The sequence below is a fragment of the Nocardia sp. CDC519 genome (genome assembly GCF_059509835.1).
Genome location: NZ_CM183377.1, coordinates 2,456,825 through 2,918,197 on the forward strand (window position 1 = coordinate 2,456,825; position 461,373 = coordinate 2,918,197).

The following is a 461,373-nucleotide window of genomic DNA, read 5'->3' on the forward strand; positions in this document are numbered from 1 at the left end:
GTCGCACGTGTCGGGAAGTCCGTTCGTTGTGTTGCCTCTGCTTTTTTTGGAGGCGTCGCTAGGGAGCAGCGCGCACCCGTCCATCCCGAGCGGATGGACGGGTGCGCGCACAGCGGGCGCGGGCCGCGGTGCGGCGGTGCCCGGCAGCGACGGTGCACAAGGGATCTACCTGCGCGGATGCTCCCGCAACGCGCACATCCGCGGGGACCATGCCCGGCGGCGCTTTAGGCTGGGAATGTGAGCATCGAGCTGGACCCGGAACAGTCCACCAAGCCCGGCCCCTGGCGCGCCTTCCGGAATCGGGTGAGCGCTCGGCCTACCCTGAACCTCGCCTACCGGATCGGGGTAGCGCTGGTCGGGACCATTGTGCTCGTCATCGGCATCGTCGCGATTCCCTATCCCGGCCCCGGCTGGGCGATGGTTTTCGCCGGTCTCGGCATCCTGGCCACCGAATTCTCCTGGGCGCGGCGCGCCCTCGGCTGGCTGCGGGACCGATACCGGCAGGTCATGGCCTGGTACGGCGCCCGCGGACCGGTGTTCAAGACAGTGGCCGCGCTGGCCACCGCCGCGCTCGTCGTGGCGACCCTGTGGGTTCTCGGAACGTTCGGATTGATCGGCGGCTGGATCGGAGTCGAATGGCCATGGTTGCGCAGTCCCCTGATGTCGTGAACACCGTCCCGGGCCGGATGCTCACCGACCCGGACTGGTTGACCGCACGCATCGCGGAGATGGGGCGCTCCTGGGGGACGGGCGCGGCGCGCGTCGGCGGCACCCTGTGGTGGTGCATGGTGGCCTCGGCGCTGGTCGAGCCCATCGCACGGGCCTACGCCGCCGGTGAGCGCGCGCCACTGGCACGGCTGGACCGCATCGGATGCGAAGTACGGCCCGACGGCGGCGTCGACCGCATCGTCTTCGACGGATCGGCCCACGTCGTCGATGAGACTGCCGGCCCGGTGTCGGATTCGACCGCGGAGTGCACCGATGAACTCGCTCGGACCGGCGGCGCCTCGACCGCTGCCCACGCCGGCCGCGAGGAGGACCAGAGCCGGTGCGATGGCGCGGCGACCGGCGAGCGTGCCGGGTCGGTCGAGGGCGCCGTGCAGACCGTCGTCTCGAAACCAGGCGGAATCCACGACAGCGGGGCGGTGGTGGATCAGGATCTGTCCGGCCCGGCGCACTCAGCGGCGGGGACCGCGCTGCGGGATACGCTCGCGGCGGTGATCGCCCAGGTCGCGGCCGTTTCCGGGGCGAAGCCGCCGGCCCTGTGGGCGGTGGTCGCCGACGCGATCGGCAACCGCGCGATCGACGCGGGCGTTCCCGAAGCGGGCACCCGACTGGCGGGCGAGATCGGCGGCAAGCTGCCCGCGCCACGGTTCGTCGAGATCGGTGAGCGCACGTTCGTCCGCCGCATCTCCTGCTGCCTGGTCTACGAGGTACCCGGATGCGAGATGTGCACCTCCTGCCCGAAACGGCCCAGCGCCGAACGCGAGCGGTTGCTCGCCCAGACCGCCGCGCGCGGCTGATCGGCGCCCGGTCCGTCGTCACATGAGCGCGGACCTCCCGATAGCATGGTCGCGGCCGGGTTCCACCCGGCCTGCGATCGACGGACCAGCCGTCACACGCCGGATAGAACCGGAGTGAACGGCTGCCCGACACCGGAGCGAGCCGGACCGAGACCGGCCGCGGGAACCAAGGAGAGCACAGCCGTGACCACCACAGCCCCCCTCAGCCCAGCCGCCCTCGTCCGGGTGCCGGCCGGGACTACGGCGGGTGCCGCGGTGCGTGAGGCGGGCCTGCCGACCAAGGGACCGGAGACCATCGTCGTGGTGCGCGACGCCGCGGGCGATCTCAAGGACCTGTCCTGGACCCCGGATGTCGACGTCGAGGTGACCGCGGTCGCGGCCAATACCGAGGCCGGGCGCAGCGTCATCCGGCATTCGGCCGCGCATGTGCTGGCCCAGGCGGTGCAGCAGGAATTTCCCGAAGCCAAGCTCGGTATCGGCCCGCCGATCAAGGACGGCTTCTACTACGACTTCCGCGTCGACAAGCCGTTCACCCCGGAGGATCTGGCCAAGCTGGAATCCAGGATGAAGAAGATCATCAAAGGCGCGCAGCGGTTTTCGCGCCGGGTGGTCGAGGTCGAAGACGCCAGGGTGGAGCTGGCCGGCGAGCCGTTCAAGCTGGAGCTGATCAGCGACAAGTCCGGCATCGACGATCCCGAGGTGATGGAGGTCGGCGGTAAAGAGCTGACCATCTACGACAATCTCGACCCGCGCACCGGGGAACGGGTGTGGGGCGATCTGTGCCGCGGCCCGCACATCCCCACCACCAAGTTCATCCCCGCCTTCAAGCTCACCCGCAGCTCCGCCGCCTACTGGCGTGGCGATCAGAACCGCGAGGACCTGCAGCGCATCTACGGCACCGCATGGGAGTCGCCGGAGGCGCTCGACGAGTACATGCATCTGCTGGCCGAGGCCGAACGCCGCGATCACCGCAAGCTCGGCCTGGAGCTGGACCTGTTCAGCTTCCCGGACGAGCTCGGCTCGGGCCTGCCGGTGTTCCACCCCAAGGGCGGCATCATCCGTAAGGAACTCGAGGAGTACTCGCGGCGCAGGCATGTGGCGGCCGGCTATGAGTTCGTCAACACCCCGCACATCACCAAGGGTCATCTGTTCCAGGTGTCCGGTCACCTGGACTGGTACCGCGACGGCATGTTCCCGGCGATGCACCTGGACGCCGAGTACAACGAGGACGGCACCGTCCGCAAGCCCGGCCAGGACTACTACGTCAAGCCGATGAACTGCCCGATGCACAACCTGATCTTCCGCTCGCGCGGGCGGTCGTATCGGGAGTTGCCGCTGCGGCTGTTCGAATTCGGCTCGGTGTACCGGTACGAGAAGTCCGGTGTGGTGCACGGCCTGACCCGGGTGCGTGGCATGACCCAGGACGACGCGCACATCTACTGCACCAAGGAGCAGATGCACGCGGAGCTGACGAACACCCTGCACTTCGTGCTGGATCTGCTGAAGGACTACGGCCTCGACGACTTCTACCTGGAGCTGTCGACCAAGGATCCGGAGAAGTTCGTCGGCTCCGACGAGATCTGGGAGGAGGCCACCGAGACCCTGTCGAAGGTGGCCGCGGCCTCCGGCCTGGAGCTGGTGCCGGATCCGGGCGGCGCCGCGTTCTACGGGCCGAAGATCTCGGTGCAGGCCAAGGACGCGCTCGGGCGCACCTGGCAGATGTCGACCATCCAGCTCGACTTCAACCTGCCCGAACGGTTCAACCTCGAATACACCGCCTCGGACGGCACCAAGCAGCGTCCGGTGATGATCCACCGCGCCCTGTTCGGTTCGATCGAACGTTTCTTCGGTGTGCTCACCGAGCACTACGCGGGCGCGTTCCCGGCGTGGCTGTCGCCGGTGCAGGTGGTCGGCATCCCGGTCGCCGAGACCTTCGCGCCGCACCTGGACCGGGTGATCGAGCTGCTGCACGAGGCCGGAGTGCGCGCGCAGGTGGACCGCAGCGATGACCGGATGCAGAAGAAGATCTTCAACAACACCGCGCAGAAGGTGCCGTTCATGCTGCTGGCCGGCGAGCGTGACGTGAACGCCGACGCCGTCAGCTTCCGGTTCCGGGACGGGACCCAGGTCAACGGCGTGCCGGTGGCCGACGCGGTGGAGACCATCGTCGACTGGATCGCCCGGCGCGACAACAGCTCGCCGACCGCGGAAGGTTTCGAGATCCGGCCCGCGGGTGGCGGTGAGCGTCGATGAGCGACAGCGGCGCCGCCGCGCTGCGGGGCACCGACAACGGCGGCGACATCGTCGATCACGGTGCGGGCGAACCCGACCGGTTGCAGCGGCTGTGGACGCCCTACCGGATGTCCTATATCGCGGAGGCGGCCACCGCCACACCCAAGGACGCGACCGGGCACCCGTTCACCGACATCCCGAAGATGACCGACGAGGACGGCCTGGTCGTCGCCCGCGGTGAACTGGTGTACGCGGTGCTCAACCTGTACCCGTACAACCCCGGTCACCTGATGGTGGTGCCGTACCGCCGCGTCGCGAACCTGGAAGACCTCACCGAGGCCGAGAGCGCCGAACTGATGAAGTTCACCCAGCAGGCGATCCGGGTGATGAAGAAGGTCTCGCGGCCGCACGGGTTCAATGTCGGGCTCAATCTCGGCGGCGTGGCGGGTGGATCGCTGGCCGACCACCTGCACCAGCACATCGTGCCCCGCTGGGGCGGCGACGCGAACTTCATCACGGTGGTCGGCGGGGTGAAGGTGATGCCCCAGTTGCTCAGGGAGACCAGGGCGCTGCTCGCCGCGGCCTGGGACGAGGAGTAGATCGGTGCTCAGCATCTTCGGTCGCGCGACGTTCGCCAAAGCGACGGCGCCGCTCGGCAGGGCACTGGTGCGCACCGGCCTCACCCCCGACGCGATGACCCTGATCGGCACCGCCGCCTCGATCATCGCGGCGATGACGCTGTTCCCGACCGGTCACCTGTTCTGGGGCACCATGGTGATCTGGCTGTTCGTCATGTTCGACATGCTCGACGGCGCCATGGCCCGGGCCCGCGGCGGTGGCACCAAATATGGTGCGGTGCTCGACGCCACCTGCGACCGGGTCGCCGACGGTGCGATCTTCGGTGGTCTGGCCTGGTGGGCGGTCTATCACGAGCAGAGCAAGCCGTTGTTGTTCGCTACCCTGGTCGTGCTGGTGACCTCGCAGGTGATCTCCTACGCGAAGGCCAGGGCCGAAGCCAGCGGTCTGTCCGCCGACGGCGGGCTCATCGAACGCCCGGATCGGCTGGTCATCGTGCTGGTGGGCGCGGGATTCACCGGCATCGGCGGATATTGGGGGATCGAATGGCTGACCTGGGCGGTGCACGTCGCGATGTGGATCCTCGCGGTGCTCAGCATCGTGACGGTGCTGCAGCGCGTGCTGGCGGTGCGCAATTCGGCGGGAGCGCGCGACATCATCCCGATGACGCCGCCGCAGGCACAGACCGAGGGTTCCACGGACCCGGAGCGGCGGTCGTGACCGCGACCGAGGCCCGCCCTGCGCCCATGCAGTCCGAGGACGGCTTCGCCGGGCGGGTCAAGGGTGCATTCAGTGACCGCGCCTACGCAGCGGGCTGGCGCGTCGTGCGCGCGCTGCCGGAGCCGACGGCCCGCAGACTGTTCGACTGGGGCGCCGACCGCGCGGTGCGCGGCGGCGGCCCACACCAGCTGCGCCGCAACCTCGCCCGGGTGCTCGGCCTGGCCCCGGACGCCGTGCCGGACGAACTGATGCGCGCGAGTATGCGCTCCTACGCTCGGTATTGGCGCGAGGCGTTCCGGCTGCCCACCATGGACCACGCGGCGCTGGCGTCCTCCGGCCGGATGCCGGTGGAAGGCATTCCGTATCTGGATGCCGCGCTGGCGGATGGCCGCGGCGTGATCTTTGTGCTGCCGCATTCGGGCAACTGGGATATGGCCGGGATGTGGCTGGTGCAGAACTACGGCACCTTCACCACCGTCGCGGAAAGGCTGAAACCGGAATCGTTGTTCGAACGGTTCGTCGCCTACCGGGAGAGCCTCGGTTTCGAGGTGTTCCCGCTCACCGGCGGCGAGCAACCGCCGTTTCCGCAACTGGCGGCGCGGCTGCGGGAGAACAAGATCGTCTGCCTGATGGGTGAGCGGGACCTCACCGGCAAGGGTGTGCCGGTGAACTTCTTCGGCGAGCGCACCTGGATGCCCGCCGGCGCGGCGAAACTGGCCATCGAGACCGGCGCGGCGCTGATGCCGGTACATGCCTGGTTCACCGTCGACGACGCGGGCGTCGAAGGCTGGGGTCTGAAAACCGGCGCACCGCTGGACGTTTCAGGAGGCGTCGCCGCGGCCACACAAGCGCTCGCGGACCGGTTCGCGGCGAATATCGCCGCTCATCCGGCCGACTGGCACATGTTGCAGCCGCTGTGGGAAGACGATCTGTCCGAGCAGAGACGGTCCAGGATCGCGGCCGCGCAGGCCGGACTGGACGAGCCCGGCGCGCGTGGCGGGAACACCGGTGGGGGAGTTGCGCAGCGATGAAGATCGGCATGGTCTGCCCCTATTCGTTCGATGTCCCGGGTGGTGTGCAGGCGCATGTGGTCGAGCTGGCGCGGGTGATGATCGAACGCGGGCACAAGGTGAGTGTGCTTGCGCCCGCGTCCGATTCGACTCCGCTGCCGGATTTCGTGGTTTCCGCCGGTCGCGCGGTGGCCATCCCGTACAACGGGTCGGTCGCCCGGTTGTCGTTCGGTCCGACGGCCTACACCCGGATCCGCCGCTGGATCGACGGCAACGATTTCGACGTGCTGCACATCCACGAGCCGAACGCGCCGAGCCTGTCGATGCTCGCGCTCAAGATCGCCGAAGGCCCGATCGTGGCGACCTTCCACACCTCGACCACGAAATCGCTGGTGCTCAGCACTTTTCAGGGCGTGCTTCGGCCGTATCACGAGAAGATCAGCGGCCGGATCGCGGTCTCGGAGCTGGCGCGGCGCTGGCAGGTGGAGGCGCTCGGCTCGGATGCGGTGGAGATACCCAACGGTGTCGACGTCGCATCCTTCGCCCGCGCCCCGATGCTGCCCGGCTATCCGCGATCCGGTGGCACGGTGCTGTTCCTCGGGCGCTACGACGAACCGCGCAAGGGCATGGAGGTCCTGCTCGGGGCGCTGCCGGAACTGGTGCGCAGGCATCCGGAGATCGAGATCCTGATCGTCGGCCGCGGCGACGAGGAACGGCTGCGCAGAGAGGCAGGCCCACACGCCGGGCATCTGCGGTTCCTCGGGCAGGTCTCCGATGCGGAGAAGGCCTCGGCGATGCGCAGCGCCGACGTCTATGTGGCGCCGAATCTGGGCGGGGAGAGTTTCGGCATCATCCTGATCGAGGCCATGGCCGCCGGCACCGCGGTCGTCGCCAGCGAACTCGACGCTTTCCGGCGGGTGCTGCGCGACGGGACGGCGGGTCTGCTGGTGCCGGTCGGTGATTCGGTGGCACTGGCCGCCGCACTCGACACCGTGCTCACCGACGAGGCGCGGCGCAGCGAGCTCGTGCGGGCAGCCACCCAGGTGGTCGGCGAATACGACTGGCCGGTGGTGGCCGAACAGATCCTGCGGGTGTACGAGACGGTGACCGTCGGCGACATCCGGGTGAGGGCAGCCGGATGATCACCTTCTCCGCGACAACGGTTCTCGTCCTTGCTCTGATCGCCGCGGTGGTCGTGGCCATCGGCGTGTGGGCGTACTCCACGGCCAACCGGCTCGACCGGCTGCATGTGCGCTCGGACCAGTCCTGGCAGGCCCTCGACGGCGCGCTGGCCCGGCGGGCGGTGGTGGCGCGGGCGGTGGCGATGGCGATCGCGGGCCCGGTCTCGGATCCGGCGCTCGCCGAGCAGGCCAAACAGTTGTCCACGCTGGCCGACCGCGCCGAACGCGCCGGACGCGCCGATCGGGAAACAGTGGAGAATCGGCTTTCCGCCGCCCTGTCCGCGGTCGATATCGGGCAGCTGCGTCCGCAACTGGTGGCCGAACTCGCCGACGCCGAGGCCAGGGTGCTGATCGCGCGCCGATTCCACAACGACGCCGTCCGCGACACGCTCGCGCTGCGCACCCGGCGCCCGGTGCGGATTCTGCACCTGGGCGGTACCGCACCGCTGCCCACGTATTTCGAGATCACCGAGCGCGCCACCCCGGCGGCCGCGACCGGGCTCGAGGTCGACACCATCCGCACCTCGGCCCGCGCGGTGCTGGTCGACGAGCAGGACCGGGTGCTGCTCATGCGCGGCAACGACCCGAAGGTGCCCGAGGTCTCGTTCTGGTTCACCGTCGGCGGCGGCGTGGAGCCGGGGGAGAGCCTGCGCGCGGCGGCGGTCCGCGAAATCCACGAGGAAACCGGCTACACCGCGGATCCGGCGGCGCTGCGCGGCCCGATCTGGCGGCGGGTGGCGGTGTTCCCGTTCAACGGTGAACTCATCCGCTCCGAAGAGTTGTTCTTCGCCCTGCGCGTGCGGCAGTTCGATCCGCGCCCGGCCAACCTCACCTACGTCGAGCGTCGCTCGATCACCGGGCACCGCTGGTGCACCGCCGCCGACATCACCGCCTTCGACGCCGCGGGCGAGACCGTGTATCCGTACCACCTCGACGAACTCATCGCCGAAGCCGCGGCCGCCGCCGACGCCGACACCGACCCAGAGGTCCGTTCCATTCGCTGACCAGGGGATTTCGCATTCGGTGTGACCGGATTCACCACCGTGCTACCGTCGATGCGGTTTGACCGGCCGAGCGAGGGTCGACTCGGTGGGTGGAGGTGAATGAGTACGTGTCGTACATCCTGTTCGATTTCCTGATGCCGATCATCGGCGCCGCCGCCGCGGAGTACTGGGCGACGTTGCTGGTGATCAACCCGATCTGATCGAAACCGGCAGTTCGCCGGGCCCGTCGACGCCGGATCGGGCCCGGCGAATTCGTCCTCCCACGGCACCGCGAGCGGTCCAGTCCGGCCGTAACGCGACGAACGCCCTGGTCGTGGCAAGGCCAGTCGTGTTCAACTGGCTATCAAGGGCACTTCGGGGCACGCCTAGAATCGTGTCGTTCTACCGCTGACGACCCATAGGCGCACATGACACAGGAGTTTGCCGTGACCACGCCCGAGACCACCCAGACCACCGAGGCGACCCGTGAGGCGGGTACCGCCCGCGTGAAGCGCGGCATGGCCGAAATGCTCAAGGGCGGGGTGATCATGGACGTCGTCACCCCCGAGCAGGCCAAGATCGCCGAGGACGCCGGTGCGGTCGCCGTCATGGCGCTCGAGCGGGTGCCCGCCGATATCCGCGCCCAGGGCGGCGTGTCCCGGATGAGCGATCCGGACATGATCGACGGCATCATCTCCGCGGTGTCGATTCCGGTGATGGCCAAGGCACGCATCGGCCACTTCGTGGAGGCGCAGATCCTGCAGAGCCTCGGCGTCGACTACATCGACGAGTCCGAGGTGCTCACCCCCGCCGATTACACCAACCACATCGACAAGTGGAACTTCACCGTTCCCTTCGTCTGTGGCGCCACCAACCTCGGTGAGGCCCTACGCCGCATCACCGAAGGCGCGGCCATGATCCGCTCCAAGGGCGAGGCCGGCACCGGTGACGTCTCCAACGCCACCACCCACATGCGCCAGATCCGCCAGGAGATCCGCAAGCTGTCGTCGCTGCCCGCCGACGAGCTCTACGTCGCCGCCAAGGAGTTGCAGGCACCCTACGAGCTGGTCCGCGAGGTCGCCGAGACCGGCAAGCTGCCGGTGGTGCTGTTCACCGCCGGCGGTATCGCCACCCCGGCCGACGCCGCGATGATGATGCAGCTCGGCGCCGAGGGTGTGTTCGTAGGTTCGGGCATCTTCAAGTCCGGCAACCCGGCCCAGCGGGCCGCCGCCATCGTCAAGGCCACCACCTTCTACGACGACGCCGACGTGCTCGCCAAGGTGTCGCGTGGCCTGGGTGAGGCCATGGTCGGCATCAACGTCGACGATTTGCCCGTGAGCCACCGGCTGGCCGAACGCGGCTGGTAAACGCTGGTATATAAGGCGATTCGAGCCCGCGCTGCCGAGATTCGGCAGCGCGGGCTCGTTGCGTATACCGGACAATGAGGTGATGGAACGGCTGATCGACCTCGCCCGCCACCGCAACATACTGTGTGGTCACGGCCTTGTTGCTTCTGAGATAGGTTCCAGCTGCTGCGACCACGTGAAGGGGGACCTGTGAAGGCTGTCGACTCGCACCTGCTGACGCTGCTGAAGGCGAGCAGTCAATTCATCGTGCCGATCTACCAGCGGCTCTACTCGTGGCAGGAGGGGGAGTGCGCACAGCTGTGGGCCGATATCCTCCGAGCCGGCTCGACAGAGACTCTTGGCTCACATTTCACGGGGTCGATCGTCTATGTCGCCAAGGACAAGTCGACCAACACCTCGGCCGAGCCCGACTTGATCATCGACGGTCAGCAGCGCGTGACCACGGTGACATTGATCCTCGCAGCACTCGCATCCCGTTTGGACGCGCTGCCGGAAGGCGATCGAGAGCCCTCGGACGGCTTCTCACCCAAGAAGATTCGCAACCGGTTCCTGCTCAATGACGATGAAGACGGCGAGCGGCAGTTCAAGCTGATCCTGTCCCAGAACGACAAGCATGCGCTCATCGCGATTCTCCAGGGCGCTGAGCCGCCGAGCGACATGATCACCCGCGTCACCGCGAACTACCGGTACTTCCAGGAGAAGCTGGCCGATCCGGACCTCGACTTGGGCGTCGTGTGCCGCGGTCTCGACAAGCTCATGGTCGTCGACGTGAAACTCGAGCGAGGCGTCGACAACCCGCAGTTGGTGTTCGAGGCTATGAACTCGACCGGGAAGAAGCTGTCGCAGGCTGATCTGATCCGCAACTATGTCCTGATGGACCTGCCGCCCAAACAGCAGGAGAAGCTCTACTCGACCTACTGGCGCCCCATGGAACTGGAGTTCTCCGGCGCGGCGGAGAGCCAGTTCGATGAGTTCGTCCGGCACTACTTGACGATCAAGACGGGCGAGATCCCGCGGCTGGACGACATCTACGAAGCCTTCAAGGACCATGCGGCACGGTTCACGGCCGCCGAGGACACGATCGAGTCGCTGGTCGTCGAACTGCGCCAGTACGCCCGCCGGTACTGCGCGATGGCGTTGGGCAAGGAGGCGGATCCGCGGCTGCGGCAGGCGTTCACCGACCTGGACCAGGTCAAGGCAGACGTCGTCTACCCGTTCCTGCTCGAGGTCTACACCGACTACGAGCTCGGGATCTTGACCTCCGACGGTGTGCTCGAAATCGTCGACCTGGTGATCTCGTATATCTTCCGCCGTGCTGTCTGCCGTATCCCGACGAACTCGCTGAACAAGACCTTCGCCGGCTTCAGCGCCGCCGTGCGTAAGGACCGCTACCTCGACAGCGTCAAGGCCAACTTCCTCAGCTTCAGGAGCTACCGCCGATTCCCGAGCGACGCGGAGTTCATCGCCGACCTGACGGCCAACGACCTGTACAACTTCCGTCGCCGCTCCTACTTTTTGCGCAAGCTCGAGAACCACGGCCGCAAGGAGCTCGTGACGATCGAGGATTACTCGATCGAACATATCCTTCCGCAGAACGAGCACCTCTCCGCGGACTGGCAGGCGGCACTAGGTGAGGACTGGCAGAACGTGCAGGCCGAATACCTGCACACGCTGGGGAACCTGACCCTCACCGGTTACAACTCCGAGTACTCCGACCACTCCTTCGCCAAGAAGCGCGACATGGAAGGCGGGTTCAAGGACAGTCCGCTCCGGCTGAACCGCGGCCTCGGGCAACTGGAGACCTGGAACGCGGACGAGATCCAGAAGCGGGCCAGGCGACTCGCCGACGATGCGCTAGAGATCTGGTCTCGGCCCGAGCTGTCGGCTGACACGATCGCGGAGTTTCAGGGCAAGCGGGCGGAGTCGGACTTCACGATCGAGGACCACCCCCATCTCCTGCTGCCCGCGCGGCGCGCGCTGTTCGAGAAGTTCAGCGACGAGGTCCTCGCCCTGGACCCGGGCATCACGCGTCAGTTCCTGAAGCTCTACGTCGCGTTCAAGGCCGAGACCAATTTCGTCGACGTCGTGCCACAGAAGGCGAGGATGAGGCTCAGCCTGAACATCCCCATCGAAGCGCTGCACGATGAGCGCCGCCTGGCATGGGATGTCAGCAACAAGGGCCACTGGGGCAACGGCCCGACCGAGGTCGGCCTGGCCGAGGACTCCGACCTCGGCTACGTCCTCGGGCTGGTCCGCCAGGCGTTCGAGTTCCAGATGGGTGGAGACTGAGTGTGTGCGCTCGCCAGGCTGCCAATCTTGGACCACGGCATCAACGTCGAGGAGATCGCGCAGCCGCACCGGCTGGCCGAGCGCGGTTGGTGAGGCGGCGCCCGTGGTAGGGCGTCGAGGGCTTGTCGGAGCGGGTGTCACGTCAGTGCGCCCGCTTCGCCGCATTGCGGACTGTCGGCGCGCTCGTGGACCCCGCGCGCTCGAACCCACCACGATCCGCGTCGGCCGGACGCACTGCTGAATCCGTTGCTCTCGTGCTAGTTTCCGAGTCTCGGCCAACGGGTTGCGCCGATTTCATGACGCAGGAGGTACGCGCGAATGACGCTTCGCAGGGCAGGCCTTCTCGTCTTCGCAAGTCTGGCATTGACATTCGGACCGGGCGGCCCGGCCGGCGCCGACAGTGATCCGCCGCCGAGCGCCGAAGCACTCGACGACCAGCTGACCACCGGACTCGACCCGATGGCGCGGATGTGGGCGTGGACCCATCCGGTCCGCAACGAGCACAAGCTCGCGTTCGTCGAGGGCGCTCGAGCCGATCCCGAGCTGCCGTACCGGCTGGCGCGGACGGTGCACGAGACCGGGGCGAAGCTGCGCATCATCGGGGTGAATCCGAAGCGCTTCGGCGACGCCTTCTACGCGAACGCCAACATCACTCTCACCGGCCAGACCAGCCCCGTCGAGATACCGTTCGTGCTCGAGGACGGCGAGTGGAAGGTGCAGTTGATCTGGGCCTGCACGATGCTGTCGATGCTCGGCGAACAGTCACCCGCCTGCGTGTGAGGCGGGCGACGACGCCGAGCGGTGGTGTGTTGCGGGATCGTGGCCCGGTGTGACCGCCGTCATCCGGGTTGCCGCTCGCGCGGCCCCCTGCCGGTTCCCGGCCCGCCTGCGTGCGAACATAAGAGTCCCGTCGGGTCCCGGCCGGTCCGTAGTTGCCGTCCGATAACCCGCGCGGTTGTGCAGTACTCGGACGACCGGCCAGTGGCACGGAGAGGCGGAGAAGTTGGCGACCATCGAAGAAGCGCTGGAGATCGAGCGGCTCGAGCGGGACATCTTCCGTGGAGCCTCACCCAAGACCCAGTTGCAGCGGACCTTCGGCGGTCAGGTCGCCGGCCAGGCGCTGGTCTCGGCGGTGCGCACGGTGGATCCGCGGTTCCAGGTGCATTCGCTGCACGGCTATTTCCTGCGTCCGGGCAACCCCGACCAGCCCACGGTCTATCTGGTCGAGCGCATTCGTGACGGACGCTCCTTCTGCACCCGGCGGGTGACCGGCGTGCAGGACGGCGCCGCCATCTTCACCATGTCGGCCTCGTTCCACGTCGGCGACGACGGCCCGGCCCACCAGGACGAGATGCCGACGGTGCAGCCGCCAGAGGAACTGCCCGACGCCAAGACCACCATGAGCCCCGAACGGCTGTGGGCCATGCGGGAATGGGAGCACTGGGATATCCGCCCGGTGCCGCAGGAATCGGTCACCCAGCGGCCCGGTGTGGTGTCCCCGCAGCAGGTGTGGTTCCGCTACCGGCACCCGCTGCCCGACGACCCGCTGTTCCACGTGTGCACCCTCGCCTACATGAGCGATATGACCCTGCTGGGATCGTCGAAGGTCACCCACCCCGACGAGCCCACTCAGGACGCCTCGCTCGATCACGCCATGTGGTTCCTTCGCCCGTTCCGCGCCGACGACTGGCTGCTCTACGACCAGTCCTCCCCGTCGGCCGGCTTCGGCCGCGCGCTCACCAGCGGCAAGATCTTCAACCGCGCGGGCGAATTGGTCGCCTCGGTGGTTCAGGAAGGCCTGATCCGCACCCGGCGCGACAAGTAGCGACGACGCGCGGGCTGCCGGACCGGCTGGACGCGGAGGTGGCAGAGGAGGGCGTCGCTCATCCGCCGCAGCGTGCGTTCGAGTTCGTCGCTGCGATGGCTGGGTAGCACCCGACCCCAGCCGGTGGGTGGATCGACCTCGGCGACGACCACGATCTTGCGCCGATCCGGGAACTGTGCGCGCAGGTACCGTGCGACCGGACCGCCGACGGTGCCGTCGTCGCCGGGGAGCAGGACCAGCGGCACCTCCGGATGCCAGCTCTCCCACGCGGCGGTGAATTCCCCGGCCCGTTCGGCGTCCAGGCAGACGTGCACCGCCACGATGTCACTTCCCAGTGACAGCGCCGCCGACAGGGCCTCCCAGGTGAGGCTCGAAACATCGGCCACGGGTACGACGACTACGGCCTTGCGTGGCTGCGGGGGCGGGGGCACGAGGTCGGCGCTGCGATGGGTGCCGATGAGCCGGTACGCGCGCCGCACCCGCCGCATGCCGAACACCAGCGCGGCCAGCACGACGATGATCAGCCAGGCGCCCTCCCGGAATTTCATCGCCGTCGTCACCGCGGCCGCCGTCGCGGTGGTCGCGGCACCGAAGCCGTTGAGCGTCAACAGCAGTCGTCGCCGCCGTGCCTGCCGGTTGCTCCACCAGTGGCGCAGCAGCCCCGCCTGGGCGAGAGTGAAGCCGACGAACACCCCGATCGCGAACAGTGGCACCAGCGCATTCATGTTCCCACCCGAACCGATCAACAGCACCGCCGCGCAGAAGCCGAGGGTGAGCACACCGTAGCGGTACACCCGGCGCGGCGAACTGACCGCGAACCGGTGCGGCAGGCAGTTGTCGTCGGCGAGCAGCCGAGTCAATGTCGGCAGCCCGCCATAGGAGGTGTTCGCCGCCAGCGCCAGCAGCGCGACGGTGGCGAATTGCACGATGTAGTAGCCGATTCCGTGGCCCAGCGCCGCCTCGGTCAGCTGCGACAGCACGGTGGTGCCCGCGACGGGATGCACATGGAACTTCTCGATCAGCAGCGCGAGCCCGATCAGCATCGTGCCGAGCAGGGCACCCAAGGCGACCTCAGCGCGTTGAGCTCGCCGGACACCGGGCGCGCGGAAATCCGGCACCGCGTTCGCGATCGCCTCCACACCCGTCAACGCGGCGCATCCGCTGGAAAAGGCCTTGAGCAGCAACAGAACCCCGACCGCCTGCATATCCGTCACCGCGGCCGCGCCGGTGTTGAGGGCCGCCGGCTCCGAACGCAGCAGGCCCGCGACGATCACGGTGCCGATACCGGCCACGAACACGATCGTCGGGAGCATGAACGCTCGTGCGCTGTGCGTGATGCCCAGCAGATTCACCGCGGTGATGCCGATCAGGACGGCAAGACACAGCCACACCGTGTAGCCGTGCAGCGCCGGAAACGCCGACGTCAGCGCGGCCACCCCGGCCGCGATGGACACCGCGACATTCAGCACGTAGTCCACGATCAGCGAGGCCGCCGCCACCAGTGCCGCTCGGTCACCGAGCTGCGCCTTGGCCACCGCGTAGGCGCCGCCGCCATTCGGGAAGACCGCGATGACCTGCCGATAGGAGGCGATGAGGACCGCGAGCAGTGCCGTGATCGCCAAGGTGACCGGCAGCGTCATGCCGAGACCGGCCGCCCCCGCGGCGGCCAGCACCAGCACGATGGCCTCGGGGCCGTAGGAGACCGATGCCATGGCATCCAGCGAGAGGCCGGACACACCGGTCGAGACGGTGAGTCCGCGCGCCACGGGTGGGTCCGCACGCCGTACCGGCTCCGGCGACGGCAACACAGTTGTCATGTCAGTGAGTGTCGATCCGGACGTGAGGATCACCGGCACGGCTTGACGCAATGTTGACGGCGACCGTGAGCAGGCCCACACCCCGGTGCCTCGTAAGCTGTGCGGAGTGAACCTTTCAGCGGTCGCCGCACCCGCGGCGCAGACCTCCGCGAGCGAGAGCGCACAGCCGGCCATCGGTGTTCTCGCGTTGCAAGGCGATGTGCGCGAACACGTGACGGCGCTGCAGCGCTGCGGCGCGCGGCCGACGCTGGTGCGCCGGGTCGAGGAGCTGGCCGACGTGGACGGGCTGGTGCTGCCCGGCGGTGAATCCACCGCGATCAGCAAGTTGCTCCAGGTGTTCGACCTGCTGGAACCCCTGCGCGCCCGGCTGCGCGATGGCCTGCCCGCCTTCGGGTCGTGCGCGGGCATGATCCTGCTCGCCGATGAGGTGCTCGACACCAGGCCCGATGCCGAGCACCTGTCCGGCATCGATATGACGGTGCGGCGCAATGCCTTCGGACGCCAGGTCGATTCCTTCGAAACCGATCTGGAATTCGCCGGCCTCGACGACGGCCCGGTGCGCGCGGTGTTCATCCGGGCGCCGTGGGTCGAGCGGGTCGGTGCCGGCGTCGAGGTGCTGGCCCGGGTGCCGAGCGGGCCGGCCGCGGGCAAGATCGTCGCCGTGCGCCAGCGCAACGTGCTCGCGACCTCGTTCCACCCGGAGGTCACCGGGGATCTGCGGGTGCACCGCATGTTCGTCGACCTGGTCCGCAACGCCTGACCCGGTCGCCCCGCGGCCCCGCCGGTCGGGCGTATCGGCACTGCGTGATCAGGGGGCCGTCCCGTCCGGCCCTGCGGACCCGCCGAGTAGGCTGGGGAAGTTGTCCGACCGGCCGTGCCGGTACCGTAGACGACCACACGTGCCATCGACCTGAAGGAAGTAGGGGAATGAGCGGCCACTCCAAATGGGCCACCACCAAGCACAAGAAGGCGGCGATCGACGCGAAGCGCGGCAAGCTCTTCGCCAAGTTGATCAAGAACATCGAGGTGGCGGCCCGGACGGGTGGCGGTGACCCGGATGGCAACCCGACCCTGTACGACGCCATCCAGAAGGCGAAGAAGTCGTCGGTTCCCAACGACAACATCGAGCGCGCCCGCAAGCGCGGCGGCGGCGAGGAAGCCGGCGGCGCGGACTGGCAGACCATCATGTACGAGGGCTACGGCCCCAACGGCGTCGCGGTACTGATCGAATGCCTCACCGACAACCGCAACCGCGCCGCCGGTGAGGTGCGTGTCGCGATGACCCGCAACGGCGGCAACATGGCCGATCCGGGATCGGTGTCGTACCTGTTCCACCGCAAGGGCATCGTCACCCTGGAAAAGAACGGCCTCACCGAGGACGACGTGCTGATGGCGGTGCTGGATGCCGGCGCCGAAGAGGTCAACGACCTCGGTGAATCCTTCGAGATCATCAGCGAGCCCGGCGACCTGATCGCAGTGCGTTCGGCGCTACAGGCCGCGGGCATCGACTACGACTCCGCCGAGTCCGGCTTCCAGCCCTCGGTCAGTGTCGCGGTCGACGCCGACGGCGCCCGCAAGGTCTTCAAACTGGTCGACGCCCTCGAAGACAGCGACGACGTGCAGAACGTCTACACCAACGTCGACGTCTCCGACGAGGTGCTCGCCGAACTGGAGGACTAGCCCGGCAGCTCGCCGAACCGGCGACGAGAGTTTCCGAAGCCCCCGCAACGGTGTTGCGGGGGCTTTCGGTATCCATGGGTCCACCCGCGCGTTCTCACTCGGCCGTCGTCCGCCGATCGGTGGTCGCGGCCGGTGCGGTGACCTACTGTTCCTCCTGCGCCCATGCGGCCAATCCGGCCAGGAACGCCTGCCGATCGGTGGGCTCCAGTCGTGCGATGGCGCGCAACAGTGCCGCCGAGCGCACCGCGAGGAACTGCTCGAAGATCGGCCGGATCGCACCAGCGATCGATACCAGCGTGCGTCGCCGGTTGCGCGGATCCTCCTCGCGCAGTACCAGATCGGCCCGGGCGAGGTCGCCGACGAGCTGGCTGGCTGTCGATAGCGATACCCCGAGGCGCCGGGCCAGATCGGTGACGCTCGCCGGTTCGCCGGCCATCAGCTGCGTCAGGATCGCGCCGTGTCGCGGTCCCAGCCCGTGGGTCTGGAACGTGGCTCGAAGGGCCTCCGGCATATCGCTGTGCGCACGCCGAAAGGAGGCCGAGATCAGGGGAACGTGACTGAGTGCGTCGAGTTCCTGGGCCGAGAGTCGGCGGCCCGGCGCGGCCGGATCGTCGGCGAAGGGCGGGGCGTCGGGCATGGCACCACTCTAGCAATGTTTGGATATTCAAACTATTCTGAAATCAGAAGTTATTGGAGTATCGACCAGGCAGGAGACGCTCATGCGGATCACGGTTCTCGGCGCGACCGGCGGGGTGGGGCGCCACCTCGTGACGCAGGCGGTGGCGGACGGTCATGAGGTGACGGCGGTGGTGCGCAATCCCGACCGATTGCCGCACGAGCCCCACGATCGGCTGCGGGTCGTGCGGGGCAATGCGCTGGCGGCGGAATCGATCACCGACGCGGTGGCCGGCGCGGATGCGGTGCTGTCGGGAATCGGCGCGAACGGCCGCCGCGATCCGCTGCGCCCGGCCTCGACCTCGGCCGCCGCGGTGGTCGGCGCCATGCGCGAGGTGGGGGTGCGACGCCTGGTCGTGGTGTCCGCGGGCACGCTCAACCATTCCGGCACCGGTCAGCCACTGCGAGTGCGAATCGCCTCGGTGCCGCTGCGTGCGCTGTTGAAGGAGCTGTACGCCGATCTCGAGCGGATGGAGGCGATCCTGGCAGGCAGCGGTCTGGACTGGACCTCGGTGCGCCCGTCGGGGCTCACCAACGCCCCGGGCACCGGCCGCATCCGGCGGATCGTCGACGGCGGCCCGGCCGGGCTGAGCATCCCGCGCGCCGACGTCGCCCGCGCCATGCTCGACCTCGTCCCCGATGCCTCGACCGTGGGGCGTGTCGTTGGGGTGAGCAGCTGAATCGGCTCAGCCGATCTGCTGCTCGTAGTACGGCTTCATCGCCGGGTAGTAATCGTCGAAATCGGGGCGGTCGGTGTTCGCGCGGGCCGCCCCGAGCATGTCCAGGTAGAACTCCCAGCCGGGACCGACCTGCGGGGCCTGTGCGACCTCGTCATCGCTGCGCAGATGATGGGTGAACCGCAGTTCGGTGGTGCCGCCGGACTCGGTGAGCTCGATATCGAGGAACCAGGACCCGGCCTCGTCCTCGGCGGATACTCCCAGGTGGCGGGGCGGTTCGCAGGTATCGATGCGCATGTCCATCCAGGGCTGGTCGTCCTCGAACGCCATCTGCACCTTGATGGTCTTTCCGGTGCCGGCTTCGCCCTCCCAGGGGCCGAACCAGCGCGCGGTGCGATCGGATTCGGTGATGCTGGCCCACACGTCCTCGATCGGTGCGCGGTAGGTGCGGGTCAGCACCAGGTCGCGGCCGGTCTGCGCGGGAAAGAGCCGGCCGGTGGGGCTGGGGGTCATGCGGTGTTCTCCTTTGTCGTGGGGTGGTCGGTGGTGGTCGCGCGGTCCGCGGTCCGGCGTTCCCGCCTGGTCCGGTAGACCTCCGTATCGAGTGCGTCGAGGCGGCGTTCCCACGGGGCGGGTTCGGCGAACGCGGCCAGCCAGCGGGTGAGGGCTTCGAGCGGCGCGGTGTCGAGCCGGTAGTAGCGCTGCCTGCCGACGAGTTCGTCGTGGACCAGGCCACTGCCGCGCAAAACGCGCAGATGTCTGCTGATGGCCGGTCGGCTGATGGGGAAGTGCCCGGCGATCTCACCGGCGGTGAGCCGGGTCTCGCGCAACATCTCCAGGATTTCCCGGCGAACCGGATCGGCGATCGCGCTCGCCACGTCGTCCATTCGGGAAGTGTAACCAGTTGGTTACGTATTTGTCCATGGGCGGATCGCATGGCCCAGCGGGGTAGGGGGCGGTGACCCGGTCAGTGCCGCCGCCCGAACAGTTGCCGCAGGATCACTCCGCGATTTCGGTGCGATCGCTCCAGGCGTAGACCGGCAGTCGCCCCTCGGGCGTGTCCTGCTCGCGTCCGGTGGTTTTGAAGTGTTCGTAGCCGCCCTTGAACGGGATCTTCAGCTCGAATCCCGGCGGAGTGATCGGCACGATACGGTCGGGCAGGTCCTGTGGGCCGCCCTCGAGGACGGCCTTGGCGCCAATGCTCATCCTCGGATGGTAGAAGCGCCGAGGTCGTGTGTGCGCGACATTCGCCAGGGGTGCGGGCATCGGTTTGCCAACGATGTGCGTCGCGATGTCGGCGGTACCACCCGAACACGGTGGCGGGGCCACGGTCTGCCGGTGAGAATCGAGGCATGGTCGAGGTGCGGTTCGTGCGCGGTGACATCACCGAACAGGACGTCGACGCGGTGGTGAACGCCGCGAACTCGTCGCTGCTGGGTGGTGGGGGAGTCGATGGTGCCATCCATCGGCGCGGCGGCCCGGCCATCCTGGCCGAATGCCGGGAACTTCGCGCGTCGCGTTACGGCGAGGGGTTGCCGACCGGTCAGGCGGTGGCGACCACCGCCGGAAACCTCCCGGCCCGCTGGGTCATCCACACCGTCGGCCCGGTCTGGTCGGCCGGACAGGACCGTTCGGACCTGCTGGCCTCCTGTTACCGCGCATCGCTTCGGATCGCCGACGAACTCGGCGCTCGCACCGTCGCCTTTCCGGCGATCTCGACCGGCATCTACGGCTGGCCGATCGACGACGGCGCTCGCATCGCCGTCGCCACGGTCACCGCCGCCGACACCGCGGTGCGCGAGGCGCGGTTCGTGCTCTTCGACGAACACGCCTACGCCGCCTTCCTGGCCCACGCGCCGAGCTGACGCGACCTCGCCCGCGTTCACTGCCGCGGCGAACGCCCCAGGGCCACGATCAACAGCGCGCCCGCCGCCGTCGCGACCGCACCCCACAGCAGCGGCGGCAGGCCGGCGGCGTCGACGACGAGACCGCCTGCGAAGGCGCCGAGCGCGATGGAACCGGTGAATACCCCGACATACAGGCCGGTCACCTGCTCGCGGCGCTGCGGGACGGCCTGATTCATCCAGAGCTGACCGCAGACCGAGACGCCGCCGTACGCGAACCCCCACACCATCAGGGCCACCACGGCTCCCGCGCTGCCTTCGGCCAGCACGAGCACGACAAGAGCGATGCCGACACCGGCGACGAGGACGAGCAGAGTGGCCCGGACCCGGCGGGCGGCGGCCGCACCCGCGGCGAAATTCCCGATCAATCCGCACAGGCCGTAGAGCAACAGCAGCGTCGACACCGCCGAGGCGTCGAGCCCGGCGAGCTGCTCGAGCGCGGGGCGCACATAGGTGAAGGCGGTGAAATGGGCAGTGACGATGGAGACGATGGCGGCCAGCCCGGTGCGGACCGCGGGCACCCGCCACAACCGAGCCCGCTCACCCGCCGCTGCGCCGGCATCGGCCGGCCTCGGCAACGCCGGAAGGGCGACGACCAGCGCGATGCTCAACAGCAGAGCCACCGCCGCGAGAACCGCGAAAGCGCTACGCCACCCGGCCAGCTCGCCGACGAACGTACCCACCGGCACACCGAGCACCGACGCCGCCGCGACACCGCCGACGACCGTGGAGACCGCGGCCGCGGCGTGCCGCGGCCGCACCAGCCTGGGTGCCACCGCCGATGCCAGCGCCCACACCGCGCCCATCCCGATGCCGACGATCACGCGCCCGGCCGCCAGCACCGCGAAGCCATGGGCCAGCGCGGTCGTGAGGTTGCCCACCGCGAGAACCGCTGTCGCGGCCGCGAGTACGAGCCGCCGATCGGTCGCGGCGATGAACCGCACGACCAGCGGTGCGGTGATGGCGGTGACGATGCCGGTGATGGCGAGGCTGAAGCCGGTGCTGCCCGTCGAGATGCCGACGCCCTGCGACATCGGGGTCAGCACGCCGACCGGCAGCATCTCGGAGGTGACCACAACGAAGGTGGACAGCGCGAGGACGGCGACAGCGGGAAGACCGCCGGGGACTCGCGCGGAATCTCTTGGCGCGGCGGGGTTTCGGTGTGCGATGGACATGCGATCCAGTCAACGAGGCGCCGGCGGATGGAACAACGACGATCAGCTCATCGTTCGATGAGCTGAGTTCATCGCCGCGGGTTCGGCGGACGCCGGAAAGGAATGGTCATGCCGGAGCTGCCCCTTCGCGGGATCGAGACGCTGCTGGTGCTCGCGGAGGAACTGCATTTCGGTCGCACCGCCGACCGCATGCGGGTCTCGCAGGGCCGTGTCAGTCAGCTGGTGGCGGCACTCGAACGCAATATCGGGGCGCGGCTGGTCGAGCGGACCAGTCGCCGGGTGGTGCTGACCGAGGCCGGGCGCGAGTTCGTGGAGTCGGTGGGGTCGCGCTACCGCGCGCTGCACGACAGTGTCGAGCAGCAGCGGGCGCGTGCCAGTGCCGACGAAGACCGACGACTGCTGATCGGCTTCCAGGGCACCGCGTACGAGTCGGTGACCAGTGCGTTCGCTCGTTTCGCCGCAGAGTATCCGGACGTGCGGCCGACCGTGCGTGAACTGCCACTCGGTGACCCGTTCGGGGCCCTGCGGGCTCATGAGGTCGACGCCGCGGTGGTTCTCCTGCCGGTACGGGAACCCGATCTTGCTGTCGGTTACGCCTTCGCGCCGGAGCCCCGGGTGCTGGCCGTCGGCCTCGAGCATCCGCTGGCTCGACGAGAACGGCTCGACGCGGAAGATCTCGCGGACACCGATCTGGTCGCCATCGCGGGCGGCGCGCCCGACTACTGGCATCACGTGCACACACCGCGCTTCACTCCGCTGGGCCGGGCAGTGTCCTCCAGCGTCGAGGTCACCACGATTCAGGAGGGGCTCGCCGTCGCGGCGGGCGGGCGGCACGCGATGTTGGTCTGCGTGCCGACGGCGCAACGCAATCGGCGCACCGACTTGCGCTATCTGCCGGTCGACGGGCTCGACGAGAAATCGCGTCTGGCGCTGATCTGGCGCCGCGAGCGCCCCGGCGTTGCCCTGCGGCGGCTCGCGGCGCTGCTGGCGGAGGTGTTCGACGAGGCTACGGCGGGCCGCGTGGCCTGACTGCCCACGCTCGTTGGTGGCCGGTCGACGACGCCGGACCCGACTAGTAGCGTGCTGGAGGATCGGCTTTTTCGTTCGGGACCTCATCGCCGGCACCCGCCCCGGGCCCGGCGGATCCGTCAGGGAAAGGCAGGGCTATGACCGCGACCATCGGTAAGGTCACCGTGCTCGGCACGGGCGTGCTGGGTTCGCAGATCGCATTTCAGACCGCCTACAGCGGCTTCGACGTCATCGCCTACGACATCGACGACGCCGCACTGGAGAAGGCGGCCGCCCGGTTCGACGATTTGGTGCAGACCTACCGCGCCGAGGTTGCCGGCGCGGCCGACGGCAAGGCCGAGGCCGCGCGCTCACGGATCCGGCTCACCGCCGACCTCGCCGACGCCGCGCGGGAAGCCGATCTGATCATCGAGGCGATCCCCGAGGTGCTGAAGATCAAAACCGACACCTACACCGAGCTGGGCACGCTGGCCCCGCCCGAGACGATCTTCGCCACCAACTCCTCCACGCTGCTGCCCAGCGACATGAAGGACGCCACCGGCCGCCCGGACCGCTTCCTGGCCCTGCACTTCGCCAACCGGGTGTGGGCGTTCAACACCGCCGAGGTGATGGGCACCGCCGACACCGATCCCGAGGTGTTCCGCACGGTCGTGCAGTTCGCGAAGGACATCGGCATGGTGCCGATCGAGCTGCACAAGGAGAAGGCCGGCTATGTCCTGAACTCGCTGCTGGTGCCGTTCCTGAACGCGGCGGGCGAACTGGTCGCCGATGGGTACGCCGAGCCGGAGACGGTCGACAAGACGTGGAAGATCGCCACCGGCGCGCCGATGGGACCGTTCCAGATCTTCGACATCATCGGCCTCACCACCCCGTACAACATCTCGGTGCACGGCGACGAGGCCGCCCGGCGTTTCGCGGCGTTCCTGAAGGAGAACTACATCGACAAGGGCAAGCTCGGCGTGGCCACCGGGGAGGGCTTCTACAAATACCCGGGCAAATGAGCGCCGAACCGGCCGCAGGCCTCCGCATGAGCTGAGAAATGCCTGATGAAACCGGGTGAATGCGACGGGCGCCATACCTGATCGACGGCTCGGATGCCTACTCTGGCCGACGTGCCCGGTTGGTCGTTGCTGTCAGGGCCGCTGCCGATCGTGCTGTCGGTGGCGGCGCTGGCGGCGCTCGTCTGGCTACTGGCGGGCCGCCGGGCCCCGGCCCCGCGCACGGTGGCGTGGTTCGCGCTGGCCGCGGTGGCCATCACCGCGGCCGGGGCGTACCTGGTGCAAGCGGTATGGCAGTTGATTCCCGACTCGCTCGGGCCGACGGTGTATGCGAGCATCGGCCTCGCGATCTTCGCGCTGATGCTCGGTGCGGTACAGATCCTGCGGTGGCGTCGGGCCGGCCGAGCGGTGGCCATCGCGCTCACCTCGGCCGTGGTGCTCGCGGCGTGTGCGAACCAGATCAACCTGGTCTACGACGCCTACCCGACGGTCGGCGCGGCGCTCGGTATCCAGCGACTGAACGAGGTTCCGTTCGGTGAGCTCCCCGCGGCGAAGCGGCTGCGCCCCGACATCGACCCCGTGGACACCGGCTGGACCGCACCGGCCGACCTGCCCTCGGCGGGCCGCCTGACGCGCGCACCGATCCCGGGGACCGCCTCCGGATTCCACGCCCGCCCGGCCGAAATCTACCTGCCGCCCGCCTATTTCGCCGATCCGCGGCCGCAATTGCCGGTGCTGGTATTGCTCGCCGGGCAGCCGGGCAGCCCGCGCGACTGGGCCACCAGCGGCGAGCTTCCCGCCACCATGGACGCGTTCGCCCGCGCCCATCAGGGGCTGGCGCCGATCGTCGTCGTCGCCGACGGCACGGGCAGCACCTGGAACGATCCGCTGTGCGCCGACGGCCCGCACGCCCAGGTGGCCACCTACCTGGCCACCGACGTCCCGGACTGGATCCGCGCGCACCTGTCCGTCGATCCGGATCCGCAGGCCTGGGCGGTCGGCGGCCTGTCCTATGGCGGAACCTGCGCCCTCCAGCTGGCCGCGGGGTACCCGCAGGTCTACCCGACCTTCCTGGCCATGTCCGCGGAGGCCGAGCTGAACCTCACCGACCGCGCGCACACCCTCGCCGTCTTCGACGGCGACACCGCCGCCTACACCCGCGCCAACCCACAGGACCTGCTGGCCGGACGACGCTACCCCGGCAGTGCCGGGATCTTCGTGGTGGGCAGCGACGACAACTACACCCTGCGCGGATCGCGACAGGCGTATCAGGATGCCCGCGATGCCGGGATGGCCGTCGGCTACCTGGAGCTGCCCGGCGGCCACGATTGGCGAGTGTGGTCGACCGGGCTGGCCAGGGAGCTGCCGTGGCTGGCCCAGCGTGTCGGCCTCATCTCCGGATAGGGACGACACACTGGGCACCCCGGGCAGTGGCCGAATTACCGCGGTGCGGGACAAGGCCGCGCGGCACCTCGGCCTCGGGATCAGCGCGTTCCGCGACGCCGCAGCAGCACGATGAGCACGACCACGGCGGCGACGACACAGACACCCAGCGCCGCCGCGACCCACACCACCGCGGGCACGCCGTCATCGCCGGAATCGGCGCCCGCGCTCACCCGATCCTGATCGGTGGCCCGGGCCGACTTGCCTTCCTTCCCGAACGTCTCGCCGCTCCCGCTGCGATACTGCGGGCCGGGTTCGGGCTCGCCGGTGACGGTCAGCTCGAGCTCGACCGGCACCGCGGCGGCGCGCTTGTCGGGGTTCACCGTCTGCCCGGCCTTGACCGCGATGTAGTACCAGCCGGCCACCGATTGGGTGACGAGCTCGCCGCCCTCCTCGCGGTTCGCGTAGCGAATGGGCACGGTCGCCAACTGCTTACCGGAGGGCAACACCTGCTCCGACCCGGTGTAGGCGCCGGTGTCGGAATCGATTTCGGCGCGATACGGGGAATAGAGCGCGGTCTCGACGTTGGAGGTGTGCTCGCTGCCGCGTCCCGGGGTCTCACCGAAGCGCACCCGGTAGGCCAGCCCCTGGCCCCAGTCGAGTTTCACCCGGTAGAAGACGAACTCGCCGCGCTGCACCGTATCGGTGAATCGACCGGACGAAGGCAGCGTCGCCGCCACATTGAACGAGCCGCCACCGACGACCGGGACCACCGGCCCGGTCGGCGCGGTGAACTCGACCGGCTCCGACACCGCAGGCGCACCCGGGTCGGACACCGCCGATTCGACGCCGATCGAAATCTCCAGCGGCAGTTGGGCAGGGGATCCCTCGGAGACCGCACCCCACTCGAGGGTGAAGTAGTAGCGACCGCCGCCGCTGCACGCCGCATTACCCGAGCCGGTGTCGGCCGCACCTTCCCAGACCGTGCTGACGGTGAGCGCGACGCCATCGTCGGCGCTGCCGGTCAGCTCCTTTTCCGTGACGCCGCAATCGGATCCGTCGGCGCCGAAGACCTTCAGGTCGAGCCGGTTGACCGACGACCAGTCGCCGTCTCGGCGTGGGAACGAGACAGTCCCGGTGAAGTACGCGGTGGCGCCCTCCGGCACATCCACCGCGTAGTAGCGCGGCTGCCGGTGGCCGATCACATCGAGATACTGGCCCGGCCCGGCGATCGGCGCGCTCCGGTAGTCGGCGGTGCCCGTGATCGGTGTGCCGATCGCGGCGTAGTTGCGCAGCGCCGCCGCAGTCACGCGCGGCAGTGCCTGTTCGAGCGACTTGCCGTCGACGGCGTCGGTGTAGGTGCCGCCGGTGCGCTGCGCGATGCAGGTCAGCTGCGCGCGCGAGGGGTCGTCGACCCCGAAACCGATCGCGTGCACGACGAGATCGGTGCCCTTGGCCTCGAGTTCGCGCGCGACCTCGCACGGATCGGGCGGTGTGCACGTGTCCAGGCCGTCGGAGACCAGCACGATGGATTTCGGCCCGCTCGCGGGCAGCGCGTCGTTCGCGGTGCGCAGCGAGTGCCCGATCGGGGTGTAGCCGCGCGGAACGATCTGATCGACCGCGGACGTCAGCGCCGGCTTGTCGATGGTCTCGGCGGGTCGAAGGACCCGGACATCGCGGCAGCCCGCGGCCTTCTCCGCCTCGGAATTGCCGGTCTCGGTGCCGTACACGGTGAGCCCGACCTCGGACGCCTCGGGCGCGGTGGCGACGAAGGTCCGCACAGCGGTTTTCGCGGCGTCCATCTTGGTGCCGCCACCCGGGTCGGCCGCGAGCATCGATCCCGACGCGTCGAGCACGAGCATGGTCGGCGCGTATTGGGGTTGCCGAGGTTCGGGCGACTGCTGGGCGAGGGCGGGTGCGGCGGCCGGGACCAGGCCGATCACACCCGCCGCGATGATTCCGGCGATCTTCGCCAAGGGGGACACGCTCTTACTACTCCGTTCACTGTTGTCGCGTTCGCGATAACGCGGCGGCAGGGAACCATACGTGTCTCGGACGGTTGCGGTCAGACGTGGGAAGCGGGGCCCGCTTCGGCGATGCCGTGTCGCTGGAACCGCCCGCACCGCGCGTCCACTAGACTTCGAACAACTGTTCGCGTGTCCGAAGGGGTGTTCCGTGCGGGTGATGGGTGTCGACCCCGGGCTCACACGGTGCGGGCTCAGCATGGTCGAAGGCGGTGTGGGCCGGAAGGTCACCGCCCTCGACGTCGACGTCGTCCGCACCCCTGCCGACCTGGATCTGGCGTTGCGGTTGATGCGGGTCGCCGACGCGGCCGAGCACTGGATGGACACCCACCGCCCCAGCGCGGTCGCGATCGAGCGGGTGTTCGCCCAGCACAACGTGCGCACCGCCATGGGGACGGCGCAAGCGGGTGGAGTGATCGCGCTGGCGGCCGCCCGGCGCGGCATCCCGGTCGCTTTCCACACCCCCAGCGAGGTCAAGGCCGCCGTTACCGGCAACGGGGCCGCCGACAAGGCCCAGGTCACCGCCATGGTCACCCGGATCCTCGGTCTCCAGGTGGCGCCGAAACCGGCCGACGCCGCCGACGCGCTCGCGCTGGCCATCTGTCATTGTTGGCGTGCACCGCTGATGGAGCGGATGGCCCGCGCCGAAGCGCAGGCCGAGCAGGCCCGCAAGCGGTACGCCGAGAAGCTGGAGCGACAACGAAAGGCGGTGCGGCGGTGATCGCGTCGATACGCGGCGAGGTGGTCGAGATCGCGCTCGACCATGTGGTGGTCGAGGCCGCGGGCGTCGGCTACCGGCTCAACGCCACTCCGGCCACCCTGTCCGGACTCACCCGCGGCGAACAGACCCGGCTGTACACGGCGATGATCGTGCGCGAGGACTCGATGACGCTCTACGGCTTCGCCGACACCGAGGCCCGCGACCTGTTCGGCCTGCTGCAAACCGTCTCCGGCGTCGGCCCCCGCCTGGCCATGGCCGTGCTCGCCGTGCTCGAACCCGAAGCGCTGCGCAAGGCGCTGGCCGAAAGCAACGTCGCCGCGCTCACCCGGGTGCCCGGCATCGGCAAACGCGGCGCCGAGCGCATGGTCGTCGAACTGCGCGACAAGGTGAATCTGGTTCCCGTGCAGTCGGGTCCGCCCGGCAGCGCGCCCGCGGCCGTCGTCACGCCGGTGCGCGATCAGGTCGTCGAGGCACTGACCGGACTCGGCTTCCCGCTCAAACAGGCCGAATCCGCCGTCGACTCCGTGCTGGCCGACGATCCGGCCGCCACCACCTCCGCCGCCCTGCGGGCCGCGCTCGGCCTGCTGGGCAAGAATCGGTAGGCCTGTATGGATTACGACGACGAACGATCACCGGTCGACGCCCACTTCTCCAGCGGCGACGGCGATATCGAGACCAGCCTGCGCCCGAAATCGCTCGACGATTTCATCGGCCAGCCGCGGGTGCGCGAACAACTCGCCCTGGTGTTGCGCGGGGCGCGCGGGCGCGGCGGCACGCCCGATCACATCCTGCTGTCCGGCCCACCGGGCCTGGGCAAGACCAGCATGGCGATGATCATCGCCGCCGAACTCGGTACCGCCCTGCGCATCACCTCCGGCCCCGCCCTCGAACGCGCGGGCGATCTCGCGGCCATGCTGAGCAATCTGGTCGAGGGCGATGTGCTGTTCATCGACGAGATCCACCGCATGGCCCGCCCCGCCGAGGAAATGCTGTACCTGGCGATGGAGGACTTCCGGGTCGACGTCGTCGTCGGCAAAGGGCCGGGCGCCACCTCGATCCCGCTGGATATCGCCCCGTTCACGCTGGTCGGCGCCACCACCCGCTCCGGCGCGCTCACCGGCCCGCTGCGGGACCGCTTCGGTTTCACCGGGCATATGGACTTCTACGAACCGAGCGAACTGCTCGGCATCCTGCAACGCTCGGCCCGCATTCTCGGCGTGGAGATCGATCACGATGCCGCCGCCGAGATCGCCGGACGCTCGCGCGGCACCCCGCGCATCGCCAACCGGCTGCTGCGCCGGGTCCGCGATTACGCCGAGGTGCGCGCCGACGGCCGCATCACCCGCCCGATCGCCGCGGCCGCGCTCGAGGTCTACGACGTCGACGTGCTCGGACTCGACCGGCTCGACCGCGCGGTGCTGGGTGCGCTGGTGCGTGGCTTCGGCGGCGGTCCGGTCGGTGTGTCGACGCTCGCGGTCGCGGTGGGGGAGGAGGCCGCCACCGTGGAAGAGGTGTGCGAGCCGTTCCTGGTGCGCGCGGGCATGATCGCGCGGACCCCACGCGGGCGGGTCGCGACGGCGACGGCCTGGGAGCATCTCGGATTGGTTCCGCCGCCGGATCTGGTCTTCGGTTCGATCGAAGTCCGTGGGCGCGAACCACATCCGACGCTGGACTTGTTCGAGTAACGCGCGCCGACGGGTGCGGCCTGGTGTGGCAGACGATGAGCAGCGCAGACTCGGCCGCAGTGCGTCCGTCGGTGCGCCGGGAGCGCGGCGGGTATCGGCGCAGGCAGCCGAGCGGCGGTTGGAACGGTGGGCCGGGCCTCGCGTTCAGCGCAAGGCGGCCGGCTGCTGCAACGCCGTCACCACCAGATCCAGGAACGCGTCCACCTCATCGCGCTGATAGCCGCGCACCCCGAGGCGCGCCACCGTGAACCGCACCGCGCGCACATCCTCCACGGTCAGACTGCCCGGCCCGTCGTGGGCCAGCGTCGCCGCCACCAGATCGAGGAAGGCATCCACCTCCTCGACATGATATCCGCGCTGCTCCAACGGGGCAGGCGTGAATCGCATCCGGTGCACATCGGCCGGGGTCAGCAGTCGCGCCGGCGCCGGACCGGGCGGCGCCGCGGGCACCGGCCGCACGCCGCGCTGGCGGAACTCGAGTTCGGCATGGACCCGATCCAGGAATTCGTCGACCTGCTCGGCGCGATAGCCGCGCCGGCCGCCGCGTGGCGCACCGAAGCTCACGTGGCGCAGGTCGTCGGCGGTGAGCACGCCGCTGCCGCCGAGCGTGGCGGCGACGAGCTCGAGGAATGCGTCGACCTCGTCGGTGTGGTAGCCGCGAAGTCCGGGCGGGGTCAAGGCGAACGTCGTCCGTCCGACATCCTCGGGAGTCACGGCCGTCATTGTGACAGCACCGTGGCCGGATTACCGTGCTTCGGGCCGGTTTTCGGGCACCGGCCGGCGGATCAGGGTTTACGGACGCCCTCGATGAGCAAGCGGCGGATCGCCTCGTTCAAGGCGGCGATCCCCGCCTCGTCCATATCCCGCAGCCCGTGCACCACCCCGGCCATCAACATGCCGGTCACGGCTCGCGCGGTGTTCACGGTATCGAGGTCTTCGCGCAGGTAACCGAGCTCCACACCGTGCTCGAGGTAGCCGGCGGTGAGCATATCGGCGGTGTCGAGCAGCCCGTACAGGCGTTCGGTGAGCTCGTCGTCGATACCGGTGGCATGGAACAGCAGCAGTTGGGCCACCCGCCGGTCCTCGACCAGGATGCGGGTGAGCGCGGTACCGATGCGGTCGATCTGCTCGCGGTATTCATCGAGGCTGGTGGCCGCGTCGGGGGCGTTCTCGGTGCCGAGCGCCTCGATGATCCTTGCGGCCAGATCGTCGATGACGTGGTCGATGATGTCGCGCTTATTGCTGAAGTACCGGTAGAACGTGCCGTGCCCGATCCCCAGATGAGCGGCGATATCGGCGATGCCGGTCGCGTGGTAGCCCTTTTCGGCGAAACACACGAAAGCGGTGTCGATGATCTCTCGGCGCAGTTCGGCCTTACGTCGTTCGGCCCGCGTGGATGGCTTCGTCACACCTGCGATGATACTGTCGTCACAAACGGAATGATGTGTCATTCCCGGAGAGTCGGTTCAGAATGCAGGAGGTTCGACGTGGCGCCTCAGTTCGATGCGATCGTGGTCGGTGCGGGTTTCGGCGGAATGGGGGCGGGCATCGAGCTCGACCGGCTCGGCCTGAGCAATTTCGTCATCCTGGAACGTGAGGACGATCTCGGCGGCACCTGGCATGTGAATCGGTACCCGGGCCTGGCCGTCGATATCGCCTCGGTGACCTACTCGTATTCTTTCGAACCGAATCCGTACTGGTCGCGGCTGTTCGCGCCGGGCGCCGAGCTGAAGAAGTACGCCGAGCACGTCGCCGACAAGTACGGCCTGCGCCGCCGGATGCGCTTCGGCACTACCGTCGACGGCGCCCGCTGGGACGAGGAAGACCAGCAGTGGATCGTCTCCATCGCCGGCGGCCAGACCCTCACCGCGCGCTATCTGCTCGCCGCCACCGGTTTCCTGTCCCAGCCCTACACCCCGCCGTTCCCCGGCATCGATTCGTTCGAGGGCACGATCCTGCACACCACCGCCTGGGACGACGACATCGACCTCACCGACCGCAGGGCCGCCGTGATTGGCACCGGCGCCACCGGCGTGCAGCTGGTGCCCGAGGTGGCCAAGCAGGTGCGCGAGCTGACGGTGTTCCAGCGCACCCCGATCTGGGTGGTGCCCAAGGTGGATGCGCCCATTCCGGCGCCGGTGCAGAAGCTGTTCGCCGCCGCGCCGGTGACGCAGAAGGCCGCGCGGTTGGTCAATACCAGCATGCTCGAGGCGCTCATGGTCGTCGGTGTGCTGCACTTCCGGCAGGCCAAACTCATGAACAAGGGGGCGGCGCTGCTGGCCAAGGCCCACCTGCGGGCCCAGGTGCGCGATCCGCGGATCCGCGAGCAGCTCACCCCCGACTACGACTTCGGCTGCAAGCGTCCCACCTTCTCCAACCAGTACTTCAAGACGTTCAACCAACCGCACGTCCGGTTGGAGACGAACTCGATCGAGCGCATCGAGCCCGACGGCATCGTCACCGCCGACGGCCACAAGACCGAGATCGACACCCTCATCCTGGCCACCGGGTTCAACCTGTGGGATGTGAACTTCCCGGCCATCGAGATCATCGGCCGGGACGGGGTGAACCTCGGAAAGTTCTGGCGCGACAACAGGTTCCAGGCCTACGAGGGCATCACGGTGCCCAAGTTCCCCAACTTCCTCAGCCTCAACAGCCCCTACTCCTACAGCGGCCTGTCGTACTTCACCACCATCGAGGCGCAGATGAAGCACATGGGCAGGCTGTTCGGCGAGCTGTTCCGGCGCGGCGAAACCACCTTCGAGGTCACCGAGCGCGCCAACACCGCGTTCCTGGACCGGGTGACCAGCAAGCTCGACGATTCGGTGTTCTACGGCGGCAGCTGCTCGACCGCTCGCAGCTACTACTTCAACCAGCACGGCGAAGCGGCCCTGCTACGCCCGACCAGCACCATCAACGCGCACCGGGAAGCGGTGAGCTTCCCGCTCGACGATTACGTCTACGGCCGCAGCGCTTGAGGCCCGCGTGTGAGCGGGCCCCGCGGTTTCTGTCGCGGGGCCCGCTCGCGCGCGCTACGGTGGCCGATGGCCCGCACGTCCTCCGGGGTGTGCGGGTGCGGTGCCGGTGACCAGAGCTGGCAGACTGTGTGAGTACCTGTCCATTCCCACCCACAGACTAGGGACTGACTTCGACGATGGAACTGCTGTTTCCGCTGCTGCTGGTAGCCCTGCTCGTGCCGATGTTCCTCGGTGTCCGCCGCCAGAAGCGGGAGGCCGAGAAGGTCGCCGCCATGCAGGAAGGCCTGAAGGTCGGCGACCAGGTGATCACCACGTCGGGTCTGTACGGCACCGTGGTCGAGGCCGATGACACGACCGTCGATCTCGAGATCGCCGAGGAGGTCGTCACCACCTGGCTGCGTCAGGCGATCCGCGAGGTTCGCGTCGACGACGAGGCCGATGAGACGACCGGTGACACCGAAGCCGACGAGGCGCCCGGTACCACCACCGAGGAAACCGCCGAGCAGACCGAAACCCGGCTGACCAAGGACTGACCGTCCGCTCATGCGCCGGCTGCCCCGCTGCGGTGAACCGCACGGCATCCGGCGTCATCGGCGTGTGCCCGCCTGTTCCACCTCGACTTCCGCCTAGGAGATGACCAACTGTGCCACCTTCCCAGGGATCGGCGCATCCGTTCAGGTTGCTCGGTGTCTATGCCGCGCTACTGGCCGTGATCTACGCGCTGGTGTTCTTCACCGGTGACAAAGCCCCGACACCGAAGCTCGGCATCGACCTGCAGGGTGGCACCCGGGTCACGCTGACCGCCCGCACCCCCGATGGCAGCAAGCCGAGCCAGGACAGCTTGAAGCAGGCCCAGGGCATCATCGAGAACCGGGTCAACGGCCTCGGCGTCTCCGGTTCCGAGGTCGTCATCGACGGCGACAATCTGGTGATCACCGTGCCCGGCGACGACAGTCAGCAGGCCCGCTCGCTGGCCACCACCGCCAAGCTCTACATCCGCCCCGTGTTGCAGGCCGCGCCCGCGCCGGGCAGCGCGCCCGCGCCGCAGCCGGGCCAGGGCACCCAGCCGCCGGCGACCGGCACACCAGGACAGGCGCCCGCGCCGACCGGCACCGCTCCGGCGCCGACCGGGTCCGCGCCCGCAGGCGGTCAGGCTCCCGCAGCCCAGAACCGGGTCTTCCCGGCTCAGGCGCCGACCGAGCCCGCCCCTTCGCCCGCACCCACCCCCGCACCGGCGCCGCCCGCCGACGACGCCGACCTGACGCCGCAGGAACGCAGCCAACAGGAGATCGCGGCCGCGAAGGCGACCAGGCAGAGCGAGGATCCGGCGATCCAGCAGGCCGCGATGGCGGCGATGGATTGCAGCAAGCCCGACCCGCTGGCCGGCAACGACGATCCCACCAAGCCGCTGGTCACCTGCGCGACCGACGGCAGCGAGGTCTACCTGCTCGGCCCGAGCCGCATCGACGGCCAGGAGATCAAGGACGCGACCTCCGGCCTCAACCAGCAGCAGGCGCGCCACGAGGTCACCCTGGAATTCAAGTCCAGTGGTTCGGACGCATGGGCCGACCTCACCGGTGAGTACGTCTACAAGCGGGTGGCGTTCGTGCTCGACTCGCAGGTCGTCAGCGCGCCGGTGGTGCAGCAGGGCCCGCAGCAGGGTGGCAGCACCCAGATCTCGGGCAACTTCACCGCCTCCAGCGCCAAGGAACTGGCCAACACGCTGAAGTACGGTTCGCTGCCGCTGTCGTTCCAGACCTCCGAAGCCGAGACCGTTTCCGCCACGCTCGGTCTGTCCTCGCTGCGCGCGGGTCTGATCGCCGGCGCCATCGGCATGATCGTGGTGCTGCTGTACTGCCTGCTGTACTACCGGATGCTCGGCTTCCTCGCCGGTTTGTCGCTGGTCGCCGCCGGTGTGGCGGTGTACGGCCTGATCGTGCTGCTCGGGCGCTGGATCGGGTTCACCCTCGACCTGGCCGGTATCGCGGGTCTGATCATCGGTATCGGTATGACCGCCGACTCGTTCGTGGTGTTCTTCGAACGCATCAAGGACGAGATGCGGGAGGGCCGTAGCTTCCGGTCCGCGGTGCCACGCGGCTGGGCCCGCGCCCAGCGCACCAACCTCTCGGGTAAGACGGTCAGCCTCATCGCCGCCGTCGTGCTCTACATCCTGGCCGCCGGGCAGGTCAAGGGCTTCGCCTTCACCCTCGGCCTGACCACCGTGCTCGACGTCATCGTGCTCTATCTGGTCACCGCGCCGCTGATGATGCTGGCGTCGCGCTCGCCGTTCTGGGCCAAGCCGTCGGTGAACGGCCTCGGTGTGATCCAGCAGATTGCCAGGGAACGCGGCGCCGGCGGACCGGCGCTGGTGAAGGAGACCGCACGATGAGCACCTCGAGCCCGACCCTGGAGCCCGACGCCCCCAACCGGGCGCCCGCCCCGCGGCACAGTTTCTTCGAACGCCTCTACACCGGCACCGGTGGCTTCGAAATCGTCGGACGCAGGCGGCTGTTCTACACGCTGAGCGCGATCTTCCTGCTGCTGTCGATCCTGAGCATCGTCGTGCGCGGCTTCACCCTCGGCATCGACTTCGCCGGTGGTTCGCGCATCCAGCTGCCCGCCAGCGATACCGCGACCACCCAGCAGGTCGAGGACGTCTACACCGAGACCATCGGCCACGAGCCGGTGACGGTGCAGAAGGTCGGCTCCGGCGATTCGGCCACCATCCAGGTGCGCTCGGAGACCCTCGACCTCGAGCAGACCGCGGCCCTGCAGACCGCGCTGTTCGACGAATTCCAGCCCAAGAACGCCGACGGCGAGGTGACGCGCAACGCGATCAGCATCGCCGAGATCAGTGAGACCTGGGGCAGCCAGATCACTCGGCAGGCGGTGATCGCGCTGCTGGTGTTCGTCGTGCTGACGATGATCTATATCGCGATCCGCTTCGAACGTGATATGTCCATCGCCGCGATCGCGTCGCTGTTCTTCAACCTCATCGTCACCGCGGGCATCTATTCACTGGTCGGTTTCGAGGTGACCCCGGCCGCGGTGATCGGTCTGCTCACCATCCTCGGCTTCGTGCTCTACGACAACGTCGTGGTATTCGACAAGGTCGAGGAGAACACCCGCGGCGTGCTGCATCTGACCAGGCGCACCTATGCCGAGCAGGCGAATCTGGCCGCCAACCAGACCCTGATGCGATCGATCAACACCACCGTCATCGGCATCCTGCCGATCATCGGCATGCTGGTCATCGCGGTGTGGTTGCTCGGCGTCGGCACGCTGAAGGATCTGGCGCTGGTGCAGCTGGTCGGCATGATCGTCGGCGCGTACTCATCGATCTTCTTCGCCGTCCCGGTGCTGGTGTCGATCAAGGAACGCTTCGGTCCGGTCGCGGCACACACCAAGAAGGTGCTCGCCAAGCGCGCCGGCGCGAGCGGGGCGAAGGCGGGCGCCGGTCGTCGTGCGGGTGCGGTGCCCGCCCGCGAAACTCCTGAGACACCGCGGCGTACCCGCGATACCGGGCCGCGTCCCGGGGCCCGGCCGAGCGGAAAACGACACCGGAAGAACCACTGACGACAGGGGGTCGGGTCATGCGTCAGCCGCGAGGTTTCCTGCGCAGGCCGCATCGACTGCTCGCGGCCACGGCTGCCGCGGCGGTGGCGGCCGGACTGGCCGCCGGATGTTCGAGTGAAAGCCAGGTCCCGTCCATCGGATTCGCCGTCGACGCGGCTGTCGCCAGCTACAACGGCGGCAGCACGCTCGGCGCGAGCACCGGCGCCACCGCGGTGTTCGGCCGGGTGCTGACCGGCTTCTTCTACACCGGGCCGGACGGCCAGCAGGTCGCCGACACCGACGTCGGCACCGCCAAGGAGGTGCCGGGGGAGTCCCAGACCATCCAGTACCGGCTCAACCCCGACGGCGTGTACTCCGACGGCGTGCCCACCTCCTGCGATGATCTCGTGCTGGCCTGGGCGGCGCGCAGCGGGCGCTTCACCCGGCCCGGCGACGGCGGCCCGGTACCGCTCTTCGACGCCGCGAGCACCGCCGGATACGAGGACATCGAGCGGATCGAATGCCTGCCCGGATCCAAGGACGCGACGGTGGTGTTCCGGCCCGACCGCCGCTACCTGCCGTGGCGCAACCTGTTCACCGCCGGTGAGCTGATGCCCGCGCATATCGCCGCGCGGGCGGCGAATGTGCCGAATGTGGTGTCGGTGATGCAGTCCGGCGACCCCGGTGCCATCCAACGGCTGGCGGATTTCTGGAACAGCGGTTGGACGCTGGCCCCCGGTGAGCTGGACGTGAGCCGCTTCCCGTCGTCGGGGCCGTACCGGATCGAATCGTTCACCGAGGACGAGGGTCTGGTGCTGGTGGCCAACGAACGCTGGTGGGGCAACAAGCCCGAGACCGGTCGTGTGGTGGTGTGGCCGAAGTCCACCGATCTGGCGGCCAAGGTGGGCGAGGGCGCGGTGAGCGTGGTCGATATCGGGGCCGGGTCGGTGCCCGGGCTCGAGCTGGGCGGTTTCGAGGTGCAGCAGGTGCCGGGCCGTGGTGCCGAGCAGCTGGTGCTGTCCACCGGCGGTGTGCTCGGCTCGGTCGAGGCCCGGCGCGCCTTCGCCTCGTGTGTTCCGCGCCAGGCGCTGTTCGACGAGCTGGGCAAGGTGCCGGAGGCCCCGGAGTCGGGTCTCGGCTCCGGCCCGCTGAACTCCCGTATCCTGCAACAGGATTCGCTCTACTACCCGGCGATCATCGGCGGCGCAGAACCGTATCGCAGCGTCGATGTGGACGGGGCGAAGGCCGCACTGGCGGCAGCGGGCGCCCCGGCGCTGACCATCCGCGTCGGCTACCAGACTCCCGACGACCGCCGCGCCCGCACCGTGGCCAAGATCGCCGAATCCTGCAAACCCGCAGGTATCACCGTCGTGGACGCGGGCGCCCCCGATTTCCGCCCGGCCCAGCTGTCCGCCGGAGCGGTGGACGCCGTGCTCGGAAGTACCGCGAGCGTCCCCGGCCCGGCGGGCTCGCTGGACGGCGTGGCCGCGACCAGCGCGTTGCGGACCGGTAGCGGACTGAATTTCGGGCGATTCGGCAACGGCCGTTACGATGCGATCACCGATCAGCTTGCGGCCGACGACAACTCGACCACACGGCTGAATCTGCTCACCGAGGCCGAGGGCCTGCTGTGGGCGCAGCTGCCGAGCATTCCGTTGTTCGCCACGCCGCGCACCATCGCCTTCGGCAACGGTTTGCAGAACGGCATCGCGGCCCCCACCCAGGCGGGTACCGGTTGGAACATGGACCGGTGGGTACTGAAGCGGTGAGTTGTGGGTGATGTGACTATGGAGAGGTGTCGATGAGCAAGCACGCGGCGATCGAATCCGACGACGCAGTCGCCGAGCGGACAAGCAAGGCCGCGCAGATCGTCCAGCAGCTGACCCGCTGGCGTGACGACTTCCCCGAGCCCGGCGTCCGCTTCGCCGATCTCACCCCGGTCTTCGCCGACCCCGAAGGCTTCCGCACCGTCATCGACTGCCTGGCCGCCAACGCCCCCGACGCCGACCTCGTCGCCGCCGTCGACGCCCGCGGCTTCCTGCTCGGCGCAGGCGTCGCCGCCACCCTCGGCACCGGCGTCATCGCCGTCCGCAAGGCGGGCAAACTGCCGCCCCCGGTCGTCACCCGCGAATACGACCTCGAATACGGCAAGGCCGCCCTGGAAATCCCCGCCGACGGCGTCTCCCTCGTCGGCCGCCGCGTCCTGCTCCTCGACGACGTCCTCGCCACCGGCGGCACCCTCGCCGCCGCGGCCGACTTGTTCACCCAGGCCGGCGCCGAGATCGTGGCGGCCGCGGTGGTGCTGGAGCTGGAAGCTCTCGGCGGGCGCAAACGGCAGGGCGACTACCCGCTGTCGGCCATCGTCACGGTCTGATCGCGAGCGAGCGACCTCCGTCCCGTTCCCGGGACCGCCGGCGATCTTGTTGCCCGGTCCGCACCGCCTCGCCGCTGCTGGCCACCCCGGGTGCCGGCAGTCGCGGGCAGGGGAAGAGCGGGCTCCCGTTCGAGCGTTGTACTTCGGTACGGCAGTGCCAGTAAACGGGTTCGGCAACCTGTTGCCGAACGGCTGGCCGAGGCGAAGGCTAGAGTTGATGGTCTGGGAGGTTGCGGTGGTCGGATGAGGTTCCGGCCACGGCGTGGAGAGGTGGTGGCATGACTCAGCATCTGGGCGAGGCGAACGTCGAGCAATCGGCTGCCTCGCGGCCCGGCGGTGCGCCGGCCACCTCGTCCGATGGTGCAGCGGCCCAGCCCGCGCGACCCGCGACCCCAGGGCCCAATCCCGGTGTGGTGCGCCAGCCCGGCGCGGCCGCGGTGCCGACGTCGGCGTCGCGGCGGGTGCGGGCGCGGCTGGCTCGGCGAATGACCGGTCAGCGCGGCATCGCGGCGGTCAAACCGGTGCTCGAGCCGCTGGCCACGGTGCATCGCGAGCTCTACCCGAAGGCGAACCTCACGCTGTTGCAGCGGGCCTTCGACGTCGCCGACGAACGGCACGCCAAGCAGTTCCGCAAGTCCGGCGACCCCTACATCACCCATCCGCTGGCGGTGGCCAATATCCTCGCCGAGCTCGGCATGGACACCACCACGCTGGTCGCGGCACTTCTGCACGACACCGTGGAGGACACCGGGTACTCGCTCGAGCAGCTCACCGCTGATTTCGGTCCCGAGGTCGCGCACCTGGTCGACGGCGTCACCAAGCTGGACAAGGTCAATCTGGGGGCGGCGGCCGAGGCCGAGACCATCCGCAAGATGATCATCGCGATGGCGCGCGATCCGCGCGTGCTGGTGATCAAGGTGGCCGACCGGCTGCACAATATGCGCACCATGCGGTTCCTGCCGCCGGAGAAGCAGGCCAAGAAGGCAAAGGAGACCCTCGAGGTCATCGCGCCGCTGGCCCACCGGCTCGGCATGGCCACCGTGAAATGGGAACTCGAGGACCTCGCGTTCGCGATCCTGCACCCCAAGAAGTACGACGAGATCGTGCGCCTGGTCGCCGACCGCGCGCCCTCGCGCGACACCTACCTGGCCAAGGTGCGTGCCGAGATCGTCAACACCCTGGCGGCCAGCCGGATCAACGCCGTCGTCGAGGGCAGGCCCAAGCATTACTGGTCGATCTATCAGAAGATGATCGTCAAGGGTAAGGACTTCGACGACATCCACGACCTGGTCGGCATCCGCATCCTGTGCGACGAGGTGCGTGACTGCTACGCCGCCGTCGGCGTGGTGCACTCGCTGTGGCAGCCGATGGCCGGGCGGTTCAAGGATTACATCGCCCAGCCCCGCTACGGCGTCTACCAGTCGTTGCACACCACGGTCGTCGGCCCCGACGGCAAGCCGCTGGAAGTGCAGATCCGCACCCAGGACATGCACCGCACCGCCGAGTTCGGCATCGCCGCGCACTGGCGGTACAAGGAGACCCGCGGCAAGCACTCCAGCGATACCGCCGAAGTCGACGATATGGCGTGGATGCGCCAGCTGCTCGACTGGCAGCGTGAGGCCGCCGATCCGGCCGAGTTCCTGGAGTCGCTGCGGTTCGACCTCAAGGCCCCGGAAATCTTCGTGTTCACCCCCAAGGGTGATGTGATCACCCTGCCCCAGAAATCCACCCCGGTGGACTTCGCCTACGCGGTGCACACCGAGGTCGGGCACCGCTGCATCGGTGCCCGGGTCAACGGCAGGCTCGTCGCGCTGGAACGTCAGCTGGAGAACGGCGAGGTCGTCGAGGTGTTCACCTCGAAGGCGCAGAACGCAGGCCCCAGCCGCGACTGGCAGAGCTTCGTGGTCTCCCCGCGCGCCAAGGCCAAGATCCGGCAATGGTTCGCCAAGGAGCGCCGCGAAGAGGCGCTGGAAAGCGGCAAGGAGCAGATCAACAAGGAAGTCCGCCGGGTCGGGCTGCCGCTGCAGCGGCTGATGAACGTCGACGCGATGAACGCGGTCGCCAAGGAGCTGCACTACACCGACATCTCCGCGCTCTACACGGCCGTCGGTGAGCACCAGGTCTCCGCGCACCACGTCGTGCAGCGGCTGATGGCCCAGCTCGGCGGCATCGGCGATGTGGAGAACGAACTCGCCGAACGCTCCACGCCGTCGACCACCCCGGCCCGCCAGCGTGTCTCCGGTGACGCAGGCGTGCTCATTCCCGGCGCCGAGGGCACGGTGGCCAAGCTGGCCAAATGCTGTACACCGGTGCCCGGCGACGAGATCATGGGCTTCGTGACCCGCGGCGGCGCGGTGAGCGTGCACCGGGTCGACTGCACCAACGCCGGTTCGTTGCAGGCCCAGTCCGAACGCATCATCGACGTGGAGTGGGCGCCATCGCCGTCGTCGGTGTTCCTGGTGGCCATCCAGATCGAGGCGCTGGACCGCACGCGGTTGCTCTCCGATGTCACCAAGGTGCTCGCCGACGAGAAGGTGAACATCCTGTCCGCCTCCGTCGCCACCCACGGCGACCGGGTGGCGATCAGCAAGTTCACCTTCGAGATGGGCGATCCCAAGCACCTGGGCCACATTCTCAACGTCGTGCGCAATGTCGAGGGCGTCTACGACGTCTATCGGGTGACCTCAGCAGCCTGATCCAGCGGCCTTCGGCTGGGTCGTCGCCCAAGCTTCGCAGGGCTGCCGCAGGCCGTCCAGATGTCATGGGGGCTTGGCAAGCTCGTCGACGAGTTCGGAAACTTTGGCACGGTTTCGCATCGCCGCGCCGTGGCGTATCCGGGGTCGAGCGGTGCGCCGTGTAAACTTTCCTCCGCTTCAGCGGTGATAGCCGGAATCTGTTACGGTCTATTGCGTTTCACGGCGCTCAGGTAACTTCTGCAATACGGATTGCGGGTCGCTATGGCTGGATGCACGACACGATTTTCGGGGCTGCTGATCGCGCTCACCGTCGCTGTGTCGACCGCTACCGCGGGTACGGTCACGGGCGGTGTGGCGGCGGCGCAGGCTCCGAATGTCGCGGGCCCGTCGACGAATTTGCCGATTGATAGCTGTCCTGCGCTGTATGCCTTGGGGATTCAGGGCACCGGCCAGTCGTCCCCGGACGCCGCACCCACCACCGACACCGGAATGCTGTCCACGGTCTTCCTGCCGATGATGGCCGAAGCTCCAGATGACGGGCTCGTCGAGCGCGCTTACGTGCCTTATGAATCCGGCTTCGGCGGTGCCACCGGCGGTGGGGTGGTGCCGTATTCGGAATCGGTAGCCGGAGGGTTGTCGAGGCTGCGCAGCATGGCGTCGTCGGTGGCCGAACGCTGCCCGAACACCAGGTTCGGCATCGTCGGCTACTCCCAGGGCGCGCACGTGGCCTCGATCTTCGCCCAGGAAGTCGGGCAGGGTAGCGGCGTGCTGCCGCCCGAAAAGGTCGCCGCGGTAGCGCTGTTCGCCGACCCGACCCGCAATCCGGGCGCACCGCTGTTCCCCGGTGCGCCGGGCAAGGCCACGCCCGACGCCGCGCCCGGGACCGCCGGTGCGGAACTCGCGCGGATCGTGGCGCTGCCGCAGGCACCCGCCAGCGGTGGCGGCATCGGTCCCGAACGCGACAAGGCCGAGAACTTCGGCGCGCTCACCGGCCGGGTGGCCAGTTTCTGCGCGGCAGGCGATCTCGCCTGTGACGCCCCGGAGGGCGCGCCCATCCTGAAAGCGGTGGCCACGATCGCCGGTCAGGCCAAGCTCAGTGGTGGCGATCCGATCGCCTCGCTGGTCTCGGTCGCTCAGGCCCTGGCCTACACCTCGATCAAGACCGCGACGAAGGTGGTCAACGAGGATATCCAGGGCAATTCGCTGGCGAGTCTGTCGATCTCGCCGAAGAAGTCGATCTCCCAGCGTCTGGCCGATGCCGCCGACCCGCGCACCCCGCTCGACATCCCGGCCGCCCTGCGCGCCCTGCTCAAAGTGGGCATGATCGGACTGAACGCCGTGGTCACCGTGGTGCGCACGGTGCTGAACCCGGCCGCCATTGCCGACTTGGCCACGGCCGGGCTGAGCAATCCGCCCGCCGCGTTGCTCGCCCTCGGCACCAAACTGGTGGGCGCGATTCCGCAGCTCATCCCGCCCACCACCGGCGTGCGCCTGGTGAATCAGGCCTTCGACGCCGTGGTGCAGAACATCACCGACAACAAAGAACTGCTCAATACCACCACCTGGGTGCGGTATTGGGATACCGTCCAGCGGCACGGTGCCTACGGCACCGCCACCGTGTCGGCCGACGGCGACGCTCCGACGAAGTTCGTGGCCGACTGGTTCGCCGCCGTCGCCAGGGATCTGGCCGGCACCTTCGGTTCCGATACTGCGCCCCAGCCGGGCTCGGAGACCGCGCAGGACGCCCCGCGGGCGCCCGCGCCGGGATTCACCGAGCCCGGCCCCGGCGCGTCGACTTCACCTGACCAATCGGGTACGGGACAATTTCCCTTTGGGACAGGAGTCGACGGCGCCTCCTTTGGCGGCGCGACTGCGGACCGAACCATCGAACCGATCGCGACGACCGAACGACCCGACACACCCACCACCTACCCGTTCTCCACGAACTGATCGCCGAGAGGGTTCGACGATGCGACACCACGCGCCCCGATCTGCGGGAATGGGGGAATGTTGAAGTCGTACAAACATCTCGATCGTTGGTACGACGCCCTCGAGCCGGACGCCGGGTCGAGCGCCCCGGCACGCCCCGCCGAGGAGAGCGCGCCGGTCGCGGACGAGGACGACGGCCCCGCGAGGTACCCCGACTACATCCACGACGAGGAACCCGTCGCGCCTCCCGAGCCGCCCGTGCGGCGCAGCGAATTCACCGGCGGCTGGTCGGACTGGGTGGCCGACCGCGCGCCCGGCCCCGACGACGACTACACCCCGCGCAATGGTGACGTGGTCCGGTTCCCGTGGCCCGACGACGATCCGGAGGAGATCGCCGAACCGGTGCGCCTCGGCGCGGCGCGCGACCTGCGCACCGCGGTGAAGAGTTCCGGTGGCGGCCGGACGCGCGCGGTCCTGGTACTGCTCGCGACGGTGCTGCTGCTGGCCGCCGCCGCGGCCGGCGTGCTGTATCTGCTGGGTGGCTCCGGCGAGCGCCGTGCCGGCGAGGAGACCGCGGTCCAGTTCACCGCGGGCAGCTCCGATTCCGCCGCCGGGCCTGCGCAGCGGTGTCCGACCGAACGCACCGACGAGGTGGTGCGCAGCGCGGAGGCCGGCGGCACCGGCTCCGGCCCCGACGCGATCCTGCGCTTCCAGTACGCCTACTACGTCGACCGTTCCGCGGCGCTGGCCCGCGAAGTCGTCGCTCCCGACGCGCCGGTCTCGCCGGCCTCGGTGATCCAGCGCGGTATCGACAGCATCGCCGAGGGCACCACGCACTGTGTGCGCATCGTGACCCTCGAACAGGGCCGTTACTCGGTCGAAGTCACCGAATACCGGCCCGATGGCCAACCGGCCACCTACAGCAAGCAGATGGTCACCACCGCGGTGATCGGCGGCCGCACCCTCATCACGGGTATCACGGCCGGATAGAGGGAGAGCAGAGCGATGGGAGACGACTGGAGCCGTTGGCTCGACGATGCGCCGGATGCCGGCGCGCCGTCGGACCGCTCCGGGCGCAGCAAGGCTCCGGTGGTGCGGTTGCGCGGCGAGCGCGGGTCCACCCGTGGCGGACGCACCGGGTATCGGCCGGTCCTGGTGGTGGGCGGTTGCGGTGGTGCGGGGACCACCACGACGGCGTTGGGCCTTGCGGGTGAGCTCGCCCTGTCGGGGGCGCAGACCGTCGCGGTGGACGCGACCGCCGCGGGCAGTGATCTCGGGCTGCGCGGCGCCGACGAACACCTGCATCCGATCAGCCTGCAGTCGTGGTTGTACGGCCGCGGCGACGACGAACCGGCTCCGCTGAAGGAATGCCTGTCGCGCTCGACCTCCGGGTTCGGACTGCTGTGGCGCGATGCGGCACCACTGCGCAGGCGTGCGAGTTATCTCACGGTCGCCCGCGCCATCGACGACGCCGGCTACACCGCCGTCTACGACGGTGGCCATCCGATTGCCGGACGTCAGCTGCGGCCGCTGCTCGATGACGCGGATGTCGCTCTGGTGCTTGCCATTCCGGCGCGAACCGACGCCGCCAACCGGCTGCGCGTCACGCTGGAATGGCTCGACGACGAGTTCGGCGACGCCGTCGACGGGCCGGGCAGCGGCATCGTCGGCGACACCACCATCGTCATCTCGCATCAGCAGCCCGGCGTCGATTCCCGAGTTGCCGACCATTTGCGTGAACATCTGTCCGGCTGGGTTCGCGACATCGTGGAAATCCCCTACGACACGCATCTGGCGCGCGGTGAACTCGTGCGCCACATCTCGCTCGACGATCAGACGCGTCGAGCGTATGGGCGTCTTCTCGCCGGGGTGGCATCATGACCGCCGCCATGAATCTTCGCCGCCGCAAACCCGAATCCACACCGGCCGGGGTGATCGCCCCACCGGAGTCGCGGCGCGCGCCCATCTGGGACCGCCCGGTGCCCGGTGCCGGGCGTGCGCCGCTGGTCTGGTTGCTCGGTGTGCACGGCGGGGCCGGAGCCAGTAGCCTCGCGCACGTGCTCGCGCCCGCGGCGGATTCGGGCCGCCGCTGGCCCGGCGTCTTCGACCGCGAATCGCCGTTCGTCGTGCTGGTATGCCGCGAAACCATCGCCGGTCTGACCCGCGCCCATGACCTGCTGCGCCAGCACCATGCCGGTTTCGCCGGTCCGTCGGAGGTGCTCGGGCTGATCACCGTCGCGGCGCGCCCGGGCCGCATGCCCGCCGAGATCCGCCGCTACCGCGAGGTCGTCGGCTCGCTGGCCGGGCGGCTGTGGCAGGTGCCGTGGTATGAGGAATGGACCCTCGTCGAACCGGAGAAGCTGCCGGTGTGGGCGCCGGGGGTGGAACCGCCGCTGAAGAAACGCAGGATCGACCCGCTCGACGAAGTTCCGCTGGAAGTGCGTGATCTCGGTGCCGAGATCGTCGCGGCCGCCCGCGAGAGCATCGCCGACGAGGCGAACGAGGAGGGGATGCGATGAGTCCGGCCATGATGCTGCACGAGGGGGGCGCAGGCGGTGCTGGCGCAGGTGGGCAATCCGACGCCGGAGGCTCCGCCCGCAACGGACGCCGGATTGCAGGCGAGTCGCTGGGGAATCTGGGCGCTGCTGATCGGCCTTCCGCTGGTCGCCATCGGCGTGGTGATCTTCGTCCTGCTCCGGGTCGCGAGTTCCGATCGCCGGCGCGCACCCGCACCGCCCGCCCCGCACGGCTGGGCGGCACCGGGGCAGTCGCCCGGCTGGAATGCTCCCGGCCCGCAGCCGGTTCCACCGCACGGTCAGCACGCCGGACCGGGGTGGAACCCGCCGCCGGGCCCCGCCACCCCGAACCCGAACGGCGCGCCGCCCGCGCAGCCGGGATGGGACCGGCCACCCATGACCACCAACCCACCGGGGCACTGATGAGCGAATTGTGTGCGATGCCGTCGATATCCACCCCTCCACCCATCGAGAAAGGCACCCGATGAGCACGATCCTCCTCGCCGTGCAGGACACATACGGCACCGTTCTCGCCCAGGTGGGCAATCCGACACCCGAGGCGCCTCCCGGGTCGGAGAAGATCCTGCAGCTGGTGCGCTACCTGACCTGGTTCGTGCTGCTGTCGGGCATCTGCGGCATCACCTACGCCGGCGGTAAATTCGCCTGGGAGAAGTGGACCGGCGGCGGCCTGGAATCGCCGAAGATGGTGGCGGGCGCCATGATCGGCGGTGTCGTCGCCACCAGCGCGGGCACCATCATGAACGCCGTCATCGGGACGTGAGGTCGACGATGTCCAGTATGCGGGCCATGGAATTGCTGGCCTACAAACAGATGCCGGCCGAGGTCGTCGAGCCGATCATGCAGTTGCTGAACTGGCTGCTGTGGTTCGTGCTCATCGGTTGCCTGGCCTGGATGATCGTCTCGGCGGGCAAGCTGTGGATCGCGTTCCGCGGCGACCTGGCGATGAACGACTCCTCGCACGGCGTCCTCATGAGTCTGCTCGGCGCGGGGGTGGCCAGCACGGCCTCCGGAATCGCGCTGGCCTTCCTGCCTGCATGAGCCGACGGCATCGAACAGAGAACCACCAGCCGATGAACTCCACAGTGTGTGCGCCCGTCTGCCGCCATGCGAGGTGGCGTGGTGTGCGCGGACCGGCCGCGGGCGCGTTCGCGGCGACGATGCTGCTGGCCGCGGTCGGCTGCGCGAACGGCGACAACGCGGGCCCCGGTCTGTCCACCCCGCCGTCGAACGTACGCTGGGAGCCCTTCCAGGGAGTGGCCCTGCCACACACCGACCAGGGGCCCGCGCACGAATCCGACGGCGCGGCAACGGGCTTCGATCATTCGCCGCCCGGTGCCGCGGTCGCCGCCATCACCCACACGGTGCGATTGTCGGTGGCTACCGACAGCCAGTGGCCGAAGGTGGTCGCCGCGGAGGTGTTACCGGGCCCCGGTAAGGACGAGTGGGTGGTGAATCGGCTGCTGCTGTCCATCACCGGACCGGCGTCACCGGAGTACGCGCCGCGGTTACTCGGCTACAAGATCACCGGATACACCGATGAACGCTCCACCGTGGACGTCTATACCGAGTATTCGGACAGTTCGATGGCGGTGAACCACACCGTCGTCGAATGGTTCGGCGAAGACTGGAGGTTACGGCTGCCCGACCCGGACTCGACCGAACCCGCGGTCGACGACATCGACGAATTACCCAGCGACATCGTGATATTGGAGGCCCCGCAGTGAGCGAGAAGAAGGAGCCGTACGCGCGCGATCGCGTCTCCTTCGGCGTCGTCGCCTCCGCCGCGGTGCTGACGCTCATCGTGATCGTCGGGGTCTTCGTCTATGTCGGCGGCGATGACGAGCCGGCCGGCCAGGGCAGCGTCTCGGTGGTCGACGGGCCGGGGTCGGAGGGATTCGCCGAACCGGAGGTCGACATCTTCGGCCGCCGGGTCGACATCCCGAACAACCCCGCGGGACAGCCGCTTCCGCAGAATCCCGAATCGCAGGCCAAGCCCTCGGACCCGGATTGGCTGACCGCGGCGCCTGCCGGAACCACGCAACCGCGTGGCTGGCAGCGGGTGTACGGCGCTTCGGTGCCGTTCTCCACCTCCGACGGGCCGACGCGCATCGAAGACGGTCTCGCGGTGGGCTACGCGCACACCCCGCAGGGTGCGGCGCTGGCCGCGGCGCAGATCACCTACCGGCTCAATGCCCGACCGGCGCACCGGGATCTGTATGTGCGGCAGGTGCGGGTGTCGGCGCAGCAGATCGCGGCCTACGATCGCGCGCTGGAGGCCGATCGGCTGCCCGAACAGCAGCCGGAAAGCGTGACCAGGTATTTCGTCGCCTCCGATGCGTTCAAGGTCGACGATTACGCCGACGATATGGCCATCGTGCGGCTGGCCACCCGCGCGCAGGTGGTGGACGGCAAGCAGTTGTGGGTGGCGATGCGGATGATCATGGTGTGGGACGCCGGTGACTGGCGGCTGAAGCCGACCACCTCGGAGAACCCGCCGGCGGAGTACATCGAAACGCTCGAGGGGTGGACGGCATGGTGACGGCATCGCGCAGTACCGAGACGGCCACACGCACAGGGAAAGCGCACGAGGGTGACAGGCGAACAGCTCGACCGGACCGATTCCCCGCACGAGACCGAGGGGTTCCCATGGTGAGGCGGATTGTCACGATCTTCGCGGTCATCTTCACGGTGATGATCGCGACGCCGACGGTGGCCTACGGCCAGACCTACGGCTTCGACGAGGCATGCAACGAGATCCACGAAACCCTCGACAACGTCGGCATTCCCGGCGTCTCGCTCGGTGACGCGGCCTCGGCGGTGTGCAAGGCGGGCAATGCGGCCTCCCATCCCGGCCAGGCCGCGACCGCGGTGAAGGACAAGGCATGGGATTCGACCTTCGGCAAGGTCGTCGATTCGCTGATGAAGGGTCTCGGCGAGGCGATCATCCTGGCGCTGACCTTCTGGATGAAGGTGCCCAACGAAGCCGTCAGTGATTCCGGCGCGTTGTTCACCAAGATCAACGACTACACCTATCAGGTACAGATTCTGCTGCTCATCGCGTCGGTGATGATCTCGGGCCTGAGATTGGCCGAAGCCAGACGCGGGGCCGTGATGAACGAAGCGGCCGAATCGTTCCGGATGTTCGCGCGGGTGGTGTTCAGCTCCTGGATGCTCGGTGCGGTGATCGTCGCGGGCACGGTGGCCTCGGATCGGTTCGCCGAGTGGATCATCAATGATTCCACCAACGGCAATGCCAAGAACCTGGCCGAGCTGATGGTGAAAACCAGTAAGCTGCAAGCCTTCTCGCCAGGTTTGGTTTTGATCATCGCGATCGTCGGCCTGCTCGGCGCGTTGGCGCAGATCGTGCTCGCCATCGTCCGGCAGGGCCTGCTGGTGATCGCCGCCGGTGTGCTGCCCCTGGCGGCCGCGGCGTCGGGGATGAACACCGGTAAGCAGTCCTATCAGAAGCTGGTGGGCTGGATCATCGCGTTCATGCTGTGGAAACCGGTCGCCGCCATCGTCTACATGATCGCGTTCACCACCGCGGGCCACGTCGACGAGCTGACCTCCACCTCCGGGCTGCCGGATGCCGAACAGGCCCAGCGCATGCTGGTCTCGATCGTGCTGTTGTGCAGTGTGGCGTTCGTGCTGCCCGCGCTGATGCGCCTGGTCACCCCGGCCGTGGCGATCGTCGGCAGCGGCGGCTCCGGTCTGACCGCGACCGGCGGCACGCTGCTGGCCGCCGCGGGCATCGGTGCCCTCGCCGGCACCAAGGCCGTCGGGGTGAAGGGCGCCGCGGCGCCCGGGTCGGCCGGATACTTCGGCGGTGCGGGTAGCCCGCCGCCCGGTGGTAGCGGCGGGCGCGGGGGCGGCGCACCCCGACCTGCGCCGCCACCCCGAGGCGGCGGCGGAGGTGCGGCGGGCCAACCGCCACGGGCCTCCGGCGCACCCGCGGGGGCGGCCGGGGTACCGTCCGGTGCGGCGCGCGCGGCGGGCCGGATCGGCGCGGCCAGGGCCGCCACCTCCGGGATGAACCGGGCAGATCAAGTCATGGGTGATGTCGCGGGCGACCGCTGGGCCAACCGCTCACCCGACCTCGGGAGGAGCACCATTCCGCGATGACGAACCTCGACACCTACGAGCGCCGTTCCTACGGCCTGTGGCAGAAACCGCGCAGCGCCGGCCTTTTCGGCCTGCGCTGGGAAGAGACCGTGCTCGGTTTCGTCGTCGTGATCACCGCCCTGATCACCGCGATGGTCGGCGGTTTCCAATGGGGGCTGATCGTGGGTGGCGTCGGCGTCGCAATCATGGTTCCACTGGTGTGGCGGACGGGGGGCCGCTCCGGCTACGAGACGGGATTGATGATGTTCAACTGGATGCGTTCGCGCAGTCGCGGCGAGCACGTGTACCGCGGCGGCCGGTTCTCCCGGATCCCCGGCGGGGTCACCCGGCTGCCCGGGCTGCTGGCTCCGTCGAAGCTGTACGAGGGCATCGACGCGGGCGGCTACAGCTTCGGCATGATCCATCTGCCGCAGTTCGCCCAGTACACCGTGGTGCTGCGGGCCTGGCCCCAGGGCCATGAGGCGGTCGACCAGCCGGTGATCGACCGCTGGGTCTCGGCCTGGGGCACCTTCCTCGCCTCGGTGGGCCAGACCAGCGATATCGTCGCCGTCGTCCCGGTGATCGACACCGTGCCCGAAACCGGGAACCGGCTGCTCACCGAGGTATCCACGATCACCCGGCCGGAGGCGCCGGAGCTGGCCCAGCAGGTGATGTACGAGCTGGCCACCGAATTGCCGCAGGAGCGCGTGCAATTGCTGCCGCGGGTGGCCATCACGTTCAAGGCCACCACGGCCGAGCGCCGCAAGAACCCGGCCGAGGAAGCGGTGGAGATCGGGCGCAGGCTGCCCGGCATCTGCGCCGCCCTGGCCGAGGCGGGCGTGCGCGCGCAGCCGATGTCGGCCGATGAGGTGATCTCGTTCATCCGGCGCAGCTACGATCCCGCCTCGCAGGCCGATCTCGAGGTGGCCGCGGGTGAACCCGAAGGCCACGGCCTGGACTGGGCCGACGCGGGCCCGGTCTCGCACGACGAGAAGTGGGATCACTTCGTGCACGACGGTGGTCGTTCGGTCACCTGGGAGATGGACGCGGCCCCGGAAGGCGCCGTCGACGAACGGGTCCTGCAGCGGCTGCTCGCCCCGAATCCCGAAGTGCCGCGTAAGCGTATCGCGATCGTGTACCGTCCGCATTCAGCCGCCGACGCCGCCGAGATCGTCGATGACGACTTCAAGAACGCGCTGGTGGCGCAGCAGAGCGAACGCGGAGTCGTCTCCGCGTCGGCGACCCTGCGGGTCGGCGCCACCCAGCAGGCCCGCGAGGAGCAGGCGCGTGGACACGGCGTGACCCGCTTCGGGGCGCTGGTGACCATCACCGAGCCCCTGCGCGGTGATCTGCCGCGGATCGAGGCGATCACCCGTGACCTGTCCACCCAGGCGCGGTTGAAGATCCGGCGGTGCTACCGCTACCAGGCGGCGGCCTTCGCGGCCTCACTCGGCTGCGGAGTGATCCTGCCCGAACACGCGACGATTCCGAAAGCACTTGCGGGGTGAGCGATTGATGGCACGCGAGCACGAGCCACCCGTACGGGAGCGCGAGGACGTCCGCCGGCCCCGGCGGACCGAGGCCGATCACGACGAATGGGCACGCCCCGAGCGTCGGCGCGAGACCCCACGGGAGGAGCCCGCCCGGGAGCGGCGCGGCAGCGGCGGACGTCGTCCGCGCGCCGGTGCGCCACGACCCGACGGTGAACGTTCGCGTGCCGACGTACCGGGCACCGACAAGGCCGCCGGTGCACAGCCAGGTCGCGGTGGACGCGCCCGCCCCAACCGCACCGATGCCGCGCGGGCACGTCCGGTGAAGTTCGACAAGACCGCCGACCGCGCGATGCGCAATCCGAGGCAGGATCGGGCCACACAGCGCGCGAAAGCCAAGGCGGACAAGCGGCAACAGTCCGGGCCGCCGCTGCTCGACGACGACACCCGCGCGCGGCTGGAGATGATCAGCCGGGAGCAGTCCGGGCTGCGCGCGGCCTGGGCCACCTTCCGTATCCGCACCGACGATATCCGCCGCCGCAACTACGCCGCCCGCGCCGAGCAGACCTACGTCGACGGCTTCGACCGGCAGACCGCACAGCTCACCGACCGCGGCTATGCGGGCCCGGGCGGCGGCCGGATGAACGTGGTGGGCAGGCCCGTCGAGTATCGCGCCACCACCGCACAGGTCGCGGGCCTGTGGCCGTGGTCGGTCGGTGCCGGCGCGCCGCTGATCGGTACTCCGCTCGGTTCGCATCTGCACACCGGGGCGCCGGTCTGCTTCGACCCGATGAACTGGTTCATGCGCGGTAGCTTCATCACCGCGCCGAGCCTGTTCGTGCTCGGGCTCAACGGCTTCGGTAAATCGTCGCTGGTGCGTCGGATCGTGCTCGGCGGGATCGCCCAGGGCATCACGCCGTTGATCCTGGCCGACGTCAAGCCCGACTATCGCAAGATGGTGGAGATGGTCGGCGGCCAGGTGATCGATCTCGGTTACGGTCACGGCAAGCTCAACCCGCTGGCCGCGGGCGTGCTCGGCCAGGTGGTGCCGCAGCTCGATCACCTTCCCGCCCTGCAATTGCAGGTGTTGCAGGATCTGCGGGCCCGGCAGGTGACGCTGATCGCCGGTCTGGTCGAGTTGGTACGCGGTGCGCGGGTGCGCGATTTCGAGGAGACGCTCATCTCCACCGCCCTGCGCATCCTGTACCGGCCGGGCAGCGGGTTCACCCCGGACAAGCCGCCCATCATGGACAACCTGCTCGAGGTGATCGTCGCGGGCGGCGAGGAATTGATGCTCGACGCCGGCGCGGACAACGAGTCCGAATACCAGGTGGCGATCAAGAATCTGCGCCGGTCGCTGCGCGCGCTCACCCAGGGTCCGTTCGGCGCGGTGTTCAACGGCCAGACCTCGGTGCCCATCGACACCGATTCGGTCGCGGTGTGCATCGACGTCTCGCATATCCCGCAGGGCGACAAGAAGCTCAAGGCCGCGGTCATGCTGGCTTGCTGGGCCGACGGATTCGCCGCCGTGGAGGCCGCGCACACGCTCACCGATGCGGGGATGGCGCCACAACGCTATTTCCAGGTGGTGATGGACGAGCTGTGGCAGGTGCTCGGTCTCGGCGATTTCATGGTCGACCGGGTCGACGAACTGACTCGTCTGCAACGTGGCATCGCCACCGCGCTGATCATGATCAGCCACACCATCAAGGATTTGCAGTCGCTGGGTTCGGAAGCGGCCATCGCCAAGGCGCTCGGTTTCCTGGAACGGGCGCGCGCCAAGATTTTCGGTGCGCTGCCCGCCGAGGAGATCAAACGCCTCGACAGCACGATTCCGTTCACCGCTGCCGAAGAGGAGATGGTCACCGGATGGTCGGCGCCGCAGGCCCTGACCGGCGAGGCGCTCAAGCCCGGGCAGGTGCGGCCGTCTCCGCCGGGCACCGGCAAGTTCCTGCTGAAGATCGGCGAGGACCGCAGGCCGGGAATTCCGTTCCACATGGAGTTCACGTTGTCGGAGAAGGAAAGCGGAATCCACGACACCAACCAGCGTTTCGACGAGTTCACGCGGGTGCCGGGCCCTGCGGGCGGCCCGGAACCGGGTGGTTCGGATTCGGCGGGTGGGAGCGCAGCATGATGCCGCACCGGTCTTATCGCAAAGTGTCGCCCGAGGTGCGTGACGCCGCCGTCGAGCAGGTCATCGCGCTCACCGGGAAACTACGCAGCGAATCGGAGGCGTGCCGGGTGGTCGCCGAACAGATCGGCGTGCACACCAATTCGGTGCGCAACTGGGTGCGGGCCGCGGAAGGCCCGAGCCTGGAACGCATGGACGCCGTCGCCCTGCGCCGCAAGGTCGCACTGTTGCAGCAGCAGCTGGCGGCGGCGGCGGAGATGAACCGGGCGCTGGCCGACACGCTCAACGAAGCCCGGCGCCGCACGTGAACCCTGCGAGGGTGTCATGAACGTGCGCTCGGTGCTGGCGCTCGTCGTCGGAGCCGCGCTCGGCCTGATGACGCTGGTGGTGGTGATCGTGCTGCCCTCGGTGGACGACCCGTGCGAGGGCGGCGAGGTTCTCGGTCCCACCCAGACGATGCTGCCGCCGCTGGGTGGTTATGCGCCCGGCGATCCACGGGCCGCCGGTGCCTCGCCCACATCCGGCACGGGCACACCTGCGGCGCAGGCGAATCCGGCCGTCACCGCGACGCCGTCGCTGGCCGCCGGTGTCGGGTCTCTGCGGCGGACGTTGCCGTTGGCCACCGGCACCTACAGCATTTCCGACGTCTTCGGCTCGCGCGGTGGCGGGCACAAGGGTGTGGACATGGCGGCCGCCGACGGCACGCCGATCTTCTCGGTCGGCGACGGCCGGGTGGTCGCGGCCGGTCCGGCGTCCGGATTCGGTAACTGGATCGTTGTCGACTCGGTCGACACCAACGGCCGCGCGTATTCGGCGGTGTACGGCCATATGTGGGACAGCGGCGTCCTGGTGCGGGTGGGGGAGACCGTGCGCGCCGGACAGCATATCGGCTATGTCGGCTCGGCCGGCGAATCCAGCGGCCCGCACCTGCATTTCGAGGTGGTGCCGGGTGGGCGGTTCACCGGTGGCCGTCAGATCGATCCGATGCCGTGGCTGGAGGGCGCCCCGACTCCGGATGTCGGTGGTGCGCGCGCGTTCTCCGACGACCCACGCTGTGTGCGTGGCTTCGGCAGCGCGGGAGGAGCGCTCGCCGATGGCAAGGTTCCGCCCGAACTCGAGATCTGGTACCGGCGCGCCGGTTCGATCTGCCCGGAGATCACGCCGTCGCTGCTGGCCGCCCAGGGCAGGCAGGAGTCCGGCTTCCGCCGGGGCGCCACCTCGCCCGCGGGCGCGCAGGGATTGGCGCAGTTCCTCCCGGGAACGGCGGCGAGCATCAATCCCGATGACGGCCAACCGTATGTGATCGATGCCGACGGCAATGGTGTGGCCAGTGTGTGGGACGACGGTGACGCCATCGTCGGTCAGGGTCGCTATATGTGCGCCATCGCGCACAAGATCTCCGGCTGGCTGTCGCAGGGCCGGGTGCAGGGTGATCTGGTCTCCTTGACGCTGGCCGCCTACAACGCCGGTGAGGGCGCCGTACTCGCCTCCGGCGGCATGCCGAATCAGGTTGCCGCGCACTATTCCGAGACCCACCCGTACGTGGCGAACATCCTGGCGATGGAGCCGCAGTACCGTGCGCCGGGATCGCTCGGACGATTCGTGCCGGGGGAGGGGACCGAGGGCAGCCAGGTCGTGCAGGCCGCCCACGAGTGGCTCGGCACCCCGTACGTGTGGGGCGGCGGTGGCCCGCAGGGGCCCACCGGGGGCGGCCTGGACGGTCCGGGTCTGACCGCGGCGGCGGTCTTCGCGGCGTCCTCGGGCTCGATCACCCTGCCGCGCACCGCCGAACAGCAGTGGGAAGCCGGAGTGGAGGTGCCGTTGAGCGCGATCGAGCCGGGTGACCTGGTGTTCAGCGATTTCGGACCGCGTGGTCCCGCGCAGGTGGGTGTCTACGCCGGTGACGGGCAGATGATCCGCTCCGCGCCGGGCGCGACCGCGGGTTCCGCGGGTGGGGTGGCCGAGGCGCCGGTGCCCGGCGACGCACGAGCGAGGAGAGTGCTGTGAACACGCGTGCGGCAGCGCCGAACCGGCGGCGGGGACGGTTAGCCTGGAAGAGCAGGGTATCGGCGCGGGCGAAACTGGTGGTGGTGCTGGTGACGGGCATCGCGATGATGAGCGCGGCCTGCGGTCGCGAGGACGACGGGCAGGCAGGTCCGGGCAGCGGACCCGCTACTTCGACCACCCGTCAGCTCGAAGCTGTTCCGGCACCGGACCCGGTCACGCCCGAGGGCGTGGCGGTCGCGGCCCTGCGTGAGATCTACACCTGGAATCCGGTCGGCGAGGATCAGGGCGCGTCACTGGTGCGGGCACGGAAATGGCTCGGTCCCAGCCTGATTCGCGTCGCAGAAGGCGCCAGCACCGGCGGCGAGACTCCCAAACCGTCCCTGCGCTGGGCCGAATGGGCAGACGCGGGCGCCAGGATCGACGCCTTCACCTTCGCGTCCGGCGAGAAGGCGCCGGCCGGTGCGGATCCGAACGTGCAGCAATTCAAGATCGGCATCGAACAGACCGTCGTCTACCCCGACGGACGCGAGGAGCCGCTACCGCCCGCCACCGTCATCGCCACCGTGGTCCGCACCCCGGACGGCTGGCGGCTCGACGGCTATCGGTGACAACGCTTTCCACACGGATCAATCAGGAGGCAGGTATGGCGAAAAAGAAACCGGTGAAGGATCCGGCAGTTGTCGGACCCGACGGCACCCTCATCCTGATCTACGTGGTCGGCGCCGTCCTCGCCACCCTGTGGCTGGCCCTGCATCTGGGCAATCTGCTCGCGGTGACCCGCCAGGACATCCCGGTGAACCCGATCGAGATCGTGGCCGGTTTGATCCGCGGCAAACTGCACTGGCCGCGCGGGGCGACCGTCATCCTGCTGCTCGTCATCGCCACGGCCATCGCCGTGGTGGTCATTCGGCGGCGGCTGCAGGCCCGCCGCAACAAGGGCAGGCTCGGCGTCGACGACAAGGCCGACGTGATGGGCAACGGCAGCGCCATCGCCTCGCTCACCGAGGCCGGCGTGCGCGAGAAGGCCAAGCAACTCGGCGTGCGCCTCGGCTACGACGACGCTCCCGGTGTGCCCATCGGTATCGGCGTCGCCGACGGTGTGATGCTGTACGGCTCGTATGAGGATCTGCACCTCGATATCTGGGGGCCGCGTCAGGGCAAGTCGACCTCCCGCGTCATCCCGGCCATCCTCACCGCCATCGGTCCCGTGCTCGCCACCTCGAACAAGCGTGACGTGGTCGACGCGACCCGTGACGTCCGCGCGGCCAAGGGATCGCCCACCTTCGTCTTCGACCCGCAGGGCGTGGCGGGCGAGGAGGCCAGCTGGTATTGGGATCCGCTGGGCTGGGTGGATGCCCGCCACGAAGGCTGCGAAATGCGCGCCGCCCGGCTGGCCGGCCATTTCGCCGACGGCGACGACGGTTCCGACGCCAAGACCGACGCGTTCTTCGATCCGGAAGCCGAAGATCTGCTGGCCGGGCTGTTTCTCGCCGCGGCGGTCGGCGGCAAACCGATCACCCAGGTGTGGGAGTGGGTCACCAACCCGGGCAATATCGAGCCGATTCAGCTGCTGCGCGATACCGGGCACGATTTCACCGCCTCCGGCCTGGCCTCGCAATACAACACCGACGACCGCACGCGCAGCGGTATCTTCGGTACCGCCAAGAAGATGGTGCGCTGCCTCAAGCTCACCAATGTGCACCCGTGGGTCACCCCCGGCGGAAGTCGCCAGCAGTTCGACGAATTGGATTTCATCGAGCGCAACGGCACCCTTTACAGCCTCTCGCTCGAGGGCCGGGGGTCGGCCTCACCACTGGTCAGTGCGCTGACCGAGGCGGTGATCGATATCGCCATGCGCAAGGCCGCGCGGTCGGCGGGCGGACGCTTGCCGATACCGCTGCTCGCGGTGCTGGACGAGGCCGCCAACGTGGTTCGCTGGAAGGATCTGCCCAAGCAGTACAGCCATTTCGGCTCGCGCGGCATCGTGGTGATGACCGTGCTGCAATCGTGGGCCCAGGGCGTGCGTTGCTGGGGCGAAGCCGGCATGAACGCCCTGTGGTCGGCGGCCAATATCAAGGTGCTCGGCAGCGGCGTCGACGATACGAACTTCTTGCGTGAGCGTTCCGAGGCGATCGGCGAGCATTCGTCGATTTCGGCGTCGGTATCGGAATCCAAGGGCAGCAAGAGTTATTCGCGCTCGCTGGGTTCGTCGAAGACCTTCACGGTGCAGGCGCTGGCGACCCTGCCGCGCGGGCGGGTCATCGTCTTCCCCTCCGGTGCGCCGCCGGTGCTGGTGCGCACCGTCCCCTGGTGGGAAGGCGATTACGCGGCAGCGGTGCAGCAGTCGATCGAGCAGCACGATCCGCAGCGCAAGACCGTGATCACCGATCTGATCCCGGCGCCGTCGCTGAGCAAGGCAGTACCGTCAGCGGAACCGGGTGCCGGTTCCGGCCAGATCGAGGAGGTTCGTCCACTTGACCAGCAATGAGCAGCCGGAAACCGAATACCACGATGTCGGGGAGTTCGTGCACAACTACCTGACCGGGCTGTATCAGCGACAGGTCACCGACATCAACGACACCGTGTGGTGCCCGGAATGGTGGCGGCACAAGGAAGCGGTGGCCCGGCTGGAGGCGGTGTGGCGGGCCTTCGAATTCTTCCGGCAGGATCCGACCACGGGGATGAGCATCTGGTTGCTCAACCATGCCGATAAGCACATGGCGGTCCTGTTCGACCCGAAGGGCCCGTTCAAGTACTGCAGTGTGCGGCACGGGCACAAGGAGATGCTCACCAGGCTCCCGGTCGCCACCTATCCGGAGGGCTTGTTCAGCAACCCCGACGAATACAGCCGCACCACCTGAGCGGTCCGAATACGACGCGGCGCCCGCCGAATTCGACGGGCGCCGGACGAACGGTGTGATCAGCGGGTGCGTTCGAGTCCGCGGGTGCGCTCCTGGTCCCTGCCGGTGAGGATTTCCAGACCAGGTTCGGGGCGGGTGCGGATGGCCTCGATGGGCGGCTTGGCCTGGCCGATCTCCATGAACATGCGCACCGCGGCGATTTCCGGCGCGATACCGATCTTGGCCAGATGTGCGGCCAGCGCGGCGCGGCGTTCCGGGGAGTCGTAGCGGATGGCGGCCTTGGCCGTGGCGGCGGCGATGGACCCGCCGGTGGGGGCGGGGAGCGAGGGCCGGTCCTTGTGCAGCGAAACACCCCGGTAGGGCATGCTCTCGCGCTCGACCGTGGCGGTGGCCTGCTGCGCCAGCCCCATCACCTTCTCCTGGCCGAGCGTCTTCTCCGGCGCGGGCCGGGAAATCATCTGGGCCAGTTCGATATTGCGCGGATCCTTGGACTTGGATTCGCGGGCCTCACGGATCTGCGCCTCACGCGCTTCTTTGATCTTGGCCTCGGTGAGCTTGGCTCTGGCCTCGGCTTCCTTCTGACCACGCTCCCGGGTTTTCAGCGCGACCAGGGTCGCGATCTGCAACATGGTCTTCATCATGGCCGCGGTTTCCCGGCCGATATCGTCCAGTTCCTCGGACATGGCTGCTCCCGATGCTGCGGTGATCCCTATGGATGATTGTGGTGCTTCGTCATGAACGCCGCTTCATATGTCATCGACTTCTTACGTCATCGATACAACCGCCATGCGAAAGGTGGCCGCCCGGCGATCCCTGGCCCGCCTGTGCGAACACCGGGAGCTCGCGCCGCCGACTTCGCTACGCGCACTCCGTATTACGAGATTACCCGAGAACACCCGGCCCAGTCGTTCCTAGCGGACCGCTCATCAGCATATATCGCACATTTCCGGCACGGAACCGAACTCGCCGGATGATCTTCGGTTCGAGGTCGAAAAGGCCGAACGATGACGGCGCCGGAGCAGGTTCGCCACCGATAGATCGGGCCCGCGACCAGTGCGGTCGCGGGCCCGATCTCGAGGGACGGGAAATCAGTCGATGCGGACCGAATTCAGCGTCACCGGCTGGTTCGGCTTGCCGTCGCCGGGGCCGTTGGACTCGTCCTGCCCGGCCTGGGCGATCTTGTCCAGGGTGGCGAGCCCGGTCTCGTCGACGGTGCCGAAGATGGTGTAGTTCGGCGGCAGCTGGGAATCGCCGTAGACCAGGAAGAACTGGCTTCCGTTGGTGCCCGGCCCGGCATTGGCCATGGCGATGACTCCGCGCTTGTAGGCGATCGGTTCCTGCAGGGCCGGATCATCGGGGGCGAACTGATCGGTGGGGTACTCGTTGTCGAACTGGTAGCCCGGTCCGCCCATGCCGGTGCCGGTCGGATCGCCGCACTGCAGCACCTCCAGGCCGGGGCCCTGGGTGAGGCGGTGGCAGCTGGTGCCGTCGAAGAAGCCCTGACCGGCCAGGCTGGCGAAACTGTTCACCGTGCACGGCGATTCGGCGTTGTTGAGCGTCAGGCCGATCGGGCCCTGGCTGGTCTCCATGCTGATGCTCAGCGTCGCGTTGTCGCCGGTGGTCTGGATGCCCTCGGTGCGCGGCTTCTGCGCCGGCTTGTCGGCGGGCTTGGGGCTGTCGGGATAGGCGCAGCTGACGGTGGCGGGCTTGGCCTTGGCCGACGGCGGAGGCGCGGCGATGGGGGTGCTCGACAGCGAGGCGTCCGGCGTCTCGGCCGCGGTGTTGTCGTTGTCCTCACCGCGGGTCAGGAAGTACACGCCGGTCACCGCCGCGACCGCGACGACGACGCCGAGCGCCGACATGGCGATGGTGAGTTGCTTGCGCTTGCGCGCCCGCGCGGCCCGGTTGGCCAGCTGGCGCTCCAGCTTGCGTTTCGCTGCCGCTCGACGCTGTTCGTTGCTCGGCACTACCACGTTCCTCCCGTGCGGCGGCCTGGCCCGGAGACCGGCCGTGCGCTGTTCTCTCACTACGAAAGTGTCATGTTCGGCTAAGAGTGTGCCATCTCTACCTGAGACCGCCCGGCACCCGCCGCGACCCGCGCGGACAAACCGGTTGGACTCGAGGCACGGTAGTGAGGGAAACTGGACCATCGTGACCAAGACCAGCAGCTTCTCCGCCCCGAAGGGGGTACCGGACTACGTGCCCCCCGGCTCGGCCGAGTTCGTCGCGGTGCGCGACGGCCTGATCCGCGCCGCCCGACTCGCCGGGTACGGGCATATCGAGCTGCCGGTCTTCGAGGACACCGAGTTGTTCGCGCGTGGTGTCGGCGAGTCCACCGATGTGGTGAGCAAGGAGATGTTCACCTTCTCCGACCGCAGCGATCGCAGCGTCACGCTGCGGCCCGAGGGCACCGCCGGAGTGATGCGCGCGGTCATCGAGCACGGCCTGGATCGAGGGCAGCTGCCGGTCAAGCTGTGCTATTCCGGCCCGTTCTTCCGCTACGAGCGCCCGCAGGCCGGCCGTTACCGTCAGCTCCAGCAGGTGGGCATCGAGGCCATCGGCATCGACGATCCAGCGCTGGATGCCGAGGTCATCGCCGTGGCCGATGCCGGCTTCCGCGGTCTGGGGCTGGACGGCTTCCGGCTCGAGGTCACCTCGCTCGGCGATGAGACCTGCCGCCCGCAGTACCGCGAGCTGTTGCAGGAGTTCCTGCTGGCGCTGCCGCTGGACGAGGAGACCCGCCGCCGCGCCCAGATCAACCCGCTGCGCGTGCTCGACGACAAACGTCCGCAGGTGCGTGAGATGACGGCCAACGCGCCGCTGATGATCGATCACCTGTCGGAATCGGCGAAAACCCATTTCGAGCAGGTACTCGGCCACCTCGACGCGCTGGGCGTGCCGTATGTGGTGAACCCGCGGATGGTGCGCGGGCTGGACTACTACACCAAGACCACCTTCGAATTCGTGCACGACGGGCTCGGCGCCCAGTCCGGGATCGGCGGCGGCGGCCGCTACGACGGCCTGATGGCCGAGCTGGGTGGGCAGGCGCTGTCGGGAATCGGTTTCGGTCTCGGCGTCGACCGCACCGTGCTCGCGCTGGCCGCCGAGGGCAAAACGGCGGGTGATCCGGCGCGCTGCGAGGTCTTCGGCGTTCCGCTGGGCGAGGCCGCGACTCAGCGCATGGTGGTGCTGGCCGCACAGCTGCGCGCCGCCGGGGTGCGGGTCGACCTGGCCTACGGCGGGCGCGGGGTGAAGGGCGCGATGAAGGCGGCCGATCGCTCTGGGGCCAAGTTCACCCTGGTCCTCGGCGACCGCGATCTGGCCGAGCAGACCATCGGGCTCAAGAACATGGCCACCGGCGACCAGCGCCAGATCCCGCTCGGCGAGGTGGTGGGCGCCGTTACCGCCGCATTGCATCGCGCGGAGTAGTACGGTGCCCGGGACATATCCCGCCGTGAGGACGACAGCGCGACCGTGACCGAACCAACTCCCGCACCGGGCGAATCCGATCCGCCGATCGGGCTCGACCTGGTCGCTCCCGAGGTGTACGCGCCGATGCTGCGGCGCCTGTCCCTGGCCGCCATCGGCGTCGGCGTCGGTGCCGCGCTGCTGGCGGCGGTGTGGGTGAGCTGGCCGATCGCCGTCCTCATCGGTCTCGTCGTCGGCGCGCCAACCGTCGGCTACGCGCTGGCGCTGCGGCGTCGGCGGATGTGGTTGCGCGGCAATACGATTCACGCCCGCACGCTCTTCGGTGAGCGGCGGATCCCGCTCGCCGAGGCGACTGGCGTGGAGATCCTGGTGTATCCGGGCCGATTGAGCCGAATCGTGCTGCGCGTGACCGCCGGGCCGGATACCCAGATCATCCCGCTGGCGATGTATACCGACGCGGGCAGCGGTCGCGAACTGCATCTGCTCGGCCTGCGCAAACTGGCCGACGGGCTGGCCGCCAGCCAGCTGGCGACCGCGGTCGCGGTCTCGGACATGCTGGTGCATCAGCTGCGCGCCGAGGCGCGCGATGCCGGGCTGGGGGAGCGTCCGCTCTATCGGGCGGTCACCCTCGTCCGCGCCAAGGACTACGTCTCACCGGTGGTGCTGACCGATAGCGAAGTGGCCGAACTGAGCTGAGATGTCTGTTACCTCACGGTCGGCCGACTCCGGCCGTGCGGCTGGCTAGGGTGGAAATCGCCAGATCATCCGGCCGACCGCTGAGGAGTCGCTGTGAGTGCTGCCGCCCGACCCGCGCCCGTGACCGTCGCCGTGACCGGCGGGGCCGGCCAGATCGCCTACGGATTGCTCTTCCGGATCGCCTCCGGCGCCATGCTCGGCCCCGATACCCCGATCCGGCTGCGTCTGCTCGAGATTCCGGCCGCGGTCGCCTCGCTGGAAGGTGTCGCGATGGAACTCGAGGACGGTGCGTTCCCGCTGCTGGAATCGGTCGATATCAGCGACGATCCGTGGGAAGGATTCGACGGCGCGAATATCGCGCTGCTGGTCGGCGCGCGCCCGCGCACCGCGGGGATGGAGCGTTCGGATCTGCTGGCCGCCAACGGCCCGATCTTCACCGATCAGGGCGCGGCGATCAACGCCAGCGCCGCTGACGACGTCAAGGTGCTGGTAGTGGGCAACCCGGCCAATACCAATGCCTACATCGCCATGACCAATGCCCCCGACGTACCGGCCGAGCGGTTCACCGCGATGACCCGGCTCGACCACAACCGGGCCATCGCCCAGCTGGCCAAGAAGACCGGAGCCGCGGCCGCCGAGATCGAGCGGGTCGCGATCTGGGGCAACCACTCGGCGACCCAGTACCCCGACCTCACCCACGCCACCGTCGCCGGCCGTCCGGCGCTCGAGATGGTGGACTCCGGCTGGGTGCGCGAGGACTTCGTGCCCACCGTGCAGCAGCGCGGTACCGCGATCATCCAGGCCCGCGGCGCTTCCTCGGCCGCCAGTGCCGCCAGCGCCGCGATCGACCACATCCACGATTGGGTGCTGGGTAGCGCGGGCGACTGGGTGTCGATGGCGGTGCCCTCCGACGGCTCCTACGGCGTACCCGAGGGTCTGATCAGCTCGTTCCCGGTGACGTGCGCCCACGGCGGGTACACCATCGTGCCGGATCTGGAGATCGACGAGTTCTCCCGTGCGCGGATCGACGCCTCGGTCGCCGAGCTCGACGCCGAACGCGGTGCGGTGATCGATCTGGGGTTCGCGAAACCGGCCTGAGCCGCCGCTCAGCCGACCGTCCAGGTTTCGGTACCGGTCAGCAGTTCTTGCAGATCGGCGCGACGGCCCTGCTTCGCCGCCGCGGTCTGGGCGCGCACGGCGTCGTCGTAGGTGGGGCGGGTGACGTCACGGAAGACGCCGGTGACGACGTGCTCGAGCCCCTGATCCGACAGCCGTGACAAGGCATAGGCGTATTCGGGCGCGTCGGTGTGCGCGTCGTGCACGATGATCTCGCGCTCGCCGACATCGGCGGTGCGTGCCACCGCGAGCCCGAAACCATCGCGCACGACAGCGAATTCACCATCGGCGCCGAAGACGACGGGCTGCCCGTGACGCAGCGGGATCAGCCGGGACTCGCTGTCGCCGCGGCGCAGCACATCGAAGGATCCGTCGTTGAAGATCGGGCAATCCTGCAAGATCTCCACGAACGAGGCGCCCCGGTGTGCGGTGGCCGCGCGCAGCACCTCGGTGAGCCCGGCGCGATCGGAATCCAGTGCCCGCGCGGCGAAGGTGGCTTCGGCGCCGAGCGCCATCGACAGCGTGTTGAACGGGTGATCCACCGACCCCATCGGGGTCGATTTGGTCACCTTCCCCGGTTCCGAGGTGGGGGAGTATTGGCCCTTGGTCAGGCCGTAGATCCGGTTGTTGAACAGCAGGATCGTCAGGTTGACGTTGCGGCGCAGCGCGTGGATCAGGTGGTTGCCGCCGATCGAGAGCGCGTCTCCGTCACCGGTGACCACCCACACCGACAGATCCGGTCTCGTCACCGCCAGGCCGGTGGCGATGGCGGGTGCGCGGCCGTGAATGGAATGGATGCCGTAGGCGTCGAGGTAGTACGGGAAGCGGCTCGAACAGCCGATCCCGGAGACGAACATCAGGTTCTCCTTGCGCACCCCGAGTTCGGCGAGGAAACCACGCACGGTCGCCAGGATGACGTAGTCGCCGCATCCGGGGCACCAGCGCACTTCCTGGTCGGAGGCGAAATCCTTGGCGCGCTGCGGGCTGTCCGAGCGCGGCACCGCCGCGGTGCCCGACGCGTCGGGCATGCCGAGAAAGGCGCCGGTTGCGGTGAGGTCGATGATGGTCATGAGCGGCCCCCGGGGCTGCGATAGGTGGCCCGCGCCCTGGCGGCGAAGGCCTTGTCCTGTTCCATATCGTCGAGTGATCCGTCGAGTGCGGCGTCGATGACGCCGACGAGTTCCTGAGCGGAGAACGCGGTGCCAGCGACCTTGGTCCACGGCCGGACATCCACCAGGTAGCGGGACCGCAGCAGCATCGCGAGCTGCCCGCTGTTCATCTCCGGCGCGACCACGGTGCGGTAGCCGCGCAGCAGCTCACCCAGATTCGGCGGCAGCGGGTTGAGGTGGCGCAGATGCACATGTGCGACCGGGACGCCGCGTCGGCGCGCTCGCCGGCAGGCCTCGCCGATCGGGCCGAACGAGCTGCCCCACCCCACCAGCAGCAGTTCGGCGCGGCCGTCCGGGTCGTCGACCTCGACTGCCGGGACGGTGATCGCGTCGATCTTGGCCTGCCGCAACCGCACCATCAGTTCGTGGTTGGCCGGATCGTAGGAGATCTCGCCGCTGCCATCGGATTTCTCCAGACCGCCGATGCGATGGGCCAGTCCGGCCGTACCCGGCACCGCGAGCGGGCGGGCCAGTGTCTCCGGGTCGCGGGCGTAGGGCTGGAAGGGGCCCTCGGCGGGCGCTTCGGTTTCGAAGCCGGGATCGATGGGCGCGAGCTCCTCCACCCGCGGAATAGCCCACGGCTCCGAACCATTCGCGATCGCGCCATCCGATAACAGCAGCACCGGGGTGCGATAGGTCAGTGCGATACGGGCCGCCTCGACGGCGGCGTCGAAGCAGTCCGCGGGTGAGCGTGGCGCCAGCACCGCGACCGGTGATTCGCCGTTGCGCCCGTAGAGGGCCTGGAGCAGATCGGCCTGTTCGGTCTTGGTCGGCAGGCCGGTGGACGGGCCGCCGCGCTGGACATCGATGATCACCAGCGGCAGTTCGGTCATCACGGCCAGACCGATCGTCTCGCTCTTGAGCGACAGTCCCGGCCCGGAGGTACTGGTGACGCCGAGCGCTCCGCCGAGTGCGGCGCCGAGCGCTGCGCCGATGCCCGCGATCTCGTCCTCGGCCTGGAAGGTGGTGACGTCGAAGCTCTTGTGCCTGCTCAATTCGTGCAGGATGTCGGAGGCCGGGGTGATCGGATACGAGCCGAGGAAGACCGGCAGGCCCGCCAGCCGGCCCGCGGTGATCAACCCGTAGGCGAGCGCGGTATTGCCGGTGATCTGACGGTAGGTGCCGGGCGGCAGGGCCGCGCGGGCGACGGTGTAGGTGGTCGCGAAACTCTCGGTGGTCTCGCCGTAGTTCCAGCCGGCCTGAAAGGCCAGGATATTGGCCTCGGCGACGGCGGGGGAGTCGGCGAACTTCTCCCGCATGAAGCGTTCGGTGCCGCCGAGTTCGCGCCCGTACATCCACGACAGCAAGCCGAGCGCGAACATGTTCTTGGCGCGCTGGGCGGCCTTCTTGCCGACGTCGGCCGCTTCGGTGGCGGCCAGCGTCAGCGAACTCATCGGCACCGGATGCACCACCACATCGGCCAATGTTCCGTCGGTGCGCGGATCGCTGGTGTAGCCGACGCGGGCCAGGTTGCGTGCGGTGAATTCGTCGGTGTCGAGGATGACGATGCCACCGCGCGGCAGATCGCCGAGATTGGCCTTGAGCGCGGCCGGGTTCATGGCCACCAGCACGTCGGGCTGATCGCCCGCGGTGAGGATGTCGTGGTCGGCGATCTGGATCTGGAACGACGACACCCCGGGCAGTGTGCCCTGCGGTGCGCGGATCTCGGCCGGGAAGCTGGGCTGGGTGGCGAGGTCGTTGCCGAAGGCGGCCGCCTCATGGGTGAAACGATCGCCCGTCAGCTGCATGCCGTCGCCGGAATCGCCCGCGAAGCGGATCACCACCCGATCCACCGGGGTGGCGGCCCGCACTGTCGAGCCGGGAACTGCTGCCCGGCCCGCGATGTCGTGGTGGTCGACCATGTGCCTGCTTCACTTCCTGTCGAAGAGAGCTGCCCCTGGCCAACCTACTCCGCTCGGCGGGTGGGCTGCCGGGAAAGTGGGCGATCCTGGGCGCGTCGCAGCACGTCAGCGTGGCGGAGCGGCTGATCAGGCGAAAAGCGCCAGTTGCGGATCGACCGCGGCGGGCGCCCGCGGCACCGTCTCGGCGGGCTCGGGCGTCTCGCGGGTGAGCCGATGCCGTTCCAGCAGTGGGTCGATGCGGCCGCGCAACCACCGCGAATACTCGGGCGTGACGTAGGCACCGCGGCCGTAGAGCTGGCGGTACCGGCGCAGCAACGCCGGATGGGTCTCGGCCAGCCAGCCGAGGAACCAGCCCCGGGTGCTGCCACGTAGGTGCATGGGAAAGGCGACGACGCTGCGCGCGCCCGCATCGGCGATGGCGGCGAACAGCTCGTCCAGATGGCCACTGCTGTCGGTGAGGTAGGGGATCACCGGCGCGACCATGACATCGACCTCGAAACCCGCATCGGCGAGCGCGCGCACCAGCTCCAGCCGCGCCTTGGGCGACGGGGTGCCCGGCTCGACGCTGCGATGGAGTTCGGGATCGAGCATGGCCAGCGACACCCCGATGTGCACCGGTACCTGCCGCGCGGCGAGGGTGAGCAACGGCAGATCGCGGCGCAGCAGCGTGCCCTTGGTGAGGATGGAGAAGGGGGTACCGGAATCGGTGAGGGCCCGGATGATGCCAGGCATCAGCCGGTATCGGCCCTCGGCACGCTGATAGGGGTCGGTATTCGTACCCAGGGCGACGGTTTCGCGATGCCAGCTGCGGCGCGCCAGTTCGCGCCGCAGTACCGCGGCGATATTGGTCTTGACGACGATCTGATTGTCGAAATCGGATCCGGCGTCCAGATCGAGGTATTCGTGCGTGCCGCGGGCGAAGCAGTACCGGCAGGCGTGCGAACACCCGCGCATCGGGTTGATCGTCCACCGGAACGGCAGGCCCGACTCCTCGGGCATCTTGTTCAGCGCGCTCTTACAGAGCACTTCGTGGAAGGTGATGCCGTCGAATTCGGGGGTCTGTACAGTTCGGACGAAGCCTGCCCGGTCCAGGCCGGGCAGCGCGCCGTCGTCGGCGTCCAGGGTCTGGCTTTGCCACCGCACCCCGCTAGTCGAACATGCGTTCTAACCGCTGTCAAGCAATCTGGCGTGATTGCGGCGGTGTGGTGCCGGCCGGGTCGGCGAAGAACGCCACCAGGTCGCGCACCGTCTCCTGGAGCGGTCGCGGCTGGTAGCCCAGTTCGCGAGTTGCCTTGCCGTGGTCGACGATCGGCGCCGATACCAGCGCCCCGATGGCGGCCTTGGACACGATATCGGTGCCGAGGCGTTTGCCGATCGGCTCGAGCACCGGCATGAGCCCGGTGATCACCTTGGGTGAGATGACGAACCGCGGGCCCTTCTTGCCGTTGATCGTCGCCGCGGTGCGGCAGACGTCGAGCATCGAGGTCATTTCGCCGCCGAGCAGGTAATTCTCACCGGTGCGGCCCTTTTCGCCGGCCAGGATCAGGCCTTCGGCCACATCGCGGACGTCGACCAGGTCGAATCCGCCGCCGATCATCGCGGGCACCCGGCCGAGCGCGGCGTCGCGCAGGGTGCGGTTGATCCGCGACAGCGGAGTGCTCAGATCGCGCGGGCCGTACACGCCGGTCGGATTGCACAGCACCGCGTCGAGTCCCTGTTCGATGACCGCGCGCAGCTCGATCTCGCCCTGCCACTTGGAACGGTCGTAGACCGGCAGTGCCGGGTCGGTCGAGCGCGCCGAGGTCTCGTCGATGCTGCCGCCGCAGGTGTACTGGTCGAAGGCGTGGATGGAGCTGGCGTGCACCATCCGGCGTACCCCGGTGGCGAGGGCGGCCTCGGCCACCACGCGCACGCCTTCGGTGTTCACCCGCCAGGCCAGATCGTTCTTCTCGGCGAGGGTGATCACCGCGACGAGGTGGTAAACGATCTCCGCGCCCGCCAGGGCCGACCGCATGGATTCGGGGTCGAGGACGTCGGCGGAGACCCAGGTGACGCCCGCTGGGCCGGGTTGGTGCGGCACGACCCGGTCGATCGCCGTGATCTCGTGTCCGCGATCGGCGAGCAGGGGGAGCAAATTCGTGCCAAGGTACCCGGCTGCGCCGGTCACTGCGACCTTCATGGGACAGAGGATATAGAACTTGTTCTAATTTGCAACACGTTCCAGTTTTCTCGCGCGCCCGTATGAGGGGTCGAGCGATGTCGGCGTCGTCGGCTATATTGGGCCGCAACCGAAGCGGCCGTGCTGTCGGGAGAACTTGCGCTGTAGGGGCAGACGAGCGGACGTTCGAGCAACGCGATGTTGACGACACTGATGTTGATGAGGATTGGGGGGCAGCTCCATGAGTGATGTCTCGGTAGAAACCGAAGGGCTCCGCGCGTTCGGCGCCACGAATGCGGCGATCGCGGGCGATATCGCCGGGGCGGGGAATATGGATGTGGTCGCCAGCGTCTCGGCGATGACTCCGGTGTTCGGGCTGATCGGGGCCGATTACCTACTGTCGTTCGCGGCCGCGCAGGTGCTGCAGGCGCGCGATATCAACGACCTATCCGATAAGTACGCCAAGCTGTCGCAGGCCGCGTTCAGTTCCGCTACCAATTACGACGTCACCGATCTCGGTAACGCGGGCGATCTCGGCAAGGTCGCAGGCGAGATCGGCGGTGCCCTGTGAAACCACTGGACGCCTCCGGCGCGTCCGGCGTGATCGCGCCGGAGGCCGAACAGTCGCTGATGGAGCAGGCCCGCGATCAGGTCGCCGCGGCCGCCCAGCAGGCGTCGGCCGTGCCGCTCGAGCAGCAGGCGATCCTCGACCTGCCGATGCCGCAGCTGCCCGCCGACCTCCCGCCGATCGAGCCGCCGGAATTCGTACTGGCGCAAAAGATCACCGAGGAAGGTCCGGGTGTCGGCGCCGCACCGGTCGGCATGCCCGGGCTGTCCGGTCTCGGCGCGCCGGTCGCCACGCCCGAAGATGTCCTCAGCGGGCTGCCGCCCGAGGCGTCTGCCCTGATCGGTGATGCCGGAGCCGTGATCAACCACGCCGCGGCGCCTGTCCTCGACGCCGCCCAGGGCGTGCTCGGGCAGGCCGGCGGTGCGGTGAGCAGCGTGATGGGCGGATCCTCCGCCGCGAGTGCCGCCTCGGCGGCGGGTGCCGCCGCCACTCCGGCCGCTGCGGCGCTCCCGGCGCTGCCCGCCGATCCGGTCGGCGCCTTGATGAGCGGTATCGCGCTGCCCGCTCTGCCCGGGATCGACATGCTGTTCAAACCCATCCTGGATCTGCTCGGCAGCTTCGGCACCGGCGTCATGGGGGCCTTCGACCCCACCGCCATCCTCAGCCAATCCTCCAAGGTCATCGAGATGGCGATGCAGGTCGGCAAGGGCAGCCTCGGTGCGGTCGAACAGGTCTGGCAGAGCCAGGCCGCCACGGCCGCGCAAGACGCGGGTCAGAAGGCCAACAGCGAGGGCATGGAGACAAGTCAGCGCGGGATCGACATCTCCGAGCTCACCCAGCGCGCGGCCGCGGTGGTGCAGCAGGGCAATGCCCAGCTCACCACGATCGCCACCTCGTTCGCCAGCCAGGCCGTCGCCCTCGCGCCGGTGATCATGACCCCGCCCGCCCAGGCCACCCTGATGGCCACCGCCACCGAACATCTCGGCCAGGCGGTCAGCGTCGTCAACGCCACCCGCGGCGATCTGGCGGGTAAGACCGCCGAGCTCAACGGGCTGGTGAGCCAGCTGGTCGGGCAGAACGGCCCGGCGCCGGCGGAGATCGCCCAAGCGGTCATGCAGAACGTCGGCGAGCCGCTCATGTCGCAGGCCGAGGAGGTCGCCACCACCGCGGCCGGTTTCGATTCCGGCACCAGTGGCACCAACGGCCTATCCACCAGCGCCGCCAGCTACGGCAGCGGTGGTTCGGCCGGCAGCGGCGGCGGCGCCGGAGCGTTCGGCACCGGCGGGTTCGGTCGGGGCGGCAGCGGCGGTTCGGCGGGGCGCGCCGGTAGCGGCGGCGTCGCCGGAATCCCTTCTCTGCCGGGCACATCCGGTGCACCGGGCGGTGTCGCGCTGCCCGGCGGTATGCGCGCACCCGTCGCCGGTATGCCGATGGGCGCGGGCCTCGGCACCACGCCTGCCTCGAGCTCCGGCTTCATGGGCGGCCCCGGTGCCGCCGGTGCCGCGGGGCAGCGCAACAACAACGAGGACGAGCACTCGCGCAACGTCGACCCGTACCGCAGCCGCACCGGCAACGACGACCTCACCGGTCCGCTGGGCGAATCCACCCCCGAGGTCATCGGTGCCACCAACACCGACGAGGGCGACGGGTCCGATTACTACCAGGACCAGTTCTAGAAACGGTCCGCCATATCGGCACGACAACGGCCTCGCACCGAAACCGGTGCGAGGCCGTTGTTTTCGTCCGCCGCATCCGCGCCGTGGACGTGCGCGGTGGCGTCTCAGCGAGCGGCCGGGTTGTCCAGATCTCGGGCGGAGTAGGTGTCGCAAGCCTGCATGCGGCCGCTCTGATAGCCGGCCAGGAACCACTTCTGCCGCTGCTCCGACGATCCGTGCGTCCACGCCTCCGGGTTGACCCTTCCCTGCGCGGCCCGCTGGATCCGGTCGTCACCGACCGCCGACGCCGCCGACAACGCGTCCGCGATATCGGTATCGGAGAGCTTCTGCAGGAACGGCCGCCCGTCACCGCCGGGGGCCGGCATCTTGTCCGCGTAGTGCGCCCAGATCCCCGCATAGCAATCGGCCTGCAACTCGGTGCGCACCGCACCGGATTCCGGGCCGCGCGGATCGCGCTGCGCGCGGCCGATATCGCCGAGCAGGGTCTGGATGTGGTGGCCGAACTCGTGCGCGACCACATACTCCTGGGCCAGCGGACCGCCACTGGAACCGAACCGGTCGACGAGCTCCTGGAAGAAGCTGACATCGAAGTAGGCGGTCTGATCGGCCGGGCAGTAGAACGGCCCGACCGCGCTGGTGGCATTGCCGCAGCCGGTGGACACCGAGCCCGAGAACAACACCAGCTCCGGCTCCACATAGTCGACGCCTGCCTGTTTCGGCAGCTCGGCCGCCCACACCGCGTCCAGGCTCTGCGCGGTGAGCACCACCCGGCAGTCCACATACCGGTTGGCGTCCGCGGCCGTGCGGCAGTGCTCGGGCGTGCCAGCGGTCGGCTGGGACTGCACATCCTGGGCGCCGGTGAACTGGCCGAGCACCGATCCCGGGTCGCCGCCGAGCAGCAGCGTCAACACCAGCACGATCAGTCCGCCGGCGCCGCCACCGAGGGCCAACTTGCCGCCCATGCCCGGCCCGCCGCCGGATGAGGCTCGATTCGGGTCGATCTGCATACCCTCGTTGAAGGTCATGAGAATCCCTATCTGTGACGTGTCCGCTACAGCTTCGCACGGGTGGACCCGATATCGGTTTCCGCTCGGCGAATGTGTCTCACTACGATGGCTTGCACCGGGAGGGCGTTCCGGTGTCACATTCGTCGAAAGGAACATCGTGCTGCGCACCCACTTGGCTGGTTCGCTGCGAAGCGAGCACGCCGGTCAGACCGTCACCCTGAGCGGCTGGGTGGCCCGGCGGCGTGACCACGGTGGCGTGATCTTCATCGATCTGCGCGACGCCTCCGGAGTGGCGCAGGTGGTGTTCCGTGAGGGTGAGGCGGCCGAACAGGCGCACCGGCTGCGGGCGGAGTACTGCGTCAAGGTCGTCGGCGTGGTCGAACAGCGTCCCGAGGGCAACGAGAACCCCGACCTGCCCACCGGCGCGATCGAGGTCAACGTCAGCGAGCTCGAGGTGCTCAACGAGAGCGCGCCGCTGCCGTTCCAGCTCGACGAGCAGCCCGGTGAAGAGGCCAGGCTGACCCACCGGTACCTGGACCTGCGCCGAGAGGGCCCGGCCCACGCCATCCGGCTGCGGTCCAAGGTCAACGCCGCCGCCCGCCGGGTGCTGGCGCGCCACGAATTCGTCGAGGTGGAGACGCCGACGCTGACTCGCTCGACCCCCGAGGGCGCCCGCGACTTCCTGGTGCCCGCGCGCCTGCAGCCGGGCAACTTCTACGCCCTGCCGCAGAGCCCGCAGCTGTTCAAGCAGCTGCTGATGGTCGGCGGTATCGAGCGCTATTACCAGATCGCGCGCTGCTACCGCGACGAGGATTTCCGCGCCGACCGTCAGCCGGAGTTCACCCAGCTCGACATCGAGATGAGCTTCGTCCGCCAGGAGGACGTGATCCTGCTGGCCGAGGAGATCCTGGTGGCGCTGTGGGAACTCATCGGCTACGAGATCCCCACCCCGATTCCGCACATGACCTACCACGAGGCCATGCGTCGCTTCGGCACCGACAAGCCGGACCTGCGCTTCGGGGTGGAGATCACCGAATGCACGGAGTTCTTCAAGGACACCCCGTTCCGGGTGTTCCAGGCTCCGTACGTGGGCGCGGTGGTGATGCCGGGTGGAGCGAGCCAGCCGCGCCGTCAGCTCGATGCCTGGCAGGAATGGGCCAAGCAGCGCGGGGCCAAGGGCTTGGCCTACGTGCTGATCGACGAGGACGGCGTGCTGGGCGGCCCCGTCGCCAAGAATCTCAGCGAGACCGAACGCGCCACCCTCGCCGACCACGTCGGCGCCAAGCCGGGTGACTGTGTGTTCTTCGCCGCGGGCGCGCCCAAGGCACAGCGCGCGCTGCTCGGCGCCGCGCGCGGTGAGATCGCGCGCAAGGTCGGCCTGATCGACGAGGACGCGTGGGCGTTCGTGTGGATCGTGGACGCACCGCTGTTCGAGCCCGCCGCCGAGGCGACCGCGAGCGGCGATGTCGCGCTGGGCTATTCGGCCTGGACCGCGGTGCATCACGCGTTCACCTCGCCGAAGCCGGAGTCGATGGACACCTTCGACACCGATCCGGGCTCCGCGCTTGCCTACGCCTACGACATCGTCTGCAACGGCAACGAGATCGGCGGCGGCAGCATCCGTATCCATCGTCGCGATGTGCAGGAACGGGTGTTCGAGGTCATGGGCATCAGCCATGACGAGGCGCAGGAGAAGTTCGGATTCCTGTTGGACGCCTTCGCTTTCGGTGCGCCGCCGCACGGCGGCATCGCCTTCGGCTGGGACCGGATCACCGCGCTGCTTGCCGGCATGGACTCCATTCGTGAGGTCATCGCGTTCCCGAAGACCGGTGGCGGTGTCGACCCGCTGACCGATGCGCCCGCGCCCATCACCGCGCAGCAGCGTAAGGAAGCCGGCCTGGACGCCAAGCCGGAAATCAAGGGCGTGACCGAGGTTTCGGCCGACGGCGCCCCCACCGCGCCCGAAACCGTCGAGCAGTAGCGACTTACGTCCACGATGGCCGGCCCCACGGGGGGCCGGCCATCGTCGTCTCCAGGGCTGCTCAGATGGCCGAGACGAGCCCTCCGGTCATCGTGCGGTAGGCGTAGGTGACCGCGATGGTCGCCACCGGGCCTGCGACCAGCAGACCGAAACCGCAGGCCAGCAGGCCGAGCAACGCGACGACCAGCACCGTGAGCATTAGCAGGATCACCGGCCAGATATTGGTGATCACCAGCTTGACGCTCGAGGTGATGGCCTCGATCGGACCCTGATTCTGATCGATGACGAAATGCAGCGAGAACATGCATCCCATCCCGACAGCGATACCCGGCAGCAGGCACAACGCCGAGGCGAGCGTGGTGGCCAGGAAGGCCAGCCCCGCGGTGAGCAACACATTGCCCGCGGCGCCGAGGTGGAAGTAGGAGCCGAAAGTCGCTGGATAGCCGTTGGTTTCATAGAGCGCGCCGCGCACCATCGCCGCTTGCAGCAGCCACAGCCCCACCGAGACCGCGAGGAAGATGAACAGCACCGTCAGCGCCGAGCGCGGCGCGAGAACCTGCACGACCGCCACGAACAGCAGATAGATCACCAGGCCCAGCGCGCTCACTGCCAGCCAGGGGCCAGGATTTCGCCGGAATTTCTCCCAGCCGTAACTGAGTGCGTGGCCCACGTCGAGCGGGGCGGGCACGCCGGTGCCGGTCTGATTCAGATAGCCGTAGGTGGGCGCCTGTGGGTCGGGGCCGGTCCCCGGTGGGCCGTAGGTCGGCTGCGCCTGCGACTGATCCAGCGGCGGCGCAGGTTCGACCGGTTCGTTGCCGTAATTGGCCGCGCCCGGGCCCTGGAACTGCGGGTATCCTGCGGCGCCCGGCATTTCGTGACGGCCGTGGCCCGAGGGGGAGGACGCGGACGGGTCGCCGCCGGGGACCTGCCCGGTGCCGCCGCCCGGCGCGGGCTTGTCGCCGGACGGTTGCGGCGTGGCGGATGGTGTGTCGGTCACGGTGGTCGACCTTTCGGGTCAGCTGGTTTGCGGTGTGGCGCACGGTAGTTGACGACCAGGAAACAGCACGGCTGACATCGTCTCAAGTGATCGGCGCGCTCTACCAGAGCGGCGCGCGGACACGCCGAGCGACACGGAAAGGTTGCCCAACCGCTCGCTAGAAGTGACCCGATGCGAGTACTTTGATCTGTGATGACCGCACTATTGGCCGAACGCGCCACCGAAGTCGTGTCCGCAGCACAACAGTTGCTCACAAAGCGCATGGGTGCTCCGGTGAAGCTGAGCGATCCGATCGAACTCAGCGGTAGTGGTAGGACGACGGTCCTACGCGTGCGGGTTGCCGAGAACGCTTTCTCGCTACCGCGCACCCTGATCCTCAAGCAGGTGCGCGGCGCCGCGCCGATGCCGCGCAACGCGGGCATCACCCCCGGCGTCGCCAGCATCGACTCCGCGTTCCTGCGTGAGGCGGTGTCCTACCAGTTCACCACCGCGCTCAGCCGTGAACAGCGTCCCGGCGCCTACCTCATCGCGCACAGCCTGCCCGATCGGCTGCTCGTGCTCAGCGACCTGGGAGAGAACACCTCACTCACCACCGTGCTGCGCTCGGGCGCCGAACCGGCCACCCAGAACGCCATGATGGCCTTCGCGCAGGCGCTGGGCCGGATGCATGCGGCGACCGTCGGCCGCGAGGCCGATTTCGTGGCGCTGCTGCGCCGGGTTGATGTGGCCCACCGCATCGACGGCATCGCCCAGCAGGCCGAGGCCGCCGTCGCCGAGGTTCCCGCCCTGCTGCTGCGTGAACTCGGCATGGAGGTCCCCGACGAGCTGGCCACCAAGATCACGCACGGGGCCCGGCTGTTCTCCGGCGGCCGGTTCCGCGCCTTCAGCCCGTCGGATCTGTGCCCGGACAATGTCATCCTCAACGACGAGGGCGCCCGCATCCTCGACTACGAGTGGGGCGGTTTCCGCGATGCGACCCTCGACATCGCCTATGCGCTGGTCTCGTTCCCCGGCTGCCTGTGCGATGTGGAACTCTCGCGCGAGCGCGCCGCCCATATGGTCGAGGCCTGGCGCGCCGAGGTCGTCGGCGTCTGGCCCGCCCTCGCCGACGACGGCCTGCTCGCCGAGAAGATCCTGGAAGCGCGCCTGATCTGGGTGTGGCTGTCCACCTACTGGTTCCTGCCCGCCGATCACGGCCGGATCGCCGCTGCCCGCGAACACGGGCTGTCGGTGCCGCGTTCGGAGGCGCTGATCAACCGTTGGGCGGCCCTCGCCGAGGACGCTCGCGTCACCGGCGACGACGTCATCGGCGATTTCGCCGAGGCGATGACAGCGGTGCTCGTGGAGCGCTGGGCCGAATAACGGCCAAGGAAGATCGGGGCGCCCGGAATCGCGGGTGCTCACCGCCGTGCCCCGCGCCGGGCTCCGAGCCGCCGCGGAGTCGGGCCGGTCAGCCGGCATGCGCAACGGGCCCGCCGCCGCAACGCCGGGGCGGCCGACGACCGGGCCACGGCGACCCTGTCCACCCGAGCCACGGCTGCCGGTACCTACCTCACCGACCCCACCCTCAGGGAGTCGACGCGGTGCGCGCAGAGCAGACCGGTCAGCTCGCGGGAGTGGCCCTCGGCTCCACCCGGCCGCCCGCCGGTACGGCGAACGACGCGCCGTGGCGGACGCCCGACTGCGGGTCGGCGACATCGAGGACGTAGAACCAATCCATCTGGGTCTGCGCGGCCGTCACCTCCAGCACACCGAAGCCGTGCGAATCCAACTCGACGTAGCGCAGATGCCGGTTGACGCCCTTGACCGCCTCCTCCACCGGCACCGCGGCCGTCCGCGGCGGCGCCTGCAACACCTCACCCAGGCTGGACGAGGTCACCGACGGCACCACGAACTCCGCCCCGACGACGCGGCCGGCCGGGTCGGCGGCGTTCACCGGCAGATCCGCCGCCCATGAGGAGTGGATGTCGCCGGTCAGGAACACCACGTCCGACACCCCGTGCTCGGTGATCGCCCGGTACAGGCGGGCACGGTCGGCGGTGTAGCCGTCCCACTGGTCGGCATTGACGGGCAGGCCCGACTGCGGGACGCCCAACGCTTGGGTGAAGGCCGCGGTCGTCGCCGGATCCAGCGGCGGAAACACCAGCGGCGCGATCATCACCGAATTGCCCACCAGCTTCCACCGCGCCGTCGACGACGCCAGCCCGGCGGTGAGCCAGTCCATCTGCGCGCGCCCGGTGATGGTGCGCTGCGGATTGTCCACCTCGCGCCAGCCCGCGCCCGGCTTCACTTCCTGATCGCGGTAGCTGCGCAAATCCAGCATCGACAGCTCCGCCAGCGTGCCGAAACGCAACCGCCGATAGATCTGCACACCCGAACCCGAACGCGACGCCCGGACCGGCATCCACTCCAGATAGGCCCGCGCCGAAGCTGCCTTCCGGTCGGCCCAGGAACCCTGCGACACCGGATCGTGTTTGCCCGAACCGCCGGACCAGGAGTTGTCGGCGGATTCGTGGTCGTCCCAGGTGCAGATGAACGGCAGCAGCGCGTGCAGGCGTTGCAGATCGGGATCGGTTTTGTACTGGGCGTGGCGGATGCGGTAGTCGGCCAGGGAGACGATCTCGTGCACCGGATCGTGCGGGCGCACCGATCCGGTCCGGCCGCCGTACTCGCCGCGTCCGTATTCGTAGAGGTAGTCGCCCAGGTGCACGATGGCGTCGAGGTCGGTGCGGTCGGCCAGATGACGGTAGGCGGCGAAGAACCCGGCCTCCCAGTTCGCACACGACACCACCCCGAACCGCAGCCGGTCTGGGGTGGCGCCGAGTGCGGGCGCGGTCCGGGTGCGCCCCACGGGAGAGCGCTGGCCGAGGGCGGTGAAGCGGTAGAAATACACGCAGCCCGGCGCCAGCCCGGTGACATCGACCGTCACGGTGTGGTCGGTGTCGACGGTCGCGGTGACCGATCCGGAGGCGGTGATCGAGGCGAAGTTCTCGTCGGCGGCCACTTCCCAGCGCACGGCCGCGGCGGCGCCCGTACCCGAGCCGGGGGTGGCGTCCTCGGCGACGGTGACCCGGGTCCAGATGATCACCGCGTCGGGCAGTGGATCACCGGAGGCGACACCATGGCGGAAGACCGGCGCATTCGCCCGGGCAGGAGCGGCGAGCGCGAGACCTGCCCCGGCCGCGGCGACCGCGCCACCGGCCAAGACCGTGCGTCGCCGCACCACCGCAGTATCTGAAACGAGCACGTTTTCAGCCACGATCATTGATCACAACCCATCGGCGGGGGACTGGCAAATCGAACCGCGGCGCGGCGGTTCGATCCGCGCTCCCGGTGTGTCGGACCCGGCCGGTAGCGTCATCGACGATGAGCGAGCGAACTATGAACGCGGTCGCGCGGGCGTTCATGACGCGGCCGAGCACCGGCAGGCAAGTGTCATGAGCGACGGGCTGTTCGACGTGCCCGGCGCGGCGGCGCCCGGCACCTCCGACACCGATATCACCTTCCGCGGCCCCGGCGCGGCGGCGCCACTGGCCGTGCGGATGCGCCCGGCCACGCTGGAGGAGGTCCTCGGCCAGCAGCACCTGCTCGGCCCCGGGTCACCGCTGCGCAGGCTGATCGAGGGCTCCGGCGCGGCGTCGGTGCTGCTGTACGGCCCGCCCGGCACCGGCAAAACGACGTTGGCCTCGCTGATCTCCCGGGCCACCGGCCGGCGATTCGAGGCGCTGTCGGCGCTGTCGGCGGGCGTCAAAGAGGTACGCGCGGTCATCGACCTGGCCCGCAGGCGGCTGACGGCCGGCGAGCAGACGGTGCTGTTCATCGACGAGGTGCACCGCTTCTCCAAAACCCAGCAGGACGCGCTGCTGGCCGCGGTGGAGAACCGGATCGTGCTGCTGGTCGGCGCGACCACGGAGAACCCCTCGTTCTCGGTGGTCTCGCCACTGCTGTCGCGATCGCTGGTGCTGCAACTGCGCTCGCTCACCGACGACGACATCCGCGCGGTGCTGCGGCGCGCCATCGACGACGCGCGCGGCCTGGACGGGCAGTACACCGTCACCGAGGCCGCCCTCGACCACATCGTGCGCATCGCCGGTGGCGATGCCCGCCGGGCGCTCACCGCGCTGGAGGCGTCGGCAGAGTCCTCGCTCGACGGCACCGTCGACGTCGATCTGGTCGAGGCCAGCGTCGACAAGGCCGCGGTGCGCTACGACCGGGCAGGCGATCAGCACTACGACGTGATCAGTGCGTTCATCAAGTCCATCCGCGGATCCGATGTCGACGCCGCGTTGCACTACCTGGCCAGGATGCTGAGCGCGGGGGAGGACCCGCGGTTCATCGCGCGCAGGCTGATGATCCACGCCAGCGAGGACATCGGCATGGCCGATCCGACGGCGTTGCAGACCGCCACGGCGGCGGCGCAGGTCGTGCAGCTGGTGGGATTGCCCGAATGCCGGCTCGCCCTGGCCCAGGCCACCATCCATCTGGCGACCGCGCCCAAATCCGGCGCCGTGGTGGCGGCCATCGGGGCCGCGATGGCCGATGTCTCGGCCGGCAAGGCCGGTGCGGTCCCGCCGCATCTGCGGGACGGTCATTACGCGGGCGCGCAGCAGCTCGGCAACGCGCAGGGCTACCGCTACCCGCACGATGATCCCGGCGGGGTGCTGGCCCAGCAGTATCCGCCCGACCAACTCGTCGGCGTCGACTACTACCACCCGACCGACCATGGTCACGAGCGCGCGGTCGGACCCCGCGTGGAGAAGTTGCGCCGCATCGTTCGCGGCGAGTGAGCCGGCGGGCAGCGGGTGTGAGCTGCTCGGCCGACTCGATGAAAAACCGGGTGCGCCGCACCGGTAGGCTGGATATCTGTGCAGACCCACGAGATCCGACGGCGATTCCTGGACCATTTCGTGCGCGCCGGGCATACCGAGGTGCCCAGCGCCTCGTTGATCCTCGACGACCCGAACCTGCTGTTCGTCAACGCGGGCATGGTCCAGTTCAAGCCGTACTTCCTCGGCCAGGAAACCCCGCCCTTCCCGCGGGCGACGAGCGTGCAGAAATGCGTGCGGACCGGGGATATCGAAGAAGTGGGCATCACCACCCGGCACAACACCTTCTTCCAGATGGCGGGCAACTTCTCCTTCGGTGATTACTTCAAGGAGGGCGCGATCGCCTTCGCCTGGGAGCTGATCACCAAGTCGCAGGAGGACGGCGGCTACGGGTTCGACCCCGAGCGCATCTGGGTCACCGCCTACGAATCCGATCCGGAGGCCGCCGAGATCTGGCGCCGGGTCGCCGGAATCCCCGAAGAACGCATCCAGTTCCGCGACGGCAAGGACAACTACTGGGACATGGGCGTGCCCGGTCCGGGTGGCCCCTGCTCGGAGATCTACTACGACCGTGGCCCCGAGTACGGCAAGGACGGTGGCCCGGTCGCCGACGAGGACCGCTACCTCGAGATCTGGAACCTGGTGTTCATGCAGGACATCCGCGGTGATCTGAGCCCCAAGCTCGGTCATCCGCCGGTCGGGGTGCTGCCGAAGAAGAACATCGATACCGGCATGGGTATCGAGCGCATCGCGCTGCTGCTGCAGGGCGTCGACAACGTCTACGAGACCGATCTGCTGCGCCCGATCATCGACAAGGCCGAGGCGCTCACCGGCCGCTCCTACGGCGTCGAACACGCCGACGACGTCCGCTTCCGGGTGATCGCCGACCATGCCCGCACCGCGGCCATGCTGATCGCCGACGGCGTCAACCCGGGCAACGACGGCCGCGGCTATGTGCTGCGCCGCCTGCTGCGCCGCATCGTGCGTTCGGCGCGGCTGCTCGGCGCCGAGAAGCCGGTGATGGGTGAGTTCATGAAGGTCGTCAGCGAGCTGATGTCGCCGTCGTACCCGGAACTGGCCACCGATTACAGCCGCATCGAGACCGTCGCGGTGGGCGAGGAGACGGCGTTCCTCAAGACGCTCAACACCGGCTCCAAGCTGTTCGACGACACCGCCGAGCAGGTCAAGGCCGCCGGTGGTAAGACGATCGCGGGTTCGGACGCGTTCACCCTGCACGACACCTACGGCTTCCCCATCGACCTCACCTTGGAGATGGCCGCCGAGGCCGGGCTCTCGGTCGACGAGGAGGGCTTCCGGTCGCTGATGGCCGAGCAGCGCCGTCGCGCCAAGGAAGACGCTCAGGCCCGCAAACACGCGCACGCCGACCTCTCGGTGTACAAGGAGCTCGTCGACCGCGGTGCCACCGAATTCACCGGTTTCGACGAGCTGACCTCCGAGGCGCACGTCCTGGCGCTGATCGCCGACGGCGTCCGGGTGCCCACGGCCACCGCGGGCCACGACGTCGAGGTGATCCTGGACCGCAGCCCGCTCTACGCCGAGTCCGGCGGTCAGATCGCCGACCGCGGCACCATCACCGCCTCGGGGCTGAAGCTGCGGGTCAACGACGTGCAGAAGATCGCCAAGAAGGTGTGGGTGCACAAGTGCACCGTGGAGCAGGGCCAGATCACCGAGGGTGACGTGGTGCTCGCCCAGGCCGATCCGGCGTGGCGGCGCGGCGCGACCCAGGGCCATTCCGGCACGCATATGGTGCATGCCGCGCTGCGGCAGGTGCTCGGCCCCAACGCGGTGCAGGCCGGTTCGCTGAACAAGCCGGGCTACCTGCGCTTCGACTTCAACTGGCAGGGTCAGCTCTCCGAACAGCAGAAGGCCGATATCGAGGCCGTCTCCAACGACGGTGTCGGCGCCGACTACCCGGTCAACACCTTCATCACCGATCTGCCCAAGGCCAAGCAGATGGGCGCGCTCGCGCTCTTCGGCGAGAACTACGGCGACCAGGTGCGTGTGGTGGAGATCGGCGGCCCGTTCTCGATGGAGCTGTGCGGCGGCACGCATGTGCAGCATTCCTCGCAGATCGGCCCGATCACCCTGCTCGGTGAGTCCTCGGTCGGTTCCGGTGTGCGCCGCGTGGAGGCCTTCGTCGGCCTGGATTCCTACAAGTACCTGGCCAAGGAGCGCGCGCTGCTGGCCGGTGTCGCCTCCGCGCTCAAGGTGCCCTCCGACGAGGTCCCGGCCCGCGTCGAGCAGCTGGTGGAGCGGCTGAAGGTGGCCGAGAAGGAGCTCGAGCGCACCAAGATCGCCGCGGTGCTCGCGTCCGCGGGCACGCTGGCCGACGGCGCCGAACGTCTGGGTGATCTGCTGCTGGTCGCCGCCGCCGCGCCCGAGGGTGTCGCCGCGGGCGATCTGCGCACGCTGGCCACCGACGTTCGCGGACGGCTCGGCAGCAACCCGGCCATCGTGGTGCTGCTCGGCAACACCGACGGCAAGGTGCCGTTCGTCGTCGCGGTGAACAAGCCGGCGCAGGAACTCGGCGTCAAGGCCGGTGATCTGGTGGCAAGCTTCGGCCCGGCCATCTCCGGCCGGGGCGGCGGTAAGCCGGAAATGGCCCAGGGTGCGGGCTCGGATCCGTCGGGTATCGCGGCCGGACTGGCCGCGGTCCGTGCTCGGGTGGCCGAACTCGCCGGCTGATGGGTGAACCCGGACGCACCGAACACCGGGGCGATCGGCCGGATCCGGCCACCGACCCGGGACGGGGCAGGCGTATCGCCATCGACGTCGGCAGTGTGCGCATCGGGGTCGCCTCCAGCGACCCCGACGGCATCCTCGCCACCCCGGTGGAAACCGTGCCGCGCGCCAAACCGAACCCGCGTGCGGCGGGTCCCGGACCCGATATCGCCCGAATTGCCGATATTGTGCGGGAATACGAGGCCGTCGAAATTATCGTCGGCTTGCCGCGCACCTTACGCGGGGAAAAGGGCACTGCCGCTACGCTGGCAATCGCATTCGCCGATCGTTTGCGGTCGGTGGTCGCCCCGGTGCCGGTACGGCTTTCCGACGAACGTTTGACTACGGTGTCAGCTGCACGTGCATTGCGGGACAGCGGAGTTCGCGCACGCGGCCAGCGGCAGGTGATCGATCAAGCGGCTGCCGTGTCGATCCTGCAGGGATGGTTGGACGAACGGAGTTCGGTGTTGAAGTCGGTCGAAGAAGCGGTACGCCGCGCGTCGTCCGGAGACGATGCATGACGGATCGGTGGGCGCGGGCCGAAGAACGCTACCGTCAGCGGGAAGCCGACCGGCGCTACCGCCGTGACGACGAGGCGTGGGGGCGAGACAGTCGCGCGCGAGCGGACGTGGCCGGGGACGCCGAGGACGAGTGGAACTACCTCGACGACGACGACACCACCGTCATCCCCCGGTACACCGACGACGATGACCTGATCGAACCCGAGCCGGAGCCCGAACCGGAACCGGTGCGGCGCCCGGCCACCCGCACCAAGAGCGCGACGCGGTCGCGACCTCGGGCGGAAGCGGCCGAAGCGCGGCGCGGCACACGGCAGCGCCCGGGTTCGCGGGCCAAGAAGAAGTCGAGGGTGGCCTCCCGGAAGGCGGCCGAGCGCAAACGGCGCAGGCGCACGATGCTGGCCGTCGCGGCGGTCTTCGCCGTGCTGTTCGTGGGCGCCGCCGGTTTCGCGGGCATGAAGCTGATGGACGGGTACGCGCCCGCCGAGGATTTCGCCGGCCCGGCCGGACCGCCGGTGGTGGTGCGGGTGCATCCGGGCGAGACCGCGACCGAGATCGCCGACACGATGGCCGACAAGGGCGTCGTCGCCAGTAGCGCAGCCTTCTACGAAGCCGCCGTGCGCAATTCGAATATGAACTCGGTGCAGCCCGGGTACTACGCGATTCCGAGCCACAGTCCGGCCGCGGATGCGGTCGCCGCGCTGGTGAAACCGGAGTCGCGGGTGGGCAATCTGGTCATCTCCGAGGGCAGGCAGCTGCACGACCAGCACGATGTGAACACCGGCTCGCGCAAGGAAGGCATCTACACCAAGATCGCCGCGGCCAGCTGCATCGGCACCGGACCCGCCGCGGACTGCGTCACCTATCAGGAGCTGGAAGCCGCGGGCGCCGGCATGGATCTGGCCGCGCTGGGGGTGCCGGAATGGGCGATGGACTCGGTGCGTCAGGTGCCGGACCGGGCGCGTCAGCTGGAGGGGCTGATCGCCGCGGGCAGCTGGGATTTCGATCCGAGCGGTACACCGGAGCAGATCTTGAAGGAATTGGTCAGCGCCAGTGCCGCGCTCTACGAATCCACCGGCCTGCTGCAATCGGGCGGGGAGACCGGACTGACGCCCTACGAATCGTTGATCGCCGCCTCCCTGGTCGAACGTGAAGCGCTGCCGCAGGACATGGGCAAGGTCGCACGGGTGATCGTGAACCGGTTGAAGGTCGACCAGCCGCTGCAATTCGATTCGACGGTCAACTACGCCCTCGACACCACCGAGGTCGCCACCACCGACGCCGACCGGGCCCGGCGCACGCCATGGAACACCTACGCCATGGCCGGTCTGCCCGCCACGCCCATCGCGGCACCGTCGGCGGCGGCGCTGCGTGCGGTGGAGCAACCCGAACCGGGACCGTGGCTGTACTTCGTCACCATCGATAAGCAGGGCACGACGTTGTTCACCCAGAGCTACACCGAGCATCTGCGCAATATCGACCGCGCCATGGAAAGCGGGATCCTCGACAGTGGCCGCTGAGATCTCCGGCGCCGAGGTTCGCAAGGCGGCGGTGCTCGGCAGGCCCATCGCGCATTCGCGTTCGCCGCAACTGCATCTGGCGGCCTACCGCGCGCTCGGCCTGCCGTGGACCTATGAGCGCATCGAATGCACCGCCGAACAGTTGCCGGGGCTGGTGGACGGGCTCGGCCCCGAATGGGTCGGCCTGTCGGTGACGATGCCGGGCAAGGAAGCCGCGCTGGCCTACGCCACCGAACGCACCGAACGCGCGGAGCTGGTCGGCTCGGCCAATACCCTGCTGCGCATCCCCGGCGGCTGGCGTGCGGACTGCACCGACGTCGACGGTGTGCTCGGCGCGCTGCGCGGCGGCGGGGTCGACACCCTGGCGGAGGCCGTGGTGCTCGGCGCGGGCGGTACCGCCCGCCCGGCGCTGCTGGCGCTGGCCGAACTCGGTGCCACCGCGGTGACGATCGTGGCCCGCGATGCCGGACGGGCCGCGAGCGCCGTCGATCTCGCACACCGGCTCGGGCTCACCACCGCCGTGATCGGATTCGACCCGGCGGCGGTGGGCGCGGCCGCTGCCCGCTCCGGCGCGGCGGTGAGCACCGTCCCGCCCGCCGCCGCGGCTGTGGTGGCCGATGCGGTCGCCGCTGTGCCGGTGGTGCTCGACGCGATCTACAACCCGTGGCCGACCCCGCTGGCCGAGGCCGTCGTCCGTGCCGGGCGGACCGTGGTCAGCGGCCTCGACATGCTGATCAACCAGGCGTACGGGCAGGTCGAGCAGTTCACCGGACGCCCGGCGCCGCGCGCAGCGATGGCCGCGGCACTCGACACCGTGCGCTGACGCCACTCAGGAGCTCGGAGCGAGCCGTTCCGAGGCGATGGCGAGATCTTTGTCTCCGCTGCCGGACAGGCACAGCACCACCAGTGTGTTGCGTGCCAGCTCGCCGCCCTCCGCCCGCTCCATCAGATGCCCGACCGCATGCGCGGATTCGAGGCCCGCGAGCACACCCTCGGTGCGGCTGAGCGCTCGCAGGCCACGCAACGCGACGGCATCGGTGGCGGTCCGTGCGCTCATCCGGCCGCTGTCGCGCAGATAGCCGAGTTCCGGGCCGACGCCCGGGTAATCCAGACCGGCGGCGATGCTGTGGGTGGCGGCGATCTGGCCGTCGGCATCCTGCAGCAGGTAGCTGAACGTGCCATCCACCTCACCGGGACTTCCCGCCGTCAGGGTGGCGGCGTGGTCGCCGTCGGCCGCACCACGGCCCGCGGCCTCGACCGCGACCAACTCCACCTCGGGGTCGGCGGCGAACGGATGAAAGAGCCCGAGGGCGTTGCTACCGCCGCCGACGCAGGCCAGCACCAGATCGGGCAACCGGCCTTCGGCCCGAAGGATATCGGCGCGGGCCTCGCGGCCGATGACCGTCTGAAAATCCCGGACCATCTGCGGATATGGCGCGGGCCCCACCACCGTGCCGAGCAACAGGTGTGTATCGGCCAGGTTCGCGACCCAGTCGCGGACCGAGGCGCTGATCGCCTCCTTGACCCGCCGATTCCCGCTCTCGACCAGCCGCACTTCGGCACCGAGCATCCGCATCCGAGCCACTGTGGCCGGCTGGCGACGGACGTCCTCGCTGCCCATGTAGATCACGCATTCCAGGCCGAGCATCGCGCACACGGCGGCGACCGCGCCGCCGTGCTGGCCCGCACCCGTCTCCGCCACGATCCGCGTCTTGCCCAGGCGCTGCGCCAACAGTGCCTGCCCGAGCGCGTTGTTGATCTTGTGCGAGCCGGTGTGCGCCATATCCTCGCGTTTGAGGTAGACCTTCAGGCCGGGCACACCCAGCGACGCGGCGAAACGGGGTACCGCATGCAACCGGGTTGGCCGTCCCACGCGGTCGCGCAGGAGGGTGGCGAGTCGTTCGCCGAAGGCCGGATCGGCGCGGGCCAGCCGATAGGCCTGCTCGAGTTCGAGCAGCGCGGGCATGAGGCCCTCGGGAACGTAGCGCCCGCCGAACGCGCCGAATCTGCCGTTCTCGTCCGGGTAGACATCGTGCCGATATGCCGGCTGCAGTCCGAGATCGAGAACCATCCGCGCCTTCGCCTCCACAGTCGAGAACCGACCAGGAAGTCTCTACCAGTGCCGCGACCGCTTCACCATGGTTGGGAAACGCCGCAGTGAACTGGCGGTTATCGACTCCGGCGCCGACACGGCCAACTCTGTAACGGGTTCTAGTTTTGTGCGAAGGGGGCTGGGGTTATGGTGGTCGGCATGACAGCTTGGGTGTTGCGGGCCACAGTGCTCGGTGCGCTGGTCGTCGGCTTGCGGGTCCTGCTGGGGTTCGGCATGGTGAACTGGCCGACGCAGGGCGCGTGGATGCGGTTGCTGTGCCTGGTGGTGATCATCGCCGCGGGTGTCGGATGGGGCTTTATCGACGGCCGCCGCGACCGGGCCGCGCATCCGGATGCCGATCACGGCGCCGATCTGACCATCCCGTGGTTGAAGGCCGCGGTGGCCGGCGGCCTCGCCAGCGGTGCGGTGTCCTGGATTCTGGACCTGCTGCCTGGCTTCGCGCTCGGTGACAACGGCTTGCTGTTCGAAATGACCGCGGGCGCCTCGTTCATCGTGCTGCTGATCTTTATCCCGGCGCTGGCCGGCATCGCGCTCGGGCGCAGGCTCGGCGGCAAGGACGGTTCCGCCGCGGCCGGCACCCACCAGCCGGTAGCGGCCGCATCCTGATCCGATGATCCCCCGGTGGTGCCGGGGGATCGCGACGTCCTAGAGCAGGACCGCGCTACCGGCACCGGGTTCGGGATCGCGGGCGATCGCCGAATACGCGGCGGCCAGCAGCGTCGGATCCGGCCCTTCCAACCGGCCGGGCTTGGCCAGGCCGTCCAGCACCACGAAACGCAGGACACCCGAACGGGTCTTCTTGTCGGTCTGCATCGACTCCAGCAGCTGAGGCAGTGCATCGGCATCGTAGGTGGTGGGCAGGCCGACGCTCTCCAGCACGGTGCGGTGCCGGTCGGCGGTGGCGTCGTCGAGGCGCCCGGCCAGCCGGCCGAGCTCGGCGGCGAACACCAGGCCCACCGAGACCGCGGCGCCATGACGCCAGCGGTAGCGTTCCCGGCGCTCGATGGCGTGGCCGAGAGTATGGCCGTAGTTGAGGATCTCGCGCAGCGCGGCCTCCTTGAGATCGGCTGCAACCACCTCCGCCTTGACCGCGATGGCGCGGCGGATCAGTTCCGGCAGCACCTCGCCGGTGGGGTCGAGTGCGGCCTTCGGGTCGGCCTCGATCAGATCAAGGATCACCGGGTCGGCGATGAAACCGGCCTTGATGATCTCGGCCATGCCCGCGACGATCTCGTTGTGCGGCACCGTTTCCAGCGTCGCGAGATCGACCAGCACCGCGGCGGGTTCATGGAAGCAGCCCACCAGGTTCTTACCGGCCTCGGTGTTGATGCCGGTCTTACCGCCGACAGCCGCGTCCACCATGGCCAGCAGGGTGGTGGGCACGTGCACGATCTTCACCCCGCGCATCCAGGTGGCGGCGACGAATCCGGCGAGATCGGTGGCCGCGCCGCCGCCGAGGCTGACGATGACGTCGTTGCGGGTCAGCCCGATGCGGCCGAGCACCTCCCAGCAGAAACCGGCCACGGCCAGATCCTTACCGGCTTCGGCGTCCGGGATCTCGATGCGATGGGCGTCGATCCCGGTGTCGGCCAGCGCTTTACGCACCACTTCGGCCGTTTCGGCCAGCGGCGGCTGATGGAAGATCGCGACCGTACGCACGCCGGAACCGCTGCCGGTGACCGACTCGACGAGCTCGCCGAGCAAGCCACGACCGATGATCACCGGGTACGGGTCGGCGGTGCGGACCTCGAGACGACTCGGCTCTGTCACGTGCTCTGCTCCGATTCTGTGCGTTCTTGTTGGGTACGTGCGCGAGCGCGCGCCCGGCGGGCCCTGGCGCGGCGGGACCGTCCGTTGGTCGAGGTGCTCGCCGCCGGGGCGTTCGGGCCCGCGGCACCGGGCTGTCCGGTGGCGGTCTGGTCGGCGGTCTGGCTGTTCGCGGCGGCCTGCGCCGCCTTGCGGGCCGCTGCCCGTGCCCTCGACCTGCGGCGGGCCCTCGACCTACTGCTGCCCTGCGGGTTGGTGGCGCGTGGCGTGCGGTTCTGCTGTTCGGCGCCCTCGCCCGCGGCCGGTCGCACCGATTCCAGCGACAGCTTGCCGAGGATCATCTTCACCACCCGGCCCGGGCTGCGCCCGTCGGTGCGCACCCGCACCGTCGCGACCTCCCGGTACAGCGGTCGCCGACGCCGCATCAGCTCGCGATATTTGGCGCCGGGATCGGCGCCGTTGAGCAGCGGGCGGGCATTACTGGTGCCGGTGCGGCGAAGGCCTTCGGCCACACTGATTTCCAGGTACACCACGGTGTGTTCGCGCAGCAGCGCCCTGGTGTTCTCCGAGAGCACCGCACCGCCGCCGAGGGAGACCACGCCCGGCTCGTCGAGGATGGCGCGGCGCACCACCTGCTCTTCGATCTTGCGGAACTCCGCTTCGCCGTCGGTGGCGAAGATATCGGCGATGGTGCGCCCGGTTTCCTGTTCGATCCCGGCATCGGTGTCGTAGAGCTGCACGCCGAGTTCGCGGGCGAGCTTGCGGCCGATCGTCGATTTACCGGCCCCCGGCGGTCCGACCAGCACCACGCGCGGAGCGCGCGGGTCGGCCTGGGAAGTCATCGTGCCCGACTGTCCGCGTCGGTCGGCGCCACATGCGGACGGGTGCTGATGCGCTTGACGTAGCTGGTGATGTTGTCGGAGGTCTCGGCGAGCGAATCGCCGCCGAACTTCTCCAGTGCCGCCTGCGCGAGCACCAGCGCCACCATCGATTCGGCCACCACACCGGCCGCGGGCACCGCGCACACATCCGAGCGCTGGTGGATCGCGACGGCTTCCTCGCCGCTGCTCATATCGACCGTCGACAGCGCACGCGGCACCGTGGAGATCGGCTTCATCGCCGCACGCACCCGCAGGGCCTCGCCGTTGGTCATGCCGCCTTCCAGGCCACCGGCCCGGTTGGTCGAGCGCAGCACGCCGTCGGGGCCGGGCTTCATCTCGTCGTGGGCCTGGCTGCCGCGCCGGCGCGCAGTCTCGAAACCGTCGCCCACCTCGACACCCTTGATCGCCTGAATGCCCATGAGCGCGGCGGCCAGCCGCGCGTCGAGACGGTTCTCGCCGCTGGTGAACGAGCCGAGCCCGACCGGAAGTCCCTCCACCACGACCTCGACCACGCCGCCGAGGGTGTCGCCGTCCTTCTTGGCGGCCTCGATCTCGGCGATCATCGCCGCTTCGGCCTCGGCGTCGAAGGCGCGCACCGGGCTGGCGTCGATCGCCTCCAGGTCGGAGGCGGACGGGACATGGCCGGTGGTGTTGGCGGCGGTGCCGATCGAGATCACATGCGAGACGACCTCCACCCCGAAGGCCTGGCGCAGGAACGCGCGCGCCACCGTGCCCGCCGCGACGCGGGCCGCTGTCTCGCGGGCGCTGGCCCGTTCGAGCACCGGACGCGCATCGTCGAAGCCGTACTTGAGCATGCCCGAGTAGTCGGCGTGGCCGGGGCGGGGACGGGTGAGTGGGGCATTGCGTGCCAGGTCGGCCAGCTCGGCCGGATCCACCGGGTCGGCGGACATGACCGTGGTCCATTTCGGCCATTCGGAGTTGGCCACCTCGATGGCGACCGGGCCACCCATGGTGCGTCCATGCCGGACACCGCCGACGATGGTCACCTTGTCGGCTTCGAACTTCATCCGGGCGCCGCGCCCGTACCCGAGCCGACGGCGCGCCAACTGTGCGGAGATCTCGTCCGACGTCACCTCGACACCGGCCACCATCCCCTCGAGGATGGCGACGAGAGCGGGACCATGGGATTCTCCAGCAGTTATCCAGCGCAGCACGCCGTCCATCTTCCCATGTGGACGCTCTCGGCCGGGAAACCGGTCCACCGTGATCAGCGGCACCCTTCCCGCCTGCGCCGAATGGTTGCCGCGCGATCACCCGAAGCCCACCGCGAGCAGCGTCGCCACGCACATCGACGGGCCGTGCGGCAGGGTGACCGGACCTGTGGTCGACGGCGTCGCCGGCGCGCGGGGGCGGCGCATGGTTCGTGGGCGGTGCGGCGGCCGCGGGGCACCGACCGATCCGGCCGATGGGGCGATCGGATCGGTGGCCGCGCTGCACCGGCTACGTCCGCCTCGCGGCACTACGAGCACTGCGGCCCCCGCGACGGCGGTCAGCACCGGTGCGCCGACGGCGGCAGCCACCCATGCCTGGCCGCCGCACATCCCGGCGGCCGCCCCGAGCCCGACCGCGAGCTTGACATCGCCCGCCCCGAACGCCGCCGGTGTCACCAGATGCACCACGAGATACGGCACGGAGAGCAGCACTGCCCCGACGAGGGCCGCGGCGAGTCGGCCGGTGCCTGCCGCGTACCCGAGCACGACGGCAGCGCCGGGTCCGGTGAGCAGATCGGGCAGCCGCCGGTGCCGAATATCGCTGACACTCAACGCCATACACCAGGCGGCGAGCGCGATGAGCGCGAAGGTTCCCATCTGTCGACAGTGACAGGTGGGTCAGCGTCGCGGGAGCTGCCTGGCGCCGATTGGGGATAACCGCGACGGCTGTGAATACCGTCCGATTCGCAGGTGTCAGAAGGTGAGCCCGGTGGCGAGGCGGTCGAGCGCGTCGTCGAACACCGATACCACGTCGAGGTCGGGGTTATCGGCCCAGCGACGCATGAACCCGAGTGCGATTCCGATGACGGCGCCGGTGAACCAGGCGATCTCCGGATCGTCGCCGTCGCGTCCGGTGCGCTGGGCGACCAAGTCGGCGATCGCGCGTTCCATGGCGAGCAGATTGGTCAGGGTGGCTCCGCGCAGGCCCGGCTCGTGCAGCATCAGCCGGGTCCGGCGCCGGCCGAGCTCGATATCGGCCTCCGACATCTCCGCGGTGACCTCGTGAAAGGCGCCGCGCAACGATTCCACCACGCTCGCCTCGGCGGGCTGTTCGGCCAGCTTGGTGAACATGACGTTGTCGTATTCGTCGGAGATCACGAGATCTTCTTTGGTGGGGAAGTAGCGGTACACGGTGCTCGGGGCGACCTCGGCCGCCGCCGCGACCGCTTCCACCGGCGTGGCGTCATAACCATTGGCCTCGAACAGGGTCATGGCATGGCGCTGGATGGCAGCAGCGGTCCTGGCCTTCTTGAGCTCGCGCAGCCCCTTGGTGGGCTTCGCCGCGCCCGGAGACGCGGCCGACCGGTCGGCCGCCGGCCGCGAGGATGGCTTTCCGGCAGCTGCGGATTGCTGATCTCCGACCGACGACCTCACCGTGTACCCCACTCCTTGTGCTCAATCCCGCGACGGCGGCTGACTCGATTCTGCAACAGCGGCCGCGCCCACGGTTCGTGCGCCGCGCGCGGCCGGCGTCACGGCCCGGGGAGCGGCACCGTCGAGATCGTCGAGGTTGCGACCCTCGACGTCGATCTCGGGTAGCAGCCGATCCAGCCAGCGCGGCAGCCACCAGCCGTGCCGGCCGAGCAGCGACATCATGGCGGGCACCGCCGTCATCCGCACCAGGAAGGCATCGAAGAGCACCGCGGCCGCGAGGGCGAAACCGAACGACTGCACCATCGGGGTGGCCGAGAACAAGAATCCGGCGAACACGCTGATCATGATGATCGCCGCGGCCGTGACCACCCGCGCGCCCGCGGCGAAGCCGTCGACGATCGCGGCATCGGTGCTCTGCCCGCGCAGATGTTCCTCCCGCATACGCGTCACCAGGAACACCTGGTAATCCATCGCCAGCCCGAACACCATGCCCACCAGCATCACCGGCAACAGGTTGACGATGATGCCGGAGGACTGCACACCCAGCTGATCGTTGAACCAGCCCCACTGGAACACCGCGACCACCACGCCGAAGGTGGCCGCCACGCTGAGCAGGAAACCGGCGGCCGCGACCAGTGGCACCAGCACGGAACGGAAGACCAGGATCAACAGCACGAAGGCCAGGCCGCCGACCAGGGCGAGATAGGGCAGCAGCGCGGCCCGCAATTTCGCCGACGAGTCGATATCGAGAGCGGTCTGGCCGGTGACCATCACCCGCGCATCACCCGGCAGCGCGGCGCTGCCCGCCTCGTCACGGATGGCCTCGAGTGCCCGCGTGGTGGCGGGATCGGCCGGGCCGTGTCCGGGTACCACTGCCAGCAGCGCGGTGGCGCCGGTGGCGTCGAAGACCGGCGGCGCGACGGCTGCCACGCCGTCGATGCCACTGATGATCGTGCGCACCCTGGCGGCCGCGGCGGGAGCGGCAGCGTCGGCGCCCGCGTCCACCACCACGGTGAGCGGGCCGTTGGCGCCGGGACCGAACCCGTCCGCGATCAGGTCGTAGGCCTTGCGTTGGGTGGTGTCGGCCGGCGCGGTGCCGTCATCGGGGAAGCCGAGCCGCAGATCCAGCGCGGGCACCGCGGCGAGCAGCAGAATCGCTGTGGCACCGAGCAATACCGGCAGCCGGTGCGCGACCACGGTGGCGGCCCATCGCCTGCCCATCGTCATCCGGGCGGGCCCGGTGCCGCGGCGCGGGCCGCGCACCCGCACCAGCCGTTCACCGCCCCAGCCCAGCAGCGCGGGCAGCAGCGTCAGTGCCGCGATCACCGCCATGGCGACGGTGAACGCCGCCGCCAGACCCACCTGAGTGAGGGCGGGGATCCCCACCACGGTCAATCCGGCCAGAGCGATGACGACCGTGAGTCCGGCGAACAGCACCGCCGAACCGGCCCGTCCGACGGCTTGACCTGCCGCTTCGGGCAGGGCGTAGCCGGCCGCCGCGAGCTGGCGGTAGCGCAGGATGATGAACAGCGAGTAGTCGATGGCGACCGCGATGCCCAGCATCAGCGCCAGCGCCGAGGTATCGGTGTTCAGGTCGGCGAAGCCGCTGGCCGCGGTGATCGCGGCCAGCCCGACCGTGAGCCCGGCGGCCGCCACCAGCAGCGGCAACCCGGCCGCGAGCAGTGAGCCGAGGGTGATCAGCAGCACCACCGCCGCCACCAGCACGCCGATGGTTTCGCCCGCGCCCTCGTCGGGGGCGGCGGCAGCGTCGGCGCCGGCCTCGGCGGTCATACCGGCCTCGCGGGCGGTAGTGAGCGCCTCGGCGACGGCGTCGCGATCGGCCTCGGTCAGTTCCTCCCGGCTCACCCGATACGACACCTCGATCAGACCCGTTCGCCCATCAGCGGCGATGGCGTCGGGGCCGAGTTCGCCGACCCGCGCGACATTCGGCCCGACGGCCAGACGGTCCCGGACCTGGTCGATCGTCTGCCCGGCGTCCTCGAGGCGCGTGCCCTCAGGGGCCACCAGCACGACCCGCGCCGTCGCGCCGTTCGCGGCGGCGTCGGGGAAGCGCTGCGCCATCACATCGATGGCCCGCTGCGATTCGGTGCCGGGCACCGTGAACGTGTCCGAGGTCGGCCCGGACAACGTGGCCGCTGCCCCGATCGCCCCGGCGATCACCGCGAGCCACACCACCACGACCAGGCCGCGGCGCCGGAAACTTCCGATTCCCAGCCGATAGAGCAGCACTGACATAGGAGACACCACCTATTTGAGAGTGAACTAGTAAATCGGAGTGTACTCCCAAAACATGCTTGGGTGTCGGGCCCGCGGAAGACGGCGGTAGCTTTGATCCATGTCTGCTGATGCTGCGGGGCTGCGGCCCGACTACGCGGCGCGTCGAAGCGCGCTGCGCAGCCTGCTGGTGGAGAACGAGATCGACGGGCTCCTGGTCACCGACCTGGTCAACATCAGGTACCTGACCGGCTTCACCGGCTCGAACGCCGCGCTGCTGGTGTCCTCCTGGGACGCGCACGGGGCCGAAGATCGCACCGTCATCAGTACCGACGGCCGCTACCGCACCCAGGTCGCCGAGCAGGTGCCCGACCTGCACGCCGACATCGTGCGCGCGTGTGCCCGCCGCGTGGTGGAACTCGCGGGGGAGTGGCAACTCGGCCGGGTCGGCTACGAGAGTCACGTGGTCACCGTCGACGAGCACCGCGGCTTCGAGGAGCTCAGCACCGGTCTGGAACTGGTCGCCACGCCCGGGCTCGTCGAGCAGTTGCGCATGGTCAAGGACGCTTACGAGGTGGACCGGCTGCGCGCGGCGTGCGCGGTCGGCGATGCCGCGCTGGCCACCCTGCTCGAGCGCGGCGCGCTGCGACCCGGTCGCACCGAACGTCAGGTGGCCCGCGACCTGGAATGGGCGATGTTCGAACACGGCGGCGAAGCCGTCGCCTTCGAGACGATCGTCGCCGCGGGTGCGAATTCGGCTGTCCCGCACCATCGCCCGACCGATACGGTGCTGGCGACGGGCGATTTCGTGAAACTCGATTTCGGTGCGGTCGTCGGCGGCTACCACTCGGACATGACCCGGACCCTGGTGCTCGGCCCGCCGGCCGACTGGCAGCGCGAGGTCTACGAACTGGTGCGCGAGGCGCAGCGGGCAGGCCGCGAGGCCCTGCGACCTGGCGTGCCGGTCGCCGATGTGGACGGCGCCGCCCGCGCCGTCATCGACGCCGCGGGCCACGGTGCGTTGTTCGTGCACGGACTCGGACACGGGGTCGGACTGCGTATCCATGAAGCGCCCGGAATCGCGAAAGCGGGCACGGGTACACTGCTGTCTGGCGTGGCGGTGACCGTCGAACCAGGTGTGTACTTTCCCGGCCGCGGCGGGGTCCGGATCGAGGACACGCTCGTGGTGCGCGAAGGGGGCCCGGAACTGCTCACCCGCACCAGCAAAGACCTGACCGTCGTCGAGTGACGCCGGTCGCCGAGAACCGAGGAGATCCGAAGACAGTGGCGGACACCAGCGACTTCAAGAACGGCCTCGTGCTGAAGATCGACAATCAGCTCCAGCAGATCGTCGAGTTCCAGCACGTGAAGCCGGGCAAGGGCCCCGCCTTCGTGCGGACCAAGCTGAAGAACGTGGTCTCCGGCAAGGTCGTCGACAAGACGTTCAATGCTGGTGTGAAGGTCGAAACCGCGACCGTCGACCGTCGCGATATGACCTACCTGTACCACGACGGCTCCGACTACATCTTCATGGACGGCGAGACCTACGACCAGATCCACCTGGGCGAGAACATCGTCGGCAAGGCCGGTGGCTTCCTGCTGGAGAACATGGGCGTGCAGATCGCGATGCACGAGGGCGAGGCGCTGTTCATCGAGCTGCCGGTCTCCATCGAGGTCGAGGTCACCCACACCGAGCCGGGTCTGCAGGGCGACCGCTCCAGCGCGGGCACCAAGCCGGCCACCATCGAGACCGGCGCCGAGGTGCAGGTCCCGCTGTTCATCAATGTGGGCGACAAGCTCAAGATCGATACCCGCGACGGCAGCTACATCAGCCGCGTCAACTCCTGACGCCGCATGGCGGACCAGCCCGCGGAGAAGAAACCCGCATTCAAGAAACTCGGCGCACGCCACAAGGCCAGGCGCCGCGCGGTGGATCTGCTGTTCGAAGCCGAGGCCCGCGATATCGACCCCGCTGATCTGATCGACGAGCGGGTCGAGTTGTCGGTCACCGATCAGGCGGTCGCACCGGTGCACGCCTACACCCGCACGCTGGTCGAAGGCGTCGCCGATGATCTCGACCGGGTCGACGGCACCATCGAGTCCTATCTGCAGGACTGGACGCTGTCGCGGTTGCCCGCCGTGGACCGCGCCATCCTGCGGATCGCGGTGTGGGAGTTGTTCCACGCCAACGATGTGCCGCCGGTGGTGGCGGTCGACGAGGCGGTGGAACTGGCCAAGGAGCTGTCCACCGACGACTCGCCGTCGTTCGTCAACGGTGTGCTCGGTCAGGTGGTGCTGGTGGCGCCGCAGGTCCGCGCCGCCGCCGCGGCCACCCGCGCGCCGCGGCCCGAGCCGGAGCAGTGATGCACAAGTACCTGGTCATGGTCATGCGCACGCCCCGGTTCGATCCGGCGGTCGTGGAACCGCACAAGCAGTTCCTCGCCGAACTGCGGGCCAAGGGCATGCTGCAGGAAACCGGCCGATTCACCGACGGCACCGGTGGCGCCTATATCGTGCTGGCCGATTCGCTCGACCAGGCGCGCGAGATCGTCTTCACCGATCCGGTGCACACCACCGGAGCCTCGGAGGTCACGGTGTACGAGTGGGAGATCACCGGCTGACGTTGTGCGAAGCGCCGACGCGGTCCCGGTCGTGAACCCCGCCAGGTTCTGCCGGGACCGAGCCGTCTACCGGCCCGCCGTCGGTCGGCTCCGAGCTGTGGCCCGCACCGCGGTGATCGTTCCGGCGACGGTGATGGCCGCGATCCCGAAGGTCATCAGCCGTGCGGAATTCACGACCGAATCCCCGCCCAGGTTGACCAAAGTGCCGGCGATGGCGGAGGTCACGGTGTAGGCGATGAGCTGGGTGGTGCTCAACGCCGCCGCGGCCTTGGCGCCCTCGATCTCGTCGGTCGTACTGGCCATCGCGGCCACGCTCAGGTGCGGGAAGGCCAGGCCGATACCCGTACCGGCCACGAAAAGAGCTGCGGCCCACAGTAGTACGCCGATGATGGCGGCGTCGTCGGACTGAGCGAGCCCGTAGACGAGCAGTCCGCCGGTGAGGAGAACCGGCGCCGTCCGGATGGCCCGTCGCGCGGCGGCCGGGCCGAGGCCGACGCTGAACAGCTGCGATACCACCCACCCGACGGACAGAGCGGCGCCGAGCAGCCCGGCGGCGAAGGGCGCCAGACCGCCGAGTTCCTGACCGAACAGTGGAATGAAGTTCTCCGTCATCACGCCCGCGCACAGGGCGGCGACGGTGAGGTACACCCACTTGAGCGGATTGTCGCGCTGATAGGTCGAGCGCGGCAGCACCGAGGACCTGCCACGCTTTTCGGCGGCGAGGAACGCGCCGAGCAAGACGGCGCCCGCGATCATGCAGCCCGCGGTCGGCCATCCGGACGCCACCGTGGAACTGAGGCTGAACACCGCCGCCGCGGCCGTGAGCAACGTCAGCGACAGCAGCGGCACGTTGCTGCGCTCGGTGGCAACGGCGGTCCGGGGTGGCAGGGCGCGGACACCGAGCATCGCCAGCACCACCGCGGCGAGCAGGAGCAGGGCATAGGCCCAGCGCCAGGCGCCGACCTGGGCGAAGGCCCCGCCCAGGGTCGGGCCCGCCAGCGTGCCCACCCCCCACATCGCCGATACCAGACCGGCGGCCCTGGCCCACAGGTGGGCGGGCAGCGCCGCACGGATCACCGCGTAGCCGAGCCCGGCCAGCAACCCGCCGCCGAAACCCTGGACGACGCGCCCGACCAGGAGCAATTCCATAGTCGGGCTCAGCGCATTCAACGCCGCGCCCAGTCCGAAGGTGAGGAAGCCGACCAGGTACGCCCCCCGCACGCCTCGGCGTCCGAGGATTCGGCTGACCAGCATCGATGCGATCACCGCCGCCATCAGGAATCCGGTGGCGACCCACGCGTAATAGTCGGCGCCACCGATGTCATCGACGATCGATGGCATGAGGGCGGCGGTGAAATACAGATTCATCGCATAGAGCGCGACGCCACCGGCCAGGATCGCCACGCTCGCGAAGTGGCTGGGCGACAGCAACTCACGCCAGCCGCCAGTGGGTCGGTCCGTCGTCACCGCGTTGTCGTTGTCGGGCTTTTCGTGCTCATCGAGCGAGGTAGAGGTCACGAGCAGCTACGCTAGAACTTAAAGCTCACTTTAAGTCAAGGAGTTCGATGTCGAAACCGGCACCCACCGATCTGCTGACGGTCGGCGAGGTCGCTCAGCGCGCGGGGATCGCCACGTCCGCGGTCCGGTTCTACGAAGACCAAGGGTTGATCACCTCGATTCGTACCTCGGGCAACCAACGTCGGTTCCGCAGGCATGTGCTGCGTAGGCTGTCGCTGATCCTGGTCGCCAAGCGCCTCGGTATCCCGCTCACCGAGGTCGCCGAGGTCTTCGCGTCGCTGCCGGAGGATCGGATGCCGAGCAAACGTGACTGGCAACGGATCTCCCGGCGCTGGCAATCCCATCTGGCCGCCCGCAGGCGCGAACTCGAGGCCCTCGAACGCGAACTCACCGGCTGTATCGGTTGCGGTTGCCTGTCGTTGCAGACCTGCTGGGTACTCAACCCTGGCGATGCGCTCAGTGACGAGGGGCCCGGTCCGCGTCGGTTGCCGCACGAGGACGCGGCGAGCGCCGATATGCCGTGAACGTCACTGGCGTTACCGCGCACCCGGCGTGCTGGGCGGGCGGCGCAGCGGGGTCGTCGGGGAGTCCGATGCCGGGGGCCACGGCGGCATAGACGGCCGGGGTGTTCGCGGGACGGGCGCCGGTTGTGGTGGCCGAGCCCAGGGTGCGGGCGGCGGTGACGTGAAGGCCGGGCCGAACGGGGACTCGGCCGGGACCGGCTGTGGCGGAGCCGTTCGCGACTGCCGCGGCACCGGTTCCGGCCGTGGATGCCGGGGACGTCGATCAGCGGGATCGGCCGCGCTCGCCGCTCGTGTGGGAGGCCGGTACTCCTCGGGCCGGGAGGCGATCCAGCCGGCCACGATGGCCAGGCCGGTGGGTCGGTGGACGGCGAGGAAACCGAAGGGGCGGTCGAAGGTCGCGGTGCAGACGGTGACTCGGTGTTCGGTCGGCGGTGGTGGCCTGCTGCCGGCGCGGAGGGCGAACGCGGTGACCGCCGCGGCTTCGAATCCATCGCGGGTGAAGCGGGCCAGCACGTCCTGTGCGCCCTGGCTGATCGCCAACGGCCTCGGGGAGATCCCGGGGAAGTGATGCCCGGATGTCTGTGCGGCGGTGAGGCCGAATATCGGGCTCAGGTGGGTGGCGCAGAGGTCATGGTTGGAGCGGATGTCGAAGGGCGGGAGTTGTAGCCGGAGCTGAGGTCGATTCCGCAGTGAAGTCTCTTCGCGCACTGCGAGTCCGGGCCCGTCGGTGCCCACGGGGAGTTGCGTGCGCACTTCGATCACACCGGCGAGTGCGTCCAATCCGGTGGCGAGCACGTGGGCGGGAGTGGCAGGTCCTTGGAGCAGATGAATATCGACATCGGCCGTGCCCTGCACGACGATGCGGGTCACCGGTTGGGGTCCGTCCAGGATCGCCGTGTCCGTCAGACTGCTGGTGGTCCGTGACAATGCGGCCACCGCTGGGCCCTGCCATGGGCCGGTCCCCGGTGTCATGGCCGTCTCATGAAACGATTCGCGCCACGTGGTGCGGGCCACCAGGGCGGTTGCCAGGACCAGCAGGGTCGAGGGGTCGATTCGGAGTGGAAACTTCTTGATCAGGCCACCGGTGTGCTGGTCGGCCCAGGCATCGAGGGTGACCTGGTCGGTGAGGAGATCGACTGTGCCCACCGGCAAGCCGCTCAGCCACTCGTCGTTCAATGGCAGGTTGCGGTTGACCCAGACGCCGAGCGCTGCGGACAGATCGACCGCGTCATCCATCGTCTCCATGAGCCGCAGTGCGGCCGAATGGGCTGTGCTGCCGGGCATTCCGATTGCCGCTTCGAGTTCGGCGCGCGCCGGCCCGCCCGCGGCCGACGCCATCAGGCCGAGCAGCGGCCACAGCCCGGCGCCGGAGAGGACGAAATCTCCGTCCGCGCCCGCCTCGCACCAGCGGCGAGTGAGGTGGTTCGCGGCATCGACGTGGGGTTCGAGCACGGTCCGCATGGATTCACCCTATCGGCGGCGCGGCAGGAGGGCGACAGCGTATACCGCTGCGCGTCCGGGTCGCTGCCACCGGACCGAATCGCGTGACACAGTGCGGCGCAGCTGGTTTCGCCCAGGCGAGGCGAACCGGCAACCGTGTGTCGACGGGCGGGACTTCTGGACAGGGCCATTGTGTGTCACCAGTGGGGGTCGAATCACGCCCAGCGGAGTCGCGAGCCGCCGACCCATGCCCGCGCTCCCGCCGGGTGGGTGTACAGGACCCCGGCGGGAGCGCGAGCAGCAAGCCGTGACCGGCTCGGATCGAGAACGGAGGCCGGCCCCGACGCCGGGCCCCGCGCTCTCGCTGTCGATCTTGCTACCTCAACCGCGCTCGAGGTCAAACCGTCCGCCGGCAACCGGTCGAGGCGACCGGTTGAGAGACAGATAGACTTTTCCTCGCAACACTTCGATGGTGAGGAGATCGGGCGATGACCGAGAATCAGCGCACGATATTGCGCGGACGCTGTACGCCGGAGCAGGCGTGGGCGGTGTTCGATGATCTGCCCGCCGCCCGTGTCGGCGAGGTGACCACCGGCCGCTGGCGTGGCAGCGAAGTGAACACCGGACATCCGTGGGCCGGTGTGCTCGTGGAATCCGGTTGGTACGGCAAGCAATTCGACAGCCCCGACGCGGTGCATCCGCTGCTGTTCGCCGACCAGAACGGTTCGATCTTCGCCGTGGACCCGCGCCGTGCCCCGCTGGGGCTGGCCGGTCGATTCCCGGCCACCTGGCTGCGCCCGGTGCGCAACAATCTGCGCTTCCTCGCGCCGGCGCTGCGCACCAAGAAGCCGACGGCGCGGTTGCGCGACATCGAATACCGCGGTGTCGTCAGCGCGGCCATGGTTTACGACCATCTGCCGATCATCGACCATTTCCGGCGTCTCGACGACGATGCCCTGCTCGGCGTGATGGATATGCGTGGGCTGGCCGAGCCGTATTTCTTCATGCTCGAGCGCTGACCGGAAGGTCGCTGCCGCGACCGTCGGTTGCCGCCCGCGTCCACGGCCCATCGACTCGAATCGGCGACCCGAACTGCCGCGATCGTGTCCGCTGTGCCGCGCCGGGCAATCGTCCGCTACCGATCTGCGCCCGGCCGCAGAATGATCTTGCCGAGCGGGGCGCGTGATTCGACCAGCTCATGCGCCTGAGCCGCGGCGTCGAGCGGCAACGTCGTCTCGACGGCGGGTGCGAGTGTGTGGACTCGCTCGAGGATGTCGGCGCGGTGTGGCGCCAGCTCCGCGAGCCAGGCGGGCCCCGCGCACCCGATGAGGGTGAGCCCACGGGGGAGAAGATCGCCTGCCGTCACCTGTGCCGGCGCGCCGGACAGCCAGCCATAGCTGAGCATGCGTCCGCTGCCCGGGGTCATGACATCGAGCAGCTGCGCAGCGGACGAGCCGCCGATGGAATCGAAGACGACGTCGACGGTGGCGTCGGCGAGCCGGGCGCGCAGGGTATCGGCCCAGTTGTCGGCACGATGATCGAGCACGTCGGTGGCGCCCAGCTCGCGGGCCCGTTGCTGCTTGGCCGCATCGCCCGCGGTGGCGATCACCCGCGCCGCGCCGAACTGCTCGGCCAGCTGAACCAGGTAACTGCCGACGCCCGTCGCCCCTGCTTCCACGAGCACCGTCTCGGTGCCGGTGAGCCGGGCGGCCTTCAGCAGCGCGATCGCGACCGATCCGCTCATCGCCGCGGCTGCGGCATCCTCGGCCGAGACTCCTTCCGGGATAACGGTCGCGGCCTCGGCTGCGGCGCGAACGAACTCGGCGTAGGAACCCGCACCCGCCGTATCTGCCACCACTCGGCGCCCGAGAAGGCTCCGATCCACGCCGTCGCCGACCTCGACCACCTCACCCGCCGCCTGGAACCCGAAGACGGCCGGAAGGTCGACGGCCATCGGGAAAATGCCCGAGCGCATGAGGGTTTCGGGGTAGAGGACGGGGATCGCCTCCGCGCGGATCAGTACTTCGCCCGCCTCCGGTCGCGGCTCGGCGACCTCGCGCGCGACCAGGACCTCGGGCCCACCGATTCCCGTCATTACGATTGCTTGCATTGGAACTCCATAACTTGACCGACGGTCCACTTACTCGTGCAGACGATATGGACCGCCGGTCAACTTGTCAACCGAAAGTGGTGCGATGACCGACCGTCGTCCGGCCGAACGCGCGGATGCCGCGCGCAATCGGCGCGCGATCCTGGACGCGACCAGGGCCCTGCTCGCCGAGCACGGCGCGGAGGCGATCACGATGGATCGGGTCGCGGCAGCCGCGGGGGTCGGCAAGGGGACCATCTTCCATCGCTTCGGCAACCGGGCCGGGTTGCTACACGAAATGGTCGCCGAGAGCGCGTTGACGCTGATGAACGCGGTCAAGGACGGGCCGCCGCCGCTGGGGCCAGGCGCGCCCGCGGGGGAGCGGCTGATCGCCTTCTTCGAGGCGATGGCGTGGCTGGTGATCGACAATCTCGAGCTGATGGCCGCCTATCGCACCGAGGCGCCGCATCCGAGAACCGCGGAGTTCCATCGGTTCTGGTTCGACCACATCACCGCGCTGCTGCGTGAGGCGCGTCCCGATCTGGATGCCGAGGTCGTCGGGCGGCTGTTGCTGGACAGTTTGGCCGGGCCGACCGTGCCCGATCTGGTGCGCTCGGGCGAGACCGATCGAGTGCTGGCAGCGGTGCGCGCGATGATGGAGTCCGTCTTACGCGCACCCTGAGCCGGGAACGGGGTCGCTCGTGCTGCGGCGTGGAGTGCCGAGACGGATCACGGAACGGCGGCGGGCTGCCCACCGAGCGCCGGCACCAGGTGCGCGTTGTGCGCCCGGTCGGATCAGCGCGGCGCCAGGATGGCGTCGAAACGTTGATCGGCCAGGTCGAGTTGTTCGAGGATGTGCACCTTGACGTGCTCGGCGAGCGGGGTGTCCGCTCGCAGCACCAGATCTCGGTAGACGTCGGTGAGCGGCCGGTACTTGGTGGCGAGTTTGTGCAGGACGGGGCCGGTGGCGTACAGGATGCCGACGCCGTTGTCGGTGAAATCCGACAGCTTCACCACCCGTGCCCACGGCGCGCGCTCGAGTTCGGTGGTGACGTGTTCGCGATACTGTTCGTGCCGGTCGCGGCCCGGGTCGGGCGCCGGATTGGTCACCGACGCAACGATATCGGCGACCCGTGCGCCGAACCGGTCGGCGAGGGCGGCCAGCGCGGCGGATGTCGGCGAGCCCGATCTCGTCCCGGCCAGCTCGGTGGGGTGGTCTTCCACCGAATCGTGCAGCAGCCCGGCGATCACCACCTCGGTATCGCGCACCTCGTAATGGCTGGCGATCCGGATCGCCACGCGCAGTAGATGGTTGATGTACGGCTCGCGGCCGTATCGGTCCTCTCGGTGCAGATCGGTGGCCAGCTCGAGCGCGGCCGTGAGCTGCTCTGCGCCAGGTAATTCCGCCGTTTCCAGCTCGAATCTGCCGCGCAGCCCGTCTTCACCGTAGACATCGCTGATCGTGTGCAGCGGCATCACCGCCAGCACCCCCGCCCCAGGATCATTCATGCAGCAAATGTAGCGGCAGGGTACGACACCGTGCTGTGGCCGCCGCCACGTTTTCCGCACCCGGTGATCTCAGCGCACGTTGCGCGGACGGAACTGGATGCTGATGCGCGGGCCGACGGGCTTTCGGGTCTTCGGCACCGCGTGCTCCCAAGTGCGCTGGCAGGAACCGCCCATGACGAACAGATCGCCGTGGCCCGGGTGGAAGCGCAGACTCTCGCCACCGCCCTTGGGGCGCAACAGCAGCGGGCGGGGGGCGCCAAGCGACACGATGGCGACCATCGTGTCGTGGCGGGCGCCGCGTCCGATGGTGTCGCCGTGCCAGGCGACGCTATCGCGGCCGTCGCGGTAGAAGCACAGCCCGGCCGTGCGGAACGGCTCACCCAGCTCGGCCAGGTAATGCTCGGTGAGGGCTTCGCGGGCCTGATCCAGCAGCGGGTCGGGCAGCGGGTCGGTTTCGCCGTAGAAGCACAGCAGCCGCGGCACATCGACCACCCGGTCGTACATCGGCCGCCGTTCGGCGCGCCACGGTACCGACGAGGCGAGATGCTCGAACAGCTCATCGGCTCCGCTGAGCCAACCGGGTAGCTGGTCCACCCAGGCGCCCGCGGCGAGGCGGGTACGGCGCACCCCGGCCAGCGGCGCCAATCCGCTTTCGCCGAGCCCGTCGAGCAGCGATCCCTGCAGCGGCATGGTCATGGGAGAGAGCCTAACGCCATTCGAACATATGTGCTAGTGACTGCTGTGCATACCCTATCCGCCGGGCCCGCGTCCGTCGCCGGATGGTCGAATGGGGTCTTCGCGCTTGATTCGGAGGGAGTTCCATGGCCGTGCTGCAGAGCGACGGAGGTTCGGGGGACAAGGAGAATCCGGCGGGGGGACCCGAGGGGCCAGGGCATCTGAGCCGCCAGCTGGCCAACCGGCACATTCAGCTGATCGCGATCGGCGGCGCCATCGGCACCGGCCTGTTCATGGGTTCGGGCAAGACGATTTCGCTGGCCGGGCCGTCGGTGATCCTCGTCTACATGATCATCGGGTTCTTCCTGTTCTTCGTCATGCGGGCGATGGGCGAGCTGCTGCTGTCGAACTCCGAGTACAAATCGTTCAGCGATTTCGCCGGTGATCTGCTCGGCCCGTGGGCCGGGTTCTTCACCGGATGGACCTACTGGTTCTGCTGGGTCGTCACCGGTATCGCCGATGTGGTCGCGATCGCCGGCTATGTCGCCTACTGGTGGCCCGAGCTGCCACTGTGGATTCCCGCGCTGGTCTGTATCGCGGTGCTGCTGGTGCTGAACCTGCCCACCGTGCGCGCGTTCGGCGAGACCGAGTTCTGGTTCGCCCTGATCAAGGTGATCGCCATCGGCGCGCTGATCGTCACGGGTCTGGTGATGGTGCTGACCGGCTTCACCGGTGACAGCGGCAGCACCGCCTCGATCGCGAACCTGTGGAACGACGGCGGGTTCTTCCCGATGGGGCCGATGGGATTCGTGGCGGGCTTCCAGATCGCGGTCTTCGCCTTCGTCGGCATCGAACTGGTCGGCACCACCGCGGCCGAGGCCAAGGACCCGGAACGAACCCTGCCGCGCGCGGTGAACTCCATCCCGGTGCGCGTGCTGCTGTTCTACGTGGGCGCGCTCATCGTGATCTGCGCGGTGACGCCGTGGCGTGAGGTCTCGCCCGACGAGAGCCCCTTTGTGGCGATGTTCAGCCTGGCCGGTCTGGGGATCGCGGCGAGCGTGGTGAACTTCGTCGTGCTCACCAGCGCCACGTCGAGCGCGAATTCCGGCATCTACTCCACCTCGCGGATGGTCTACGGACTCGCCGGTGACGGCGACGCTCCCGCCATCTTCGGCAAGCTCTCGCCGCGCCGGGTGCCGGCCAACGCGCTGCGTTTCTCGTGTGCGTTCCTGATGATCGGCGTGGTGCTGCTCTACGCGGGCCAATCGATCGTGGAGGCGTTCACCGTGGTGACCACGATCTCGTCGCTGTGCTTCATGTTCGTGTGGACCATGATCCTGGCCAGCTACCTCGCCTTCCGGCGCCGTCGCCCGCACCTGCACACCGCGTCGAAGTTCAAGATGCCCGGCGGTATCCCGATGGTCTGGGCCGTGCTCGCCTTCTTCGCCTTCCTGATCTGGGCGCTCACCCAGGAGTCCGACACCCTGCAGGCCTTGCTGGTGACACCGATCTGGTTCGCGGTGCTCGGGCTCGCCTACCTGGTGGTCCGGCGCAGCCCGCACCACAAGGCGCTGCGCGACCAGCATCGTGACAAGGTCCTCGCCGAAACCTCGGCGCTGGGCTGACCGGCTGTCCGCCCCGATCGGGGCGGGCATCCCGCGAGGGCGGGGTCGGCGCACTGTCCCGGCCCCCGCCCGAGGTGACTTCGGGGCGGCCGGTGTCGTCGTGGTTCGGCTTCCGTTTTCGATCCCGTCCGCGGTGACGGCGCCTAGAGTCGTCGGCAGTGTTCGCGAGGTCGCGCGGCAGCCGTCGTGCGGTGCTGGAGGGGAGATGCCGATGGCAGAGGAAACGAGATCCGTACCCACCGCGGGTGTGGCGATGACCGCGATCGGTGTGGCGATGATCCGCATGCGCGAGAGCCTTCGCCCCGACCGGCTCTATGACGACCCCCTTGCCACAGTGTTCGTCGATGCCGCGCGGACCGGCTTCGACGACGAGCGCTGGGCCCGATTCGAGGCCTTGGCCGACCAGTTCTATGAGGCACGTTCGGTTGCGGTCAGACTCGTCGACGACGACATTCGTGACGGCATAGCGGCCGGCTGCGAGCAGATCGTGCTGCTGGGCGCCGGTCTCGACACCCGGGCGTTCCGGCTCGGGTTGGCGCCGGGCATCCACTTCTTCGAGCTGGACCTGCCCGAATTGTTCGCCTTCAAGGAACCGCTACTGGCCTCCCACGATGCCAGGCCCACGTGCGTGCGCCGGGTGGTTGCCGCGGATCTGCGCGAGGACTGGGCGAAGGCGCTGCGGGAGAGCGGGTTCCGCGTCGACCGGCCCACCCAGTGGATCGACGAGGGCGTGCTCGGCTACCTCTCGCGCGAGCAGGCCTACGCGGCCGCCGGCACCGTCACCGAACTGTCGTGCACGGGCAGCCGGTTCGGCGTCGGCCGATTCCAGACCGACGCCGCCGCCCCGTCGTACCGGGCGCTGCGCGACCTGGTGTCCGGCGCCGGCGATCGCCCGACCCCGATCAACGGCCTCGGCAACGACGCCGAAACCTGGTTCGGCACCCACGGCTGGCGCACGAGCTTCCGCGCCTGGGACGATCTCGCCGCACCGTACGGGCGGCCCGTGACGATGAACGACCCGCAGGCAGGCAACATCCTCGCCGTCCGGGAGTGACTTCGGCCTCGCCCGGATCGTGCCGCGGCGGATGCGGGCCTCGTGGCCAGGGTTCGCACCGAGCGTCCGCCGCGCCCGAGCACGACATCGCACGTCGCCATGCGTTATCGGGCTCACAACCGGCGCCGAGTCGATGATCGGTGTTCCCGCTCACAACCGCTGATCCAGCCCTCACCTGGTGAAAAGCGGCTACGGCGGGCTGATAGGCTGCTCGGCGTAAGACATCCTTTAACGGACCGTCCGGTGAGGCGGGGAAGGAGGTCGGCATGGCTGTGCCCGAAGAACGGGCAGCCGCGTCCGGCGCTGCCGAAGCGACGTCGGCGGGCAGCGGCGACGCCGCCGGGGCGACCGGCCCCTCGGAGCGTCACACTCCGGCATGGGTAGCGGCGGGACGGGAACTGTTGTCTCCCTCCGACGTCGGCCGCACCATCGCGCGTATCGCGCATCAGATCATCGAGAAGACCGCCCTGGATTCGGGCGATCCCGCCGCGCCCCGGGTGGTGCTGATCGGCATCCCGACCCGCGGCACCACGCTGGCGGCCCGGCTCGCGGACAAGATCGAAGAATTCTCCGGTGTCCGCCCGGCGCTCGGCTCGCTGGACATCACCCTCTACCGCGACGACCTGCGCAGCAGGCCGCATCGCCCGCTGGAGCGCACCTCAGTGCCCGAAGGCGGCATCGAGGACGCGCTCGTCGTGCTCGTCGACGATGTGCTGTTCTCCGGCCGCACCGTGCGCTCGGCCCTCGACGGCCTGCGCGACCTCGGCCGCCCCCGCGCCGTACAACTCGCGGTCCTGGTCGACCGCGGCCACCGCGAACTGCCGATCCGGGCCGACTTCGTCGGCAAGAACGTGCCGACCGCGCGCACCGAGGACATCTCGGTGCTGCTCACCGAACACGACGGCCGCGACGGTGTGTACCTGCACCAGGAGGAAGCGTGAGGCATCTACTGACGGTCGCCGATCTGCGCCGCGACGTCGCCACCGAACTGCTCGACGAAGCCGAACGTTTCGAACAGGCCCTGCTCGGCCGCGAGGTGCACAAGCTGCCGACGCTGCGCGGGCGCACCGTGATGACGGTGTTCTTCGAGAACTCCACCCGCACCCGCGTCTCGTTCGAGGTCGCGGGCAAATGGATGAGCGCCGACGTCATCAACGTCAGCGCGAGCAGTTCCTCGGTCGCCAAGGGCGAATCGCTGCGCGATACCGCGCTCACCCTGCACGCCGCGGGCGCCGACGCGCTGATCGTGCGGCACCCGGCCTCGGGCGCGGCGCATCAGATCGCGCGCTGGTTCGAGGAGTGGGCGCGGGCCTCCGGTGGATCGGTCCCCGCGGTCATCAACGCGGGCGACGGCACCCACCAGCATCCGACCCAGGCCCTGCTGGACGCGCTCACGCTGCGTCAGCGCCTCGGCACCATCGAGGGCAGGCGCGTGGTGATCGTCGGCGACATCCTGCACAGCCGGGTCGCCCGCTCCAACGCCTTCCTGCTGTCCACCCTCGGCGCGGAAGTGGTGCTCGTCGCGCCGCGCACGCTGCTGCCGACCGGGGTGGAGAGCTGGCCGGTGCGGGTCTCGCACAGCCTCGACGCCGAACTGCCCGGCGCCGACGCGGTGCTGATGCTGCGGGTGCAAGCCGAACGGATGAACGGCGGCTTCTTCCCGTCGGCCCGCGAATACGCGGTGAACTACGGACTGTCCGAACGCAGGCTGGCGCTGCTGGACGAGCATGCGGTGGTGCTGCATCCGGGCCCGATGCTGCGCGGTATGGAAATCGCGTCGTCGGTGGCGGATTCGCCCAAGGCCGCGGTGCTGCAACAGGTGACGAACGGAGTGCATATGCGGATGGCGGTGCTGTTCCGGCTGCTGGTGGGGACCCAGGAGGCCGCGGCATGAGCGGTCAGCGCCTGGAGGAGGCAGCGTGCGTAACCACGGAAGGCGCCCGATCATGCCAGGAGGTCACAGCATGAGCGAAAACAGTGTGAGCGCATCCGTTCTGCTGAAGGGTGTACTGGTCTACGGCGAGGGCGAGCCGGTCGACGTGCTCGTCGCCGACGGTGAGATCCGCGATATCGCCACCGATCTGGGCGCCATCGATGGCGCCGAGATCATCGACGGTAAGGGCCAGATCCTGCTGCCCGGCTTCGTCGACCTGCACACCCACCTGCGCGAACCCGGCCGCGAGGACACCGAGACCATCGAGTCCGGTTCCGCTGCCGCCGCGCTCGGCGGCTACACCGCGGTCTTCGCGATGGCCAACACCAACCCGGTGGCCGATTCGCACGTGGTGACCGACCATGTGTGGCGGCGCGGTCAGGAGGTCGGCCTGGTCGACGTCTACCCGGTCGGCGCCGTGACGGTGGGGCTGGAAGGCAAGCAGCTCGCGGAGATGGGCACCATGGCCGCCGGTATCGGCGCGGTGCGCATGTTCTCCGATGACGGCCACTGCGTCTACGACCCGCTGATCATGCGTCGCGCCCTGGAATACGCGAACTCGCTCGGGGTACTGATCGCCCAGCACGCCGAGGAGCCGCGGCTGACCGTCGGCGCCGTCGCGCACGAGGGCCCGACCGCCGCCCGCCTGGGCCTGGCCGGCTGGCCGCGCGCTGCCGAGGAGTCCATCGTCGCCCGCGACGCGCTGCTGGCCCGTGATGCCTGCGCCCGCGTCCACATCTGCCACGCCTCCACCGCCGGCACCGTGGAGCTGGTGAAATGGGCCAAGTCGCAGGGCATTTCGATCACCGCCGAAGTCACCCCGCATCATCTGCTGCTCGACGATTCGCGGCTGGAAACCTACGACGCGGTCAACAAGGTGAACCCACCGCTGCGTGAGGCCTCCGACGCCGTCGCGCTGCGGCAGGCACTCGCCGAGGGCATCGTCGACTGTGTCGCCACCGACCACGCCCCGCATGCCGAGCAGGACAAGTGCTGCGAGTTCGCCGCCGCCCGTCCCGGCATGCTCGGGCTGGAGACCGCGCTGTCGATCGTGGTGCAGACCATGGTCCGGCCGGGTCTGCTGGATTGGCGCGGGGTGGCGAAGGTGATGAGCGAGCGCCCGGCCGAGATCGTCGGACTGGACGAGCACGGCAGGCCGATCGCGGTCGGCGAACCGGCGAACCTGGTGCTCGTCGACCCGGACGCCAGTTGGACGGTGCGTGCGAACGAACTCGCCAGCATCTCCGACAACACGCCGTACCAGGACATGACGCTGCCGGCCCGGGTGACCGCCACCCTGCTGCGCGGCCGGATCACCGCCCGCGACGGCGTGGCGGCCTCGCCCGCGCGGACCGGAGGGCAGTCGTAATGGAACGCACGCTGTGGGTGGTCGGGCTGGCGCTGCTGTGGGCCGTACTGATCTACCTGATGTACCGGGGCTGGCAGAACCGGGCGGCCCGCCAGGCCGAGCGCATCGGCGACCTGCCTCCGGTGCCGCAGGAACTGGGCGCTCAGCTGCTCGAACCGACCACCGGCCTCTACCTCGGCAGCACCATGGCGCCGAGCTGGCAGGACCGGATCGCGGTCGGCGACCTCGGCTTTCGAGCCAACGCCGAACTCACCAGGTTCGAGCGAGGCATCCTGCTCGAGCGTGACGGCGCGTCGGTGATCTGGATTCCGCAGGAATCGATCACCGCGGTGCGCACCGAACGCGGCCACGCGGGCAAGGTGATGACAGAAGATGGTGTGCTGGTGATTCGCTGGAAACTGCCGACCGGGACCGAGATCGATACCGGATTCCGAGGAGACGACAAGACGGTGTATCCGGCGTGGGCACAGATGACGACGGGAGACGAGGGATGAGCGGAAATAACGAAGCGGCCTTGGTGCTGGAGGACGGCCGGGTTTTCCGTGGCACCGCCTACGGCGCCGTCGGCGAGACGTTGGGCGAGGCGGTGTTCTGCACCGCGATGACCGGCTACCAGGAAACCCTCACCGACCCCAGCTATCACCGCCAGATCGTGGTGGCCACGGCCCCGCAGATCGGCAATACCGGCTGGAACGACGAGGACGACGAGTCCGGCAAGATCTGGGTCGCCGGGTACGCCGTGCGCGATCCCGCGCGCCGCGCCTCCAACTGGCGTGCCACCCGCACGCTGCCCGAGGAGCTGGTGCGCCAGGACGTCGTCGGTATCGCGGGCATCGACACCCGTGCGGTGGTGCGGCATCTGCGCACCCGCGGTTCGATGAAGGCGGGCATCTTCAGCGGTGACGCCGTGGCCGCCTCGGTCGACGAACTGGTGGCCAGGGTCAACGGCCAGCCGTCCATGCTCGGCGCGGATCTGGCCGAAGAGGTCAGCACCGACGGGCTCTACACCATCGAGCCCACCGGCGAGCACCGCTTCACCGTGGTCGCCGTCGACCTCGGCATCAAGACCAACACCCCGCGGATGTTCGCCGAACGCGGCATCCGGGTGCACGTGGTGCCCTCGGGTACCTCGTTCGACCAGATCCAGGAGCTGAAGCCGAACGGTGTGTTCCTGTCCAACGGCCCGGGTGATCCGGCCACCCAGGACGGCGCGGTCGAACTCACCCGCCAGATCCTCGGTGCCGGCCTGCCGCTGTTCGGCATCTGCTTCGGCAACCAGATCCTCGGCCGGGCGCTGGGCCGCGGCACCTACAAGATGAAGTTCGGCCACCGCGGCATCAACATTCCGGTGGTCGAGCACGAGACCGGCCGCATCTCGATCACCGCGCAGAACCACGGCTTCGCCCTCGAAGGCGAGCAGGGTGAACAGTTCGACACCCCCTTCGGCAAGGCCGAGGTCAGCCACGTCTGCGCCAACGACGGCACCGTCGAGGGTGTGCGCCTGGTGGACGGGCGCGCCTTCTCGGTGCAGTACCACCCCGAAGCCGCCGCCGGCCCCCATGACGCCGCGTACTTGTTCGACCGTTTCGCCGGTCTGATGGAAGGAGCCTGATGCCTCGCCGCACCGATCTGAACCACATCCTGGTGATCGGCTCGGGCCCGATCGTCATCGGTCAGGCCTGCGAGTTCGATTACTCCGGCACCCAGGCGTGCCGGGTGCTGCGGTCGGAGGGCCTGCGGGTGTCGCTGGTCAACTCCAACCCGGCCACGATCATGACCGACCCGGAGTTCGCCGACTCCACCTACGTCGAGCCGATCACCCCCGAATTCGTCGAGAAGGTCATCGCCAAGGAGCGCCCCGACGCCATCCTGGCCACCCTCGGCGGGCAGACCGCGCTCAACACCGCCGTCGCGCTGCACGAGCGCGGCGTGCTGGAGAAGTACGGTGTCGAGCTGATCGGCGCCGACTTCGACGCCATCCAGCGCGGTGAGGACCGGCAGAAGTTCAAGGACATCGTCGCCAAGGTCGGCGGCGAGAGCGCCCGCTCGCGGGTCTGCTTCACCATGGACGAGGTGCGCGACACCGTCGCCGAGCTCGGCTTCCCGGTGGTCGTGCGGCCCTCGTTCACCATGGGTGGCCTCGGCTCCGGCATGGCCTACAACGACGAGGATCTCGACCGCATCGCCGGCGGTGGCCTGGCCGCCTCGCCGACCGCGAACGTCCTGATCGAGGAGTCCATCCTCGGCTGGAAGGAATACGAGCTCGAGCTCATGCGCGACGGGCGCGACAACGTCGTGATCGTCTGCTCCATCGAGAACGTCGACCCGATGGGCGTGCACACCGGCGACTCGATGACCGTCGCCCCGGCGATGACGCTGACCGACCGCGAATACCAGAAGATGCGCGATCTGGGCATCGCGATCCTGCGTGAGGTCGGCGTGGACACCGGCGGCTGCAACATCCAGTTCGCGGTGAACCCGGCCGACGGCCGCCTGATCGTCATCGAGATGAACCCGCGCGTGTCGCGGTCCTCGGCGCTGGCGTCCAAGGCCACCGGCTTCCCGATCGCCAAGATCGCCGCCAAGCTGGCCATCGGCTACACCCTCGACGAGATCGTCAACGACATCACCAAGGAAACCCCGGCCTGCTTCGAGCCGACCCTGGACTACGTCGTGGTGAAGGCGCCGCGGTTCGCGTTCGAGAAGTTCCCCGGTGCCGATGGCACGCTGACCACCACCATGAAGTCGGTGGGCGAGGCGATGTCGCTCGGCCGCAACTTCTCCGAGGCGCTGGGCAAGGTGCTGCGTTCGCTGGAGACCAAGTCCACCGGGTTCTGGACCACCGACGACGGACAGTGGGCGCCCGCCTCCGATTCCCCCGCCGATGTCCAGGCCGCGATCACCGCCGTGCTCGACGATCTGCGGGTACCCACCGAAGGCCGCATCTACCAGGTGGAGCGGGCCCTGCGCCTGGGCGCGAGCATCGACGACGTCGCCGCTGCCTCCGGTATCGACCCGTGGTTCGTCGCCGAGATCGCCGGCCTGGTCGAACTGCGCCAGGAACTGCTCGACGCGCCGGTGCTCGACGAACCGCTGCTGCGGCTGGCCAAGCACTACGGCCTGTCCGACCGCCAGATCGCCGCGCTGCGCCCGGAACTGGCCGGTGAGAGCGGTGTCCGCGCACTGCGGCATCGGCTGGGGGTGCGCCCGGTGTTCAAGACCGTTGACACCTGCGCGGCCGAGTTCGAGGCCAAGACCCCGTACCACTACTCCGCTTACGAGCTCGATCCCGCCGCCGAATCGGAGGTCGCGCCGCAGCACGAGCGCGAGAAGGTGATCATCCTCGGCTCGGGCCCGAACCGGATCGGCCAGGGCATCGAGTTCGACTACTCGTGCGTGCACGCGGCGCAGACGCTGTCGCAGGCCGGCTACGAGACGGTGATGGTCAACTGCAACCCGGAGACCGTCTCCACCGACTACGACACCGCAGATCGCCTCTACTTCGAGCCGCTGACCTTCGAAGATGTGCTCGAGGTTTACCACTCGGAGTGCGAATCCGGCACCGTCGCCGGTGTCATCGTGCAGCTGGGCGGCCAGACTCCGCTCGGCCTGGCGCAGCGGCTCACCGACGCCGGTGTGCCCGTGGTCGGCACCAGTGCCGCTGCCATCGACCTGGCCGAGGACCGTGGCGAGTTCGGTGACGTGCTGGTCGCGGCCGGGCTGCCCGCGCCGAAGTACGGCACCGCCACCACCGTCGAGCAGGCCAAGAAGATCGCGGCCGAGATCGGCTACCCGGTGCTGGTGCGCCCGTCCTACGTGCTGGGCGGTCGGGGTATGGAGATCGTCTACGACGAGACCTCGCTCGAGGGCTACATCTCCCGCGCCACCGAGCTCAACCCCGAGCACCCGGTGCTGGTCGACCGCTTCCTCGAAGACGCCATCGAGATCGACGTGGACGCGCTCTGCGACGGTGACGAGGTGTACCTCGGCGGCGTGATGGAACACATCGAGGAGGCCGGCATCCACTCCGGTGACTCGGCGTGCGCGCTCCCGCCGATCACCCTCGGCCGCAGCGATATCGAGGCCGTGCGCCGCTCCACCGTCGCGCTGGCCAAGGGCATCGGCGTCAAGGGCCTGCTCAACGTGCAGTACGCGCTCAAGGACGACGTGCTCTACGTGCTCGAGGCCAACCCGCGCGCCAGCCGCACGGTGCCGTTCGTCTCCAAGGCCACCGCGGTGCCGCTGGCCAAGGCGGCCGCACGGATCATGCTCGGCGCCACCATCGCCGACCTGCGCAAGGAAGGCATGCTCCCCGGCGAGGGCGACGGCGGGCATGTCCCGCTGGACGCACCGGTCGCGGTGAAGGAAGCCGTGCTGCCGTTCCATCGGTTCCGCAAGGCCGACGGCACCGGCGTCGACTCGCTGCTGTCGCCGGAGATGAAGTCGACCGGTGAGGTCATGGGCATCGACGCCGATTTCGGTACCGCCTTCGCCAAGAGCCAGGCCGCGGCCTACGGTTCGCTGCCGACCGAGGGCACGGTGTTCGTCTCCATCGCCAACCGCGACAAGCGCGCCATGGTGTTCCCGGTGAAGCGGCTCAACGATCTGGGCTTCCGCATCCTGGCCACCGAGGGCACCGCGGAGATGCTGCGCCGCAACGGCATCCCGTGCGAGCGGGTGCGCAAGCACTCCGAGGACGGCCCGGCCGACGAGCCGACCATCGTCGAGCAGATCCGCGACGGCGAGGTCGACATGGTGTTCAATACCCCGTACGGCAACTCCGGCCCCCGCGTGGACGGCTACGAGATCCGCAGTGCCGCAGTGGGCGTGAACATCCCGTGCATCACCACGGTGCAGGGTGCGGCCGCGGCCGTGCAGGGCATCGAGGCCAGCATCAACGGCGGCATCGGGGTGCGTTCGCTGCAGGAACTGCACGCGGTACTGCGCGGGTGAGCCACGATCAGGAGAGCGGAGCGGGATCGGTGCGGACCTTCGGCGACCGGTTACAGCACGCGATGCGGCATTTCGGCCCGCTGTGCGTCGGCATCGATCCGCATCCGGCCCTGCTCGCCCAATGGGGTCTGACCGACGACGTGGACGGCCTTGAAGCCTTCGCCGAGATCTGCGTCGAGGCCTTCGACGGCTGCGTGGCGCTGGTCAAACCGCAGGTCGCGTTCTTCGAGGTGTACGGCGCGGGCGGGATCGGGGTGCTCGAGCGCACCATCGAGGTGTTGCGTGATTCGGGCACGCTGGTGCTGGCCGACGCCAAACGCGGCGATATCGGGTCCACTATGGAGGCCTACGCCCGCGCCTGGCTCGGCGACGGCCCGCTGAGTTCGGACGCGGTGACGGTGTCGCCGTATCTCGGCTTCGGCTCCCTCGATCCGGCGCTCGAGCTCGCCGAGGCCGAGCACCGCGGGGTATTCGTGCTCGCCGCCACCTCCAATCCGGAAGGCGCGCAGCTGCAACGGATCACCGCCGGTGATGGGCGCACCATCGCCCAGACCGTCGTCGACGCCGCAGCGGCTCGCAACACCGGCGCGGGCTTCGGCTCCGTCGGCGTCGTGGTCGGCGCCACCCTCACCGAGGCGCCGGATCTGAGCAGGCTCAACGGCCCGATCCTCATGCCGGGGGTGGGCGCGCAGGGCGGGGGAGCGGACTCGATACGCGGCCTCGTCCCGCACCACCTGCTGCACGGCGTGGTGCCCAACGCCTCGCGTGAGGTGCTGCGCGAAGGTCCGTCGGTTCCGGCGCTGCGGGCGCGCGTCGCCGCGCTGCAGGAAGAGTTCGGCTTCCTCCAGGCCTAGTGCCCGGCCGCGTACACGATCACCCCGGACCCGGCGGCGGTTTCGGCACGGGTGTCTCATCCGCGACGCATCGGCCGTGGTGCTGGTATCGGCGTCGCGGCGGTGAGATGCTGTGAAGGTTGATCGGGGGATCTCCGGCGGGGCAATAGTCGGCGGTTTTCCATCACAGCACCTCGCACTTGCGGGGGACATCAGGTCCGGCCCGCCCACCCCTCGGGCCGGGCCTGATCCATGTCCGGCGCCGGGCTTCGGCGGCGGTGCCCGAGGTGCGTTTGCTGGTGCCCTGCCGCCTCGCTGAAATGCTGTGTGGTCAGTTGGCGGCCCGAGTACCCGGTACCGCGTCGTCTGGGCCCATAGACGCGCCTGCCTGCCGATACGGCCGTGCCAGGTACTCGCTGTCCCGCGTCCAACCGTCCTGCTTCGACGCCCAACGGCCGGCCGCCACGGCGCGCTGACCTGATCTGCGCACCGCCCTGACACGGTCGGAGGTTCGCGCGCGAGCTGCCCGGAACGCGACACGCGCCTGATTCCGGAACGACACGCAGAAATTTTCCAGAAAGTTCCTGGTCGGGGGGTTGTGGGTTTGCCGGCGGCGGTGACGACGCCGTGGCAACCGCCCCGCTAATTCGTTCCGTGTACGAAAACGCCCTGCTTGCAGGCTGTTTCGTGGATTCGAACCGGTGTTCGGGAGGGCGGGCGGGCCGGGGTTGGCATTGCGTCCGGCGTCCCCTACGGCATCGTCGAATCATGCGCTGACCTGGGGGGTGGGTTCGCAATCGGCAGGAGTCGTGGGTACGGTCGCTGTCACTGCCGGGTAATTGGGCAGTAGTTGATGCAATGAACGATGAGACGGAGGAACCGTGGCCCTTCCCCAGCTGACTGACGAGCAGCGCGCCGCTGCTTTGGAGAAGGCGGCGGCCGCTCGCCGCACTCGGGCGGAGCTCAAGGATCGCTTGAAGCGTGGCGGCACCGACCTGAAGAGCGTCCTCGACGATGCCGAGACCAATGAGATCATCGGCAAGATGAAGGTGTCGGCGTTGCTCGAGGCCCTGCCGAAGGTCGGCAAGGTCAAGGCGGCCGAGATCATGACCGAGCTGGAGATCGCTCCCACCCGCCGTCTGCGCGGCCTGGGCGATCGGCAGCGCAAGGCCCTGCTGGCCAAGTTCGACCTCGGCGCCTGACAACCGCCGGTGGTCGAACACATGACGAAGGGTCGGCTGGTCGTTCTGGTCGGCCCCTCGGCCGTGGGCAAGTCCACCGTGGTGCGCTGCGTTCGCGAACGCCTACCGCACCTGGTGTTCAGCGTGTCGGCCACAACCCGGGCCCCACGGCCCGGGGAGGTCGACGGCCGTGACTACCGGTTCGTCAGCCGCGCGGAGTTCGACGCGATGATCGAAGCCGGTGATCTGCTCGAATGGGCCGATATCCACGGCGGACTGCAACGCTCGGGCACCCCGGCCGCCCCGGTCCGCGCGGCGCTGGCCGAAGGCCTGCCCGTGCTGGTCGAGGTCGATCTGGAAGGTGCCCGCTCGGTCCGTAAGGCGATGCCGGAGGCGCTGCTGGTGTTCCTGGCCCCGCCGAGCTGGGACGAGCTGGTCTCGCGGCTGCGTTCGCGCGGCACCGAATCGCCGGAGGTCATCGAGCGCAGGCTGGAGACCGCGCGCACCGAACTGGCCGCCTGTGACGAGTTCGACATCGTGATCGTGAACGACGAGGTGACCAGCGCCTGCGAGCAGTTGGTATCGTTGTTCGTTAGCACAAATTCGAGTTCGTGACACCCGTCCGCGACAATATCGGTCAACAACCCGCAGGAGCCCCCCTAGTGAGCAGTACGGACACCATCTCCGCGCCCGCCTACGACACTCCGATCGGTCTCACCAACCCGCCGATCGACGAGCTGCTCGAGCGCACCTCGTCCAAGTACGCCCTGGTCATCTACGCCGCCAAGCGGGCACGTCAGATCAACGATTACTACAACCAGCTCGGCGACGGCATCCTCGAGTACGTCGGCCCGCTGGTCGAGCCCATCGCGCAGGAGAAGCCGCTGTCGGTGGCCATGCGTGAGATCCACGCCGACCTGCTCGAGCACACCGAAGGCGAGTGACCACGTCCCGGTGAGGCCGGTGCACGGCACCGTGGCTCGCCGGGCACATCGGGCGCTGGTGTCCCGCACAACACAGGAGGCGCAATGACCACACGGGTCGTTGTCGGGGTCGGCGGGGGCATCGCCGCCTACAAGGCGTGCGCGCTGGTGCGCCGCTTCACCGAAACCGGGCACGAGGTCCGGGTCATTCCCACCGAGTCGGCCTTGCAGTTCGTCGGCAAGGCCACTTTCGAGGCACTGACCGGCAACCCCGTCAACACCGGGGTGTTCTCCGACGTGCCCGAAGTGCCGCATGTGCGGCTCGGGCAGGAAGCCGATCTCGTCGTCATCGCGCCCGCGACCGCCGATCTGATGGCGCGCGCCGCCACCGGCCGCGCCGATGACCTGCTCACCGCCACCCTGCTCACCGCGCGATGTCCCATCCTGTTCGCGCCCGCGATGCACACCGAGATGTGGGAGCATCCCGCCACGGTCGCCAATGTCGCCACCCTGCGTGCCCACGGCGCCAATGTCATGGAACCGGCCTCGGGCCGGCTCACCGGCACCGACACCGGCCCGGGGCGCCTGCCCGAACCCGAGGAGATCTTCGGCCTGGCCTCGCTGCTGCTCGAGCGTGCCGACGCCATTCCGCGTGATCTCGAAGGCCGCCGGGTGGTGGTGACCGCAGGCGGCACCAGGGAACCGCTGGACCCGGTGCGTTTCCTCGGCAACCGCAGCTCCGGTAAGCAGGGCTACGCCCTGGCTCGGGTCGCGGCCCAGCGTGGCGCGCACGTGACGCTCATCGCGGGCAACACCATCGAGATGGCGGCCCCGGCGGCCGTGGAGCTGGTGCACATCACCACCGCCGAGCAGCTCAAGACCGCGGTCGACAAGCACGCGGCCGGTGCGGACGCGGTGATCATGGCGGCGGCGGTGGCCGATTTCCGGCCCACCAATGTGGCCGCGGCCAAGATCAAGAAGGGTGCCGGCGAACCCGACACCATCGCCTTGACCAAGAACGACGACATCCTCGCCGGACTGGTCCAGGCCCGCGCCGACGGCCAGCTGCCGGGCACCGCGATCGTCGGATTCGCCGCCGAAACCGGTGACGAGCACGGTGACGTGCTCACCCATGCGCGCGCCAAACTGGCCCGCAAGGGGTGCGATCTGCTGGTCGTGAACGCGGTCGGTGAGGGCAAGGCGTTCGAGGTCGACACCAACGACGGTTGGCTGCTCGGTGCCGACGGCACCGAACAGGCACTCGACCACGGGTCCAAGGCGCTGCTGGCCAGCCGGGTGCTCGATGCGCTCGGGCCGCTGCTGAGCTGAGCGACCATGCCGGGCCGTCGACCATGCGTTGCTGCGAGATGCCTTGCGGGAGCGAGGTAATCGTGCCAACTGTATGCGCGGGAGCCGGGCGGCAGCGTCTAATGGGAACGGGAAATCGAACGGTGCCATCGCGAGCCGGGACCGCGGTCCGGGACGGCGGGCCGGCGCGTCGGTGGTTTGGAATAGTCTGGGATCAGGGTTCGCGCCCGGCGTGACACCGTTGCCGCCGCGAGCGATGTCGCCGACCGTAGGCATCGCACCAGCGGCAACGCGGCGCTAGGGTCGCAAACCGAGAAGAGCAACCCGTTGAGGGAGAGGGAACAACTGTGCGCACGACCGGCAGTCGGCTATTCACCAGTGAGTCCGTGACGGAGGGTCATCCGGACAAGATCTGTGATGCCATCAGCGATTCCATCCTCGACGCGTTGCTCGCGGAGGATCCGCGCAGCCGAGTAGCGGTGGAAACCCTGGTCACCACCGGCCAGGTGCATGTGGCCGGTGAGGTCACCACCGAGGCGTACGCGGATATCCCGCGCATCGTCCGGGAGAAGGTGCTCGAGATCGGATACGACTCCTCGGCAAAGGGTTTCGACGGCAACTCCTGCGGTGTGAACATCGCGATCGGCGCGCAGTCGCCGGATATCGCGCAGGGCGTCGACACCTCGCACGAGGCGCGCGTCGGCGGCTCCGACGACGAGATCGAGCAGCAGGGCGCGGGCGATCAGGGCCTGATGTTCGGCTACGCCACCACCGACACCCCCGAGCTGATGCCGCTGCCGATCGCGCTGGCGCACCGGCTCTCGCGCAAGCTCACCGAGGTCCGCAAGTCCGGCGTGCTGCCCTACCTGCGGCCCGACGGCAAGACACAGGTCACCATCGAATACGACGGTGATCGTCCGGTCCGGCTGGACACCGTCGTCATCTCGACCCAGCACGCCGCCGATATCGACCTGGACAACCTGCTCGCCCCCGATATCCGCGAGAAAGTCGTGGACGCGGTGCTGGCCGATCTGTCGCTGCCCAGCCTGGATGTCGCCGATGTGCGGCTGCTGGTGAACCCCACCGGCAAGTTCGTGCTCGGCGGCCCGATGGGCGATGCCGGTCTGACCGGCCGCAAGATCATTGTCGACACCTACGGCGGCATGGCCCGCCACGGTGGTGGCGCGTTCTCCGGTAAGGATCCGTCGAAGGTCGACCGGTCGGCTGCCTACGCGATGCGCTGGGTCGCCAAGAACGTCGTCGCCGCCGGCCTGTCGGACCGGGTGGAGGTGCAGGTCGCCTACGCCATCGGCAAGGCCGCCCCGGTCGGGTTGTTCGTGGAGACCTTCGGCACCGAGAAGGTCGATCCCGCGCGTATCGCCGGCGCCATCACCGAGGTGTTCGACCTGCGTCCGGGCGCCATCATCCGCGATCTGGACCTGCTGCGCCCGATCTACGCGCCGACCGCCGCCTACGGTCACTTCGGCCGCACCGACGTCGACCTGCCCTGGGAGCACACCGACCGCGCCGACAAGCTGCGCGCCGCCGCCGGCCTGTAGTTTCCGCGCCCGGGTGGACGAACTCGCGGCCGACCACACCCCCGGCGACGAACCGTCGCCGGGGGTGTCGGCTGTGTCGGGGGCGTCCGCACGGCAGGCTCCGGCCCTCGCGCTGCCGATCGCGCGGGTGCTCCCGCTGCTCACTCCGGCGCATTTGGATCGCGATTTCGACTATCTCGTCCCGCCCGAATTCGACGAGATCGCGCAGCCGGGCGTTCGGGTGCGGATCCGGTTCGCCGGGCGCCTGGTCGACGGCTATCTGCTCGACCGGCTCGCCAGCACCGACCATACGGGCAAGCTGGTGCCGCTGGATCGCGTGGTTTCCGCCGAACGCGTCCTCACTCCTGAGATTCTGCGCCTGGTCAACTCGGTGGCCGCCCGGTACGCCGGCAGCCGCGCCGACGTGCTGCGCCTGGCGATTCCGCCTCGGCACGCCCGCACCGAGAACGGCGGACCCGCGAAGCCCAAGACCGCCAAGGCAACCACGAAAAGCGCTGCGGAAGAAGTCGATGCGCCGGCCGGGGCGCCACACGACACTATGGCCGCACGGGCGGATGAGGATATCCGGTCGGCGACAACAGCAACCGAGGGCACCGCTGCGCAACGAACACAGGACAACCCCGAATCCGCGAAGCCCGGGGGCATCCCGAATAGCGTTGTGAGCACGGGCGATTCATCCTCGTCGGCCGCGCCGAAACCCACGGGGGGCCCAGTCGGTGCAGCCAGCGGCGAGGAAGATGGCGACGGCGGCCGTGCAGGGACTGATCGCGCGGGTGCAGGGCAGCACTCGAGCCCTAGTGCAGCCCGTAGCCCGAAAAGCCCGGAGAACGAGGCGATTCCGACGACAGCCGCGCCGAGTCCGGATATGGGCCGGTCGAACGGACCTGGCCTGCCCCCTGTTTCGGTCGAGCCGAATGATCTCGGTGTATCTCATGGACCCGCACGGCCGCGCGCTTCGAACGAGCCGAATGTCCTCGATACAGCGCAAAGTCCGGGTGGCGCACCGGCCGAGCCACACGCACCGGAGGCGATGAACCCTGCCGAACTAGTGGACCGCGTCGGTGTCGATCTCGCGCCATGGAATCGATACCTGCACGGTGCGAGCTTCCTCGAGGCCCTGGCGCAGGGCCGGGGTGTGCGGGCGGCGTGGCAGGCGTTGCCGGGAGAACAGTGGGCGGCGCGTTTGGCCGAGCTCGCGGCGGTGGTGGTCGCCGGCGGGCGAAGTGCGGTGCTGATGGTGCCCGATCAGCGTGATCTGGACCGGGTACTGGCCGAATGTCAGCGGTTGGTGGGGGAGCGGGCGGTCGGACTGTCGGCGGGGCTCGGGCCGGCGGCGCGCTACCGGCGCTGGCTGGCGGTGCTGCGCGGGAGCGCCACCGTGGTGGTCGGTACCCGCGCCGCGGTGTTCGCCCCCGCCCGGGAGCTGGGACTGATCGCCATCTGGGACGACGGCGACGACACCTACGCCGAACCACGCGCCCCCTACCCTCACGCGCGGGAGGTGGCCATGTTGCGCGCGTACGAGACGGGTGCGGCCTTTGTCGCGGGCGGATTCGCGCGTACGGCCGAGATCCAGGCGGTGGTGGATTCCGGCTGGGCGCACGATCTCGTCGCCGATCGCGCGACACTGCGCTCGGCTACGCCGCGGATCAGTGCGCCGGGCGACACCGACCTGGCCTTGGAACGCGATCCCGTCGCGCGCGCGGTACGGATACCGGGCGCGGCCTTCGCCGCGGCACGTTCGGCGCTGAAGGAGGGTGCCGGGGTGCTCGTGCAGGTGCCTCGGCGCGGCTACGTGCCCGCCCTGGCCTGCGGGAAATGTCGCACGCCCGCGCGTTGCCGGCACTGTAACGGTCCGCTCGCGCTGCCGGACCGGCCCCGGCAGGCCGGTCCGGAATCCGCAGATATCGCACACAGTCCCGCCTGCCGCTGGTGTGGGCGCACCGAGGCCGGTTTCCGTTGCGCCGCTTGTGGTTCGCGGGCCTTGCGGGCGGTGGTGATCGGAGCGACGCGGACCGCGGAGGAACTCGGGCGAGCCTTTCCCGGTGTGCCGATCCGCGGTTCCGGCGGCGGCGCTGTGCTCGACACCGTGGAACCCGGGCCCCAGGTGGTGGTCGCGACCGTCGGCGCCGAACCTGTCCTGCCCGGTGGTTACGGCGTCGCCCTGCTGCTCGACGGGTGGGCGCTACTGGGCCGGGCCGATCTGCGCGCCGCCGAGGACGCCCTGCGCCGCTGGATGACCGCCGCCGCCCTGGTCCGCGCGCACGGTCAGGTGCTGGTGATGGCAGAACCGTCCATTCCCACGGTCCAGGCCCTCATCCGCTGGGATCCGATCGGCCACGCCCGAGCCGAGGTCGACAGCCGCGCGGAGGTCGGTTTTCCGCCCGCGGTTCGCATGGCCGCCATCGACGGTACCGCCGAGGCCATCACCGAACTCCTCGCGGCCGCAACGCTTCCGGACTCGGCCGATCTGCTCGGGCCGGTACCGCTGCCGCCGTTCGCGCGGAAGCCCTTCACCGGCGATTCACCCGCCGAGGTCGAACGTGTCCTGCTGCGCACGCCCCGCCACGACGCCGCCGCACTGTCCCGAGCCCTGTCCGCCGCCCAGGCCGTCCGCAGCGCCCAGCGCTCCGACGCTCCGCTGCGGGTGCAGATCGATCCCATCGACATCGGCTGACCATCCGGGGGTCGGTGCGCCGCGGTCGCCCCGAGTACGCGATGTGACGGTCCGTGCTGCGTGCATGCGTGCCGGCCGCCGACCGCGCACACCGGCGACTTCTCATCTCAGCGGAACACCTCGATATGTGCCGACGCCCACTCGGCGAAGGTACGCGCGGGCCTGCCGAGCACCGTCTCGATATCGGGGCTGATCAGCAGCTCAGCGCCGGTGGGTGCGCCGATGATGTCGAGGGTGGTCTCGACCACCGGCTCGGGCATGAACGCCAGCATCGCGTCGCGCGCCTGCGCCCGGGTCTGCTCGATGAATCGGACCGGCTCACCGAGAGCATCGGCCAGCGCTGCTGTCCGCTGGCGCGGGGTGCTGCGCTCGGGCCCGGTGAGCGTGTAGACCCGGCCGCTGTGCGCGCCGCTCAGTAGTGCCGCTGCCGCGACCTCGGCGATATCGCGCGGGTCGACGACGGGCAGGCCGACATCGCCGAATGGCGCGGCAACCGTGCGTGTTTCCCGTACCGAAGGGGCCCACGCGAAGGCGTTGGAGGCGAAGGCCCCCGGCCGCAGGATGGTCCACTCCAGCGCCGACTGGCGGACGGCTTCGTCGAAGGTACGCGCGATCGCGCCGTGCGAGACCGAATCCGGCCGGGTGGCCACGCCCTGCGATGACAGCAGCACTACTCGGCGCACGCCGCCGGCCTTGGCGACATCGAGAATGTCGGCCGGCCGCATCAGATGCGCACTCATGCCGGTGTCGTGCAGGAACAGTGCCTCGGCGCCGTCGAGAACCGGCCGCAAGCTCTCCGGATCCGTCACATCCGCCTGCTGGGTGCGCACGCCGTGCGGGACGGCGTCGGCTGCGACGGTGCGCGAGACGGCCGTCACGTCCGCGCCTGCTGCTGCCAGGGCGCCCACCAGGGCGGTGCCGACATTTCCGGTTGCTCCGGTGACCACGATCATCGTTCATCCTTAGTTAGTTGGCTGACTTACTGCAAGAACCATAGCGGACGCGTGACGGAGTTGTCTACAGTTAGTTGCATGACTGACTCACAGACCGCGGTGAAGGCGGGGAAGCGGGAGCGTCTGGTGGACGCCGCCGTTCGGGTCTTCTACGAACGTGGCGTGGAAAAGACCACCATCGCCGATATCGCGAAGACGGCCGAGGTGCCCGTCGGCAACGTCTACTACTACTTCAAGACCAAGGATCAGCTGATCGAGGCGGCGATCGATGCGCATCGGCGCAGGCTCGGGGATCTGCTCGAGGATCTCGATCGTCTCGATACCCCGCAAGAGCGGCTGCGCGCTCTGATCGCCGGCTGGGTCGACCTGCGCGAACAGGCGGCGCAGTTCGGCTGCCCGTTCGGCACGCTCGCCTCGGAGATGGACAAGCGGCCCGAGGTGCTGGATGCGGAGGTGGCCGACACCATGCGTGTGCTGGTGGACTGGGCGCAGCGGCAGTTCGAGCAGATGGGGCGGGCGGACGCGGCCGAACTCGGTGTCGCGCTCATCGCCGCCTATCAGGGTATTTCGTTGCTCACCAACACGTTTCGTGACCCACGCCTGATGGAGGCGGAGGGGGATCGACTGGCGCGCTGGATCGACTCGCTGGCTACCTGATCGCTCTCCGAGCGTCGGCCTGTCATCCGGGGGTGGCAGGCCGACGGTGTGCGGTGGATCGCAGACCAAGGGGTTGTCGTGGATAGATTGCCGATATATCGTTGATATTGTTCAACAACATCGGAGTCTGAGGAGGCTCGACATGGAAAACGCAGAAACGCATCGAGGACATGGTCGCCACGGCGGCAGGCAACGACCCGGGTTCGACGAGTGCGGCCCGCGGCGCGGACAGTTCCGTCGCGGCGGTCGGCACGGCTGGGGTCCGGAATTCGGCCCCGGCTTCGGGCCCGGGTTCGGGCCGGGCTTCGGCCCGGGTTTCGGCCGCGGACGTGGTCGCGGCGGGCGCGGCAGGCGCGGTGACGTCCGCGCGGCCATCCTGCTGCTGCTGACCGAACGCCCCATGCACGGGTACGAACTCATCCAGCAGATTCGCGAACGCAGCGACGATCTGTGGCGACCGAGCCCCGGATCCATCTACCCCGCGCTGGCGCAGCTGGAAGACGAGGGCCTGGTGCTCATCGAGAAGGTCGCCGGTCGCAAGACCGCGAAACTCACCGAATCCGGCACCGCCTACGTCGAGGAGCATCGTGAGGATCTCGGCGATCCGTGGGCCGACGTCACACAGGATGTCGGAGCACAGGCGATCGACCTACGCGCACTGGTCGGTCAGCTCATGGGCGCGGTCGCCCAGGTGGCCGCGGCCGGTACACCGGAACAGGCGGCGAAGGCGGCCGATGTGCTCACCGAGGCCCGCCGTTCGCTCTACCGCATCCTGGCCGACGACGAGACCCCCGAAAAATAACGGGGTGGTGAATACCCCGTCCAGGGCGCGCTTTTCGGGCGGATCGGGTAGATCATTGTGATATGGAACAAACACGGGGTTTGTGGGGTCGGGGAACGTCACAACGAGGTCGCGTCGCGCTCGCCGGCCTCGCGGTGGCCGCCGTCCTCATCGGTTCGGCGACGGCGCTGTCCGGGTCGGCAGGGGCCCAGCCGCCCGGATATCGACCGCCGCTGGTACCGACAGCGTCCGCGCCGCCGCAACCGGATCATCTGGCCGCCGCGCTGTACATGAAATCGCATCCGGACGCCGTACCGGAGGGCACCAACGATTTCGGCTGTACGCCGACGGCCGCCCATCCACGCCCGGTCATCCTGGCCCACGGCACCGATGCCAGCGCCTATTCCGACTGGTCGGCCATCGCACCGCGGCTGGCTGCCGAGGGGTACTGCGTGTTCGCGCTCAACTACGGCGGCAAACCGGGTGCGGTCAGCTTCGGCACCGAAGATCTGCGGCTGAGCGCCCATCAGATCGGTGGTTTCGTCGACGAGGTGCTCGCGGCGACCGGTGCCGACAAGGTCGATCTGGTCGGTTTTTCGCAGGGCGCCAATGTCACCCGCTACTACATCAACAAGCTCGGCGGAGCCGAGAACGTCGGCCGCTGGGTCGGGCTCGCCTCGCCCAGCTACGGCGGGGTGATGTACGGGCTGGTGCCGATCGCCCAGGCCATCCCCGGAGTGCTGGAGGCGTTCGCGCAGGTCACGTCGCTGGCGGCGGTGCAGCAGGCGCAGGGTTCACCGATCATGCTTGAACTGAACGCCGGCGGCGACACCGTGCCCGGCGTGCACTACGTGACCATCGGCAGCCGCGTCGATGAGATGATCCAGCCGTTCGAGAACATCGCGCTGCACGGTCCCGGCGCGGAGAACGTGGTGATCCAGGATCGCTGCCCGGCCAACATGACCGGTCACTTCCACATGGTGTACGACCCGTTCGTGATGCAACTGTTGCTGGAAGCTCTCGATCCGGCCACAGCGCCCACCCCGGTGTGCGAGCCGGTGCAGCTGGGCACCGGCATCCCGCAGGTCGTCATCGGGGGCAATATCTGAGTCGAGCGGAGACGGCCGGACGGAGGGCTCGACACCCCGCCCGGACCGCACCGGATTTGTACCAGCAATCGGTCGCGGCATCCGGGATCTCCGGGCCGCCCGGCGTGCTCTCTAGAATGGGGCGACCGACTTTCCTCCGTACTCCCGGGAGCCGCCGTGACCATTCAGCCCGTTCGCCTGTTCGGCGACCCCATCCTGCGAGCCCGCGCGACGGAGGTCACCGAATTCGATCGTGAGCTGCGGCAGCTGGTCACCGACCTCACCGAGACCATGCACGACGACGGCGGCGTCGGCATGGCCGCCCCGCAGGTCGGGGTCGGGTTGCGGGTGTTCGTCTACGACACCGGCGACGCCGCCGGTCACCTGGTCAATCCCAGCTGGACGGTGCTCGGCGACGACGAGCAGGTCGGGCCGGAAGGCTGCCTGTCGATCCCCGGCCTGCGCTACGACACCCGCCGGGCGCTGCGCGTACGGGCCACCGGCGTGGACATGACCGGCGCGCCCGTCGAGTTCGACGCCGAGGGCCTGCTCGCGCGCTGCGTGCAGCACGAAACCGATCATCTGGACGGTGTGCTGTTCATCGACCGGCTCGAGCCCGCCGACCGCAAGGACGCGATGCGTTCGATCCGGGAATCGGACTGGTTCGCCGCCGGAATCACCGTGCGTCCCAGCCGGTCGGTCGCCGAGCGGAGTCGCTGATGCGGATCGTGTTCGCGGGCACACCCGAACCCGCGGTGCCGTCGCTGCGGCGGTTCATCGACTCCGATCGCCATGAGGTGGTCGCGGTGATCACCCGGCCCGATGCCGTCGCCGGACGTGGCCGCAAGGTCACCCGGTCGCCGGTCGGCACATTGGCCGACGAGCACGGCATCCCGGTGCTCACCCCGGCCCGCCCCGCCGACCCCGAATTCGTCGCCCAGCTCACCGAATTGGCGCCCGACTGCTGCCCGGTGGTGGCCTATGGCGCGCTGCTGCCGCGGCAGGTACTCGACATTCCGCGCTACGGCTGGATCAACCTGCACTTCTCGCTGCTGCCCGCCTGGCGGGGTGCCGCCCCGGTACAGGCGGCCATCGACGCCGGCGACGAATTCACCGGCGCCTCCACCTTCCAGATCGAGACCGGACTCGACACCGGCCCGGTCTTCGGCGTGGTGACCGAACGCATCTCCGTCACCGACACCGCGGGCGAGCTGCTCGACCGGCTGGCCGACAGCGGCGCCGTCCTCTTGGAGAAGACCCTCGACGGCGTGGAAGACGGGACCCTGCAAGCGGTTCCGCAGCCCACCGACGGAGTGTCCTATGCCCCGAAACTCTCGGTGGAGGCGGCGCGGGTGCGCTGGGATCAGCCCGCCCTCGCCATCAGCCGCCGCATCCGCGCCGTCACCCCGGCCCCCGGCGCCTGGACCGTCGTCGCGGGCAACCGGCTCAAGCTGGGCCCGGTCGAATTGGTCGAGGATCAGCTGCCGGAGCGGCACATCGAGGTCCGCAAGACCGGTGTCTACGTCGGCACCGCGACGACCGCTGTCCGCCTGAATCAGGTGCAGCCGCAAGGCAAACGCATGATGGCGGCCCTGGACTGGGCCCGCGGCGCCCGCCTCGAGCCGGGCGCGGTGGTCGAATGAACGACAACGATCGCGACCGTCGCAGCCGAACGGGCGGCGGCGAGCGTCACCGTGACAAGCCGGTCGGCGGTCGTGGCGGCCGGGACGAACGACCTTCGGATCCCGCCCGGACGTCGGGCGAGCGCCGCGGTGGGGAAGCCGGTCGAGGGAGCCGGGATTCGTCCGGTCGCGGTCGCGGTCCGGCGAGCGCCGGCGGGACCTTCGGCGATCGTCGTGGGTCGAGTGGTGGAAGCGGCAAGCCGTCGGGTGAGCGCCGAGGCGACCGTCGTGATTCCGGCGGTCGCGGCGGATCGCGCGCGGGCGAGCGTTTCGATGATCGCCGCGGTGCGCGGGGTCCGGGTGGCGGCGGATCGCAATCGAGCGAGCGTACGGGTGGTCCCCGTGGCTCTGGAGTCTCGGGTCGCGGCGGTGCGGCGCAGGCCGGGGAGCGTTTCGATGATCGCCGCGGTCCGCGTGGCGACGATCGCGCGCAGTCGGGTGATCGGCGTGGTTCGGGCAGTTCGGGGCGCCGCGCCGCGCAGGCCGGGGAACGCTTCGGTGATCGGCGTGGCTCGGACAGCGCCGGTCGCGGCGCCGAACGTTCCGGCGACCGGCGCAGTACCGGCGGTTCGCGCAGCGCAACGGGTGGACGCGCGCAGGATCGCGGTGGCCGGCGGCCATCGGTCGATCCGGCGCGGGAGGTCGCGCTGGAGACGTTGCGTGCGGTGCGCGAACGCGACGCCTACGCCAACCTGGTGTTGCCCGGACTGTTGCGTGAACGCAGGCTCGAGGGCCGGGACGCGGCGCTGGCCACCGAACTCGGGTACGGGGCGTGTCGTGCGCAGGGCGTGCTGGACGCGGTGATCGCCGAATGCGCCGGCCGTGAGGTCACCGACATCGACGGCCCGCTGCTCGACATCCTGCGCCTCGGCGTCTACCAATTGCTGCGCACCCGCATCGGCGCGCACGCCGCGGTGGACACCTCGGTGGCGCTGGCGCGAGCCGAATTCGGCGCGGGCAAAGCCGGTTTCGTCAATGCGGTGCTGCGGCGGGCGGGTGAGCGTGACGCGGCCGAATGGGTCGAGCTGCTCGCCCCGCGTGACCCGGTCGGCCATCTGGCGTTCGAGTACGCGCACCCGACGTGGATCGCGCAGGCCTTCGCCGACGCGCTCGGCGCCGACGCCGCCGAACTCGGTGACGCCCTCGCCGCGGACGACGCCCGCCCCGCTGTGCATCTGGTGGCCAGGCCCGGCGATATCACCGCCGAAGAACTGGCGCTGGTCACCGGCGGGGAGGAGGGCCGCTGGTCGCCGTATGCGGTGTATCTCGAGGGTGGCGATCCCGGCAAGCTGGAGCCCGTGCGCGAAGGCATGGCCGCGGTGCAGGACGAAGGCAGTCAGCTGGTCGCGCTCGCGCTCACCCGCGCGCAGCTCGACGGAGCGGACAACGGTCGCTGGCTCGACCTGTGCGCCGGCCCCGGTGGTAAAGCGGCGCTGCTCGGCGCGCTCGCCGCCATCGACGGCTTCCAGGTGGACGCGGTCGAGCCGGCCGAACATCGTGCCGAACTAGTCCGTAAGGCCACCGCCGACCTTCCGGTCCGGGTGCACGTGGCCGACGGCCGCGATAGCGGACTGACTCCCGGCTACGACCGCATCCTGGTCGACGCCCCCTGCACCGGTCTCGGCGCGCTGCGCCGCCGACCCGAAGCCCGCTGGCGCCGCACCCCCGCCGACGTCGCCGAACTGGTCGTCCTGCAACGCGAATTGCTGGCCGCCGCCTGGGAACTGCTGCGCCCCGGCGGGGTGGTGGTCTATTCGACCTGCTCGCCACACCTACCCGAAACCGTGGCCGTGGTCGCCGACGCCGTCCGCCGCACCGGCGCCGTTCAGCTCGACACTCGCGAACTGGTCCCCGGCGTACCGGATCTCGGCTCGGGCCCGGGCGCCCAGCTCTGGCCGCACCGCCACGGCACGGACGCGATGTTCCTGGCGGCTCTGCGAAAACCGCTGTAGGTCGCCCGCGCGGTCGTCTCCTCGGTCAGATCGGTGGTCGCCGCGCGAGAAGCGCACTGCCGCGGCTGAGATCGCAACACTCGGATTCCGGGCGGCCGAATCCGGGCTCAGGTCCGGGGCACAGCGCTTGCGCGTCGCGGTTCGTCGGCAAGCTCTTGTGCCGGGTTCGGGGTGCCGGCGATCAAATGGCGGCGCGGGTAGCGCCGCCGGCGGGCGGAGCGTGACGGCGCGTCGGCGGCAGGCCTGCCTGTGCCGCATGGCCACCACAGATCCGCTTCCGTGCCCAGGCGACATTTATCCAAGTCGCAGGCCCGACCTCGGCGCACACTGAACGGTATGGCGATCGATTGGGCAGGCGTGGTGGCGCTGGCGACGCAGTTGCCGGGGGTCGAGGAGTCGACCTGGTGGCGCACGCCCGCGTTGAAGGTCGGCAAGAAGGGGTTCGCGCGGCTGCGAGTGGAGGCCGAGGGCGGGCTGGTGCTGCTGTGCGATCCCGAGGAGAAGGAGGCGTTACTGGCCTCGGGTGATCCCGCGTACTACACCACCCCGCACTACGACGGCTATCCCTACATTCTCATCGACCTCGATCGGGTCGAGCTCGATCAGCTGCGGGAACTGCTGGACGCGGCGTGGTGGCTGTCGGCGCCGGCGAAAATGCGCAAGGAACGCGAACGCACCGGCTGACTCGCCGCTACTCCCGCGAGGACTGCTCCCGAAGCCGCGCAAGGGTTTTCGCCAGGATGCGGGAGACATGCATCTGCGAGATCCCCATCTGCTGCGCGATCTGGGTCTGGGTCATGGATTCGAAGAACCGCATGGTGAGGATCCGGCGCTCGCGTTCGGGCAGGCCGTCCAGCAGTGGGCGGATGGCGACATATTCCTCCACCCGGTCGAACTGGGATTCCTCCTCGCCGAGCGTGTCGAGCAGTGATGCGTCGGTATCGCGTCCGGCGGAGGCGGCGTCGATGGAGGTGGGCTGGTAGGCGTTGCCCGCGATGACGGCCTGGGTGACCTCGTCGGGATCGACGTCGAGTTCGGCGGCGATCTCCTTGGCGGTGGGCGAGCGGCCGAGCGTCTGGGAGAGCGAGTCGACCGCGGCGCCGATGCGTAGATGGGTTTCCTTGACCCGTCGCGGCACCCGCATCGCCCAGGTGTTGTCACGGAAATAGCGGCGGACCTCACCCATGATGGTGGGCACGGCGAAGGACAGGAAGTTCGAGCCGCGTTCGACGTCGAACCGGTCCACCGCATGCACCAGCCCGACGCGTGCGACCTGGGTGAGGTCGTCGAAGGGTTCACCGCGTCCACTGAACTTGCGGGCGATGTGGTCGGCGAGCGGGATGCAGCGGTTGATCAGCTCGTCACGCAGCGTTGTGTAGGCGTCGGTTCCGGCCTCGGTGGCGGCCAACCGGGTGAACAGCGCCGCGACGTCGTCATAGCCGGATACCTGGCTCGCCGTCTCGATCGTGTCCTCGTCGGCGTCGGCAGGCTGCTCGGCGTCGGCGGGGGGCTGGTCGGTGGTGCCGGTGGGTTCGGGCTGGTCGGTCGTCTCGGGAGCACCGTCATTGTCCGAGGGGTCGAGCACGGTGTCCTCGTCGCGCACTACGCCTTCCCCCGGACGCGACGGAATTCGACCGTCGTGGGGTACCCGGAGACGGCCTGATCGAAGGGTTCCTGGGAGGCTTGCACCGAATCGGTGAGGGTGCGCAGCACATGCCAGCCGAAGCTGCGCTGATCGGGCAGCCCCTCTTCGGCGGCCACGCCGGAGACCCGTACCTGCAGTTCGAGATCGCCCACGGTGAATCGGCAGTGCAGGCTGCTCTCGGGTGCGGCGACCGCGATCAGGGTCGAGCACACCTCGTCCACGGCCAGCCGGATGTCGGCCACTTCGTCCAGGGTGAAATCACTGAGCAGGACCAGTGTTTCGGCGAGCCCGCGCACGATCGGCAACTGACTGACCGATGCAGCGACCCGAATCTCCACCGGGGTGCTGTAGAGCCCCTGTTCCGCCGAAATGTTGATCACGCCATGAGGCTACCCACTCCTGGCCCGGGCAACCCAACCGCGGCTGTGACCCGCCCCGCAGTGGCGGCGCCCGCCGGTTAAACTCCCGCCTTGTGTCCACGCCGACGTTCTCCCGCCCCGAGTCCCCGATGATCGCTCCGTCGATCCTGTCCGCCGATTTCGCTCACCTCGCGGACGAGGCGAATGCCGTGTCCACCGCCGACTGGCTGCATGTCGATGTGATGGACGCGCATTTCGTGCCGAATCTGACCTTGGGCCTGCCGGTGGTGGAGAGCCTGTTGAAGGCCACCGACATTCCGCTGGACTGCCATCTGATGATCGAGGATCCGGGCCGCTGGGCGCCGCCGTACGCCGAGGCAGGCGCCTACAACGTGACCTTCCACGCGGAGGCCACCGACGATCCGGTGGCGGTGGCCCGCGATATCCGGGCGGCGGGAGCGAAGGCGGGTCTGTCGGTGAAGCCGAATACGCCGATCGAGCCGTATCTGGAGATCCTGCGGGATTTCGACACGCTGCTGGTGATGAGCGTTGAGCCCGGTTTCGGCGGTCAGTCCTTCATTCCGCATGTGCTGGACAAGGCTCGTACGGTGCGGCGCCTGGTGGATTCGGGGGAGTTGCGGCTGGTGGTGGAGATCGACGGCGGTATCAATGCCGACACCATCGAGCAAGCCGCTGCGGCCGGTATCGATTGTTTCGTCGCGGGCTCCGCGGTGTACAACACCGCTGATCCCGGCGCCACCGTGGAGACGCTGCGCAGGCAGGCCGCCACGGTGTGGGCGCGCTGAGCGGTTGTCGCCGGGCCGCTACCCTCGGCTGATCGTGCGGGTGCCGAGTGCTCGGGTGGCCTCGATGACGGCGCTCTGCGGTGGCCGGTCGGTGCCGCTTTCGGGGGCTTGTACCCAGCTGCGGTAGCCGGTGCGTTCGTCGTCGGGGGAGGGCAGCACGATGTGGCTGCCTGCGCTGGCGACGGTGGCGTAGAGGCGGAAGAGTTCGGCCGATTCGGCGGCGCTGAGGCTGTCGGGCCGGGCGGGGCCGGTGAGGAAGGTCCAGCGCCGGGCGCGTGGGTGGGCGACGACGGGGCCGGCGATGCCTGCCAGGCGCAGCCGCTGCTGTACTTGTTCGCCGAGTTCGGCGGGCATGGTGATGGCGCCGTAGCGGGCGCCCATTTTCAGCAGGATGCGTCGTGAGGTGGGGTCGATAACGGCTGGGAACTGGAATTCGCGCCGATAGCTGACGCAGCGGTTTTCCAGTGTGAAATCGACGAGCGTGGTCACGCCGCACCCCCGGTGGTGTGGTTTTCGCTGGTGGATGTGTACTGATCGACGGGTTCGGTGTCCGCGTCGATCTCGATTCTGTCCACGATGATCTTTCGGCTTCCTGGAGTGGTGGATGTGCCTGTTGTGCGGTGGCGCGCCGCGCGATCGGCCTCGTGGCGCGGTCGGCCGAGCGCATCCCGTCGACTGACGGAATGGACTGCTGCACAACGATCTTTGTGCGGCCTGCCCATCTATCCGGTCGCCGGTTGCGCTAGTCGATGGTGAGGTGTCACGTGTGGCGTGCCGAGATCGAACTGCCGTGTAGGACTCTGCCGTCCACAGTCACTCTGCCGTACGGAAAAGCTGGTGCTGTTGAACGGTCGGAGTCGGCTACATAACGATTTTGCGACAATATCGGTCCCCGTGCAAGCGATTGCGGAAATTCATGTTTCGGCGCCGTCTCGGCCGGGCACCGACTGTACGGGCGCGGGATGACATTCTTCTGTGCGTTTCGGAAAAAGTGGTGCAACAAAGTCTACGGACCGAACGAACAGTATTTTTCTGAATACCGATAGAGAATTAGTCGCCGCAAAATAATCCGTGTTCGCACAGCGGCCGCGACACATCCCTGAGGTCGGATTCCACGGCGCGTCACGGTCTCGTCGTCCGGCGTGGCATCGGTCGGCGAGTCGGTGGACCACGAGCGGCCGCGCTCGCCGGCCGACCCGGAACCGATCCGGCCGCGCTCACCCTGCCCGGTATCGCTCACTAGGCTTCGATCACGAGCACGGCACGGCCACGGGGAATACCGACCCCGGTCACGACCGTTCCGCAACCGGAAGACCACACGCGACAGGGAGTCAGGCATGTTCACAGGCATCGTCGAGGAGCTGGGCGAGATCGTCGCCACCGAGCAGCTGGCCGACGCCGCGCGGTTGACGATCCGGGGCAAGCTGGTGACCTCCGATGCCGGCCACGGCGACTCCATCGCCGTCAACGGTGTGTGCCTGACCGTCGTCGATGTCGTCGACGGCGACTCCTTCACCGTGGATGTGATGGCCGAGACCCTCAACCGCTCCAGCATCGGCGGCCTGACCGCGGGCGCCAAGGTGAACCTGGAGCGCGCCGCCGCCCTGAACAGCCGCCTCGGCGGGCACCTCGTGCAGGGCCACGTCGACGGGACCGGCACCGTGCTCTCCCGGACGCCCTCGGAGAACTGGGAGGTCGTGCGCATCTCGCTGCCGGACGCCATCGCGAAGTACGTCGTGGAGAAGGGTTCCATCACCGTCGACGGCATCTCGCTGACCGTCTCCGGGCTCGGGATCGCCGAAACCCCCGCGGCCGACGGTAACCGCGACTGGTTCGAGGTCTCGCTCATCCCGACCACCCTGTCGATGACCAACCTCGGGACCGCCGCGCCGGGCACCCTGGTCAACCTGGAGGTCGACGTCATCGCCAAGTACGTCGAACGCCTTCGGCAACGCGGCTGAGCACACCGTCCACCAGGCGGACCACTGCCTCCGGAGTGACACTTCCGACCCAGTAGTGTGGGGTGGCACCTTATTCGAGATGGAGCACAACAGACGTGACCAGGTTCGACAGCATCGAGCGCGCAGTCGCCGATATCGCCGCCGGTAAGGCGGTTGTCGTCGTCGACGACGAGGACCGGGAGAACGAGGGCGACCTCATCTTCGCGGCCGAGAAGGCCACCCCGGAGCTGATGGCGTTCATGATCCGCTACACGTCGGGCTATATCTGTGTGCCCCTCACCGGTGAGGACTGCGATCGCCTCGGCCTGCCGCCGATGTACGCGCTGAACCAGGACAAGCACGGCACCGCCTACACGGTGTCGGTCGATGCCAAGGAAGGCGTCAGTACCGGCATCTCCGGCGCCGACCGCGCCACCACCATCCGGCTGCTCGCCGACGCCGACGCCAAGGCCGACGATTTCACCCGGCCCGGCCACGTGGTGCCGCTGCGCGCCAAGGACGGCGGCGTGCTGCGCAGGCCCGGCCACACCGAGGCCGCGGTCGATCTGGCGCGGATGGCTGGACTGCGTCCGGCGGGTGTGATCTGCGAGATCGTCAGCCAGAAGGACGACGGGCACATGGCCCGCACCGAGGAGCTGCGCGTCTTCGCCGACGAGCACGAACTGGCGCTGATCTCGATCGCCGACATGATCGCCTGGCGGCGCAAGCACGAAAAGCATGTGGTGCGCGTCGCGGAAGCCCGCATTCCGACCGTGCACGGCGAGTTCACCGCGGTCGGTTACCAGAGCATCTATGACGAGGTCGAGCATGTGGCGCTGGTGCGCGGCGACATCCTCGACGGTGACGACGTGCTGGTCCGCGTGCATTCGGAATGCCTGACCGGCGATGTGTTCGGTTCGCTGCGCTGTGATTGCGGCCCGCAGCTGGACGCCGCGCTGGAGATGGTGGCCGCCGAGGGCCGGGGCGTGGTGCTCTACATGCGCGGGCACGAAGGCCGTGGCATCGGCCTGATGCACAAGTTGCAGGCCTACCAGCTCCAGGATTCCGGCCATGACACCGTCGATGCGAATATCGAGCTCGGCCTGCCCGCCGACGCCCGCGATTACGGCACCGGCGCGCAGATCCTGGTCGATCTCGGTATCCGTTCGATGCGGTTGCTGACCAACAATCCGGCCAAGCGCGTCGGTCTGGACGGTTATGGGCTGCGGATCACCGAGCGGGTGCCGATGCCGGTGCGCGCCAATGCCGAGAACCTGCGGTACCTGCGCACCAAGCGCGACCGCATGGGGCACGACCTGATCGGGCTCGACGACTTGGATCTGGGAGAGACCGCGCAGTGAATCCGGCCGGACGGAAAGGCGAGAACCGATGAGCGGTACCGGCGTACCCACTTTCGCGCTCGAGGATGCCAAGGAGCTGAAGCTCGGCATCGTCGCCTCGCGCTGGCACACCCAGATCTGCGACACCCTGGTCGCCAATGCCGAACGCGTGGCCAAGGAGGCCGGAGTGCGCGCGGTGACGGTGGTGCGCTGCGCCGGTGCGATGGAACTGCCGGTGGTGGCCCAAGAACTGGCCCGTACCCATGACGCCGTGGTGGCGCTCGGCGTGGTGATCCGCGGCGACACACCGCATTTCGAGTACGTCTGTGACGCGGTCACGGCCGGCCTGACCCGGGTCTCGCTCGACGAGAGCACCCCGGTCGCCAACGGTGTGCTCACCACCAACAACGAGAAGCAGGCGCTGGATCGGGCCGGTCTACCCGGCTCCGCGGAGGACAAGGGTGAGCAGGCCTGCGCCGCCGCCCTGGATGCCGCGCTGACCCTGCGTTCGCTGCGCGGGTCGAACTAGCCGATGCCCGTCGTTCGGATCTGGCGTAGGAACGCGGGCCCGGCCCCGGCCGGCTCGGCCACCGAGCGGCCGGTCTGGGATCTCGAGGTGCGCCCGCGCCGGGCACGGCGCACCGCGATCATCGTCGCGGTGCTGCTGGTGATCGCGTTCACCGCCGCCGGGGTCTTCCTGCGGGTCGGCTCGACCGGCGTGCATTTCCGGGTGCTCGATCAGTTCGCCATGGCGGGGATCGGTGTGCTCGGCGCGTGCGCGGTGCTGCTGCTGACGCGTCCGCGGGTGCGGGTCGGACCCAAGGGCGTGGTGGTCCGCAATGTCCTCGGCGACAACGAGTTTCCGTGGAAGTACATCCGCGGTGTCTCGTTCCCGGACCGTAAGTCCTGGGCACGGCTGGAACTGGTCGACGACGATTACGTTCCGATGTTGGCCATCCGCTCCAACGACAAGGAATACGCCGCCGACGCGCTCGAACGGCTGCGTGAACTGGGCGCGAAGTACAGCGGTTCCGGCGACTGATCGAGCGCCCGCGGTCGGAGCCTGCTCAGCCGGTCCCGCCGGGGCGGGTGGATAGGCCGGCGCCACGACGTCGAAGAGCGACACGACCGAAGTGCGGCCGGCGCGTTGTATCGGCGCGGAACTCGCCGGGTGCGCGACGATGCCGCGGCCGGCCGGGCCGCACGACCGCGGGCCGGCAGGTCAGACGGACGAGCGGGGTTCGCACGGACCGTTGCGCCGATCGCCGGGTGCGAAGATCAGCGGCGATCGGCGCGGTATCCGGGCCCGGTCAGCGCGTATCGCCGAGCACTTCACCTTCCCGGCGCGGGTCCGCGCCGCCGATCCAGCCGTCGCCGTCGCCGTCGCGGCGCACTACACTCAGTCCGCTCGTCTGCGGCGCCACCGACACCTGATGCCCGAGTTCGCGCAGGCGCACGACCAGCGGATCGTGCGCGCCGTCGTCGCTGGCATCGATGGCCGGATGTTCACCGCCGACCCCGGTGACCGGGGTGTTGGCGGCGCCGAACGACACCGCCGAAATCGCCTGCTGCGGGTCCAGACCCCAATCCAGCATGCCGATCAGCGTTTTCACCACGAACTGGATGATCACCGACCCGCCGGGCGATCCGGCGACATGGGTGAGCTCGCCGCGCGAACCGTCGGCCGCGTCGGCGAAGACCAGCGTGGGGCTCATCGAACTGCGCGGGCGCTTGCCGGGCTCGACCCGGTTGGCCAGCGGCATCCCGTCCTCGCCGACGGGTTCGGCGGAGAAATCGGTGAGCTGGTTGTTGAGGATGAATCCGTCGACCATGTGGAACGAACCGAAGGCCGATTCGACGGTGGTGGTCATGGCGGCGGCATTGCCGTAGGAGTCGACGATGGAGATCTGGCTGGTGCCGTGTTCGGGCGGCTGCGGACCGACGCCGACCGGTACCGGGCCGAAATCGCCGGGTTGCGCGGTGCCCATGCTGCGGCCGGGATCGATCAGCGCGGCCCTGCCCTTCAGGTATTCGGGGTTCACCAGGGTCTCGGGCGAATTGCCCGGCAGCGGCACGAAATCGGTATCGGCGACGTACTTGTCGCGGTCGGCGTAGGCGAGCCGCTCGGCTTCGGAGATCAGATGCACCGCTTCGGCCTTCGGCTTACCGCCGTTGCGGTCGACGTTGTCCGGGCCCATCGCGGCCAGGTCGAAATTCGACAGGATGCCAAGGGTGGCGGCGACGGTGATCCCGCCCGACGACGGCGCGGGCATGCCGCAGATCTCGTGTTCGCGGTAGTCGGTGCACAGCGCCGTGCGCTTCTTCGGCTGATAGTTCGCCAGATCCGCGGCGGTGATCAGGCTCGGGGTCCGGCCACCGGAACCCGAGGTGGCGGCTGCCACCACATCGTCGGCGATGGCTCCGGTGTAGAAGGCGTCGGCGCCGTCGGTGGCGATCGCGTTCAAGGTCTTCGACATCGCCGGGTTGGTGAGCACCTCACCGGCCGGTTTGGGGGTGCCGTCGGGGTTGAGGAAGTAGGCCTTCGCGGCCTCGTCCACCGCGAGATTCGGTGCTGATTCGGCGATTTGGCCCGCCAGCCGCGGGCTGATCTCGAAACCACGGTCGGCCAGCGAGACCGCCGGGTCGAACAGGTCGGCCCACGGCGTCTTGCCGTGTTCGCGATGGGTGAGTTCGAGCATGCGCAGCACGCCGGGAACGCCGATGGAGCGGCCGCTGGCGCGGGCATCCGGTTTCGGTTCGGTGCGGTCGGTGTCGCTGATCCAGCGCAGATAGTTCTCGGTCGCGGCGGCGGGCGCGGTCTCCCGGCCGTCGTAGGCTTCCACGGATCTGCTCGCGGCGTCGTAATAAACCAGGAAAGCACCGCCGCCGATACCGGAGGCCTGCGGTTCGACCAGTCCGAGCACCGTCTGTGCGGTGATCAGCGCGTCGGCGGCGGTTCCGCCGTCGCGCAACACCTCGCAGGCGGCCTGGGTGGCCAGCGGATTCGCCGTCGACACCGCGTAGGTGGCGGTGCGTACCGGTGTCATATCGCTGCGATAGCCGGACGCGATCTCGGGATTGGTGCTCAGGTTCTGCGTCGTGGTCGCACCGCCCGTGGTGGCGGGGGCGGCGGTGAGGGGAGTCCCGTTGGGTGTTGTCGTGCAGGCCGCCGTGTCCTCGGTTTCCTCCGAACACCCGGCCGCCAGCGAAATCACGAGCGCCGCAACCACGGCCGCTCCCGTCCGAATCTGTCGCGCACGCGTCATGCACGGACCTTAACCGCTGCCGCCGACAAACACGCCGCGATCATTCCCAGCGGTTCAGATTGGGCGATCCAGCCCCACTGGGCGCCGACGCCACTTCCACCGGACGTTTGACCTGCGACTGAACGCCGGACGTTGACCTCAACACAGGTTGAGCTCATAGCGTCGTGCGCGGAAGGGAGTTCAACAATGTCGATATTGGTAACGGGCGCAACGGGAAACACCGGACGGCACGTGGTGGCGGAGCTGCTGCGCCGCGGCCACAACGTGCGGGCGCTCACGCGAGATCCCGAGCGTGCCGCGGCACTGCTGCCCACGGGTGCGGACGTGGTTGCGGGCAGCCACACCGAGCCGGACACGCTGGATGCGGTGTTGACCGGGGTAACGGGCTTGCACATCACGGTCACCTCAGGGGTCGCGGAGACCGGCCCTGAGCTGGTGCGCCGTGCGGTGGCGGCAGGCGTCGAGCGGATCACGATCCTGTGGGGCGGGTATGTCGGCCCCGCCGAAACCGCGGTCGCGGAATCGGGCGTCGCATGGACCCGGCTGGAACCTCAGGAATTCATGTCCAACACCCTCGCCTGGGCCGACTCGATTCGCGAGGCCGGCGTGGTGCGGGAGCCGTTCGACGTGCCGAGCGCTGTCGTACACGAGGCCGACCTCGGTGCGGTGGCGGCGATGGCCCTGACCGAGGACGGACACGCCGGCCGGGCCTACACCCTGTCCGGTCCCCGAGCGCTGACCGTGCGTCAGCGGGTCGCCATGCTGGCCGAGACGATCGGCCGGGAGATCACCTTCGAGCAGCTGACCAGGCAACAGGCCATCGACCGGCTGACCGCCACCGGCGTCTCGCTGGCCGACGCCGAATATGTGGTCGGCTGGCATGCCGATCCGCCGGAGTCGGCCCGCACCCCGAACGGCGTCCTCGACCAGGTCCTCGGGCGTCCGTCGCGCACCTTCGAGGAATGGCTCATCGAGCACAAGGACCGTTTCTGACAGACGAACGGACTCGGCCCGGGCCTGCGCCGCCTGCGGATTCCGGCACGGCACGGCACGGGCCTGGCTACCATCTGGAGAACCCGGAGACGTCCGGGTTCGACGGCCGCGCACCGCACTGCTCGGACGCGAGCGGAGCCGGTTCCGCTCGACCCCGAGCGGAACCCGGTGCACCCGCGGCCGAGGTGTATCGGATAGGCGAGGTCGGGCTCCGGCCGTTCCCCTCCGGCGCAGGCCACGGATCGGGCTCGGTGACCCATTCGCCTGCTCCTCCGGAGGAACGAGATGTCGCAGGTGGAAACGCTCGGACAGGGCTCGCCAGCACGCGGGCCGCGCCCGGATATCGCGCTGTCGTGGCAGCGGTCGCGGCTGTGCGGAGTCGATCCGGGCGCGGGCCTGGACAGCGATCCGGATGCCGAGGTCGACAGCGCGGGCCGGCTGCTGCACGCGGCGCGGCCGATCCTCGACGAACTGGCCACGCAGCTGTCCGGGTCCGGACTCGCGGTCCTGCTCGCCGACGGGGACGGGCGCATCGTCTCGCGCGTGTTCGACGGCGCCGCCACCGCCCGCTGGTTCGACCGGGCCGGCGTGGTGGTGGGGTCACTGCTCGGTGAGGACCGTGCGGGCACCAACGCGCTCGGCACACCGCTCGAGCTGAAACGACCCATCGTCATCAACGGTTGCGAGCACTATCTCGAGCGGTTCAAGGATATGAGCTGCTACGGCCAGCCGATCATTCACCCGGTGACCCGCCGCGTGGAAGGGGTGCTCGATCTGAGCGCGCGCGGCGCCGAGGCCAACCCGCTGTTCGCGCCGTTGGTGGCACGGGCGGTGGCCGATATCGAAGCGCGGTTGCTCGCCGGGCGCCGTGCCGCCCAGCAGCGATTGATCGAGGCATTCCAGCGGGCGCCCGCGCACCGCGATGTCGCCGTCGCCGTGATCGGCGGTGACGTGGTGCTGGCCAATCCGGCCGCGATGGACCTGTTCGATCAGGCCGACCATCACACGCTGCGGGAGCTCGCGCTGGACCTGCGTCCGGGCGGCCAGCGGCGGATAAGCCTCGAACTGTCCTCGGGGGAGCGGGCGGTCGTGCAGGCCGACGCCATCCCCGGTACCGATGGCGGTGCGCTGTTCGTGGTGCGGTCGGAGGCGCGGCTGCCGGTCCCGCGCACCCGCACGGGCGCCGCCGATCGCCTTCGGGACCGGCTGCGTGCCGTGGCGGCGGGCGAGGGCGCGGTGATGGTGGCGGGGGAGCCGGGTACCGGTCGCAGCACCGTCATCGCCGAGTTGGTCGCAGGGGCCGAGGCCGTCCGGGTCGACGCCGCCGATCTCCCTGTGCGGGACGCCGAGGCCTGGCTGCGGGCGGTGTGTGAGCGCGAGCGCCCGCCGGCGTTCCTGGCGATCGACGACGTCGATCGGCTCGCGCCCGAAGCGGTGCACGCCGTGGCCCAGCTCGTCCGGACCACCCGCTCACCTCGCGTGGTGCTGTCGAGCGGATCCGGCAGCGCACCCACCGCCGAGTTGTCGGCGTTGCTGGCTGCCTGCCCGCATCGGGTGCAGCTGGCGCCCCTGCGGGAGCGGCGCGCCGATATCGCCGAGATCGCGGCGCAGATGCTGGCGGGCATCCGTCCCGGACTGCGGCTCACCGCCCGGGCGCTGGGCGCGTTACGAGCCGGGCAGTGGCCCGGGAACCTCACCGAGCTGCACTCGGTGCTGGTCCAGGCGGCGAGCAGCGCCCGCGGCGACCGCATCGATCTCTCCGATCTTCCAGCGCCCTATCGGATCTCGCCGCGGGTGGCCCGGCTGTCCGAACGTGAACTGGCCGAACGCCGGATCATCATCGCCGCCCTGGCCGACAGCGGCGGGAACAAAGTGCACGCCGCGCGCAGGCTCGGGATGAGCCGGACCACCCTGTACGCGCGGATGCGGACCCTCGATATCGACCGCTGACGGTGTCCAGACATTGAACAGTTAGCGCGCACCGATCCATCGGAATATGGCCTGTGTCACAGACCGATTTCCCTGGAGGTACGCATGACAGCGGTGTCCGAGTTCCCGATCCGGACGCAGGTTCGCAGCTTTCTCGACCGTCCCAAACAGCTGCTCATCGGTGGTGAATGGGTCGACGCGGCGTCCGGGCGCACCTTCGCCACCGAGGATCCCGCCACCGGCGCCACCCTCGCCGAGGTGGCCCGCGGCGGCGCCGAGGACGTCGACCGCGCGGTCCGCGCGGCGCGGCAGGCCTTCGACGACGGCCCGTGGCAGTGGATGAAGCCGAACGAGCGCGAACGGCTGCTCTGGCGCGTCGGCGACATCCTGTCCGAGCGCGCCGCCGAGTTCGGCGAGCTGGAGGCCCTCGACAACGGCAAATCGGCGGGCATCGCCACCGCGGTGGACACCGCGTGGGCGGCCGACGTGTTCCGCTACTACGCCGGTTGGGCCACCAAGATCGAGGGCTCGACGGTCGACGTCTCGATGCCGTTCGCGCCCGGCGCCCGGTTCCACGCGTACACGCTGCGCGAACCGGTCGGTGTCTGCGGCCTGATCGTGCCGTGGAACTTCCCGCTGCTGATGGCGTCGTGGAAGCTCGCGCCCGCCCTCGCGGCCGGAAACACCGTGGTGCTCAAGCCCGCCGAACAGACCCCGCTGACCGCGCTGCTGCTCGGCGAGGTATTCCAAGAGGCCGGCTTCCCGCCCGGCGTGGTGAACATCGTGACCGGCTTCGGTGACGCCGGCGCCGCCCTGTCCGCCCACGACGGTGTCGACAAGATCGCCTTCACCGGCTCCACCGAGGTCGGCAAGCTCGTCGTCGACGCGGCCCGCGGCAACCTCAAGAAGGTGTCGCTCGAACTCGGCGGCAAGAGCGCCAACGTGGTGTTCGCCGACGCCGATTTCGACGCGGCGGTCACCGGATCGCTGAACGCGTGGCTGTTCAACCACGGCCAGTGCTGTGTGGCGGGAACGCGGTTGTTCGTGGAGGACAAGATCTTCGACGACTTCACCCAGGCCGTCGCCGATGCCGCCGCTGCCGTGAAGATCGGCCCCGGCCTGGATCCGGCGACCGAACTCGGCCCGCTCGTCTCGCAGGAGCAGTTCGACCGCGTGACCGGCTATCTGCAAGCCGGACTCGCCGACGGCGCCCGCGCCCTCACCGGCGGCAAACGGTGGGGCGAGACCGGGTACTTCGTGGAGCCGACCGTCTTCGTCGATGTGCGGCCCGAATTCAGCATCGTGCGCGAGGAGATCTTCGGCCCGGTCGTCGCGGCGCTGCCCTTCAACGCCGACGACGGGATCGACGCGGCGGTCACCGCAGCCAACGATTCGCCCTACGGGCTCGCCGCCGGCGTGTGGACCCGCGACGTCGCCAAGGCGCACCGCACGGCGCGCCTGCTGAAGGCCGGGTCGGTGTGGGTCAACCAATACAACGGTTTCGACACCGCGATGCCCTTCGGCGGCTACAAGCAGTCCGGTTGGGGTCGTGAGCTCGGCGCCGCCGCCATGGACCTGTACCTGCAGACCAAATCCGTCAACGTCGCCCTCTGAGCGCGACCGTCTACCGTCAGGAGAATGCCGTGAAAACCACCGCAGCCGTGCTCATCGACGCGGGCAAGCCCTTCGAGATCATGGAACTCGATCTGGACGGGCCCGGCCCCGGCGAGGTCCTCATCCGCTACACCGCCGCCGGGCTCTGCCACTCCGATCTGCATCTCACCGACGGCGATCTGCCGCCGCGCTATCCCATCGTGGGTGGCCACGAGGGCGCGGGCGTCATCGAGGAAGTGGGACCCGGCGTCACCAAGGTGCAACCGGGTGACCACGTGGTGTGCAGCTTCATCCCGAACTGCGGGCACTGCCGCTACTGCTCCACCGGCAGGCAGAACCTCTGCGATATGGGCGCCACCATCCTCGATGGCTGTATGCCCGACGGGACCTTCCGATTCCATGGCAACGGAATGGATTTCGGCGCCATGTGCATGCTCGGTACGTTCGCCGAACGGGCAACCATCTCCGAGCACTCGGTGGTCAAGGTGGACAACTGGTTGCCGCTGGAGACCGCTGTCCTGGTCGGTTGCGGCGTGCCGTCGGGGTGGGGCAGCGCCACCTACGCGGGCAATGTCCGGGTGGGTGACATCACCGTCGTGTACGGCATCGGCGGGCTCGGCATCAATGCGGTCCAGGGTGCGGTGCACAGCGGTGCCAAGTATGTCGTCGCCGTCGATCCGGTGCAGTTCAAGCGCGAGACCGCGCTGAAGATGGGCGCCACCCACGCGTTCGCCACCGCCGAGGAGGCCGCCACCACCGTGAACGAGCTGTCCTGGGGGCAGGGCGCGGATCAGGCCATCATCACGGTGGGAACGGTCACCGAAGAGGTGGTGTCGGCGGCGTTCGAGATCGTCGGCAAGGGCGGGACGGTGGTCGTCACCGGACTCGCCGATCCGGCGAAGCTGACCGTCCACGTCTCGGGTGCGATGCTGACCCTGAACGAGAAAACGATCAAGGGCACGCTGTTCGGCTCGGCCAACCCGCAGTACGACATCGTGCGCATGCTGCGCCTCTACGACGCCGGTCAGCTGAACCTCGATGATCTGGTCACCACCCGGTACCGGCTCGAGGACATCAACCAGGGATATCAGGACCTGCGCGACGGGAAGAACATCCGTGGCGTGCTGATCCACGGCAGCGCCGGCTGAGATCGCGCTCGCTGCCGGGCGACACCGATGGTGCGTCCGGCAGCGAGCCTGAGCGGGGCTCCCACGGCGGAGTTTGTCGGAGGGCGTCGATAGGCTGGGCAGGTGGCAGATCCCGCGACGTACCGGCCGAAGCCGGGCACGATTCCCGTCGAACCCGGTGTGTACAAGTTCCGGGATTCCTACGGGCGCGTCATCTACGTCGGCAAGGCCAAGAGCCTGCGCTCCCGGTTGAACTCCTACTTCGCCGACGTGGCCTCACTGCATCCGCGCACCCGGCAGATGGTCACCACCGCGGCGAGCGTCGAGTGGACGGTGGTTTCCACCGAGGTCGAGGCGTTGCAGCTGGAATACAACTGGATCAAGGAGTTCGATCCGCGCTTCAACGTCCGCTACCGCGACGACAAGTCGTATCCGGTGCTCGCGGTCACCCTGAACGAGGAGTACCCGCGGCTGTTCGTCTACCGCGGCGCGCGGAAGAAGGGCGTCCGCTACTTCGGGCCCTACGCGCACGCCTGGGCGATCAGGGAAACCCTCGATCTGCTGCTGCGGGTGTTCCCCGCGCGCACCTGTTCCAACGGAGTGTTCAAGCGGCACAGCCAGATCGGGCGCCCGTGCCTGCTCGGCTACATCGACAAATGCTCGGCGCCGTGCATCGGCCGGGTCAGCGCCGAGGAGCATCGCCGCATCGTCGAGGATTTCTGCGACTTCCTCGCCGGGCGCACCGACCGCATGGTTCGCGAGCTCGAACGACGCATGCACGCCGCCGCCGACGACCTCGACTTCGAGACCGCCGCCCGCCTGCGCGACGACGTGCAAGCGTTGCGCCGAGCGTTGGAGAAGCAGGCCGTGGTCCTCGGCACCGGCACCGACGCCGACGTGATCGCCTTCGCCACCGACGAGCTCGAGGTGGCGGTGCAGATCTTCCATGTGCGGGACGGCCGGGTCCGCGGTCAGCGCGGCTGGGTGGTCGACAAATCCGGTGACGCCGTCGACGTGCCGGAGGCCGGTGGCGAGATGGCCGCGCTGGTGGAGCAGTTCCTCACCCAGTTCTACGGTGAGCAGGCCGCCGTCGCCGCCCAGGGCGCCGAGGAACAACCCACCGTGGTGCCGCGCGAGGTGCTGGTGCCCGAGTTGCCCGCCGATGTCGAGCAGGTGCAGCAGTGGCTGTCGCAGCTGCGGGGCTCGGCGGTGCAGGTGCGGGTGCCGCGCCGCGGCGACAAGAAGGCGCTGGCCGAGACGGTGCAGCGCAACGCCCAGGAGGCCCTGGCCCAGCACAAGCTGCGCCGCGCCGGTGATCTCACCTCCAGATCGGCCGCGCTGCAAGACATTCAGGATGCCCTGGATCTGGACACCGCGCCGCTGCGCATCGAATGCGTCGACATCAGCCATGTGCAGGGCACCGATGTGGTCGCCTCGCTGGTGGTGTTCGAAGACGGGCTGCCACGCAAATCGGAATACCGGCACTACACCATCAAGGAAGCCGCCGGTGAGGGCCGATCCGATGACGTCGGCAGCATCGCCGAGGTCACCAGGCGCCGCTTCGGCCGGCTGCGCCGCGAACGCGACGCCGCCGAACGGGTCGAGCTCGACACCCCCACCGCCCCCGAAGGCGCCCCCGCCGAGCACATCGACGACGCGCCGACCTCGCTGCCGGGGATCGATCCCGCGACCGGTAAACCGCGCAAGTTCGCCTACCCACCCAACCTCTACGTCGTCGACGGCGGCGCACCGCAGGTCGCCGCGGCCGCGGAGGTGCTCGACGAACTCGGTATCACCGACGTCGCGGTGATCGGCCTGGCCAAACGCCTCGAAGAGGTATGGGTGCCCAACGAGCCGGACCCGGTGATCATGCCCCGCACCAGCGAGGCGCTCTACCTGCTGCAACGGGTACGTGACGAGGCGCACCGCTTCGCCATCACCTTCCACCGCAGCAAACGCTCGCGCCGGATGACGGCCTCGGCCCTGGATTCGGTGCGCGGATTGGGCGCTGCCCGGCGAACCGCGCTGGTCACGCACTTCGGATCGGTCGCCAAGTTGAAGGAGGCAACGGTGGAGGAGATCACCGAAGTGCCCGGTATCGGGGTCGCCACGGCCCAGGCGGTGCTGGCCGCCTTGCGCGGAGATTAGCCCCGGTCGCGTACGTTGTGTAACTGCACCGGGTACCGAATTCGGTGCGACAAGATCGAGAGGCATCCAGACAACAGATCCGGTGGTACATGACACGCGTCGAATCGAACAGCAGCGGCCATGCCCCCGGGCCCGCCGCAGCGCGCGGCGGGCCCGCTGGTGCGCAGGTAGAGGTCGTTCTGGTGACCGGTTTGTCCGGAGCGGGGCGCGGTACCGCGGCCAAGGTGCTCGAGGATCTCGGCTGGTATGTCACCGATAATCTGCCGCCCGAACTGATCGGGCGCATGGTCGAGCTCGGCGCCGCCGCTGATCCGCCGATCCGGAGATTGGCCCTGGTCATGGACGTGCGCAGCCGGTTCTTCACCGGCGATCTCTCGGTGGTCACCGAGCAGCTGCGTGCGCGCGGTGTGAAGACCCGGGTGTTGTTCCTGGAAGCCTCCGACGACGTGCTGATCCGCCGGTTCGGATTCGCCCGGCGCCGCCATCCCTTGCAGAGCGAGAGCGCCGACGGCACGCTGTCGGCGGGCATCGCCGCGGAGCGGATCCGGCTCTCGGCGGTCAAGGCCGCCGCGGACGTCGTCATCGATACCACCGAGCTGTCCATCCACCAGCTGCACCGCAAGCTAGAAGAAGCCTACGGCGGCGGCGCCTCGGCAGCCTTGCAGCTGACCGTGCAGTCCTTCGGTTTCAAGTACGGGGTACCGCTGGACGCCGACATGGTGTTGGATGTGCGTTTTCTGCCCAATCCACACTGGATACCGGAACTGCGGGAACATTCTGGACAGGAGTCGGTGGTCAGCGAGTACGTGCTGACGCGTCCGGGCGCGGACGACTATCTGCGTACCTGCCACCACCTGCTCGACCTGGTCACGAACGGTTACCGCCAAGAGGGGAAGCGATACATGACGGTGGCAGTGGGGTGCACCGGCGGCAGGCACCGCAGCGTGGCGATCGCGGAAGCGTTGGGTGAATCGTTGCGCACCGACTCCGACGGGGTCGTCGACGTGGTGCGCGTGGTCCACCGGGATCTGGGGCGCGAATGACGGGATGGGATGCCAACCCCGCCATCGTCGCGCTCGGCGGCGGGCACGGTCTGTACGCGACGCTGACCGCGGTGCGGCGGCTCACCACCCGCATCAGTGCGGTGGTGACCGTCGCCGACGACGGCGGCTCCTCCGGCCGATTACGCGCCGAGCTCGGCGTGCCTCCGCCGGGTGATCTGCGGATGGCGCTGGCGGCGCTGGCCGCCGATGCCGACGGGGTGTGGACCCGCACGGTGCAGCACCGCTTCGGCGGCACCGGCGCGCTGGCCGGGCATTCGGTCGGCAACCTGATCCTGGCCGGGCTCACCGAGGTACTCGGCGATCCGGTGGCCGCACTCGACCAGGTCGCGGCGCTGCTCGGAGTGACAGGGCGGGTGCTGCCGATGTCGCCGATCGCCCTCGATATCGAGGCCGACGTATCCGGGCTGGAGGCCGACCCACGGGTGAGTCGCTGCATCCGCGGGCAGGTGGCGGTGGCGACCACCCCGGGCAAGGTCCGGCGGGTGCGGCTGATCCCGTCCGACCCGCCTGCCAGTCCGGAGGCCACCTCGGCCATCGAACACGCCGACGTGGTGGTGCTCGGCCCCGGTTCCTGGTTCACCAGTGTGATCCCGCATGTGCTGGTCCCCGAGCTGCACGACGCGCTGGTCTACACCCGAGCACGCAAAGTGCTCGTCCTGAATCTGGCCGCCGAGCCGGGCGAGACCGCAGGATTCTCCGCCGAACGCCATCTGCATGTATTGTCCCAGCACGCACCGGATTTCGCGGTCGACGATGTCTTGGTCGATTCCGGCTGCGTGCCCGAGGGCAGAGAGCGTGAACATGTGGCAAGAGCGGCCGAACAGTTGCGAGCGCGGGTAGTCTTTTCCGATGTCGCCGACGCGGGAACAGACCGGCACCATCCCGGAAAGCTTGCCGCCGCACTGGATCGTTTGATCCGGGAACCTCGGCCGACCATGTCAGGGCTTCGAGTCGAGGGACGGCACATGGGTCAGGATGTGCGGTCCGGGTTGGGTGGAAAGGAGCGCGTCTCGTGGCGATGACAGCCGAAGTGAAGGACGAGCTGAGCAGGCTCGCGGTGTCCCAGGTGAGTTCGCGCAAGGCGGAACTGTCCGCCCTGCTGCGCTTCGCCGGTGGGCTGCACATCGTCGGCGGGCGGGTGATCGTCGAGGCCGAGGTGGATATGGGCTCGATCGCGCGCAGGCTACGACGCGAAATCTTCGAGCTCTACGGCTACGGCTCCGACGTGCACGTTCTCGGTGCCGGCGGGCTCCGCAAGACCTCGCGCTACGTGGTGCGGGTGTCGAAGGAGGGCGAGGCGCTGGCCCGCCAGACCGGCCTGCTCGACGTGCGCGGCCGTCCGGTGCGCGGGCTGCCTGCCCAGGTGGTCGGCGGCAGCGTCGGCGACGCCGAAGCCGCTTGGCGTGGTGCGTTTCTCGCGCACGGCTCGCTCACCGAACCGGGGCGCTCCTCGGCGCTCGAGGTCAGCTGCCCCGGGCCGGAGGCGGCGCTGGCGCTGGTGGGCGCGGCGCGCAGGCTCGGCATCTCGGCCAAGGCGCGCGAGGTACGCGGCACCGACCGGGTGGTGGTGCGCGACGGCGAGGCCATCGGCGCGCTGCTGACCAGGATGGGCGCCCAGGACACCCGGCTGACCTGGGAAGAACGCCGGATGCGCCGGGAGGTGCGGGCCACCGCCAACCGGTTGGCCAACTTCGACGACGCGAATCTGCGCCGCTCGGCGCGCGCCGCTGTCGCCGCCGCCGCGCGGGTGGAGCGGGCCCTGGAAATCCTCGGTGACGAGGTACCCGATCATCTGGCCGCGGCGGGCAAGCTTCGCGTGCAGCATCGCCAGGCCTCGCTCGAGGAACTGGGCCAGCTCGCCGATCCGCCGATGACGAAAGACGCTGTGGCCGGACGTATCCGGCGCCTGCTGTCGATGGCCGACCGCCGCGCGAAGGAGCTCGGCGTGCCCGATACCGAATCGGCGGTGACCGCCGAACTGCTCGACGAAGCCTGAGCGGGCGGGGCCGGTTCTACCGGCCCGCGTTCGGTCGTTCGCGGGCCGCACCTCACCGGATTCGCAATCGTGAGGTGCATGTCCGCGGGGTTACGGCCGGGCACTACTGTAGGTAGAGACGGAATGAATCCGCTGAAAAGCTGAGGAGCGATAACGTGACTGTCCGGGTAGGCATCAACGGCTTCGGTCGTATCGGCCGTAACTTCTTCAGGGCGGTCGAGGCGCAGAAGGCGCTCGGCACCACCGACATCGAGATCGTCGCGGTCAACGACCTCACCGATAACGCGACCCTGGCCACCCTGCTGAAGTACGACTCGATCCTGGGCCGGCTGCCGCAGGACGTGTCGCTCGACGGCGAGGACACCATCGTGGTCGGCGACCAGCGGATCAAGGCGCTGGCCATCAAGGAGGGGCCCGCCGCCCTGCCGTGGGGCGATCTCGGCGTCGACGTGGTGGTCGAGTCCACCGGCATCTTCACCGACGCCACCAAGGCCAAGGGTCATCTGGCCGCAGGCGCCAAGAAAGTCATCATCTCCGCGCCCGCCAAGGGCGAAGACCTGACCGTGGTCATGGGTGTCAACGACAGCCAGTACGACGGCAGCCAGAACATCATCTCCAACGCCTCCTGCACCACCAACTGCCTCGGCCCGCTGGCCAAGGTCCTCAACGACGAGTTCGGCATCGAGCGTGGCCTGATGACCACGATCCACGCTTACACCCAGGATCAGAACCTCCAGGACGGCCCGCACAGCGATCTGCGCCGCGCCCGCGCCGCCGCGCTGAACATCGTGCCCACCGGCACCGGCGCCGCCAAGGCCATCGGCCTGGTGCTGCCCGAGTTGCAGGGCAAGCTGGACGGCTACGCGCTGCGCGTGCCGGTGCCCACCGGTTCGGTCACCGACCTCACCGCCACCCTGTCCAAGTCGGCCACCATCGACGAGATCAACGCCGCGTACAAGGCTGCCGCCGAGGGCCCGCTGAAGGGCATCCTGAAGTACAACACCGATCCGATCGTCTCCAGCGACATCGTCACCGACCCGCACTCGTCGATCTACGACGCGCCGCTGACCAAGGTCATCGACGATCAGGTGAAGGTCGTGTCCTGGTACGACAACGAGTGGGGCTACTCCAACCGCCTCGCCGACCTCATCGGCCTGGTCGGAAAGTCGCTCTGACCCAGATGGCAGTCAAGACACTCGCAGATCTGCTGGCCGAGGGTGTCGAGGGCCGGGGCGTGCTGGTGCGCTCCGACCTGAACGTCCCCCTCGACGACAATGGCACCATCACCGATCCGGGCCGCATCCTGGCGTCGGTGCCCACGCTGAAGGCGCTGGTCGAGGCCGGCGCCAAGGTGGTCGTCACCGCGCATCTGGGCCGCCCGAAGGGTGAGCCGGATCCGAAGTTGTCGCTGGCGCCGGTCGCCGCGCGGCTGGCCGAGGAACTGGGCCGCAATGTCCAACTCGCCGGTGATGTGGTCGGCCAGGACGCGCTCGCGCGTTCGGAAGGCCTCACCGACGGTGACGTGCTCATGCTCGAGAACATCCGGTTCGATCCGCGCGAAACCAGCAAAGACGACGCGCAGCGCGCCAAGCTGGCCGCCGCGCTGGTCGAGCTGGTGGGCGAGGACGGCGCGTTCGTCTCCGACGGCTTCGGTGTGGTGCACCGCAAGCAGGCCTCGGTCTACGACGTGGCGAAGCTGCTGCCGCATTACGCGGGCACGCTGGTCGCCGCCGAGGTCGAGGTGCTGGCCAAGCTCACCGAGAACCCGGAGCGGCCGTACGCGGTGGTGCTCGGCGGGTCCAAGGTCTCGGACAAGCTCGCGGTGATCGAGGCGCTGGCCCCCAAGGTCGACACCCTCGTCATCGGCGGCGGCATGTGCTTCACCTTCCTTGCCGCCCAGGGTCTTTCGGTAGGTTCCTCGCTGTTGCAGGAGGAGATGATCGACACCTGCAAGCAGCTGCTCGAACGCTTCGCCGACGTCATCCACCTGCCCCGTGACATCGTCGCGGCCGACAAGTTCGCCGCCGACGCCGACTCGAAGGTCGTTCCGGCCCACGAGATCCCGGACGGCTGGATGGGCCTGGACATCGGTCCCGAGTCGGTGGATCGGTTCTCGGCGCTGCTGACCGAGGCGAAGACGGTGTTCTGGAACGGCCCGATGGGTGTGTTCGAGTTCGACAACTTCGCCGCAGGCACCCGCGGGGTCGCCGAGGCGATCGTGACCGCGACCGGTAAGGGCGCGTTCACCGTCGTCGGTGGTGGCGACTCGGCCGCGGCCGTGCGCACCCTCGGCCTGCCGGAGGACGGTTTCTCGCACATCTCGACCGGTGGCGGTGCGTCGCTGGAATACCTCGAGGGCAAGGAACTTCCCGGCATCAGCGTGCTGGAGGAGGACGCGTAATGGCACGCAAGCCGCTCATCGCGGGCAACTGGAAGATGAACCTCAATCATCTCGAGGCCATCGCCCTGGTGCAGAAGATCGCGTTCGCCCTGCCGGACAAGTACTTCGACAAGGTCGACGTCACCGTCATCCCGCCGTTCACCGATATCCGCAGCGTGCAGACGCTGATCGAGGGTGACAAGCTGCGCGTCACCTTCGGCGCGCAGGATGTGTCGGTGCACGACGCGGGCGCCTACACCGGCGAGATCAGCGCGTCCATGCTGGCCAAGCTGGGGTGCAGCTTCGTGGTGGTCGGCCATTCGGAGCGCCGCCAGTACCACAACGAGGACGACGCGATCGTGCTCGCCAAGGCCAAGCAGGCGTTGAAGCACGAGATCACCCCGATCGTGTGCATCGGTGAGGGTCTCAATGTCCGCGAGGCGAAGACCCACGTCGAGTACAACCTCGAGCAGTTGCGGGGTTCGCTCAAAGGCCTGACGGCCGAGGAGATCTCGAAGATCGTCATCGCCTACGAACCGGTGTGGGCCATCGGCACCGGCAAGGTCGCCACTCCTGCCGACGCGCAGGAAGTGTGCGGCGCGATCCGCGGTGAGCTCGCCGAACTGGCGTCGCCGGAGGTGGCGGCGTCGGTGCGGGTGCTCTACGGCGGTTCGGTCAATGCCAAGAACGTCGGCGAACTGGTCTCGCAGACCGATATCGACGGCGCGCTGGTCGGCGGTGCCTCGCTCAAGGGTGACGAGTTCGCCACTCTGTCGGCGATCGCCGCGGGTGGCCCGCTGCCCTGATCAACGACCCTCGAGGCCCACCGGGATTGATCCCGGTGGGCCTCAGTCGTTGTCGTGGATTCGTGGTCGTGCTCGGAGGGGCGTGTGATCCGGTTCGCGGAGCGGCTGAGGCGATGACGCAGACCCGCAGTTCGTCGGCGAGGTCTTGGCGTGATCCCGCACGCAGTGAACGGTGCGTGTCGGGTGCGCCGGGCGTGCCTTGGCCGGCTGTGTGGGGCAGGTGTGCCGGGTGCTGCGCGGCTACTGGGCCCGCAGCGTCAGTCCATGACCGTTGGGGTTGCGCAGGGTGAGGACGTCGGCGTCGACGGTGGCCTGCGCGGTGCCGTCGAGGGCCTGGAGGACCGCCTGTTCGACCTCCATGGTTTCCGGGTCGCACATCATCCTGGTGGTCGCCACCTGGAAGGCGATATCGGAGCCTTCGGGGGTGTCGGTGATGGTGGCCGAGCCGGTCATCCGGTTGCAGCCGGCGAAGCCGGTGAGGGAGCCGTCCTCGGCGATGGTGAAGGTCGGCCGAAGTTCGTCGATCTTCTGTGAGTGGATCTGGGCGTCGGGGGTGAGCAGGGCATTGACGACCCAGGGCGTACCGCGCAGCGGGCGGTCGGGGAGCAGGACTTCCTTGTCCATCATGATCACGGTGGTGTTGTTGCCTTCGAGGGTGAGCCGGGCGTCGTCGAGCCGCCAGCTGGGCGAGGCATTGAGCAGATCACTGAGCCATCCGTCGGCGCCCATCTTCTCGCCGGGGCAGGCCATCAGCGTGCTGGCCAGGCCCGACACCTTGACGGTGTTGCCATCGAGTTCGACCGCGCCGCTATGGGTATTGCAGCCCGCCGATCCGGAGATCCGGCCCTCGGCGAAGGTGAGCGTCAGCGGGCCGCCGCCGGGAATCGGGGTGCCTTCCACCTCGGTGGAGAGGTAGGTGTGGCCCATCGGCGTCGGCGCGGGCCCGGCCGGCTCGGCGTCGTCGTTCGCGCAGGCCGTGGCGGCCGCGAGGGTGAGCAGCAATGCCGCTCCGAACCGGATCAGATGTGCCGACATGTCGCGATCCTACCGGCGGGTGATCTGCCGACTCGGGATTCGCGGGCGGTGTCCAGGTCCAGCTGCTGCGGCGGGCGGCGATCGGGTATCGACATTCCGGCCATCGCCGAAATTCAGATGACGCAGCGAACGCCGGGCCGTACCGTACGTCCCTGTCCGATAACGGGATACGGGGTGGACCAAGTGATTGCGGATTCGACATCCGAGTGGGTCGATCGCTGATGCGATTGTGGACCTTGCAGGCGGCGCAAGTCGTCGACGCCGTGCGTGACAACGGCGTCTACCGCGCAGACTGGCAATACGCGATCGTGAACTGGCGCCCGGCCTACCGGGCGATGGTCGCCGAGATGGAACGCCGGGGCATTGCCTGCCATGGTGCGGCACCGGTGTGGTGCTGGCCCGGCCGTGCACTGCGCCCCCGCGCGACGCGCAGCACCGCCAACAGTCTGCTCGGCCTCGACCAATGGGCGCGCGGCGTATATCTGATCAAGCTCGACGTGCCCGCCGCGCTCACCATGACCACCTCCTACGCCCGCTGGAACGACTACCTCGGCGTCACGATGGAGCTGCTGCGCGCCGCCGGCCGCACCGACGGTCCCGCCTTCCCACCCGAGCAGGCGCCCATGGATTGGAGCGCCACTCTCGAACACGAGTGGGACAACCTTCAGGTCGTGATCCCCGAACTGCGGCGCGAATGGGTCGTGCGCAGCCGCTACTACGCACCGGACGCCGAAACCGCCGCCAGCATCGCCGCCGACCCGGATCTCACCCCGTCGCCAGTTGACGCCGGCTGAGCACCGAGGACGGTCCCGGGGGCGGGCTGGATTTCCGTCACGGACAGACCGCCTCCTGGGCGTGGCGAACCCGGATCCGACTGGCGCCTGTGCTGACGCCGGAGACCGCGATGGTCGAGTGCGGCGGATGCGATCACCAGGTCTCGGAAGCCCAAGCTCCGGTCCGGACGCCGTCCACCTGCCCACTGGTGCGCCGGCTGCGCCGAAGGCGGGGTTCGGTCACGGGTCCGCGGTGCCGACTGGCGAGGCTGCCCGGATGACGCCGCCTGGTGTTCCGTGCTGAGCTCGCTCGCCGATCCTCGATTCGACCCCGAACCGCGACGCGCAAGCACCCGGCTCGGTGATCGCCGAGGCGCCGCCGGAGCCCCGGACTAGGCTGTCCCAAGTGACCACCGCCGCGCCGAAACCGCCTTCCACCTGGGCGCCACTGCGGATCCGGGTGTATCGGGCGTTGTGGATCGCGCAGCTCGTCTCCAATCTCGGCACCTGGATGCAGACGGTCGGCGCGCAGTGGATCCTGGTGGATCAGCCGAATGCCGCGACACTGGTGGCCTTCGTGCAGACCGCGACCACCTTGCCGGTGATGCTGCTGTCGATCCCGTCCGGCGTGATCGCCGACCTGGTGGATCGACGCAGGCTGCTGCTCGGTGCGCAGACGACCATGGCGTTGCTGGCGGCCACGCTCGCCGTCACAACGGCCACCGGGCACACCACGCCTGCGGTCCTGCTGACATTGCTGTTCCTGCTCGGTTGCGGCCAGGCGCTGACCGCGCCCGCCTGGCAGGCCATCCAGCCCGAACTGGTGCCGCGCGAACAGATTCCGTCGGTCGCGGCGCTCGGCAGTATGAGCATGAACATCGGGCGGGCGGTAGGGCCCGCGATCGCGGGTGTGCTGGTGTCGCTGTCGGGCCCGACGCTGGTGTTCACGCTCAACGCGCTGTCCTTCGGTGCCATCGTCGCCGCGCTGATCCTGTGGCGCCGACCGTCCACCGAGCGGTCGCTGCCCAGCGAACGCCCGCTGGCCGCCCTGCAGGCGGGCACCCGGTTCATCCGGGCCGCGCCGGCGATCCGGCGGGTGCTGCTGCGTTCCATCCTGTTCGTCGGGCCGGGTAGCGCGTTGTGGGCGCTGCTGCCGGTGGTCGCCCGCGACGGTCTGCACCTCGGCTCCTCCGGCTACGGCGTGATGCTCGGTGCCCTCGGCGTCGGTGCCGTTCTCGGTGCGTTGGCGCTGGCACGGGTCCGGGCGCTGCTCACCCCGACCAGGCAGCTGGCGGTCGCGGCGGTGATGTTCGGCGCCGCGACGGTCGGCGCCGCGCTGCTACACGCGCTGATTCCGGTGCTGCTGCTCCTGGTGTGCGCGGGCTTCGCCTGGCTGCTCGCGCTGTCCACCATGAACGCGACGATGCAGCTACTGCTGCCCGGATGGGTGCGGGCACGCGGGCTGTCTGTGTACATGCTGGTGTTCATGGGCGGGCAGGCCATCGGCTCGCTGGTGTGGGGCCTGGTCGCGGGCGCGTTCGGGGTGGTGACGGCGCTGTTGGCGGCGGCGGTCCTGCTCGGCTGCTGTGCGTTGAGCACGCTGTGGCTGCCGATCCGCCACGATGCCGACGCGCTCGATCTCACGCCGTCGGCGTTCTGGCCGGAACCGCAACTGGTGGAGGAACCGTCACCGGCCGACGGGCCGGTCATGGTGCTGCGCTCCTATGACGTGCCGCCGGAGAACGTCGACGAATTCCTGGCCGCGATGGTGTTCGTGGGCCGGTCCCGCCAGCGCACCGGCGCCATGGAGTGGCGGCTCTACCGCGATGTCGGGGTGGTCGACCGCTATGTCGAGGCGTTCGTGGTGCGCTCCTGGTCGGAGCATATGCAGCAGCATCAGGTCCGGCTCACCGCACAGGATCAGCTGCGCGAGAGCGCGGTGGCCCGCTACTCCGCCGATGAGCCGGGGACCGTCACGCACCTGGTCGCGGTGACGCCGCGGTAGTCACGGCCGGGAGATACGGACCGGGCAGTCGGTGGATCAGGCGGCGAAACCGGGCTGATTCGGCGCCAGGAGACCGAGCACATAGACTGTCGGCCATGCGGATGTTCCTGGATATCCTCCTGATCATCACCAGCGTGCTGCTGGTGCTGCTGGTGCTGCTGCACCGCGCCAAGGGTGGAGGTCTGTCCAGCCTGTTCGGCGGCGGCGTGCAGTCCAGCCTGTCCGGCTCGACCGTTGTGGAGAAGAACCTCGACCGCGTCACCATCTTCACCGGTCTCATCTGGTTGATCGCCATCCTCGGTATCGGCCTGGAGATCAAGTTCTCCTGATCCGCCGGATCGCCGGTGCGTGACCAGGAACACCGGCGCATCGCAGTCGGCTCCCGCGTGGCGTCGCGACCTGCGGCGACCGCGGCGATGTGACATCACGCAGAGGCGGACGTCTGCCGCGCACTATCCGACCGGAACCGTCTCGTCCCGGGTACGTGAGGTGCGGGCACCATCCATCGGCTCGATCGTCCGCGCAACCACGACCGCCAACAGCGTCCCCGCCGCCAGCACCACGGCCGCCACCGCGAACGCGGCGCCGTAACCCGCACCCAACAGCGGCGCCACCAGTAACGGCCCCAGCAGCTGACCGGCTCCGTACACCGCCGTCAATGAGGCAGCCGCCGCCGCCCCACGCAGCTCACCGCCGACCTCCATCGCCAGCAGCGTGATCCCCATGAACGTCGCGCCGAACAAGGCAGCCGCCAGCACGACCTGCCATGTTCCGCTCGACACCGCCAGCAAGACCGCCGACAGCAGCTGCGCGAACAACGCGATCGGCAGCAGCGCCGACGCCTGCCATCGCCGAGCCAGCGCACCCCACACCACCGTCGCCGGTGCCGCAGCCACCCCGACGATCACCCAGCTCAGCGGCGCCAGCGCAGCACCATCGGGCCCGCTCACCGCCGCCACCAGGAACGTCCCGATGACGATGTAGCCGAGCCCCTCCAGGAAGTACGCCCCCAACAGCAACCGCCACGCACTTCGACCCGCCCGCCGGACGGTCTGCCGCTGTGCGCCTCCCGCAGGAATCGGCAACTGGATCGCGGGCGCGAGCAGTAGCGCGGTGAGCGCCGCCGCCCCGGCCCACATCCCCTGCCACGACACCACCGGGCGCGCCACGAGCACCAGCACCCCGGTGATCGCGATCCCCACGCCCACGCCGGCGAACGCGATGCCCGCACCGTGCCGTCCGCCGGACACCGCGACGGCGCGGGCGCAGCCGACGAAGATCACGGCACTGGCCACCCCCGCCACCAGCCGAGACCCCGCGGCCACCGCACTAGGGGTCGGCACCGCCATTACTGCCTCGCTCGCGATCAGCGCCAGGGCCGACAGCCGGAAGAAGGTCGGACCGTGCAGTTTCGGCACACGCGCGAGCAGGACCGCGCCGAGCAGGTACCCCGCGTAGTTGGCGGCCGCGACGACCGCACCGGTATGGGCGTCGAGGCGCTGCGCGTCGATCATCACCGGCATGAGCGGGGTGTAGGCGAAACGGCCCACGCCCATCGCAGCGGCCAAACCGGCACAGGCTGCCAGCGCCTGCATCAGCGGGCGTCCGTGCGCACTGCCGTGTCGGGCCCACGGATTCGACTCGGAGGTAGCGGTCACGACATCCGACGCTAGGTCCCGCCCGATCCGCTGTGAAATGCTTCCTGTGCACGATGTATACGCTGGACGCATGGATGTCGAGCTGCGCCACCTGCGGGCCTTCGTCGCACTGTGCGAGGAAGCCAACTACACCCGCGCCGCCGCCTGCCTGCACCTGAGCCAGCCGGCGCTGACCCGGACCATCCAGCAGCTCGAGCGCCTGCTCGAATGCCGGTTGATCGAGCGCAGCTCGCGACACTTCGCCCTCACCGACGAGGGCCGGGAACTACTGGATCGCGGCCGCGGCATCCTCGCCGACGTCGACGCGGTCCGCGCCGACCTGGGCAGCCGCAGCGCCGTCGAACTCGGCTTCTCCTGGCTGCTGCCGGACGAATGGTTCACCGAAACCCGCACCCGCTTCGAGCAACTCGGCGGGCGCATCGCGCTGCGTCGCATCGACGATCCACTCACCGCGCTCACCGAACGCACCATCGATATCGCCATCTACCGCACCGGCAACGGCCTGCCCCGGCACCTCCGCTCCCGTCCGATCGCCACCGAACGCCGGGTACTCGCGGTCGCCTCCGCCTCCCCACTGGCCACCGCCACCGGACTACGCTGGGCCGGCCTCGCCCATGAGCCGCTGGTGGTCAATACCATCTCCGGGACGACAACCGCTGCATCCTGGGATCCGCCCGACCCGGCGCGCCCGGTCATCACCTGCACCAACTTCGACGAGTGGATCGAGCTGGTGGCCGCCGGACGCGGCATCGGTGTCGTTCCCGAACTTGCCCGGGTGCGTGCGCCGCACCCCGGGGTGGTGTATCGCGACCTACCGGACGCGCCGCCGTCACGGGTGCGGGTGGCGTGGCGGGCCGAACCGTCGCGGGCCGTGCGCCGGTTTCTCGAGGTCGCCTGAGCGGACAGAGTGCCGGCGACCTCGTGGACGTTCGAGGTCGAAACGGTCGACAGGCGAGTGCTCGAGATCAGCGCTTCGCCGACTGCCCGAGGTGATCTGCTTCGGCACCGGGTCGTGATCAGTCCGCGCGCGGTACGCGTCCATCGATGTCGGTGAACCCGTACTCCTCGGCGAGGTCGGCGACCCGGAAGGCGCGGCCGGAGCGGCGCTGTCGATCGGGATCGGCGGCCAGCGCGGTGACCGCGCGGCCAGGGAACCGCGGTGATTCCGCGGCATCCAGATCGAAACTGCCCTCACCGGGCAGCGTGACCCGCCGTTTGCCCTCCGCGTCGCGCGGAATCATCTGCAACAGCTCGGTATTCACAATGCCGGGCCACAGCGAGACGACCGTGACACCGTCCGCGGCCAGTTCGTGCGCCATATCGGCGGTGAGCCGATCCAGGGCGGTCTTGGCGACGCCGTAGACGGCATTGTGCATATGCCGTTCGGCGCCGGGGGAGGAGATATTGACGATCAATCCGCCCGATTCACGCAGTAGGGGCGCGGCGTAAACGCTGGCCGCGTAGTGGGAGCGCACGCCGACGTCGAAGGTCTCGTCCCAGGCCGTCGGCGGCACCTCCCAGAACGGTTTGCCCAGCCAGCGGGCGGCGGCCGGGGAGTTGTAGACGTTGTTCACCAGCAGGTCGAGCCGGCCCTGCTCGCCGCGTACCATCTCGAACAGCCGCTGCACCGCGTCGTCGTCGCGGTGATCGCAGATGTAGGGGATACCGGTGCCGCCCAGCGCATCGATCTCGGTGGCGGTGTCGTTTACGGTGCCGGGCAGCCGTCCCGGCGTGGTCGACCGCCCGGTGACGTACACCGTCGCGCCGGCCGCGCCCAGCTCGAGGGCGATGCCTTTACCGATGCCACGGCTGGCGCCGGTGACCACCGCGACCCGGCCGCTCAGTTGTGCAGGTATTCCGCTCACGGTCCCGGGACATTACCGTGAAACTGAAACGCGTTCTAGTGTTCGGGAGGTTGTCGTGGAAGTAGCTCATCGGTTCGTGACGGGCAATGGCGTGCGGTTGCACGTGGCGGAGCAGGGTGCGGGCGATCCGGTGGTGTTCTGCCACGGTTTCCCGCACACCTGGTTCGTCTGGCATCGGCAGATGGAAGCCGTGGCGAACGCGGGTTTCCGTGCACTGGCCCCGGACATGCGCGGATACGGTCGCAGCGACATCCCCGACGGTGTGGACGCCTACACCAACGAAGCCGTCATCGGCGACCTTCTCGCTCTGCTCGACGACATCGGCGCGCAACATGCCGTTTTCGTCGGCCTGGATTTCGGTGCGGCGTTGCTGTGGGAGCTGGCATTGCGCGCACCTGAGCGTGTGCGCGGTCTGGTGGTGCTGAACAACCCGTTCACCCCGCGCGCGCCGCGGGTGCCGTCGAGTTACTGGTCGAAGATGGCCGAAAGGCACTTCCTGCATCTCGAATACTTCCGCGAGCCCGGCGTCGCCGACACTGCGTTGGCCGCCCGTCCGCGCGAATTCCTCTCCCGCGTGTACTACGCGCTCAGCGGCGACTACCACTACCTCGACACCTGGCGTAACCCGCCCGGCATCAGCTATCTCGAGGCACTCCCGGAAGCGCCGTCACTGCCCTGGAAGTGGCTGTCGTCCAAAGAATTCGACACGCTCGCAGCCGATTTCGAACGTACCGGTTTCACCGGCGGCCTGAGCTGGTATCGCGCCATCGACCGCAACTGGGAACTGACCGCCGACTACGCCGGCGCCTCGGCAGGTGTCCCGGTGTACTTCATCTACGGCGAGAACGACCCGGATATGGAGGGCTTCAGCGGCCGCGACCCGCTCGACACCATGCGGGCGCACGTCCCCGACCTGCGTGCTGTCGAAAAAGTCGATGGCGCGGGGCATTTGGTTCAGCTGGAGCGTTCCGATGCGGTGAATGCCTTCCTGCTCGAGAGCCTGCGTGGGCTCGGGGTCGCCGGGGAATTCGCCGAGGAACGTTCGACCTCGGCATAGATGCGGGCGCCTGCTCGAGACCGGGCAGGTGTGCCGTAGCCGACACTCGACGCAGCTGCGGACGCGGAGTAGTCTCCCAATCATATACGGTGCCGTATAGATGGAGGCTCGCCATGACACTTCCCCCTGGTCAACGTGCTGTCGACGGGTTCCCACGCTTCGGTACCCATCTCCACCACCCGCCCCCGGCGGTGCCCGTCGATCCGGCCATCGAGATCGGTGGCGTGGTAGCCGAGCCCTTCACTGTGTCGGTGGCCGATCTCGCGACGATGCCGCGCCGCGAGCAGCGCTCCGACTTCCATTGCGTCGCCGGCTGGTCGGCCACCGGCCTGCTGTGGGAAGGGGTGCCGTTCGGCACCTTCTACCGCTCGCAGATCGAGCCGCGGCTAGAACCGGGCACCTCGATCAGCCACCTCATCTTCGAAGGTCTCGACGGCTTCCAATCGACCGTGGAACTCGCCGACGCCCTGGCCGACGACGTCCTCATCGCCGACCGCCTCGACGGCCAACCGCTCAACAGCGACCACGGCGCCCCCGTCCGTCTCGTCAGCCCCCGCCAATACGGCTTCATCAACACAAAACACCTCTGCCGCATCGAATTACACACCTCCACACCCCCGGTGACCGACCGATGGTCCCCCCTCGCCTCACACCCGAGGGCACGAGTGTGGGAGGAGGAACGCCACCGGCATCTGCCGGGTCGGGTAGTGCGGCCGGTGTATCGGTCGTTGATCGGGCCGATTCGCCGGCTCAGTGCGCGGGGGAGTGCGGAGGGGTAGGGGTCTGGTCGGTGGGTCGGCGCTGCTGCGGCTGAACTTTGCGACGGCCATGTCAGGTGGCCGGCAGGCTGGATTGTGCCGGCCGGGTGATCGGGTTTTCGCGATAACGCACTCGTGTGCCGCCGCCGAGTAGGTGTGCTCGGCCCCCTGATCAAACGGTACGGACCGCGGACACCGCCAGTGTGCTGTACTGCATCATGAACCCGCCGCCCAGTGCATCGATCGCCGCGCCGACGGCCGTCGAAATCGTGGCCCGCTGACCAGGGCCGAGCCGGGTGAGGCCGCCGGTGGTGGGAAGTAGCGCCAGCCATTCCGCGCGGGTGTACGGCTGCTCCCAGTCGTACCGCCAGTGTTCGGGCTCGGTGAAGGCGCCGGTGGAATGCAGTGCTTCGGCGAACTTCGCATACATCGCCTCGTACATCTCCACTGACCGCCGGGCCGGCTGGTCGGCGAACGGGGAGTCCGGCACGGCGCGACGGTAGGCGGCGGCGAACGGTTCGGCGACCTCGGGTGGCGGTTCGAAGACATGCCCGAAGATGGTGAGTCGCCCACCTGGCCGCAGCACCTGTGCCGCCTTCTTCGCGCCGACAGCGGGATCCACCCAATGCCAGGACTGTGCCGCGATGACAGCATCGAAGCTGCGCCCATCCGGCGCCCAGGCCTCGAAGGTGGCGACCTCCACCGGCAGCCCACTAGCACGCGCGAACTCGGCCATCCGTGCATCCGGTTCGACACCGAGCACAGTGCAGCCCGCGGCCTGGAACTGCCGTCCCGCGATGCCGGTGCCGCAGCCGACATCGAGCACCGCGCTCCCGGGGCTGCCCGCGATGATCCGGTTCACCAGGGCATCGGAGTACCGGGGCCGTGCCCGGTCGTAGCCGGGCGCGTCCACACCGAATGATTCCGCCATCGCCCGAGTCTGATGCGGCTGCGGTGCTGCTGATTCGGGTTCTTCCCGAGGTAGAGTGGGCATGTGCCCACACTAGTGGGCGGTTGCCCACCTGGCAACGTGTTCGTTCGTGAGGAGTCTCGAGTGCCCACTGGAGTACATCTGCGTGACGCGCGGCAGCAACTGTTCGATGCGGCCGAACGCATCCTGCTGCGCGACGGGCCGAACGGACTCACCAGCCGGGCCGTCACCGATGAGGCCGGATGCGCCAAGGGCGTGCTGCACCGCCACTTCGCCGATTTCGACGCCTTCCTCACCGATCTCGTCCTCGACCGCGCCGCACAACTGGAGGCGCAAGCAGATTCGCTCCGGGCCTCCGCCGGCACCGGCACGGTAACCGGCAACCTCGCATCCGCACTCACGGTCCTCTTCGGCCCGGTCCCGGTGGCGATCATCCCGCTCATCACCTTCCGCGACGAACTCCGCGCCCGCCTCCGCCGAGCCCGCCCCGGAGGCGGCATCGCCATCCTCGGCCACGCCACCGACGCCGTCGCCGCCTACCTCACCGCCGAACGCACGCTCGGCCGCATCACCCCCGACGCCGACATCGATTCCCTCACCCTCTCCCTGGTCGGCGGTGGAAACCTCCTACACGCCGACCGGGATTCCCCGCCCACCACCCAGGCGATCGAGAAACTGGTGGAGGCCGTGCTCGCAGGGGTTCTTTAGTGGGTGTGCGGAGTGGTTTGGGGACTGCTGAGCGATATGACGCAGCAGGGCGGTCGCGTTGAAGGGATCCCGCAATTGCGAGAACGGCTACCGGACGGAAACAGACCAAACGCTATGTGCGATCAGAACTTCGTCATCGTCTTCAGTCAGGGCAGCGATTTCGCTTTCCGAAGTTGATGTCGCGTAGTGGTCGAAATCCTTTCTGTCGCTTCAGCGATCAGCGTTACGAGTGGTACCTTCATCCTTATCTATTTCACGTTCAGTCCAGAGTGCACGCACGCCGAGTTTGTTTGGGGTATCGAACCCGAACGATGACCACCCCATTTTCATTGTCCTATTCATACTTCACACCTGCATTCAGTGCGCGTGCGAAAAACCTCCAGGGGTTGAAAGTCTCGATATCGCCGCGGGTTCCGTGTGCGTCTTCGAGCCATGCTGCAAGACTCTCGAGCAGGTCGGAAGCGAGCATGTTGGCGTATACATCGGGATTCTCGCTCATACCGGTCGATGTCGCTCTGGCGAATGTGATTAACAAATCCAAGCTGTCAACTGATTCTGGGTCCAACTCGGTCACTGAAACTTCCTCATCCGAATTCGAGTCCGAGGGTTGATCGCGGCGATCCATCTGGTCGGTTCTTGGCAGACGCGGTGCTGTTCCGGCGGTAATTTATGCGAGACATTCTTGCTAATTTGTTCTCTCAATCTCTGGCGCGGTATTTAAATCGGCTCGAACTCCACGATCGCGAGCTCGGTAAAAAACCGGACATCAAGCCAATCCTGCTGAATACGCCCTGTCGAGCAAATCGAATACCTTCCGGTAGACGTAGGTGGTCAGAGTGGGTTGTAGCGCCCGACTTGGCCCTGTTTAGGGGCCGGTCGGTGACGCACCAATCATTTGGGAACGACCGATTGTGGGAGAATTCCGCGTGTCCACTTGTCATCGAGCTTCCACAGAAATGCGCGCGGAGACTTTTTCTCAATCATTTCCTTGAGGGTTTCGCCAATTGGTGGATCGGAGATCGAGAACCTCTCAGATGCTGACCCGATCATCGATGTGGCGTACCGACGACAACTTGCGCACCACTCAATTATTTCCGCTCGCCCTGCGAATCTGGACATTTCGTGGTAATACCATCGGACCGAATGTCGTCCGCAGTGAGGGCAATTTCTCTCGGGTCCAAGATCGCTTATTCCAGTACGGCCTAAGGCTTCCTTCTCCTCGCCATCGTATCCGGTCCACGTGTAGTCGTCCATCAGCTATCCCGTCCTGCGAAGGAAGGTCTGATACATCGAACGGCCGAAGTCTTCCGCAGCGTGCTCCGGTCCGCCTACGGTTATCGCACTCATCCTGAACTGTTGGTGGTGGTAGATTTCATGAAAGATGGTCGTGATCAGTGTTTCATCGGATCTGAAAGCGGACTCGCTCAACTCTATCAGTGGTCGTCCTCGTGAACCAAGATATGGCGTTCCATCCGAGTTGTGAGGTGAGTTGCCGAAGACGGTCCTACCGCCACCGAGGCGTTCCTCGATATCTGGGGCATATTGAATGTCATAGTCTCTGACGCTCATTCCTGCGCGACCGAGCATCATCTTGATCCGCTCTATTCGGCACGGGGTTAAGCCGAGTGGGTCGAACTCCACCAGTGGGTTCGTCGGATACGCCAGTGGATTTGGAGAAGGAAGTAGGCCAAATGGATCTATTGACGTGTACCGTGCGGTTTCTGGGTCGTAATATCGGTGGAAATTGTAGTGAAGCCCACTTTCGTAGTCGTACTGCTGACCAGGAAAGCGAAGTGGGCTCTCGGCCGTTCCACGCCACGCGGTCGTGCCCCAGAGGCTGGTTTTGGCCTCACCAATGATAGAACAAGTGTGGGCGTCGATCAGTGCTAATGGAGTGCCGGAATTGTCGGCAACTATTACCCCGTGGCTGATGGGGTTCGCGACTTTTCTGGAAATTGTCTGCGTAACCGCAAATGGGCTGCCGGGATGGTAGGTCCATAAATAGACGTAATCTGAATAAGCTTCCACCAGCGTGGCTCCGTCCCATTCGAATCTGATTACGGTGACCTGCGCTCGAGCATTCGTAAAACGCTGCTTGGTTGTTCTCCTCCCAAGGGCGTCGTAGGTGTAGTGCCACCATTGGCCGGTGGGGGTGTAGACGTCGGTGAGTTGGTCGAAGGCGTTGTAGCGGTAGTGCCAGACGTCGGGTTTGCGGGATGGGCGGGTGGTGGTTTTGCGGATGAGGCGGCCGGCGGGGTCGTAATGGTACTGGTGGCGGCCGTCTCGGATGAGGAGGTTGTTGTGGTACTCGCGGCGGCCGTGGGTGGGTGAGTTTTGTTGGGGTGGGGGTGGATTGGCCGGGGGCGCCGGTGGGGTGGGGTATCCCTGGTGCGGGTTGGCGGGGGCTGTGGGGTGGTGGCCGGACGGGCCGGGGGTGGTGGGGTCGGGGGTGAGGACGCCGCCGGAGGTGATGTTGGAGAGGTGGTCGTAGGTGTATTGCTCGGTGGGGGTGCCGTTTCGGGTGATTCGAGTGACTCGGCCTATGGGGTCGAGGGTGTATTCGCGGTGGTCGGTGACAGAGCCGGGGTGGGTGGTGGTGTGGGTGGTGAGGTAGCCGTCGGGGCGCCAGGTGTAGTCATCGCGGCGGAGGAGGCGGGGGCCTGGGCTTGCGGCGGTGGGCGGTAGTGGGGGCTCGTTGCTGGGGGAGGTGCCGAGGGGGTAGTGCGTTGCGGGCTGAGGCGGGAACTCGGTGGATTGTGCGGCGGGGTAACCGTGGTGAGTGGGTGCGGCGTACCCGCCAGACGTCGAGCTCGGGGCGGCTGCTGATCCGCTGCTGGAGGGCTGGGTGGTGAATCCGGGTGGGGTGGCCGGGTATCGGCTGGGATCTGGCTGGGGGTTCCAGGGGTTCGAACTGGGCGTCGGCTCGGCGGACGGTAGGTGGGCGGTGACGATCTGGTGGGTGGTGTGGCCGACGGGGGTGAAGGCTCGGTCGATGGAGATGTTGCCGATGCGCCAGCCGGTGGTGCGGCCGAGGGGGTCGTGGGTGAACGAGATCGAGTGACCGTCGGTGGTCATCTGGGTGACGCGGCCGGTGGCGTCGTGGGTCCAGGTGGTGTGGCCGCCGGAGGGTGTGGTGCGGGTGGTGCGGCGGCCGAATTGGTCGTGGGTGAAGACCATGGGTGGTTCGTCGTCGACCTGTTGAGAAGCGAGTCGGCCGGTGGGGGTGTGGGTGAATTGGAGGGTGTGGGTGCGGGTTTCGCCGGTGCCGGAGACGGCGGTCTTCAACCGGCCGGCCACATCGTGGGTGTAGTGGATCCATTCGCCGGTGTCGGCGGTGATCGAGGTGAGGCGGCCGAGCACGTCGTGGGTGTGATGGCGGGTCACGCCGGTGGCGGGGGTGACCGTGGCGACGCGGCCCGCGACATCGTGGGTGTAGTGGGTGGTGGCACCCGTGTAGTCGGTTTCCGAGACGAGACGCCCCGCCGGGTCGTAGCGGTAGTGCCAGGTCTGGCCGATGGGGTTGGCGACGGCGGTGAGGCGACGCTGGGTGTCCCACTGGTAGTGGGTCATGGCGCCGTCGGGTTCGGTGCGGGCGGTGAGGAGATCGAAGGCGCCGTACGTGTAGCGGGTGATGCCGTTGGCGCGGTTGACGTGGGCGGTGAGGTTGAGTTCGCCGTCCCAGATCCAGGATTCGCCGACGCCGTCGGGGTCGATGCGGCGCATCAGTTTGCCCTCGCCGGACCACACGTATCGGACTACCGAGCCGAGTGGGTCGGTGACGGTGATCGGGCGGCCGAAGTGGTCGCGCTCGATGGTGGTGACAGCGCCGTGCGGATCGGTGACCCGGACCGGAAGACCTGCGGAATCGACCTCGACGCGCGTGACGGCGCCGATGGGCTCGGTGACCGTGGCGACCGCACCGGAGGCGTGGTGGGTATAGGTGGTGCGTAGGCCGGCGGGGTCGATGGTGGCGGCCAGGTTGCCGTCGGGGTCCCACTCCTGCCGGGTGACGGTGCCGTCGACGTTGGTGATCGCGACGGGCCGGTTGTGTGCCTGGTAGGCGATGTCGATGGACAGTCCGTCGGGGCGCGTGATGCGGTAGGGGTCCCCGGCTGGGGTGTAGTGGTAGGTGGTGACGGCGCCGTCGGGGGCGATGACTCGAGTGGGGCGGCGGTTGTCGTCGTAGTCGGTGCGGGTGCGAGCGCCGGCGGGGTCGATATGTTCGATCAGCCGAAGGTCGGTGTTGAAGAGGAAAGTGGTCGCTGCGCCGAGGGAATCGGTGTGGATGGTGCGCGACATCGACTGGTCGGGGGTGGTGAAGTAGTCGAAGGTGGCGTTGAGGATGTTTGAGTTGCCGTGCTGGGCTACGACCCGGCCTTCGGTGTCGTAGGTGTTGAGCATGCGGTTGCCGTTGGAATCGGTCCAGCCGGTCAGGCGATGGGCGTCGTCGTAGGAGTAGTGGGTGGTGGCGCCGACACCGTTGGTGACCGACACCAACTCACCGGCCTCGTAGGCGAAAGCCCGCACCTGCGTGAGGATCTCGCTGTCGCTGTCGCTGTCGCTGTCGCTGTCGCTGTCGCTGTCGCTGTCGCTGCTACTGCCGCTACTGCTGCTGCTGCTGCTGCTGCTGCCGCCGCTGCTGGTGGTTGTGCCGCTGCTGCTGCTGCTGCTGCTGTCGCTGCTGGTCGTGCTGCCGCCGCTGCTGCTGCTGGTGCTGGCGCTGTAGTTGTTGGCGCCGCGGGCGTGACTGTCGTAGTCGGTGGGGTCAGTGCCGCCGGGATCGCCGCCGCTACGGCCTGCGCCGGTTTCAAGGGACTCACTTCTGGCCCCGCCACTGTCGTGGGCTGCGCCGGGTTGGGCGTGCCCACGGTGCGTGGCGGCACCTGGGCTCGCGTCGGTAGCGGCGCTACCACTGTCGGCGCTGCCCGCACCGGTCGCGGGCGCAGGGCCGACCACCGCGAGTGCGGTGACGCGCCCGTCCTCGGTACTCACCCGCACCCGATACCCGCCGGTGTGGGTGATTTCCACCGGTGCGCCGTCGCGGTCGTAGTGGAAGCGGATGCGATTGTGGTGGCGGTCGGTGATCGCGGAGATGGCGTAGTTGCCGAGGAGCGCATCGAGCCCGCCGAGGGCGGGGGCGGGGGTGAAGTGCCAGGTGAGTTCCCGGTCGGGGTCGTAGACGCGGTAGCCGCCGACCTCGGTGCGTGACATCGGCCAACGTTGGCCGCCGTTGCGGGGCAGGACCGGCTTACCGACTTCGGGGTGCGGGTAGACCAGCAGCAGGCCGTGTTCGCCGATGAAGGTGACGGTGTCGTCTTCGACGACGACGCGCATGTCCAGGGTCGCCGACCAGGACGGGCCGAACCAGCGCCCGAACCGGTAGCTCGAACGGTGCCGCCGCAGCAACACCAGCGGGAGCACCCCGGGCAGTTCGAGATCGGTTTCCGGGAGCAGGAATTCACCGGTCGCGACGTCGACGGGGTCGTTGCATTCGGTGACGTCCTTGGCGTCCTGGGTGTTCTTCGGCCCGCCTTCGGTGGCCTTGTCGCCGACGCCGTCGTCGGCTTTGGCCTGGTCCTGCGGTTTGCCCGGTTGATCTGGAGTGCGTTCCGGATCACCGGTCTTGGAGGGTGTATCGGTGGAGGCCGTGCTGGTGTCGGGAGATTTGTCGCCCGGCTTGCTCGGAGTGTCGGTGTCCTTCGGCTTGGTCGGGGTGTCGGTCGAGGCGGTGGTGGTGTCGGTGGAGGTTTTCTTCGTGCTGCTCGGGCTGTTCTTTCCGGTTTTGCCGAGGACCTTCGTGATGGCCTTCCACGCATCCTTCAGCTTCGCCAGCAGTGGTTTCAGTTTGGCGAAGGTGGAGGCGACCTTGGAGAACAGCCGCGCAATGGTGGCCATCGTCTTCGCCACATATGTCGCTGCCTGGGCGGCGATGATCGGTGTGGCGGTGCCGAGGGAGAACACCGCCTCGGCGGCCCAGACCGCCAGCCGGCCGACGGTTTGGGCGACGATGTCGCGCACCGTCATCCGCACCGCCGCCACGATCCCGCCGGCCATCTCGATCGCCTGCGATGCCGCTGTCGCCGCCGCGGCGGCTGCCGCCAGTGCATCGGAGGTTTCCGCGGCCCGCGCCCGATACGCCGACGCCGCCGCACCCGACCAATTCGCGATATCCGCCGCGACCGCCTGCTTGTGGGTGTCGACAGCCGCACTGACCTGGGTGGCGACGTTCTCCCAGGTCTTGGCATACGCGGTGATCTGATCGGGGTCGCCGGCCACCCAATCCAACGCATCCTGCAACGGCTCGACGTGCTCGATCAGGAAACCGACACCGAACCCGGCCAGCGTCCCGAACGGATCCACCACCATCGAGGCGACCTCGAGCCCGGCGGCCGCGATCCCGACCCCGGCCTCGATCCACGACCCCGACGAGATCGCATCACCGACATCGGCGACCGACTCGAACAACGTGACCCCGGAATACCACTCGGTGGAATCCTCGGGGGCGGCGATCAGCGGGTTCGACTGCGTGTCGGTCACTGCGACTCCCCGTGACCGGCGGAAGATGGCACGGCGAGCGCCCCGGCCGCGCGCCAATCACGCGAGACCAGTCCAGCAAAACCGGTCACTGCGACACCCCACTACCGGCCGCCCGCACCGCCGCCGAATTCGAATCATCCGCCTGGGCGAACGAATCCGCCGCCGCCCGCAGCTTCGCCGCGTCCTCGGTCAAGGCCGTCACCGCCGTCTCCAACGCGGTGATCCCCTCGGTCTCCACCGAATCGACGAACAACGGCGGCAGAAACGCGCACAACTTGCCGAACGCGTCCGACGGCGCCGAAACAGCCTTGGCAGCCTCCACCGCCTGCCCCATCGGACCGTTCAAGCCCTCGACATTCGAGGCGTGGGTGCGCAATTCGTCGGGCTGAACCTGCACCGGCTGTGCGTCGGACATCGACATCCCCCCGTCTAGCTACAGAACTGTTCGTCGATATTACCGATCTACACCAACCAACCTCGCTCGTTGCGCTGCTGGTAGTGCAGGTCGTCGCCGTCGACGGGGTTCGGGCCGGACCCGGGCCGCCACCCCGCACCGGCGACCACAGCGCCCGGCGATGCTGTCTACCTGGCCTCGCGCCAGAACGTGAGGCCGCGCTCGGCCTGGCGAGTGTCCGGGTGGTCCGGTCCGAGAAGCCGCAGGCGCCGCACATGCAGCGCTTCGTACTCGGTCACCGCACCTTCGGTATCGCCGACGAGACCCAGCCATGCGGCCAGATTCTCCTGCGCGAGCAGCGTTTTCGGGTGATCGGGCCCGAGGATTCGGCGCCGCTGCGAAACCTGCTGCCGGTACTCCGCTACGGCTCCCTGCGGGTCACCGCTCGCCCCGTGCCAGAAGGCGAGGCTGGCGCGTGTCCGCAGAGTGTCGGCATGATCGGCCCCGAGCACCCGTTGCCGCTGTTCGAGCAGGATGCGGTAGTGGCCGACCGCGCTGTCGACGTCACCGGTACGGGCCAGCCAGTAGGCGAGATCGCTTCTCGTCGTGAGAGTGTCGGGATGGTCCGGCCCGAGTGAAGCCGTCCGGTCGGCCAGTAGCGTCGTGAAGCCGCGCACAGCCTGTTCGGGCTGTCCGCTCTTGCCGTGCAGCGACGCGACGAGACCGCGCAGGGACAAGATCTCGGGGTGCAGCGGGTCGAGCACCCGCAATCGGGTATCGAGAAGAGCGTCGAGATCGCCGAGCGCGCCGGTGTAATCCCCGGAACGGCCGCGCCACCATGCCAGAGCTCGGATCGTCGCGACGGTGGCGTGATGATCGCGGCCTTGCACCCGCAACCGATCGGTCAGCAGCGCTGTCAACTGCGCGACGGCCGCTTCGGCGTCACCGCTGCACTGAGCCAGTTCACCGCGGGTATCGAGGGTATCCGGATGGTCCTGGCCGAGAACCCGCTCCTGCGCGGCCAGCACAGCGCCGAACCGCGCTACGGCGGCGGCGACATGCCCGCTGTCGCCGAGCCATGTGGCAATCCCCGCGCGGAGTCGGAGAGTATCGCGATGGTCGGCTCCCAGCGCTTTCTCGAACTCCGGCAACCATGCTGCCCAGCGCTGGTGATTGTCGGCGGCCCGGTCGGTATCGGCCAGGGACAACGCCGCAAGCGCGGCCGCCGAGTCGCCCGCCGCGAGGTGGTGGCGTGGCAGCGATGATCGCGCGTAGGCGGCGATCGCAGCTGTGGGCACGGCATCCGGTGCGTCGAGCTGAGTTTCGAGCGCACTGATGATCGCGCGATGGATGCGCCTGTCGTCGGAACCGCCGGGCCCCAGGACACCGGTCAACGCGGACGCGAATTCGGAGTGGATGATGCCGACCGTTTCTTCCGGCAGGCCAGGGCGCCCACGAGCGATGAGCGAACCCAGCTCGACGAGCAGGTCTCGGATTCGCGCCAGCGGTAGGTCGGCCCCGAGGGCCAGCAGCGCCGATCGGAGCACCGGAATCGGCAGGCTCGGCCCGATTCCGGCGGCGAGCAGGATCCGTATGGTGGCGTCGAGGATGCCCCGATCGGCACAACGGCGTTCGGCGATCTCCAGTCTGACCCTGATGAGCTCGCTGAGACCGGCCTGCCCGGGCAGGGCGCCTTCGTCCTCGGCGGCGATTTCGGTGAGCAGCCTTCCGAGGAGCCAGCCGCCGGCATCGAGGGCTTCCACCAGGTGGTCGAGCGTTGCGGAAGCATCGCGGATCCCTCTGGCGGCGAGGGCATCCTGCAGGTCGGTGCGGGTCGGGGCGGCGACATGGATACGGGTAGCGTGACGCAGTTCGCCGCCGGTGTCGGGCTCGGTACCCGTGCGGACGCCCGCGATGACATGCACAGGCGGGCGGTCCGGGTGGTCCGTCGTCAGTTGCCGGATGGCTGCGACAATGATGCTTCGCGCCCCCGGCTCGGGCTGGTCGAGGCCGTCGATGACGACGGTGACGCGTCGCCGGCAGCGGCGCAATGCACGCGCGATGTCGACATCGAAACCGGTGAGGTTCGCTCGCTCCGCACTGGTGAGTTCGTTCTGCGCAGCCTCACGTGCGGCGGTGTAGCCGGGCACTCTGCCATGCAGCTGGTCGACGATGTCGGCGGTGAGCGAATCGAGGGTGCTGGTGATGTCGAGGAAGACCGCGGCGGTGACGTACCTTTCGTTGATGTCCAGCTCGTCCACGAGATTCGGGCGGATCAACAGCGACAGAACTGTTGATTTGCCTGCGCCGGCGGGACCGTGCACCAACCGTAGGGGCGCGGGCCGGGCATCCAGTATGGCCTGGAGCGCCTCGCGGACAGTGGTGGTGATCAGCACTGCGGTGGTGAGCTGATCGACGAACCCCGCCGCTGCGTGGCCGGTGACGGCATGGCGATGCAGCGCTTGGTTGGGCACCAGCCACAGCCCCCGGTCGCCGAGGTTCGTCCGGATCGGCGAGCCTCGGGTGTGGGAGGTGTGGTGCGGGATCTGCCTCGGGCATCGCTGAGCCAGTGCGTCGACGAAGTCCGCGCACAGCAGCTGCGAGCCGGCGGTCGGCATTCCGGCGTCGAACATGTCGAGGAGGGTGCGGGTGAAGCATCCGTCGTAGGCGTTGTGGTCGCCCGAGGCGACCAGCAGTTCGAATCGGCCATCCACGGCCAGCATCTCCGGCCAGCGCGATCCCGCGCCCGCCACGGCTTCGCCTGCCTCGCAGGCGTCCACGAGCACGATGAGTCCATCCAGCGACGGGTATTCGCCGAGGCGTTCCCTGATGGTCTGTGTCAGATGGATGGCGGTGTCGGAGTCCGCGCCTCGCGCCGGCGAGTCCTGGGCCAGCAGGCGAAAATCGGCGGTGCCAGAGGATGTCCCGTGCCCGAGAAAGAACAGCAGCAGGGTTGCGTTCGACGCGTCGGCTGTTGCGAATGCCCGCTTGATCGCCGTTTTCAGCTCCGTGACGGTGGGATTCAGCACCAGCCCGGTGTCGATCACCGGTTGCCAGCCGCCTCGCCGGGTCACGGCGGAGTGGAACTCGGCGGCCAGTTCTTCGAAGAAGTTCCGCGGGGGCAGCGCGGCGCATTGCGATCCCACGATCAGCGCTACCCGATTCGCCACTATGCCACTATGAAGGCCGGGGGTGCTGCGGCACAACCGAATCCATTCATCTGGCTCGTTAGGGACTGGCGATGGCAACGATCGTGCTCGTGCACGGGATCGCGCAGGAGCAGTACTCCGCCGACACCTTGGAAGCCGCGTGGCTGCCCGCGCTCGCCGGCGGCGTCCGGACCAGCGGTGCTCATGCGTTGGCGGATCTGTTGTGGCGGCACCGGGCCGACGGCCGCATCGACACCCGCATGGCCTACTACGGCGATCTCTTCCTCAGCGCGGGCGCACAGGGCGGCCCGTCATCCGATCCCGGCGACGATGTCGCAGCGGAGCTCACCGAGAGCCTCGCCCGAGCGTTGCTCGAGAATGCGGCGGCATTCGCGGCGGATCCGCGTGATCGCGCTGAGGCTGCGCGCCGGCTGGGGCAACTCGATCCGCACGGTGAAGCGCAGGGAGCGCGTTCGGCGCTGCGTCCGGCGTTGAACGGGTTGGCGGCCCTTCGCTGGTTCGCACCGCTCGGCGTCGGGGTGGCCGGCCGCACTGTGTGGCGCGCTTTGTCGCAGGTCACCCGGTACCTCGGCGATGAACGGGTGCGCGCCGAGGCGCAGTCTCGGGTGCGCACGCAGATCGGTCCGGACACCCGGTTGGTGATCGGTCATTCGCTGGGTTCGGTGGTCGCCTACGAAGCGTTGCACCACTGCGAGCATCCGGTCGCGCTGCTCACCTTGGGTTCGCCGCTGGGGCTGCGCACCGTCGTCTATGACCTCCTGCGGCCAGCGCCACCCACTGTTCCTGTGGCGGTCACCCGATGGGACAACCTCGTCGACCGCGATGATCTCGTCGCTGCCCGCGTCGATCTCGCCGAACTCTTCCCGGCCGCGGCCGGTTCCACTGTCCTACCGGTCACCGCGCCCCTGGTCGACAACGGGGCCAAACCGCACGATGCGACGCACTACCTCACCAAATCCGAGGTCGGAGGGATCGTCAGTGCGGTTCTCGGGCCTGCTGCCCGAGACCGCTGGGTCCGTTGAGGATGAAGCAGGTGATAGGCACGGTCGGCTGCCCGATCTCCACCAACCACCCACGCTCGTTGCGCTGCTGGTAGTACAGGTCGTCGTCTTCGACCGGTCGGGAACGGGCGGCGGCGGGGGCTCGGAGGCGCGGAATCGCGCGAAGTTTGCAGAGTGAGATATTCGAATTGACTGCGAGTCACGGAAAGTGGCCTTTGTCGAGGGCATGTGGGCATGACGCGATATGTGAAATCGGGCGGTGGATACCCGGCGGGACAGCGGGAATCGGTAGTGCCGAACGGGCGCGAAAAGTATTGTCGCCGGGTAGTTCGCAGTGAATACCGAAGGGAATATTCCGCGCGGAATATTCGGCCTGGTTCGACGGTGGATCGCATAGGTCGGGTTATTCGCTCAAGTACTTCTCGATGCCGTCCAGGCGGTCTGCGCGGAACAACTCGACGCCGTCGGCCGCATCGAGCAACGCCCACTGATCCTCGTCCGGAACGGGGATCAGTTGGTAGCCGGCGCGGCGGGCGCGCGCGGTGAGGAAGCGCAGTCGCGCGGCGGTCGCTCGGTCGGTGTGCGGGTGCTCGTTCACTGGCCTCGGCTCCTGTTCTCGGCGTCGGGCTGCCAGTTGCGCAGGGCATCGGCGAACCGGGTCAATGTTCGAGTATCGGTGATGATCGGGCAGTTCAGCGGCTGTTTCGGCGACGGGACCCCGGACCGGCCGGGGATTCGTCGCTGCAGCGACGTGCTCACGAGTGCCTCCGGATGCGTGGTTCAGAAACCCATATGCGGACGGTCGGCGGGAACCATGCGGCGATCCGCGACCAGCCGCGCCTTCGCCTGCTGCTTGACCGCACAGACCGAGACCAGGCAGTCGATGTGCACCTGCATCACCCGATGCGCCTCGCCCACGGTCATGGACGACACCCGCTGATGATCGAGCACGGGATCTCCGAACATCGTTGCACCTCTCAACTGTCGAAACACGGATGAAGGAAAGTGCCCGGCGGTATCACCGAATGCGCGGTGCGGACCCGGCGCGCCGTACGGAGGGGCATCGGCCGCGACGCGCTGTCCTATTCACCGCCGGACACGCAGTAAGTAAACACCGAGATTTCGTGTTTTTGGCGTGTCTGTATGCAATTGGCGCACAATGAATTTGATCCACCTGGACCGGTTGCTCCGAGTTAAATGACCGTTCCATCTGAGTTGACATGACGGTGAGCGAAGCTAACGAAAGGTGATGTTCGTGCCCGTGGAATCGAGTCCTTCGACCCTGCCGCGACGAGTGCTCGGACGGCGGTTGGTCCAATTGCGTGAGTCACGCGAACTGAGTCGTGCACTCGCTGCGCGCCGGGTTCAGATGGGCACACAGACGCTGTGGCGCTTGGAGACCGGTCGCAGCAGTGAAGTGAAGCGGATGGTCATCAACGCACTCTGTGATCTGTACGAGTCGAGCGCGGAGGAGCGGCGCGAGTTGCTGTGGTTGGCGGAGGAAACCAAGAAGGAGGGCTGGTGGCAGTCATATGTCGACGCGATGGTCCCAGAGGTCGAGGTGTACGTGAGCCTCGAGCAGTCGGCGCGCAGAACGATCACATGGCAATCGACCCTGGTTCCGGGACTGTTGCAGACCGCCGACTACCGGCACGCCGTGTGGGATATCGCGAAGACGCAGCGTCAGCGTATCGACTTCACGCGCGAGATCGCGCTGCTCGAACGGCGGCAGAGCCGACTCCGCGACTCGGACAACTTCGCCTTCTCCGCGCTCCTGTGCGAGTCGGTGTTGCTGCGCCAAGTGGGCGGCCCTGAGGTCATGGCCGCTCAGCTGGAGCGGCTTCTCGAGGCCGGGGAACTGCCGAACGTGTCGATCCGGGTGGCCAGGCTGGGCACGCCGAGCCATGCCGGGCTGATCAACAAGGACTTCGTGTTCATCGAGTTTCCTGAGCACCTGAATCCCGCGCTGAGTGAACCGCCGGTGGTGTTCATCGAGGGCTTCACGGGCGACCTCTACCTGGACAAGCCGCTGGAGATCGAGACCTATCGCGCGGCATACACCGATATTGGTCGGGTAGCGTTGGACGAGCGGGATACTCGCAGTCTCATCGAGTCGATTCTCAAGGAGCGTGCAGCGTGAAAGTCGATCTGTCTGAAGCTGTTTGGTTCAAGAGCTCCCGCAGCACCGGAAGCAAGGAGTGCGTCGAGATCGCCCATCTCGGCTCCGGCAAAGTCGGCCTCCGTGACTCGAAGAACCCGACCGGCCCCGCGCTGGTCTTCGGTCCGGACGAATGGGATGCCTTCTTGACGGGCATATCAGCGGGCAGGTTCGATCGGTCCTCCTGACATTCGAGTCAGCAGTGATCAGCTGGGCGGCGTCGGGTCGTTCGTTGCGCTCCGAGCGGGCGATTCGGCGGGCGTCCGCCCGGCGAATCGGGCCGGTGATCTGATCGGCTGACGCCGGAGAACCGTGCTCGGGCAACACCGATGGTCTCATGGTCAGAACGGCCGCACTGCCATCTGGATACGATGTGGCAAATCCCGGCCGTGATCGGCGCGCACCTCGTATCGTTGAGGGTGCGACCCGCCACCAGGAAAACTGTTCGGGCCCAGCGTATCCCCAGCGTCACGTGTTTTGCGGGTATCTCGACGGGATACCCCGGTGGCAGTGCAGGGCGATGCCGGAAGTACCCGTAGGCGCGGCGGTGGGCCGTGAGTGAGCTTCACCTGCGGTAATGCCGGAGAGCTCGACCCGGCGCTGCTCGGCTGCTCTTCCCGGCCGTCGAGTGGCATCCACCCAGCTCCACCGTCATCACAGTTCGGTTCGACGAGAAGCAAGGAGACGGTTATGCAACTGCTGGACTTCTCAGCGAGCCTGATCGACCCGCAGGCGATCGTGGACGCCGGATACGCCGGCGTGATCGGCTACTTCTCAGAATCCCGGCCGGGCACCAACTTCGGCGCCAAACCCCTCCGCCGCGACTACTGCGACGCACTGCGCGCACACGGGCTGGAAATCGTCTCCAACTACCAGTACGGCAAAGGCGACACCTCCGACTGGCTGGGCGGCTACGACGCGGGAGTCCACCACGCGCAGATCGCCATGCGCTACCACACCGAGGCCGGCGGACCGCCGCGACGACCGATCTACGCGCCGGTCGATGCCAACCCCACCCTGCAACAGTGGAACGACCTGATCGCGCCGTTCCTGCGCGGCTGGGCCAGCGTGGTCGGACTCGAATGGACCGGCATGTACGGCAATGCCCGCTGCATCGAATGGGCGCTGGAAGACGATGTCGCCCGGTGGTTCTGGCAACACAACTGGTCCGGTGACCCGGCCCTCAATGTCGACCATCCCGCCGCGCACATGCACCAGATCGAGATCGACGCCCGACAAGTGGGAGGAGTGACCGTCGATGTGAACACGGTGCTGAAACCCGATTTCGGGCAGTGGTCGCTGGCGAGCTCGGCGCCCGCCCCCGAATTCCGTGAGATCAACGAGATCGGCGTGTCCCCGAACTGGCACTCCCGGGAAGGCGCGCCGGTGCTGTGGTGGCTGCTGCACACCCAGGAAGGCAACGGCACCGCCGAATCGCTGGCGAACTACCTGCAGAACCCGAACAGCGGCGTCTCCTACCACTACACCATCGACAATTCGGTGACCGTGGTGGACGTCATCGACACCGACGTCGCGTCCTGGTCGGTGCTCGACGCCAACAATCGTTCGATCAACCTGTGCTTCGCCGGCAGCCGCGCGGCCTGGTCGCGGCAGCAGTGGCTGGACAACATGGGGCGCGCCATCGACGTCGCCGCCTACCTGGCAGTGCAGGACAGCCGCCGATACGGCTTCCCGGCGCGCATCATCTCACCCGCGGAACTCGGCGCCGGACGGCCCGGCATCGCCGACCACTACGCGGTCACCGAAGGGCTCGGCGTCGGCTCGCACACCGACGTCGGCCCGAACTTCCCCTGGGACGTCTTCTCGGCGGCAATTACCAAGTACGCGAATGGAGCTGACATGTCCTTCCTCGAAGAAACCCTCACCAACTACCGAGGCGACACCGTCACCGTCGGCACTCTGCTGCACTACCTCGACAAACACGTCGGCCTCACCCTCGACCAGGTCGCCGGCCCCGACACCTCCCGAGGCGCGGACTTCCCCGGCTGGGAAGCCCTCGGCGGCCGCACCGTCGTCGAAGCCCTCGCCGCCATCGGCGAAAAACTCGGCATCGAAGGCTTCGGCAACCCCACCTGACCCGATTGGGTGGGGTCCGCTGCGACCACGCCGCCGTCAGCGGTATTCGGTGGCCAAATCGGTGTAATCACGCCACTTCGGCATCGGCTGAGTGCTCAGGTAGGCGCTGAAACGGTCGAGCAGGTATTGCCAGCGGGGGCCGACCTTCGCGGCATCGTCGGGGTGGACGTGGCGGCGGACGAGTTCGAGGTTGGTCACCACGCCGACCTGGCTCAGACGCAGCTCGAGGGCGCCGTCGCCGTCGATCCGGGCGTGGAGTTCGTTCGGTGCCGAGCAGTGGTCGATGTGCACGGTGAGGGGGCCGGGGACGGGACCGTCGTCGGGTTCGATGACGAGGTCGGTGCCGGTGCCCGAGACCGCTCCGAACCAGCGCACGAGCTGGCGGGCCTCGGTGCAGGCCGCCCACACCCCGAGCACAGGATGCCGGAACGACCGTAGGTAGTGCAGAAGTACCAGCTCGTCGGGGCAATCGTGTTCCGGCCGCACTTCGCCGAGCATCGACGTCGTCGTCATCGGTGTACCTCCCGCGGTTCGCTGTCGCTGTCGAGAGTATTTCCCGTGGGCGGCTCGCGAATCGTTATTCGGTGCAATCGCTTACCGGTCGGCGCGTCGTGCCCACCCACCCGTCAGCGAGAGACGAGTTCGAGGGCGGCGGCCTCGATGGCGGTGTCGTCGAGCAGGACCGTGCTCGCGGCCGGCCCGAGCGGAACGAAACTGTCGGCGCTGGCCACCCGGGCGATGCGACCGGTGAATCCGGCGTCGAGCAGGGCCGCGAACACCGATTCGGAGACGCCCCCGCTGCGCCGGGTCTCGTCGGCGACCAGCACTCGGCCGGTGATCGCGGCGTGATGGAGCAGATCGTCGTGGGGGAGCGGGGCCAGCCAGCGCAGATCGACGACCCTGGCGTCCACGCCACGCGCGGCCAGCCTGCGCGCGACACGCACGCTCATCGGCACGCCGTTGCCGAAGGTGACGATGGTCAGGTCGGCACCGTCGCCGTAAGTCCTGGCCCGGCCGATCGGCACATGCCAGGGTGCGCTCGCCGGGGCGAGCCAGCCGCCGTCCTCGGATTCGTACAGGTCACGGCGGTGATAGAGGGCGATCGGCTCGATGATGACACACACCCGCCCGTCCACCCTCGCCGCCGACACACAGGTGCGCAGCAGCGCGGCAGCATCGTCGGCACGGGCGGGTACCGCCACCACGAGGCCGGGGATATCGCGGAGCGCGGCGACGGAATTGTCGTTGTGGAAGTGGCCGCCGAAACCGCGCTGATACGCCAGCCCGGCGACCCGCACCACCATCGGATTGCGGTAGCGGCCTTCGGAGAAGAACTGCAAGGTCGCAGCCTCACCGCGCAACTGGTCGAGCGCGTTGTGCACGTACGCCAGGTACTGGATTTCCGGGATCGGCACGAAACCGGCGAGCCCGGCGCCGAGCGCGGTGCCGAGCACGCTCTGCTCATCCAGCAGCGTGTCGAATACGCGCCGCGCCCCGAAATCCTTGCGCAACCCCTTCGTGACGCCGTAGACCCCGCCCTTGCGGCCGACGTCCTCCCCGAACACCAGGAGGTCGCTGTCGCGGGCGAGCAGGGCGCGCAAGGTGTGGTTGATGCCCTGCGCGAGAGTCAGCGGGAGATGTTCGGCCGGGCCGGTGGCCACAGCCGCGCCGGTGCATCGCTCGACGTCGGCCTGCACCAGGTCGGGATGCGCCGGCGCGAGCGGCGCCATCACCTGTGCCGCGGAAGCGAGCTTCGGGGCCTTCGCGAGATCTTCCGCCACCTCGGCGACCCGTCCGGCGATCGCGTCGTATCGAGCCAGAACCTCATCGGGGGTACAGATTCCGATGGTGATCAGCATGCGCGCGGTGGCGGCGACCGGGTCGCACTCGGCGTCGGCGGCGATCGCGGTGGGAGCTCGGTAGGCGGTTTCGACATCGGAACCGGCGTGTCCGAGCAGGCGCACCGTGCGCAAGCGCAGGAAAGCCGGGGCGCGGTGCGTGCGCACCCAATGCACAGCATCGTTCGCGGTGGTGAAGGCGTCGAGCAGATCGCACCCATCGGCGTCGAAATACCGCAGGCCCCGCCGCTGACCGTAGGCGGTGGCGATCCAGTCCGGTGGCGTCGGCACGCTGATGCCGATGCCGTTGTCTTCGCAGACGAAAAGGATCGGTAGACCCACACCGAGATGCGCGGTGTGCACGGCGGCGTTGATCGCGCCCGTCGCGGTCGAATGATTGGCGGACGCGTCGCCGAAAGTGCACAGCACCACCGCATCCCGCGGCCATTCCCGCGCGACGCCGAGCCGCACGCCACGGTCGAGCGCGAACGCCAACCCCACCGCGCGAGGCAGATGTGAGGCAATGGTCGAGGTCTGCGGGATCACCGCCGCGGCCTTGCTGCCGAACACCTTGTGCCGACCCCCGGAGATCGGATCCGCCGACGCCGCGACAACGCCGAGCAACACCTCCCGGACCGGATCCAGCCCGTCCACCTGCCGCGCCCGCTGCACGAAGAACGCGCCCGACCGGTAGTGCAGCAACGCCGGATCATCGACCCGCGTCGCCATCGCCAACGCCGCGTTCCCCTCATGCCCCGAGGATCCGATGCTGTAGTAACCGAGCCCCGCCCGACCCAGCCGCCGAGCCGCGAGATCCAGCTGCCGACTCGTCACCTGCGAATCGAACAGCTCCACGCACCCACCGGCGCTGATCCCAGGAGCCACCATCTCCTCGGGAGCCCGCTTCACCCCGGGCACGGCCGCCCGCACCGCGGCTCGGAACCGCTGCTCGAGCTCCTGCTCACTCATCCCCGCGCCCCGCCGATGTCCCGCGCGCTCATCACCGAGCGCTGCGACCGCTCGATGTCACAGGTCATGATCGCCAGCCTACGACCGTCCGGCGTCCTGCTGCCCGCGCCGCGCGGGGCCGCACCGTCGGCGCCGGGCCGGGTAGCAGGCGGGCGTATGCGATTTCGGGGAGGGCGGCGACGCCGGGCAAGAGTATTATTTTCCCTGTTCAACCCCGCCCCACGGCGCGGAAGTGACCTGCCGGAGGGCAGGGACTCCTCCGTCGGCCGGTTCCGCCGCAGTGGTCGTCGAAGAGCCATCACGTACGGAGGCAACGATCATGGGCATCGCCACGAGCATGCGGGAGTATCTCGACGGGCTGCACGTCCATTACGACGTGAGCACACACGACAGGACATCGACATCGGCCCGAACCGCACAGGCCGGGCACATCCCCGGCCGGCAGCTGGCCAAAGGGGTCGTGCTGAAGAAGAACGGCGGCTATATGGTCGCCGTGCTTCCGTCGAACCGCCTCATCGATCTGGCCGAGACCGGTGACGTGGTCGGCGAAAAGGTGCGGCTGGCGTCCGAGGCGGAGGCCTCGGCGCTGTTCCCGGACTGCGACACCGGCGCCATCCCCGTGGTCGCCGAGCCCTACCACGTGCCCTGCGTGGTCGACGACCAACTCGACCAGCGCGAGGACATCTACTTCGAGGGCGGCGACCACAGCACCCTCGTGCACGTCTCCGGCGCCGACTTCGCCCGGCTGACGTCGAGCTATCCGCACGGGCACATCACTATTTGAGCTTGCGGGCAGAGCTGGGCCGAGCCGAGTCCGGCCCGAGCAGAGCACGGGCCCGAAGCTGTGCGGTAGCGCGCGACCGTTACCGCAGCGAGCCGGCTGCGGCCCGGTCGAGCATCCACGTGGTCGACTCCGAACCGGAGGCCCCGGCGGCGGGGATGTCGACCGGTTCGGCGCCGGCCAGCGCGGCCGCGACGGCATCGGCCTTCGCCCCACCGGCCACCACGAGCACCACGTGCCGGGCGTGCCGGATCGCGGGCAAGGTCAGGGTGACGCGCACCGGGGGCGGCTTGGGGGAGTCGGTCACCGCGACGACAAGTTCGTGTTCCTCGCGCACCGCATCGGTATCGGGGAACAGCGAATTGATGTGGCCCTCGCCGCCCATCCCGAGCAGATGCAGGTCGAAGGCACCGTGCTCGGCGAGGTGGGCATGTACGGCGGCGGAGTACTCGGCTGCCGCGGCCACCGGGTCGGGGTATTCGCCGTCGGAGGTCGCCACCGGATGCACCCGGTGCGGATCTACCGCCACATGATCGAGCAGCGCCTCGCGGGCCTGCTGGTCGTTGCGTTCGGCATCGCCCGCCGGGACGAACCGCTCATCGCCCCAGAACACATCCAGGCGCGACCAGTCGATGTCGCCGGGCGTCTCGCGGACCTTCGTCAACAGGTCGATGCCGGTGCCGCCGCCGGTGAGCACCACCGACGCCGAGCCGCGCTCGGCCTGGGCCGCCACCACCACGCCGACGAACCGTTTCGCCGCCGCCGTCACCAGCGCGTCGGCGTCGGGATGCACCTCGACGGTATCGCCGGGGAACTGCGAATCGGTGCTACTGGACATAGGTCACCCTTTCGATGCCGGCCAGTGCCTCGGCATAGATGTCGTCGGCGTCGAGCCGGCGCAGCTCCTCGGCGAGGCAGTCCCGAGCTTCCCTGCGCGCCAACGCGATCCGCTGATCCGGTTCCCCGGTGCGGGTGAGCGTGGCGGTGACTCCGGTCTGCGGGCGGGTGATGCCGATCGACACCGTGGGCCGATGCAGTTCCACCCGCAGCTCCCCGGTGCGCCGGTACACCGGGCAGTGCAGGCGCCCGGCCAGCCAACCGGCCAGGATGTCGAGGGCCGGTTCGTCGCGCAGGCCCGACACCGTCACCGATTCGACCGGCTCGAACGGCGGCTCGTCCATCGCGGCCGCGAGCAGCGCACGCCAATAGGTGATCCGGCTCCACGCCAGATCGGTATCGCCGGAGGCGTAGGAATGGCTGCGCTTCTTGATGGTGGCCTGCGGATCGGCCGCGAAGGTGGCGTCGGTGATCCGCCGGGCGGCCAACCGGCCCACCGAATCCTTGGACGGGTACTCCGGCGCTCCACGCGGCCACCACGCCACCACCGGTGTGTCCGGCAGCAGGAACGGGATGACGACGCTGCTCTCGTGATTGATCAGTTGCCCCTGCAGCCGCAGCACGATCACCTCGGCCGCGCCCGCGTCCCCGCCGACGCGGATCTGGGCGTCCAACCGGGTCTCGGCGTCGCGGTCGCCGCGCGCCAGCACGACCACCCGGCAGGGATGTTCACGGCTGGCGTCGTTGGCGGCGTCGATCGCGTCCTCGGCCTCGGAGCTGTCCAGCGTGCACACCACCAGGGTGAGCACCCGGCCCATGGTGATCACACCGTTGCTCTCACGCAGCTTCACCAGCCGTTTGGTGACTTCGCCGGTGGTGGTGTCGGGCATGTCGACGATCACGGGCGCCGCCATTCCCGGCCGGTGCGGGCCAGCATCTCATCGGCCGATTCGGGTCCCCAGGTGCCGGCCTCGTACTGTTCGGGTTTGCCGTTCGCCGCCCAGTGATCCAACACCGGATCCAGGATGCTCCAGGACAATTCGACCTCCGCGTTCACCGGGAACAGCGACGGCACCCCGAGCAGCACATCCAGGATGAGCCGCTCGTAGGCCTCGGGGGAGGACTCGGTGAACGCCTCGCCGTAACTGAAATCCATGTTGACATCGCGCACCTCCATCCCGGTCCCCGGCACCTTGGACCCGAACCGCATGGTGATGCCCTCATCCGGCTGAATCCGCATCACCAGGGCGTTCTGCCCCAGTTCCTCGGTCATGGTCTGGTCGAAGGGCAGATGCGGCGCCCGTTTGAACACCACCGCGATCTCGGTGACGCGCCGGCCCAGCCGTTTGCCGGTGCGCAGATAGAACGGCACGCCCGCCCAGCGCCGGGTGTTGACCTCCAGGGTCAGCGCGGCATAGGTCTCGGTGCGCGAATCCGGGTCGAAACCCTCCTCGTCCAGTAGCCCGACCACCTGCTCACCGCCCTGCCAGCCTGCCGCGTACTGACCGCGCGCGGTGGTCTCGTCCAGCGGTTCGACGAGGGTGGTGGCCGAGAGGACCTTGATCTTCTCCATCTGTAACTGGTTGGGCGCGAAGCTGATCGGCTCCTCCATCGCGGTGAGCGCCAGCAACTGCAACAGATGATTCTGGATGACGTCGCGCGCCGCGCCGATCCCGTCGTAGTAGCCCGCGCGCCCGCCGAGCCCGATGTCCTCGGCCATGGTGATCTGCACGTGGTCGACGTAATTGGCGTTCCAGATCGGATCGAACAACTGGTTCGCGAAGCGCAACGCCAGAATGTTCTGCACCGTCTCCTTGCCGAGATAGTGGTCGATGCGGAACACCGTCTCCTCCGGGAACACCCGGTTGACCAGCGCGTTGAGTTCGCGAGCGCTGTCCAGATCGTGCCCGAACGGCTTCTCGATCACCACCCGCCGCCACGGCGTGCGCCCCTGCACCTGCGCGGGCTTGGCCAACCCGTGCTCGGAGAGCTGATCGAGCACCACCGGGAACATGTCCGGCGGAATCGACAGGTAGAAGGCGTGATTGCCGCCGGTGCCGCGTTCGGCGTCCAGCCGCGCCAGCGTCGCCGCCAGCTGCGCGAAGGCCGCGTCGTCCTCGAAGGTGCCCTGGACGAACCGGATGCCTTCGGACAGGTGATCCCACACCTGCTGCCGAAACGGGGTGCGCGCGTGCGCCTTCACCGATTGCAGCACGATGTCGGCGAAATCGGCGTCGCCCATGCCGCGGCGGGCGAAACCCACCAGCGCGAAACCCGGGGGCAACAGCCCCCGGTTCGCCAGATCGTAGATGGCCGGCATGAGCTTCTTCCGGGACAGATCGCCGGTGACACCGAAGATCACCATGCTGCACGGTCCCGCGATCCGCGGTACCCGCTTGTCCCGTCCGTCGCGCAGTGGGTTACGCCACCCGGCCGTGGTCGCTGCGTGCCCGGTACCGGCCATCTGGGTCAGTTACCCCCGGCCGCGGACAGCTCCTGTGCGGTGGCCGAAAGCAGTTCCTCCCACGACTTCTCGAATTTGTCGACGCCTTCGCGTTCGAGCACCGCGAACACATCGTCGAGGTCGATGCCGACGGCCGCCAGCTTGTCGAACACCTCCTGCGCCGCCGCGGCGGTGCCGGAGACGGTGTCGCCACGGATCTCGCCGTGATCGGCGACCGCTTCGAGGGTCTTCTCCGGCAGAGTGTTGACGGTATTGGGGGCCACCAGCTCGGTCACGTACATGGTGTCCGAGTACTCCGGGTTCTTCACCCCGGTCGAGGCCCACAGCGGCCGCTGACGGTTGGCCCCCATGGCCGCGAGGTGGCTGTAGGTGGAGGTGTGCGCGCCGCCGTCGAAGACGTCCTGGTACTCCGCGTAGGCCAGGCGGGCATTCGCCACACCGGCCTGGCCGCGCAATGCCAGCGCTTCCGGCGAGCCGATCGCCTCGAGCCGCTTGTCGATCTCGGTGTCGACCCGCGACACGAAGAACGAGGCCACCGAATGGATGTAGGCCAGATCGTGGCCTGCGGTGCGCGCCTTGCGCAGACCGTCGAGGTAGGCCCCCATCACCGAGCGGTAGCGGGCCACGGAGAAGATCAGCGTGACATTGACGCTGATGCCCTCGGCGATCACTGCGGTGATCGCGGGCAGGCCCTCCTCGGTGGCCGGGATCTTGATGAACAGGTTGGGCCGGTCGACGATCTTCCACAGCTCCACCGCCTGGGCGACGGTCTTGTCGGCGTCGAAGGCCAGCCGCGGATCGACCTCGATGGAGACCCGGCCGTCCACGCCACCGGTCTGCTCGAACACCGGGGCAAGCACATCGCAGGCCGCGCGGACGTCGTCGGTGGTGATGGTGCGGATGGCCGCGTCGGCGTCGGCACCCTGCTCGGCCAAGGCCGCGACCTGGGCGTCGTAGGCGTGGCCCTTGCTCAGTGCGCCCTGGAAGATGGTCGGGTTGGTGGTCACCCCGACCACGCCGCGGGTCGCGATCAGTTCCGCGAGATTGCCGGAGTTGATCCGGTCGCGGGACAGATCGTCGAGCCAGACCGACACTCCCGCCGCACTGAGGGCGGCGATGTTCTCGTTCTGTGCCATGAGCACTTATCCCTTCACGTTGCTGAGCGTGCGCTGGGCGGCTGCCACCACGGCCTCGGGCGTGAAGCCGAACTCGCGGAACAGGGTCTTGTAGTCGGCGGAGGCGCCGAAGTGCTCGATGGAGACGATCTCGCCCGCGTCACCGGCGAACCGGTGCCACGGCATCGCGATACCGGCCTCGACGGTCACCCTCGCGGCGACCGACGGCGGCAGCACCTCGTCGCGGTAGGCCTTGTCCTGCGCGTCGAACCACTCCACGCACGGCATCGAGACCACGCGGGTGCCGATACCCTGCTCCTCCAGCGTAGTGCGCGCGGCGACCGCGAGCTGGAGCTCCGAACCGGTGGCGATCAAGATCACCTGCGGGGTGCCGGTGGAGGCCTCGGCCAGGATGTAGCCGCCCTTGGACACGCCCTCGTAGCTGGTGCCCTCCAGGATCGGCAGGTTCTGGCGGGTCAGCGCCAGCGCCGACGGGCCGTCCTGATGCGGCATCTCCGAGACGGAGAAATGCGAGCTGTGCTCGCTGCTGTCGCGTTCGAGGATGGTGCGCCAGGCGTAGGTGGTCTCGTTGGCGTCGCCGGGGCGGACCACGTTCAGGCCGGGGATGGCGCGCAGCGCGGCCAGATGCTCGATCGGCTGGTGGGTCGGGCCGTCCTCGCCGAGACCGATGGAATCGTGGGTCCAGACGTAGGTGACCGGAATGCGCATCAGCGCGGCCAGGCGCACGGCCGGGCGCATGTAATCGCTGAACACCAGGAAGGTGCCGCCGTAGGGGCGGGTGGGACCGTGCAGGGCGATGCCGTTGAGGATCGAGCCCATCGCGTGCTCACGCACACCGAAGTGCAGGGTGCGGCCGTACGGGCTGGTCTTCCACATACCGGTGGAGATCGACTCGGGGCCGAAGCTCGGCACGTCCGGCATGGTGGTGTTGTTGGATTCGGCGAGGTCGGCCGAACCGCCCCACAGCTCCGGCAGCACCGGCGCCAGCGCGGCGAGCACCTTGCCGGAGGCCTTGCGGGTGGCCATGCCGGCCGGATCCGGCTCGTAGGTGGGCAGATTCGCGGCCCAGCCCGCGGGCAGATCGCGGTTGGCCAGCCGATCGAACAGCTTCTTGTTCTCCGGGTTGGCCTGCGCCCACGCGTCGAAGCTCTGCTGCCAGTCCTTATGCGCCTGCTGACCGCGTTCGATGGCCTTGCGGGTGTGCGCGATGACGGCGTCGTCGACCTGGAAGCTCTGCTCCGGATCGAACCCGAGGATCTTCTTGGTCGCGGCCACCTCGTCGCCGCCGAGCGCGGCGCCGTGCGAAGCACCGGTGTTCATCTTGGTGGGCGCCGGGTAGCCGATGACGGTGCGCAGCACGATGATCGACGGCTTGCCGGTCTCGGCCTTGGCGGCCTCGATCGCGGCCTCGATCGCGACGACGTCCTCGCCGCCCTCGACGGTCTGCACATGCCAGCCGTAGGCGGCGTAGCGGGCGGCGACGTCTTCGGTGAAGGCGATGGTGGTGTCGTCCTCGATGGAGATCTTGTTGTCGTCGTAGATCACCACCAGATTGCCCAGCTGCTGGGTGCCCGCCAGTGACGACGCCTCGGAGGTGACGCCCTCCTCGAGGTCACCGTCGGAGGCCACGACGTAGATGAAGTGATCGAACGGGCTGGCGCCGGGCGCGGCATCCGGATCGAACAGGCCGCGCTCGCGGCGGGCCGCCATGGCCATGCCGACCGCGGAGGCCAGGCCCTGGCCCAGCGGGCCGGTGGTGATCTCGACGCCGTCGGTGTGCCGGAACTCCGGGTGGCCCGGGGTCAGCGAGCCCCACTTGCGCAGGTTCTTCAGATCGTCGAGTTCGAGCCCGAAACCGGCCAGGTACAGCTGGATGTACTGGGTGAGGCTGGAGTGGCCGCACGAGAGCACGAAGCGGTCGCGGCCGGCCCAGCTCGGATCGGTGGGGTCGTGGCGCATGACGCGCTGGTAGAGCACGTAGGCCAGCGGCGCGAGGCTCATCGCGGTACCGGGGTGACCGTTGCCCGCGTTCTGGACCGCGTCCGCGGCCAGCACCCGGATCGTGTCGACCGCCTTGGTGTCCAGGTCCGTCCAGTCGGCCGGATGGTTCGGCTGGGTGAGGGCGCGGATGTCGTCTGTCACTGACACGACCGAGGTTCTCCTGACATTGGTTTCGTCGACGATGGCGGGGTGGGCGGTGGCATGACGTACGGCAACGCCGAAAAGCGCGTGCCGGATGTATCCACCACCCTAGTTGTGCCCGCGACCGGCCGCGCACGAACCCAGCCGAAATCCGCCGCTCGGCGGCGTGGCGCACGGCCCGGCCCGCCCCGATGATCTGGTCCGCCGGGATCGGCGTGGTCGCTCGCCGTCGTCGGTGCTCGGGAAGTCGGGGCAGCTCGCCGATAGTGTGGCCGCCACCACGAAGCGGTGCCGGATCGCGTGAACTGCCGCTGTTCAGGCCGGGTTCGGGCGGTTACCCCCGGGTGAACGGCACCATGTCGGGGCAGGGGGCGAGGGTCGGGGCGGTAGGGGCGTGGGTCTACCATCGTCTGTAGTAGTGGCCGCGCCGCAGCTGCGCGCTGCTCGTTCCACAGCCGGATGCGATGCACAGCGTGCGAGGAGAAGAAGTGCGGATCGGTCAACAGCCGGGGGTCGGCGGCGCGCACGATTCCGCACCGGCGCTCGCGAGTCGGATCAGCGGTGACGGCCCGTTGTCGAAGCTTGTGCGTCGGCCGCTGGCCTATATCGCGCTGACCAAACCGCGCGTCATCGAACTGCTGCTGGTCGCCACCATCCCGACCATGCTGCTGGCCGACCGCGGCCACGTCGACATCCGCCTCATCCTCGCCACCCTGTTCGGCGGCTGGATGGGCGCGGCGAGCGCGAACACCCTCAACTGCGTGGCCGACGCCGATATCGACAAGGTGATGAAGCGGACGGCCAAGCGGCCGCTGGCCCGCGACGCGGTGCCCACCTCGCACGCGTTCGTCTTCGGCGTGGTGCTCGGCATCGGCTCGTTCGCCTGGCTGTGGTGGCAGGCCAACCTGCTCAGCGGTGTGCTGGTGGTCGCCACGATCCTGTTCTACGTCTTCGTCTACACCCTCGGACTCAAGCGCCGCACCTCGCAGAACGTGGTGTGGGGCGGCGCCGCCGGTTGCATGCCTGCCCTCGTCGGCTGGTCGGCGGTCACCGGAACCATCGGCTGGCCCGCGATCGCGCTGTTCGGCGTCATCTTCTTCTGGACGCCGCCGCACACCTGGGCGCTGGCCATGCGCTACAAGGAGGATTACCGCGCGGCCGGGGTGCCGATGCTTCCGGTGGTGGCCACCGAGCAGACGGTCACCAAGCAGATCGTCATCTACACCTGGCTGACGGTGCTGACCACGCTGGTACTCGTCCCGGCCACCGGCGTGATCTACGCGGCCGTCGCCCTGGTCGCGGGCGCCTGGTTCCTGCTGATGGCCCACCAGCTCTACGCGGGTGTGCGCCGTGGCGAATCGGTGAAACCACTGCGGCTGTTCCTGCAGTCCAACAACTACCTGGCGGTGGTGTTCTGTGGCCTCGCCATCGACTCGGTGCTCGGCTGGACCACCATCGGTGAGGTGCTGTTCGGCTGAGCCGGCGGGGCCGCTGCGGCGGGCAGCCGGGATCGCTCTACCACCGTGGGGCGGTGTTCGAGTAGGTACGCCGGGTGCCCTGAGGTGGGGCCTGTAGCGTCGGCGTCGCGTCAGCGTCGTCTGGCCGAGGCGGTGACGAGTTCGGCCGGGGCGCCGGGCAGTGCGTCGTCCTCGGCGTCGCCTATACCGAGATCGCGTGCGACGAAGGCCCTGACCGACATCGACTCCCGGTCGGCCGTCCCGCACGTCCCCGTCCGGCGGACCAGCTCGCGGCTGTCGTCGGCGGCGATGACGTAGCCGAAACGCCGGACTTCGATTCCGCCCGCCCGGGCCAGCACCGCCGTGACACCGACCGGTTCCGAGCGCAGCGACACCAGCGCCGTGCCGAGCTCGACGGCCAGGCCCAAGTCGGCGAGGCGTTCGAGCAGGGCGTCGCCCGCGCCGCGTCGTGCCTGCCGGTCGAGGCCACGCAGCCGCAGGGCACTCGCGAGCGAGGAATCTGCGGCCGCGTCGGCGAACAGGCGCCCGGCCCGGTCGACGACACGCACGGCGATTCCGCGCCGCACCAGACCGAGAGCGACGGGAAGCCCGATCGGGCCCGCGCCGGTGATCAATACCTGCATGTCTGCCTCCTGTGCTGGATTACGTACCCGACTCGGTGGCTGTGCCGGCGCGGTCGGGAGAATTCGGTGGTCGGCGTCGGGGGAACGGCGCCACCGGGTCGAACAGTCACGGGTGGGAGTACCCCGGCGGGGGAGCGTCTGGCCCTGGCCGGGGCGTGCGCTCGCTGAGGGCATGTGCCGGATGAGGCAGGTGCCCACCGGGGCCGCCGACTCATCTCGGTGACGTCATTCGCCCGGCTCCGGTCGCCGGCTCGGCAGCCGCGCCGAAGCACAGCAGCGTCGCGTGGGGGCCGCGGAACAGATCGAACAGGCGCACGGAGTTCCCCGCCGCGTCCTTCAGAGGAGCGTCCGGTGCGCGATCGCCGACCGCGACGGCGGCGGTATCGGCCGGATCGCGGTAGGTGAGGTCGAGCTGACGGGTCTGCTCGCCGCGGTGCATGGCGTCTTCGTCGCCGTCGATCAGCTTGTCGAGCAGTTCGGTGCTGATACCGAGCACCCGCGCGGCGACCGAGCGCCGCTCGGGCTCGTAGGTGGCCAGCGGTGCCTCGTCACCGGCGAGTGCCGCGGCCAGTTTCCAGCCGAGGTTGTAGGCGTCCTGGATGCCGGTGTTCATGCCCTGCCCGCCGGTGGGTGGATGGACGTGGGCGGCGTCACCGGCCAGCAGGACGCGCCCGACCCGGAATCGTTGCGCCAGGCGGATGTTGGGGCGCCAGACGGTGACCCAGGTGAGATCGGTGAGTGTGAGGTCGTCGCGGCCGGAGTAGCGGTCCAGGTACTCCTGCAGGGTGGCGAGGGTGGGCTCGGCGTCACCGTCGAGCGGTGCCGCGCATTGGAAGTGGCGTCCACCGGGCAACGGGGACAGCGCGATTCCCGCCATCGGGTTGTCCGCGGCGGCGAACCAGTGGCCGTAGCCGTGGTCGAGCGCGTCGGCGCGCACATCGCCGAGCAGCATGCGCACCGACGCGTCGGTGCTGCCCTCGAACGCGATGCCGAGTTGCTTGCGGACGGTGCTGGCGCCGCCGTCGGCGCCGACCAGGTAGGCGGCCCGCACGAGCTCGCGCGTCGCACCGCGCGCCACGACCGCGCTGACGCCCTCGCCATCCTGCTCGAAGGATTCCAGGGCGCTGCCCAGCTCGACGTGGACGCCGAATCCGGCCAGCCGCTCGCGCAGAATCGCTTCGGTCCCGGACTGTCCCAGCATCCAGACATTGGGGTAGGGGACCGCCGGCGTCGGTTCGGCGGGCTCGCTCATCCGGTGTTCGCCGGCGAACTGTCCGCCCAAGTAGGCCCGCATGACCGGCGCGGGCGCCCCGGCCGCGTGGATGGCATCGAGGACGCCGAGGTCGTCGAAGACCTCGAGGGTGCGGGGTTGGATGCCGTCGCCGCGTGAGCCCGCGAAGAACTGTTCGGCGCGATCGATCAGCCGGACCGGGATGCCACGGCGGGCGAGGTCGATGGCGAGCGTCAGACCGGTCGGGCCTGCGCCCGCGATGAGGACGGGATGCTGCATGAGAACTCCTGGACCAGCGGGCACCGCATAACTGAATTGCGATTCATTGAATATGGATTCAGTATTGGAGTTGGTAGGTTGCCTTGTCAAGGAGGTGATGTGGTGGCCAGCCGCAGAGAGCGATCGGTGGAGACCGAACAGGCGCTCAAGGACGCCGCGCGCCGGGTATTCGCCGAACGCGGCTACCTCAACACCAAGATCACCGACATCACCACCGCCGCAGGCCGGGCCGCCGGCTCGTTCTACAACCACTTCGCGAGCAAAGAGGAGCTGCTGCAAGCGCTCCTGGCCGATCTGGCCGAAGTCGGCGACGCGCAGGCCGAACAACCCGAGCACAACCCGGATTTCAGCGACCCGGAGGCAGTGCGCTTCCATATCGCCGCGTACTGGAAGTTCGCCAGAGAACACGCGGTGGTGCTGCGGGCCATGGGGCAGGCGGCGATCGTCAACGAGGATTTCGCGCGCACGCTCGCTCGATTCGGCGTCGAGCAGCGCGCCGATATCGCCGACCACCTGGATGGGCTGGCGGCGAAGGGATTACAGCTGCCCAGCGGGGTGGATGCCAGCCTGGCGATGGTGTTCTACCTCGCCCAGGGCGTTCTCGGCGGGGTGGAGGACGGCTCGGTGCAGCTCTCGGACGACGAGGCGATCGAGGGCTTGACCCGGTTCATCTACCGCGGGCTCACCGGCCGCGACTACTGAACCGCGCCGCGCCTGCTCAGGGCAGCAGCACGATGGACCCGGTGGTCTTGCGGCCCTCCAGATCGCGATGCGCCTGCGCGGCCTCGGCCAGGGGATAGGTCGCGCCGACGCGAATCGCCAAAGCGCCCTCCGCGATCGCTTCGAGCACATCACCGGCCCGCCACAGCAATTCGGCCCGGTCGCGGGTGTAGTGCGCCAGCGTCGGCCGGGTGACGAACAGCGAACCCGCCGCATTGAGCCGTTGCAGATCGAACGGCGGCACCGGGCCGCTCGCGGCCCCGAACAGTGCCAGCATCCCGCGAATCCGCAACGACGCCAGGCTCGCCTCGAAGGTCGCGGCCCCGACGCCGTCGTAGACCGCGGCCACACCGGTGCCGTCGGTCAGAGCGCGTACCCGCTCGGCCAGATCATCGCCGTAGCGCAGCACTTCGGCCGCGCCCGCCGCGCGCGAGAGGGTCTCCTTCTCGTCGGAGGACACCGTGGTGATCACGCGCACGCCGCGCGCGGCCGCCATCTGGGTGAGCAGCAGGCCGACACCGCCGGCGCCGGCGTGCACGAGCACGGTCTCGCCGGGTTCCGGCCGGTAGATCGATTCGATCAGGTAGTGCGCGGTCATGCCCTGCAGCAGCGCCGAGGCCGCGACGGGCGGGTCGACGTCATCGGGCACCGCGACCGCGACGGCCTCGTCGACCGCCACCAGCGGGGCGTAACTGCCGGGCGCGGCCGCCCAGCACACCCGGTCTCCCGGCTGGAACTCGGTGACCTCGGCGCCGACCTGCGCCACCACACCGGTGCCTTCGGCGCCGGGAATGTAGGGGACCGGCTGCTTGTAGGTGCCGGTGCGGATGTAGGTGTCGATGAAGTTGACGCCGATCGCGTCGGTGTCGACCAGCAGTTGACCGGGCCCGATCTGCGGGTCCGGCACCTCGGTGTAGGTGAGAACCTCGGGACCACCGTGCTCGGAAACCTGGATGGCGCGCATGGACTCAGTTCTACACCGAGGGCACCCCGATCCAGCCCACCGCCGGGGTGGAGCTTTTCTTACCCGCCGGTAAACTGCGGGCATGAGTGCAGATGTCGCCACCGTGACCGCGCAGGTCCCGAGTTCCGTCGTGGACTCGGTGAAGAAGTTCGTCGCCGAGCACGGCGGCTCCGCTACCGCCGTCTTGCAGCCGATCGGCCGGATGGGTGTGCGGGTCACCCTGGTCGGTTCCGACGGCATCCTCGGTGACCAGGTGGTCGCCGATCTCGACACCGCGAAGGCGCTGGTCGAGCGGGTGGACGGGCTCAGCGAAGCCGACGAATGGGACCGCGAGCTGACCTCGATCGTCACCCCGCGCACCGGCCACTGGGCCAAGATGGCCGGTTGGGTGGCCAAGCAGACCCGGTTCCCCAAGGCGCGCAACGAGCGATAGCTCACCGGCTTCGGTTTGTGCGCCGTCACAGGCGCACTGCCGCGGCATTGGCTGATGTCACAACTCGGCCGCCAACCCCTACTGGCCGGTAACTATTCGCGTTACCGTGATCACTCCGCGATCAACCTCGGGCCAGAAGGAATCGATATGACGGTCGTCGACTCGACTCGCCCGCGCCTCACCGTTGCCGGCCGCCCGATCACCAGCCAGCTGCGCGATGTGTCGACGCTCTCGCGCCGGATGGTCGGGCACTTCATCGAGCACGTGGCGCCCTGCGGGACCTTGCCGGGTGATGCGCTCCAGGGCGACGTCACCGCGGTGACCCGGGTCTGCCTGGAACTTGCGCTGAATCTGCTCGATGGCCACAACCTGCCGGAGCAGATCGACCAGGTGGGCGAGGCCGCCGCCGAATGGGCCCGCGAGGGCGTACCGATCGACACCATCAATCACGCCATCCACGAGGGCTTCAAACTCGGCCTCGACGCCCTGCTGAGCAATGCCTCGCCGGCCGACTACGCCGATCTGGTGACCACGGCGCGGCGGCTGCTGGAAATCCTGGACACCATCACGACCACGGTCTCGATGGCGTATGTGCGCGAATACCGGTCCGTGGTCAGCGAACACCACACCGCGGTGCACACGCTCACCTCGGCGCTGCTCGGCGGGCACAGCACCTCGACCATGGCCAGGGAGTGCGGGATCGAGATCGCCGCCTCCTACGCGGTTCTGGCGCTGGCGATTCCGCCGCACCCGGATGAGGCCGCGCCCGCGGTCGACGGCAAGATCGTCGCTCGCCGCAAGTTGCGGCGCATCCAGGCCGAACTGGCCACCCGCTGCGGTGATCGGGCGTTGTCGCTGCTGAGCGTCGACGGTGGCACGCTGCTGCTGCCCTCGATCGACGTCGACGACGAGACGCTGGACGAGCTGATCGCCCAGCTCTCGGCCGCCGCGCGAGTGCCGATCACCGCGACCGTGGTCGCGGCCGTGCCCGCCGAGATTCCGGCCGCGTCCGACCAGGCCCATGAGCTGCTCGACACGGTGCAGCGGATCTCCGGGCTCGGCGGGCTGCACCGCTTCAACGATCTGGCGCTCGAATACCAGATCACCCGGCCCGGTCCGGCACGCGAATACCTCAGCGGCATCCTGGATCCGCTCGACGAGCACCCGGAACTGCTGGAGACGCTGCGCCAGCACATCGCCAACAACTTCAACCGGCAGCGCACCGCGCGGTTGATGCATATGCACACCAACACCCTCGACTATCGCCTCAAGCGGGTGCGCATGCTGACCGGCTTCGACCCGACCCAGCCGTCGGGGCTGTGGTATCTCACCTCGGCCCTGGTGGCGCGCAGTTATCGCGGCGCGACGGCTGATTCCGCCTGATCCTTCCGGCCCCCAGGGAACCCAGGGGGCCGAAGCTTTGTCGGTTGAGCGGCACACGAGTCGCGCATCACAGGCAATTTGGTTGTGCGCAACTTAATTGCCCACTACCGTTCAGTGGTGGAGGTGGTGACCGATGACCGATATCGATGAGCTCGCACTCGACAACCAGGTGTGCTTCGCGCTGTACTCCGCGTCGCGGGCGATGATCCGTCTGTATCGGCCGCTGTTGGATGAGCTCGGCCTGACCTATCCGCAGTACCTGGTGATGCTGGTGCTGTGGGAGCGCGGTGAGGTGAGCGTCAAGGAACTCGGCGCGGCGCTGGAACTGGATTCCGGCACGCTCTCGCCGCTGCTCAAACGGCTCGAATCCACCGGAATGGTGCAGCGCAGGCGCGCCGCGGGCGACGAGCGCTCGGTGCTGGTCGAGGCCACGCCCGAGGGCCGGGCGCTGCGCGAACGCGCCAAGGCCGTGCCCCGCCGGATCGGCTGCGCGACCGGCCTGGACGCCTCCGAACTCGCCGGCTTCCGGGCGCAATTGCGCGCGGTCACCGCATTCATCGACAACCAGCAACTGGTGCTGGACAACCCCGAGGAGAACGCATGACCACCCTGTACACCGCCGAAGCCACCGCGACCGGCGCAGGCCGCGGCGGACACGTCCGCTCCACCGACGCCGCGCTTGACCTCGATCTGAGCATCCCGAAGGAACTCGGTGGCGCGGGCGGCACGGGCACCAATCCCGAGCAGTTGTTCGCGGCCGGATTCGCGGCCTGCTTCCACAGTGCGTTGCAGGTGGTGGCGCGCCGGGAGAAGGTCGCCCTCGACGGCACCTCGGTCACCGGCGCGGTCGGCATCGGCCCGGACGGCGCGGGCTACGGACTCACGGTGGCGTTGACCGTCGATCTGCCGGGCATCGAGCGCGCGCAGGGTGAGGCACTCATCGCGGCCGCCCATCAGGTGTGCCCGTACTCCAACGCCACTCGCGGCAATATCGACGTCCAGCTCACGCTGGCCTGATCGAGCGGCGGTGTCGGCGGCCGAACGCCGCTGCGCCTCCGGGCTCGGCGAGGGCCGTCAGGGCGAGTCGGACGCACCAGCCCGTCAGGGAACGCGAGGCGGGGTGCGATCAGGCGGCCGAGACCGCCGGATCGGCGGCCGGAGCCTCGACGCGTTCCCTGGTCCGCAGCGACGCCCACAGTGCGGCGGTGGCGGCAGTGCAGGCCGCCGCACCGCCCACATGCAGCACGACGAGCGCGGCGGGCACATCGGTGAAGTACTGCACCACACCGATGAGCCCCTGCGCGAGCACCAGACCGAGCAGCACCCACATCCGGGTCCGCACCGGTTTCGGTGCCCCGATCGCCAGCAGCCCGAAGGCCAGGCCGATGAGCAGGGCGAGATAGCCGACCAGCAGCTGCGAATGCAGATGCACCAGCGTCACGATCTCGACCTCGAGCCGTTCGACCGGGCGGTCGATGCTCTTGTCGCCCGCATGCGGGCCCGCGGCGGTGACGAGGGTGCCCGCGATCAGGGTGCCCGCGAGGGCGGCGCCACTCAGCACCGTCAGCCAGCGCAGGGGAGCGGGTGCGCGGACGGTCTCCACGCCGTCGTCCGGCTCGCTGATCTTGGCATACATGACCACCGCGAGCCACACCATCACCATCGACGCCAGCAGATGCACCGCGACGGTCCACCAGAGCAGACCGGTGCGCACCGTGATACCGCCGATGATGGCCTGAACGACCGTGCCGCCGGGCATCAGCCAGGCGTAGATCAGCACTTCGCGCCTGCGTCGTGCTCTGGTCACCGCGAGCACGATGAGCGCGGCGAACAGCGTCACCACGAAGGTGAGCAGCCGGTTGCCGAACTCGACGGTCTGGTGCAGGACCGGCACCTCGGACACACCCACCGGTGTGAAGCTGCCTGGGAAACATTGCGGCCAGGTGGGGCAGCCGAGGCCGGAGGCGGTGACGCGCACGATGGCGCCGGTCACCGAGATGCCTGCCTGCGAGGCGATCACCCCGGCGGCGATCAGCAGCTGGCCGCGCTGGGACAGCAGCGGCAGGCGGTCGACGAGACGCAGGAACGCGCGATACAGCACGTCACGATGGTAGCGGCACCGCTGAGGCGGCCCGCAGGCGGACTACTACAAGCCGTCGTTTGATCGTGGCCGGGAACCCGAGCGGTTCGCCGCAGCCGGTGCCGACGCCGACCCTCTCAGTGGAAGCGGAAGAACCGGGTGGCCAGGAAACCGCAGATCAGACCCCATGCCACGAGTACGGCGACGCCGAACCAGTCGATGCTGTCGCGCAGCGCGTCCTCCAACGCCACCGCCATCGCACCCGAGGGAATCAACCGCGCCAGCACGCTCACCGCGGTCGGCAGGTCGTCGGAGGCGAACACCACGGTGGCCACGCCGAGCATGACGAACCACAGCACATTCGCCAGCGCCAGCACCACTTCGGCCTTGAGCGTGCCGCCCAGCAGCAGACCCATCGTGGCGAAGGTAGCCGTGCCGAGCGCGATCACCACCGCGCCGAGCAGCAGCCCCGCCGGTTCCGGCCGCCAGCCGAGGGCGGCGCCGATCAGGCCGAGCAGCACCGCCTGCAACACCACCACGATCAGCACCGCGGCGCTCTTACCGGCGACGATGCCCCATTTCGGCAACGCGGTCGCCCCGATCCGTTTGAGGGCGCCGTAGCGGCGGTCGAAACCGACCGCGATCGCCTGCCCGGTGAACGCCGTCGACATCACCGCGACCATCATCACCGCGGGCACGATCTGATCGACCCGATCGGTGCCGAGATCGCCGAACGGCAGCAGAGTGAGCCCGATCAGCAGGGTGATCGGAATCAGCATCGTGAGCAGCAGTTGCTCACCGTTGCGCAGCAACAGGATCAGCTCGAGCCGGGTCTGCGCGGCCAGCATGGTGGCGCGCTTGTTCGGGCGCGGCGCGGGCGTGAAGGTGCCCGCGGGGAAGCGGTTGGTGCTGAGATCGGGTTTGGTCATCCGCGCAGATCCCGTCCGGTGAGTTCCAGGAAGACGTCCTCGAGGCGGCGTTGATCGATGCGGATATCGGTGGCCAGCACATTCACCCGGGCGCACCACGCCGTCACCGTTGCCAGTACCTGCGGATCGATCTCACCCTCCACCAGGTAGCAGCCGGGGCTCGTCTCGCGCGGCGAGAAGCCTTCCGGCAGGGCGGTTTTCAGCAGTTCCAGATCGAGCTTCGGTGGCGCGGTGAAGCGCAGCTGGCCGGCCGCGCCGTGTGCGGTCACCTCGGCGGGCGTGCCCGCGGCGACGATGCGGCCGTGGTCGATGATCACCAGTTGATCGGCCAGCTCTTCGGCCTCGTCCATCATGTGCGTGGTGAGCACGATGGTGACGCCGTCGCGGCGCAGCGCATCGATCAACTCCCACACCATGATCCGGGCCTGGGCGTCCAGGCCCGCGGTGGGTTCGTCGAGGAACACGATCTCCGGGCGGCCCACCAGCGCGCAGGCCAGCGACAGCCGCTGCTGCTGACCGCCGGACAACCGGCGGTAGGGGGTGCGGCGGTTGTCGTCGAGGCCGAGGGTGCGCAGCAACCACTCGGGGTCGAGCGGGTCGGCGGAGTAGGAGGCGACCAGGTCGAGCATTTCCCCGGCCTTGGCGCCGGGATAGGCGCCGCCGCCCTGCAACATCACGCCGATGCGCGGGCGCAGCCGGTCGGAGTCGGCGATCGGATCGAGGCCGAGCACACGGACGGTGCCTGCGTCGGGGGTGACGAAACCCTCGCACATCTCGACAGTGGTGGTCTTGCCCGCGCCGTTGGGCCCGAGGAGCGCGAGTACCTGGGCGCGTTCGACGTCGAATCCGACCCCGTCGACCGCCGTGGTCTCGCCGTAGCGCTTGACGACGCCGTCGACGCGCACGGCGGGTCCGGAGGCTTCGGTCACGATCTCACACCGTAAGCCGTGGCCGGCTGTGACCGGGCAGACACCCCTGTCTGGGCCCGCCACGGCAGCGCGTTGCGCGTCACCACGATGAACAGCACGCACACAATGGTGGTGGCGATGGCCGCGCCGACGATCTGGAAAACCTCCATATCCGCCCCGCGCGGCATCTGCAGCACGCTGACCACCGCCGACAGCGCCACCGCAGGCACGCGGAAGATGGGCCGGGTGGCCCACGCGGCCAGCGGCACGATCGCCCACAGCAGATACCACGGCTGCACCACCGGGAACAGCAGCACGATCGCACCCATCGAGACCCCGAGCGCGCCGACCGGATGCAGCCGGCCGGTGCCGGTCGCCACCAGCATGCGCACGGTGACGAATCCGGCGGCCACCGCGGCGATCGGACGGGTGATGCTCAGCAGGGCGGTGGTGTGGTCGCCGAGCCCGAGCAGCACTCCGCCGAACCCGGTGATGATGCCGAGCGCGGTGGGCAGCGACATCCAGCTGCGCACCGCGTTGGCCACGCTCAAGGTCTGCGTCCAGCCGAATCCGAGCCCGCTGGCGAGGCTGACGAACAGTGTTGTCGCCAGGGCTATCACGCCGAGTAGCGCGGCGGCGGTGACCAGCTGCCTGAACCCGCCGCCCCACCGTCTGGCCAGCGCCATCCCGACGAACCCGAGCGCTATCAGGGAGGTGATCTTCACCGACGACGACAGCGAAATGACCACGGCGCCGGCGATGAGCAGGGCATAGGCCCGCCGGTCGAACGGATGGGTGTCCTCGATGGCGCGCAGGGTCAGTTCGACGCCGGCCAGCATCAGCCCGAGCATCAGCGCATCGTTGTGCACACCGCCGACCAGATGGAACAGCACCAGCGGGTTCGCGGCGCCCAGCCACAGCGCGCTCACCGGCGCCACACCGCAGCGCACCGACAGCCGCGGCAGCGCCCATACGATCAACGCGACACCGGCCAGCGCGAGCAGGCGATGCACCCAGACTCCGGCGATGATGTTGTCGCCGGTGACGGTGGCGATACCGCGGCCCATCCACAGGAACAGCGGACCGTACGGGGCGGGGGTGTCGCGCCAGATCGTCGGCACATTGTTGGTGAGGACGTTATCGATGCCGAGCCCGGCGACCGGTCCTTCCTTATAGGGATCGATACCGCGGGCGGCGATCTCGCTCTGCGCGAGATAGGAGTAGACGTCGTTGCTGAACAGGGGAGGCGCGACGCTGAGCGGGATGATCCACAGCAGCAGGGTGCGATCCATCTGCGAGCGGGTGAGCCGGTGGATGGGCGCGCCGCCGATGCCGCCGACGGCGAAGCGGCCGAGCAGCAGCCAGGCCAGTACCACGACGACGGTGCCGACCATGCACATGGCCAGCGAGCCGGTATGCGCGCGGGCGAAGATCCCGAGCACCCGCACTCCGGAGGTGGGATTCTGGTGCACCGGCTGGGCGCCGATGCCGAGCGCGCTGATGGCCATGAGGACGGTGCCGGTGGCGCCGAGCAGCCGGATCCGGTTCAGCTGCACCGTTTCCTTGCGGTCGAGACCGGGCACCTCGGATTCGTCACGGTGCAGCACCGCGATGGTGTGATCCGCCGCCGGTGCGTCCAGCCCCAGTGCCCGGCGCACCAGCGTCGATGTCTTGCGCCGCGCGCCTTCCAGTACCGCCACGAGAGGCAAGCGTAATGGGGCGAGCGTGGTTGTCTCCCGGCGACAGCCTGGGCGCATGGGCGAAGTGAACGCAACGGTGGCGGGGTGCTCCGGGACGCCGGTAGTGGCCGGGCCGCAGTGGCAAACCACCAGCATCCGGCGTTGTCCGGTGGGCGACCTCGGTGGCCGCGGGAGGTCCCGGCGATCTGCGCGGGGGCCGAGCCACGTGCTCGTTGGCCGCCCAGAGGGAAGTGGCACCGGCCGGACCAGCGTTGCCGGGTGGTGATGATGTGCGGTTCCCCGGAACACGGGGGAGTGATTTGCTTCACCTTTCGGAGTCGGCCAGTGCGGCATGACCTGCGGGTTCGATGCGAAACCGGAGGTGAGGCGGCTGTGACCGGCGGTCCTGGCCGAATGCCGACGTCCGAGGTCAGGGGACCCTTATTAGATTTCGGGAACGAATTCCGCCACACTGATGTTGTGAAAACCGTGGGTTTGCCGAACGCCGATGAAAGGGCTGGTCACCGGGCCGGTACCGCATCGAGTGCTGCGCCCGCGACGTCCGGTGAAGGTCATACCCGCGCGGCCATCGTCCAGCTGCTGCTGGAAGAGGGACCGATCACCGCGACCGCGATCAGCGCCAGGCTCGGGCTCACTCCCGCCGGCGTGCGCCGTCACCTCGACGCGCTCATCGACTCCGGTCAGGCCCGTGCGAGCCGGTCGGCGCCGTGGCAGCAGAAGGGCCGCGGCCGTCCCGCCAAGCAGTACCAGCTCACCGCCGCCGGGCGCGGCCGTCTCGGCCACGCCTACGACGATCTGGCCGGCGCCGCGATCCGCCAGCTCGGCGAGATCGGCGGCGAGAAGGCCATCACCGAGTTCGCCCGCAAACGGGCCAGGACTATCGTGTCGGGGATCGATCCGGTGCGCGAGCACACTCAGGCCGATACCGAGGCCAAGGCCGAGGAGATCGCCGAGGCGTTCACCGACGCGGGCTTCGCCGCGACCACCCGCAAGGTGGGCACGGGCGTGCAGATCTGCCAGCATCACTGCCCGGTCTCGCACGTGGCCGAGGAGTTCCCGCAGCTGTGCCAGGCCGAGCTCGAGGCGTTCCGGGAACTGCTCGGTACGCACGTGCAGCGGTTGGCCACCATCGCCAACGGCGATTGCGCCTGCACGACGCACGTGCCGCTGCTGGTACTCACCCCCGGCCAGGTGAACCACGAACCGGCCACCGAACCGAATACAGCCTCTCCATCAGCCGTTGCACAGCCCGCAACGGAAGCAACGATCGACTCCGGAAGGAGTGCCGAATGACGACGACCACCGACCAGGTGCAACCGCTCACCCAGGAAGAGACCATCGCTTCGCTGGGCAAATACGGTTACGGCTGGGCCGATTCGGATGTGGCCGGTGCCAGCGCGCAACGAGGCCTGTCCGAGGCTGTCGTCCGCGACATCTCGGCCAAGAAGAACGAGCAGCCCTGGATGCTCGAGCAGCGGCTCAAGGCGCTGCGCATCTTCGATCGCAAGCCCATGCCGAACTGGGGTTCCAACCTCGACGGCATCGACTTCGACAACATCAAGTACTTCGTGCGCTCCTCGGAGAAGCAGGCCGAGACCTGGGAAGACCTGCCCGAGGACATCAAGAACACCTACGACAAGCTCGGCATCCCGGAAGCGGAGAAGCAGCGCCTGGTCGCCGGTGTCGCCGCGCAGTACGAGTCCGAGGTCGTCTACCACTCCATCCGTGAGGATCTGGAGAAGCAGGGCGTCATCTTCCTCGACACCGACACCGGCCTGCGCGAGCACCCGGAGATCTTCGAGCAGTACTTCGGCTCGGTGATCCCCGCCGGTGACAACAAGTTCTCCGCGCTGAACACCGCGGTGTGGTCGGGTGGCTCGTTCATCTACGTGCCGCCGGGCGTGCACGTCGACATTCCGCTGCAAGCCTACTTCCGGATCAACACCGAGAACATGGGCCAGTTCGAGCGGACCCTGATCATCGTCGACGAGGGCGCCTACGTGCACTACGTCGAGGGCTGCACCGCGCCGATCTACAAGTCCGACTCGCTGCACTCGGCGGTCGTGGAGATCATCGTGAAGAAGGGCGGCCGCTGCCGCTACACCACCATCCAGAACTGGTCCAACAACGTCTACAACCTGGTCACCAAGCGGGCCAAGGCCGAGGCGGGCGCGACCATGGAATGGATCGACGGCAATATCGGCTCCAAGGTCACCATGAAGTACCCGGCGGTCTGGATGACCGGCGAGCACGCCAAGGGTGAGGTGCTCTCGGTCGCCTTCGCCGGCGAGGGCCAGCACCAGGACACCGGCGCGAAGATGCTGCACCTGGCGCCGCACACCTCCTCGACCATCGTGTCGAAGTCGGTGGCGCGCGGTGGCGGCCGGGCCTCCTACCGCGGCCTGGTCCAGGTCAACAAGGGCGCGCACGGCTCCAAGTCGACGGTGAAGTGCGATGCGCTGCTGGTCGACACGATCAGCCGCTCCGACACCTACCCCTACGTCGACATCCGCGAGGACGACGTGACCATGGGCCACGAGGCTACGGTCTCCAAGGTCTCCGAGGATCAGCTGTTCTACCTGATGAGCCGCGGTCTGACCGAGGACGAGGCGATGGCCATGGTGGTGCGTGGGTTCGTCGAGCCCATCGCCAAGGAACTGCCGATGGAATACGCGTTGGAACTGAACCGGCTCATCGAGCTGCAGATGGAAGGAGCCGTCGGCTGATGGCAACTGGTGTGGTGGGTGCGGTCGAGGGCGAGAACCCCAAGACCGTGCCGATTCAGAACCCGGGAGCTACGGCCGCGGTCAACAAGGGCGAGGTCTTCACCTCCTACGACGTCAACGCCTTCGAGATCCCCTCGGGCCGCGACGAGGAGTGGCGATTCACGCCGCTGCGCCGGCTGCGCGGACTGCACGACGGCACCGCGGTGCGTGACGGCGCCGCCACGATCGAGGTCGGCTCGGTCGAGGGCGTGCGCGTGGAAACCGTCGGACGCGACGACGCGCGCCTCGGGCAGGCCGGAGTGCCCGCCGATCGGGTCGCGGCGCAGGCCTACTCGGGCTTCGACGAGGCGACCGTGGTGTCGGTCGGCGCGGAGACCGAGGTCGCCGAACCCGTCGTCGTCACCGTGACCGGCCCGGGGGAGGGCAAGACCGCCTACGGGCATCTGCAGATCCGGCTGGATCCCTTCGCCGTCGCCACGGTGGTGATCGACCAGCGTGGCAGCGGAACCTATGCCGAGAACGTGGAATTCGTGCTCGCCGACAGCGCCAAGCTGACCGTCGTCGCGGTGCAGGACTGGGCCGACGACGCCGTCAACGCGACCGCGCACCACGCCGAGCTGGGTCGCGACGCGACGCTGCGGCACATCGCGGTCACCCTCGGCGGCGATCTCGTCCGGCTCACCGGCACCGTGAAATACGACGGACCCGGCGGCGACGCCGAACTGCTCGGCCTCTACTTCGCCGACGCCGGCCAGCACTTCGAACAGCGGCTGCTGGTGGACCACTCGCAGCCCAACTGCAAATCGAACGTGCTGTACAAGGGCGCGCTGCAGGGCGACCCGGATTCGCCCAAGGGCGATGCCAGGACGGTCTGGGTCGGCGATGTGCTGATCCGCGCGGCCGCCGAAGGCACCGACACCTTCGAGGTCAACCGCAACCTGGTGCTCACCGACGGCGCCCGCGCCGACTCGGTGCCCAACCTGGAGATCGAGACCGGCGAGATCGCCGGCGCCGGCCACGCCAGCGCCACCGGCCGTTTCGACGACGAGCAGCTGTTCTACCTGCGCGCTCGCGGCATCCCCGAGGACGTCGCCCGCCGTCTGGTGGTGCGCGGCTTCTTCCACGAGATCATCCAGAAGATCGCGGTCCCCGAGGTCCGGGAGCGGCTCGAGGCGGCCATCGAGGCCGAACTCGCCGCGATCGGCGCCTGATACCAGCCCCCGAACTTTCGTAAAGGAACTCCATGACCACCCTGGAAATCAAGGACCTGCACGCCGAGGTCGCCAACCCCGACGAGACCGGCGAGCCCATCAAAATCCTCAAGGGCGTGAACCTCACCGTGCGCTCCGGTGAGACCCACGCCATCATGGGGCCCAACGGTTCCGGCAAGTCCACGCTGTCCTACGCGATCGCCGGCCATCCCAAGTACACGGTGACCTCCGGCTCGATCACCCTCGACGGGGAAGACGTGCTGGAGATGTCGGTCGACGAGCGCGCGCGGGCGGGCCTGTTCCTGGCCATGCAGTATCCCGTCGAGGTGCCGGGCGTCTCGATGTCGAACTTCCTGCGCACCGCCGCCACCGCCGTGCGCGGTGAGGCCCCCAAGCTGCGGCACTGGGTCAAGGAGGTGAAGGAGTCGATGAGCGAGCTCGAGATCGACGCCGCCTTCGCCGACCGCAGCGTCAACGAGGGCTTCTCCGGCGGTGAGAAGAAGCGCCACGAGATCTTGCAGCTGGGCCTGCTCAAGCCGAAGATCGCGATCCTGGACGAGACCGACTCCGGCCTCGACGTCGACGCGCTGCGCATCGTGTCCGAGGGCGTGAACCGCTACAAGGAGCGCGAGAACGGCGGCGTGCTGCTGATCACGCACTACACCCGCATCCTGCGCTACATCCAGCCGGAGTTCGTGCACGTGTTCGTCGGCGGCCGCATCGTCGCCGAGGGCGGCGCCGAACTGGCCGAGGAACTCGACGCCAACGGCTACGTCCGCTTCACTCAGTCCGCCACCGCTGGAGCCTGATATGACCGCTACGGTCCGCACCCTCGACGTGGCCCGGGTCCGGGCCGACTTCCCGATCCTGAACCGCACGGTCCGGGACGGGAAACCGTTGGTGTACCTGGACTCCGGCGCCACCTCGCAGCGCCCGCTCGCGGTGCTCGACGCCGAACGCGCCTACATCATGGAGAGCAATTCCGCGGTGCATCGCGGCGCGCATCAGCTCTCCGAAGAGGCCACCGACGCCTATGAGGCCGCGCGGGCCGATATCGCGCGGTTCGTCGGCGTCGACGCGGGTGAGATCGTGTTCACCAAGAACGCGACCGAATCGCTGAACCTGGTCACCAACGCCTTCGGCGACGACCGCTTCCCGTACCACGTGGGCCCTGGCGACGAGATCGTCATCACCGAGCTCGAACACCACGCGAATCTGGTGCCGTGGCAGGAGCTGTCGCGCCGTACCGGGGCGACGCTGAAGTGGTACGGCGTCACCGAGGACGGGCGCATCGATCTCGATTCGCTGGAACTGACCCCGGCGACCAAGGTCGTGGCCTTCACCCATCAGTCCAACGTGACCGGTGCGATCGCGCCCGTCGCCGAACTGGTGCGCCGCGCGCGTGCCGTCGGCGCCCTCGTCGTGCTCGACGCCTGCCAGTCGGTGCCGCATATGCCGGTCGACTTCCGGGAGCTCGACGTCGATTTCGCCGCGTTCTCCGGGCACAAGATGCTCGGCCCGTCCGGCGTCGGTGTGCTGTTCGGCAAGCGGGCCCTGCTCGAGGAGACCCCGCCCTTCCTCACCGGCGGTTCGATGATCGAGACCGTCACCATGGAGCGCAGCACCTACGCGCCGCCGCCGCAGCGGTTCGAGGCCGGTGTGCCGATGACCTCGCAGGTGATCGGCCTGGCCGCGGCCGTGCGGTACCTGGACGCCATCGGCATGGAAGCCGTCGCCGCGCATGAGCACACCCTCGTCGACGCCGCGCTCGCCGGGCTGGGCGAGATCGACGGCGTGCGGATCATCGGCCCCACCGAGAACGTCGACCGCGGTGGCGCGGTGGCGTTCCTGGTCGACGGTGTGCACGCCCACGATGTCGGCCAGATCCTCGACGATCAGGGTGTGGCGATCCGGGTGGGCCACCACTGCGCGTGGCCGCTGCACCGCCGGTTCGGCATCGCGGCCACCGCGCGGGCCTCGTTCGCGGTCTACAACACCGTCGACGAGGTCGAGCAACTGGTCGCCGCCGTGCGGAAGGCGCAGAGCTTCTTCGGGGTTGGATAAGTCATGCGCATGGAGCAGATGTACCAGGAAGTGATCCTGGATCACTACAAACACCCGCACCACCGCGGGCTGCGGGAGCCGTTCGGTGCCGAGGTGCACCACGTCAACCCGACCTGCGGCGACGAGGTGACCCTGCGCGTCCAGCTGGACGACAACGGCGACGTCGCCGATGTGTCCTACGAGGGGCAGGGCTGTTCGATCAGCCAGGCCGCCACCTCGATCCTCACCGATCAGGTGATCGGGCTGCCGGTGCAGCAGGCGCTGAAGGTGGTCGACTCCTACAACGAGATGATCTCCAGCCGTGGCACCGTCGAGGGCGATGAGGACATGATCGGCGACGGCATCGCCTTGGCGGGCGTCGCCAAGTACCCGGCGCGGGTCAAATGCGCGCTGCTCGGCTGGATGGCGTTCAAGGACGCGGTGGTCCGCATCACCTCCGCCGAGGACGCCAAGCGGACAATGGGCAGTGATCGGTCCACGAATGGGGAAACGTCATGAGTGAAACAGAGACCACCGAAGCCGCCGCCCCGGCCGAGCTGTCGGCCGAGGAGATCAAGCACCTCGAGGACATCGAGGAGGCGATGCGTGACGTCGTCGACCCCGAACTCGGCATCAATGTCGTCGACCTCGGGCTGGTCTACGGCATGCAGGTGGATCAGGACAATGTCGCCACCCTCGACATGACCCTCACCTCCGCCGCCTGCCCGCTGACCGACGTCATCGAGGATCAGTCCCGCAATGCGCTGGTGCGCAGCGGCCTGGTCGAGGACCTGAAGATCAACTGGGTCTGGATGCCGCCGTGGGGTCCGGACAAGATCACCGACGACGGCCGCGAGCAGTTGCGCGCGCTCGGGTTCACCGTCTAGCCGCACCCCGATACGTTCTCCCGTGACCACCGTGCTCGAGCACGGTGGTCACGGTCGTCTCAGGACTCGGTGGGCCCCTACGCGGCGGCGGCTGCGCGCGGGCGTGGTCGCCGGAGCGGGTGACCCGCTGCCCGGCCCGGCGCGATCGGCCGGTCGACGCCGCCGCGAGTAGCCGGATGGCCGGGACGCCGGCGGCGTGATCAGCCCGTGCGCAACCAGCGCACCAGGGAGTCGTTCAACGCCGGGTGATCGAAGTAGCCGAAATGGTCGACCGCCGCGCTGGAGTCGACGGCGAGATGGTCGGCGACCGGCAGGGGATGGGTGCCGTCGAGGGCGAGCGCGCCTGCCGTCGGCACCACCAGATCGTTGTCGGCGCGGCCGAAGACCAGGTCTACCCCGCCGTCGCCCGCGATGCGCAGCAGTGACGAGCCCGCGGGTGGTTCATAATTCGCGCCCGCGGTGAAATAGCGCGCGGTGGTGGGATGGCGGCCGGTGAGCTGTTCGGTCAGGAACTGTGCGCTCGGATTCATCGCCATGAGTCCGTCGAGACCTTCCGCGACACCCGCCGCGATCTGCTTCACCAGCGCCAGCACGATATCGAGGGCATCGGTGACGCCGTTGTCTGGCGCCAGCTGCAACAGCGAAGTGAACCGGTTGAGCAGCTGTTCGTGCTTGCCGACGTCGGCCAGTGCGGTGCCCGCGTTCGGGGTGCCGACCAGCACCGCCCGGCCCACCGTCAGGGTGTCGGCTACCTCGGCCAGATCCGGCCGCTCGGTCAGCACCCGCCCCACCAGCCCGCCGCGCGAATGGCAGACGATATCGACGTCCAATCGGGTGCCGCGCTGTCGCAGATACTCGGCGAGCCAGCCGATGTTGTCGACCGGCGTGCGCGAGACCGTCGGATGATCGAAGGCGAGGACCCGGCCTTCGTAGGCGGCGTGCAGTTCCCGCATCGTCGCCACCGGTAGTTCGCCGAAGGCACCGTGCGTCGAACTGAAGGTGCCGTGCAGCAACAACAACGCCCGGCCGGTACCCATCTGCGCCAGCGCCTCGGCGCTCAGCTCGGGGGCGGGCGCGCGGTAATCGTCCGGGCCTGCCGCCCGCAGCCGGTGCGGATGCCGCCTGTTCTCGACGAATTCGGCGAACCGCGCACCCACCCAGCCCGCGCCCTCGCGCACCAACGGGAAGACCAGCACCTTCAAGATCTTGGTGCCGATCGCGCCGGTCAACCCGCGATGCGCACCGGGCGCTTCCGTCGGCCCCACCACCGGGCGTGGGATCCGGTAGGTCAGCACGCCCGGCGCCGCCTGCGGGAAATGCCAGGTGATGGCGCCGTCCTCGGAGGCGTACAGCACCACCTGCCGCCACCCCGGCCCTGGATCGTCGACTTCCATGACGATGTCGTCCGGTCCGCCCGCCGCCCGGGTACCCACCGCGTCGGTGCGTTCCCGCGGATCGAGGATCTCGACGGTGAGATCCTCCTCGATCTCGTTGAGCGCCAACGCCGTCACCAGCGCGTCCGTGGTCTGCTCGGCCCCGCGCGTCCCGGAACCGGCCGCCTCGTGCACGGTGGCCCGCCCCGTCAGGCCGGGCGTGCGCAAGGTGACCCGCCGGTGCACCTGGACCGCGCGGCCGTCCTCATCGAGCAGGAACTCTTCGGGCATGCGCCGTTACCTTTCCGGTGATCTGTTCCGCCGCAGTGTAAGTCGTGGATGACCGAAGGCCAGGTAGCCCAGATGAGTCGGGGTGATCCGGTCGGGATCGGCCGCCACCCGGTCGCGGGTGTATTCGGCGCGGGCGCGCCGCAGCAGCTCGGCCACCGGAACGGGCGGATCGGCGAAGGCGCCGTCGTAGAAGCGGGCCGCCAGCTCGGCGGCGACGGTGTCGTCGATGGTCCACAGCGGTGCGACGACACCGATCGCGCCGGTGCGCAACAGTGCGGTCGCGAATCCGGCGTAGCTGCCGAGAATCGACTGGCCCGCGCCGACCGAACAGGCGTTGAGGTAGATGAATGGGGTGGTGCTGGTATTGCGCAGCCCGCGCACGGCGAGGGCGGTGAGGAAGGACGCGGTGAACCCGTCGCCGCGTGGCTCCAGCAGCACCAGACCGTCTTCCTGGACGGCATCGTCGAACGTGCCGTGCAATGCGACATGCAGCAGATCGACGGGCACCCGGCCTTCGAGGCAGTCGATCACCTGCTCACGCATCGGCGGCAGCGCCGTGACCGGCCCGTACTTCTCGCGGAACCGCACGGCCTCGGCGACCGCGGCGGGCAGCGGAGGGAAGTTCCTGACGCCGTCGTAGTCGGCGGTGAGCACGGCTTGGGCGAATACCGGATGCTCCCGGCACGGGCTCGGCGCCGGCCCTTCCGGCGAAAACGGCCAGCGCGACATGGCCAGATGTGCGCCGAGAAACGGGGCGAGCCCCGCGTACGCGGTGTGCAGCGGAGGGTCGAGCACTGCCAGCTCCCAGGGCACGAACGACTCCTCGGTCAGCCACAGCACCGCAGGCGCTCCGGTCCGGTCGCGTACCAGTTCGCGCAGCGCCGAGCGGATACCGCTGGGCAGCGCCGAGGCCACCAGATCGCCGTAACCCTTCAGGTTGTCGAAGATCGCGACTCCGCGAAACGCCTCGGCCTTGACCAGTCGGCGCGTGTAGGTCGCGAAATCCCGTGCGCTGTGGTCGATACGGCTGCGCCGCTGCGCGTCCGGGATGGCCAGATGTCCGCCGAGGGCATAGGCATCCCAGAGGTAGGTGCCCGGTTCGTCGGCCCGGACGACCACGACAACGAGATCGGGCGGCGCCTCGTCCAGTAGCGAACCGAGGTCGAGCAGCTGACGGGCCGGCGGCGGTGGCGGTGGTGTGGTGGCCAGCCGGCTCGCATTCGGCGCGACGACGAGGACGCGCGAAGCGAGCCCGATGATCCGTCCTTGTTTGCGGAGGATCAGCCGCAGGGTGCGTTCGGCGGTCAGCGACGGATCGGTCAGCGCACGCATGGTGAACGTGTGCCGCGGATACGGATCCGCGAGCGTCACCCGCACAGTGGTATGCGGATCACCGGCGACGACCAGCGATTTCGGGTCGACCAGCAGTTCGATCTCGATCTCGAACTCCGGGTCCGAGGAGTACACGTGCATCTGGCCGGACACCATGGTGGCCATATCGAAGGTCTCCGACAGGCCGACGGTCACCTGGAACGGCTCGTGCGCCACGACGACATCGGGGGCCTCCAGTCGTGGATAGCAGGCGTAGGCCCAGATCTCCTCGTCCGGTTCGCGGTCCGCCGGTGCTGCCTCGTCGTCGGTCGACTGCGTCATCCGCCGCAAACGTTCGGCGGTTTCGCGGGTGTCGTCGGACTCGGCAGGCCCGAGCTGGACTGCCTCCCCGAGCCGGGGGCGGCCGGGCACGCCCGGTACCGCACTGTGGTCCCGCGCCTGTTGTCCGTGCGGCCGGACGAGATCGCGGAGCCTGCGCCTGCGCCGCTTTCTATCGGATCCGTAGGGCGGGGGAGCCGGACGCGGCGCCGAACCCTGGTAGCCCCCGCCCTGCGGGGGCTGCGTGTTCGGTGGGGGCGCCGCGTCGTAGTAGCTGCCCGGGTGTCCGGAAATGGCGCGTACCAGTGCGTTCCGGAACGGCCGATGCATCCGCGCCGTTGCTTGGAGGACCTCGCGCGCGGCGATGCGAGTCGCTTCGGAAGGTTCAGCGCCGGACCTGGTTTCCCGCATCAGCTGGTCGATGGCCGCGTTGCTGCCGAGATCGGTCATGACGAGCTCTCCGACCAAGGTCGATGCGGTGTCGAGCGCCCGGCCACTCAATGCGCCCACCTGTAGCTTGCTGCGCGCCCGCCGGCCCACCGCGTACGCGATCAGCAGGTCGACCACGAGATCGAAATCCACGGGGATCCCTCCTGTCGTGTCTCCTGCCTCGCCGCCGCGCACAGCAGATATGTGTCCGTCGAAGTCTTCCAGAAACGCGCGGCCGTCCAAAGAACCCCGGTGACATCCCCGCGAACGTGCGTTGCGGCGGATCCGCACCCGACGAGGGCGGACCGACCGGGCGGTCCGATAACCCTGCCTACGCCGCTGACGTGCGATAACGGGATACCCTCCGCCGCAACGGATCGCGTTCTGTGAGTCCGCCTTGCCAGTTCGGCGGAGAGTTCGCGGCATTGCTGCTAGGGTGGGCGAGTCGTCGGGTTCCGGGCTGTCGGGCCGGTGCGTTCCGTTGGCTCGGCGGTCGATCGAAGTGCTTGTCCGGCGGTTGCTTTCGGGCAGCCGTCGGGGGTGTTCGATGCTCTGCCGGGTGCCCGACGCGAAACCTCATCCGGCCAGGGGTGCAGTCATGGTCGGGCGTCACGAGGAAGGCGAAACGAAGCGCTGTGGCAGCAGGCTGTGGCATCTTGTGGCGCTCCCTCGAGCCCCGTCAACGAGAGAGCTGATGAATCTGAATATCGCCGTGCTGGTTCCGTGGATCTTGGCTCCTGCTCTCGTCCTCGCGGTGGCCTGGTACGCGGTGCGGGCGGTACGGGAGCAGAAGACCCGCGCCGACGCGCTGGAGCGAGACCTCGGCATCCGCGAAGAGATCCTGGAGCGGTTCGCCACCACCACGCTGCCGTCGCTGACGGAATCCGTGCGCAGGCATGAGCAGCCCGCGAGCATCGTCGAAGTCCCCGAGGGTCTGGAGGATTCGCGATTCGCGCAGGTCATGCGCTGGGTATCGGAACGCATCGCCGAGGACATGCGCGGGATCCAGACCGAGACCAGGGAGAACGCGGTCCGTGAGGCCGAGGAGCAGACCCATCGCGCCATCACCGCGGCCGAGGCGAGCGTGCGCGCCGAAGAGGCCGCCAGGCGCGAGAAGGCCGAAACGGCCGCTCGTGAGGCCACCAGCGCCGCGGTGCGCTCGTTCGGCACCTCGGTGGTCAGCCTCGGCGCCGATGTGAGCCAGGTGGTCAGTGCCGCGCTGCGGGAACACCGCGACGACGACGTCTACGAAACCCTCATCCGCATCGACCACACCGTGCAGCAGATGATCCGCCAGGCGCAGTCCTATGTGATCGTCTGTGGCGGTCTGCCCGGCCGCCGCTGGCCCGCCCAGTCGCTGACCGACGTGGTCGGCGGCGCGATCGGCCGCGTGCGCGACTTCCTGCGGGTGCGTTCGGGTCAGCTGGACCGGGTGGTGATCAGCCGTTCGGTGGAGCCGCTGGTGCACACCCTCGCCGCGCTGATCGACAACGCGCTGCGCTACTCCCCGCCCACCTCCTACGTCGATGTGAGCTTCCAGGAAGGCCATCACGGCGTCACCGTGATCGTCGACGACGCGGGCGTGCGGATGAACGCCGAGCAGATGGAGGAGGCCAGGCAGGTGCTCGCGCACGAGCGCTCGGTCGACATCCACCAGCTCGGACCCGCCCCCAAGGTGGGCTTCCCCGGTATCGCTGCACTGGCCCGCCGGTACGGCTTCACCGTCTACATCGATGGGCCCAACGCCTACGGCGGCATGCGCGCGATGGTGTACATCCCGGAATCGTTGCTGGTCAGCCCGCGGGCCCCGCAGGCAGGCGAGGCCGCGCCGGTCGCTGCGGGCCCGTCGTCGGCGCCTGCGGCGCTGCCCTCGGGGCCGGCAGCCGCTGTGCTGCACGGCGAATCGGCGCCGGCGGGCGCCCGGGTCAGGGAATCCGCGCCGCTGGCCGCCGTCACCAGCATGCCCGCCGCCACTACCGGGCAGTCGACCGCCGTACGTTCGACCACTCTCGGATCGGCCGCGGGGAGCGGCGCGTCCGAGTCGCCGATGCGTTCCACGTTGACGGGGGGCAATGCGATGACGGGGCTGTCCGACCTTCCGGACACCGACGACCGGCCCACGATGACCGACGTCACCACGGGTGGTCTGCCCAAGCGCCGCCGCCGCGCCGTCGCGGTGGTGCCACCGGTCGCTTCGCACGGTTCGAGCACCGAACCGGGCAAGCCCCGGCCCGAGATCGCCGCCGCTTGGCAGAGCGGCTCCAAGAGCGGCCGCGCCGCCGCAACCGACGACACCGAAGGGATGACATCCTGATGGGCTCACCGAGAACTGTTGTCACCGACAGCACCAACAAGCTCGGCTGGTTACTCGAGGACCTCGAGATTCCTGGCGTCCGCTTCGCGGTCCTGCTGTCCGACGACGGGCTGCGGATCGCGCACTCCAGCGGAGTCGCCAAGGACGACGCCGAGCGTTTCGCCGCGGCGGCGTCGGGTCTGCGTTCGCTCGGCAAGGCGCTCGGTGAGTTCTGCGGCGGCACCGGTAACGGCGTGCGGCAGAACATGACCGAGTACGACCAGGGGATGATCCTCATCACCGCGGCCGGCGAGGGCGCCCTGCTGGGAGTTTCCACCACCACCGACATCGACGTGGGCCTCATCGCGCACCGGATGAACGAGCTGGCCGACCGCGTCGGCCACGAACTCGGCAGCCAGCCGCGCGGGAGCGTTGACGGCGGCGAAATGTCATGAGCGGGCCGCGGCGTGATCCCGACCTGGTCCGCGCCTACGTGCGGACCAGGGGACGCTCGCGTCCGACGCGTGAATTGGACCTGGTCACCCTCGTCGTCGCCGTGCAGAAGCCGGGGCCGGGAACGAGCCCCGACGCGCGGCGAGTGGCCGAGGTCTGTGCCCGTGGTGCGCTGTCGATCGCCGAGATAGCCGCCTACCTGGACCTGCCGCCCTCGGTGGTCAAGATTCTCGCCGCCGACCTCCTCGACACCGAACACCTCGCCATACCCACACCGGCCGAATCACTGCCGGAGATAGCTTTGCTCCAGGAGGTTCTCAATGGGCTCCGTGCTCTCCCGGCCTGACCGCACCGTCGACTATGTGCCGGAGACCGTGACCCGATCGGTGAAACTGCTCGTCGCCGGGAATTTCGGCGTCGGCAAGACCACCTTCGTCAGCAGTGTTTCCGAGATCAAGCCGCTTCGCACGGAGGAAACCATCACCCAGGCCAGCGTCGGCATCGACGATATGGCGGGTCTGCCCGGCAAAGTGCAGACAACGGTGGCGATGGATTTCGGGCGCATCACGCTCAATCCCGAACTGGCGCTGTACCTGTTCGGCACGCCGGGGCAGCAGCGGTTCGTGCCGTTGTGGGAGGAGCTGGCCCGTGGTGCGCTCGGCGCGCTGGTCCTGGTCGACACCCGCCGGATCGAGAAGTCCGACGAGGTGCTGTCCGTCCTCGAGGAACGCGGTGTGCCGTACGCGGTGGGCGTCAACGAGTTCGAAGGCGCGAACCGCTTTCCGCTGTCCGAGATCCGGGACGCGCTCGACCTCACCCCGGACACGCCGTTGACCGCTCTGGACGCACGTGACCGAGGCACATGCCTGCGCTCGTTGATCATGCTCGTCGAATTCCTGTTCCATCGACTGGAGTCTCGTCTTTGACAACCCATAACCCCGTCACCGCAGCGCGCGCACCGTTGAGCGGTTGCCCTGTCGCGCACGGATCCCCGATCGATTCCGACGGCCCCCGGGTGTCGCTGTACACCGAGGAGTTCTCCGACGATCCGCACCGCGCCTACCGGGAAATGCGCAAGCGTTTCGGTTCGCTGGTGCCGATCGATCTGGCTCCCGATGTGCCCGCGACCCTGGTGATCGGCTATCAGGAGGCGGTGCGGATCCTCAACGATCCCGATCACTTCCCGGCCGACCCGCGCACCTGGCAGACGAGTATTCCGCCGGATTCGCCGGTCAAGCCGATGATGGAGTGGTATCCGAACGCGCTGCGCAACAGCGGAACGGCACACGCTCGGTACCGGGAGGCCTACGTCGCGGGGATCGACAAGATCGATCTGAACGCGCTGAACGCGACGGTCGAGAAGATCGCGATCCCGTTGATCAACACCTTCTGCGAAAAGGGCTCGGCCGACCTCGTCACCGATTACGCGTTTCCGCTGGTGTTCGAGGTGCTGAACCGGATGGTCGGCTGCTCACCGGAATTGGGTCAGCGGGTGGCCACCGGTATGGCCGCGCTGTTCGACACCGTCAACGCCGAATGGGGGATGAACTACCTCAGCGAGGCGCTGATGGAACTCATCCAGCTCAAGCGGTCGCAGCCCGGCGACGACGTCACCTCGGTGCTGGTATCGCATCCGGCGAATCTGGACGACGAGGAGCTGCTGTCGAATCTGATCAGCTTCTACGGCGCCGGCCTCGAACCGCAGCAGAACCTGATCCTCAACACCCTGCTGCTGATGCTGACCGACGACCGCTTCGGCGGCGACATGCTCGGCGGCAGTCTGTCGACTCGCGACGCGCTCGACGAGGTGTTGTTCAACGACCCGCCGATGGCGAATTTCTGCACCACCTACCCGCGCCAGCCGATCCTGATCGACAACGCGTGGCTGCCCGCACATCAGCCGGTGCTGATCAGCCTGGCCGGCTGCAATACCGATCCGGCGATCCGCGGCGGCGAGCTGGCGGGCAACCGTTCGCATCTGGCGTGGAGCATCGGACCGCACGCCTGCCCCGCGCAGTCGGTGGCGCTGGTGGTGGTGCAGGAGGCCATCGACCAGCTGCTCGACGCGCTGCCGGAGATGCGGCTCGCCGAACCACCGGAGGAATTGTCGTGGCGCCCAGGGCCTTTCCACCGGGCGCTGACGGCACTGCCCGTTGTCTTCCCTGAATCCCCACCGTTGAACATAGGGTAAGGATTGCTGTGATGGAGCGCGAAACGATCGTCCTTGACATGGCGGGCGCTGATACCCACGGGGAGGCCGCGCGGCTTCGTGAGCGTGGACCGGCGGCGCTGGTGGAGCTGCCCAACGGGGTGCCCGCGTGGTCGGTGACCGACGCTGCCGCGCTCAAGAGCCTGCTGGCCGATCCGCGGGTGTCGAAGGATCCCCGGCAACATTGGACGGCGTTCATCAACGGCGAGATCACCCAGGAGTGGCCGCTGTTCCCGTGGATCGCCGTGGACAACATGTTCACCGCCTACGGCACCGAGCATCGGCGGCTGCGCAGGCTGGTGGCGCGCGCGTTCACCGCGCGCCGCACCGCCGCCCTGCGTCCGCGCATCGAACAGATCACCGGCGAACTGCTGGACGCGCTCGCGGCGATGCCCGCCGGCGAGGTGGTCGATCTGCGGGCGCACTACGCCTACCCGGTGCCGATCCGGGTCATCACCGAGATGCTCGGTGTGCCCGAGGCATTGAACGCGGGCCTGCGCACCTGCGTGGACCGGTATTTCGACACCACCATCAGTCAGGAAGCCGCGGGGGCCAACTACGTCGAGATGTACGGGCTGGTCACCGAATTGGTCACCTATCGGCGGGTGAATCCCGGCGACGACCTGACCAGTGCGCTGATCGCCGCACGCGACGAGGAAGACGGCTCGCAGCTGAGCGAGAAGGAACTGGTCGACACGCTGATGCTGGTCATCAACGCCGGGCACGAGACCACGGTCAACCTGCTCGACCAGGCCATCGTCGCGCTGCTGACCCATCCCGAGCAGCGCGCGGCGGTGGAATCGGGCCGGGTGCCGTGGACCGACGTCGTCGAGGAGACGCTGCGGTTCCAGGCGCCGGTCGCGCATCTGCCGCTGCGCTACGCCGTGGACGACATCGAACTCGACGGCGGAGTGCACATCGCCAAGGGCGAGGCGATCCTCGCCTCCTACGCCGCGGCCAGCCGCGATCCGAAGGTGCACGGCGACAGCGCCGACGTCTTCGATCTGGAGCGGAAGAACAAGGATCATCTCGCCTTCGGCTACGGCGCCCACCACTGCCTGGGGTCGCCGCTGGCGCGGATGGAGGGTGAGCTGGCGCTGCCCGCGTTGTTCGCCCGCTTCCCCGGCCTGCGACTGGCCGTTGAAGAGTCCGAATTGCAGCCGGTGGTCAGCTTCGTCTCCAACGGTCATCAGCACCTACCGGTTTATCTGAGCGCGGAGCGGTAACAAGTTTCTTGATGAATCTCAACTGGGCAACGCACCATTCGAACGCGTCCACCGGTTCGTGCCCGGTTCGGCACGTATCTCCGCACGATGCCGATGGGCCGCGGGTTTCGCTGTATTCGGCGGAATTCGCGGCCGATCCGCACGGCGCCTATCGCGAGATGCGCGAGCGCTTCGGACCACTGGTCCCGGTCGAACTGTCACCGGGTATCCACGCGACGCTGGTGATCGGATATCACACGGCCGTGCGGATCCTCAACGATCCCGAGCATTTCCCGGCCGACCCCCGCATGTGGCAGAAGGACATTCCACTCGATTGCCCGGTGCTGCCGATGCTGGAATTCCGCACCACCGCGTTGCGTACCACCGGCGCCGAGCATCTGCGCTATCGCTCGGCGAACACCTGGGCACTGAACCAGGTGGACCTGCACGGCTTGCACGCGACCGTCGCGCGGATCGCGGCGTCGCTGATCAACTCGTTCTGCCAGGACGGCAGCGTCGATCTGATCGGCCAGTACGCCTTCCCATTGACGTTCGCGGTGCTCAACGAGCTGCTGGGCTGCCCGCCCGATATCGGTCAGCGGGTGGCCACCGGGATGGCCGCGATCTTCGAAGGCATCGACGCCGAGCAGGGCAACGCGATGCTGGAGCAGGCACTGGCCGAGCTGACCGAGCGCAAACGCCGCGAGCCCGGCGACGACCTGACCACCCGGCTGTTGCGGCACGAGACCGGGCTGTCGGACGCGGAAATGGTGCAGCAGCTGGTGGTGCTCTACGGGGCAGGCATCGAGCCGCTGCAGAACCTGATCGTCAACACACTGCGGCTGATGCTCACCGACGACCGGTTCGCCGGCAGTGTGCTCGACGGCAGCCTGTCGACCCGCGACGCGCTCGACGAGGTGTTGTTCACCGACCCGCCGATGGCCAATTTCTGTAGCACCTATCCCCGTCAGCCCACCATGGTGGACGGGGTGTGGCTGCCCGCGCACCAGCCGGTGGTGATCAGCATGACCGGCTGCAACAACGATCCGGCGATCAACAACGGGCAGTACGCGGACAACCGTTCGCATCTGGCCTTCAGCGCAGGCCCGCACGCCTGCCCGGCACGATCGGTGGCCTATCTGGTGGCCTGCGACGCGATCGACGAATTGCTGGACGCGCTGCCGGAGCTGGCGTTGGCGATTCCCGCCGAACAGCTCACCTGGCGGCCGGGCCCGTTCCATCGCGCGCTGTCGGCACTGCCCGCGGTCTTCCCGAAATCGCCGCCCCTGCCCACTCACTGACGGGTTCGCGCCCGCGACGTTCGTGCTCGCAATGTGCGTGGCCGCACGCCCTGGTTGCCAGGCGTGAGCCGTCATGTGATGAAGTCTCACAACGAAATACGAGTATTTCTGTTCGCTCGCGGGAGCGCCCGCCGCGACGGTACAGTCGGGCCTGCAGCTGTACACGGGCACCGGGAGTTGCCCGCACGAAGGGGGCGGAGGGTATGTGAGACCGCTGCTGTCGAACGCGGTTCGGGAGCAGGCAGCGGGGCTGTGGACTTCGAGGCTGTGCGCACAGCCGGCCGGAGCCGCCGCCCTCGCCGATCGTTTTTCTCGTGGGCATGGCGTACGGGCGCAGCGGCGCGCCCTGGCCCGCCCCTACGGCGACGACCGACGGTGACCCGGCGCCGTCCGGTCGCTTCTCGCCGAGGTCAGACCTGGAGTTCGTATCGTGACCATGCACCAACTCGCCGACACCGGCCGATCCTGTCCCGTCACCCGGGCCATGCCGATGGATACCGACGGGCCTCGTATCTCGCTCTACGCGGCGGAATTCGCCGCCGACCCGCACCGGGCCTATCGGGAGATGCGGGAACGCTACGGCGCCCTCGTTCCGGTAGAACTGGCGCCCGGCGTCCCCGCCACCCTGGTGATCGGATATCGCACCGCGGTGCGCATCCTCAACGATCCGGACCATTTTCCCGCCGATCCGCGTGTGTGGCAGAAGGATATTCCGCCGGATTGCCCGGTGCTGCCGCTGCTGGAATGGCGCCCGCAAGCCCTGCGCAGCACCGGTGCCGAGCACGCCAGGTACCGGCAGGCCTACACCGAGGCCATCAATGGCGTCGACCTGCACACCCTGCACAGCACGGTCGAAAAGATCGCGATCCCGTTGATCAATACCTTCTGCGAGTCCGGCTCCGCGGAGCTGATCAGCCAGTACGCGTTCCCGCTCACCTTCGCCGTGCTCAACGAAATCCTCGGTTTCCCAGCCGAACTCGGGCAGCGGGTGGCCACCGGCATGCAGGCGATCTTCGACGGTATCGACGCCGAGCGCGGCAATGCGATGATCACCGAAGCGGTGATGGAATTGGTCGCCGATAAACGGGTGAATCCCGCCGACGACATCGCCACCCGGCTGCTGAATCATCCGGCGGCGCTGACCGAGGAAGAGATGATCCATCAGCTGGTCACTCTCTACGGTGCGGGGATCGAGCCGCAGCAGAACCTGATCGTCAACACCGTGCTGTTGATGCTCACCGACGATCGCTTCGCCGGCAGCGTGCTGGGCGGGAGCCTGTCCACCCGCGACGCGCTCGACGAAGTGCTGTTCACCGACCCGCCGATGGCGAACTTCTGCGTGAGCTATCCACGCCAGCCGATCCTCATCGACGGAGTGTGGCTGCCCGCGCATCAGCCCGTGGTGATCAGCATGACCGGCTGCAACAACGATCCCGAGGTCAGCGCCGGCCGCTACGTCGACAACCGTTCGCATCTGTCGTGGAGCGCCGGTCCGCATGCCTGCCCGGCCAAATCGGTGGCCTACCTGGTGGTGCAGGACGCGATCGACCAGTTGCTCGACGTGCTGCCCGAGATGCGATTGGCGGTGCCGCCGGATCAGCTGAGTTGGCGTCCGGGCCCGTTCCACCGTGCACTGGCCGCCATGCCGGTGGTGTTCCCGCCCTCGCCGCCATTGACGGTGCGCTGAGGTTCGGGCCGCTTCCCGCCGCTCCGGGAAGCGGCCCGCCGCGGCGCCGGATGCCGTGACCGATCAGTTGGTTTCGATGTCCCGGTGCCGGAAACCCAACGCGCCCACCACGCACAGCAGCACCGCCACGACCGCGGTGATCAGTACCGGCGCCGCCGCGAAATCCACCGCAGGCACCAGCGGAATATTGTCGAAGGGGGAGATGCTCATCAACCAGTCCGGGAATTTCAGGGTCGCCCCGAACATCAGCACCACGAAGCAGAACGCCAGCGCGATCCAGGCGCCGACGGTGGCCAGCGGCAGAAACCCGAACAACACCACCGTGATTCCGCCCAGCACCCACACCGCGGGCAGGTAGGTCAGCGACGCGCCGAGCAGCGGAAGCAGCTGCGACATGTCCCCGGTCATCGCGCCGTACATCAGCCCCATACCGAACCCGCCGAGGGCGAGCACCACCGCCGAGCCGGCCAGCATGATCACCAGATGCCCGGCCAGCCAGCGCAGCCGCGGCAGATCGGTGGACAGCAGCGGCTCCACCCGCCCGGCCGCTTCCTCCGCGCGCGGGCGCAGGCCGGCGGAGATCGTGTAGGCCGAACCGATCAACGCCAGCAATCCCGCAGACATGGCGTAGAAGGCGTCCACCAGGCTGCCGACGTCCTGCCCGAGCATCTCGCCGAGATCGACGTCGCCGAGCAGATCGCCCACATCGTCGCCGATCGACCCGAAAGCCAGCCCGGCCAGCAGCATCCCGACCGACCAGCCGATGAGCGATCCGCGCTGCAATCGCCAGGCCAGTCCGAACGCACTCCGCAAGGATTCTCCCGCGCGCGCCGGCCCGGGGCGCGGCGGCAGCACGCCTGCACCGAAATCGCGATGATCGAGCACCCGCCGCGCTGCCAGCGTGATCGCGACGGCCACCGCGAGCGAGAGCAGTGCGGGCCACCAGACCTCGCCGTCGTAGGGCCGCATGGCCTGCCCCCAGCCCAGCGGTGACAACCACGACAACACCCCGTTACCCACATCGCCGACCGCGCGCAGCACGTACGACACCGCGATCGCGGCCCCGGTGAGGCCGTAGACCGCGCGGGTGCTCTCGGTGAGCTGGGCCGCCAGCAATGCGATGGCCATGAACACCAGACCGGCGCAGGTGGCGCCGACACCGAGTGCGATCGAACCGGCCGCGGGCAATCCGTAGGAGATCAGGCTCAACGCCACGGCCACGCCGTAGACCAGGTTGGCCAGCACCGCGAGGATGGTCGCGCCGGTGAACCCGGCGTGCCTGCCGACCACGCCGGAACGGATGAGCTCGTCGCGGCCGGTCTCCTCGTTGGCGCGGGTATGCCTGCCGATCAGGAACATACTCATCAACCCGGCGACGATCATCCCGAAAGCGCTGGCCTGGAACGCCACTTGGCCGCCGATGGTGTCGAGCACCCGGGGCGGGCCCGCCATGGCCACCATGGCGGCATTGCCCTGCATGCTGGCCGCGACCCGGTCCAGATCGGCCTGGGTCGGATAGGCGACGTCCACGCCGACGGCCTGCGAGTAGTAGACGAAGGTGCCGCCGAGTAGCCAGCAGGCCAGCGCGATGCGTTCCCGGCGCAGGAAGAAGCGGGTGAGGATACCGGTGCCGGTGAGCGTCGTCGTGGTCATGATTCCTGCACTCCCGAGGCCGCGAGCTCGTCACCGTAGTGGCGCAGGAACAGCTCTTCGAGGGTTGGTGGCTGGCTGGTGAGGGTACGGATACCAAAGCCGGTGAGGTGGCTGATGGCCGCGTCCAGATCGACGGTGTCGACCTGGAACCGGGCGCGATTGCCCTCGACCACCAGATCGTGCACGCCTGCGAGCTCGTCCAGCCCGCTGGGCGGGCGGGTGGTCTCGCAGGCGATCGAGGTGCGGGTGAGGTGGCGCAGGTCGGCGAGGCTGCCGGATTCGATGGCCTTGCCGTGGCGGATGATCGTTACCCGATCGCACAGTGCCTCGACCTGGGCCAGGATATGGCTGGACAGCAGGACGGTACGGCCGTGTTGTTTCACCACCTCGTCGATGCATTCCTGGAAGACCGCTTCCATGAGCGGGTCGAGTCCCGAGGTCGGTTCGTCGAGCATGAGCAACTCCACGTCCGAGGCCAGCGCCGCCACCAGCGCCACCTTCTGCCGGTTGCCCTTGGAGTAGGTGCGGCCCTTCTTCGTCGGGTCCAGATCGAATCGCTCCAGCAGTTGCGCGCGGCGCTTTTCGTCCAGTCCGCCGCGCAGTGTGCCCATGAGATCGATGACCTCGCCGCCGGTGAGGTTGGGCCACAGGTTCACATCGCCGGGCACGTAGGCCAGCCGCCGATGCAGTTCGGCGCCGTGCTGCCACGGGTCACCGCCCAGCAGCGTGGCGGTGCCGCTGTCGGCGCGCAAGAGACCGAGCAGAACTCGGATGGTGGTCGATTTGCCGGCGCCGTTGGGACCGAGGAAGCCGTGCACCTCACCGGTGGTGACGTGGAGGTCGAGCCCGTCCAGCGCGCGGGTGCGGCCGAAAGTCTTGACCAGGTTGGTGATATCGATTGCCGCAGACATGTTTCAACGGTAGCGACGCGTGCACGTCGATGCGGGTCAACGGGAATCACCGGTGTGGCGGCGTACCGGGCTGCCTGCGTGCGTGGCTGCTCGATCGGTGCCGCAGCCATCGTCGTCCTTCGCCGCGGCGGCGCGGGCCGGGATGACCGGCCGTTCACACACCGCGCTCCGACCGGCCGTGGGACCGAGTGATCGACGCCACAAGTTGAGAGCCACGGTTAACTTACCCTATAGTAAGTTATCGCGTTGCCGAGGTTGAAAGGCGTAGAGGGGCTCACATGGTGTCGCTAGTGGGGGATCTACCGCGCGCTGCGCGCAATATCTGGTCGCTGTCGTTCGGTGACGGTATCGAGCCGTACGCGCCCACGCCGTCGACGGTCGTCTACGACGAACCGCACCGCTGCCTGCGCCGGTTCGATCGCGACGAACCGTCCACCCAGCGCCCGGTGCTGCTGGTGCCGCCGCTGGCGGTCACCCCCGCCTGCTTCGATCTGCGCGACGGGCAGAGCTTCGTGCAGTTCCTGCTGGAAACCGGCAGGCAGCCCTACGTCATCGACTACGGCCAGATGACCTACGCCGACCGTGACCTCGGGCTGGAGGAATGGACCCACGACATCGTCCCGACCGCGATCCGGCGGGTCAGCCAGGAGCACGACGGCGCGGACGTCGAGGTCATCGGCTGGTCGCTGGGCGGCATCCTCGCCGTACTGGCCGGCGCCGGGCACGCGGATCTGCCGATCGCCTCGATCACCGCCATCGCCCCGCCGTTCGATCAGCGTAAAACCGTGACGGTGGCGCCGCTGCGAATGCTCGGTGCGGTCACCGGTGGTCGCGAAGTCGATTTGGCCACCCGGGTATTCGGCGGGATCCCCAGCTACATCGTGCGCACCGGGTTCCGGGTGCAGGCCTTCCAGCGTGAGCTCACCCGCCCGCTGTTCGTGGCGCGCAACATCCTGGACGAAGACGCGCTGGCCCGGATGGAGGCCATCGACCGGTTCATGGCGATGATGCCCGGCTATCCCGGCCGGCTCTACCGGCAGATCCACCGATCGTTCATCCTGCGCAACGAGCTGGTCACCGGCACCATCCGGTTGCGGTCGGATCTGGTGGTCGAAACCGCGAAACTCACCTGCCCGGTGCTGATTCTGGGCAGCCGGACCGACTTGGTCGTGCCCGCGGCCGCGGCCCGGGCCGGGCTCGACGTGCTCACCGGTGCGGAGGTGCGGTTCGAGGAGGTTCCCGGCGGTCATCTGGGCATCCTGGCCGGGCCGGCGGCGCGCGAGACGACCTGGCGCGTGATCGACGAGTTCCTGGCTCGCTGAGCGGCTCGGCGAACGGCTCAGGTCGCGGCGCGCAGGAGCCGCTCGCCCAGCTCACGGCAGCGGTCGCGGAATTCGACGGGCTCCTCGATGGTGAAATCGGCCCCGGTCAGGGCGAGTTGGAGTACGAGCCATTCGAACGAATCCACCCGGGTGACCACCCGCGACTGGTCCGCGCCGAGCGCTTCGATATCGCAGTCCTGGAATTTCAGCGCGTCGCGAATCGTCGCGGCGGGAGCGTCGACGACGGCGACCGCGCGATACCTGCGGGCGGTGAGCCCGGCCCGTAGGTACGCGATACCGGATTCGGCCGGTAGTGGGCGCGGGGTGAACCGGGCACCGGTGGCCACGGCGTCGGTGATGCGGTCCAGCCGGAAGGTGCGCCAGTCGGCGCGATCGAGATCCCAGGCCAGCAGATACCAGCGCAGATGCAGGTTGACCTGGCGATACGGTTCCACCCGCCGGGTCGAGCGCGCGCGCGACTTATCGATGTAGTCGAACCGGACCCGCTCGTGTGCGCCTGCGGCGGCCCCGAGCAGGGCCAGCAGTTCGGCGTCGACCGCGGGCGCGATGAGCGGAGCCGCCTCGAGCGACGCGCGTACGGCTTCGGCACGCAATCGCAGCCGGGTGGGCAGGAACTGGTCGATCTTGCCGAAGGCCCGGTCGGCGGCGGCGCCGATATCGGTGTGCGCGTTGGCCGGCGGTTCGTCGGTGCCGGTGGCGCCGAGCAGGGCCAGCGCGATGAGGGTGGCGACCGCCTCGTCGTCGTCGAGGAGCAGCGGGGGCAGTGTGCGCCCGGCCGCCAGCTGGTAGTAGCCCGTCGGCCCCGGCTGGGTGGTGACCGGGTACCCGTAGCTGCGCAGCCGATCGATATCGCGGCGCAGCGTGCGGGCGCTCACGCCCAATCTGGCCGACAGATCCCGGCCGCTGTAGCGTCGCCCGGTCTGCAAGGTGGCCAGCAGTTCCAGCATCCGGCCGGTGGTATCGGACATAGCTCCATTGTCCGCCGATTGCGGTCAAGATCCGTCCGCATCTGGGCCTACCGTCGACAGTGTGACTCGATCAGCTACCGCACCGACCCGATCGGCGACCGCACCGGAGCGCGCGATCCGCATCCGGGCAGCACGGACCAATAATCTGCGTGAGGTCGATATCGACATCCCGCGCGGACAGCTCGTGGTCTTCGCCGGGGTGTCCGGTTCGGGTAAATCGTCGCTGGTGTTCGACACCATCGCCGCCGAAGCCGGATATCAGCTCAACGAGACCTATCCGCCGTTCGTGCGCAATCGCCTGCCGCGCTGGAGCAGGCCGGACGTCGGCGCGATCGACGGACTCTCACCGGTGGTGGTGATCGACCAGAAGCGCCTCGGCGGCAACGCCCGCTCCACCGTCGGCACCATCACCGACGCCTACACCTACCTGAGGTTGCTGTACTCCCGGGCCAGTGAGCCGTATGTGGGCGAGTCCAACCACTTCTCGTTCAACGATCCGGCGGGCATGTGCCCGGCCTGCGCGGGACTGGGCGAGACCCTGGCCACCGACGTGGAGCGGGTGCTCGACCTGGACAAGTCCCTGGAGCAGGGCGCGATCCTGCTGCCCGGCTTCGGCAACGGCCAGTACTGGTACAAGCAGTACGCCGATATCGGATCCTTCGATCCGGCGACGCCGCTGCGCGAGTGGACACCCGACGAACGTGCGGCCCTGCTCTACGGCGGCGCGGCGGCCGCGCGGCTCGGCACCCGTCCACCCAAGGACTACGAGGGGGTCGTGGAACGGTTCGAGCGGATCTACCTGCACACCGCCGATGAGATGTCGGAACGCAAACAGGCGGTGGTGCAACGCTTCACGCGCACCGAGCGGTGCCGCGAGTGCGACGGCGAACGGCTCACAGCCGCGGCCCGCACCGCGACCGTGCTCGGCCACACCATCGTCGAACTCGGGCGAATGGAGATCGACGAGCTGGTCGAGGTCGTCGGGGGAGTGCGCGAACCGGCCGTGCGGCCCGTGGTGGACGCCTTGCGCGAGCGACTCGGCGCCCTGGTCGCCATCGGACTCGGCTATCTGACGTTGTCGCGCCCGACGCTGACGCTGTCCGGCGGCGAATCCCAGCGCATCAAGACCATCCGGCATCTGGGCAGCAGCCTCACCGAAATGCTGTACATCTTCGACGAACCCACCATCGGGCTGCACCCGCATGACGTGCGCGCGATGACCGAACTGCTGAAACGCTTGCGTGACAAGGGCAATGCGGTGCTCGTGGTCGAACACGATCCGGACGTGCTGCGGATCGCCGATCAGATCGTCGAGATCGGGCCGGGCGCTGGCACCGACGGCGGGCGGGTGGTGTTCCAGGGCGGATTCGACGAGCTGCTGCGCGCCGACACCCCGACCGGGCGTGGCCTGCGTCAGCAGCGCACCCCCCGAACGCCACGAACCGCCGCGGGAAAGATCCGCATCGAGAACGCCACCCGCAACAACCTCGCCGGGCTCGACGTCGACATCCCGACCGGCGTACTCACCGTGTTCACCGGCGTGGCCGGTTCCGGCAAATCCAGCCTCGCCGCCGAACTCGCCGCACAGCATCCGGCCACCGTCGTCGACCAGCGCCCGGTGAGTACGAACCGGCGCTCGACGCCGATCACCTACACCGGGATCGCGCCCGCCATCCGCCAGCTGTTCGCCCGTCGTCATGCGGTGCCGGCCGCGCTGTTCAGCGCCAACTCCACCGGCGCCTGCCCGGCCTGCAAGGGTCTCGGGGTGATCTACACCGATCTGGCGTTCATGGACGGTCAGGAGGTGGTCTGCGAAACCTGCGGTGGACGGCGGTTCACCGAGGAAGTGCTCGGCTACCGCGTCGACGGTCTCTCGATCGCCGATATCGACGAGCTGACCGTCGATGAGGCATTGCGACGGCTGAGCACCCCCGCGATCACCAAGGCGCTCGGCCATATCGCCGACGTCGGCCTCGGCTATCTGCGGCTGGGCCAATCACTGACCACGCTGTCCGGCGGGGAATGCCAGCGCCTGAAGATCGCCAAGGAGCTGGCCGCCCGCGCCGAGCACACCCTCTACATTCTCGACGAGCCGACCACCGGTCTGCACCTGTCCGATATCGACACCCTGCTCGCGGTGCTGGACGCCTTGGTCGGCAAGGGCGACACGGTGGTCGTCATCGAACACAACCTAGAGGTGATCCGGCGCGCCGACCGGATCGTCGACCTCGGGCCGGGGCCCGGTCGGCGCGGCGGCCGGATCATCATCGAGGGCACCCCCGAGCAGCTGGCCGCCTGCGCCGAGTCGGCCACCGGACGGGCACTGCGCGAAGCGATCGGGTGATTCCCGGCGACGACCCCGCCGGACGCCATCGAGCCGGCGGACGGCTCGGTCAGGAGGCCGAGCGGGCGATGATCACCGGGCACTCGGCGGCGTGCAGCACCGCCTGGCTGACCGAGCCGAGCGTCATGCCGACGAACCCGCCGCGGCCATGGCTACCGACCACCAGCAGCCGAGCCTCCGCCGCGGTATCGATCAGCAGCCGCGCGGGCCGCTCCTCGGCGACCACCTGGCGCACGGTGACCTCGGGGTAGCGGGTGCGCCACGGTGCCAGGGCATCGGCCAGTCTCGACTCGGCCTCGGCCGCGAGCTCGGCTCGGGACAAGTAGCGATAGAACTCCGACCACGCCGTCACCGCCACCAGTTCCGCACCGCGGCGGGCGGCCTGGTCGAAGGCGACGGCGATGGCGTGCACGCTGCTCGGCGAACAATCGGTACCGACCACCACCGGACCGTGCGCGCGCTCGGCGAACTCCGGGATCACCGCGACCGGGCAGTGCGCGTGCCGGGCCAGCGAGGTGCTCACCGAACCGAGCAGTCCGCGCCGCAGTGCGCCGAGACCACGGGTGCCGACGACCAGAATCCTGGCCGTGCTGGAGCGTTCACGCAGCAGCGGGACGGGCGCGGCTTCCCGCACGAGGGTCTCGATCTCGATCGGGCCGATGGGCGCGGCCGCGGCGGTGGCGATCTCACGGGCTTCGGCCAGCGCCTCCTGCCCGGCCTTGCGGTAGCTCTCGGCGTCGATCGGCGCATAGCCGAGGGTGGGGCCCACGTCGATCGGCACACCGATCGCGTACACGATGTGCAGCGGGCTGCCGTGGCGGGCGGCATCGGCAGCGGCCCAGCGCACCGCCCCGATGGCGGATCGGGAGCCGTCGGCGCCGACGACGACCGGTGCGCTGTCAGTGGACATGGCCTGCTCCTCAGTGCGCGGTGCGCTCGACGGTGAAGAACTCGGTGACCGGGCGCCGGGGTGTGGGCGGCTGCTCCGGCTCCTCGGGCGCGGCGCCGATGCGCACCACCACCTGCGGCACGGCCGGTCGTGGAATCAGTCCGGCGATGATGCGCCGGCTCGACGGCAATTCGGTGATGTGGGTGAGCGGACAGGTCGCCAGCCCGGCCGCGGTGCATTCCAGCAGCACGGCCGATAGGGCCTCGCCGGTGCGCAGCCACGGCAGCGGAGCGTCCTCGGGGGAACTGAGTACCGCCAGCCGGGCGTGATCGTCGAGCTCGCCGCGCCGCAGCGAGCGAGGCCCGGCCGGGAAATCGCGCCCGACGCCGACCTGCGCGAGTTCCGCGTTCGAGGCCAGCGCAGTCGCCGGGATCCCGTCCAGGTTGGCGCTGTTGCCCGCCCACCAGTGCAATTCGTGCTGGTAATGCGGATCGTGGCGGCGCAGGGCCGAGGACTGTTCCGAGGCCGCGGCCAGGCGCGGCCGCGCCGCATCGTCGAGCTCGTCGAAGGCGATATCGAAGGCCGAGACCAGGGTGCGCACCCCGGGGCCGACCTCGTCCCAGCGCGGTGGTGCGAGCATCGGCAGCCGGTCGGTGTGGCGCCGATCGATCGCACGGGCGAGGGCGAGCAGCCGCTGCGGCGGGTCCGGCCAGGGCCGGAACTCGACCGTCGCCAGCTGGTCGCGGTGCGCCGGGTCGGGCAGCCGGGTGATATCGGTGTGCCAGCCGCGCGCGGCGAACGCGGTGCTCACGTGGTGCAGCATCGCGCCGCAGCTGATCACCAGTTGCCTGGCCTGGGGATCGGCCGAATGCAGCCTGCGTTCGCCGTCGCCGTAGAGGTGGAGCCGGGTTCCGTCGAAGACCCAGCGCCAGGGCTGGGTGTTGTGCACCGACGGCGCCCGGCAGGCCAGCCGCAACGCGGCCAGCACTGTCGGATGCTCGGGGATCCGAACTTCGTCGATGTTGGTCATATCTGCGAGTGTGCTCCTCCCGCAGGTGCCTGACCAGGGTCGTCGGTCCGCATGTCGGACACCGCGACGCCGGGCCCCGTCGAGCGGTACGGCTGCCGCGCAGCTGACCGCGCGGAGTCGAACGAGTGCCGCAGGCTCAGGCGATGGGACTGATCCCGGTGATGAGCGTGCGTCCGCCGACCGTGGCGGTGGTGACGAGCTGAGGGTTGTAGGTGATCGGCTGGGTCTGCGGCCGGTACTCGGTGACGACGACGGTGTACTGACCGACGAAGGCGCCGGGACTGATCGCGAGGCAATGGGTGGTACCCGCGGGCACCGAATCGATGCCGCGCTGGATATCGGCCGCCGAGGGCACGGCCGCACCGGGAGCGACGACGGTACGGGCCTGCTCCCCTGAGCGCGCGACGTAGAACGCGTGCTGGAAGGCGAAGATGGCCGCCGTCCCGGAATCGTCCCCACCGGCGGCATTGCCCTGGATCCGGTTCCCCACCCGTTCCGGCGCACACGCGGCCGGATCGCCGGACGGCGCCGGAATCACCAGATCCGGCCGAGCCCGCGCGGGCGCGGCATCGGTGTCCGGTCCACCGAACCGCACATACGCCGCGGCCAGCAGGGCGCCGGCGCCGAGCAGGCCGAGCATCAGTGTGGCCACCCGGCGTAGTCCGTGACGGCGTTCGATCGGCTCGGGGCGGCCGATCCGCCGCGGCGGGCCCTGGCCGGGCGGTGCGGGCCGGCCGGGCGCGATCTTCTTCGGCGCGGGCAGCGACGACATCCAATCGGCCCATTCGCCCACATAGTCGGCGTTCGCGCCGCTCGTTTCGGACGGCGCTTCGTCCCCGCGCGCACTGTCCCGTCGATCCATAACGCCCCCACCTTCGTCAGGTTCTTCCGTCAGGTCCACCTATTTGTACTGGACCGACGGTGCGATGGGGGCTCACGACACCCGCCCGGGCGGTCGTCCGACCTGCCCGGCGCGTGGTGCGGTGGTCACCAGTGCGTGGTGACCGGGTCGCCGATGCCGACGTTCTCGTAGTACCAGGCCGCGTCGCCGGGGGCGAGGTTGATGCAGCCGTGGCTGACGTTGGCATTGCCCTGCGAGTCGACCGACCAGGGTGCCGAATGGACGAACACACCGCTCCAGGTCAGGCGCACCCCGTACTCACCATCGATCAGATAGCCCTCGGGCGAATCCAATGGGATGCCGATGGTGCGCGAGTCGAAGACGACGTGCCGGAACTTCTCCAGCACCGGGAAGGTACCGGTCGGGGTCTCCCAGCCGGGCTTACCCATCGAGGCGGGCATCACCCGCACCACCTGACCGCCGATGCTGACGGTGAAGGTGTGCGCCGACATGTCCGCATCGGCGACGACACCGGCGTTGGTGGCGAACTCGGTGCGGACCTGATCGCCGAAGCGCACACCGATGGTGGCGTTCGCGGGCAGGTACCCGGTGGGTGTCCAGGTCAGTTGCCTGGCGCCGGCCCAGGAGAAGGTGCCGGTCAGTGGCCGGTCGGCGGTGATCGCCAGCGCGCGCTCGGCGGCTGCCCGATCGGCGACATCGCTGTCGAATCGAACCGTCACCGGATGGGCGATGCCGACCGTGCGTCCGCCGGAGGGCGTGATGGAGGCGACCGTACCGATATCCGCGCCGGGCGGAGATCGGTCGATCATCATGGTGTTCGCCGCGCCCGAACCGACCATGGCCAATGCCATGATCGCGGCGGCCAGAAACAGGTGCCGAACTACGCTTCGCATGGCTCCACCCCCTTCGAGACGGTGTGGTGGGCAGAAGTCCAGTCTAGGCGCGCATGATCAACTACGACACCGGCCGTTGCCTGCTCGTTACGCGAGGCGCGGTGCGGCTACTCGGTCACCAGCTGCCAGTCGTCGGGTAGTCCGTGCACGTGGATTTCCGAACCCTCCGCGTGCAGGGTGACCGTGGCGGGCCCGAGCCGCATATCGGTGAGCGCGAGCTTGCCCCAGCGCCGCGGTAGTCGCGGGGTGACGATGAGCCGCCGGTTCGGTACGCACGGGGTGAGTCCGAGGAACGAGCGCACCAGCAGCAGTGGCGCCGCACTGGCCCATGCCTGCGGCGAGCAGGAGGTCGGGTACGGGATCGGGGAGCGGAATTCGGCGCGGCCGAAGCCGCAGAACAACTCCGGGAGCCGGCCACCGAACTCGGCGGCGGCGTCGAGCAGACCGGTGGTGAGCCGTTCGGCCAGCTCGCTGGCGCCGGGGATGTGGCGGTAGCGCTGCAACCCGGCCACCGCGATGGCGGTGTCGTGCGGCCACACCGAGCCGTTGTGGTAGCTCATCGGGTTGTAGGCGCCCATGGTGGCGGCCAGGGTGCGCAACCCGAAACCGGAGTCCATCGAGGCGTCGGCGAGCTTGTCGATCAGCTCGGCCGCGCGTTCGTCGGCGACGATGCCCGTCCACAGACATTGGGCGGCGTTGCTGGTCAGCGCGTCGACCTGATGTTTGTGGCCGTCAAGGGCGATCGCGTACCAGCCGTTCTTGGCCACCCAGAACGCGTCGTCGAACCGGGACTTGAGGTCCTCGGCCTGGCCGCGTAGCCGCACCGCGGTCTCGTGGTCGCCGAAATGTTCGGCCAGTTCGGCCCGGGCCAGCCGGGCGGCGTAGGCGTAGCCCTGGACTTCGCTGAGCGCGATGGACGGCTCGGCCAGATGCCCGCTCGCGTCGTTGATCGCGTCGTAGCTGTCCTTCCAGCCCTGATTGGTCAGACCTCGGTCGGTTTTGCGGCGGTATTCGATGAAGCCGTCGCCGTCGGCGTCGCCGTATTCATCGATCCAGGCCAGGGCGGCGTCCGCGGCCGGCAGCAGCTCCCGGATCACCGACTCGTCGGCGCCCCAGCGCCAGCATTCGGCCAACAGCATCACGAACAGCGGGGTGGCGTCGATCGAGCCGTAGTACACCTCGCCGCCGAGCACCTGACCGCCTGCCGGGCCGTGCCGCATCTCGTGCATGATCCGGCCCGGCTCCTCCTCGGTGATCGGTTCCACCTTGGTGCCCTGGAGTTTGGCCAGCTGGCGCAAGGTGCCCAGCGCAAGCGCCGAATCCAAGGGCAGCGCCATCCAGGAGGTGAGCAGGCTGTCGCGGCCGAACAGCGTCATGAACCAGGGCGCGCCCGCGGCAACATAGGCCGGGGACCCGTCGCCGCGGCCATCGATGCGCAGGGCGCCCAGATCGCTTTCGGTGCGTTGCAGCACCTGGGTGAGCCGGGAATCGGTGGCGGTCAGATCGGTGGCGGTGGCGCGCCAGGCCTTGAGCCTGCTGATCGGGCTGTCCTCATCGTCACCGAAGGCCATCTGCACCCGTCGGTGCGCCACCACCGGCTGGGCCAGGATCTCGGTCTTCCACTGCCCGTGCGCGGGCACGACCACCTGCCAGGTGACGGTGCCGGGCAGCATCACCGGATCGCCGGTGGCGCTGATGGTGACGCCGCGGCCGGGATCGGTGTGATCGATCAGGTGCAGTTCGCCGTCGACGGACTGGGCTTCGGCGCTGCCGAGATGCTTGCGGCCCTCCTTCACGGCGAACAGATCGGCGAAATCGGCGTCGGCGAACAGTGTCACGGTGATCGCGGTGTCCTCGTGACCGAGGTTCTGCACGATGACCGCTTCCTTGAGCCCCTGGCCGATCATGCGTTTACGCACCACGAGAACGGTGCTGTCGGCGACGCCCTGGCGCGGCTGCTTGCGCATGATGAACCGCGCCTTGAACGCCTCGGGAGTGAGCACCGTGAGCTGTTCGGGCGCTTGGCCGTCCAGCCGCAGCTCCCACCGCGAGATCACCCGAGCGTCGCGATAGAACAGGCCCTGCGAGGTCCCCGCATGGATATCGCCGAGCTGATCGGACAGACAGAAGGTGCTCGCTTCGACGAGGGTGATGGTCCCCCCGCCGCCGTTGACGGCGGCGGGTTGACCGGAATTGAGGACCCTGAGGGGCTCACTCATGCTCGACTCCAAGCCGGTGTCGTGCCGTTGTCCGCACGCAGACCGAGCAGGCCGCTGCGCCGGAGCTCGACGGTGGTCAATTCATCTGCCGGGCGATGGGATTCGTCCCACGCTTCGAGTATGCGGTAATAGGCCGCCTCGTATCCGGCACCGAGCTGATCGACACCGAAAAGTTCTTCCACGCGCTTGCGGCAGGCATACGGATCCAGATCGCCCGCCTTGGCGATGGCGGCGGGCAGTTCGGCCGGGTCGTCGCAGATGATGCCGGTGACCCCGTCCACGATCACCTCCTCGACCGCGCCGCCGCGCAACGCCACCACCGGGGTGCCGCAGGCCATCGCCTCGATCATCACGATGCCGAAGGGCTCCTCCCAGCGGATCGGGAACAGCAGGCAGCGCGCCGAGGCGAGCAGTTTGCGCTTGGCCACGGCATCGGCCTCACCGAAGACGTGATCGCGCTCGGTGAGCAGCGGTTCGATTTCCTTGGCGAAGAACGCCTTTTCCGGCGGCTCATTGCATTTACCGGCCAGGATCAACGGAATACCGGCCTCGTGCGCGGCGTGCAGGGCCAGGTGCGGACCCTTGTACGAGGCATAGCGGCCCAGGAACAGCGCGTAGTCCTTCTTCTCCACCTGGAACGGCCATTCGCTCGGCCGCAAGGCATTGTGCACGCGGGCGATCCAGTTGAACGACGGGGCCAGCGCGCGCTGGCGATCGCTGATGGCGACCAGCCGGGTGTGTTCGTCGAGTGCGCCGTAGTAGTCGCACATATCGCCGTCGACCGGGCCGTGCACGGTGACGGCGGTCGGAATACCCAGCGCCTCATAGGCGGGCGCGTTGAGCGGGCCCGCGAAGGTGTGGTCGTGGATGATGTCGATGGGCATGCGGCGCGCCAGATCCTCGATGATGCGCCGGACCTTGAGCGCGTTGACCACCTCGGGGAACGGATCGCCGAGTCGGTCGGCCTGGATGCGATCCCACACCGGGATGAATTCCGCTGCGGTGCCCGGCTTTCCGGCACCGAGCAGGGTGACCTGGTGACCGCGCGCGACGAGGGTGTCGGCGAGTTCGGCGACCACCGCCTCCACTCCGCCGTAGCCGGCGGGCGGGACATCGAAATAGGGGGGAGCGACGAGAACGATGCTCAGTTGCCGGTTGCGGGCGGCGCCGTTCAACGCGTCGCTGCCGGGTTTTCGGCCCAGGATGTCGGAGTCGGAATCGGTGTCCTCGTGGGTGAAAATGGTGCTCAACGTAACCCTCCTCAACAGTGGCCGCGGCGCGCGCAGAACGTGGCCGTCGGCCGATGGGTGGAGCTGGTAGCAACTGAAAATCACTGGCGCCGAGGATGTGCGGCGCAAGCAGGCGGCAGCGCACTGCCGCACGGACAACTGACGAATGTCCGACGCCCTCGCGGATTGATCTACACGGCGCCGGCTCCCGCCCGATCCGGGGCCAGCGTGAACGCCGCGCGGCCGGTGGCCGTCGCGTTCAGGGTGTACCTGGCTCGGCGTAGAACCAGGCACTCGGGTGAGCAGTAGCGGTGGATGTCATGGGCGCGGCGTGCCTGACCCACGGTCAGCTCGCCGGGATCGGCCGAGCAGTCCGCGATGTTGGAAACGACCTGGCGCACCGTGATGACGTCGATCCTGGATTCCTGTTCCGCCTCGCGGTCCAGTTCCGGTTCGAGCGCCGGCGACGCCGTGATGTACCCGATCCTCACCGTTACCTCCTGCATGTCGAGCTCGAGCTATCAGTTACGGCAGCCGTTGCGGCTGCCGATCGCGCTGGTGACTCGTGGTGACGCACAAAGCAGGTGAAGCCTGAAAATCGGTACGTGGAGTGATGCGTATCACGTAACCGCGGCCCAGTGTACGCGCACTCAGTTACCTACTCGGCAGTTCGCAGGTCGAACGAGGATTCTGGGTCGGAATATTCGCCGAATCGGGCATCTACAGTGCAGTTGTGGTGGGAGCCGGTGGCTTTCGGGCGGGGCGGACCGTGACGTCGGAGGGTTCGTTTAGCGGTTTTAGGCCGCGCTGGCTATGTGTGAGCTATCTATTTCTGGGTACTCCGGACGCGCATCGGCCCGGCCGCCGCAGCAGCCGGGCCGATGGTGGGAGAGCCGGGTGCGGAAGTGTCAGCCGCGCACAGCACGCAGGACGTCGGCGTGCAGAGCGTCCGCGCGGGCGGTGATGGTCTCGATCCGGCCGAGCGCGGCGGTGAAGGCGGCGCCGTCCTCGGCCGACAGCGAGCCGACATTGATCTCGATGTTGAGTCGCGAACTCGTCGCGGCCGCGCGCGCGGCATCGGCGGCGGCGCCGATATCGGTGACCACATTGGGGTTGCCGATCGGCAGCAGTTCGGCCGCCAGCGACAGCACCTCGTCGGCCTCGTCGACCACCGCCGCGGGCACCCGGGCCGCCTCGATCAGCGCCGCGGTGATCGCCGCGCCGCGGGCCTCGGTCTCCTCGGGCGTGGTCTTGGGCAGCTTGTAGGCCGCGCCCACCGCGGTGAACGCGGCGGCGTCGGCATCGGCGAGCGCCAGCGCCCGCAAGCGAGCCGCGTCGGCCGCCTCGATGATCCGGTCCACGACCGGACGATGCTCGGCGTCCTTGGCCCTGGTGGTGTAGCGGGCGACCATCGCGATCAGCGCCGCGCCCTGAGCGGCGTGCAGGGCGGCGACGGCGCCACCACCGGGTGCGGGCACCTTGGCCGCCAGATCGGCCAGATATCCGGCGACGGTGGCGTCGGCGAAGCTCGGCGCGAGATCCGGATGCGAGGTGGACGGCTGCGACACGGCGGTGTGGCCTTTCGTTGTGCTACGACGGGGCGCACTCACGCTACCGCGACGCCGGTGTGGCCGGTGGCAGGCGGTGAGATAGCCGTGGCTATGTTGAGTGCTATGCGGATCGGATTGGGTATCAATTATTCGGGGGGCTTCAAGGAGGTCGCGGCCGAGGTCGCCGATCTCGAGCGGGCGGGCCTGGACGTCGTGTTCGTCCCGGAGGCCTACTCATTCGACGCGGTGAGCGCCCTCGGCTATCTGGCCGCCAAGACCGAGCGCATCCAGCTGGCCTCGGGCATCTTGCAGCTCTATACCCGCACCCCGAGCCTGACCGCCATGACGGCCGCGGGCCTGGACTTCGTCTCCGACGGCCGGTTCCTGCTCGGTCTCGGCGCCTCCGGCCCCCAGGTGATCGAGGGCTTCCACGGCGTGCCCTACGACGCGCCGATCGGCCGCACCAGGGAACTGGTGGAGATCTGCCGCAAGGTGTGGCGGCGCGAGCGGCTCGAATACGACGGCAAGTACTACCAGATCCCGCTGCCCGCCGACCGAGGCACCGGCCTGGGCAAGCCACTGAAGCTGATCAATCATCCGGTGCGCGAACGCATTCCGGTGTTGCTGGCCGCGCTCGGACCGAAGAACGTCCAGCTGGCGGCGGAAATCGCGGAGGGCTGGCAGCCGATCTTCTTCCTGCCCGAGCAGGCAGAGAAGGTGTGGGGCGATGCGCTCTCGGCCGGTCTGGCCCAGCGTGATCCGGCCCTCGGCCCGCTCGATGTGTACGCGGGCCCGGCGCTGGCCATCGGCGAGAACGTCACGCCGCTACTGGAATTCGTGAAACCGCATCTGGCGCTCTACATCGGCGGCATGGGCGCCAAGGGCAAGAACTTCTATCACACCCTTGCCACCAAATACGGCTACGGCGCCGAAGCCGACCGTATCCAGGAGCTGTACCTGGCGGGCAAGAAAGAAGAGGCGGCCAAGGTGGTGCCCGACGAGTTGGTGCGCGACATCTCGCTGGTCGGCCCGGCGAGCTTTGTCAAGGAGCGCGTCGCCGCCTTCGCCGAGGCCGGTGTGACCGTGCTCAACGTGGTGCCGATGGCGGCCACGCCGGCCGAGCGCGTCGCGCTGATCGAGCAGCTGCGCGCACTCTGCGACTGATCGCGCCGGGCCCGTCATCGGGATGGGCCCGCCGCGCGTGCACAAGGGCCCCGTGCCGACTCATCGTCGGTGCGGGGCCCGTGCTGTGGGTGACGTCAGTTGCCGCCGCGCAGATCGGCCAGGGCCGCGTCCAGGGTGGTGTGCAGGGCGAACACCTGGTCGAGGCTGGTCATCTTGAGCTGACGGCTGGTGGCCGGGCCATCGGCGACCACCGCGATCGCGGTGGTGTCACCGGCGCGCTGATGCGCGGCGACCAGGGCCGCCATGCCCGCCGAAGCCAGGAAGGTGACCGCGGTCAGGTCGATGATCAGGCCCGCGGGCTCGCTGCCGAGGGCCGCGTCGATCGCGTTCTCCAGGGCGGGTGCCGTGGCCAGGTCGACCTCCCCGGTCACCGTGAGCACGGTCGCCCCGTCGCGGGTGGCGACGGTGGTGGTCATCGTGTCGGTGAGGGGATACGCGTCTCCGGAAGTGTTTGTCACATCATCACAATCTGCCATGATCCGGGCGATCCTGCCGAATCGTCACCCGGATACCTGTCGGTTCGTTCCACGTAGCGGGTTGGCCACCGGGAACGCGATCGCCGGCAACGTCACCGACATCCGCACCCTGGTACCTGACCCGCTGTGGTCGATGTCGAGCTCTTCGGTGAGCGCACGCATCATATCCAGTCCCCGGCCACGGTACCCGCGATCGGCCGACTGTGGCTTCCAGATACCGGTGTCGGTGACCCGGATCTCCACCTTCTCGGTATCGCAGCGCGCGCTCAGCTCGACCACGCCCGACTCGGTGTCTCGGTAGGCGTGCTCGATGCTGTTGCTGCACGCCTCGTTGGCGGCCGCGACGAGGTCGGAGGCCAGATCGTGCGGCACGGCGGCGGCGGTGAGCCAGGCCTTGAGGGTGCGCCGCAATACCGACAGCTGTTCCGCTCTCGCCGGCACCTCGACGTGCAGCGGCGCGGGCGGCTGCCGGTAGACCACCATGGCCACGTCGTCGTCGTAGCCGCCCGCCGGACGCAGCCGGGACAGCACCGCGTCGGCCACTTCGCGTGGAATCCGCTGATGGGTCTCGGCCAGCACATCGGCGATCTGGTCGAACCCGTCGTAGATGTCGACCCCGCGCTGTTCGACGAGCCCGTCGGTGAACAGCACCAGCGTCGCACCGGGCGGCAACGGGGTGGTGGCCTCCGGGCGTCGCGGCATGTCGAAGGTCGCCAGCGGTACCGCGCGTCCGCCCTCGAGCATCCGCCCGGTGACGCCGACGTCGGCGAGGATGGGCGGCATATGGCCGGCGTTGCTGTAGCGCACCAGCCCGCGGACCGGGTCGAGGACGGCCGCGCACACCGTGGTGCACATGGCACCCGGGATTCGGGCGGCGACGGTGTCGAGTTCGGCCAGCAATTGCGCGGGGCCCGCCCCGCGCAGCAGCAGGGCGCGTGCGGCGGTGCGCAGCTGGCCCATCACCACCGCCGCCGACAGGCCACGGCCGACGCAGTCACCGACCACCACGCCGATCGTCCCGTCCTCCAACGGCACCACGTCGTACCAGTCGCCGCCGATCTCCAGCGGCGGCAGCGCCGGTTCGTAGTGCACCGAGAACCGCGGCGGCAGCTCGATCGGGCCGAGCATGGCGCGCTGCAACGTCAGCGAGGTGGACCGGGCCTGGTCGAAGTTGCGCGCCCGCTGCACCGCGAGGCTGAGATGGCCGATGAGCAGGGAGAACAGCGTCCAGTCGGCGGCGCCGACGACGCGTGGGGCGGCGAAACGCAGCCACAGCGCGGCATCGGCGGTCTCACCGAGCGGCGCGACGATGCCCTCGGCCCGGTCGGCGCCCTCGGGTACCGCGATCAGGGTGCGGCCCGGCCGCAGCCTGGCCCGCTCCAGCAGCTCGCGGGTTTCGGGGGCGAGGACCTGCGCCGGCTGTGGTTCGCCGACGGCATCGGGTTCGGCGTCCACCGCCGCCCCGGACACATACACTTCGGGTTCGCCCTGCCGGGTCTGCCAGACCGCGACCACCGCGGTCTCCGCGCCGACGGTGCGCCGCAGCTCGTCCAGGCCCACCTCGAGCACCTCGGCGACGCTGATGGCCGAGGCCACCGCCGTCGCCAGCCGCGAGGCCGCCTGATCGCGGGCCTGGGCGTCGTGCTCGGCGGTGACGTCGCGAATGGTGCCGACGAAGATCCGTTCGTTGCCCTCGGGCTTGACCAGCGTGCTGGTGCTGACCGCGAGCCAGCGGTCGCGGCCGTCGCGATGCCGGATCTGGGTGACGAAGCGCAGCGCTGCGGTGCCGAGATCGGGATAGCGCTGCCCCTCCGGCAGCGACCACGGATGCGGCAGCGCGTACGGCACCTCGTTGGCGCCGTATCCGGTCAGCTCACCGAAGGCCGAGTTGACCTCGATGATGGTGCCGCGGGCATCGGCGACGAAGAACCCGTCCTGCAACGATTCCACCAGCGCGGTGCGGAATTCGTCGCGGCCGGCCAGATCGTCGGCGCGCGAGCGTTGCTGCTCGTAGCGGCGGGTGCCGTCGAGATAACCACGGGTGGCGACGTCGAGGGTGATCAGGGTCTGCAACAGGAATTCCAGCGCCGATTCCTCGAGCGCGCTGGTGCCCGGCCCGCCCGATTCGGCCTGCACCTGTTTGACCACGCGGTAGTGGTTTTCGGTGAGGTCGAGCAGGCTGATGCCCTCGACCAGCGCCCGCCGTCCGAGCTCATGGCCCTCGGCGAGGCTGTCGTGTGCGGGGGAGCGCAGATGGCGCCGCAGCGCGTCGGCGTAGTCGTCGAGAAAGGCGGCCAGGACCGTGCTCATCGTCGGCACCCACCGCTCATGAGGTTCCGTTCACGCCACGCACCCTGGCCGCGAGGACCAGGGCGTCGTCGCTGTCTTTGGCGTTGTTGTCCAGCAGCGCGGCGGTGATGTCGACCGCCGAGGTCGACAGGTCGACGGTGGTGCCGGAATCGATGACGACGCCGTCGGTGGACATCAGCAGCAGATCTCCTGGCCGCACGGCGACGGTCTGCGGCTGCAGATGCGGCGGCAGCCGATAGCCGACGATGCCGCCGGTCTGCAATACGGTCGCGCTGATCGCGGGCCCGGTGGGCCCCGCGGTGAACAGATGGGTGTCGACATTGCCCACCCCGAGCCACTGCACCGAATCCGCGCCGAACAGCGCCAGCGATACCGCGGCACCGCGGGTGTCGGCCATCGCCCGATGACACAGCACCATCAGCTCGTCCAGTGGTTCGCCGCGATGGTCGGCGAGCACTCGGGCGGCGCGATCGACCGCCGACGCGGCCGCCTCGCCGTGGCCGAGCCCGTCCAGGACGGCGAACAGCGCGGTCCCGGCGCCGGTATCGAGCACGACGCACCGATCGCCGGAGATCTGCTGTCCGGGTAAGGCGCGACCGGCAACGGCCCATTCGATCCGGCCGATGAACCCGTCATCATGCACCGTTGGGTACCCACTTCCACATCTCCACCAACGTGCCGCGACCGGGACCCGAGTCGACCGTGAGCCGGTCCATGAGTCGTTTGGCGCCCGGCAGGCCGAGACCGAGCCCGAGCCCGGTGGAGTAACCGTCCTCCATGGCGCGGGCGATATCGCGGATGCCCGGCCCGTTGTCGCTGGCCTGCACCACCAGGGCCTGGCGGCCCTCGCGTTCGTCGACGAGTAATCGGATCTCGCCGCTGCCCGCGTAGCTGGTGATGTTGCGCGCGACCTCGGAGATGGCGGTGGAGATCATGGTGCGGTCGGTGAGGGAGAAGCCGAGTTGTTCGGCCAGTTCACGTCCGGCCTGACGAGCGGTGACGATGTCGTTGGACATTTTCACCGCGATGACTCTGTCCTCAGCGGCCACTGTCACGACCGTCTCGCCGCCGGGCAGGGACATTGCTGTTCAGCCAGGCCAGGCCCTCTTCCAGGTCGAGGGCCGTGTGCATGTCCTCGAAGGTGAGGCCGAGCTGGACCATGGCGAACGCGACTTCGGGTTGCAGCCCGACGATGACGGTCTGAGCGCCGCGCAACTGCGTCATATGCGCGATGGTGCGCAAGGATCTGGCCGCGAACGAGTCCATCACGTCGATCGCGGTCACATCGACGATGATGCCGTGCGCCCGGTACTTGCTGACCTGGGTCATCAGGTCGTCCTGGAGGCGCTCGGTATCGGCATCGGTCAGTGCCGATTGCACCGACGCGATGAGATATGTGCCCTGTTTGAGAATCGGAACCGGCATGGGCGGCTGATCAACGCCCGCCGCGCTCGGAAACGCGCGAGATCTCGTAGCCGAGCAACCGTTCGGCCTCCTCGATACCGCCCTGGAGGTCGCCGACGGCGTTCATCTTCGACAGATCCAGGCCGATGGTGACCAGGGTCAGCGCGATATCGGAGGACAGGCCGGTGATGATGACGTTGGCGCCCATCAGGCCGGAGGCGTCCACGGTCTGCACCAGGTGGTTGGCCACGGTCTGGTCGATCTCGGGAACACCGGTGATGTCGATGACGACCACCTTGGCGCGGTTGGCCCGGATCGCGCGTAGCAGCTGCTCGGTGAGCTGGCGGGCGCGCTGGCTGTCCAGCACGCCGATGATCGGCAGGATGAGCAGCTGCTCACGGACCTGCAGCACCGGGGTGGACAGCTCGCGGATGGCTTCCTGCTGCTGGCGGATGACGCGTTCGCGTTCCTGCACGAACGACACGCCCACGGTGTTGGCGATGCGGTTGGCGGCCGGTTCGTAGGCGTCGAGGACGTCGTTGAGCAGTTCGAAATTCGACTGGTACTTCTCGAACAGCGAGCGGGCCAGCACGTCGCGCAGCAGCAGCACGATGCCGAGGATCTCGTCGGTCTCGACGCCTCGGGGAATGATGCGCTCGGACAGATCACGCGCGTAGGCCTGCAGCGCTTCGACGCTACCGGTCTCGAGCACCTCGACGTAGTTGTCGAAGATCGAGGTGGCCTCGGAGAAGATCTCCTCCGGCGTCATGGCGGTCAGCAGGCGGGCATCGGTGATGCGGCGCGCCCACTCTTCCCGCAGCACGGTGCGGTTCTGGCGCAGGTGCTCGACCAGCTGTGGAAGCAGATTGTCGACCGGTCCTGCGGCCAGTGAGTCCGCCGAAAGGCTCATGGACACCTCGGACATGGAAACTCGTGCCCCTTTCGACGGGTCTGTCGGGCCGCGCTGGTCGGCCTGGGTTGCGCTCGGCTGCGTGCCGATTTCGAGCCTAGTCATACCCCAGCCGTCGTGCCGTCGAAACCACCAGGTCGTGCTGTCGCCCCGTGGTGTCGGTCACCGTCGGTCCCGGCCGGTGGCGTGAAGCCGTGTTCCAGGGCCGCGAGCACCTCGTCTAGGTAGACGGTGAGATCGGTATCGGCGCGGGTCAGCCAGGCATCGAAGGCTGCGCGGGCGGCGGCGAGCGTGGCCCGGCCCACGGCCATCGGGATCAGCGCGTCCTCGGGCTGGCCCAGGCGCGTGGCGGCGAAGGCGCTGACGGTGCGCTCCCAGGCGTCGTAGTGGGCGCCCGCGGTGGCGGCGAGCGCGGGCACGGTCGCGACCAGTTGCATGCGGGTGCGCAATTCGGGCACGTCCTCGGCGCGGTAGCGGTTGGCGTTGACCACCACCCGGCGCACCGCGGTCATCATCGGAATGTCGGGGTCGACGGTGGTGAACGCCTCGCGCAGCGCCTCTACCTCGGCGTCGAACTGGTACCAGAGCACCTCGGCCTTGCTGGGGAAATAGCGGAAGAAGGTGCGGCCGCTGACGCCGGCGGCCGCGGCGATCTGCTCGACGGTGGTCTCGTCGAAGCCCTGCTCGCTGAACAGCCGCATGGCGATGAGTTCGAGCTCGCGCTTGCTGGTGCCGCGCGGGCGCCCTCGGGTGCTGTGTGCCGTCACGGCTATTGATTATGCGGCCCGGCGGCCTATTGATTATGTCAGTGAGTGACGTTAATGTCGGCGCCATGATGGCGGATCTCACATGGACCGAGGCGGGCGAATATGTCGCCGCCGGTGTGATCCTCGCCGTGCCCATCGGCTCGACCGAACAGCACGGCCCGCATCTGCCGTTGTCCACCGACACCGACATCGCGCTCGCGCTGTGTGCCGGCCTGGCCGCGCGGCGCTCGGACGTGCTCGTCGCCCCGGCCGTGCCGTACGGCTCGAGCGGCGAGCACGCCGGCTTTCCCGGGACGTTGTCGATCGGTGCGGCCGCGCTGGAACTGCTGATCGTGGAGCTGTGCCGCTCGGCCACCGACTCCTTCGACCGGATCGTGCTCGTCAACGGGCACGGCGGCAATGTCGAGCCGCTGCGGCGGGCGGTGGCGCTGCTGCGCACCGAATCTCGCGATGTGCGCCTGTTCCTGCCGCGCTACGACGGCGACCCGCACGCCGGACGCACCGAAACCGCACTGCAACTGGCGCTTTCGCCCGAACGAGTCCGGACCGGACGGGCCGAGGCGGGCGACACCCGGCCGCTGCCGCAGATCCTGCCGCTGCTGCGCAGCGGGGGAGTGCGCGCGGTGAGTGCGAACGGTGTGCTCGGCGATCCGGCGGGCGCCACCGCGCCCGAGGGCGCCGCCCTGCTCACCGAACTGATCACCCAACTGACCGACCAGACCCGGCTGTGGTGGCCGGTGACCTCCCCCGAAAGGACCCAGCCATGAACCCCTGGTTCGAGACCGTCGCCGAAGCGCAGCGGCGCGCGAAGAAGCGGTTGCCGAAGTCGGTGTACGGCGCGTTGATCGCCGGCTCCGAACGCGGCCAGACCATCGAGGACAATCAGGCCGCCTTCGCCGAACTGGGTTTCGCGCCGCACGTCGCCGGGCCGATCGGGGAACGCGACCAATCGACCACCGTTCTCGGCCAGCACATTTCGATGCCGGTGCTGATCTCGCCGACCGGCGTGCAAGCGGTGCACCCCGACGGTGAGGTGGCCGTCGCTCGTGCCGCCGCCGCGCGTGGCACCGCGATGGGCCTGTCCTCGTTCGCCAGCAAGCCGATCGAAGAGGTGATCGCGGCCAATCCGTCGACCTTCTTCCAGTTGTACTGGTGTGGCAGCAAGGACGAGATCTCCGCGCGCATGGCAAGGGCCAAGGCCGCGGGCGCGGTCGGGCTGATCCTGACCCTCGACTGGTCGTTCTCGCACGGCCGCGATTGGGGCAGCCCGGTGATCCCGGAATCGCTGAACCTGCGCACCATGATGAAGTTCGCGCCGCAGACGCTGGTCAAGCCGCGCTGGCTGAGCACGTATGTGCGTTCGGGCACGCTGCCCGACCTCACCGCACCCAATATGGCTGTCGGTGACGCGCCCGCGCCCGGCTTCTTCGGCGCCTACGGCGAGTGGATGGGCACACCGGCTCCCGACTGGGACGATGTGCGCTGGATCTGCCAGCAGTGGGACGGTCCGGTCATGCTCAAGGGCGTCATGCGCGTCGACGACGCCCACCGCGCCGTCGACGCGGGCGTGGCCGCCATCTCGGTGTCCAACCACGGCGGCAACAACCTCGACGGCACCCCCGCCGCCATCCGGGCTCTTCCGGTGCTGGCGGACGCGGTGGGTTCGGAGATCGAGATCCTGCTCGACGGCGGTATCCGCCGGGGTAGCGATGTCGTCAAGGCCGTCGCGCTCGGCGCCCGCGCGGTCATGATCGGGCGCGCCTACCTGTGGGGTCTGGCCGCCAACGGGCAGGCCGGGGTGGAGAACGTGCTCGACATCCTGCGCGGCGGCATCGACTCGGCACTGCTCGGGCTGCGCAAGACCAGCATCACCGAGCTGGACCGCAGCGACATCGTGGTGCCCGCCGGATTCGAACGCGCCCTCGGTGTTCCGGCCGCGAAGGAGCTCGACGCCGCGGTCTCGAACCCCGCCTGAACCGGATCCCGCCGGAGAGACGAAAGGCCGGCTCACCCGTGGTGAGCCGGCCTACCGGTGCCCGTTCGAGGCGCGATGGTGTTCGAGCAGGACGTCGTAGATATCGGCCAGTGCCGTCAACTGCTCGCGATCGAGGACGTCGATCATGTGTCTGCGCACGCTCTCCACATGGGCGGGCGCCGCGGTCGTCAGCACCTCGAGCCCGCGCGGGGTCAGTCGGGCGGCGGTGCGCCGGGCATCGTCGGGAATCGGGGCTCGCGTCACGAGCCCGCGCCGCTCCATCCGGGTGATCTGATGGGAAAGCCTGCTCTGCGACCACTCCAGCTTCGCCGCCAGATCGGCGAAGGTCAGACAGTGCTCGGGATCCTCGGCGAGGTAGGCGAGGACCGAATACTCGACGTAGGTGAGGTCGGATTCCCGCGTCGAATCGCGTCCGACAGCGGCCGCGATGAGGTCGCGGGTCCGGACGAATCCCAGCCAGGCCCGCATCTCGACGTCATCGAGCCAGTGGGGGTCGGTCACGTTGGCGCTCCAATTCCGGCGGTTCGGGTCAGGTCCGCGCACCCGCGCACCGCGCGATACCTGCTGAAACGAGAGTTAGCACCCCTGGGGTTGAACGTGCAACCTTTTGTGGCCGATCCCAGTGTGGTGCGCCTTGGATAGGGTTGCCTAACCGCAGGCCGGGTGCCGATCGGTCGTTAGGCTCGCTGTGCTTCAGTCCAGCCGTGGCTGTTGCCGAGCCCGACACTTTGCCCGAAGGAGTGCGCTTCAGTGACCGCCGCGCCGGACTTCCGCTACTCAGACCTGCTGCCGATCGGTGCCGATGACACCCCGTACCGGTTGCTCACCACCGAAGGCGTCAGCACCTTCGAGCAGAACGGCCGCACCTTCCTCCAGGTCGAGCCGGAGACCCTGCGGATGCTCACCGCCGAGGCGATGCACGACATCAGCCACTATCTGCGGCCCGCGCACCTGGCCCAGCTGCGCAAGATCATCGACGATCCGGAGTCCAGCGGTAACGACCGGTTCGTCGCGCTCGACCTGCTCAAGAACGTCAACATCTCCGCCGGCGGCATCCTGCCGATGTGCCAGGACACCGGCACCGCGATCGTGATGGGCAAGAAGTCCGAGGGCGTGCTCACCGGCGTCGACGACGCCGAATGGATCAGCCGCGGCGTCTACGACGCCTACACCAAGCTGAACCTGCGCTACTCCCAGCTGGCCCCGCTCACCATGTGGGACGAGAAGAACACCGGCTCCAACCTGCCCGCGCAGATCGAGCTGTACTCCAACCCCGGCGATCCGGCCGACCCGTCCTACAAGTTCCTGTTCATGGCCAAGGGCGGCGGCTCGGCCAACAAGTCGTTCCTGTACCAGGAAACCAAGGCCATCCTGAATCCCACCCGGATGCTGGAGTTCCTGGACGAGAAGATCCGCTCGCTCGGCACCGCGGCCTGCCCGCCCTACCACCTGGCGGTCGTCATCGGCGGCACCAGCGCCGAATTCGCCTTGAAGACGGCCAAATACGCCTCCGCGCACTACCTGGACAACCTGCCCACCGAGGGCTCGATGACCGGCCACGCCTTCCGCGACCTCGAACTCGAGGAAGAGGTCTTCCAGCTCACCCGTGAGTTCGGCATCGGCGCGCAATTCGGCGGCAAATACTTCTGCCACGACGTGCGCGTGGTGCGCCTGCCCCGCCACGGCGCGTCCTGCCCGGTCGCCATCGCGGTGTCGTGTTCGGCCGACCGGCAGGCACTGGCCAAGATCACCAAGGACGGGGTGTTCCTGGAGCAGCTGGAAACCGAACCGGCCCAGTACCTTCCCGAACAGACCGACGCCATCCTCGGCGGCGATGTGGTGAAGATCGACCTGAACCGGCCGATGTCGGAGATCCGCGCCGAGCTGTCGAAATACCCCGTGAAGACCCGGCTTTCGCTCACCGGGCCGCTGGTGGTCGCCCGCGATATCGCGCACGCCAAGATCAAGGAGCGCCTCGACGCGGGCGAGCCGATGCCGGACTACCTGCGCGATATGGCCGTCTACTACGCCGGCCCGGCCAAGACCCCCGAGGGTTACGCCTCCGGATCCTTCGGACCGACCACCGCGGGCCGCATGGATTCCTACGTCGACCAGTTCCAGGCCGCGGGCGGCTCTTTCGTCATGCTGGCCAAGGGCAATCGCTCGGCCCAGGTGACCAAGGCCTGCAAGGAGCACGGGGGCTTCTACCTCGGCTCGATCGGCGGCCCCGCCGCGCGGCTGGCGCTGGACTGCATCAAGAACGTCGAGGTGCTCGAATACCCCGAACTCGGTATGGAAGCGGTCTGGAAGATCGAGGTCGAGGACTTCCCGGCGTTCATCGTCGTCGACGACAAGGGCAACGACTTCTTCGCCGAGACCCAGAAGCCGATCGCGCTGCGCGTACGCACCCGCTCCAAGGAACGGGTCTGAGCTCCCACATCCTGGACTCGGGCGAGTCATAGGTTATGCACATGATGGGGATCGGCTGTGGACAAGCACGATCCTGAGCGGATCCGCTTGCGCCGCAGCCCATTCCTGTCCTGTTGAATTCGGCATTCCTGGAGGTCAACGCCCTTGAGGTGGGCGAAGGTGAAAACCATTGCCGCGTGGGCATTGTGATCCACAACACGTGGATAACCTTGTGGACAGTTGCCGCTTCAAGTTGTTCTGCCTGGTCGCGTCGGCGCGGGCGTGAGCTGGGACTCTCGGCGTGTCGCGCTACTATCGACGGCTATGTGGCCAACCAGGGAAACACGGATAAGGCGCCGGTCGGCGCGGCGGGCGATCGCGGCCGCGGTGGCGCCGTTCGCCGTCGCGGTCAGCGTTGCCGCGCCCTCGGTGCAGGCCGCGCCCGCGCCGCAGCCCGCGTCCCCGCCCGCCGGTGCCGTCCTCGTCTGGCCGATCGCCGCCGCGGGGACCGAGGGCCTGAACCCCCTGCTGGCCCTGGCCTACACGATGGCCGCCGATGAAGCCCACGCCGCCGGCGTGCCACTGTCCATCACCTCCGGCCATCGCACGCCCGCCGAACAACAGGCGCTATGGGAGGAAGGTGTACGCACCCACGGCAGCCCCGAGGAAGCCCGGCGCTGGGTGCTGCCGCCCGAGGAATCCACCCACGTCACCGGCAACGCCATCGACGTGGGCCCCATCGAAGGCGCGCACTGGCTGGAAGCCAACGGCAACCGGTGGGGACTGTGCCGGACCTTCGATAACGAATGGTGGCATTTCGAGCTCGCCACCTTCCCCGGAACCCCCTGCCCACCCCGAGTACCCGACGCCAGCATGCGCTGAGCGGCATGCAGAGCCCGAGCCGCTAGCTGCCTGGTGGCCGACGACTGAGTCCACCACGGCGGGGTCGACCCACGCCGCCGCGACGGCAGCCGAGGTGAGCTCACGAGGGTGGGAAACCGCCGATGCGGGTGTTCTGGAAACTGCTGAACAGCCATTGCCCCTCGCGGCGCACAGCCACCCGGGTCTGGATCGATTTCTCCTCCGGATCCGGTGCCGTGTCCGGTGGCGCGGGCCGCCCGGCCGTGGTGATCACGATCGCCGTATCCGGCGTCGGGAAGCGCAGGTTCAGCACGTCGGGTTCGGGCATCCGGGTGCCCTTCATGAACCCGTTCAACCCTTCCTGCATGGCTGCCGCGATCGCCGCGCGACCAGGGATGTATTCCCCGATGACGGAGACGAAGACGGCGTCGTCGGTGAAGGTGTCGGCGAAGGCGGCGCCGTCTGCGGTCGCCCATGCCTGGATCTGAGCGTGCAGCAGCGTCCACAGCTCTTTCTCGGTGGTCACATCGTCGGTCATGAGTTGTTCCTCTCCCTGATCAGCCCGGTGGGCTCGGCGACGAGGCTGCCAGGGCGGTGACCGTGTGCTCAATGACCCGGCAGGTCATGGACCGATTGGGTCGGCGCGGGCAGGATCGCTAGTCTGCGGTGGTGCGACAGGGTAACCAGGGTTCTCCGGTCGGGGCGTTGTTGCGGCAGTGGCGGCTCCGGCGACGGTTGAGCCAACTCGAGCTCGCCCTGGCCGCCGAGAGTTCGTCGCGGCACATTTCCTATCTCGAGACCGGCCGGTCGCAGCCGAGCCGGGCGATGGTGCTGAAGCTCTGCGCGGCACTGGACGTGCCGCTGCGAGAGCGGAATACGGTCCTGCTCGCCGCGGGATTCCCGCCGGAATACCGGGAGAGCCCGCTCGACGATGCGGAGCTGGCATCGGCGCGAACCGCCTGGGAGACCATGCTCGCGGCACATGAGCCGTACCCGGCGGTGTTGGTGGACCGGTACTGGAACGTGATCACCGCGAATCGCGGTATGCAACTGTTCGGCACCGCGATCGCCGACGAAGTGGCCGCCGAGCCGCCCAATGTGTACCGCATCGCCCTGTACCCGGAAGGGCCGGCGTCGCCCGCTCGGATGGTCAACTACCGGCAGGTCCGAAAGTATCTGCTGGAGCGCCTGATCGGGCAGGTGCGCGCGACCGGAGATCCGGCCCTGCGGGATCTCTACGACGAGGTATCCCGTTATCCGCTGCCCGCCGAGCCCGACGAGACGATCGACGAGGTGACCCCGAGCCCGTTCTCGATACCGGTCCGGATCCGCACCGCCGCCGGCGAGCTGCGCATGTTCAGCACCACCATGACCTTCGGCGCCCCCTCCGACGTCACCCTCGCCGAACTCGCCATCGAGCTGTTCTACCCGCTGGACGAGGCCACCGCGACGATCCTGCACGAGCTGGCCCGCGCCGGCGGCCTTCCGGTCGGTCACAGCGCACGGTGACGTTCGGCATACTTGACGCTGTGCGCGTAACTCGTACCAGAATCCGGTACCATTAGGTGGCGACGTAGGAGAGGAACCGGGCCGATGACCAGTATGTCCGCCAGCGAGGCGCGCGCGAGTTTGTACCCGCTCATCGAACAAGTCAATGACGATGCTGTGGCCATCCACATCACCAGCCGCAAAGGCAACGCCGTACTGATCTCCGAAGACGAGTACAACTCCCTTCGCGAGACCCTCTATCTGATGCGGTCCCCCGCCAACGCGGCACGCCTCGCCCAGGGCATCGCTCAACTCGAGGCCGGTGAGGTGGTCCAGGTCGACATGGAGCGGCTTGCGGAAGAGCTCGGGTGAAAGTCACCTTCGCGAAGGTCGGGTTCGAAGACCTCGGCCATTGGATCAATACCGATCGCAAAATCGCCTTGCGGATCGTGCGCTTGATCAATGACATCGAACGTGACCCGTTCACCGGGCTGGGTAAGCCCGAGCCATTGAAAGGCGACAAGTCTGGGTATTGGTCTCGTCGGATCAATGACGAGCATCGCCTGGTCTATGCCGTATCAGGAGATAACATCCTCATTGCTCAGGCCCGGTACCACTACTGACGGCGCCGCTCGACGAGCGGTTCGCTACAACACCGAACAGCACTCTAGGAATCGTTCATCGAGTCGAATGACTTGCGATCGGGTCGTTCGTTTGCTGCCGGAGTGCCGAATTTCCTGGCAAACTCGTCCCACCACGCGGTGGGCGGCACGGCCAGCGCAGCTTCGGCCAATGCCTTTCCGGTCGCTGTGGTGATCAGGGGGATCATGCTGCGGATGAATCGGTCCATGGATGCGGCGCCGCGTCCTGCTTCTTGGTATTCCCGGGCCGTGAGCAGCAAGTCGAGCTTGTCGGCATCCCGTGAGCACAACGCTTCCACGCTGGCGCCGGGCTGTTTGGCAGATTCGTGCTCGGTGACGGCTGCGCGGATTCGTACGGCCAACGCCTTCGGTAGACCGGCCGTTTGGTCGGCGACCACTTCACCGGCAGGGACCTGGTGAACGTACGCCTTACCCGAGGCCTGCACGTCCCCGTAGCGGGTTTCAGGAATGTCATGGAATATTCCGAGCACAGCTGCCCGCTCGGCGTCGGCTCCCTCTGCTACGGCGATCACGAAAGCCAGCACGGCTACACGCCATGAATGCGCGGCGACGGACTCGCCATCGGTGATCCCGGCGCGCAGCCATCCCGCCCGCGGGAGCGACTTCAGATAACCCAGCTCGTAGGCGAAGCTGATCGCTTCCTCCGCGCTATTGGCGTCGGTGCTCATTCTGTGCTCCCAACGAGATAGTAAACCTGTTCCAAGAGCTGCCTTGCTCGTGGCGTGAGACTGTCACTCGCGGTGACCTCGTCGACAGTAGTAGAGACCGCCGACGCCCACCTCGGATGTGTGACAAGTGCTCGCCGCGAATGTGCGAGCGACCACAAGGTGTAGGCACACAGCTCCCGATATGGTGCGCGAGCGACGCCGGAAAGAAGTGATGGCAGCAGGAGCTGTCCAGACCAGGAATTGCCATCAGGTCGCACCATGTCGGCGTCAGATGACCAGGGCACCGTGTACTCGCCCACCCAATAGGCCCAGTACCGAAGATTCGCCCGCACACAGTCGGGGTCATTCATCCCTTCGGCAACAAACCGGTGCAGGGGTTCGGGATCACCTGCCGTAGCCGAGCGGATAGCTGCGGAACGTGCGACCGCCCACGCCGGAGACCATCGCCGTAGGTCTGCCAATGCGGCCTGCCTTCTGATCTGGTCGGAGGCCCACGTGTCCATCGACTTGTGGGTGGCATCATGGGTCGCGACAAGAAACACGGCTTGCCGCCGCAGCATTGCGCCTTGCTCGCTGTCACCCGCAGATTCAGCCACGGTTCGGAGGATGCCGATTGCTTCGGCGCGCTGGCCAGCCGGTATATGGAGGACTGCTGGAGCATCGCTCAATTGGCGAGGCACGACACCCGTAAACGGCCACATGAGCATCTCGGTGGTCGCTCTGTCGGGCACAGTCAGGCCAAGCGGGTGCCGTCTGGGATCTCGCTGATCCAGCCCGGACAAGATGTCGTCCACAAATAGGGCAGTATCGAAGGCTGTCACCTGACCTGGCCCAGCGCCCAATGTCAACAGTGCACGGCTCAGCTGCCGCAAACGTGAAAACGGCAATCTTATCAGTGAATTTCGGCCCTGTTCCCAGGCGCCCACAGTCTTGACCCCGACATCGAGCGAGGTTGCCAGCGCTTCTTGGCTGAGCCTGAGCTGTCGCCTGATCGCAGCGAGTACTGCACCAGAGACACGCCCATCGAGTGCACCCCCATCGGAGATGGGAGTGTCAAGGGTTTCGAGCGCCATTCGAGCCTCCCGCCTGGCCGAAAGTCCTATCCACGGTGAGTCCCGACATCGCTGACCAGGCCATACCTTCGTATCGCCGGGAACAACGGAAAGCGGGACCGCTCCAGCATCCCACTGAACTCGGCTCGACGTCACCCGATGGCGATGCATCTCCGAGACTCCGGACTGGACAGTCCCGAAGCTCGGTGGGCTCGCCAACACGCGGGTGGTCGATCGCATCCGAATCGGGGAGAGGCGAAAAATGAACTGGGATATGGACGGTGAGCTTGCTGACGGTCCGACTCCGCAGGAGTCCTACTACGCGCGCTTGAGGTTCCTCCAGCGCTACCCGGATCGCTATCCGAAAACGTTGGAGAAGATGCTGGTTGGTGGCCCACCGCCGCCAACGCATATCGACGGGTGCATGGGGATGGTGTTGTGGTTCGAACACAATCCACCCAGCCCCAGGGACAGCAACCGTCTGCTCGACCGAATGTGCGCTGAGGGGCTCCTGACCCCGAGCGAGCGCGGCGGGATCGATGTACCTCTGTCGCACGAAGCCCTTGCGGAGTGCAAGCGGAGGCTGGATGTTGGCAGCGACCGGATGCAGCGACCGTGAATACGGGAGTCGAGATCGGCGCGCCAATAGGCGATTCCGCAATTTCGCGATGCCTCTTTTATCGGCGGATGTGCGGTTTGCCGTGCGCGGTAGATAGCGGCACCGGACGAATCATCCTCACCGTCGGCAGTGTCACTGGCGTGACGTTGCCAGCTGATCTCGGGCGATCGATGCTCGACAGAAGTACAGACTGTCGGCAGCTAGATGTCGGCCCGATCATCTCGCATCCGAGGTCAGGCCGCTGGACGATCCTGGTCCAGTCGAATGTTGCCGACTACCGGGAGGTGTTCGGGCGGCTGTATCGCCTCGATGCCACGCTCGCGCCGTTGGGGGCGCAGATCGCTTTGCCGTCGCCTGCCGATGAGGGATCCGCATGGAGGAGGTGGGTGCGTCCGCCTTCGCGCGGGGACTTGCCGCTGGCAACGGTGGTCATCGACGCCCTCGTTCTCGCGCATCGGGGCGCAACGGGGCGATCGAAGTGATGACCTCGCGCGGGTTGCACGGTTTGGCTTCGGTACCGACCGACACGACAGGGGGATACGGGTGACAAATCCGGTTGCGTTCGGCTGGATCAATTACGACGTGAGCACTTCACCCGAATGGGATGCCGCGCAGGTTCAGCGGCTGACTCGGCGGCTCGGGTATCCGATTGTGTGGCCTGGTTTTTCGGTGCTTCCGGTGGTGGATCAGGTACGTAATTCTGGGGCCGAGGTAGTGATCATGCCTGCGCCGGAGCACCTGGGGCCGCTGGAATTGAATCGGGTGATGGAGATTGCCGATGTGGAGGTGGTGTTGCCGCGGCTTTCGTTTGCGAGGTGGTCGATAGTGGGGTCGGGACGGTGAGCGGGTGGGATGTTGCGGGGTTTGCGGTGGCGGTCGGAGTGCCCTTGCTGGTGCTGGTGCTGGTGCTGGTGCTGGCCATCTGGTGGCCGGGTGGGGAATGAGAGCGCGCGCGGCCGCTGGGATGAGTGTGGCTCCGTCGTTGCCGGATCTGCGAGCAGCTCGTCTCCTCCCGAAGTACCTGTTCGCCCGCATATGAGCGACAAACGAGCGACAACGCGATCAGTTGTCGCTCATATGCGGGCGAACAGTTCTTTGTCGGTGGCCGCCCGCCGAACGTTGTCGTACCCCGCGTGCATACTGCACGGCATGGACGGGGAGGAATTGCGCATGGTTTTCGGGGACCGAACTGCGATACGCGCTGACAGCAACGGTATTCGAGGCCGAAGGCCCGCTCAGCGTCCCGAACACCTGGATGCGCTCGAATGCGCCGGCCTGCGAGACATCGCGCGAGAGCGAGGGACGGATGAGCAACACCCCTATTCAGCCGCGAGCATTGACCGATCGGGAGGTCGAAGTCGTCAGGAAGTTGCTGTCGTCCAGCACACCGGGGGCGGCTGAGTATCTGAAGCAAGTGCCGAATGCGCGGGTGGTTGCGACCTGGGGCGTCGGATCGCCCAGCGTCGACTTGGAGGTGGAGCCCGGTGTGGCGCCGGCATCGGTGTGTCCAGATGGAATCTTCGCCGACGGCGCGGTGAGCGATGGGCACGGTACGCCGGTCGGTGAGGTCATTCTGTGGGTCGAAGGTGGCTGGTTGAGTGGGATCGAGTACGCCTGGTACACCGACCAGCGACCGACCGTGCTGCCCGATCCGAGCTGGATACGCCTCCACTAGCCCGACCGCGGCCGCGGACACCGATCAGGCGCGACACCACACCGGCACCGCGATGAGGTGCTGCCGGTCTCGGCAGGGGCGCGCGATTCACCCCACCGTTTCCAACGGCAACCCCCCGTGAATCGAATGCGCCAACCGCCGCCGGTTGGGGGAGTGGAGGGCGGTGGTGAGGTCGGTGCCGTCGTGTTCGGCGAGGAGGTCGCCGGCGTCCCAGACCAGGAGGGTGGCGCTGACGGTGTTCTCGGCGGTGGAGTGGGCGAGGTCGTAGTGGGCGCAGGCGGGGACGTGGGGGTATGTGATCCACAGGTCGTAGCCGGTCATGAACAGGTCGAGGTCGAATTGGACGCTGAGGCCGAGCAGTTCGCTGCGGCCGTTGTCGTCGACGCCGGCGAAGGCTTCGTCCAGGGCGAGCAGGCGCGGCGCCTGCGGGTCGGCGGAATCGAGCATGACGTGGGCGGCGGCGAACAGCGGCAGATGCAGCGAGACCGACTGCTCGCCGCCGGACAGCGCGCTGTGCCGGGCGACGGTGAGGCGGTCCTCGGTGCCGTCGGCGGAGATCAGGGTGAACGAGAACACCCGCCAGGTGCGGTAATCCAAGGTGGAGGCGAGGATCTCGGGGTAGGAGCGTTCCGGGTGGGCGGCGCGGGCGGCCCGGATCTCGGACGCGAAATGGGCCCGGATCGCGGCCAGATCATCGGCGCTGAGCGCCGAGGTATCGCGGTCGAGCAGTTTGCACATCGCGCGTGCCGCGTCGGATAAACCGTCCGCGAGCAGCCAGTGCACGCCGATGGTGTTGCCCGAGGACATCCGCCGCTGCTTCATCTCCGCGCTCATCCGGCTGATCAGCTCGCGCGCATCGCTGGTGCGTTCGTGGATCTGCTGGGCCAACCCGGTGAGCAGGGCGTCTTCGAGGATACGGCGTTCGGCATCGGTGAGCAGTAGCTCTTGATCGCGGCGGGCGGCGTCGACGCGGGTCGCGAAGTCCGCCAGCGGGGCGACACCGTGTTCGTCGTGCACGCGCACCACGGTCACACCATCGGCGGCGTCCCAGTGCACCCGATAGTCGCGGCCGGAGGCGGCCAGGGCGGCGTCGAACTCTTGCAGCGCGGTGGTGACCGCGCTGCGGGTGGATTTGCGGCCCGCCTCGGTGGCGCGCACCGATTCGGTGGCGGTGCGCAGTTCGGCGAAGAGTTCGGTCACCTCCGTCGGCAACACCGCAGGCTCCGATTCCGGTCCCGCCGAGGCGATCCGGTACAGCAGCTGATCCGGCGTGGACCAGGCGGCTTCACTACTGGGCCAACGGCATTCGGTGTTCGCGCCGAGCAGTGCCAGCAGATCGGGCTGGGCATAGGGTGCGAGCGCGCGCACATCGGCGAGCACCTCGGTCAGCGCGGTGCCCAGCGCTTCGTGGGCGGTGCGGTAGGCGGCCTCCGCGTCGCCGACGGCTTCGATCGCCGCGTTGGCGGCTTTGCGCGCGGCCTTCTGCTCGGCCCTGGCCGCGTCGATGCGTTCGCGGGCCTGCTCCAGCTCGCGGTCGATATCCGCGGCGCTCGCGCCGAGCGATTCGCGCAGGGTCTCCAGTTTGCGGGACTGTTCCTCGAACCCGGCCCGCGCGGCCTCGGCTTCCTCGGCGAACGCCTCGGCCAGGTCACGCGCCTCGCCGTGACGGTCGCTCGCCTCCCGTGCGCGTTCCCGATCGCGCTCGTGTTCGGCGCGCAGCCGCAGCAGCCCGCTGCCGGTGTTCTCGAAATGCCGGATCGCGGCGGCCAGGGCGTCGATCTCGCGGGGATCGCGGGGGGTGCGGTGCGTGGCGGCGGCCGTGCGCAGCGCCTTCTCCGCCGCCGATACCTGCGCTACCGCATGGTCGAGATCCGCCTCGGCTCGGGTGGCGGATTCGGTGGTGGACCGCAGCATGCCGGCGCATTCGGATACCGCGCGCAGCGCGGCGGTCACGCCGGTGGGGCGGGGCAACGCTTTGGCGGCAGCGGTGATCCGCGTCAACTGTGCGTTGACCTCGGCCTCGTCGTCGTCGGCGGCGCGCTGCGCGGCGGTGGCCGCTGCGATGGCCTGGTCGAGTTCGGCGATGCGCGCCGCACGTCTGCGCGCGCGTGCGGTGGTGCCGATGAATTCGGCGTGCGGTTTGCGGTGGCGGCCCAGCTGAACGCCGAGTCGGAAGTGCCCGGAGACGGCGACGGCGCACGAACCGACCGTGTCCGGTCCGGCGTCCGCGGACCCGGAGTGCGCAGGCGCACCCGGGTCGGAGCCGGTATCCGCGGAGGAGCCGAGCGCTGTGACGGAGAGCGCTCCGGCCGGGCCCGCACCCAGCGCGATGGAGGCCAAGACGGCGGCGACCTCGGCACGCGGCACGGTGAGCGATTCGCAATCGTCCTCGACGACCAGTACGTCGGCGAGGGTGGGGCCGGTCGGACGCGCGGCGTCGGGCAGCGGCTCGAGGAACAGCTCCGATTCGAACACCGCCGGCCGGTCGGCGGCGGCGCAGGCCCAGGCGTCGAGCAGGCCGGCGGCGGCCAACGCCGATTCGATCCCCGCCGCGTCGTCGGCGGAGACGTCGTCGGCGAAACGGACGAGCTGCCACAGCGGGGCGCCGGGGCGGCCGTCGCGGGGGTCGGTGCGGGTGGGTGAGGGCGGTGGGGCGTCATCGCGCTGCGCGGCCACCCGGTCGCGTTCGGCGGTCAGCTCGCGCACCTGCCCGGCGGCGGCCGCCGCGCGCGCCTTTGCTTCCTGGCGGCGGGTGCGTAGCTCGTCGAGCCGAGGTTCGGCCTGTTCGGCCAGGATTTCCGACAGGCCTGCCACCTCGTCGGCACCGGTCTGCGCAAGGGCCGTCTCGAGTGCGTCGACGATGTCGTTGTCGCAGTACACCTCGCGATGTGCCGACCACCAATCCCGCAGCGCCGCACTCGCCTCGGTCCGGGCGAGCGCCACTGCGGCTTCGGCGCGGGCGATCTCGGCCGCCGCCTCATCGCGGGCCGTGCGGGCCCGGTCGGCGAGCCGTTCGGAGCGGGCCCGCTCGGCGCTCGCGGTATCGAGCAGCCCGAGCGCTTGACGAACGGCGCGCACGTCCGCGTCGCGTTCCTCGGCATGACCGCGCACGGCGGCGGTGAGCTGCTCGGCGCGCGAGCCGTCCGGCAGTGGCGTCCAGGAGATCCTGGCTTCCTCGGCGGCGGCGCGCAATTCGTCCTCACCGCGGGCGAGTGCGGCGGCCGTGGTGGCGACGGCGGCCGTGGCGCGCTCGGCCTCCTGCGCGCGCTGATCGAGCGTTTGCGCGGCCTTTACCGCCTTGTCGCGGTGCGCACTCGCGGAGGTCTCCAGCCTGCGCACCGCGTCGGCGAGGTCGTCGAGCTGCTGTTTGCCCTCGTAGGCGCTGGAGCGCTGCAGGGTTTCGCGATCGGCGATCGCCTGCTCGTAGGCGCGGTCGGCATCCTCGGCGCGGGCTTCGGCGGCGGTGCGTTCGCTCTCGCGACGCTCCCGCAACGCCGTCGCCGCGAACAGCGCGGTCGAGGCATGCGTGACCGCGTCCAGGCGGGCGGCGACCTGGTCGACGTCGGTCTTGGCCTGCACCGCAAGATATTTCCGGTAGACCCCCACGAAATCCCTGGTCGCGGTGTCGGCGTGGACCAGCCCCGCCAGGGTGCGCCCGACCTCCTCCATATCGCTGAACGAGCGCGCGGCGTCCATGATCAGCTGCTCGTCCAGCGGCCGCAGACCGTCGGTCAGCGCCTGCGACAAGCCGCGCGGGTCGAGGTTCTTGGCCAGCTGCGGGCGGCGCAGCGTGAGGATCAGGTTGATGAGCTGGTCGTAGCGCTGCTGCCCGAGCCCGAACATGCGCGCGTCGATCGCGGCCCGGTACTCCACCGGCCGGTCGACGATGGCATCCGAACCGATCTGCTCGGCCAGCTGTTTACGGGTGAACGGCCGATCGTCGGGACCCAGCAGCGAGAAATCGACCCCGACCCGGCCGTCGGCGACGAAATACCAGCGCGTCACCTTGTCCGATGACCGCGTGGCGCGCATCCCGATACCGACGGTGACCACCTCGGGGTCGTCCCAGTCGCCGCGCGCGAACTCCATCCACACATACGAGTAGGCCGACTCCTGCTTGCGGTAGAGCAGATTCGACTTCATGGTGCGTTCTTCACCGGCGAACGGGTTGAGCCTGCGTGGCTCGATCCGCCCGTCGAGCACGAACGGGAACAGCACCTCGAGCGCCTTGGTCTTGCCGGACCCATTGGGCCCACGCAGCACCAGCCGGCCGTCGGCGAAGCAGAACTCCTGGTCGCGGTAATCCCACAGGTTCACGATTCCCGCGCGGGTCGGCACGAATCGCACCCCGCCATGAATGAGCGGCATCTACTCGGCTCCTTCCGTACCGGCCGTGCCCAGCACGGGTTCTGGGTGAGGTCGGTCCTCGGCGTCGGACGGGAACGTCTCGGCGGCAGTGACGAACAGCTCGGCCGATTTCTTCGCGCGCACCGTCACCACCGCACCTCGGTAGCGCGCCAGCGCGGGCAACGCCAGCACTCCGCCGGGCGCCCGGACGATCAGTCGCAACCGTTCCAGCAGCGCGATCACCTCGGCGGTGAGGCCCGGCACGTCGGCCTGCCATTGCGCGGCGAACGTGGCCCCGTACCGGTCGGTGAGCGCCCGGACGGTCTCATCGATCCACGCGGTCTCGACGAAGGGGTACTCCGGTTCCGGCGCGGGTTCGGTGGGTGGCTCGTCGGATTCGGCTGGCGTGGTGTCGAATTCGCTCAGCGGTTCGAAGACCGATTCCCGGGGGATCGCCGCGTCGAGTTCGGCCGCGAGCGAGGACTCGGGCTCGGTGTCCCCGGTGTGCCGCGCGATCGGGTCATCGATATCGAGGACCCGGTCGGCGATCTCGCCCGCCAGCAGCAAGCCGACCTGGGCGAGGGTCCCCGTCCCGGGGAACCGGACATCGGACAACCGCCCGGATGTATCGATCAATGCCACACCCTCGGCGCGCCGTTCGGCGCGCAGGCCGGTGAACAACTCGACCTCGGCGATGAGCCGATCCTGGCTCAGCAGCGGTACCTCGCTGGGCCCGAGGTCCGCGGCATACACCACCGGCCGCTCGACAAGTGCCCGCCGCACCCGCCGCGCCGACTCGGCATGGCGGGTCGAGGCCGGACCGGTCCCGGCGGGTTCACCGAGCAGCCCATGGACGCTGTGTAGATGCTGCAACGCCCGCGGCGGCCGGAACAGCGCGAACACCACCGCGCGATCGATGTCGTAGAGCGCCTCGCCGGCGGCCGGGTCCGACGCCCAGCCGCTCGCGTCACCGTCGGCCAGCGTCAGGGCACCACGGGTGGCCAGCCAGCCCACCGCATCGACGAAGGCATCGCGGTCGGCGGCGCGCTCGGTCGCCAGGTCGAGCCCGTCGATCTGGGCGGTATACACCGCCACCTGGTCCGCGAGCTCGGACAGCGTGATCTGATCGCCCGCGCGACCCAGCGCGGCCAGCGCCAGCGCCAGATACGCGTAGCGGCGCCGATCGAACACCCGGTCGGCGGGAGTGCGCGCGGGCCTGCTCGCATCGAGCCGATCCAGCACCGGGAACACCCGCGCGGTCGTCTCGGTGACTTCGAGCCGGTACCCGAACAATTCCGCCAGATCCTCGCGCAGCTCGGTGGCCCAGCGCCGCACCAGCGGGAGCGCGATGCGATCCGGATAGGTGCGGGTCACCAGGTGATTGGCCAGCACGACGCGGGCGGCGCGTTGATAGTTGTCCAGCGCGAGAGCGTCGATGCGCCGGTGTGTGGTCATGTTCGATCCCCCTCGCTGCCGGTCGCGACCTTGCGCGCAGCGGCCCGCGTCGTCTGGCGTACCTCGAGCTTGCGATTGTTCAGATGAAGCATCCCGGCGGCCGTGCGCACTACCGTGGATCCGCTGTGCGCGGAGACGGTGAGCGTGACACCGCTGTCGGACCCGGTGGTCCCGCCGACCCGCCCGCTCACCGGCACCCAGGCTGTCGAGGCGGCGTCGAGCAGCCGCAGCAGCACCTCGGTCTCGCGCTCGTCGAGCACCCGCTCGTGCACATCGGCGCCGGCCAGCGACCGCGCCGCCGCCGCGCGCTCGCGCTGCGCCGCCAGCTGTGTCTCGCGCAGTCGGCGAATCCCCGCGTCATTGCGGTGGATCCGGGCCGGCGCACCGGCCGAGGGCGGACGCCCGGTCTCGGCCAGCGTCCGCGAGATCTCCAAGGGCGGTGCCTCCCACCAGGATCGGATCGCGGGCACGATATCGGCATCCGGATGCTCGGTGGCCAGATGCCGCGGGCGGCCCAGCCCGAACACCGCGTCGAAGAGGGCGTGCGCGCTGTCGGCGGTGGGCGCGGCGGTGAACCAGGCCGCGAGATGTCGCAGCGCGGATTCCCGGCTCACCCCGCCCTTGCGGGTTTCGGTGACCCGCCGCAGCAGCGACAGCACCGCGGCGATGGCGCTCATGGTGGCCTCCCGCAGCCGCTCGGCCTCGGTACTCGCGCCCGCGACCTCGTCCGCGGGAACGAACCAGGTGCGCAACCCGTCCCAGCGGGAACGCCAATCCGCCTGCCGCCGTGCCGGACTCAGCAGCACCCGTTCATCGCAGCGGGCGGCGCGTTCGATCAGCTCGTCGAGGCCGGTGGCTTCGACCGCGAGGATCGCCGCGGCCAGGCGCGGTGCGAAGCGGGCCAGGTCGAGCCCGAATTCGCGCATATGCGCGAGCAGGGCGTCCTTGTGGGCGAGGAACGCCTCGGGGGTGATCTCGGTGGTGCGGACCAGATCACCGAGCGAGAGATAGAACTGCGCCGCGTGCCCGGCCATATCGGTCAGCGCGATATCGAGCCTGCGCAGCGTGCGATAGACCCGCTCGGCGTCGGCACCGCGATTGGCCTCGGCCAGGGCCTCCAGATCGGCAAGCAGTTCCGGCAGCACCAGTCGCGGCAGCGCCACATCGTCGAGACGGGCCTCCAGCACGCCCGCGACCGCCCGGTAGGCCTGGAACCCGGCCTGGGCGAACTGGTAGACGAAGTGCCGGTTGCGGTATTCGGCCAGGGTCGCCGCCCGTGAGCCGTCATAGCTGCGTTCGAGCACACCCCAGCGGTGCAGTTGGTCGAGCAGCGGGCCGATCTCGGCCGCCGTCAGCCTGGTCAGCTCGCTGGAGGCCCCGGAGTTCGCGGCCGTCCCCTCGGCGGCATCGATCCAGGCGGCGACGTCGTCGGCGTGCAGCAGCACCACATACGCCGCCCGCGCCCGATCGAAGGCGTCCAGCACCCGCAGATAGTCGCCGCGCTTCTCGGCGGTCGCGAAGGAGAACAGCCGAAGACGCTCGTCCCGGTAGGCGGGTTCGGTGCTCGGGGAGCCGTCGACGGAAGCGGTCACCGGGAACAGGGTAATAGCGGGGCGATCGCTACCGGCACGATGAACCCCTGTTCGGCGTGGCCGCGTCCGGTATGCCGGTGTTCGCTCCAGGTGCTACCGGTTGCGGGCGCGGTCTGTCGCGTGCGGGCGCGGCGCTGTCGTGCGGACCGATGCTCAGTCCGGTGCCAGTGCGCGCAGCTGATCGAGGTAGGCGCGGGTACGTGGATCGCCGGGGAACCGTTCGATGATCTCACGGGCCACCTCGCCGGCGATCCACATCAGCGACGGCAGCGACCGCCGCTTGCCGGAGAACGCCCGCATGCCCTCGTCCAGCGCGAGTTCCAGATCGCGTCGGCGGACCGCGACCACCGCCAGGGTCAGATGGGCCTCCGAGACCCGCATCGGGTTGCGCAGCGAACCGTCGGCACGGGTGGCGTCGGCGATCACCTGCCTGGCGTAGGTCTCGGCGAGTGTGTCGTCGCCGGCGACCCGGCAGCAATCCATCGCGTAGAAATCGAACTTCTGCGGATCGACGACGAAATGATTGTCGATATCGGTGGGGTGGTCGAGCCGGTCCAGAATGGCGCGTCCGGCCGACAACGCCCTGTCCACCTCGCGGCGATCACCGATGCGTGCCCACGCCTTGGCCCGCTGCGCGGCCAGCTGCACGCCGACGCCCAGCGAATCGCAGTCGGCCGCAGCGGGATCCGCGGCATCGATCGCACCGCGGTAATTGCCCTGCGTGAGCGCGAACCAGGCTGCCATTTCCGCACTCCAGCCGACGATTTCGGGATGCTCGGCCTCGTGGCCCAGCGAGCGCGCGGCCCGGCGAGTGGCCTCGGCGGTGGTACGGCGGCCGAGATCGTAATCGACACATCCCACCAGCAACGCCACCCAGCCAGCCAATTCCAGCACCTCGCGGTGCTGGGACAGAGTGAGCCTGCCATCGAGCAGCGAGGTGATCCGGCGCAACCAATTGGTGCCCTCGATATGCAATTCGTGCGGATCCGTATAGGGGTATTCACAACACAGCCGTTCGGCGGTGATACGGATGGCCTCGAGGGTGGCGGGGGAGACGTCCGACATACGCAGCCGGCCGATGAATTCCAGTGTGTCCATACCGGTTGCGGCCAGCAGCTCGTCATCGCGGTTGGGTCGCGACTTCGGAAAGAACGCCGCGGTGACGGTATCGAAGGCGGCCGCGATGATGGGCGCGTAGAACTCGTCCGGCCGCGACTCACCCGATTCCCACCGGCGCCAGTTACGCAGCAGGGTACTGTCGGTCGGCAGGTTGTGGGATGACTTGGCGCGCATCGCGCGGACGGCGTCTGCTTGTGACCACCCCCTCGCGTCGCGCTCCGAACGCATCCGAACAGCCCAGACGGGTCGATCGTCAGTAGCGGCCACGTCTGTAGTATCGCACCAGTTAACTTTCGGTGCACCGGATAGGGCACCTAGATGTCAGTGGGTTGACATCTGCTTTCGCCGCAGTTGATCGGACATGATCGAGATGGGCCGATGTTGGTACGGCCCAGCGCAACACCCCCGCATCCGCGGGGAGATCCCGGAGGCGCACTGCTCCCCGCCACGGCGGGGAAAGACCCAGGAGGTACGGGTGGAAGCGTTGATCTATGGATATTTGCGTGACGACTTGGCCGAAGGCCATGGCGACGAGCTGGAAGCCGCGCTACGTGCGCGGGCTCGGGCCGAAGGCCTCTGCTTCGCCGCGACTTTCCATGAATCGACACCGGGTGACGGCACCGCGTTCGCCGAGCTCACCCAGGAACTGAAGCGAGCCGATGCCCATCACGTGGTGGTGCCGTCACTCGATCACCTTGCCGGCCAGACGATTCCGCGGGACATGCTGCTCGCGAAGCTGGCCAGCGATGCGGAGGCCACAGTCTGGACCTTGCAGACCTGAGCCCACCCGGGCGCACCGCCGCCCGAAATCGGTTGCCGCGGTGCTGAGCCCGTGCCGCCCCTGCGCGCGCGTTCATCGCTGTGCTGTGCCCGGCGCGCCGAGGCGCGCCCCGCAGTGTCGATCAGCGACCGAAGCCGCCGGGCCCGCGCCGACGCAGATACTTCTCGAACTCCGCGGCGATGGCGTCGCCGTCGATCTTGGCCATGGTCTCGTTGAGATCACTCGCCGCGTCGCCGCGCTCCTCGAGCGAACGCACGTACTCGCTGATCTCCTCGTCGTTGACCGTCATCTCATTGACCGTCGACTCCCACTCCTCGGCCTGCGCGGGCAATTCCCGCAGCGGCACCTCGATATCGAGGACGTCCTCGACCCGGTGCAGCAACGCGATGGTGGCCTTGGGATTGGGTGGCTGCGAGACGTAGTGCGGCACCGCGGCCCAGAACGACACCGCGGGCACCCCCGCCTTCACGCACTGATCCTGGAGCACCCCGGTGATACCGGTGGGTCCTTCGTATCGGGTCTGCTCCAGGTTGAAGCGCTCGGCCGCCTCCTTGCTGTAGGCGGAACCGGTCACCGGCACCGGCCGGGTGTGCGGCGTATCGGCGAGCAGCGCCCCGAGGATCACCACGGTCTGCACCTCGAGCTGATCGATGAGTTCGAGCAGGTCGGCGCAGAACCGGCGCCAGCGCATATTGGGTTCGATCCCGCGCAGCAACACCACATCGCGGTCGCTGCCCGGCGGCGAGCACACCGTCAGCACCGTGGCCGGCCACACGATCTCCCTGGTCACGCCGTCGACCTGACGCACCATGGGCCGGTTGACCTGGTAGTCGTAATAGTCCTCGGAATCGAGTTCGGCCAGCGGTCTGGCATCCCAGATCAGTTCGAGGTGTTCCACCGCACCGCTGGCGGCATCGCCGGCGTCGTTCCAGCCCTCGAAGGCGGCGACGAGTACCGGATTCCGCAACGGCGGCAGTTCCGGGCCGGGCGAGGCCGGAGATTCACTCGAGTTCACCCGAGCCAGCCTACGACCAGAGCGGATGTGCCGTGACCGCGACGCGGTATTCGCCGCCGCGTGTCGGCGCCGGTGTGGGCGGGGGCACGGTGGACGGACATACTGCGCGGAACGTTGTACGCAGGCTCTACCCTTGAGGGCATGTCTGCGTCCAGCTCCACCGCGTTCGATACCACGCTTCTCGACACGCTCGCTCGCCGTGTCGTCATCGGCGACGGCGCGATGGGCACGATGTTGCAGGCCGCGGATCTGTCCCTGGACGATTTCCGTGGCCTCGAAGGGTGCAACGAGATCCTCAACGACACCCGCCCGGATGTGCTGCGCGGTATTCATCGCGCGTACTTCGAGGCCGGCGCCGATGCGGTGGAGACCAATACCTTCGGCTGCAACCTGCCGAACCTCGCCGATTACGACATCGCCGACCGGATCCGTGAGCTATCGGAGAAGGGCACCCGCCTCGCGCGCGAGGTGGCCGACGAGATGGGTCCGGGCGCGGATGGCTCGGCGCGGTTCGTGCTGGGGTCGATGGGCCCCGGCACCAAGCTGCCGACGCTGGGTCACGCGCCGTACGCGGCGTTGCGCGATGCCTATTCCGAGGCTGCCCTCGGCATGCTCGACGGCGGCGCCGACGCCATCCTGATCGAGACCTGCCAGGACTTGCTGCAGGTCAAGGCCGCGGTCACCGGCAGCAGGCGGGCGATGGAGCGCGCGGGCCGCCGGATTCCCATCATCACCCACGTCACCGTGGAGACCACCGGCACGATGCTGGTCGGCAGCGAGATCGGGGCCGCGTTGACGGCGCTCGAGCCGCTGGGCATCGACATGATCGGCTTGAACTGCGCGACCGGCCCGGACGAGATGAGCGAGCATCTGCGGCATCTGTCGCGCCATGCCCGCATCCCCGTGTCGGTGATGCCGAACGCCGGCCTGCCGGTGCTCGGCGCCAACGGTGCGGAGTACCCGTTGACCCCGGAAGAGCTGGCGGTGGCGCTGTCGGGCTTCGTCTCCGAGTTCGGCCTGGCACTGGTGGGTGGCTGTTGCGGCACGACGCCCGAGCACATCCGTCAGGTCACCGAGGCGGTGCGGGAGGTCGAGCCGACCCTGCCGCCGATCGAGCAGCGGCGCGATCCGGTGCACGAACCGGCTGTGTCGAGCATGTACACGGCGGTGCCGTTCGCGCAGGACGCCAGCGTCATGATGATCGGTGAGCGCACCAATGCCAACGGCTCCAAAGCATTCCGTGAGGCGATGCTGGCCGGCGACTGGCAGAAGTGCCTCGACATCGCCAAGGACCAGACCCGCGACGGCGCGCACATGCTCGATCTGTGCATCGACTACGTCGGCCGCGACGGCACCGCCGATATGAGTGAGCTGGCGAGCCGGCTGGCGACCTCGTCGACCCTGCCGATCATGCTCGACTCCACCGAGCCGCCGGTGCTGCAGGCCGGGCTCGAGCACCTGGGCGGGCGCTGCGCGGTGAACTCGGTCAACTACGAGGACGGCGACGGCCCGGATTCGCGGTATCAGCAGATCATGCGGCTGGTCGCCGAGCACGGCGCGGCGGTGGTTGCGCTGACCATCGATGAGGAGGGTCAGGCCCGTACGGCGGAGAAGAAGGTGGAGATCGCCGAACGCCTGATCGCCGATATCACCGGCACCTGGGGTTTGGACGAGTCCGACATCATCATCGACACCCTGACCTTCACCCTCGGCACCGGCCAGGAAGAGTCCCGGCGCGACGGCCTGGAGACCATCGAGGCGATCCGCGAGCTCAAGCGCCGTCATCCGCGGGTGCAGACCACCCTCGGCCTGTCCAATATCTCCTTCGGCCTCAACCCGGCCGCGCGGCAGGTGCTGAACTCGGTGTTCATGCACGAATGCGTGCAGGCCGGGCTCGACAGCGCGATCGTGCACGCCTCGAAGATCCTGCCGATCGCCCGCATCCCCGAAGAGCAGCGCGAGACGGCGCTGGATCTGGTTTACGACCGCCGCCGCGAGGACTATGACCCGCTGCAGAAGCTGATGCAGCTGTTCGAGGGTGTGTCGGCGTCGTCGTCGAAGGCCTCGCGCGCCGAAGAGCTGGCGGCGTTGCCGCTGTTCGAACGGCTGGAGCGGCGCATCGTCGACGGTGAGAAGGCCGGCATGGAAGCCGACCTGGACGAGGCGATGGCCCAGGTGCCACCGCTGCAGATCATCAACGAAACCCTGCTCGCGGGCATGAAGACCGTCGGCGAGCTGTTCGGTTCCGGGCAGATGCAGCTGCCGTTCGTGCTGCAATCGGCCGAGGTGATGAAGGCCGCGGTGGCCTACCTGGAACCGCATATGGAGGCCACCGACGATTCCGGCAAGGGCCGGATCGTGCTGGCCACCGTCAAGGGCGACGTGCACGACATCGGCAAGAACCTGGTGGACATCATCTTGTCCAACAACGGCTACGAAGTGGTCAATCTCGGTATCAAGCAACCGATTTCGACCATTCTCGACGCCGCCGTCGACAAGAAGGCCGACGTCATCGGCATGTCGGGACTGCTGGTGAAGTCCACCGTGGTGATGAAGGAAAACCTCGAGGAACTCAACGCCAAGGGCATGGCCGACCAGTTCCCGGTGCTGCTGGGCGGCGCCGCGCTGACCCGCTCGTATGTGGAGAACGACCTCACCGAGGTCTACGAAGGCGATGTGCACTACGCCCGCGACGCCTTCGAAGGGTTGCGGCTGATGGACGACATCATGTCCCGCAAGCGCGGCGGCGGCCCCGACCCCGACAGCCCCGAAGCGATCGCGGAACGGGAGAAGGCCGCCGAACGCAAGGCCCGCCACGAACGCTCCAAGCGCATCGCCGCCGAACGCAAGGCCGCCGAGGCGCCGGTCGTGGTCCCCGAACGTTCCGATGTGGCCGCCGACCTGCCGGTGCCGGTGCCGCCGTTCTGGGGCACCCGCGTGATCAAAGGCCTGGCCCTGCACGAGTATTCGGGGCTGCTCGACGAACGCGCGCTGTTCCTCGGCCAGTGGGGGTTGCGCGGGCAGCGCGGCGGCGAGGGCCCCAGCTACGAGGAGCTGGTCGAGTCCGAGGGCCGCCCCCGGCTGCGGGCCTGGCTGGACCGGCTGTCCACCGAGGGCGTGCTCCAGCACGCGGCGGTCGTCTACGGGTACTTCCCGGCGGTGTCCGAAGGCGATGACGTCATCGTGCTGACCGAACCCGATCCCGCCGCCCCGCAGCGGTATCGGTTCACCTTCCCGCGTCAGCAGCGCGACCGGTTCCTGTGCATCGCCGATTTCATCCGTTCCCGCGAACGCGCCGTCGAGACCGGCCAGGTGGACGTGCTGCCCTTCCAGCTGGTCACCATGGGCCAGCCCATCGCCGACTTCGCCAATGAACTGTTCGCCGCCGACAACTACCGCGATTACCTCGAGGTGCACGGTATCGGCGTCCAGCTCACCGAGGCGCTCGCCGAATACTGGCACCGTCGCGTCCGCGAAGAACTGGTGTTGGAAGGGCATTCGGTCGCCGAATCCGATCCCGACGACGTCCAGGAGTACTTCAAGCTCGGCTACCGCGGCGCCCGCTACTCCTTCGGCTACGGTGCCTGCCCCGATCTGGAAGACCGTGCCAAGCTCGTCGATCTGCTCGACGCCGAGCGCATCGGGGTCACGCTGTCGGAAGAACTGCAGCTGCACCCGGAACAATCCACCGACGCGTTCGTGCTGCTGCACCCGGAGGCGAAGTACTTCAACGCCTGAGTGCGGGCACCCGGGCCGGGCCCGGGTGCCCTCGGCGGCACGATTGCGACAGGCTGTGACGGTTCTCACGGATAATCGTCCGCCGGTGGGGTATTGGCGACCTCCGGGGCTGCTGCGCCCCGGTGACCTGGGTGTTTCCGGTGTAGCCCGGCCGGATTCCGGCTCACGCGGCGCCCGGTTCGGCGTGAGAACGCCACGACACCCCGCCACCGCACCATCCACGCGGGCGAAACCAGCAACGCTGCTGGAACCTGTCGGACGCTTATGCCATTGTCGGAGGGTGGCAACTGCATCCGGGGCAGTCGGCGGATGCGAGTTCATCCTGCAGCTCACCGGTGCAAACGACTTCGGCGCGTAGGGATTCCAGGCCGGTCCTGGCTCGGGCGCGAAGTGCTGGAGGACTCGGCGGGAAAGCAGGAGGGGCACAACCTCATGACGGCGGATCGGTTGATCGCTGGACGGTATCGGCTCACGGATCCGATCGGGACGGGCGCGATGGGCGTGGTGTGGCGCGCCACCGACGTCCGGTTGCGGCGCACCGTGGCCGTCAAGCAGGTGTTGCTCGGCCCCGGACTCACCCGCGAAGCCGCGCTGGAAGCGAAACTGCGCGCCAAGCGTGAGGGCCGGATCGCGGCACGCCTGCACCATCCCAACGCGATCACCGTCTTCGACGTCGTCGAGGAAGACGAACAGCCCTGGCTGGTCATGGAGTACATGGACGCGCCCAGCCTGGCGGCCAAACTCGCCGGTGGGCGCACCCTGCCCGCCATGCAGGTCGCCAGGATCGGCGCCCAGGCCGCTGCCGCCCTGGCCGCGGCGCACGATGCGGGCATCGTGCACCGCGACGTCAAGCCGGCCAACCTGCTGGTGGCCGACGACGGCACGGTCAAGATCACCGACTTCGGCATCTCCCGCGCGGTCGGCGACGTCACCGTGACCGCGACCGGTTTCCTGGCCGGCACCCCCGCCTACCTCGCGCCAGAGGTCGCGCGCGGCGAGAACCCCGAACCCGCCTCCGATGTCTTCGCACTCGGCTCCACTCTGTACGCGGCGGTCGAGGGCGCGCCACCCTTCGGTGAGGGCGACAACCCCCTCGCGGTACTGCACGCGGTGGCCCGCGCCGAGGTGCGCGCACCGGAGCAGGCCGGTGATCTCGGACCCGTGCTGATGCGGCTGCTCGCCGCCACCGTCGACGAACGCCCGACCATGAAGGAAGCCAGGCGCGCACTGGAAGATGTTGCGGCGGGGCGCAGTCCACGGGTGGGCGTCCTCGCGGCGACCAAGGTGCTGCCGCATCCGTCGCCGGCGCGGGACACCGACAACGCCGCCGCGGCCACCCAGGCGGTACCGCGTCCGTCTTCCGGCCCGGCCCCGAGCCCTGCGCCGAGCCGTCCGGTCCTGCCCGCCGCGCCGGGCACCGTCCCCGCCGCGCCCGGCACCGTCCCCGGCGGGCCGGTGCCGTCCCGGTCGGGTTCGGGTCGTGGCCGCGTGATCGCGCTGGTCGCGGCGGCCTCCGCGGGCGTACTCGTGCTCGTCGCGCTGATCGCCGCCGCGGTCAACGGCGGCGGCGAACCATCGGCGGGCGGATCCGGATCGCCCGCGGTGACGGCGACGCAGCCCTCGGTCGACGCCGTCGCCCCGGATGGTTCCGGCACCGGCGAATCCTCCTCCGACGACGCCACCACCACCGCACCGACGACCACCACGACCACGGCCACCCCCAGCACGACCACCTCGTCGGCCACGACGACCCCGTCCGGTCCACCGACCCCTGAACGGGTGGTGCAGTTCGTCAGCGGCTACTACGGCATGCTCCCCGGCAATGCCGCAGCCGCCTGGTCCCAGCTCGCACCCGCCTACCAGGCCCAGACCGGTTACAGCGACTACCTGAACTTCTGGTCCGGCATCAGCGCCGTCACCGTGCACAGCGTCACACCCAACGGGGACACCGGAGCGACGGTCTCGCTGACCTATACCCTGAAGGACGGCTCGACCTCCACCGAGAGCCGGTGGATCCAGGTCGCCTCGGACAACGGGCGGTTGCTGATCGCCAATTCGGGACTGTAGGGGGAACACGCAGAGGAGAGGATCAGGTGAACACGCGGCCGGCGGGTGTGCTGTGGGATATGGACGGCACACTGCTCGATTCGGAGAAACTGTGGGATATCGCGGTGCGCGACCTCGCCGTCGAGCTCGGCTCGCAGATGACCGATGAGCTGCGCCGGTCACTGATCGGCGCCTCCGGCCCCAACGCACTGCGCATCGTGTTCACCGGACTCGGCCTCGATCCACAGCCTGCGGCGATGCGCGCCGCGGGCGAGTTCCTGGAGCGTCGGGTCACCGAGCTGATGGCAGAACCCATCCCGTGGCGCCCCGGAGCGAAGGACGCGCTCGCGATGGTGCGCGCGGCCGGACTGCCGAGCGCGCTGGTGACCAACACCAAGCGTTCGCTTGCCGAATTCGGCCTGGACACCCTCGGCCGGGAGTACTTCGACGCGTCGGTCTGCGGCGACGAGGTGCCGCACGGCAAACCCGAGCCCGACGTCTACCTGCGGGCGGCCGAGCTCCTGGGGCTCGACCCGAAAACCTGTGTGGCGGTGGAGGACTCGCCCACCGGTGTGGCGGCCGCGGAGGCCGCGGGCTGCGCGGTGCTCGTGGTGCCGTGTGAGATCGCGGTGCCCGAGGCGCCGATTCGTACCCAGCGCGATTCGCTGGTCGCACTCACCATGGCCGACCTCGGTGCGGTGCTGGATACTCGGTATCCGGTGGGCCGGGGCTGAGGCCACGTCACCGGTTCCCGTGTCCGCGCAGGTCGAATGTGTTGCCGGACAACAAGACCGAACGGTCCGTGACGATTGTCACCGCCTATCTCAGGAAAACCCGGGCGTGTCGGGAATAGTCCGATAACAATGTCGCTATGGCAGCGACGGTAGCCCTGGACGAGATCGTCGACACCACTCGCTTTCCGATCACCGAACCCGACAGCGCCGGTTGGCGCGCGGCGGTGGCGGCGGCGCGAGCCGACCTGGCGCAGGACGGATGTACCGTGCTGCGCGAATTCATCCGGCCGGAGCTGCACGAGCGGCTGCGGGAGCAGGGTGAGCAGATGGCCCCGCACGCGCACTATCAGGTGGAGCGGGTCAACGCCTACAACATTCCGCTCGATACCGCACTGCCCGAGGATCATCCGGGGCGCATCGTGCTCGAACGCGGCAACGCCTTCGTCCCGCGCGACCGGATCGCCACCGACGCGCTGATCCACCAGCTCTACACCAGTCAGCTGTTCCAGCGATTCGTGGCCGATTGCTTCGGCTTGCCCGGTCTGCACGAATTCGCCGACCCGCTGGCCGGACTCGTGCTCAACGTCGTCGCGCCCGGCATGTCACACCCCTGGCATTTCGACACCAACGAATACACCGTCAGCATGCTCACCCTGGCGCCCGAAGCGGGCGGAGTCTTCGAATACTGCCCGGGCATCCGCTCGCCGCACGCGGAGAACCTCGACGATGTGCGCGCGGTGCTCACCGGCACCGGCCAGCACCTGATCCAGCGGCTCGAGCTGCGCCCGGGCGATCTGCAACTGTTCCAGGGCCGTTTCTCCCTGCACCGGGTCTCCCCGGTGAGCGGCCGCACCCAACGGCATACGGCGATCTTCGCCTACAGCGACCGACCAGGTGTCATCGGCACCGTGGAACGCACCCGTCAGCTCTTCGGACGGGTGCTGTCGGACCATCACGCCGCGGCCGACGCCGTCCGTGGCGACCGGCTACTCGACTGAGCAGCGCAGTTCGACCCGAGAGGAACCATCGTGTCCGTGCCTATGCACACCACCGGGAAAGCCTCCTTCGACGACATCTACGACCGCCCCGATCCGCGCGCCTACTACGCGCGCATGGCCGAATTGGATTACTGCATACCGCAGTTGGCGAAGCCGCATTTCGAGCAGCAGCTCGCCGAATACCGCGACGCCACCGGGGTGAGCGCACCGACCGTGCTCGATATCGGCTGCTCCTACGGCGTCAACGCGGCCCTGCTGCGGCTGGACACGACCATCGACGAACTGGGGGAGTACTACGGCGCGGCCGCCGCCGACGATCCGGCCGCGCTGATCGCCCTCGACCGGGCCCGCCTCGCCGCCGACGACACGCGGCCGGAGGTCCGCTTCGTCGGCATGGACGCCTCGCGTCCGGCTCTGGACTACGCGCACGCCGCCGGCCTGCTGCACGACATCGTGCACGCCGATCTCGAGGCCACCGACCCCACCGACGAGCAGCGCCGGATCCTGGCCGCCGCCGACCTGGTGATCTCCACCGGCTGTATCGGCTATGTCACCGAGAAGACCCTGCTCCGGGTGGCCACCGCCGACCCGGAACACAGGCCCTGGATGGCACACTTCGTCTTGCGCATGTACGGCTTCGACGCGATCGAGGGCGAGCTTGCGGCCCTCGGCTACCGCACCGAACGGATGCCGGGCGATTTCGCGCAGCGCCGCTTCGCCTCCGATGCCGAACAGGCGCAGGTGTTGAATACTCTGTCCGCCAACGGAATCGATCCGACCGACCGGGAAGACAGCGGTTGGCTCTACGCCAATCTCTACATTTCCCGCCCCGCCGCCTGACATCGACTCACACCGAGGAATCAGACTTGACCGAACGCACGTTTGCCGCCGAGGACCAGCTGCCCCGGGTACCGCTACCGACGCTGGACGACAGCTGTACCCGGTTCATCGAGTGGTGCACTCCGCTGCTGACCGCCGACGAACTCGCCGCCACCGAGGCCGCCGTCGCCGATCTGCTGCGCCCCGGCGGCCCGGGCCGGACCCTGGATGCCGCGCTGCGCGACTACGACGCCACCCCCGGCGTCGGCAGCTGGCTCGACGAGTTCTGGCCGTCGCGGTATCTGGGCCGGCGCGACCGGATCGCGCTCAACGCCAACTTCTTCTTCCTGTTCCGCGACGACACCACCCTGGCGACATCCACCGGGCCCGGGCAGGTGGAGCGAGCCGCGGGCATCGTCAGCGCTGCCGTCGACTACAAGCTGGCGCTGGATCGGGAGGAGATCCCGCCGGTCACCCAGCGCGGGCAGCGGCTGTCGATGTGGCAGAACAAGTACCTGTTCTCCGAGACTCGCATTCCGGGCGAAGAACAGGACACCGTGCGTGTGCCCTACAGCCCCGAATGGCCGGGGCCCTCGGACGCGCGCCACATCCTGGTCTTCCACCGCGGCAGCATGTTCCGGATGGAGGTGATCGGAGCCGACGGCGCACCGCACAGCTTCGAGGATCTGACCGACGGGCTGCGCGCGGTGCTCAAGGCCGGAGCGAAGTACGCCGCCACCGACACCGCGGTCGGGCATCTGACCACGCTGCCCCGCGCGGACTGGGCCCGCAGCCGCGCGGGTCTGCTGGCCGAACCGGTCAACGCCGCGGCACTCGACACCATCGAGACGGCACTGTTCTGCGTCTGCCTGGAGGATTTCGCTCCGCGCGACGAAACCCACGCCTGCGACATCCTGCTGCACGGCGACAGCGCCAACCGCTGGTTCGACAAGTCGGTGTCGTTCATCGTCTTCGCCGACGGGCAGGCGGGCATCAACGTCGAGCATTGCGGTCTCGACGGCACCACGATCCTGTCGTTCGTGGACACCCTGCTGGAATCGACGGTCGCCGAACACGCCGAGCGCTCCGGTGCCAGGCCGCAGGGGCTGCCGGTGGTAGAGCCGATCGAGTTCCGGCTCAGCGCCGCCCAGCGCGCCGAGATAGCCGCGGCGGGGGCGGCGTTCGCCCGCTATGCGGCCGAGAACGCCACGACCACGGTGTCGTTCGACGATTTCGGCACCGCCAAGGCCAAGCAGCTCGGCATCTCCCCGGATGCCTTCGCGCAGCTGAGCTATCAGCTGGCCCACCGCCGCAGCAAGGGCCTCACCGGCGCCACCTACGAATCCATCGCCACCCGCCAGTACCGCAACGGCCGCACCGAGGCCATGCGGGTGATCACCCCGGAGATGGTGGCGTTCGTCGACGCGATGGAAGACGCCTCCGCCGACACCGCCGCCACACTGGCCGCCGCCGAGGCCGCCGCGGCCGCGCACGTGGCCCGGGCCAAACAGTGCCAGTCCGGGCAGGCGCCGGAGCAGCACCTGTGGGAGCTGGAATGGATCCAGCGTCGTCGCGGCACCGAGCTGGGCGTCACCGAGCCCATCCCGCTCTACAGCAGCCCCGGCTGGACGATCATGCGCGACGACTACCTGAGCACCAGCTCCGCGCCGTCGGTCAATATCCGGTACTTCGGGTTCGGTTCCACCAGTTCCCGCTGCATCGGCGTGGCCTACGTGCTGCTGCCCGATCGCTGGAACCTCTACCTGGCCACCCCCGCGCCGGTCGCCGACCAGATGCACGCCTTCGCCGACCACCTGCGCACGGCGGTCGCCGATCTGGAAGCCCTGCTCGCCGCCCGGTGACGTTCGGGTCGGGTGGCGTCCGGCGGCTGCGGCCGGGCGGACGCCACTCGACCGGAAACGGTTTGCGGGGGTCTGAAACAATGACAACCCGTGAAGACTTTCGAGGCCCTGTTCGCCGAGCTCCAGGATCGTGCCGTCACCCGACCCGAGGGGTCGGGGACGGTGGCCGCGCTGGACGCGGGCGTGCATACCCAGGGCAAGAAGGTGCTCGAAGAGGCCGGTGAGGTGTGGCTGGCCGCCGAACACGAGAGCGACGAATCGCTCGCCGAGGAGATCTCGCAGCTGCTGTACTGGGTGCAGGTGCTGATGGTGGGTCGCGGACTGCGGCTAGAGGACGTCTACCGACATCTGTGACGTCCGCCGCGAATCCGCCGTCATCCCTCCCGAAAGGACCCTCTCATGCTGCGCGTCGCAGTCCCCAACAAAGGCGCACTCTCCGAATCGGCCGTGTCGATCCTGTCCGAGGCCGGCTACCGCAAACGCACCGATTCCCGCGACCTGACCGTCCTGGACCTGGCCAATCAGGTGGAGTTCTTCTTCCTGCGGCCCAAAGACATCGCCATCTACGTCGGTTCCGGTGAACTCGATCTGGGCATCACCGGCCGCGACCTCGCCCTCGACTCGGCGGCACCGGTGACCGAGCGGCTCGCTCTCGGTTTCGGCGGTTCCACCTTCCGCTACGCCGCCCCGGCCGGCCGCGACTGGACCGTCGAGGACCTCGCGGGCAAGCGCATCGCCACCTCCTACCCGAACCTGGTGCTGTCGGATCTGGCCGGGCGCGGCATCGAGGCCGAGGTCATCCGGCTCGACGGCGCGGTGGAGATCTCCATCCAGCTCGGCGTCGCCGACGCCATCGCCGACGTGGTCGGCTCCGGGCGCACCCTGCGCCAGCACAATCTGGTCGCCTTCGGCGCCTCGCTGTGCGATTCGGAGGGCGTGCTGATCGAGCGCGAGGGCTCCGACCGCGACGACAAGGCCCGCAACCAGCTCATCGACCGGGTCAAGGGTGTCGTGTTCGCCCAGCAGTACCTCATGCTGGACTACGACTGCCCCAAGAGCCTGCTCGACCAGGCCGCCCAGATCACCCCCGGCCTGGAATCGCCGACCGTGTCGCCGCTCACCGATCCCGACTGGGTCGCCGTGCGCGCGCTGGTACCGCGCAAACTGGGCAACTCGGTGATGGATCAGCTCGCCGACCTGGGCGCCAAGGCGATCCTGGCCACCGACATCCGGTCCTGCCGGGCCTTCTGAGGACTCGGGCAACCCCCGGCGTTCGCGCCGGGGTTGGCCTCGCCCTGAATTCAACCCGTGTGCCGGGCATCCCGGCGTTGCTACCGTGCGGCCCTCGATGAGGAACGCAAGGAGTGACGACCGTGTCGCACACACCCCCCGACAGCGGCCCGAGCCGCCGTATCCACTGGAATGAGGACTGGTCGGCCACCGTGGTCGGGCTGGCATTGCTCGCCCTGGTCCTGAGTGGGCTGATCCCGGATTGGCTGGTGCCGTGATGCCGGGGCCGGAGCACACCGAGAACCTCACCACCGCCGACACCGGGACAACCGCGCAGCCGGTGCGGTCGGAGACCGAGGCGCTGCGCCCGGCCGCGGTCGCCGCACCCGCCGCCGTGGTGGGCGGTGTGCTCGTCGTACTGCTGCTCGGGGCGTTGACGCGGTACGTCGAGACGCAGGTGCCGAACTGGACCGCCGACACCCCGCTGCGTCGTGTCGCGAAGACGGTCGAATACCCCGTGTACGCGATCGCCTTCGGTCTCATCGGCAACGTGGTGCTGGCGAAACTGGGCCTGCGCGAGCGCCTTTCGGCCGGGTTCCGCACCGAATTCTTCATCAAGACCGGTGTTGTGCTGCTCGGCGCCTCGATCAATCTGAAGGTGCTCATGACAGCGGCCGGACCAGCGATTCTGCAGGCGTTGCTGCTGATCACCGCGGTCTTCGGGTTCGCCTGGTGGCTACGGTCAGCGCCGCCATCGCGGCAGCCGGAGCAGTGCAGGCCAAGCGGGAGCAGATCGCCTACGCGGCCTCGCTGGTGATCATCTTCGCGCTTCCGTCGATCTTCGTGCTGCCCTGGCTGGCCGGACTGTTCGGGCTGTCGGACGCGGTGGCCGGCGCGTGGATCGGCGGCAATATCGACACCACCGCGGCGGTGGCCGCTTCGGGCGCGATCGCCGGTGAACAGGCCCTGCAGATCGCCGCGATCGTGAAGACGACCCAGAACGCGCTCATCGGAATCGTCGCCATCGCCTTGACCGCCTACTTCACCCTGCGGGTGGAGCGTGCGGCCGGAGCGGCACGGCCGTCGGCACGCGAATTCTGGGACCGCTTCCCGAAATTCGTGCTCGGCTTCCTCGCGGCGTCGATCATCGGGACGCTCTACCTGCAAGCGGTGGACTCCGGCACCGGTGCCGACCACATCGCGATCGTCAACGATCTGCGGACCTGGTTTCTGATCCTGGCCTTCGTCTCGATCGGGCTGGAGTTCTCCCTGCGCGGTCTGCGCGCGGCGGGCGCGCGTCCGGTGCTCGTCTTCGGTGCGGCGGCCGCGGTGAACATGGTCGTCGGACTGGGGCTGTCGGTGCTGCTGTTTCGCACCTTCACGCCGTAGGTATCCACCCGCCCGGGCGTGTTCCGGAGCAGATCTAATCAGCGACCGACTCGGCGAAGATCTGCTCCGGAGACTCGGGTTCGTCCGGCCACCCCGGATACTGCGGGGGAGTGCCGCCGTACTCCGGGCACAGGTGCTTGTAGTCGCAGAATCCGCACAGCCAGCTCTTGCTCGGCGGAAAGTCGCCGGTGCGGCCGGCGTCGCGGATGGCCTGCCACAGTGCGGCAAGGGTGCGCTCGAAGCGGTTGAGCTCTTCCTCGTCCGGGGTGTAGGTGAGGATCTGCTCGTCGGCCAGATAGATCAGCCGCAGCTGGGCCGGGACGACGCCGCGGGTACGCAGCATGACCAGGGCGTAGAACTTCAGCTGGAACAGCGCCTTGGTCTCCTGGGTGACTCCGGGAGCGCGGCCGGTCTTGTAATCCACCACCCGCAGCTCACCGGTGGGCGCCACGTCGATCCGGTCGACGAAACCGCGCAGCAGCACGCCGTCGGCCAGTTCGACCTCGACCCGGGACTCACACGATTCCGGATCGAACCCGGTCGGATCCTCCAGCCGGTAATAGGCCCGTACGAGCGCACGGACCTCGTCGAGGAACACCTCGAGCTCGGCCTCGGCGATCAGCTCGGCCACCTCCGGCCGCTCGGCCAGCACCCTGGCCCACGCACCGGCCGCGAGCGCTTCGGCCCGGTCCGGCCTCCGCTCGGCCGCGGGCAACCCGTAGAGATCTTCCAGCACCGCGTGCACCACCGTGCCGCGCACCGCGTGCCGAGCCGGCGGTTCCGGAATCCGGTCGATCGCGCGTAACCGATACTTGAGCGGGCACTGCTTGAAATCCATTGCCCGGGAAGGCGACAGCGCCGGACGAGAACGAACCGGCGCCGCTTCGGGGCGGGGCGCCGGTTCGGCGTCGGCAGGGGGCGTGGTCGCTGGTGCTGGCATACCTGGCAGGCTATCCGGCGGCACCGACACGGTGCCGTGAGACGGCAGCGACGAACAGATTTTCGCGGAACGGAGATACATGACGGCCAGACGGACCGGGCCATTCACCATCGGTGACCGGGTGCAGCTGACCGATGCCAAGGGCAGGTTGTACACCGTGCTCCTGGAGCCGGGCAAGGAGTTCCACACCCATCGCGGCGGGATCAAGCACGACGATCTGATCGGCGCCGACGAGGGCAGCGTGGTGAACTCCACCAACGGCACCCCCTACCTCGCGCTGCGGCCGCTGCTGATCGACTACGTGCTCTCCATGCCGCGCGGGGCCGCGGTGATCTACCCGAAGGATGCCGCCCAGATCGTGCACGAGGGCGATATGTTCCCCGGCGCGCGCGTGCTCGAGGCCGGCGCGGGCTCCGGCGCGCTCACCTGTTCGCTGCTGCGTGCCGTCGGCCCCGAGGGCGAGGTGGTGTCCTACGAGATCCGCGACGACCACGCCGAGCACGCCGTGCGCAACGTGGAGACCTTCTTCGGCGAACGTCCGGCGAACTGGTCGCTGACCGTCGGTGACGTCGCGAACTACGACGGCCCGCAGGTCGATCGGGTGGTGCTCGACATGCTCGCACCCTGGGACGCGCTGCCCGCGGTGTCCAAAGCCCTGGTCCCCGGTGGCGTGCTCATCGTCTACGTGGCGACGGTGACGCAGCTGTCGAAGATCGTGGAGACGCTGCGCGAGCAACAATGCTGGACCGAGCCGCGCTCCTGGGAGTCGATGGTGCGCGGCTGGCATGTGGTGGGTCTGGCGGTGCGCCCCGAGCACCGGATGCAGGGCCACACCGCGTTCCTGGTGAGCGCCCGCAGGCTGGCCGAGGGAACCGTGACGCCGAAGCCCCAGCGCCGGCCCTCGAAGGGCTGACACCGGGGCTTCGGTGGTGTGACGACGATCAGACGATCACGCGGGGACGCAGGGCGCCTGGGCGAAGCCGAGCAGCAGGCAGCCGCTGGCATCCGAGAGCTTCCAGGTGCCGTCGACGTTCTCCCAGGTCAGCGGCATCGCCGGGGCGGCGCCGTGCGGGGAGGTGATGACGACCTGCGCGGTGGCGGTGTTGCCCTCGGTGGTGACGTCGGTGACGCCGAAGGTGAGGGTGCCGTAGCCGGCCAGCGCGGCGTTCATCTGGTCGATGTTGGCGGTGCGCTGTTCGCCGTTGACGATCAGCTTCGTCTTCTCCGCCGTCGGCACATCGGGGCTGGCCAGCTTGTCGAGCACACCCTGGAGGGTTTCCGGGGTCGGAGCCTCGCCGGTGCCGTGGTCTCCGTGCTCGGCGCCGGTGGTGGTGGCGGCAGCGGCGCTGGTGGTAGCGCTGGTGCTGGTGGCGGCGCTGTCGCTGCTGTCGTCGTCGGAACCGCAGGCGGCGATGCCGAGCGACAGGGCGACGGTGGCGGCGGCAGCGACAGACAAGCGCAGTGCCCTCACGGGAAGGAGCATGACTGGCAACCTTTCGGCTAGTCGGTGAGCAGCCTCACCGGTAATGTGTTAGGGCAGGCTAACATGGTCGTTCCGGTCGACGGGCGCTGCCTAGATGTGATCACGACGAAACCATGTCGGACAGCGAGAACGGTTCGCGCCCGGTAGCGTTGATAGACCGGGACTGGGAGGAGCAGCACATGAGCCCCATCGAGAATTCGGATTCGGCGGCCTGGAGAGAGCTCGAGGCGGTGCGCGCCGAAGCGGCTGCACTCCGGAGGCAACTCGCGGATTCACCGGATCGTGCGCGGGAATTGGAAGCCCGCATCGATTCGCTGACTATTCGCAACACGAAGCTGATGGACACTCTGAAAGAGGCGCGCCAGCAACTGGTCGCGTTGCGTGAAGAGGTCGATCGGCTCGGTCAGCCGCCGAGTGGTTACGGCGTCCTGATCGGCGCCTACGACGATCAGACCGTCGACGTGTTCACCTCCGGCCGCAAGATGCGGTTGACGTGTTCGCCGAACATCGACACCAGCACCCTCGAGTACGGCCAGACCGTGCGATTGAACGAGGCGCTGACGGTGGTCGAGGCCGGGCACTTCGACGCGGTCGGTGAAATCGGCACGTTGCGCGAGGTCCTCGACGACGGCCGTCGCGCACTCGTGGTCGGGCACGCCGACGAGGAGCGCGTGGTCTGGCTGTCCGGCCCGCTGTCCAAGGTCGCCGAGATCGACGACCTCGACGATCCCGACGCCCCGGTGCGCCGGCTGCGCCCCGGTGATTCGCTACTGGTGGACACCAAGGCCGGTTTCGCGTTCGAGCGCATCCCCAAGGCCGAGGTCGAAGACCTGGTGCTGGAGGAAGTGCCCGATGTCGACTACAACGACATCGGTGGTCTCGGCCGCCAGATCGAGCAGATCCGCGACGCGGTGGAGCTGCCGTTCCTGCACAAGGACCTGTTCCGCGAGTACGCGCTGCGCCCGCCCAAGGGTGTGCTGCTCTACGGTCCGCCGGGCTGCGGTAAGACGCTCATCGCCAAGGCGGTGGCCAATTCGCTGGCCAAGAAGATCGCCGAGGCCCGCGGTGAGGATGCCAAGGAAGCCAAGTCCTACTTCCTCAACATCAAGGGCCCGGAGCTGCTGAACAAGTTCGTCGGCGAGACCGAGCGCCACATCCGGATCATCTTCCAGCGGGCCCGTGAGAAGGCCTCGGAAGGCACCCCGGTGATCGTGTTCTTCGACGAGATGGACTCGATCTTCCGCACCCGCGGTTCGGGCGTGTCCTCGGACGTGGAGACCACGGTCGTTCCGCAGCTGCTGAGCGAGATCGACGGCGTCGAGGGCTTGGAGAACGTCATCGTCATCGGCGCCTCCAACCGCGAGGACATGATCGACCCCGCGATCCTGCGTCCGGGCCGCCTGGACGTCAAGATCAAGATCGAGCGGCCGGATGCGGAATCGGCGCAGGACATCTTCTCCAAGTACCTCACCGAGGAACTGCCGCTGCACGCCGATGATCTGGCCGAGTTCCACGGCGACAAGGGAGCCTGCATCCGCGCGATGATCGAGCGGGTGGTGGAGCGGATGTACGCCGAGAGCGAGGACAACCGCTTCCTGGAGGTCACCTACGCCAACGGTGACAAGGAGGTCCTGTACTTCAAGGACTTCAACTCCGGCGCCATGATCCAGAACATCGTGGACCGGGCCAAGAAGTACGCCATCAAGGCGGTGCTCGACACCGGCAACCCGGGCCTGCGCATCCAGCATCTCTACGATTCGATCGTGGACGAGTTCTCCGAGAACGAGGACCTGCCCAACACCACGAATCCCGATGACTGGGCACGCATCTCGGGCAAGAAGGGCGAGCGCATCGTCTACATCCGGACCTTGGTCACCGGCAAGAACGCCAGTGCCAGCCGGGCGATCGACACCGAGTCGAATACGGGTCAGTACCTGTAATCGCGTCGTGCCGAGGGCCGCGTTTCCGTGCGAAGCGCGGCCCTTTGTCGTGGCGGGCCCGTCGTCGCCGTGGCTCGCTAGGGCAGCGCCAACGGTGTGGTGATGCAAGTCACTGATCATGCGTTCGGCTATAACAGCTGAACGGCGCCACAATTGCGCTGATCAGCCTGTCGTATGCCGAGCCCTGATCGACGAAACGGCCGCGGCGATTATCTGAATCATCCATGCTTCAGATGGCTGGCGCAGCGGGGTTGCGCCGGATTCGAGATGGAGGAGTCACCATGTCCGGTTCCGCATCGGATTTCCTGGCCGAAGTGCTGTTCAAGACGATTCTGGAACTGCTGAGCAGCGGCAGCGCGGGATAGGCCGCGTCGAAGGACGAGCCGGCAGGGTCGCGCCCCAAGGGGTGCGACCCTGTTGTCGTCTGCGCGGTCATTCCGTCGGTGCCGCGGATTAGTCTGACGGCATGACTTCTGAGCCGACCGAGATCTGGCACAACCCGCGGTGCACCAAGAGTCGCGCCGCGCTCGCGCACCTGGACGAGACCGGTGCCGAGTACACCGTGCGCCGGTATCTGGACGATCCGCCGACCGCCGACGAACTGCGTGCGGCGCTGGCCAAGCTCGGCGCCGAGCCCTGGGACATCACCCGTACCGGCGAACCGGAAGCCAAGGAGCTCGGCATGGCGAGCTGGGGTCGCACCGAAGCCGATCGCGACCGCTGGATCGAGGCGTTGGCGACCCATCCGAAGCTGATCCAGCGGCCGATCGTGTTCATCGGAAACGGCTCGGCGGTGGTGGCCCGCGATGACGAAACGTTGCGATCGCTGGACTGATGCCGACCGGGGGTGAGCCCACGCCATGGCGCGTCGGCCACCTCCATATATGCAGCGTGTGCCATGTTCGGCGCCCGGATGGACGTGGTAGCCGAGTGATGTCCGAGGGAGTGGGTGCTGTAACGACCGCGCGGCGCGGTGTGATGTAGATCATGTCATCGCGGCTCGGGAAGGTCCTGATCCGCAGTTGGATCGAGCGTGGGTCAGCAACGGGTCGGGGCGTCGAGCTCCACGCCGGTTGGAGGTTGTCATGAACTCGATCGTCAAGAAATTCGCCGTCGGCGCATCCGCCGCGACACTCATCGGCGCGGCCGGAATCCTCGGCGCGGCACCCGCACAGGCGCAGCCGCCCGGGTTCTGTTCGGTCAATCCGGTAGCGGCGACCGCCGCCTACTCCCAATGCGGCGGACCGGTCTGGCATCAGGTGCGCGTCACCTGCTGGGCCTGGTGGTCCTGGTTCAGCAGCTACGAACGCTGGGGTAACCCGGCATGGGACGGGCAGCAGTCCTGGACCAGCTGCGATCTGCCGTTCTCCATGCAGACCTGGCAGGTGGTAGTGCGCTGACGGCAACGTCGCCAGGTGCCTGTGTCGACGGGATGCGGCACCTGGCGCGAAAACTATTCTTACGGACTCGGGTACGCCGCAATGAGGATGGCGAATCGGCCTGCGGACTGACGCCCGGCGCCGGCCCGCGCCGGTAGTGTCGGCAGCCATGAAGGTACAGCTGCGCCACAGTCCCGCCTCCGCCGTCGCCAGGTGCTTCCTCGCGGGCGGCGAGCCCATGCGCGTCGAAAGCGGTGCCATGGTGGCGCATTCGGCGGGCGTCACGCTGCAGGCCAAGGCCGAAGGCGGCATCTTCGCCGGGCTCAAGCGGTCGATGCTGGCCGGTGAATCGTTCTTCGTGTCCACGTTCACCGCGCCACCGGAGGGCGGCTGGGTCGACGTCGCCCCTTCGCTGCCCGGTGACATGCTGCCGTTGACCATCCAGCCCGACCGGCCCTTCTTCATCAGCCGTGGCGGCTGGATCGCCAATTCGCATGGCGTGCAGGTGGAAAGCAAATGGGGTGGGTTCGCGAACCTGTTCGGCGGTGAGGGCGGTTTCGGTCTGCGGGCGACCGGTGAGGGTGAGGTCGTCGTCGGTGTGTTCGGCGCGATCGACGTCATCGACCTGCAACCGGGCGAACCGATCACCATCGACACCGGCCATGTCGTCGCCTACGACCTGGCCATGAACTTCACCATCCGCCGCGCGGTCTCCGGACGGTCGATCCAGTCGCTGAAATCCGGTGAGGGATTGGTCTTCGACTTCACCGGCCCCGGACGAGTGCTGCTCCAGACGCGCAACCCGAGCGCGTTCGCCTCGTGGACGGCGTCGACGTCATCGGGGTAGCCCTGCCCGTCGCGGGGGTCCGAGCTCGGCGGCGGCATGGCGACTGCCACGGTGACGCGCACGCTCGGGCCGGTGCTCACTGATCCGCAGGGCGGCCGTTCAGGTGAGGATTTCGCGCAGTAGATAGCGGGTGTCGGGGACGAACGGCCAGGCCGGATCGGTGAGGTGGTCGCGGAGGGTCTGCTCCGTCCACCACCAGCCGTCGGCGATTTCCTCCGGCTGGTGCCGGATCGGGCCGTCGTAGCGCAGTTCGTAGGCGAACAGGTGGCAGCGCATCGGGCTGCCCGCCCATTCGCCGTCCCAGCGGGCGCGGGCCAGGGGAGTGGGTTCGGTGTCGGCCGTGACGCCGAGTTCTTCGGCCAGCTCGCGGATCGCGGTCTGCCGCGGGGATTCGCCCGGGTTCACCACTCCGCCGGCCAGGCAGTCGTGCATCCCCGCGAAGACTTTTTTCGTCTCGGTGCGGCGATGGACGTAGATCGCGCGGCCGTCGCCGGAGCGGAGCAGCACTCCGGCGCTGGCATGCCAGAGTCCGTCACGGTAGACGACGGCGCGGTCCTCGGCACCGATTTCTCGCCCGGTGCTGTCGTAGACGGCGATCATCTCCGAACCCACCGGGCGAGAGTAACGTGTGCCGCGTAGATCGCTCGACGAAGGGATCGGCTCGATGGCGCTGCCACGCGCGCTGGGGAAATTCAATCGGCAGGTCACCAATCCGGTGACATCGGTCATCGCCGGGCGCGCCCCCGGCATGGGCATCGTCGTGCACAAAGGCCGCAAATCCGGCCGCACGTACCGGACCCCGGTCCTGCTCTTCGCCGACGGCCACGAATACCGCATCGCCCTCACCTACGGTCGTGACGTCGACTGGGTGAAGAATGTCGTCGCCGCAGGTGATTTCGCGGTGGAAACGCACGGGCAGACGGTGTCCCTGACCGATCCGCTGATCCGCCACGATGCCGCCGCGAGCTGGGCGCCGCCCGTCATCCGGCAGGCGCTGGTCGCGATGTCGGTGCCCTACTTTCTCGAGGCCAGGACCGTCGACTGATCTGGCCGCGGTCGCCGGTACACCGATGACTTCCGGGTGAATCGGTCGTCGATATCTCTGGGTACACCGACAGATAGGAGCCCAGGTATGACGAGACCGTTTCGAGTGGGTACGACCTCGGTGCGGGCGAACGGGGTGGATCTCGGCATCGAGAGCTTCGGCCGCGAGAACGATCCGCTGATCCTGCTGGCCGGCGGCACGACGATGCTGTCCTGGCCCGACGCGCTGTGTGAGCGCCTCGCCTCGGGCGGGCGGCGAGTGATCCGATACGACCTGCGCGACTCCGGCACGTCGACGACCCTCGACCCGGAGAATCCGGCCTACAACCTGCGAGATCTCGCCGCAGACGCGGCCGCGCTGGTCGGGGCGCTCGGCGCCGGGACCGCCCATCTCGGTGGGGTCGGCGTCGGCGGGATGGTCGCCCAGGTCGCCGCGCTGGACCACCCGGACGTGTTCACCGCACTGACCCTCGTCGGTACGCGGCCGGTGGCGCCGGGCCCGGTCGACGAGGACCTGCCGGACCACGACCACGCGGTCATGGGCGCACTGTTCTCCCATCCGTGGCCGGACTGGACCGACCGGGACGCTGTCGCGGCCTTCGCCGCCGCGGGAGCCGAGTCGCTGGGCGACGATCCGGAACAGGCACGGGCGACGGCGGCCCGAATCTGGGACAGGACGCCGTCGAGCGATCCCGCGGTGCACCAGGCGAACCAGCTCGGGATGGTGTTCTCCCGGATCGACTGCACGCCGCGCTGGCGGGAACGGCTCGGTGAGCTCGACGTACCGGCCCTCGTCGTGCACGGCCGCGCCGACCCGTTCTTCCCGGTCGGCAACGGTGAGGCCCTCGCCGCCGAAATTCCCGGCGCGCGACTGCTCGTCCTCGACGACATGGGCACTGCTCTGCGCCAGGCCGCGGCCGACACGGTCGCTGCGGCGATGCTCGCCCTGTGACGTGCTGACCGGCGGCCTCCCCACCCGGTCCGTCAGTGCCGGCCTCGCGATATCGGCGTGGTTCTCGAATTCGACCCGAGCTGTCGGCCACCGGCGTGCACGCAACGCGTGGTGAACTGACCACATCGCCGGCTGCCGGCGGTTCTCCGGCCGCGATGGACCAGGAGAACCGCCGGAACCGTCAACGGTTGTCGCGCGGGTCGAGCACGACCTGGGTGCCCGGCCCTGTCGCGACCTGGAGGGTGCGCAGCCGCAGCAGTGCCGGGTGCTCCTCCAGCAGGCGTGCGGTGTTGGCCAGCGACCGCAGGGCGGCCGCTTCGGCGCGGGCCCGCTCGAGCTCGGCGCGTCCGCGTTCCTTGGCCAGCACGGTTTCCAGTGCCGCCTTGCGCAGTTCACCGGGCAGCATCAGATCGCGTGCGCGCAGGCTCTTGACCTCGATGCCGAGTTCGGCGACCGCATCGGCCACCCGGCTGTAGTCGGCGGTGAGCAGGCTGCGATCGGCGATCACTTCGTCGAGGGTGTGCGCGGCGACGGCGTCGCGCACAGTGTCCTGCACCGCCGCGTACAGCACGGTGTCGGAGTTCTGCGCACCGGTGGTGAACGCGACCGGGTCGAGGACCTGCCAGGTCAGCGCGAAACTCGCCCGCAACGAAAGTCCGTCGGAAGTGAGCAGTTCCTGACCGGTGACGTGCATCAGCCGCGGCCGCACATCGACCTCGACCAGCGTGCAGCGCTTGGCGTCGTACCGGTGGCGGCCGGGTTCGAGCACCCGCTCCAGGGTGCCGTCGCGATAGAGCAGCGTGCGCTGCCATGCCATGACCGTCGTATACATCTCTCACTCCCTCCCGGAGTCTGTGCCGCGAAGCCCCCGGGCAGGCGGATGCCACCCCATCCGGCCCCGACGACGCGGTGGGGGCGTCCCCCGGCGGTAGCCGGAGAGCCCGCAGAACCACGCCACCGCAGCGGACCGGATGGGGGACACCGTAGGAGGGAATCGAACCCATCAGACTTAAGAGGTCTGTGCCACCGGAGGCACGACAGAGCCGACACGGGGAACGCGATCCGGAGATTCCGGGGCGCCCCTTGCTCTCTCGTAGGTGAGACGGTACGGAAATCGCGCGGTAGGTGCGAACGATTTTTCGCGGAGTGCGGGCTGTGCTGATGCGGCCGAGCGCTGGGTAGTGCGCCGCTTGTGACGCTCCAGCTCGGCGATCAGCGCCACACTCGCCAGGCCGATCAGCAGCACAGCCACAGCAGGGCGCCGGACGAGTGGTCGAGAAGCGCCCCCCAGAGCGGTCGCCCCGGCAAGTCAACGGTTGTCGGCGAGTTCGGCGAGTTCTGCTGCCGTGCTGCGGATCTGGTGAGCTGGCGGGCTGCCCGGTCCGAGTTCATCGGCGCCAGCACCGGGACCGCCGGGCGGAGGATCGATGCGGCGTCCTCATGCTTGCCGAGGCGCCATCGGATGAGGCCGGTCTCCGTCGCCGCGAGCGGGTGCACGTCGCGGCGGGCATTCACCGCGGCGATGTCCCGGAAACGTGTTCACCGTTGCGCTGCACGCCGGGACGCGCGCAGCGAATCAGTCTTTGGCGCAACACATTACCGAGCGCGACGCCGCAGCGGTGGTAGTTCCGTCTTTCGGGCCCGCAGACGCTGGGCGGCACATGATCACCGGTGTCGCGGCGTTGATCACGCCGGTGCGGTTTATCCGCAGAGGTATCGCTGGCCGATAGCCGATGCGGGGGAGGGTCTGTGACGGTATGGGATGTCGTGTTGATCGTGCTCGTCGCCGTGCTGCTGGCGGTGACCGCAGCTCGGCGCGGCGGCTCGGCTACGAGTTGATCTGGCCGGACGCCGCCGCCTTCCTGCCACTGACCGAGCAGGTGCGCGCTGTGAAGCCCTGGCGCGCCGCGAGCCCGTTGATGAGCGGCATACGCGACCGTTCAACCGAAGTTCGCCGCGACGAGCCGGTAGCCCGTCGAGTTCAGCCCATCCTCCCACCCTTTCCTGCATCGCCGGCCGTCGCTGCGAGCCGGCCGTTCACCGTTTGCGGCGTTCCGGGCGAGCGCCGGGCTTCGGTGCGGTCGCGCTCCGCACGATGTCGGCGCCCGCTGGAGGCGCCGAATCATGCTGCGCCGCTTCGCGGTCGATCCGGCGGTAGACGATGCGCTGCTGAGTAAAGGTCCACGCGTTGTTGGTGACGAAATACAGCAGCACGGCGGTCGGCAGCAGCGCACCACCGATGAGTGCTCCGGCAGGGAACCCCCACAGCGAGAGAGTGCGCATGAAGGGCAGGCCCGCGGATTCCTGACGGGCCAGAGCGGTGCGTGCGGTGAAATGGGTGACGGCGGCCGCGATCACCATGAGGGTGATCGTGACGACCGCGGTCGCGAGGGTCGGGTGGCCGATCAGCGTGGACGACAAGGGGGCGCCGAAGAGATCGGCATTCAGGAACGAGCGCACCTCGGCCGCGTCGAAGACGTAGTTGGCGGTGGCGGCGTTCTGTTCGGCGGTCATCGGTGTGGGCGTCGCGGTGAACGGCAGATGCGTGGCGGCGGTGGTGCGGTCGAAGGACCGCAGCACATGGAACAGGCCGAGGAAGACGAACGCCTGGCCGAGCAGCGGCAGACAGCCGGCGAACGGGCTCACACCGTGCTCGCGGTAGAGCCGCTGGGTTTCGGTGGCCTGCCGCTGCCGGTCATCCGGGTATTTCTTCCGGATCGCCTCGAGTTGAGGTTGCAGGCGGCGGATGGCGGCCTGGCTGCGCGCCTGTTTGAGGGACACCGGAAACAACGCCGCGCGCAGCGTCATCACGAGCAGGATGACGGCCGCTATCCAGGCGAGTGAACCGGAACCGGCGACGGCGGCGGCCGCGCTGTGCCACAGCGACAGTGCTGCGGACACGGGATAGTAGATGAAATCGAGCATGCCGGAGGCACCCCTGACTAAGTGGTGCGCGCACGAGGCGCGCGGACGGATCGGGTCAGCGTGAAAAGCCGACGTCGGTCCGCACGCGAAGCGACGTCAGGCCTGCCCGAATCCGGGAGCTCGGGGCCGCGGACGCCCGGCGGCATCCGGATTGCTCTGGCGCAGATAGGAACCACGCCGCCGCCGTTGCGCCGCCTGCGGCGGACCCGACGAACCGGCATGCACCGGAACCAGACGCATCGCCGGCGCCGACACCAACGCGACCGCCAGCACAACGGCCACCGCGCCGAAAAGCACAGCCGCTTCGCCCGCAGGAGCGGTGAGCAGCACGAGCGCAGGCAGCAGGGCGGTCAGCACCGCGCCCACCGTCAGCTGCGCCCTCGTGAACATGCCTCGACGATACCGGAGCTGTGAATCACACGAATCAGTCCAAGTCGGCATCGAGCGCGTCCCAGGTGATACTCGCGTCGAGTGGGTCGGTGATAGCGACGGCGACAGGGCTGTGTGCGCGGAAGCGGGTGTCGGTGACCACGTATTCGCCCGCGCTGTTGAGACGGAGAATCTCGATGGATTTGACTCGCCCGTCATTGTTTTCCATGCGGACGATCCAGTATTGCTCGATACCGAGGCGGGCATACTCGGCGCGTTTGTCCACGCAGTCCATGGTCACCGTCGCCGGTGAGACCACCTCGACGACCAGAAGCGTGTCCGCTGCCGTCGGTTTCGTCTTCCACTTGTCTCGCGGGTCGTCGATACACCGGTAGACGATCGCATCCGGGCGACGGAAGTTGAAGGGCACTTCAGAGACCAGCATGTCCAGCTCGCCACTGGCTTTGATGCAGGGCATACCTGGCCCGCGTTTGCGAACGGATTCGCGCAGCGCCTGCTTGATGGTGTCGGTCACCGCGATGTGGTTCGGCGAGGGCGATTCGCAGTGCACGGGCATGCCGTCCTTGACCTCGATCGCCTGCGCAAGGTCCTCCGGCATAGCGAGGTAGGTGTCCAGATCGATCTGGGGGATACCGGCGCGCAGCCACGACCAGTCGTACGCCTCAGTCACCGCACCAACAATAGCCGGGTTCGGTCGAACTCGGACCGAGCGCCGAGACGGGCCATCGGTGGCGATAAATCACTGGCTCGGCTGCATGATCGCGCCGACGGGCCGGTTCAGGGTTCGGCGCGGACAGGTGGCTCGGCGGACGCAACCGGGCTGCCCGCGAATCCTCCGCCACCGGGTGCCGCGACGATCGCGCCGTCGACGCAGACGAGCCACTGACCGCACACACATCGCAGATAGCGAACCGCGCCGTGGGTGGAGACGGAATCGGGCGCGGGCCAGGAGCAAGAAGGGCAGGTAGCGAGCATGTGCCAAGCCTGATGTAATGGTCTAGTGCATTTCAACCCTTACGGCGGTGCGGCCGCGCAGCTCGCCGTCCGGCTGGTCAACGCGACACCGGACGAGGATCTGGTCGGTCTGCTGGCCGCGGCCGACTACAAACCGCTGACGCCGCTCGACCCCCGGCAGACCGCCGAACTGCGCCGCTGGATCGCCCGGCTCGACGAGGTCTTCACCGCGCCCTCGGTGGACCTGCTCAACGATCTGCTCGCCGAGACCACCAGCCAGCCCTACATCTCCACCCACGACGGCCGCGCCCCGCACCTGCACTACTCGCGCATCGACGCCCCCGTGCACGAGCGGGTCAAGGCCTATACGGCGGCGGGGCTGGCGGAACTGTTCTGCGAAGACCCCGGCCGGATCGGCCGCTGCGCCCGCCCCGGCTGCGGCACTGTCTACGTCGACACCTCGCGCAACGGCCGGCGCCGGTTCTGCTCGACGCGATGCTCGAACCGCGTCCACGTCGCCGACCATCGCAATCGCCGCTCGGCCTGAGGTACTACTCGCTCGCCAGCCGCCGGTACGTCGCGTTCCACAACCATTCGACGGGGCCACGGTCGAAGCGCCGCAGCCACAGGTGCGCGAAGCCGACGACGATGAGCGCGACCACCAGGTACACCGCCACCGTGAACGGCACCCTTGCCTCCGGGGAGACTCGGGCCGCCAACCCGAAACCCCAGCCGTAGCAGATGATCGAAGCGACCAGATTCTGCAGGATGTAGCAGCTCAGCGCGGTACGGCCGACCTCGGACAGGCGCGCGCCGACGAATCCGGTCCGTGGCCGATTCAGGTAGAAATGCGCGACCAGCGCGAGGATGCCGAGCGACACGAACGGCGCGATCCCGTAGCGGGTGATCAGCACGGCGTCACCGCCGACGAATACCCCGAGCACCAGATCAGCGGGCGCGGCTACGCCGAACCCGAAGATCATCAGCCGTTTCCGCAACCGCGCGCCCTCCGGAGCGAACACCCCCGCCCGATACAGCCGTGCGCCGAGCAGGAACAGCGCGATCGACATCGGGAAGATGAAGATCGTCTCCAATCGGAAGCCGAGCGCGTTCTCCATCCGGAACAGCACCAGATCCCAGAACGACCCGTCGGCATAGGGGTTCGGATCCAGCGGCTCGGGGTCGGAGGCGGCGACCGAGCCGCCGCCGTCGGCGGTCATCGCGACGGCCAGCAACGTCAGCATGGTCAGGTGAATGCTCGCCTGCACGATCAGCCAGCGCCGCTGCGCCCGCTCGGAGGTGGCCAGCAGATAGGCGACGACCAGGCCGGTGAGCGCATATCCCATCAGCACATCGAATTCGGCAATGAGCAGGAAGTTCAGCAGCCCGTCCAGCAGCAGCAGGCCCGCCCGGATCGGATATCTGCCCGGCCAGCGCCTGCCAGCCCGCTGCGCGGAGGCCTGCTGAATGGCCAGGCCGATCCCGAACATGATCGTCAGCAGCCCGAGGTATTTGCCCTGCGCGAACTGCTGCAGGGCTCGTTCGGCCCAGCCCCATCCGTCCTCGACCGGAGCGCCGAGGTGGTTGATGTAGCCGATGATCCCTTCGGGATCGGTGAGGATCCAGATATTGGTGCCGAGAGTGCCGAGGATCGCGATCCCGCGCAGCACGTCGAGGGCGACCAGCCGCGCCGGGCGGGCGGCCGGCGTCGCGGAGGTGGTCGTGGTGAGCGATTCGGTCATGGTCCGACTATCGCGCGCACGGGTGCGCTCGCGGGTCCTCCGGAAGTACCACGACCGGTATGACATCCGCGTCGCCGGTCGCGTCGCCTACGCTCGTGCACATGCAGCGCATCATCGGAATCGAGGTCGAATACGGCATCTCGACCCCCACGGAGCCGACGGCCAACCCGATCCTCACCTCCACCCAGGCGGTGCTGGCCTACGCCGCCGCCGAGGGCGTGCCGCGGGCCAAACGCACCCGGTGGGACTACGAGGTGGAGTCCCCGCTGCGCGACGCGCGTGGATTCGACCTGAGCCGGATGAACGGCCCCGCCCCGGTGATCGACGCCGACGAGGTCGGTGCGGCGAACATGATCCTCACCAACGGCGCGCGCCTCTACGTCGACCACGCCCACCCCGAATACTCCGCACCCGAGGTCACCGACCCGCTGGACGCGGTGATCTGGGACAAGGCCGGCGAGCGCGTCATGGAGGCCGCCGCGCGGCATGCCTCCAGCGTGCCGGGCGCACCGCGACTGCAGCTGTACAAGAACAACGTCGACGGTAAGGGCGCCTCCTACGGCACTCACGAGAACTACCTGATGAACCGGGACACCCCGTTCAACTCGATCATCGTCGGGCTCACCCCGTTCTTCGTCTCCCGGCAGGTGATCTGCGGTTCCGGCCGCGTCGGCATCGGCCAATCCGGCGATCACGCCGGATTCCAGCTGTCCCAGCGCTCGGACTACATCGAGGTCGAGGTCGGGCTGGAGACCACGCTCAAGCGCGGCATCATCAACACCCGCGACGAACCGCACGCCGACGCCGACAAATACCGCAGGCTGCACGTCATCATCGGCGACGCCAACCTCGCCGAGATGTCGACCTACCTCAAGGTCGGCACCACCGCGCTGGTGCTGGACCTGATCGAATCCGGCGAAGATCTCTCCGATATGCAATTGGCGCGCCCGGTCACCGCCGTGCACACCATCAGCCACGACCCCACCCTGCGCGCCACCGTCGCCCTCGCCGACGGCCGCGAACTCACCGGCCTGGCGTTGCAGCGGCTCTACCACGAGCGGGTGGCCAAGTTCGTGCACCGCGAAGGCAACGACGACCCGCGCGTGGCCGACATCCTCGACAACTGGGCGATGGTGCTCGATCTGCTCGAACGCGATCCGATGGAATGCGCCAACCTGCTCGACTGGCCGGCCAAACTGCGCCTGCTCGAAGGCATGCGCAGCCGTGAGGGCCTGAACTGGGGTGCGCCGAAACTGCATCTGATGGACCTGCAGTACTCCGATGTCCGGCTGGACAAGGGCCTGTACAACCGGCTGGTGGCGCGTGGGTCGATGAAGCGTCTGGTCAGCGAACAGCAGGTGCTCGACGCGATGACCAACCCGCCCACCGACACCCGCGCCTACTTCCGTGGTGAGTGCCTGCGCCGCTTCGGCGCCGATATCGCGGCCGCGAGCTGGGATTCGGTGATCTTCGACCTCGGTGGCGACTCGCTGGTGCGCATCCCGACGCTGGAACCGCGCCGCGGCACCAAAGCCCACGTCGGCAAGCTGCTCGACGGCGTCGATACCGCCGCCGAACTGGTCGAACAGCTCACCACATAGGGCTGTGACCGGCCCACCGCACCCCATCGGCGGGCCGGTGACGGGTCACGACACTCACCGAATCCGCCATCGTGTCGGTGCGGCTGGGTAGTGTTGAAGAACGAGCACGCACATTGCGCACGACCGGGCCGGTGCTCACCCAGGGTCCGGGCGTGGTGAAACAACAGGAGGTCGGCTGCCATGGCACAAGAGCAGACCAAACGCGCCGGGGGCGGCGACGAGGACGAGGGCCCGGAGGGCGTCGACGCCGCCGGTCAGGAGCGGCGCGAGAAGCTGGCGGAGGACACCGACGACCTGCTCGACGAGATCGATGATGTGCTCGAGGAGAACGCCGAGGACTTCGTCCGCGCCTACGTGCAGAAAGGCGGCCAGTGACCTCAGGCGACCCGCTGCGTCTCCACCCGGGGCACGCCCTCTCGTCCTTCTCCGAACATCTGCGCATGCACGCACCCGATCTGTTGCCCGGCAACGGGTTCGGTGCCATGACCGCCGCCGGTAGCACCGGCGGCGGTGCACGCGATATCGCCCCGCACGGCACCACGATCGTCGCGGTCAGCTACCGCGGCGGCGTGCTCATCGCGGGCGATCGGCGCGCCACCCAGGGCAACCTGCTGGCCAGCCGCGATATGGAGAAGGTCTACATCACCGACACCTACTCGGCGGCCGGTATCGCGGGTACCGCGGGCATGGCCGTGGAGATGGTGCGGCTGTTCGCGGTGGAACTCGAGCATTACGAAAAGATCGAAGGTGTTCCGCTGACCTTCGACGGCAAGGCCAACAAGCTGTCGAAAATGGTGCGCGACAACCTGCCCGCGGCCCTGCAGGGCCTGGCGGTGGTGCCGGTGCTGGTCGGCTACGACCTGGAGGCCACCGATCCCGACAAGGTCGGCCGGATCATCTCCTACGACGTCGTCGGCGGGCAGAGCGAGGAGCGATTCGGTTACGCCGCAGTCGGTTCCGGCTCTCATTTCGCCAAGTCGTCGCTGAAGAAGCTGTACGCCAAGGGCATCGATGAGGACCGGGCGTTGCGCATCGCGGTGGAATCACTGTTCGATGCCGCCGACGACGACACCGCCACCGGCGGGCCCGATCTGCTGCGCGGCATCTATCCCACCGCGATCGTCATCAACGATGACGGCGCGCTCGAGGTGACCGACAGCAGGCTCGCCGAGATCGCCCGCGGCATCGTCGCCGACCGAGAGGCAGCGCAGGAGGCCCGATGAGCGACCTCCCGCACGACACAGCAAGGAGTGCCAGCGAATGACGCTGCCGTACTACGCGTCGGCCGAGCAGATCATGCGCGACAAGACCGAGCTCGCGCGCAAGGGCATCGCCCGTGGTCGCAGTGTCGTCGTGCTCGTCTACGACAAGGGCGTGGTGTTCGTCGCCGAGAATCCCTCGGCGACGCTGCACAAGGTGAGCGAGCTCTACGACCGGATCGGCTTCGCCGCGGTCGGCAAGTACAACGAGTTCGAGAACCTGCGTCGCGGCGGGATCCTGCAGGCCGATCTGCGCGGCTACCAATACGGTCGCCGCGACGTCACCGGCCGGGCCCTGGCCAACGCCTACGCCCAGGCCCTCGGGTCCATCTTCACCGACCAGCTCAAGCCCTACGAGGTGGAGATCTGCGTCGCCGAGGTGGCCTACCAGGAGCAGGACAGCAACGCGGTGCTGTACCGGATCACCTTCGACGGCTCGATCGTGGACGAGCGCGAATACGTGGTCATGGGCGGCACCACCGAGCCCATCGTCACCGCGTTGAAGGCCTCCTATGAGCCGGGGCTCGACTTGGCCAGCGCGATCGGCGTCGCGGTCAAGGCGTTGCAGGCCGGCACACCCGAGGGCGACAAGGACAAGCGCGTCCTCGGCGTCTCATCCCTCGAGGTCGCCACGCTCGAGCAGGCACGACCTCGCCGGGCCTTCCGGCGGATCGGGCCCGCGGTGTTGGAGCGGCTGCTCGATACCTCGGCCGCCGGTGCGGGCACCGAAGCCGAGGCCGAGGCCCAGGCGGAGGCCGCGGGCGAGGGCGACAGCGGAGAGAAGTAACAGCAGCTGATCCGGGTCGTATGCGGCGCACACGCGGTCGTATACGACCCGGAGCCGGCTCAGGGCCGGGTCTGGCGCACGCCGGACGAACACCTCGGCCGCGGAGATCTGGGCGCGGGTCGGGGTGCTGTGTCGCTGTCGCGCGGCCACATACCAAAAATCTGGCGTCCACGAGCCCTGATGGACGAACGATTACCGTCCGAATCGTTGCCAACCCGTATACATATGGGTTCTCCGATCCCCGCGCGGGTGCTGTTCCTAGCTGTAATGTCGATAGTGTGCAGCGACGAATCATGGGGATCGAGACCGAATTCGGTGTGACGTGCACCTTCCACGGACACCGCAGGCTCAGCCCCGACGAGGTGGCCCGGTATCTGTTCCGCCGGGTGGTGTCCTGGGGTCGCAGTTCCAACGTATTCCTCCGCAACGGCGCCCGGTTGTACCTCGACGTCGGCTCGCATCCGGAATACGCCACCGCCGAATGCGACAACCTGGCCCAGCTGGTCACCCACGACCGGGCCGGTGAGCGGGTGCTGGAGGAACTGCTCATCGACGCAGAACAGCGACTCGCCGAAGAAGGTATCGGCGGGGATATCTACCTGTTCAAGAACAACACCGACTCGGCGGGCAACTCCTACGGCTGCCATGAGAACTTCCTCGTGGTCCGCGCCGGCGAGTTCTCCCGGATCTCGGATGTGCTGCTGCCGTTCCTGGTCACCAGGCAGCTGATCTGCGGTGCGGGCAAGGTGTTGCAGACGCCGAAGGCGGCCACCTTCTGCCTCTCGCAGCGCGCCGAGCACATCTGGGAAGGCGTCTCCTCGGCGACCACCCGCTCGCGCCCGATCATCAACACCCGCGACGAACCGCACGCCGACGCCGAGAAGTACCGCAGGCTGCACGTGATCGTGGGCGATTCGAACATGTCCGAGACCACCACCATGCTCAAGGTCGGCACGGCCTCGCTGGTGCTGGAGATGATCGAGGCGGGCGTATCGTTCCGCGATTTCGCGCTCGACAACCCGATCCGCGCCATCCGCGAGGTCAGCCACGACCTCACCGGCCGGCGTCCGGTGCGACTGGCCGGCGGCCGCCAGGCCAGCGCGCTCGAGATCCAGCGCGAGTACTACGCCCGCGCCGTCGAGCATCTGCGCAACCGCGACCGGGATCCGCAGGTGGATCAGGTGGTGGATCTGTGGGGCCGCACCCTCGACGCGGTGGAGGCGCAGGACTTCGCGAAGGTCGACACCGAGATCGACTGGGTGATCAAGCGCAAGCTGTTCCAGCGCTACCAGGATCGCTACAACATGGAGCTGTCCGACCCCAAGATCGCCCAGCTCGACCTTGCCTACCACGACATCAAACGCGGCCGCGGCGTGTTCGACCTGCTGCAACGCAAGGGGCTGGCCAAGCGCGTCACCGAGGACGAAGCGGTCGACGCGGCCGTGGAAACCCCGCCGCAAACCACCAGGGCCAAGCTGCGCGGCGATTTCATCACCGCCGCCCAGGAGGCCGGACGCGATTTCACCGTCGACTGGGTGCACCTGAAGCTCAACGATCAGGCTCAGCGCACGGTGCTGTGCAAGGATCCGTTCCGCTCGGTCGACGAACGCGTCGACCGGCTGATCGCGTCGATGTAGCGGGCTCGCCGGCGGCGCTCAGTCGCCGGCGAGATGCCGTTCGATCGTCTCGACCTTCGAGGTCATCGCATCGGTGACGCCCGGCCGGATATCGGCCTTCACCACCAGGCTGCACCGCGGCGCGACCGCGAGAATGACGTCGGTGGCCTGCTTGACCACCGCCATCACCTCATCCCATTCGCCCTCGATGGTGGTGAACATGGCGTCGGTGCGGTTGGGCAGCCCGGACGCGCGCACCACGCGCACCGCCTCGGCGACCGCCCGGCCCACATCCACGCCATCGCCCAGCGGGGTGACTGAGAACGCAACGATCATGGCCGGCTCCTCGGGGATGGGATGGTCCGATGCCATCATCACACTGCCGCACCGGTTACCCGTGCGCCGCCGCAACACCACACCTCGCGGCGCATTACCCTGTTCGAGTGGCGATATCCAAGGTCGAGCGGTTGATGAATCTGGTCATCGCCCTGCTGTCGACCCGGCAGTTCCTCACCGCCGAGCGGATCCGCGACAGCGTCGCCGGATACGAGGATTCGGTCAGCGACGAAGCGTTCAGCCGAATGTTCGAACGCGATAAGAACGAACTCCGCGATCTGGGCATCCCGCTGGAAGTGGGCCCGGTCAGCCGGTTCTCCTCGGTGGAGGGCTACCGGATCAACCGCGATGCCTATGAACTGCCCGATATCGACCTGACCAGCGCCGAAGCCGCGGCCGTCGCCGTCGCCGTGCAGATGTGGGAATCGCCCGAGCTCGCCGCCGCCGCCGAGGGCGCCCTGCTCAAACTGCGGGCCGCGGGCATCCACGTGGAGACCGAGGCGGGTCTGGCCTCGGTGCCCGCGGTGCCGGCGCGCACCCGCGGATCCGAGCCCGTGCTCGGCAAACTCCTGGCTGCCATCGACGCGGGCCAGGCCGTGCGGTTCGAGCATCGTGGCGCCGTCAACGCGCCCTACCTGATGCGCGATGTGGAGCCGTGGGGTGTGGTGACCCACCACGGCCGTTGGTATCTGGTCGGCCACGACCGGGAACGGAATGCCACCCGCACCTTCCGGCTGTCGCGCATCGGCGACGAGGTCACCGCCTACGGCCCGCGCAACGCGGTCCGCAAACCCGACGAGGTCGACCTGCGCGAGATCGTCACCCGGGTGACCGGCACGGCCCCGGTCAGCGGCACCGCGACGGTGTGGGTGGCCGAAGGGCGCGGACGCGAGCTGCGCAGGCTCGGCGTCGAAGGGGGCACCCGGACCATCGGCGGTCGCAGCGGCACCGTCATCGAGGTGCCGGTGCGCTCGCGGGACTGGATCGCGCGCCTGATCACCGGGCTCGGCCCGGACGCCGTCGTCCTGGCACCCCGCGACCTGCGCGACGATGTGGTGGCCCGGCTGCGATCGGTCTTCGACCACACGGAGGTGCGGGCATGAGCGGCCAGCGCCCGAAGGCGGCAGCGTGCGTCACCACGCAGGGCGCCCGAGCGCGCCGGAAGGAGGCAGCATGAGCAGCCGGTTGTCGGTGCGGCTGTCGCGGCTGCTGAACATGGTGCCGTATCTGATGGCCCATCCGGGGATCAGCGCCGCCGAGGCCGCCGCTGATCTGGGAGTCACCACCAAACAGCTGATGAGCGACTTGAACCAGCTGTGGATGTGCGGGCTGCCCGGTTACGGCCCGGGTGATCTGATCGATCTGTCGTTCTCCGAGGAGAGCATCGACGTCACCTTCTCCGCAGGGATCGACCGCCCGCTGCGGCTGACCTCGACCGAGGCCACCGCGCTGCTGGTGGCGCTGCGGTCGATCGTCGACACGCCCGGCATGGTGGACCCGAGTGCCGCCCATTCGGCGATCGCCAAGATCGAGGCCGCCATCTCCGGCGCCGTCCCCGAGACGGCGGGCGGGCCGCAGCCGGTGGAGGCGCCGGCCGTGGCGACCGTGCGGGCGGCGCTGGCCGCCAGGCACGCGCTGCGGCTGGTGTACTACTCGGCCAGCCGCGATGTGGTCTCCGAACGCATCGTCGACCCGGTGCGGATCGTGCTGGTCGACAACAACAGCTACCTGCAGGCCTGGTGCCGTCAGGCCGAAGGGGTGCGACTGTTCCGATTCGACCGGATCGAGGCCGCCACCGAACTCGACGAACCGGCCCGCCCGCCCAGTGCCGCCGCCGACACCGACGCGGCCCTCGACCTGTTCCAGGACGATCCGGCGCTACCGCTGGCGCGCCTGCGGATCCGCGGCGACTACGGCTGGGTGCTCGACCAGTACCCGATCCAGCGGCTGGCCGTGCACGGCGACGGCAGCATCGAGGCGACCATGCGGTTCGCGACGCTGGACTGGATGGCGCGGCTGCTGCTCGGCTTCGGTTCCGGCGTCACCGTGCTCGGCCCCCCGGAACTGGTCGCCGCCGTCCGGGAACGATCGAACGCGGCCCTGGCCGCCTACGACGAGGTGGCCGAGGAACAGGCGGGTCCGGCTTGACGAATCGGGTCATGGTGCTCGGCGCCGGCAGTATCGGAACCTTCGTCGGCGGGAAGCTGGCAGCGGCAGGCGCCGAGGTGACCTTCGTCGGACGACGCCCGATCCTGGACCAGATCACCCGAGCCGGCCTGCGGCTGACCGATCTCGACGGCGGCTCGGACACGGTGCCCGCCGACCGCTTCACCGTCGCGACCGAACCCGAGGCCGCCGAATCCGCCGACCTGGTGCTCGTCACCGTGAAATCCGGCGCCACCGCGAGTGCGGCGCACAGCCTCTCGGGCAGGCTGCGGCCGGGCACGGTGGTGCTGAGTTTGCAGAACGGCATCGGCAACGACGGCACCATTCGCACGGCGCTGCCTGGCAGCGTGGTGCTCGCGGGCATGGTGATGTTCAACGTGGTCCAGCACGGTGACGGCCATTTTCATCGCGGTACCGACGGCGGCGTCGCCGTGCAGGACGATCCGGCGCTGGACCGCTTCGCCGACAATTTCCGCCGTGCGGGTCTGGCGCTGGACCGGCACCCCGACCTACTACCCGTGCAGTGGGCCAAACTGCTGCTCAACTTGAACAACCCGGTCAACGCCCTGTCCGGCCTGCCGCTACGCGAGGAATTGGCCCAGCGCGACTACCGCCGCTGCCTCGCCCTGGCCCAGCGCGAGGCGCTCGCGGTGATGAACAGTGCGCGAATTCGACCGGCCCGGCTGACCGCACTCCCGCCCGCCCTGATGGCCCGGTTGCTGACGGTGCCGGATCGGGTCTTCGAGCGGGTTGCCGGGCGGGTGCTGGCCGTCGATCCGATGGCGCGCTCGTCCATGGCCGACGATCTGGCCGCCGGGCGCCGCACCGAAATTTCCTGGTTGTGCGGTGAAATCGTGAGTCTGGGCGCGCTGGTCGGCCGGCCGACGCCGGTGAATCAGCGGCTCATCGAACTCGTGCTGGCCGCCGAGCAGGGTGACCAGCGTCGCTGGAGCGGACCGGAGCTGCTCGGCCAATTGCGCGAAGCGGCCGCTCAGCCGGTCGAATGAGGGGCACGGCCGCGGGTTGAACGCCCGGCCAACTCCGACCCACGGGCGGGTTCGGCCACGCCGGGGTCCGGTAGCATCGGTGTATCACAGTCTTTGGAGGTAGAACATGGGCAGTCTGAGCATCTGGCACTGGCTGATCATCGCGGTCGTCTTCGTGATGTTCTTCGGCGCGAAGCGGATGCCCGACGCGGCCCGCAGTCTCGGACGATCGCTGCGGATCTTCAAGAGCGAGGTCAGCCAGATGCAGAACGAGGGCGGCAACACCAGCGCCTCGTCCACTGCGCCCGCGGCTCCCGCGCAGCAGCTCCCGTCCGGCCAGGCCGCGAACCCGGCGCCCGCCGACCAGCCGCGCACCGAGTCGAAAACGCTCTGACCCACGCGTCGGCCGGAGCGAGTTCGAGCTCGCTCCGGCTAGTGTGCTGTTGGCGTCCGGCCATCGCTCGGCGTCGGCGGTGAGCGGTCCAGGCACGCGAGCACAAGGGCAACCACACACACCATGCGAATTCCGTTCGACCCCCGGCGCAGCAGGCGCAGGACCAATCCCGACGGCACCATGTCGTTGGTCGAACACCTCCAGGAACTGCGTACCCGGCTGCTGATCTCCATCGCCGCGGTCCTGGTCACCACCGTCGTCGGGTTCCTCTGGTACGCGCATTCGTTCCTCGGCATCGAGAGCCTCGGCGAGATCCTGCGCGGGCCGTACTGTGGGCTGCCACCCGAGACCCGGGCTTCACTGACCCCGGACGGCGAATGCCGCCTGCTGGCCACCGGACCGTTCGAACAGTTCATGCTTCGCCTGAAGGTGGGCATGACCGCGGGCATCGTGCTGGCCTGCCCGATCTGGCTGTACCAGCTGTGGGCGTTCATCACCCCCGGTCTCTACGCCAAGGAACGCAAGTACGCGATCGGTTTCGTCGCCTCCGGTTCGGTGCTGTTCGTCACCGGCGCGGTGCTGGCCTACGTGGTGATCGCGCACGCCTTGAGCTTCCTGCTCTCCATCGGCGACAACGTGCAGATCACCGCGCTGAGCGGTTCGGAATACTTCAGCTTCATCATCCAGCTGCTGGTCATCTTCGGCGTCAGCTTCGAGACACCGCTGCTGATCATCGGACTCAACCTGATCGGCGTGCTCACCTACGCCCGGCTCAAGGCCTGGCGGCGCGGCATCATCTTCGGGCTGTTCGTCTTCGCCGCCATCGTCACCCCGCAGGACCCGTTCTCCATGCTGGCGCTGGCGTTGGCGCTGACGCTGCTGTTCGAGGTCGCCGTGCAGTTCGCCCGCATCAACGACGCGCGGCGCGCCCGCCGCGAGCGCGCCGAAGGCTGGGGCGACCTCGACGACGAGCAGGCCTCGACCGTGACCGGGCCCGAACCGGTCGGCTCCGCCGATCCCATCACCCCGGCCGAGCCGGTGGCCGCCCCCGAGAAAACCAGCCGTCCCGTGTCGGACTACTCCGATACGCTCTGACGGGTGACACAGAACCGGTCGCTGACGGGCGAGTTGGAGAGCTTCGCCGCCGATCTGACCTTCCGGCTTGACCCCTTCCAGCAGCAGGCCTGCCGCGCCCTCGAAGAGGGACACAGCGTGCTGGTATGCGCCCCCACCGGCGCGGGCAAGACCGTCGTCGGTGAATTCGCGGTGCACTTGGCGCTGGCCACCGGCGGCAAATGCTTCTACACGACGCCCATCAAGGCGCTGTCGAACCAGAAGTACGCCGATCTCACCGCCCGCTACGGCCGGGCCGAGGTCGGCCTGCTCACCGGCGACCAGTCGATCAACTCCGGCGCCCCGATCGTGGTCATGACCACCGAAGTGCTGCGCAACATGCTCTACGCGTCCTCGGACGCGCTGCACGCGCTGTCGTATGTGGTGATGGACGAGGTGCACTATCTGGCCGACCGCTTCCGCGGCGCGGTGTGGGAAGAAGTCATCCTGCATCTGTCGCCGGAAGTGCGGCTGGTCAGCCTCTCGGCCACGGTGTCGAACGCCGAAGAGTTTGGCGCCTGGATGGAGACCGTGCGCGGCGATACCGCCGTGGTGGTGGACGAGACGCGCCCGGTGCCGCTGTGGCAGCACGTCATGGTCGGCCGGCGCATGTTCGATCTGTTCGACAGCAACTCCTCCGAGCAGAAGGTGCTCGTCGACGAGGACCTGGTGCGCTACATCAGGCATCGGGAAAGCGCGGACCGGATGAACTCCTGGGGCGGCCCGCGCGGTCGCTGCGGCGGGCGCCGCGACTTCCGTCCGCTGCCGCGCCCCGAGGTGCTGGCCAAGCTGGACGAGGAAGGTCTGCTGCCCGCCATCACGTTCATCTTCAGCCGCGCCGGATGCGACGGCGCGCTGGCCCAGTGCCTGCGTTCGGGGCTGGACCTGGGGCGCGGGCAGGACCAGGAGCAGGTCGACGCCATCATCGAGAAGCACACCGGCGAGCTGCCGAAGGCCGATCTCGAGGTGCTCGGTTACTGGGAGTGGCGCGAGGCGCTGCACCGCGGGCTGGCCGCGCACCACGCAGGCATGCTCCCGGCCTTCCGGCACACCGTGGAAGAGCTGTTCGTCAACGGTCTGGTGCGCGCGGTGTTCGCCACCGAGACCCTCGCGCTCGGCATCAACATGCCCGCTCGCACCGTGGTGCTGGAGCGGTTGGTCAAGTTCAACGGCGAATCGCACGCCGAACTCACCCCCGGCGAATACACCCAGCTCACCGGCCGTGCCGGGCGCCGCGGCATCGACGTCGAGGGCCATGCGGTGGTGCTGTGGCAGCCAGAGGTGGACACCAGTGCGGTGGCCGGCTTGGCCTCCACCCGCACCTATCCGCTGCGTAGCTCGTTCCGTCCCGGCTACAACATGTCGATCAACTTGATCGACCGGATGGGCGCCGCCGAGGCGCGGGCCCTGCTGGAACGTTCGTTCGCGCAGTTCCAGGCCGACCGCTCGGTGGTCGGACTGGTGCGCGGTATCGAACGCAATGAGAACCAGCTGCGCAAGCTCGCCGGGCAACTGGGCGGAGTCGAGGGCGATTTCTTCGAGTACTTCTCGCTGCGCGAGCGGATCAAGCAGCGCGAACGTCAGCTGGAACAGCAGGGCAGGGCCGATCGGCGCGGTGCCTCGGTCGCGGCGCTCACCTCGCTGCGGCGCGGTGACGTCGTCGCGATTCCTTCCGGGCGTCGCGCCGGGCTCGCGGTGATCCTGGAACCCGATGCCACGCCCGGCGATCCGCGCCCGCTCGTGCTCACCGAGGACAAGTGGGCGGGCCGGATCTCGGTCGCCGACTTCCCGGTGCCCGCCCAGGCACTCGGGCATATGCGCCTGCCGCGCCGGGTCGATCACCGCATTGCCCGCACCCGCCGCGATCTGGCCTCGGCCCTGCGCAGCACCGGCATCGCCGCGCCCGGGCGCCAGCGGCGCAGCCAGCGTGCTCGCGCCGCCGAAGATCGTGAACTGGCCACCTTGCGGCGCAGCCTGCGGGCCCACCCCGCGCACCACCGGCCGGACCGCGAGCAGCTCAGCCGCATCGGCGAACGGTATGCCCGGCTGTCGCGGGAAACCGACACCATGCGCCAGAAGGTTGCCGCCACCACCAACTCGCTGGCCCGCACTTTCGATCGGATCCTCGGTCTGCTGGAAGAACGCGGGTTCGTGCAGGAGGGTGAGGTCACCCAGGATGGCCGCAGGCTCGCCCGGATCTACGCCGAAAGCGATCTGCTGGTCGCCGAATGCCTGCGGCAGGGGCTGTGGCGTGGACTCGGGCCGGCCGAACTGGCGGCGGTGGTATCGATCCTGGTCTACGAATCACGTCAGGAAGGCGGCTATCTCGGCGCGTCGGGGCCCACCGAACCGGTGCGCCGGGCGGTCGGAGCCACCGTGGGCGTGTGGTCGCAGCTGCGCACCGACGAGGCCAGGCACAAGCTCGCGCCCACCAGGGAACCCGATCTCGGATTCGTCACCGGTATCCACACCTGGGCGCGCGGCGACGGGTTGGCCGAGTCGTTGCTCGCCAGCGGCGATCAGGGTGCGCCGCTGTCGGCAGGCGATTTCGTGCGCTGGTGCCGTCAGGTGATCGACCTGCTCGACCAGATCCACAACACCGCCGATGACGTGGAGGTGGCGGCCACCGCGGCCAAGGCGGTGCGGGCGATTCGGCGGGGTGTCGTCGCGGTGGACGCCGCGTGAGAAAAGCGTTTGTGATTTGATTTCTTTCGCACGCGGGGGGCTACCGTGTGTGTACCGATGCGAGTGGAGGCAACCAGATGAGCGGCCCGTACGGACCGAACGACGCCCCTGGTCCCGGGGAGGGACGCAACGATCCCACCCAGCACTGGGGTGGACAGCAGGCGCCCGGCGGGGCCGGGCCGACCCAGCAGTGGGGCGGCCAGCAGCCGTCCGCGGCCCAGCCCACCCAGCAGTGGGGCGGTGCTGAGCAGGGCTCGCAGCAGCAGTGGGGACAGCAGCCCGGCCAGCCGCAACAACCCGGCCAGCCGCAGTGGGGCCAGCCCCAGCAGCCGAGCCAGCCGCAGAGCCAGCCCTGGGCGCAGCCGCAGCAGCCCCAGCCGCAGTGGGGCCAGCCGCAACAGCAGCCGCAGCAGCAATGGGGTCAACCCCAGCAGCCGCAACAGGATTGGGGCCAGCAGGGCCAGCAGCAGTGGAACCCGAACCAGCCGCAGCAGCCCCTGCAGCAGAGCGGTGGCGGCGGCGGTAAGAGCAAGGGCCTGATCATCGGTCTGGCCGTGCTCGGTGTCGCGATCGTCGGTGGCATCGTCGCGCTCATCCTGCTGCTCACCGCCAAGGACGAACTCGATCAGGCGGCCGTGCAGTCCGGTGTGCAGAAGGTGCTCTCGGAGTCCTACGGCATCGAAGACGTCAGCGATGTGTCCTGCCCCGCAGGCCAAGAAGTCAAGGTCGACGCGACCTTCACCTGCGACCTGAAGGTCAGCGGTGAGGCCAAGAAGGTCAGCGTCAAGATCACCAAGGATGACGGCACCTACGAGGTCGGCCGCCCGAGCTGATCCTCGATCGGGCGGTCCGCCACCCGCGGCACCGGTCCGCCACCCGCGGCACGGCCCGGCCCGGGTCGGAGCGCCGGAGAATGTCGGGTGCGCCTCAGAGCCCGGGGCCCGCGACGACCACCGCACCGCTCGGATCGAACTCCAATCGGTAAATCGCCGGCATCGGCATGGCCCGCACGAACGGCCACCCGATGCCGGCGATTCCGTATCCGGCCAGTGCGGCGGCGATGAACGTCCCGCGGCTGCCGACAACGATCGGCCCACCGGCTGCCTCCGCCCATCGACTCAGCGCTGACACCGCACGCTCCGACAACTGGCGCAGGCTTTCACCACCCGGCCGAGCCGTCTCCGGTCGTGCCCAACTCCGCGCGTACCAGCGCGCGTAGTCCGGCGTCGGCGCGATCCCCGAATCCCATTCCCGCAGCGCACTATCCGTCCGCACGGCGCGGCCCGCCGCCTGTGCGGTGGGCGCAACGGTCTGCACCGCACGCAGATACGGGCTCGACGCCACTACGGTCGGACCGCAGGCGAGCAGCTCGGAGACCAGTCGCCGAGCCGAGCGGCGGCCCGCGGCGGTCAGCGCGCGACGGTGGTCGTCGGGTCCGTCGGCGCGGGGTATCCCGGCGTCGGCGTGCCGGACGAGCAGCAGTGTCGGTCGCATGCATCGATTGTGCGGGCCGCGGGGCCCGGCTACGGGCTGTTCAGCCGCGGGGCGCGCCCATGGCGGTGATGAGTCGGGTGATGGGGCTGTCGGCGTTGTAGGTGACGGCGAGTTCGCGCAGGCGGTCGGGGTCTGCGGGGGTGGTGGGGAGAATGTCGGGGCGCGAGAGGGCGACGTCGGCGTCGCGGACCACACGGACCACCGGGGCAGCGGCGGTCAGATAGGCCTCGGCGGCACGGAGTTTGGTGCGGATGCCCTGGGAGAGATCTGCGGCCGGGTCGTCGACGGCGGCACGCAACGCATCCAGCGACCCGAAGCGGGTGATGAGTGTGGAGGCCGATTTCTCACCGATACCGGGAACACCGGGCAGGCCGTCGGAGGCGTCGCCGCGCAGCGTCGCCATGTCGGCGTAGGCGGGGCCCGCGTTCTCCAGCGGCACACCGTATTTCGCGGATACCTCGGCCGGTCCGAACAGCTCGGCCTTCGCCAGCCCACGGCCCACGTAGAGCACGCGGACCGGGGGCGCCGGGGTATCGCGGACGAGCTGGAGCAGATCGCGGTCGCCGCTCACCACGATCACCTCATCGGTCTGCTCGCGGGTCGCGAGTGTGCCGAGCACATCATCGGCTTCGAGGCCTTCGGCGCCGCCGGTGGCGATGCCTGCCGCCGCCAGCACGTCGAGGATCATCGCCACCTGCGGAGTGAGCCGATCGGGCACTTCCTCGGCACCTGGCGCCGCCTCGGCGGAGGTGTCGAGGCGATGGGTCTTGTACGTGGGCACCAGATCGACCCGGAACCGGGGCCGCCAATCCAGATCCAGGCCGACCACGAGCCTGCTGGGGGAGTGGCGGGTGATCAGGGCGGCGACCATATCGGTGAAGCCGCGCAGCGCGTTCACCGAGCGGCCGTCGGGGGCGGTGATCTTCTCCGGGATCGCGTGGAAGGCGCGGAACCAGAGGCTGGCCCCGTCGAGCAGCAGCAGGGGACCGGTAGCGGGAGCGGCTGACGTCACGGGCCGAGGTTACCCGCCTGGACCGACACTGCCGGACGGAAACACCCGGAGGGCGGGCCCGGTCCGCGACTTTCCCAGCAACACCGAACGGCCGGAGTCGATCCGAGCGGCCGGTGCTACGGGTAACGTCGGACGGTATGAGCTCGCACACGGATTCACGATTCGCGGCGGACATCTACGCCGACCGGCTCGAGCGCGCGGTACAGCTGATGCGCGAGGCTCACCTCGACGCCCTGCTCATCACGCCCGGCCCGGATCTGCGCTATCTGATCGGTTCGGCCGCCGACTCGTTCGAGCGGCTGACCTGCCTGGTCATCCCGGCCGACAAGGGCACGCCGTCGGTGGTGATCCCGAAACTGGAACTGGCCTCGCTGGCGGGCTCCGCGGCATCGGATCTGGGTTTGCAGGTGCTGGACTGGGTCGATGGTGTCGACCCGTACCAGATCGTGAAGTCGGCTCTGCATGTCGGATCCCGGGTCGCGGTCACCGATTCCATGCCCGCCCTGCATCTGATCCCGCTGGCCGAATCGTTCAGCGGGCTGCCCGCTTCGGCCACACCGGTACTGCGTGAGCTGCGCATGATCAAGGACGCCGCCGAGATCGAGGCATTGCGGGAAGCGGGCGCCGCGATCGATCGGGTGCACGCCAGGATGGGCGAATGGCTGCTGCCCGGTCGCACCGAGGCCGAGGTCGCCGCGGATATCGAGCAGGCCATCGTCGCCGAAGGGCACACCGCGGCCGAGTTCATCATCGTCGGCAGCGGCCCGCACGGCGCCGACCCGCACCACAGCAAGTCTGAGCGGCGGCTGCAGCAGGGCGACGTCGTCGTCATCGATATCGGCGGCCCGGTCGCGACCGGCTACAACTCCGACTGCACCCGCACCTACGTCCTCGGTGAGCCCCGCGCCGAGGTGGCCGCCCGCTACGCCGAACTGGAAGAGGCCCAGGCGGCGGCGGTCGCCGCGGTGCGTCCCGGTGTCACTGCCGAATCGGTGGACGCCGCCGCCCGCGAACCGCTGCGGGCAGCCGGACTCGGTGAGGCGTTCGTGCACCGCACCGGGCACGGCATCGGCCTGTCGGTGCACGAAGAGCCCTACCTCGTCGAGGGCAACAAGCTCGAACTGCGGCCCGGCATGGCGTTCAGCGTGGAGCCGGGCATCTATTTCCGCGGCGAGTGGGGCGCTCGCATCGAGGACATCGTCGTCGTCACCGAGGACGGTGCCGAACCGATGAATCAGCGCCCGCACGGACTCACGGTGCTCTGAGCCGCGACCCCGGGCTGCCACCGGCTCCGGGGTGGCGGTCCGCGCCTGACTATCCAGCGTCGGCAGTCGACTACGGCGCCGGGTTGCGGACCGCGATCGGCGTGCGGGCGGGCGGTGCGCGCCTGGCGATCCGGCGTCGGCAGTCGGCGCCCGGGTGCGGGCGTACGCTCACCCGTCGCCGACGCTCACTCGGCGCGCAATGTGCTGCTGGACAGCATCCGCTGCACCTGGATGGCAATGACCACGCGCGTCGGGTTTTCCCGCGGCACCCGGTAGCGCCCCGCGTACCGTTGCACCGCCTCGCCGACGCTGACCGGATCGTCGAGCACCGTCGCCGGGCCTTCCAGCGTCAGCCAGCGGATCCCGTCGACTTGACTGACCGCCGCGTACCCCGAGCGCCGGACATTGCGCACCTTCACCGACCCGTCGTTGGTGATGATGCGCGCGATCCCGGCCTCGGCGTCCCAGGTGAACCCGACGGCCACCACGTGCGGTGTTCCGTCGGCGCGCAGTGTGGTGAGAGTGGCCAGATGTCGTTCGGTCACGAACTCGACAGCGGCAGGGGAGAGTTGGACAGCAGCACCGATCGCCATGCCTCGACCGTAGCGACCTGCGTAGTGCGAGCTGTCACCGCATCGGCTCGAGGGCTGCGCCCCGCCCCCGCCGCAGGCCTCCGAAAGGCCGACACCGGGGATCGGGGCAGTCGATAGCCGTTCGTGGTTGCGATCAGCCGCGGCCGGGATGACAGGATGGGCGCATGGGACGGCGTAGTGCGCGAGAACTCGACGCGGGGACGGTGCTGGTGCTCGGCGGGCGCAGCGAAATCGGGCTCGAAGTGGCGCGGCGGGTGGCGGCGGGGCGGACCGTCGTGCTCGCGGCGCGGCGCAGCGGGGACCTCGCGGCCGAGACGGCGGCGATCGAAGCCGCTGGCGCGTCGGCGGTGCACTGCGTGGAATTCGATGCCGACGACACCGCGAGCCATCCCGCGTTGCTGGAGAAGATCGCCGCCGAACACGGGCCGCTCGGGGTCGTGGTGGTGGCCTTCGGCATCCTCGGCGATCAAGCGCGCGCCGAGCGCGATCCGGCGCACGCGCTCGCGGTGGTGCACACCGATTTCACCGCACAGGTCAGCGTGCTGACGGTGCTGGCGAACCTGCTGCGCGCCCAGGGCAGCGGGCAGCTCGTGGTCTTCAGCTCCATCGCCGGCGTGCGAGTGCGGCGCGCGAACTATGTCTACGGTTCGGCCAAAGCCGGCCTGGACGGGTTCGCCAGCGGGCTCGGTGACGCCCTGCACGGCACGGGCGTGCACCTGATGCTGGTGCGCTCCGGATTCGTCATCGGACGGATGACCGAGGGAATGGCGCCGGCGCCGTTCTCCAGCACGCCCGGTCAGGTCGCCGAGGCCGTCGTCACGGGTCTGCGTCGGCGAGCGGAGCGGGTCGTGGTGCCTGGCATCCTGCGGCTGGTGTTCATCGCGTTCCGGATGCTGCCGCAGCCGATCTGGCGCAGGATGCCGCGATGAACCACGGTGCGGTGTCCGGGCCGGTTGCCCCATGGACGCGATGACCGGGCGCCCAGATCCCCTCCGATGGTCCGGCGCTCCCATCGCGGTCGTCGGAATCGGCGCGGACGGATGGGGCGGCCTCGGCGCGACGGCACGAGAGTCGGTCACCCACTGCGACGTGCTGATGGGTTCGCCGCGCCAACTTGCGCTCGTCCCCGACGAGGTGACCGCACAGCGGATCAGCTGGCCGTCCCCGCTGCTGCCCGCACTCGCGGACCTGCTGCGCGCGCACGCCGACGCCCGGATATGCGTGTTGGCCAGCGGCGATCCGATGTTCTACGGCATCGGCGTGACGCTGGCCAAGCTCTTCGGCCCGGCCTCGCTGCGGGTGCTTCCGCAACCGTCGTCGGCGTCGCTGGCCTGCGCGCGGTTGGGCTGGCCGCTCGCCGAGATCCCGGTGGTCTCGATGGTCGGCCGCGCACCGGCGAACCTGCTGCCCGAGCTCACCGACGGGCGCCGCATCCTCGTGCTCAGCGCCGACGCGGGCACCCCCACCGTCATCGCAGAGCTGCTCAGCCGCAACGGTTTCGGCTCCTCGACGCTCACCGTTCTGGAACAGCTCGGCGGCTCCGGCGAGCGCATTGTCACCGCGACCGCCTCGACCTGGGACGACCCGCGCACGGACCCGCTCAATATCGTGGCGATCGAGGTCGCCGCCGATTCCGATCGGCCCCGCACGACTCGACTGCCCGGGCTGCCCGACATCCTGTACGGCCGCGACACCCAGCTCACCAAATCCGAGATCCGTGCACTCACCCTGAGTGCTCTCGCACCGGCCCCCGGCGAACTGCTCTGGGACGTCGGCGGCGGTTCCGGCAGCATCGCCATCGAATGGTGCCGCACCCACCCCAGCTGCCGGGCGGTGAGTTTCGAACGGCTCGACCAGCGCAGGCAGCGGATCGCGGACAACGCCGCCGCGCTCGGCGCCCCGGCCGTCGAGGTGCGCGGTGAGGTCCGAGCCGAACTCGCGACCGCTGACCTGCCCGTACCCGATGCGATCTTCCTCGGCGGCGGACTCACCCAGGACGGCGTCTTCGAGACATGCTGGTCACATCTAGGCCAGGGTGGACGGCTGGTGGCCAATGCGGTGACCGCCGAAACCGAGGCCATGCTGGTCGGTCTCGCCGCCGCGCACGGCGGTGAGCTGCGCAAATTCCAGGTCTACCGGGCCGAGCCCCTCGGCGGGTTCACCGCGTGGCGGCCGCAGCTGCCGGTGGCGCAATGGTCGGTGGTCAAGGGCTCGGCCTGAGCGGCGATCCGGTCGTGCCCACGGGTGAAACAGGGCTGTTCCACGCGGTAGGGTCTGGTCCGAGTTCCGATCGCGATCGGAAACCGAATTTCCTGACCGGGGAGTTACATGAAGTACAAGAAGTTCGCCGCCACCGCTCTTCTCGCGGTCGCCGCCACCGGGGTCAGCGCAGGAACCTCCTACGCCGCTCCTTCGCCCACCCCGCCCGCTGCCCAGGACCAGAGCACCGCGGTGCCAACGGTCACCGGCGAAGACCAGGGCGTCGACTACACCCTCGAGCTCGCCGAGGCCGGCAAGTCGCTGGTCACCACCGTGACCGGGGGCGCCTTCAGCCTCGACACCGACGACAAGACGGTGACGTTGAAGAACGCCGACGGCGCCGTCGTCACCACGATCCCGCTGACCGCCACCGCCAAGGGGCAGCCGGTCGAGATCGCCGCGAGCGTCGACGCCGACGGCAGCAAGCTCACCCTGACCCCGCAGGTCACCCCGACCGCGGTAGCGCCGAGCCAGGCCGAGTTCATCTCTGCCCAGGGCTGGTTCATGGCCGAACTGCAGCGGGCCTCGCTCGGTGCGCTGGTCGGCGGCCTGATCGGCGCCGCGGTGGGCATCTTGTTCTTCGGTGTCGGCATCCTGCCCGGCGCGGTGCTCGGCGCCATCATCGGCCTCGCGGTCGCGGGTGGCCCGGAGCTGCTCAACGCGGGCCTGGCCTACTTCAGCGGCCAGCCCTGAACATCCTGATCCTGGGCGGAACCCGGCAGGCCCGGGAACTGGCCCGCATCGCCTCCGGCGAGCGAGGATTCGCGATCGTCTCCTCGCTCGCCGGACGTGTTCGCGACCCCCTCCTGCCGCCCGGCGAGGTCCGCGTCGGCGGGTTCGGCGGACCACAGGGCCTGCGCGAGTTCCTGCTGACCCGGCGGATCGATGCCGTCGTCGACGCGACCCACCCGTTCGCCGACACCATCACCGGCAATGCGGCGATCGCCTGCCGCGCCGCCGGCACCCCGTTGCTGCGGCTGAGCCGCCCGGGCTGGTCGGCCGGTCCGGGCGACACCTGGATTCGCGTGCCCGACCTCGCGGCCGCGGCGGCGCGAGTCGCCGAGTTGGGGGAGCGGGTATTTCTCACCATCGGACGCCAGGGTGTCGGCGCGTTCGCCGGCCATCGCGCTCAGTGGTTCCTCATCCGCGCCATCGACGCACCCGAAACGGCGTTGCCGCCGCGCCACGAATTGCTGCTCGCGCGTGGGCCTTTCAGTGTCGAAGCGGAGTCCGAACTCCTGGCCTGGCACCGGATCGACGTCCTCGTCACCAAGGACAGCGGAGGCGCCGATACCGCCGCGAAACTCACGGCCGCGCGCGCGGCGCGGCTGCCGGTGCTGATGATCGACCGGCCCGCGCTCCCCGCGGGCATCGAGGTCGTCGCTACCGTTGCCGATGCGGTGGAGTGGTTACATCGTCGCGGGGACAGCGGCGCTCGACCAGGGCTCGTGGACTCGTGACGGTGGGCGTTCACCGCCGCCAGAAGAAGTGGTGCACCACCCCGCTGGGGCTCGGAATCCGCTCGAGATGAAAACGATCGGTCAGTTCGTCCGGGCTCGACCACAACCGTTCCCCCTTGCCCAGTTCGACGGGCGCGACCACCACGTGCAGTTGGTCGATGAGACCGGCGTCGAGGAACTGCCGCACCGTGGCCACTCCGCCGCCGATCCGGACATCCTTGCCGTCGGCGGCCTCGAATGCGCGGGCCAGGGCGTGTTCCGGGGTCGCATCGAGGAAGTGGAACGTGGTGTCGGCCAGCGTGAAGGACGGCCGCGGGTGATGAGTGAGCACGAAAACCGGGGTGCGGAACGGAGGTTCATCGCCCCACCAGCCCTGCCAGTCGTAGTTCTCCCACGGCCCCCGCTGCGGTCCGAACTTGTTGCGCCCCATGATCTCCGCGCCGATATTGTTGGCGTAATCACGAGTGATGTAGTCGTCGAGGCCGTAGGTCCCGCCCGGCTCTGTCCGGTTCACCCAGTGCGCGGTGGCTCCCGCCCAGGACATGAAGTCCGCCGGATTCGCATGCCCGAACGGCCGCTCCAGGCTCTGCCCGACGCCGGCGCCGTACCCATCGCGGGAAATGCTGAAGTTCTGCACCCGCACGAACTGTGTCATCGGAACCCTTTCTGATTGCAATTCGCAAGCAGTTATGAACGTACCGGCACTGCTTCGGCAATGCAACCAGTTGGGAGGACGACTGTCGCGGTTGCGATCGTCCGGTCTGGTGGTGCGGGTGAGTTGGCTCAACTCAACGTCGCAGCGCGCCGATCAATCCCCGAAGCGCGTCGGCGGGCGGCAGATTCAGGCTGACGGCCGGCCGGGTTCGGGCATCGACCGATCGATCACCTCAGTGACCGGCTCCGGTCCGTTCGCCAACCCCGGTGGTGTCATGGAGGCGTGGTCGATCCCGCTGCGGCGACGGCACCGCCGCACCCACCTCGGGGCGGTCGCGGCCGAGGAGGGCGGGGAGGCGGTCGAACCATTCGAGGACGGCGCGTTCGTAGGCGATGCCGAATTCGAGGGTGGCACGTTGGTGGGGGCGCATGCCTGCGCAGTCTTCGTGCAGGTAACCGTCGAGGCGGCGCTGATGGACGTCGCGGCCCGCGGCGATGATCTCGTCCAGATGGGCCGGGTCGAGGTGTTCGCCGAACGACATCGTCAGCAGCAGGGGGACCCGGATGGTTTCGGCGCCGGGGTCGCGGGCGATCCACTCGCGGAAGGCGCCGCGTCCGGCCTCGGTGATCTGGTAGGGAGTGCGTTCGCGGGCACCGGTCTGCCCCTTCTCGACCAGGCCCGCGGCGTCCATGGCGGCGAGCTCGCGGTAGACCTGGCTCTGGGTGATGGTCCAGAAATCGCCGATCCGGTCCTGGGCCAGGTTCACCAGATCCCACCCGGACATCGGGCCCTCGTGCAGGAAGCCGAGGAGGGAGGCGGCCGTCGAGTTCAGCGGTCGTGTCCGCGCGCGGTCCGCCACTCCAGCTCCCTTCAACACTCCATAGTGGAATGTTGACGAGTCTACCCGCTGCCGGAACCGGCTGCGGGCAGCGACTCAGACCTGGTAGCGCCGGGAGGTGTAGACGCGCGGTCCGTCCTCGGTCTCGACGACCGCGGTGGTCGAGGCGCCGATGATGAGCAGCGTCCGCATGTCGACGTCGGACGGGTCGAGATCACCCAGCGAGACCACGCGCACGGATTCGGTGGGGCCGCCGACGTCGCGGCCGATCACCACCGGCGTCAGTGGGGTGCGATGCTCGAGCAACACATCGCGCATGGCGGCCACCTGCCAGGTGCGCTGGCTCGACGCCGGGTTGTAGATGGCGATGGCCATATCCGCGGCCGCGGCCGCGGACAGCCTGCGCGCGACCACCTCCCACGGTTTGAGCCGATCCGACAGCGAGATCATCGCGTAGTCGTGGCCGAGTGGTGCGCCGACCCGGCTCGCGACGGCATTGGCGGCGGTCACCCCTGGCAGCACCCGGACGGGAACCCCCTTCCACTGCGGATCGGCCGATTCCTCGAGCACAGCGGCGGCCATCGCGAAGACGCCCGGGTCGCCGGAGGAGACGACCGCGACCCGCGCACCGTTCTTGGCCAGATCCAATGCCATGGCCGCGCGTTCGGATTCGACCCGGTTGTCGCTGGCGTGCCTGCGCTGGCCGGGACGCACCGGCACGCGGTCGACGTAGGTGGTGTAGCCGACGAGGTCGGTCGCCTCGGCGAGCGCGCGCTCCACTTCCGGGGTCGTCCACGCGGTCGCGCCCGGGCCGAGACCGACCACGACCACTTCGCCGGAATCGGCCGGCTGCTCGGTCGGCGTGATCGGATCGAAGGCCGTCGCCGAATCGGCCACACCGGCATTGCCGGCCGAATGCTGTGCGTCCGAACGATTTCCGGATGGCGCGCTCAGGCGCAACGGCGTGGTCGGTTCCGGTCCGGGCACGATGGTGATGGCGAAGTAGGGGACCTCGTCATCGGCCACGTCGGCGGCGGGCAGCACCCGCTGACGCCCGGTGCTGGCCCGCTCGACGTAGTAGGCCTCGCCCAGCTTGCCGGCATCCGAGAGTGCCCGGCGCACCGCGGGATAGGTGCGGCCGAGCTTCATGACGGCAGCGGCATCGGCGTCGCGCAGGCGTTCGGTGAGTTCGTCGACAGCCATCGTGCCCGGCAGCACGGTCAGCACCTGTTCGCCCTCGACCAACGGGGTGCCGAGTGCCGCCGACGCCGCGCTCACCGAGGTGATGCCGGGGATGATCTCGGCCTCGAACCGGTCGGCCAGCCGCCGGTGCATATGCATATAGGAGCTGTAGAACAGCGGATCGCCCGCGGCCAGCAGCGCGACGCTGCGCCCGGCGGCCAGGTGAGCGGCCAGTCGTTCGGCAGCCTGCTCGTAGAACTCGTCGATGGCGCCTTGATAGCCGCCGGGGTGATCGGTGGTCTCGGTCGTCACCGGGTAGACGAGATGTTCTTCGAGCTGACCCGGCCGCATGTACGGTTCGGCGATGGCGCGCGAGATGCTGCGGCCGTGCCGTGCGCTGTGGAAGGCGATCACGTCGGCCGCGCCGATGATCCGCGCCGCCTTGACCGTCACCAGTTCCGGGTCGCCGGGGCCGAGCCCGATGCCCCACAGTTTGCCCGCCGTGGTCATTCCTGTTCGCTCGCAATCGCATTCAGTGCCGAGGCGGTGATGGCGCTGCCCCCGCGCCTGCCGCGCACGGTCAGGTAGTCGACCCCGCCGGCCTCGATCAGGGCGTCCTTGGATTCGACGGCGCCGACGAATCCGACCGGGATGCCGAGTACCGCCGCCGGTCGCGGCGCTCCGGCATCCAGCATGTCGAGCAGGTGGAACAGCGCCGTCGGCGCATTGCCGATGGCGACCACCGCGCCGCCGAGCCGGTCGCGCCACAGTTCCAGCGCGGCCGCCGACCGGGTGGTGCCCAGCCGCTGCGCCAACTCCGGCACTCGCGGGTCGCGCAGCAGGCAGAGCACCTCGTTATCGGCAGGCAGCCGCTTGCGCGTCACTCCGGAGGCCACCATGTTCGCATCACACAGAATCGGCGCCCCCGCCCGCAGGGCCGCCCGCGCCGCAGCAACCACTCCCGGAGTGAACGCGACATCTTCCGCCAAATCCACCTGCCCGCATCCATGGATCATCCGCACCACCACCTGCGCGACATCCGGCGGAAACCCGCTCAGATCCGCCTCGGCGCGGATCGTGGCGAACGACCGCCGATAGATTTCGGCCGCGTCGGTGAGGTAACTGGCACGCACGTCGGACATGCCGCTCAGCCTATGACCGGGCCCGCGTGCGCCTTGCCGTGGGTCGACCACGTCGGCTCGCGCCCACGATCACGCAGCGTCGGGGATCCAGATGTCCACCGTCGCGGCCGATGACACGGCCGGTTCAGCGGTCACGTTCCCCCGGCTGGGGGCTGGGGACGGAGCCCGGGCTGGCGCCTGCCGATGATCGGTCGGCAGCCGATTGTCCAGGCCTATTCGATCCGATATCCGTCGGGACCCGCGATGACGTCGGTGATCGGGCCGGTGGGGCGGCCGCAGTGGCGGTCGCAGCCGGACCAGTGCTGGCGGCCCGCGGCGATGATCTGATCGGCGGGAGTCGGGGCTTCGAGGGAAGGGACCTCGGTGCCGGGTGGGGCGACGCGGCCGGATTCGATGGCGGCGGTGGCGTCGGCGCGGACGTCGGTGTGGGATTTGGTGCAGCCGGGGCGGCCGGCGCAGGCGGTGACCTGCAACCAGGGGGAGTTCGCGTCGAAGATCAGGCCCATGGGGGCGAGCACGCGCACCACCTGCTCGGCGGGCCATTCGTCGAGGTCGGTGAGCACCAGCGAGCGCCAGGGGGTGAGGAAGACGGGGCGCTCGACGGCGGCGAGGAACTCCGCTGTGCGGGCGGGCAGGGAACCCAGGCGCACGCCCGCGCCCAGCGCGACCAGGCCGTTGTCCTGCGGGAGCCAACCGATCGGAGGGGGCGGCGCGGCGGTGATGTCCACACGCGCCGAGACCGGCGTGAGCCCGAGTGACTCGACGAGACGTTCGGCGCCGTCCTCGATCTCGTGCAGGCGCCAATGACCGGAGCCGAGCTCGAGGAATCCGTACGCGGCCGCCAGCAGCACGTCTGCGGTATCGGCGGCCGAGACCCGCAGGCCGCTGTCGTGACCGGCGAGCAGGATGGCGAACTCGTCGGCGCCGACGGCGTGCGCACCGATATCGGGGCCGAGCGCGCTGACGTCGCCGCGCCCGTCATCCAGCGCGAAGAGCACCCGTCCGGGCAGGTCCGCGAGCCGCCGCGCCGCACGCAATCCGGCATCGAGGGAGCCCACCAGCGGGTGCACATCCGCGAGCCCGCCGATCCGTCCCGACAGCGGCGAGGCGACGATATTGCGTATCCGCTCGTGTGTACGGCTGGGCAGCAGTCCCGCCGCTTCCAATCGGCCGGTCAGCTCACGGGCATCGCGCACCTGCCGCAGCTGCACGTTGCCGCGTGAGGTGAGTTCGATATTGCCGTCGCCGAGCTCGTCGGCGGCCGCAGCCAGCGCCTGCACCTGGTGCGGTTCCAGCCGTCCGCCGGGCACACGCACGCGCGCCAGCGGTCCATCGGCGGCCTCGTGCAACCGCAACACGCCAGGGCAGGAATCCGAATCAGTGCGCGCCATGATCGGTCCAGCTTACGGGCCTGCCGACGGGCTCGGTCGGCTGTCTCCGGGCGGAGGCCGCTCGCGGGATTCATCAACGCGCACGGTACCGGCGCCGGCGCGCGACAACGGCCACCAGCGACGGGACCGGTCCCTGGTGACGGCGCCCGGTGACGACTCTGACGGCCAGGTGACCGCGACCGGATATGGCGACCGGCGTAGCTACTGGCAACGACCACCGATGACGACGACCGGCACGACCACCGGCGACGACCACCGGCAACGACCACCGATGACGACGACCGGCACGACCACCGGCGACGACCACCGGCGACGACCACCGGTGACGGCGACCGGTGACGACCACCGATGACGGCGACGGCGACCGGCGACCCTCGACTACGGCGACCGGCGACCCCTGAGAACGGCGACCCTCGACTACGGCGACCGGCGACCCCTGAGAACGGCGACCCCGACTACGGCGACCGGGGCGACGCCCGCCTATCGGAGATCGGGGAGCGCCAAACATTGACGCAACCAATCGGTTGCCATACTATTGCAACCGTTGGGTTGCTACTAAAGGAGTGCATCATGGGATTTCCTGATCGAATCGAGAGGACCGTCGAGCTGGCGCATCCGCCGGAGAAGGTGTGGACGGCGATTACCACGGCAGAGGGGCTGGGCACCTGGTTCGGCAATGAGGCGAGCATCGATCTACGCCCCGGCGGCGAGGCCTGGCTGCGCTGGGACGAGCACGGCTCGCACCAACTGCGGGTGGAACGGGTCGAGCGCCCGCGCATCTTCGGTTTCACCTGGCAGATCTACGGCCTGCCCGCCGAGGATCCGCGCCGCACCTACGTGGAGTTCACCCTGGAACCCACCGGCGACGGCACCCGATTGACCGTCGTGGAGACCGGATTCGCGCAACTCGCCGCCGACGAACACAAGACCGCCCATTCCGGCAATGTCGACGGGTGGGCGAAGGAGCTCGGGGAACTGGTGACCTATCTCGATGCTGCCTGAGAACGAGGCGATCGCCGAACAGGTCTTCATCGCACTGGCCGATCCGAGCCGCCGTGCCATCCTGGCGGAGCTGGCCTCGGCAGGCCCCGCCACGGCCACCGATCTGGCCGCCGGGCTCCCGATCACCAGGCAGGCGATCGCGAAACACCTTGCGCTGCTGTCGGAAGCCGGGCTGGTCGTCGCCGAACCGGGCGAGCGTCGCCGTGTGCGTTACCGATTGCATTCGGCGCCCATGCGGGTGGCGCAGCAATTCCTCGCTGCGCTCGCCCGCGATTGGGACAGTCGGCTCGATGTGTTGAAGGACCATCTCGATCGGTCGTGAGGGCGTCGGGCGCGGCCTGCGGGAAGCCGCGCCCGGCCGCTTACTGCGCGCGGTCGAGAATCAGGCGGCTCAGCGCGCCGGGGTCCTCCAGCATCGCGATATGCCCGACTCCGCGCAGGTATGCGATCTCGGCGCCCGGCACCGCCTCGTACTGGTGTGCCGATGCGGGATCCCACCGGGGATCGGAATCTCCGAAGATCACCAGAGCCGGCTTGCCGGCGTCGACGAGGCGCTCGGGCACGGACCGCGCGGCGATGTAGTCGCCGTTGGCGGCCAGGATCGCGCGCAGGGTTCGGTAGGACATCCCGCGCAGATCGGCCAGAGCCGCATCCGGCACCGTGACGGGAACCGCCGCCGTCGCCGCGACGGCCCGGCGGATCATCGAGTCGGTGCGAATCGCCCACACCAGCCGGCCGAAGGGTGGTGTGGACAGCAACCGGACGATCGCGGGCTCGGGAAGCAGCGCCGACAGACTTGGTCCCGTGCTGACCAGGATGAGTTCACCGACCAGGTCTGGCCGCCGCTCCACCAGTGCGGTGGCGACGTACCCGCCGCTGGAATGTCCGACCACCGTCGGGTTCCGGATGCCGAGCTCATCCAGCACCATCGCCGTCCGATCCGCTTGCTGCGCAACGGCGTACGTCGGCGCAGGCGCGGAGCGGCCGCATCCGGGAAGGTCGATCGTGATGACCCGGTAGCCGGTGGTCAGCGACGGAATCACCGGTGCCCAGGTGGCGCCGGTCGCGCCCGAACCGTGGACCAGTAGCACGGGCGGTGCGGCCGGGTCTCCGTCGACGGACACACGCACGCCGTGCACGGTCGTGTCGACACGAGTGCCTGCGGAAATCGAATAACTCATACCGATAGCGTCGCCGCGGATTCGGCGTCGGTATTGAACGAATGTCGGGCCGGCGTGCGGCGGTTAGCCTGGGAACCATGACCGCACCGGCCGGATGGGACTGGAGCCGGGTCGATGTCGTCGTCCCCGTCCGACGCCCCGCTCCGGGCGTCCGGATGGCCGGTTTCCGTTATCGCGACGTCGCTACCGTCGACCTGACGATGATCCCGCACCCCCTGGTCACGCTTCTGATCGATCTCGGTGAGAACGGCATCGTGTACGACGTGCTCGGGCGGCCGATCGCGGGAAGCGCGATCGTCGGCCTGCACGGCGGTGCGATACGTATCGCCGGTGCCGGTTCGGGTGACGTCCTGCAGATCCGCTTGTCGCCCGTGGTCGCGGCGGCGGTGCTGCGCGACACCGACGTCATCGGCGGCGCCGTGACACCGATGGCGCGGCTGTGGGGCAATCGGTCCGCGGAGCTGACCGAGCGACTCCGCTCGGCGCCGTCGTGGGACGACCGGTTCGCCCTCGCCGCCGCGTTCCTGCGCAGCCGGGTACCTGGAAGGTTCGATGTCGCACCGGAGATCGCCTTCGCCTGGGACCAGGCCGTGCGCACCAGAGGTCTGGTCCGGATCCAGGCTCTCGCCGCGGAGACCGGCTGGTCCCGTCAGCGGCTCTGGTCGCGCTTCCGTGCCCATGTCGGGGTGACGCCCAAGCACGCGGCCGAACTCGTGCGTTTCGACCACGCCGCCCATCTGCTGGCGGCAGGGCGCCCGCCCGCCGACGCCGCGGTCGAGGCCGGCTACGCCGACCAATCCCATCTGCACCGTCGCACCAAGGCGATCACCGACCTGACCCCGGCCGCTGTGGCGCGGGCACCGTGGCTCGCGATCGATGACATCGCGTGGCCGCCGGACCTCACCACGTGAGGACGGGTTTGACGACCCGGCCCGCGCGTTGATCCGCGAGCGCGGAACCGATCTCGGTGTGCGGGTAGCAGGCGATGAGCCGCTCCACCGGCAGCAGACCGCGCCCGTGCAGCCGCAGCAGATGCGGAATGAATTCGCCAGGTACCGCATCGCCCTCCAGGCACCCGCGAATAGTCTTGCCGTGCAGCACGATCTCGCTGACATCGATCGGCGGCGTACCGGCGCCCAGCCCGACGGCGACCACCGTCGCACCCGTGGTGAGCGCGGCGACGGCATCACCGAGGACGCTCGCGACGCCGGTGGTGTCGAGGGCATGGGTCGCGCCGCCGCCGGTCAGCTCGCGGATCGCCGGGGTGGTGGGCGATTCCGCCGGGTCGATGGCGGCGTCGGCGCCGAGTTCACGGGCGAGGTCGCGGCGCGCGGCGGATGTTTCCACGACGGCGACACGAACTCCGGGGATCGTCCGGGCGGCCAGTAACGCGGCCATCCCGACCGCGCCCGCACCGTAGATGGTCAACCAGGAGCCGGGCTCCGGGCGGAGGACGTTGAGCACGGCGCCCATGCCGGTTTGGAATCCACACCCGAACGGTGCCGCCACGGCGAGGTCGATCGCGGAGTCGATGACGACGGTGTTGTCCTCGGCGGCGAGTGCGTACCCGGCGAAGCTCGACTGCCCGAAGAAACCGTCCAGCACCGAGGCGCCGTCGACGGTCACTCGTGGCTGCTCGTGCGCGCGCCGGCCGAACTGGTTCAACGCGTTCGCGCGCCTGCAGTAGGCCGGACGTCCGGCCCGGCAGTTCGCGCACGCGCCGCAATGCCGGAACGTCAGCACCACGTGATCGCCCGGCCGCACCGAACGCACGTTCGCGCCGACCGCCTCGACCACGCCCGCTCCTTCGTGCCCGAGCAGCACCGGCCGGTCGGCGGCGCCCGCGCGCCGGCTCACCAGGTCGGTGTGGCACACGCCGGCGGCGTGGATCCGCACCAGCACCTCACCGGCGCGTGCTCGGTCGACCTCGACCGTCTCGATCGTGAAGGGCGCGGACGGGTCACGCGAGAGCACCGCGGTCGTGCGCATCAGGACACCCGCTCCAACAGGAAATAGAAGTGCTCACCGCGCGAGAGCACCAGTTCGGGGCGCCCGTTCATGATGCCCATCAGAGTGGTCTCGTCGAGCCACTTGAAATGATCGAAGACCGCGCGCCCGTCGTAGACCATCGTCGCGGTGACCTCGCCGCGGAATTCGATATTCCACAGCGTCGCTTCGCCCTGCCCGAGTTCCACGTTCGAGAACAGGGTGCCGTCCTCGGCCCGGCAGATCAGTGGTTTCGCGTCGTCGAGCGCCAGGAACGTCTTGCCGTACCAGCGGCTGGCCGGCAGTGCCCGGCACAGCGGGTGGCCGGTCTGGAACGCGTCACCGCGCCATTCGCCGAGGATGTCCTCGGCGCGGGCGGGCCGCAGCCGGCCCCACAGGTCGTCCAGTTCGGCGGCCGAAACGCCCTCGGTCCGATCCCTGAGTTCCTGCCATCGCGCGGTCATCGTGTCCTCGTCTCGCCGGTTCCAGAACCATTTGGTTCGCCAACGACCATAGTTCCGAACCAAATGGTTCGGCAAGCTACGATGCCGGCATGCGTGCGGCAGGTGAGGCGACCCGGGAGCGGATTCTCGCGGCGGCCAAGGCCGAGTTCGCGGAGTACGGCATCGCCGGAGCCAGGATCAACCGCATCGCCGCCGCGGCCCGGGCCAGCAAAGACCGGCTCTACGCCTACTTCCCCGGGAAACGCGAGCTCTACCTGGCCGTCACCGAACGCTGGACCGCCGAAACCACGGCCGAAACCGCCCTGCGCGCCGACGATCTGCCCGGCTATGTGGGCCGGCTGTTCGACCATTTCGTCGCGTACCCGGACAACGCGCGCTTACAAGCCTGGTCCGAACTCGAACCCGCCGACGACGAGGACGTCGCCCAGGTCGTGCGCCGCACCATCGACCCGAAACTCGCCGAACTGCGCCGCGGACAGCAGGAAGGGCTGATCACCGCCGACATCCCGGCCCCGGCGCTGCTGCGCATGCTCACCGATCTGGCCCGCACCAGCGCCATGCACGCCGTGGTCGCGGGGCGGCGCGCGGGCGGGACGCAGCGGGCGGCGGCGCATCGGGCCGCGACCGTGCTGGCGGCCCGGCGACTCGTCGCGCCGTAGTGGGCCCGCGTTCCGGGCCGCCGTTTCCGCCGGTGCGCGCGAGGCGCATGATCGAACCACACCGACCCATAGGAGGAACCGTGTCCGTCGAGACCACTCGTATCGTGCTGGCGTCCCGTCCGGTCGGTGCGCCGCAGCCGGAGAACTTCCGCACCGAGACCGCCGAATTGCCCGAGCCCGGTGACGGCCAGGCACTGCTGCAAACGCTGTACCTGTCGCTGGATCCGTACATGCGCGGGCGGATGAGCGATGCACCCTCCTACGCACCGCCGGTGGCGATCGGCGCGACCATGGTCGGCGCCACCGTGTCGCGGGTGCTGGAATCGCGTGACAGTGCGGTGCGGCCCGGCGATATCGTGCTCGGCTACGGCGGCTGGCAGACCCATTCGCTGGAATCGGCGGCCTACCTGCGTCCGCTCGATCCGGCGAAGGCGCCGGTGACCACCGCGCTCGGCGTGCTCGGGATGCCGGGATTCACCGCCTACGCGGGGCTGCGCAATATCGGGAAACCGCAGCCGGGGGAGACGCTGGTCGTGGCCGCCGCCACCGGTCCGGTGGGGTCGGCGGTCGGGCAGATCGCGAAACTGGAGGGTGCCCGCACCGTCGGCATCGCCGGCGGCCCGGAGAAGGTGCGGCTGCTGACCGAGAAGTTCGGCTTCGACGCCGCTATCGACCATCGCGCCGACGACTTCGCCGACCAGCTGGCCGCCGCCACCCCGGACGGCATCGACGTCTATTTCGAGAACGTCGGCGGCGCGGTCCTGGACGCGGTACTGCCGCGGCTCAACAGCTTCGCCCGGATCCCGGTCTGCGGGCTCGCCGCCGCCTACAACGCGACCGAACTCCCGCCGGGCCCCGACCGCCTCGGCCTGCTCATGGGCCTGATCCTGCGCAAGAGCCTCACTGTGCGCGGCTTCATCCAGACCGAATTCGCGCCGACCCAGATGGAGGATTTCCTGCACCAGGCCACCGCCTGGGTCGCCGACGGCCGCCTGGCCTACCTCGAGGACATCGTGGACGGCCTGGACCAGGCGGTGACCGCGTTCCAGGGCCTGCTGGTCGGCAACAATGTCGGCAAGCTGCTGGTGCGCGTCGCCGAGTAGCGGAGCGGCGATACGCGAACCCCTCCGCCGAGTGATATCCGGGGAAGCGAATGCCGCGCCGATGCCACCGTCCCGGTCGACCCGGATGAGTCGGCCGAGCCGGCGGCGCGACGCGGGCACGAGGACAGTAGGCGTCGGCGGCCCGTCCGCGGGCGATGCGGGCGCCCGGCGGCTCGCGCGGTAGCATCCGGGGGCTCGGCGGGCGATGAGGAAACCGGTGAAATTCCGGTGCGGTCGCGCCACTGTGAACAGCCAGACCCTCTCCGGCGAGCGCTAACCCGCTGGGCGCGTCACCCGAGGAAGGTCTCACCCGTGATCCTGCTGCTGTCCACCTCCGACACCGATCTGCTGAGCGCGCGCGCCAGCGGCGCCGACTACCGGTGGGGCAACCCGGCGCGGCTGCTGGTGGAGGATCTGCCTGCCCTGCTCGACGGCGCCGACCTCGTCATCGTGCGCATCCTCGGCGGCAAACGAGCCTGGGAAGAGGGTCTGGACGCGGTCCGCGCCAGCGGTGTGCCGATGGTCGCCCTCGGCGGTGAACTCGCCCCCGACGCCGAGCTGATGGAATGCTCGACCGTGCCGGCCGGTGTCGCCGCCGACGCGCACAACTACCTGGCCGCGGGCGGTGCGGAGAATCTGCGGCAGCTGCACCACTTCCTCTCCGACACCGTGCTGCTCACCGGGCACGGCTTCGAGCCGCCGGTGCAGCTGCCCAGCTGGGGGGAACTCGAGCGCGACGCCGCCGAGGTCGACGGCCCGACCGTCGCGGTCATCTACTACCGCGCCCAGCATCTGGCAGGCAATACCGCCTACATCGACGCGCTGTGCACCGCCATCGAGCAGGCCGGAGCCCGCCCGCTACCGCTGTACTGCGCCTCGCTGCGCACCGCCGAACCGGAACTGCTCGACACCCTGCGTGCCGCGGACGCCCTGGTCGTCACCGTGCTGGCCGCGGGCGGCACCAAGCCCGCGATCGCCTCGGCCGGCGGTGACGACGAGGCCTGGGATGTCGGGGCGCTCGCCGAACTCGATGTGCCGATCCTGCAGGGCCTGTGCCTGACCAGCGGCCGCGCCCAGTGGGAAGCCAACGACGACGGCCTCTCGCCGCTGGATGTGGCCACCCAGGTGGCGGTGCCCGAATTCGACGGCCGCATCATCACGGTGCCGTTCTCGTTCAAGGAGTTCGACGCCGACGGCTTGTCGACCTACGTCCCGGATCCCGAACGGGCCGCCCGCGTCGCCGGCATCGCGGTCCGCCACGCTCGGCTGCGCCACATCCCGGCCGCGCAGAAGCGGCTCGCGATCATGCTCTCGGCTTATCCGACCAAGCACGCCCGCATCGGCAATGCCGTCGGCCTCGACACCCCCGCCAGCGCGATCCGGCTGCTCACCGAATTGCGCGAAGCCGGTTACGATCTCGGCGACCCGAGCGAGGTTCCAGGTCTGAACGACCGCGACGGCGACGCCTTGATCCACGCCCTCATCGCCGCGGGTGGCCAGGACCCGGACTGGCTCACCGCCGAACAGCTGGAAGGCAACCCGATCCGCATCGGCGCCGCCACCTATACCGCGTGGTTCGAGGGATTGCCGGAGGATCTGCGCGAGGCCGTGGTCGAGGCGTGGGGTCCGCCGCCGGGTGAGCTGTATGTCGACCGCTCCGGCGATCCGGGCGGCGAGATCGTCATCGCGGCCATGCGTTTCGGCAATATCGTGCTGATGGTGCAGCCGCCGCGCGGTTTCGGCGAGAACCCGGTCGCCATCTATCACGACCCCGACCTGCCGCCGAGCCACCACTACCTGGCCGCCTACCGCTGGCTGTCGGCGCCGGAATCGGCGGGCGGATTCGGCGCCGACGCCATGGTGCATCTGGGCAAGCACGGCAATCTGGAATGGCTGCCCGGCAAAACACTCGGCATGTCCGCCTCCTGCGGCACCGACGCCGCCCTCGGCGATCTGCCGCTGATCTACCCGTTCCTGGTCAACGACCCCGGCGAGGGCACCCAGGCCAAGCGCCGCGCGCACGCCACCCTGGTCGACCATCTGATCCCGCCGATGGCGCGCGCCGAAAGCTACGGCGACATCTCGCGATTGGAACAGCTGCTCGACGAGCACGCCAACATCTCCGCGCTCGACCCGGCCAAGTTGCCCGCGATCCGCCAGCAGATCTGGACGCTCATGCGCGCGGCGAAAATGGACCACGATCTCGGCCTGTCCGAACGCCCCGACGAAGACTCCTTCGACGACATGCTGTTGCACGTCGACGGCTGGCTGTGCGAGATCAAGGACGTGCAGATCCGCGACGGTCTGCACGTGCTCGGCCAGGCGCCCGAGGGCGAGATGGAGCTGGACCTGGTCCTGGCCATGCTGCGCGCCCGCCAGCTGTGGGGTGGTGAACAGAACGTGCCCGGCCTGCGAGAGGCGCTGGGCCTCAGCGAAGCCGGTGACGAGGCCCGGGTGCGAGTCGACGTGGTGGAAGCCCGTGCCCGTGAACTGCTCGCCGCGTTGCAGGCCGAGAACTGGTCGGTCGACGCGGTCGAGTCGCTGGTAAACGACTTCGCGACCGCGATCGACGCGGGCGATTCGTCCCCGTCGACGGACAGCGCCGCTTCGGGTACGGGCGCCGACGCCGTCACCGTCGCGCCGGCAGGTGGCCTCGCCGTGAGCGAGCGGGTGGCGGCAGTGAAGTCCGTGCTGCGGTTCGCCGCGACCGAGGTGGTGCCACGGCTGCGGGAGACGGGCATCGAGATCGCGCGCGTCCTGCACGCTCTCAACGGCGGTTTCATCCCCGCGGGGCCGAGCGGTTCGCCGCTGCGCGGCCTGATCAACGTGCTGCCCACCGGCCGCAACTTCTATTCCGTCGATCCGAAGGCCGTTCCGTCGCGACTGGCCTGGGAAACGGGTCAGGCGATGGCTGATTCGCTGCTCGCGCGCTACCTCGCCGACCACGGTGAATACCCGCGCTCGGTGGGTCTTTCGGTGTGGGGCACCTCCGCGATGCGGACCTCCGGCGACGATATCGCCGAGGTTCTCGCGCTGCTGGGTGTGCGGCCGGTGTGGGATGAGGCGAGCCGCCGCGTCACCTCGCTCGAGGTGATCTCCGCCGAGGAGCTCGGCCGTCCCCGCATCGACGTCACCGTCCGCATCTCGGGTTTCTTCCGCGACGCGTTCCCGCACGTGCTGGCCCTGCTCGACGACGCCGTCCGGCTGGTGGCCGCCCTCGAGGAACCGGCCGAATCGAACTACGTGCGCGCACATGCCCAGGCGGACCTCGCCGAGCACGGCGACGAACGCCGCGCCACCACCCGCATCTTCGGCTCCAAGCCCGGCACGTACGGCGCGGGCCTGCTGCAACTCATCGACTCCAAGAGCTGGCGCACCGACGACGACCTCGCCCAGGTGTACACCACCTGGGGTGGCTACGCCTACGGTCGCGACCTCGACGGTGCGCCCGCCGCCGACGATATGCGCACCGCCTACCGGCGAATCACCGTGGCCGCCAAGAACACCGACACCCGCGAGCACGATATCGCCGACTCCGACGACTACTTCCAGTTCCACGGCGGCATGGTCGCCACGGTCCGTGCACTGACCGGGAAGAATCCGGAGGCCTACATCGGCGACAGCACCCGCCCCGACGCCGTGCGCACCCGCACCCTGTCGGAGGAAACCTCCCGGGTGTTCCGTGCCCGCGTGGTGAATCCGCGCTGGCTGGAGGCCATGCGCAGGCACGGGTACAAGGGCGCGTTCGAGATGGCGGCGACCGTGGACTACCTGTTCGGCTACGACGCCACCACCGATGTGGTCGCGGACTGGATGTATGAGAAGTTGGCGGAAAGCTACGTCTTCGACGAGGTCAACCGCCGGTTCATGGAGCAGTCCAATCCGTGGGCGCTGCACGGCATCGCCGAACGCCTGCTCGAGGCGGCCGAGCGCAACCTCTGGGACGCCCCGGAACAGGAGACGTTGGACCGGCTGCGCCAGATCTACCTGGAGACCGAGGGCGAGCTCGAGTAGTTCCGGGGCTCGTCACCACGCGGTGCTCGCATCGGCACTCGCATGGCGTGCCGGTGCCACGTGAGGGGTCGGTGCGGAGTGTGCGCCCCGATGTGCCGTACGCGCAGCCGGCCGCGACGAGTGGAGCACTACGTCCACGGGCGTACCCACGAATCTGCCTGCGGGTGGATGCTCGCACCCGCCGACCCGCCCTACCGTGGGGTCCATGACCTGGAACGAACTCGCACACAGCAAATACGCGCTGCTCACCACCTACAAGAAGGATGGAACGCCGGTGGGCACGCCGGTATGGCTGGCACCCGACGGTGAGCGCATCCTGGTGTGGACGAACACCGGATCGTGGAAAGTCAAACGGCTGCGGCGCGATCCGCGGGTGACATTGCAGCCATGCGACAACCGCGGCCGTACCGATGGCGGCGACATCCGCGCCGGCACGGCAACGATCCTCGATGCCGGCGAAACCCAGCGCGTCCGCGAGGTGCTGGCCGCCAAATACGGCATCCTCGGCGCGCTGGCCGTGCGTGGGCACAAGCTGCTGCGCGGTGCCGACGCCTCGGTGGGCATCGCGATCAGCGAGCGCGCGGGCTGAACTCAGGCCGAGGCGGCGAGGCTGCCGGACAACCAGATCGCGGCCAGCTCGTCCAGCGCCAATCCCAGCACCTGGCTCAACGCCACCACGGTGCCGAACGCCGGGGAGGGCAGGCGGCCGGTTTCGATCTTGCGCAGGGTTTCCGGGGAGATGCCCGCCGCGCGCGCGACCTCGCCGAGCTCGCGGGCCCCGCGGGCCTCTCGCAGCCGGGCGCCGAGCCGGCGACCGGCTTCCACCTGGGCGGGGGTCAAGGGCAGACGAACCATGCGACCACCCTACGGCTGGTATTTAAATACCGCAATCTGGTATTAAAATACCGATGATGTCGATGTGGAGGTTGTGATGGTCGAGTTGAAGTCGCCCGAGGAGATCGAGCGCATGGCGGTGACGGGACGATTCGTCGCCGAGACCCTGGCGGAGCTGCGTGCCCGCGCGTCCGTCGGGGTGAATCTGCTGGAACTCGAGGCGGTGGTGCGCGACCGCATCCGGCAGCGTGGTGCGCAGTCGTGCTACTGGGACTACGCACCCTCGTTCGGCCGCGGGCCGTTCCGCAATACCGTCTGCCTGTCGGTGAACGATGCTGTGCTGCACGGACTTCCGTTCGATTACGCCCTGCGTGACGGCGATGTGCTGACCATGGATCTGGCCGTCTCCATCGACGGATGGGTCGCCGATGCGGCGACCACCGTGGTCGTCGGCACCGCCGCCGAGGAGGATCTGCGGCTGGTGCGGGCGACCGAGGAGGCACTGGAAGCGGCGATCGAGGTGGCGCAGCCGGGCAATCGGATCGGCGACATCTCCGCCGCCATCTCGGCCGTCGCCGCCGCCTACGGTTACCCGGTCAACACCGAATTCGGCGGGCACGGCCTCGGGCGCACCATGCACGAGGATCCGCACGTATCCAATGTCGGTCGCCCGGGCCGCGGATTTCCGCTGCGGCCCGGGCTGACCATCGCCATCGAGCCGTGGTTCGCGCGCACCACCGACCGCATCGTCACCGACCCGGACGGCTGGACGATCCGCTCGGCGGACGGTTCACGGACCGCCCATTCCGAGCACACCATCGCCGTCACCGAGGACGGGCCGCGCATCCTGACGTCTGCGGCCTGATCGGCGGCTCATTCGCGTTCGTCGAGCCACTCCCGCAGGGTCTGGCTCGCGTTCACGTCGGCCGCGATGGTCGCGCGTTCGTCGTCGGTCAGTGGGACCGCGCGCAGCGCCGCCCGATACGTGGCCGCGCGTTCGTCATCGCCCATGGCCACGGCGATCTCGCTCAGCGCGGCCCAGGCTCGGGCCAGGTCGACGGCGGGTGCGGTCATGCGGTGGCGGCGGATGCCTACTTCCAGTACTCGGGCGGCGGCCTCGTCGTCATTGCGGAATTCGCGCAGGATTCGCGCATTGTCGAGCACGCGGGCCAATCCGGTCAGTGACGGGGAACCGCCGTACTCGAGTTCCATCGGTTCGTCGCGCTGGATATAGGTGATCCAATTGCCGTCCGGATCGACAACGCTGAACCTGGATTGCCCGGAGCGAAATCGGGTGATCCGCGGTTCGCCGGTGGCCGGAACCTTGCCGTACTGCGCGCGCAGGGCGGTGCTGAATGCGCGATGCCGCTCGGCCACGTCGTCGACCATGATCAGGCAGCCGTGCCACCCCTGCGCAGGCCCCTTGCCGTCCGGGGCATTGAAATGCACGGCGCATCCGTCGGCTTCGACCGCCCCGTACACGTAGGGGCGCGCCTGTTGATAGGTGACCGTGTAACCGAGGGCTCGATAGAAGTCGAGCGTGCGCGCCAGGTCGGCGGTGGGGAGCACGGGGACGGCGGTGTCGGGCATTCGTAGCCTCCGTAATCAAGTTTGACTACGCAACCCTAGGGCGAGGCGCTCTCGGAAGTCAAACTTGATTACCGGACGTGCGCGAGGGTCGAGTGGTATGCGGTCGGCACCGAACCTCCTCGCGCGGAAAGTGATCGGTCGAGATCGGCCGGTCATCTCCGGAGTCTGCTGTCGGAGCTGGAGATCAAGTTTGACTACCATGCGGTGAGCGGCTCGGGATCCGGGCCGCGCCCGCTGGAAGGAGTCCGATGTCGACGGTGCGGCTGCTGGTACTCGGAGTGATGCGCAGGCAGCAACCCACCCATGGCTATGCGGTGCGGCAGGAGTTGCTGTCGTGGCGGGCCGACACCTGGACCAACGTCAAGCCCGGGTCGATCTATCACGCGTTGAAACAGCTGACCCAGGAAGGCAAGTTGCGGGCCCTCGGCACCGAGGGCAGCAATCAGGGGCCGGGGCGGACGATATTCGAACTCACCGCCGCAGGCGAAGCGGAGTTCTTAGCCCTGATGGACGCGGCCCTGGTCAGCGTGGACATGGAAGAACTCGGCGCGGCCATCGCGTTCATGGACGCGTTGCCGCGCGCGCACGTCATCGCCAAGCTCCGCGAGCAACGCACGCGAAGCCGGGAGATGCGCGACGATCTGCTGGCGATGGTCCCCGATTTCCCCGGCCGGTATTCCGCCCCGCACGCGACCGACCTGCTGGAACTGTGGAGCGGGGTGTTCGAGAGCCTGTCCGGCTGGACCTCCGGGGTGCTGGCCCGGTTGGAGGCCGGGGAGTACCGCATGGCCGACGACGGGTGAGCTGCGCGCCGATCGCCTACCGTTGCCGTATGAGCGATGCGCGCACAGCTGTCGAAAAAGCCGACTACGTCCTGTTGACCACCTTCCGCAAGGACGGCACCCCGGTGCCCACACCGCTGTGGGCCGCCGCGGACAACGGAAAGATCTTCGTCTGGACTGTCACCGACAGCTGGAAGGTCAAGCGCGTGCGCCGCAACCCGTCGGTCACCCTGCAACCGTGCAACGCCAAAGGCACCCCGCACGGCACCCCCGTCGACGGCACCGCCCGCATCCTCGACCCCGCCGAAACCGAGTACGTCCGCCGCCTGATCCGCAAGAAATACTTCATCCTCGGCCCCCTCGTCCTGCTCGGCAGCAACCTCCGCCGCGGCAAATCCGGCACCATCGGCCTCGAAATCACCCCGACGAGCTGATCCCTAGGCCCCCGGGGGCGTCAGGTGGCCTGGCTGACCGAGGACATGTGGAAGTCGGGGATGCGGAGTGGGGGCATGGCGGTTCGGGTGAACCAGTCTTTCCATTCGCGGGGGAGGGTGAGGGTGGTCGCGCCGGCTTCGGTGGTGCGGCGGAGCAGGTCGAGGGGGCTTTCGTTGAAGCGGAAGTTGTTGACGGCGGCGCTGACTTCGCCGTTCTCGATCAGGTAGACGCCGTCGCGGGTGAGGCCGGTGAGCAGCAGGGTGGCCGGGTCGACCTCGCGGATGTACCACAGCGTGGTGAGTAGCAGGCCGCGTTCGGTGCGGGCGATCATGTCGTCGAGGGTGGCGTCGGAACCTCCGGTCAGCAGTAGGTTCTCGCCGGGAACGGTGGTGGGGGCGTCGAATTCGGCGGCGGTGGCGCGGGGGTAGACCAGCGATTCGATGACGCCCTCGCGCAACCAATTCACCCGCTGTGCGGACAATCCGTTGTCGAACACCGACAGTGCCTCCGAGGACGCGGGCGTGGCGACGAACGGGCGGTATTCGAGACCGCTCGCACTCGGATCCGAATACAACGTGAGCGGCAGCTCGGTGAGCCGCTCACCGATGCGGGTGCCACCCGGCCGTGACAAGGCGGTGTGGCCCTCGTGCGCGCCGCGGCCTTCCATCGTCCAGGCCAGGTAGATCATCAGATCCGCCACCGCCGACGGCGGCAGCAACGTCTCATATCGCCCGGCCGGCAGCTCCACTCGCCGCGCCGACCAATCCAGCCGACGGGACAGTTCCGCCAGCAGCGCCGGCGTATTCACATCGGTGAAATCGCTGGTGCCGACGCCCACCCAGGCGCTGGCCAGATCGGCGCCGGTACCGCGCTTGCCGTTGATCTCCACCGAGCCGGTGGGCTGCACGTAGCGGCGCCGCAGGCCGGTGGAGGTACCGAGCCAGGTGGTGTGCATCTGGTGGTGGGCGAATCCGTAGAGGGTGTCGGTGCCGTCGAACCCGCGAGCCAGGTCGGCGGCAAGCCCGGTGAAGACCTCGATCCCGGTGCGGCCGGGCTCGCCCGCCCAATCCGGCGCATCGGGCGCTCCGTCCGGCTCCAGCAGCGGCATCGCGTCGCGCGCCGGTTCGGCCGTGCGCGCGGCCTGCTCGCTGGCGCGGACCACGGCCTCGACATCGGCGCCGTCCACGCTCGTGGCGGTGACGCTGCCGACGCGCGCGAGGTTCGGGCCTTCCCGGAACACCGAGACCACCGCCCACTGCCGCGAGATCGACGACCCGTTGGTGGTCATCGAATTACCCGCCCACCGCAGCGACGCCTCGTGCGCGTCGGTGACGATGACCATCGCCTCATCGGCCTTCGACAGCGCCAGCGCCTGTTCGACCACCGCCCCACCGGGCACAATCGCCGCGCCGGTCCCGTTCACTGCCCTGCCTCCGTCCGCGTGTTGAGAACATTGATGCCGCGCACCAGGATCGACGGGCAGCCGTGACTGACCGCCGCCACCTGACCGGGCTGCGCCTTCCCGCAGTTGAACGCGCCGCCGAGCTGCCAGGTGGACGGCCCGCCGACGGCTTCCATCGCGCCCCAGAAGTCGGTGGTGGTGGCCTGGTAGGCGACGTCACGCAGCTGCCCGTCCAGCTTGCCGTCGCGGATGCGGAAGAACCGCTGCCCGGTGAACTGGAAGTTGTAGCGCTGCATATCGATCGACCAGGATTTGTCGCCCACGATGTAGATGCCGTCGTCGACCCGGGAGATCAGCTCCTCGGTGCTGGTGTCGCGGTGCGGGTCCGGTTGCAGTGACACATTGGCCATGCGCTGGATCGGCACGTGGTGTGGCGAATCCGCGTAGGAGCAGCCGTTGGAACGTTCGAGACCCAGGCGCGGCGCGAACACTCGATCGAGCTGATAGCCGACCAGGAGACCGTCGCGCACCAGATCCCAGCGCTGGCCCGCGACGCCTTCGTCGTCGTAGCCGACGGTGGCCAGGCCGTGCGGTTCGGTGCGGTCGCCGGTGACGTGCATGATCGGGCTGCCGTACCGCAGCATGCCGAGCAGATCGGGCGTGGCGAACGAGGTACCGGCGTAGGCGGATTCGTAGCCGATGGCGCGATCGTATTCGGTGGCGTGGCCGATGGATTCGTGGATGGTGAGCCACAGATTGGTCGGATCGATGACCAGGTCGGTGGGCCCGGCGACGACGCTGGGCGCCTTCACCTTCTCGGCCAGCCACTCCGGGATCCGGGCGAGTTCGCCTGCCCAGTCCCAGATTCCGTCGGCGCCGGTGACGTACTCCCAGCCGCGGCCGGCCGGTGCGGCGAGTGTGCGCATCGTTTCGAACACCCCGGCCGCCGCATCGACGGTGATGGCCTCGAGCTGTGGATGCAGCCGCACCCGCTGCTGGGTGATCGAGGAGCCCGCGGTGTCGGCGTAGAAGGTCTGCTCTTTGACCTGCAGGACCGAGGCCGTCACGTGGTCGACGCCGTCGGCGGCGGACAGCCGCTGCGAATACTCCTGCAACAGCGCCACTTTGTCGGTGGTCGGCACGGTGAACGGGTCGAGATCGTAGGCCGAGACCCATTCCACGCCGTCGTAGCGTGGCTCGGCGGCCAGCTCCACCCGTTCGCGGTTGAGTGCGCGCAAGGTGGTGGCGACGGTGACGGCGCGGCGCGCGACCTCGGCCGCCGAATCGGGCGTGAGTGCCGCGTGCGAGGCGAAACCCCAGGTGCCGTCGACGATCACCCGCACCGCCAGCCCGAGTCCGGCGGAATCGGCGACCGATTCCACGCGCCCGTCGCGCAACCGGATGGATTGGGTGACCAGCCGATGCACCCGCAGATCCGCATGTGACGCTCCGGCAGCGGTGGCGGCCGAGAGCGCGGCGTCGGCCAGCGCGGCCAATGGCAGCGAGGTGAATTCGGCGTCGACGCCGTGGTGTGGGCCGCCGGTGCCCGCGTCGGAAGTCGGGATGCTCACCCAGCACACCGTAGTCGGTGCCACCGACAGCCGCTGCCGAATAGTTGCCGCGCGCAGTGGTATCGAACGGGGACGCGGCGCTCGCGCCTACCACGCCCGCGCGGTCAGATGTCGTACTGTGCCCGCGTGCCGCCTTCCGCCCTCCGTGATCGCAAACGCGAACGTACCCGCCGCGCCCTGCTCGAGGCCGCCGTCGAACTGTTCGAGACCAGAGGCTACGAAGAGACGACCGTGGCCGATATCGCCGCTGTCGCCGAGGTGGGCACTCGCACCTTCTTCAACTATTTCGCCAGTAAGGAAGAGTTGCTGTTCCCCGAACCCGATGACCGGGTGCGGGCGGCGGTGGTCGCGATCGCCTCGCGGCGGCCGGGGGAGCGGCCGGTCGAGGTGCTGCTACGAGCCTTACGCGCGGCCGGCGACAATCCCGGCGAACATCTCATCGACGATCTCTACGCCCGGATCGCCGCGCTGCGGGCCCAGGTGTCACGCACCGTGCCGGCGGTGAGCGGCCGCGCGGCGCACGCCCAGCTGGTCGCCCAGCGCGAGATCGCCAGGCAGTTGCACGCGGCGTTCCCGGCGGAATTCGACGAGGTCGGCGCGGCGGCGCTGGTCGGTGCCGTGGTCGGCGCGGTGTCGGGTGCGCTGACGGTGCTGTTCCAGGGCCCGCAGATCGGCATCGAGGACGGTGAACGGTTGCAGCGCAAGATCCACGAGACCACCTCCGAGGTGTTGCGGCCCTGGCTCGCGCGGGTCTGACCGTCAGCCGAACTGCTGCCAGCCCAGCCGCAGCACCATCGCGATCACGACCACCAGCAACACCACGCGGACGAACTCCGCGCCTCGACTCAATGCCATCCGCGAGCCGACCACCGCGCCCGCGATATTGCCCACCGCCATCGCCGCGCCGAGTGCCCACAGGATGTGCCCGGTCGCGCCGAAGAAGATCAGCGCGCCCACATTCGATCCGCAGTTGATCACCTTGGCCATCGCCGCGGCACGGACGAATTCGGTGCCGAGCAGGGTGGCGAAGGTGATGATGAGGAAGGTGCCGGTGCCGGGCCCGAGTAGTCCGTCGTAGAAGCCGATCAGCCCGGCCGCCAACGCCACCACGAGGATGAACTTGCGCCGGGTCGGTGGATGCGTGGCGAGGGTGACCCCCACCGACGGACGCGCGGTGACGAAGATGGCCACCCCCACCAGAACCACGAGCACGATCGGAATGAACAGCTCCCGATCGATCAGCGAGACCGCCGCAGCGCCGATCGCCGCGGCCACCGCCGAGATCAGCGCCGCCGGCAGCAGTACCCGCCAGCGGATCGGCACCCTGCGGGAGAAGGTCACCACCGCCGCGGTCGTACCGGCCACCGCGGAAAGCTTGTTGGTGCCGAGTGCTGTTTGCGGCGCGATGCCCGGCGCGACCAGCAGCAGGGTCGGCAACACGATCAGACCGCCGCCGCCGACCACGGCATCCACCCAGCCCGCGGCTGTCGCCGCGGTCAACAGAACCGCCCAGTCGGTGATCTCCACGGCCCAAGACAACCAGAAACATCCCATGAACCGGGCGCCGGGTCGGGCCCGCGTGCGCGCCGTCACGGACCGGTCCCCGGGCCACCCATACCCTGAACGGCATGCGCAGGTTCAGTCTGTGGCTTCGCGGCAAGCCCATCGTCGCCGACTCGATGCTGGCCGGTGTGCTGCTGGTGCTCGACGTCCTCGGCGTCTCCACCGCGCACAACAAGGTGGCTTTCGTGGCGCTGTCGCTGGTGTTGCCGCTGCCGATGATCCTGCGCCGGGTCTATCCGCGGCTCATGGCGGCCGCCGTGCTCGGGCTGTCGATCACCACGACCGCCGTCAGCTACCTCACCGAGGAAGAGTCCGAGCACGTCGCGCTGCTCGGGCTCGGCATCATGCTCTACACGCTGGTGGCCTATGTGGGCCGCCGCGACGGGCTGTTCTTCCTGGCGGGCCTGGTCCTCGATACCGGACTGTCGATGCTGGCGACGGGGTTCCCGGCCGGGACCGATCTGGCCTTCGTCATCGTGCTGTACGCCCTGTGCTGGACCCTGGCCGAATTCATCGGCGCCCGCCACGCCTACGACACCGAGGTCGCCGCCCGGCTGGCGGTGGCCGATTACGACCGGGAACGCCGCGCCCACGACGCGGTGTCGGCCGAGCGCACTCGCATCGCCCGCGAATTGCACGATGTGGTGGCGCACGCGGTGAGCGTCATCATCGTCCAGGCCGACGGTGCGAAATACGCACTGCGCCACGACCCCGACGCCGCCGAGCAGGCTGTCACCACCATCGCCGCGACCGGCCGCGAAGCGCTGCGCGAACTGCGCCGCACCGTCGCCCTGCTGCGCACCGAGCACGCACCCGACCAACTGCCCCAGCACGGGACCGCGGGTCTGGCGAAGGTGGTGGAGATGATGCGCGGCACCGGCTTGGCGGTGGAACTGGAAATGACCGGCGAGCTCGACGACATCGCCCCGGAGATCAGCCTCGGGGTGCACCGCATCGTGCAGGAATCGCTGACCAATACCCTGCGCCACGCCGGCGCCCACCCCAAGGCCTGGGTGCGGGTGCAGCGCCGCGACGACGACATCCTCATCGAGGTCACCGACTCCGGCGGCGTGCCGGTGCAGGAACCGGAGAACCGCATCACCGGCAGCGGGCTCGGGCTTGCCGGAATGCGTGAACGGGTCGCGGTGCTCGGCGGAACGATGGAAGCGGGCCGTACCCCCGACGGCTCGTGGCGGGTGCGGGCCACCATCCCGTTGGTCCAGCCCGACTGACCCGGGCGCCGATAGGCGCCTGCCGAGCCCACTACGCTGTGGTGCGTGCCGATCACCGTTCTCGTCGTCGATGACCAGGAACTCATGCGCATGGGCCTGAAAATGGTGCTCGGCGCGCACCCCGACATCGAAGTGATCGGTGAGGCCGCCAACGGCGCGCTCGCGGTGACCCAGGCGAGCGAACTGCGACCCGATGTGGTGCTGATGGATGTGCGGATGCCGGTGGTCGACGGCGTCACCGCCACGACGCAGATCGTGGAAGCCGGGCACGGTAGCCGGGTGCTGGTGATGACCACCTTCGATCTCGATGAACACGCCCTCGGCGCACTGCGCGCCGGCGCCAGCGGCTTCCTGCTCAAGGACACCCCGCCGGAGGATCTGATCTCGGCGATCCGCAGCGTCGCCGCCGGCGACGCGGTGGTCTCACCGAAGGTCACCAAACGCCTGCTCGACCGCATGATCAGCGAGAATCCCGGCCGCACCCGCGATCCCGGCGTGCTCGACGTGCTCACCGCCCGCGAACGCGAGGTGCTCGAACAGATCGCCGCAGGCCGCTCCAACGCCGAGATCGCCACCCAGTTGTTCCTGTCGGAAGCGACGGTGAAAACCCACGTCGGCCGAGTGCTGACCAAACTGGGTCTGCGCGACCGGGTGCAAGCGGTCGTGCTTGCCTATGAAACCGGGCTGGTCCGCCCCGGCGGGTGAGCCCGGCAACCGTGCGTGCGCGCCGGGAGAAAATCCGGGGCACCGGACGTTGAGAGGGTAGATCGTCCGGAAGGAACGTCATGCCCGCAGTTGTTTTCCTCGCCTACCTCGTCGTCGAGATCGCCGCCTTCGTCGGTGTCGTCCAGCTGATCGGCGTCATGCCCGCCATCGTCGTGCTCATCGCCTGCTCGGCCGCGGGAATGCTGCTCATCGGCTCGCAGGGCAGGCGGGTGTTCGAGCAGTTCCGCCGCGCCGGACGCGGGGAGATCACGCCGGGTACCGCCGTCGCCGACGGTGCGCTGGTGGCCTCGGGCAGCGTCTTGATGTTCGTGCCCGGCCTGGTCACCTCGGTGCTCGGGCTGCTGCTGCTCCTGCCGCCGACCAGGGCGCTGCTGCGTCCGCTGGTGGCGGCGGTGACCACGCGCCGGATGCAGCGGGTGGCCGCGCGTATGCCGTATCGCGGTGTGGTCATCGACGGTGACGAGGTGGTCGACGGTGTCGTCGTCACGGAGTGGTACGACGACCCGCGCCCCGGCACCAGGCGCGCCATCGGCGGCGCCTGAGACCGGCGCCGAGATCGGCGCGGCGAGGTGATCGGCACCGCACCCGCCGGTGCCCGGGCGCGGATGCGGCACTGGCAGACTGGTCGACCGTGAGTACCCAGTTGCTGGTCGGCGGTCGTATCTACAGTTCCAGTTCCCCGGACGCGACCGCGATGGCGGTCACCGACGGCACGGTGGTGTGGCTTGGCGCCGACCGGGTGGGCCGCGCACTGCACCCCGACGCCGAGATCGTCGATCTGGACGGCGCTTTCGTCGCACCGGCCTTCGTGGAACCGCACCTGCACACCACCGCGCTCGGTCTGCAACTGACCGGACTCGACCTGTCCGGCGCGCGTTCGCTGGCCCACTGTATGCAACTGCTCGCCGGCTTCGCCGCGGCCCATCCGGGTGCGGTGATCATCGGGGACGGCTGGGACGAGACCCGCTGGCCCGAACACCGGCCCCCCACCGCCGCCGATATCGATGCCGCACTCGGCGCCGACGCGGGCAGGCACGTCTATCTCTCGCGCGTCGACGCGCACTCCGCGGTGGTCTCCACCGCCGTTCTGGATGCCGTACCGGGGCTCAGCGCGGCCACCGGTTTCAGCCGCGCCGAACCACTGCGCGCGCAGGCCCACCACCTGGTGCGCGCCGCGACGCTGGCCGCGCTCGACCGCGACCAGCGCGACGCCGCCCGGCGCGCGGCCCTCGACCACGCCGCCGCGCACGGCATCGTCGCCGTACACGAATGCGCGGGCCCGGAGATCTCCGGGGAGGCCGACGTCCGCGAACTGCTCGCCTTCGATCACGGCGTCGAGGTCCGCGTCAACTGGGGGCAAGCGGTGACCAGCGCGGACGATGCGCGTGCGCTGATCGCGGACCTCGGGGTGCACGCGCTGGCCGGTGACCTGTTCGTCGACGGTTCGCTCGGCTCGCGCACCGCCTGGCTGCGCGAACCGTACGCCGACGGCGACGGCACCGGGTTCGGCTACCTGGACGCCGAGGCGATCGCCGCGCATGTGCGGGCCTGCACCGAGGCCGGGATCCAGGCCGGATTCCATGTCATCGGCGACGCCGCGATGGACGCCGTGGTCGCCGGTTTCGGCGCCGTGGTCGACGCACTGGGCGGCCCGGCGGTGGCCGCGCGCGGGCACCGGATCGAGCACGCGGAGATGATCGACGCCGACCAGATCACGAAACTGGCGGCATGGGGCGTCATCGCGAGCGTGCAGCCGGCGTTCGACGCCGCGTGGGGCGGCCCCGACGGCATGTATGCCGCACGGCTCGGCGCCGAACGCGCCGCCGGGCTGAATCCGTTCGCGGCCATGGCCTCGGCGGGTATCTCGCTGGCCATCGGCTCGGACGCCCCGGTCACCGCCCTCGACCCGTGGGCCGCCGTGCGCGCGGCCACCGAGCATCGCACGCCAGGTCACGGGGTGTCGCCGCGTGCGGCCTTCGCCGCGGCCACCAGGGGCGCGTGGCGCGCGGGCGGGGTCCGCGACGGCGTCGCGGGCACACTCGTACCCGGAGCGCCGGCCTCGTACGCGGTGTGGGAGGCCGGTGACCTCGTCGTGGCCGCGGCCGCCGATTCCGTGCAACGCTGGTCGACCGACCCGCGGTCGCGCGTTCCCGGTCTGCCCTCGCTCACCCCGGACGACGCCCTGCCGCGCTGCCTGCGCACGGTGCACCGGGGAGTGACCATCTATGGCGGCTGAGTCCGCCGGTTTCCGGTCGCGCCCGGCTGCGCTGTTCGATCGGCACCCGGTGCTCGTTCGGGCGGTCGCGGCCGTCGTCTCCGGCGTGCTGCTGTTCGGCAGTTTTCCCCCGCGACCGTGGTGGTTCCTGGCGCCTGCCGGTATCGCGCTGCTGACGCTGACCGTACGCGGCGCCGGCAAGCTACGCGCTGGCTCCGGCTACGGGCTGCTCGCCGGGCTCGGGTTCTTCCTGCCGCTGCTGCCGTGGACGGGCATCTATGTCGGCCCGGTGCCGTGGCTGGCGCTGTCGGCGGCGTGCGCGGTCTACATCGGACTGTTCGGCCTGATGGCCCGGCTGCTCGGCACGCTGCCGGGGTGGCCGGTGTGGATCGCGCTCGCCTGGACGACAGCGGAATGGGGGCGTTCCAGTTTTCCGTTCGGCGGATTCCCGTGGGGGCGGCTGGCTTTCGGCCAGGCCGACGGCTGGTTTCTGCCACTGGCCGCCTACGGCGGGGCACCGCTGATCGGTTTCGCGGTCGCGCTGACCGGCACCGGCATCGCGGCTCTGGTCGTGGCGGTGCGGTCCGCCGGAGGCCGTCGGCGCGCGGCCCTCGCCGCGGTTGTCGTCATCGCGGTCATGCCGGTGGCCGGGCTCGCGTTGCGCCCCACGCTGCCCGCCCCCGATGCCGGTGAATCGACCGTCACCGTCGCCGCCATCCAGGGCAGCGTGCCCAGGCTCGGCCTGGACTTCAACGCCCAGCGCCGCGCCGTCCTCGACAACCACGCACGCCGCACCGAACAGTTGGCCGATGACGTCGCCGCGGGCCGTGCGCCGCAGCCGGATCTGGTGATCTGGCCGGAGAACTCCTCCGATATCGACCCGCTGCGCAACGCCGACGCCGCCACCATCATCACCCGGGCCGCGCGCCGTGTAGGCGCTCCCATCCTGATCGGTGCGGTGCTGGTGAACGACGACCGCACCACCACCAACTCGATGATGGTCTGGACCGAGCAGTCCGGCCCCGCCGATCGGCACGACAAGCGCATCATCCAGCCCTTCGGCGAGTACCTGCCGATGCGCGGGTTCTTCCGGCTGTTCTCCGAATACGCCGACCGCGCCGGATATTTCGTGCCGGGACACGGCGACGGCACGGTCGGCATCGCCGGCGTCGACCTTGGCGTGGCGACCTGTTACGAAGTGGCCTTCGATCGTGCCTTCCGTGATGCCATGGCCGCGGGCGCGCAGTTGCTGACGGTGCCGACCAACAACGCGACCTTCGGCGACAGTGAGATGACCTATCAGCAGCTGGCCATGTCGCGGGTGCGCGCGGTGGAACACGGGCGCGCCCTCGTCGTCGCGGCGACCACCGGCGTCAGCGCCATGATCACCGCCGACGGGGCGGTGCGTCAGCACACCGAACTGTTCGTCCCCGCCGCGTTGACCGCCGACCTCCCGCTGCGGAGTTCGACGACCCCGGCCACCCGGCTCGGCGCGGCACCGGAGTGGGCGGCCATCGTTCTCACTGCCGCCGCGTTGGTCGTCGCGGCAATCCGCTGGCGAACCCGGCGCCCGAATGAGCCGACCGAGCGAGCGTCTTCGCCCGAATTTCCGGCGCATCCGTCCGCGCGATAGGCGCTGCGCTAACCGGACGCCCGTTATCTGTCCGGTTCGATCGAACGCGCGGTCTTGCGGCGCGGGCGAATTCCCGGTTCGCCCGACGATAGCCGTCGCCCAGCGGGACCGGCACGTCAGCGTGCCATTTTCCGGCATTCCTGTCGGAAAGTTTCCGGTACCCGCCCGATAGCGAAAATGTAGCTGTCCAAAGTGGCGTTGTGCCAAGGCCGTTGGAAGTGAAACAAATCCGAACCCTCGGCCATCCGGCCGCCATGACGCTCCGAATCATCATTCGTGGACTACGTCCTACGGCTAGGCGCGTGCGCGCCGACCGTGTGGTGCTCGGGGAGTTGCGTGAACAGCGGCAGAACGGAGTGATTGATGAGTTCATTGGCCACGGATCGTGTCGACCAATGTTCATCGGGCGAATTCTCAGCACAACCGTTCGCCTTGTCGCCTGCGCAGACAGCGCTGTGGTACGCGCAGCGCATCCGTCCGGACGTGCCGTTGACCATCGCTCAGTACGTGGAGATCCACGGTGACCTCGATGCGGGCAGGCTGCTGTACTCGATCGAGCGCTTCGGCGCCGAGACCCAGGTCGGTCTGCTGCGGCTGGTCGAGATCGATGGCGTACCGCACCAGGTGGTCGATCCGTTCCACCGGCCCGGCTGGGCGCGGGTGGACCTGCGCGGTGAGGCGGACCCGCACGCCGCGGCCATGCAGTGGATGAACGAGCACGCCAGCTCACCCATCGACCTGGACAACGATCCGCTCATCACCAACGCGGTGCTGCGCTACGGCGACAACGACTACATCTGGTACGCCCGCGCGCACCACATCGTCATCGACGGCTACGGCGCCATGAACGCGCTCACCCGGACCGCGGAGATCTACACCGCGATCGAGAACCAGACCGAGCCCGCCGTCTCCCGGGCCACCCCGCTGGCCGAGATCTACGCCGACGAATCCCGCTACCGCGATTCCGCGCGATTCCGCAGCGACCGCGAGTACTGGATGGAGCAGCTGGAGGGCGTGGGCGGCACGCTCAGCCTGTCCAACGCCAGCAGTGCCGTGCCGATGCCCGATCCGGGCCGCCGCCGGGCCACCGCCGTGCTGGACGAGCGCACCGAAGCCGCCGTCACCGCGGCCACCACCGCCTTCGGCGCCGCCAACTCGACGTTGTTCGCCGCGGCGCTGGCCTGCTACGTCCGCTCGGTCACCGGCACCGACGATGTGGTGCTGAGCCTGCCCGTCTCGGCCCGCACCACCGTCGCGCTGCGCCGATCGGCGGGCGTGGTGTCGAATGTGGTGCCGCTGCGGGTGCGGTTCGCCGAGGAGACCACCGTGCGCGATGTGGTGCGCGCGGTCGAACTCCAGATCACCGGCGCGCTGCGGCACCAGCGGTACCGTCACGACGACATCCGGCGCGACTGCGGATACTCGCGCGACGCGCGCGGGTTCTTCGGCCCGATGGTCAACATCATGTTGTTCCACAACGAGCTGAAGTTCGGCAGTCTGCTCGGCTCGCTGCACGTGCTGGCCACCGGCCCGGTCGAAGACCTGTCGATCAACCTCTACAACGGCGTCGGCGACCGCATCCACATCGATTTCGAGGCCAATCCGCAGCTCTACGGCGAGACCGAACTCGCCATGCACCACGAACGATTCCTGGATTTCCTCGCCCGTTTCCTCACCGCGGGCACCGAGACCAAGGCACTGTCGCTGACCGCGATCACCGACGCCGAACGTCATCGGGTACTGCAGGCCTGGAATGCCACCGAGGTACCGGTGGCCGCCGACACCCTGGCCGGGCTGTTCGGTACCCGTGCCGCGGCCTGCCCCGACGCGACGGCGGTCGAGTTCGAGGACCGATCCCTGACCTATCGCGAACTCGACGAACAGTCGAGCCGGCTGGCCCGGATGCTCATCGACCGCGGCGCCGGGCCCGATCGCGTGGTCGGTGTGTACCTGCGCCGCAGTCTCGACCTCGTGGTCGGCCTGTATGCCATCGTGAAGGCGGGCGCGGCGTATCTGCCGCTCGACGTCGACTACCCGCGCGAGCGGATGGAGCGGATCGTGCAGCAGGCCGCGCCGGTCGCGGTGCTGACGGCCGCGGCGGACGCGGCCGGCCTCCCGGAGCACGCGCCCGGCCTGATCCTCGACACCGCCGATCTGTCCGGCTACTCGCCCGATCCGATCACCGACGCCGACCGCTGTGCCCCGTTGCGTCCGGATCACCTTGCCTACGTCATTTTCACCTCCGGTTCCACCGGCAATCCCAAGGGCGTCGGCGTCAGCCACGGCGCCATCGTCAACCGGCTGCAATGGATGCAGCACGAGTACCCGCTCGACTCCGGTGACGCGGTGCTGCAGAAGACCCCGGCCACCTTCGACGTCTCGGTCTGGGAGTTCTTCTGGCCGTTGCAGATCGGCGCCCGGCTGGTGGTGGCCCGGCCGGACGGCCATCGCGACCCCAGCTACCTGGCCGAGGTCATCGCGGCCAAAGGCGTCACCACAGCGCATTTCGTGCCGTCGATGCTGTCGGTGTTCGTCACCGATACCGATGTGCGCGGCTGCACCGGGCTGCGCCGGGTGTTCTGCAGTGGCGAGGCCTTGCCGCCGGCCACCGTCCGCGATTTCCACGCGGCCCTGCCCGGGCCGCGGCTGCACAACCTGTACGGCCCGACCGAGGCGGCCGTCGACGTCACCTATTGGCCCTGCCCGGCCGACCCGGAGACGGTCCCGATCGGCTCGCCGGTCTGGAACACCCAGACCTACGTCCTGGATGCGCGATTGCAGCCCGTGCCGCCCGGCGGAGTGGGGGAGTTGTACCTGGCGGGAACCCAGCTGGCCCGCGGCTATCTCGGTCAGCCACGACTCACCGCCGACCGGTTCGTCGCCAATCCCTTCACCCCCGGCACCCGGATGTACCGCACCGGCGATCTCGCGCGCTGGCACCTGCGTGGCCGCGGTTCGGCGGGCGGGCCCGAGCGCGGCGTTCTGGAATACCTGGGGCGCACCGATTTCCAGGTCAAGATTCGCGGGCAGCGCATCGAACTCGGCGAGATCGAGGCCGCTCTGCTCGCCGACGAACGGGTCGCTCGCGCGGTCTGCGTCGCCCACACCGGACGCACCGGAGACGAACTGGTCGCCTATGTGGTCGCCGCGCCCGGTACCCGCGGTGACGACGCGGCCGAACGGCTCGACACCGCGGCCCTGCTCACCCGCCTGCGCGAAACGCTGCCCTCCTACATGGTGCCGACGGCCTTGATGGAGCTCGACGAGCTGCCGCTGAGCGCCAACGGCAAGATCGATCGGGCCGCGTTGCCCGCGCCCGCGGCGCATGTCCGGCCCACCGGGCGCGCGAGCATCGCACCGCGCACGGAGATCGAGCGGGTCCTGGCGAACATCTTCGCCGAGGTGCTCGAGATCGACGACATCGGCGTGGAGGACGGCTTCTTCGATCTCGGTGGCAATTCGCTGATCGCCGCGCGCGCGGTGGCCCGGATCAACGGCACCCTCGGCGCCGGCGTGACCATCCGCGATCTGTTCGAGGCGGGCACCATCGCCGCGCTCGCCGAGCGTTTCTCCACCCAGCACCTGGACACCTCGTCGCCGGCCTTGCGCCCGACGGGCCGCCCGGCCACCATCCCGCTCTCGCCCGCGCAGCAGCGGCTGTGGATCCTCAACCGATTCGCCGAGCACGCGGCCGCCTACAACATGCCCCTGGCCGTGCGCCTGGACGGCAAGCTCGACATCGCGGCGCTACGGGCGGGCCTGTTCGACGTGCTCGACCGGCACGAAAGCCTGCGCACCACCTTCCCGGAAACCGTCGAAGGCCCGAGCCAGGTGATCCACGCCGCCACCGACATCCCGCTGCATCTGGACCCCATCGACGCCCGCGGCGCCGATATCGACGCGCTGGTCGCCGAGTTCGCCGGATACGGCTTCGATCTGCGCAGCCAGGCGCCGATCCGGGTGGCGCTGTACGAGACCGGGCCCGACCGGCACGTGCTGCTGCTGGTGCTGCATCACATCTGCGGTGACGGCTGGTCGGTGGCGCCGCTCGCGCGCGACCTGATGACCGCGGTCGCCGCCCGCGCCGAAGGCACGGCCCCGCAGTGGACCCCGCTGCCGGTGCAGTACGCCGATTTCGCGCTGTGGCAGCGGGAGTTGCTGGGCGAGGAAACCGACCCGTCGAGCGCGCTCAGCCGTCAGCTGAACTACTGGCGCTCGGCGCTGGAGGAGTTGCCCGAGCAGCTGGACCTGCCGCTGGACCGCCCGCGCCCGCTGCGGCGATCCACCGCCGGTGCTCGCTTCGGGTTCACCATCGACCCCGAAACTCGCCGCGCCGCAGGTGAACTCGCCGTCGCGCGGGGCGTGAGCATGTTCATGGTGCTGCATGCCGCGTTCGCCGCCCTGCTGGCGCGCGTCTGTGGCAGCAGCGACATCGTCATCGGCACACCCATCGCGGGCCGCTCCGACCCGGCGCTGGACGAGCTCGTCGGCATGTTCGTCAACACCCTGGTACTGCGCACCGAGGTGGATCCCGCCGCCGGGTTCGATCGGATGCTCGACGTCGCCCGGGAAACCGATCTCAATGCCTTCGCCAATGCCGACGTGCCGTTCGAGCGGCTGGTCGACGTCGTCAATCCCGAGCGGATGAGTGGCAGACACCCGCTGTTCCAGGTGATGCTGTCCTACGACCGTGCGCCCGAATTGCGCATCGAACTGCCCGGTGTGCACACCGAAGTGCTTCCGCTGGCGGCCGACGTGGCCAAGTTCGATCTCCAGCTCGAAGTGCACGACGACACCACCGACGGTCCGTTGCATGCCGAATTCGGCTATGCCACCGATGTTTTCGACGACTCCACGATTCAGGCGCTGGCGCGGCGGTTCACCGCGATCCTCGCCGCCGCGGTGGTGCGCCCCGATGCGCCGGTCGGCGACATCGATATCCTGGACCGGCGCGAGAAGGCCGACCTGGTGCCGATCGCGGGCGGGCCCGCCGAACCCACCGTCACGCTGGCGCGGTTGTTCGCCCAGACCGCCGAACGCCTGCCGGATGCGGTGGCCGTCCGCTTCCGCGGGAACGACACCACCTACCGCGAGCTCGACGAACGCTCCAACCAGTTGGCCAGGGTGCTGATCTCACACGGGGCGGGCCCCGAGGTGGTCGTCGCCGTCGCATTGCCGCGCAGCCTGCACTCGATTCTGGCGATCTGGGCCGTCGCGAAAACGGGCGCGGCCTACGTCCCGATCGATCCGGGCTATCCGCGTGAGCGGATCGCGCACATGATCGGTGATTCCGGGGCCCTGCTCGGGCTGACGGATCCGAGTTCACTGTCGGCGCTGCCCAGCTGGCCCGCCGATCCCGGTAAACACAGCCTGACCACCGGCACCTGGTTGATGCTCGGCTCCGGCGAGCTCGACATGGCGTGCGCAGCGCAATCGGCCGCGCCCGTCACCGACGCCGAGCGGCTCGGCGCACTGCGCGCGGGCCAGCCCGCCTATCTGATCTACACCTCGGGATCCACCGGCACACCGAAGGCCGTCATCGTCACCCACGCCGGCCTGGCCTCCTTCGCCAACGAGCAGCGGTATCTGTTCGGCGTCACCGATTCCGCACGGACCCTGCACTTCTCGTCGCCGAGCTTCGACGCCTCGGTGCTCGAGCTGCTACTGGGATTCGCGGCCGGAGCCACGGTCGTGGTCGCACCCGCCGATCTCTACGGCGGCAGCGAACTCGCCGACTTCCTGCGCACCGAACGCGTCACCCACGCGTTCATCACGCCCGCCGCACTTGCCACCGTGCCCTGCGATCGGCTCGACGACCTGCGCTCGGTGATGGTCGGTGGCGAGGCCTGCACGGACGCGCTGGTGGCCACCTGGGCGGCGCGCTACCGCATGCACAACATGTACGGCCCGTCCGAGGCGACGGTCGCGGCCACCGTCTCGGACCCGATGCGGGCCGGCGAACCGATCCCACTCGGCCACCCGGTGCGCGGTATGCGACTGTTCATCCTGGACAACCGCCTGCGCCCGGTGCCTCCCGGCACGCCCGGCGAGCTGTATGTGTCCGGACCGGGCATCGCGCGCGGCTACCACGGTAGGCACGCGCTGACCGCCGCCCGGTTCCCGGCGAATCCGCACGGCCGCCGCGGCGAGCGGATGTACCGGACCGGCGACCTCGTGGTGGCCGATCCCGCGGGCAATCTGCGCTTCCTCGGCCGCGCCGACGATCAGATCAAGATCCGCGGCTTCCGCATCGAGCTCAGCGAGATCGACCACGTGCTGCGCGCACATCCCGGCGTCGATTTCGCCGTGACAGTGGTGCACACCGATGCCAATGGACACCAGCGGCTGGCCTCGTATGTGAGCGGTGTGGAAGGGATCGACCCGGCGGCGGTGCTCGACACCGCACGCGGACGACTGCCCGGGTACATGGTGCCCGCCGCGGTCACCGTGCTGGACGAGGTTCCGGTAACGCCGTCGGGCAAACTGGATCGAAAGGCCTTGCCCGAACCGGTATTCGCGGCCACCGCCGCCTCCCGCGCGCCTGCCACCGAACTCGAGCTGCGGGTCGCCGCGCTGTTCGGCGAGGTGCTCGGCCGGCCCATCACCGGCGCCGAGGACAGCTTCTTCGACGTCGGCGGCAACTCGTTGCTGGCCACCCGGCTGGCCGCCTCGGTGTATCAGCACTTCGGCGTCGAATTGCCGGTGCGCACCATCTTCGAGGCGCCCACCGTGGCGGGCCTGGCCGCTCAGCTGGCCGAGGCTCCGCGTACTCAGCGCATCCCGCTGGTCGCGCACAGCCCGCGCCCGCACCGGATCCCGTTGTCGCTGCCGCAGCAGCGGCTGTGGTTCCTCAACCGTTTCGCCCCCGAATCCAGTGCCTACAACATCGCGTTCGCGCTGCGGATCGACGGCGATCTCGATATCGCAGCCCTGGGCGAGGCGCTGGCCGACATCGTCGACCGGCACGAAGTGCTGCGCACCCGATACCCCGACGACGAGCAGGGTCCGCACCAGGTCATCGTCCCGGTCGCCGATGCGGTACCCGCGGTCGTCCCGGTACCGGCCACCGAGGCCGAGGTGCCCGGGCTCCTCGAACAGCTGGCCCGGCGTGGATTCGATCTGAGCACCGACACCCCGTTACGGATCACCGTGCTGCGGGTGGACGAACGCCACCACGTGCTCGGCGTCGTCGTCCACCACATCGCCGCCGACGGCTGGTCGCTGGCTCCGCTCACCCGCGACCTCGCCACCGCCTACCTCGCACGTCGCGGTGGTGCCGCACCGAATTGGCAGCCACTGCCGGTGCAGTACGCCGACTTCGGGCTCTGGCAGCGTGAATATCTGGGCGAGGCCACCGACGCCGACAGCCCGGCCGCCCGGCAAGTGGAGTTCTGGCGCACCCAGCTGGCAGATCTGCCCGACGAACTGCCGCTGCCCTACGACCGCCCACGGCCCGCCGAACCGACCCAGATCGCTGGCTCGGTCCAGCGCACCCTGCCCGAGCCGGTGCGCAGCGCACTCGCCGAGCTGGCGCGCGAACAGGGCGTGAGCATGTTCATGGTGCTGCGCACGGCGCTGGCGGTGCTGCTGCGCGCGGTCACCGGCGGCCGCGACATCCCGATCGGCACCCCGGTGGCCGGGCGCACCCAGACCGAACTCGACGATCTGGTCGGCATGTTCGTCAACACGCTCGTGCTGCGCTCCGACGTCGACCCGGATCTCGCCTTCACCGCGCTGCTGCGCGCCGATCGCGACGCCGAACTCGCCGCCATCGCCAACGCCGACATCCCCTTCGAGCGCGTGGTCGAAGAACTGGGCCGGGATCCGCGCGCGACCGGCAGGCATCCGCTGTTCCAGGTCGCGTTGACGGTCCAGGACACCCCGCATCCACACCTGGAACTGCCCGGGCTGGCCTTGCAGGCGCACGCCCTCGATATCGCGTTGGCGAAATTCGACCTGGAACTGCGTGTCACCGATCCGGCCGAGGCCGGGGACGACGGCGCGCTCGAATTCGTCTACGCCGCCGAACTCTTCGACGAGGCCACGGTGCAGACACTGGCGGACCGGTTCCTGACCGTGCTCGCCACGATCACCAGCGACCCAGGTATCCGCGTCGACCACATCGACGCACGCACCGAGGACGAACGCCGGCGCTTCGCCCCCGCCGATGGCGCACCCGCGCGACCGAAGCTCACGCTGGCGGAGGTTTTCGCACAGGCCGTGGCCGCGCATCCGGACCGCACCGCGGTCCGCTCGGGTGCGCTCGAGTTGACCTATGCGGAGCTGGACCGGCGGTCGAATCGAGTGGCGCGCCGATTGATCCGGCACGGCATCGGCTCCGGCGACCGGGTCGCCCTCGGGCTGACCCGCTCGGTCGAGTCCGTGGTCACCGTGCTCGCCATCGCGAAGACCGGAGCCGCGTTCGTGCCGGTCGATCCGAACTACCCGGCCGACCGAGTCCGGCACATGCTGACCGACTCCGGGTGCGCCGTCGGCGTCACGGTCTCCGCGCACCGGGAGCGGTTGCGTGCCGCCGACGACCGCGGCATCGCCTGGATCGTGCTCGACGACACCGCCGATGCGGAATTCGAGCCCGCGGCCGACGCCGCCATCGCCGGTGAGCGGCTGCGCCCCACCCGCATCGATGACCTGGCCTACCTGATCTACACCTCCGGTTCCACCGGGAAGCCCAAGGGCGTGGCCGTCACCCACGCCGGCCTGTCGAACCTGGCCGACGAGCTGGCGCAACACGCCGGGGTGCAGCCGGATTCGCGCACGCTGCACTTCTCCTCGCCGAGCTTCGATGCCGCGGTGCTCGACCTGCTGCTGTCGATCGGTTCCGGTGCCACGATGGTCATCGCGGCACCGGATATCTACGGCGGTGACGAACTGGCCGAACTGCTCACCACCGAACGGGTCACCCACACCTTCATCACGCCCGCGGCGCTGGCCACGATCGACCACGATCGCTGGCCGCTGCCGGATCTGCGGAGCCTGATGGTGGGTGGCGAGGCCGTCGGGCCGGAGCTGGTGGCCCGCTGGGCGGTCGACCGCACCATGATCAACGGCTACGGACCGACCGAGACCACTGTGCTGGCCACCATCTCCGCGCCGTTCCAACCGGGCCGCCCGATTCCGATCGGCACTGTCGTGCGCGGTGCGCGGGCCGTGGTGCTCGACGAGCGTCTGCGTCCGGTGCCCATCGGGGTGCCCGGCGAGCTGTATCTGGGCGGACCGGGCCTGGCGCGCGGCTATTTCGACCGTTTCGCACTGACGGCGTCGCGGTTCGTGGCCGATCCGTACGGGCCGGCCGGATCGCGCGTCTACCGCACCGGCGATGTGGTGCGCTGGACCGCTGACGGCGAGCTGAACTACCTCGGACGCAGCGACCACCAGGTGAAGGTGCGTGGGTTCCGGATCGAGCTCGGCGAGATCACCGCAGCGCTGGCCGGGCATCCCGGCGTCGGTTTCGCGCACACCCAGGTCCGTGAGATCGCCGGTGCCGACCGCATCGTCTCCTACGTGCAGCCCGCCGGGGATCTCGATCTCGACGCGCTGCGCGCCCATGCCGCGGCGCAGCTGCCCGCGCATATGGTTCCGGCGGCGATCACCGTGCTGGAACGGATCCCGCTCACGCCGGTCGGAAAGCTGGACACCGCGGCACTTCCGGAGCCGACGCTGTCGCCCGCCCGCACTACCCGGCCGCTGTCCACCGACGCCGAGCGGCTGGTCGCCGACGTGATGTCCGACCTGGTCGGTGCCGACATCACCGGCGCCGACGACAATTTCTTCGACATCGGCGGAACCTCGCTGCTGGCCACCCAACTGGTCGCCCGGCTGGCAGCGGCAACGGGCACGCGACTGCAAGTGCGTGCCGTTTTCGCCGGCCCCACCGTCGCCGAACTGGCGGCGCGACTGGACGCGGGATCGCCCGACGAGGGCACCCCGCCACTGGTCGCCGGCGCCCGTCCGCAGCGGATCCCGTTGTCGGCGGCCCAGCGCCGGCTGTGGTTCCTCAACCGCTTCGACAGCGCGGCGGGCGCGCCGAGCTCCGGGGCCTACAACGTGCCCGTGGTGTTGCGCCTGCGCGGACGGCTCGACCGCGCGGCACTCATCGCCGCGCTGCACGCGGTGCAGCGCAGGCACGAGACGCTGCGCACGGTCTTCCCGGTCATCGAGGGCGAACCGGCGCAAGTCGTGCTGGATCCGGCCGACGCGGCGATCTGGGTACGGACCGAGACCGTGCGGGCCGACGCGGTGGAACCGATCGTGCGCGAATTCGCCGCGGAGGGCTTCGACCTCGGCACCACGGTGCCGCTGCGGGCCGCCATCCTGACCGTCGCCCGCCCGAGTGTGGTCACCAGCGAACGCGACGAGCATGTGCTGGTGCTGGTCGTGCATCACATCGCGATGGACGGCTGGTCGCTGGAACCGCTGGCCGCCGACGTGGCCGCGGCCTATTGCGCCGCCAGGGAAGGCCGCGTGGACACCGTGCCCGCGCTCGAGATCCAGTACGCCGACTACACGCTGTGGCAGGAGCGGGTACTCGGCGCCGAGGACGACGCCGATTCCCTCATCAGTCGCCAACTGGACTACTGGCGCAACACCCTCGACCAGCTGCCCGAGCTGCTCGCGGTGCCCGCCGACCGGCCGCGTCCACCGACACCGTCCTATCGCGGCGGCACGGTGCGCTGCGCGGTCGACGCCGCCACCCACCGGGAATTGAGCGCTGTCGCCGCCGGGCACAACGTCAGCATGTTCATGGTGTTGCACGCCGCGTTGGCAGTACTGCTGCACCGGATGACGGCCGTGGACGACATCGCGGTCGGCACCCCGATCGCGGGACGCGGACATCCGGCGCTCGACCGCATGGTCGGCATGTTCGTCAACACCTTGGTGCTGCGCACCCGGGTGGACGGCGACGCCGCGTTCACCGACCTGCTCGCGGCGGTGCGCGATAGCGACCTCGACGCCTTCGCACACGCGGACCTGCCCTTCGAGCGCCTGGTGGAGGTGCTGAATCCGGCTCGGTCGCAGTCGCATCACCCGCTGTTCCAGGTGATGCTGTCGGTCCGCAACGAGCCGGTCCGGGTGTTGGAACTGCCCGGCCTGCGCATCGACGCCGAAGACGCCGACACCGGGATCGCCAAGTTCGATCTGCAGTTCACCCTCACCGAGAACCGCACCGCCGCAGGGGGCCCCGGCGGCATCTCGCTCGCGATCGACTTCGCGCGCGACCTGTTCGACGAGGAGACCGCGGAGAGGTTCGGCAAGCGCTTCGTCCGCCTGCTGACCTCGATCGCAGCCAGCCCCACCACCCCGGTCGGCGACCTGGACCTGCTCGATCCCGCCGAATGGCCGGAACTCGCGCCGGTACGCGGCGCCCAGCCGGATCGTCCGGTCACCCTGCCCGAGGTGTTCGCCGCGGCGGCGGCGTACGACCCGCACGCCATCGCCGTACGGTCGGACGGAACCGAGGTCACCTATTCGGCCCTCGACCGATGGAGCAACCGCCTCGCCCGCGTGCTCATCGACCGCGGGGTCGGGCCGGAAACGCTGGTGGCGCTGGGTATTCCACGGTCGGTGGAATCGGTGGCGACGGTGCTCGCGGTCGCGAAGGCCGGCGCGGCGTTCGTACCCGTCGACCCGAACTATCCGGCCGGGCGCATCGCGCACATGCTGTCGGATTCGGGTGCCGCCCTCGGCATCACCCTCGCCGAGTACCGCGACAGCCTGCCCTCGACGGCCGAGTGGCTGGTGCTCGATGCCCCCGATATCCGCTCCGTGGTGTTGGCGGCCTCAGGTGACCCCATCACCGACGCTCACCGGATCACCCCGCTCCGATTGGAGAACCCGGCCTACGTCATCTACACCTCCGGGTCCACCGGAACCCCCAAGGGCGTCACCGTCACCCACGGCGGTCTGTCCAACTTCGCCGCCGAGACCGCGCAGCGTTTCGATGTCCGCCCCGGATGCCGGGTGCTGCATTTCGCGACGCCGAGCTTCGACGCCGCCATGCTGGATCTGCTGTTCGCCCTCGGCGGCGCCGCCACCCTGGTGATCACTCCACCGGGCGTGGTCGGCGGTGAGGAACTGCGCCGGGTCTTCATCGATGAAGCCATCACGCATGCCTTCATCACCACCTCGGCGCTCGGCACCGTCGATGCGGCCGGTGTCACCGAGCTGGCGCACGTACTCGTGGGCGGCGAAGCGCTTCCGCCGGAACTGGTGACCAGGTGGTCTCGTGGCCGCAACCTGTACAACGTCTACGGCCCGACCGAGACGACCATCGTCACGATCATGTCCCAGCCGATGGCGCCGGACCGGCCCATCACCATCGGCGGGCCGATCCGCGGCGTGGACGCACTCATCCTCGATCCGCGGTTGCATCCGGCGGCCATCGGCGTCACCGGGGAACTGCACCTGGCCGGAGCCGCCCTGGCCCGCGGATACCTCAACCGCCCCGGCCTGACGGCGACCAGGTTCGTCGCCAACCCGTACGGCAAGCCGGGCGAGCGGATGTACCGCACCGGTGACCTGGTGCGTCTGTGGCCCGGCGCGGACGCGGGGTCCGGCGACATCGAATACGTCGGCCGGACCGATCATCAGGTCAAGATCCGCGGGTTCCGTATCGAACTCGGCGAGATCGACACCGCACTGGGCAGGCACCCCGGCGTCGAGGTGGCCCTCACCATCGGCCACCGCACCGCCGCGGGCGCCACCGCGCTGGTGTCGTATGTGAAGCCGCTGGCCGGCGCGGTGGTGACCGCCGCCGAGCTGACCGCCCACCTGGCGGATCTGGTGCCCAATTACATGGTGCCGCAGTCGATCATGATGATTGACCGGGTGCCGCTGAGCCCCGTCGGCAAACTCGACCGGCAAGCGCTGCCCGAACCGGTGTTCACCGGCGGTCAGGGCTACCGGGCACCGGCGACGCCCACCGAGGCGGCGGTGTGCGCGGCGTTCGCCGAGGCGCTCGGCATCGACCGTGTCGGCGCCGACGACAGCTTCTTCGAACTCGGCGGCAACTCGCTGCTCGCGACGAAGGTGGTGGCACGCCTGCGCGCCGAGGGCATCGAGATGCCGGTGCAGATGATGTTCGGTGAGGCGACCCCGTCCGCGCTCGCGGCACGGCTCGACGACAGCGGCGTCGCCGATGCGATGGCCGAGGCCCTGGCGCCGATCCTGCCGCTGCGGCCCGATACCGGCGCCAGCCGCGAGCCGCTGTTCTGCGTGCACCCGGCCATCGGTCTGGCGTGGTGCTACTCCGGGTTGCTCGCGCACCTGCCCGCGGATCGCCCCGTCTACGGCCTGCAGGCACCGCACGTCACCGGAGGCGCGGGCTACGGCACGCTCGCCGAAGCGGCCGATCATTACGTCGAGCACATCCGGTCGGTGCAGCCGCACGGGCCCTACCACCTGCTCGGCTGGTCCCTGGGCGGGCTCATCGCGCACGAGATCGCGGTGCGGCTGCAGGAGGCGGGGGAGCAGGTGGCGCTGCTGGCGATGATGGACAGCTACCGGCTCTCCGACAGCCTGCTCGATCAAGCCATGCCGAGCGTCGCCGACATCATCGGTGAATTCGGCAGCGGGCTGATCGCCGACGCCGGAGCGCTCGACGACCAGATGAGCCTGTCCGAGGCCGCCGCGCTGCTGCGATCCCAGCCGGGACCGTTCGCGGCGCTGACGGTCGAACACCTGGAACGGCTCTACGCCGGCTATGCCGACGGCACGGTGCTGGCCAACAGTTTCCGGCCCCGGGTGTTCGGCGGCGACCTGCTGTTCTTCACCGCGGCCGACGACGAGATCAACCGCGCGGACCGGGATCGATGCGCCGCCGCCTGGCGTCCGTTCGTCACCGGCGCCGTGCACGACCATCAGCTGCGCTGCACCCACGCGGCGATGACCACACCCGAAGCACTCGCGGTGATCGGACCGGTGCTGCGCTTCCACCTCGACGGCGCGGACCGGCAAGCGAAGGAGACACACAGGTGAGCCTGGCGGTGGAAGTCCTCGGCCTGGTCAAGAACTACGGCCGCGTGCGAGTGCTCGACGGGATCGACATCCAGATCCCGGCGGGCACCGTGATGGGATTGCTCGGGCCCAACGGTGCGGGCAAGACGACTACGGTGCGCATCGTCACCACGTTGCTACGGCCGTGCGCCGGGACGGTCCACGTCGCCGGCGTGGACGTGCTGCGCGATCCGGCCGCCGCCCGCCGCCGGATCGGGCTGTCGGGCCAGTACGCCGCCGTCGACGCGAACCTGTCCGGCTACGAGAACCTGCGCATGGTGGCCCGGCTCTACGGGATGTCGCATCGGCAGGCCGCGGCGCGCGCGGGCGAGCTGCTCACCGCGTTCGGGCTCGACCATGCCGCCGATCGCCGGGCGGGCACCTACTCCGGCGGCATGGCACGCCGGCTCGATCTGGCCGGTGCGCTGGTGGCGCGGCCGCCGGTGGTGGTCCTGGATGAACCGACCACCGGTCTCGATCCACGCGGCCGACTCGACATGTGGCGGGTGATCGGAGATCTCGTCGACGACGGCACCACCGTGCTGCTGACCACCCAGTATCTCGAAGAGGCCGACCAACTCGCCGACCGGATCATCGTCATCGACCGGGGCAAGGTGATCGCCCGCGGTTCGGCCGACGAACTGAAGACCTCCATCGGCGGTGACCGGCTGACGGTCACCTTGGCCACCGGCCAGGAAGCCAAGCCGGCGCTCTCGGTGCTGGCCCAGGTGGGCATCGGCGAGCCGGTGCACGACATCGGCAGCCACGATGTGTCGATCGTGGTGGGCGAGGGGTCGCGCACCATGGTCGAGGCCCTGCGGCGGCTCGACGACGCCGGTGTGTGTGTCGTCGACGCGAACGTGCACCGCCCCACCCTCGATGACGTATTCCTTTCCCTCACCGGCACCGCGGCACCCACGCCAGCGGCGGCGGAATCCGATGACGTACAAGAGGAGATCATGTCGTGAGCTCAGCGCCGGCAGCGGTACGTGACGAAGCCCCAGCGGCCGAGGATTCCGCGGCGGACACCGACGCTCGCGGAGCGGCGAAACCGCGTGCGGCGGCAGTGGATATGTCTCCGCGCGGACGGGTTTTCCGCGACAGCGCCATCGTCGCCTACCGAAACCTGCTGACCATCCTGCGCGTTCCGACGCTGCTGGTGACCGCGACGATCCAGCCGCTGATGTTCGTGTTCCTGTTCGCCTACATCTTCGGGGCCTCGCTCGGCGGCAGCCAGTACCGGGAGTTCCTGCTGGCCGGGATCTTCGCCCAGACGGTGGCCTTCAACGCGGCGTTCACCACCGTCGGGTTGGCGGGCGATCTGCACAAGGGGATCATCGACCGGATGCGGACGCTGCCGATGTCGCGGATGGCGGTGCTGCTCGGGCGCACGCTGTCGGACCTGGTCGTCAACATTCTCAGCCTGATCGTCATGGTGGGCTGCGGTTACATCGTCGGCTGGCGGATCAACGGCCCGATCACCGACGCCGCGCTCGCCTTCGGTGTGATCTTGCTGTTCGCGTTCGCGATGTCCTGGGTCGGCGCCCTGACCGGTTTGCTGTCTCCGACAGTGGAGGTCGCGCAGAGCGTCGGCTTGATCTGGATGTTCCCGCTGTCGTTCATCTCCTCGGCGTTCATTTCCGCGCAGACGCTGCCGGGGCCGTTGCGCACGATCGCCGAATGGAATCCGATCACCGCGGTGGCGGCGGCGGGGCGCAAGTTGTTCGACAACAGTTCGCCACCGTCGTTCGCGACGCCGACCGGCTGGCCCGCCGAGCATTGTGTCGAGTACGCGGTGATCTGTTCGGTGGCCATCCTCGTGGTGGTGGTGCCCTTGGCGCTGTTGCGGTATCGGCGCGTCGCCAGCCACTGAATCGAGGCGCCGTGGCTTCGGGCCCGTGGCGCCACAGGACAGACGAAAGGCCGCTCATGCCGGAGGAATCCGGTGTGAGCGGCCTTTTTCGGCGCGGGGCTGCCTCAGCCGCGCCTGCGGGTCTTGAGCAGTTCGAGGCGCTCCTTGAGCAGTTCCTCCAGCTCTTCCTTACTGCGCCGTTCCAGCAGCATGTCCCAGTGGGTGCGCGGCGGCTTGACCTTCTTGGCCTCCTGCGTGGTGCCCTCGAGCAGGACGCCTTCCTGGCCGTTGCGGCACAACCACGTCGGCGGGATCTCGGCGTCGTCGGCGAACGGGACGTCGAACTCTTCACCATTGTCGGTCCGATACCGGGCCATCCGGCGGGGCGCCAAATCGTGGTCGCGGTCGGTCTCGTAGCTCACCGCTCCGAGCCGACTGCCCCGGAGTACGCGATCTGCCATCTGTTCGGTCCTCTCTGTGTTTGATGTGCCGCTCCTGCGTCGCGGCGTGTTCGCGGCCCCACGGTGGCCCGTATCTCCGCGGCGGCGGAAACCCGAGCCGGGCTGCGAACGGGTTCGCAGGACTCGCTCCTCCATGGATAACCGGTGGCGCGGTCGCGAACCTCCTCGGCGTCCGGCTCTCGCGCACGGATGCGCGGAACCGGTTGTGGGCTGCTCGCTCCCGGCGTGGCCGGCCGGGCGCGAACACCATGTGCTCTGTGAACGTGTGGTGGGCTACTTTCGTTCCCTGCGGGGGAGAACCTGGCTATTCTACGCTGTTCGCCGCCGTCACCGGAGCGGCGTGCCCTGTGCGGACGGTCGCCGGGTGCGGTTAGGGTGTCGGGTCATGTCGCGCCGGTCACTGTCCTGCCTGTGGTGCGGGCGGGAAATCGTGGAATCCGAGGTCGGGCGTCGCCGCCGGTATTGCCGTCAGTCGTGCCGTCAGCGGGCCTACGAACATCGCAACAGCTTGAAGGGGACGGGGATTCCCGAGGACTCGGTGGTGCTCAGCGCACAGGAGGCCGCCGATCTGGCCGACCGCTGGTTCGCGGCACGGTGTGCGGCCGAGGATGTGGCGACCGCGATCGGCGAGGGTGCCGATGCGGCCGAACTGGCCGCGCTCAGTGAGACTCTGCTCCAGCTCGCCCGTGACGCCGAACGTCTGCGCTGAGTGCCGCGGAGTCGGATCTGCGCGTAATCGCTTCGCCGGCGCGAGCGCGGCCGCGGCGGTACACCAGCACGCCGAGGCAGGCCACCACGACGACCAGTGCGGCAAAGGCGCCGACGGTGAGCGCGTCCGGACGTAGCAGCGGCTGCGCGCGCATGGCCTGCCAGAACGTCAACCCGAACAGTCCCGCGTAGCCCACGGCGAGTACGCCGACCAGGTCGGTCCGCGTGCGTTCACCGCGCAACCAGGGCAGGCGTGTTGCCAGCGCTGCCGAAATGATCACCGCCGCCAGCAGCACCTGGATCCCGTGGAGTCCGAGGAAATGCGGAATTCGCAGGTCGCCGCCGATGGTGCTCCAGTGTGTGATCGGCATGCCTGCCCCGTCCCGAGCGAGTTCGGTGCGCAGATCCGGCTCGACGACGGTGTGCCCGGCCACCAACTCCACGATCCGGCCCTCGGCGTCGACCACACGCTGCTTGCCGGTGAAGCCCATCAGATACGCCTGCGCCATCCCCGCGACCGCCAGGACGAGACCGGCCCGGATCGCGCGGGTGGTCGGCTGGTCGACCAGCCGCTGCGCGCACAAGATCAGGGCCAGCACCAGATTCGCCACGAACAGGCCGGGAACGCCGGAGACGAAGATCTGCTGCCCGATGACGTTCACCGGGTCGGGATCGGAATTGTTGAAATGGCTGAACGTTCCGCGCGCGGCTTGCACGGCGATGAAACCGACGTCGAGCACACCCGTCACCGCGAAGGCCGTCCCGAGCCACCAGGTGGCACGGCGGCCCCGGTGCGGCAGCGCCAGCAACCAGATCAGGGTGAGACCGTAGAGCGCGAAGGCGACGCCGAACTTCAACGGCTTCAGCCAGACCGACTCGCCGAGCAGCTGACGGTCGTCGACGACCAGGCCGCAGGCCGAGACGATCGTCAGGGCGGTCATCGCGCCCACCATCACCAGCAGTGGCCGGTGCAGGGCTGCGCGTTCGGGAAAGCCGGAGCGGAATCGGTCCGAAGCCGGTGCCGGGGAAGCGATCTCGGGTGTGACCATGCCGCGACACTAGGGACCCGCACCGCGCGGCCACATCACGCCGGCGCGCCATTGCCGCCCCCTACCGGAGTACCGGATCGCGGTGGGCGGCCCATCCGCAGCCCTAGGACGGCGAAGGCCCGCAGGCGCTCTCGCCTACGGGCCGTCCCCGTGAATTCTCGGCGACGGGTCGCCGCCGGTGTCAGGAGTGGTCGCCGTGGACGCTGATCCCGCGCGCGGCCAGCCAGGGCTGCGGGTCGATCGGCCCGACGCCTGGCACGTGCACCTCGTAGTGCAGGTGCGGACCGGTGGAGTAGCCGCGGCTGCCGACGGTGGCGATCACATCACCGGCGCGCACCGGCTGACCGACGGTCACCAGGATGTCCTGCATATGGCCGTACACGCCGACGGTGCCGTCGTCCTGCTGGACGCGCACCCACAGGCCGAAACCGCTGGCCGGGCCGGCCTCGATCACGACACCGTCGGTGACGGCCGCGATCGGCGCGCCCAGCGGGTCGGCGAAATCGATGCCTGCGTGCATCGCACCCCAGCGCATGCCGAAGGTGGAGCTCATGGGGCCGGCCACCGGCCGGATGGTCTTGGGCCGGGCGAACTCGATCGCCAGGCGGTTCTGTTCCCAGGCCACCGCCTCCGGCACGGTCTGGGCCCGCTGCGCTTCGGGCGGGGTGAACGCGGTGAAGGTCGCGTCGGCGGTGTCGGCCACCAGCTGCGGGGAGTGCAGCGCCGCGGTCGAGTTCTCTTCGGTGCATCCGGCGAGCACGCCGAGCGAGGCGCCGATCGCCGTCGAGGCGGCCACCACGCGGGTGGCGACGCTGCGACGACCGGTGCGGGGCGCGCCGGGACGGCGAGAAAGTAACGGAACGGTCACGGGCATAGCTCGAAGCTACGGGACCGTCGCCGCCGCTCCGCAATCCTGTGGCTACCATCACCAGCGCCTATAACCCCAGTTCGTTGATTACGAACTGATAACGACACGGTTGATATTCCGCGTCGAGCTGGGCAAATGCGGTAAATGGGCGATTTGACGGCGAAACCGCTAGTTGATCACACTGTGTTAGTGGCGACTAATGGAGTCCGGGCGATCGAAGCGCTCGCCGACCCGACTCGGCGGGCGATCTTCGAAGCATTACCGCATGCGCAACTCTCGGTGGGCGAGCTGGCCGAGGCCGTTGGCGTCAGTAGTTCGGCGGTGTCGCAACACCTGCGGGTCCTACGGGAGGCGCGCCTGGTGATGATGCGCCCGGACGGCAACCGCAGGCGGTACTTCCTGGATCCGCGAGGGCTGGCCGACGCCCGCGACTACGTGGAGCGATTCTGGCCGAGCGCCATCGCCGCCTACTCCGCGGCGGTGCACACCGCGAGCGTCGAAGTGCCGACTCCTCAGCCGACGCGGCGGTAAGCGCGAGGGCGTTCACCGGTGCTGCCCGCCCAGGAGTGCTTTCCGAGCTGAGCGTCGATCGCGCCGAGCACCTCGCTCACCCCGATCCGCAGCAAGCCCGCGTCGGTGCTGTCGGCGTCCGGGTCGCCGACCTGCCCCGCCCAGAGCACATCGTGGCGGGCGAGCAGATGCGGCGGTGGTCCGCCACGGCGCGGGGGAGTCGGGCCGAACAGCTGCACGGTGCGGGTGCCGAACGCGGTGGCCAGATGGGCGACGCCGGTATCACCGCACAACACCAGCGCGGCTTCGGCGACCGTCGCGGCCAATTCGATGAGATTCTGTTCGCCGGCCAGCACCCGGTGCGGTGGCAGCCCGGCCCGCGCGGCGATGCCGAGTGCGGTCTCGCGCTCGAACTCGTCGCCGGTGATGACCACCTCCCGGCCGAGCACCGACTGATGCCGGATGACGGCGGCGAACCGGTCCGGCGGCCAGCGCCGTGCCGGTGCGCCGGCGCCGATGTGCACGACGACGGCGTCGCGGTGGCTGGTGGTGGCCACCGGCGGGACGAGGCCGAGGTTGCGCCGGTCGGCATCGATGCCGTCGAATTCGAGCAGATGGCACCAGCGGTCGACCAGGTGCATATCGGGATCCCACTGCGGGCCGGGCAGCTCGGGGAAGGCCGGATTGCGGTAGGTGAGGATGCGCCGCGCGTCGGTCTTGATCAGTTCGACGATCGACTCGGTGTCCGGGCCGTGCAGGTTGACCGCCAGATCGGGGGCGGGTCCGTCCCAGCGCAGGCTGCCGCCCTCGGTGGTGGGGACCATGGCGTCGACGGAGGTGATCAGATCGACGATGGGCCGTAGCCGATGCGGGGCCGCCAGGACGATGCGGTCGTCCGGCCTGGCCCGGCGCAGCGCGCGCAGCGCCGGGACCGCGGTGAGCAGTTCACCGAGACCGCGTGCCTGAAGCACGAGAACAACCGACACCCTCTTCTCCTAGCCACCCGAGACTCGTCAAACCCGACCCACTCGACTCACCTGACGGCGTTCACGACGAGAGCCATTGACCCACAATTACCCGGCGTGTACAGCGGCAAACGTGATCATCACGGCGTTCTCGGTCACAGTCGGCCGCCGGTGTGCACGACCGGCGGTGGCGGCGCGCGGACGCGGGTAGTGAGCAAATGCCCAGAGAACCAGGGATTTCGGGCATAACATCACTTCATGACGACGAATATCATCCCGCAGGGCCCGGTGCAGACCCTCGCGCGTGCCGCCTGGCAATCGATCTTGGTCACCGGATTGCTCTCGGTGGTCCTCGGCGTCCTGATTCTGGTGTGGCCCGGTAAGACGCTGCTGGTGGCCGGCATCATCTTCGGGATCTACCTGGTGGTCAGCGGCCTGTTGCAGCTGGTCGCGGCGTTCGCGGCGCCGGCGAGTGCGGGGATGCGGGTGCTGTATTTCATCGCGGGCGTGCTGTCGATCATCATCGGCGTCTTCTGTTTCCGCGATGAGCTGGCCTCGCTTCTTCTGCTGGGTCTGTGGATCGGGATCGGCTGGTTGTTCCGCGGAGTCGCGATGACGATGGCCGCGGTCGCCGAACCGGGCCTGCCCGGTCGTGGCTGGCAGGGGTTCTTCGGTGTGATCACCGCGATCGCCGGTGTCGTGCTGATCGTCTGGCCCGTCGAATCGGTCGCCACCTTGGCCTGGGTCGCCGGTATCTGGCTGGTCGTGCTCGGCATCATGGAGATGATCACCGCCTTCGGGGTGCGCAAGGACGCGAAGGATCTGGGTGTTCCGGCGCAGCCGGTCGCATGACACAATCGCGGGGTCAATGGTCGACGTCGGGGGTCGACATCGAAAGGAACTGGAGGCACGAATGTTTCGTACTGCTGGGATCGTCGGTGCGCTGGCCACCGCGGGTGCCATCACCCTGCTGGCCCCTGGCGCCGCGCACGCCGCAGGCGGCACCCTGACCCTGAACGGTGCGCCGCACGCGAACCCGGTGGGCTGCTTCAACACCGGCGACAGCTTCTACACGACGCTGCAGACCACCGTCGGCAACGGCACCGATCAGGCCATCACCCTGTACGCGGGCCCCGACTGCGCGGGCCAGGCCCTCGGCGTGATCGACCCCAACACCATCGGTTACGTCCCCAGCGGCGGCAGCGTCTCGGTGCCGTAGTACCCGGACCACCGAATTCCCCGTGGACCCCGCGATCTCTCGCGGGGTCCACGCGCTTTTGCGGGTAGGACGGCATACACCCGCACCCCGGTGGACGCTGGACGCGGGTGGTCGTGTCCGCGCGCTGTGGTGCGGGCTACGGTGGCAAGACCAGCCGACGTATCGAGTAGGGAGCCATCGTGGGTGAGCGTGTTCCGAGCCAGTGGGAGGAGATCACGGCCAACGACCCGGCGCACTCCACCTGGTACGTCGAGCGGTTCCGCGGCCTGGCCGCCCAGGGGCAAGACATCGTGGGGGAGGCCAGGCTGGTCGACGCGATGCTCGGCAGGGGCTCGCGCGTGCTCGACGCCGGATGCGGGCCCGGCCGCATCGGCGGCTATCTGCACGAGGCCGGTCATGCGGTCGTCGGCGTCGACGTGGACCCGGTGCTGATCGAGGCGGCCGAACACGACCACCCCGGCCCCACCTGGTTGGTCGGCGACCTGGCCGAACTGGATCTGCCGTCCCGCGGCATACCCGACGGCTTCGACGTCATCGTGTGCGCGGGCAATGTGATGACCTTCCTCGCGCCGAGTACCCGCCGAGCGGTGCTGTCGGGCTTCGCCCGCCATCTCGACCCGGATGGCCGGGCCGTTATCGGATTCGGCGCCGAACGGGGCTACCCGTTCGAGGAGTTCTTCGCCGACGCCGCGGCCGCGGGCCTGGCATCGGACCTGCGGTTGTCGACCTGGGATCTGCGCCCGTTCCGCGACGACTCCGACTTCCTGGTCGCGGTGTTCACCCGCGCCTGAGGGGTCGTCGGGCTCTCGTGAAATAGCTGCCGGCGGTTAGCAATTCGAGTTCGATGCGGGCAGCGTCATTCTGCACCGGAAGATTTCGTATTCGTGCGAAACCGCCGCTATTCCAATAAATTTGAGGATCGCGCCGTCGTGGTCCGATCGCCTCAGAGGCCGAATTGGTTCCAGGCGGCGGTATTTCGGTGGTCTCATGGAGGAGATAAAGATTCATTCGCATCAGCTTGGAGCCGGTGGAGATTGCCTTTTCGTGGGATGAGAAATTGTCACCGTTCTTGTCCGTGTCAGCGTCAGGATTTGCCCGGATGGGGCTGAGTGGAGGCGCAAATATCGCTCTGACCTGCGATTATTACTTGAGCGAGGTCGGTTGACGGAGACGTCAGGAAGGAATTTTGGCGACGCTCGAAAATTCATGAAGATCGACATCGGTGTTATTCATAGCATATTCGCAGGTCAGCGCATCGCGGCAGGCGCGTTCAACTCGAGTTCACTTCGATGTGGATAACGTTAAGATAAATAGAGCATCACGTTTGAATAACGGCACTACCAATGGTGTGCGGCGGTGCAAGAGCATCGCGATTCGCACACGGATAGGAGTGGAAATGGGTTCAGTGGACCTGGGCAGCCTCGGAGACCTTCTGAGTGCATTCGGTGACATCTTCAGCGGTTTCGGCGGGCTCTCCAGCTTCTCGGCCGAGTAATACGCAGACTGCTGTGCCGACAGCCCGCCGGGTATCCCCGGCGGGCTGTCGGCATTTCTGTGCCTGGTCCCGCTTCGGCCCAGGTCGGCGCGCTTTCGGGTGGTCTGTCGGCAGGCGCGGGCCGACGCTCCGGCGAATATACGACTTGGCGTAGTAGAGGTGCGTCGATCGGCTAGCGTTGGGCGCTATGGACGTTGTCTACAACATCGTGGTTGTCACCCATCTGCTCGGAATGGCCGCGGTCGTCGGCGGTTACGCCGCGAGCCGGCCGGTGGTCTCGGAGCTGATGGTGTGGGGTGCGCGGCTCCAGTTGATCACCGGCGTGATCCTGGTCGGGCTGGCGGAGTCGATCGACTCACTCGACAAGGACCTGAACATGGTCAAGATCGGCATCAAACTCGCCGTCTCGGTGCTGGTCGCGGCGTTCGCCGAAATGAGCCGCGCCGACGCCAAGCGCGGCAAGGCCGTTCCGTGGATGACCCACGCGGCCGGTGGGCTCGCCATCCTCAACGTGCTGATCGCCGCGCTCTGGACCTGAGTTCGTCGCGGCCGGTTCCCGGCGCCGTACCGCGCCGGGAACCGTGTGCTCACCGCTCGAACAGGGTCTGCCCGAGATACCCGCCGGGCGCGCGGACACCCGGTGGGATGACGAACACCGCCGAACCCACCGGAATCGTCCACACATTGAGCGCATCGAACTCGGCCAGCCGCTGCTGCACCGGCAGGAACTGCGCCGTCACATCACGCTGGTAGGCCGCGAACAGCAGGCCCGAATTCGAGGTCTCGCCCGGACGCGGCGGATCGTCGTAGTTGTAACCACGACGCAGGAACCGCTCGCCGTCATGGGTGTGATGGGCGCGGGCGATATGCGACGACGGTGGGATCACCGGGATGCCGTCGCGGTCGACCGCCGCGAAATCCGGTTCGTCGAACTCGCTCGTCCCGGTCAGCGGCGCACCGTTGGACAACCGGCGCCCGACCGTCAATTCCCTGCCCTCGGGGTCGATTTCGTCCCAGGTGTCCAGGGTCATCGCGATCCGGCGCAACACCAGCGACGTACCGCCCGCCAGCCATGGCTGCGCGGCACCGTCGTCCCACACCAGCCGATCGAAATCCGGTGTGCCGGCGACCAGATTGACCGTTCCGTCGACCTGACCCATCAGGTTGCGCGGTGTGGTACCCGGTGCGGCGTCGCGGAATCCGCGCTGCACCCAGCGCACCGATACCAGCGACTTCACACTCTTGCAGAGCACCCGGACCGCATGCGCGACCGTCGTCGATTCCTCGGCGCAGATCTGCAGCAGCAGATCGCCCTCGCCGTAGGCGGGATCGAGCCGGTCGATCGTGAACGGCGGCAGGGGTTTCAGCCACTGCGGACGCCGATCGGCCAGTCCGGCCACGTCGAACACGCGCGGCCCGAAACCGACCGTGACGGTGAGCCGGGACGGGCGCCCCGCCAGTTCCGGTTCGGTATCGCCGAGCGCCGGGCGGCCGGCGGTGAGGCGCACCGCGTCCTCGGTCCAGATCTTCAGCACGCCGACGATGTCGGCACGGTCGGTGCCCGGCCGCAGATCCAGCGCCACGAACGCCGCGTGCGCGGGCGGTGCGGTCGCGATACCTGCCTGATGTTCGCCGTAGAACGGTTCGACCGCCGCCGACGCGGGCGAGGTCTCCTCGCGGTGGGTGGTGAACGCGGCCGCACCGAGACCGAGACCGGCGACGCCCGCGGCGGCCGCACCGCCACCGAGCAGCCGCCGCCGGTTCAGCCGAACGGAACGGGCGCGGGCCGGCTCAACCACCGTGCCCCGGCGCCGCGGCGCCGTCGCCGTGTTCGCCGCCGGGCTCGTAATTCTCCTGGTTGCCCGGGAAGTCGCGAACCTGCGCGGTGAACGTGGTGGTCGAGCCGTCGTCGAAGGTGAGCGTGACCGGCGCCTCCGATCCGGTGCGCAGCGGACCGCGCAGACCCATGAACATGATGTGGTTGCCGCCGGGCTCGAGCGCGAGCTCGCCGCCTGCCGGGATGCGGAAGCCGCCCGGCTTCGGGCGCATGACCTTGACGCCGTCGTCGCCGGTCACCACCTCGTGTAGTTCGACGGTGGCCGAGGCCGGGCTGGTCGCCGCAACGACGGTGACGTCGGTGTCGGCGTTGTTGCGCAGCTGTCCGAACGCGGCCGACATGCCGCTGTCGGCGGCCTTGGCCCATTGCTCGGTGATGGTGACGGCCGAGGCGGCATCGGACGGTGCGCCGGAATCGCCGGACTCGCTGGTGCAGCCGAGCGCGACCAGCGGGGCGGCGGCCACCAGGGCGGCGGCGGCCGCGCGGCGCAGGCGTGAGCGCGCGGGAACGAGGTGGAACATGGGATCTCCCTGTACGGGTCGGTGTTCGAGTGGTCGATGTGCGGGTGTGGTTCCCCCGCCGAGTCGTGCGAGATCGGCCGTGCCCAGCGCCGACACAACGGTACGGTGCCCGTGCTATCGGGCACGGTCCGCGCTTCCGGGCACGCGATGACAACGCGCATCCACGCGCATCGGTCCGGCACGCGTCGTGAAACGGCCGGGCAGGCAAGGATTCCGCGAGACGGGTCGACGCCACGGGTGCGCGACTACGCCGGTGCCGTCAGTGGTCCAGCGATCTGCGCCGGACCGGTTTCGGCCGTCGGTGATCGGCGCGGCCGCGGTCGTGGGCCGGCCGACGTCGTCGAACGGTGCCGCGTCGTCGCGCAGGTCACGGTGACGAGCACCGGCACCGCTGATCCGCGCACGAGCGTGCCGCGTATCGCGATCGGCGGAGGGGAACTACCGAGCCGAAACAGGTGGCCCGCGCGTACCGCGGCCGGAGATGAGCAGCGGGCGCGGCGGGATCAGCGGATCACGGCCCGCGACAAGAGAACTCGGCGCCCATGGCGGTGGACCGGCGAGCGCGGCGCACAGCGCCGACACCGCACGGCGCACACTCGATATCGACCGCCCCACAGCGAGTTCGGCGCCACGGATCAGCACCGCACCGGCCGGGATCGCGACCAGGTGGGTGGCAAGCATGATCGCGGCCGAGTGTGATCCGTGCTGGTGCCCGGGTCCGGCGGTCAAAGCGAGATGGCCGATGGCCTGCCCGGCGGTCAACAGCAGCATCACCTGCGTGCGGCCGGGCCGCAGCGGCAGCGCCCGGGCGAGTGTGCCGATCAACGCGCACGCGCCGAGCAGCAGGGTGATCGACGACGATCCAGGGGCGACGACGCCGCCACCGAGCGCGTGGGCGGCGATACTCACCGCGCCGCACGCGGAGCCGACGAACGCGCCCCGCAGCGAGGCGACTGCCGACCCGGACGAACGCACCCACCCATACTACGGACAGTCGTAGCCCGGGTGGTGCCCGGTTCGGGTCACGATGAGGCCTTGACGCCGCAACCCCGCACGCTGGATACTTCGGTCGCGATAGCTGTCAGGTATCAATTGCTTCACTATCAGACGAGAATTCGTTGACGGAGTGGGCATGATGGGCCTTCACGCAGTTCCCGAGTTCCTCGCGCAAGTGGCAGATCCCACGCCACAGGCGCCACCGATCTCCGGCCAGATCGACAAGCTCGTGCGCTACTTCACCTGGTTCGTGCTGCTGTCGGGCGTTCTCGGCATCACCGTGGCCGGCGGTCGCTTCGCCTGGGAGAAGTGGAACAACGGCTCATTGGCCTCGCCCAAGATGGTGGTCGGCGGGATGCTCGGCGGCGTCATCGCCACCAGCGCGGGCACCCTGATGAACTCCCTGATCGGCTGAACCGCGCGCATCGGGCACGGCGCTCACCGAATCTCCACAATTGGCCCCGGATCTCTCCACAGCCGCTGGCTAATGTAAGCCCGCATGGAGCACAGTGCGGCGCGCAGGATCCTGGTGGTCGACGACGAGATCACCATCGCCGAGTCGGTGGGCGCCCGGTTGCGGGCGGAAGGTTTCGTCGTCGAACTCGCCCATGACGGTCCGGCCGCGGTCGCCGCCGCCGAGGCCCGTCGACCGGATCTGGTCGTCCTCGATGTGATGCTGCCCGGATTCGACGGGCTCGAGGTGTGCCGGCGTATCCAGGCCGCACATCCGGTGCCGGTGCTGATGCTCACCGCGCGCACCGAGGAAACCGACCAGCTGGTCGGCCTCGGTGTCGGTGCGGACGACTACCTCACCAAACCGTTCTCACTGCGCATCCTCACCGCACGCGTGCACGCCCTGCTGCGGCGGGTGGAGCGCAGCACCGAGGGCGACGGCGCCGCGCTCGTCGTCGGTGATCTGCGCATCGACCTGGATGAGCGCCGGGTGTGGCGGGCCGGCGTGGAAACCCAGCTGACGCCGCTGGAATTCGATCTGCTGGCCCGGCTGGCACGCCGTCCACGCGCGGTACTCGCCAGGGAGCGGCTGCTGGAAGAGGTATGGGACTGGGCCGATGCGGCGGGCAGCCGCGCGGTGGACAGCCACATCAAAGCGCTGCGCCGCAAGCTCGGCGCCGACCTCATCCGCACCGTGCACGGCGTCGGCTACGCACTAGAGGCGCGATGACCGGCCCCGATCGATGGCGGCAGCTGGCCCGCCGGATCGCCGACACCCTGCCGCGACCGCTGGATCCGGTGCGCTCGATCAAGCTGAAGCTGGCGATCCTGATGCTGTGCTCGGGCGGCGTGGCCTTCGGCTACTTCCGGCTGCAGATCGGCTGGCTACCGCCACGCACCACCCTCGCCGCGACCGCGATCGCCTTGGTCACCTCGCAGGTGCTCGCGCATGGCATCACCAGGCCGCTTCGGGAGATGACCGCGGCCGCCAAACGCATGGCGCACGGCGATTACAGCCGCCGGGTGCGCGCCAGCTCTCGCGATGAGGTGGGCGAGCTGGCCGAGGCGTTCAACCAGATGGCCGCGGATCTGGCGGCCGCCGACCGGCAGCGCCGAGAGTTGATCGCCAACGTCTCGCATGAGCTGCGCACGCCCGTCACCGCATTGAACGCACTGCTGGAGAACCTGGTCGACGGTGTGTCCGAACCGGATCCGCGCACCCTGCGCACGGCGCTGGCGCAAACCGAACGGCTCGGGCTGCTGGTGACCGAACTGCTCGATCTGTCCAGCATCGAGGCCGGCGCGCTGCCGCTGGACCGGGAACGGTTCGCGATCGAACCACTGCTGGCCGAGGTGGTCGCCGAAGCCGAGGTCACCACGGCCGCTCTAGGCCGTGGGGTGCGGTTCCGGACCGACGTGCGTCCCGGCGGGGTGTGCGTCTACGCCGACCGTGCACGGTTGCATCAGGTGCTGCTCAACCTGCTCGACAATGCCGCCAGGCACGGCCCGGCCGGTGGCGAGGTGCGGATCGAGGTGAGCGGCGAGCCGGACCGCGTCGTCATCGACGTCGGCGACGACGGTCCCGGCATCCCCACCGCCGAGCGCGCCCACATCTTCGATCGTTTCACCCGCGGCGGCCGCGCCGACGGCGGCGGCACCGGCCTCGGCCTCGCCATCGCCCGCTGGGTCGTCGACCTGCACGGCGGCACCATCGCCGTCGCCGACCCTGGCTCACGCATCCGAGTGGTCCTCCCCGGCCGCTGACCCGAACCGACCCACACCCCGGACCGACCCCGGTCCCGGGGCGATCCCGCACACCCACAGGAGGGGACATCCATGCCCACAGAACCTGATTCCGGCGACCGGACACTGTCGACACCGGAGCGAGCCGAAGACGGAGACCCGACGGCGGCGTCCGATGAGGCGGCCGCGGTTTCGTCATCGGCCGCCGTCCACGCTGCGAAGCCAGGGGCGTCCGAACCAGCGGCCCCGGCTCCGCGGGGATCTGAGGACGGCAACGCGCCGGCAGCGACCGACGACACGAAAGCGGTTGCCTCGGTGGCGGCGTCATCGGCGATCAACCCGGGCACGAAGCCCCCTGCACCGGAGCCGGACGGTTCGGCTCCGCAGGAATCGGGCACCGACGCGACCGATGACCGGGTGGCGGTTGCGTCGGAAGACGCCGCGCAGGATGCGTCGGCCGATGCGGCTTCCGCGTCGGTGCCGACCGTGGCTGCTCCGACGCCGACTTCCGCGGGCGCGCAGCTGACCGGTGTCGCGGACAAGTCGTCCGCGGCGGTCTGGGCTGACCCGAGCACGCAGGTTGTTCAGCCACCGGCGGGGACCGTGCTCGTGACATCGCCCCCGAATGCCCGTCCGCCGGTGACGCCGATGCCGCCGGCTGCCGGACCGAAACCGCCGCCACGGTGGCGGCGCGTCGCCCAGCCCGCGGGATTGCTCACCGCGGCGGCGGTCTCCGGGCTCGGCGCGGCGACGCTGGTACCGACGGACCGGCCAGGGATCGGCTGGTTGCTCGCGGCAGGGGTTGTCGTCGCCACCATCGCGGCCGTCGTTCGCCGATCACGTCGGGTCCGTGCGGCGTCTTCGGACAACGTCGCGCAGTTGCCGCTGGGGAGCGGCCGCATCTGGTGGACGGTGCTGGCGGCGGCCTTGCTGGCGGTGGGGGCGTTCCGGGCCGCCGGCTGGTTGTTCACGTTATGCGTGCTGGCGGCGGCCGCCGCGGCGTCACTGGCGGCGGTGGGCCCGCGGTCGGTGTTCGGGCTGCGGTACGACCTGTTCGCGATTCCCATCGAGGCGGCGCGGAGCCTGCCGTGGCTCTACACCGGTGCCCGCCGGGTCCAGGGGCCGGGACGGGAGCGCGCGACGCGGCTGGCCGGCTCGATCGCGGCGACCGCGCTGCTGCTCGCGGTGTTCGTTCCGCTGCTCGGCAGTGCCGACGCGAGCTTCGCGCACGTGGTCGAAAGTCTCATTCCCGCCGTCGACTCGGACGCCGTGGCGCAGTGGATCCTGATGTTCGTCATCGCCGGGCTCGGCACGGTCGGCGCGCTCTACGTGATCGCCGGACCTCCCCGACGCGCGACCGACGACGCGCCGGAGACCGGACGACGGCTGCGCCGCAGCGAATGGGCGCTGCCGGTGGCCGCGTTGACGCTGGTGTTCGCGGTGTTCGTGGCCGTGCAGTTCATGGCCATGTTCGGCGGCGACGACTACGTGCAGCGCACCGCGGGCCTCACCTACGCCGAATACGCGCGCAGCGGATTCTGGCAGCTGTCGACCGTCACCATTCTCACCCTGGTGGTGATCGCGATCGTCTTGCGCTGGGCGGCACGGGATTCGGGCATTGATCGGCTGTGGCTGCGGGCGCTGCTGTCGGCGGTGACGGTGCTGTCGCTGATCATCGTGGCCTCGGCGCTGATGCGGATGTGGACCTACCAGCAGGCCTACGGTTTCACCGTGCTGCGGTTGCTGGTGCTGACCTGCGAGCTGTGGATCGGCACGGTGTATCTGCTCGTCTTGGTGGCGGTGCTGCGGTTGCGGCACCGGCGGCTGGCCGGCGCGGCCGTCGGCACGGCCATGGCGACGCTGCTGGCGCTGGCCGTGCTCGACCCGGAACGCTTCATCGCCGACAAGAACATCGACCGCTGGCAGGACGGGCACGCCCTCGACATCGGCTATCTGAGTGGGCTTTCCGCCGATATCGTGCCCGCCACCGACCGTCTGCCCGCCGAGTTGCGCGCCGTCATCGCCGACCCGATCCGGGACCGCTTGCCCGCCGACACCTGGCGCAGCTGGAACTACTCGCGCGCGGCGGCACGGTGACCGGCCGGGTCGGCGGGTCGAACACGGCCGAGGCCGGGCGTGGGCTCACCCCTCGCGCGGTGCGAGCAACCCGCCGACCAGGTTCGGGAACCACCGGTAGGCGGCGATCATGGCGCGGCTGTAGCGCGGCACGATGATGTACTGCTGATTGCGGCGCATGCCGCGCATGATCGCGCACGCCGCCCGGTCGGGGGCGAGCGCGTCGATCGGCTTGCGCCGCAACATCGTCCGCGGCTGCCGGGCGGACGGGGTGGACGTCGCGCCTGGTACCGCGACACTGATCCGCACGCCGCTGCCCGCGGCTTCGGCCCGCAGCGAGGTGGTCAGCCCGACCACCGCGTGCTGGGTCATGGCATAGGCCACCGACCGGGCCGACGGCAGCAGCCCGGCCACCGACACCGTATTGACGATGTGGCCGAATCCCTGCGCGCGCATCACCGCGTAACCGTGCCGGGTGCCGTGCACCATGCCCCACAGGTCCACATCGACCATCTCGTGCCAGCGGCCCAGTGGCAGCGTGCCGAAGTCGCCATCGATGCGCAGATCGGCGGTATTGAACAGATAGTCGAGACGGCCCAGATCGGCGACGGTGCCGGTGAGTAGCCGCCGGACCCGGTCGTCGTCGGTGGCATCGACCACCTGGGTATAGCGGGTGGCGCCGTCCAGACCCCGCGACAACTGCCGCAGCCGGGCCGCATCGCCGTCGGCGGCGACCACGCAGACGCCCGCCGTCACCAGCTGGCGGCACAGCGCCGCGCCGATCTCCGACGTGGCGCCGGTGACCACCGCCACTTTCTCGACACCCATCGACACAACTAAACATCCACGTTTTACATCGTCAACTCGCGCCGGGTCGCGGTCCCGCTCAGCGGCACCGCCTCACCGCCGCGTGAACCGCAGCCGATCGATGTTGTCCACGATCGCGCGGGTCAGCGCCCGCTCGGGTGCGGAGGCCGCCCGGCGCGCGGTACTGATCAGCACGAACTCCGTGGTGCCGGGGCTCGGCAGGCCGTGCACCGGAACGAGATCGGCGGGCAGCAGGCTTTCGCTGTGTACCGCGAACCCGAGGCCGGCGAGCACCGCGGCGCGCAGGCCGAGCTGACCTTTGGTGGTGCACGCGATGTGATGGGGGAGCCCGGCGCGATCGAGGGTGCGCAAGGCCGCGTCGCGGGTCAGGCTGGGCGGCAGATAGGTGACCACCGGTATCGGTTCGCCCGCCGCCGGCGGTTGCGCGCCGGCCGGACCCACCCACACCAGCCGATCGCTGAAGACCAGCCGGCCGTGCTGTTCGCCCGGCCTGCGTTTGACGAAGGCGAGATCGAGGTGGTTACGGCGCAGCCGCGCATGCACTTCCTCGCTGAGCCCGACGGACATGTCCAGATCGACGCGCGGATAGTCGCGGCGGAACTCGCGCAGGATCTCCGGAAGCGTCTCGGCCACCAGATCCTCGGAGACGCCGAACCGGATGCGCCCGGTGACGGTCTCGCCGCCGAAATACTGCGCCGCCCGGCTCTGCGCGTCGAGGATTTCGCGCGCGAAGCCCAGCATGGCCGCGCCGTCGGAGGTGAGCGTGACCGAATGGGTATCGCGCAGAAACAGCTCACGACCGAGTTCGCGTTCCAGCTTCGCGACGTGGCCGCTGACAGTGGGCTGACGAAGCCCGAGTTGACGGGCCGCGGCGGTGAAACCGCCGTGCTGCTCGACCGCCACGAAACTGCGCAGCAGAACCGGATCGAACACCGAACACCTCGCTATCGTGATTCGTAATAGCTGATATAGCAGCTATCGTATTCCCCGATGGTGCGCCGCCGCCTACCGTTCTACTGATGCGGTTGCTCAGTAAGTTCTCGATCGATGGTTTCGTCCTCGCGATCTTCGCGATGGTCGGCGTCGCGACGATCGTTCCGGCCACCGGCGCCGGGGTGATCGTCCTCGACTGGGCCACCAAGGCCGCCATCGCCGCATTGTTCTTCATCTACGGCGCGCGCCTCTCACCCGCGCAGGCCTGGCAGGGCGTCAAACACTGGCGTCTGCACACGGTGATCCTGGCGACGACCTTCGTGGTGTTTCCGCTGCTCGGACTGGCACTGCGAGTCCTGGAGCCGGGGGTGCTGTCCGAGCAGCTCTACGCCGGGGTGCTGTTCCTGTGCCTGGTGCCCTCGACCGTGCAGTCCTCGATCGCCTTCACCTCGATCGCGCGTGGCAATGTCGGCGGGGCGATCGTGAGCGCGTCGTTCTCCAACCTGCTCGGCGTGTTCCTGACCCCGCTGCTGGTGGTGGCGCTGATGCACACCACCGGTGAGGCCCATATCGACGCGGGCGCCGCGGTGGCGATCGTGGTGCAGCTGCTGGTGCCGTTCCTGCTCGGGCAGCTGGCGCGGCCGTGGATCGGGGAGTGGCTGACCCGGCACGCGCAGCCGGTGAAGCTGGTCGACCGCGGATCCATCCTGCTCGTGGTCTACGCGGCGTTCAGTGCCGGCATGCGCGAGGACATCTGGAGCAAGGTCGGCGTCGGCGACATCCTCGTGCTGCTCACGGTCTCGGCGGTGCTGTTCGCCGTGGTGGCGGGCATCGCGACCGGGGCGGGCAGGCTGCTCGGGTTCCCGCGCGAGGACCGGATCGTCATCCTGTTCGCCGGATCGAAGAAGAGCCTGGCCTCCGGCCTGCCGATGGCAGCGGTGCTGTTCGGCGGCACCGACGTCGGCCTGATGGTGCTGCCGCTCATGCTGTTCCACCAGTTGCAGTTGATCGCCTGTGCCGTCATCGCGCAGCGGCTGGGCCGGCAAGCCGAAGAGCTCGAGAAGGTCACGGCGGCGCCGGCGGCCTCGTGAGCGCTACCGCGCGAAGTTCGCGGCGTCGGTCGCGAGATCCAGCACCGGCTGCGGGAAGATGCCGAGCACCACGGTGACGACGACCGTGACGCCGATGACCCCGCACGTCATCCGCGGTGCGGTGATCACCGGCGGATCCGCGGGCGGGTCGGTGAAGAACATCAGCACGATCACCCGGATGTAGAAGAAGGCGGCAACAGCGCTGGCGAGCACACCGACGATCACCAGATAACCGGCGTCACCGTCGGCCGCCGCCTGGAAGACAGCGAACTTCGCGACGAACCCGCTGGTCAAGGGCAGACCGGCGAAGGACAGCAGCAGCAGCGCGAAACCGGAGGCGAGCCAGGGCGATCGGCGTCCGAGCCCGGCCCAGCGCTCGAGCGAGGTGGCTTCCTCGCCGGAGCCATCACGGACCAGGCTCACCAGCGCGAACGCGCCGAGCGTGCTCAGGCCGTAGGTGAGCAGATAGAACAGCACCGACGACACCCCGGCGTCATTGGCGGCCACCAGCGCCGTCAGCAGGAAACCCGCATGTGCCACCGACGAATACGCCAGCATCCGCGTGACGTCGGTCTGGGTGATGGCCATGACCGCACCGACGATCATGGTCGCCACCGCCACCGCGCCGAGCACCGGCCGCCAGTCGTCGGCCAGCCCCGGCACCGCCACCTGCAACACCCGCAGCAGCGCGCCGACGGCGGCGATCTTGGTGGCGGCGGCCATGAACGCCGTCACCGGGGTCGGCGCGCCCTGGTACACGTCGGGAACCCAGGACTGGAAGGGCACGGCGCCGATCTTGAACAGCAGGCCGACCGCCAGCATCGCCACCCCCAGCAGCGCGAGGGTCGCGTCGCCGGAATCGGCGGCGAGGGCGTCGGCGATGCCGCCGAGCCGGACGGTGCCCGTCGCGCCGTAGAGCAGAGCGACGCCGTAGAGGAAGAACGCCGAGCTGAACGCGCCGAGCAGGAAGTACTTCAGCGCCGCCTCCTGCGAGAGCAGCCGCTTGCGCCGGGCCAGCCCGCACAGCAGATACAGCGGCAGCGACAGCACTTCGAGCGCGACGAACATGGTCAGCAGATCGTTCGACGCCGGGAACAGCAACAGCCCACCCACCGCGAGCATGGTCAGCGGGAACACCTCGGTCGCCGCCACCCCCGCGGCGGCCGCGGCCTTCTCGGCGCCGCTGCCCGGCACCGCGGAGGCCTGCGGAGTGAACGCCTCGAGCTGCAACGCCGGCCGCGCCGCCGCGCGGGACCAGGTGCCGGGCCCCGACCTCGGCGCGGCGCGCTGAGCGATGATCAACACCCCCAGCACCGACACCACCAGCAGCGTGCCCTGCAGCAACAGCGTCACCCCGTCGACGGCGACGGCCCCGACCGCCGCCGTGGTCCGCGTGCCCGCGAGTGCGATCACCGCGACCAGCGCGGCGATCAACGCGCCAAGGGCCAGCGACATATGCGTGAGGTAACGCAGCCGTCGCGGCACGAAGGCCTCGACCAGCACACCGATGACTGCCGCGCCGAACACGATCAGCATCGGCGAGAGCGTGCCGTACTCGATGCTCGGAGCGGGTACGGCCGCCGCGAGGACGAGACCGGCGTCGAGACCACCACTCATTTGTGCCCACCTCCGGTGATCGCTGTGCCCGCCTCGGTCTGCGCCGGGGCCGACGGTTCGGGGTCGGTGATACCGACCGTGGTGAGGGTCTGGGTGACCGCGGGATCGATGAAGTCGGTGACCGGTTTCGGATAGACCCCGAGCACGATCAGCGCCGCGATCAGTGGCGCCACCACCGCCAGCTCCCGCGGCAGCAGATCACGGATGCGTTCGTTGCCCTCGGTGACCGGGCCGGTCATCATCCGCTGGTACACCCACAGCACGTAGATCGCCGCCAGCACCAGTGCGCCGGTGGCGACGACGGCCGCGACCTGATAGCGGCTGAAAGTGCCGACCAAGACCAGGAATTCGCTGACGAACGGCGCCAGCCCAGGCAGGGACAACGTCGCCAGACCGGCGATGAGGAAGGTGCCTGCCAGCACCGGGGCGACCTTCTGCACTCCGCCGTAATCGGCGATGAGCCTGGTCCCGCGCCGCGACACCAGGAACCCGGCGATCAGGAACAACGCGGCGGTGGAGATGCCGTGGTTGACCATGTACAGCGTCGCCCCGGTCTGAGCCTGACTGGTCAGCGCGAAGATGCCGAGGATGATGAAACCGAAATGCGAGATCGAGGTGTAGGCGATCAGCCGCATCACATCGGTCTGGCCGATCGCGACCAGCGCGCCGTAGATGATCGCGATCACCGCGAGCGTCACCAGCAGCGGCGCGTAGGTCCGGGTGGCGTCGGGGAACAGCAGCAGCCCGTAGCGCAGCATGCCGAAGGTGCCGACCTTGTCCACCACCGCCATCATCAGCACCGCGCTCGACGGCGTCGCCGCCACCGCGGCATCGGGCAGCCAGGTGTGCAGCGGCCACAGCGGCGCTTTCACGGCGAAGGCGAACATGAACCCGAGGAACAGGGCATTCACCAAGGCCGGATCGCCGCCCAGCTCGCCGGCGTTCGCGGCGGCGACCACGGTGCGGAAATCGAAGGTACCCGCAGTGCCGTCACCGAGTCCCTGCTGCACCGTGAGCACGTACAGCCCGATCACCGCGGCCAGCATGACGAGCCCGCCGAGCAGGTTGTAGAGCAGGAACTTCACCGCGGCCCGTGCGCGCCGCACCCGTACGGCCACCTCGTCGGTGCGCGGGCCGAAACCGCCGATGAGGAAATACATCGGGATCAGCATCGCCTCGAAGAACACGTAGAACAGCAGGATGTCCAGCGCGAGGAAGGACATCAGCACCATCGCCTCGACCAGCAGGGTGAGCGCCACGTAGGTGTGCGCGACCCGCCGCCCGCTGCCGACCTCGCGTTCGTCGTTCCAGCCCGCCACGATGAGCAACGGCACCAGCGCGGTGGTGAGCAGCACGAGTACCAGCGCGATGCCGTCGACGCCGAGGATGTACCCGGCGCCGAAAGCCGGTATCCAGCTGTGCGATTCGACGAACTGGAACTGTGCACCACCGGGTTCGAAGCGGGTAGCGAGCAGTACCGCCACCACCAGCACCGCCACCGAGAACCCGAGCGCCACCCAGCGGGCGAGCACCCGCTGGGCGGCGGGGAGCAGCATGACGATCACCGCGCCCGCGACGGGCAGCAGCCACAGCGTGGTCAACCAGGGAAAGTCGGTCACCAGATCCTCACCGCCAGCAGGGCGGCGGCCACCAGGGCCGCGCCGGTGAACATGGACAGCGCATACGAGCGCACGAAACCGGTTTGCACCCGCCGGATCCGGGCCGACAGGCCACCGATGACGGCGGCCGTGCTGTTGACCAGTCCGTCGATGCCGCGATTGTCGACGAACACCAGCGAACGAGTCAGGTGCCGTCCCGGCCGCATCAGCCCGGCCTCGTTGACCGCGTCACCGTAGAGGTCCTTGCGGGCGGCGACGGTGAGTGCCGACACCTGCTGCGGCGCGGTCTCCGGAACCGGGCGCCGCGCGTACTGCTGATACGCGACCCCGACACCCGCGGCCACGACCAGCAACGCCAGTGCCGTGATCACCGGCACCGGAAGGGCGGGCTCGCCGTGATGGGAGCCGACGACCGGCTCCAGCCAGTTCTGCAATGCCGATCCCCACACCAGCAGCGCACCGGAGGCCACCGAACCGACCGCGAGCAAGATCATCGGACCGGTCATCACCGCGGGCGCTTCATGCGGATGGGTATCCGGCTTCCAGCGTCGTTCGCCGAAGAACGTCATCAGCATGACGCGGGTCATGTAGAAGGCGGTGAGCCCGGCGCCGAGCAGGGTCACCGCGCCGAGCGCCAGGCCGGCGGCCCCGCCTTCGGCGAAGGCGGCCTCGATGATGCGGTCCTTGGAGAAGAATCCGGCGAACGGCGGCACCCCGATGATGGCGAGATAGCCGAGTCCGAAGGTCACGTAGGTGATCGGCAGCAGCGTGCGCAGTCCGCCGTAGCGGCGCATATCGGTCTCGTCGTTCATGGCGTGCATGACCGATCCCGCGCCGAGGAACAACCCGGCCTTGAAGAAGCCGTGGGTCAGCAGATGCATGATCGCGACCGCGTAGCCCGCCGGCCCGAGGCCGACCGCCAGCACCATGTAGCCGATCTGGCTCATGGTCGAGGCGGCGAGGGCCTTCTTGATGTCGTCCTTGGCGCAGCCGATGATCGCGCCGAACAGCAACGTCACCGCGCCGACGAGAACCACAGCCAGTTGTGCGTTCGGCGCGAGATCGAAGACCGGGTTGGCCCGGGCGATCAGGTACACACCGGCGGTGACCATGGTGGCCGCGTGAATGAGCGCCGAGACCGGAGTCGGACCCTCCATGGCGTCACCGAGCCAGGACTGCAACGGCACCTGCGCGGATTTACCGCAGGCGGCCAGCAGCAACAGCAACCCGATCGCGGTCAGGGTGGCTTCGCTCGCCGCCGGTGCGGCGCCGAACACCTCGCTGAAACCGATGGACCCGAAGGTGGCGAACATGACGAACATCGCCAGCGCCAGCCCCATGTCACCGACCCGGTTGACCACGAACGCCTTCTTGGCCGCGGTAGCCGCCGAGGGCTTCTCCTGCCAGAACCCGATCAACAGGTAGGACGCCACACCGACGCCTTCCCAGCCGAGATAGAGCACCAGGAAGTTGTTCGCCAGCACCAGCACCAGCATGGCCGCCAGGAACAGGTTGAGGTAGGCGAAGAATCGCCTGCGGGCCGGGTCGTGGCTCATATAGCCGACCGAGTAGATGTGGATCAGCGAGCCGACACCGGTGATCAGCAGTGCGAAGCACATCGACAGCTGGTCGAGCTGCAGTCCCAGTTCCACATTCAGGCCGGTGACCGGAACCCAGTGGTAGATATCGAGTTCGATGGCGCGGGTGGCGTCGTCGCGGCCGAGCATCGCGACGAACGCGACGATCGCCACCGCGAACGACGCGAGCGCGGTCAGGCAGCCGAGCAGATGACCCCAGGCGTCGGCGCGGCGCCCCGTGAGCAGCAGGATGACGGCGCCGGCCAGGGGCAGGGCGGGCAGCAGCCACAGCGTCGCGGTATCCACGTCAGAACTTCAGCAGGTTGGCGTCGTCGACCGAGGTCGAGCGGCGGGCGCGGAAGATGGTCATGATGATCGCCAGCCCGACCACTACTTCGGCGGCGGCGACCACCATGGTGAAGAACGCGAAGACCTGACCGTCGAGGTTCGCGTGCATCCTGGCGAAGGTGACGAAGGCCAGGTTCACCGCATTGAGCATCAACTCGATGCACATGAACACCACGATGGCGTTGCGGCGCAGCAGCACACCGGCGGCGCCGATGGTGAACAGCAGCGCGGACAGGAACAGGTAGTTCTCGGGATTCACCGGCTCCCTTTCTCCTCGGAGGTGCGGGATTCGCCGCGCACCGGTTCGCTCGGCTCGGACGGTGTGCCGACGGAGATGACCGCGGCTTCGGTCAGCGCCCGGGTGCGGCGGTGGCGCAGGATGGTCGACACCGACAGCTCTTCGAACGAACCGTCGGGCAGCCGCGCGGGCACGTCGACGGCGTTGTGCCTGGCGTAGACGCCCGGCGTCGGTAGTGGTGTCGGCCTGGCGTGTTCGGGATCGCGGAAGCGCCGCCGCGACATCTCACGCTGGCCCAGTTGCGGCCCGAACTTCTCCCGGTGCGCCAGCACCATGGCGCCGATGGTGGCGGCGATGAGCAGCGCGCCGGTGAGCTCGAAGGCCCACACGTAGCGAACGAAGATCAACTCGGCCAGCTCGCCGATGACGTCGCGGCCGGGGAATCCGGTGGCGGGATAGGTGATCCCGGAGTTGCGGACGCCGTGTGAGATCCCGGTGATGAACAACAGCCCGAACCCGAGGCCGACCACTGCCGCCGCGATGCGCTGGCCGCGCAGGGTCTCGCGCAGCGACTCGGCCGAATCCACGCCGACGAGCATGAGCACGAACAGGAACAGCATCATCACCGCGCCGGTGTAGACCACGATCTGCACGACGCCGAGGAACAACGCGTCCTGCGCGATGTAGAACACCGCGAGCGCGATCATGGTGGCGGCCAGGCAGATCGCGGAATGAACCGCCTTCGCGGCGAAGACCATGCCGAGTGCGCCGATCACCGCCAGTGGCGCGAGGATCCAGAACTGCACGGCTTCGCCGGTGCCGGTCCGGGTGATCGGTTCGGCGGCCAGCGGCGCCGCCGCGGCGAGATGGGTCATGACGGTCATCGGGTGCCTCCGTCCGCGCCGGTGCCCGCCGCCGCGGGCGAGCGTTGCGGTTCGGTGCCGTCGATGGCACCGGTGTAGTAGTCGGCCACGGTCGCGCCGGGGCGCATCTCGTGCGGTGGTGCGGTCATGCCCGGTTCCATCGGGGCGAGCAGCCGGTCCTTCTCGTAGATCAGGTCGGCGCGGTTGTCGTCGGTCAGTTCGTAGTCGTTGGTCATCGTCAGCGCGCGCGTCGGGCAGGCCTCGATGCACAGGCCGCAGCCGATGCAGCGCAGGTAGTTGATCTGGTAGACGCGGCCGTAGCGTTCACCGGGGGAGTAGCGTTCGGTCTCGGTGTTGTCGGCGCCTTCGACGTAGATGGCGTCGGCCGGGCAGGCCCACGCGCACAACTCGCAACCGATGCATTTCTCGAGCCCGTCGGAGTACCGGTTGAGCTGATGACGGCCGTGATAGCGGGCGGCGGTCGGTACCTTCTGCTCCGGATAGAACTCGGTATTGGGCCGTTTGAACATGGTGGCCGCGGTGACGGCGAAACCGGCCAGTGGTTCGAACAGTCCGCCCGCCGGCACGGTATGTGACGGCCGCTCCGGCAGCGGCGGCGTCGGGAAGCCCAGGAAAACGCCGGTGCCGCTGGAGGATCGGTCGGGGGCGGCCACCGGTTGCTCGACCTCGGGCGGCGCTCCCGGTGCGCGGCCCGCCCGCAGGAACAGCCCGACCATCAGCGCGCACACCAGCACGCCGCCGATGACGAGGATCGGGGTCTGTACGTGGTAGCCCTCGAGTTCCAGCACCCGCGCGGTGGCCACCACCATCACCCACAGCAGCGACACCGGGATCAGCAGCTTCCAGCCGAGGTTCATGAACTGGTCGTAGCGCAGCCGGGGCAGGGTGCCGCGCAGCCAGATGAACACGAACAGGAACGTCCAGACCTTGAGCGTGAACCACAGCAGCGGCCACCAGCCCGAATTCGCGCCCGACCACATGTTCAACGGCCACGGCGCGGCCCAGCCACCCAGGAACAGGGTGGTGGCCAGCGCCGACACCGTCGCCATATTGATGTATTCGGCGAGCATGAACATGGCGAACTTGAGCGAGGAGTACTCGGTGTGGAATCCGCCGACCAGCTCACCCTCGGCCTCGGGCAGATCGAACGGCGCCCGATTGGTCTCACCGACCATGGACACGCAATAGATGAGAAATGACGGCAGCAACAAGAAGGCGTACCAGGTGCCGTGCTGGGCGGCCACGATGCCGGAGGTGGCCATGGTGCCGCCGAGCAGGAACACCGCCGCGAAGCACAGCGCCATGGCGATCTCGTAGGAGATGACCTGCGCGGTCGAGCGCAGTCCACCCAGCAGCGGATACGTCGAGCCCGACGCCCAGCCGGCCAGCACGATCCCGTAGACGCCGATGGACGTGATCGCCAGGATGTAGAGCACCCCGACGGGCAGGTCGGTCAATTGCAGCGGTGTGGTGTGCCCGAAGATCGATACCTGCGGCCCGAACGGGATGACCGCGAAGGCCATGAACGCCGGGATGGCGGCGAGCACCGGCGCCAGGATGTAGATCGGTTTGTCGACGATGGCCGGGACGATGTCTTCCTTCAGGGCCATCTTCACCCCGTCGGCAATCGATTGCAGGCTGCCGAACGGGCCGGTGCGGTTGGGGCCGATACGCATCTGCATGCGGGCCACGATCTTGCGTTCGGCCAGCACCGCGATCATCGGCGTCAGCAGCAGGAACACGAAGACGGCGACCGATTTCAGCAGCACCAGCCACAGCGGGTCGGTGCCGAAACCCGCTGGCCCGTCCGCGGCCTGGGCGAGCATCACCAGATCGGACAGCTCATGCATGACCCTCGACCTCCAAGTCCAGGTCGGCTCGGCGCAGCTCGACGACGCCGCCCGGGTGCGTCGCCAACGCGGTGTGCACCGAGTGACCCGGTGCGTTCAGTGGGACCCACGCCACCCGGTCGGGCATGTCGGTGACCATCAGGGGCAGGGTGAGCGCACCGTGTTCGGTGGTGATGGTGACCGGTTCGCCGTTCGCGGCGCCGATGTCGGCGGCGGTGCCGGGCGAGACCCGCACGACGGCGGGGTGCGCGGTGCCCGCGAGGTTGGGTTCGCCGTCCTGCATGCGTCCGGCGTCGAGCAGCATCCGCCACCCGGCCAGCACCGCGGTGCCGGGGCCCGGACGGGTGACCGGATGCGGCAGATGCGCGGGCGCGGGGGCAGGCGCGCCGTTCCAGGCGCCGAGTCCGGCGAGTTCGGCTCGTGCGGTCGCGGCATCGGGCAGCCCGATCGGCGTGCCCATCTCGGCGGCCAGGGTGTGCAGCACCCGCAGATCCGATAGCGGCGCCGCGGTGCGCCGCACGGTGGATTCACCGAGCGCGGCCTCGAACGCGCGGGGCCTGCCCTCCCAGTTCAGGAAGGTGCCCGCCTTCTCCATGGCCGAGGCCACCGGGAACACCACATCGGCGCAGTCGGTGATCTCGCTGCGGCGCAGCTCCAGACTCACCACGAACGGGGCGGCCCGGACGGCGGCGAGCGCGGCCTTCGGGTCCGGCAGATCGGCGAGCTCGACGCCACCGACGAGGAGCGCGAGTCCGGCTGCCGGGTCGAGGATTCCGGCCGTGTCGCGGCCCGCGGCGACCGGTATCTCACCGCCCCAGACATCGTGCAGCTGACGCCTGGCCTCCGGATCGCACACCGGTCGGCCGCCGGGCAGCAGCCCGGGCAGTGCGCCGGCTTCGATCGCCCCGCGCTCGCCGGCCCGCCGCGGCACCCAGGCCAGCGCGGCACCGGTGTCGTCGGCCAGGCGCACGGCCGCCGACAACGCACCGGGGATGCCGGCCAGCCGCTCACCCACCATGATGACCGCCCCCGGCTGCCGCAGCAGCTGCGCGAGTTCGGCGAGCCGGGCGGAATCGATAGTGGCACCGATGCTTTCGCCGGTCTGCGCACCGCCGGTGCGGATCGCCTCGAACAGGTGCGGTTCGGCACCGGGGACGGTCGGCAGCAGGGTGGCCGACATCCGCCGCACCCCGCGGGAGGCGAAGGCGGCCATCGCATAGATCGGCAGACCGCGCTTGCGGGCGGCCTTACGCAAGCGCAGATAGACGATGGGCGATTCTTCCTCCGGCTCGACACCGGCCAGCAGCACCACCGGCGCGGCCTCGAGATCGTCGTAGCCGACCGTCAGGCCCTGCCCGGCGACGCGCGCGGCCAGGAAATCGGCCTCCTCGGCCGAATGGATCCGGGCCCGCATGTCGATGTCGTTGGTCTCGAGCACCAGCCGCGCGAACTTGGCGTAGGCGTAGGCGTCCTCCATGGTGACCCGGCCGCCCACCAGGACACCGGTGTTCGAGATCGCGGCGGCCAATCCGCGCGCGGCCACGGCCAGCGCGTGCGACCACGACGCGGGCGCGAGTTCACCATCGGGCCCGCGCACCAGCGGCGTGGTCAGCCGATCCGGTTCGGTGGCGTAGGCGAAGGCCCACCGGCCCTTGTCGCAGTTCCATTCCTCATTGACCTGTGGGTCGTCACCGGCGAGGCGGCGCAGCACCTTGCCGCGCCGGTGATCGGTGCGCTGGGCGCAGCCGGAGGCGCAGTGCTCGCAGACGTTCGGGCTCGACACCAGGTCGAACGGCCGGGCCCGGAACCGGTAGCTGGTACCGGTGAGCGCGCCGACCGGGCAGATCTGGACGGTATTGCCGGAGAAGTACGAGTCGAGCGGTTCGGCCTGTGCGGTGCCCACCTGTTGCAGGGCGCCGCGGTCGAGCAGTTCGATGAACGGATCGCCGGCGATCTGCTGGGAGAAGCGGGTGCATCGGGCGCACAGCACACACCGCTCCCGGTCCAGGAGCACCGCTGTGGACAGCGGAATCGGTTTGGGGAAGGTGCGTTTCACCCCGTCGAAGCGCGATTCGGCCGAGCCGGTGGACATGGCCTGGTTCTGCAATGGACATTCGCCGCCCTTGTCGCAGACGGGGCAATCCAGCGGATGGTTGATCAGCAGCAGCTCCATCACCCCGCGCTGCGCCTTCTCCGCCGCGGTGGAGCTGAGCTGGGTATGCGCGACCATGCCGTCGGACACCGCCATGGTGCACGAGGCCACCGGTTTGCGCTGTCCGTCGACCTCGACCAGGCACTGACGGCAGGCGCCCACCGGGTCGAGCAGCGGATGGTCGCAGAAACGGGGGATCTGGATGCCGATGAGTTCGGCGGCGCGGATGAGCAGCGTGCCCGCGGGCACGCTGACGGTGGTGCCGTCGATGGTGACGCTGACGAGGTCGGCGGGCACCACGCCGCTGGTGTCGGTGCGCACGGTCGCGGTCATCGGATCACCTCTCGGGTATCGCTGTCGGCCCAGGCGGTGCTGCGCGCCGGATCGAACGGGCAGCCGCCGCGGCGCAGATGCTCGGCGTATTCCTCACGGAAGTACTTCAGCGAGGACACGATCGGGCTGGCCGCGCCATCGCCGAGCGCGCAGAAGGATTTGCCGTTGATGCTGTCGCAGATGTCGAGCAGCTTGTCCAGATCGGCCGCGGTGCCCCGGCCGGCTTCCAGCCGGGTGAGCAGCTGGACCAGCCAGTAGGTGCCCTCACGACAGGGTGTGCACTTGCCGCAGGATTCGTGGGCGTAGAACTCGGTCCAGCGCAGCACCGCGCGCACCACACAGGTGGTGTCGTCGAAGATCTGCAAGGCCTTGGTGCCGAGCATCGACCCGGCGGCGGCGACGTTCTCGTAATCGAGTGGGACGTCCAGATGCTCGGCGGTGAACAGCGGAGTCGACGATCCTCCTGGTGTCCAGAACTTCAGCTCGTGTCCGGCGCGCACACCCCCGGCGTAACCGAGCAGCTCGCGCAGCGTCACCCCGAGCGGCGCCTCGTACTGGCCGGGCTTGGCCACATGCCCCGACAGCGAGTACAGCGTGAAACCAGGCGACTTCTCGCTGCCCATGGACCGGAACCAGGCGATCCCGTTGCGGATGATCGGCGGGACGCTGGCGATGGATTCGACATTGTTGACCACCGTCGGGCAGGCGTACAGACCGGCGACGGCCGGGAACGGCGGACGCAACCGGGGCTGGCCGCGCCTGCCCTCGAGCGAATCGAGCAGCGCTGTCTCCTCGCCACAGATGTAGGCGCCGGCCCCGGCGTGCACGATGAGTTCCAGGTCGTAGCCGGAGCCGAGGATGTCGCGGCCGAGCAAACCGGCCTGGTAGGCCTCGGCGACCGCGGCCTGCAACCGGCGCAGCACCGGCACCACCTCGCCGCGCACATAGATGAAGGCGTGCCCGGCCCGGATGGCGTAGGCGGCGATGATGACGCCCTCGATCAGCGCGTGCGGGGTGGTGAGCATGAGCGGAATGTCTTTGCAGGTGCCCGGTTCGGACTCGTCGGCATTGACGACCAGGTAGTGCGGTGTGATCGTGCCGTCGGGTTCGGGGCCCTGCGGGATGAAACTCCATTTCATGCCGGTGGGGAAGCCGGCGCCGCCGCGCCCGCGCAGCCCGGCGTCTTTGACCGTGCTGATGACCTGATCGGGCGACATCCCGAGCGCGATGCGCAGCGCCTGATAGCCGTCATGGCTGCGGTAGGCGTCCAGCGTCCACGACTGCGGTTCGTCCCAATGGCGGGTGAGTACCGGGGTGAGTGTCACTGCTGCCCGCCCTCCGACTGCTGCGGTACGGCGGGTGTCTCCATACCGTGTTCGCGTGCGGTGTGCAGCCCGGCCAGGGTGGCCGGGCCGGGGATACCGTCGAGGGCGCCGGGGCGCTCGTCCGGAAAGCCGGCGAGGATGCGGGCGGTCTCCCGGAAGGTGCACAGCGGCGCCCCACGGGTCGGGGTGACCTGAGCGCCCGATCGCAGCGAATCCACCAGCGCGCGCGCCGATTCCGGCGTCTGGTTGTCGAAGAACTCCCAGTTCACCATGATCACCGGCGCGAAATCGCAGGCGGCATTGCACTCGATGTGTTCGAGGGTGATGGCGCCGTCGTCGGTGGTCTCGCCGTGGGCGATCCCGAGGTGCTCGCGCAGGGCGGCCAGGATCGCGTCGCCGCCCATCACCGCGCACAGGGTGTTGGTGCACACCCCCACGTGGTAATTGCCGGTGGGGGTGCGCCGGTACATCGAATAGAACGTGGCCACGGCCGTGACTTCGGCGGCTGTCAATTCCAGCTGTTCGGCGCAGAATTCGATGCCGGTGGCCGTGACGAACCCTTCTTCGGCCTGCACCAGATGCAGGAGCGGCAGCAGCGCCGAACGCGGATGGGGATAGCGGGCGATGATCTGTGCCGCGTCGGCGGCCAGCCGGTCGCGCACCGCCTCCGGGTACGGTGCCGGTTTGGTGGTGAGCCGCAACAGGATCTCGGTCATCGGTCCACCCCACCCATCACCGGGTCGATGCTGGCGACCGAGGCGATGACGTCGGCCACCATGCCGCCCTCGCACATCGCCGCCACCGCTTGCAGATTCGTGAACGAGGGATCGCGGAAATGCACCCGGTACGGCCGGGTGCCGCCGTCGCTGACCATGTGCACCCCGAGTTCACCGCGCGGCGATTCGACCGCGCTGTACACCTGCCCGGCCGGCACCCGGATGCCCTCGGTGACGAGCTTGAAGTGGTGGATGAGCCCCTCCATGGAGGAGCCCATGATCTTGCCGATGTGCCGCGGCGAATTGCCGAGACCGTCGGGACCCAAGGCCAGATCGGCGGGCCAGGCGATCTTCTTGTCGTCGATCATGACCGGCCCCGGCCGCAGGCGGTCCAGACACTGCTCGACGATCTTGAGCGATTCCTTCATCTCCTCGACCCGGATGACGTAACGGCCGTAGCAGTCGCAGCCGGTGGTGGTCGGGATGTCGAATTCGTAGGTCTCGTAACCGCAGTAGGGCGCGGCCTTGCGCAGATCGTGCGGTAGGCCGGTGGCGCGCAGCACCGGGCCGGTGATGCCGAGCGCCATGCATCCGGTGAGGTCCAGGTAGCCGATGTCCTGGGTGCGGGCCTTCCAGATCGGGTTCTGGGTCAGCAGATGTTCCATATCGCGCAGGCGTTTCGGTAGCAGCGCCAGAAGTTCACGGACCTTGTCGACGCCGTCGTCGGGCAGATCCTGGGCGAGCCCGCCGGGCCGGATGTAGGCATGGTTCATGCGCAGGCCGGTGATGGTCTCGAAGACGTCGAGGATCAGCTCGCGTTCCCGGAAACCGAACAGCATCGGGGTGAGCGCGCCCAGCTCCATCCCGCCGGTGGCCAGCGCCACCAGATGCGAGGAGATCCGGTTGAGCTCCATCAGCAGCACCCGGATGACGGTGGCGCGCTCGGGGATCTGCTCGGTGATGTCGAGCAGCTTCTCCACCCCGAGGCAGTAGGCGGTCTCGTTGTAGAACGGCGACAGGTAGTCCATCCGGGTGACGAAGGTGACGCCCTGGGTCCAGTTGCGGAACTCGAGATTCTTCTCGATGCCGGTGTGCAGATAACCGATGCCGCAGCGGGCTTCGGTGACGGTCTCGCCCTCGATCTCCAGGATCAGCCGCAGCACACCGTGCGTGGAGGGATGCTGCGGGCCCATATTGACGACGATGCGTTCCTCGCCTGCGCCGCGCAGCGCCTCTGCCACCTCGTCCCAGTCCTGGCCGCCGACGGTGACCGTGGTCGGTTCTGGTGGCGGAGCGGGGGCCGGGCGCGTGGGGGCGCCGGGATCATCGGTGTGGGTTCCGGCGGCGTGGGTGTCGGTGTTGTTCATCAGCTGTAAGCCCTCCGCTCGTCGGGCGGCGGGATACGCGCGCCCTTGTATTCGACCGGGATCCCGCCGAGCGGGTAGTCCTTGCGCTGGGGGTGTCCGCGCCAGTCGTCGGGCATGGTGATGCGGGTGAGTGCGGGGTGCCCGTCGAACTGGAGGCCGAAGAAGTCGTAGGTCTCGCGTTCGTGCCAGTCGGTGGTGGGATACACCCGGTACAGCGACGGGATGTGCGGGTCGGCGTCGGGCGCCGACACCTCGATCCGCAGCCGTCGCCCGTGCGTGATCGACATCAGGTGATACACCGCGTGCAGTTCGCGTCCGGCATCGTCGGGGTAGTGCACGCCGTTGACGCCGAGGCACAGTTCGAACCGCAGCGCCGGATCGTCGCGCAGCGCTCGAGCCACCGCGACCAGCTCCGCGCGCCGCACGTGCAGGGTGAGTTCGTCGCGGAATACCACCACTTTCTCCACGGCGGCATCGAAGTCGAGATCCACCTCGGCGAGGGCCGAGCGCAGCGACTCGACGAGGGCGTCGAAGTAGCCGCCGTAGGGCGGGGCGGTGCCGCCGGGAAGGCCGACCTGGCGGATGAGGCGGCCGTAACCGGAGGTGTCGCCGGTGCCTGCGGCCCCGAACATGCCGTGCCGGACGCCGATCACCTCGTCGCCGGAGCCGCCGCGCGGATCGCCGGCCGTCATCGCAGCAGCCCTTCCATCCGAATGGTGGGGGTTGCGGCGAGCGCAGCGTGTTCGGCGGCGCGAATGGCTTCCTCGCGGTTGACGCCCAACGGCATCTGCTGGATCTTCTCGTGCAGCGCGATGATCGCGTTGAGCAGCATCTCCGGCCGCGGCGGGCAGCCGGGCAGATAGATATCGACCGGCACCACATGGTCGACGCCCTGGACGATGGCGTAGTTGTTGAACATCCCGCCGGAGGATGCGCAGACCCCCATCGCGAGCACCCATTTCGGTTCGGTCATCTGGTCGTAGACCTGACGCAGCACCGGCGCCATCTTCTGGCTCACCCGCCCGGCGACGATCATCAGATCGGCCTGGCGCGGGGAGGCGCGGAACGCTTCCATCCCGAACCGGGCGAGGTCGAATCGGCCCGCACCGGTGGCCATCATCTCGATGGCACAGCAGGCCAGCCCGAAGGTGGCGGGCCAGAGCGAGCCCTTGCGTAGATAGCCCGCCATCGATTCGACGGTGCTGAGCACGAAACCACTGGGCAGTTTTTCTTCGAGACCCATAATCGACTGCTTCTCCTGGATCGTCCCCGCGGAGCGGGGAGCGCGGTGCGAACGTTCGATGCCGGTCTGCTCAGTCCCAGCTCAGGCCGCCTCTGCGCCATTCGTAGGCGTAGGCGACCGAGACATTGACGATGAACAGAGCCATCGCGGCAAGACCGAACAGACCGAGCGAATCGAAGTGGACCGCCCACGGATACAGGAACACGATCTCGATATCGAAGATGATGAACAGCATCGCGGTGAGGTAGTACTTCACCGGGAAGCGTTGCCCGGTAACGTTTCCCGGCCCGCCGGCCACGGCGTGCGGTGTCGGCTCGATGCCGCATTCATAGGGTTCGAGCTTGGCCCGGTTGTAGCGTGTGGGCCCGATGAGGGCCGCGATGGCAACCGAGCCCAGCGCGAACGCGGTAGCGATCGCGCCGAGTACGAGAATCGGCACCTCGGTATTCACGACTGCACTTCCCCTCCTTGCGAACGGGAGCGGGCGGGGTTGCCGTCCGTCCTCGAACGGGGTGCGGGCGGTCGATGCGGTGGTCCGCGTCGCCGGGGTCGCGTCATCGCCGTGGTGGGCGAGGGTGGGCTGTTCCGAACCTGGCGTTGCGGGTCGTCATGTCATCTCCCGCGCTCATGTGAGCTAGAGCACAGCCTACAACCGATTCGGGGGCGGACCCGGGGATTCGTCGCGGTCTTTGATCGAATTAGCAACTGACATTTATGACCGAAACGGGGCAATCCGCGGGCGCGTCGTCTCCGCTGTTCAGGCGGCCGGACGGCCGCGCAGCAGGCTGACCACGGTGTCGGTCAGCTGGATCGGATCGATCGGATGCGTGGCCGTCGCTTCGGCGCGGGACCAGCGGGCCAGCCATTCGTCATCCGGGCGTCCGGTGAGCACCAGCAGCGGCGGGCAGTGCGCGAGCTCGTCCTTGAGCTGCTTGGCGATCCCGAGTCCGCCGGCGGGGGTGGCCTCACCGTCGAGGATGGCCAGATCGATGCCGCCGGCGTCCATCTGCTCGATCACCACATCAGCGGTGGCGACCTCGAGATAGTCGAGCTCGGGTAGATCAGGATGCGGCTGTCTGCCCAGTGCCAGCATCACCTGGCTCCGGGTGTCGGCATCGTCGCTGTAGACCAGGACCCGCAGCGCGGCGGGATCTTTCGCATCGGCCACGTCGGCATGGTACGTCCGGAGCCGGGTGGTTGGTGGCACGTTCGCCGAGATCGGCCGTGTCGGTCGCCGGGAGGCGCCGGGCCGCGGCGGCACGCTCAGGTGGGCCGGAAGGCGTCGGCGCCCACCCGAGCGGGGTCGAGCAGATGCGCGAGGAACAGCCGGGTGGTGGGGCTGGGGTTGCGGGTGGTGATGGCGTGCCAGGGACGGTCCAGCGGGGTGCCGTCGACGGGGAGCACGCGCAGGGCGCCGGAGTCGAGATGCTCGCCGACGGCGTCGCCGTGGATGAGGGTGACGCCGAGTCCCTCCCGCGCGGCGGCGAGGACCGCACCGTGCGAACCCAGCGTGAGGGTGGGCGGGTCGATCTGCAACTGAGCGAGCAGGTTCAGGGTGGCCTCTCTGGTGCCCGAGCCGCGCCCGCGCAGCAGCCAGGTGGCGCGCATCGGATCGCAGGCGCGTCCGGCGGGGCCGACCACCACGAGCCTGCTCGGGCGCCGCGCGCGGGTGACGAGCCCGGCGTCTCGGGGTGGTCGCCCGGCGATGACGAGATCGGTTTCGTGATGCTGCAATTCGAGGAACAGCACATCGCGCGGATGGATCGACAGGCTCAGTTCGATGTCCGGGTAGCGGGTACGGAACCCGGCCAGCGGGCGCAGCAGTACGTATTCACCGGCGGTGGCGACCACGCCGATGCGTAGCCGCCCGGATTCGGCGCGGCGGACCGCGGCGTGTGCCTCCTGCATGAGTCCGAGGATGCCGCGGCAATAGTCGGCGTAGACCCGGCCCGCCTCGGTGAGGGTGATGCCGCGCCCGGATTTGGCGATCAGCTTGGCGCCGAGCTGTTTCTCGATATGGGCGACGGCGGCGGAGACGGCCGCCTCGGTGACGTGCAGCTGGCTCGCGGCGCGGCGGATGCTGCCGGTGCGGGAGACGACGAGGAAGGTTTCCATCCTTGCCGCACTTACTCTCCCCATTGTCAGACGGTAGCAAACCTGAGGAAACGGTTGAGTTTTTCGGCAAACATTCAAATTGTTTGTCCTGCACGGCGCCGTCATCCTGGACATCGCAAGGCGTTCACCCCCGTGAGCAGGAGGAATGATGGCCGACGAAACCGAGCGTGACCGTTGGGATCCGGGCGTCCAGTCCTACGCCTCGATGGGGTACTACGCCCCGGACTACGAGCCTTCCGACACCGACGTGCTGGCCGTGTTCCGAGTGACCCCGCAGCCGGGCGTCGATCCGATCGAGGCCGCCGCCGCGGTGGCGGGCGAATCGTCCACGGCCACATGGACGGTGGTGTGGACCGACCGGCTCACCGCGCACAGCAAGTATCAGGCCAAGTGCTATCGCATCGATGAGGTGCCGGGCCGGCCGGGGGAGTACTTCGCCTACATCGCCTACGACCTCGATCTGTTCGAGGAAGGGTCGATCACCAATCTCACCTCCTCGGTGATCGGCAACGTCTTCGGTTTCAAACCGTTGCTGGCGTTGCGGCTCGAGGACATGCGAATTCCGGTGGCGTATGTGAAAACTTTCCAGGGTCCGCCGCACGGCACGGTGATGGAGCGCGAATATCTGAACAAATACGGCCGGGCCTTGCTCGGGGCGACGGTGAAACCGAAACTCGGTTTGTCGGCGCGCAATTACGGCCGGGTGGTGTACGAGGCCTGCAAGGGCGGGCTCGACTTCACCAAGGACGACGAGAACATCAACTCCCAGCCGTTCATGCGCTGGCGCGACCGCTACCTGTTCGCGATGGAGGGCGTGAACCGGGCGATGGCCGAGACCGGCGAGATCAAGGGCCACTACCTCAACGTCACCGCCGCCACCATGGAGCAGATGTACGAGCGAGCCGAGTTCGCCAAGGAACTGGGCAGCGTGGTGATCATGATGGATCTGACGGTGGGATACACCGCCATGCAGTCGATGTCGCACTGGGCGCGGCGCAACGGCGTGCTGCTGCACCTGCACCGGGCCGGTCATTCGACCTTCACCCGGCAGAAGACACACGGGGTGAGTTTCCGGGTGCTGGCCAAATGGTGCCGGCTGATCGGCGTCGATCATCTGCACGCGGGCACGGTGGTGGGCAAGCTCGAGGGTGATCCGGCCACCACGAAAGGCTTCTACGACACCCTGCGGGAGAACGTCATCCCCACCGAACCGGCCAACGGAATCTTCTTCGATCAGCAGTGGGCCAGCCTGCCGGGGGTGATGCCGGTGGCCTCCGGTGGTATCCACGCCGGGCAGATGCACCAGCTGGTGGAACTGTTCGGTGATGACGTGATCTTGCAGTTCGGCGGCGGCACCATCGGTCATCCACTGGGAATAGCGGCGGGCGCCGAGGCCAATAGGGTGGCCCTGGAAGCGATCGTGCAGGCCCGCAACGAGGGTCGCGATCTGCTGCGCGAGGGGCCGGAGGTGCTACGCAAAGCCGCCGCAGCCAACCGTCCACTCGACGTTGCGCTGGCGACCTGGGGTGAAGTCAGCTTCGACTACACCTCCACCGACGCACCCGACGCGGTGCCGACGGCGACCCACTGAGCGGCGAATACCACTGGAGGACATGCCATGTACCTGCGTCACGGAGCCTTCTCGTATCTGCCAGACCTGACCGACGCCGAGATCGGCGCCCAGGTTCGCTACGCCCTGCTCAACAACTGGCCGGTCTCGATCGAGTACACCGACGATCCGCATCCGCGCAATGCCTACTGGGAGATGTGGGGGCTGCCGCTGTTCGATCTCGACGAACCCGATGGTGTGCTGGCCGAGATCAACGCCTGCCGGGCCACCTTCCCCCGCCACTACGTGCGGGTGCTCGCCTATGACGCCAGCTACGGCAGGCAGACCACGGCGCTGAGTTTCCTGGTCCAGCGCCCAGTGGACGAACCGGGATTCGCGCTGAACCGCGTGGAGGGTTCCGACCGGCGTCAGCGTTACAGCCTGCACTCCTACGCCACCGACGTCAGGCCCGGTGCCCGGTATGCCGACTGAACGCGCGTCCACCGGTTTCCGGCTGCACCGGCCCGGGGCCGAGGACCCCAGGCCGGTGCGGGCGGTGCCCGCGGACTCGGAGGCGAGTGCGCCGGAGGCGGTGCTGGCCGACAACGCCGTCCTCGATCTGGCCACGGACGTGGCGACCACCGACGTCGAGCAGGTCTTGACCGCCCTGAACGCCGAGCTGGTCGGGCTGACGAAGGTCAAGCGGCGGGTGCGTGAGATCGCGGCGTTGCTGCTGATCGAGCGCGCCCGCGCCCGATTCGGACTGGAATCCTCACGTCCGACTCTGCACATGAGCTTCACCGGCGGCCCCGGCACCGGGAAGACGACCGTGGCGCTGCGGATGGCGCAGATGCTGCACGCGCTCGGCTACGTGCGCACGCCCAAGGTGCACACCGTCACCCGAGACGATCTGGTCGGCCAGTTCATCGGCCACACCGCCCCGAAGACGAAGGAGGCGCTGGCCAAGGCAGCGGGCGGGGTGCTGTTCATCGATGAGGCCTACTACCTGTTCCGGCCGGAGAACGAACGCGACTACGGCCAGGAAGTCATCGAGATCCTGTTGCAGGAAATGGAGAACGAACGCGGCAGCCTGGTGGTGATCTTCGCCGGCTATCCCGATCGGATGGACCGGTTCTTCTCCGCCAATCCCGGCCTGTCGTCGCGGGTCGCGCACCACCTCGAGTTCGACGATTACACCCATGCCGAACTGCTGCGGATCGCCGAGCTGATGGTGGAGGGGGAGAACTTCCGGTTCGACGATGCCGCGCACACCGCGTTCGCCGATTACCTGACCGCTCGGATGAGCCGACCGCGGTTCTCCAACGCGCGCAGTGTGCGCAATGCGATCGACCGCTGCCGGCTGCGGCAGGCGCGACGGCTGGTGGAGCTGGATCGTCCGCTCACCAAGGCAGACCTGATCACGTTGACCGATGCGGACGTCTACGGCAGCAGTGTTTTCGGCGCCTCGGCCGAGCCCAGCGGATGAGGAGAGCACCGCGCGATGCCCGAAGGATGGAAGACCCTCACCCGCTACACCATCGAGGAGGAACACCGGCATCCCGGCTCCTCGGGTGAGTTCTCGGCCCTGGTCAATGTGGTGGCGACGGCAACGAAACTGATCGCCAATCAGGTGACCAGAGGCGCGATCCTGGCCACCCGGGCCGGCGCCGAACCGGGTGGTCCGCCGACGGCGCGGCGTGCACTCGACGCCCTCGGCAACGAGATCATGATCAGCGAGACGCAATGGACCGGGCATCTGTCGGCCCTGCTGTCCGAGCAACTCAGCGAGGTATACCCGGTCCCGCAGGGGCAGCGGCGCGGCAAGTACCTGCTCGCCTTCGATCCACTCGACGGTTCCAGCAATATTGATGTGAACCTGCCGGTCGGCACCATTTTCAGTGTGCTGCGCGCCGACCCGGACGGTTTCTGCCAGCCGGGCATCCGGCAGGTGTGCGCCGGGTTCACCCTCTACGGCCCGGCCACCATGCTGGTGCTGACCACCGGCAGCGGGGTCGACGGGTTCACCCTCGACCGTGAGATCGGCGCGTTCGTGCTGACCCACCCGCGGATGCGCATTCCCGAGGACACCTCGGGTTTCGCGATCAACGCCGCCAACGAGCGCTTCTGGGAACGTCCGGTGCGCCGTTACGTCCACGAATGCCTCGACGGCGTGGACGGGCCGCGCGGGCGCGATTTCAATATGCGCTGGGTGGCGTCGCTGGTCGCCGACACGTTCCATATCTTGACCAGAGGCGGGGTGTACCTGTATCCGCGCGACACTCGACCCGCCGCGGGCCCGGGCCGGGTGTCGCTGCTCTACGGGGCCAACCCGATCGCCTTCATCGTCGAACAGGCCGGCGGTGCCGCCTCCACCGGCAGCGCGCGGGTACTGGAGGTGGCGCCCACCGACCCGCATCAGCGGGTGCCGTTGATCTTCGGATCGCGCCACGAGGTCGAACGGATCGAGCGCTACCACCGCGAACCCGATGCGGGCCCGAGCTTCGACACGTCATTGTTCGGCACCCGCTCGCTGTTCCGCTCGGCCGGGCGCTAGCGGCGTCGATTCTGTTGTCCGGTCATCGAGGAGGGGCCCATGTCGGTCAAGCATCCCGTCGTCGCCATCACCGGATCCTCCGGTGCCGGCACCACCAGCGTCACCCGCACGTTCCAGGAGATCTTTCGCCGCGAGGGCATCAATGCCGCGTTCGTCGAGGGAGATTCGTTTCACCGCTACGACCGCAACGAGATGAAGCTGGCGATGGCCGAGGCCGAACAGAACCGCAACACCACCTTCTCCCATTTCGGGGAGGAGGCGAATCTGCTGGCGGAGCTGGAGCGGCTGTTCCGCGACTACGGGCAGACCGGGGTCGGTGCGGTGCGCCGGTATCTGCACGATGAGAAGGAAGCCAAACCCTACGGCCAGCCCGCGGGCACGTTCACTCCGTGGGAGGATCTCGCGCCGGGCAGTGATCTGCTGTTCTACGAGGGTCTGCACGGCGCGGCCGTCACCGACACTGTCGATGTGGCGCGCTATACCGATCTGCTGGTCGGCGTGGTGCCGATCGTGAATCTGGAGTGGACGCAGAAGGTGATCCGGGACAAGACCGAACGCGGCTATTCCAGTGAGGCCGTGATCGATACGATCCTGCGCCGCATGCCCGATTATGTGAAATACATCTGCCCGCAGTTCTCCCGCACCTACGTCAACTTTCAGCGGGTACCGACCGTGGATACCTCGAATCCCTTCATCGCGCGGTCGATTCCGACAGCCGATGAGAGTTTCGTGGTGATCCGCTTCGCCGAACCGAAGGTGATCGACTTCCCCTATCTGCTGTCGATGCTGCACGACTCGTTCATGTCGCGACCCAATTGCATCGTGGTACCCGGCGGCAAGATGGAACTGGCCATGCAGTTGATCTTCACCCCGCTGATCCTGCGGCTGATGGACAAGCGGCCCACCGCGGCACGGTGACATCACCTGCGGCGCTGCGGCGGCGGTGCGGATCTAGTCGGGAAGCAGCGGCACCGACAGGCCTTCACCGCGGCCGAGTAGCGCGGCTCTGGTGACGGCGCCGGATCCGAAACGGCGGCGCAGATCATCGAGGGCGGCGTCCAATGGTGCGGTGGGACGGCCCTCGAAGGGCAACGTCAACTGGATGGCGTCGGCATCCTCGAGGTTGGTCAGCGCCAACCCGATCAGGGTGATGCCACGTTCCTGGATCAGCGGCAGAGCAGCGGTGAACAGGATGCGGGCGGCGTGCCGGATGGTTTCGGTGTCGTCGGTGGCCTCGGCGAGGGTGTGCGAACGGGTGGCGCGCGTGAAATCGTCGAAACGTAAGCGCAGCACCACTGTTCGGCTCACGCGTTGCGCGCCGCGCAGGCGCCGGCCCAGCCGGTCGACGAGGCCGTAGAGGTAGGCGGCGAGTTCCTCGGGCGGGCGCGGGCGGCGGCCGAGGGCGCGCTGGGCGCCGATCGAGCGACGGCGTTTGCCGGTTTCCACCCGGCGCGGATCACGGGCCCACGACAGCGCGTACAGGTGCCGGGCGGCAGCGGGGCCGAGCATCGACCGCAGGCCCGATTCACCGAGTTCGGCGAGCTGCCCGACGCGGGTGATGCCGTGCTGGTGCAGCGTCGCCGCGGTGACCACGCCGACGCCCCACAACCGGTCGACCGGCAACGGATGCAGGAATTCCAGTTCCCGATCGGGTTCCACCAGGCGAAGGCCATCGGGTTTGGCGACGGCGCTGGCCACCTTCGCCAGGAATTTGGTGCGGGCGATGCCCACCGAGATCGGCAACCCGACCTCGGCGCGCACCCGGGCGCGCAGCCGCTCGGCGATACCCAGCGGCGGCCCGGCGATGCGGCGCAGACCCGCCACGTCCAGGAAGGCCTCATCGATGGAGATGCCTTCCACGACGGGCGTGGTGTCGCGGAAGATCTCGAAGACCGCCGTGCTGGCCTCGGCGTAGGCCGACATCCGTGGCGGCACCACCACCGCCTGCGGGCACAACCGCAGCGCTTGGCCGCAGTTCATCGGAGTCCGTACGCCGAGTGCCTTGGCTTCGTAGCTGGCCGCGAGCACCACGCCCCCGCCGACGAGCACCGGTCTGCCCCGCAGCGTCGGATCGTCGCGTTGTTCGACCGAGGCGTAGAACGAGTCCAGATCGGCGTGCAGGATCGAGGCGTCCGCGCGCGCGGCGATCCGCGGACGGCGCGAGCCCGCGGGCTCGACCGCCCGTCCTGAGGAGGTGGGCGCGGAATCGGACACGAACATATGTTCGCATGCGGGTCCGACAGGTTTCGCTGCCCAGGGTTTGGCGATCTACGGTTCGGGTACGTAGCAATGGTGGTCGGCGAGTACGCTGAGCGCACGATGAGACGGTTGCGGGCCAGTGATGAGGGAGTCGGCACGGTGCGTGGGTTCGGTGATCTCGAAGCGGTGATCATGGATCGGATCTGGGATCGGGACACCGAGACGACCAGCGTCCGCGACATTTACGAGGAGTTGTGCGCCTCCCGCGATATCGCGTACACGACAGTCATGTCGACGATGGACAATCTGCATCGCAAGGGCTGGCTGGCCCGGGAACGCGCGGGCAAGGCCTATCGATACTGGCCGACGCTCACCCGGGAGGAACACAGCGCCCGGTTGATGCTCGAGGCACTGGGCTCGGGTGGTCGCTCCGATCTGGTGCTCAGCCATTTCGTCGACCGGATCAGTGACGAAGAGTCGGCGGGCCTGCGCGCCGCGCTGCGCCGGCTGACCGCACGCAAATCCCCGGGGCCCGCGTGAGCATCACGTCGACGCTGCTGCTGTACGGGTCCGCGGTGGCCGTGGCGGGCCCGCCGGTGCTGCGCCGGCTCACCCGAGCCGGGACCGCCCCTCGCCTCGGTGTGCTGGCGTGGGTGGTGACGGTGGCGGGCGCGCTGGTGGCGTGGGCCGCGGCGGCCGTCGTCTTCGTCGTCGAACACGCCACTGTGTGGCGCCACTGCGACGAGGCCATCCGCGCTTGTTACGCGGTGTTCGGCATGCCCGTGCACCCCTACGACCACCCGGCCGGCCGCCTGGTCACCTTCGCGCTCGCGCTCCTGGTGGCCGTGGCGGCCGGGGTGCTGGGATGGCGGAGCCTGCGGATGCTGATGCGGATGCGCCGGCGGACCCGCGCGCACGCCAGGGCGGTGCGCATGGTCGGACGCCGCATGCCGGGACTTCCCGCCGTCGTGCTGGACGCGCCGCAACCGCAGGCCTACGCCGTCCCCGGACGACCGGACACCATCGTGGTCACCACCGGTGCGCTGGCCGCGCTCACCGACGATCAGCTCGCCGCTGTCCTGGCCCATGAACGCGCGCATCTGTCCGGCAGGCATGGTGTGTTGAGCGCCGCGCTCACCGGTATCGCCGCGATGGCGCCGCGCCTGAGCGTGCTGCGGCAGGGATCGGCCGAGGTCGCGCGGTTGCTGGAAATGTGTGCCGATGACGCCGCCGCACGCGAACACGGACGTGAGCCGCTGCTCGGCGGGCTGCTCGCCATCGTCGACGCCGGCCCGAGCACCCCGGCCGGTGCGCTGGGCGCCGCGGGTACCGCGGTGCTGGCGCGGGCCGAGCGCTTGGCTTCGCCTGCGGGTGCGGTGCGCCGGGCGACCACCAGGACCGCCTTGCTCGGCGTGATCCTGACGACCGTCGGCGGTTTGGTGACGGCGACAGCCTGCGTGGCGTTGTGCGTGAGCGTGTTCTGAACCGCCGTCGGCAGCGAACCTTCCCGTCCGGCTGCACCATCGGCTGACGACGGTGAGATGTCGGTGCTGCCCGTTAAGGTCTGAGCCAGGCCGGAAGCCGGGCGGTAGGAGAAAGGTGTGCGGATGCGGGTGAGCTGGGACCAGGCCTTCGCGTGGCGGTTGCGGCGGCAGTACGTGCGGCCGCGAGCGGCCGTCGGCGTGGTCGGCATCGCGGCGCGACTGTGCGGGCTGCAAGCCCAGGTGGCGTCCTCGGCCGAACTAGCGGCGGCGCTGCGCACGACCACACCGGAAACCGGCGCCGTCGCACGCGCCCTCACCGCGGGCGAGCTGATCAAGACCTGGGCGATGCGGGGCACCCTGCACGCCATGACACCCGATACCGCCGCTGCCTGCCTTACCCTGCTCGCCGCCGCGCGGACCTGGGAGAAGCCGTCCTGGCAGCGCACCTTCGGCGCCACCCCCGCCCAGGTCGCGGCGCTCGCGGACAAGGTCGGCGAGCTGCTCGAATCCCAGATCCTCACCCGCGAGGAATTGGTCGAGCAGATCGCCGCCGATCCCGCGTTCGCGGTGCACGAAGCCGAATTGCGTTCGGGCTGGGGCGCCTTGCTCAAACCACTGGCCTGGCAAGGAGTGCTGTGCCACGGTCCGGCACGCGGCACCAAGGTGAGTTTCACCAGCCCGTCCACCCTGCCCGGCTGGCGGCCGGTGACCGACGTCGACGCGGCCGCGCGCACCGCGGTCACCGCCTACCTCGGCGCCTACGGCCCGGCCACCCCCGAAGCGTTCGATGCCTGGCTCAGCCGCGGCGCGCACCGCAAGACCAGGGTGCGTGGCTGGTTCGCCGATCTGGGGGAGGAGCTCACCGAAGTCGACGTCGACGGCCGGCGCGCCTACATCCTGACCGAACACGCCGACGAACTCGCCGCCACCGAACCCGACGATGCGGTGCAATTGCTCGGCGCGTTCGACCAGTACGTGCTCGGACCCGGCACCGGCGACCCGCAACTGCTCCCCGCCGAGCATCGGGCGAAGGTGAGCCGGACCGCGGGCTGGATCGCGCCCATCGTGGTCGCACGCGGCCGGATCGCGGGTACCTGGGAACTCACCGACTCGGACGAGGTCGTCGCCGCCATGTTCGACGGCGCCGCCGTGCCCCGCGCCGAACTCGCCGAGTCACTTGCCCATCTGGCCGCGGCCACCGGACGGGATCGGCTCACCATCCGGGCGAGCTGACCACCGCTGGAATCGATCAGCCGCGCCCGCGTTCGGCGATCAGGTCCGCCAGCCCGTCCAGGATGCGCCGCAACCCGAACCCGAAGTGATCGAAGTCCTGATCGAAGGCGTTCTCCTCGAGACCGGCCATGATCGGATACCGCCCACTGTTCATCGCTCGTTCCAGCATCGGCAGCTGCGCCTGCCAGAACTCCGCGTCGGTCATGCCGGTGGTGCGCAAGGCTTCCTGCTGGAAGACCTCGGCGCGGGCGGCGCCGACGACGAAGTTGTCGATCATGACGATCACCGAGATCAGTTCGACATCGGTCAATCCCATCGGCTTGATCGCCGACAGCACCACCTCCATGCTCTCCACAGCGCCGGGGCCCATGATCGGGCGCGCCTGGTTGACGTAGAGCAGCCAGGGGTGGCGGCGATACAGCGCCAGCGTCCCGTGGGCGACCTGCTCGAGCGCGGCCCGCCAGCCGTCGGCGGCCGTCACGTCGTGATCGGGACGTTGAACCCGGTCGAGCATGAGGTCGAGCAGCTCGGCCTTGCCCGGCAGATAGCGATACAGCGTCATGGTGCCGGTGCCCAATTCGGTGGCGACCCGCCGCATGGTCACGGCCTCGAGGCCCTCGGCGTCGGCCACCTGCACAGCGGCCTCGACGATGCGGTCCAGGGTCAAACCCGGCTTCGGCCCTCGGCTCGGCCGGGGACCGGTGTCCCACAGCAGTTCGAGCGTGCGGTTGATGTCGCCGCTGCCGCTGGTCTCCGTGCTCGCCATGGTCGTCACCCTATCGCCCGGATCGGGCCCCGAAAATTAACTGGGTACATCGTACTCGTATTAGGGTACGCTGTACCCAGTTCCGATTCGTTCTGCTGGGTACGGAGGGTTGTGTGAGCGAATACGCCGTGATGGCCGAGGGTTTGAGGAAGAGATACGGGGACAAGCACGCGCTCGACGGATTCGATCTGACGGTGCGTCGCGGGACCGTGCACGGCTTGCTCGGGCCCAACGGTGCCGGCAAGACCACCGCGGTGCGGATTCTGTCGACGCTGATCCGGCTCGACGGCGGCCGGGCGACGGTGGCCGGACTCGATGTCGCGCGCCACCCGCGCGAGGTGCGCTCCCGGATCGGGCTGACCGGGCAGTACGCGGCCGTCGACGAAGTGCTGACCGGCCGGCAGAACCTGGAGATGTTCGGCAGGCTGTTCCACCTGGGCGCCCGTCGCGCCCGCAGCCGCGCGACCGAACTGCTCGAGCGTTTCGATCTGGTCGAGGCCGCCGATCGCGGGGTCGGCAAGTACAGCGGCGGCATGCGGCGCAGGCTCGACCTGGCCGCGTCGATGATCCTCGCGCCGGATGTGCTGTTCCTCGACGAGCCCACCACCGGTCTCGATCCACGCAGTCGCGGTGAGGTGTGGGAGTCGGTGCGGGCACTCGTCGCCGACGGCACGACCGTGCTGTTGACCACCCAGTATCTCGAGGAGGCCGATAAGCTCGCCTCCCGCATCACCGTGATCGATGCCGGGCGGGCCATCGCCGACGACACCCCGGAGGGGTTGAAGAACACCGTCGGCGCCGACCTCATCGAAGTGGTGGCCGCCGATATCGCCGACCTGCCCGCCGTGGCGAAGGTGGTGGCCAGGGTCTGCGTCGGCGAACCGGACCTCGACGACGCCGAACGCCGCGTGCACGCACCCGTCACCGACCGCGTCGCCGCACTCACCGAGGTGGCGCGCACGCTCCAGGACCAGGGAATCACGGTGGAGGACATCGGTTTACGCAGGCCCAGCCTCGACGATGTGTTCCTGCAACTGACCGGCCATCGGGCCGCGGCCGAGGAGGTGGCGGCATGAGCGCGACCGCTGATCTCGCGCCTGTGCGCGCTCGCTCGCGCGGCTACTGGGTGGTGGCCGACTGCTGGAACGTGGTGCGCCGCGGGCTCACCCACTACCAGCGTCAGCCGATGAATATCGCCTGGCAGCTGGGCTTTCCGATCCTGTCGGTGCTGCTGTACGGCTACGTGTTCGGTTCGGCGATGACGGTGCCGGGCGGCGGCGACTATCGCAGCTTCCTGATGCCGGGCATGTTCGCGATGACGATGGCCTTCGGCTTCATCAATACCGCGACCGTGATGGTCTACGACGCCACCAACGGTGTGATCGATCGTTTCCGCTCGATGCCCATGTCGCCGTCGGCGGTGGTGTCGGGTCGCGGTGTCACCGATCTGCTGGTGGCCTGCGCCGAGTTGACCATCCTGATGCTCACCGCGCTGGTCATCGGCTGGCGGCCCGAGGGCGGGATACTCGGCGTGATCGCGGCCTTCCTGCTGCTGCTGTGGCTGCGGTTCGCGCTGATCTGGGTCGGCGTGTGGCTCGGGCTGCTGGTGCCGAACCCGGAGGCCGCGGGCGGGCTGTTCGCGGTCGCCTTCCCGCTGACGATGATCTCCTCGATCTTCGTCGCACCCCAGCTGATGCCGGACTGGCTCGGCGTGATCGCGGCATGGAACCCGATCTCCTCTACCGTGGCCGCCAGCCGGGAACTGTTCGGCACCCCCGTGGGGGCGGGCGATTCCTGGATCGAACAGCACGCGGTGCTGATGGCGGTGGTCTGGCCGATCCTCATCACGGCGATCTTCCTGCCCCTTGCGGTGCGCCGGTTCCAGCGCCTCAGCCGCTGAACGACCTGTCGGCCCGGTGTCATCGGCACCGGGCCGATAGGCTGCGACGGTGACCGACGGGCTGGTGACCGAACTCATCGATACGGTGGCGTGGGTGCGCATCGAGGAGGGCAAGATCCTGTGCGCACGGCCGCGCGGCAAAGCTGTCTTCTACATCCCGGGCGGCAAGCGCGAGCACGGCGAATCCGATCTGCAGACCCTGGTGCGCGAGATCGAAGAGGAACTGACCGTCGCCCTGCTGCCCGAGACCGCCGTCCAGGTCGGGGTGTACGAGGCCGCCGACGGCGCTTTCTCGGTGCGGATGAGCTGCTACACCGCCGAATATCGCGGCACGCTCACCCCGAGCAGTGAGATCGAGGCGCTCGCCTGGTTCGGCTACGGCGACCGCGAGCTGGTGCCGCCGGTGGATCAGCTGTTGTTCGACGAACTGGCCGGCGCCGGGCTCCTGCACTGACGGCGCGGGCCGCCGATCAGCAGAGCGGCGCTTTCGAGCCCACGAGTTCACCGCGGAAGAAGCAGACGATCAACTGCACGAAGTCGCGCGCGTAGGTCGCCGAACCGGAGTCGGCGGAGCCGGTGGGCGCGGCGGTCGCCGCGGGGGCGGCCATGCCCACTCCGGTGGCGAGGGCGGCGGTGACGAGGACTGCGGCGCAGGCTCGGGTGAGGACCATGACGGCTCCGTTCGAATTGGGGTGCCGTCAGTATCGGCGGGTCCGCGCGGCGGGGGCAGCCCCGAACTCTCGGGGCGAGGGTGCCGGTGGCGGCGGCGCCTGCGTGAACGTGGTGATCGCGAGGGCGTTGCCGATGAATAACGTTGTGTGCGAGCAACACTGGTGGCGGCCGCGGCATCCTACCCTGGATGGCACGTGAGCTCCAGGCTCGCCGGTCGTGACCTGCGCGACTGCAAAACGAACGTTCCTTCCTTGACGCCGGGGGGCCGGGGCGCAACACTGGAATTCAAGTAAGCGGAGGAATCATCTCCTCTTAGGAGGTCGTTGTGGCCGGACCCCTGGCGTCGATGCCGATTCAGCACTGCGCCGCTCCAGCGCCCCCGCGGTGCGTGCCCGATCCCACGCGGATCTGACCGCACCGGACGGGCCCGATCGAAACAACGTCGTTTCCATCTCGAAGGGTGCCCCCGATGACCCTCATTACCGCCCCGACCCGCCCCGGCATCGTCACACTCGCCGATCCGCGCGCCCGCGACGCGGACCTGACCGGCGCCAAGGCCGCCGCCCTCGCCGAGGCCGCTGCCATGGGGCTGCCGGTTCTCGACGGATTCGTGCTGACCACGGCCTGGTCCGAGCCACAGCATTCGCCGGAACTGTTGTGGCGCAAGCTGTCCGATGGCGGTGCCCGACCGCTCGTGGTGCGGTCGTCCTCGGTCGCGGAGGACAGTGCCGAACGATCCATGGCGGGCATGTTCACCTCGGTGCTCGGCGTGCGCGGCTGGCCGCGCTTCCGGGAGGCCGTCGACGAGGTGCTGGCCTCCGCAGGCACCCCCGCGGCCACCGACGCCGCGGGCGGTGCGGCGATGGCGGTGCTGGTGCAGCCGTTCCTGGCGGCGAGCTGGGGCGGAGTGGTGTTCACGGCCGACCCGGTCACCGGGCGCACCGACCGGATGATGATCACCGCGGTACGCGGCGGACCGGACGCGGTGGTGAGCGGAGCCGAGGACGGATGGACGGCACTGCTCACCCGATCGGGACGCGTGCGGCGGGTCGTGGCGCACGACGCGCCCGGCCTGCCGGGGTCGGTGCGCCGCAAGGTGATCCGGATGGCGTTGCGCGCCGAGCGCATGTTCGGCGGCCCGCAGGACATCGAATGGGCGGTCGACGCCGCGGGAAACGTCCGACTGCTCCAGGCCCGGCCGATCACGACGCTGCACGGCCGCGTCACCGGCCCGGTGCTCGGCCCCGGCCCGCTGGCCGAAACCTTTCCCGATCCGCTGCGCCCGCTCGAACAGGACCTGTGGCTGACGCCGCTGGCCGAGGGATTGCGGGTGGCCCTGGAACTGACCGGCTCCGCACCGGCGCGCCGCATCCGGGAGTCGCCGGTCGCCACCGCGGTCCTCGGCGTCGCCGTCGCCGACCTGGAACTGCTCGGCGTGGAGCGGCCACGGCGCCGGCTGCTCGGTCTGCTCGATCCGCGTCCCGGTGCCCGGAAACTGGGTGCCGCGATGCGGGTGGGACGTCTCGCTGCCGCGATGCCCGCACTCGCCCAGCGGATCTGCGAACGGGCGGACACCGATCTCGCCGCGGTACCGCCGCCGACGGAGTTGAGCCGCACCCAACTGCTGGCCGTCCTGGACAACTCCCGCACGGCATTGACCGCGCTGCACGGATACGAGGCACTGGCCGGCATGCTGGCAAGCCCCCGCGAATCCGCTCCCACCGCGGCGGCGATGGCGCTCGCCGCCCTCACCGAGGCGCGGGCCGCGGGCATGGCCGCCGACCGCGTCATCGAGGAATACCCGGTGGTGTTGGCGCTGACCCCGCCACGCATCGGACCCCGCACCGCGCCACCGGATCTCGATCAGGCCTACGCACCGATCGCGGAGTTCGACCCCGGTGCCCTGGCGCTGGCGCGGGAAGCCTTGCGGCTACGGGCCCGCTGGGTGCAGGAACTCGGCGCCCGCGCGGCCTGGGAACTGGGCACCCGCCTCGCGGCCGAGGGCGCCCTGGACTCGGTGGAATCGGTGGCCCTGCTCAGCTTCGACGACCTCGTCGCCGTCACCGGCCGCACGCCGCTGCGTCGGGCCGATGCGGGTGAGGGCGCGGCGTATGGCATCGATGCCGGCGAGACCGCAGGTGCCGCGCGCGTGGACGCGCCCGGGCCCCTCGCCGCGGAGGGCGGACAGCCCGCGGCCGATGAGTCGCCCACCCGGGCCGTCGTCCAGCTGCCGACCCGGTTCCGGCTCGCCGAGGACGGCTGGCCGGTCCCGGTGGGCGGCGCACCGGAAACCGGGGACTGCGGTGTCGGGGCGGGCGGCGGTTCCGGACGCGGCATCGTCCATATGGGCGACCGGCCGCCGGAGGGCTCGGTGCTGGTGGTGCGGCATCTGGATCCGCGGCTGGCGGTGGTCGTGCCGCGGCTGGCCGGGCTGATCGCCGAAACCGGCAGCCCGCTCAGCCATGTCGCGATCCTGGCGCGCGAGCAAGGTGTTCCGGTGGTGGTCGGCTATCCGGAGGCGACCAGGCGGCTGCCGGACGGCGCGGTCGTCGAACTCGACGGGCGCACCGGCCAGGTGCGGGTGTGCGTGGAACAGGAGGGCCGGGGATGAACGCGCGTGGTCTCGGGATGTTGCTGGCGGTCGCTTCGCTGATCGCCACCGGCACCTATGTTTTCGTGTATCTATATCGCTGGGAGTGGAATCGGGCGATTCTCACCGCCACGCTGTTCATCGCGGCCGAGATCGCCTTGGTGGCGATGGTGCTGACCAAGCGGTTGCGCGCGATCCAGCGTGAACTCGGTGACGGCGGCGAACGCAGCCGTGCCGACCACGACAGCACGGCCCGCATCGTGCACGCGGCGGTACCGCAATCGCGGGTCGGCTTCGCCTGGCTGGCCCGGCCGGACCGGCTCGGGGTGTTCGTTCCGGTGCTGCTCGCCGGTGGTGTCCTGCTGACCGGAGTGGCGTGGCTGGTCGAGCGTCTCGCCCGGTTGACCGCTGGCCCGGCGGCCGAACGCCGCATCCTCACCGGCCTGGAGCGGCTGCGGCTGCCCGAGGCCGGGTTCCTGACCCCGCCGCCGGATCGTCTGCGGTTGCTGCGCGGGCCGCTGACCGGCGCGCGGTGGTGAGCCGTGCGCCGGGTGCTGGTGCTCGCGCTGCTGGCGATCGTCACCGTCGCGGGCCTGTCCGCGATGGCGACGAGCATGAAGTTCGAAACCGACAGCGGGGCAGCGGGTAGCCGCACCATCATCCATTTCGACGCCCACGCGCGGACCCCGGGTCCCGCTGCGGCGCTGCGATTGTGGGAGGAATGCGCCAGCATCGCCAACCACGTCCGCCTGGTCGCGGGCCCATCCAACGACGGCACCCGCTGGACCGTTGTCCTCGAACCGGCCCTCGGCCCGCATACCGAACGCCGCCTCACCGGCTGCCTCGACGACCTCACCGTCGACGGTATCCGCGGCCATCACCTCGCCACCGAACGCCACACCAACTGACCTTGCGCCGCACCGGTGTTCGCGCGAACTCCCCGTTCTGACCGTGCCGTCTGCCCGCGGCGGGCTGCCCGCTGCGGACGAGCCGTCGCCCGGAGCTCAGTGCGGGCCGAACCGCCGCGGGCGGTCGTGTGCGGGCCGAGCCCCGCTGCGGGCGGTCGTGTGCGGGCCGAGCCGCTGCAGGCCGCATTGGGCGGGCCGAACCGCCGCGGGCTTCCCTCCGCGATCCGAACCGCCGCAGTCTGCCCGGCGACGGGCCGATCTGCCGCACCGCGCTGCCGCGGCGCACCGCCTGCCCTCCCGGGCGGCGGTCAGGTGGTGACGTGGGCTCGGGTGGCCCGGTCGATGAGGTGTTCGATCAGGCTGAGCAGGACGTTCTTCGACGAGACGCGGTCACGGGCGTCGCACAGCATCACCGGGGTCTCCGGGTCGAGGTCCAGGGCGTCGCGGACCTCGTCGGTGGTGTAGCGGGGTGCGCCGTCGAAACAGTTGACGCCCACCAGGAACGGCAGTTTGCGGCGTTCGAAGTAGTCGATCGCGGCGAAGGAGTTGCCGAGCCTGCGGGTGTCGGCGAGCACCACCGCGCCCAGCGCGCCGCGGGCCAGCTCATCCCACAGGAACCAGAACCGGTCCTGTCCCGGCGTACCGAACAGGTACAGCACGAGATCGCTGTCGATGGTGATCCGGCCGAAATCCAGTGCCACCGTGGTGGTGGTCTTGGATTCGACACCGGACAGGTCATCGACCCCGGCGCTCATCTCGGTGATCATCTCTTCGGTGCGCAGCGGCGTGATCTCGCTCAGGGCGGAGACGAGTGTCGTTTTGCCGACACCGAATCCGCCCGCGATGAGAACCTTCACCGAGGCAGCCAGATGCGGCACCCCGTTCGGGTCGAGCCGGGCAGGGTCAAATTTTTCGGATTCCATCCAGTACCGCTCGCAATACGTTGAGGTCGCCGGGCCCGGCCTCCGGTTGCACCGGAGCCCGGAAGATCAGGTGCCCGTCACCGATCAGATCTCCGACGAGAATCTTGGTCACTGCCAGTGGCAGTTTCAAGGTGGCCGCCACCTCTGCCACCGATCGCGGCTGCACACACTCCGCGACGATCTGCGCGTATTCGGGTTCGACACGCCGCATGGTCGGTGCGGGACGCGCCGCGACGACCGCGGTGAGCATGTCCAGATCGTGTGCGGCGCCCATCGTGCGCCCACGCGTCACCGCATAGGGCCGCACCAGCGGACCCGCCGCCTCGTCGAACCACGGCTCACCCATACGCGTCATAACGAACCCACCACATCACGCCTGGGATTCGACCTCGGCGGCGCCATTGCGGGCGGTGGTCGACAGGTAATTGCCCACCCGCTGCACGGTCAGGTTCATCTCATAGGCCACCATGCCCAGATTCGCTGTCTCCGAGGCCTGCAGAGCCAGGCAGGCGTTATCGCCCGCGGAGGTCACGAACAGCACGGCGCGGTCGAGTTCGATGACGGCCTGACGTACCCCGCCGCCGTCGAACCGGCTGCCCGCGCTGCGGGCCAGACCGTAGAGCGTGGAGGACATGGCGGCGAAATGCTCGCCGTCCTCACGGGCGATCCCGTCGGAATGACCGAGCAGCAAACCGTCGGTGGACAGGACGACCGCGTACCGGACGCCGGCCAGCCGCTCGACCAGGTCGTCGAGCAGCCAGTTGAGATCACTTGCGGGGGAAGTGGACACTTAGCCTTCCTGTTCCTTCGGGGTCGAGTTCGGCGGCGCCGGCGCGACGGAATCGTCGGCGGGCAGCGGCTTGCGACCTTGTCTGGTGCCGTTCTCGATGGCCGACATCAGATCTCGGGCCTGTTCGGCGGTGCGAGGTCGCTGCGAGGCGGGCTGCGGGGTGACCGGCTGCGCCAATTGCGGTGCGAGACTAGTCTGCCGATTCCGCCGGGGTAAAGCGGGACGACCGTCGGCGGTGCGCTCCACCGGCTCGGCCGGCCGCGGTGCGGGCGTCGGCGCGGGCGGCGGGTCGGCCAGCAGGGTCGCGGTCGGTGCGGGCGCCGATTCCACGGCGCGCGTTACCGGCTCGCTCGCCGCGGGCAACGCCGGTCGACGTTGCGGCTTGGTCACCGGCTCGCTGGGCGCGGCGCCGGTCTCGCCCGGCAGCAGCAGCTTCGACGGCACCAGCACGATCGCCCGCACCCCGCCGTAATCGGATTCGCTCAACCGCACCGAGATGTCGTGGCGTGCGGCCAGCTGGCCGACCACGAACAGCCCGAGCCGGGAATCGGCCGACAAGGTGGCCACGCCGAAATCGGGTGGATCGGCGAGCATCTCGTTGACCCGCGCCAGTTCGTCGGCATTCATTCCCATGCCCTGGTCGCTGATCTCCACGACCAGCCCCTTGCCGACGATATTGCCGGTCACCTCCACCCGCGATTGCGGCGGCGAGAACGAGGTGGCGTTGTCGACCAATTCGGCCAGCAGATGCACCAGGTCGGCGACTCCGTTGCCGGCGATCCGCGATTGCGGCAGGGTGCCGAGGCGCACCCGGGTGTAGTCGAGGGTTTCCCCGATCGCGCTGCGCACCAGGTCGATCAGCGGCACCGGGTTGCGCCAGCGACGGCCCGGCTCACCGCCGCCGAGGATGATCAGGTTCTCGGCGTTGCGGCGTTCGCGGGTGGCGAGATGGTCGAGGCGGAACAGGGTGTCCAGCATGGCCGGATCCTCTTCGCGCTGTTCGGCCGCGTCGAGGATCTCCAGCTGGCGGTGTACGACGATCTGGCTGCGGTGGGCGATATTGAGGAACACCGCGCGCACACCCTCGCGGGTGCGGGCCTCGGTGACGGCGGCGGTGACGGCGGCGGCGTGCGCGTGCTCGAAGGCCGTTGCCACCGCGCCGACTTCGTCGCGGCCGAAGTCCAGGCGCGGCGCTTCGGCCACCGGATCGACCTGCTCGCCGGCGCGCAGGCGAGCGAGCATGCCGGGCAGGCTTTCGTCGGCCAGCGCCAAGGTCTGATCGCGCAATCGCTTCAGCCTGCGGATGAACCGGTTCGCCAGCACCAGCGAGACCAGGAAGGCGCCGATGCTGATGAGCAGCACGGTGACGCCGAGAGCCAGAGAGGCGGCCGCGGACTCGGTGGCCGAATCTCGGGACATCTGCTGGGCGTGCCGGTTGTGCATGTCCCAGATATCGAGCAGCGCGTTGTTGACCTCGGCCTCCGCGTCCCGCCATTGCTCGATCGTGGCGGGCAGTGGCGCCGGTTCGTCATCGGCCGTGGTACGGGTGCCGGTGCGGCCGGAGGCTGTCTCCCCGGAGGATGTCTGCGACGGCTCGGTGGCCTCGGGCCGGTCGAAGGTGCGCTGAGTGAGCGCCTGCTCGGTCGACGCGAGCACCTGCCAGGCCGGGCTCGCCAGCACGGCCTGCAGCTTGTCTCGGAAGGCCGGTTCGAGATCGGCGGCCAGCGGGGGCAGCGTGGTGCGATGGGTGCCTGCCTGGGCGATGAACTCCTCCGGCAGCGCGACCACACCCGAGCCGTTCACCAGCGCCGCCTCGGCCAGCGCGTTGCTGCGCGAGACGGCTTCGAGGCCGTAGATGAGCCGGGTCGACAACGCCAGCTGCACGACCACGGCCGGGTCCGGCGCCGACCGCTGCGCCATCTGCGTGCCGATGGTGAGCACATCGAAGACCCGGGTGTAGAAGGTGTAGGCGTCCGGCGTCGGCAGAGCCCTGGCGTCGGCGGCATCGCGCACCATGGCCAGCTGCTGACCGAGAGTGACGAAGCCGCCGACATCGGCGCCCACGGTCTCGGGTGAGAGCTCCTGGAGCGGAATCGACGCCTCGATCAACGCCTGAAACGCCGCGTCGACCCGGGGCCGGATGGACGCCAGGCCCGCGGCCGCGGTGGGATCTCCGGCCAGGTGGGTGAGGGTGAGCCGCCGTTCCTGCTGCACCGCGTCCAGCAGCTGACGGGTCGGGTCGATGGCCGCCTGCATGGCCTCGGCCCACTGTTTGCCGTGATTGCCCCGGTCGACCAGGTACCCCGCTGCACCAACGCCGACTACCAGCAGAGTCAGGCTGGGAATGAGGGCGATCGCCAGTATCCGTGCCCGGACACCGAGCCTCGCTCTGAACATCGGCACAACATAAACGCCATCGTGACCGAATCGGTATTCGGGTCCCGTTGAGCGGGACCGGATTTGACATGGCAGCGGCCGGTCCGGCCGGCGTCGCGCCCGGGCGGTTCTGCGCGATTGTGACACCGGGCACCATGGCGCCTCCGGTGTGGGTAGATTGTGTGTACCGACGAGTAACCCACATCGAGGAGGCACTGATGCCCGCGCCGGAAGCCGACGTCTTCGCCCGACTGAGCGCCCTCGCGGCGATCGACGGCGCCGAGGCACGCCCCACCAGAACCATCACCGAGGTGTTCACCGGACGTCCGCTCGGCACGGTGCCGGTCGGCACCGCCGACGACGTCGCCGACGCGTTCACCAGAGCCAGGGCCGCCCAGGCGCATTGGGCCGCCCGCCCGGCCGCCGAACGCGCCGCCGTCTTCGAGCGCTACCGGGCGCTGATCGTCGACGAGCGCGAGTACCTGATGGACGTCATCCAGGCCGAGACCGGTAAGGCGCGCTGGGCGGCCCAGGAAGAGGTCATGGGCCTGATGCTGGCCGCCCGCTACTTCTCCCGGGTCGCGCCGGGGCTGCTGGAACCGCACAAGGTGCCCGGCGCGTTCCCGGTGCTCAACCGTGCCCAGGTGCGCACCCAGCCCAAGGGTGTCGTCGGTGTGGTCGCGCCCTGGAACTATCCGATGTTGCTGTCCATCGGTGATTCGATTCCGGCGCTGCTGGCGGGTAACGCGGTGGTGGTCAAGCCGGACAGCCAGACCCCGTTCTCCTCGCTGGCCGGTGCCGAGCTGCTCTACCGTGCGGGTCTGCCGCGTGACCTGCTGGCCGTGGTGACCGGACCGGGCACCGTGGTCGGCACCGCGATCGTCGACTCCTGCGACTACCTGATGTTCACCGGCTCCTCGGCCACCGGGCAGACCCTGGCCCAGCAGTGCGGTAAGCGGCTGATCGGATTCTCCGCCGAACTCGGCGGCAAGAACCCGATGATCGTCACCCGCGGGGCGAACCTGGACAAGGTGGCCAAGGCGGCGGTGCGTGCCTGTTTCTCCAACGCCGGCCAGCTGTGCATCTCGATCGAACGGATCTATGTCGAGCGGTCGATCGCCGAGGAGTTCACCACCAAGTTCGTGGCCGCGACCGAGGCGGCGAAACTCGGTGTGGCCTACGACTTCTCCACCGATATCGGTTCGCTGATCTCCGAATCGCAGCTGGAGACGGTGTCCAAGCATGTCGCCGATGCGACGTCCAAGGGCGCGAAGGTGCTCACCGGCGGTAAGGCCCGTCCCGACCTCGGGCCGCTGTTCTTCGAACCGACGGTGCTCGCCGAGGTCACCGACGAGATGGAATGCGGGCGCAACGAGACCTTCGGCCCGCTGGTCTCGATCTACCCGGTGGATTCCGTCGACGAGGCGGTGCGGCTGGCCAACGACACCGAGTACGGCCTCAATGCCAGCGTGTGGGCGGCCAGTCCGTCCGAGGGCGAGCAGATCGCGCGGCGGCTGCGCGCGGGCACCGTCTGTGTCGACGAGGGTTACGCGCCGGCCTGGGGGACCACCGGTGCGCCGATGGGCGGCATGGGGATTTCCGGTGTCGGCCGCAGGCACGGCGCCGACGGGCTGCTGAAGTTCACCGAACCGCAGACCGTCGTGGTCACCCGGTTCATGAACCTCGACCCGCCGCCGATGCTGTCGCAGGACAAGTGGCAGCGGTTCCTGATGACCATCGCCCGCAACCTGCGGTTCCTGCCAGGACGCTGAACCGTCGACTCGGTATGCCGCCCGGGCCTACCCTGGCGGCATGCCGAGTCGATCACGGCCCGCGCGCCTGGCCGACGTGCACGAACTGGCCTCCGCGATGCCGCATGTGACACGCGTGGACGGTCCGCACGGCAATGCCGTCTACCAGGTGGGCGGCAAATCGTTCGTGTTCTTCCGCACCCCGCGTCCCGACGCCGTCGACCCGGAGACCGGGGAGAAGTACGACGACGTGATCATGTTCTGGGTGCCGTCGGAAGGCGACAAACTGGCGCTGGTGCAGGATCGCACCACTCCGTTCTTCACCACCCCGCATTTCGACGGCCACCCCTCGGTGCTGGTGCGGGCGGCGCATCTGAACCAGCTCACTCGGCAGGAACTCGCCGAGATCATCGAAGACGCCTGGCTCTGCCGCGCGTCGGCGCGCCGGGCCCGGTTGTGGCTGGAGGAGCATCCCGCCCCGCCCTGAGCGGATCAGACGCGTTGATCCCAGCGGGCGGCGATCTCCGCGACGCCCGCGCCCGCGAGCTGGTCGAGCGCGGCAGGGCGGCCGGTGATCATGAGCAGCAGTGCGACGATGGGTCCCTCGACCGGACTGCCCCGGCCCGCCGACCATGCGATATCGGTGGCGCTGAGCCGAAGGCCCTGGAGCCGGCTGCGCTTCCAGACCGGCCAGCCGACCGAATACGCGCGGGTCGCCGCCGCGGCGGCGGCCTCGACGGGGACCGGGATCGGCCGGCCCAGCGGCAGGGAGATGTCCTGGCCGTGCACGATGACGTCGAAGAGCACATTGCGGTAGTTGGTGACCATCGGCAGGTCTCGGCACGCGGCCGTATCGCCGATTTCGGCGACCAGTTCGGCGGTCGGGCGGCGGGCGTGCGCGCGCGCCATGGTGTCGACGAGAGCGTTGTAATCGCCGCGGGCGCGGGCGAATTCGCGCATGATCGCCCGCGGTGAGAGTGGCTGCGTGGTCATCGCGACGTGGGCCGCCACGTCGCGGATCCGCCAGCCGGCGCACAGTGACGGGGTATCCCATTCGGCGGGGGTGAGCTCGCCGAGCAGGGCGGCAATGGCGCGGCGCTGCTGCTCGATCACCTGCCAGCTCTGTTCGCGATCCATGGCCATCACCTGCTCGGACGAGGAGTCGCCGACGGCGCGGCGAGTCCGTAAAATTAATCAGGATCTCTGACTATTTTAGTCAGTGACTCTGACTTGTTGCAAGAGCGTGGAAGGGGGCAGGCGTGGAGCGTTCCGCCGAGGAGTCGCCGCTCGGGCTGCTGCTGTTCCTGCCGTATCGGTCCATGGAGAACCGGGTCTTCGCGGCCCTGGCCGAGGCCGGATATGCCGACATCACCCTGGCTCAGGCGCGGATCGTGCAGCGCATCGGCCCCGACGGCACCCGGCTCACCGAACTCGCCGAGCAGGCGCAGGTCACCAAGCAGACCGCGGGCTTCCTGGTCGATCAACTCGAGCGCGCGGGCTACGTGGAACGGGTGCCGGATCCCACCGACGGTCGCGCGCGCCTGGTGCGGCTGTCGGCGCGTGGTCGGCGCGCGACCGCGGTGGCCAACGCGGTCGTCGCCGAGGTCGAGCACGAATGGAGCCGGCATCTCGGACCACGAGCGACGGCACAGCTGCGTCGTGCGCTCACCCGGTTACGGGACATCACCGACCCTTACCGCTGAATCAGCGCAGCCGGTCCGCACCTGTTCGGGGTGGGGGAGCGGCCGCGGCGGCGGCCGCCTCGTCGGCATCCAGGGGCCGCACGTGCAGCACGAACCGTGCTCCCTCGGCCGACTCCAGCGAGGCGGTGGCCGCGGCGCCGGTATCCGGCCCGACGTCGATGGTGAGGTGATCGCGGGCGTATCGGGCGTAGTTGTCGCCGCTCATCCAGAATTCGGTGTGCCAGGGCAGGCGGGCCACCAGCACATCACCGTCGTCCGGCTGAAAATCGCGGGTGCGCAGGCAGATCGGGGTCGCCGCGCCCGAACTCAGCAGCAACGTCACCGGGCCGTGCTCGTCGATCACGTGCCGCAACACCGAGCGCGCCGCCTCGGTGGCATCGCCGCGGACACTGCGGTCCGGCATCAGCGTGCGGGGGCCGGGGCGTCGGTCGTGGCGGTCTCGGCTTCGGGTTCGAACCAGCACATCGCTGCTCCTCGTGGCTGCTGCGGACATCCTCGATGCCGGAAACTATGGAGGGCAAAGGTTGGTGTCACGTTGGTGCCGTCGACGGGTCTAGCGCCCACGCCGCCGGACGGGTTTCTTGGCACCTGTGCGCGCGCCGGTCGATCGTTGCTTCGCGGCGGCCGCGTTCTTGCCCGGCTTCCTACCAGCGGCCGGTTTCTTGCCGGTGCGCGCCGAGTCGGCCCGATCGGAGGACGGCGAACGCGAACTGCGCGGCGAGCGGCCGCGGACCACGCCGATGAACTCTTCGACCAGCTCCGTGGTCTGCTCCGACGGCCACGCCAACGCGATTCCGGTGTCGGGTGCGTCGGTCACCGTCCGGTACACCACGTCGCGGCGGGCGTGCAGCCGGGCGATCGAATGCGGCACGATCGCCACGCCGACACCGGCGGCGACCAGTTCGATACTGCCCGCGGCGCGGTCGAGATCGCTGGTGTCCTGGCAGTGTTCCTCGGCCAGATCGGCGAGGGTCACCTCGGTGAACACCGAGATCGGATGCTCCTTCGGCACCACGACCACGGGCAGCTCGCGGTAGAGCGGGATCGCGCTCAGGCTCGCGTCGTCGAGGGGGAGCCGGACGAAGCACATATCGACCCGACGTTCCCGCAGGGCGGTGAGTTGATCGGCCTGCGCGATGGGTTCCAGGTCCAGCGGGATCTCGGGGAACCGTTCGGCCCAGATCCGCTGCCATTTCGACACCGTCACACCGGGCACGAAACCCACCCGCAGCCCGGTGATCTCGACCGGTGCGTCGCCGGCGTGCTCGGCCCCGGCCGCGGCGATGAATTCCTCGGCCTCGGCCAGGAGCCGGGAGCCGTCATCGGTGAGCTGGGTGGGACCGGCGCCCGGCACGAACAGCTTGGTGCCCAGCTCGTTCTCCAACTCGATCACGGTCCGGCTGAGCTGCTGGCGCGAAATGTGCAGCGCCTTCGCCGCCCGTGCGAAATGCAGTTCCCGCGCGACCGCGACGAACCAGCGCAGACGCACGATATCGGTCGAAGCGAAGCGGCTCATTCGTATCAGCGTATGCGCACGGCCCGCCGCCACCTGCCCGCGGCCGGGCCCAGTACGCTGTATCGGTGAGCCCGGACAAGAAACCGCAGACCATGAAGCCGTTGACGGCGGCGAACAAACTCGGCATCTACCTTCCGGCGGCTCCCGAGGAATTCCGCAACACCCCGATTTCCCGAGCCGAGCTCGACAAGCTGCGCACCGACCCGCCGCAGTGGCTGACCGACCTGCGCCGCACCGGCCCCTTCCCGCGCGATATCACCGCACGCAAGCTCGGCGTCTCCAACAGCGGCCTGGCCCGCGCCGAAGTCTCCGACGCGCTGACCGCCGACGAGATCGCCGCCCTGCTCGCCGATCCGCCGGAATGGCTGATCCGCGAACGCGAGAACTACGCCGCCGTGCAGGCCGAGAACGCTCGCATCAAGGCCAAGGTAGCCGAACGCCGCGAAGCCACCAACCGCCCGGCCAAGAACCGCTAGCGCCACGTGGCTCGACGCGCCTACCGGACCGGCCTGACCCCCGCGGCCATCACCGACGCCGCCGTCGCGCTGACCGCCGAGCGCGGCCTCGACGGCTGGACCATGCGGGACCTCACCGCCCGCCTGGACACCTCGCTATCGGTGATCTACCACCACATCGGCGATCGCGAACGGGTCTGCGCCGCGGTCGTGGACAAGGTCTACGCCGATATGCGCCTGCCGCTCGACGACACCGACTGGCGGACTCTGCTGCACCGGGTGCTCACCGCGATGATCGTCCAGCTGGCCGATTACCCCGGCGTCGCCGCATGGCTGTTGCGCAACGGACCGCAGACCGAACGACTCGTGCCCGTCCTCGACGCCGGGGTGTCGCGCATGCTCGACGCCGGCTGGGGCGATGAAGCCGCCACCGCCTACTCGATCGCGTTCAACACCTGCCTCGGCCTGATCGCCCTCGACGACCAGCGCGCCCGCGACCCCGACGGCGGCGGATTGACCGGCCTGCACCGGCTGCTGGAAACCCATCCCGAGGCCGGGCCGGGCGCCGAGCGGATGCGCCGGATGGTCGCCGAATTCGCCGCGGCCGACGACGCCGAACGCGCCAGGGTCCGGCGTGAATACGGCCGATATGCGCTCGAACGCCTGCTCGACGGACTGGAGCTCCGGTTGCACGCTCTGCGGGCCTCGGCGGGGATGGACCAGCCGCCGGGCGACGACCAGCGCTAGGCGACTAGGGTTCGGCCGCCGCCGAGCAGGGGTCGGTGGCCGCTGACGAGCGGTCGGGTGTCGCAGATCAGCGCCGATGCCGAGCTGTGAACGGGTCCGCCCAAGGCGGGCATGCGGGCCCAGCGGCGCCCGCGCACGAGGGAGTGGCGGTGGGGCGCCCCACCCTGCCGCGCCACGACGTCCAGCAGACCTCTTGCACGCTGCGCCCTCTCCGCTACACTCCAAATTAGAACACTGATCTAATTTCGCTCGGGGGTGTCATGAGAACTGCGGTATCGGAGCAGTCCGCGGCGGCGGCGCCGTCGGGGACCGGCGGCGGGCTCGGTGCGGTGCTCGCGCCCGTGCGTGGCCGGCTGGCGGTGGCCGCCGTCTTGCAGCTGGTCGGTGCGCTGGCGGCGTTGGTGCCCTATCTCGCCGTGGTCGGGATCGCGCGCGAACTGCTGGCGGAAGCGCCCGCCGATCGGGGCGTGGTGTGGGGGTGGGTGGCCGTCGCGGGGCTCGGATTCGTGGTGCGGACCAGCTGCGCGGCCGCCGCCTACACCCTCAGCCATCGCGCCGACGCCGACGTCGCCGCCGGGCTGCGTCGCGCCATGGTCGACCGGCTCGGCCGGGTTCCGCTCGGCTGGTTCACCGCGCGCAGCTCCGGGCAGGTGAAGCGGGCGCTCACCGACGACGTCACCGCCATCCATCATCTGGTCGCGCATGCGATCAACGACCTGGTAGCCGCGGTGGTCACGCCCCTGATGGCGCTGGTCTACCTGTTCGTCCTGGACTGGCGATTGGCGCTGGTGTGCCTGGTGCCGCTGCTCGCCTGGTTCGTGCTGACGGCGTTGATGTCGCGTGACGAGGCGGCCAGGATGGCGCGCTGGAACGCCGAACTCGAGAAGGTCGACGCCGCCGTGATCGAATACGTCGACGGCATCGCGGTGGTGAAGGCATTCGGGCAGGCCGACCGCGCCCAGGACCGATACCGGCGCGCCGGCGACGAGCTGGCCCGCTTCCTCGGCGAGTGGATCGGCCCGATGCACCGGCTGGAAGCGGTGTCCTCGGTGCTGATCTCACCGCCGGTGCTGCTGGCGGTCGCGTTGTGCGGCGGCGTATGGCTCGGGACCGAACCGGCCGAGCTCATCGCCTTCACGATGCTCGTGGTCGGCCTCGGCGCGCCCGTGCTGGCCATCGGATTCGGCGCGCTGGCCATGCAGGTGGCGCGGGCCGCGGCCGACCGGATCGCCGGGGTGCTGACCACTCCCGAACTTCCGCGCGCCGCAGCGCTTTCGGTACCCGACGGCACGCGGGTCGAGTTCGAACGGGTCCGGTTCTCCTACGACGGGCGCGGCCACGCCCTCGATGGCATCGATCTCACGCTGACCCCTGGCAGCGTCACCGCCCTGGTCGGCGCCTCCGGATCCGGGAAATCGACGCTGGCCCGGCTGCTGCCACGGTTCTGGGACGTCGACGAGGGGTCGGTGCGCATCGGCGGCGTCGACGTTCGCGATATCGCCGAAGACGATTTGTACCGGCGAGTGGGGTTCGTCTTCCAGGAGACGTCATTGCTGCGCACCTCGATCCGGGACAACATCGCGCTCGGCCGCCCCGACGCGGACGCCGCCACCATCGAAGCGGCGGGTAGGGCGGCGGCCATTCACGATCGGATCATGGCACTGCCGCGAGGCTACGACAGCGAGGTCGGAGTCGACGCCCAACTATCCGGCGGTGAGGCGCAGCGCATCGCGATCGCCCGCGCGATCGTGGCCGACGCGCCGGTGCTGGTGCTGGACGAGGCCACCGCGTTCGCCGATCCGGAATCGGAAGCGGCGGTGCAGGATGCGCTGTCGCGGCTGATCGCGGGCCGGACCCTGCTGGTGATCGCGCATCGCCTGCACACCATCCGCGGCGCCGATCGCATCGTGGTGCTCGCCCGCGGCCGGATCGTCGAAACCGGACGCCATGACGAACTACTCGCCGCCGGCGGCGAATACGCGCGGATGTGGGCCGCGCAGGCACTGCCGAAGGAGAACGCCCGATGATCGGCAAACTCTATGGTCTGGTCGATCCCGCCGATCGGCCCCGCTTCCGGCGCTGGACCGCCGCGATGATCGCGTTCGCCGTCGTGCAGGGCCTGTGCGTGCTGCTGCTGGTACCGGTGTTGCGTCCCCTGCTGGCCGGCGATCCGGGCGCGGCGACTCCGTGGCTCACCGCCCTGGTGGCCACCACCGTCGCGGCGAGCGCGGTGTACTACGTGCAGGCGATGCTCGGCCAGCACATCGGTGACGACCTGCTGCTCGGCCTGCACCACCGGGTCGCCGATCAGCTGGCCCGGATGCCGCTGGGCTGGTTCGACATCGACCGCACCGGCCGGCTCACCCATGCCATGTCGCAGGGTACGACCAACATCATCGCCGTCCCCGCGCACCTCATGCAGCCGGTGATCGCCGCGGTGACCACACCGGTGGTGGTGGCCGTCGGCATGGTCGTGTTCGATCCGCGCCTGGCGGTGGCGCTGCTCATCGCCGGACTGGTGCTGCTCGTCACGCACGCCCGGACGCGGGAGGCGATCGCGCGCAGTTTCGGCGCCATCGACGACGCCGAGGTCGAAGCGGCGGCGAGGGTCGTCGAATTCGCCCAGCGCCAGCCGGTGCTGCGGGCGTTCGGGCAGACCGGCACCGGCAACCGGTTGCTGGCCGACGCGCTGACCGGGCAGCGGCGCGCCTACGGGGCGATGAACCGCAAAGCCGTGACCGCGCTGGTGACGTTCTCGACCGCCGTGCAGGCGGCATTCGTCGCGCTCATCGCGGTGGGTGTCGTTCTCGCCCTCGGTGGTTCGCTCGATGCCGCCGAACTGATCGCGCTGCTGGTGCTCATCACGCGCTTCGCCGGACCGTTGATCGAACTGGTCGACCATTCCGCCGCCCTGCGGATCGCGTCGGAAAGCATCGACCGCATCGATGAGGTGCTGTCGGTGCCCGCGCTGCCGGAGGGCTCGGTGCGGCGCGCGCCGCGGCCGGGCGAGATCGCCCTGCGCGGTGTCGGATTCGGATACCGGGACCGGCCGGTGCTGCGGGAGGTGGAGTTCACCGCCGAACCCGGGACGCTGACCGCGATCGTCGGCCCCTCGGGTTCGGGAAAGACCACCCTGTTGCGGCTGGTGGCTCGATTCTGGGAAGCCGACACCGGAGCGGCCCGCGTGGGCGGCGTCGATGTCCGGCACTGGGCCACCGAGGCGCTGATGGACCAGCTCGCCATGGTGTTCCAGGACGTGTACCTGTTCGACGACACGATCGAGGCGAACATCCGCATCGGCAGGCCCGAGGCCGGTGCCGACGAGATCCGGGCGGCGGCGCGGGCGGCGCGCGTCGACGAGATCGTCGACCGGCTGCCCGACGGCTGGCACACCCGCGTCGGCGAAGGCGGGGTGAGCCTGTCCGGTGGTGAACGACAGCGGGTGTCGATCGCCAGGGCGCTGGTGAAGAACGCGCCGATCGTGCTGTTCGACGAGGCGACAGCGGCGCTGGACCCGGAGAACGAGGCCGCGATCACCGACGCCCTGCGCACCCTCGCCGCCGACCGCACCCTGCTCGTGGTCGCCCACCGCCTGCACACCATCGCCGCCGCCGATCAGATCCTCGTGCTCGACGAGGGCCGCATCGTCCAGCGCGGCACCCACACGGAACTGATCGACCAGCCCGGTAAGTACGCCGAATTCTGGGCCGAACGCGAGCGCGCCCAGGGGTGGAGATTGACGGGAGCCGAAGCCTGACCCGGGCCCCGGCTCGGTCACGATCCGTTGAGCCGGTATTCCGGTGCGGTGGTGGCGGTCTCGCCCGCGTCGATCGGCGGCAGGTCGGGTAGCGGGGCTGTGCGGCCAGAGGGCGGTGTGCGAGCAGGGTGCGCGGATCAGCCGCGGAGCGCGGTGTGCAGACGCGCCGTGACGACCGCTCGCCGCACATCACCTGGCGGCAGCAGCCGCAGCGCGTGCTCATGCACTTCGACGTCATCGGGCACACGCTCCCCGAAGGTGACGGCGTGATCGGCGCGCTCACCGGCCAGCACGGCATTGCGGACGCCGACTTCCAGATGCGCGCGCCACTGTGCGATTCCGGGCGTATCCGAACCCGGCAGCAGCGCACCCCGATACAGCCACACCGCCGAGGTGGTGTCGCCCGCGGCGATGGCGGCCAGCAGATCGACCGCGTCGCAGGAGATCGGGCCGGTGAGCAGATAACGGCGGTTGCCGATATGACCGCCGGTGGCGCGGCGCAGATGGGAGACCTCCGCCTTGAGGGTGGCGGCGGTGACGGGACGATCGCCGTACAGGGCGGCGTGCAGTTGATCGGGGGTGAAGCCGTCGGGCTCGAGGGCGAGCAGGGTCAGGATCTCCAGCTGACGCGGGCGCAGCGCAATCGTACACCCGTCGCGGGTCAGGCGTGCTTCACCCAGGCATTCCAGCCGCAATCCGGCCGGCGGCGGCGGTTGCGCGCTACGCAGCATGGTCTCCACCGCGGTCACCAAGGCGCGCACCGACGACATGACCAGCGGATGCGACCGGTCCCAGGAGCTCGACAGGTCGAGCGCACCGACCTGTCTGCCGTCGGGGGCGTGGATCGGGGCGGAATAACACACCCAGCCGTGCAGGGCCGCCACCAGATGTTCGGCGCAGAACACCGTGCTCGGGGCGTCGGTCAGCAGCGACATCGAGACCGCGTTGGTGCCCATGTGGGCCTCGTCCCAGCAGCCGCCCGGCGCGAAATTGACCTGCTCGGCGCGCCGGCGCACCGCGCGATCACCACCGGACCACAGGATCGCGCCGGAGGCGTCGGTGACCGCGGCCAGGTATCCGGCGTCGACGGCGACGTCGTTGAGCGCGCCGGACAGCTCGGTGATCGGCACCCGCAGCGGCGAGCGGGCCCACCGCTCACCGATATCGTCGAGGCCGGGCGCGCCGGTGCACCCCGGGTCGACCGTGCCGAGCGAGCGCCGCCACGATTGCGCGACCTCGGTGCGTAGCAAGGTATTCGGGGACCGGGCGGCAGCGCCAGGGGCGGTGGCCACGCGTTCCCATTCCTTTTCGAGATCGGTGCGCTGCTGGGTCAGGGTGCGAAACCGTGCCACACGCAGTCCTTCTCGTCGTCCGGGCGCCGGTCGGGCCCCGACCGGCCTGCTTGCGCGTCCTATCCTCGCGCAGCCGAACCCGCTCGCGGGACGCTTTGCCGCACAACGCTCACCGCTGCGTCATTTGTTGATGAAAATGCCCGCCACGTCGGCGTTCTTGATCGGGGTCTCGGCATTGCGCTGGAAGCTGCACAGCAGATCGACCTGGATGATCGTGGCATCGACGGCGGTGCCGGCCGGTTCGTGGTCGATGTTGTTGAGCTGCTTGATGAACTTGGTGACCGTCATCCGCTTGGTGTCGGGGTCCTGCTGCACGTACTCCCGGCACGGGGTGTCGCCGCCACGGTTGAGGGCGCGTTCGACGTCGTCGCAGCCGGCCAGCACCAGCGCGGCGGCCGCGGCGGTGCAAGCGAGGCCGACCCGTGCGATGGTGGCGTTCATGTGATCCTCCTGGTCGGCGGGCCGAGCCACCTCGCCCGGCCGTCGGCTACAGCCTAGGCGGCCCGGCCGACACGGCGTCGCAGGCTCAGCTGGTGAACACGCGGAGTGGGACGTTCATCTCGGCCGGGGTGAGCGAGCCATGATGGCCGGGCAGCGCCGATTGCAGTGGTTCGGCGTGCGTGCGCACCACCCCGCCGGTATCGCGGGCCACCACCACCAGATCCCCGATCCGCTCATGCACCTGCGGCGATACCGTCGGCCCGAACCAGCCGCAGTCGATGACCTCCGCGCGGGTGAGCACCTGGAATCCGGCGCCGAGGCGTTCCCGCCAGGCCGACATCACGTCGTCGGTGGCGCCGTCGGTGGTGTAGACGTGGCGTGCGCGCGGTTCTCCGCCGAGCCGGTGCACGCCCTCGCGCAAGCCGGGTTCGGCATCGAAATCGATCGTGTCGCCGAGTTCCACCATGCCGTGGTCGGCGGTGACGATGAGCGCCGAACCCGCGGGCATGCGTGCGGCGATATCGGCGGCGATCCGGTCCACGTGCGCCAGCTCGAGCAGCCAGGATTGCGAGGACGGCCCGCGCACATGCCCGGTGGTGTCGAGTTCGCCGTGGTAGGCGTAGACCAGCGAACGCGGCTCCGCCAGCGCCTCGACCACGCCCGCCACCAGATCGCCCACCGAGAAGTTGGGCCGGAACGCGCAACCGCGCAGCACCGCGCGAGTCAGCCCGGAGCCCGCCTGGTAGCGCGGTGCCACCTGCGTCACGGTGAGACCGTGCGCGGCGGCCCGCTCGAAGACCGTTGCGCCGGGCTGGAATTGCTCGGGCACGAGCTGTTCGAGCAGATCGCCCTTGTGCTGGGCGCCGAACAGCCGCCAGCCCAGCGGATCGAACAACCGGTCCTGCCCCGGCACTCGCAACAGATAGCCGACGATGCCGTGCTCACCGGGCGGCACGCCCGCGCCGAGGGAACTGACACTGGTCGCCGTCGTGGTCGGGAAGCCGGCCGTCAGCACGGCGGGGGCAAGGCCGGACAGAAACGGCGCCACCTCGGCGTGCTCGGCCAGTGCCTCGGCGCCGAGACCGTCGATCAGCAGCACACACACCCGGTCCACCCCGAGCTCGAGCCCGAGGCGATCGTGCTCGCCGGGGACCCCGAAACCGGCCAGGACGGAGGGAAACAGATCGGACAGGGAACCCGTTCCATAACGGGGCGCGACGAACACGTGCTCAGGATGCGGGCCGGGGCGCGCCGACGCAAGCCGGTTGTTTCAGGAGCCGGGAGCGATCAGGGCGTTGACGTTGCGCATGATGTCGGCGACCAGTTCGGGCGCGGTGGTGCCCATCAGCGCGCTGCGCTTCTCCAGCTGCCCGTCCAGCCACAGCGAGGCGAGGCCGTGCGCGAGGCCCCACAGCGTCACCGCGAGCGTGTCGGCCTTGTCTGCGGGGAGCTCGCCCGCGCCGACGCACTCGGCGACCGCGTCGGCGAGCACGGCGAAGGCGGCCTCACCCGCGGCCCTGGTCTCGGGGTGTTTGTCGGGTTGGGACAGCTCCGGCCGGAACATCAGCCGGAAGTAACCGGGGTTGTCCCGGGCGAAGCGCACATAGGCGTCGGCGATGGCGGTCAATCCGGCCAGTGGGGTAGGCGCCGCGTCCCTGGCGGCGGCCACGTCGCTGCCGAGCTTCCGGAATCCCTCGGTCGCCAGATCAGCCAGCAGCGCGGCCCGGTCGGCGAAATGGTGGTAGGGCGCACCGGAACTCACCCCCGCCTCACGGGCCACCCGGCGCAGGCTCACCGCCGCGATGCCCTCGGTCTCGATCAACCGCAGGCAGGCCGCGAGCAAGGCCTCACGCAGGGCGCCGTGGTGATACGAGGTCCGGGTCACCGTCCGAGCGTATGCGAATGACACTGGACAAACCAATCTGGGCAGTGTTTAGATTATCTGAGCGCCGCTTAGATGCGTCGCGTCCTTCCTTCTCTCGATGGGTTGTCATCATGGGCACACGAGTACTTGTCACCGGCGCCACCGGCTTCATCGCCGGGCATGTCATCGCCGAATTGTTGAACCACGGATACGCGGTGCGCGGCACCGTGCGCAGCCTCACCGACGCGCGCAAGCGCGAGCACCTGGTCGAACTCGCCGAGCGGGCCGGTGGCGAGATCGAGTTCGCCGCCGCCGATCTCGACCACGACGAGGGCTGGGCCGCGGCCGTCTCCGGTTGCGACTACGTCCTGCACGTCGCCTCACCGTTCCCCTCCGCACCGCCGGACGACGAACAGGAAATGATCGACACCGCCGTGAACGGCACACTGCGGGTGTTGCGGGCGGCCGCCGCCGCGGGCACCGTGCGACGGGTCGTGCTGACCTCCTCGATCGCCGCCATCGCGCACGGTCACCGCACCGACGCGGTGCGCACCGAGGCCGACTGGACCGTCGTGGAGCGCAGTCCCGCCTATCAGAAGAGCAAGACCCTCGCCGAGCGCGCGGCCTGGGAGTTCGCCGCCGGGAACCCCGAGGGCCCCGAGCTGACGGTCGTTAATCCGGGCATGGTCCTCGGCCCGGCGCTGTCGACGGCGACGAGCACCTCCCACGAACCGGTGCGGATGCTGCTCGGCCGACAGGTCCCCGGCTCGCCACGGGTGGGGTGGGCGACGGTCGACGTGCGGGATCTCGCGGTCGCGCACCGGCTGGCCATGGAAACGCCCGAGGCGGCGGGCAAACGTTATATCTGTGCGGGCGAACATCTCTGGATGCGTGATCTCGGACGCCTGCTGGCCGAGGAATTCGGCCCGCGTGGCTTCCGGGTGCCGACCCGTCAACTGCCCGATCTGCTGGTGCGCGCCATCGCCGTGGTGGACAAGACCGTGCGGCTCACGGTTCCGTCGCTGGGGCAGGTCGATCGCCTCAGTGCCGAACGCGCCCGACGTGAACTCGGCTGGACCATGCGCCCGGTCCGCGAGTCGGTGCGCGACACCGCTGAGAGCCTGCTGCGGCTCGGCATGGTGCCGATGCCCTCGGGTGCCCGCTCGAGTGCGGCCGAACCTGCTCACACGTAAGGAGTCCGCTCATGATCACCGCAACGTTGATCGTCGCGATGCTCGGATTGCTTCGTCGGCTGCGCCGGCGGGAGGGGAATAGCGCGGACACCGATACCGGTGCCGCGCGGCGGGTCTCCGCATGGTGGCGCTCCGGCCGGGTCGCCGCGTCGGCGGCGGCGTTGTCGGGCGCGAGCGTGGCCGCCGCCGCCTGCGTCGCCTGCTGATCGCGGGTTCGCGCACCCGGCGTCCTGCGTCCGCCCGCGCCGTCCTGTGCAGAGAGGCGGCGCGGGCGGGCTGGGAGGCGGGCGACGCTGCGCCGATATGGGGACCGCCGGCGGCGGCTGACGCGATCCGGCCGTTCACCGTCAGCAGATTCGCGCCGGCTCAGCCGGGTGCGGTCGCCGCGTCGGGAGATTTTGCGGCGAACGACTCGGGCCTCCCAGTTCCGGGCGCACACCGACGGTCCTGGTACACAAGAGCAGTGAGCACACAGCGTGAGTTCCGGTTCGGTGTCAACATGGTGGTCCCGGAGTCGAGGCAGGCGTGGGTCGCCAAATGCCGCCGGGCCGAAGCACAGGGCTACGACGTGGTCGGGGTGGCCGATCATCTCGGGCTGCCCGCGCCGTTCCCGACGATCGTGCTCGCCGCCGAAGCCACCGAGCGGGTCCGGCTCAACACGTTCGTCCTGAACACTCCCTTCTACAACCCGGTGCTGCTGGCCCGCGAGGTGGCCGGCGTGGATCAGTTCACCGACGGGCGCGTCGAACTCGGGCTCGGCGCGGGCTATGTGCAGGCCGAGTTCGAGGCGGCGGGCATCCCGTTCGGCACCGGTGGTCAGCGGGTTGCCCACCTCGAGAACACCGTCGCCACGCTGCGGAAGCTGTTCGCGGATTCCGAGTATCAGCCGCGGCCGGTGCAGCCGGGTGGGCCGCCGCTGCTCATCGCGGGCTGGGGCGACCGGCTGTTGAAGCTTGCCGCCACCCAGGCCGACATCGTCGGCCTCACCGGTGCGGCGTCCGGAGGAGGTGGGGCGCTCACGCTCGCCGGCGTGGAAGCCACTACCGAACGGGTCCGGTACGTGCGAGAGCTGCTGGGGGAGCGCGGCGATGGAGTCGAACTCAACATCTTGGTACAGGCGGTGGTGCCGCCCAGCGAACGCGCCGCCCTGCAGGACGAATACGGACACGTCCTGCCCGGCGACGCACCCGACGAGCTGCCGACCCTGCTGTTCGGGACCCCGGCCGAGATGGCGCAGCGGCTGCGCGAACGGCGCGAACAGTACGGCATCTCCTACATCACGGTGCTCGAACCGTACATGGACGCGTTCGCCCCGGTGATCGAACAGCTGCGCTGATCACGCGGGCTTACGCCACAGCAGGGTGTAACGCCACATCAGTCTGCGCCGGATCCGCGCGCCCGGCAGCACGTCGGCGGCCGCCGCGCGGATCTCCGGCAGCGTGTCCTCCGGATCGCGGCAGGTGAAACCCGGCCCCCGGCTGCCGCCGTGGCGTTTATCGATGGCCCAGATCGCGGGCAGCAGCGGAAGATACGCGGCGTCCGCGCCGATACTCATCCTCCACAGCCCGACCACGGCCAGCGTGCCGCCCGGCGCGACCAGATCGCGCAGCGCGGTGAGCCCTTCGACCAGCGGCACATGATGCAGCGTCGCCACCGCCGTCACGACATCGAAGGTCTGGTCCAGCTCCCGGAAATCCGCCTGCGCGAGACGAACATTCGCCGGAACCGCGGCCTCGGCGATGATCCCACCGTCCACATCGACACCGAGCACCGATTCGCAGCGATCGGCGAGCTTCGCCGCCAGCAGCCCGTCGCCACACCCCACATCGAGCGCGGTACGAGCGGACTCCGGCACCTGCGCGATCAGCCACGGATGGTAATGCGTGTTGTGATTCCAGTACGGATCGGCGCTCACGCCCCCACACTACGTCCCCCGAGCCGCCGCTCCCCCCAGCCATTGTTTCGACTTCGCACAGGGTGTGGCGAGAACTGGGGTGCCACAACTTGTGCGAAGTCCTCCGAACCTGTGCGAACTACAGACTGGCCCCGAGCCAGTGCGCGAAACCGAGGAGGTTGTCGGACCGGCGGCGCTGGGCGGAGGCGATGGCGTAGACGGTCTCGCGGACCGAGGGGTGCAGGCGGGTTTGCTGAGGAGCGGCGGCGCGGGCCTTGTTGAGCGCGGCGAGGGCGCGGTCCGGCTTTCCCGACATCAGCCAGGCGCGGGCATTGTCGTGCCAGTGATGAGCGACCCGGGTAGGCGGGGCGTCTCCGCCGTAGGTCAACTGCGCACCCTCCAGTGCGGCGCGGTGCGGGTCGCCGGCCTCTAATTCGACGGCGTGCGCGTGTATTTCGACGTTGAGTGGACCGAAAGCCGTCATATAGAGATCGGTCTCGCCGGTCCGGGTCGCCAGCTCACGGGCTGCCTGGATGTGGTCGGTGGCCGCCGAGTAATCGAGCTTGCGGGCCTCATTGATCGCCCCCGCCAAATGGGAGTAGCCCGCGAGGACCATGCCCGATGTGGTGTTATCGGCGGCGCTGATGGCGTCGTCGATGAGCCGTGATGCCACCTGCGATTCACCGTAGTGTGTCAGTACTCTCGCCCTCGCCAGGGCCGCGAAGGCACCGAAGTTCCGATCGTCGCCGAGTGGCGCATAGCTGTCGGCCAGATCCAGCGCGGGCAGCGTGAGCATCAGGTGACCGGTCCGGCGGGTCGACCACTCCGCAAGGATGTAGGCCGACGTCAGCAGCGAATAGGCGCGTGTCTGCCGGTCCCCGGACAGTTCCCGCACGGCTCCGTGTAGGCGGCGGATGATGCCGGGCAGCACTTCGAGGGTCTGGCGCGTCCGATCGCTGCGGTAAAGGTTTTGCGCTGCGGTCAATTCGGTCTCGAGCTGCCCTAATTCCGGCGGTTCCTCGGCTGTGGCATACCGGCCTTGCGCCAGGAGGATCGACAGCTCGTTGATCGCATCCGATAGTGGCTTCCCATCGTCGTATGGCGCACCGGTCAGCTGCTCGGGCATGATCCGCAGGGCCCGAGCGACGGCGGAGACGAATCCTGGTGAGGCGACTTCGCGCCCCTGCTCCACCGCCTTCACCATGCTCAGGCTGTAGGCCGCCCGGTCGGCCAGTTGTCGCTGGCTCAGACCTGCGATCTTGCGTTCCGCGGCTACGGCTTGCCCCACGTGCTGCCACATGATTCGAGCCTAGATCGATTCCCCGCACCCTGTCGCGCGTGTCCGCGCGCCGAACACGCCTCTGTCCCTTCGCTGTCCCTCGCCGCCCTCGCCGGTCCCGAATCTGAATCGACGACCAAGGAGGGGCACCGACCATGAGGTCACAACCAACGGCATTCGGGTGGATCGACCCGGAGATCAGCACCGCACCGGAGTGGGATTCCGCGCAGATGCAGCGATTGGCGCGGCGGCTCGGCTACATCCTGGTGCGGGGGAGGGAAGGCTCTCATCTACCGCTCGTCGAGCAAGTGCGTGCGGCCGAGGTGGATGCGGTGATCCTGCCCGCGCCGCACCACGTCGATCCGTTGTCCCTCGACGCGATCATGCATCTGTGCGATGTCGAAACAGTGTGCCCGCGGCTGTCGTTCGCCCGCTGGACCGTGATCGGGCCGGCGTGGTGAGCGTCGCGGTCGGCTTCGGCATCGCCATCGGGTTGCCGCTCGCGGTGATCGCGGCCGCGGTGTGGTGGCCGCCGGCGCGCGATCGGCGTTCCGATGATGACGACGAGTGAGTCAGGTCGATGACCAGCGGTATCACTCCCGAAACAACCCATCGGGTACCCGTGAGGTCACTTAGGTGGTAGGGGCTGCACCCGCTGGCGGTGGTCCGGGCGAGTAGCACCGCCGACGTCGCGGGGACCCTGCGCTGGGCACCCGGCGGTGGCCGCCTTTCGCGATGGGCCGGTCGAGTGAAACGCTGGCGGCACGCGGTGTGTGCTCGTTCCGGTCAGGGATGTCTCGGCGTGGTCGATGCGCCCGCGAACTCCACCAGCCAGCCCGGGAACTCCGTCAGATCGTCCAGCACGATGCCGGCGCCCGCGGCGCGGAGCTTCGCGGCGGTGCACGGTCCGGTGGCAACGCCCACCCCGAACGCACCGGCCGCGCGGGCTCCACGCATATCACCGGCGTGGTCACCGACGAAAATCTGCGCACCATGCTCCCGCAAGGCCACCGCCTTACCGTCGGACCACAGATCCCCGGCGACGATGTCGATCGGCCACCCGAGATGACGGATGTGCAGCTCGGCATGCGGCTGGTGTTTACCGGTCACGACGAGCACGCGCCCACCGCCCTCGGCCACCGCACCAATCGCCGCATCGGCTCCGGCCATGGCCGCAATATCGGCGATGACCTCGGGGTAGAGCTCGCGGTACCGCTTCACCAGCGCCGGAATCAGCGCCTCTGGCGCACCCGCGTCGGCCAGGATCATCGCCATCGGCGGCCCGAGCCGCTCGGCCAGCGCACTACCATGCAATTCCAGCCCGTACTCCGCGGCCACGACATCGATCGCCCGCGCGACACCGGGCCGCGAGTCGATGAGGGTCATATCCAGGTCGAAGCCGACGGTCCAGGTCACCACTCGACCCTATCCACCGCGACCGCGTCGGCCCGCGCCCGGCCACCATCGTCGGCCACGCGCCCTCCAGCAGTGGGCGCACCCGGCAGGCCGAGGTCAGGCTCGGAGGTGCGTGAACTCCTCGGTCCCGGTGACCCGCAGCAGCTCGAGCGCCCCGGCCTCGGGGGTGCCGGGGGCCGCCGAATACACGACGACGGTTTGGTCGCTGTCGGGCACCAGCAGGGTGTCGCAGTCCAAGGTGAGGCGTCCGAGGTCGGGATGAACGATGGTCTTGCGGCTGTTGCGGAGGTGGCCGGCACGGCGTTCGCCCCAGAGGCGTTCGAAGTGCGGGCTACCGGTGCGCAGTTCGGTGATCAGGCGTTCGAGCGCGGGATCGGATGGGTAGCGGGCGCGGGCGGCGTGCAGGCTGGCCACCCAGGTGGTGGTGATGGTGTCGATGTCTTCGGGTGGCAGCACCACCCGGTTGGGTCCGGTGCCGAGGAAGGCCTGCCAGATGATGTTGCGGCGCGCCGGTGGCCAGCGGGAGAAATCGCCGAGCAGCGCCGCGGCCATCGGATTCCAGGCCAGCACATCGCTTTTGGCCGAGAGCACCAGCGCCGGTAGGTCCGCCATCCGGTCCAGCACCAGGCGCAGCACGCTCGCGCGCACCACCATCGCGATCCGGTCGGCGCCGGGCGGTTCGCTGCCGGCGAGCCGGAACAGCAGGTCGCGGTCGTCGTCGCTGAGCCGCAGCGCTCGCGCCAGCGCCGCCAGCACCGACGGGGAGGGCCGTGGCCCACGCCCCTGTTCGAGCCGGACCACATAATCGACGCTCATCCCGGCCAGCTGCGCGACCTCTTCCCGGCGCAGCCCCGACACCTGTCGGCGTGCGCCGGCGGGCAGCCCGACGTCTTCGGGACGGATCCGGGCGCGGGCCTGGCGCAGCAGTGCCGCGAGTTCGGAGCGATCCATCCATCGATCATCCCGCAGCGGACCGGGCATCGGGTGGTACTGCTGATCCCTGCCTACCGGCGCTGATTCGAAGGCGCACGACGGACGCCGGGGTGGTACCGCCGCTCCCAGGATCGAGCGGTCCTGCCCGCGACGCCGGCCGCGAATCACGCTGGAGGCATGAACGCGACGACGAAGACAACAGCCCTGGTCACCGGGGCGAACAAGGGGCTTGGCCGCGAAACCGTCCGGCGGCTGGCCGAACTGGGGTGGCGAGTGTTCCTCGGCGCCCGTGACACCGAACGCGGACAGGCCGCCGCAGCCGAATTCACCGCGGCCGGCCACGATGTCTGCTTCGTTCCGCTGGATGTCACCTCCGCCGCATCGATCGCCGCGGCGGCGAAGTCGGTCGCCGAGCAGACCCCGCACTTGGATGTGCTGATCAACAATGCCGGTATCGGCGGACCGTGGGTCGGCCCCGCCGACACCGTCGCCGCCGATGTGCGAGAGGTCTTCGAGACCAATGTGTTCGGGCCGATCGAGGTCACCCATGCGTTCCTGCCGCTGCTGCGAGTCTCGGCCCAGCCGCGCATCGTCATGGTGTCCAGTGGCATGGGCTCGCTGGCCATCACCTCCGACCCGGCCCGGCTGGAATCGACCATGCCCGGACTCGGTTACACGGCCTCCAAAACCGCCCTCAACATGATCACCTCCCAGTACGCCCGAGCCCTGCCCGGCATCCAGGTGAATGCCGCTGACCCCGGCTACACCGCCACCGACCTGAACGGCAACAGCGGGCACCAGACCGTCACCGAGGGCACCGACGCCATCGTCCGGCTGGCCACCCTCGGCCCGGACGGTCCGACCGGCGGGTACTTCGACCGCGAGGGACCACTGCCCTGGTAGTCGATCGTTGGAACCCCCACGCCGGGATGTCGGTAGGGGACCAGAAGCGATCGCGCGGTTCGGGCCCATCCGGCGCTGCCGGACGGACCCGATTCATGCAGCAGCGAAACCGCTTGGGGGAGTGGTGATTCACGTGGAACCGCGGATGCACCGCGTGCCAGTGCCCATCTCCGATCCCCTCGTGCAGGCTGTGCAAGCATGCATCAACTGCCAAAATCTGGCGGTGTCGGGACCGCGAGATCACCGTTCGCGCAGGTGAGCTCAGGTGGCGGGCCCCGTCACGGCGACCGAAGCCGGTAAACCCGCGAGTTCGTCACCGTGCACCTCAAACCGGCGTCTCGACGCGATCAGGCAGGTAGCCGGTGGCCATGAACGTCTCGACGAACGTGTCGATCACCGACCGATCGACCGTCGTGCACCTGATCCCGGTGCGCGCCAACGCCGTGACGGTGTGCTGATCGCCGTAATCGAGGTGCCGGGTCGGGCCGAGCCCGCTGGATAGCAGCAGTGCCGCACGGACCAGGGATTGGTCCCCGGCGGCTGCGCGCAGCGCCGATTCGCGTTCCAGAGCGTCGAGGACGGTCGACAGGTCGGTGGTCGAGATCGGCACACCGTGATCAAGCAGACTGTCGAAGACGTCGGCGAGGGCCACCGGCGTCTTGTTCACCAGGTGATAGACGTGCCGGGAGGGAGCATCCAGCGAGATCGCGACGATAGCGCCGACCACATAGTCCACTGGGACCAGTGAGACCGTCGCATCCGCGACCTCGGGTGCCATGCCCAACACCGCCGCCGCGCGTACCAGGCTCCACAGCGAGTCCGATTCGTTGTTGATGCCATGGGCTGCCGAACCGCACACGGTGCTCGGCCGGAAGATGGTCGCGGGGACACCGCGGGCGATCGCCTGCCGAACCAGTTCCTCGGCAGCCCATTTCGAAGCGATATAGCCGCTGTCGGGCAGTTCGCCTGCGCGCAGGCGGATCGTCTCGTCGATGACATCGCTCGGAGCGGTCGCCGAGACCGCGGTGCCGATGGTCGACACGAAGTGCGTCGGCTTCACCCGTCCGGTGGTGGCCAGGCGCAATATCCACCGGGTACCTTCCACATTCGCCGCCCGCAGCCGGCTGTACGGTTCGACGTGGTTGACCCGCGCACCGTTGTGGTAGATCACGTCCACGTCCGCGGCGAGCCGGTCGAACTCGGCCTCGGTGAGGCCGAGCATCGGGGCGGCGAGATCGCCGGGCACCGCGACGATGCGATCGGCGAAGGCGTGCTCCCACAGCCGGTAGCGCTGTAGCGCCGATCTGATCCTGGCCGCGGCATCGTCGCGGTCACGTGCGCGAACCAGGCAGCGGACGGTGGCTTCGGTGCGGTCGAGCAGTTCCCGCAACAGATGCGCACCCAGATAGCCGGTCGCGCCCGTCACGAGGATGGTGCGGACCGGGCCCGGACGCACCGAACTGCGGCCGGCCGCATCGATATCGTCGTCGAGGACGGCGTCCACGGTGGGCGTGGGTATCGGTGTGGGCTCGGCGTTTCCTTCCAGCAGCGCGGCGAGGCCGCCGACCGTCGGGGTGGACAGCAGCGCCGACATCGGAACTCTGCGATCGATGCGGGCCGACAACCGTTGGTGCAGAGTGAATGCCAGCAGCGATGAGCCACCGAGTTCGTAGAAATCGTCGTCCACGCCGAGCGCATCGAGGCCGAGCACCTCCCGGAAAACCTCAGCGATCTGCTCTTCGAGCGGTGTCCGTGGCCGGGCGTAGGTGGTCACGGCGAGCACCGGCTCGGGCAGCGCCGCACGATCGAGTTTGCCGCTGGAATTCGTCGGCAACGCATCGAGCACCATGATCGCGGCGGGAACCATATACATCGGCAGCTGTTGCGCCACCCGGCTGCGCAACGAACCGGGGTCGATGGCGGTGCCGGCCGCGGCGACGACGTAGGCGACGAGACGATCACCTGCGTCGGAGGGGCGCATGGTGACGACGGCTTGTGCTACCGCGGGCTCGGCGAGCAACGCCGTTTCGATCTCACCCAGCTCGATGCGCTGGCCGCGCAGCTTGACCTGGAAGTCGGTGCGGCCGAGGTACTCCAGCCGTCCGCCCGCGTTCCAGCGCACCAGATCCCCGGTCCGGTACATGCGCGCACCGGGTTCGCCGAGCGGGTGCGCGACGAATCGGCCGGCGGTGAGCTGAGCGGCCGCGTGATACCCGCGGGCGAGTTGTCCACCGGCCAAGTAGAGCTCACCCGTCACACCGACCGGCACCGGCCGAAGCCGCCCATCGAGCACGAGGACGTGACTGTTCCACTGCGGAACACCGATCGGAACCTGCGCGCCCACCAGGTCGGCCGAGGTGAGCTGATGTTCGGTGATGCTGACCGCCGCTTCCGTCGGCCCGTACAGGTTGTGCAGTTCGGCGTGGCAGCGGGCGGCGAAGGCGCGTGCGGTTTCCGGGGGCAAGGCTTCGCCGATGACGAACACCGCGCGAAGTGTGGCGAGGTCGGCCGGCTCGGCGTGCGCTGCGAACACCGTCAGCATGGACGGGACGAAGTCGGTGAGCGTGCAGCGATGCCGCGCGATCAGACGGCACAGCGCCGCCGGGTCACGATGGTCCTCGGGCTCCGCGAGCACGAGCTCGGCGCCCGCCCACAGCGGCAGAAAATACCCCCACAACGACACGTCGAACGTCGCGGGAGTCTTCTGAAGATAACTGTCGGTGCGGTCGATGCGGTACCGATCGGTCATCCACGCGAGCTGATTGACGATGGCCGTGTGGCTGATGACCACGCCCTTAGGGCGGCCGGTGGAGCCGGAGGTGTAGATGACGTACGCGGGTTGCTCACCGTGCGTGCCGGCCACGCGCTCGGCATCGGAGATCGGGGCCGCGCTCAGCGACGACAACTCCAGCCCGTCGACGGCGTACGCGGCCACACCGTCCGGTGCGGCGAAGCCGTCGGCAGACGTGGTCAACACGCAACGCGGTGACGCGGATTCGAGCACATGCCCGATCCGCTCGGCCGGATGTCCGGGGTCGATCGGTACCCAGGCCGCGCCCGCCTCGACGATCGCGCAGAACGCCACCACCTGGTCGATCGAGCGGCGCATCGCCACGGCGACGATGTCCTCCGGCCCGACACAATGGCCGATCAACCAGCGCGCCAGCCGGTGCGTCCGGTCGTGGAGCTGCCGGTAGGTCACCGATTCCGTACCGCAGATCACGGCCACGGCATCCGGTGTCTGCCGCGCCCGTTGCCAGATGGGAGCCGTCAGTCGGTGCGCGCCGACCCGGCGCGCGTCGCCGGAGGACCACTCGCGCAGGGAAAGCCGGTCGGCGGGGCCGATGATGTCGAGCTCGCTCACCGGCGTCCCTGGACGGTCGGCGATCTGCTGCAGCAGATGCAGGTAGGTGTCGAGGAACCGTCGAACGGTCGACTCGTCGAAGAGATCTGTCGCATAGGTGAAGCGAACCGCGATGGGGCCGGGGCTTCCGTCGTCCGCCCGGGTGTCGACCACTGCGATGTGCAAATCTGTTTTCGACGTTCGCGTATCCACCTCGAAAGCGGAGAACTGGACCTCCGACAGCTCGAGTTCGGCTTCGGCGAAGTTCTGGAAGGCGAACCCCACTTGATAGAGGGGATGGCGACCGGGCGACCGGTTGGGGCCGACGGCGTCGACGACCTGTTCGAACGGCACATCCGAATGCGCGAAGTTGACCAGGTCGCGTTCACGGGTGCGGTCCAGCAATGCCGTGAATCGTTCGCCGGGATCGATGCGGGTACGCGAGACGGTGGTATTGACGAACATCCCCACCACGTCATCGAGCGCGGACTCGCCGCGGTTGGTCATCGGCACGCCGATCGCGATATCGGTCGACCCGGACAGCCGTGCCAGCATCACCGCCAGGGCGGTGCGCATCACCATGAAGACGGTCGCGCGATGCTTGCGCGCGACGGTGACCAAGCCGCGGTGCAGTTCGGCGTCGGCGATGCGCTGCACAGCCGAACCTTTCAGTGACGCCACCGCCGGTCGTGGACGGTCCATCGGAAGATCGAGGCCCTCGGGCAGGCCGTCGAGCTCCGCTGTCCAGTACGACAGTTGCCGTGCCAGCAGTGAATCGGGATCGTCCCGTCCGCCGAGCAGATCCTGATGCCACAACGCGTAATCGGCGTACTGGACCGGCAGTGGGCGCCACGCCGGAGCCGTGCCCGCGCAGCGTGCGGTGTAGGCCGCGGTGATGTCGCGCGCGAGCGGCGCCAACGACGATCCGTCGGCACAAATGTGGTGCATGGCGCACACGAGGATGTATCCGTCGTCGGCGCGCAGCAATGCGACCCGAACCGGCACCTCGGCGGCGACATCGAAGCCGCGCCACAGCAATTGGTGGACTCGTTCGGAGACCTCTGCCGATGACGCGGCGGCCGCGACGGCGGTGACCGGAAGACCGATTTCGGCCGCACCCGGGTCGAGCACCTGCTGGAACGGTCCCGCCGCATCGGCGGGATACCTGGTCCGCAGCGATTCGTGGCGGGCCAGGACATCGGCGAATGCCGCCCGCAACGCCGAGACATCAAGCTCGCCGGAGAGGGCGAGGGCAAAGCCCAGATTGTCGACCGCCGAGTCGGTGTCGAACTGGTTGCGCAGCCAGAACCGCACTTGCGCCGGCGACAGCGACACGCGCTGCGGGCGGGCCGCGGCGCGCAACGGTGGACGAGACACGTCGAACACCTGGGTGCGCAACGCCTTCGCCAAGCTCGCCACCGTCGGGTGGTCGAACAGCAGCCGCGGCGGAATCCTGGCACCCCAGATATCGGTCAACACCGCGGTGACCTGGGTGGCCAGCAGCGAATTGCCGCCGGCGGTGAAGAAGTCCGTTTCGGCTCCGATGCGCCGGCCGAGCACCCTGGCGAAGGCGTCGGCCACCAGATCCTCGCCCACACCGGAAGGAGCGCGATAGCCGGAGGCGGCAGTCGCGTCAGCGCGCAATGCCGCTCGGTCGGCCTTGCCGGAAGGCGTCGTCGGAATCGTGTCGACCAGGTGGATCGCGTTCGGCAACAGATGCCGCGGCAACAGCTCGGTCAAGGCATCCGACAGTTGTGCCGCCTCGAGCGTACGGCCAGGTTCCGGCTGCACGAACGCCGCCAGGATCGTCTCACCGGACGCCGAGCGGAAATCGACGGTCACCGCGGTCCGGACTCCGTCCAGCCGGGTCAGCGTCGCGTCGATCTCACCCAACTCGATGCGTGCGCCGCGCACCTGGATCTGGTCGTCGACCCGGCCGAGATACTCGAATTCGCTCCCGGCTGTTCGTCGCACGAGATCACCGGTGCGGTACATCCGTTCGCCCGGCGCGCCGTAGGGATCCGGGACGAATCGCTGCGCCGTCAGACCGCGACGCTCGTGGTAGCCGCGCGCGACCGACGGACCGGAGACGTACAGCTCGCCGATCTGGCCTTCGCCCACCAGTCGTAGTCGTGAGTCCAGGGCATAGCAGCGGGTGCGGCCGATCGCCGACCCGATGCTCACGGGTCGGCCAGGGAGCAGCGGATCACTCATGGTCGCGACGACCGTGGTCTCGGTGGGGCCGTACGCGTTGTAGAACTGCCGGCCCGCATCCGCCCACTCGCGGACCAGACCTGCCGGGCACGGCTCACCACCCACAACGACGACCCGCAGCGACTCCAGCCCCGCGGGATCGAGGGAGGCCAGGACGGAGGGCGTCAGGAACGCGTGCGTGACGCCGGTCGTAGCGATGAGGCTTGCCAGTTCGTTGCCGCCGATGATCGACGGGGACGCGATCACCATGGTGGCACTCGATCCCACGGCGAGCAGGAGCTCGAGGATGGAGGCGTCGAAGCTCGGCGAGGCGAAGTGCAGTGTGCGAGCGTCGGCTGTGACGCGGTACCGCTGGGTGAGCTCCGCGCACAGCTCGGCGAGCCCGCTGTGGGAGACCTCGACGCCCTTGGGTTGCCCGGTGGATCCGGAGGTGTAGATGACATACGCGATATTGGCGGCGCCGAGGCGAGTGGGCCGGTCCTGATAGGACACAGCGGTGGTGGACTGGGCCGCGATCTCGGCCATTGCCGAGGCGTCGTCGAGGACCACCCAGGCGATATCGGCCGGGAGTTGGTCGTGCGCCGAACGATCGGTGATTCCCAGCACGGCGCCGCAGTCGTCGAGGAGATAGTCGATGCGATGGGCGGGGTAGCTCGCGTCGACCGGCACGAAGGCGGCGCCGGTCTTGGCCACGGCCCACACCGCGATGATCGACTCGACCGAGCGCGACAGAACTATCGCGACCGTCGACTCCGGGCCGGCTCCCCGGGACAACAGCATGCGAGCCAGCCGGGTGGATTGTTCGTCCACGTCGCGGTAGCGAAGAGCGACGTCTCCGCTCACCACGGCGATGCCGTCGGGGTCTCGCTCGACCGCCGTGGTCAACAGCGTGGCGAGGGTGCGCGACGATCCAGCCGAGCGGCGGCGTGTTCGTGGATGCGGGCTGGTCGGGGTGCTACTGCTCAAGTTCATGTCCTGTCAAGCGCCGTGGAGCTGGCTCATGCTAGGACGGTTGCTGCGGCGTTACCGTGGGTGGGAAATGAGCAGTGGCAGCCGGCTGCGCCGACCCGCGTGCACACGGTGCGTCGTTGCGTGTGCTGCCGGAATCGGGGGTGGACGCACCCGCGAAATCGCTGTCCCCCCTGGTGAAATGGGGTGAGGTCGCCGGGGATCGTGGTGGCATTTCGCCGGATTCGGTCTCCCCGCGGTGCGGATCGACCAGCCGTCGATACGAGACGGCAGTCGGTGCACATCTGCACCGACTGCCGTTCCCGGCCCCTCAGCTACTGGCCGAGGCCGCGAAAGGTGTCCCGGTGGACGCGAATTCGCGCCGGTTCGGATGCCGCCACAGCCCCTTGCGTTCCAGGATCGGCAGCACCCCTTCGCCGAACCAGTACGCCTCTTCCAGGTGCGGATACCCGGACAGGATGAAGTGGTCGATGCCGAGCCTGGCGTATTCGGCGATCCGCTCGGCCACTTCGGCGTGGGAGCCGACCAGTGCGGTGCCCGCACCGCCGCGCACCAGTCCGACACCGGCCCAGAGATTGGGCGCGATCTCGAGCCGGTCGGTGCGCCCGCCGTGCAGTTCGAGCATCCGCCGCTGCCCCTCGGACTCACTGCGCGCGAGATTGGCCTGCACCCGTTCGACGTCGGCCGGATCGATACCGGCGAGCAGCCGATCGGCCTCGGCCCAGGCTTCCTCGGACGTATCGCGGCTGATGACATGGATGCGCAGCCCGAAATCGAGCCTGCGTCCCCGCTCGGCGGCCAGCCCGCGGATCCACTCGAGCTTGCGGCTCACCGCCAGCAGCGGCTCACCCCAGGTGAGATAGGTGTCGGCATACCGGGCGGCCACCGGGCCCGCCGGTTCGGAGGAGCCGCCGAAGAAGATCGGCGGCACCGGGTCGGGACGATTGTTCAGGAGCGCTTCGCGCACCTGGATGTGCTCGCCGTCGAAGCTCACCGGTTCGGCCGAGGTCCACAATTGCCGGACGACATCGAGGAATTCGCCGGTGCGGGCATAGCGCTGGGTCTTGTCGAGGAAATCGCCGTAGGCCTGCTGCTCATGCGGTTCGCCGCCGGTCACCACGTTCAGCAGCAGCCGTCCACGCGAATGGCGCTGGAAAGTGCCCGCCATCTGCGCGGCCAGGGTGGGGCTGATCAACCCGGGCCGGAACGCGACCAGGAATTTCAAGGTCTCGGTGGTCTCGACCAGCATGGCGGTCGTCAGCCAGGCGTCCTCGCACCACGCGCCGGTCGGGGTCAGCACAGCTTCGAAGCCGTTGTCCTCCGCGGCGGCGCCGATCTGATTCAGATAGCGCAGGCTGGCCGGCCGGTCACCGGACATGGCGGTACCGTGACCGCCCGCGATGAGACCGCGGGAGTCGCCGTAGGTGGGCAGGAACCAATGAAACGACAGGCTCATCCGCTCATCGTCGAATGCGGGCAGCGCCGCGTCACGGGTTGCAACCAGCGCGGTTTTAATCCGGCTGCACGACGCTCACATAGGCGGCCAGGAACCCGAACAGGCCCGCACTGTGCTCGATGATCTGCTCGGCATCGAAGTCCAGTTCGCCGTCCAGCCAGCGCCGCAGCACCTCGAACAGGCCACCGACGGCCAGCGTCGATCCCAGATGTGCCACCGCGATGGTGGATTCGGCCAGATGCAGGTAGCGCCGGGCATGGGCGAGCACCAAGTCGGTGAACCGGGTCATGATCTCGCTGCGCAGCTCGCGCATGACCGGTTCGGCCGCGGATTCGATGAACAGGATCCGCGCCATCACCGGATCGTCGGCGATCATCCGGACGAACGCACCGACCGTCGCCCTGGCCACTTCATCCGGTGCGGCCCCATCGGCGGGTGCGGCCAGTTCCACCTCGCGGCGCAGGATGGATTCCAACTCCACCGCCACCGCGCGCAGCAGCGCGTCGCGGTCGCTGAAGTGCTGGTAGAAGTACCGCGAGGTCAGCTTGGCCTCCGCGCAGACGGCCGTGACCGTGGTCTCGGCGGCACCGCGGGTGCCCAGCAGCAGGGTGGCGGCCTCGATCAACCGGGCGCGACGTTGATCGTGTCGCTGCTCGGCGGTCAGGCCCCCGTAGACGCGTGCTGGACTCACGGCCGACATTCTGTCATGATTCCAGGCATCTGACTAAGTGTAAAGTCAGATGGAACTCGGACGAAGGCGTCCGGGTGCGACCAGACGAGGAACTCATGACGCGGCATGTCGACGTATTGATCATCGGCGCTGGCCTGTCCGGAATCGGCGCGGCCTGCCATCTGGCCAAGGAGCAGACCGGACGCAGCTTCGCCATCCTGGAGCGGCGCACCGCCATCGGCGGCACCTGGGATCTGTTCCGCTACCCGGGCATCCGCTCCGATTCGGACATGTTCACCTTCGGCTACGGCTTCCGGCCCTGGACCGGGACCAAGGTGCTGGCCGACGGACCGAGCATCCGCCGCTACGTCGAGGAGACCGCCGCCGAATACGGCGTCACCGAGCACATCCGCTTCGGCCGCAAGATGGTGAAGGCGAGCTGGTGCAGCGAGGCCGGCCAGTGGACGGTCGAAGCGCTCAACGAGGAAACCGGCGAGACCGAGATCCACACCAGCAATTTCCTCATCGGCTGCACCGGCTACTACGACTACGACAAGGGCTACCAGCCCACCTTCCCCGGTCAGGAACGCTTCGGCGGCCGGCTGGTGCACCCGCAGCACTGGCCCGAGGACCTGGACTACACGGGCAAGCGCGTGGTCGTCATCGGCTCCGGCGCCACCGCGATCACGCTGATCCCGGCCATGGCACCCGATGCCGAGCACGTCACGATGCTCCAGCGCTCGCCCACCTACATCGCGGCCATCCCCAGCGACGACCCGGTCTCGGTCGGCTTCAACGCCGCCCGCATTCCCGCCGCGCTGACCTACAAGCTGGGCCGCGCCCGCAATATCGCCCTGCAGCGCGCCACCTACGAGCTGTCGCGCAAGCAGCCCGACGTGGCCCGCAAACTGCTGCTGTCGGCGGTGCGCCTCGCGGTCGGCCCGAATGTCGACATGCGCCACTTCACGCCGAAGTACAACCCGTGGGATCAGCGGCTGTGCGTGGTGCCCAACGGCGACCTGTTCAAGGTGCTGAAGTCGGGTGAGGCCTCGATCGTCACCGACACCATCGAGACCTTCACCGAGACCGGCATCAAACTCTCCTCGGGCGAGGAGCTGCCCGCCGACATCATCATCAGCGCCACCGGCCTCAACGTGCAGATGCTCGGCGGCGCGGCCCTCGAGGTCGACGGCGAACCGGTGGCCACCCGGGATCGCGTGCTCTACAAGGGTGCCCTGCTCGAGGGCGTGCCCAACGCGATGGTCGTGCTCGGTTACACCAACGCCTCCTGGACGCTGAAGGCCGATCTCGCCGCCGAGTACTTCTGCAAGCTGCTGAACTACATGCGCGACAAGGGCTTCACCCAGGTCGTTCCGCGCGCTGATGAGGCCGATCGGTCCACTGATTCGCTCATGGGCGGCGCCCTGACCTCGGGCTACATCCAGCGCGGCGACGGCGTCATGCCGCGCCAGGGTGCGCGCGGGCCGTGGAAGGTGATCAACAACTACTACCGCGACCGCGCCTACCTGCGGAACAGCCCCGTCGAGGACGACGCGCTCGAATTCACCGACGCCTCGGGCGGCACGGTGACCGGTCTGCGGCCGTCCGGCCCGCGCGGTGTGCTCGGCAAGGCCGCCGACCGGCTGCCGCTGATCGGTACGCGCACGGCCTGATTCGATATCCGGCGCCGGTCGCGCCCTGCGGGAGGCGGCCGGCGCCGTCGTGCGCGCGCACCATCCACCGGTGGCACGCCGAATGCCGTCGACGGCAGCGCCCGCTCGGTAGCGTGGCCGTATGAGCGAGCGACTGGTGATCATCGGCGGTGACGCGGCGGGCATGTCGGCCGCCTCGCAGGCGCGCCGGATGCGCGGGCCCGGCGAGTTGTCGATCGTCGTGTTCGAGCGCGGGCATTTCGCCTCCTACTCCGCCTGCGGCATTCCGTACTGGGTGGGCGGCCATGTCACCGATCGCGATGCGTTGATCGCGCGCACGCCGCAGGAGCATCGGGCCCGCGATATCGATCTGCGCATGCGCACCGAGGTGGTCGACATCGATATCGATCGGCGCCGGGTGCGCGCACGTGAGCTGGATTCGGGCGCCGAATCCTGGACCGACTACGACAAACTCGTCCTCGCCACCGGCGCCCGCCCCATTCGCCCGCCGCTACCGGGCATCGACGCCGAGGGCGTGCACGGCGTGCAGACCCTCGACGACGGCCAGGCGCTCATCGACACCCTCGAACGCGCCGAGAGCAGGCGCTCGGTCGTGGTCGGCGCCGGCTACATCGGGGTCGAGATGGCCGAGGCGCTGATCAACCGCGGCTTCGAGGTCACCCTGATCAACCGCGGTCCCGAGCCGATGTCGACGCTGGATCCGGACATGGGCGCGCTGGTGCGCACCGCGATGGGCGGCATGGGCGTCAAGGTCGTCGGCAACGCCGAGGTCACCGCCATCGGCACCGATGCCGCAGGCCGCGCGCGCTCGGTCGTCACCGCACAGGCCGAATATCCCGCCGACGTGGTGGTTCTCGGCATCGGCGTGCGGCCGGAGACCACCCTCGCCGAGGCCGCGGGACTGCCGCTGGGCGAACACGGCGGCCTGCTGACCGATCTGTCCATGCGGGTGCGCGGCCGCGACGACATCTGGGCCGGCGGCGACTGCGTCGAGGTGCTCGACCTGGTCTCCGGCGTCGACCGGCACATCGCCCTCGGCACCCACGCCAACAAACACGGCCAGATCATCGGCGCCAATATCGGCGGCGGCTACGCGACCTTCCCCGGCGTGGTCGGCACCGCGGTGAGCAAGGTCTGCGATCTCGAGGTGGCGCGCACTGGGCTGCGGGAGAAGGACGCTCGCGCCATCGGCCTGCAATACGTGAGCGTCACCATCGAATCGACCAGCCGCTCCGGCTATTTCCCCGGTGCCGAACCGATGACGGTGAAGATGCTCGCCGAACGCCGCACCGGCCGGCTGCTCGGTGTGCAGATCGTCGGCCGGGAGGGTGCGGGCAAACGCGTCGATATCGCCGCGGTCGCGCTCACGGCCGGGCTGACCGTCGAGCAGATGACGGCGCTGGATCTCGGATACGCGCCGCCGTTCTCGCCGGTCTGGGACCCGGTACTGGTGGCGGCGCGCAAGGCCGTCACAGCCGTGCGCGAGCGCGGCTGATCCGCCCGGAATACCGCGCGGACCCATCGTGGCGATCTGTGGGCACACCCGGTCACCGCTCCCGTACTATCGTCGATCGACAACCATGATCAGAAGGGGGGGCGCGGTGCAGCCTGGGGAATCGGTGAACAGCCGCTGGGACAGCAGGGGTTTACCACTGCGTGGACGACGTGCCGGTGGCGCGGCGCGCGCGGCGGTGCGCAGGTGAGCCCGGAAGCCGGTGCGGGCCTGGGCAGCTCGGAGTTTCTGACCACCCCGATCCCCGCGCCCGCGCAGACCCCCGAGGCGGGCGGAGGTGCGGAGCAGGTGCGGCGCGTCGCCTTACCGCACGCGGAGGCCGCGGCCGAGCCGGACCCGCGACCGGCCCATCCCGGTCGCGCCCATGTGCCCGGCCCGCCGGACCGGTTCGAGGCCGACCTCGGCGCCGTCGCGCTGGTGACCGATCGCGGTGTGGCACACGCACGTAACGAGGACGCGGTGGCCGCGGGCGTGGGTGTGCCCGCGCCCGGCCGTGCGCCCGCCACGGTGGCCGTGGTGTGTGATGGCGTGTCGTCGTCACCGAATCCGCAAGCCGCGTCCGGCACCGCCGCACGCACCGGCGTCGACGCCTGCCTGGCCGCGCTGGCCGAGGGCAGACCCGACGACGAAGCGGCCACCGCGGGCCTGGCCGCCGCGGTGGCCGCGGTCCGCGCTATCGCCGCGATCGACGGCGACTCACCCTCGTGCACCTACGTCGGCGCCATCGTGCACGACGACGGCGCAGGCAACGCCACGATCACCGTCGCCAACGTCGGCGACAGCCGGGCCTACTGGCTGGTCCCCGGTGACACCGACCACGACGCCGAACCCGCCTCCCGGCGGCTCACCTTCGACGACTCCTGGGCCCAGGCCCTCGTCGACGCCGGTGCCATGGACGAAGCCGCCGCCATGAACGACCCGCGCGCGCATACCTTGCTGCGCTGGCTCGGCGCCGACTACGACCAGCAACCGTGGTCGACCCGCAGCGTGCAGAGCTTCCGGTGCGCCGGCCCCGGCGTGCTGCTGCTGTGCAGCGACGGACTGTGGAACTATCTGCCCGATCCCGTCGCGCTGGCCGCGATAGCCACGGCGAAGCCGCCCGCCCTCGCGGCCAGGGATCTGGCCGATTACGCGGTGGCGTGCGGCGGCGGCGACAACATCACCGTGGCGCTGGTACCGGTGGGCGGTCCTGGACCCACCTGAGCCGGCCCGGCGCACGGCGGCAAACGGTCAGTGACCCTGCTGGTCGGTGAGCTTGTGCCCGTGCATCGCCTTCACCCGGCGATGTTCGAGCGCGATAACGGCCACACCGCCGATCAGCAGGACGGCCGCGGCGATACCGCCGACGATCGCCCAGCCCTCATAGCCGTAGCCCGCCGCGGTCAAGGTCAGCGCGACGGCCACCAACCCGAGCGCGCACATCACGATGCCCGGCCAGTTGCGCACGTCCTCCATCGCCTCGCCCGCATGCGCGCGGGTGGTTCGGGTGTCGTCCGGGAAATGATGTTCGGGAACGTGCGGGGAGTCCCGGTGGAAACCCCTGGTCGAATCGTCGGGCCCGGCTGCCATCGCGTTCTCCTTCCGGTCGATGATCCGGGGTGAGTGTCCGGATGGTGACACTGGCCGAGTACCCCGGGTTCGCCGAAACAATCGAGACGCCCGCCACCAGGGCATCGGCGGACAGCTGCCTGTCCGGTGGTTTGTCGCCGAACGGGCACGGGTATCAAGTCGGCGAGCCGGTGCGATCGTCTCGACGGTTCGCTCATCGGTGACCGCTACGCACGCACCTACCGCGAGGAGGTTCGTCATGAACGGTGGCCCATCGGCCGGTCCGGGACAGACCATGGTCACCACAAACCACGACGTCATCCGTCGCTGGGCCGAGAGGCGCGGCGCCAACCCGGCCACCATGCCCGGCAGCGACTACAACGGACGCGTCGAAGTGTTGCGGTTCGACTTCCCGCGCTACGGCGGCGCGGGATTGCTGCCCGTCGACTGGGACGACTGGTTCGCCACCTTCGACGCACGTCAGCTGTGCTTCCGCTACCAGGAACGACGCCCCGACGGCAGCCCCAGCAACTTCTTCCGGCTGGAGCGTCCTGACCGACCAGTTCGGTGAGCGATCTCACTCGAGGTTTAGCAATCGGGCATACAGGGCACTACTGTTACCGGAAAGTTGCTCGAGAAAAGCTGAAAAGCGGAACATCGCGTCGGTCTGGGGATGCGAACCTCCGCGCCGCGATGCGCTCCGCGTATCTGCAAAGGATTTGAATATTGAGCGCGAGCCTGATGATCGTGGAAGACGACGACAGGGTCCGAGGCGCACTGCGCCTGGCCATGGAGGACGAGGGCTACGACGTCGAAGAAGCCGAGGAGGCCGAGGACGCGCTCAACCATCTGCGCAGCAACGGCGTACCCGATGTGATGATCGTCGATCTGATGCTGGGCGGCATGGACGGGTTCACCTGCATCCGTGAGATCCGCCGCGATCACGACGTGCCCATCATCGTGGTCAGCGCCCGTGACGACACCCATGACGTGGTGGCCGCGCTGGAGGCCGGCGCCGACGACTTCGTCACCAAGCCCTTCGAGATCAAGGAGATCACCGCCCGGATGCGGGCGCTGCGTCGCCGTGCCCAGCTCTCGGCCGAGCGGGAAGCGCCGGTCGAAGTGGTGTTGGACGCCGATCCCGACGCGCCGCTGATCCTCGCCCCCGACGGTGGCGCGGTCCGCCGCGGCGACGAGGAGATCGCGCTGACGCTGACCGAGTTCCGCCTGCTGTGCGAGCTGGCCGAGGTGCCCGGCCGGGTGCTGAGCCGATCGGTGCTGCTCGAGCGGGTCTGGGATCGTGGTTTCTTCGGTGACGAGCGCATCGTCGATGTGCATATGCGCCGGTTACGCACCAAGATCGAACGCGATCCGTCCGACCCGCGGATCGTGGTCACCGTGCGTGGCCTCGGTTACCGGCTCGACGTGCAACGCTGAGCGGGCCGCCCATCTCAGCGTCGATGACGAACGCCGAACGCGTCCGCACCCGGCTCGACCCTGGCGTGTGGAGCCTCCGCGGCCGGGTCACCATCGCCTTCGCGGCGACCTCGGGCCTGATGTCGCTCGCCCTGGTGCTGCTGGTCTTCGCCCGGCTGGGCGACGACGGCGTCACCCTCGGTGAGCGGGTCGTCAACCGCCCGGTGCTGGTGATCTGCTGCGCGCTGGTGGCCGCGATGCTCGGCGCCGCGGTCGGGATCTGGGTCGGGCGCCGCGTACTGCGACCACTGCGTGATGTCGCCGAGGCGGCAGCCAAGATCGCCTCCGGTGATCTCGGCATCCGCCTGCCCGACACCCACGACCAGGACCTGGCCAGCACCGTGGACTCGTTCAACCGGATGGTCGATTCGCTGCAACGGCGCATCGACCGCGAACACCGGCTGTTCGGCGACGTCAGCCATGAGCTGCGGACCCCGCTGACCACCCTCACCGCCAGCGTGGAGGTGTTGAACAGGCACCGCGACGATCTGCCCGAACGTTCGCGTAGGGCCTTGGCCCTGGTCACCGCCGAGGTCGATCACCTGCGACGGCTGCTCGACGACCTTCTGGCGCTGGCACGGGTCGAGGCGGGCATGCATCACGGTGACGCCGACCCGCTGTCGGTCGCCGAGTTGCTCACCCACACCCTGCGTGGCAGCAGGCACCCGGTGGAGCTACTGACGGTCACCGAGGACGTCATCGTCCGCGGCCGCAAACTCGAACTCGAGCGTGCGGTGGTCAACCTGCTGGAGAACGCCGATCGGCACGGCGGTGGAGTGGTCGCGGTCACCGTGCACCGCGAGGGCTGCGACGCGGTCATTGCCGTCGATGACGCGGGCCCCGGCGTGCCACCGGCCGACCGCGATCGCATCTTCGAACGGTTCGCCACCGCGCGCACCAGCCGCCGCAAGGCCGACGGCGGTACCGGTATCGGACTGGCACTGGTGGCCGAAACGGTCGCCACCCACAAGGGCACGGTGGCATGCGGCGCCCGCCCCGGCGGCGGCGCCCGATTCACCATTCGCTTGCCCGCCATCGAGTGAATTGAAACGTGAGGTATATCCCGAAATTGCGGAGTTCATGAACGGCGTCACACGGCCGTAACACAATCGTAAAGTCCTCGACCAGGTCAGCTCAAAGTTCATTCGTAAGCCTGGGAAAGTACTGAACATCGACCTCGGAGTTGTATGTCAACGCAAGCTTTGCCCACACAGACCGACGACCCAGCGCGCGTCGATTCCGCGGCGACCCGTTCCGGATCGCACCGGCAGCCCGCCGGCGCCCCGGTTCTGCGGACCCCGGAAATTCGCGACGGGGCGCGCATGTGGGGTATCGCGAAGGATTCGCAGGTGCTGGACACCAATTCCAGCTACGCGTATCTGCTGTGGTGCCGCGATTTCGCCGCCACCTCGGTGGTCGCCGAGGTGGACGGGCGGGTCGTCGGCTTCGTGATCGGGTATCTGCGCCCGGAGTCCCCGCGTACCGTGTTCGTCTGGCAGGTCGCCGTCGATCATGATCAGCGTGGCCGCGGACTCGGCGTCGCGATGCTGGATCGCTTGGTGGACAACCTGATCGACGCCGGCGGACACGGCGTCGACGCCCTGGAGACGACCGTCTCACCGGACAACCCGGCCTCCATCGCGATGTTCGCCGCACTGGCGCGGCGCCGCGGCGCGGAGATGACCAAGACCGAGTTGTTCACTCCCGGCGATTTTCCCGACAGCCATATCGCCGAGGACCTGTACCGAATCGCACCGATCGCCCGTAAAACTGAAAGGGATCTATGATGATCACCGCTGACACGACGATCTTCGACGCACTGGAATCGAATGTGCGTGGTTACTGCCGCTCCTGGCCCACGGTTTTCGAAACCGCGAAAGGTGCCTGGCTGCGTGACGAAGAAGGCAAGGATTTTCTCGATTTCTTCGCCGGCGCCGGCGCCCTGAACTACGGGCACAACAATCCCATCCTCAAGAAAGCCCTGATCGATTACATCGCCTCCGATGGCGTGACCCACGGGCTCGATATGTCCACCGTCGCCAAGCGGAAACTGCTGGAAACCGTGCGTGACACGCTGCTGGCTCCGCGCGGACTGGACTACAAGGTGCAGTTCCCCGGACCGACGGGCGCCAATGCCGTCGAGGCCGCGTTGAAGCTGGCCCGCAAGGTCACCGGCCGCCAGACCGTGCTCAGCTTCACCAACGCTTTCCACGGCATGACCCTCGGCGCGCTGTCGGTGACCGGTAACGCCGCCAAGCGCGCGGGTGCGGGCGTGCCGCTCAACCACGCCACCCCCATGCCCTACGACGGCTACTTCGACGGCACCACCGCCGATTTCCAGTGGATGGAGCGGGTGCTCGACGACTCGTCCTCGGGCTTCGACCGGCCCGCGGCGGTCATCGTGGAGACCGTGCAGGGCGAAGGCGGCGTGAATCTGGCCCGGGCGGAGTGGCTGCGGCACCTGGCCAGCCTGTGCGAGGCGCGCGGCATCCTGCTCATCGTCGACGATGTGCAGATGGGTTGCGGGCGCACCGGCCCGTTCTTCTCCTTCGAATCGGCGGGCATCACCCCCGATATCGTCACGCTGTCCAAGTCGATCGGCGGTTACGGCCTGCCGATGGCGCTGGTGCTGTTCAAGCCCGAACACGACGTCTGGGCCCCCGGCGAGCACAACGGCACCTTCCGCGGCAACAATCCCTCCTTCGTGACCGCCCAGGTGGCGCTGGAGCACTACTGGTCCGATGGCGCGCTGCAAGCCGCCACCGAGGCCAAGGGCGAGCAGATCGCCCAGGCCTTCGGCGCGATCAGCGAGGGCCTGCCGGGCATCTCGACGCGCGGCCGTGGCCTCGTGCACGGCCTGGTCTTCGACGACGCCTCGCAGGCGGGCAAGGTCTGCCAGGTCGCCTTCGAACGCGGTCTGCTGGCCGAGACCTCCGGCGCCTCCGACGAGGTCGTGAAGCTCCTGCCCCCCTTGACCATCACCGAGGACGAGCTCGACCATGGATTGCAGATCTTGACCGGCGCAGTCCACACCGTCTGCGGCGCCTGAGGAGGCCAACCATGATCGTGCGTACCACCGAAGAAATCACCGGAACCGACCGTGATGTGGCCGGCACCGGCTGGCGCAGCAAGCGGATCGTGCTCGGCGGCGACCGGGTGGGGTTCTCCTTCCACGAGACCACCATCGAGGCAGGCACCACCCACGTCTTCCACTACCAGAACCACGTCGAAGCGGTCTGGCTGGTCGAGGGCGAGGGCACGCTGACCGATCTGACCAACAATCAGACCTACGAACTGGGCCCCGGTTCGATGTATCTGCTCGACGGCCATGAAAAGCACCAGCTCGAGGTGCGTACCCGGATGCGCATGATGTGCGTGTTCAATCCGCCGGTCACCGGGCAGGAGGTTCACGACGAGAACGGCGTCTATCCGTTGGTCGCCGTTCCGGCCAGCTGAGAAAGGACGCGACGTTGGCACATAATCGGATCGATCACTACCCGACCCGCACCCCGGAACCGGCGCCGCACCTCGAGCGCCACGACGCGACGGTGTGGGGTCGAATCGAGGCACCCGAGCTCGCCGGATTCGACACCGACGGGTACACGATCCTGGACCAGTTGATCTCCCCGGAGGAAGTCGCGCGCTTCGCCCGGGAGATCGACCGGCTCGCCGGCGATCCCGCACTGCGCGGCGACGAGCGGGTGATCGTGGAGAAATCCTCGAATCAGGTGCGGTCGGTGTTCGAGGTGCACCGGCTCAGTTCCGCGATCGCGGAACTGGCGGCCGAGCCGCGGGTCGCGGGCCTGGCCCGGCAGATCCTCGGGTCGGAGGTCTACCTGCATCAGAGCCGGGTGAACTACCTGCCCGGCTTCGGCGGGACGGGCTTCTACTGGCACTCCGATTTCGAGACCTGGCACGCCGAAGACGGCATGCCGTCACCGCGCGCGGTCAGCATCTCCATCGCGCTGACCGACAACTACCCGTTCAACGGCAGCCTGATGGTGATGCCGGGTTCGCACCGCACCTTCGTGCCGTGCCAAGGCGCGACACCGGCCGACCACTATCGGGAATCGTTGCGGGAACAGCAGATCGGGGTCCCGTCCCAGGCCGATATCGAGGACTTGGCGCACAAGTACGGTATCGCGCAGTTCACCGGGCGGGCCGGGTCGGCGCTGGTGTTCGATTCGAACATCATGCACGGGTCGGCCAACAACATCACGCCGTTCCCACGTTCGAACATCTTCCTGGTGTTCAACAGCGTGGAGAACACCCTGGAGGAGCCGTTCGCGGCTCCGGCGCGGCGCCCGACCTATATCGCCAGCCGCGATTTCACGCCGATCTGAGCCAACGGTCGCGTCCTGACGGCGGCGGGAAGGCGATCCCTTCCCGCCGCCGCCGCGTGTCAGCGCGCGTGTGCGGGCACCCGGCGCAACTGCTGGTACAGGGTGATCCAGCTGTCCGGGTGCACCAGCCCGACCGGTTCGTCGGTCTCGATTCCCGCCGCGGCGCAGGCCTTGCGGACCGCGGTGGCGGGGTAGCGCCGGCGTAGCGAGGCCGCCAGCGATCCGCCGACGCCAGAGAAGCCGAGTTCGACCATCGTGCGATAGCCGGCGGTTTCCGGTCGGGTCAGCAGCGGCTGCGGGCGCCGCGCGAGGCGCAGCACCGCGGCATCGACCCGGGGGACCGGCTCGAAGCTGCTGCGATGGACGTGCGGGCCGAGCGTCATCGTCGTCGCGGGCCAGTGGGCGACGGTGAGTTTGCTCCACCGGCCGTAATCGCCGGAGTGCTTACGCGCGAACTCCCGTTGGGTGAGCAGCGTCGCCGAGGTGAGCCGCTCGGCGTCCAGGCACCAGCGCAGGATGTCGGTGCTGATGCCGAACGGAATATTGGCGACCACCGCGAACGGCCGATCTGGTGCGCTCGCGCGGCGGAAGTCGTTGTGGATCACCCGGATTCGCGGATCGCCCGCGTATCGGGCATGCAGCCGCCGCGCGTAATAGCGGTCCTTTTCGTAGGCGATCACTCGATACCCGTGATCGAGTAGCTGACGGGTCAGCATGCCGTCACCGGCGCCGATCTCGAGCACCGTATCGCCGGCGCGGACGCGGGCCGCGCGGACGACGGCCTGCGCGGCCCGCGCATCGACGAGGAAATTCTGCGACAGCTGCTTGCGCGTGCTGGTGCCCCTGGCAAGCGAGGGGAAACGTGTGCGGGACATGGGAGTCCTCCGAATGGAGTGGACGAATCGGAACGCGTGATTCGCCCGGACCCATGCCGGGGCACGTGGAGACGACGGTTACCAGAACCGCGGGTGAGTGTTCGCTGGGATCGGCGGTCTGGTCAGCGCGCGATGCGGTGCACCGGCAGAGCCCGGGCCACCGTGCGCAGGCGGATGAAGTACACGGCCGCGCACGCCGCGTGCCGACATGTGATGCCACTCATGGCGGCCACCATAGACGGGCGTTCCATGCCACGTCCACCGAATTCCCGGCGTTCACACCGCGCGCCGGGACAGCGATTCCGCGACGGTCTTCGCGGTGATCGCACGGGTGCGCCACAACTGAGCCTCGGTGCCGGCGCCGCGCCGTTGCAGCAGTTCGGCCAGCCCCGCCATCGCGCGCACGCCCCGTTGCTCGGCGGCGATGCGCCAGTACCGTTCGGCCTCGTCGAACTCACCCTGGCGGTACCGCACCACGCCGAGGTCATAGGCGGCCGGTCCGTGCCCGCCCGCCGCCGCCTGCGACCACAGCTCGCACGCCTGCTCCTCCTCGCCACGGGCGAACATGGCGACGCCGAGGTCGTAGAGCGCGCTGCGATAGTCGCGTTCGCCGGGCGCATCGGCCTCGGCGTTCGGTGCGGATGTGCGGCTCTTCGCGCCGCCGACGGCCGGCAGCGGAGTGGTGTCGGCGGGTGCGGCGCTCACCTCGACGACCAGGTCGGCGAAATGCGGTGGGCCCGCACCCAGGCTGCACCACAACACGATGCGCCCGCCCGCCGCGCGCTCGACGACGATGCCGTAATTGCCGGACCAGGACCTGGCGGCACCGTCGGTATCGCGCCAGACCGGCGTCAGCGAATACAGGGCGCCCCGGCGCGCGGCCGACAACTCGACGGAGATGCCGCGTTCGAGGGCGTCGCGCCAGACGTCGACCCCCGCCAGCGTGCGCCGGTCGACGCCGACATAGCCGTCGACCATGGACAGCCCGACGCCGAGCCCGCGCACGCCCGGCGGCGGGGTCGCCGACAGCAAGGTCAGCGTGAGGGTGGTGGCCGAACCGGTGAGCTGTTCGGTGTACATCGGATACACCATGCTGCCCTGCCAGCTGATCGGGTCGGCGCTGCGATACCGGGCGGCCAGGGGTAGTTCGGGTCCGGCGAGTGAGGGTGTGCCGGTCGCCGGTGCGACCGTCGACGTAACCGGTTCGATCATGCCTAGCCCCGCCTTTCCCCGATACCCGATCACCGCGCTCGACCCCGCGCGGCGGCTATACCGTACTCGCCGACGCCCGCGATTTCGCGGCGTTTCAGTGCGTGACGATGCGTTCGAGTGCCGCCAGATCCCGCTCCAGCATCCGGAACAACCAGTACACGCCGACGAAGGCCAGCGCCCCGCCGAAACACAGCACCCGCAGCGGCACGATCACCGCGTCGATATCGGCGGACGGGATGAAGGTCACCCCGGCCGCGCCGAGCAGCGGCACCGCGGCGGCGACGGTCAGGAAATAGGTGCTGCGCCGGTCCAGCGCGCGCAGCTGCCTGCTGTCGTCGGCGCCGAGCCCGCCCAACGGGAGGAACGCCGGATACAGGCAGCGCACCGCGTAGAAACTCACCAGGAAGTACGGGTATGCCATGGCGATGGCGCCGCAGACGATCTGGGTGAGGAAGAAATGCGCCGACGATTCGGCGCTGATCCGACTGCCCGACAGCTGCACCGAGACCGGCACCGCGATACCGGTGATCACCCACAGCACGAAGCAGGTGAGCACATTGCGGCTGGCCAAATGCAGCGTGTCCGAGCGGGCCCGCGCCAGCGCCGCCGCGTCGTAGACCTTGCCGTGGCGCAACCCGTACATGATCAGCCACAGATGCATCACCAGCGCGATGGTCACGATCGCCCCGATCAGGAAGCCGACGCCGTAGCTGGTCCAGGCGACACGATCGAAGGTGCGTTGCGCGTCCGCGTCGAGTTTGCTGATGATCAGGGTCCGGTTGTGGTTGTAGCTGTAGAGGATCGCCAGCAGGTTGGGCACCGCGATCGCCAGCGCCATGATCGGATGCACCCAGCTGCGGGCCCGTAACCGAGCGCTGCCCGGAGGCGGGTCCACCAGATCGCGGGCGCGCGCGTCCAGGCAGACCTGCAATTGCTGGGCCATATCGGCGCCGCGTTCCCAGCGTGCGGCCGGATCCGGCTCGAGTGCGCGCACCAACGCGCGTCGCAGGGCAGCGGGCGTGCCGGGCGGCAGGTCCTGGTAGGGCAGGTCCTGTGGGCTGTGCGCGCGCCGGTCCAGCATGGAGTCGAGGGCGGTGCGATCGCCGCCGACGGCGTTCTCCTCGCCGAAGGGTTTGCGCCCGGTGAGCAATTCCCACAGCACCACGGCCAGCGAGTACAGGTCGCTGCGGGTGTCGAGGTCGGCGGCGGCGGTGGGCCGGTCCGGATGCACCACCGACAGCTGTTCGGGCGACATGTAGGCCAGCGAGCCGCCGAAGTAGGCGACCGGACTGTCACCGGAGACATTGCCGCTGAAGCTGATATTGAAATCGGCCAGCTTCGGCACACCCTCCGCGGTGAGCAGCACATTGGCCGGTTTGACGTCGCGGTGCAGCACACCGACCCCGCCGGCGTAGTCCAGCGCCTGGGCGAGCCTGCGCCCCAGCCAGGCCACCGTCTCCGGCCAGGACAGCTTCGCGAGTTCGGCACGCACGGGTGATTCGGCAGGCTGGATCTCGCCATTGCCCGCGAGCACGGCGTCGATGACATCGAGCAGCAGCTGCCCGCTGCGCTGCGCCGCCGGTGTGTTGCGTACCCGCTCCAGCACGGTGAGCAGGGTGCCGCCGGGCACGTACTGCATGTAGAGCAGTCGCAACCCTGGACCGTCGATCACGCGCTGATCGAAGACACGCACGATGTAGTCGTGGTCGAGCTGGGCCAGCGTCTGCGGCTCGGTGCCCTTGTCGCGGGAGATCTTCACCGCCACCAGCCGCTGCATGGACCGCTGCCGAGCCAGGAAGACGCGGGCGAACGCGCCTCTCCCGAGGCTGGTCATCAGGTCGAAGTCGTCGATGCGCTGACCCACCTCCAGCTCGTCCAGATTCGCCGGCTCGGCCCGGCCGCCGAGCAGGGTGCTGTGATAGTCCTCGGTGGTGAGCAGTTGCGAAAGTTGTTCGGCCTGTTCGGGATAGGCGGCGGTGTACTCGCCGACGTCGACGGAGCTGCCCGAACGGCGGCGGATATGGAACTCCTCGTAGATCAGGTCCGGCGGCAGCGGCCAGGTGCGCAGCTCGGGTAGTTCGTCGACGTATTCGG

At 69.0% G+C, this 461,373-nt stretch carries 415 protein-coding genes and 1 pseudogene (1 of these 416 running past the window's edge); 255 read left to right on the forward strand and 161 right to left on the reverse strand.

The genetic code is table 11. The features are described 5' to 3' along the window. Window positions 1-237: 237 nt before the first annotated feature. The 12 genes from AC5W7N_RS11060 to AC5W7N_RS11115 all read left to right on the forward strand — a co-directional run bounded on the left by AC5W7N_RS11060 (window position 238) and on the right by AC5W7N_RS11115 (window position 13,706). Complete coding sequence (locus tag AC5W7N_RS11060; protein ID WP_195019653.1) at window positions 238-669, forward strand: TIGR02611 family protein; 432 nt, start codon at window positions 238-240, stop codon at window positions 667-669. Then, the gene (locus AC5W7N_RS11065; protein WP_324197319.1) at window positions 666-1,523 is read left to right on the forward strand and encodes a (2Fe-2S)-binding protein; all 858 of its coding nucleotides are present in this window, start codon (window positions 666-668) and stop codon (window positions 1,521-1,523) included. The genes AC5W7N_RS11060 and AC5W7N_RS11065 overlap by 4 nt, the downstream gene beginning before the upstream one ends. Before the next feature lie 183 nt (window positions 1,524-1,706). Beyond that, window positions 1,707-3,776 (forward strand): threonine--tRNA ligase, encoded by a 2,070-nt coding sequence (gene thrS / locus AC5W7N_RS11070; RefSeq protein ID WP_195019652.1) that lies wholly within the window; start codon window positions 1,707-1,709, stop codon window positions 3,774-3,776. Further along, a complete protein-coding gene (locus tag AC5W7N_RS11075; RefSeq protein ID WP_163814336.1) occupies window positions 3,773-4,354 on the forward strand; it encodes an ATP adenylyltransferase in 582 nt (193 codons plus the stop codon). Before thrS ends, AC5W7N_RS11075 begins: the two co-directional genes overlap by 4 nt. A gap of 4 nt (window positions 4,355-4,358) precedes the next feature. After that, window positions 4,359-5,051: a phosphatidylinositol phosphate synthase gene (pgsA, locus tag AC5W7N_RS11080; RefSeq protein WP_195019651.1), complete on the forward strand. Its 693-nt coding sequence runs from the start codon at window positions 4,359-4,361 to the stop codon at window positions 5,049-5,051. A 26-nt stretch (window positions 5,052-5,077) separates the two neighbouring features. Continuing rightward, window positions 5,078-6,082 (forward strand): phosphatidylinositol mannoside acyltransferase, encoded by a 1,005-nt coding sequence (locus AC5W7N_RS11085; protein ID WP_495924088.1) that lies wholly within the window; start codon window positions 5,078-5,080, stop codon window positions 6,080-6,082. Next, window positions 6,079-7,203 (forward strand): glycosyltransferase family 4 protein, encoded by a 1,125-nt coding sequence (locus AC5W7N_RS11090; protein ID WP_163814334.1) that lies wholly within the window; start codon window positions 6,079-6,081, stop codon window positions 7,201-7,203. The genes AC5W7N_RS11085 and AC5W7N_RS11090 overlap by 4 nt, the downstream gene beginning before the upstream one ends. Continuing rightward, window positions 7,203-8,246 (forward strand): NUDIX hydrolase, encoded by a 1,044-nt coding sequence (locus tag AC5W7N_RS11095; protein WP_495924090.1) that lies wholly within the window; start codon window positions 7,203-7,205, stop codon window positions 8,244-8,246. Before AC5W7N_RS11090 ends, AC5W7N_RS11095 begins: the two co-directional genes overlap by 1 nt. A gap of 425 nt (window positions 8,247-8,671) precedes the next feature. Beyond that, entirely contained in the window at window positions 8,672-9,592 is a 921-nt protein-coding gene (pdxS, locus tag AC5W7N_RS11100) for a pyridoxal 5'-phosphate synthase lyase subunit PdxS (RefSeq protein ID WP_280213811.1), read from the forward strand. Window positions 9,593-9,781: 189 nt separating this feature from the next. Then, window positions 9,782-11,881 (forward strand): DUF262 and DUF1524 domain-containing protein, encoded by a 2,100-nt coding sequence (locus AC5W7N_RS11105; RefSeq protein WP_194989955.1) that lies wholly within the window; start codon window positions 9,782-9,784, stop codon window positions 11,879-11,881. 318 nt (window positions 11,882-12,199) lie between these two features. Next, a complete protein-coding gene (locus tag AC5W7N_RS11110) occupies window positions 12,200-12,661 on the forward strand; it encodes an MTB12 C-terminal domain-containing protein (protein WP_163814331.1) in 462 nt (153 codons plus the stop codon). A gap of 223 nt (window positions 12,662-12,884) precedes the next feature. Then, a complete protein-coding gene (locus AC5W7N_RS11115) occupies window positions 12,885-13,706 on the forward strand; it encodes an acyl-CoA thioesterase (RefSeq protein WP_163814330.1) in 822 nt (273 codons plus the stop codon). Here AC5W7N_RS11115 and AC5W7N_RS11120 read toward each other — a convergent pair. Further along, window positions 13,670-15,523: an APC family permease gene (locus AC5W7N_RS11120; RefSeq protein WP_416383065.1), complete on the reverse strand. Its 1,854-nt coding sequence runs from the start codon at window positions 15,521-15,523 to the stop codon at window positions 13,670-13,672. The genes AC5W7N_RS11115 and AC5W7N_RS11120 overlap by 37 nt on opposite strands. 106 nt (window positions 15,524-15,629) lie before the next feature. On the opposite strand from AC5W7N_RS11120, the gene pdxT reads away from it, so the two are divergent. Then, the gene (pdxT, locus tag AC5W7N_RS11125; RefSeq protein WP_324197318.1) at window positions 15,630-16,283 is read left to right on the forward strand and encodes a pyridoxal 5'-phosphate synthase glutaminase subunit PdxT; all 654 of its coding nucleotides are present in this window, start codon (window positions 15,630-15,632) and stop codon (window positions 16,281-16,283) included. Between the two features lie 167 nt (window positions 16,284-16,450). Next, a complete protein-coding gene (locus tag AC5W7N_RS11130) occupies window positions 16,451-17,203 on the forward strand; it encodes a YebC/PmpR family DNA-binding transcriptional regulator (protein ID WP_163814328.1) in 753 nt (250 codons plus the stop codon). Window positions 17,204-17,345: 142 nt separating this feature from the next. Here AC5W7N_RS11130 and AC5W7N_RS11135 read toward each other — a convergent pair whose 3' ends face one another. After that, entirely contained in the window at window positions 17,346-17,840 is a 495-nt protein-coding gene (locus tag AC5W7N_RS11135; RefSeq protein ID WP_195019649.1) for a MarR family winged helix-turn-helix transcriptional regulator, read from the reverse strand. A gap of 82 nt (window positions 17,841-17,922) precedes the next feature. Between AC5W7N_RS11135 and AC5W7N_RS11140 the strand changes: the two genes are divergently transcribed. Further along, window positions 17,923-18,558, forward strand: a complete 636-nt coding sequence (locus AC5W7N_RS11140; protein WP_194989952.1) for an NAD(P)-dependent oxidoreductase — start codon at window positions 17,923-17,925, stop codon at window positions 18,556-18,558. 6 nt (window positions 18,559-18,564) lie between these two features. Here the strand turns inward: AC5W7N_RS11140 and AC5W7N_RS11145 are convergent, their stop codons facing one another. The 3 genes from AC5W7N_RS11145 to AC5W7N_RS11155 all read right to left on the reverse strand — a co-directional run bounded on the left by AC5W7N_RS11145 (window position 18,565) and on the right by AC5W7N_RS11155 (window position 19,761). Beyond that, a complete protein-coding gene (locus AC5W7N_RS11145; protein WP_194989951.1) occupies window positions 18,565-19,068 on the reverse strand; it encodes an SRPBCC family protein in 504 nt (167 codons plus the stop codon). After that, window positions 19,065-19,442 (reverse strand): metalloregulator ArsR/SmtB family transcription factor, encoded by a 378-nt coding sequence (locus AC5W7N_RS11150; RefSeq protein ID WP_163814324.1) that lies wholly within the window; start codon window positions 19,440-19,442, stop codon window positions 19,065-19,067. The genes AC5W7N_RS11145 and AC5W7N_RS11150 overlap by 4 nt, the downstream gene beginning before the upstream one ends. 112 nt (window positions 19,443-19,554) lie before the next feature. Next, window positions 19,555-19,761, reverse strand: a complete 207-nt coding sequence (locus AC5W7N_RS11155) for a DUF5988 family protein (RefSeq protein WP_163814323.1) — start codon at window positions 19,759-19,761, stop codon at window positions 19,555-19,557. 146 nt (window positions 19,762-19,907) lie between these two features. On the opposite strand from AC5W7N_RS11155, the gene AC5W7N_RS11160 reads away from it, so the two are divergent. After that, the gene (locus tag AC5W7N_RS11160) at window positions 19,908-20,420 is read left to right on the forward strand and encodes an O-acetyl-ADP-ribose deacetylase (protein ID WP_163814322.1); all 513 of its coding nucleotides are present in this window, start codon (window positions 19,908-19,910) and stop codon (window positions 20,418-20,420) included. A gap of 17 nt (window positions 20,421-20,437) precedes the next feature. On the opposite strand, the gene AC5W7N_RS11165 is transcribed toward AC5W7N_RS11160, so the two are convergent. Then, window positions 20,438-21,634, reverse strand: coding sequence for an MFS transporter (locus tag AC5W7N_RS11165; protein ID WP_195019648.1), 1,197 nt, complete (start codon window positions 21,632-21,634; stop codon window positions 20,438-20,440). A gap of 108 nt (window positions 21,635-21,742) precedes the next feature. On the opposite strand from AC5W7N_RS11165, the gene AC5W7N_RS11170 reads away from it, so the two are divergent. From AC5W7N_RS11170 to AC5W7N_RS11180, 3 genes are all read left to right on the forward strand, one after another. Continuing rightward, window positions 21,743-22,663, forward strand: coding sequence for a LysR family transcriptional regulator (locus AC5W7N_RS11170; protein ID WP_195019647.1), 921 nt, complete (start codon window positions 21,743-21,745; stop codon window positions 22,661-22,663). A 137-nt stretch (window positions 22,664-22,800) separates the two neighbouring features. Further along, window positions 22,801-23,664, forward strand: a complete 864-nt coding sequence (locus tag AC5W7N_RS11175) for a 3-hydroxyacyl-CoA dehydrogenase (RefSeq protein ID WP_195019646.1) — start codon at window positions 22,801-22,803, stop codon at window positions 23,662-23,664. Between the two features lie 111 nt (window positions 23,665-23,775). Then, on the forward strand, window positions 23,776-25,065 hold the full coding sequence (locus tag AC5W7N_RS11180; protein ID WP_416383064.1) for an alpha/beta hydrolase: 1,290 nt from the start codon (window positions 23,776-23,778) through the stop codon (window positions 25,063-25,065). Between the two features lie 80 nt (window positions 25,066-25,145). On the opposite strand, the gene AC5W7N_RS11185 is transcribed toward AC5W7N_RS11180, so the two are convergent. After that, window positions 25,146-27,269, reverse strand: coding sequence for a vWA domain-containing protein (locus AC5W7N_RS11185; RefSeq protein ID WP_495923635.1), 2,124 nt, complete (start codon window positions 27,267-27,269; stop codon window positions 25,146-25,148). On the opposite strand from AC5W7N_RS11185, the gene ruvC reads away from it, so the two are divergent. From ruvC to ruvB, 3 genes are read left to right on the forward strand one after another with little or no spacing between them, the layout of a single operon-like run. After that, window positions 27,220-27,789 carry a crossover junction endodeoxyribonuclease RuvC gene (ruvC, locus tag AC5W7N_RS11190; protein WP_138447397.1) on the forward strand — a complete coding sequence of 190 codons (570 nt, stop codon included), beginning with the start codon at window positions 27,220-27,222 and terminating at the stop codon, window positions 27,787-27,789. The two genes, AC5W7N_RS11185 and ruvC, sit on opposite strands and share 50 nt — an antisense overlap. Then, entirely contained in the window at window positions 27,786-28,391 is a 606-nt protein-coding gene (gene ruvA, locus AC5W7N_RS11195; RefSeq protein WP_163814317.1) for a Holliday junction branch migration protein RuvA, read from the forward strand. Before ruvC ends, ruvA begins: the two co-directional genes overlap by 4 nt. 6 nt (window positions 28,392-28,397) lie before the next feature. Further along, window positions 28,398-29,474 (forward strand): Holliday junction branch migration DNA helicase RuvB, encoded by a 1,077-nt coding sequence (gene ruvB / locus AC5W7N_RS11200; protein ID WP_163814316.1) that lies wholly within the window; start codon window positions 28,398-28,400, stop codon window positions 29,472-29,474. A gap of 144 nt (window positions 29,475-29,618) precedes the next feature. Here the strand turns inward: ruvB and AC5W7N_RS11205 are convergent, their stop codons facing one another. Next, window positions 29,619-30,197 carry a DivIVA domain-containing protein gene (locus tag AC5W7N_RS11205; protein WP_163814315.1) on the reverse strand — a complete coding sequence of 193 codons (579 nt, stop codon included), beginning with the start codon at window positions 30,195-30,197 and terminating at the stop codon, window positions 29,619-29,621. Between the two features lie 62 nt (window positions 30,198-30,259). Next, window positions 30,260-30,925 (reverse strand): TetR/AcrR family transcriptional regulator, encoded by a 666-nt coding sequence (locus AC5W7N_RS11210; RefSeq protein ID WP_163814314.1) that lies wholly within the window; start codon window positions 30,923-30,925, stop codon window positions 30,260-30,262. Window positions 30,926-30,961: 36 nt separating this feature from the next. Here AC5W7N_RS11210 and AC5W7N_RS11215 point away from each other — a divergent pair, with 36 nt between their 5' ends. The 24 genes from AC5W7N_RS11215 (at window position 30,962) to AC5W7N_RS11330 (ending at window position 58,133) form a co-directional block, all read left to right on the forward strand. Beyond that, window positions 30,962-32,452, forward strand: a complete 1,491-nt coding sequence (locus tag AC5W7N_RS11215; protein WP_163814313.1) for a flavin-containing monooxygenase — start codon at window positions 30,962-30,964, stop codon at window positions 32,450-32,452. A 176-nt stretch (window positions 32,453-32,628) separates the two neighbouring features. Next, the gene (yajC, locus tag AC5W7N_RS11220; protein WP_163814312.1) at window positions 32,629-32,985 is read left to right on the forward strand and encodes a preprotein translocase subunit YajC; all 357 of its coding nucleotides are present in this window, start codon (window positions 32,629-32,631) and stop codon (window positions 32,983-32,985) included. Between the two features lie 110 nt (window positions 32,986-33,095). Then, window positions 33,096-34,841, forward strand: a complete 1,746-nt coding sequence (gene secD, locus AC5W7N_RS11225; protein ID WP_195007043.1) for a protein translocase subunit SecD — start codon at window positions 33,096-33,098, stop codon at window positions 34,839-34,841. Continuing rightward, window positions 34,838-36,028, forward strand: coding sequence for a protein translocase subunit SecF (secF, locus tag AC5W7N_RS11230; protein WP_163814647.1), 1,191 nt, complete (start codon window positions 34,838-34,840; stop codon window positions 36,026-36,028). The genes secD and secF overlap by 4 nt, the downstream gene beginning before the upstream one ends. A 17-nt stretch (window positions 36,029-36,045) precedes the next feature. Next, window positions 36,046-37,776: an ABC transporter substrate-binding protein gene (locus tag AC5W7N_RS11235; protein WP_163814646.1), complete on the forward strand. Its 1,731-nt coding sequence runs from the start codon at window positions 36,046-36,048 to the stop codon at window positions 37,774-37,776. A gap of 32 nt (window positions 37,777-37,808) precedes the next feature. Then, on the forward strand, window positions 37,809-38,381 hold the full coding sequence (locus AC5W7N_RS11240; protein ID WP_228806470.1) for an adenine phosphoribosyltransferase: 573 nt from the start codon (window positions 37,809-37,811) through the stop codon (window positions 38,379-38,381). A 278-nt stretch (window positions 38,382-38,659) separates the two neighbouring features. Further along, window positions 38,660-41,077 (forward strand): RelA/SpoT family protein, encoded by a 2,418-nt coding sequence (locus AC5W7N_RS11245; RefSeq protein WP_163814645.1) that lies wholly within the window; start codon window positions 38,660-38,662, stop codon window positions 41,075-41,077. A 429-nt stretch (window positions 41,078-41,506) separates the two neighbouring features. Further along, a complete protein-coding gene (locus AC5W7N_RS11250) occupies window positions 41,507-43,027 on the forward strand; it encodes a cutinase family protein (protein WP_194990692.1) in 1,521 nt (506 codons plus the stop codon). A gap of 57 nt (window positions 43,028-43,084) precedes the next feature. Next, on the forward strand, window positions 43,085-43,996 hold the full coding sequence (locus AC5W7N_RS11255; RefSeq protein ID WP_175585943.1) for a DUF8176 domain-containing protein: 912 nt from the start codon (window positions 43,085-43,087) through the stop codon (window positions 43,994-43,996). A 15-nt stretch (window positions 43,997-44,011) separates the two neighbouring features. Then, window positions 44,012-44,887, forward strand: coding sequence for a MinD/ParA family ATP-binding protein (locus tag AC5W7N_RS11260; protein WP_163814643.1), 876 nt, complete (start codon window positions 44,012-44,014; stop codon window positions 44,885-44,887). Then, a complete protein-coding gene (locus AC5W7N_RS11265; protein ID WP_163814642.1) occupies window positions 44,884-45,525 on the forward strand; it encodes a hypothetical protein in 642 nt (213 codons plus the stop codon). Before AC5W7N_RS11260 ends, AC5W7N_RS11265 begins: the two co-directional genes overlap by 4 nt. Window positions 45,526-45,561: 36 nt before the next feature. Beyond that, window positions 45,562-45,945 carry a hypothetical protein gene (locus AC5W7N_RS11270; protein WP_495923642.1) on the forward strand — a complete coding sequence of 128 codons (384 nt, stop codon included), beginning with the start codon at window positions 45,562-45,564 and terminating at the stop codon, window positions 45,943-45,945. 61 nt (window positions 45,946-46,006) lie between these two features. Beyond that, window positions 46,007-46,303 carry a hypothetical protein gene (locus tag AC5W7N_RS11275; protein ID WP_014351788.1) on the forward strand — a complete coding sequence of 99 codons (297 nt, stop codon included), beginning with the start codon at window positions 46,007-46,009 and terminating at the stop codon, window positions 46,301-46,303. An 8-nt stretch (window positions 46,304-46,311) separates the two neighbouring features. After that, entirely contained in the window at window positions 46,312-46,581 is a 270-nt protein-coding gene (locus AC5W7N_RS11280; protein ID WP_228806469.1) for a hypothetical protein, read from the forward strand. 83 nt (window positions 46,582-46,664) lie between these two features. After that, on the forward strand, window positions 46,665-47,267 hold the full coding sequence (locus AC5W7N_RS11285) for a DUF8175 domain-containg protein (RefSeq protein WP_280210560.1): 603 nt from the start codon (window positions 46,665-46,667) through the stop codon (window positions 47,265-47,267). Beyond that, window positions 47,264-48,082: a DUF8175 domain-containg protein gene (locus tag AC5W7N_RS11290; RefSeq protein WP_163814641.1), complete on the forward strand. Its 819-nt coding sequence runs from the start codon at window positions 47,264-47,266 to the stop codon at window positions 48,080-48,082. Before AC5W7N_RS11285 ends, AC5W7N_RS11290 begins: the two co-directional genes overlap by 4 nt. A gap of 107 nt (window positions 48,083-48,189) precedes the next feature. Then, window positions 48,190-49,665: a hypothetical protein gene (locus tag AC5W7N_RS11295; protein ID WP_163814640.1), complete on the forward strand. Its 1,476-nt coding sequence runs from the start codon at window positions 48,190-48,192 to the stop codon at window positions 49,663-49,665. Next, on the forward strand, window positions 49,662-51,152 hold the full coding sequence (locus AC5W7N_RS11300; protein WP_163814639.1) for an SCO6880 family protein: 1,491 nt from the start codon (window positions 49,662-49,664) through the stop codon (window positions 51,150-51,152). The genes AC5W7N_RS11295 and AC5W7N_RS11300 overlap by 4 nt, the downstream gene beginning before the upstream one ends. Window positions 51,153-51,159: 7 nt before the next feature. After that, window positions 51,160-53,268, forward strand: a complete 2,109-nt coding sequence (locus AC5W7N_RS11305) for a putative type IV secretion/conjugal transfer ATPase (RefSeq protein WP_495923645.1) — start codon at window positions 51,160-51,162, stop codon at window positions 53,266-53,268. A gap of 23 nt (window positions 53,269-53,291) precedes the next feature. After that, a complete protein-coding gene (locus tag AC5W7N_RS11310) occupies window positions 53,292-53,573 on the forward strand; it encodes a transposase (protein ID WP_234012184.1) in 282 nt (93 codons plus the stop codon). A gap of 16 nt (window positions 53,574-53,589) precedes the next feature. Beyond that, window positions 53,590-55,272, forward strand: coding sequence for a peptidoglycan DD-metalloendopeptidase family protein (locus AC5W7N_RS11315; RefSeq protein WP_163814637.1), 1,683 nt, complete (start codon window positions 53,590-53,592; stop codon window positions 55,270-55,272). Between the two features lie 89 nt (window positions 55,273-55,361). Next, on the forward strand, window positions 55,362-55,880 hold the full coding sequence (locus AC5W7N_RS11320; RefSeq protein WP_495923648.1) for a hypothetical protein: 519 nt from the start codon (window positions 55,362-55,364) through the stop codon (window positions 55,878-55,880). A gap of 35 nt (window positions 55,881-55,915) precedes the next feature. Continuing rightward, entirely contained in the window at window positions 55,916-57,760 is a 1,845-nt protein-coding gene (locus tag AC5W7N_RS11325; protein WP_194991421.1) for a type IV secretory system conjugative DNA transfer family protein, read from the forward strand. After that, complete coding sequence (locus AC5W7N_RS11330) at window positions 57,747-58,133, forward strand: DUF4913 domain-containing protein (RefSeq protein ID WP_036537879.1); 387 nt, start codon at window positions 57,747-57,749, stop codon at window positions 58,131-58,133. The genes AC5W7N_RS11325 and AC5W7N_RS11330 overlap by 14 nt, the downstream gene beginning before the upstream one ends. A gap of 59 nt (window positions 58,134-58,192) precedes the next feature. On the opposite strand, the gene AC5W7N_RS11335 is transcribed toward AC5W7N_RS11330, so the two are convergent. Continuing rightward, on the reverse strand, window positions 58,193-58,816 hold the full coding sequence (locus AC5W7N_RS11335; RefSeq protein WP_194991422.1) for a hypothetical protein: 624 nt from the start codon (window positions 58,814-58,816) through the stop codon (window positions 58,193-58,195). 405 nt (window positions 58,817-59,221) lie between these two features. After that, window positions 59,222-60,100, reverse strand: a complete 879-nt coding sequence (locus AC5W7N_RS11340) for a peptidylprolyl isomerase (RefSeq protein WP_495923651.1) — start codon at window positions 60,098-60,100, stop codon at window positions 59,222-59,224. Between the two features lie 184 nt (window positions 60,101-60,284). Between AC5W7N_RS11340 and hisS the strand changes: the two genes are divergently transcribed. The 3 genes from hisS (at window position 60,285) to AC5W7N_RS11355 (ending at window position 63,356) form a co-directional block, all read left to right on the forward strand. Then, the gene (gene hisS, locus AC5W7N_RS11345) at window positions 60,285-61,562 is read left to right on the forward strand and encodes a histidine--tRNA ligase (protein ID WP_194991423.1); all 1,278 of its coding nucleotides are present in this window, start codon (window positions 60,285-60,287) and stop codon (window positions 61,560-61,562) included. 45 nt (window positions 61,563-61,607) lie between these two features. Next, window positions 61,608-62,258, forward strand: coding sequence for a hypothetical protein (locus tag AC5W7N_RS11350; protein ID WP_194991424.1), 651 nt, complete (start codon window positions 61,608-61,610; stop codon window positions 62,256-62,258). 93 nt (window positions 62,259-62,351) lie between these two features. After that, window positions 62,352-63,356 carry a malate dehydrogenase gene (locus AC5W7N_RS11355; RefSeq protein WP_163814631.1) on the forward strand — a complete coding sequence of 335 codons (1,005 nt, stop codon included), beginning with the start codon at window positions 62,352-62,354 and terminating at the stop codon, window positions 63,354-63,356. An 8-nt stretch (window positions 63,357-63,364) separates the two neighbouring features. On the opposite strand, the gene AC5W7N_RS11360 is transcribed toward AC5W7N_RS11355, so the two are convergent. The 4 genes from AC5W7N_RS11360 to AC5W7N_RS11375 form a co-directional block, all read right to left on the reverse strand. Then, window positions 63,365-64,444: a 2-oxoacid:ferredoxin oxidoreductase subunit beta gene (locus tag AC5W7N_RS11360; protein WP_163814630.1), complete on the reverse strand. Its 1,080-nt coding sequence runs from the start codon at window positions 64,442-64,444 to the stop codon at window positions 63,365-63,367. Further along, window positions 64,441-66,405 (reverse strand): 2-oxoacid:acceptor oxidoreductase subunit alpha, encoded by a 1,965-nt coding sequence (locus AC5W7N_RS11365; protein WP_495923653.1) that lies wholly within the window; start codon window positions 66,403-66,405, stop codon window positions 64,441-64,443. Before AC5W7N_RS11365 ends, AC5W7N_RS11360 begins: the two co-directional genes overlap by 4 nt. A 126-nt stretch (window positions 66,406-66,531) precedes the next feature. After that, window positions 66,532-67,548 (reverse strand): Rv2578c family radical SAM protein, encoded by a 1,017-nt coding sequence (locus tag AC5W7N_RS11370; RefSeq protein ID WP_163814629.1) that lies wholly within the window; start codon window positions 67,546-67,548, stop codon window positions 66,532-66,534. Between the two features lie 31 nt (window positions 67,549-67,579). Further along, window positions 67,580-68,584 (reverse strand): NAD-dependent epimerase/dehydratase family protein, encoded by a 1,005-nt coding sequence (locus AC5W7N_RS11375; protein WP_163814628.1) that lies wholly within the window; start codon window positions 68,582-68,584, stop codon window positions 67,580-67,582. Between the two features lie 220 nt (window positions 68,585-68,804). On the opposite strand from AC5W7N_RS11375, the gene AC5W7N_RS11380 reads away from it, so the two are divergent. Further along, entirely contained in the window at window positions 68,805-69,134 is a 330-nt protein-coding gene (locus AC5W7N_RS11380; RefSeq protein WP_163814627.1) for a type VII secretion target, read from the forward strand. After that, window positions 69,131-70,807, forward strand: coding sequence for a hypothetical protein (locus tag AC5W7N_RS11385; protein WP_195019632.1), 1,677 nt, complete (start codon window positions 69,131-69,133; stop codon window positions 70,805-70,807). The genes AC5W7N_RS11380 and AC5W7N_RS11385 overlap by 4 nt, the downstream gene beginning before the upstream one ends. 104 nt (window positions 70,808-70,911) lie before the next feature. On the opposite strand, the gene ypfJ is transcribed toward AC5W7N_RS11385, so the two are convergent. Continuing rightward, entirely contained in the window at window positions 70,912-71,832 is a 921-nt protein-coding gene (gene ypfJ / locus AC5W7N_RS11390; protein ID WP_163814625.1) for a KPN_02809 family neutral zinc metallopeptidase, read from the reverse strand. Between the two features lie 139 nt (window positions 71,833-71,971). On the opposite strand from ypfJ, the gene aspS reads away from it, so the two are divergent. After that, window positions 71,972-73,795, forward strand: a complete 1,824-nt coding sequence (aspS, locus tag AC5W7N_RS11395; protein ID WP_495923655.1) for an aspartate--tRNA ligase — start codon at window positions 71,972-71,974, stop codon at window positions 73,793-73,795. A gap of 61 nt (window positions 73,796-73,856) precedes the next feature. On the opposite strand, the gene AC5W7N_RS11400 is transcribed toward aspS, so the two are convergent. Continuing rightward, complete coding sequence (locus AC5W7N_RS11400; RefSeq protein WP_495923657.1) at window positions 73,857-74,792, reverse strand: DUF2189 domain-containing protein; 936 nt, start codon at window positions 74,790-74,792, stop codon at window positions 73,857-73,859. A gap of 192 nt (window positions 74,793-74,984) precedes the next feature. On the opposite strand from AC5W7N_RS11400, the gene AC5W7N_RS11405 reads away from it, so the two are divergent. Beyond that, entirely contained in the window at window positions 74,985-76,154 is a 1,170-nt protein-coding gene (locus tag AC5W7N_RS11405; protein WP_194989971.1) for a phosphotransferase family protein, read from the forward strand. A gap of 241 nt (window positions 76,155-76,395) precedes the next feature. Here the strand turns inward: AC5W7N_RS11405 and AC5W7N_RS11410 are convergent, their stop codons facing one another. After that, window positions 76,396-78,057 carry an alkaline phosphatase D family protein gene (locus AC5W7N_RS11410; protein WP_495923659.1) on the reverse strand — a complete coding sequence of 554 codons (1,662 nt, stop codon included), beginning with the start codon at window positions 78,055-78,057 and terminating at the stop codon, window positions 76,396-76,398. A gap of 172 nt (window positions 78,058-78,229) precedes the next feature. On the opposite strand from AC5W7N_RS11410, the gene AC5W7N_RS11415 reads away from it, so the two are divergent. From AC5W7N_RS11415 to AC5W7N_RS11435, 5 genes are all read left to right on the forward strand, one after another. Continuing rightward, window positions 78,230-79,579: a replication-associated recombination protein A gene (locus AC5W7N_RS11415; protein WP_495923661.1), complete on the forward strand. Its 1,350-nt coding sequence runs from the start codon at window positions 78,230-78,232 to the stop codon at window positions 79,577-79,579. Window positions 79,580-79,657: 78 nt separating this feature from the next. Further along, the gene (gene alaS, locus AC5W7N_RS11420; protein WP_194989968.1) at window positions 79,658-82,324 is read left to right on the forward strand and encodes an alanine--tRNA ligase; all 2,667 of its coding nucleotides are present in this window, start codon (window positions 79,658-79,660) and stop codon (window positions 82,322-82,324) included. Beyond that, on the forward strand, window positions 82,324-82,881 hold the full coding sequence (gene ruvX, locus AC5W7N_RS11425) for a Holliday junction resolvase RuvX (protein ID WP_194989967.1): 558 nt from the start codon (window positions 82,324-82,326) through the stop codon (window positions 82,879-82,881). Before alaS ends, ruvX begins: the two co-directional genes overlap by 1 nt. Further along, window positions 82,878-84,398 (forward strand): endolytic transglycosylase MltG, encoded by a 1,521-nt coding sequence (locus AC5W7N_RS11430; protein ID WP_194989966.1) that lies wholly within the window; start codon window positions 82,878-82,880, stop codon window positions 84,396-84,398. Before ruvX ends, AC5W7N_RS11430 begins: the two co-directional genes overlap by 4 nt. Then, window positions 84,388-85,221, forward strand: coding sequence for a shikimate dehydrogenase (locus tag AC5W7N_RS11435; RefSeq protein WP_495923664.1), 834 nt, complete (start codon window positions 84,388-84,390; stop codon window positions 85,219-85,221). The genes AC5W7N_RS11430 and AC5W7N_RS11435 overlap by 11 nt, the downstream gene beginning before the upstream one ends. 6 nt (window positions 85,222-85,227) lie before the next feature. Here the strand turns inward: AC5W7N_RS11435 and trpB are convergent, their stop codons facing one another. Continuing rightward, window positions 85,228-86,469, reverse strand: a complete 1,242-nt coding sequence (gene trpB, locus AC5W7N_RS11440) for a tryptophan synthase subunit beta (protein WP_495923666.1) — start codon at window positions 86,467-86,469, stop codon at window positions 85,228-85,230. Window positions 86,470-86,649: 180 nt separating this feature from the next. Here trpB and AC5W7N_RS11445 point away from each other — a divergent pair, with 180 nt between their 5' ends. Beyond that, the gene (locus AC5W7N_RS11445; RefSeq protein ID WP_495923668.1) at window positions 86,650-87,117 is read left to right on the forward strand and encodes a B-4DMT family transporter; all 468 of its coding nucleotides are present in this window, start codon (window positions 86,650-86,652) and stop codon (window positions 87,115-87,117) included. A gap of 39 nt (window positions 87,118-87,156) precedes the next feature. On the opposite strand, the gene aroB is transcribed toward AC5W7N_RS11445, so the two are convergent. The 6 genes from aroB to AC5W7N_RS11475 all read right to left on the reverse strand — a co-directional run bounded on the left by aroB (window position 87,157) and on the right by AC5W7N_RS11475 (window position 94,021). After that, window positions 87,157-88,281 (reverse strand): 3-dehydroquinate synthase, encoded by a 1,125-nt coding sequence (gene aroB, locus AC5W7N_RS11450; protein ID WP_163814613.1) that lies wholly within the window; start codon window positions 88,279-88,281, stop codon window positions 87,157-87,159. Further along, window positions 88,278-89,120: a shikimate kinase gene (locus AC5W7N_RS11455; RefSeq protein ID WP_163814612.1), complete on the reverse strand. Its 843-nt coding sequence runs from the start codon at window positions 89,118-89,120 to the stop codon at window positions 88,278-88,280. The genes aroB and AC5W7N_RS11455 overlap by 4 nt, the downstream gene beginning before the upstream one ends. Beyond that, the gene (gene aroC / locus AC5W7N_RS11460; RefSeq protein ID WP_280499640.1) at window positions 89,117-90,334 is read right to left on the reverse strand and encodes a chorismate synthase; all 1,218 of its coding nucleotides are present in this window, start codon (window positions 90,332-90,334) and stop codon (window positions 89,117-89,119) included. The genes AC5W7N_RS11455 and aroC overlap by 4 nt, the downstream gene beginning before the upstream one ends. A gap of 96 nt (window positions 90,335-90,430) precedes the next feature. Beyond that, the gene (locus AC5W7N_RS11465) at window positions 90,431-90,988 is read right to left on the reverse strand and encodes a prepilin peptidase (RefSeq protein WP_163814611.1); all 558 of its coding nucleotides are present in this window, start codon (window positions 90,986-90,988) and stop codon (window positions 90,431-90,433) included. A gap of 96 nt (window positions 90,989-91,084) precedes the next feature. Then, on the reverse strand, window positions 91,085-91,765 hold the full coding sequence (locus AC5W7N_RS11470; protein WP_195007047.1) for an acyl-CoA-like ligand-binding transcription factor: 681 nt from the start codon (window positions 91,763-91,765) through the stop codon (window positions 91,085-91,087). Between the two features lie 21 nt (window positions 91,766-91,786). Further along, a complete protein-coding gene (locus AC5W7N_RS11475) occupies window positions 91,787-94,021 on the reverse strand; it encodes an MMPL family transporter (RefSeq protein WP_495923671.1) in 2,235 nt (744 codons plus the stop codon). A gap of 100 nt (window positions 94,022-94,121) precedes the next feature. Here AC5W7N_RS11475 and AC5W7N_RS11480 point away from each other — a divergent pair, with 100 nt between their 5' ends. Genes AC5W7N_RS11480 through AC5W7N_RS11495 form a run of 4 tightly spaced genes read left to right on the forward strand, consistent with a single transcriptional unit; the run spans window position 94,122 to window position 96,621 of the window. After that, window positions 94,122-95,249 (forward strand): M24 family metallopeptidase, encoded by a 1,128-nt coding sequence (locus tag AC5W7N_RS11480; RefSeq protein ID WP_495923672.1) that lies wholly within the window; start codon window positions 94,122-94,124, stop codon window positions 95,247-95,249. 35 nt (window positions 95,250-95,284) lie between these two features. After that, the gene (gene efp, locus AC5W7N_RS11485; protein WP_014351746.1) at window positions 95,285-95,848 is read left to right on the forward strand and encodes an elongation factor P; all 564 of its coding nucleotides are present in this window, start codon (window positions 95,285-95,287) and stop codon (window positions 95,846-95,848) included. A 6-nt stretch (window positions 95,849-95,854) separates the two neighbouring features. Beyond that, complete coding sequence (gene nusB / locus AC5W7N_RS11490) at window positions 95,855-96,364, forward strand: transcription antitermination factor NusB (RefSeq protein ID WP_163814608.1); 510 nt, start codon at window positions 95,855-95,857, stop codon at window positions 96,362-96,364. Continuing rightward, window positions 96,364-96,621 carry a YciI family protein gene (locus AC5W7N_RS11495; RefSeq protein WP_163814607.1) on the forward strand — a complete coding sequence of 86 codons (258 nt, stop codon included), beginning with the start codon at window positions 96,364-96,366 and terminating at the stop codon, window positions 96,619-96,621. Before nusB ends, AC5W7N_RS11495 begins: the two co-directional genes overlap by 1 nt. A gap of 66 nt (window positions 96,622-96,687) precedes the next feature. Here the strand turns inward: AC5W7N_RS11495 and AC5W7N_RS11500 are convergent, their stop codons facing one another. Next, window positions 96,688-98,139, reverse strand: a complete 1,452-nt coding sequence (locus AC5W7N_RS11500; RefSeq protein ID WP_495923673.1) for an MFS transporter — start codon at window positions 98,137-98,139, stop codon at window positions 96,688-96,690. A 47-nt stretch (window positions 98,140-98,186) separates the two neighbouring features. On the opposite strand from AC5W7N_RS11500, the gene soxR reads away from it, so the two are divergent. Then, window positions 98,187-98,663 (forward strand): redox-sensitive transcriptional activator SoxR, encoded by a 477-nt coding sequence (gene soxR / locus AC5W7N_RS11505; RefSeq protein WP_495923675.1) that lies wholly within the window; start codon window positions 98,187-98,189, stop codon window positions 98,661-98,663. Window positions 98,664-98,675: 12 nt separating this feature from the next. Here soxR and AC5W7N_RS11510 read toward each other — a convergent pair whose 3' ends face one another. Then, window positions 98,676-100,124, reverse strand: a complete 1,449-nt coding sequence (locus AC5W7N_RS11510; RefSeq protein WP_495923676.1) for a serpin family protein — start codon at window positions 100,122-100,124, stop codon at window positions 98,676-98,678. A 467-nt stretch (window positions 100,125-100,591) separates the two neighbouring features. Between AC5W7N_RS11510 and AC5W7N_RS11515 the strand changes: the two genes are divergently transcribed. Next, window positions 100,592-101,122 (forward strand): DUF4334 domain-containing protein, encoded by a 531-nt coding sequence (locus tag AC5W7N_RS11515; RefSeq protein ID WP_163814604.1) that lies wholly within the window; start codon window positions 100,592-100,594, stop codon window positions 101,120-101,122. 116 nt (window positions 101,123-101,238) lie between these two features. On the opposite strand, the gene AC5W7N_RS11520 is transcribed toward AC5W7N_RS11515, so the two are convergent. Then, complete coding sequence (locus AC5W7N_RS11520; protein WP_280212618.1) at window positions 101,239-102,213, reverse strand: quinone oxidoreductase family protein; 975 nt, start codon at window positions 102,211-102,213, stop codon at window positions 101,239-101,241. Window positions 102,214-102,298: 85 nt separating this feature from the next. Between AC5W7N_RS11520 and AC5W7N_RS11525 the strand changes: the two genes are divergently transcribed. Continuing rightward, complete coding sequence (locus AC5W7N_RS11525) at window positions 102,299-102,874, forward strand: TetR/AcrR family transcriptional regulator (RefSeq protein ID WP_163814603.1); 576 nt, start codon at window positions 102,299-102,301, stop codon at window positions 102,872-102,874. 113 nt (window positions 102,875-102,987) lie between these two features. On the opposite strand, the gene AC5W7N_RS11530 is transcribed toward AC5W7N_RS11525, so the two are convergent. Together AC5W7N_RS11530 and AC5W7N_RS11535 are read right to left on the reverse strand one after the other, a co-directional pair. Next, window positions 102,988-103,701: an HD domain-containing protein gene (locus tag AC5W7N_RS11530; protein WP_163814602.1), complete on the reverse strand. Its 714-nt coding sequence runs from the start codon at window positions 103,699-103,701 to the stop codon at window positions 102,988-102,990. A 69-nt stretch (window positions 103,702-103,770) separates the two neighbouring features. Beyond that, window positions 103,771-104,397 (reverse strand): alpha-ketoglutarate-dependent dioxygenase AlkB family protein, encoded by a 627-nt coding sequence (locus tag AC5W7N_RS11535; protein WP_163814601.1) that lies wholly within the window; start codon window positions 104,395-104,397, stop codon window positions 103,771-103,773. A gap of 125 nt (window positions 104,398-104,522) precedes the next feature. On the opposite strand from AC5W7N_RS11535, the gene cycA reads away from it, so the two are divergent. The 15 genes from cycA to AC5W7N_RS11610 all read left to right on the forward strand — a co-directional run bounded on the left by cycA (window position 104,523) and on the right by AC5W7N_RS11610 (window position 123,791). Beyond that, on the forward strand, window positions 104,523-106,001 hold the full coding sequence (gene cycA / locus AC5W7N_RS11540; protein ID WP_175585941.1) for a D-serine/D-alanine/glycine transporter: 1,479 nt from the start codon (window positions 104,523-104,525) through the stop codon (window positions 105,999-106,001). A 211-nt stretch (window positions 106,002-106,212) separates the two neighbouring features. Then, window positions 106,213-107,055, forward strand: a complete 843-nt coding sequence (locus AC5W7N_RS11545) for an SAM-dependent methyltransferase (protein ID WP_495923678.1) — start codon at window positions 106,213-106,215, stop codon at window positions 107,053-107,055. A 266-nt stretch (window positions 107,056-107,321) separates the two neighbouring features. After that, window positions 107,322-107,996: a bifunctional pyr operon transcriptional regulator/uracil phosphoribosyltransferase PyrR gene (gene pyrR, locus AC5W7N_RS11550; protein WP_138447450.1), complete on the forward strand. Its 675-nt coding sequence runs from the start codon at window positions 107,322-107,324 to the stop codon at window positions 107,994-107,996. Beyond that, window positions 107,993-108,949 (forward strand): aspartate carbamoyltransferase catalytic subunit, encoded by a 957-nt coding sequence (locus tag AC5W7N_RS11555; RefSeq protein WP_495923679.1) that lies wholly within the window; start codon window positions 107,993-107,995, stop codon window positions 108,947-108,949. Before pyrR ends, AC5W7N_RS11555 begins: the two co-directional genes overlap by 4 nt. 70 nt (window positions 108,950-109,019) lie before the next feature. Further along, complete coding sequence (locus tag AC5W7N_RS11560; protein ID WP_495923682.1) at window positions 109,020-110,357, forward strand: dihydroorotase; 1,338 nt, start codon at window positions 109,020-109,022, stop codon at window positions 110,355-110,357. Further along, complete coding sequence (locus AC5W7N_RS11565; protein ID WP_163814598.1) at window positions 110,357-110,851, forward strand: PH-like domain-containing protein; 495 nt, start codon at window positions 110,357-110,359, stop codon at window positions 110,849-110,851. The genes AC5W7N_RS11560 and AC5W7N_RS11565 overlap by 1 nt, the downstream gene beginning before the upstream one ends. Continuing rightward, window positions 110,848-111,969 carry a glutamine-hydrolyzing carbamoyl-phosphate synthase small subunit gene (gene carA, locus AC5W7N_RS11570; protein WP_194991651.1) on the forward strand — a complete coding sequence of 374 codons (1,122 nt, stop codon included), beginning with the start codon at window positions 110,848-110,850 and terminating at the stop codon, window positions 111,967-111,969. The genes AC5W7N_RS11565 and carA overlap by 4 nt, the downstream gene beginning before the upstream one ends. Beyond that, window positions 111,969-115,310, forward strand: coding sequence for a carbamoyl-phosphate synthase large subunit (gene carB, locus AC5W7N_RS11575; RefSeq protein ID WP_163814596.1), 3,342 nt, complete (start codon window positions 111,969-111,971; stop codon window positions 115,308-115,310). The genes carA and carB overlap by 1 nt, the downstream gene beginning before the upstream one ends. A 29-nt stretch (window positions 115,311-115,339) precedes the next feature. Then, the gene (pyrF, locus tag AC5W7N_RS11580) at window positions 115,340-116,164 is read left to right on the forward strand and encodes an orotidine-5'-phosphate decarboxylase (RefSeq protein WP_163814649.1); all 825 of its coding nucleotides are present in this window, start codon (window positions 115,340-115,342) and stop codon (window positions 116,162-116,164) included. An 860-nt stretch (window positions 116,165-117,024) separates the two neighbouring features. Next, the gene (gene mihF / locus AC5W7N_RS11585; RefSeq protein WP_163816037.1) at window positions 117,025-117,345 is read left to right on the forward strand and encodes an integration host factor, actinobacterial type; all 321 of its coding nucleotides are present in this window, start codon (window positions 117,025-117,027) and stop codon (window positions 117,343-117,345) included. A gap of 21 nt (window positions 117,346-117,366) precedes the next feature. Further along, window positions 117,367-117,939 (forward strand): guanylate kinase, encoded by a 573-nt coding sequence (gene gmk / locus AC5W7N_RS11590; protein WP_051016591.1) that lies wholly within the window; start codon window positions 117,367-117,369, stop codon window positions 117,937-117,939. 47 nt (window positions 117,940-117,986) lie between these two features. Then, the gene (gene rpoZ, locus AC5W7N_RS11595; protein ID WP_036537817.1) at window positions 117,987-118,268 is read left to right on the forward strand and encodes a DNA-directed RNA polymerase subunit omega; all 282 of its coding nucleotides are present in this window, start codon (window positions 117,987-117,989) and stop codon (window positions 118,266-118,268) included. Between the two features lie 84 nt (window positions 118,269-118,352). Beyond that, the gene (coaBC, locus tag AC5W7N_RS11600) at window positions 118,353-119,576 is read left to right on the forward strand and encodes a bifunctional phosphopantothenoylcysteine decarboxylase/phosphopantothenate--cysteine ligase CoaBC (protein ID WP_036537816.1); all 1,224 of its coding nucleotides are present in this window, start codon (window positions 118,353-118,355) and stop codon (window positions 119,574-119,576) included. 326 nt (window positions 119,577-119,902) lie between these two features. After that, window positions 119,903-121,114, forward strand: coding sequence for a methionine adenosyltransferase (gene metK, locus AC5W7N_RS11605; RefSeq protein WP_163816034.1), 1,212 nt, complete (start codon window positions 119,903-119,905; stop codon window positions 121,112-121,114). A gap of 73 nt (window positions 121,115-121,187) precedes the next feature. Then, window positions 121,188-123,791, forward strand: a complete 2,604-nt coding sequence (locus tag AC5W7N_RS11610) for a primosomal protein N' (protein WP_495924093.1) — start codon at window positions 121,188-121,190, stop codon at window positions 123,789-123,791. A gap of 107 nt (window positions 123,792-123,898) precedes the next feature. On the opposite strand, the gene AC5W7N_RS11615 is transcribed toward AC5W7N_RS11610, so the two are convergent. Further along, complete coding sequence (locus AC5W7N_RS11615) at window positions 123,899-124,744, reverse strand: NAD(P)H-binding protein (RefSeq protein ID WP_490724137.1); 846 nt, start codon at window positions 124,742-124,744, stop codon at window positions 123,899-123,901. 78 nt (window positions 124,745-124,822) lie between these two features. Here AC5W7N_RS11615 and AC5W7N_RS11620 point away from each other — a divergent pair, with 78 nt between their 5' ends. From AC5W7N_RS11620 to AC5W7N_RS11650, 7 genes are all read left to right on the forward strand, one after another. Continuing rightward, window positions 124,823-125,401: a TetR/AcrR family transcriptional regulator gene (locus AC5W7N_RS11620; protein ID WP_495923688.1), complete on the forward strand. Its 579-nt coding sequence runs from the start codon at window positions 124,823-124,825 to the stop codon at window positions 125,399-125,401. Window positions 125,402-125,543: 142 nt separating this feature from the next. Further along, window positions 125,544-126,203 (forward strand): PadR family transcriptional regulator, encoded by a 660-nt coding sequence (locus AC5W7N_RS11625; RefSeq protein WP_195019616.1) that lies wholly within the window; start codon window positions 125,544-125,546, stop codon window positions 126,201-126,203. A gap of 62 nt (window positions 126,204-126,265) precedes the next feature. Beyond that, a complete protein-coding gene (locus tag AC5W7N_RS11630) occupies window positions 126,266-127,291 on the forward strand; it encodes an esterase/lipase family protein (RefSeq protein WP_163816027.1) in 1,026 nt (341 codons plus the stop codon). Between the two features lie 156 nt (window positions 127,292-127,447). Continuing rightward, window positions 127,448-127,990 carry a peptide deformylase gene (gene def / locus AC5W7N_RS11635; protein WP_495923691.1) on the forward strand — a complete coding sequence of 181 codons (543 nt, stop codon included), beginning with the start codon at window positions 127,448-127,450 and terminating at the stop codon, window positions 127,988-127,990. Beyond that, window positions 127,990-128,913, forward strand: coding sequence for a methionyl-tRNA formyltransferase (gene fmt / locus AC5W7N_RS11640; protein ID WP_195007052.1), 924 nt, complete (start codon window positions 127,990-127,992; stop codon window positions 128,911-128,913). The genes def and fmt overlap by 1 nt, the downstream gene beginning before the upstream one ends. Window positions 128,914-129,617: 704 nt before the next feature. Next, window positions 129,618-130,904 (forward strand): RsmB/NOP family class I SAM-dependent RNA methyltransferase, encoded by a 1,287-nt coding sequence (locus tag AC5W7N_RS11645; RefSeq protein WP_495923693.1) that lies wholly within the window; start codon window positions 129,618-129,620, stop codon window positions 130,902-130,904. A gap of 336 nt (window positions 130,905-131,240) precedes the next feature. Next, the gene (locus AC5W7N_RS11650; protein ID WP_195019615.1) at window positions 131,241-131,588 is read left to right on the forward strand and encodes an MmcQ/YjbR family DNA-binding protein; all 348 of its coding nucleotides are present in this window, start codon (window positions 131,241-131,243) and stop codon (window positions 131,586-131,588) included. A 7-nt stretch (window positions 131,589-131,595) separates the two neighbouring features. Here AC5W7N_RS11650 and AC5W7N_RS11655 read toward each other — a convergent pair whose 3' ends face one another. Together AC5W7N_RS11655 and AC5W7N_RS11660 are read right to left on the reverse strand one after the other, a co-directional pair. Continuing rightward, complete coding sequence (locus tag AC5W7N_RS11655) at window positions 131,596-132,369, reverse strand: SigB/SigF/SigG family RNA polymerase sigma factor (RefSeq protein WP_163816045.1); 774 nt, start codon at window positions 132,367-132,369, stop codon at window positions 131,596-131,598. Between the two features lie 137 nt (window positions 132,370-132,506). After that, entirely contained in the window at window positions 132,507-132,929 is a 423-nt protein-coding gene (locus AC5W7N_RS11660) for an ATP-binding protein (RefSeq protein WP_163816016.1), read from the reverse strand. A gap of 128 nt (window positions 132,930-133,057) precedes the next feature. Here AC5W7N_RS11660 and rpe point away from each other — a divergent pair, with 128 nt between their 5' ends. Next, entirely contained in the window at window positions 133,058-133,714 is a 657-nt protein-coding gene (rpe, locus tag AC5W7N_RS11665) for a ribulose-phosphate 3-epimerase (protein WP_138447591.1), read from the forward strand. A gap of 18 nt (window positions 133,715-133,732) precedes the next feature. Here rpe and AC5W7N_RS11670 read toward each other — a convergent pair whose 3' ends face one another. Further along, the gene (locus AC5W7N_RS11670) at window positions 133,733-134,203 is read right to left on the reverse strand and encodes a hypothetical protein (protein WP_163816014.1); all 471 of its coding nucleotides are present in this window, start codon (window positions 134,201-134,203) and stop codon (window positions 133,733-133,735) included. A gap of 848 nt (window positions 134,204-135,051) precedes the next feature. On the opposite strand from AC5W7N_RS11670, the gene AC5W7N_RS11675 reads away from it, so the two are divergent. The 4 genes from AC5W7N_RS11675 (at window position 135,052) to AC5W7N_RS11690 (ending at window position 138,036) form a co-directional block, all read left to right on the forward strand. Further along, on the forward strand, window positions 135,052-135,675 hold the full coding sequence (locus AC5W7N_RS11675; protein ID WP_163816012.1) for a riboflavin synthase: 624 nt from the start codon (window positions 135,052-135,054) through the stop codon (window positions 135,673-135,675). Between the two features lie 95 nt (window positions 135,676-135,770). Then, window positions 135,771-137,015, forward strand: coding sequence for a bifunctional 3,4-dihydroxy-2-butanone-4-phosphate synthase/GTP cyclohydrolase II (locus AC5W7N_RS11680; protein WP_130917023.1), 1,245 nt, complete (start codon window positions 135,771-135,773; stop codon window positions 137,013-137,015). 28 nt (window positions 137,016-137,043) lie between these two features. Then, window positions 137,044-137,523: a 6,7-dimethyl-8-ribityllumazine synthase gene (gene ribH / locus AC5W7N_RS11685; RefSeq protein ID WP_163816009.1), complete on the forward strand. Its 480-nt coding sequence runs from the start codon at window positions 137,044-137,046 to the stop codon at window positions 137,521-137,523. 3 nt (window positions 137,524-137,526) lie between these two features. After that, window positions 137,527-138,036, forward strand: coding sequence for a PH domain-containing protein (locus AC5W7N_RS11690; RefSeq protein ID WP_178128247.1), 510 nt, complete (start codon window positions 137,527-137,529; stop codon window positions 138,034-138,036). A 268-nt stretch (window positions 138,037-138,304) separates the two neighbouring features. Here AC5W7N_RS11690 and AC5W7N_RS11695 read toward each other — a convergent pair whose 3' ends face one another. Then, window positions 138,305-140,260, reverse strand: a complete 1,956-nt coding sequence (locus AC5W7N_RS11695) for a gamma-glutamyltransferase family protein (RefSeq protein ID WP_495923698.1) — start codon at window positions 140,258-140,260, stop codon at window positions 138,305-138,307. Window positions 140,261-140,446: 186 nt separating this feature from the next. Here AC5W7N_RS11695 and AC5W7N_RS11700 point away from each other — a divergent pair, with 186 nt between their 5' ends. The 11 genes from AC5W7N_RS11700 (at window position 140,447) to tpiA (ending at window position 154,317) form a co-directional block, all read left to right on the forward strand. Next, a complete protein-coding gene (locus AC5W7N_RS11700) occupies window positions 140,447-141,253 on the forward strand; it encodes an NmrA family NAD(P)-binding protein (protein ID WP_495923700.1) in 807 nt (268 codons plus the stop codon). 285 nt (window positions 141,254-141,538) lie between these two features. Continuing rightward, the gene (locus AC5W7N_RS11705) at window positions 141,539-143,203 is read left to right on the forward strand and encodes a sigma-54-dependent Fis family transcriptional regulator (RefSeq protein ID WP_495923702.1); all 1,665 of its coding nucleotides are present in this window, start codon (window positions 141,539-141,541) and stop codon (window positions 143,201-143,203) included. 84 nt (window positions 143,204-143,287) lie between these two features. Next, a complete protein-coding gene (locus tag AC5W7N_RS11710; protein WP_495923704.1) occupies window positions 143,288-144,796 on the forward strand; it encodes an aldehyde dehydrogenase family protein in 1,509 nt (502 codons plus the stop codon). Between the two features lie 29 nt (window positions 144,797-144,825). Continuing rightward, window positions 144,826-145,944 carry an NDMA-dependent alcohol dehydrogenase gene (locus tag AC5W7N_RS11715; RefSeq protein WP_163815999.1) on the forward strand — a complete coding sequence of 373 codons (1,119 nt, stop codon included), beginning with the start codon at window positions 144,826-144,828 and terminating at the stop codon, window positions 145,942-145,944. A 102-nt stretch (window positions 145,945-146,046) separates the two neighbouring features. After that, entirely contained in the window at window positions 146,047-148,071 is a 2,025-nt protein-coding gene (gene uvrC, locus AC5W7N_RS11720; protein WP_194989867.1) for an excinuclease ABC subunit UvrC, read from the forward strand. 89 nt (window positions 148,072-148,160) lie between these two features. Then, the gene (gene rapZ / locus AC5W7N_RS11725) at window positions 148,161-149,114 is read left to right on the forward strand and encodes an RNase adapter RapZ (protein ID WP_163815995.1); all 954 of its coding nucleotides are present in this window, start codon (window positions 148,161-148,163) and stop codon (window positions 149,112-149,114) included. Then, window positions 149,111-150,157: a gluconeogenesis factor YvcK family protein gene (locus AC5W7N_RS11730; RefSeq protein ID WP_163815993.1), complete on the forward strand. Its 1,047-nt coding sequence runs from the start codon at window positions 149,111-149,113 to the stop codon at window positions 150,155-150,157. The genes rapZ and AC5W7N_RS11730 overlap by 4 nt, the downstream gene beginning before the upstream one ends. Further along, a complete protein-coding gene (whiA, locus tag AC5W7N_RS11735; protein ID WP_163815991.1) occupies window positions 150,148-151,131 on the forward strand; it encodes a DNA-binding protein WhiA in 984 nt (327 codons plus the stop codon). Before AC5W7N_RS11730 ends, whiA begins: the two co-directional genes overlap by 10 nt. 155 nt (window positions 151,132-151,286) lie before the next feature. Beyond that, window positions 151,287-152,306, forward strand: a complete 1,020-nt coding sequence (gene gap, locus AC5W7N_RS11740) for a type I glyceraldehyde-3-phosphate dehydrogenase (protein ID WP_163815989.1) — start codon at window positions 151,287-151,289, stop codon at window positions 152,304-152,306. Between the two features lie 5 nt (window positions 152,307-152,311). Further along, window positions 152,312-153,532, forward strand: a complete 1,221-nt coding sequence (locus AC5W7N_RS11745) for a phosphoglycerate kinase (protein ID WP_195007053.1) — start codon at window positions 152,312-152,314, stop codon at window positions 153,530-153,532. After that, window positions 153,532-154,317 (forward strand): triose-phosphate isomerase, encoded by a 786-nt coding sequence (gene tpiA, locus AC5W7N_RS11750; protein WP_163815985.1) that lies wholly within the window; start codon window positions 153,532-153,534, stop codon window positions 154,315-154,317. The genes AC5W7N_RS11745 and tpiA overlap by 1 nt, the downstream gene beginning before the upstream one ends. A gap of 240 nt (window positions 154,318-154,557) precedes the next feature. On the opposite strand, the gene AC5W7N_RS11755 is transcribed toward tpiA, so the two are convergent. Beyond that, a complete protein-coding gene (locus tag AC5W7N_RS11755) occupies window positions 154,558-155,352 on the reverse strand; it encodes an META domain-containing protein (protein WP_194990032.1) in 795 nt (264 codons plus the stop codon). Window positions 155,353-155,573: 221 nt separating this feature from the next. Between AC5W7N_RS11755 and AC5W7N_RS11760 the strand changes: the two genes are divergently transcribed. The 3 genes from AC5W7N_RS11760 (at window position 155,574) to secG (ending at window position 158,459) form a co-directional block, all read left to right on the forward strand. Next, entirely contained in the window at window positions 155,574-156,146 is a 573-nt protein-coding gene (locus AC5W7N_RS11760) for a DUF3841 domain-containing protein (RefSeq protein ID WP_280499673.1), read from the forward strand. Window positions 156,147-156,531: 385 nt separating this feature from the next. Beyond that, window positions 156,532-158,130 carry an MFS transporter gene (locus tag AC5W7N_RS11765; protein ID WP_163815979.1) on the forward strand — a complete coding sequence of 533 codons (1,599 nt, stop codon included), beginning with the start codon at window positions 156,532-156,534 and terminating at the stop codon, window positions 158,128-158,130. Window positions 158,131-158,225: 95 nt separating this feature from the next. Continuing rightward, window positions 158,226-158,459 (forward strand): preprotein translocase subunit SecG, encoded by a 234-nt coding sequence (secG, locus tag AC5W7N_RS11770; RefSeq protein ID WP_036537777.1) that lies wholly within the window; start codon window positions 158,226-158,228, stop codon window positions 158,457-158,459. A 123-nt stretch (window positions 158,460-158,582) separates the two neighbouring features. Here secG and AC5W7N_RS11775 read toward each other — a convergent pair whose 3' ends face one another. Continuing rightward, window positions 158,583-159,788 (reverse strand): YbfB/YjiJ family MFS transporter, encoded by a 1,206-nt coding sequence (locus tag AC5W7N_RS11775; protein ID WP_280499675.1) that lies wholly within the window; start codon window positions 159,786-159,788, stop codon window positions 158,583-158,585. Window positions 159,789-159,858: 70 nt separating this feature from the next. On the opposite strand from AC5W7N_RS11775, the gene AC5W7N_RS11780 reads away from it, so the two are divergent. Beyond that, window positions 159,859-160,686 carry a LysR family transcriptional regulator gene (locus AC5W7N_RS11780; RefSeq protein ID WP_194990031.1) on the forward strand — a complete coding sequence of 276 codons (828 nt, stop codon included), beginning with the start codon at window positions 159,859-159,861 and terminating at the stop codon, window positions 160,684-160,686. Between the two features lie 118 nt (window positions 160,687-160,804). Here the strand turns inward: AC5W7N_RS11780 and AC5W7N_RS11785 are convergent, their stop codons facing one another. Further along, window positions 160,805-161,653 (reverse strand): SDR family NAD(P)-dependent oxidoreductase, encoded by an 849-nt coding sequence (locus AC5W7N_RS11785; RefSeq protein ID WP_194990030.1) that lies wholly within the window; start codon window positions 161,651-161,653, stop codon window positions 160,805-160,807. A gap of 55 nt (window positions 161,654-161,708) precedes the next feature. On the opposite strand from AC5W7N_RS11785, the gene AC5W7N_RS11790 reads away from it, so the two are divergent. Continuing rightward, the gene (locus tag AC5W7N_RS11790; protein ID WP_280499676.1) at window positions 161,709-162,710 is read left to right on the forward strand and encodes an alpha/beta fold hydrolase; all 1,002 of its coding nucleotides are present in this window, start codon (window positions 161,709-161,711) and stop codon (window positions 162,708-162,710) included. Between the two features lie 113 nt (window positions 162,711-162,823). After that, window positions 162,824-163,489, forward strand: a complete 666-nt coding sequence (locus AC5W7N_RS11795; RefSeq protein WP_194990028.1) for a molybdopterin-dependent oxidoreductase — start codon at window positions 162,824-162,826, stop codon at window positions 163,487-163,489. A gap of 151 nt (window positions 163,490-163,640) precedes the next feature. Here AC5W7N_RS11795 and AC5W7N_RS11800 read toward each other — a convergent pair whose 3' ends face one another. Next, window positions 163,641-164,399 carry a class I SAM-dependent methyltransferase gene (locus tag AC5W7N_RS11800; protein ID WP_228806220.1) on the reverse strand — a complete coding sequence of 253 codons (759 nt, stop codon included), beginning with the start codon at window positions 164,397-164,399 and terminating at the stop codon, window positions 163,641-163,643. A 123-nt stretch (window positions 164,400-164,522) separates the two neighbouring features. Between AC5W7N_RS11800 and AC5W7N_RS11805 the strand changes: the two genes are divergently transcribed. After that, complete coding sequence (locus AC5W7N_RS11805; RefSeq protein ID WP_195007054.1) at window positions 164,523-165,107, forward strand: TetR/AcrR family transcriptional regulator; 585 nt, start codon at window positions 164,523-164,525, stop codon at window positions 165,105-165,107. 334 nt (window positions 165,108-165,441) lie between these two features. Here AC5W7N_RS11805 and AC5W7N_RS11810 read toward each other — a convergent pair whose 3' ends face one another. The 4 genes from AC5W7N_RS11810 to AC5W7N_RS11825 form a co-directional block, all read right to left on the reverse strand. Beyond that, a complete protein-coding gene (locus tag AC5W7N_RS11810) occupies window positions 165,442-165,681 on the reverse strand; it encodes a hypothetical protein (RefSeq protein ID WP_194990025.1) in 240 nt (79 codons plus the stop codon). 683 nt (window positions 165,682-166,364) lie between these two features. Beyond that, window positions 166,365-171,644 (reverse strand): DUF6531 domain-containing protein, encoded by a 5,280-nt coding sequence (locus AC5W7N_RS11815; RefSeq protein ID WP_495923710.1) that lies wholly within the window; start codon window positions 171,642-171,644, stop codon window positions 166,365-166,367. Between the two features lie 85 nt (window positions 171,645-171,729). Further along, on the reverse strand, window positions 171,730-172,059 hold the full coding sequence (locus tag AC5W7N_RS11820) for a type VII secretion target (RefSeq protein WP_163817450.1): 330 nt from the start codon (window positions 172,057-172,059) through the stop codon (window positions 171,730-171,732). A gap of 167 nt (window positions 172,060-172,226) precedes the next feature. Further along, window positions 172,227-175,208, reverse strand: a complete 2,982-nt coding sequence (locus tag AC5W7N_RS11825; protein ID WP_195019604.1) for a tetratricopeptide repeat protein — start codon at window positions 175,206-175,208, stop codon at window positions 172,227-172,229. Window positions 175,209-175,279: 71 nt separating this feature from the next. Between AC5W7N_RS11825 and AC5W7N_RS11830 the strand changes: the two genes are divergently transcribed. Continuing rightward, a complete protein-coding gene (locus tag AC5W7N_RS11830) occupies window positions 175,280-176,230 on the forward strand; it encodes a hypothetical protein (RefSeq protein WP_495923712.1) in 951 nt (316 codons plus the stop codon). A gap of 382 nt (window positions 176,231-176,612) precedes the next feature. Here AC5W7N_RS11830 and AC5W7N_RS11835 read toward each other — a convergent pair whose 3' ends face one another. Further along, window positions 176,613-176,807: a hypothetical protein gene (locus AC5W7N_RS11835; protein WP_163817444.1), complete on the reverse strand. Its 195-nt coding sequence runs from the start codon at window positions 176,805-176,807 to the stop codon at window positions 176,613-176,615. Between the two features lie 182 nt (window positions 176,808-176,989). Next, window positions 176,990-177,175, reverse strand: coding sequence for a hypothetical protein (locus AC5W7N_RS11840; RefSeq protein WP_194991791.1), 186 nt, complete (start codon window positions 177,173-177,175; stop codon window positions 176,990-176,992). Between the two features lie 283 nt (window positions 177,176-177,458). Here AC5W7N_RS11840 and AC5W7N_RS11845 point away from each other — a divergent pair, with 283 nt between their 5' ends. From AC5W7N_RS11845 to AC5W7N_RS11855, 3 genes are all read left to right on the forward strand, one after another. Next, on the forward strand, window positions 177,459-178,349 hold the full coding sequence (locus AC5W7N_RS11845) for a helix-turn-helix domain-containing protein (RefSeq protein ID WP_228806829.1): 891 nt from the start codon (window positions 177,459-177,461) through the stop codon (window positions 178,347-178,349). Continuing rightward, window positions 178,346-178,555 (forward strand): DUF397 domain-containing protein, encoded by a 210-nt coding sequence (locus AC5W7N_RS11850; protein ID WP_195019601.1) that lies wholly within the window; start codon window positions 178,346-178,348, stop codon window positions 178,553-178,555. The genes AC5W7N_RS11845 and AC5W7N_RS11850 overlap by 4 nt, the downstream gene beginning before the upstream one ends. A gap of 502 nt (window positions 178,556-179,057) precedes the next feature. Next, a complete protein-coding gene (locus AC5W7N_RS11855) occupies window positions 179,058-180,464 on the forward strand; it encodes a glycoside hydrolase domain-containing protein (protein WP_194991788.1) in 1,407 nt (468 codons plus the stop codon). A gap of 36 nt (window positions 180,465-180,500) precedes the next feature. Here AC5W7N_RS11855 and AC5W7N_RS11860 read toward each other — a convergent pair whose 3' ends face one another. Together AC5W7N_RS11860 and AC5W7N_RS11865 are read right to left on the reverse strand one after the other, a co-directional pair. Next, the gene (locus AC5W7N_RS11860) at window positions 180,501-180,977 is read right to left on the reverse strand and encodes an SRPBCC family protein (RefSeq protein WP_195019600.1); all 477 of its coding nucleotides are present in this window, start codon (window positions 180,975-180,977) and stop codon (window positions 180,501-180,503) included. Between the two features lie 113 nt (window positions 180,978-181,090). Next, window positions 181,091-183,271 carry a thiamine pyrophosphate-dependent enzyme gene (locus tag AC5W7N_RS11865; protein ID WP_495923715.1) on the reverse strand — a complete coding sequence of 727 codons (2,181 nt, stop codon included), beginning with the start codon at window positions 183,269-183,271 and terminating at the stop codon, window positions 181,091-181,093. A 319-nt stretch (window positions 183,272-183,590) separates the two neighbouring features. On the opposite strand from AC5W7N_RS11865, the gene AC5W7N_RS11870 reads away from it, so the two are divergent. Beyond that, window positions 183,591-184,055, forward strand: a complete 465-nt coding sequence (locus AC5W7N_RS11870; RefSeq protein ID WP_495923716.1) for an aminoacyl-tRNA deacylase — start codon at window positions 183,591-183,593, stop codon at window positions 184,053-184,055. Between the two features lie 79 nt (window positions 184,056-184,134). Here the strand turns inward: AC5W7N_RS11870 and pgl are convergent, their stop codons facing one another. From pgl to tkt, 5 genes are read right to left on the reverse strand one after another with little or no spacing between them, the layout of a single operon-like run. Next, window positions 184,135-184,890 (reverse strand): 6-phosphogluconolactonase, encoded by a 756-nt coding sequence (gene pgl, locus AC5W7N_RS11875; RefSeq protein ID WP_163817428.1) that lies wholly within the window; start codon window positions 184,888-184,890, stop codon window positions 184,135-184,137. Then, window positions 184,880-185,791, reverse strand: coding sequence for a glucose-6-phosphate dehydrogenase assembly protein OpcA (gene opcA / locus AC5W7N_RS11880; RefSeq protein WP_175586017.1), 912 nt, complete (start codon window positions 185,789-185,791; stop codon window positions 184,880-184,882). Before opcA ends, pgl begins: the two co-directional genes overlap by 11 nt. Continuing rightward, window positions 185,788-187,353, reverse strand: a complete 1,566-nt coding sequence (gene zwf / locus AC5W7N_RS11885) for a glucose-6-phosphate dehydrogenase (protein ID WP_195019596.1) — start codon at window positions 187,351-187,353, stop codon at window positions 185,788-185,790. The genes opcA and zwf overlap by 4 nt, the downstream gene beginning before the upstream one ends. Before the next feature lie 5 nt (window positions 187,354-187,358). Further along, entirely contained in the window at window positions 187,359-188,489 is a 1,131-nt protein-coding gene (gene tal, locus AC5W7N_RS11890; RefSeq protein WP_195019595.1) for a transaldolase, read from the reverse strand. 6 nt (window positions 188,490-188,495) lie between these two features. Then, a complete protein-coding gene (gene tkt / locus AC5W7N_RS11895; RefSeq protein WP_195019594.1) occupies window positions 188,496-190,637 on the reverse strand; it encodes a transketolase in 2,142 nt (713 codons plus the stop codon). Window positions 190,638-191,119: 482 nt separating this feature from the next. On the opposite strand from tkt, the gene AC5W7N_RS11900 reads away from it, so the two are divergent. Next, entirely contained in the window at window positions 191,120-192,109 is a 990-nt protein-coding gene (locus tag AC5W7N_RS11900) for a heme o synthase (RefSeq protein ID WP_163815555.1), read from the forward strand. 110 nt (window positions 192,110-192,219) lie between these two features. Here AC5W7N_RS11900 and AC5W7N_RS11905 read toward each other — a convergent pair whose 3' ends face one another. Both AC5W7N_RS11905 and AC5W7N_RS11910 read right to left on the reverse strand, forming a co-directional pair. Then, a complete protein-coding gene (locus AC5W7N_RS11905; RefSeq protein WP_195019592.1) occupies window positions 192,220-192,732 on the reverse strand; it encodes an NAD-binding protein in 513 nt (170 codons plus the stop codon). 211 nt (window positions 192,733-192,943) lie between these two features. Beyond that, on the reverse strand, window positions 192,944-194,242 hold the full coding sequence (locus AC5W7N_RS11910; RefSeq protein ID WP_495923720.1) for an FAD-dependent monooxygenase: 1,299 nt from the start codon (window positions 194,240-194,242) through the stop codon (window positions 192,944-192,946). A 102-nt stretch (window positions 194,243-194,344) separates the two neighbouring features. On the opposite strand from AC5W7N_RS11910, the gene AC5W7N_RS11915 reads away from it, so the two are divergent. Continuing rightward, window positions 194,345-194,944, forward strand: a complete 600-nt coding sequence (locus tag AC5W7N_RS11915; protein ID WP_309139025.1) for a TetR/AcrR family transcriptional regulator — start codon at window positions 194,345-194,347, stop codon at window positions 194,942-194,944. 16 nt (window positions 194,945-194,960) lie between these two features. On the opposite strand, the gene AC5W7N_RS11920 is transcribed toward AC5W7N_RS11915, so the two are convergent. Continuing rightward, a complete protein-coding gene (locus AC5W7N_RS11920; protein ID WP_194991891.1) occupies window positions 194,961-195,926 on the reverse strand; it encodes a quinone oxidoreductase family protein in 966 nt (321 codons plus the stop codon). Between the two features lie 82 nt (window positions 195,927-196,008). Between AC5W7N_RS11920 and AC5W7N_RS11925 the strand changes: the two genes are divergently transcribed. The 4 genes from AC5W7N_RS11925 to AC5W7N_RS11940 all read left to right on the forward strand — a co-directional run bounded on the left by AC5W7N_RS11925 (window position 196,009) and on the right by AC5W7N_RS11940 (window position 198,759). Beyond that, a complete protein-coding gene (locus tag AC5W7N_RS11925) occupies window positions 196,009-196,359 on the forward strand; it encodes a hypothetical protein (RefSeq protein WP_163815544.1) in 351 nt (116 codons plus the stop codon). Between the two features lie 147 nt (window positions 196,360-196,506). Further along, a complete protein-coding gene (locus tag AC5W7N_RS11930) occupies window positions 196,507-197,742 on the forward strand; it encodes a PucR family transcriptional regulator (protein ID WP_163815542.1) in 1,236 nt (411 codons plus the stop codon). Between the two features lie 133 nt (window positions 197,743-197,875). Next, entirely contained in the window at window positions 197,876-198,346 is a 471-nt protein-coding gene (locus AC5W7N_RS11935; RefSeq protein ID WP_194991893.1) for a MarR family winged helix-turn-helix transcriptional regulator, read from the forward strand. After that, entirely contained in the window at window positions 198,343-198,759 is a 417-nt protein-coding gene (locus tag AC5W7N_RS11940; protein ID WP_163815537.1) for an organic hydroperoxide resistance protein, read from the forward strand. The genes AC5W7N_RS11935 and AC5W7N_RS11940 overlap by 4 nt, the downstream gene beginning before the upstream one ends. 109 nt (window positions 198,760-198,868) lie before the next feature. On the opposite strand, the gene AC5W7N_RS11945 is transcribed toward AC5W7N_RS11940, so the two are convergent. The 4 genes from AC5W7N_RS11945 to mptB form a co-directional block, all read right to left on the reverse strand. Then, on the reverse strand, window positions 198,869-199,843 hold the full coding sequence (locus AC5W7N_RS11945; protein WP_194991894.1) for a COX15/CtaA family protein: 975 nt from the start codon (window positions 199,841-199,843) through the stop codon (window positions 198,869-198,871). 116 nt (window positions 199,844-199,959) lie between these two features. Next, window positions 199,960-200,751 (reverse strand): ABC transporter permease, encoded by a 792-nt coding sequence (locus AC5W7N_RS11950; protein WP_163815533.1) that lies wholly within the window; start codon window positions 200,749-200,751, stop codon window positions 199,960-199,962. Beyond that, the gene (locus AC5W7N_RS11955; protein ID WP_163815531.1) at window positions 200,748-201,680 is read right to left on the reverse strand and encodes an ABC transporter ATP-binding protein; all 933 of its coding nucleotides are present in this window, start codon (window positions 201,678-201,680) and stop codon (window positions 200,748-200,750) included. The genes AC5W7N_RS11950 and AC5W7N_RS11955 overlap by 4 nt, the downstream gene beginning before the upstream one ends. Beyond that, a complete protein-coding gene (gene mptB, locus AC5W7N_RS11960; RefSeq protein WP_178128209.1) occupies window positions 201,677-203,416 on the reverse strand; it encodes a polyprenol phosphomannose-dependent alpha 1,6 mannosyltransferase MptB in 1,740 nt (579 codons plus the stop codon). Before mptB ends, AC5W7N_RS11955 begins: the two co-directional genes overlap by 4 nt. 336 nt (window positions 203,417-203,752) lie before the next feature. On the opposite strand from mptB, the gene AC5W7N_RS11965 reads away from it, so the two are divergent. From AC5W7N_RS11965 to AC5W7N_RS11995, 7 genes are read left to right on the forward strand one after another with little or no spacing between them, the layout of a single operon-like run. Further along, window positions 203,753-204,652 carry a helix-turn-helix transcriptional regulator gene (locus tag AC5W7N_RS11965; protein ID WP_194992455.1) on the forward strand — a complete coding sequence of 300 codons (900 nt, stop codon included), beginning with the start codon at window positions 203,753-203,755 and terminating at the stop codon, window positions 204,650-204,652. Continuing rightward, window positions 204,649-206,085, forward strand: a complete 1,437-nt coding sequence (gene sufB / locus AC5W7N_RS11970) for a Fe-S cluster assembly protein SufB (protein ID WP_036537753.1) — start codon at window positions 204,649-204,651, stop codon at window positions 206,083-206,085. The genes AC5W7N_RS11965 and sufB overlap by 4 nt, the downstream gene beginning before the upstream one ends. Next, the gene (gene sufD, locus AC5W7N_RS11975) at window positions 206,085-207,296 is read left to right on the forward strand and encodes a Fe-S cluster assembly protein SufD (protein ID WP_163815522.1); all 1,212 of its coding nucleotides are present in this window, start codon (window positions 206,085-206,087) and stop codon (window positions 207,294-207,296) included. Before sufB ends, sufD begins: the two co-directional genes overlap by 1 nt. Window positions 207,297-207,328: 32 nt before the next feature. Beyond that, complete coding sequence (sufC, locus tag AC5W7N_RS11980) at window positions 207,329-208,105, forward strand: Fe-S cluster assembly ATPase SufC (RefSeq protein WP_036537750.1); 777 nt, start codon at window positions 207,329-207,331, stop codon at window positions 208,103-208,105. Window position 208,106: 1 nt separating this feature from the next. Beyond that, complete coding sequence (locus AC5W7N_RS11985) at window positions 208,107-209,360, forward strand: cysteine desulfurase (protein WP_163815520.1); 1,254 nt, start codon at window positions 208,107-208,109, stop codon at window positions 209,358-209,360. A 3-nt stretch (window positions 209,361-209,363) separates the two neighbouring features. Beyond that, window positions 209,364-209,858 (forward strand): Fe-S cluster assembly sulfur transfer protein SufU, encoded by a 495-nt coding sequence (gene sufU, locus AC5W7N_RS11990; protein WP_036537748.1) that lies wholly within the window; start codon window positions 209,364-209,366, stop codon window positions 209,856-209,858. Beyond that, the gene (locus AC5W7N_RS11995) at window positions 209,855-210,226 is read left to right on the forward strand and encodes a metal-sulfur cluster assembly factor (RefSeq protein WP_014351642.1); all 372 of its coding nucleotides are present in this window, start codon (window positions 209,855-209,857) and stop codon (window positions 210,224-210,226) included. Before sufU ends, AC5W7N_RS11995 begins: the two co-directional genes overlap by 4 nt. Window positions 210,227-210,426: 200 nt before the next feature. Here AC5W7N_RS11995 and AC5W7N_RS12000 read toward each other — a convergent pair whose 3' ends face one another. Next, a complete protein-coding gene (locus AC5W7N_RS12000) occupies window positions 210,427-211,890 on the reverse strand; it encodes an esterase/lipase family protein (RefSeq protein WP_195019590.1) in 1,464 nt (487 codons plus the stop codon). A 6-nt stretch (window positions 211,891-211,896) separates the two neighbouring features. After that, complete coding sequence (locus AC5W7N_RS12005) at window positions 211,897-214,122, reverse strand: CHAT domain-containing protein (RefSeq protein WP_195019589.1); 2,226 nt, start codon at window positions 214,120-214,122, stop codon at window positions 211,897-211,899. 541 nt (window positions 214,123-214,663) lie between these two features. Between AC5W7N_RS12005 and AC5W7N_RS12010 the strand changes: the two genes are divergently transcribed. The 8 genes from AC5W7N_RS12010 to AC5W7N_RS12045 all read left to right on the forward strand — a co-directional run bounded on the left by AC5W7N_RS12010 (window position 214,664) and on the right by AC5W7N_RS12045 (window position 223,117). After that, the gene (locus tag AC5W7N_RS12010; protein WP_163815512.1) at window positions 214,664-216,283 is read left to right on the forward strand and encodes an ATP-binding protein; all 1,620 of its coding nucleotides are present in this window, start codon (window positions 214,664-214,666) and stop codon (window positions 216,281-216,283) included. Continuing rightward, window positions 216,283-216,717 (forward strand): roadblock/LC7 domain-containing protein, encoded by a 435-nt coding sequence (locus AC5W7N_RS12015; RefSeq protein WP_036536188.1) that lies wholly within the window; start codon window positions 216,283-216,285, stop codon window positions 216,715-216,717. The genes AC5W7N_RS12010 and AC5W7N_RS12015 overlap by 1 nt, the downstream gene beginning before the upstream one ends. After that, on the forward strand, window positions 216,714-217,061 hold the full coding sequence (locus tag AC5W7N_RS12020; RefSeq protein WP_036536190.1) for a DUF742 domain-containing protein: 348 nt from the start codon (window positions 216,714-216,716) through the stop codon (window positions 217,059-217,061). Before AC5W7N_RS12015 ends, AC5W7N_RS12020 begins: the two co-directional genes overlap by 4 nt. Then, on the forward strand, window positions 217,036-217,641 hold the full coding sequence (locus tag AC5W7N_RS12025; protein WP_163815506.1) for a GTP-binding protein: 606 nt from the start codon (window positions 217,036-217,038) through the stop codon (window positions 217,639-217,641). Before AC5W7N_RS12020 ends, AC5W7N_RS12025 begins: the two co-directional genes overlap by 26 nt. Further along, window positions 217,638-218,906, forward strand: coding sequence for a cytochrome P450 family protein (locus AC5W7N_RS12030; RefSeq protein WP_163815504.1), 1,269 nt, complete (start codon window positions 217,638-217,640; stop codon window positions 218,904-218,906). The genes AC5W7N_RS12025 and AC5W7N_RS12030 overlap by 4 nt, the downstream gene beginning before the upstream one ends. 11 nt (window positions 218,907-218,917) lie before the next feature. Next, the gene (locus AC5W7N_RS12035) at window positions 218,918-220,150 is read left to right on the forward strand and encodes a cytochrome P450 family protein (protein ID WP_195007060.1); all 1,233 of its coding nucleotides are present in this window, start codon (window positions 218,918-218,920) and stop codon (window positions 220,148-220,150) included. 11 nt (window positions 220,151-220,161) lie between these two features. Beyond that, window positions 220,162-221,430 carry a cytochrome P450 gene (locus AC5W7N_RS12040; protein ID WP_194992511.1) on the forward strand — a complete coding sequence of 423 codons (1,269 nt, stop codon included), beginning with the start codon at window positions 220,162-220,164 and terminating at the stop codon, window positions 221,428-221,430. A 436-nt stretch (window positions 221,431-221,866) separates the two neighbouring features. Next, complete coding sequence (locus tag AC5W7N_RS12045) at window positions 221,867-223,117, forward strand: cytochrome P450 (protein ID WP_175585974.1); 1,251 nt, start codon at window positions 221,867-221,869, stop codon at window positions 223,115-223,117. Window positions 223,118-223,180: 63 nt separating this feature from the next. Here the strand turns inward: AC5W7N_RS12045 and AC5W7N_RS12050 are convergent, their stop codons facing one another. Beyond that, window positions 223,181-224,770 (reverse strand): ABC transporter permease, encoded by a 1,590-nt coding sequence (locus AC5W7N_RS12050; RefSeq protein ID WP_195007061.1) that lies wholly within the window; start codon window positions 224,768-224,770, stop codon window positions 223,181-223,183. Next, the gene (locus AC5W7N_RS12055) at window positions 224,767-225,681 is read right to left on the reverse strand and encodes an ABC transporter ATP-binding protein (RefSeq protein WP_194992680.1); all 915 of its coding nucleotides are present in this window, start codon (window positions 225,679-225,681) and stop codon (window positions 224,767-224,769) included. Before AC5W7N_RS12055 ends, AC5W7N_RS12050 begins: the two co-directional genes overlap by 4 nt. A gap of 278 nt (window positions 225,682-225,959) precedes the next feature. Between AC5W7N_RS12055 and AC5W7N_RS12060 the strand changes: the two genes are divergently transcribed. Then, a complete protein-coding gene (locus AC5W7N_RS12060; protein ID WP_194992679.1) occupies window positions 225,960-227,003 on the forward strand; it encodes an alpha/beta fold hydrolase in 1,044 nt (347 codons plus the stop codon). Between the two features lie 17 nt (window positions 227,004-227,020). Here AC5W7N_RS12060 and AC5W7N_RS12065 read toward each other — a convergent pair whose 3' ends face one another. Continuing rightward, window positions 227,021-227,992 carry a helix-turn-helix transcriptional regulator gene (locus tag AC5W7N_RS12065; RefSeq protein ID WP_490724111.1) on the reverse strand — a complete coding sequence of 324 codons (972 nt, stop codon included), beginning with the start codon at window positions 227,990-227,992 and terminating at the stop codon, window positions 227,021-227,023. A 61-nt stretch (window positions 227,993-228,053) separates the two neighbouring features. Between AC5W7N_RS12065 and AC5W7N_RS12070 the strand changes: the two genes are divergently transcribed. Further along, window positions 228,054-230,336 (forward strand): ATP-binding cassette domain-containing protein, encoded by a 2,283-nt coding sequence (locus AC5W7N_RS12070; RefSeq protein ID WP_280498663.1) that lies wholly within the window; start codon window positions 228,054-228,056, stop codon window positions 230,334-230,336. A gap of 49 nt (window positions 230,337-230,385) precedes the next feature. Here AC5W7N_RS12070 and AC5W7N_RS12075 read toward each other — a convergent pair whose 3' ends face one another. The 8 genes from AC5W7N_RS12075 to AC5W7N_RS12110 all read right to left on the reverse strand — a co-directional run bounded on the left by AC5W7N_RS12075 (window position 230,386) and on the right by AC5W7N_RS12110 (window position 239,026). Next, window positions 230,386-231,246 carry a universal stress protein gene (locus tag AC5W7N_RS12075; protein ID WP_194991959.1) on the reverse strand — a complete coding sequence of 287 codons (861 nt, stop codon included), beginning with the start codon at window positions 231,244-231,246 and terminating at the stop codon, window positions 230,386-230,388. 10 nt (window positions 231,247-231,256) lie between these two features. After that, window positions 231,257-232,255: an Acg family FMN-binding oxidoreductase gene (locus AC5W7N_RS12080; protein WP_194991958.1), complete on the reverse strand. Its 999-nt coding sequence runs from the start codon at window positions 232,253-232,255 to the stop codon at window positions 231,257-231,259. A 136-nt stretch (window positions 232,256-232,391) separates the two neighbouring features. Then, complete coding sequence (locus tag AC5W7N_RS12085; protein WP_194991957.1) at window positions 232,392-233,117, reverse strand: DUF8176 domain-containing protein; 726 nt, start codon at window positions 233,115-233,117, stop codon at window positions 232,392-232,394. 125 nt (window positions 233,118-233,242) lie between these two features. Next, window positions 233,243-234,010 (reverse strand): L,D-transpeptidase, encoded by a 768-nt coding sequence (locus tag AC5W7N_RS12090; RefSeq protein WP_194991956.1) that lies wholly within the window; start codon window positions 234,008-234,010, stop codon window positions 233,243-233,245. A 107-nt stretch (window positions 234,011-234,117) separates the two neighbouring features. Next, window positions 234,118-236,229, reverse strand: coding sequence for an amylo-alpha-1,6-glucosidase (locus tag AC5W7N_RS12095; RefSeq protein WP_163815480.1), 2,112 nt, complete (start codon window positions 236,227-236,229; stop codon window positions 234,118-234,120). After that, on the reverse strand, window positions 236,226-237,431 hold the full coding sequence (locus tag AC5W7N_RS12100) for a glycosyltransferase family 4 protein (protein ID WP_195020786.1): 1,206 nt from the start codon (window positions 237,429-237,431) through the stop codon (window positions 236,226-236,228). The genes AC5W7N_RS12095 and AC5W7N_RS12100 overlap by 4 nt, the downstream gene beginning before the upstream one ends. Before the next feature lie 218 nt (window positions 237,432-237,649). Further along, window positions 237,650-237,949, reverse strand: a complete 300-nt coding sequence (locus tag AC5W7N_RS12105) for a hypothetical protein (RefSeq protein ID WP_195019588.1) — start codon at window positions 237,947-237,949, stop codon at window positions 237,650-237,652. A gap of 417 nt (window positions 237,950-238,366) precedes the next feature. Further along, window positions 238,367-239,026, reverse strand: a complete 660-nt coding sequence (locus tag AC5W7N_RS12110) for a cyclodeaminase/cyclohydrolase family protein (RefSeq protein WP_163815478.1) — start codon at window positions 239,024-239,026, stop codon at window positions 238,367-238,369. A gap of 105 nt (window positions 239,027-239,131) precedes the next feature. On the opposite strand from AC5W7N_RS12110, the gene AC5W7N_RS12115 reads away from it, so the two are divergent. Further along, complete coding sequence (locus AC5W7N_RS12115; protein ID WP_163815476.1) at window positions 239,132-240,172, forward strand: LLM class F420-dependent oxidoreductase; 1,041 nt, start codon at window positions 239,132-239,134, stop codon at window positions 240,170-240,172. A 95-nt stretch (window positions 240,173-240,267) separates the two neighbouring features. Here AC5W7N_RS12115 and AC5W7N_RS12120 read toward each other — a convergent pair whose 3' ends face one another. The 7 genes from AC5W7N_RS12120 to mftR all read right to left on the reverse strand — a co-directional run bounded on the left by AC5W7N_RS12120 (window position 240,268) and on the right by mftR (window position 246,060). Further along, window positions 240,268-240,609, reverse strand: a complete 342-nt coding sequence (locus AC5W7N_RS12120; protein WP_163815564.1) for an STAS domain-containing protein — start codon at window positions 240,607-240,609, stop codon at window positions 240,268-240,270. 84 nt (window positions 240,610-240,693) lie between these two features. Then, window positions 240,694-242,979, reverse strand: a complete 2,286-nt coding sequence (locus AC5W7N_RS12125) for a SpoIIE family protein phosphatase (RefSeq protein WP_195019587.1) — start codon at window positions 242,977-242,979, stop codon at window positions 240,694-240,696. Window positions 242,980-242,995: 16 nt separating this feature from the next. Continuing rightward, a complete protein-coding gene (locus AC5W7N_RS12130) occupies window positions 242,996-243,622 on the reverse strand; it encodes a SpoIIE family protein phosphatase (RefSeq protein ID WP_280213405.1) in 627 nt (208 codons plus the stop codon). Continuing rightward, complete coding sequence (locus tag AC5W7N_RS12135) at window positions 243,615-243,995, reverse strand: anti-sigma regulatory factor (RefSeq protein WP_036537652.1); 381 nt, start codon at window positions 243,993-243,995, stop codon at window positions 243,615-243,617. Before AC5W7N_RS12135 ends, AC5W7N_RS12130 begins: the two co-directional genes overlap by 8 nt. Window positions 243,996-244,017: 22 nt before the next feature. Further along, a complete protein-coding gene (locus AC5W7N_RS12140) occupies window positions 244,018-244,404 on the reverse strand; it encodes an STAS domain-containing protein (protein ID WP_014351609.1) in 387 nt (128 codons plus the stop codon). Between the two features lie 10 nt (window positions 244,405-244,414). Continuing rightward, complete coding sequence (locus AC5W7N_RS12145; protein ID WP_014351608.1) at window positions 244,415-245,308, reverse strand: STAS domain-containing protein; 894 nt, start codon at window positions 245,306-245,308, stop codon at window positions 244,415-244,417. Window positions 245,309-245,394: 86 nt separating this feature from the next. After that, window positions 245,395-246,060, reverse strand: a complete 666-nt coding sequence (gene mftR, locus AC5W7N_RS12150; protein WP_195019586.1) for a mycofactocin system transcriptional regulator MftR — start codon at window positions 246,058-246,060, stop codon at window positions 245,395-245,397. A gap of 65 nt (window positions 246,061-246,125) precedes the next feature. On the opposite strand from mftR, the gene mftE reads away from it, so the two are divergent. Further along, window positions 246,126-246,827, forward strand: a complete 702-nt coding sequence (gene mftE / locus AC5W7N_RS12155; RefSeq protein WP_163815560.1) for a mycofactocin biosynthesis peptidyl-dipeptidase MftE — start codon at window positions 246,126-246,128, stop codon at window positions 246,825-246,827. Beyond that, window positions 246,824-248,035 (forward strand): pre-mycofactocin synthase MftD, encoded by a 1,212-nt coding sequence (gene mftD / locus AC5W7N_RS12160; RefSeq protein WP_195019585.1) that lies wholly within the window; start codon window positions 246,824-246,826, stop codon window positions 248,033-248,035. Before mftE ends, mftD begins: the two co-directional genes overlap by 4 nt. A gap of 51 nt (window positions 248,036-248,086) precedes the next feature. On the opposite strand, the gene AC5W7N_RS12165 is transcribed toward mftD, so the two are convergent. Next, window positions 248,087-248,557 (reverse strand): MarR family winged helix-turn-helix transcriptional regulator, encoded by a 471-nt coding sequence (locus tag AC5W7N_RS12165; RefSeq protein WP_195019584.1) that lies wholly within the window; start codon window positions 248,555-248,557, stop codon window positions 248,087-248,089. A 249-nt stretch (window positions 248,558-248,806) separates the two neighbouring features. Between AC5W7N_RS12165 and AC5W7N_RS12170 the strand changes: the two genes are divergently transcribed. Next, window positions 248,807-250,486 carry a fumarate hydratase gene (locus AC5W7N_RS12170; protein WP_195019583.1) on the forward strand — a complete coding sequence of 560 codons (1,680 nt, stop codon included), beginning with the start codon at window positions 248,807-248,809 and terminating at the stop codon, window positions 250,484-250,486. Window positions 250,487-250,789: 303 nt separating this feature from the next. Continuing rightward, window positions 250,790-251,347 (forward strand): M15 family metallopeptidase, encoded by a 558-nt coding sequence (locus AC5W7N_RS12175; protein ID WP_195019582.1) that lies wholly within the window; start codon window positions 250,790-250,792, stop codon window positions 251,345-251,347. A 100-nt stretch (window positions 251,348-251,447) separates the two neighbouring features. On the opposite strand, the gene AC5W7N_RS12180 is transcribed toward AC5W7N_RS12175, so the two are convergent. Then, complete coding sequence (locus AC5W7N_RS12180; protein ID WP_195019581.1) at window positions 251,448-251,864, reverse strand: SgcJ/EcaC family oxidoreductase; 417 nt, start codon at window positions 251,862-251,864, stop codon at window positions 251,448-251,450. A 131-nt stretch (window positions 251,865-251,995) separates the two neighbouring features. On the opposite strand from AC5W7N_RS12180, the gene AC5W7N_RS12185 reads away from it, so the two are divergent. From AC5W7N_RS12185 to AC5W7N_RS12195, 3 genes are all read left to right on the forward strand, one after another. Then, the gene (locus AC5W7N_RS12185; RefSeq protein WP_195019580.1) at window positions 251,996-252,835 is read left to right on the forward strand and encodes an MmyB family transcriptional regulator; all 840 of its coding nucleotides are present in this window, start codon (window positions 251,996-251,998) and stop codon (window positions 252,833-252,835) included. An 84-nt stretch (window positions 252,836-252,919) separates the two neighbouring features. Then, window positions 252,920-253,186, forward strand: a complete 267-nt coding sequence (locus AC5W7N_RS12190) for a type II toxin-antitoxin system Phd/YefM family antitoxin (RefSeq protein WP_194990043.1) — start codon at window positions 252,920-252,922, stop codon at window positions 253,184-253,186. Beyond that, complete coding sequence (locus tag AC5W7N_RS12195; protein WP_194990042.1) at window positions 253,183-253,437, forward strand: Txe/YoeB family addiction module toxin; 255 nt, start codon at window positions 253,183-253,185, stop codon at window positions 253,435-253,437. Before AC5W7N_RS12190 ends, AC5W7N_RS12195 begins: the two co-directional genes overlap by 4 nt. A 44-nt stretch (window positions 253,438-253,481) precedes the next feature. Here the strand turns inward: AC5W7N_RS12195 and AC5W7N_RS12200 are convergent, their stop codons facing one another. Beyond that, window positions 253,482-254,144 carry an HD domain-containing protein gene (locus AC5W7N_RS12200; RefSeq protein WP_194990041.1) on the reverse strand — a complete coding sequence of 221 codons (663 nt, stop codon included), beginning with the start codon at window positions 254,142-254,144 and terminating at the stop codon, window positions 253,482-253,484. Window positions 254,145-254,665: 521 nt separating this feature from the next. Here AC5W7N_RS12200 and AC5W7N_RS12205 point away from each other — a divergent pair. The 5 genes from AC5W7N_RS12205 to AC5W7N_RS12225 all read left to right on the forward strand — a co-directional run bounded on the left by AC5W7N_RS12205 (window position 254,666) and on the right by AC5W7N_RS12225 (window position 257,490). Further along, complete coding sequence (locus tag AC5W7N_RS12205) at window positions 254,666-254,944, forward strand: hypothetical protein (RefSeq protein ID WP_228806235.1); 279 nt, start codon at window positions 254,666-254,668, stop codon at window positions 254,942-254,944. Window positions 254,945-255,458: 514 nt separating this feature from the next. Continuing rightward, the gene (locus tag AC5W7N_RS12210) at window positions 255,459-255,815 is read left to right on the forward strand and encodes a hypothetical protein (RefSeq protein ID WP_194990039.1); all 357 of its coding nucleotides are present in this window, start codon (window positions 255,459-255,461) and stop codon (window positions 255,813-255,815) included. Further along, entirely contained in the window at window positions 255,812-256,297 is a 486-nt protein-coding gene (locus AC5W7N_RS12215; protein WP_194990038.1) for a DNA-directed RNA polymerase subunit beta, read from the forward strand. The genes AC5W7N_RS12210 and AC5W7N_RS12215 overlap by 4 nt, the downstream gene beginning before the upstream one ends. Before the next feature lie 61 nt (window positions 256,298-256,358). Next, window positions 256,359-256,658 (forward strand): hypothetical protein, encoded by a 300-nt coding sequence (locus AC5W7N_RS12220; protein ID WP_195019579.1) that lies wholly within the window; start codon window positions 256,359-256,361, stop codon window positions 256,656-256,658. Between the two features lie 463 nt (window positions 256,659-257,121). Continuing rightward, the gene (locus tag AC5W7N_RS12225; RefSeq protein WP_490724109.1) at window positions 257,122-257,490 is read left to right on the forward strand and encodes a hypothetical protein; all 369 of its coding nucleotides are present in this window, start codon (window positions 257,122-257,124) and stop codon (window positions 257,488-257,490) included. Window positions 257,491-257,577: 87 nt separating this feature from the next. Here the strand turns inward: AC5W7N_RS12225 and AC5W7N_RS12230 are convergent, their stop codons facing one another. The 4 genes from AC5W7N_RS12230 to AC5W7N_RS12245 form a co-directional block, all read right to left on the reverse strand. Further along, on the reverse strand, window positions 257,578-261,858 hold the full coding sequence (locus AC5W7N_RS12230; RefSeq protein WP_495923735.1) for an SbcC/MukB-like Walker B domain-containing protein: 4,281 nt from the start codon (window positions 261,856-261,858) through the stop codon (window positions 257,578-257,580). Beyond that, complete coding sequence (locus AC5W7N_RS12235; protein ID WP_195019577.1) at window positions 261,859-263,292, reverse strand: TIGR02678 family protein; 1,434 nt, start codon at window positions 263,290-263,292, stop codon at window positions 261,859-261,861. Next, window positions 263,289-264,884 (reverse strand): TIGR02677 family protein, encoded by a 1,596-nt coding sequence (locus tag AC5W7N_RS12240; RefSeq protein ID WP_195019576.1) that lies wholly within the window; start codon window positions 264,882-264,884, stop codon window positions 263,289-263,291. The genes AC5W7N_RS12235 and AC5W7N_RS12240 overlap by 4 nt, the downstream gene beginning before the upstream one ends. A 153-nt stretch (window positions 264,885-265,037) precedes the next feature. Next, entirely contained in the window at window positions 265,038-266,177 is a 1,140-nt protein-coding gene (locus AC5W7N_RS12245; RefSeq protein WP_163817048.1) for an XRE family transcriptional regulator, read from the reverse strand. 301 nt (window positions 266,178-266,478) lie between these two features. Here AC5W7N_RS12245 and AC5W7N_RS12250 point away from each other — a divergent pair, with 301 nt between their 5' ends. Continuing rightward, entirely contained in the window at window positions 266,479-266,784 is a 306-nt protein-coding gene (locus tag AC5W7N_RS12250; protein WP_163817046.1) for a hypothetical protein, read from the forward strand. Window positions 266,785-266,905: 121 nt separating this feature from the next. On the opposite strand, the gene AC5W7N_RS12255 is transcribed toward AC5W7N_RS12250, so the two are convergent. Next, a complete protein-coding gene (locus tag AC5W7N_RS12255) occupies window positions 266,906-267,799 on the reverse strand; it encodes a PAC2 family protein (RefSeq protein WP_036537599.1) in 894 nt (297 codons plus the stop codon). Window positions 267,800-267,940: 141 nt separating this feature from the next. Between AC5W7N_RS12255 and metH the strand changes: the two genes are divergently transcribed. From metH to AC5W7N_RS12305, 10 genes and pseudogenes are all read left to right on the forward strand, one after another. Then, complete coding sequence (gene metH / locus AC5W7N_RS12260; RefSeq protein ID WP_194990522.1) at window positions 267,941-271,537, forward strand: methionine synthase; 3,597 nt, start codon at window positions 267,941-267,943, stop codon at window positions 271,535-271,537. Window positions 271,538-271,969: 432 nt separating this feature from the next. Beyond that, window positions 271,970-273,604 (forward strand): serine/threonine-protein kinase, encoded by a 1,635-nt coding sequence (locus tag AC5W7N_RS12265; RefSeq protein ID WP_163817043.1) that lies wholly within the window; start codon window positions 271,970-271,972, stop codon window positions 273,602-273,604. A 59-nt stretch (window positions 273,605-273,663) separates the two neighbouring features. Then, a complete protein-coding gene (locus AC5W7N_RS12270) occupies window positions 273,664-274,317 on the forward strand; it encodes an HAD family hydrolase (protein ID WP_163817060.1) in 654 nt (217 codons plus the stop codon). A gap of 137 nt (window positions 274,318-274,454) precedes the next feature. Further along, complete coding sequence (locus AC5W7N_RS12275; protein ID WP_195019575.1) at window positions 274,455-275,315, forward strand: HalD/BesD family halogenase; 861 nt, start codon at window positions 274,455-274,457, stop codon at window positions 275,313-275,315. Between the two features lie 30 nt (window positions 275,316-275,345). Continuing rightward, entirely contained in the window at window positions 275,346-276,155 is an 810-nt protein-coding gene (locus tag AC5W7N_RS12280) for a class I SAM-dependent methyltransferase (RefSeq protein ID WP_280213257.1), read from the forward strand. A gap of 26 nt (window positions 276,156-276,181) precedes the next feature. Then, a complete protein-coding gene (locus AC5W7N_RS12285; RefSeq protein WP_194990524.1) occupies window positions 276,182-277,996 on the forward strand; it encodes a choline/carnitine O-acyltransferase in 1,815 nt (604 codons plus the stop codon). A 90-nt stretch (window positions 277,997-278,086) separates the two neighbouring features. Then, window positions 278,087-278,350, forward strand: a complete 264-nt coding sequence (locus AC5W7N_RS12290) for a phosphoribosyl-ATP diphosphatase (RefSeq protein WP_014351583.1) — start codon at window positions 278,087-278,089, stop codon at window positions 278,348-278,350. Between the two features lie 45 nt (window positions 278,351-278,395). Next, window positions 278,396-279,247: an ATP phosphoribosyltransferase gene (hisG, locus tag AC5W7N_RS12295; RefSeq protein ID WP_163817038.1), complete on the forward strand. Its 852-nt coding sequence runs from the start codon at window positions 278,396-278,398 to the stop codon at window positions 279,245-279,247. A 122-nt stretch (window positions 279,248-279,369) separates the two neighbouring features. Continuing rightward, complete coding sequence (locus tag AC5W7N_RS12300) at window positions 279,370-279,504, forward strand: hypothetical protein (RefSeq protein WP_256673535.1); 135 nt, start codon at window positions 279,370-279,372, stop codon at window positions 279,502-279,504. Next, window positions 279,504-280,615, forward strand: a pseudogene (locus tag AC5W7N_RS12305) (YeiH family protein). Before AC5W7N_RS12300 ends, AC5W7N_RS12305 begins: the two are co-directional and overlap by 1 nt. A gap of 34 nt (window positions 280,616-280,649) precedes the next feature. Here the strand turns inward: AC5W7N_RS12305 and AC5W7N_RS12310 are convergent. Continuing rightward, window positions 280,650-281,555: a RecB family exonuclease gene (locus AC5W7N_RS12310; protein ID WP_195007066.1), complete on the reverse strand. Its 906-nt coding sequence runs from the start codon at window positions 281,553-281,555 to the stop codon at window positions 280,650-280,652. A gap of 79 nt (window positions 281,556-281,634) precedes the next feature. Between AC5W7N_RS12310 and AC5W7N_RS12315 the strand changes: the two genes are divergently transcribed. Further along, complete coding sequence (locus AC5W7N_RS12315; protein WP_163817032.1) at window positions 281,635-282,468, forward strand: tRNA (adenine-N1)-methyltransferase; 834 nt, start codon at window positions 281,635-281,637, stop codon at window positions 282,466-282,468. Between the two features lie 36 nt (window positions 282,469-282,504). Here AC5W7N_RS12315 and AC5W7N_RS12320 read toward each other — a convergent pair whose 3' ends face one another. After that, the gene (locus tag AC5W7N_RS12320; protein ID WP_163817030.1) at window positions 282,505-283,038 is read right to left on the reverse strand and encodes a WKL family lipoprotein; all 534 of its coding nucleotides are present in this window, start codon (window positions 283,036-283,038) and stop codon (window positions 282,505-282,507) included. Window positions 283,039-283,217: 179 nt separating this feature from the next. On the opposite strand from AC5W7N_RS12320, the gene arc reads away from it, so the two are divergent. The 5 genes from arc (at window position 283,218) to AC5W7N_RS12345 (ending at window position 287,204) form a co-directional block, all read left to right on the forward strand. Continuing rightward, the gene (gene arc, locus AC5W7N_RS12325) at window positions 283,218-284,978 is read left to right on the forward strand and encodes a proteasome ATPase (RefSeq protein ID WP_036537583.1); all 1,761 of its coding nucleotides are present in this window, start codon (window positions 283,218-283,220) and stop codon (window positions 284,976-284,978) included. A gap of 233 nt (window positions 284,979-285,211) precedes the next feature. Then, the gene (locus AC5W7N_RS12330; RefSeq protein WP_256673534.1) at window positions 285,212-285,343 is read left to right on the forward strand and encodes a hypothetical protein; all 132 of its coding nucleotides are present in this window, start codon (window positions 285,212-285,214) and stop codon (window positions 285,341-285,343) included. A gap of 101 nt (window positions 285,344-285,444) precedes the next feature. Further along, complete coding sequence (locus AC5W7N_RS12335) at window positions 285,445-285,813, forward strand: arsenate reductase family protein (protein ID WP_495923743.1); 369 nt, start codon at window positions 285,445-285,447, stop codon at window positions 285,811-285,813. Window positions 285,814-286,063: 250 nt separating this feature from the next. Continuing rightward, on the forward strand, window positions 286,064-286,378 hold the full coding sequence (locus tag AC5W7N_RS12340) for a hypothetical protein (protein WP_163817026.1): 315 nt from the start codon (window positions 286,064-286,066) through the stop codon (window positions 286,376-286,378). 148 nt (window positions 286,379-286,526) lie between these two features. Continuing rightward, a complete protein-coding gene (locus AC5W7N_RS12345; protein WP_195019572.1) occupies window positions 286,527-287,204 on the forward strand; it encodes a TIGR00266 family protein in 678 nt (225 codons plus the stop codon). A gap of 99 nt (window positions 287,205-287,303) precedes the next feature. Here the strand turns inward: AC5W7N_RS12345 and AC5W7N_RS12350 are convergent, their stop codons facing one another. Further along, window positions 287,304-287,804, reverse strand: a complete 501-nt coding sequence (locus AC5W7N_RS12350) for an NUDIX hydrolase (protein ID WP_195020784.1) — start codon at window positions 287,802-287,804, stop codon at window positions 287,304-287,306. 64 nt (window positions 287,805-287,868) lie between these two features. Here AC5W7N_RS12350 and AC5W7N_RS12355 point away from each other — a divergent pair, with 64 nt between their 5' ends. Together AC5W7N_RS12355 and AC5W7N_RS12360 are read left to right on the forward strand one after the other, a co-directional pair. After that, complete coding sequence (locus AC5W7N_RS12355; protein WP_163817022.1) at window positions 287,869-288,249, forward strand: nitroreductase family deazaflavin-dependent oxidoreductase; 381 nt, start codon at window positions 287,869-287,871, stop codon at window positions 288,247-288,249. Between the two features lie 87 nt (window positions 288,250-288,336). Next, window positions 288,337-289,200 (forward strand): alpha/beta fold hydrolase, encoded by an 864-nt coding sequence (locus tag AC5W7N_RS12360; protein ID WP_495923744.1) that lies wholly within the window; start codon window positions 288,337-288,339, stop codon window positions 289,198-289,200. Between the two features lie 181 nt (window positions 289,201-289,381). On the opposite strand, the gene AC5W7N_RS12365 is transcribed toward AC5W7N_RS12360, so the two are convergent. The 4 genes from AC5W7N_RS12365 to AC5W7N_RS12380 all read right to left on the reverse strand — a co-directional run bounded on the left by AC5W7N_RS12365 (window position 289,382) and on the right by AC5W7N_RS12380 (window position 293,185). Then, the gene (locus AC5W7N_RS12365; protein ID WP_195019570.1) at window positions 289,382-290,032 is read right to left on the reverse strand and encodes a slipin family protein; all 651 of its coding nucleotides are present in this window, start codon (window positions 290,030-290,032) and stop codon (window positions 289,382-289,384) included. Window positions 290,033-291,237: 1,205 nt separating this feature from the next. Further along, the gene (yidC, locus tag AC5W7N_RS12370) at window positions 291,238-292,101 is read right to left on the reverse strand and encodes a membrane protein insertase YidC (RefSeq protein ID WP_495923746.1); all 864 of its coding nucleotides are present in this window, start codon (window positions 292,099-292,101) and stop codon (window positions 291,238-291,240) included. 120 nt (window positions 292,102-292,221) lie between these two features. Beyond that, a complete protein-coding gene (locus tag AC5W7N_RS12375; protein ID WP_194991090.1) occupies window positions 292,222-292,515 on the reverse strand; it encodes a DUF6412 domain-containing protein in 294 nt (97 codons plus the stop codon). A 34-nt stretch (window positions 292,516-292,549) separates the two neighbouring features. Further along, complete coding sequence (locus AC5W7N_RS12380) at window positions 292,550-293,185, reverse strand: Uma2 family endonuclease (protein WP_495923748.1); 636 nt, start codon at window positions 293,183-293,185, stop codon at window positions 292,550-292,552. 330 nt (window positions 293,186-293,515) lie between these two features. Here AC5W7N_RS12380 and AC5W7N_RS12385 point away from each other — a divergent pair, with 330 nt between their 5' ends. Then, the gene (locus AC5W7N_RS12385; RefSeq protein WP_495923750.1) at window positions 293,516-294,016 is read left to right on the forward strand and encodes a CGNR zinc finger domain-containing protein; all 501 of its coding nucleotides are present in this window, start codon (window positions 293,516-293,518) and stop codon (window positions 294,014-294,016) included. A 4-nt stretch (window positions 294,017-294,020) separates the two neighbouring features. Here the strand turns inward: AC5W7N_RS12385 and AC5W7N_RS12390 are convergent, their stop codons facing one another. After that, window positions 294,021-295,211, reverse strand: coding sequence for a DUF418 domain-containing protein (locus AC5W7N_RS12390; protein ID WP_194991093.1), 1,191 nt, complete (start codon window positions 295,209-295,211; stop codon window positions 294,021-294,023). Between the two features lie 101 nt (window positions 295,212-295,312). Between AC5W7N_RS12390 and dop the strand changes: the two genes are divergently transcribed. From dop to pafA, 5 genes are all read left to right on the forward strand, one after another. Then, window positions 295,313-296,812 (forward strand): depupylase/deamidase Dop, encoded by a 1,500-nt coding sequence (dop, locus tag AC5W7N_RS12395; RefSeq protein WP_163810597.1) that lies wholly within the window; start codon window positions 295,313-295,315, stop codon window positions 296,810-296,812. A 180-nt stretch (window positions 296,813-296,992) separates the two neighbouring features. Next, window positions 296,993-297,187: a ubiquitin-like protein Pup gene (locus AC5W7N_RS12400; RefSeq protein ID WP_014351559.1), complete on the forward strand. Its 195-nt coding sequence runs from the start codon at window positions 296,993-296,995 to the stop codon at window positions 297,185-297,187. After that, complete coding sequence (prcB, locus tag AC5W7N_RS12405; protein WP_495923753.1) at window positions 297,184-298,035, forward strand: proteasome subunit beta; 852 nt, start codon at window positions 297,184-297,186, stop codon at window positions 298,033-298,035. Before AC5W7N_RS12400 ends, prcB begins: the two co-directional genes overlap by 4 nt. A 37-nt stretch (window positions 298,036-298,072) precedes the next feature. After that, window positions 298,073-298,858, forward strand: coding sequence for a proteasome subunit alpha (gene prcA / locus AC5W7N_RS12410; protein WP_163810601.1), 786 nt, complete (start codon window positions 298,073-298,075; stop codon window positions 298,856-298,858). 278 nt (window positions 298,859-299,136) lie between these two features. Beyond that, the gene (gene pafA / locus AC5W7N_RS12415) at window positions 299,137-300,495 is read left to right on the forward strand and encodes a Pup--protein ligase (RefSeq protein ID WP_181062422.1); all 1,359 of its coding nucleotides are present in this window, start codon (window positions 299,137-299,139) and stop codon (window positions 300,493-300,495) included. 18 nt (window positions 300,496-300,513) lie between these two features. On the opposite strand, the gene AC5W7N_RS12420 is transcribed toward pafA, so the two are convergent. After that, complete coding sequence (locus AC5W7N_RS12420; RefSeq protein ID WP_163810603.1) at window positions 300,514-300,810, reverse strand: MTH1187 family thiamine-binding protein; 297 nt, start codon at window positions 300,808-300,810, stop codon at window positions 300,514-300,516. 107 nt (window positions 300,811-300,917) lie between these two features. Here AC5W7N_RS12420 and AC5W7N_RS12425 point away from each other — a divergent pair, with 107 nt between their 5' ends. The 7 genes from AC5W7N_RS12425 (at window position 300,918) to AC5W7N_RS12455 (ending at window position 308,987) form a co-directional block, all read left to right on the forward strand. Continuing rightward, window positions 300,918-301,913, forward strand: a complete 996-nt coding sequence (locus AC5W7N_RS12425; RefSeq protein ID WP_163810605.1) for a helix-turn-helix transcriptional regulator — start codon at window positions 300,918-300,920, stop codon at window positions 301,911-301,913. 70 nt (window positions 301,914-301,983) lie between these two features. Next, the gene (locus AC5W7N_RS12430; RefSeq protein WP_163810607.1) at window positions 301,984-302,958 is read left to right on the forward strand and encodes a helix-turn-helix transcriptional regulator; all 975 of its coding nucleotides are present in this window, start codon (window positions 301,984-301,986) and stop codon (window positions 302,956-302,958) included. After that, window positions 302,955-303,983, forward strand: coding sequence for a 2-dehydropantoate 2-reductase (locus AC5W7N_RS12435; protein ID WP_495923756.1), 1,029 nt, complete (start codon window positions 302,955-302,957; stop codon window positions 303,981-303,983). Before AC5W7N_RS12430 ends, AC5W7N_RS12435 begins: the two co-directional genes overlap by 4 nt. 106 nt (window positions 303,984-304,089) lie before the next feature. After that, on the forward strand, window positions 304,090-304,356 hold the full coding sequence (gene tatA, locus AC5W7N_RS12440; protein ID WP_163810609.1) for a Sec-independent protein translocase subunit TatA: 267 nt from the start codon (window positions 304,090-304,092) through the stop codon (window positions 304,354-304,356). A gap of 123 nt (window positions 304,357-304,479) precedes the next feature. Then, entirely contained in the window at window positions 304,480-305,451 is a 972-nt protein-coding gene (gene tatC, locus AC5W7N_RS12445) for a twin-arginine translocase subunit TatC (RefSeq protein WP_163810611.1), read from the forward strand. A gap of 3 nt (window positions 305,452-305,454) precedes the next feature. After that, the gene (locus AC5W7N_RS12450) at window positions 305,455-308,154 is read left to right on the forward strand and encodes a DEAD/DEAH box helicase (RefSeq protein WP_495923758.1); all 2,700 of its coding nucleotides are present in this window, start codon (window positions 305,455-305,457) and stop codon (window positions 308,152-308,154) included. Window positions 308,155-308,231: 77 nt separating this feature from the next. After that, the gene (locus tag AC5W7N_RS12455) at window positions 308,232-308,987 is read left to right on the forward strand and encodes a DUF4333 domain-containing protein (RefSeq protein WP_163810616.1); all 756 of its coding nucleotides are present in this window, start codon (window positions 308,232-308,234) and stop codon (window positions 308,985-308,987) included. A gap of 94 nt (window positions 308,988-309,081) precedes the next feature. Here AC5W7N_RS12455 and AC5W7N_RS12460 read toward each other — a convergent pair whose 3' ends face one another. Together AC5W7N_RS12460 and AC5W7N_RS12465 are read right to left on the reverse strand one after the other, a co-directional pair. Next, entirely contained in the window at window positions 309,082-309,648 is a 567-nt protein-coding gene (locus AC5W7N_RS12460) for a histidine phosphatase family protein (RefSeq protein WP_195019566.1), read from the reverse strand. 40 nt (window positions 309,649-309,688) lie between these two features. Continuing rightward, window positions 309,689-310,660: a 5'-3' exonuclease gene (locus tag AC5W7N_RS12465; RefSeq protein ID WP_195019565.1), complete on the reverse strand. Its 972-nt coding sequence runs from the start codon at window positions 310,658-310,660 to the stop codon at window positions 309,689-309,691. A gap of 137 nt (window positions 310,661-310,797) precedes the next feature. Here AC5W7N_RS12465 and AC5W7N_RS12470 point away from each other — a divergent pair, with 137 nt between their 5' ends. Further along, window positions 310,798-311,925, forward strand: coding sequence for a M24 family metallopeptidase (locus AC5W7N_RS12470; protein ID WP_495923760.1), 1,128 nt, complete (start codon window positions 310,798-310,800; stop codon window positions 311,923-311,925). A gap of 185 nt (window positions 311,926-312,110) precedes the next feature. On the opposite strand, the gene AC5W7N_RS12475 is transcribed toward AC5W7N_RS12470, so the two are convergent. After that, window positions 312,111-312,518, reverse strand: coding sequence for a PPOX class F420-dependent oxidoreductase (locus AC5W7N_RS12475; RefSeq protein ID WP_163810624.1), 408 nt, complete (start codon window positions 312,516-312,518; stop codon window positions 312,111-312,113). Window positions 312,519-312,682: 164 nt separating this feature from the next. On the opposite strand from AC5W7N_RS12475, the gene dprE2 reads away from it, so the two are divergent. The 4 genes from dprE2 to AC5W7N_RS12495 all read left to right on the forward strand — a co-directional run bounded on the left by dprE2 (window position 312,683) and on the right by AC5W7N_RS12495 (window position 316,237). Then, complete coding sequence (gene dprE2, locus AC5W7N_RS12480) at window positions 312,683-313,447, forward strand: decaprenylphospho-beta-D-erythro-pentofuranosid-2-ulose 2-reductase (protein WP_195019564.1); 765 nt, start codon at window positions 312,683-312,685, stop codon at window positions 313,445-313,447. A gap of 40 nt (window positions 313,448-313,487) precedes the next feature. Continuing rightward, a complete protein-coding gene (cbiE, locus tag AC5W7N_RS12485) occupies window positions 313,488-314,738 on the forward strand; it encodes a precorrin-6y C5,15-methyltransferase (decarboxylating) subunit CbiE (protein ID WP_495923763.1) in 1,251 nt (416 codons plus the stop codon). A gap of 108 nt (window positions 314,739-314,846) precedes the next feature. Next, complete coding sequence (locus AC5W7N_RS12490; protein WP_194992110.1) at window positions 314,847-315,470, forward strand: DUF8020 domain-containing protein; 624 nt, start codon at window positions 314,847-314,849, stop codon at window positions 315,468-315,470. Then, window positions 315,467-316,237, forward strand: coding sequence for a cobalt-precorrin-6A reductase (locus AC5W7N_RS12495; RefSeq protein WP_495924097.1), 771 nt, complete (start codon window positions 315,467-315,469; stop codon window positions 316,235-316,237). The genes AC5W7N_RS12490 and AC5W7N_RS12495 overlap by 4 nt, the downstream gene beginning before the upstream one ends. A 10-nt stretch (window positions 316,238-316,247) precedes the next feature. On the opposite strand, the gene AC5W7N_RS12500 is transcribed toward AC5W7N_RS12495, so the two are convergent. The 5 genes from AC5W7N_RS12500 to cobG form a co-directional block, all read right to left on the reverse strand. Then, entirely contained in the window at window positions 316,248-316,892 is a 645-nt protein-coding gene (locus AC5W7N_RS12500) for a dihydrofolate reductase family protein (RefSeq protein WP_495923765.1), read from the reverse strand. 232 nt (window positions 316,893-317,124) lie between these two features. Continuing rightward, window positions 317,125-317,751: a PadR family transcriptional regulator gene (locus AC5W7N_RS12505; protein ID WP_495923767.1), complete on the reverse strand. Its 627-nt coding sequence runs from the start codon at window positions 317,749-317,751 to the stop codon at window positions 317,125-317,127. Between the two features lie 75 nt (window positions 317,752-317,826). Next, window positions 317,827-319,422 (reverse strand): precorrin-2 C(20)-methyltransferase, encoded by a 1,596-nt coding sequence (locus AC5W7N_RS12510; protein ID WP_194992109.1) that lies wholly within the window; start codon window positions 319,420-319,422, stop codon window positions 317,827-317,829. Then, a complete protein-coding gene (locus tag AC5W7N_RS12515; protein WP_163810638.1) occupies window positions 319,419-320,054 on the reverse strand; it encodes a precorrin-8X methylmutase in 636 nt (211 codons plus the stop codon). Before AC5W7N_RS12515 ends, AC5W7N_RS12510 begins: the two co-directional genes overlap by 4 nt. A gap of 212 nt (window positions 320,055-320,266) precedes the next feature. Next, complete coding sequence (cobG, locus tag AC5W7N_RS12520) at window positions 320,267-321,445, reverse strand: precorrin-3B synthase (RefSeq protein ID WP_495923770.1); 1,179 nt, start codon at window positions 321,443-321,445, stop codon at window positions 320,267-320,269. Window positions 321,446-322,015: 570 nt separating this feature from the next. On the opposite strand from cobG, the gene AC5W7N_RS12525 reads away from it, so the two are divergent. Next, a complete protein-coding gene (locus AC5W7N_RS12525; protein WP_194992808.1) occupies window positions 322,016-322,447 on the forward strand; it encodes an SRPBCC domain-containing protein in 432 nt (143 codons plus the stop codon). Continuing rightward, complete coding sequence (locus AC5W7N_RS12530; RefSeq protein WP_163810644.1) at window positions 322,437-322,769, forward strand: ArsR/SmtB family transcription factor; 333 nt, start codon at window positions 322,437-322,439, stop codon at window positions 322,767-322,769. The genes AC5W7N_RS12525 and AC5W7N_RS12530 overlap by 11 nt, the downstream gene beginning before the upstream one ends. 40 nt (window positions 322,770-322,809) lie before the next feature. Here the strand turns inward: AC5W7N_RS12530 and AC5W7N_RS12535 are convergent, their stop codons facing one another. After that, complete coding sequence (locus tag AC5W7N_RS12535; protein ID WP_194992807.1) at window positions 322,810-323,628, reverse strand: alpha/beta fold hydrolase; 819 nt, start codon at window positions 323,626-323,628, stop codon at window positions 322,810-322,812. A gap of 77 nt (window positions 323,629-323,705) precedes the next feature. Here AC5W7N_RS12535 and AC5W7N_RS12540 point away from each other — a divergent pair, with 77 nt between their 5' ends. Further along, a complete protein-coding gene (locus AC5W7N_RS12540) occupies window positions 323,706-324,539 on the forward strand; it encodes an AraC family transcriptional regulator (protein WP_228815097.1) in 834 nt (277 codons plus the stop codon). Here AC5W7N_RS12540 and AC5W7N_RS12545 read toward each other — a convergent pair. Both AC5W7N_RS12545 and AC5W7N_RS12550 read right to left on the reverse strand, forming a co-directional pair. Further along, on the reverse strand, window positions 324,529-325,617 hold the full coding sequence (locus AC5W7N_RS12545; RefSeq protein ID WP_495923773.1) for an NAD(P)-dependent alcohol dehydrogenase: 1,089 nt from the start codon (window positions 325,615-325,617) through the stop codon (window positions 324,529-324,531). The two genes, AC5W7N_RS12540 and AC5W7N_RS12545, sit on opposite strands and share 11 nt — an antisense overlap. Beyond that, on the reverse strand, window positions 325,617-326,078 hold the full coding sequence (locus tag AC5W7N_RS12550; protein WP_163810650.1) for a DUF4334 domain-containing protein: 462 nt from the start codon (window positions 326,076-326,078) through the stop codon (window positions 325,617-325,619). The genes AC5W7N_RS12545 and AC5W7N_RS12550 overlap by 1 nt, the downstream gene beginning before the upstream one ends. An 89-nt stretch (window positions 326,079-326,167) precedes the next feature. Between AC5W7N_RS12550 and AC5W7N_RS12555 the strand changes: the two genes are divergently transcribed. The 4 genes from AC5W7N_RS12555 (at window position 326,168) to AC5W7N_RS12570 (ending at window position 332,443) form a co-directional block, all read left to right on the forward strand. After that, window positions 326,168-326,737, forward strand: coding sequence for a TetR family transcriptional regulator (locus tag AC5W7N_RS12555; protein WP_194990276.1), 570 nt, complete (start codon window positions 326,168-326,170; stop codon window positions 326,735-326,737). A 47-nt stretch (window positions 326,738-326,784) separates the two neighbouring features. After that, a complete protein-coding gene (curA, locus tag AC5W7N_RS12560) occupies window positions 326,785-327,840 on the forward strand; it encodes an NADPH-dependent curcumin/dihydrocurcumin reductase (protein WP_163810654.1) in 1,056 nt (351 codons plus the stop codon). Window positions 327,841-328,152: 312 nt separating this feature from the next. Further along, window positions 328,153-331,854, forward strand: a complete 3,702-nt coding sequence (cobN, locus tag AC5W7N_RS12565) for a cobaltochelatase subunit CobN (RefSeq protein ID WP_495923776.1) — start codon at window positions 328,153-328,155, stop codon at window positions 331,852-331,854. Between the two features lie 205 nt (window positions 331,855-332,059). Further along, the gene (locus AC5W7N_RS12570) at window positions 332,060-332,443 is read left to right on the forward strand and encodes a PPOX class F420-dependent oxidoreductase (RefSeq protein WP_163810658.1); all 384 of its coding nucleotides are present in this window, start codon (window positions 332,060-332,062) and stop codon (window positions 332,441-332,443) included. Between the two features lie 2 nt (window positions 332,444-332,445). Here the strand turns inward: AC5W7N_RS12570 and AC5W7N_RS12575 are convergent, their stop codons facing one another. Beyond that, window positions 332,446-332,709: a helix-turn-helix transcriptional regulator gene (locus AC5W7N_RS12575; RefSeq protein ID WP_194990274.1), complete on the reverse strand. Its 264-nt coding sequence runs from the start codon at window positions 332,707-332,709 to the stop codon at window positions 332,446-332,448. A 76-nt stretch (window positions 332,710-332,785) separates the two neighbouring features. Between AC5W7N_RS12575 and map the strand changes: the two genes are divergently transcribed. Next, the gene (gene map, locus AC5W7N_RS12580; protein WP_495923778.1) at window positions 332,786-333,553 is read left to right on the forward strand and encodes a type I methionyl aminopeptidase; all 768 of its coding nucleotides are present in this window, start codon (window positions 332,786-332,788) and stop codon (window positions 333,551-333,553) included. A gap of 8 nt (window positions 333,554-333,561) precedes the next feature. On the opposite strand, the gene AC5W7N_RS12585 is transcribed toward map, so the two are convergent. Then, window positions 333,562-334,278 (reverse strand): DUF8817 family protein, encoded by a 717-nt coding sequence (locus AC5W7N_RS12585; protein ID WP_195007070.1) that lies wholly within the window; start codon window positions 334,276-334,278, stop codon window positions 333,562-333,564. Window positions 334,279-334,526: 248 nt separating this feature from the next. Between AC5W7N_RS12585 and AC5W7N_RS12590 the strand changes: the two genes are divergently transcribed. Next, window positions 334,527-335,081: a PadR family transcriptional regulator gene (locus tag AC5W7N_RS12590; protein WP_194990271.1), complete on the forward strand. Its 555-nt coding sequence runs from the start codon at window positions 334,527-334,529 to the stop codon at window positions 335,079-335,081. Window positions 335,082-335,110: 29 nt separating this feature from the next. Then, window positions 335,111-335,494, forward strand: a complete 384-nt coding sequence (locus AC5W7N_RS12595; protein WP_194990270.1) for a PPOX class F420-dependent oxidoreductase — start codon at window positions 335,111-335,113, stop codon at window positions 335,492-335,494. Window positions 335,495-335,514: 20 nt separating this feature from the next. Here AC5W7N_RS12595 and AC5W7N_RS12600 read toward each other — a convergent pair whose 3' ends face one another. Together AC5W7N_RS12600 and AC5W7N_RS12605 are read right to left on the reverse strand one after the other, a co-directional pair. Continuing rightward, on the reverse strand, window positions 335,515-336,897 hold the full coding sequence (locus AC5W7N_RS12600; RefSeq protein ID WP_416381972.1) for a metallopeptidase TldD-related protein: 1,383 nt from the start codon (window positions 336,895-336,897) through the stop codon (window positions 335,515-335,517). A 17-nt stretch (window positions 336,898-336,914) separates the two neighbouring features. Beyond that, the gene (locus AC5W7N_RS12605) at window positions 336,915-338,462 is read right to left on the reverse strand and encodes a TldD/PmbA family protein (protein WP_495924099.1); all 1,548 of its coding nucleotides are present in this window, start codon (window positions 338,460-338,462) and stop codon (window positions 336,915-336,917) included. Window positions 338,463-338,594: 132 nt separating this feature from the next. Here AC5W7N_RS12605 and AC5W7N_RS12610 point away from each other — a divergent pair, with 132 nt between their 5' ends. Beyond that, window positions 338,595-339,224, forward strand: coding sequence for a TetR/AcrR family transcriptional regulator (locus AC5W7N_RS12610; RefSeq protein ID WP_231855939.1), 630 nt, complete (start codon window positions 338,595-338,597; stop codon window positions 339,222-339,224). Between the two features lie 3 nt (window positions 339,225-339,227). Here AC5W7N_RS12610 and AC5W7N_RS12615 read toward each other — a convergent pair whose 3' ends face one another. Next, entirely contained in the window at window positions 339,228-339,995 is a 768-nt protein-coding gene (locus tag AC5W7N_RS12615; protein WP_194990269.1) for a TSUP family transporter, read from the reverse strand. Between the two features lie 101 nt (window positions 339,996-340,096). On the opposite strand from AC5W7N_RS12615, the gene AC5W7N_RS12620 reads away from it, so the two are divergent. The 8 genes from AC5W7N_RS12620 (at window position 340,097) to AC5W7N_RS12655 (ending at window position 361,723) form a co-directional block, all read left to right on the forward strand. After that, window positions 340,097-341,263 (forward strand): sensor histidine kinase, encoded by a 1,167-nt coding sequence (locus AC5W7N_RS12620; protein ID WP_490724102.1) that lies wholly within the window; start codon window positions 340,097-340,099, stop codon window positions 341,261-341,263. A gap of 45 nt (window positions 341,264-341,308) precedes the next feature. Further along, window positions 341,309-341,968, forward strand: coding sequence for a response regulator (locus AC5W7N_RS12625; RefSeq protein ID WP_163810676.1), 660 nt, complete (start codon window positions 341,309-341,311; stop codon window positions 341,966-341,968). Window positions 341,969-342,048: 80 nt separating this feature from the next. Next, window positions 342,049-342,531, forward strand: coding sequence for an FxsA family protein (locus AC5W7N_RS12630; RefSeq protein ID WP_163810677.1), 483 nt, complete (start codon window positions 342,049-342,051; stop codon window positions 342,529-342,531). 89 nt (window positions 342,532-342,620) lie between these two features. After that, window positions 342,621-344,225, forward strand: a complete 1,605-nt coding sequence (locus tag AC5W7N_RS12635; RefSeq protein WP_495923781.1) for an amidohydrolase — start codon at window positions 342,621-342,623, stop codon at window positions 344,223-344,225. Beyond that, window positions 344,215-345,837 carry an apolipoprotein N-acyltransferase gene (gene lnt, locus AC5W7N_RS12640; RefSeq protein WP_495923783.1) on the forward strand — a complete coding sequence of 541 codons (1,623 nt, stop codon included), beginning with the start codon at window positions 344,215-344,217 and terminating at the stop codon, window positions 345,835-345,837. Before AC5W7N_RS12635 ends, lnt begins: the two co-directional genes overlap by 11 nt. Window positions 345,838-346,320: 483 nt before the next feature. Further along, on the forward strand, window positions 346,321-359,832 hold the full coding sequence (locus tag AC5W7N_RS12645) for a non-ribosomal peptide synthetase (protein ID WP_495924101.1): 13,512 nt from the start codon (window positions 346,321-346,323) through the stop codon (window positions 359,830-359,832). Then, window positions 359,829-360,818, forward strand: a complete 990-nt coding sequence (locus tag AC5W7N_RS12650) for an ATP-binding cassette domain-containing protein (RefSeq protein ID WP_163810686.1) — start codon at window positions 359,829-359,831, stop codon at window positions 360,816-360,818. Before AC5W7N_RS12645 ends, AC5W7N_RS12650 begins: the two co-directional genes overlap by 4 nt. Window positions 360,819-360,922: 104 nt before the next feature. Continuing rightward, window positions 360,923-361,723: an ABC transporter permease gene (locus tag AC5W7N_RS12655; protein ID WP_163811095.1), complete on the forward strand. Its 801-nt coding sequence runs from the start codon at window positions 360,923-360,925 to the stop codon at window positions 361,721-361,723. A gap of 104 nt (window positions 361,724-361,827) precedes the next feature. Here the strand turns inward: AC5W7N_RS12655 and AC5W7N_RS12660 are convergent, their stop codons facing one another. Beyond that, window positions 361,828-362,163 carry an RNA polymerase-binding protein RbpA gene (locus AC5W7N_RS12660; RefSeq protein ID WP_014351500.1) on the reverse strand — a complete coding sequence of 112 codons (336 nt, stop codon included), beginning with the start codon at window positions 362,161-362,163 and terminating at the stop codon, window positions 361,828-361,830. A gap of 385 nt (window positions 362,164-362,548) precedes the next feature. On the opposite strand from AC5W7N_RS12660, the gene AC5W7N_RS12665 reads away from it, so the two are divergent. Beyond that, a complete protein-coding gene (locus tag AC5W7N_RS12665; RefSeq protein WP_048833443.1) occupies window positions 362,549-362,872 on the forward strand; it encodes a hypothetical protein in 324 nt (107 codons plus the stop codon). Here AC5W7N_RS12665 and AC5W7N_RS12670 read toward each other — a convergent pair. Next, the gene (locus AC5W7N_RS12670; RefSeq protein WP_194990962.1) at window positions 362,823-363,920 is read right to left on the reverse strand and encodes a hypothetical protein; all 1,098 of its coding nucleotides are present in this window, start codon (window positions 363,918-363,920) and stop codon (window positions 362,823-362,825) included. The two genes, AC5W7N_RS12665 and AC5W7N_RS12670, sit on opposite strands and share 50 nt — an antisense overlap. Window positions 363,921-364,101: 181 nt before the next feature. Further along, window positions 364,102-364,794, reverse strand: coding sequence for a M23 family metallopeptidase (locus tag AC5W7N_RS12675; RefSeq protein ID WP_228806552.1), 693 nt, complete (start codon window positions 364,792-364,794; stop codon window positions 364,102-364,104). A 183-nt stretch (window positions 364,795-364,977) separates the two neighbouring features. On the opposite strand from AC5W7N_RS12675, the gene AC5W7N_RS12680 reads away from it, so the two are divergent. After that, window positions 364,978-365,319, forward strand: a complete 342-nt coding sequence (locus AC5W7N_RS12680) for an ArsR/SmtB family transcription factor (RefSeq protein WP_163810690.1) — start codon at window positions 364,978-364,980, stop codon at window positions 365,317-365,319. Here the strand turns inward: AC5W7N_RS12680 and AC5W7N_RS12685 are convergent. Continuing rightward, the gene (locus AC5W7N_RS12685) at window positions 365,301-366,284 is read right to left on the reverse strand and encodes a glycosyltransferase family 9 protein (RefSeq protein ID WP_194990961.1); all 984 of its coding nucleotides are present in this window, start codon (window positions 366,282-366,284) and stop codon (window positions 365,301-365,303) included. The two genes, AC5W7N_RS12680 and AC5W7N_RS12685, sit on opposite strands and share 19 nt — an antisense overlap. A 237-nt stretch (window positions 366,285-366,521) precedes the next feature. Here AC5W7N_RS12685 and AC5W7N_RS12690 point away from each other — a divergent pair, with 237 nt between their 5' ends. The 4 genes from AC5W7N_RS12690 (at window position 366,522) to AC5W7N_RS12705 (ending at window position 369,515) form a co-directional block, all read left to right on the forward strand. After that, window positions 366,522-367,115: an HdeD family acid-resistance protein gene (locus tag AC5W7N_RS12690; RefSeq protein ID WP_163810694.1), complete on the forward strand. Its 594-nt coding sequence runs from the start codon at window positions 366,522-366,524 to the stop codon at window positions 367,113-367,115. A gap of 61 nt (window positions 367,116-367,176) precedes the next feature. Then, the gene (locus tag AC5W7N_RS12695; protein WP_138448780.1) at window positions 367,177-367,482 is read left to right on the forward strand and encodes a hypothetical protein; all 306 of its coding nucleotides are present in this window, start codon (window positions 367,177-367,179) and stop codon (window positions 367,480-367,482) included. Window positions 367,483-367,661: 179 nt separating this feature from the next. After that, window positions 367,662-368,273 carry a class I SAM-dependent methyltransferase gene (locus AC5W7N_RS12700; RefSeq protein WP_490724098.1) on the forward strand — a complete coding sequence of 204 codons (612 nt, stop codon included), beginning with the start codon at window positions 367,662-367,664 and terminating at the stop codon, window positions 368,271-368,273. Between the two features lie 891 nt (window positions 368,274-369,164). Then, the gene (locus tag AC5W7N_RS12705; RefSeq protein ID WP_163810699.1) at window positions 369,165-369,515 is read left to right on the forward strand and encodes a hypothetical protein; all 351 of its coding nucleotides are present in this window, start codon (window positions 369,165-369,167) and stop codon (window positions 369,513-369,515) included. Window positions 369,516-369,564: 49 nt separating this feature from the next. On the opposite strand, the gene AC5W7N_RS12710 is transcribed toward AC5W7N_RS12705, so the two are convergent. From AC5W7N_RS12710 to AC5W7N_RS12720, 3 genes are all read right to left on the reverse strand, one after another. Next, entirely contained in the window at window positions 369,565-370,776 is a 1,212-nt protein-coding gene (locus AC5W7N_RS12710; protein WP_490724097.1) for a Dyp-type peroxidase, read from the reverse strand. Next, the gene (locus AC5W7N_RS12715) at window positions 370,769-371,335 is read right to left on the reverse strand and encodes a copper chaperone PCu(A)C (RefSeq protein ID WP_163810703.1); all 567 of its coding nucleotides are present in this window, start codon (window positions 371,333-371,335) and stop codon (window positions 370,769-370,771) included. The genes AC5W7N_RS12710 and AC5W7N_RS12715 overlap by 8 nt, the downstream gene beginning before the upstream one ends. 438 nt (window positions 371,336-371,773) lie before the next feature. Then, window positions 371,774-372,310, reverse strand: a complete 537-nt coding sequence (locus tag AC5W7N_RS12720) for a hypothetical protein (protein WP_280210853.1) — start codon at window positions 372,308-372,310, stop codon at window positions 371,774-371,776. Window positions 372,311-372,470: 160 nt separating this feature from the next. Here AC5W7N_RS12720 and AC5W7N_RS12725 point away from each other — a divergent pair, with 160 nt between their 5' ends. The 4 genes from AC5W7N_RS12725 (at window position 372,471) to AC5W7N_RS12740 (ending at window position 376,624) form a co-directional block, all read left to right on the forward strand. Next, window positions 372,471-372,746: a hypothetical protein gene (locus tag AC5W7N_RS12725; RefSeq protein ID WP_490724246.1), complete on the forward strand. Its 276-nt coding sequence runs from the start codon at window positions 372,471-372,473 to the stop codon at window positions 372,744-372,746. An 84-nt stretch (window positions 372,747-372,830) separates the two neighbouring features. Further along, entirely contained in the window at window positions 372,831-373,514 is a 684-nt protein-coding gene (locus AC5W7N_RS12730; protein ID WP_490724096.1) for a response regulator, read from the forward strand. Continuing rightward, a complete protein-coding gene (locus tag AC5W7N_RS12735) occupies window positions 373,511-374,548 on the forward strand; it encodes a HAMP domain-containing sensor histidine kinase (RefSeq protein ID WP_163810708.1) in 1,038 nt (345 codons plus the stop codon). The genes AC5W7N_RS12730 and AC5W7N_RS12735 overlap by 4 nt, the downstream gene beginning before the upstream one ends. Before the next feature lie 588 nt (window positions 374,549-375,136). Then, complete coding sequence (locus AC5W7N_RS12740; RefSeq protein ID WP_490724095.1) at window positions 375,137-376,624, forward strand: DUF4153 domain-containing protein; 1,488 nt, start codon at window positions 375,137-375,139, stop codon at window positions 376,622-376,624. Between the two features lie 45 nt (window positions 376,625-376,669). Here the strand turns inward: AC5W7N_RS12740 and AC5W7N_RS12745 are convergent, their stop codons facing one another. After that, on the reverse strand, window positions 376,670-377,431 hold the full coding sequence (locus AC5W7N_RS12745) for an SDR family NAD(P)-dependent oxidoreductase (protein ID WP_163810710.1): 762 nt from the start codon (window positions 377,429-377,431) through the stop codon (window positions 376,670-376,672). Window positions 377,432-377,503: 72 nt separating this feature from the next. Then, window positions 377,504-378,364, reverse strand: a complete 861-nt coding sequence (locus AC5W7N_RS12750) for a LysR family transcriptional regulator (RefSeq protein ID WP_195019542.1) — start codon at window positions 378,362-378,364, stop codon at window positions 377,504-377,506. An 86-nt stretch (window positions 378,365-378,450) separates the two neighbouring features. On the opposite strand from AC5W7N_RS12750, the gene AC5W7N_RS12755 reads away from it, so the two are divergent. Continuing rightward, window positions 378,451-379,455 carry a bile acid:sodium symporter family protein gene (locus tag AC5W7N_RS12755; RefSeq protein ID WP_194992612.1) on the forward strand — a complete coding sequence of 335 codons (1,005 nt, stop codon included), beginning with the start codon at window positions 378,451-378,453 and terminating at the stop codon, window positions 379,453-379,455. Window positions 379,456-379,458: 3 nt separating this feature from the next. Here the strand turns inward: AC5W7N_RS12755 and nuoN are convergent, their stop codons facing one another. The 15 genes from nuoN to AC5W7N_RS12830 form a co-directional block, all read right to left on the reverse strand. Beyond that, on the reverse strand, window positions 379,459-381,072 hold the full coding sequence (gene nuoN, locus AC5W7N_RS12760; RefSeq protein WP_163810717.1) for an NADH-quinone oxidoreductase subunit NuoN: 1,614 nt from the start codon (window positions 381,070-381,072) through the stop codon (window positions 379,459-379,461). Continuing rightward, window positions 381,069-382,691, reverse strand: coding sequence for an NADH-quinone oxidoreductase subunit M (locus AC5W7N_RS12765; protein WP_495923787.1), 1,623 nt, complete (start codon window positions 382,689-382,691; stop codon window positions 381,069-381,071). Before AC5W7N_RS12765 ends, nuoN begins: the two co-directional genes overlap by 4 nt. Then, window positions 382,688-384,574, reverse strand: coding sequence for an NADH-quinone oxidoreductase subunit L (gene nuoL, locus AC5W7N_RS12770; protein ID WP_495923788.1), 1,887 nt, complete (start codon window positions 384,572-384,574; stop codon window positions 382,688-382,690). The genes AC5W7N_RS12765 and nuoL overlap by 4 nt, the downstream gene beginning before the upstream one ends. 1 nt (window position 384,575) lies before the next feature. After that, the gene (gene nuoK, locus AC5W7N_RS12775) at window positions 384,576-384,875 is read right to left on the reverse strand and encodes an NADH-quinone oxidoreductase subunit NuoK (RefSeq protein WP_036536861.1); all 300 of its coding nucleotides are present in this window, start codon (window positions 384,873-384,875) and stop codon (window positions 384,576-384,578) included. Further along, window positions 384,872-385,738, reverse strand: a complete 867-nt coding sequence (locus AC5W7N_RS12780) for an NADH-quinone oxidoreductase subunit J (RefSeq protein ID WP_163810723.1) — start codon at window positions 385,736-385,738, stop codon at window positions 384,872-384,874. The genes nuoK and AC5W7N_RS12780 overlap by 4 nt, the downstream gene beginning before the upstream one ends. Beyond that, window positions 385,735-387,564 (reverse strand): NADH-quinone oxidoreductase subunit NuoH, encoded by a 1,830-nt coding sequence (gene nuoH / locus AC5W7N_RS12785; protein ID WP_163811103.1) that lies wholly within the window; start codon window positions 387,562-387,564, stop codon window positions 385,735-385,737. The genes AC5W7N_RS12780 and nuoH overlap by 4 nt, the downstream gene beginning before the upstream one ends. A 16-nt stretch (window positions 387,565-387,580) precedes the next feature. Next, window positions 387,581-390,073, reverse strand: a complete 2,493-nt coding sequence (locus AC5W7N_RS12790; RefSeq protein ID WP_495923790.1) for an NADH-quinone oxidoreductase subunit G — start codon at window positions 390,071-390,073, stop codon at window positions 387,581-387,583. Then, window positions 390,070-391,398, reverse strand: coding sequence for an NADH-quinone oxidoreductase subunit NuoF (gene nuoF / locus AC5W7N_RS12795; protein ID WP_495923792.1), 1,329 nt, complete (start codon window positions 391,396-391,398; stop codon window positions 390,070-390,072). Before nuoF ends, AC5W7N_RS12790 begins: the two co-directional genes overlap by 4 nt. Next, window positions 391,395-392,114: an NADH-quinone oxidoreductase subunit NuoE gene (gene nuoE / locus AC5W7N_RS12800; protein WP_495923794.1), complete on the reverse strand. Its 720-nt coding sequence runs from the start codon at window positions 392,112-392,114 to the stop codon at window positions 391,395-391,397. Before nuoE ends, nuoF begins: the two co-directional genes overlap by 4 nt. Continuing rightward, window positions 392,111-393,481 carry an NADH-quinone oxidoreductase subunit D gene (locus AC5W7N_RS12805; protein ID WP_228806493.1) on the reverse strand — a complete coding sequence of 457 codons (1,371 nt, stop codon included), beginning with the start codon at window positions 393,479-393,481 and terminating at the stop codon, window positions 392,111-392,113. Before AC5W7N_RS12805 ends, nuoE begins: the two co-directional genes overlap by 4 nt. Further along, window positions 393,481-394,173 (reverse strand): NADH-quinone oxidoreductase subunit C, encoded by a 693-nt coding sequence (locus AC5W7N_RS12810; RefSeq protein WP_194990776.1) that lies wholly within the window; start codon window positions 394,171-394,173, stop codon window positions 393,481-393,483. The genes AC5W7N_RS12805 and AC5W7N_RS12810 overlap by 1 nt, the downstream gene beginning before the upstream one ends. Next, complete coding sequence (locus AC5W7N_RS12815) at window positions 394,170-394,724, reverse strand: NuoB/complex I 20 kDa subunit family protein (protein WP_163810733.1); 555 nt, start codon at window positions 394,722-394,724, stop codon at window positions 394,170-394,172. Before AC5W7N_RS12815 ends, AC5W7N_RS12810 begins: the two co-directional genes overlap by 4 nt. A gap of 70 nt (window positions 394,725-394,794) precedes the next feature. Next, the gene (locus tag AC5W7N_RS12820) at window positions 394,795-395,175 is read right to left on the reverse strand and encodes an NADH-quinone oxidoreductase subunit A (protein WP_163810736.1); all 381 of its coding nucleotides are present in this window, start codon (window positions 395,173-395,175) and stop codon (window positions 394,795-394,797) included. 306 nt (window positions 395,176-395,481) lie between these two features. Then, complete coding sequence (locus tag AC5W7N_RS12825; RefSeq protein ID WP_228806499.1) at window positions 395,482-395,817, reverse strand: DNA-binding transcriptional response regulator; 336 nt, start codon at window positions 395,815-395,817, stop codon at window positions 395,482-395,484. Between the two features lie 170 nt (window positions 395,818-395,987). Beyond that, entirely contained in the window at window positions 395,988-396,863 is an 876-nt protein-coding gene (locus AC5W7N_RS12830) for a LysR family transcriptional regulator (RefSeq protein ID WP_228806494.1), read from the reverse strand. A 124-nt stretch (window positions 396,864-396,987) separates the two neighbouring features. Here AC5W7N_RS12830 and AC5W7N_RS12835 point away from each other — a divergent pair, with 124 nt between their 5' ends. Genes AC5W7N_RS12835 through AC5W7N_RS12855 form a run of 5 tightly spaced genes read left to right on the forward strand, consistent with a single transcriptional unit; the run spans window position 396,988 to window position 401,860 of the window. After that, entirely contained in the window at window positions 396,988-398,430 is a 1,443-nt protein-coding gene (locus AC5W7N_RS12835; protein WP_195019537.1) for a form I ribulose bisphosphate carboxylase large subunit, read from the forward strand. A gap of 27 nt (window positions 398,431-398,457) precedes the next feature. Next, window positions 398,458-398,880, forward strand: a complete 423-nt coding sequence (locus AC5W7N_RS12840; protein WP_163810742.1) for a ribulose bisphosphate carboxylase small subunit — start codon at window positions 398,458-398,460, stop codon at window positions 398,878-398,880. Next, window positions 398,870-399,874 (forward strand): AAA family ATPase, encoded by a 1,005-nt coding sequence (locus tag AC5W7N_RS12845; RefSeq protein ID WP_495923798.1) that lies wholly within the window; start codon window positions 398,870-398,872, stop codon window positions 399,872-399,874. The genes AC5W7N_RS12840 and AC5W7N_RS12845 overlap by 11 nt, the downstream gene beginning before the upstream one ends. 15 nt (window positions 399,875-399,889) lie before the next feature. Next, window positions 399,890-400,942 carry a class 1 fructose-bisphosphatase gene (locus AC5W7N_RS12850; protein WP_194990320.1) on the forward strand — a complete coding sequence of 351 codons (1,053 nt, stop codon included), beginning with the start codon at window positions 399,890-399,892 and terminating at the stop codon, window positions 400,940-400,942. A gap of 39 nt (window positions 400,943-400,981) precedes the next feature. Continuing rightward, complete coding sequence (locus AC5W7N_RS12855) at window positions 400,982-401,860, forward strand: phosphoribulokinase (RefSeq protein ID WP_163810749.1); 879 nt, start codon at window positions 400,982-400,984, stop codon at window positions 401,858-401,860. A gap of 33 nt (window positions 401,861-401,893) precedes the next feature. Here the strand turns inward: AC5W7N_RS12855 and dinB are convergent, their stop codons facing one another. Then, on the reverse strand, window positions 401,894-403,162 hold the full coding sequence (dinB, locus tag AC5W7N_RS12860; protein WP_228815095.1) for a DNA polymerase IV: 1,269 nt from the start codon (window positions 403,160-403,162) through the stop codon (window positions 401,894-401,896). Between the two features lie 99 nt (window positions 403,163-403,261). On the opposite strand from dinB, the gene AC5W7N_RS12865 reads away from it, so the two are divergent. The 3 genes from AC5W7N_RS12865 to AC5W7N_RS12875 all read left to right on the forward strand — a co-directional run bounded on the left by AC5W7N_RS12865 (window position 403,262) and on the right by AC5W7N_RS12875 (window position 405,858). Next, window positions 403,262-403,681, forward strand: a complete 420-nt coding sequence (locus AC5W7N_RS12865) for a BlaI/MecI/CopY family transcriptional regulator (RefSeq protein ID WP_163810751.1) — start codon at window positions 403,262-403,264, stop codon at window positions 403,679-403,681. Then, complete coding sequence (locus tag AC5W7N_RS12870; protein ID WP_195007077.1) at window positions 403,678-404,625, forward strand: M56 family metallopeptidase; 948 nt, start codon at window positions 403,678-403,680, stop codon at window positions 404,623-404,625. Before AC5W7N_RS12865 ends, AC5W7N_RS12870 begins: the two co-directional genes overlap by 4 nt. Window positions 404,626-404,748: 123 nt before the next feature. Next, window positions 404,749-405,858: a DNA glycosylase AlkZ-like family protein gene (locus AC5W7N_RS12875; protein WP_495924104.1), complete on the forward strand. Its 1,110-nt coding sequence runs from the start codon at window positions 404,749-404,751 to the stop codon at window positions 405,856-405,858. A 16-nt stretch (window positions 405,859-405,874) separates the two neighbouring features. Here the strand turns inward: AC5W7N_RS12875 and AC5W7N_RS12880 are convergent, their stop codons facing one another. After that, window positions 405,875-406,624 (reverse strand): TetR/AcrR family transcriptional regulator, encoded by a 750-nt coding sequence (locus AC5W7N_RS12880; RefSeq protein ID WP_495923800.1) that lies wholly within the window; start codon window positions 406,622-406,624, stop codon window positions 405,875-405,877. Between the two features lie 131 nt (window positions 406,625-406,755). Here AC5W7N_RS12880 and AC5W7N_RS12885 point away from each other — a divergent pair, with 131 nt between their 5' ends. From AC5W7N_RS12885 to AC5W7N_RS12895, 3 genes are read left to right on the forward strand one after another with little or no spacing between them, the layout of a single operon-like run. Next, window positions 406,756-407,700 carry an ATP-binding cassette domain-containing protein gene (locus AC5W7N_RS12885; protein ID WP_495924106.1) on the forward strand — a complete coding sequence of 315 codons (945 nt, stop codon included), beginning with the start codon at window positions 406,756-406,758 and terminating at the stop codon, window positions 407,698-407,700. Then, entirely contained in the window at window positions 407,697-408,524 is an 828-nt protein-coding gene (locus AC5W7N_RS12890; protein WP_495923802.1) for an ABC transporter permease, read from the forward strand. The genes AC5W7N_RS12885 and AC5W7N_RS12890 overlap by 4 nt, the downstream gene beginning before the upstream one ends. 49 nt (window positions 408,525-408,573) lie before the next feature. After that, window positions 408,574-408,978 (forward strand): NUDIX hydrolase, encoded by a 405-nt coding sequence (locus AC5W7N_RS12895; protein ID WP_495923804.1) that lies wholly within the window; start codon window positions 408,574-408,576, stop codon window positions 408,976-408,978. Between the two features lie 16 nt (window positions 408,979-408,994). On the opposite strand, the gene AC5W7N_RS12900 is transcribed toward AC5W7N_RS12895, so the two are convergent. Next, the gene (locus AC5W7N_RS12900) at window positions 408,995-409,195 is read right to left on the reverse strand and encodes a hypothetical protein (protein WP_495923806.1); all 201 of its coding nucleotides are present in this window, start codon (window positions 409,193-409,195) and stop codon (window positions 408,995-408,997) included. 470 nt (window positions 409,196-409,665) lie between these two features. Between AC5W7N_RS12900 and AC5W7N_RS12905 the strand changes: the two genes are divergently transcribed. Genes AC5W7N_RS12905 through AC5W7N_RS12915 form a run of 3 tightly spaced genes read left to right on the forward strand, consistent with a single transcriptional unit; the run spans window position 409,666 to window position 412,694 of the window. Further along, entirely contained in the window at window positions 409,666-411,807 is a 2,142-nt protein-coding gene (locus AC5W7N_RS12905; protein ID WP_495923807.1) for a PEP/pyruvate-binding domain-containing protein, read from the forward strand. Beyond that, on the forward strand, window positions 411,804-412,325 hold the full coding sequence (locus tag AC5W7N_RS12910; protein ID WP_163810767.1) for a hypothetical protein: 522 nt from the start codon (window positions 411,804-411,806) through the stop codon (window positions 412,323-412,325). Before AC5W7N_RS12905 ends, AC5W7N_RS12910 begins: the two co-directional genes overlap by 4 nt. 3 nt (window positions 412,326-412,328) lie before the next feature. Continuing rightward, the gene (locus AC5W7N_RS12915; RefSeq protein ID WP_495923809.1) at window positions 412,329-412,694 is read left to right on the forward strand and encodes a hypothetical protein; all 366 of its coding nucleotides are present in this window, start codon (window positions 412,329-412,331) and stop codon (window positions 412,692-412,694) included. Window positions 412,695-413,002: 308 nt separating this feature from the next. Here the strand turns inward: AC5W7N_RS12915 and AC5W7N_RS12920 are convergent, their stop codons facing one another. Genes AC5W7N_RS12920 through AC5W7N_RS12935 form a run of 4 tightly spaced genes read right to left on the reverse strand, consistent with a single transcriptional unit; the run spans window position 413,003 to window position 416,804 of the window. Further along, complete coding sequence (locus tag AC5W7N_RS12920; protein ID WP_048833441.1) at window positions 413,003-413,617, reverse strand: GTP-binding protein; 615 nt, start codon at window positions 413,615-413,617, stop codon at window positions 413,003-413,005. After that, on the reverse strand, window positions 413,598-413,972 hold the full coding sequence (locus AC5W7N_RS12925; protein ID WP_036536933.1) for a DUF742 domain-containing protein: 375 nt from the start codon (window positions 413,970-413,972) through the stop codon (window positions 413,598-413,600). The genes AC5W7N_RS12920 and AC5W7N_RS12925 overlap by 20 nt, the downstream gene beginning before the upstream one ends. Before the next feature lie 15 nt (window positions 413,973-413,987). Next, window positions 413,988-414,407, reverse strand: coding sequence for a roadblock/LC7 domain-containing protein (locus AC5W7N_RS12930; RefSeq protein WP_163810771.1), 420 nt, complete (start codon window positions 414,405-414,407; stop codon window positions 413,988-413,990). Continuing rightward, complete coding sequence (locus tag AC5W7N_RS12935) at window positions 414,408-416,804, reverse strand: sensor histidine kinase (RefSeq protein WP_495923811.1); 2,397 nt, start codon at window positions 416,802-416,804, stop codon at window positions 414,408-414,410. A 197-nt stretch (window positions 416,805-417,001) separates the two neighbouring features. Here AC5W7N_RS12935 and AC5W7N_RS12940 point away from each other — a divergent pair, with 197 nt between their 5' ends. Then, a complete protein-coding gene (locus AC5W7N_RS12940) occupies window positions 417,002-418,555 on the forward strand; it encodes a succinic semialdehyde dehydrogenase (RefSeq protein ID WP_495923812.1) in 1,554 nt (517 codons plus the stop codon). A gap of 40 nt (window positions 418,556-418,595) precedes the next feature. Continuing rightward, the gene (locus AC5W7N_RS12945; RefSeq protein WP_495923814.1) at window positions 418,596-419,021 is read left to right on the forward strand and encodes an MmcQ/YjbR family DNA-binding protein; all 426 of its coding nucleotides are present in this window, start codon (window positions 418,596-418,598) and stop codon (window positions 419,019-419,021) included. 5 nt (window positions 419,022-419,026) lie between these two features. Here the strand turns inward: AC5W7N_RS12945 and AC5W7N_RS12950 are convergent, their stop codons facing one another. Then, complete coding sequence (locus AC5W7N_RS12950) at window positions 419,027-419,671, reverse strand: maleylpyruvate isomerase family mycothiol-dependent enzyme (RefSeq protein WP_495923816.1); 645 nt, start codon at window positions 419,669-419,671, stop codon at window positions 419,027-419,029. Window positions 419,672-419,853: 182 nt separating this feature from the next. On the opposite strand from AC5W7N_RS12950, the gene AC5W7N_RS12955 reads away from it, so the two are divergent. After that, entirely contained in the window at window positions 419,854-420,237 is a 384-nt protein-coding gene (locus tag AC5W7N_RS12955) for a MarR family winged helix-turn-helix transcriptional regulator (RefSeq protein ID WP_194991756.1), read from the forward strand. A gap of 1 nt (window position 420,238) precedes the next feature. On the opposite strand, the gene AC5W7N_RS12960 is transcribed toward AC5W7N_RS12955, so the two are convergent. Further along, window positions 420,239-420,640: a DUF779 domain-containing protein gene (locus AC5W7N_RS12960; protein ID WP_163810781.1), complete on the reverse strand. Its 402-nt coding sequence runs from the start codon at window positions 420,638-420,640 to the stop codon at window positions 420,239-420,241. Between the two features lie 150 nt (window positions 420,641-420,790). After that, window positions 420,791-421,753: a LysR family transcriptional regulator gene (locus tag AC5W7N_RS12965; protein ID WP_495923817.1), complete on the reverse strand. Its 963-nt coding sequence runs from the start codon at window positions 421,751-421,753 to the stop codon at window positions 420,791-420,793. Window positions 421,754-421,818: 65 nt separating this feature from the next. Between AC5W7N_RS12965 and AC5W7N_RS12970 the strand changes: the two genes are divergently transcribed. The 4 genes from AC5W7N_RS12970 to AC5W7N_RS12985 all read left to right on the forward strand — a co-directional run bounded on the left by AC5W7N_RS12970 (window position 421,819) and on the right by AC5W7N_RS12985 (window position 426,712). Further along, window positions 421,819-422,229: a DUF5997 family protein gene (locus tag AC5W7N_RS12970; RefSeq protein WP_495923818.1), complete on the forward strand. Its 411-nt coding sequence runs from the start codon at window positions 421,819-421,821 to the stop codon at window positions 422,227-422,229. Between the two features lie 6 nt (window positions 422,230-422,235). Further along, window positions 422,236-422,955 carry a TetR/AcrR family transcriptional regulator gene (locus tag AC5W7N_RS12975; protein ID WP_495923819.1) on the forward strand — a complete coding sequence of 240 codons (720 nt, stop codon included), beginning with the start codon at window positions 422,236-422,238 and terminating at the stop codon, window positions 422,953-422,955. Window positions 422,956-423,215: 260 nt separating this feature from the next. Next, window positions 423,216-424,982: an ABC transporter ATP-binding protein gene (locus tag AC5W7N_RS12980; protein ID WP_495923821.1), complete on the forward strand. Its 1,767-nt coding sequence runs from the start codon at window positions 423,216-423,218 to the stop codon at window positions 424,980-424,982. After that, window positions 424,979-426,712 (forward strand): ABC transporter ATP-binding protein, encoded by a 1,734-nt coding sequence (locus tag AC5W7N_RS12985; RefSeq protein ID WP_495923822.1) that lies wholly within the window; start codon window positions 424,979-424,981, stop codon window positions 426,710-426,712. Before AC5W7N_RS12980 ends, AC5W7N_RS12985 begins: the two co-directional genes overlap by 4 nt. Window positions 426,713-426,849: 137 nt before the next feature. Here the strand turns inward: AC5W7N_RS12985 and AC5W7N_RS12990 are convergent, their stop codons facing one another. From AC5W7N_RS12990 to AC5W7N_RS13005, 4 genes are all read right to left on the reverse strand, one after another. Beyond that, a complete protein-coding gene (locus AC5W7N_RS12990; RefSeq protein ID WP_195019526.1) occupies window positions 426,850-428,064 on the reverse strand; it encodes a sigma-54-dependent transcriptional regulator family protein in 1,215 nt (404 codons plus the stop codon). A 120-nt stretch (window positions 428,065-428,184) separates the two neighbouring features. Then, window positions 428,185-428,505 (reverse strand): hypothetical protein, encoded by a 321-nt coding sequence (locus AC5W7N_RS12995; RefSeq protein ID WP_163810794.1) that lies wholly within the window; start codon window positions 428,503-428,505, stop codon window positions 428,185-428,187. 85 nt (window positions 428,506-428,590) lie between these two features. Continuing rightward, window positions 428,591-429,730, reverse strand: coding sequence for an alkaline phosphatase family protein (locus tag AC5W7N_RS13000; RefSeq protein WP_175585800.1), 1,140 nt, complete (start codon window positions 429,728-429,730; stop codon window positions 428,591-428,593). 45 nt (window positions 429,731-429,775) lie between these two features. After that, window positions 429,776-430,390: a TetR/AcrR family transcriptional regulator gene (locus AC5W7N_RS13005; RefSeq protein ID WP_163810796.1), complete on the reverse strand. Its 615-nt coding sequence runs from the start codon at window positions 430,388-430,390 to the stop codon at window positions 429,776-429,778. 110 nt (window positions 430,391-430,500) lie between these two features. On the opposite strand from AC5W7N_RS13005, the gene AC5W7N_RS13010 reads away from it, so the two are divergent. The 3 genes from AC5W7N_RS13010 to AC5W7N_RS13020 all read left to right on the forward strand — a co-directional run bounded on the left by AC5W7N_RS13010 (window position 430,501) and on the right by AC5W7N_RS13020 (window position 432,898). Beyond that, window positions 430,501-431,562, forward strand: a complete 1,062-nt coding sequence (locus AC5W7N_RS13010; RefSeq protein ID WP_194992064.1) for an SDR family oxidoreductase — start codon at window positions 430,501-430,503, stop codon at window positions 431,560-431,562. Window positions 431,563-431,573: 11 nt separating this feature from the next. Next, a complete protein-coding gene (locus AC5W7N_RS13015) occupies window positions 431,574-431,768 on the forward strand; it encodes a hypothetical protein (RefSeq protein ID WP_194992065.1) in 195 nt (64 codons plus the stop codon). 257 nt (window positions 431,769-432,025) lie between these two features. After that, window positions 432,026-432,898 carry an LLM class F420-dependent oxidoreductase gene (locus tag AC5W7N_RS13020; RefSeq protein WP_280498831.1) on the forward strand — a complete coding sequence of 291 codons (873 nt, stop codon included), beginning with the start codon at window positions 432,026-432,028 and terminating at the stop codon, window positions 432,896-432,898. On the opposite strand, the gene AC5W7N_RS13025 is transcribed toward AC5W7N_RS13020, so the two are convergent. Beyond that, window positions 432,899-433,477: a class I SAM-dependent methyltransferase gene (locus AC5W7N_RS13025; RefSeq protein ID WP_195007082.1), complete on the reverse strand. Its 579-nt coding sequence runs from the start codon at window positions 433,475-433,477 to the stop codon at window positions 432,899-432,901. 118 nt (window positions 433,478-433,595) lie between these two features. Beyond that, window positions 433,596-434,756, reverse strand: coding sequence for a helix-turn-helix domain-containing protein (locus tag AC5W7N_RS13030; RefSeq protein ID WP_495923826.1), 1,161 nt, complete (start codon window positions 434,754-434,756; stop codon window positions 433,596-433,598). Between the two features lie 134 nt (window positions 434,757-434,890). Here AC5W7N_RS13030 and AC5W7N_RS13035 point away from each other — a divergent pair, with 134 nt between their 5' ends. Then, window positions 434,891-435,196 carry a hypothetical protein gene (locus AC5W7N_RS13035; protein WP_495923827.1) on the forward strand — a complete coding sequence of 102 codons (306 nt, stop codon included), beginning with the start codon at window positions 434,891-434,893 and terminating at the stop codon, window positions 435,194-435,196. A 325-nt stretch (window positions 435,197-435,521) separates the two neighbouring features. Here AC5W7N_RS13035 and AC5W7N_RS13040 read toward each other — a convergent pair whose 3' ends face one another. Then, window positions 435,522-436,151, reverse strand: a complete 630-nt coding sequence (locus tag AC5W7N_RS13040) for an HAD family hydrolase (RefSeq protein WP_495923829.1) — start codon at window positions 436,149-436,151, stop codon at window positions 435,522-435,524. A gap of 96 nt (window positions 436,152-436,247) precedes the next feature. Further along, complete coding sequence (locus AC5W7N_RS13045) at window positions 436,248-437,102, reverse strand: helix-turn-helix transcriptional regulator (protein WP_495923831.1); 855 nt, start codon at window positions 437,100-437,102, stop codon at window positions 436,248-436,250. Between the two features lie 159 nt (window positions 437,103-437,261). On the opposite strand from AC5W7N_RS13045, the gene AC5W7N_RS13050 reads away from it, so the two are divergent. After that, window positions 437,262-437,987: an SDR family NAD(P)-dependent oxidoreductase gene (locus tag AC5W7N_RS13050; protein ID WP_495923832.1), complete on the forward strand. Its 726-nt coding sequence runs from the start codon at window positions 437,262-437,264 to the stop codon at window positions 437,985-437,987. 325 nt (window positions 437,988-438,312) lie between these two features. Here AC5W7N_RS13050 and AC5W7N_RS13055 read toward each other — a convergent pair whose 3' ends face one another. From AC5W7N_RS13055 to AC5W7N_RS13065, 3 genes are all read right to left on the reverse strand, one after another. After that, window positions 438,313-444,510 carry a non-ribosomal peptide synthetase gene (locus AC5W7N_RS13055; RefSeq protein ID WP_495923833.1) on the reverse strand — a complete coding sequence of 2,066 codons (6,198 nt, stop codon included), beginning with the start codon at window positions 444,508-444,510 and terminating at the stop codon, window positions 438,313-438,315. Between the two features lie 313 nt (window positions 444,511-444,823). Next, complete coding sequence (locus AC5W7N_RS13060; RefSeq protein WP_194991437.1) at window positions 444,824-445,969, reverse strand: LLM class flavin-dependent oxidoreductase; 1,146 nt, start codon at window positions 445,967-445,969, stop codon at window positions 444,824-444,826. Window positions 445,970-446,024: 55 nt separating this feature from the next. Continuing rightward, window positions 446,025-446,660 carry a TetR/AcrR family transcriptional regulator gene (locus tag AC5W7N_RS13065; protein ID WP_375139367.1) on the reverse strand — a complete coding sequence of 212 codons (636 nt, stop codon included), beginning with the start codon at window positions 446,658-446,660 and terminating at the stop codon, window positions 446,025-446,027. Window positions 446,661-446,755: 95 nt separating this feature from the next. Between AC5W7N_RS13065 and AC5W7N_RS13070 the strand changes: the two genes are divergently transcribed. The 3 genes from AC5W7N_RS13070 to AC5W7N_RS13080 all read left to right on the forward strand — a co-directional run bounded on the left by AC5W7N_RS13070 (window position 446,756) and on the right by AC5W7N_RS13080 (window position 451,028). Beyond that, on the forward strand, window positions 446,756-448,312 hold the full coding sequence (locus tag AC5W7N_RS13070) for a flavin-containing monooxygenase (protein WP_194991438.1): 1,557 nt from the start codon (window positions 446,756-446,758) through the stop codon (window positions 448,310-448,312). A 121-nt stretch (window positions 448,313-448,433) separates the two neighbouring features. Beyond that, complete coding sequence (locus tag AC5W7N_RS13075; RefSeq protein ID WP_194991439.1) at window positions 448,434-449,807, forward strand: FAD-dependent oxidoreductase; 1,374 nt, start codon at window positions 448,434-448,436, stop codon at window positions 449,805-449,807. A 204-nt stretch (window positions 449,808-450,011) separates the two neighbouring features. After that, window positions 450,012-451,028 carry a PP2C family protein-serine/threonine phosphatase gene (locus AC5W7N_RS13080; RefSeq protein ID WP_194991440.1) on the forward strand — a complete coding sequence of 339 codons (1,017 nt, stop codon included), beginning with the start codon at window positions 450,012-450,014 and terminating at the stop codon, window positions 451,026-451,028. A 27-nt stretch (window positions 451,029-451,055) separates the two neighbouring features. Here the strand turns inward: AC5W7N_RS13080 and AC5W7N_RS13085 are convergent, their stop codons facing one another. Continuing rightward, entirely contained in the window at window positions 451,056-451,394 is a 339-nt protein-coding gene (locus tag AC5W7N_RS13085) for a hypothetical protein (RefSeq protein WP_014351415.1), read from the reverse strand. 238 nt (window positions 451,395-451,632) lie between these two features. Between AC5W7N_RS13085 and AC5W7N_RS13090 the strand changes: the two genes are divergently transcribed. From AC5W7N_RS13090 to thpD, 7 genes are all read left to right on the forward strand, one after another. Continuing rightward, window positions 451,633-451,944 carry a hypothetical protein gene (locus tag AC5W7N_RS13090; RefSeq protein ID WP_014351414.1) on the forward strand — a complete coding sequence of 104 codons (312 nt, stop codon included), beginning with the start codon at window positions 451,633-451,635 and terminating at the stop codon, window positions 451,942-451,944. A gap of 155 nt (window positions 451,945-452,099) precedes the next feature. After that, window positions 452,100-452,810, forward strand: coding sequence for a response regulator transcription factor (locus AC5W7N_RS13095; RefSeq protein WP_163810828.1), 711 nt, complete (start codon window positions 452,100-452,102; stop codon window positions 452,808-452,810). 23 nt (window positions 452,811-452,833) lie between these two features. Beyond that, window positions 452,834-453,892 carry a HAMP domain-containing sensor histidine kinase gene (locus tag AC5W7N_RS13100; RefSeq protein ID WP_194992714.1) on the forward strand — a complete coding sequence of 353 codons (1,059 nt, stop codon included), beginning with the start codon at window positions 452,834-452,836 and terminating at the stop codon, window positions 453,890-453,892. Between the two features lie 279 nt (window positions 453,893-454,171). Further along, complete coding sequence (gene ectA / locus AC5W7N_RS13105; protein WP_228807129.1) at window positions 454,172-454,636, forward strand: diaminobutyrate acetyltransferase; 465 nt, start codon at window positions 454,172-454,174, stop codon at window positions 454,634-454,636. Further along, the gene (ectB, locus tag AC5W7N_RS13110) at window positions 454,636-455,898 is read left to right on the forward strand and encodes a diaminobutyrate--2-oxoglutarate transaminase (protein WP_163810834.1); all 1,263 of its coding nucleotides are present in this window, start codon (window positions 454,636-454,638) and stop codon (window positions 455,896-455,898) included. Before ectA ends, ectB begins: the two co-directional genes overlap by 1 nt. An 11-nt stretch (window positions 455,899-455,909) precedes the next feature. Continuing rightward, window positions 455,910-456,305: an ectoine synthase gene (locus tag AC5W7N_RS13115; RefSeq protein WP_014351408.1), complete on the forward strand. Its 396-nt coding sequence runs from the start codon at window positions 455,910-455,912 to the stop codon at window positions 456,303-456,305. Between the two features lie 14 nt (window positions 456,306-456,319). Next, window positions 456,320-457,192: an ectoine hydroxylase gene (gene thpD / locus AC5W7N_RS13120; protein ID WP_175585801.1), complete on the forward strand. Its 873-nt coding sequence runs from the start codon at window positions 456,320-456,322 to the stop codon at window positions 457,190-457,192. A 59-nt stretch (window positions 457,193-457,251) separates the two neighbouring features. On the opposite strand, the gene erm is transcribed toward thpD, so the two are convergent. The 3 genes from erm to AC5W7N_RS13135 form a co-directional block, all read right to left on the reverse strand. After that, window positions 457,252-458,067 carry a 23S ribosomal RNA methyltransferase Erm gene (gene erm, locus AC5W7N_RS13125; RefSeq protein WP_195007084.1) on the reverse strand — a complete coding sequence of 272 codons (816 nt, stop codon included), beginning with the start codon at window positions 458,065-458,067 and terminating at the stop codon, window positions 457,252-457,254. Between the two features lie 276 nt (window positions 458,068-458,343). Continuing rightward, window positions 458,344-459,279: a tetratricopeptide repeat protein gene (locus AC5W7N_RS13130; RefSeq protein ID WP_194992937.1), complete on the reverse strand. Its 936-nt coding sequence runs from the start codon at window positions 459,277-459,279 to the stop codon at window positions 458,344-458,346. 94 nt (window positions 459,280-459,373) lie between these two features. Next, window positions 459,374-461,373, reverse strand: the 3' portion of a protein-coding gene (locus AC5W7N_RS13135; protein ID WP_495923837.1) for a protein kinase domain-containing protein. Its footprint extends 250 nt past the window's final position; 2,000 of the gene's 2,250 nt are visible here — the last part of the coding sequence; the start codon falls outside the window, past its right edge; it ends in the stop codon at window positions 459,374-459,376.

Coding starts and splice junctions, on each gene's coding strand:
- ectB (WP_163810834.1), top strand. CDS start 454,636: ATGATCACCGCTGACACGACGATCTTCGACGCACTGGAATCGAATGTG.
- AC5W7N_RS11210 (WP_163814314.1), bottom strand. CDS start 30,925: ATGACACATCATTCCGTTTGTGACGACAGTATCATCGCAGGTGTGACG.
- AC5W7N_RS12885 (WP_495924106.1), top strand. CDS start 406,756: ATGGCCGAGGGTTTGAGGAAGAGATACGGGGACAAGCACGCGCTCGAC.
- AC5W7N_RS12090 (WP_194991956.1), bottom strand. CDS start 234,010: ATGCGAAGCGTAGTTCGGCACCTGTTTCTGGCCGCCGCGATCATGGCA.
- AC5W7N_RS11120 (WP_416383065.1), bottom strand. CDS start 15,523: ATGACAACTGTGTTGCCGTCGCCGGAGCCGGTACGGCGTGCGGACCCA.
- AC5W7N_RS11405 (WP_194989971.1), top strand. CDS start 74,985: ATGACCGCACTATTGGCCGAACGCGCCACCGAAGTCGTGTCCGCAGCA.
- AC5W7N_RS13090 (WP_014351414.1), top strand. CDS start 451,633: ATGAACGGTGGCCCATCGGCCGGTCCGGGACAGACCATGGTCACCACA.
- AC5W7N_RS12660 (WP_014351500.1), bottom strand. CDS start 362,163: ATGGCAGATCGCGTACTCCGGGGCAGTCGGCTCGGAGCGGTGAGCTAC.
- AC5W7N_RS12595 (WP_194990270.1), top strand. CDS start 335,111: ATGAGCGATGCGCGCACAGCTGTCGAAAAAGCCGACTACGTCCTGTTG.
- AC5W7N_RS12095 (WP_163815480.1), bottom strand. CDS start 236,229: ATGAGTGAGCCCCTCAGGGTCCTCAATTCCGGTCAACCCGCCGCCGTC.
- ypfJ (WP_163814625.1), bottom strand. CDS start 71,832: ATGACCTTCAACGAGGGTATGCAGATCGACCCGAATCGAGCCTCATCC.
- AC5W7N_RS11275 (WP_014351788.1), top strand. CDS start 46,007: ATGAGCACGATCCTCCTCGCCGTGCAGGACACATACGGCACCGTTCTC.
- AC5W7N_RS12360 (WP_495923744.1), top strand. CDS start 288,337: ATGACGAGACCGTTTCGAGTGGGTACGACCTCGGTGCGGGCGAACGGG.
- AC5W7N_RS12675 (WP_228806552.1), bottom strand. CDS start 364,794: ATGCCCGTGACCGTTCCGTTACTTTCTCGCCGTCCCGGCGCGCCCCGC.
- erm (WP_195007084.1), bottom strand. CDS start 458,067: ATGTCCCGCACACGTTTCCCCTCGCTTGCCAGGGGCACCAGCACGCGC.
- AC5W7N_RS11855 (WP_194991788.1), top strand. CDS start 179,058: ATGCAACTGCTGGACTTCTCAGCGAGCCTGATCGACCCGCAGGCGATC.
- AC5W7N_RS12270 (WP_163817060.1), top strand. CDS start 273,664: ATGGACGGCACACTGCTCGATTCGGAGAAACTGTGGGATATCGCGGTG.
- AC5W7N_RS12175 (WP_195019582.1), top strand. CDS start 250,790: ATGTGGCCAACCAGGGAAACACGGATAAGGCGCCGGTCGGCGCGGCGG.
- AC5W7N_RS12190 (WP_194990043.1), top strand. CDS start 252,920: ATGACCAGTATGTCCGCCAGCGAGGCGCGCGCGAGTTTGTACCCGCTC.
- AC5W7N_RS12965 (WP_495923817.1), bottom strand. CDS start 421,753: ATGAGCCGCTTCGCTTCGACCGATATCGTGCGTCTGCGCTGGTTCGTC.
- AC5W7N_RS11280 (WP_228806469.1), top strand. CDS start 46,312: ATGTCCAGTATGCGGGCCATGGAATTGCTGGCCTACAAACAGATGCCG.
- mptB (WP_178128209.1), bottom strand. CDS start 203,416: ATGCGCCCAGGCTGTCGCCGGGAGACAACCACGCTCGCCCCATTACGC.
- AC5W7N_RS12690 (WP_163810694.1), top strand. CDS start 366,522: ATGACGACGAATATCATCCCGCAGGGCCCGGTGCAGACCCTCGCGCGT.
- AC5W7N_RS11520 (WP_280212618.1), bottom strand. CDS start 102,213: ATGCAAGCAATCGTAATGACGGGAATCGGTGGGCCCGAGGTCCTGGTC.
- soxR (WP_495923675.1), top strand. CDS start 98,187: ATGTCGAAACCGGCACCCACCGATCTGCTGACGGTCGGCGAGGTCGCT.
- AC5W7N_RS11335 (WP_194991422.1), bottom strand. CDS start 58,816: ATGTCCGAGGAACTGGACGATATCGGCCGGGAAACCGCGGCCATGATG.
- AC5W7N_RS12735 (WP_163810708.1), top strand. CDS start 373,511: ATGACCGGCCCCGATCGATGGCGGCAGCTGGCCCGCCGGATCGCCGAC.
- AC5W7N_RS12940 (WP_495923812.1), top strand. CDS start 417,002: ATGCCCGCGCCGGAAGCCGACGTCTTCGCCCGACTGAGCGCCCTCGCG.
- AC5W7N_RS13035 (WP_495923827.1), top strand. CDS start 434,891: ATGAGGTCACAACCAACGGCATTCGGGTGGATCGACCCGGAGATCAGC.
- AC5W7N_RS11245 (WP_163814645.1), top strand. CDS start 38,660: ATGACTCAGCATCTGGGCGAGGCGAACGTCGAGCAATCGGCTGCCTCG.
- AC5W7N_RS12815 (WP_163810733.1), bottom strand. CDS start 394,724: ATGGGTCTCGAAGAAAAACTGCCCAGTGGTTTCGTGCTCAGCACCGTC.
- AC5W7N_RS11905 (WP_195019592.1), bottom strand. CDS start 192,732: ATGCAGGTATTGATCACCGGCGCGGGCCCGATCGGGCTTCCCGTCGCT.
- AC5W7N_RS12855 (WP_163810749.1), top strand. CDS start 400,982: ATGTCGGTCAAGCATCCCGTCGTCGCCATCACCGGATCCTCCGGTGCC.
- carB (WP_163814596.1), top strand. CDS start 111,969: ATGCCTCGCCGCACCGATCTGAACCACATCCTGGTGATCGGCTCGGGC.
- ribH (WP_163816009.1), top strand. CDS start 137,044: ATGAGCGGTACCGGCGTACCCACTTTCGCGCTCGAGGATGCCAAGGAG.
- zwf (WP_195019596.1), bottom strand. CDS start 187,353: ATGGCCGGTACCGGGCACGCAGCGACCACGGCCGGGTGGCGTAACCCA.
- AC5W7N_RS11205 (WP_163814315.1), bottom strand. CDS start 30,197: ATGACGGCCGTGACTCCCGAGGATGTCGGACGGACGACGTTCGCCTTG.
- AC5W7N_RS12715 (WP_163810703.1), bottom strand. CDS start 371,335: ATGTTCCACCTCGTTCCCGCGCGCTCACGCCTGCGCCGCGCGGCCGCC.
- tal (WP_195019595.1), bottom strand. CDS start 188,489: ATGGCACAGAACGAGAACATCGCCGCCCTCAGTGCGGCGGGAGTGTCG.
- AC5W7N_RS13010 (WP_194992064.1), top strand. CDS start 430,501: ATGGGCACACGAGTACTTGTCACCGGCGCCACCGGCTTCATCGCCGGG.
- AC5W7N_RS11950 (WP_163815533.1), bottom strand. CDS start 200,751: ATGACCAAACCCGATCTCAGCACCAACCGCTTCCCCGCGGGCACCTTC.
- AC5W7N_RS11430 (WP_194989966.1), top strand. CDS start 82,878: ATGACGGATCGGTGGGCGCGGGCCGAAGAACGCTACCGTCAGCGGGAA.
- AC5W7N_RS11085 (WP_495924088.1), top strand. CDS start 5,078: ATGCAGTCCGAGGACGGCTTCGCCGGGCGGGTCAAGGGTGCATTCAGT.
- yajC (WP_163814312.1), top strand. CDS start 32,629: ATGGAACTGCTGTTTCCGCTGCTGCTGGTAGCCCTGCTCGTGCCGATG.
- AC5W7N_RS12430 (WP_163810607.1), top strand. CDS start 301,984: ATGAGCAGCCGGTTGTCGGTGCGGCTGTCGCGGCTGCTGAACATGGTG.
- rpe (WP_138447591.1), top strand. CDS start 133,058: ATGATCGCTCCGTCGATCCTGTCCGCCGATTTCGCTCACCTCGCGGAC.
- AC5W7N_RS11865 (WP_495923715.1), bottom strand. CDS start 183,271: ATGAGTGAGCAGGAGCTCGAGCAGCGGTTCCGAGCCGCGGTGCGGGCG.
- AC5W7N_RS11755 (WP_194990032.1), bottom strand. CDS start 155,352: ATGTCGGCACATCTGATCCGGTTCGGAGCGGCATTGCTGCTCACCCTC.
- AC5W7N_RS12245 (WP_163817048.1), bottom strand. CDS start 266,177: ATGCGCGCCAAGTCATCCCACAACCTGCCGACCGACAGTACCCTGCTG.
- AC5W7N_RS11675 (WP_163816012.1), top strand. CDS start 135,052: ATGTTCACAGGCATCGTCGAGGAGCTGGGCGAGATCGTCGCCACCGAG.
- AC5W7N_RS12035 (WP_195007060.1), top strand. CDS start 218,918: ATGGAGCGCGAAACGATCGTCCTTGACATGGCGGGCGCTGATACCCAC.
- AC5W7N_RS11870 (WP_495923716.1), top strand. CDS start 183,591: ATGGGCATCGCCACGAGCATGCGGGAGTATCTCGACGGGCTGCACGTC.
- AC5W7N_RS12145 (WP_014351608.1), bottom strand. CDS start 245,308: ATGTCCGAGGTGTCCATGAGCCTTTCGGCGGACTCACTGGCCGCAGGA.
- AC5W7N_RS12655 (WP_163811095.1), top strand. CDS start 360,923: ATGTCTCCGCGCGGACGGGTTTTCCGCGACAGCGCCATCGTCGCCTAC.
- AC5W7N_RS11155 (WP_163814323.1), bottom strand. CDS start 19,761: ATGAGCATTGGCGCCAAGGCCGTCCTCGAGGGCGGCCCACAGGACCTG.
- AC5W7N_RS11130 (WP_163814328.1), top strand. CDS start 16,451: ATGAGCGGCCACTCCAAATGGGCCACCACCAAGCACAAGAAGGCGGCG.
- AC5W7N_RS12200 (WP_194990041.1), bottom strand. CDS start 254,144: ATGAGCACCGACGCCAATAGCGCGGAGGAAGCGATCAGCTTCGCCTAC.
- lnt (WP_495923783.1), top strand. CDS start 344,215: ATGGCGGCTGAGTCCGCCGGTTTCCGGTCGCGCCCGGCTGCGCTGTTC.
- AC5W7N_RS11150 (WP_163814324.1), bottom strand. CDS start 19,442: ATGGACGACGTGGCGAGCGCGATCGCCGATCCGGTTCGCCGGGAAATC.
- AC5W7N_RS12010 (WP_163815512.1), top strand. CDS start 214,664: ATGAATCTGAATATCGCCGTGCTGGTTCCGTGGATCTTGGCTCCTGCT.
- AC5W7N_RS11795 (WP_194990028.1), top strand. CDS start 162,824: ATGACACTTCCCCCTGGTCAACGTGCTGTCGACGGGTTCCCACGCTTC.
- AC5W7N_RS12810 (WP_194990776.1), bottom strand. CDS start 394,173: ATGACGGCCGGCGATCCGCGCGGCGGCTCCGGCGACGAGGTGATCGGC.
- tatC (WP_163810611.1), top strand. CDS start 304,480: ATGCGAATTCCGTTCGACCCCCGGCGCAGCAGGCGCAGGACCAATCCC.
- AC5W7N_RS12125 (WP_195019587.1), bottom strand. CDS start 242,979: ATGAGCACGGTCCTGGCCGCCTTTCTCGACGACTACGCCGACGCGCTG.
- AC5W7N_RS12085 (WP_194991957.1), bottom strand. CDS start 233,117: ATGGATCGACGGGACAGTGCGCGCGGGGACGAAGCGCCGTCCGAAACG.
- coaBC (WP_036537816.1), top strand. CDS start 118,353: ATGACCACACGGGTCGTTGTCGGGGTCGGCGGGGGCATCGCCGCCTAC.
- AC5W7N_RS11325 (WP_194991421.1), top strand. CDS start 55,916: ATGGCGAAAAAGAAACCGGTGAAGGATCCGGCAGTTGTCGGACCCGAC.
- AC5W7N_RS11075 (WP_163814336.1), top strand. CDS start 3,773: ATGAGCGACAGCGGCGCCGCCGCGCTGCGGGGCACCGACAACGGCGGC.
- AC5W7N_RS13060 (WP_194991437.1), bottom strand. CDS start 445,969: ATGAGCCTGTCGTTTCATTGGTTCCTGCCCACCTACGGCGACTCCCGC.
- nuoN (WP_163810717.1), bottom strand. CDS start 381,072: ATGAGTGGTGGTCTCGACGCCGGTCTCGTCCTCGCGGCGGCCGTACCC.
- AC5W7N_RS11745 (WP_195007053.1), top strand. CDS start 152,312: ATGGCAGTCAAGACACTCGCAGATCTGCTGGCCGAGGGTGTCGAGGGC.
- tatA (WP_163810609.1), top strand. CDS start 304,090: ATGGGCAGTCTGAGCATCTGGCACTGGCTGATCATCGCGGTCGTCTTC.
- AC5W7N_RS12455 (WP_163810616.1), top strand. CDS start 308,232: ATGAGCGGCCCGTACGGACCGAACGACGCCCCTGGTCCCGGGGAGGGA.
- AC5W7N_RS11730 (WP_163815993.1), top strand. CDS start 149,111: ATGACGGGATGGGATGCCAACCCCGCCATCGTCGCGCTCGGCGGCGGG.
- AC5W7N_RS12935 (WP_495923811.1), bottom strand. CDS start 416,804: ATGTTCAGAGCGAGGCTCGGTGTCCGGGCACGGATACTGGCGATCGCC.
- AC5W7N_RS11710 (WP_495923704.1), top strand. CDS start 143,288: ATGACAGCGGTGTCCGAGTTCCCGATCCGGACGCAGGTTCGCAGCTTT.
- AC5W7N_RS12825 (WP_228806499.1), bottom strand. CDS start 395,817: ATGCTGGCACTGGGCAGACAGCCGCATCCTGATCTACCCGAGCTCGAC.
- AC5W7N_RS11510 (WP_495923676.1), bottom strand. CDS start 100,124: ATGCGGACCGTGCTCGAACCCCACGTCGATGCCGCGAACCACCTCACT.
- AC5W7N_RS11235 (WP_163814646.1), top strand. CDS start 36,046: ATGCGTCAGCCGCGAGGTTTCCTGCGCAGGCCGCATCGACTGCTCGCG.
- AC5W7N_RS12995 (WP_163810794.1), bottom strand. CDS start 428,505: ATGAACGCCACCATCGCACGGGTCGGCCTCGCTTGCACCGCCGCGGCC.
- AC5W7N_RS12545 (WP_495923773.1), bottom strand. CDS start 325,617: ATGCGCACGACCGCGGTGCTCTCGCGTGACCCGTCCGCGCCCTTCACG.
- AC5W7N_RS12315 (WP_163817032.1), top strand. CDS start 281,635: ATGACGGCCAGACGGACCGGGCCATTCACCATCGGTGACCGGGTGCAG.
- AC5W7N_RS11415 (WP_495923661.1), top strand. CDS start 78,230: ATGAGCGACGGGCTGTTCGACGTGCCCGGCGCGGCGGCGCCCGGCACC.
- AC5W7N_RS12905 (WP_495923807.1), top strand. CDS start 409,666: ATGACCCTCATTACCGCCCCGACCCGCCCCGGCATCGTCACACTCGCC.
- AC5W7N_RS11940 (WP_163815537.1), top strand. CDS start 198,343: ATGACCACCCTGTACACCGCCGAAGCCACCGCGACCGGCGCAGGCCGC.
- sufC (WP_036537750.1), top strand. CDS start 207,329: ATGACCACCCTGGAAATCAAGGACCTGCACGCCGAGGTCGCCAACCCC.
- AC5W7N_RS12705 (WP_163810699.1), top strand. CDS start 369,165: ATGGACGTTGTCTACAACATCGTGGTTGTCACCCATCTGCTCGGAATG.
- AC5W7N_RS12835 (WP_195019537.1), top strand. CDS start 396,988: ATGGCCGACGAAACCGAGCGTGACCGTTGGGATCCGGGCGTCCAGTCC.
- trpB (WP_495923666.1), bottom strand. CDS start 86,469: ATGGTTCTCGATCTCGGACTGCAGCCGGCATATCGGCACGATGTCTAC.
- AC5W7N_RS12000 (WP_195019590.1), bottom strand. CDS start 211,890: ATGCCCGAAGAGTTCCTGCTCGATGAGGACGGCCGCGCGGTCCAGGTG.
- AC5W7N_RS12340 (WP_163817026.1), top strand. CDS start 286,064: ATGAACTCGATCGTCAAGAAATTCGCCGTCGGCGCATCCGCCGCGACA.
- AC5W7N_RS13030 (WP_495923826.1), bottom strand. CDS start 434,756: ATGTGGCAGCACGTGGGGCAAGCCGTAGCCGCGGAACGCAAGATCGCA.
- AC5W7N_RS12310 (WP_195007066.1), bottom strand. CDS start 281,555: ATGCCAGCACCAGCGACCACGCCCCCTGCCGACGCCGAACCGGCGCCC.
- AC5W7N_RS11615 (WP_490724137.1), bottom strand. CDS start 124,744: ATGATCGTGGTCACCGGAGCAACCGGAAATGTCGGCACCGCCCTGGTG.
- AC5W7N_RS11260 (WP_163814643.1), top strand. CDS start 44,012: ATGGGAGACGACTGGAGCCGTTGGCTCGACGATGCGCCGGATGCCGGC.
- AC5W7N_RS12205 (WP_228806235.1), top strand. CDS start 254,666: ATGGGTCGCGACAAGAAACACGGCTTGCCGCCGCAGCATTGCGCCTTG.
- AC5W7N_RS12055 (WP_194992680.1), bottom strand. CDS start 225,681: ATGTCTGCGGCAATCGATATCACCAACCTGGTCAAGACTTTCGGCCGC.
- AC5W7N_RS12670 (WP_194990962.1), bottom strand. CDS start 363,920: ATGGTCACACCCGAGATCGCTTCCCCGGCACCGGCTTCGGACCGATTC.
- sufB (WP_036537753.1), top strand. CDS start 204,649: ATGACGACGACCACCGACCAGGTGCAACCGCTCACCCAGGAAGAGACC.
- AC5W7N_RS13015 (WP_194992065.1), top strand. CDS start 431,574: ATGATCACCGCAACGTTGATCGTCGCGATGCTCGGATTGCTTCGTCGG.
- AC5W7N_RS11965 (WP_194992455.1), top strand. CDS start 203,753: ATGCCGACGTCCGAGGTCAGGGGACCCTTATTAGATTTCGGGAACGAA.
- AC5W7N_RS11705 (WP_495923702.1), top strand. CDS start 141,539: ATGTCGCAGGTGGAAACGCTCGGACAGGGCTCGCCAGCACGCGGGCCG.
- AC5W7N_RS12020 (WP_036536190.1), top strand. CDS start 216,714: ATGAGCGGGCCGCGGCGTGATCCCGACCTGGTCCGCGCCTACGTGCGG.
- AC5W7N_RS12355 (WP_163817022.1), top strand. CDS start 287,869: ATGGCGCTGCCACGCGCGCTGGGGAAATTCAATCGGCAGGTCACCAAT.
- AC5W7N_RS13085 (WP_014351415.1), bottom strand. CDS start 451,394: ATGGCAGCCGGGCCCGACGATTCGACCAGGGGTTTCCACCGGGACTCC.
- map (WP_495923778.1), top strand. CDS start 332,786: ATGGTCGAGTTGAAGTCGCCCGAGGAGATCGAGCGCATGGCGGTGACG.
- AC5W7N_RS12755 (WP_194992612.1), top strand. CDS start 378,451: ATGCGGTTGCTCAGTAAGTTCTCGATCGATGGTTTCGTCCTCGCGATC.
- AC5W7N_RS12555 (WP_194990276.1), top strand. CDS start 326,168: ATGCGTGCGGCAGGTGAGGCGACCCGGGAGCGGATTCTCGCGGCGGCC.
- AC5W7N_RS12420 (WP_163810603.1), bottom strand. CDS start 300,810: ATGATCGTTGCGTTCTCAGTCACCCCGCTGGGCGATGGCGTGGATGTG.
- AC5W7N_RS12845 (WP_495923798.1), top strand. CDS start 398,870: ATGCCGACTGAACGCGCGTCCACCGGTTTCCGGCTGCACCGGCCCGGG.
- AC5W7N_RS11860 (WP_195019600.1), bottom strand. CDS start 180,977: ATGACGACGACGTCGATGCTCGGCGAAGTGCGGCCGGAACACGATTGC.
- AC5W7N_RS12585 (WP_195007070.1), bottom strand. CDS start 334,278: ATGCCCGACACCGCCGTCCCCGTGCTCCCCACCGCCGACCTGGCGCGC.
- AC5W7N_RS12080 (WP_194991958.1), bottom strand. CDS start 232,255: ATGACCAACATCGACGAAGTTCGGATCCCCGAGCATCCGACAGTGCTG.
- AC5W7N_RS12265 (WP_163817043.1), top strand. CDS start 271,970: ATGACGGCGGATCGGTTGATCGCTGGACGGTATCGGCTCACGGATCCG.
- AC5W7N_RS11495 (WP_163814607.1), top strand. CDS start 96,364: ATGCACAAGTACCTGGTCATGGTCATGCGCACGCCCCGGTTCGATCCG.
- AC5W7N_RS12550 (WP_163810650.1), bottom strand. CDS start 326,078: ATGACCGCGCGATGGCAGGAACTCAGGGATCGGACCGAGGGCGTTTCG.
- AC5W7N_RS12490 (WP_194992110.1), top strand. CDS start 314,847: ATGAAGTACAAGAAGTTCGCCGCCACCGCTCTTCTCGCGGTCGCCGCC.
- pyrR (WP_138447450.1), top strand. CDS start 107,322: ATGGCTGTGCCCGAAGAACGGGCAGCCGCGTCCGGCGCTGCCGAAGCG.
- AC5W7N_RS11930 (WP_163815542.1), top strand. CDS start 196,507: ATGACGGTCGTCGACTCGACTCGCCCGCGCCTCACCGTTGCCGGCCGC.
- AC5W7N_RS12665 (WP_048833443.1), top strand. CDS start 362,549: ATGTCGCGCCGGTCACTGTCCTGCCTGTGGTGCGGGCGGGAAATCGTG.
- AC5W7N_RS12120 (WP_163815564.1), bottom strand. CDS start 240,609: ATGACCACCACCGTCGCCACCCGCGACGGGGCGACCGTGCTCACGGTG.
- AC5W7N_RS13070 (WP_194991438.1), top strand. CDS start 446,756: ATGACGCGGCATGTCGACGTATTGATCATCGGCGCTGGCCTGTCCGGA.
- AC5W7N_RS11255 (WP_175585943.1), top strand. CDS start 43,085: ATGTTGAAGTCGTACAAACATCTCGATCGTTGGTACGACGCCCTCGAG.
- AC5W7N_RS11145 (WP_194989951.1), bottom strand. CDS start 19,068: ATGACCCCCAGCCCCACCGGCCGGCTCTTTCCCGCGCAGACCGGCCGC.
- mftE (WP_163815560.1), top strand. CDS start 246,126: ATGATGGCGGATCTCACATGGACCGAGGCGGGCGAATATGTCGCCGCC.
- AC5W7N_RS11185 (WP_495923635.1), bottom strand. CDS start 27,269: ATGCTGAGCCCGCACCGTGTGAGCCCGGGGTCGACACCCATCACCCGC.
- AC5W7N_RS12235 (WP_195019577.1), bottom strand. CDS start 263,292: ATGACCACACACCGGCGCATCGACGCTCTCGCGCTGGACAACTATCAA.
- ruvB (WP_163814316.1), top strand. CDS start 28,398: ATGGATTACGACGACGAACGATCACCGGTCGACGCCCACTTCTCCAGC.
- AC5W7N_RS12230 (WP_495923735.1), bottom strand. CDS start 261,858: ATGCCGCTCATTCATGGCGGGGTGCGATTCGTGCCGACCCGCGCGGGA.
- AC5W7N_RS12620 (WP_490724102.1), top strand. CDS start 340,097: ATGCGCAGGTTCAGTCTGTGGCTTCGCGGCAAGCCCATCGTCGCCGAC.
- AC5W7N_RS12910 (WP_163810767.1), top strand. CDS start 411,804: ATGAACGCGCGTGGTCTCGGGATGTTGCTGGCGGTCGCTTCGCTGATC.
- AC5W7N_RS12500 (WP_495923765.1), bottom strand. CDS start 316,892: ATGACACAGTTCGTGCGGGTGCAGAACTTCAGCATTTCCCGCGATGGG.
- AC5W7N_RS12745 (WP_163810710.1), bottom strand. CDS start 377,431: ATGGGTGTCGAGAAAGTGGCGGTGGTCACCGGCGCCACGTCGGAGATC.
- AC5W7N_RS11090 (WP_163814334.1), top strand. CDS start 6,079: ATGAAGATCGGCATGGTCTGCCCCTATTCGTTCGATGTCCCGGGTGGT.
- AC5W7N_RS11300 (WP_163814639.1), top strand. CDS start 49,662: ATGACGAACCTCGACACCTACGAGCGCCGTTCCTACGGCCTGTGGCAG.
- AC5W7N_RS12570 (WP_163810658.1), top strand. CDS start 332,060: ATGACCTGGAACGAACTCGCACACAGCAAATACGCGCTGCTCACCACC.
- curA (WP_163810654.1), top strand. CDS start 326,785: ATGATCGAACCACACCGACCCATAGGAGGAACCGTGTCCGTCGAGACC.
- AC5W7N_RS12180 (WP_195019581.1), bottom strand. CDS start 251,864: ATGACCGACGATGTGACCACCGAGAAAGAGCTGTGGACGCTGCTGCAC.
- AC5W7N_RS11515 (WP_163814604.1), top strand. CDS start 100,592: ATGACCGAGAATCAGCGCACGATATTGCGCGGACGCTGTACGCCGGAG.
- tpiA (WP_163815985.1), top strand. CDS start 153,532: ATGGCACGCAAGCCGCTCATCGCGGGCAACTGGAAGATGAACCTCAAT.
- AC5W7N_RS12365 (WP_195019570.1), bottom strand. CDS start 290,032: ATGTATACGACGGTCATGGCATGGCAGCGCACGCTGCTCTATCGCGAC.
- ruvX (WP_194989967.1), top strand. CDS start 82,324: ATGGGTGAACCCGGACGCACCGAACACCGGGGCGATCGGCCGGATCCG.
- AC5W7N_RS11160 (WP_163814322.1), top strand. CDS start 19,908: ATGGTCGAGGTGCGGTTCGTGCGCGGTGACATCACCGAACAGGACGTC.
- AC5W7N_RS12925 (WP_036536933.1), bottom strand. CDS start 413,972: ATGACGCGTATGGGTGAGCCGTGGTTCGACGAGGCGGCGGGTCCGCTG.
- AC5W7N_RS11375 (WP_163814628.1), bottom strand. CDS start 68,584: ATGAAGGTCGCAGTGACCGGCGCAGCCGGGTACCTTGGCACGAATTTG.
- AC5W7N_RS11170 (WP_195019647.1), top strand. CDS start 21,743: ATGCCGGAGCTGCCCCTTCGCGGGATCGAGACGCTGCTGGTGCTCGCG.
- AC5W7N_RS12790 (WP_495923790.1), bottom strand. CDS start 390,073: ATGACCGCGACCGTGCGCACCGACACCAGCGGCGTGGTGCCCGCCGAC.
- AC5W7N_RS12510 (WP_194992109.1), bottom strand. CDS start 319,422: ATGACCACGGCGGGCAAACTGTGGGGCATCGGGCTCGGCCCCGGCGAC.
- AC5W7N_RS11780 (WP_194990031.1), top strand. CDS start 159,859: ATGGATGTCGAGCTGCGCCACCTGCGGGCCTTCGTCGCACTGTGCGAG.
- AC5W7N_RS12590 (WP_194990271.1), top strand. CDS start 334,527: ATGTCGACGGTGCGGCTGCTGGTACTCGGAGTGATGCGCAGGCAGCAA.
- AC5W7N_RS12075 (WP_194991959.1), bottom strand. CDS start 231,246: ATGTCCACTGACAGCGCACCGGTCGTCGTCGGCGCCGACGGCTCCCGA.
- AC5W7N_RS12045 (WP_175585974.1), top strand. CDS start 221,867: ATGCACCAACTCGCCGACACCGGCCGATCCTGTCCCGTCACCCGGGCC.
- carA (WP_194991651.1), top strand. CDS start 110,848: ATGAGCGGAAATAACGAAGCGGCCTTGGTGCTGGAGGACGGCCGGGTT.
- AC5W7N_RS11630 (WP_163816027.1), top strand. CDS start 126,266: ATGGAACAAACACGGGGTTTGTGGGGTCGGGGAACGTCACAACGAGGT.
- sufU (WP_036537748.1), top strand. CDS start 209,364: ATGCGCATGGAGCAGATGTACCAGGAAGTGATCCTGGATCACTACAAA.
- metH (WP_194990522.1), top strand. CDS start 267,941: ATGTCTGCGTCCAGCTCCACCGCGTTCGATACCACGCTTCTCGACACG.
- AC5W7N_RS11845 (WP_228806829.1), top strand. CDS start 177,459: ATGTTCGTGCCCGTGGAATCGAGTCCTTCGACCCTGCCGCGACGAGTG.
- AC5W7N_RS12375 (WP_194991090.1), bottom strand. CDS start 292,515: ATGTTCACGAGGGCGCAGCTGACGGTGGGCGCGGTGCTGACCGCCCTG.
- AC5W7N_RS12115 (WP_163815476.1), top strand. CDS start 239,132: ATGCGGATCGGATTGGGTATCAATTATTCGGGGGGCTTCAAGGAGGTC.
- AC5W7N_RS11295 (WP_163814640.1), top strand. CDS start 48,190: ATGGTGAGGCGGATTGTCACGATCTTCGCGGTCATCTTCACGGTGATG.
- AC5W7N_RS11140 (WP_194989952.1), top strand. CDS start 17,923: ATGCGGATCACGGTTCTCGGCGCGACCGGCGGGGTGGGGCGCCACCTC.
- AC5W7N_RS11110 (WP_163814331.1), top strand. CDS start 12,200: ATGACGCTTCGCAGGGCAGGCCTTCTCGTCTTCGCAAGTCTGGCATTG.
- AC5W7N_RS13075 (WP_194991439.1), top strand. CDS start 448,434: ATGAGCGAGCGACTGGTGATCATCGGCGGTGACGCGGCGGGCATGTCG.
- hisG (WP_163817038.1), top strand. CDS start 278,396: ATGCTGCGCGTCGCAGTCCCCAACAAAGGCGCACTCTCCGAATCGGCC.
- nuoH (WP_163811103.1), bottom strand. CDS start 387,564: ATGCTCGCCCAGGCCGCGGACGGGCCAGCGGGTTTCGGCACCGACCCG.
- AC5W7N_RS13045 (WP_495923831.1), bottom strand. CDS start 437,102: ATGGATCGCTCCGAACTCGCGGCACTGCTGCGCCAGGCCCGCGCCCGG.
- AC5W7N_RS12890 (WP_495923802.1), top strand. CDS start 407,697: ATGAGCGCGACCGCTGATCTCGCGCCTGTGCGCGCTCGCTCGCGCGGC.
- AC5W7N_RS11910 (WP_495923720.1), bottom strand. CDS start 194,242: ATGCAGCATCCCGTCCTCATCGCGGGCGCAGGCCCGACCGGTCTGACG.
- AC5W7N_RS12540 (WP_228815097.1), top strand. CDS start 323,706: ATGACCGCACCGGCCGGATGGGACTGGAGCCGGGTCGATGTCGTCGTC.
- AC5W7N_RS11530 (WP_163814602.1), bottom strand. CDS start 103,701: ATGAATGATCCTGGGGCGGGGGTGCTGGCGGTGATGCCGCTGCACACG.
- AC5W7N_RS11240 (WP_228806470.1), top strand. CDS start 37,809: ATGAGCAAGCACGCGGCGATCGAATCCGACGACGCAGTCGCCGAGCGG.
- AC5W7N_RS13050 (WP_495923832.1), top strand. CDS start 437,262: ATGAACGCGACGACGAAGACAACAGCCCTGGTCACCGGGGCGAACAAG.
- AC5W7N_RS11760 (WP_280499673.1), top strand. CDS start 155,574: ATGCGATTGTGGACCTTGCAGGCGGCGCAAGTCGTCGACGCCGTGCGT.
- AC5W7N_RS11315 (WP_163814637.1), top strand. CDS start 53,590: ATGAACGTGCGCTCGGTGCTGGCGCTCGTCGTCGGAGCCGCGCTCGGC.
- AC5W7N_RS11410 (WP_495923659.1), bottom strand. CDS start 78,057: ATGATCGTGGCTGAAAACGTGCTCGTTTCAGATACTGCGGTGGTGCGG.
- nusB (WP_163814608.1), top strand. CDS start 95,855: ATGGCGGACCAGCCCGCGGAGAAGAAACCCGCATTCAAGAAACTCGGC.
- AC5W7N_RS12345 (WP_195019572.1), top strand. CDS start 286,527: ATGAAGGTACAGCTGCGCCACAGTCCCGCCTCCGCCGTCGCCAGGTGC.
- AC5W7N_RS11545 (WP_495923678.1), top strand. CDS start 106,213: ATGGCAGAGGAAACGAGATCCGTACCCACCGCGGGTGTGGCGATGACC.
- AC5W7N_RS12040 (WP_194992511.1), top strand. CDS start 220,162: ATGAATCTCAACTGGGCAACGCACCATTCGAACGCGTCCACCGGTTCG.
- AC5W7N_RS12805 (WP_228806493.1), bottom strand. CDS start 393,481: ATGAACAACACCGACACCCACGCCGCCGGAACCCACACCGATGATCCC.
- AC5W7N_RS11650 (WP_195019615.1), top strand. CDS start 131,241: ATGGCGATCGATTGGGCAGGCGTGGTGGCGCTGGCGACGCAGTTGCCG.
- AC5W7N_RS11305 (WP_495923645.1), top strand. CDS start 51,160: ATGGCACGCGAGCACGAGCCACCCGTACGGGAGCGCGAGGACGTCCGC.
- AC5W7N_RS11820 (WP_163817450.1), bottom strand. CDS start 172,059: ATGTCCGACGCACAGCCGGTGCAGGTTCAGCCCGACGAATTGCGCACC.
- AC5W7N_RS11360 (WP_163814630.1), bottom strand. CDS start 64,444: ATGACCATCATCGACCTCACCGCAACCGGCGCCTTTCTCGGCATGCCC.
- ectA (WP_228807129.1), top strand. CDS start 454,172: ATGTGGGGTATCGCGAAGGATTCGCAGGTGCTGGACACCAATTCCAGC.
- AC5W7N_RS11165 (WP_195019648.1), bottom strand. CDS start 21,634: ATGTCCATCGCACACCGAAACCCCGCCGCGCCAAGAGATTCCGCGCGA.
- arc (WP_036537583.1), top strand. CDS start 283,218: ATGAGCCCCATCGAGAATTCGGATTCGGCGGCCTGGAGAGAGCTCGAG.
- AC5W7N_RS12275 (WP_195019575.1), top strand. CDS start 274,455: ATGGCAGCGACGGTAGCCCTGGACGAGATCGTCGACACCACTCGCTTT.
- AC5W7N_RS12695 (WP_138448780.1), top strand. CDS start 367,177: ATGTTTCGTACTGCTGGGATCGTCGGTGCGCTGGCCACCGCGGGTGCC.
- AC5W7N_RS12920 (WP_048833441.1), bottom strand. CDS start 413,617: ATGGAATCCGAAAAATTTGACCCTGCCCGGCTCGACCCGAACGGGGTG.
- sufD (WP_163815522.1), top strand. CDS start 206,085: ATGGCAACTGGTGTGGTGGGTGCGGTCGAGGGCGAGAACCCCAAGACC.
- AC5W7N_RS11800 (WP_228806220.1), bottom strand. CDS start 164,399: ATGGCGGAATCATTCGGTGTGGACGCGCCCGGCTACGACCGGGCACGG.
- dop (WP_163810597.1), top strand. CDS start 295,313: ATGCAGCGCATCATCGGAATCGAGGTCGAATACGGCATCTCGACCCCC.
- AC5W7N_RS11135 (WP_195019649.1), bottom strand. CDS start 17,840: ATGCCCGACGCCCCGCCCTTCGCCGACGATCCGGCCGCGCCGGGCCGC.
- secF (WP_163814647.1), top strand. CDS start 34,838: ATGAGCACCTCGAGCCCGACCCTGGAGCCCGACGCCCCCAACCGGGCG.
- AC5W7N_RS12950 (WP_495923816.1), bottom strand. CDS start 419,671: ATGGATCGCGAACAGAGCTGGCAGGTGATCGAGCAGCAGCGCCGCGCC.
- AC5W7N_RS12330 (WP_256673534.1), top strand. CDS start 285,212: ATGGCTGGCGCAGCGGGGTTGCGCCGGATTCGAGATGGAGGAGTCACC.
- secG (WP_036537777.1), top strand. CDS start 158,226: ATGCGGATGTTCCTGGATATCCTCCTGATCATCACCAGCGTGCTGCTG.
- AC5W7N_RS11455 (WP_163814612.1), bottom strand. CDS start 89,120: ATGACTTCCCAGGCCGACCCGCGCGCTCCGCGCGTGGTGCTGGTCGGA.
- AC5W7N_RS11480 (WP_495923672.1), top strand. CDS start 94,122: ATGTCTGCTGATGCTGCGGGGCTGCGGCCCGACTACGCGGCGCGTCGA.
- AC5W7N_RS11175 (WP_195019646.1), top strand. CDS start 22,801: ATGACCGCGACCATCGGTAAGGTCACCGTGCTCGGCACGGGCGTGCTG.
- nuoE (WP_495923794.1), bottom strand. CDS start 392,114: ATGACCGAGATCCTGTTGCGGCTCACCACCAAACCGGCACCGTACCCG.
- AC5W7N_RS12780 (WP_163810723.1), bottom strand. CDS start 385,738: ATGACCGTCATGACCCATCTCGCCGCGGCGGCGCCGCTGGCCGCCGAA.
- AC5W7N_RS11695 (WP_495923698.1), bottom strand. CDS start 140,260: ATGACGCGTGCGCGACAGATTCGGACGGGAGCGGCCGTGGTTGCGGCG.
- AC5W7N_RS12980 (WP_495923821.1), top strand. CDS start 423,216: ATGAGAACTGCGGTATCGGAGCAGTCCGCGGCGGCGGCGCCGTCGGGG.
- AC5W7N_RS12390 (WP_194991093.1), bottom strand. CDS start 295,211: ATGACCGAATCGCTCACCACGACCACCTCCGCGACGCCGGCCGCCCGC.
- AC5W7N_RS11625 (WP_195019616.1), top strand. CDS start 125,544: ATGGAAAACGCAGAAACGCATCGAGGACATGGTCGCCACGGCGGCAGG.
- AC5W7N_RS11465 (WP_163814611.1), bottom strand. CDS start 90,988: ATGGGAACCTTCGCGCTCATCGCGCTCGCCGCCTGGTGTATGGCGTTG.
- fmt (WP_195007052.1), top strand. CDS start 127,990: ATGCGGATCGTGTTCGCGGGCACACCCGAACCCGCGGTGCCGTCGCTG.
- AC5W7N_RS12880 (WP_495923800.1), bottom strand. CDS start 406,624: ATGGCGAGCACGGAGACCAGCGGCAGCGGCGACATCAACCGCACGCTC.
- AC5W7N_RS12320 (WP_163817030.1), bottom strand. CDS start 283,038: ATGCTCCTTCCCGTGAGGGCACTGCGCTTGTCTGTCGCTGCCGCCGCC.
- AC5W7N_RS11565 (WP_163814598.1), top strand. CDS start 110,357: ATGGAACGCACGCTGTGGGTGGTCGGGCTGGCGCTGCTGTGGGCCGTA.
- AC5W7N_RS12460 (WP_195019566.1), bottom strand. CDS start 309,648: ATGCGACCGACACTGCTGCTCGTCCGGCACGCCGACGCCGGGATACCC.
- AC5W7N_RS11535 (WP_163814601.1), bottom strand. CDS start 104,397: ATGACCATGCCGCTGCAGGGATCGCTGCTCGACGGGCTCGGCGAAAGC.
- AC5W7N_RS12875 (WP_495924104.1), top strand. CDS start 404,749: ATGCGGGTGAGCTGGGACCAGGCCTTCGCGTGGCGGTTGCGGCGGCAG.
- AC5W7N_RS12865 (WP_163810751.1), top strand. CDS start 403,262: ATGAGACGGTTGCGGGCCAGTGATGAGGGAGTCGGCACGGTGCGTGGG.
- cobG (WP_495923770.1), bottom strand. CDS start 321,445: ATGGCGCGCACTGATTCGGATTCCTGCCCTGGCGTGTTGCGGTTGCAC.
- AC5W7N_RS12900 (WP_495923806.1), bottom strand. CDS start 409,195: ATGGTCCTCACCCGAGCCTGCGCCGCAGTCCTCGTCACCGCCGCCCTC.
- AC5W7N_RS12945 (WP_495923814.1), top strand. CDS start 418,596: ATGCCGAGTCGATCACGGCCCGCGCGCCTGGCCGACGTGCACGAACTG.
- AC5W7N_RS12985 (WP_495923822.1), top strand. CDS start 424,979: ATGATCGGCAAACTCTATGGTCTGGTCGATCCCGCCGATCGGCCCCGC.
- AC5W7N_RS11920 (WP_194991891.1), bottom strand. CDS start 195,926: ATGCGCGCCATCCAGGTTTCCGAGCACGGTGGTCCCGAGGTTCTCACC.
- rapZ (WP_163815995.1), top strand. CDS start 148,161: ATGACACGCGTCGAATCGAACAGCAGCGGCCATGCCCCCGGGCCCGCC.
- mftD (WP_195019585.1), top strand. CDS start 246,824: ATGAACCCCTGGTTCGAGACCGTCGCCGAAGCGCAGCGGCGCGCGAAG.
- AC5W7N_RS12135 (WP_036537652.1), bottom strand. CDS start 243,995: ATGTCCAACGACATCGTCACCGCTCGTCAGGCCGGACGTGAACTGGCC.
- AC5W7N_RS12525 (WP_194992808.1), top strand. CDS start 322,016: ATGGGATTTCCTGATCGAATCGAGAGGACCGTCGAGCTGGCGCATCCG.
- AC5W7N_RS12530 (WP_163810644.1), top strand. CDS start 322,437: ATGCTGCCTGAGAACGAGGCGATCGCCGAACAGGTCTTCATCGCACTG.
- AC5W7N_RS12840 (WP_163810742.1), top strand. CDS start 398,458: ATGTACCTGCGTCACGGAGCCTTCTCGTATCTGCCAGACCTGACCGAC.
- AC5W7N_RS12210 (WP_194990039.1), top strand. CDS start 255,459: ATGAACTGGGATATGGACGGTGAGCTTGCTGACGGTCCGACTCCGCAG.
- AC5W7N_RS13115 (WP_014351408.1), top strand. CDS start 455,910: ATGATCGTGCGTACCACCGAAGAAATCACCGGAACCGACCGTGATGTG.
- AC5W7N_RS11560 (WP_495923682.1), top strand. CDS start 109,020: ATGAGCGAAAACAGTGTGAGCGCATCCGTTCTGCTGAAGGGTGTACTG.
- AC5W7N_RS11475 (WP_495923671.1), bottom strand. CDS start 94,021: ATGTCAGTGCTGCTCTATCGGCTGGGAATCGGAAGTTTCCGGCGCCGC.
- AC5W7N_RS11690 (WP_178128247.1), top strand. CDS start 137,527: ATGCCCGTCGTTCGGATCTGGCGTAGGAACGCGGGCCCGGCCCCGGCC.
- AC5W7N_RS12630 (WP_163810677.1), top strand. CDS start 342,049: ATGCCCGCAGTTGTTTTCCTCGCCTACCTCGTCGTCGAGATCGCCGCC.
- AC5W7N_RS11445 (WP_495923668.1), top strand. CDS start 86,650: ATGACAGCTTGGGTGTTGCGGGCCACAGTGCTCGGTGCGCTGGTCGTC.
- dprE2 (WP_195019564.1), top strand. CDS start 312,683: ATGGGACGGCGTAGTGCGCGAGAACTCGACGCGGGGACGGTGCTGGTG.
- AC5W7N_RS12730 (WP_490724096.1), top strand. CDS start 372,831: ATGGAGCACAGTGCGGCGCGCAGGATCCTGGTGGTCGACGACGAGATC.
- AC5W7N_RS12470 (WP_495923760.1), top strand. CDS start 310,798: ATGAGCTCGCACACGGATTCACGATTCGCGGCGGACATCTACGCCGAC.
- AC5W7N_RS13130 (WP_194992937.1), bottom strand. CDS start 459,279: ATGATCGAACCGGTTACGTCGACGGTCGCACCGGCGACCGGCACACCC.
- AC5W7N_RS12050 (WP_195007061.1), bottom strand. CDS start 224,770: ATGACCACGACGACGCTCACCGGCACCGGTATCCTCACCCGCTTCTTC.
- AC5W7N_RS11620 (WP_495923688.1), top strand. CDS start 124,823: ATGACTGACTCACAGACCGCGGTGAAGGCGGGGAAGCGGGAGCGTCTG.
- cycA (WP_175585941.1), top strand. CDS start 104,523: ATGGCCGTGCTGCAGAGCGACGGAGGTTCGGGGGACAAGGAGAATCCG.
- AC5W7N_RS12830 (WP_228806494.1), bottom strand. CDS start 396,863: ATGGGGAGAGTAAGTGCGGCAAGGATGGAAACCTTCCTCGTCGTCTCC.
- AC5W7N_RS12065 (WP_490724111.1), bottom strand. CDS start 227,992: ATGTCCGATACCACCGGCCGGATGCTGGAACTGCTGGCCACCTTGCAG.
- AC5W7N_RS11525 (WP_163814603.1), top strand. CDS start 102,299: ATGACCGACCGTCGTCCGGCCGAACGCGCGGATGCCGCGCGCAATCGG.
- AC5W7N_RS11840 (WP_194991791.1), bottom strand. CDS start 177,175: ATGTTCGGAGATCCCGTGCTCGATCATCAGCGGGTGTCGTCCATGACC.
- AC5W7N_RS12015 (WP_036536188.1), top strand. CDS start 216,283: ATGGGCTCACCGAGAACTGTTGTCACCGACAGCACCAACAAGCTCGGC.
- AC5W7N_RS12025 (WP_163815506.1), top strand. CDS start 217,036: ATGGGCTCCGTGCTCTCCCGGCCTGACCGCACCGTCGACTATGTGCCG.
- AC5W7N_RS12140 (WP_014351609.1), bottom strand. CDS start 244,404: ATGCCGGTTCCGATTCTCAAACAGGGCACATATCTCATCGCGTCGGTG.
- AC5W7N_RS11365 (WP_495923653.1), bottom strand. CDS start 66,405: ATGGTCGACCACCACGACATCGCGGGCCGGGCAGCAGTTCCCGGCTCG.
- dinB (WP_228815095.1), bottom strand. CDS start 403,162: ATGTTCGTGTCCGATTCCGCGCCCACCTCCTCAGGACGGGCGGTCGAG.
- AC5W7N_RS12060 (WP_194992679.1), top strand. CDS start 225,960: ATGGTGTCGCTAGTGGGGGATCTACCGCGCGCTGCGCGCAATATCTGG.
- gmk (WP_051016591.1), top strand. CDS start 117,367: ATGACGAAGGGTCGGCTGGTCGTTCTGGTCGGCCCCTCGGCCGTGGGC.
- AC5W7N_RS13100 (WP_194992714.1), top strand. CDS start 452,834: ATGACGAACGCCGAACGCGTCCGCACCCGGCTCGACCCTGGCGTGTGG.
- AC5W7N_RS11380 (WP_163814627.1), top strand. CDS start 68,805: ATGAGTGATGTCTCGGTAGAAACCGAAGGGCTCCGCGCGTTCGGCGCC.
- pgl (WP_163817428.1), bottom strand. CDS start 184,890: ATGTCCAGTAGCACCGATTCGCAGTTCCCCGGCGATACCGTCGAGGTG.
- AC5W7N_RS12225 (WP_490724109.1), top strand. CDS start 257,122: ATGAGCAACACCCCTATTCAGCCGCGAGCATTGACCGATCGGGAGGTC.
- AC5W7N_RS11935 (WP_194991893.1), top strand. CDS start 197,876: ATGACCGATATCGATGAGCTCGCACTCGACAACCAGGTGTGCTTCGCG.
- cbiE (WP_495923763.1), top strand. CDS start 313,488: ATGACCGGGCGCCCAGATCCCCTCCGATGGTCCGGCGCTCCCATCGCG.
- prcA (WP_163810601.1), top strand. CDS start 298,073: ATGACGCTGCCGTACTACGCGTCGGCCGAGCAGATCATGCGCGACAAG.
- AC5W7N_RS12960 (WP_163810781.1), bottom strand. CDS start 420,640: ATGCCGGACCGCAGTGTCCGCGGCGATGCCACCGAGGCGGCGCGCTCG.
- AC5W7N_RS12515 (WP_163810638.1), bottom strand. CDS start 320,054: ATGTCCGACGTGCGTGCCAGTTACCTCACCGACGCGGCCGAAATCTAT.
- AC5W7N_RS11995 (WP_014351642.1), top strand. CDS start 209,855: ATGAGTGAAACAGAGACCACCGAAGCCGCCGCCCCGGCCGAGCTGTCG.
- AC5W7N_RS12350 (WP_195020784.1), bottom strand. CDS start 287,804: ATGATCGCCGTCTACGACAGCACCGGGCGAGAAATCGGTGCCGAGGAC.
- AC5W7N_RS12725 (WP_490724246.1), top strand. CDS start 372,471: ATGGGCCTTCACGCAGTTCCCGAGTTCCTCGCGCAAGTGGCAGATCCC.
- AC5W7N_RS11830 (WP_495923712.1), top strand. CDS start 175,280: ATGGCAACGATCGTGCTCGTGCACGGGATCGCGCAGGAGCAGTACTCC.
- AC5W7N_RS12475 (WP_163810624.1), bottom strand. CDS start 312,518: ATGGCGATCGGTGCTGCTGTCCAACTCTCCCCTGCCGCTGTCGAGTTC.
- AC5W7N_RS11265 (WP_163814642.1), top strand. CDS start 44,884: ATGACCGCCGCCATGAATCTTCGCCGCCGCAAACCCGAATCCACACCG.
- AC5W7N_RS12575 (WP_194990274.1), bottom strand. CDS start 332,709: ATGGTTCGTCTGCCCTTGACCCCCGCCCAGGTGGAAGCCGGTCGCCGG.
- AC5W7N_RS12400 (WP_014351559.1), top strand. CDS start 296,993: ATGGCACAAGAGCAGACCAAACGCGCCGGGGGCGGCGACGAGGACGAG.
- AC5W7N_RS12955 (WP_194991756.1), top strand. CDS start 419,854: ATGGAGAACCGGGTCTTCGCGGCCCTGGCCGAGGCCGGATATGCCGAC.
- AC5W7N_RS12850 (WP_194990320.1), top strand. CDS start 399,890: ATGCCCGAAGGATGGAAGACCCTCACCCGCTACACCATCGAGGAGGAA.
- AC5W7N_RS11700 (WP_495923700.1), top strand. CDS start 140,447: ATGTCGATATTGGTAACGGGCGCAACGGGAAACACCGGACGGCACGTG.
- AC5W7N_RS12335 (WP_495923743.1), top strand. CDS start 285,445: ATGACTTCTGAGCCGACCGAGATCTGGCACAACCCGCGGTGCACCAAG.
- AC5W7N_RS11985 (WP_163815520.1), top strand. CDS start 208,107: ATGACCGCTACGGTCCGCACCCTCGACGTGGCCCGGGTCCGGGCCGAC.
- AC5W7N_RS11925 (WP_163815544.1), top strand. CDS start 196,009: ATGAGTGCAGATGTCGCCACCGTGACCGCGCAGGTCCCGAGTTCCGTC.
- AC5W7N_RS12535 (WP_194992807.1), bottom strand. CDS start 323,628: ATGAGTTATTCGATTTCCGCAGGCACTCGTGTCGACACGACCGTGCAC.